The organism is Streptomyces sp. NPDC018947 (assembly GCF_044390505.1).
In the GTDB taxonomy this organism is placed as follows: Bacteria; Actinomycetota; Actinomycetes; order Streptomycetales; family Streptomycetaceae; genus Streptomyces.
In genome coordinates, this window is sequence record NZ_JBIRZD010000004.1 from 46,643 (window position 1) to 375,781 (window position 329,139).

The window sequence follows — 329,139 nt, forward strand, 5'->3', positions numbered from 1 at the left end:
GTGTCCGTCCTCGGAACGGCGCGGAATCGGTCGGCCACAGAAGTGCCGGCGTTGACGCGCCAACCGCTGCGGGCGGACACCCCCCGACCCGTCCCCTTCCCGCCGTACGCGGCTGCGGGCCGTCGTCGCCCGACCCCGGCTCCCGCCGAACCGCCCCGGCTGACCGCCCTCCCGCTGGGGCGGCACGGGTGGGCGGTGGGGGTCCCCCGCTCGAGCGAAGCCGAGGGTGGGGGAGGCACCCCGTAGCGCCGGGCGCGCGACCCACCCCCGCGCCCGTACCGACGCCGGGCGTCCAGGAAACGCCGGGCCGCGCACCCGCGCCGGGCGCCGCTGGGCCGGTGGCAGCTACATGCGGGACACGTTGCGTTCGTAGACCAGGCGGAGCCCCATCAGCGTCAGCCACGGCTCGTGCTCGTCGATGACCGACGACTCGCCCAGGACCATCGGCGCCAGACCCCCCGTCGCGATGACCGTGACGTCGTCCGGGTCGTCGGCCAGCTCGCGGGCCATGCGGTTGACGACGCCGTCGACCTGGCCGGCGAAGCCGTAGACGATGCCGGACTGCATCGCCTCCACCGTGTTCTTGCCGATCACACTCCGCGGCCGCGCCACCTCGATCTTGCGGAGCTGCGCGCCCTTCACGCCGAGTGCCTCGACGGAGATCTCTATGCCGGGCGCGATGACCCCGCCGATGTACTCCCCGCGCGCGCTCACCGCGTCGAACGTCGTCGCCGTACCGAAGTCCACGACGATCGCCGGGCCGCCGTACAGCTCGACCGCGGCGACGGCGTTGATGATGCGGTCGGCACCGACCTCCTTGGGGTGGTCCGTGAGGATGGGGACGCCGGTCTTGACGCCCGGCTCCACGAGGACCGCGGGGACGTCGCCGTAGTAGCGGCGGGTGACCTCGCGCAGTTCGTGCAGGACCGAGGGGACCGTCGCGCAGATGGCGATGCCGTCGATGCCGTCGCCCAGTTCCTCGCCGAGCAGCGGGTGCATACCCATCAGGCCCTGGAGGAGGACCGCCAGCTCGTCGGCCGTGCGGCGCGAGTCGGTGGAGATGCGCCAGTGCTCCACGATGTCCTCGCCGTCGAAGAGGCCGAGGACGGTGTGGGTGTTGCCCACGTCGATCGTCAGCAGCATGCCTCTACTCCGCTTCCCGCAGGTCCAGCCCGATGTCCAGGACGGGCGAGCTGTGGGTGAGGGCTCCCACGGCCAGGTAGTCGACGCCCGTCTCGGCGTAGGCCTTGGCGTTGGCGAGGGTCAGGCGGCCGGACGCCTCCAGGGCGGCGCGGCCCTCGACCAGGGCCACCGCCTCCTCGCACTCCCCCGGCGTGAAGTTGTCCAGCAGGATCAGGTCGGCGCCCGCGTCCAGGACCTCGCGGAGCTGGTGCAGGGTGTCGACCTCGACCTCGATGGGGACGTCCGGGAAGCGCTCGCGGACCGCGCGGAAGGCCGCCGCCACGCCGCCGGCGGCGACCACGTGGTTGTCCTTGACCAGCGCCGCGTCCGAGAGGGACATGCGGTGGTTGACGCCGCCGCCGCAGCGCACCGCGAACTTCTCCAGGGAGCGCAGGCCCGGCGTGGTCTTGCGGGTGTCGCGGACCCGGGCCTTCGTGCCCTCCAGGGCGTCCGCCCACGCGCGCGTGGCGGTGGCGATGCCCGACAGGCGGCACAGGAGGTTGAGCGCGCTGCGCTCGGCGGTGAGCAGGTCGCGGGTGCGGGTGGTGACCGACAGGAGCTTCTGGCCGGGCTCCACGCGGTCGCCGTCCGCCACGTGGCGCTCCACCTCGAACTCGTCCGTGGCGACGATCGACAGGACCGCCTCGGCGACCCTGAGGCCCGCCACGACGCCCGCCTCGCGCGCGGTGAAGTCCGCGGTGGCCACCGCGTCCTCGGGGATGGTGGCGACCGTCGTCACGTCCACGCCGTGGGCGAGGTCCTCCTGGAGGGCGACGTTCGCGATGTCCTCGACCTCCACGGGGTCGAGTCCGGACTCCAGCAGGAGTGCCGCGAGCGCGGGGTCGAGGCCGCACTCCAGGTACGTCGCCTCGTCGGTGTCCGCGCCGCAGGCGCAGCCGTCGCCGCAGCCTCCGCTGGAGGCGAGGGGAAGATCGGGGGTGTTCACTGTCACTGCTCCTGGGGACGCTGCGCCGGCTGGGGGCTCGGGGTGGTCGGGGGAAAGTCTGCGGTCTGCGTGGTGTCCACGGCGAGGGTGCGGTCGGGATTCAGCCGTACGACGATGTGGCGGCGCCACGTGGTGTCGTCCCGGTCCGCGTGGTCCTCCCGCCAGTGGCAGCCCCGCGTCTCCTCGCGCCGCGCCGCCGCGGCGACCAGGACGCGGGCCACGCACAGGAGGTTGGTGGCCTCCCAGGTGTCGACGCCGGGCTCGGCCGTCTTGCCGTTCTCGTGCAGCGCCTCGCGGGCCTCGGTGTGGAGCCGGTGCAGCCGGTCCGCCGCCCGCGCGAGGGAGTCGGCCGAGCGCAGGACGCCCGCGCCCTCGGTCATGATCCGCTGGATGGCGAAGCGGTCCTCGGACGGCAGGAGGGGGTGCGCCGGCTGGGCCGGCTGCGGCACGGGCGCCGCCGCGCCCGCGTGGAGGGTGCCGTCCGCGTGGCCCGCGACCACGTCGGCGGCGATGCGCTCGGCGTAGACCAGCCCTTCGAGGAGCGAGTTGGAGGCCAGCCGGTTGGCGCCGTGCACACCCGTGCAGGCGACCTCGCCGCACGCGTACAGGCCGGGCACCGTGGTGCGGCCCCGGGAGTCGGTGCGGATGCCGCCGGACGCGTAGTGGGCGGCCGGGGCGACCGGGATCGGCTCGGTGACCGGGTCGATGCCGTGGGCGCGGCAGGCGGCGAGGATGGTCGGGAACCGCTGCTCCCACATCCGCGCGCCGAAGTGGCGCGCGTCGAGGTACATGTGCTCGGCGCCCTGCTCCTGCATGCGGCGCGTGATGCCCTTGGCGACGATGTCGCGGGGGGCGAGTTCGGCGAGTTCGTGCTGCCCGAGCATGAAGCGCACGCCGTCGGCGTCCACCAGGTGGGCGCCCTCACCGCGTACCGCCTCGGAGACCAGGGGCTGCTGGCCCTCCGCGTCCGGGCCGAGAAAGAGCACCGTGGGGTGGAACTGGACGAACTCGAGGTCGCTGACCTCGGCGCCCGCGCGCAGGGCGAGCGCGACGCCGTCGCCCGTCGAGACGGACGGGTTGGTCGTCGCGGAGAAGACCTGGCCCATGCCGCCGGTCGCCAGGACCACGGCGGGCGCGTGGACCGCCCCGACGCCGTCGTGCTGGCCCTCGCCCATGACGTGCAGGGTGACGCCGGCCGTGCGGCCCTCGGCGTCCGTCAGGAGGTCAAGGACGAGGGCGTTCTCGATGGTGCGCACTCCCCGCGCGCGTACCGCCTCGACCAGGGCGCGGGAGATCTCCGCGCCCGTGGCGTCGCCGCCCGCGTGGGCGATGCGGCGGCGGTGGTGGCCGCCCTCGCGGGTGAGGGCGAGGCCGCCCTCGGACGACTCGTCGAAGTGCGCGCCGGTCTCGATGAGCCGCCGGACGGCGTCGGGGCCCTCGGTGACCAGGAGGCGGACGGCTTCCGTGTCGCACAGGCCGGCGCCGGCCACGAGGGTGTCGTCCAGGTGCTGCTCGGGGGTGTCGCCCTCGCCGAGGGCGGCCGCGATGCCGCCCTGCGCCCAGCGGGTGGAGCCGTCGTCGAGGCGGGCCTTGGTGACGACGACCGTGTTCAGGCCGGCGGCCTCGCAGCGCAGCGCCGCGGTGAGCCCGGCGACCCCGGAGCCGACGACGACCACGTCCGCGGCGATGGCCCAGCCGGGGGCGGGGGCGTGCAGTCGTATGCCTGTGCTGGTCACGAGGCGGCTCCGAAGGTCAGGGGGACGTTGTCGATCAGCCGGGTCGCGCCGACGCGGGCGGCGACGGCGAGGACGGCCTCTCCGGTGTGGTCGTCGCCGATCTCGGTGAAGTCGGACGGGTCGACCAGGGCGAGGTAGTCCAGCTCCAGCGGCGGGTCGAGGCGGGCGGCCTCGTCCAGGACCAGGCCGGCGGCGGCGCGGACGGCGGTGGCGCCGCCGGGGACGGAGGTGGCGACGGCGTGGGCGTCGGCCGCCGCGCGGGACTCGCCGAGCGCGCTGAGCGCCTCGGCACGCGCACGCGTGGCGGGCACTTCGCGGGCCCGCGCGCGCAGCGCCTCCTGGGCGGCGTGCCGGTCGAGGCCGGCGAACAGGGCCTGGGAGAGCGCGAGGGCGGTGCGGCGCTCGGCGGGCGAGAGGTAGCGGTTGCGGCTGGAGAGGGCCAGGCCGTCGTCCTCGCGCACGGTGGGCACGCCGACGATCTCCACGCCGAAGTTCAGGTCGCGGACCATGCGGCGGATCAGGGCGAGCTGCTGGGCGTCCTTCTGGCCGTACAGGGCCAGGTCGGGGCGGGTGAGGTGGAGCAGCTTGGCGACGACGGTGAGCATGCCGTCGAAGTGGCCGGGGCGCGAGGCACCCTCCAGGCGCTCGCCCATGGGGCCCGCCGTGACGCGGACCTGGGGCTCCCCGCCCGGGTAGACCTCCTCCACGGAGGGGGCGAAGACGACGTCCGCGCCCGCCTGCTCGGCGATCTTCACATCGGCGTCCAGGGTGCGCGGGTAGCGGTCGAGGTCCTCCCCGGCGCCGAACTGGAGCGGGTTGACGAAGACGGTGACGACCACCTCGCCGTCGGGGCCGGCGGCCCGCCGGGCCGTGCGGATCAGGGTGGCGTGTCCCTCGTGGAGGGCGCCCATGGTCATCACGACGGCCCGGCGACCGTGACGTACGCGCGCGTGCAGTTCCTCCGCGGTGCGCAGCAGGGTGGTGGTCATCGGGCGTCTCCCTCGGTGCCGTTGTTCCCGTCGGTTCCGTCGGCGCGGCCGGCCGGGTCGCTCCCGTCGGCGAGTACCCCGAGCAGGTCTTCCGCGAGTTCGGGCTTGAGCAGCCCGTGGTCCAGTGCGCGGTCGGCCGTCGCCCGGGCCATCGCCACGTAGCCGGCGACGGCCTGCGGGGCATGCGTGCGCAGTTGCGTGATGTGCGCGGCGACCGTGCCCGCGTCCCCGCGCGCGACGGGACCGGTCAGCGCGGCGTCGCCGGAGCGCAGGGCGTTGTCCAGGGCGGCGCCGAGCAGCGGGCCGAGCATGCGGTCGGGGGCCTCGACGCCGGCGGTGCGCAGCAGCTCCATGGACTGGGCGACCAGGGTGACCAGGTGGTTGGCGCCCAGGGCGAGCGCCGCGTGGTAGAGCGGGCGCTTGTCCTCGGCGATCCACTCGGGCTCGCCGCCCATCTCGATGACCAGGGCCTCGGCGGCCAGCCGCAGTTCCTCGGGGGCGGTGACGCCGAAGGAGCAGCCGGCCAGGCGCTGGACGTCCACCGGGGTGCCGGTGAAGGTCATCGCCGGGTGCAGGGCGAGCGGCAGGGCGCCGGCACGCAGCGCGGGGTCCAGCACCCTGGATCCGTACCGCCCGGAGGTGTGCACGAGGAGCTGGCCCGGGCGCACGGCGCCGGTCTCGGCGAGGCCGGCGACCAGTCCGGGCAGGGCGTCGTCAGGGACGGTCAGCAGCACCAGCTCGGCGTGGGCGAGGACCTCGGCGGGCGTCATGAGGGGCACGTCGGGCAGAAGGGCCGCGGCACGTCGTCTGGAGGCGTCGGAGACCCCGGAGACGGCCACCGGACGGTGCCCGGCGAGCTGGAGGGACGCGGCCAGCGCGGGGCCCACGCGTCCGGCGCCGACGACGCCTACCGTGAGCCGCGCGGGGCGGTCCCTGGGGTCTGGCTGTGGGGTTGTGTTCACGCGACGGCGGCCTTCCCGTTCCAGTCCGCTCGGGGTACCGGACGATTTCTCGTCATGTTAACGCGATTGGTTCCGGGGACGTCCGGTTGTCCACAGGCTGTGGGTTTTTGTGGAGCCCTGCGCGGGTCGGGCGCTCCCGCGCGCGGGCGCACTGCGCGGGCGGAAACCGCGTGCCCCGGCCGCCCTCCGCACGGCATGATCCCGGCATGACCGACACAGGGGAGACCGGGGACACGGCGGAGCGGCCGGAGCGGAGCGAGTCGCCGGAGGAGCGGCACCGGCGCACGCGCGCGCGGCGCGTGGCGGTGCATCGCGGCGCGAAGCGCCTGCTCGCGCGGCCGGGTTTCGTCGACAGCCTGCGGGACCGGATGGGCCTGCTCGACGGCGCCGAGGAGCTGTACGACCTGGACGAGTCGTCGGACGTGTACGGCGACGGCGTGGTGGAGGCGCTGGAGCGGCGGACGGCCGCCCTGCTCGGCCACGAGGCCGCCGTCTTCTTCCCGACCGGCACCATGGCCCAGCAGGTGGCGCTGCGCTGCTGGGCGGGCCGCACCGGCAACCCGGTGGTCGCCCTGCACGGCCTCGGCCACCCCGAGGTGCACGAGCGGAACGCCTTCAGCCGGGTCGGCGGCCTGCGCCCGGTGCGGCTGACCAGCGAGCCCCGGCAGCCCTCCGCCGAGGAGGTGCGCGACTTCGAGGAGCCGTTCGGCGCGCTGATGCTGGAGCTCCCGCTGCGGGAGGCCGGTTACCTGCTGCCCACCTGGGAGGAGCTGACCGGCCTCGTCGACGCGGCACGGGAGCGCGACGCGGTGGTCCACTTCGACGGGGCCCGCCTGTGGGAGTCCACGGTGCACTTCGGCCGCCCCCTGGACGAGATCGCGGGCCTCGCGGACAGCGTGTACGTCTCGTTCTACAAGTCCCTCAAGGGCTACGGGGGCGCCGCCCTGGCCGGTCCCCGCACCCTCGTGGAGGAGGCGAGGGCATGGCGGCACCGGTACGGCGGCACCGTGTTCCAGCAGTTCCCCACGGCCCTGTCGGCGCTGGCCGGCCTCCGGCGGGAGCTGCCCCGGCTGCCGGAGTACGTGACGCACGCGCGCGTGGTGGCCGCCGCGCTGCGCGAGGGCCTCGCGGCGGCCGGGGTGCCGTGGGCGCGGGTGCACCCGGAGGTGCCGCACACCCACGAGTTCCAGGTCTGGCTGCCGTACGAGCCCGACGTCGTCGGTGAGGCCGCGCTCCGGCAGGGCGAGGAGACGGGCACCGTGCTGTTCTCCGCGCCGTGGGACGAGGCCGGTCCGGGGATCGCCGTCACCGAGGTCGGGGTGGGCGCGCCGGGTCTCGCGTGGACGGCCGACGACGTGCGGGCGGCCGTCGCGGACTTCGTCGCACGGCTCCCCCGCTGACCGCACGGCCCGCGGGGCGGAGGGTCCCGCCGACCGCACGCCCCGCGGGTCGGCAGCACGCCCGGTACGAACGGGCGTCCGGGGTCAGCCGGCCGAACGCGGGGGCAGGGACCGCCACCGGCGCAGCAGGCTCCGTACGCGGCCCTCGGCGGGTCGGCCGGCGAGAACCGCCCGGAACCGGCGCCGGTCGCGCCACTCGCGCACGACCCGCGCGTCGTGGGTGCCGGGCGCGGGCGGCGCGGGCTCGCCGAGCCGCCCGGCGCGGTAGGTGTCGAGGAGGTACTGCTGGGTGACGCTCATGGCGGACCGCCCTCTCGGGGCAAGAAGGGACTCGGGTCGGGATGTCGGGCTCCGCGGCAGCCCCGGACGCCCCAGAGTGCTCCGGGCGCACCGGAGGCGTCGCGTCGATTGACGGGGGCGGTCAATCCACGGCCGGGTTGTCGGTGGGGGCGTGCACCATGGGGGCATGAGTGTGCGCATCGACATCGCGGGGCTGCGGCCGGAGAGGGTCGCCGTCGTGCCCTCGCCCCTGGCCGAGCTGTGCATGGCGCTGCACGCGCTGTCCGAGCCGGGCCACCACCCGGGGCTCCAGGGCTGGGTGACGGGTGTCACCGCCCGGCTCGACCCGCACCTGGCCGACCGGATGTGCGAGGCCGACTTCCTGTGGCGGACGACGTTCTCGGACCTCTTCCTGCCGTTCGCCGGCATCCCCGGCGCCAGCACGCTCCCCGGCGCCACCCTCGCCGAGGACCTGGACCTGCTGGACAAGCTGTCGGACGAGCAGTTCGTCGACGCGGCGCTGGAGTTCACCTGCGCCATGCCCTACGGCACCCGGGGCGCCTCCGCGCTCTCCGACGGCGTGCTGCGCCGACGGGCCCTGGACCTGGCAGCGGCCCGCGGGCCCCGGCAAGTGCGCTTCAGCGAGCGGCTGCTGGCCGACCCGCCGCGCATCCGGGACTGGCTGCGCCAGTTCCTGCGGGACTGCGACGAGGCGTTCTTCGCGGACGCCTGGTCCCGGCTGCGCCACCAGCTCGCGGCCGACGCCCGGCACAAGACGGAGCTGCTGCGGCGCAAGGGCCTCGCCGCGGCGCTGGCCGCGGTGTCCCCGGCGGTGAAGCTGGACGAGGCGGCGGGTCTGATCACCGTCGACAAGCTGGGCGACGGCCGTACGGTCACCGGGGACGGCGGCCTGATGCTGCTGCCCACCAGCTTCGGATGGCCGCACCTGTCGGTCCTGCACCGGTACGGCTGGCAGCCGGTCCTGCACTACCCCGTCGGCGCCGCCGAACCCGTCTCGCCGCCCTCGGTCGAGCAGCTCACCCTGCGGATGACCGCGCTGTCCCACCCGGTGCGCATGCGGATCTGCCGCCATCTGGCCCGCAGCGCGTACACGACGAGCGAGCTGGCCCAGGCGCACGGCATGACGCCGCCGGAGATATCCCGGCACCTGGGCGTCCTCAAGAAGGCCGGCCTGATCACCACGCGCCGCCGCGGGCGGTACGTCCTGCACCAGCTCGACGTCACCGTGGTGGCCCGGCTGGGCAGCGACTTCCTGGAGGGCATACTCCGCTGACGCGCCCCCCCGCGCCGGTCAGTCGAAGCGGATGTGACGCAGCCCCACGCCCGCCTGCCGCAGCCGGGTCCGCAGCGCGCCCCCGCGGTGGGGTTCCAGGGTGAGCCCGGCCAGGACGGCGATCCGGTCCGCCGTCTTGGGCACGGTCGTGCGGTCCGTCCACAGGTGCTCGGCGAACTCCGGCTCGCGCAGCCGCTCCAGGCAGTGGTCGAGCTTCTCCACGGCCCAGCTCTCGCGGCGCGGCCCGGTGTCCCTCCCGACGACGAACCGCAGGGCCCGCACGAGCCCGCGCTCGCGCAGCCGCCCCAGGACGGTCTCGCGTTCGGCGAGGAGCGTGAAGTGGTGGACGTCGTGGCCGAGTTCGCGCAGCCGTCCGACGGTCTCGGCGAAGTACGCCGGCTCGGTCACCGTCATGGGCGCGATCACCACACCGTCGTGCCGGGTCAGGGCCAGGTCGAGGACCTCCACCACGCCCTGCCGCCAGGACACCAGGTCCTGGAAGTCGCCCCGCAGTCCGGGCGGCATCATGCGGCGCAGACCGAAACCGGCGTGCTCGGGGTCGCAGACGACGCTCCCGGGCAGTCGGCGGCGTATCTCGTGCGCGGTCTGTGTCTTGCCGCCCCCGAAGGGGCCGTTGATCCACAGCAGCATGCGCGGCACCCTACCGACGCCGGGGCCGCGCCGGGGCGTTCTCAGCCGTGTCCGCCGCCGGCCCGCACCAGCCCGGTCTCGTAGGCGAGGACCACCACCTGCACCCGGTCGCGCAGGCCGAGCTTGGTGAGGATGCGGCCGACGTGCGTCTTCACGGTCGCCTCGGACAGCACGAGCCGGGCCGCGATCTCCCCGTTGGACAGCCCCTGCGCGACCAGCACCATCACCTCCCGCTCGCGTTCGGTGAGCCGCTGCAGTTCCTTGTGCCGGGGCTGCCGGCCGGCGGCGGGCAGCATCGGCGCGAACCGGTCGAGGAGCCGGCGGGTGGTCGAGGGGGCCACCACGGCGTCGCCGCTGTGCACGGAACGGATCGCGGCGAGCAGCTCGCCGGGCGGCACGTCCTTGAGCATGAAACCGGAGGCGCCCGCCTTCAGCGCCGAGAAGGCGTACTCGTCGAGGTCGAAGGTGGTCAGGATCAGCACCTTCGGCGCGGCCGGGTCCGCGCAGATCCGGCTGGTGGCCTCCACCCCGTCCAGCTTGGGCATGCGGACGTCCATCAGGACCACGTCCACGGCGGTCGACCGCAGCACCTGGAGGGCCTCGACGCCGTCGCCCGCCTCCGCGACGACCTCCATGTCCGGCTGGGCGGCCAGCACCATCCGGAAGCCGGTGCGCAGCAGCACCTGGTCGTCGACGAGCATCACGCGGATGGTCATGGGTCTTCCGTTCTCCTGCTGGGGCGGGTGGTCGTGACAGGTGCCGGGCGGTGCGGGACGGGCGCGCAGGTCAGTGGGCGGGCTTCAGCGGCAGCAGGGCGCTGATGCGGAAGCCTCCGCCGGGCCGCGGACCCGCGTCCAGGGTCCCACCGACCATGCCGATGCGTTCCCGCATGCCGATCAGGCCGTGGCCCTGGCCGTCGAAGCCGCCCTCCTCGTACAGCTCGTGCGGGGCGCCCTTGCCGTCGTCCTCGATGAGCAGGCCGAGTCCGTCGTCGAAGTAGACCAGGCGCACGCTCGCCCCCGCGTTGGGCCCGCCGTGCTTGCGGGTGTTGGTGAGCGCCTCCTGCACGATGCGGTACGCGGTCAGCTCGACGCCGCTGGGCAGCGGGCGCGGGGTGCCCTCCACCTTGAAGTCGACGGGCAGCCCGGAGGTGCGGCACTGCTCGACCAGTTCCTCGATCTGCTGGACGTCGGGCTGCGGGACGTACTCCCCGGCCTCCTGGTGCTCGCCGGTGCGCAGCACGCCGAGCAGGCGGCGCATCTCGGCCAGGGCCTGCCGACCGGTGGAGGAGATGGTCTCCAGGGCCTTCTTCGCCTGGTCGGGCGCCGCGTCCAGGACGTAGGCGGCACCGTCGGCCTGCACCACCATCACGGAGACGTTGTGCGCGACGACGTCGTGCAGTTCCCGCGCGATCCGGGCCCGCTCCGCGGCGACGGCGACCTTGGCCTGGGCCTCGCGCTCCTTCTCCAGCCGGGCGGCCCGCTCCTCGAGCTGGGCGAAGTAGGCGCGGCGGGTGCGGATGGAGTCGCCGAGCACCCAGGCGAGGGCGAACGGCACCGCCTGGAAGACCGTTATGGCGATGTTGCCCGCTATGCCCGTGTGGTCGCTGGGCCAGCGGAGCTGCGCGAGGGGCGCCGCGCACAGGCCCATCGTGAGCGCGACCCGGGAGGCCCAGCGGGCGCCGGTCGCGGCCACCGTGTAGACGATCACCAGCAGGGCGAAGTCGGCGGGCATCGTGGCGACGTCCAGCGCGAGCTGGCCCACGCCGAGCGCGGCGCCCAGCAGCAGCATCTTCTCCGGCATCCGCCGGCGCAGCGCGATCACCAGGCAGAGCAGCACCGCGAGGGGGACGATCAGCGCCGTGACGGCCGTCCCGGGCTCCTCCTGCCGCGGGGCGACGGACGTCAGGGAGATCCCGAGCAGGACAAGGGCCCAGAAACAGTCGACCCCGGTCGGGTGTCTGCGGAGGAAATCGTAGAGGCGCTGCACGTAACCCAGCGTAGGGAAGCGGAATAGGTGCAGGGGTCAACCGAAGGGCCGATCCCCGCACCGCGCGCGTACTCCGCAAGGTGGAGGCTCCGCTCCCCTGTACGCCTAGCCTGGCCCTGTGACGGCGAGAACAGCGGTGACCGGAGAGGCGTGGGTGGCCGAAGGAGGCTGGCGGGGCTGGCGTGAGGCCACGGCCGAGGCCCTGTACGGACCGGAGGGGTTCTACAGGGGACCGGAGGGGCCCGCCGGGCACTTCCGTACGTCCGTGCACGCGTCGCCGCTGTTCGCCGGGGCCGTGGCGCACCTGCTGTGCCGGGTCGACGCCGCGCTGGGCCGGCCCGCGTCACTGGACTTCGTGGACATGGCCGCAGGGCGCGGTGAGCTGGTCACCGGGGTGCTGGCCGCGCTGCCCGCCGGCGTGGCCGCGCGCACCCGCGCGTACGCCGTCGAGGTCGCGGGACGCCCCGACGGGCTCGACCCGCGCGTCGCGTGGCTGGCCGAACCGCCGTGCGAGGTGACGGGGCTGCTGTTCGCCAACGAGTGGCTGGACAACGTCCCGGTGGACGTGGCGGAGGTGGACGACGGCGGCGTGGCGCGGCGGGTGCTCGTCCGGGGCGACGGGACGGAGCGGCTCGGGGAGCCGGTGGACGGGGCCGACGCGGCGTGGCTGGCGCGGTGGTGGCCGCTGCCGGCGGAGGAGGGGCTGCGCGCCGAGATCGGGCACCCCCGCGACACGGCGTGGGCGGCCGCCGTCTCGACGCTCCGCCGAGGGCTGGCCGTGGCCGCCGACTACGCCCACACGAGGGACACCCGCCCGCCGTTCGGCACGCTCACCGGGTTCCGGGAGGGCCGGGAGACGCGTCCGGTGCCGGACGGCTCCTGCGACATCACCGCGCATGTGGCACTGGACGCGTGCGCGAAGGCCCCGGGGGCGGCGGGAGGGGCGGACACCGGCCCGGACGAGCGGGAAGCGGGGCGCGATCGGCACGGGTCGGCGCACACACCGGCGCACGCGCTCCCCGCCGCCCGGCTGCTCCCCCAGCGCGACGCCTTGCGCGCCCTCGGTGTCGCGGGCGCACGCCCCCCGCTGGCGCTCGCCTCCACCGACCCGGCGGCGTACCTGCGCGCCCTCGCGGGTGCCTCACAGGCCGCCGAGCTGATCGCTCCGGGCGGCCTCGGCGACTTCGTGTGGCTCGTCCAGCCGGTGGGGCCCCTCGACGCCGACCGGCTACTTGTCGATGTCCCCGACGACGAAGAACAGTGACCCCAGGATCGCCACCATGTCCGCGACCAGCGTCCCGGGCAGCAGCTCGGTGAGCGCCTGGATGTTGTTGTAGGAGGCCGAGCGCAGCTTCAGCCGGTACGGGGTCTTCTCGCCCTTGCTGACCAGGTAGTAGCCGTTGATGCCGAGGGGGTTCTCGGTCCACGCGTACGTGTGGCCCTCGGGCGCCTTCAGCACCTTGGGCAGCCGCTGGTTGATCGGGCCGGGCGGCAGCCCGGCGAGGCGGTCCAGGCAGGCGTCGGCGAGGTCGAGGGCGTTGTGCGTCTGCTCCAGGAGGCACTCGAAGCGGGCGAGGCAGTCGCCCTCGGTCCGGGTGACGACCTTCAGGGTGTCCTGGAGTTCGCCGTAGGCCAGGTACGGCTCGTCGCGGCGCAGGTCGAAGTCGACGCCGGAGGCGCGGGCGATGGGCCCGCTGACGCCGTACGCGTGCACGGCCCCGGCGCTCAGGGCGCCCACCCCGCGCGTGCGGCCACGGAAGATCTCGTTGCCGAGCACCAGGTCGTCGAAGACGTCCATGCGGGAGCGCACGGCGGCGACGGCGGCACGCGCGCGTGCCGCCCAGCCGGACGGCAGGTCCTCCTTGAGGCCGCCGACGCGGTTGAACATGTAGTGCATGCGCCCGCCGGAGACCTCCTCCATGACGTTCTGGAGGACCTCCCGCTCCCGGAAGGCGTAGAAGACCGGCGTGATGCCGCCCAGCTCCAGCGGGTACGACCCGAGGAACATCAGGTGGTTGAGGACCCGGTTCAGCTCCGCGAGCAGCGTCCGCGTCCACACCGCGCGCGGGGGGACCTCCATGCCGAGCATCCGCTCGACGGCGAGGACGACGCCCAGCTCGTTGGAGAACGCCGACAGCCAGTCGTGCCGGTTGGCGAGCACGATGATCTGACGGTAGTCACGGGCCTCGAACAGCTTCTCCGCGCCGCGGTGCATGTAGCCGATCACGGGCTCCGCGCTCGTGATCCGCTCGCCGTCCAGGACGAGCCGCAGCCGCAGCACGCCGTGCGTGGACGGGTGCTGGGGGCCGATGTTGAGCACCATGTCGGTGCTCTCCGCGGCGCCGCCGATACCGACCGTGGTCTCCGTCGTAGGAGTCATGACCACAGTCTCCCCTACGTACGCTGGCCCCATGGAGACGGGGAGCCCGGACGGCACGGGCACGGCGGGGGCGACCGGCGGGGCCGGTGCGGTGGCGGACGAGCCGGTGTGGACCGGGCTGCCGCCGGGACTGCTGCGGATGCGGCGGCTGTTGCTGGTGGTGTGGACGGGGCTGCTGACGATCGCCGCCGGCATCGTGCCCGCCCTGCTCCTGGCACCCGCCTGGGCTGCCTCGGCGCTGCTGCCGCCAGCCCTGCTGGTCTGGGGCTGGAGGATGCTGGAACGCAACTGGCGCTCCTGGCGGTACGCCGAGCGCGCCGACGACCTGCTGATCAGCCGGGGCGTGCTGTGGCGGAAGGAGACCGTCGTGCCGTACGGCCGGATGCAGCTCGTCGAGGTGAAGTCGGGTCCGGTCGAGCGGCACTTCGGGCTGGCCCGCGTGCAGTTGCACACGGCCGCCGCCGCGAGCGACGCGGCCGTCCCGGGCCTGGACCCGAAGGAGGCGGAACGGCTGCGCGACCGACTCACCGAGCTGGGCGAGGCCCGGTCGGCGGGGCTGTGAGCGCCCCGGGCGCCGGCGACGGGACGACCGAACGCCGGCTGCATCCCGTCACGCCGCTGCGGCGGGCGTGGGCACCGGTCGCCGTGGTCATCGGCTGGGCCGTGCACGACCCCGACCAGACGCAGCGCCAACTGGCGCGGCTGACCACCACCACGCTGCTGCTCGGCCTGGCCGCGCTGATCCCGGCCGCCGCCCTGTACGGCTTTCTGACCTGGTGGTTCACCCGCTTCGCGGTGACGGACACCGAGCTGCGCATCCGTACCGGTCTGCTCTTCCGGCGCACCGCGCACATCCGCCTCGAACGCATCCAGGCCATCGACGTCACCCAGCCGCTGCTGGCCCGCGTCGCCGGGGTCGCCAAGCTGAGGCTCGACGTCATAGGTGCCGACAGGAAGGACGAGCTGGCCTTCCTGGGCGCCGCCGAGGCCCGGGCGCTGCGGGCCGAGCTGCTCGCGCGCGCGGCCGGCTTCGCGCCCGAGACCGCGCACGAGGTGGGCGAGGCGCCCTCGCGGCACCTGCTGCGCGTGCCGCCCGGCGTCCTCGCCGCCTCCCTGCTGCTGACGGTCGGGGTGTGGGTGGCGGTGGCCGCCGCCGTGGTCGTACCGGCGCTGCTGTGGACGGCCACCCACAGCCTGTGGACGATCCTGGCGACCGCGCTGCCGCTGCTGGGCGCGGCGGGTGCGAGCAGCGTCGGCCGGTTCGTCGGGGAGTACGACTGGACGGTGGCCGAGTCACCGGACGGGCTGCGCATCGACCACGGGCTGCTGGACCGGGCGCACGAGACGGTGCCGCCGGGCCGGGTGCAGACGGTGCGGATCGTGGAACCGCCGCTGTGGCGGCTCCGCGGCTGGGTCCGGGTCGAACTGGACGTGGCCGGGTCGTCGAACTCGGTGCTGCTGCCGGTCGCCCCGCGCGAGATCGCCGAGTCGGTCGTCGCGCGGGTGCTGCCCGGGGTGAGCGTGCCGGAGCCGTCGGCGCTGTCGCGTCCGCCCGGGCGCTCGCGCTGGTACCTGCCGCTGTGGTGGCGCGGCCACCGGCTGGTGGTCACCGACGCGGTGTTCGCCGCCCGGCACGGGCTGCTGCGGCGGAGCCTGGCGCTGGTGCCGCACGCCAAGGTCCAGAGCGTGCGGCTGACCCAGGGGCCCTGGCAGCGGGCCCTGGGGATCGCCGACGTACGGGTGGACACGGGAGCGAACAAGACGGTGCCCGCGCGGCTGCGGGACGCCGAAGAGGCGGCGGGGCTGCTGCGCGGGCAGGCGGAACGCTCGCGGACGGGGCGGCGCGACGCGCGGCCGGACCGGTGGATGGCGTAGCGCCCCACCGGTCCCGCGTTGGTCAGGACGCGGCGCTGCGCAGTCCCTGTACGTCGATCTGCTCGGTCTCGTCGTGGGCCGTCAGGTCGATCACCCGGCCCACCGCGCGGGACTCCTCGCCGGCCGGCTTGAAGGCGGCCTCCGTCTCGGCCTCGTGCAGTGCGAGGGCCTCCTGGCCGACCACGTCGGCGAGATCCTCGTTCTGGACGGCCTCCAGGGCGGCGGGGGACGCCGTGGTGTCCTTGGCGTTCTTCGTGCCGAAGAAGTCGAAACCGCCCTCGGCCACCGGGCGCCGCGCGGGAGCGGCCGGCACCACGGCCACCGCGGCCGGCACGGGGTGGTGCGCCGCGGGCTGCTCCCCGGTCCGCGCGGACCGCTCGCCGGGCCGGCCCGACTGCGTGGCGCCGGGGGCGGTCTCGTGCCCGTCGGCCGCCTCGGGCCGCTCCGGGGCGGTCTCCTCCCGCGCCGCCTCGGCCGCCGCGGCGGACTCGCCGCCGCCCTTGCCGCCGCCGTCACCGTCGTCGCCGCCGTCGTCACCGTCGCCGGCCTCCTGGTCCGCCGCCGTGGACGCGTCGCCGGCGAGCCGGGCCAGCGCGGAGTTCGCCCGCAGGTACAGCTCGGCCCCCGCCGGGGAGAACACGGCGGGGAACCCGGCCCTCTCTTCACCGGCCTCGGGCACACGGGTCTCCTGCTCCGGCGCCGGACGGGCGGCGGGCAGCGCGGGCGCCGACGGCGTCGCCTCGATCTCCAGCAGGCGGCGGCCCTCCAGCGCGCTGGCGCGTTCGGTCTCCGCGGTGGCGTACCGGCGCAGCAGGGCGGCGTGCTCGTTGCGCAGGCCCGCCAGCTCCGCGCGCTTGGCCCGCAGCCGCTGCTCCAGCTTCACGCGCAGCTCGCGCGACTCGTCGAGGTCGGACTCCAGTTCGGCGACCCGCTCCTCGAAGCGCCACTCGTCGCTGGCACGCGCGCGCGTGAGGTCGGCGACGCGCTTGCCGGCCTGGGCGTCCCAGTGGCGCATGACGACCGCGCCGACGACCGCCGTCACCGCGGCGGCCCCCGCGAGCGCGCGGAGAATCACCGCCTCACTGAACACCCAGGGGCTGAACGCGCAGACGACCGATACGCCTGCGATCGCCGACGGAGGAAGCAGCCTGTGCAGAGGCGGGGAATGACGGTGACGTCCACGTGGCATGGCCAGAAACTTACCGCGCGTAGGCGAATCTTGGCGCCCCGCCCCGCAAAAACACGGCCGTACCGCAGCCGTTCACAGAGCATCGGGAATCCACTTGCCCACCGGCAACCGAATTACTCCAAGATCATTTCTGGGATTCACGCCCGTACGCACCGCGATCCGCCCCCTCCGCCCTGGCCGCCACTGACCAGCGGCCTCTCAACGGGCGCTCAGCCGCCCGCCGAGCCACTCCAGCGCCGCGGGGATCTCGCGCCGCCACGTATTGAAGTTGTGCCCGCCCCTTTCGAGGATGATCGATGAGATCCGGGCGGGCTTCTTGTCCTTCACCAGCTCTATGAACTTCAGCGTGTCCTTGTAGTTCGTCTCGCCGGACTTGCTGCTGGTGACGAGGAGCGAAGTGGCTTGCGCGGGCGTGTTCTTGACGTACCACCAGAGATCCGCGCGATTGCGCAGCCCCTCGTCGCCGTGGAACAGATCGCCCGTGGTCGGGTCGCTCGGGGCGTCGTAGTACGGGGAGAGCCCGGCACCGGCGGCGTACACGCCGGGATGGTGCAGCGCGAGCTTCAACGCGCAGTACCCGCCGGTCGAGTTGCCCACGATGCCCCAACTGCCCGCGCCCCTGCCCACGCGGTAGTGGGCGAGGACGGCCTCGGGAAGGTCCTCGGCGAAGAACGACTCCGTGCGCGGACCGCCCGGCACGTCCACGCACTCCGTGTCCCGCGGCGGCGCCACGGTGGGCCGCAGCATCACCAGCACCATCGGCTGCATCCGGCCGCTTCCGGCCAGGTCCAGCGCCGTGCGCGGATAGCGCAGCTTGCTCACCAGCGCCTCGGTCGTCCCCGGGTACCCCGTCAGCACGACGGCCACGGGGAACGTACGGGTGCGGTACCGCTGCTGGAAGTACTCCGGCGGCAAATACACCTCGGCGGGCGTCGCGATGCGCGTCGTGCGGCCGACAATCCTGACGCTCTGGATCTGCCCGCCGGTCTCCGGCCGGGCCCCGCCCGCCTGCGGCACCCGCCGGACGTCGACCACCCGGAGCGGGCCGCCGTCCCCCGCCGAGTGGTCGACCACCACGCCCTGGCCGGTCTCCCGCCCGAACAGGTCCGCCCAGCTCGCGTAGAACCCGAAGGACCGGTTGGCGGCCAGGCCGACCGCGGCGAAGACCGCGAGCTGGGTGGCGAGCAGCAGGCCGATCCGTCCCAGGACGGCACGCCCGCCGCGCCGCGACAGCCGGGGCCACAGCCACACCGTGCCGGCGAACAGCAGCACCCCGCACACCACCGCCAGCGCCAGCACCCCGTTGCTCGTCAGACCCATACCTCGCCACCCGCATTCCCACGGCACACCCGGCCCCCCGTCGGACGCGAGGGGTGCCCCGTAACTTTCCCCGGCCTTGAAGAGGGCTTTGAGAAGGGGAGTGAACCTCTCTCCCCGAGACACCGTCCTAGAGGGCGCAATGTCGCCGGATGCCCGAAACGGGCCCGGATCCACCGTCTCTCGCAGAACTACGGGTGCGATGTCTGTCAGGACAGATGAGGAAATGTCGGGTGCGGTTCCGGGGGTCGCCCCGAAGACCGCCGACCCGTCGGCCGTACGCCGGCTGCCGCGCGGCCCGCGCCCGGAGGCCGTCCCCGTCCTCGTCGGCAGAGCATGCACCCTGGTCGGCCTGCTGGACATCGCCGCGGGTGTCTTCCCGCGCTTCCGGCACAGCCGTATGCACGCCCTCGCCGAGGTGCTGCCCGGCGCGTTCGGCCCGTTCGCCGCGGCGCTCTCGCTGAGCGCGGGCGTCCTGCTCCTCCTGCTCGCGCACGGACTCAAGCGCCGCAAGCGCCGGGCCTGGCGCGCCGCTGTGGCGCTGCTGCCGTTCGGCGCCGTGGCCCAGTTCACCTACCGGCACTCGCTCGCCGGCGTGCTGATCTCCCTCGCCCTGCTCGCGCCCCTGCTGCGCCACCGCGACCAGTTCGCGGCCCTGCCCGACCCGCGCAGCCGCTGGAAGGCGGTGGCCAACTTCGTCCTCATGGGCGCGGGCTCGCTCGTCCTCGGCCTGATCATCGTCAGTGTCCACCCCCACCGCATGGTCGGCGACCCGAGCCTGGCCGACCGGATCGCGCACGTGCTGTACGGCCTGTTCGGCTTCGAGGGCCCCGTCGACTACCGGGGGAACACGTCCTGGACGGTCGCCTTCTCCCTCGGCGCCCTCGGCCTGCTCACCGCCGTCACCACCATCTACCTGGCCTTCCGCCCCGAACACCCCGCCGCGCGCCTCACCGGGGACGACGAGACCCGGCTGCGCGCCCTGCTCGCCAAGCACGGCGGCCGCGACTCCCTCGGCCACTTCGCGCTGCGCCGCGACAAGGCGGTCGTCTTCTCCCCCAGCGGCAAGGCCGCCGTCACCTACCGCGTCGTCTCCGGCGTGATGCTGGCCAGCGGCGACCCGATCGGCGACGTCGAGGCGTGGCCGGGCGCCATCGAGCGCTTCATGGACGAGGCCCGCGCCCATTCCTGGACGCCCGCCGTCATGGGCTGCTCCGAGACCGGCGGCGAGGTGTGGACCCGGGAGACCGGGCTCGACGCCCTCGAACTGGGCGACGAGGCGGTGGTGGACGTCGCGGATTTCTCCCTCGCCGGCCGCGCGATGCGCAACGTGCGCCAGATGGTCAAGCGCATCGAACGTGCCGGTTACGAGACCCGGGTACGTCGCGTGGCCGACCTCGGTGACACCGAGCTGGACCGGATCCGCCGGGCCGCCGACGACTGGCGCGGCACGGACACCGAGCGCGGCTTCTCGATGGCCCTGGGCCGCATCGGCGACCCGGCCGACGGCGACTGCCTGGTCGCGACCGCGCACAAGCCGGAGGCCGAGCCCGGGGAGTACGGCGACCTCAAGGCGATCCTGCACTTCGTGCCGTGGGGCACCGACGGCGTCTCCCTCGATCTGATGCGCCGCGACCGCTCGGCCGACCCCGGCATGAACGAACTGCTGATCGTGGCCGCGCTCCAGGCCGCCCCGCGGCTGGGCATAGCGCGGGTCTCGCTCAACTTCGCCATGTTCCGCGCGGCGCTCGCGCGGGGCGAGAAGATCGGGGCGGGGCCGGTGCTGCGGGCGTGGCGCGGCCTGCTGGTCTTCCTCTCGCGCTGGTTCCAGATCGAGTCCCTGTACAAGTTCAACGCCAAGTTCCAGCCCCGCTGGGAGCCCCGCTTCGTCGTCTACCGCGCCCCCGCCGACCTGCCCCGCATCGGCTTCGCGGCGATGCAGGCGGAGGGCTTCCTCACCCTCACCCCACCCCTCCCCCGCCTCCTCCGCCCCCACGCCCGCACCCCCCGCCCGTGCCCCCACCGAGTCCCGGAACGCGACGCCAGAACAGCGTGAGCCCACTCGAAGGCGGCTCCCTGATCCGGCACCGCCCGGCCGACTGCCCGCAGCCAGGACGGCGCGGCGGCCCGTAGCTACGGCGGGAGGGCGGTCAGCCGGGGCGGGACGGCGTCAGCCGGGGTCGGGAGACGACGGCCCGCAGTCGCGTACGGCGGGAAGGGGACGGGTCGGTGGGTGTCCGCCCGCAGCGGTTGGCGCGTCAACGCCGGCACATCTGTGGCCGACCGATTCCGCGCCGTTCCGAGGACGGACACCCCCCGACCCGGCCCCGACCCACAAGACCACCGAACGCGCTACGCGCACCCCCACCAAACCCGCACAGGCCGCCGCAGGCACCCCACCACGCACCGAACCCGCACAGGCCGCCGCAGGCACCCGCACCCCCCACCGCCCCGCACAGCCCGCCGCAGGCACCCGCACCCCCCACCGCCCCGCACAGCCCGCCGCAGGCACCCCACCCCACCGCCGGAGGCACCCCCACCCCGGGGGCCTACGCTGAACACATGAGCAAGCAGACCGGCCGCCGCCCCCTGGCGGGACTGACCGCATGGGACCGCTGTGCGGTCATGGGGGTCGTCAACGTGACCCCCGACTCCTTCTCCGACGGCGGCCGCTTCTTCGACACCACGGCCGCCATCAAGCACGGCCTGGACCTCGTGGCCCAGGGCGCCGACCTCGTGGACGTCGGCGGCGAGTCCACCCGCCCCGGCGCCACCCGCGTGGACGAGGACGAGGAACTCCGCCGAGTCGTCCCGGTCGTCCGCGGCCTGGCCTCCGAGGGCGTCACGATCTCCGTGGACACGATGCGCGCCTCCGTCGCCGAGCAGGCCCTCGCGGCCGGCGCCGCCCTGGTCAACGACGTCAGCGGCGGCCTCGCCGACCCCCGCATGATCCCGGTCGTCGCCGACGCCGACGCCCCCTTCGTCGTCATGCACTGGCGCGGCTTCCTGGAGGGCGGCAACATCCGCGGCACCTACGCGGACGTCGTCACCGAGGTCGTCGACGAACTCCGCGCGCGCGTGGAGGCCGTCATGGACGGCGGCATCGCGGCCGACCGCATCGTCGTCGACCCCGGCCTCGGCTTCTCCAAGGACGCCGACCACGACCTCGTCCTCCTCGCCCACCTGGACCGCCTGCTGGCCCTCGGCCACCCCCTCCTCGTCGCCGCCTCCCGCAAGCGCTTCCTCGGCCGCGTCCTCGCCGGCCCCGAGGCCACCCCGCCCCCCGCGCGGGAGCGCGACGCCGCCACCGCCGCCGTCTCCGCGCTCGCCGCGCAGGCCGGCGCGTGGGCCGTACGTGTCCACGAGGTGCGCGCGACCGCGGACGCCGTCCGGGTCGCACGCGCCGTCGAAGGGGCCCGCACCCCGGGCAGAGGTCCGGAAGGAGCCCGGTGAACGCCCCTCACGTCGACGTCGAACAGGTCGAGGCCGCCAACACCGCCTACTACGAGGCAGTGGAGCAGGGCGACTTCGAGAAGGTGTCCGAGCTCTGGCTCGCCCCGTCCGACCTGGGCATCGACGAGACGTACCACGACCCGGCCGACGCCGGCGTGGTCTCCTGCGTGCACCCCGGCTGGCCGGTCCTCACCGGCCGCGGCGAGGTCCTGCGCTCCTACGCGCTGATCATGGCGAACACGGACTACATCCAGTTCTTCCTCACCGACGTGCACGTCTCCGTCACCGGCGACACCGCCCTGGTGACCTGCACCGAGAACATCCTCAGCGGCGGTCCCGCCCCGCAGGGCGACGACGAGCTCGGACCGCTCGTCGGCCAGCTCGTCGTCGCCACCAACGCGTACCGCCGCACGCCCTCCGGCTGGAAACTCTGGTCGCACCACGCCTCGCCGGTCCTCGCGGAGAGCGCCGACGAGGACGGCGAGGACACCACCCCCTGACCGGGTGGAAGGAACCGGCGAGGACGGCGAGGACACCACCCCCTGACCGGGCGGAGGGAAGAAGTGGCCGGAATCACGCGCTCCCGGCCACGAGCGGCCGACAGCCCGTGACAAGCCGGGCCGGCCAGGGCGAACGCAGGGTGAAATCTCGGGCGCCCGCCCACGCCCGGGACCCCCGCGGCCCGGTGCTGTCGGTGCGCGCGGGTAGATTCGAGTCAGGCCGGCGTGCCGCCCGCACGTGGCACCGCCCGGCCGTGACCGACGACTGCAGGAGTGATTCGTGTGGATCGTGTCGCGCTGCGCGGCCTGAAGGCCCGTGGGCACCACGGTGTGTTCCCCAAGGAGCGCGAGGAGGGCCAGACCTTCCTCGTGGACGTCGTCCTGGGCCTGGACACCCGACCGGCCGCGGCCGACGACGACCTGACGAAGACCGTGCACTACGGCATCGTGGCCGAGGAGGTCGTGGCCGTCGTCGAGGGCGAGCCCGTCAACCTGGTCGAGACACTCGCCGAGCGCATCGCCCAGGTCTGCCTGAAGCACGAAGGGGTCGAGGAGGTCGAGGTCTGCGTCCACAAGCCGGACGCGCCGATCACGGTGCCCTTCGACGACGTGACCGTCACCATCATCCGGAGCCGTGTATGAGTGTCCCGTTCCTCAACGGTCCCAGCGACCCGACCGTACAGCCGGTACCCGCCTCCGTGGTCGAGAGGGTGGACGCCGCCGACAGCACCCTGTCCAACCCGAAGCGCGCCGTGATCGCCCTCGGCGCCAACCTCGGCAACCGCCTGGAGACCCTCCAGGGCGCCGTCGACGCCCTGGAGGAGACCCCCGGCGTGCGGGTCAAAGGCGTCTCGCCGGTGTACGAGACGGAGCCCTGGGGCGTCGAACCGGGCACTCAGCCGTCCTACTTCAACGCGATCGTGGTCCTGAAGACCACCCTGCCCCCGTCCTCCCTCCTGGAGCGGGCGCACGCCGTCGAGGAGGCCTTCCACCGCGTCCGGGACGAGCGCTGGGGCCCGCGCACCCTGGACGTCGACATCATCGCCTACGCCGACGTGGTCTCCGGCGACCCCCACCTCACCCTGCCCCACCCGCGCGCCCACGAGCGCGCCTTCGTCCTCGCCCCCTGGCACGACCTCGACCCCGGAGCCGAGCTGCCCGGCCACGGCCCGGTCGCCGGGCTCCTGGAGGCGGTGACGCGCGAGGGCGTGACACCCCGCCCCGACCTGGAACTCCACCTGCCCGAGTAGTCGTTAAGGTCGAGACGAGCGAAGTCCGCCGCCGGACGCCCTCCGTCCGGGGCGTGCGGCAGCCGGCGCCACAGCCGGGCATCCGGGGGAACGAAGGGGCACCGTGAAAGAGTTGCGCATCAGGACGCTGGCCGCCGTGTTCGTGGTCGCCGGAGTCCTGTCCTGGGCGGGCGCCCGCCTGTGGAACTCGATCGGGACCCTCCCGAGCGTCCCCCTCGCCGCCCCCATCGTTCTGGCGCTGATCGCCGTGGTCCTGCTGGCCACGGCGCTCTCGCTGCGGGCCCGCCTGAAGGCCCAGCGCGACCGGGTCCCCGGCGCCAAGGGCGTCGATCCGCTGATGGCGGCGCGCGCGGTCGTCTTCGGCCAGGCCAGCGCCCTGGTCGCGGCCCTCGTCGCCGGCATGTACGGCGGCACGTGCGTCTTCCTGCTGGAGTACCTCGACATCCCCGCCCGCCGCGACCAGGCCATCTACGCCGGTTTCTCGGTCGTCTCCGGCATCGGCGTCATAGCGGCCGCCCTCTTCCTCGAACGCGTCTGCCGCCTCCCCGACGACGAAGACGAAAACCCCCCGGGCACCGCCCCCACCACCTGACCGCCCCTGGCGCCGGCGCCTCAGCGTCCGATGATCAGGCTCATCGCCTCATTGCGCGTAGCGGGGTCACGGAGCTGCCCCCGCACCGCCGACGTGAGGGTCTTGGCACCCGGCTTGCGGATACCGCGCATCGACATGCACATGTGCTCGCACTCCACGACGACGATCACGCCGCGCGGGTCCAGGATCTCCATCAGGGAGTCCGCGATCTGCGTGGTGAGCCGTTCCTGCACCTGAGGACGGCGAGCGTAGACGTCCACGAGGCGGGCCAGCTTGGACAGACCCGTGATCTTGCCGCTGGTGGACGGGATGTACCCGACGTGGGCGACGCCCCTGAAGGGGACGAGATGGTGCTCACACGTGCTGAACACCTCGATGTCCTTCACGAGGACCATCTCGTCGTGTCCCAGGTCGAACGTCGTCGTCAGCACGTCCTCGGGCTGCTGCCAGAGCCCCGCGAATATCTCCTTGTACGCCCGCGCCACCCGCCCCGGCGTCTCGCGCAGGCCCTCGCGGTCCGGGTCCTCGCCGACCGCGATCAGCAGTTCGCGGACGGCGTTCTCGGCCCGCTTCTCGTCGAACTCACCGATCGGGCCCTGGCCGTCGAGCGTCACGGGGTCGGTCATGTCGTGCCTCGTTCCTGTCTTCTGGCATGTCGGCATAAGGGAATGCCGCGCCCCCCAAGGCTAGAACCTGGGGGGCGCGGCATACATTCCGGGCCTGGTGGGGCCGCGGGGAGGGCCTGGGTCAGCTCTCCGGGCGGTCCTCCGGGGCTCGTTCCGGTGCCGGGGCGGTGGCCGGCTCGGCCGCCGTGCTCTTGGCGGTGGAGATGGCCGCCGTCGCGCCGTTCGCCCCGTTCGTCAGCGCCAGCTCCTTGGGGGAGAGCACCGGCGGACGGGTCGAGGGGGTGCGACGGGAGGAACCGGTCCAGGCGGGCCGGGGCGGGCGCTTGACGATCGGGGCGAAGATCTCGGCGATCTCCTCCTTGCCGAGCGTCTCCTTCTCCAGCAGCGCGAGGACGAGGTTGTCGAGGACGTCGCGGTTCTCGACCAGGATCTCCCAGGCCTCGTTGTGCGCCGTCTCGATGAGCTTCTTGACCTCTTCGTCGACCAGCGCGGCGACCTCTTCCGAGTAGTCGCGCTGGTGCGCCATCTCACGGCCGAGGAAGGGCTCGGTGTTGTCGCCGCCGAACTTGATCGCGCCGAGGCGCTCGGTCATGCCGTACTGCGTGACCATCGCGCGGGCCAGACCGGTGGCCTTCTCGATGTCGTTGGCGGCACCCGTCGTCGGGTCGTGGAAGACCAGTTCCTCGGCCGCCCGGCCGCCCAGCATGTAGGCGAGCTGGTCGAGCATCTCGTTGCGCGTGGTCGAGTACTTGTCCTCGTCCGGGAGCACCATCGTGTAGCCGAGGGCGCGGCCGCGGGAGAGGATCGTGATCTTGTGCACCGGGTCGGAGTTCGGGGAAGCCGCCGCGACCAGGGCGTGACCGCCCTCGTGGTACGCGGTGATCTTCTTCTCCTTGTCCGACATGATCCGGGTCCGCTTCTGCGGGCCCGCGACCACGCGGTCGATCGCCTCGTCCAGCATGTGGTTGTCGATCAGCTTCTGGTCGCTGCGGGCCGTCAGCAGGGCGGCCTCGTTCAGCACGTTGGCGAGATCGGCACCGGTCATGCCGGGCGTACGGCGGGCGACGGCCGACAGGTCGACGTCCGGGGCGACCGGCTTGCCCTTCTGGTGGACCTTGAGGATCTCCAGACGGCCCTGCATGTCCGGCCGGTCGACGGCGATCTGCCGGTCGAAGCGGCCCGGGCGCAGCAGCGCCGGGTCGAGGATGTCGGGCCGGTTCGTCGCGGCGATGAGGATCACGCCGCCCTTGACGTCGAAGCCGTCCATCTCGACGAGGAGCTGGTTCAGGGTCTGCTCGCGCTCGTCGTGACCGCCGCCGAGGCCGGCGCCGCGGTGGCGGCCGACCGCGTCGATCTCGTCGACGAAGACGATGGCCGGGGCGTTCGCCTTGGCCTGCTCGAACAGGTCGCGCACCCGGGAGGCACCGACACCGACGAACATCTCGACGAAGTCGGAACCGGAGATCGAGTAGAACGGCACGCCCGCCTCGCCCGCGACGGCGCGCGCGAGCAGGGTCTTGCCGGTACCGGGCGGGCCGTACAGCAGCACGCCCTTGGGGATCTTGGCGCCGACGGCCTGGAACTTGGCCGGCTCCTGGAGGAACTCCTTGATCTCGTGGAGCTCCTCGACGGCCTCGTCGGATCCGGCGACGTCGGAGAACGTCGTCTTCGGGGTGTCCTTGGTGATGAGCTTCGCCTTGGACTTGCCGAAGTTCATGACCCGGGAGCCGCCGCCCTGCATCTGATTCATCAGGAACAGGAAGACGACCACGATCAGGACGAACGGCAGCAGGGAGAGCAGGATGCCGACGAACGCGTTCTGCTTGGACGGCGACACGGTGTAGCCGTCGGGGATCTGCTTGTCCTGGTACTTGTTCTGCAGCGTGCCCGCGATGGTCACGCCCTGATCGCCGATGTAGCTCGCCTGGATCTTCGAGCTGCCCTTGATCTTTTCGCCGTCCTTGAGCTGGACCTTGATGGTCTGCTCGTCACCGGTGGTCAGTTTGGCCGACTCGACCTTGTTGTCGTTGATCGCCTGGACGACCTGGCCCGTGTCCACCGTCTTGTAGCCGCCGGACGAGCCGACGACCTGCATCAACACGACCACGGCAAGGACGGCCAGCACGATCCACATGACCGGCCCACGGAAGTATCGCTTCACGTCCATCCACACGGAGCGGTGCCGCCCCGTCCCTCCTGCCATAGTGAGTTTGATAAAGACAGTTCTTCTGACGGTACCCCAGCATGATGGCCCGAAGTCGCACGGACGACTGGCATTACCGTCTTCCTGCTCCAACGGCGCGAGGGTGGCTCGGGTTCCCGGTCACCCTCGCTGATTGCCCGGGGTCGCGTCAGCCACCGTAGACGTGGGGCGCGAGCGTCCCCACGAACGGGAGGTTGCGGTACTTCTCCGCGTAGTCGAGGCCGTAGCCGACGACGAACTCGTTGGGGATGTCGAAGCCGACCCACTCCACGTCGATGGCGACCTTGGCGGCGTCGGGCTTGCGCAGCAGCGTGCACACCTTCAGCGAGGCGGGCTCGCGCGAGCCGAGGTTCGAGATCAGCCAGGAGAGGGTCAGGCCGGAGTCGATGATGTCCTCGACGATCAGGACGTGCTTGCCCTTGATGTCGGTGTCGAGGTCCTTGAGGATCCGCACCACGCCCGAGGACTGGGTGCCCGCGCCGTACGACGACACGGCCATCCAGTCCATGGTGGCGGGGGTGGACAGCGTCCGGGCGAGGTCCGCCATGACCATCACGGCGCCCTTGAGGACGCCGACGAGGAGCAGGTCCTTGCCCGCGTACTCCGCGTCGATCTTCGCGGCCAGTTCGGCCAGCTTCGCGTCGATCTCTTCCTTGGTGATGAGTACCTTCTCGAGGTCGGCACCCATGTCGTTCGCGTCCACCCGCATCACTTTCGGTCGTCCCACCGGCCACTCCGGAACGCCCCGGCGATCCGTACGCGGATCGGTGGGAGGGTCCGGATTCAGCCTTGCCGAATCACCAGTCTGCCACCCTGCCGCTGGGCGACGACTTTGCCGGGGAGGTTGATGGCCCCCTGGCCGCGCCAGCCGGTGATCAGCCGGTCGACTTCCTCGATGTGGCGGGCGAACAGCGCACCGGCCGGAGCACCGGCCTCGATGGCGGCCCGGCGCAGGATGCGGCGCCGTACGGCGGGCGGGAGGGCGTAGAGCTTGGCGCACTCCAGCATGCCGGTGGCGTCGCGGACGCCGGTCTCGGCCTGGCGGGCCCAGGCGTCGAGGGCGTCGGCATCGTCCCGGGAGAGCTGGGCCGTACGGGCGAGGGCCTCGACGACGCCCTTGCCGAGGGCCTTCTCGAGGGCGGGCAGTCCCTCGTGCCGCAGCCGCGAGCGGGTGTACGCCGGGTCGGTGTTGTGCGGGTCGTCCCAGACGGGCAGGGACTGGACCATGCAGGCCTTGCGCGCGGTCTGCCGGTCGACGTGGAGGAAGGGCCGCCGGTAACGGCCGCCGGCCCCCGAGACCGCGGCCATGCCCGACAGGGAGCGGATGCCGGAGCCGCGGGCGAGGCCGAGCAGGACCGTCTCGGCCTGGTCGTCCCGGGTGTGGCCGAGCAGGACGGCGGCGGCACCGTGCCGGGCGGCGGCGTCGTCCAGGGCGGCGTAGCGTGCGTCGCGGGCGGCCGCCTCGGGTCCGCCGACGCGGCCCACGGTGACGGCGGTGGCCTCGACGGGGTCGAGACCGAGTTCGCGCAGGCGCAGGACGACTTCTTCGGCGCGCAGGTCGGAGCCGTGCTGCAGGCCGTGGTCGACGGTGACGCCGCCGGCCCGGATGCCGAGCCGGGGGGCTTCGAAGGCGAGGGCGGAGGCGAGCGCCATCGAGTCGGCTCCGCCGGAGCACGCCACGAGGACGAGCGGTGACGGCGGGCGCTCGGCGGCCGTCCCGGCGGGGACGCCGGCCGTGGCGTGCAGTTCGGTGAGGATGTCGTGGAGGACGCGGCGGACCGCCAGGCGTATCGCCGCGACCGCAGGATGGGGACCCATGTCCGGTGCCCTTCATGATGTTTTCGGGGTGAGCCCGAGGGTTCGGTCACGCAGAGTGTGTAGATGGTGACAGAAACGGGCCGTTCCCTGAGCATCGCACGCCTGCGGAGGGCTCACGGTCCCTCGGACGGGTGATTGGAGGGGCGTTCGCCTGCCGTCGGCCGGATTCGTTCACGCCGTGCGTCCGGGGCTCACGCCTCCGGCTTGCGGTGCACCCGTGCGATCCAGTCCGCCGGTTTGGCGATCTCCGCCTTGGTGGGCAGGGTGTTGGGCGAGGTCCAGACGCGGTTGAAGCCGTCGACGCCGCACTCGTCGACGACGGCGCGGACGAAGCGCTCGCCGTCGCGGTACTGCCGCAGCTTGGCGTCCAGGCCGAGCAGCTTGCGCAGGGCCATGTCGAGGCGGGAGGCGCCCTTGGCGCGGCGCTGCTGGAACTTCTCGCGGATCTCGCCGACGCTCGGCACGACCGAGGGGCCGACGCCGTCCATCACGAAGTCGGCGTGACCCTCCAGGAGGGACATCACGGCGGTGAGGCGGCCGAGGACCTCCCGCTGGGCGGGGGTCTGCACGAGTTCGACGAGCGAGCGGCCGCCGTCGTCCTCCTCGCCCTCGGGGCGGCCCCCGGCGAGCGTCTGGGCTGCGTCGCGGATCCGCTCCAGCACGGTCATGGGGTCGACGTCGGTCTCCGCCAGAAACGACTGGATCTCGCCCTCGAGGTGGTCGCGCAGCCAGGGCACGGCGGTGAACTGGGTGCGGTGCGTCTCCTCGTGCAGGCACACCCACAGGCGGAAGTCGTGGGGTTCGACGTCGAGTTCCCGTTCGACGTGCACGATGTTCGGCGCGACCAGCAGGAGCCGGCCGCCGCCGTCGGCGCCGGCGGGCAGCTCGCGGGTTGCGGGGGCGAAGGTCTCGTACTGGCCGAGGACGCGGGAGGACAGGAACGACAGCAGCATGCCCAGCTCCACGCCGGTGACCTTGCCGCCGACGGCGCCGAGGACCGCCCCGCCGGGGGTGCCGCCGCGCCGTTCCTCCATCTTCTCCAGCAGGGGCTTGAGCAGCTCCCGGAAGCCGGCGACGTTGGCCCGGACCCAGCCCGGGCGGTCGACGACCAGGACGGGGGTGTCGTGGACCTCGTCGGTCGCCATACGAGTGAAGCCCCGGACGTGTTCCTCCGAGGCCTTGGCATGGCGGCGAAGCTCCGCGACGACGGCCCGGGCCTCGTCGCGGCTCACCTCGGGCCCCGGCCGTACGAGCCGGGTCGCGGTCGCCACCGCGAGATTCCAGTCGACCATGCCGGAAGATGCGCCGATGCTCGTCATCCCTCAACGGTACGTGAGCGCTGCCGCTGGGGGCAGGCCGTACGGGGCGGTGGGGTGGGCGGCACCCCGGCGGGGCCGGGCCGGGGCGGGCGGGGCCCGGCGGGGCCGGGCACCCGCTAGGCGCAGCCGCAGGCCGTCAGGCGGGACGCCGCCGCGTCCAGGGCCCTCTGGGCCGACGGGGCGTCCGTCGTCCCGTCGGCCAGGAAGGCGAAGGCCAGCACGCGGCCGTCGGCGGTGACCACCGTGCCGGCAAGGGTGTTCACGCCGGTCAGGGTGCCGGTCTTGGCACGGACGAGGCCCCCGGCCGCGCCGTCCGGGTAGCGGCCCGCGAGCGTGCCGGTGAAGCCGGCGACGGGCAGGCCGGTCAGGGCCGGGCGGAGTTCGGGGCGGGCCGGGTCGGCGGCCACGGCGAGCAGGGCCGTGAGCAGGTCGGCGCTGATCCGGTCGGTGCGGTCCAGGCCGCTGCCGTCGTGGAACACCGCGCCCCGCACGGGCAGGCCGAGCTGCTTCAGCCGGGCGGTGACGGCGGCCGACACGCCCCCGAAGTCGGCGGGCTGCCCGGTGGCCACGGCCGTGTGGCGGGCCAGGGCCTCGGCGATGTCGTTGTCGCTGTGGGTCAGCATCCGTTCGACCAGGGCGGACAGCGGGGGCGAGGAGACGGTGGCGAGGGTCTTGGCGCGGTTCGTCGCCCTGGAGGGGCCGGGGGCCGACGCGGTGATGCCGTGGTCCTCGAGGAATCCGGCGAAGGCGCGGGCGGCCTCGGCGGCCGGGTCGGCGACGCGTGGGGCGGGGCCGCTGGTGGAGTCGTCGGTGCGGCCCTCGTCGGCCATCAGGGCGGTGACGGGGGCGAGGTTCTCGTTGACCCCGATGGGGTGCGTCTCGGCACCGGTGTAGAGCGTCGTGTCGTAGGACAGCGTGACCGTGCCGATGCCGCGCTTCTTCAGGCCCGCGGCGGTCCGCTCGGCGAGGGGGCGCAGGCCGGCGAGGCCGCGGGGGTCCTCGCGGGCGGTGAGGGTGGGGTCGCCGCCGCCGACCAGGACGAGTTCGCCGGTGTCGGCCTCCAGGGCGGTACGGGTGGTGAGGCGGTGGTCGGGGCCGAGGGCGGAGAGGGCGGCCACGGCGGTGGCGATCTTGGTGGTGGAGGCGGGGGTGAGCGCGGTGCCGGAGCCGAGCCCGTACAGGCGCTTGCCGGTGCTGAGGTCGACGACCGCCGCCCCGCGCCGGGTGCCGAGCGCCGGGTCGTCCAGGAGGGGTCCGAGGGCGTCGGCGAGGGGCTCGCCGCGCGGGGCCGCCTTGACGCCGCCCGCGGTGCCGTCGGAGGCCCCGGTGAGGCCGGTCAGGACGGCGGGGGCGCTCGGGGCGGGGCGGGGCGCGCCGGGGCCCGCGGATCCGTCGCCGTGATCTGCGCCACCCGTGTGCGCAAGGGCGACTGCCCGGTCCTGCTCGGCCGTACGCTGACCCGTGGAGTCCCAGGGGCCGGCGGCGGTCACGACACCGGCGGCCAGTGCCAGGCCGGCGGTGGCGGCACCGGCGGTGTACTGCCAGGTCTTCGGCCTCGTGATCCGCGCGAGCTGCGGCGTCGTGGCCCGTGCGAACCGCGTGAGAGGCTGTCCGGCGGCGCGCGCCGCACGAGCGAGACGTGGACGTACGGCGCCGGCGGCCCGCACCACGTGCGGTCCCGCGGCCCGCCAAGGCCTCAGCTCTGGCACTGCCACCAGCCCCTTTCGCTAGCACACACCTGCGTGAGGGACACTTAACCACCAGAACTATGTGCTGATCATGGAGGAGCGTCCGGTGGAGTTCGACGTCACGATCGAGATCCCGAAGGGTTCGCGGAACAAGTACGAGGTGGACCACGAGACGGGTCGGATCCGCCTGGACCGTCGGCTCTTCACCTCGACCGCCTACCCGACCGACTACGGCTTCGTCGAGAACACCCTCGGCGAGGACGGCGACCCGCTGGACGCGCTGGTCATCCTGGACGAGCCGACCTTCCCGGGCTGCCTCATCCGCTGCCGCGCGATCGGCATGTTCCGCATGACGGACGAGGCCGGCGGCGACGACAAGCTGCTGTGCGTCCCGTCGACGGACCCGCGCGTGGAGCACCTGCGTGACATCCACCACGTGTCGGAGTTCGACCGCCTGGAGATCCAGCACTTCTTCGAGGTCTACAAGGACCTGGAGCCGGGCAAGTCGGTCGAGGGCGCCAACTGGGTCGGCCGCACCGACGCGGAGGCCGAGATCGAGCGGTCCTACAAGCGCTTCAAGGAGCAGGGCGGCCACTGATCGGTGCCCCTCCCCCGGCGGGCCGCACGCGAAGGCGTGCGGCCCGTTCGCGTTTGGGTACGCATACTGAGGGCTACAGGAGGGTGAGTTCGTACCAGGGAGCGTTACGCAGGTGACGGAGGCGGAGGACCGCAAGCCGCAGTCGGACGAGGCGCACAGCGCGTTCCGGCAGCCCGGCGGGGTCCCGGCGTCGGCGGACGGCGAATCGTCGACGACGTCGGAGTTCGAGATCCCCGAGGGGCTGGCCGTGCCGCGGCCGGCCGGCACGGAGTCCGAGACGACGTCGGAGTTCGCGCTGCCCGAGGGGCTGGAGGTGCCCGCCCAGTCCGCCGAGCCGGAGGGGTCGGCGTTCAGCACACCGAGCACCTACAGCGCGTGGAACACACCGGCCGCGTTCACGCCGGCGAGCGGTTTCCCAGCGGTGAGCCTGACCAAGGACCTGCCGTGGCAGGACCGGATGCGCACGATGCTGCGCATGCCGGTGGCCGAGCGTCCGGCTCCCGAGACGGCGCATCGGCACGACGACGACACGGGCCCCGCCGTGCCGCGCGTGCTCGACCTGACGCTGCGTATCGGTGAGCTGCTGCTGGCGGGCGGCGAGGGCGCGGAGGACGTCGAGGCGGCGATGTTCGCGGTCTGCCGGTCCTACGGCCTGGACCGGTGCGAGCCGAACGTCACCTTCACGCTGCTGTCGATCTCTCACCAGCCGTCCCTGGTCGACGACCCGGTGACGGCCTCGCGCACGGTGCGCCGCCGGGGCACCGACTACACGCGCCTCGCGGCGGTGTTCCAGCTCGTCGACGACCTCAGCGACGCGGAGACGCACATCTCCCTGGAGGAGGCCTACCGGCGCCTCGCGGAGATCCGCCGCAACCGCCACCCGTACCCGACCTGGGTGCTGACCGCGGCGAGCGGTTCGCTGGCCGGCGCGGCCTCGCTGCTCGTCGGCGGTGACGTGATCGTGTTCTTCGCGGCGCTGTTCGGCGCGATGCTCGGCGACCGGCTGGCGTGGCTGTGCGCGGGGCGCGGGCTGCCGGAGTTCTACCAGTTCGCGGTGGCCGCGATGCCCCCGGCGGCGATAGGGATCGCCCTGACCCTGACGCACGTGGACGTGAAGGCGTCCGCGGTCATCACCGGTGGACTGTTCGCGCTGCTGCCGGGGCGGGCGCTGGTGGCGGGCGTGCAGGACGGTCTGACCGGCTTCTACATCACCGCCGCCGCGCGCCTGCTGGAGGTCATGTACTTCTTCGTCAGCATCGTCGCCGGGGTGCTGGTGGTGCTGTACTTCGGCGTCCAGCTCGGCGCCAAGCTCAACCCGGACGCCGCGCTGGGCACGGGCGACCAGCCGGTCGTGCAGATCTTCGCCTCGATGCTGCTGTCCCTGACCTTCGCGATCCTGCTCCAGCAGGAGCGGTCCACCGTGCTGGCGGTGACGCTGAACGGGGGCGTCGCGTGGTGCGTGTACGGCGCCATGCACTACGCGGGCGGGATCTCGCCGGTGGCGTCCACGGCCGCGGCGGCGGGGCTGGTGGGTCTGTTCGGGCAGCTCATGTCCCGGTACCGGTTCGCGTCGGCGCTGCCGTACACGACCGCGGCGATCGGGCCGCTGCTGCCCGGTTCGGCGACGTACTTCGGGCTGCTGGCGATCGCGCAGAACGAGGTCGACCGGGGGCTGGTGTCCCTGTCGAAGGCGGTGGCGCTCGCCATGGCCATCGCCATCGGGGTGAACCTCGGCGGCGAGATCTCGCGGCTGTTCCTCAAGGTCCCGGGTGCCACGAGTGCCGCCGGCAGGCGGGCGGCCAAGCGGACCCGGGGCTTCTAGCCGCGCGCCCACGGACCCGCTCCGGCGGGTCCGTGGGCGCGTCGTGGCCCTGGGGACGTCTCAGCGGCCCTGGCCGTACGGGTACTGGTCGCCGTACTGCTGGTTCTGGCCGCCGTAGTTCCGCGGGTACTGCTGGGCGTACGGCTGCTGCTGGTTGCCGTAGCCCTCGTCGTACGGCTGCTGCTGGTTGCCGTAGCCCCCGTTGTACGGCTGCTGGGGCTGTTGGGGCTGCTGCGGCTGCTGGTACGGGTCCACGCGACGGAGCTGTGTCGTGGCGTCGTCCATGGGCATGTACGGCGGCCGGTCCTGCTGCTGGGCGGGCTGCTGCTGCGGTGCCGCCGCGGCGGCGCGCTTCTTCTTGCCGCGCTCGCGCAGGTACTCGATGGCGATCGGGACGACCGAGACGACGACGATCAGGACGAGGATCGGCTCGACGTTGGTGCGGATGAACTCGATCTGGCCGAGCCAGTAGCCCGCGAGGGTGACGCCGGTGCCCCAGGCCACGCCGCCGATGACGTTGTACGTGAGGAAGGTGCGGTACTTCATGCGGCCGGCGCCCGCCACGATGGGGGCGAAGGTGCGCACGATCGGCACGAAGCGGGCCAGGACGATCGCCTTCGGGCCGTACTTCTCCATGAACTCGTGGGCCTTCTCCAGGTTCTCCTGCTTGAAGAGCTTGGAGTTGGGCCGGTTGAAGAGCTTCGGGCCGAGGAACTTGCCGATCATGTAGCCCACCTGGTCGCCGATGACGGCGGCGGCCACGATCAGCGTGCACACCAGCCACAGCGGCTGGCTGATGTACTGGCCCTGGGCGACGAACAGACCCGCCGTGAACAGCAGCGAGTCGCCGGGCAGGAACGCGAAGAGTCCGGACTCGGCGAAGACGATGAGCAGGATGCCCGGCAGAGCGAAGGTCTCGATCAGGTAGTCCGGGCTCAGCCACTCGGGGCCGAGCGCAAGCGTGGTCACGGGATTGTGGCTCCTGCACTGGGAGGCGGGCTGGGGGCTTGGCTGCCCCAACGTATCAACGCAGCCGTGCTGCTCCGGGTTCCACGGGTGCGTCGGGGGTGCAGCCGGCGTCCGCCCGAGGAACCCTGTGAACCATGGGCATTGAAGAATACGGCGGCGGACAGGGCCCTCAGCCCGACGTGCTCGTCGTGACCACGAACGACCTGCCGGGCCACCGCGTGCAGGAGGTGCTCGGGGAGGTCTTCGGACTGACCGTGCGCTCCCGGCACCTGGGGAGCCAGATCGGTGCCGGGCTGAAGTCGCTGGTCGGCGGTGAGCTGCGCGGGCTCACCAAGACCCTCGTCGAGACCCGCAACCAGGCCATGGAGCGGCTCGTGGAGCAGGCACGCGCGCGTGGCGCCAACGCGGTGCTGGCGTTCCGCTTCGACGTGACGGAGGCCGCGGACGTGGGCACCGAGGTGTGCGCGTACGGGACGGCGGTGGGGGGGGGGGGGGGGGGGGGGGGGGGGGGCCCCCCCCCCCCCCCCGGGGGGGGGGGGGGGGGGGGGGGCGCGGGGGGGGGGGGGGGGGGGGGGGGGGGGGGGGGGGGCGGGGGGGGCCCCCCCCCCCCACGACCGCTCAGGAGGTGTGCCGGACGGCGTTGGCGAGGAAGGCGTCGCGCTGGTAGGCGGCGAGGCCCGGCCGGGCGGCGTCGATGTTCCTGGTGAACCGCTCGTCCGAGACGTACATCTCGCCGATGCAGGTGTGCATCTCGTACCCGCAGTCGTAGTGGTTGCGTGACATCCAGCGGCGGTGCTCCTCGGCGGCGTCCATCGCCGCCTCGGAGTCGGCGGGCGCCCCCTCGTCCAGGAGGGCGATGAAGCGCTGGTTGATCTCCTCGGCCTCGCGCTGGATGCGCTGCCAGTCCTCCTTCGTGTACGAGGCGGCTCGCTGCTGCGACTGGCGGTAGGCGTCGGTGTCGCCCCAGCGCTGCTCGACCTCCTCCTGGTACTGGTCCGGGTCGTAGTCCCCGAAGACCTCGAACTTCTCCTCGGGCGTGAGGTTGATGCCCATGCTGCGTGCCTCCATGGCCTGTTCCACGGCCTCCGCCATCTTGCGCAGCTTCTCGATCCGGGCGGTCAGCAGCTCGTGCTGGCGGCGCAGGTGCGCGCGCGGATCCGCGTCCGGGTCGTCGAGCAGGGCGGCGACCTGGTCGAGCGGGAAGCCGAGCTCGCGGTAGAACAGGATCTGCTGCAGCCGGTCGAGGTCCGCGTCGCCGTAGCGCCGGTGGCCCGCGTGGCTGCGCTCGCTCGGGGCGAGCAGGCCGATGTCGTCGTAGTGGTGCAGGGTGCGCACCGTCACTCCGGCGAAGCCGGCCACCTGTCCCACGGAGTAGCTCACTTCCGCTCCCTTCTGTGACGCCGTCCACGCTGCCTCCTCACGTCACGTGAGGTGCAAGCCCGGGTGCGGTGCCCGCGGTCCGCGCCTAGCGTCGGTCCCATGCCACTGCACCACGGGCACGGCCCGAAACGGGACGACGACGGCCACCGGCGCCGGCTCGCCACGAACCCCTTCCACGGCGAGGCCAACCCTCTCGGCGGCATGACGGAGGCACCGCCCACGCACCGGCTCCCGGACTCCCCCCTGCCGCCGTCGACGGCCTACGAGCTGGTCCACGACGAGCTGATGCTGGACGGCAACGCACGGCTGAACCTGGCCACCTTCGTCACCACCTGGATGGAGCCGCAGGCCGGGGTGCTGATGGGCGAGTGCCGCGACAAGAACATGATCGACAAGGACGAGTACCCGCGCACCGCCGAGCTGGAGCGGCGCTGCGTGGCGATGCTCGCCGACCTGTGGAACGCGCCGGACCCCTCGGCGGTCGTGGGCTGTTCGACGACCGGGTCGAGCGAGGCGTGCATGCTGGCCGGGATGGCGCTGAAGCGGCGCTGGGCGCTGCGCAACGCGGACCGGTACCCGGGGGCGCGGCCCAATCTGGTGATGGGCGTGAACGTTCAGGTGTGCTGGGAGAAGTTCTGCAACTTCTGGGAGGTGGAGGCCCGGCAGGTGCCGATGGAGGGCGAGCGCTTCCACCTCGACCCGCAGGCCGCGGCCGAGCTGTGCGACGAGAACACCATCGGTGTCGTCGGCATCCTGGGCTCGACCTTCGACGGTTCCTACGAGCCGGTCGCCGATCTGTGCGCGGCCCTGGACGCCCTCCAGGAGCGGACGGGTCTCGACGTCCCGGTGCACGTCGACGGGGCCTCGGGCGCGATGGTGGCGCCCTTCCTGGACGAGGACCTGGTGTGGGACTTCCGGCTGCCGAGGGTGGCGTCGATCAACACCTCGGGGCACAAGTACGGGCTGGTCTACCCGGGGGTGGGCTGGGCGCTGTGGCGGGACGCGGAGGCTCTGCCCGAGGAGCTGGTCTTCCGAGTCAACTACCTGGGCGGCGACATGCCGACGTTCGCGCTGAACTTCTCCCGGCCGGGGGCCCAGGTCGTCGCGCAGTACTACACGTTCCTGCGGCTGGGCCGCGAGGGCTACCGGGCGGTGCAGGGGGCCGCGCGGGACGTGGCGACGGGCCTGGCCGAGCGGGTGGAGGCGCTCGGCGACTTCCGGCTGCTGACGCGGGGCGACCAGCTTCCCGTGTTCGCGTTCACGACGGCCGACGCCGTGACGGCGTACGACGTCTTCGACGTGTCCCGGCGGCTGCGGGAGGCCGGCTGGCTGGTGCCGGCGTACACCTTCCCGCCGCACCGGGAGGACCTGTCCGTGCTGCGGGTGGTGTGCCGCAACGGCTTCTCGGCCGACATGGCGGACCTGCTCCTGGGCGACCTGGAGCGGCTGCTGCCGGAACTGCGCCGGCAGCCGCACCCCCTCACCCACGACAAGGACGCGGCGACCGGCTTCCACCACTAGGCCCCGTCAGCGGCTCGGGCGGGCGAACCTGCGCACGGCCAGCGGGAAGAACACCGCGAGCAGGGCCAGCGGCCAGGCGACGGCCGCCCAGAGGTGCCCCGGTTCCCCGCCGGGTCCGCCGAACAGGTCGCGTACGGCCGTGGCGGTCCGGGACATCGGGTTCCACCGGACGACCGTGCCGAGCCAGTCGGGCATGGATTCCGGTGCGGCGAAGGCGTTGGACAGGAAGCCGACCGGCCAGACCAGGATCTGCACCGCCTGCACCATCTCCGGCTTCCCGGCCACCAGGGCGAGGTGGATGCCCACCCAGAGCATGGCGAAGCGGAAGAGCAGCAGAAGGCCCATCGCGCCGAGGAAGCCGCCGAGGCCGCCGTGGGTGCGCCAGCCGAGCGCGTACCCGACGCCGGTCATCACGACGAGCCCCGCCGCCGACTGGAGCATGTCGGCGGCCGAACGGCCCACCAGCACCGCCCCGTTCGCCATCGGCAGCGAGCGGAAGCGGTCGATGACGCCCTTGTCGAGGTCCCGGGTGACGGCGATCATGGTGCCCTCCAGGCCGAAGGCCATGGTGAGCGCGAGCATCCCGGGGACCAGGTAGTCGACGTACTCGCCGCTCACGCCCCGGCCGCCGCCGACCAGGTAGCCGAACATCAGCAGCAGCATGACGGGGAAGACCAGGTTGACGGCCACCGTGACCGGCCGGCGGCCCCAGCGGGCCAGCTCGCGGCGGGTCATGGTCCAGGAGTCGGTCAGGGCGCGGGCGGTCACACGGCCTCCTCGGCGTGGTCGGTCAGGTGCAGGAACACCTCGTCCAGGGTCGGCCTGCGCAGCGCCACGTCCTCGGCGTCGAGCCCGGCCTCCCGCAGCGCCCGTACGACGCCGTAAAGGGCCTCCATGCGGTCGGTGACGGGGGCGCTGAGCAGCCGGCGGTCGGCGTCGACGCGGACGCCGGTGAGCGGCAGGAGGGCCGCCGCCTCTCCCAGCCGGCGGGCGTCGCGCAGGACGACGTCGATGCGGTCGCCGCCGGTGGCGGCCTTCAGCTCGTCCGCGGTCCCGTCGGCGACGACCCGCCCGGCGTCGACCACGCAGATGCGGTCGGCGAGCTGGTCGGCCTCCTCCAGGTACTGGGTGGTGAGCAGGACCGTCGTACCGCCGCCGACCAGGGAGCGGACCGAGTCCCACACCTCCGCGCGGCCCCGGGGGTCGAGGCCGGTGGTCGGTTCGTCCAGGAACAGCACCTCCGGCTCGGTGATCAGGGACGCCGCGAGGTCCAGGCGTCGCCGCATGCCGCCGCTGTAGGCGCTGACCGGTGTGCGTCCGGTGCCGGTCAGGCCGAAGCGCTCCAGCAGTTCGTCGGCACGCGCGCGTGCCCGCCGGGCGCCCAGGTGGTGGAGGCGGCCGAACGTCTCCAGGTTCTGCCGGCCGCCCAGTTCCTCGTCGAGCGCCGCGTGCTGGCCGAGCAGGCCGATGCGCAGCCGTACGGCGTACGCCTCGGCGACGACGTCGCGGCCGGCCACCTCGACCCGGCCCGCGTCCGGTCGCAGCAGGGTGGACAGGATCCTGACCAGGGTCGTCTTGCCGGCGCCGTTGGGTCCCAGGACGCCGTGCACCGTGCCTCTCGGGACGGTCAGGTCGAGCCCGTCCAGCGCGGTCCTGCCGCCGTACTCCTTGCGTGCCCCCTCGACGGTGATCGCCGCGTCGGCCACAGAGCCTCCCCTTTAGTCAAACTTGACTACTCGATCGGCGAAGGTACCCCCGCCTCAGGGGATTGGTCAAACTTGATCAGTCGGCCGGGTCCTCCGGGTGCCGCTCCCCCGTGGCGTACGGGTTCTCCTCGCCCTCGGCCAGGACGCCGACGAACGGCTCGCCCTCTCCGGCGAAGGTGTACGCGCCGCCGCGGACGCGCTCGACGAGCGCGCGGGTCCACTCGGCGCCGGAGTCGGCGGAGTGCACCCAGAAGTTCATGATCTCGCCGATGTGCCCGTACTGCCCGGGGCCGCCCTCGGGCATGTAGTACTCGGTGACGGACCTGCGCCACTCCTCGATCGCCCGGATCCGCTCCTCCAGGAGGGCCAGCACCTCCTCGCGGCCGAGGTCGACCATGAAGCCCAGACCGGCGGAGAGAACGTCCGGCTTCTGGTCGTAGGCGGTCAGGGACTCCCGCAGCAGCCTGAAGTACTCCTCCGTGCCCTTCTCGGTGATCTCGTACTCCGTGCGCGGGGGGCCGCCCGCGGTCGACGGGGCGATCTCGTGCGCGTGCAGCAGGCCCTGCTTCGCCATCTGCTTCAGCGCGTGGTAGATCGAGCCGGGCTTGGCGTTGGACCACTCGTGCGCGCCCCAGTACTCCAGGTCGTTGCGCACCTGGTAGCCGTGGGCCCGCCCGTGCTGGCGGACCGCGCCGAGCACCAGGAGACGGATCACTGACATGAGCCCAGACTAGGCGGGCACACCCCGGTTCCCCGCCACCAGGTCCCGGGCCGGGGCCCGTCGGGCGGTCAGGGGACACGCGCCGGACATGCACCTGGCGGGCACCAGGCGCATGTCCGGCGACCGCCGGTCACGAACCCCGTCAGAACGGGAAGCCGCTCCGGCCGTGCTGGACCGAGATCCACTTCTCGGTGGTGAAGGCGTCCAGCATGGAGTCGCCGTTGAGACGGCCGACGCCGGAGTGCTTCTCGCCGCCGAAGGGGACGATCGGCTCGTCGTGCACGGTGCCGTCGTTCACGTGGAACATGCCGGCGTCGATCCGCTTGGCGAACGCGACGCCCCGCTCGACGTCGGCCGTGTGCACGGCGCCGCTCAGACCGTACGGGGTGTCGTTGACCAGGCGTACCGCCTCCTCCTCGCCGTCGAAGGGGACGAGGAAGACGACCGGGCCGAAGACCTCCTGCCGGAGCAGCGCGGAGTCCTCGGGGACACCGGTGAGCACGGACGGCTCGACCAGGTTGTCGGTGGTGGCGCCGCGCACCAGGGCGGTCGCGCCCTCGGCGATCGCCTGCTCTACCACGCCCGTCAGCGCGTCCGCCTGGGAGGAGTTGATCACCGGGCCGATCACCGTGGAGGGGTCGCGCGGGTCACCGGCCTTGAGGGACTTCACCTTGGCGACGAACTTCTCGGTGAACCGGTCGGCGACCGAGCGGTCGACCAGGACGCGGTTGGCGGCCATGCAGACCTGGCCCTGGTGGACGAAGCGGCTGAAGACGGCGGCGTCGACCGCGTAGTCCAGGTCGGCGTCGTCCAGCACCACCAGGGCGCTGTTGCCGCCGAGTTCGAGCACCGAGCGCTTGAAGTTCGCGGCGCAGACGGTGGCGACGTGGCGGCCGACCTTGTCCGAGCCGGTGAAGGAGATCACCTTGGGGACCGGGTGTTCCAGGAACGCGTCGCCGATCTCCGCGATGTCGGTGACCACGACGTTGAGCAGACCGCCCGGCAGGCCGGCGTCCTCGAAGAGCTTCGCGACCAGGGTGCCGCCGACGATCGGCGTGTTCTGGTGCGGCTTGAGGACGACGCCGTTGCCGAGGGCGAGGGCCGGGGCGACGGACTTCAGCGAGAGCAGGAAGGGGAAGTTGAACGGGCTGATGACGCCCACGACACCGACCGGCACCCGGTAGACGCGGTTCTCCTTGCCGTCGACCGGCGAGGGGATGATGCGGCCCTCGGGGCGCAGCGCCAGGTGGACGGCCTCGCGCAGGAACTCCTTGGCGAGGTGCAGCTCGAAGGCGGCCTTCAGACGCGTGCCGCCCAGCTCGGCGACGATCGCCTCGCTGATCTCCTCCTCGCGCTCCTCGACCAGCCGCAGCGCCTTCTCGAACACCGCGCGGCGGGCGTACGGATTGGTCGCCGCCCACTCCTTCTGCGCGCGCTCGGCCGCCCGGTACGCGGCGTCGACCTCGTCGGCCGTGGCTATCGCGATCGACGCCAGCTTCTCGTTGTCGTACGGGTTGAAGTCGATGATGTCCCAGGAGCCGGTGCCCGGGCGCCACTCGCCGTCGATGTACTGCTGGGCGAGGTCGGTGAAGTACGACGACATGTGATCCCTCAATCCCCTGGATGCCGGTCGGCCGTCCGTCTGATCGAGCGTCATCGTACTGACGTTTCAGGAGAGTTGGAGAAGTCCCCGCAGAAGATCGCGGCTCTCGTCCGGCCCGGGACTGTCCTGCTGCAGCTCCTTGAGCGCCGTCTCGTACTGGGTGACGTCCTCGGGCTTGTCGAGGTACAGCGCGCTGGTGAGCTGCTCCAGGTAGACGACGTCCGACAGGTCGGACTCGGGGAAGCTCAGGATGGTGAACGCGCCGCTCTCGCCCGAGTGCCCGCCGAACCCGAACGGCATGACCTGGAGCCGCACGTTGGGCCGCTCGGACATGTCGATCAGATGCTGGAGCTGCCCGCGCATCACCGCGCGGTCGCCGTACGGGCGGCGCAGCGCGGCCTCGTCCAGGACGATGTGGAACTCGGGGGCGTTCTCGGCGACGAGGTGCTTCTGCCGCTCCAGGCGCAGGGCCACCCGGCGCTCGACGTCCGCGTCGCTCGCGCCCTTCATGCCGCGCCGCACGACCGCCTGGGCGTACTCCTCGGTCTGCAGCAGGCCGTGCACGAACTGCACCTCGTAGACGCGGATCAGCGAGGCCGCGCCCTCCAGGCCCACGTAGGTGGGGAACCAGCTCGGCAGCACGTCGGAGTAACTGTGCCACCAGCCGGCCACGTTGGCCTCCTTGGCCAGGGCGAGCAGGGAGGCGCGCTCGTGCTCGTCCGTGATGCCGTACAGCGTCAGCAGGTCCTCGACGTCCCTCGTCTTGAAGCTCACCCGGCCCAGCTCCATCCGGCTGATCTTCGATTCCGAGGCGCGGATCGAGTAGCCCGCCGCCTCGCGCGTGATCCCCCGCGTCTCACGCAGTCGCCTGAGTTGTGATCCGAGCAGCATGCGCCGCACCACCGATCCGGGCTCTCCCGCGCTCACGTTCGCCAGCCTCCCCAACCGTCTTCAGGGGCCGAAGTCTGCCACTAAAACACTTCGAGCTGTACTCGTCCGGTTACGGAAACGGAATCGCGCCATCGCGAACGGGCGCGGGAGGGACGGGAGTTGACACAGAACACGCCGAGAGGCGCATGAAGAACGCGCGAAGATGACGGAAAAATTGCCCAACAAGCGGTACGGGCAGGTCCATTTCGGTCACGTGCACGTGCATCTGCCCTTGCATCTACGGATCGCTTCCGAAACCATGGTCCCGCACCACCGCGCCGCATCGCTACGACCGCGAATTCCCGGGAGTGCCTCGCATGGGGACGAATGGATCGACCATGCTCGAGCCGTTACGGCAGGGCCTTCCGCCGCTCGACCCCTCGGCCGTCGCCAACGCCGCGTCCTGCGCCCTGCCGCCCCGGTTCGAGGCGGTGCGCGAGGCCAGGCACTTCACCCGCCGCACGCTGGACGGGTGGGAGATGGGCGACCGGTTCGACGACGTCTGCCTGGTGGTCTCCGAACTCGTCACCAACGCCCTGCGTCACGCGCTGCCCGCGAACACCCCGTGGCCCGCGGACCGGACCGGTCCCGTACGGCTGCACCTGATGCGCTGGCCGGAGCGGCTGGTGTGCGCGGTGCGCGACCCCAGCCACGACAGCCCGGTCACCCGCGGGACGGACGACTTCTCGGCGGAGTCGGGCCGCGGGCTGTTCCTGGTGGAGTCGTTCAGCGACAGCTGGGGCTGGCACCCGCTCGCGGGCACCCTGGGCGGCAAGGTGGTCTGGGCGCTGTTCCGGCTCCGGCCGGCCGAAGGCTGACGGGGCCCGGGGACGTCCTTCTCCGGGTGCCCGCCACGGGGGCACCCCGTGCGCGCGGCGCGGGTCAGCTCGCGATCAGGTGGTCGAACTCGCCGTCCTTGACGCCCAGCAGCATGGCCTCGATCTCGGCGCGCGTGTAGACCAGCGCGGGGCCGTCCGGGAAGCGGGAGTTGCGCACGGCGACGCCGCCGCCGGGCAGCCGCGCGAACTCCACGCAGGACCCCTGCGAGTTGCTGTGCCGGCTCTTCTGCCAGGCCACGTCGTGCAGTTGCGTGGCGGCGATGCCGTTGTACACGCCGGACGCGTCGTCAACGTCGTACACGTCGTGGTCCACAGGTCGCTCCCCGGTGGTGCACTGGCTGGTATGGCCATTGATGTGCAGTGGTCAACTGGTCCGGATCATAACCCTGTTCACGTGCCTTTGCATGAGCAGATGCACGTGCACGCGCGGTGTTCCTGCGGTTACAGCTACGCCGCCCGGTTCGCCAGCGGTCCTGCCCCTTCTGACGCCCGCTCCGGGGAAGTCGTTCCCGCGTATGCCCCGGAAGCCGCAGAACATGCCACAGCACCGGGGCCGCCCGACGGATTCGGGCCCCGGTGCTGTGGGGGCGCTTGCCGGCCGGTGCCGGTCAGCGGGACGCGTACGGCAGCAGTGCCATCTCCCGCGCGTTCTTGACCGCCCGGGCCAGTCGCCGCTGCTGCTGCGACGTGACGCGGGTGACCCGGCGGCTGCGGATCTTGCCGCGGTCGGAGAGGAACTTCCGCAGCAGGTCGGTGTCCTTGTAGTCGATGTACGTCACTCCGGCCCGGTCCAGCGGATTGGGCCGGGGCACGGGGGACCTGCGGTCGCTCTTGCGGGGCATGGGATCAGACCTCCAGGAGGGCGTCGAAGGCGGGCGGCAGCCGTCGCCAGGCGTCCTGCCCGGCGGCGTACTCGGCGTCGGTCAGCAGGCAGGAGTCCAGGAGCCGTTCGAGGCCGTCGCGGTCGAGTCCGGGCGAGGTGAAGACCAGGTGCTGGCAGCGGTCTCCGTGCTCGGGGTGCCAGTCCAGTGCGGCCGCGGCCCGGCGCACGGGCGGGACCAGCTCCCAGGCCGCGTCGGGGAGCGAGGCGAGCCACGGCCCCACGCCCTCCACGCACAGGGCCCCGCCCGCGGCGTCCCAGTGCAGCAGCGAGTCCGTCCTGTCGGCGAGCCAGAACCGGCCCCGGCTGCGGGCGGCGGCGCAGGTGAGGTCCTCCAGCGCCCGGTACAGCCGCTCCGGGTGGAAGGGCCGGCGCCGGCGCCAGACGAAGGTGGCGACGCCGTGCGCGTCGGCCTCCGCGGGCAGCAGCGCGCAGGCCGGGTGCTGGGCGGCCGCCGCGGCCTCCACGTCGAAGCCGGCGAACGCCGCGTGCGCCAGCGCCGAACGGGTGCCCGCCGGGTCGCCGTGGCCGATCGGGACCCGGCGGGCCGTCGGATGGAGCTGGGTCAGCAGCTCGTGGTCCTCGTCGTCGGCCTCGGGCGAGTCGGCGACGGCGAGGACGGGGGCGTACTCCAACTGGCGCGCGAAGGTGTCGGCGACGGTGCGCCGGTCGGTGGCCGCGGCGGCGAGGCCGCCCTCGGCGAGGTCGTCCCCGTTGCCCAGGTACGGCAGCACCAGCGCCGGGTCCACGGCGGTGATCACGCCGGTGACCGTGAAGCCGCCGGCCGTCACCACCTCCGCCATCGCCTTGGGCTCGACCGAGTCCCACAGTTCGACCACGGCGAGCGGGGTGCCGCCGTGGTCCGCGAGGCGCCGCAGCTCCGGGACGAGGTCCTCGCGCAGGGCGCAGCAGGCGCAGTCGTTGACGAGCGGTGCCTCGCCGGCGGAGAGGACGCCGGCGGCGTCCCGCACGGTCCGCACGACCGTGCCCGCGGCGGCCGTCGCCAGGTCGTGGTGCAGGACCACGCTGCCGGGCACCTCGGCCAGCAGCCGCTCCACGGCCGCCCGGCGGGCGTCGGCGTGCAGTCCCCCGACGATCACCACCGGCAGCGCCGGCCGGTCCGGCAGGCCCTGGCTGCTCATGCCCCGCCCCGCTTCCCGTACCGGCGCTCGAAGCGCTCCACGCGGCCGGCGGTGTCCAGGACGCGGGCCGTGCCGGTGTAGAAGGGGTGGCTGACGTGCGAGACCTCGACGTCGACGACGGGGTACGTGTTGCCGTCCTCCCACTCGACCGTGCGCTCGCTCGTCATCGTGGAGCGGGTCAGGAAGGCGTAGCCGGCGGCGCGGTCGCGGAAGACGACCGGGCGGTACTCGGGGTGGATTCCCTTGCGCACGGCGGTCAGCGCTCCTCTCGGAAGTCGACGTGGCGGCCCGCCACCGGGTCGTACTTGCGCAGGGTCAGCCGGTCCGGGTCGTTGCGGCGGTTCTTGCGGGTCACGTAGGTGAAGCCGGTCCCGGCGGTGGACCGCAGTTTGATGACCGGCCGGAGTTCGTTGCGTGCCATGCTGGTACCTTACTGAAAATGAATCCCATTAGCAGCTACGCCTGAACGAGAGGTACGTCACCGTGTCCGCGCACTGCATGCTGACGGGCGCCCAGCCCGGCTTCGGCAACCGCATCTCCCATTCGCACCGGCGCACTTCGCGCCGCTTCGACCCCAACGTCCAGACCAAGCGCTACTGGCTGCCGAGCGAGGGCCGGCACGTACGGCTGCGGCTGAGCACAAAGGCCATCAGGACCGTCGACGCGATCGGCGTCGAGGCGGCCGTGGCGCGCATCCGCGCCCGGGGGGTGCGGATCTGATGGCGAAGAAGAGCAAGGTCGCCAGGAACGAGCAGCGGCGGAGGACCGTCGCGCACTACGCCGCCCGGCGGGCCGAACTGAAGGAGATCATCCGCCGGCCGTCCTCGACCGAGGAGGAGCGCGTGGCCGCGCGGCGCGAGTTGAGCAGGCAGCCGCGGGACGCGAGCCCCACGCGCGTACGCAATCGCGACCAGGTCGACGGGCGCCCCCGGGGTTACTTCCGCGTCTTCGGCCTCTCCCGGGTGAACCTGCGGGAGCAGGCCCATGCCGGACATCTGCCCGGGGTCCGCAAGTCGTCCTGGTAGCTTGCGGCTACTGGGGCCACCCCGGCCGTCCGGCGACAGCTTGGAGCTTGCGGTGACGTTGGTGACTGCGGAGAGTACGGCTACGGCGATTGCGGCGAACGCGCCGAGTGCGGCGGGCACTTCGGGCCCGGCCGCCCGTGATGACCGCCGGGTGCGTAGGGGGTGGCCCTTCCCGGCCGCCCGGGCGGCGGCCGTGGCCGTCGGCCTGGTGGGCGCGCTGGGGCTGACCGCCTGCACGGACGGCGGTTCCGACGGCGGCTCGGGCAAGGGCGACACGTCCTCGGCCGTGCCCAGCGCGTCCGCGAGCGAGGACACCGGCGGCGCCGGGGACCCGGCCGGCTCCGGCGGCGGCTCGCCGTCCGCCGCATCGGAGCTGGAGGGGAGCTGGCTGGCCACCACCGGCGGCCGAGCCGTCGCCCTGGTGGTCACCGGTGACAAGGCCGCGCTCTTCGCCACCGGCGGCTCGGTGTGCAGCGGCACCGCGGGCGAGGAGTCGGGCACCCGCACCATCCGCCTGAAGTGCACCGACGGCAGCACCGACAGGGCGGCCGGGACGGTCGAGTCGGTCGGCGGGGCGTCGATGACGGTGAAGTGGCAGGGCGCCCTGGGCGAGGAGACGTACACCAAGTCCGAGGGCGGGACCCTGCCGCCCGGCCTGCCGACGGCCGGACTCGGATCCTGACCCCTCCCCCTGTCCTTCGGATCCCGAGCCGCACGGCACCTACGTCGGATCCCGAACCGCACACACCCGAGGAACCACCACCCATGCGCACCACCCGGCCCGCCCTCGTCCTCACGGCCGTCGCCGCCTCGGCGCTCCTGCTCACCGCCTGCGGCGGCGGGGGCGGGGGCGGCGACGACAGCGGGGGCGGCGACCATGAGGACCGCGGCTCCGCCGCCTGCCGGATCGGCGAGCTGGACGCGGACATCGCGCCCAGCCCCGCCCCGGCCGCCGGGGACACGGGCACCGTCACCGTGAACCTCACCAACCGCGGCCCGGCGTGCACGCTGGACGGCTTCCCCGCCGTCACCCTCACCGCCGACGGCGCCCCGGTCGAGGTCCCCGCGGACCGGGCCGCCTCGGCACAGCGGCTGACCCTCGCCGAGGGCGGTACGGCCTCCTTCACCCTGACCTACGTGCGCGGCGGCGCCGGCCACCTCGCCGTGCGCTCCGCCGAGTTCGCGCTGCCCGGCGACGATGCCACCCACCGCGTCCCGTGGTCGTACGGCGAGGTGGCGACGGAGGGCGGGACGCCCGAGGCCACGGTGGGGGCGTTCCAGCGGGCCGGGGACTGAGCGCGGGACCTACGGCAGGGGGTGCCGGCGGCCGACCTGTGCCCGGTCGGCCGCGCGGGTGCCCTCGGTCCAGCCCGCCGCGTCGTCCACGCCGCGCAGCCGGGTCGTGGTCGTCTCCGGGAACATCCGGTCCAGCCGCTCGGTGACCGCCACCTCGCGGGAGGCGAGGACGGGGAGCGGATCGGCGTCCGCCGTTCCCGACTCGGCGGCCGTCCGCTCGGCCACCGCCCTGAGGCGGGTGCCCGCGCGATGGGCGTAGGCCGCCAGGAACGACTGCCGGAAGGTCTTGGTCCGCTTGCGTCCGCCGGCGCGCTGGGCGGCCTCCGCCTTCGTCATCGCGGTCTCGGCCTGCACCAGCAGGGAGGTGTAGAGGAGTTCGACCGCCTCCAGGTCGGTCTCGAAGCCGACGACGGTGGAGAAACCGAGGGCTTCGTTCCACACGGCCCGGCAGTGGTTGGCGTCGGCCACCGCGTCCAGGAGCACCGCCTTGGCCTGCTCGTACGGCGCGTCCACGCCGATCCGGCAGGCGCCGGGCGCGTCGGGCGAGGGCGCGTGCGCGGACAGCAGCGCCTCGTCGACGCTGTGCCGGGCCATCAGCTCCTGTGCCTTGGCGCTGAGGGCCTCCGCCTCCTGCGGGTAGCCGGTCGCCTCGGCCTTGGCGAGCAGCGCGCGGATGCGGGCGAGGGCGCGCGACTCCGGCCGGGCCTCCCGTCGGGGCCCACCCGGCACCTCCAGCGGCTCCAGCACGGGCAGGCGCAGCAGCAGGCGGTACAGCTCCAGTACGGCGGTGGCGTGCGAGAAGCGGTCGGTGCGGGGCGGCGTCACGTCCGGGAGGCCGTCGAGCTGCGCGGCCCAGCGGGCGCCCCGGGGGCGGTCGTCCGGCGCCTGCTCCCGGATCAGCGCGGCCGCCAGCCGTACGTGTGCTTCGTCCAGTTCGCGCCTCACGATCCGTACGACGTCGGCGGGCTGCCAGCCGCGGCGCCAGGCCGTGGCCACGAACTCCCGGCCCCGGCGGGACAGTTCGGCGTCCGCCGCCGGGTCGGCCGCGAGCAGCGAGGCCGCGGTGTCGAGGGCGGTGTCGGCGGTGTCGTACAGGGCGGCCCCGAAGGCGCGGTCGACGGTGCTGGACGTACTCACCCCGCGATGGTGCCACGGCGGGGCCCGGCCGGGTTCACTCGCCGTGAGGTGTCAACCCAAGGTTGACGCCCCTGGGGGCGCAACCTACGGTTGACACATGGCGACGAACACGAGCATCACGTCATCCGTACGTCTCGACGACCTCATCCACGCGATCAAGAAGGCGCACGCGGAGCCGCTCGAACAGCTCCAGGACGCCGTCATCGCCGGGGAGCACCTCGGCGAGGTGGCCGACCACCTCATCGGGCACTTCGTGGACCAGGCCCGTCGTTCGGGCGCGTCCTGGACCGACATCGGCAGGCGCATGGGCGTCACGCGGCAGGCGGCGCAGAAGCGCTTCGTGCCCAAGGAGTCCGCCGACCCGGACGCGAGCCAGGGCTTCAGCCGTTACACGCCCCGGGCACGCAACGTCGTGATGGCCGCCCACCACGCCGCCAAGGAGGCCGGCGCCGCCGAGGGCCTGCCGGAGCACCTCGTCCTCGGCCTGCTCACCGAACGCGAGGGCCTGTCGGCCAAGGCGATCGCCGCGCAGGGGGTGACCCTCGACGCGATCCGCGAGGCGGCCCTCGCGGCTCTTCCCCCGGCCGCCGAGGAGGCCCCGGAGCTGGTGCCGTACGGCCCCGCGGCCAAGAAGGTCCTGGAACTCACCTTCCGCGAGGCCCTGCGCCTCGGCCACGGCTACATCGGCACCGAGCACATCCTGCTCGCCCTGCTGGAGCACGAGAACGGCGAGGGCGTACTGAGCGGTCTCGGCCTCGACAAGGAGGCGGCCGAGCGCTACGTCACGGAGGTGCTGGCCCAGTTCCTGGATACGGACGAGGAGCAGGGGGCGGACGGGCAGGGGTGACGACCGGGGGCGGACCGGTCGCCTCCGCGGGGTGTGCCCACCGGGGCCGGCACCCGGGCGGGGTCCGGTGCGCCGGCGCCCGGGCCGTGAGCCGGGGCGGGCGCCGTCCGGCCCCGGCCCCGTTGTCAGACCCCCCTGGCACACTCCCCGTATGGCCGACCGGTGGGCGCTCGCCGTGGCCGAGGACGGTGGCGTGGACGTCGCCCCCCTCGGCCCCGACGGGCTGCCCGCCGGACCGGTGCGGCGGGAGCCCGGTCCCGCCGAGGCCGTGCGCGGCCGGCCGGACGTCACCCGCTGGGTGTGGCGGTCCACCGCCGAGGTGTATCCGCGCCTGCTCGCCACGGGGGTGCGAGTCGAGCGGTGCTACGACGTGGAGGCCGCCGAGACCCTCCTGCTCGGCCACGAGGGCCGGTACGGGGAACCCCGGTCGGCCGCCGCGGCCCTCGCCCGGCTGCGCGGCGGCCCCGTGCCGGCCGACCCGCCCCAGCGCTCCGCCGAGCCGGGCGCGCAGTCCCCGCTGTTCGAACCCGAGGGCGTGCGCCTCCCCCTGGACGACCTCCTCGCCGTCTACGCGGAGCAGCAGCGCCGCCACGACCGCTCCGCGCACCCCGACCGGCTGCGGCTGCTGACGGCGGCCGAGTCGGCGGGGATGCTGGTGGCCGCCGAGATGAACCGCGCGGGCCTGCCGTGGCGGCCCGACGTGCACCGGCAGGTGCTGAACGACCTGCTGGGCGAGCGGTACGCGGGCGGGGGCGAGCCGCGCCGCCTGGCCGAGCTGGCGGAGGAGGTGTCCGCCGCCTTCGGGCGCCGGGTGCGTCCGGACCTGCCCGCCGACGTGGTCAAGGCGTTCGCGCAGGCCGGGATCAAGGTCGGCTCCACGCGCCGCTGGGAGCTGGAGTCGGTGGACCACCCGGCCGTGAAGCCGCTGCTCGAGTACAAGAGGCTGTACCGGATCCGGGTCGCCCACGGCTGGTCCTGGCTCCAGGACTGGGTGCGCGACGGACGCTTCCGCCCGGAGTTCCTCGCGGGCGGCACGGTCACCGGGCGCTGGGTGACCAACGGCGGGGGCGCCCTGCAGATCCCCAAGGTGATCCGGCGGGCCGCCGTCGCCGATCCGGGGTGGTGCCTCGTCGTCGCCGACGCCGACCAGATGGAGCCGCGTGTCCTCGCCGCTATCTCCCGCGACCCCGGGCTGATGGAGGTGGCGGGCCGGGAGACCGACCTCTACCAGTCGGTGTCCGACCGGGCCTTCTCCGGCGACCGCGCGCAGGCCAAGCTCGCCGTGCTCGGCGCGGTGTACGGCCAGACGTCAGGCGACGGCCTGAAGAACCTCGCCGCGCTCAGACGCCGGTACCCCCGGGCCGTGGCGTACGTCGACGACGCGGCCCGCGCCGGTGAGGAGGGCCGCCTCGTACGGACCTGGCTGGGGCGCACCTGCCCGCCGGCGACCCGAACGACCGGCGACGACACGGGCGGGGAGGCGGGCATCCCCCAGGACGGCCCCGAGGAGTGGACGCCGGGCCACTCCACCGACGCCCGTGCCCGCGGCCGCTTCGCCCGGAACTTCGTCGTCCAGGGCAGCGCGGCCGACTGGGCCCTGCTCATGCTCGCCGCTCTCCGGCGGGCCTGCGCGGACATGGCGGCCGAACTGGTCTTCTTCCAGCACGACGAGGTGATCGTGCACTGTCCGCGGGAGGAGGCGGACACGGTCGTCACGGCGATCCGCGAGTCGGCCGACCTGGCGGGCCGGCTCACCTTCGGCCCGACGCCGGTGCGGTTCCCGTTCACGACGTCGGTGGTGGAGTGCTACGCGGACGCCAAGTGAGCCGGGCGGTGGCGGGTGCCCGCGCCCCCGGGAGGGCGTGCGGTCAGCCGAGCGCCGGAGGGGTCCACTCGGCGTGGCGCAGGATCGTGCGGAGCGTCGCTCCGGAGGGGGCCAGGCGCAGTGCCGTGTTCCGCAGGGCGACGGCCAGGGGGTGCGCGAGCTGCTGTCCCATCCGGCCGGCCCGGCGGGCGTCGCGGGCGACGGACTGGCTGCGTGGGCGGCGCTCCGCGTCGTACCGGGCCAGCGCCGATGCGACGGTGGGCCCGGCGGCGAGGGCGGCGGCCAGCACGACGGCGTCCTCCAGTGCCTGACAGGCGCCCTGGCCGAGGTTCGGGGTCATGGCGTGGGCCGCGTCGCCGAGCAGCGCCACGCGGCCCACGGCGAAGGCGGGCAGGGGCGTCGCCAGTTCGTGGATGTCGTGGTGCAGGACGTCGTCGGGACGGGTGGCGTCCAGCAGCGCGGGAATCGGGTCGTGCCACGCCCCGAAGCGGCGGCGCAGCACGGCAAGGGCGTCCGGGTGCCGTACGCCGGGCGGGGAGTTGAGCACCGCGTGCCACTCGGCCCTGCCGTCGGCGAACGCGATGTGGCCGAACTCGGCGCCCTTCCCCCAGGTGAGTTCGAAGTCGGTGTCCAGCCGCACCGGGCGCTCGGTGATGGCGCGCAGCACGGTCGACCCGCTGTAGGCCGGGTTGGGGTGACGCGGGAACAACTCGGCGCGCAGCCGGCTGCCCACTCCGTCGGCGGCGACGACCAGGTCCGCCTCAAGGACCGTGTCCCCGAGCGGTATCCGCACCCGGTCGGGGTCACAGCGGTCGACGGAGGTCACCTCGGCGCCGGCCACCAGGCATTCGGCCGGCAGCGCCGCGCGCAGTGCGCGGTGCAGCAGCGCCCGGGGGATGCCGACGATCGGTGTGCCCAGGTCGCGTTCCAGAGCGGCCCCGTCCATGCGGGCCAGCCAGCGGCCGCCCGGCGCCCGGGTGCCCCCGGTGTACTGCGGCCGCGCGGCCGCGCGCACCGCCTCGCCGACACCGAGGGCGTCGAGGGCGCGGATGCCGTTGGCGTGCAGGGAGATGCCCGCGCCCACGTCGGCCAGGACGGGGGCGCGCTCGACGACCGTCACCTCCCAGCCGATCCTCCGCAGCCCGATCGCCGCGGCCACTCCCCCGATGCCCGCCCCCACCACCACCGCGCTGCCGCCCATACCGGCCTCCCCTGCCCGCCCACGTCTTCTACATCTGTAGAAGCAGACTACGCCGACGCTCTACAGGTGTAGAAAGGGGGGATGTCCACAGACCGACGAACCGTCCTCGCCGACGCGGCCATCGACGTGCTCGCCGAGGCCGGGATGCGGGGGCTGACCCACCGCGCGGTCGACCGGGCGGCGCACCTGCCCCCCGGCACCACCTCCGCCTACTTCCGCACCCGCCAGGCGCTGCTCACCGCGCTGGTCCGCCGCCTGGTCGCCCTCGACCAGGCGGAGCTCCAGGCGTCCGGCGAACGCACGCCGGTGCCGCGCGACGCCGGCGAACTGGTGGCCGCCATCGCCGCGTTCGTCGAGCAACGGCTCACGGGCGACGGCCGGCGCCGCTCCCTGGCACGCTACGCGTGCGCCATCGAGAGCGTGCACCACCCCGAACTGCGGGAGATCCTGATCCCGCGCCGGAACACGGGACGGCGAGTCGTACAGGACTTCCTCACCGCCCAGGGCGTCCCCGACGCCGAGAACCGCACCATCACCCTGCTGACCTGCGTGGACGGCCTGGTCTTCGACCGCCTGGTGGGAGGCGGGGCCGTGTCGCCCGAGGAGATCGAGCGCCTGCTCACGGCAGCACTCGGCTGACCGGCCCCACCCGCTCCCCGGCGATCGCCGCCGGCCCCCGGGCAACAGAAAACCCCGGGTCGGCAACAACCTGACCCGGGGTCCCAAGGGAGCCGCCTTCGGGATTCGAACCCGAGACCTACGCATTACGAGTTGTCCGTCCCTGCTCCAACGTAATCCACAGACGTCCGTCGGTGCGTTATTCCCCCTGCTCATCGGCCATCTCAGACAACAGCGGACAAGAGCGAACCACTGCGGATCGGGCAGCAACTGAGACTGGAACTGAGACCGTCGCTGCCTCACGACCGAATGTTCGCCAGCCTTTGAGCCTCGCCTTACAAGTTCGGCCTCGCCCCAGCACGGGCGCTGTACACCCTGCGGTGCGGGTGCCGTAAGAGTCTGCCGGTTGCCACCACTGTCCGTGGGCGTTGATGTCAACGTTGGATGTCAGCGGAACAGATACGAGGGTCTCGCCGGTCGCCGGTTCAGGCGTCGCACCCCACACCGAGCGGCGGCCCTCACCCACTGGGATCTGGCACCCGAAGCCTTAGTCACCAACCTCGGCGAAAGAAGATCTCTAGAGCCTAGCCCGATCGACTTGTCGCTGTTGTTAGCCTCAAGCTGCGTATGCAGTGCAATCGGTGCAGTCTGGAGGTATGAGTGGGAAGCGTCGAGTGGGATCTGCTCACCCAAGCTCAGGTAGGCGCCGAATCGTGACACGGCGTCTCAGCGATCTCCACCGTTACCAGAGGAACAAAAGGTTGCCACACAGGCACCACGATGAGGACAAGTCGCTTCGGGTTGCGGATCTTTGGAAACTCGCTCTTCTCGGTCTGTCTAGCACCACACTTGCTAGCATTGGTGTCGTCGCAGCCAATAGCGGAAGTTCGACAGGACTCACCGATATCCAGTCGATTCTCCTAGTTGTATTTGTAACCCTTGCTCTGGGATCACTCTTCGGAGTGGAGTTCTTGCGCACGCGGCGCGACCAGGCGGCTAGAGCTGCGCAACAAAAGGCAGAAGAGTCTGCAATTGATCGACTCCGTGAAAAGATGGAGCTTCCGAGCTTGATAGACCTGAACCGCCTCATGATGGACCGTTACCACGACATTGCGACGAAGCAGGCCAGCAAGTCATTTCGATGGAGTCTTATCGCGATGGGGATAGCCCTAGCCGCCATCCTAGGGGGTGCCAGTCTAGCCTTGAGCAAGCACTCGACGCCGGACCGGGTGTTGATTGGGGCCTTGGCTGCTTTAGGAGCCACACTGTCCGGATACCTAAGCAAGACATATCTATCCGTGTACTACAGATCACTAAGGCAGCTTAATCAGTACTTTAACCAGCCATTGCTGAATAGCTACTTCTTGTCTGCGCAGCGCCTGGTGGAGGAGCTCCCCCGCGGAAGCGACCAACGCAATGCCCTCTACGCGAAAATAATCGACGAGATTCTAAGTAGCGCAATGAAGATGCACGACGCGGCTATGCCTAACTTGAAAGAGACCTCGGAATAGCGCCTCGCGGAAAAACTGCATGCCGCTGGAAGGCGTGGACTTCCTGATGCGATTAGGTCGGTGGAGCGGCTTTGGGCTGGAGCTGATTTGGCGCGAGTGATCATGGCCCATTACGCTAGCCAGCGGATCGGGCAGGTTTGTGAGCCTGCCCGTTAGTGCCCGATCTTGGGCCATGATCTTCGAGGCTCGCGCCAAATTGGCTGCCTAAAGCCGTGGAGCCGACCGCCCCAGCCACAGAGGGTTTATCCCACGACATGCCCGCAGCCGCCGAGCGCGCCGCCGGGCGCGGCCAGCCGGGGCGAAGACAGGAGGCAGGCCGCGCCGCAGAGGCGGCGCGCGCCCGCGCCGTGCGCGGGCCTTGATCGAGTAGGGCAAGTTGTACCGTGCTGGGAAGGCGCATGAGGCGCTGACTAGAAACTTCCCTCAGACCCGGAAAGCCGGCCCCTGGCCACAACTTGGCCACAGGGCTCTTCAGTCTCGTGCAGCGGCCGTCGGAACGAGGCGGCTCGTGAAGCCGTCAGCAACGAGACGGCGAAATGCCATCTCAACGTCCTGCGGAATCTCCTGACGGATCATGAAGCCTTCGTCCGGGTAGATCACGAGCCGCTGCTGCGCTCCCACCAACATGTCGATGACCAGACGTTCGTCGCCGATCGAGGCGACGTACTCCGCGAAGCTCATCGGCGCGGAAGCGCAGACCCACTCCACATCGGGCCACAGTTTCCGTGCCGTTGCGTACGCTCGCCGTTCCTCGTACGGCTTGCAGACAAGCAGGACAGACGAAACGGCAATGCCCTGGTCAGCAATCAGCGCACGCGAGAACGTGATGTTCTCTCCGGTGTTCCTGGCGTTTGGTTCTACAAGGATGGCGGCCGCCGGCACGCCCAGCTCCTCGGCGCGCTCCCGGTAATGCTCCGCTTCGCCACGCGGCATCCGCTCGCGGGTGGTCCGGCTGGTCGCTCCCGTGAAGACGATGAGCGGCACCATACCGTCGTGGTAGAGGGCTGCCGTTGCGTCGGCTACGCCGAGGTCATGACTGCCTAGGCCGATGGCGACCGAACAGGGGCGTACCTCGTGGCCCATCTGCTGAAAGTCCCACAGGCATCGCGCATCCGCCCATGACTCCTGCGAGACCACTACTCCACTCCGCCTTCTGCCGCAGAGTCGGGCACCTTGAAGTCATACGTCCACGAGAAGCGCGTAGCCGCGTGCACCCCAAGCGCGAACTCGACCACTGTGCCGTCGGCTGTGAACGTCGTTCGATGCAGTTCTACAACCCACTCGCCGGGGGCGAGCTGCAAGAGCTGCACTTCGTCAGCAGTGGGCACGCGAGCAAACAGAGTCTCTCGCATGTGATCGATCTCGTACCCCGCGTCGTACAGCACGCGGAACCCGCCACCCCTGCCTGCCGGGCCCGGCGTTGGGTCGACAATGCGCGTCCCCTCGACGTGTTCCGGACGGTAGTAGCTCGTCAGGGTGTGCGTGGGCTGCGTTCCTTCCTTGACCAGCCGCGCGCGAGCATAGACGTCTGCCCCATCTGGCAAGCCGTGAGCTGCCGCCGCCGCTGGTGGCGCTGGGACCTTGCTGACGGTCTGAGTCTGTTCGTTACGTCGGTAGGAGCGGCCAGACGCCACCCGGTCGGCAATGAAGGCGACTTCGTCACCGTCCCTCCACTTGGCCTTGTCGTACCGCTCGATTCCGAGCCGCTTGAGCGCAGGCCGGTCGCGGACGACCGTGCCGTGCCCCCGGGAAGACGTCACCAACCCTTCCGCTTCCAGCGCCTTGTAGGCCGCGTGAACAGTGGACTTGGAGCCTTCACCGGCCTCCACCAAGTCCCTGATCTGCGGCAACTGATCACCCGGCGCGTATTCGCCAGACCGGATCTTCTCTGCGATCCGATCTGCAAGCTCCCGCCACTTCGGCGCCATGCAGAACCTCCCGTCGACATCAACCAGTGAAACACAGTCCTGGGACTGTCAGCCATTGTTCTGGCAGGCGGCCTCGCAGTCCTAGGACAGCGTGGCTCAGCAGCTCCTCTTTGGGCTGCGCAGACGCACGGGGCGGGGACGCTGCAATCCCGCTAAAGGCCAGGTGGAACAGGGTTTCGGCCCGTACTGGCGAGGTGGCCCGGTGACCGCGAGCAACGGCCGGAGAGTGGGGACGCGATCCCCCTTGCAGTGCTTCATCGCTGTTGATCTCACCGAAAGGAACCTTGATGTACCGACGAAGACCCTGTGCGCCGCCGTTTCGGACCAGTCGGCGTCGCCTGGAAGGCGTACCCGGTCCTTCTTCGATCTCGCAGCGCTGACGCTGCGGCCGGCTGCCTCTTCCGCCCGTCCGTTCCGCGCACTGCGCGAGGACGTACGGGCGGGGGTGCGGGGAGCCGGAAACCGACTCCAACGGCAAGCGGCCCCCGGGGTGCCACCCGGGGGCCGCGTTTGGGCCGTTCCCACCTGTGAGAGGACCACGACCCAATGGACCACATCGTCACTGTTCAGGACGCTGTTACCGCGTTCGCCGACTTCATGGAGCCGACGGCCGCGGAGCTGGACGCGATCGAGCGGGAGATGCCCGTCATCCTGGCGGACGTTGAGCTGCTGGACGCGCAGATCGTCACGCTGGACCGCACGCCGACCGAGCTGGACGTCCGCCGTATCCGTCGGGCCCGCCGCCGCGCGCTGGCCGCCCGCGTCGCGCTCCTCAACTCCGCGGCCGGCGCGAACCTCTCCGGGGGTGTCGCTTGAGCGCCACCGACCACCCCTTGGCCGCCGCGCACGCTGAGGTGAAGGCGGAGATTGCGCGGACGGACACGAAGACGGCGTTGCTGCTGGCGTTCGTCGGCGCGGTGCTCGCCGGAAGCTGGACGGTCGCCCGCGACCTGTCCCTGAACGTCCCCGCCATCGTCGCGGGCGCCATGGGTCTGGCGCTGCTGGTATGTGCGGCCGGTCTGCTGCTGCGGTCGGTGCGCCCGAGCCTGGGCGGCCGGCACGGCTTCCCCCTGTGGGCCGCCCTCACCGCCGAGCAGATCGCCGCTGCCGTCACCTCGGATCTGGCTGCCGACATCGCCGGGCTGTCCCGGCTGGCGGTCGCCAAGTTCACGTGCCTGCGGCGCGCGGTCGACCTGACCATGACCGGTGGCGCGCTGATCATCCTCGCCTCGCTGCTCACCGTCGGGGGTGTGGCGTGAACAGTGTTCAGACGCGTTCAGCGGAGCGCGCGCTGTCGGGCGGCACGTGGCTGATCGTGTGCGGGGCGATGCTCTATTCCATCCTGACCGTGACGCCGTTGATGGCGGCGCACACGGCTGAGGAGTGGGACTGGACGGCGCCGATCCTGCCCCTGGTGGTGGACGCCGCGGTCGTGATCGTGGTCAAGCTGGATGACGTGCTGGCCCGTCTGGGCGGGCACGGTGGACGCTGGCCCATCACCCTGCGCTGGATGACCGGGCTGATGACGCTCGCCCTCAACACCGCGGACTCCGCACTGAAGAAAGACCTGGTCGGCGTGGCGGTCCACGCGGTGGCGCCGCTGCTGCTGATCGTCACTGCGGAGACCAGCCTCGCCTACCGCCGTGCCATCGCCGCCGCCGTGGCCGCGCTGGAGGAGCAGCAGCGGGTCGAGCGGGAGCGGCGCGAGCGGGCGGCGCGGGAGCGGGAGGAAGCCGCCCGCCGGCAGGCCCGCGAGGAGCGCGAGCACGCCGCGCAGTTGGAGCGTGAACGGCGTGAACACGAGGCCGCGCTCGCCCGTGAGCAGGCCGAGCGGGAGGAGCGTCGCTGGCGCGAGGAGCGCGAAGCCCGGGAGCGCGCGGAGGCTGCGGAGCGGGCCGAGCGTGAACGCCGTGAACGCGAGCGTGAACAGCGTGAGCAGGAGCGTGAACGGGCCGAGCGGGAAGCCACCGCACGCCGTGCCCGCGAGCACGCCGAGCGGCAAGCGCGTGAACGCCGTGAACAGCAGGAGCGCGAGGAGCAGGCCGAGCGTGAACGGGCCGCGCTGCTGGCGCGCGGCCCGGCCAACGGCAAGCTGCCCGAGGACGAGGCCCGCCAGATCGTTGCCGCCGCGTTCGATGCCGGGCTGTCGGTGCGGTCGACGGCCGAGCTGTGCGGCTGGTCGGTGGGGTGGGTGTCCACCCGCTACGCCGAGCACCGCGACCCCAGCACCCGCGGTGCTGAGCTGGCCATTGCGAGCCAGTGATGAGCGCCGTTCCGGTCTACCGGTGGCGGCTCGCCCCTGACGGGCTGGCCACCCGCCGCCAGCTCCGCGCCCTCGGGCTGCGGCCCGGCGGGCAGGACGTGGCCGCACAGATCGAGCGCCCGCGGCGCCGCCGCGGCCCGCTAGTCGCCTACCTCTACCGCGTCGACGCGGCGAAGCCGGTGCGGCCGATGACCCCGGCCAAGTGGGCGGCGCTGGCCAAGGCCAACACCGCCCGCCGTATCTGCCCCGAGTGCCGGCGGGATGCCGGATACGTCATCCCGCCCTCGCTCGGCATGTGCACCCCGTGTGCCTTCCCCGACGAACAGCGCGCCGCCTGAACCTCCCACCGACTTTCCTGGAGTTCGCTGTGTCCAGTCGTACCCGTGCCCGCGGCGCCAAGACGGCCGCCGGGGTCCACACCGTCCGTATCCCCCGCCAGCGTGGCCGCCGCGGCGCTCAGCCGTTCGTCGTCGTCGTGCCCGAACGCCCCTCCCTGACCCGCGAAGCGCTCGGCGTGGTCGGTGGATGGCTGTGGCGCTCCCGCCGCGCGCTCGCCCCGACCGGGCTCGCGGTGCTGGCCTTGGTGGTGGCCGCGCTGCTGCATCTGATCGCGTGGTGGTCCGGTCTGCTGCTCGCCCCCACCGCGGCCGGCCCGCTGGTCTGGCTGTTGGTCATGCAGCGCCGTCGCCCCGCCACCGGCTCCGTCCTGGCCTGGCGAATCGGGCTGGCCGCGCTCACGTCGTCCGCGCTCGCCTGGCTCGCCGTCGCGGCCGGGTTCGGGCCGCTCGCCGGGGCGCTGGAGCTGTGGTGGCTGCTCACCCTGATCACCGCTCAGTCCGCCTGGCTCATCGTCCGCCGCACCCACTGACCTGCGAGGAGACCTGTGATGGCAGCCCCTACGCGTAACGGCACCGCGGGTGCCGACAAGGGCAACAAGTTCGCCAACGCCGGCGCCGCCGCGGGCGGTTTCGTCGGCGCCCTGGGCGGCTCGTTCGTCCCCCCGGTCAACGTCACCGTGAACAACAACAAGGGCACCGCCCACGGCGGCGGTGGCCGCTCGCACGCCGAGTCCCTGCTGCCGGCACCGGAGTTCACCTCCCCGGCGCAGGTGCGGAACTACTGCAACACCCTGCGGGCCGCCGCCGTCACCCTCTCGATCGAGGTGGCGATGGGCGCCGAGATCCTCAAGGGCGTCCTCGCCGCGGTGCCCGACCCGGACGGGCGGGCGTTCGGCTCGCGGGTGCGGGCAGCGAAGGTGGCGCGCAAGATGCAGCGCTCCGCGGACGCCCTGCGCGACGCCGCGAAGAACGCCGCCGCCTGCTACGCGGTGTTCCAGCAGGAATACGAAGAAGAGATCAACCGGGTGCGCCACCGCGCCCGCAAGCCCCAGCAGCCCGTCATGAACTGGGCCCAGCAGTAAGGGAGGTACGACCATGGCACGCAAATGGACCCATCAGGACAGCCGGGCGTACCCGCTCGCCGTCCCCGAGGACATGAACGCCACGGGCGGCTCCGTCCGGGCGTACCTGCTCAACCGGGCCAAGCCGCACCTTCCCCCGTGGCTGGCCGTCGGCGGCGCGGGGCTGGCGGGGGCGCTGGGGAACTGGCGGTGGTCCGACAGTTCCGCGGCCGGCGTCGGCCTCACCCTCGCCTCGGTCGCTTTGACCGGCGTCACCTGGTGGGCCGGGAAGTCGACCAGCTCTCAGCGGCGTCTCCACTCCGCCATCACCGTGGCCGCCGGCTCCGCGTGGGTGACCGCCGCCTGTCTGGCCGGGCCCACCGCGGGGCCGGTCGATGACCTGTACCTGATGGGCGGGCCGGCGCTGGCCCTGTCGTGGAACGTGCGGATGGTCATGCGCCGCAACGACGCCACCGGCGAAAGCGGCGACAAGGGCCTGTTGGAGAAAGTCGGGCTCGCGCGGGCGCAGATCGGGGCGGCGAAGGTGGAGCCGAACCGGGTCACCGCGCCGGTCGCGCTCGCCCCGGGTGAGCAGACCAACGACGACATGGCCAAGGCGCTCGGCAATCTCGCTTCCGCGCTGGACCTGCCGACTTCCGCCGTGCGCTACACCCCCGATCCGGACTCGAACCGGCGCGGGGACCTGGTCATCGTCCCGGAAGACATGCTCGCCGAAACGGTCGAGTGGGAGGGCCCGTCCAACCTGGGCGGGTCGATCGCTGAGCCGCTGGTCATCGGCCGCTACGACGACGGTGCCCCGCTGGTCATGTGGCTGCCCGGCGACCCGGATGCGGGCCGCAACTCCACCCACGTGCTCATCGCCGGCGGCACCGGCTCCGGCAAGGGCGACACCGCCCTGAACCTGCTGACCGAGATCCTGTCCCGGCGGGACGTGGTCATCTGGTTCTCCGACCCCAAGGCGTTCCAGGACTTCGCCCCGCTGCGGCCGGGCCTGGACTGGGCTGCGGAGGGCGGCGCGGACACGGAAGTCATGGTGGCCGCCGTCCAGGACGTCATCCCCGCCCGCACCCGCTGGCTCGGGGCGCACGGCTACCGGCAGTGGGCCCCCGCCGCAGCCCAGCCGCAGAACGACCCGGAGCACACCTGCCGGACGGACGGCCGGGCGTGCAACTGCCCAGGGATGCCGTTCCTGGTCACCTGGTTCGAGGAAGCCGCCAACACCCTGCGCGCGCTCGGCGACGACGCGTTCACCGGCATCGCGCAGGAAGCCAGGTCCGCCGGGATCTCGCTGATCGTGTCGCTCCAGCGCCCCTCGTACGACCAGATGTCCACCTCCACCCGCGCGTCCCTGCCGTCCGTGATCGCGCTCGGCTGCGACCCGCGCGACGAGGGGTTCTGCCTGCCCGACGAGGTGCTGGCCGCGGGCGCCCACCCCGGGGCATGGGGCAACCGCAGGCCCGGATACTGCTACGTCGTCTCCCCCGGGATTCCGGAGGACCGCTACCCGTCCCCGGGCCGCACCCGCCGCTTCACCCACCGGGCCGTCCCGGTCATGGAGCTGCTGGCCACCTGGGCACAGCGCAACGGCGCCACCGCCGACCCCGTCACCTCCGGGGCCGCCGTGGGCGTCGCCGGAACCGCCTACACCGGCCGCACCCCCGACGGCGCGCAGCCGATGCCGCTGCGGGCCGTCACCGAGGAGGACGACATGAACCACGGCGGGCTGCTGGTCGACCCCGAGGACGCCGGCATCGACCCCGAGGCGGACCTGCCCGGGGCCGAGGAAGGCGACGACGCCCCGATCTTCGGACAGGAGACCGGCCGCAAGCCCACCCCCGAGGAGGCGCGGGAGCTGTTCGCCGCCGCGCTGGAGGAGTTCGAGCACAACGGGCAGATGATCGTCGGCCCGAAGGACTTCACCGACTGGTGCGACCGCCACAACCTGGGCCGGTCCTGGGTCTCCAAGCGGCTCAAGGAAGCAGCGCAGGAGGGCCGCTTGCAGGCGACGAACACCACCGGCCGGTGGCGCATCGTCCCCGCCATGGCCGCCGCCTGACCACGTCACATGTGACGGACGCGTCACACCCAAACCCCTAGGCAGACACGGGTGTGACGCGCCCTCACAGCGCCCCGTCACACCCCCGTCACACCCGCCATCACAGCCGCCCGTCACACCCCCTCGCAGCGCCCCGGCCGGGGCGTTGCTGCCTCCCTGACCCACGCCCGGAAGGGAATCCACATGTACCCCGAGCACACTCCGCGCGTGCCCGCACAGCGGGCTGTAGAGGTGCACCAGCCGACCCCGCTGCCGCCCGCCGCCACCGTCCCGGCGCCGCTCGTGCCGGTGCAGCCGAGCAGCGTTCCGGCGGTGGCGAGCATCGTCCTGCCCGACGGCCGCGTCGTCACCGGCTACGCCATCGACCCCACCCGCCCCGAGCCGGTCACGGCCCCGTCGGCCGTCTCGCGGACGGCGGTGAACGCCGCCCTTGGCGGGGTCGGCTTCCTCGCGGTGTGTGGCGGGCTGCTGCTGCTCACCTCGTTCATCGCCGCCCTGACCGCGTTCATCACGCAGCTCATCATCCTCGCCGCCGTCATCTTCGGCGGCTGGATCGCCGTCCAGGTGCTCAGCGCGAGCGGCCACAGGGGCGGGACCACGGTGAACATCCGCAGGGCCGTGTTCAAGCGCAACCACTTCCACGGATGACAAGGAGACCAACCCCGTGATCCGACTCCGCTTCAAGGTCACTCACTGCCCCCGCCGGGCCCTGACCTTGGCCGACACCCCCCGCCCCGACTGCCCCGCCTGCCAGGGCGATGGCGGCACCGCGCACGACTACGGCGACCACACCGGCGAGTACGCGGGCACCGAGTGGGAGCCGTGCCCCTGCTGGACGCAGTGGGCCGTGATCCTGCTGCCCCTGCCGCGCTGGCCGCGCCGCACCCCGACCGGCTACAGCGACGAACCGCCCTTCTAGGGACGCCAAGGGCGGCCCCCCATTCCGCCAAGAACACCGGGGCCGCCCTTGTCAGCCAGAACCCATCAAGGAACTGGAGATACCCCAGCATGACGCAACCCACGCTCTATCCGCAGCACACGGCGCTGAGTCTCGCCGCGTCTGGCGTCCCGGTGCTGCCCCTGCGCCGGGGCAAGGTGCCGTTCGGCAACTGCCCCGCGTGCGCGGACAACGCGTGCGGCGGCCGGCCGAACATGAAGACCCCGGGCCCATGCCGCTGTCCCGGCGTCTGCCACGCCTGGGCCGCCGCCACCACCGAGCCGGCCGTCATCGTCTCGCCCTCGTGGGAAGCGGCGTGGCGGCGGGCGGCGGGCGTGGGCTACCACCCCGGCGGCGCTGGGCTGACCGTGGTCGACCTGGACGACGCTGACGCCATCGCCTGGGCCCGTACCACCCTGCCCGCCACACGGACGGTGCCGACGACGCGCGGGGAGCACTGGATCTACTGGGGCGCCATGGCGTCACGGAACGCGGTGCGCCCCGGCGTGGACATCAAGTCGACCATGGCCTACGCCCGCTACCTCGGGCCCGGCACCGGCCCGATGGCCGACCTGCCGGACGCCGTGCGCGCGCTGGCCGTGAAGGAGTCGCCCATGGTCCGCCCGGTGGCCGTCGCCGGGTTGGCCGGTGTCGGGGGCGGGGAGTGCCCGCACCGCACGCCCGCCTACCTCGCCCGTGGCATCGCCATGGCGGAGCAGCGCATCACCGAGGCGTCCAGCGCGGTCCACGCGACCGTGTACCGGACGTTCCTTGCGGTGCTGTCCCGGCACGGCCGGTGCGGCTGCCTCACCGACACCCACGTCAATCGGCTGTTCGCCGCCGCGCAGAGCAAGGGCGAGACGACCCGGCACTGCGCGGACGCGTGGACCAACGCCCGCACCACGTTGGGACTGTGACCATGTCCGAGGACGAGAAGACTCCCGCCCGCGAGATCATCACCGACTACGCGCAGGCGCACTTCCGGTACTTCCGCACCGCCGACGGGACCGTGTACGCGCAGCGCAACGGCCACCCCGTGGCCCGCCCGATCCGCTCCCAGGGCACGACCGGAAGCCACCGGCAGGAACTCATGGTCGGACTCTTCCGCGACGGCATCGGCGTGTTCAACGGCACCGCCATGAAAGAAGCCCTCGACCTGATCGAAGCGCTGGCGCTGACCGAGGACGTCCAGCCCGTGCACATCCGCGTCGCCCCCGGGTACGACGGGGCGACCTGGCTGGACTTGGGACGCAGCGATGGGCAGTCCGTGCGTATCCACCCCACCGGCTGGGACATCCGCACCCCGGACCCGCAGGAAGTCTCCTGGCGGCGCACCCAGCTCACGGGAGAGCTGCCCCTGCCGGCCCGGGACACCGACGGCAAGGGCATCGACCTGCTGATGCGGCTGTGCAACTTCGCCACCGCCGAGACCGAGTGCCTGGCCATCGCCTGGCTCATCGGCTGCCTCGCACCATCCGTGCCCGTCCCGGCACCGTTCCTCACCGGACCGCAGGGCGCCGGCAAGTCCACCGGCGGCCGGATGCTCGTGCGGATCATCGAGGGCATGAGCGGCGACCTGCGCCGAGCCCCCAAGGACGAGGAGAACCTGACCACGGCGGTGGCGGCCGGATGGGTCACCGCCCTGGACAACCTCTCCCACATGACCCCAGACCTCTCCGACGCCATGTGCCGCATCGTCACCGGCGCCGAGGACGTCAAGCGCGCCCTGTTCACCGACGGGGACGTCTTCCGCATCGGCTACCGCCGCCCCCTGCTCCTGACCGGCATCGACGTCGGCGTGATCCGGCCTGACCTCGCCGAGCGGCTGCTGCCGCTCCGGCTGGAACGCCCGCGGGTGCGGCGCACCGAGGCGGAGCTGTGGTCGGACTTCGCCGAGGTGCTGCCCGTCATCCTCGGCTCGCTCCTGGACCTGACCGTGCAGGTGCGGGCGGCTGAGGCGGACATCCCGACCGACCTGCGGATGGCCGACTTCGCGCACCTGTGCGCGCAGCTCGACGCGGCCACCGGTCTGGGAGCTCTCGCCGCCTACCGGGCCAGCCTGGACGACCTCAACGACGACGTCATCGAGGGCGACCTGTTGGCGCAGACCGTGCTCAAGCACGCCGCCGGCATCGACCCGGGCACCGAGCAACGGATGACCTCGGCCGAATGGCTGCACTGCCTCACCAGCCTCTACACAGGCGAGGACTTCCGCCCCCTACCCAAAGGCTGGCCGACCACCGGCAAGGTGCTCTCCGACCGCCTCAAGCGCCTACAACCCACCCTCGCCGCCCGAGGCGTCCTCATCGACTGGGGCCGCACCAACACATCCCGCTACATCGAGATCGCCCGACCGGCCGCCGCGCCGCCCTCACCGGAGCAGGAAGCGGCCTTCTGACCGCCCGGCACCCCACCGGGCCCGGACAAGCAAGAGGAGCACCCGGCCACGCGTGCTCCTCTTGCTGTTCGGCGGCGGCGCCGCCCTGCAAGGGTCGCGCCGCGAAGCGGCTCCTTCTTTGCTCTCTGAGCCGCGCACCACAACAGACAGCCCCTCTTTGTCCTAAGTAGAGAGACGCTACGTCACCTGCGTCACCCGCACCCCGAAAACGGCCGGTGACCTGCCCAAAGACGGGTGACGCAGACAGCCGAATCCTGCGTCACCCCGCGTCACCTGCGTCACCCCATGACGCAGGTCTGTGTCACCGGTGACGCACCCCGACCGAGCTGCGTCACCTCAAAGCCGCAGGTCAGGTCGACGGGTGACGCACATGACGCAGGTGACGCAGAAATCCGCACCTCGGACAGACGCAAGCCCAGACAGTGCCCAAGCCTTGAGGAGACACCCGGATGAGCACCGCGATCACCGCTCCCGTCGACCGGCTCCTTTACAAGCCGGAAGAGGCCGCCGAAGCACTTGCCATCGGCCGTTCCACTGTCTATGAGCTGATGGCCCAAGGCGCCCTCAAGTACATCAAGTTGGGCCGCACGCGTCGGATTCGGCGTGCCGACCTCGAAGCGTACGTAGCCAATCTCGCCCCGCTGCCCAACTGACCCCGAAGCACGTCACCGAGGCACCCCGAGCATTCCGCTCGGGGTGCCTCCCGCATGGAGGAGCACATGAGCCCCCGCAAGCCCAACATGGAGTCGTCCATCTACTTCGGTGCCGATGGCTGGTGGCACGGCCGCGTGACGATGGGCGTGAAGAGCGACGGCGGCCCCGACCGACGTCACCGGCGGGCCCGCACCGAAGCCGAGATCAAGCGCAAGGTGAAGGAACTGGAACGCCAGCGGGACCAGGGGCGCGCGCCCGCCGCAGGCCGCAAGCCGACCGTTGCCGCGTGGATGGAGACTTACCTGACCGACATTGCGAGCCTGAAGCTCAAGCCGCGCTCGCTCGATGACTACTGGTCGAAGACCCGGAACGACATCATCCCTGGTGTCGGCAAGCACCGCATCGACAAGTTGCAGCCCGAGCACCTGGAGCGGATGTACCGGGCCATGCTCGAAGCCGGTCACGCTCCTTCCCACGTTGTGAAGGTGCACCGCATCCTGTCCCGCGCGTTGAAGATTGCCCACCGCCGGCGCATCGTCGGTGAGAACGTCGCCACGCTCGTGGACCCGCCGAGCATTGACGAGACCGAGGCCAACCCCTTCACGAAGGAGGAGGCGAAAGCGTTCCTCGAAGCCGCGGCGAAGCGGCCCACCTTCATGCGGTGGATCGTCGGTGTGGGCATGGGGTTCCGGCAGGGCGAGACGCTCGGGCTGCGCTGGTCGTACGTCGACCTGGAAGCGGAGCTGTTCCGCCCCGAGTGGCAGCTTCAGCGGCTCACGTGGCGGCACGGCTGCGCCGATCCACACGCCTGTGGAGGGCGTCTGCATCGTTTCGAGCCCTGCCCGCCGGACTGCACCACGCACAAGGGGTACAAGCGCGGCTGTCCGAAGCCGTGCACAAAGACCTGCACCAAGCACGCGAGCGCCTGCCCGGAACGCAAGGACGGCGGGCTCACCTTCACCCGGCCCAAGACCAAGAAGAGCCGGAACGCCGTGCCGATCCCGCCCGTCTTCGTTCCCTTCCTGCTCGACCACAAGACTCAGCAGGAAGCGATGCGGGAAGCTGCCGGGGAGCTGTGGCAGGAGCACGATGTCGTGTTCGCGCGGCCGGACGGCCGGCCGCTGGACCCGCGCGTCGACTACGAGGAGTTCAAGGAGCTGCTCAAGGAGGCAGGGATCGAGGACCGCCGCCTGTACGACGGGAGCCGCCACACCGCCGGCACGATCCTGAACGAGTTGGGCGTCGACATGCCCACGATCATGGAGATCTTGCGGCACACGCAGATCAGTCAGACCCGGCGCTACGTCAAGGGACGGTCCCACCTGTCCAAGGACGCCATGCGGCGGATGGGCGAGTTCTTCGTACCGCCGCCGGCGCCTCCATCGGCCCCGGATCCTGGCCCCACTGAGACCAGAAGTGAGACCGCCGACACCCGTGCGGAACGCGCCCGGCGTCGGCGCCGCATTCGCTGAACGAAAAAGCCCAGCTCAGACGATGTCTGGGCTGGGCTTTCAATGGAGCCGCCTTCGGGATTCGAACCCGAGACCTACGCATTACGAGTGCGTTGCTCTGGCCATCTGAGCTAAGGCGGCGCGCCGTGCGCACCATGGTGCGATCAGCAACGTCGGTAAGTCTACACAGTTTCCGGGGGTGCTTCGTACCCGCCCCGGAGGTGGGGGTTCCGGGGCGGGGCGAGGGGGCTAGGAGCAGCGCTTGCCGTCCGCCGGCGGGGTGCCGCGCAGCAGGTAGGCGTTGATCGCCGCGTCGATGCACGCGCTGCCGCGGCCGTAGGCGGTGTGGCCGTCGCCCTCGTAGGTGAGGAGGCGACCGGAGGAGAGCTGGCCGGCCAGGGCCTCGGCCCAGCGGTAGGGGGTGGCCGGGTCGCGGGTGGTGCCGACCACGACGATCGGCGAGGCTCCCGCGGCCTCGATGCGGTGCGGCTCGCCCGTCGGGTGCACGGGCCAGTAGGCACAGTTCAGGGAGGCCCAGGCCAGGCCCTCGCCGAAGACCGGGGACGCCTTCTCGAATGCGGGCAGGGCCTCACGGACCTCGTCCGGGGAGGAGAAGGCGGGCGGGAGGTCGAGGCAGTTCACCGCCGCGTTGGCGAACATCAGGTTGCTGTAGCGGCCGCCGGCCTCGCGCTCGTAGTAGCTGTCGGACAGCACCAGCAGGCCCGCCCCGTCGTTCTCCTTCATCGCCGAGGCCAGCGACTCGCGCAGTTGCTGCCAGGCCCCCTCGTCGTACATCGCCGCGATCACGCCGGTGGTGGCGAGGGACTCGGTGAGCTTGCGCCCGTCGGCGTCGCCGGTGGGGACGGGCCGGGCGTCCAGGTCATCGAAGAAGGCCTTCAGGTTCTTGCCGACCTGCTCGGGAGGGGTGCCCTTGCCGCCGAGCGGGCAGTCCGGCCGGCTCACGCAGTCCTCGGCGAAGGACTGGAACGCCGTCTCGAAGCCGGCCGTCTGCTCCAGGTTCAGCCGCCGTGCGGGCAGGGACGGGTCCATCGCGCCGTCCAGGACCAGCCGGCCCACGCGGCCGGGGAAGAGGCCCGCGTACGTCGCGCCGAGGAAGGTGCCGTACGACGCCCCCACGTACGTCAGCTTCTCGTCACCCAGTACCGCCCGCAGGATGTCCATGTCCCGCGCCGCCTCGACGGTCGAGACATGGCGCAGCAGCTTCGGCGCGTCCGCCCCGCAGCCCTCGGCGAATTCCTTGTACGCGTCGACCAGCCCGTCGGTCTCCCGGGCGTCGTCCGGGGTGGTGTCGGTCTGCGTGTACGCGTCCATCTCGCGCCCGTCCAGGCACTCGACGGGCTCGCTGCGGGCCACACCCCGGGGGTCGACGGCCACCATGTCGTACCGGGCGCGGACCTGGGCCGGGTAGCCGATGCCGGCGTACTGCTGGAGGTAGCCGATCGCCGAGCCGCCCGGGCCGCCCGGGTTCACCAGCAGCGAGCCCAGCCGCTTGCCGGGGCCGGTGGCCTTCTTGCGGGCCACGGCCAGTCCGACGTCCCCGCCGGACGGCTTCGCGTAGTCGAGGGGCGCCTTCATGGTGGCGCACTGGAAGCCGGGTACACCGCAGTCGCGCCAGCTCAGCTTCTGCCCGTAGTACGGGGCCAGCACGGAGGGCGTCGCCTCGGGGAGCGCCGCCAGGGTCTCCTTCGCCGGCTCGGTCGCTCCGGCCGCGTCCTGTGCCGCCGTCGAACCGGCCGACGTCGACACGCCCCCGGTCGAGCAGGCGGTGGCGAGCAGTGCGGCGGCGAGCAGCGTGGCAGCGGAGCGGGTCCTGCGGTGGATGCGCCTTGTATGCATCCAGCGAGCGTAACTGTCAGCAACCGTACGCATGCGCTGCGTGCCCGTCGTGGCTCGGACGAGTTACGTCGTCAACCGCCGTCGGGGTTGCCTGTCAGCCCGCTCTCAGGGCCATCGTCATCGCCTCCACCGCGAGCAGCGGCGCCACGTTGCGGTCGAGGGCGTCGCGGCAGGCGGCGATCGCCTCGATGCGGCGAAGGGTGGCCTCGGGAGTGCCTTCGCGGGCGAGTCGCTCCAGGACGTCCCCGGCGTCCGCGTTGGCGATCGCCACCCGTGAGCCGAGCTGCAGGGCGAGGACGTCCCGGTAGAAGGCGGTGAGGTCGGTCAGGGCGAGGTCGAGGCTGTCGCGCTGGGTGCGCGTCCTGCGGCGCTTCTGCTTGTCCTCCAGGTCCTTCATCACGCCCGCCGTGCCGCGCGGCAGCCGGCCTCCCTGGGCCGCGCCGAGCGCCGCCTTCAGCTCCTCGGTCTCCTTGGCGTCCATGTCCTCCGCGAGCTGCTTGGCGTCCTCCGCAGCCGCGTCGACCAGTTCCTGGGCCGCCTTGAGGGCGCCGCCCACGTCCGCCACGCGCAACGGCAGCTTCAGCACGGCGGCCCGGCGCTCACGGGCGGCAGGGTCGGTGGCCAGGCGGCGGGCCCGGTCCACGTGGCCCTGGGTGGCGCCGGCCACGGCGGCGGCGACCTCCGGATCGATGCCCTCACGGCGTACGAGCATGTCGGCGACGGCCGCGACGGACGGCGTGCGCAGGTTCAGGTGGCGGCAGCGGGAGCGGATCGTGGGCAGGACGTCCTCGACGGACGGGGCGCACAGCAGCCACACCGTGCGGGGGGCCGGCTCCTCGACGGCCTTGAGGACGGCGTTGGCGGACTTCTCGTTCAGCCGCTCGGCGTCCTCGACGAGGATGATCTGCCAGCGGCCGTTCGCCGGCGAGGTGAACGACTTGCGGACGGTGTCGCGCATGTCGTCCACGAGGATCTGCGAGCCGACGGCGGCGACCGTGCTGACGTCGGCGTGGGTGCCGATGAGTGCCGTGTGGCAGCCGTCGCAGAAGCCGCAGCCGGGTACGCCGCCGAGGGCGCGGTCGGGGCTCACGCACTGCAGGGCGGCGGCGAAGGCGCGCGCCGTCTGCGTCACTCCCGCGCCGGGCGGGCCGGTGAACAGCCAGGCGTGGGTCATGCTCGACGTCTCGGGGAGGGGGCCGTCGGCCGCGGCGGCGGTGACGAAGGCGTCGGCGTCCCGCGCGGCGGCGGCGAGCTGGTCGCTCACCTTCTCCTGCCCCACGAGGTCGTCCCACACGGTCATGGGCCACGCCGTCCTTCCGTCACGCTCCGCCGCACCTTTTGTCCGACGCCCTCCATTGTGCGGGGCGCCACTGACAACGGGCGCCGGCCCGCGGTGTGCCCCGCGGCCCCGGGGGGTCCCCGCGGCTATGGGCCCCCGTTCGCCGCAGGCCCGCCGGCCTCGGCGCACCGCCTCCGCTCAGCGCCGTCCCCGGCCCCTCCAGCGGCCGCCCTCGCCGTCACGGCCCGAGCCGTCCTCCCCGCGTTCCTCGTCCCGCGGGCCCAGCAGCTCGTCCGCCAGGGTCGGCAGATCGTCCAGCGGGGTCTCCTCGGCCCAGTCGGACCGCCGCCTGCGGGGCGGCGCCTGGTCGGGGTCGATCTGGGGCAGCTCGCGCGTGCGGTCCTCCGGCTCGGCGGGCCGCTCCTCGCGGAAGTATCCCGGCGGAACCCGGTCGGCCGGGTCGTCCCCGCGCACGGGCGGCAGCACGGCCGTCTCCTCGGGATCCGGGACCTGCGGCAGTACGGCCGTCTCGTCGGCGGCCCCCGGCCGAACCGCCGGCAGCACGGCCGTCTCGTCCGCGGCGCCCTGCGGCTCCGGCGGCTTGGGCAGCTCCGTCGTCACCTCGGACTCGGACTCGGCGGCGCGTCCGGTGCTCCGCGCGCCCTGACCGCGCTCGCCGTCCCGGTCGTCGCGCACCGGTCGCAGGACCGTGGTGTCCTCCACCGGCCCGTCGGAGGAGTCGGCCGGCGTCACGACCGGGGTCGGCACGGTCAGCGCGTCCGAGGGGTCCGACGCGTCCCTGGCAGGTGCGGCCGGGGCACGACGGGGAGCGTCCGCGGCGGAAGGCGCCGTCGGCCTCGGGCCCGCCGCGGCGGCCGCCGCGGCCTCCTCCGCCGCCCGGCGTGCCTGCTCGGCCCGCATCAGGGCCTCCTCGGCCTTGCGCTGCTTCTCCAGGCGCAGCGCCTCGGCCTCGGCGCGCAGCCGTGCCTCCTCCTCGGCCTCCCTGCGGCGCCGTTCCTCCTCGGCCCTGCGGCGGGCCTCCTCCTCGGCACGGGCCTTCTCCTCGGCGAGGAGCCGGGCCCGCTCCTCCTCGGCCTTGCGGCGCGCCTCCTCGGCCCGCTGCCGGGCCTCCTCGGCCTGCCGTTCGGCCTCGCGCCGCTGCGCCTCCTCCAGCTCGCGCCGCTTGCGCTCCTCCTCCTCGGCGCGCAGCCGCTCCATCTGTTCGAGGCGCTCGCGCTCCAGGCGCTCCTCCTCGGCCTTGCGGGCGGCCTCTTCCTCGGCCTTGCGCCGGGCCTCCTCCTCGGCCTTGCGGCGCGCCTCCTCCCGGGCCTCGATCTCGGCCTCGGACAGCGGCAGCACCTGGTCGAGCCGGTGGCGTACGACGGTGGTGACGGCCTCGGGCTCCTGGCCCGCGTCCACGACGAGGTAGCGGCCGGGGTCGGCGGCGGCCAGCGTCAGGAAACCGGCCCGCACGCGCGCGTGGAACTCGGCGGGCTCCGACTCCAGCCGGTCCGGCGCCTCGGTGAACCGCTCGCGGGCGGTCTCCGGCGGCACGTCCAGCAGGACCGTCAGATGCGGGACCAGCCCGTTCGTGGCCCAGCGGTTGATGCGGGCGATCTCGGTCGGCGACAGGTCGCGCCCGGCGCCCTGGTAGGCCACCGAGGAGTCGATGTACCGGTCGGAGATGACCACGGCGCCCCGCTCCAGCGCGGGCCGGACCACCGTGTCGACGTGCTCGGCGCGGTCGGCGGCGTACAGCAGGGCCTCCGCCCGGTGCGACAGCCCGGCGCTCGACACGTCCAGCAGGATCGACCGCAGGCGCTTGCCCACCGGCGTCGCGCCCGGCTCGCGCGTCAGCACCACCTCGTGCCCCTTGCCCCGGATCCACTCGGCGAGGGCCTCCGCCTGGGTGGACTTCCCGGCGCCGTCGCCGCCCTCCAGGGCGATGAAGAAACCGTTCGCCGCGGGGGTCGGGACCGGGTCGTCGCCGCCGAGCAGCGCGTCGCGCAGGTCGTGCCGCAGCGGCACGCCGGAGCGGTCGTCGACCTTGGCCAGCACCAGCGCGGCCACCGGCAGCAGCAGCGCGCCGACCAGCATCAGCACGAACGCGGCGCCGCCGTGGGCGAAGACGAACTTGCCGTTCTCCAGCCGGTGCGGCCCGATCGCCGCGGCCACCACGGGCGCGATGACCGCGCCGAGCGCCACGTACACCCGGACGACGGCGTGCAGGTGCTCGGTCGTCCGCGTCCGGCGGTTGTCCTCGGTCTCCTGGTCGAGCAGCGCGTGCCCGGTGTTGGCGGCCACGCCCGCGCCGACGCCGGCCAGCAGCAGGAGCAGCAGCACGGTGGTGACGTCGGGGACGAGGCCGGCGGCCAGCAGGCCGACGCCGACGAAGGCGACGGCCAGGGCCAGCAGGCGCCGGCGCGACAGGGAGGGCAGCAGGGCGGGGGCCGTGCGGATGCCGACGACCACACCGCCGGTCAGCGCGCCCACCATCAGCCCGTACAGCACCGGCCCGCCGTCGAGGTCCGTGGCGTGCAGCACCGCCACGGCGACCGCCGCGGAGACGGCCCAGGCGACGGCCGCGCAGGCGAACACCAGCAGCGGCAGGGCGCCGGTGCGGCCCTTGTCGGCGCCGGCGGCCGTCCTCGGGCGGCGCAGGCCCTCCAGCGGGGACCGCGCGCGCGGGGTGCGGGTCCCGGGCAGTTCGAGGAAGCTCACGACGGACAGCGAGGCGGCGAAGAGTCCGGCCGCGACGTACGAGGCGAGGGCCGCCTGGTGGTCGGCGAACCAGTCGATGCCGGCGCCCAGCAGGTTGTTCAGCAGCCCGGCGACGACGAGGGTGATGCCGGCGAGCGGGATCGCGACGAAGCCCGTACGCAGCGTCAGGCGGCGCAGGGCGTCCATGTGGTCCGGCAGCGGACGTACCGTGGCGCCCTCCGGGGGCGGCGCCGGCAGCAGCGCCGGGGCCGCGCTCTCGCGGCACACCGTCCAGAACCGCTCGGCGACGCCGGTGACGAAGACGGTCACCAGGAGCACGGCGAGGGCGTCGTCCGGCGTCCAGTCGATCCACAGCGGCGCCACGATCAGCAGCGCCGCGCGCAGCCCGTCGGCGCCGACCATGGTCCAGCGGCGGTCGAGCGGACCCTCCTGCGAGGTGAGCGACGTGAGCGGGCCGAGCAGGACCGCGCCGAAGAGCAGCGTCGCCAGGATGCGCACGCCGAAAACGGTCGCCACTGCGAACGCCACGCCCCGGTAACCCCCGCCGAAGGAGCCCGCGCCGATCGCGGCCTGCACGGCGAGGAGGACCAGCACCAGCAGGGCGAGGGTGTCGCCGACACCCCCCACGAGCTGAGCGCTCCACAAGCGCCTCAACTGCGGTCGGCGCAGCAGGGCGCGGACGGCACGCTCGCGGGAGTCCGCGACGAGGGCGTCGTCCGGGGCGGAGTGAGGGGCCGTTGGCTGCTCGGCTCGCGTCATGCGTTCAGCCTATCGGGCGGCGCCGACAGGCCGTGGCACCCGGCCGAACGTACGCACGCCCCGACACCGAATCGATGCCGGGGCGTTCGCTCGGCGAACGAGGGGGCGTGCCGTGCGGGGCGCGCGGACCCGCTCAGTCCTCGGACGACGGGGAGGGGGCCGCCGGCGAGGTCTTCCTCGCCGCGGTCTTCGTCGTCGCCTTCTTGGCCGTCGTCTTCTTGGCGGCCGTGCTCTTGGCGGCCGTCGTCTTGGCCGCGGTCTTCTTCGCCGCCGTCTTCTTCGCCGGGGCCTTCTTGGCGGCGGTCTTCTTGGCCGCCGTCTTCTTCGCCGTCTTCTTGGCGGGCCCCTTGGCACGCTTCTCGGCGAGCAGCTCGTAGCCGCGCTCGGGCGTGATGTCCTCGACGCTGTCGCCGGAGCGCAGAGTCGCGTTGGTCTCGCCGTCGGTGACGTACGGGCCGAAGCGGCCGTCCTTGACCACGACCGGCCTCTCGCTGACCGGGTCGGTGCCCAGCTCCTTCAGCGGCGGCTTGGCCGCGGCCCGGCCACGCTGCTTGGGCTGGGCGTAGATCGCCAGCGCCTCCTCCAGCGTGATCGTGAAGAGCTGCTCCTCCGACTGGAGGGACCGCGAGTCCGTGCCCTTCTTCAGGTACGGGCCGTAGCGGCCGTTCTGCGCGGTGATCTCCACGCCCTCGGCGTCGCTGCCGACGACGCGCGGCAGCGACATCAGCCTCAGGGCGTCGTCCAGGGTGACCGTGTCCAGGGACATCGACTTGAACAGCGAGGCCGTCCGCGGCTTCACGGCGTTCTTGCCGGTCTTCGGGGTGCCCTCGGGGAGCACCTCGGTGACGTAGGGGCCGTAGCGGCCGTCCTTGGCGACGATGGTGTGGCCGGTGGCCGGGTCGGTGCCCAGCTCGAAGTCGCCGCTCGGCTTGGCGAGCAGCTCCTCCGCCAGCTCGACGGACAGCTCGTCCGGCGCCAGGTCGTCGGGGACGTCGGCGCGCTGGTGGTTCTCGGCGTCCTTCTCGCCGCGCTCGACGTACGGGCCGTAGCGGCCGACGCGCAGCACGATGCCGTTGCCGACGGGGAACGACGACACCTCGCGGGCGTCGATCGCGCCGAGGTCGGTCACCAGCTCCTTGAGGCCGCCGAGGTGGTCGCCGTCGCCGTTGCCCGCCTCGGCCGCGCCGCCGTGGCCGGCGCCCTCGCCGAAGTAGAAACGCTTCAGCCACGGCACGGCCTGGGCCTCGCCGCGGGCGATGGCGTCGAGGTCGTCCTCCATCTTGGCGGTGAAGTCGTAGTCGACGAGCCGGCCGAAGTGCTTCTCCAGCAGGTTGACCACGGCGAAGGAGAGGAAGGACGGGACGAGTGCCGTGCCCTTCTTGAAGACGTAGCCGCGGTCGAGGATCGTGCCGATGATCGACGCGTACGTCGACGGGCGGCCGATCTCGCGCTCCTCCAGCTCCTTGACCAGCGACGCCTCGGTGTAGCGGGCCGGAGGCTTGGTGGCGTGCCCGTCGACCGAGATCTCCTCGGCGGTCAGGGCGTCGCCCTCGGCGACCTGCGGCAGCCGGCGCTCGCGGTCGTCCAGCTCGGCGTTCGGGTCGTCGGCGCCCTCGACGTACGCCTTGAGGAAGCCGTGGAAGGTGATCGTCTTGCCGGACGCGCTGAACTCGACGTCCCGGCCGTCGGAGGCGGTGCCGCCGATCTTCACGGTGACGCTGTTGCCGGTCGCGTCCTTCATCTGGGAGGCGACGGTCCGCTTCCAGATGAGCTCGTAGAGCTTGAACTGGTCGCCGGTCAGTCCGGTCTCGGCCGGGGTGCGGAAGCGGTCGCCGGAGGGGCGGATCGCCTCGTGCGCCTCCTGCGCGTTCTTGACCTTGCCGGCGTACGTGCGCGGCTGCGCGGGCAGGTAGTCGGCGCCGTAGAGCTGCGTGACCTGGGCGCGGGCGGCGGTGATCGCCGTGTCGCTCAGGGTCGTCGAGTCCGTACGCATGTAGGTGATGTAGCCGTTCTCGTACAGCTTCTGGGCGATCTGCATGGTCGCCTTGGCGCCGAAGCCGAGCTTGCGGCTGGCCTCCTGCTGCAGCGTCGTCGTACGGAACGGGGCGTACGGCGAGCGGCGGTACGGCTTGGACTCGACGGAGCGGACGGCGAACCGCGTGCTCTCCAGGGCGGCGGCGAGCGCGCGGGCGTTCGCCTCGTCGAGGTGGAGGGTGTTCGCGCCCTTGAGCTGCCCGAGGGAGTCGAAGTCGCGGCCCTGCGCGATCCTGCGGCCGTCGACGGTCTGGAGCCGGGCGACCAGCGACGACGGGTCGGAGGCGTCACCGGCGCGGCCGGTCGCGAAGGTGCCCGTCAGGTCCCAGTACTCGGCGGAGCGGAACGCCATCCGCTCGCGCTCCCGCTCGACCACGAGCCGGGTCGCCACGGACTGGACACGGCCGGCCGACAGGCGCGGCATGACCTTCTTCCACAGGACCGGCGAGACCTCGTAGCCGTAGAGGCGGTCGAGGATGCGGCGGGTCTCCTGGGCGTCGACGAGCTTCTGGTTGAGCTGGCGCGGGTTGGCGACGGCGGCCCGGATGGCGTCCTTGGTGATCTCGTGGAACACCATGCGCTTGACCGGGATCTTCGGCTTGAGGACTTCCTGGAGGTGCCACGCGATGGCCTCGCCCTCGCGGTCCTCATCGGTGGCGAGGAAGAGTTCGTCGGAGTCCTTCAGCAGGTCCTTGAGCTTCTTGACCTGCGCCTTCTTGTCAGCGTTGACCACGTAGATCGGCTGGAAGTCGTGTTCGACGTCCACACCGAGGCGGCGGACCTCGCCGGTGTACTTCTCGGGCACCTCGGCGGCGCCGCTGGGAAGGTCGCGAATGTGCCCGACGCTCGCCTCGACGACGTAGCCAGGACCGAGATAGCCCTTGATCGTCTTCGCCTTGGCAGGCGACTCGACGATGACGAGTCGGCGGCCGCCCTTCGCGGTCTCGCTGGTCGGGGACAACTTCGCTCTTCTCTCCGGTCGACACTGGGGCCTGACCCAGGCGGTGCTCCCGGGGTCGGGTCGTGCTGCGTTTCGGTCGTGACGCTGCGGAGTGTGACGGTACCTCCCGCCCCCGTGTCAAACGGGAAAAGCCCGCAACGGCCACTCGAACGGTAACCCGACGAACCCTGTTCCTGCCGCCCGGAGTGCCCGGCGGCCCCGATGCCCGTACCCGGAGCGCGGTCCCCCGGATCCCCGGGCCGGTGTGCGGCCACCGTCCGGATCCGGCCCCTCACACGCGGGTCAGGCACCACGCCCCGACGGTCAGCGCGGCCACCGCGGCGACGCCCGCGAGGGCCGCCGATGCGACGGGCCTCACACCGAGCGCGACGGGCCGGCCGTGCCGCACCCGTGCCACGGTCCACACCAGCAGGCCGCCCCCGAACAGGGCGAACACCATTCCCGCGAAGATCGCCGGCCCGCTCTCCATGGTCCCCGTGCCCCTTTTCTCCGCCTGTGAGTGCCCAGCCCCGGGGAGGCTGTCACCCACGGGCGGCGGGGAGGCGAACCCGAGGTGAACGGGGAGCCGACGGTTTCCGGCCCGTGGCGCGTTCCCGTTCGTGGCCGCGGCCCGTTCCGCCGCGGGAGAGGACTACGCCGGTTCCAGGAAGCCCTGCTCCACCAGCAGCCGGATCTGCGCCGGTGTGCGGTCGCGCAGCGCCACCGGGTCCTCGCCGACGAGCTGGGCGATGGCGTCCAGGATGCGGCCCGCGCTCATCGTGCCGTCGCACACGCCCGCGAAGCCGGCGCCGACGGTGTCCACCCGGGTGGCCCGGCGCATGCCGCGGTTCTGGCGCAGCACGACGTGCTCCGGGTCCTCGGCTCCGGGCAGGCCCACCTGCTCCTGGACGACCTCGGCGGCCAGCGTGAAGAACGACTCCAGCAGGGCGGCGTCGTCATGCTCGCGCAGGTAGTCGAGGCGCTCGAAGTGCGCCCGCACCGTCTCGCCGAGCGGCTGCTCGATCGGGTGCGGCCACTCCTCGGCCGTGACCGAGGTCTCGGCGGCGTCCGTCCTGCGCAGCGTGATCCAGCCGAAGCCGACGGCCCTGACCTTGCGCGCCTCGAACTCGTCCAGCCACGCGTCGTACCGCGCCTGGTACTCGGCCTCGTCGCCCCGGTGGTCGCCGGCGTCCCTGAGCCACAGCTCGGCGTACTGCGTGACGTCCTGCACCTCGCGCTGCACGATCCAGGCGTCGCAGCCGCGCGGCACCCAGGAGCGCAGCCGGTCCGTCCAGTCCTCCCCCTCCACGTGCTGCCAGTTCGCGAGGAAGTGCGCGAACCCGCCGGCGTTCAGGCGCTCCCCCGTCGACTTGACGAGCGTGCGGCACAGGTCGTCCCCGCTCATCCCTCCGTCCCGGTAGGTGAGGCGGGCGCCCGGAGAGATGACGAAGGGCGGGTTGGACACGATCAGGTCGTACGTCTCCGCATCGTCGACCGGTTCGTACAGCGAGCCCTCGCGCAGGTCGGCGGCCGGGGCCCCGGACAGGGCGAGGGTGAGCGCGGTGATGTGCAGGGCGCGCGGATTGACGTCGGTCGCCGTCACGCGCGTGGCGTGCCGGGCGGCGTGCAGCGCCTGGATGCCGGACCCGGTGCCGAGGTCGAGGGCGGCGGCCACGGGGGTGCGCACGGTGAGCCCGGCGAGCGTCATGGAGGCGCCGCCGACACCGAGGACGACGCCCTCGGCGCGATTGCCGATGCCGCCGGCGCCGCCGACGGCGCAGCCCAGGTCGGAGACGATGAACCAGTCCTCGCCGTCGGGTCCGCCGTACGGCCGCACGTCCACGGTGGCCGCCAGGTCGCCGTCGACGGCGACGAGCCACCCGGCCTCCAGGCACGCGTCGACGGGCAGGACCTCCGCCACACGCGCGTGCGGCACCGGCTGCTGGAGCAGGAACAGCCGTACGAGCATTTCCAGCGGCGTGTCGCCGCGGGTGGCCCGGAGCGCGGGCACGACCTCGCTGCGGGACAGGGCCGCGTAGGCGGGTGCGCCGAGCAGCTCCAGGAGTCCGTCGGCGGTGAAGGACGCCCCGAGCAGGGCGTCCCGCAGCCGCGCGGTGACGTCGGGACGGCCGGCGGAGGGCAGGGGGGAGAGGCTGGCGTTACTCACCCCCCCATTGTGGCCCGCGCTCCGCCGCGCGCCCGGGGAACGGACGCCGGCCGGCCCACGGGCCCGGCGCCGGCGCGCCCCGCCCGGCCGTCAGCTCCCGGCCGCCGCCGACGGGGTGGCCGACTTGCAGCTCGGCTGCTTGGCCATCGCCTGGCCGACCTCGCCCTCCTCCAGGGTCTTCAGCGCGTCGCTGCCGGACTGGCTGAGCTTGTTCAGCTCGGTGGCGACGTCCTTGAGGCCGTCGGCGAACTTCGCCTGGTCCTTGGTGTCGAGGCCCTCCACCTGCTTCTTCAGCGAGGCGTAGGAGGCGGAGAGGCCGTTGAGCTCCTTGACCGCGTCCTGCTGCTTCTTCTCGCCGTCGTCGACGTTCGGCGGACCTGCCTTCTGCACGGCCGCGCCCATCGCCCTGTAGGCGTCGGACATGTCCTGGAAGGCCTTCGCGTCGGTCTGCTGGACCTGCTCCGGCGTGCTGTTGTCCGAGGTCTCCTTCTGGATCGCGGCGTTGGCCGCCTCGATCTTCTTCGCCTGCGGCTGCACCGCGTCGCAGACCTGCTTGGCCCAGGAGTCCAGCTTCTCGTTGCCGTCGTCGCTGCTGCATCCCGTCAGCGCCAGTACCAGTACCGCACCGCCGGACAGCGCGGCCGCGAGCTTCTTGTTCACCGGATTGGTCCCTTCCATGGCTCTCGGCCCCGGAACATACACGCCGGATGGAGGACATCCGCATGACGAACATCCATTAAGACCGTATTGCAGCCATTTGCACCATGGGAGAGAAGGCTCACGGCGAACGAGCGCGCACGCACTGCGCGGGCGGAGGGCGCTTCACCCAGCGCCCTCCGCCCGCGTCTTGACCAGGGGTCCCGTGCGCCCCTCGGCGCCCGCCGCTACGAAACCACCGCCGTGTTAGCCGACTTGGGCTCCTGGTCGGGGTTGTCCTCGTCACCCACGGCGATGCCGCGCCGCTTGGACACGTACACCGCGGCGCCGATGACGGCGAACGCGAGGACCGCGACCAACACCCGTACGCCGACGCTCTTGTCGGCGCCGTAGGAGAACTTGATGACCGCGGGCGCGATGAGCAGCGCCACCAGGTTCATCACCTTCAGCAGCGGGTTGATGGCGGGCCCCGCGGTGTCCTTGAAGGGGTCGCCGACCGTGTCGCCGATGACGGTGGCCTCGTGGGCGTCGCTGCCCTTGCCGCCGTGGTGACCGTCCTCGACGAGCTTCTTGGCGTTGTCCCAGGCTCCGCCGGAGTTGGCGAGGAACACCGCCATCAGCGTGCCCGCGCCGATCGCGCCCGCCAGGAACGCGCCGAGCGCGCCGACGCCGAGCGTGAATCCGATGAAGATCGGCGCCATCACGGCGAGCAGTCCGGGCGTGGCGAGTTCGCGCAGGGCGTCCCTGGTGCAGATGTCGACGACCTTGCCGTACTCCGGTGTCTCGGTGTGGTCCATGATCCCGGGCTTCTCCCGGAACTGTCTCCGCACCTCGAAGACCACCGAACCCGCGGAGCGGGACACCGCGTTGATCGCGAGCCCCGAGAAGAGGAAGACGACCGCCGCTCCCGCGATCAGCCCGACCAGGTTGTTGGGCTGCGAGATGTCCATCATCAGGCTCATCGGCGCGCCGTCGCCGCTGAGCCTCTCGCCCACGTCCCGCGCGCCGGTGGTGATGGCGTCGCGGTACGACCCGAACAGCGCGGAGGCCGCGAGGACGGCCGTGGCGATGGCGATGCCCTTGGTGATGGCCTTGGTGGTGTTGCCGACGGCGTCCAGATTGGTGAGCACCTGGGCGCCGGCGCCCTCCACGTCGCCGGACATCTCGGCGATGCCCTGCGCGTTGTCGGAGACCGGGCCGAAGGTGTCCATGGCGACGATCACACCGACCGTGGTGAGCAGGCCGGTGCCGGCCAGGGCGACCGCGAACAGCGCCAGCATGATCGACGTGCCGCCGAGCAGGAAGGCCCCGTAGACACCGAGGCCGATCAACAGGGCGGTGTAGACGGCGGATTCCAGTCCGATGGAGATGCCGGCGAGGACGACGGTGGCGGGACCGGTGAGCGAGGTCTTGCCGATGTCCTTGACGGGCCGCCGGGTGGTCTCCGTGAAGTAGCCGGTGAGCTGCTGGATCAGGGCGGCCAGCACGATGCCGATCGCCACCGCGACGAGCGCGAGGATCCGCGGGTCGCCGTCCTTGCCGGCGATGGCCGCGTCGGTGACGCCGTCGAGGTCGGCGTACGAGCCGGGGAGGTAGACGAAGACGGCGACCGCCACCAGCACCAGCGAGATCACCGCGGAGACGAAGAAGCCCCGGTTGATCGCGCTCATCCCGCTGCGGTCGGACCGCCGGGGCGCCACCGCGAAGATGCCGATCATGGCGGTGATCACACCGATCGCCGGCACCAGCAGCGGGAACGCCAGCCCCGAGTCCCCGAAGGCGACCTTGCCGAGGATCAGCGCGGCGACCAGGGTCACGGCGTACGACTCGAAGAGGTCGGCCGCCATGCCCGCGCAGTCGCCGACGTTGTCGCCCACGTTGTCGGCGATGGTCGCGGCGTTGCGGGGGTCGTCCTCCGGAATGCCCTGCTCGACCTTGCCGACCAGGTCCGCGCCGACGTCGGCGGCCTTGGTGAAGATTCCGCCGCCCACACGCATGAACATCGCGATCAGCGCGGCGCCGAGACCGAAGCCCTCCAGCACCTTCGGCGCGTCGGCCGCGTACACCAGCACCACGCAGCAGGCGCCCAGGAGACCGAGTCCCACCGTGAACATGCCGACGACGCCGCCCGTGCGAAATGCGATCTTCATCGCTTTGTGCGAGACGAGGGTGAGATCCTTTTCCGGTTCACCCGCGGCAGGTGTCGCTTCCCGTGCCGCCGCGGCGACACGCACATTACTGCGCACGGCGAGCCGCATGCCGATATAACCGGTGGCCGCCGAGAACGCCGCGCCGATCAGGAAGAACACCGATCGTCCGGCACGCTGGTTCCAGTCGTCCGCGGGCAGCAGCATGAGCAGGAAGAACACCACGACCGCGAATACGCCGAGTGTGCGCAGCTGCCGGGCCAGATAGGCGTTCGCGCCTTCCTGGACCGCCGCCGCGATCTTCTTCATGCTCTCGGTTCCCTCGCCCGCCGACAGCACCTGGCGCACCAGGATGCCCGCAAGCACCAGCGCGGCCAGCGCGACGACCGCGATGACCGCGACCAGGGCGCGGTTCCCGTCGGTCAGCACGGCGGCGGCCAGGGCCGAGGAATCACTCAACTGATGAGGGGTGGGAAGCTCCGCCATTCGTCCTCCTTGACGCTTGGGCTGAGCTCGACCTGATCAAAACAGTGCACGACAAAGGGAATTACCCTGTCAACCGGAAGGACTCCGGAAGTGGCGCACGTAGTAATGCCCTTCCGGCATTATCGTTCCGCCGATCTTTTCCGCGATCTTTCGCCTCACCTTTTCCGGCGATCCTTTCCGCCCGATCGGTGGCTCGAATGATCGTGAAGGAATTCACTAGAGGCCGCACGGAACCACTGTAGGCGCGACCCCCATTTTCCGCACATGACAAAGGGCCCTACGAGGTAGGGCCCTTCGGGTGAAGCGGTGGGGGGTGTGTCAGACCGGCGGGAGCATCGCGGACGCGGTCGGCCACGTCATGCGGATCCGGCCGCCGCCCTCGTCGGCGGTGACCTCCACGTCGTCGACGAGACCGCTGATGACCGCGAGGCCCATCTCGTCCTCCTCGGCCTCCGCGTCGTCGACGGCCGCGCCGGGCGCCGCGGGTGAGGCGTGCGGCGCCTCGTCGCCGACCTCGATGGAGAACTGCTTCTCCTCCTCGATCAGCGACACCATGACCGGCGCCGTGATGCCGCCGTGCCGGTGCAGGCCGACGGCGCGGCTGCACGCCTCTCCGACGGCGAGCCTGACCTCGTCGAGGACGGCCTCGTCCACTCCGGCCCTGCGCGCCACCGCAGCCGCCACCAGACGGGCGGTACGGACGTGCTCGGGCAGCGCGCTGAAGCGGAGTTCGACGGTGGCCATGCATCCCCCTCGTACTACGGGCGTGCGTCGAGGGACCGGGCCGCCGACAGCCCGGCCCCTCCTTGTTCGGATCGCACCGGGCCCCTGGGCCCGGAACAGTCGTCAGTCGGTGGCCGCCACCGCTTCCTCGACCGAGGTGTGAATGGGGAACACCTTGGTGAGGCCGGTGATACGGAAGATCTTGAGAATGCGCTCCTGGTTGCAGACCAGGCGCAGCGAGCCCTCATGGGCACGCACCCGCTTCAGTCCGCCGACCAGCACGCCGAGCCCGGTGGAGTCGAGGAAGTCCACGCCCTCCATGTCGACGACGAGGTGGAAACTCCCGTCGTTCACCAGCTCGACCAGCTGCTCGCGCAGCTTGGGCGCGGTGTATACGTCAATTTCGCCACCGACCTCGACGACCGTGCGATCGCCGACGGTACGGGTCGACAGGGACAGGTCCACGGATCCTCCAGCACCTTGCTATCGAGCGGTCGTCCCTCGGGACACCTCGGCTTGAAGCCCCCAGGACGGTTCGCCAGCCGCGATGGCATTCAATCACTTACCGGCAGGCGTGCACGACGCCTTGGTCCCATTGTCCGTCACGCCGGTGACACACTCGGTGCCGATGGCCGAGAATCACCGATCCGACAGACCCCCGGCGGGGCCCGGCTCCCGGCCGGATCCGGGCACGGTCCTGGGCCGGCTGGCCGCCGGACCGAGCCGGGCTGCGCGCATCACTCATACGGAGCACTTGCCCCCGCGTGCGGGACGTCATGCCGTCTGGCCGGACCGGATTCGCCCGGAGGTCGTGGCGGCGGTGCGGGCGGCGGGCATCGAGCATCCGTGGGCCCACCAGGCACGGGCCGCGGAGCACGCCCTGGACGGCGACTCGGTGGTCGTGGCCACCGGCACCGCGTCCGGCAAGTCGCTGGCCTATCTGGTGCCGGTCCTGTCGACGCTGCTGGACGGCTCCGAGGCCCCGAACGGCCGCGGCGCCACCGCCCTCTACCTGGCCCCGACCAAGGCCCTGGCCGCCGATCAGTGCCGGTCCGTGAAGGAACTTTCACAGCCTCTGGGCACATCCGTGCGGGCGGCGGTGTACGACGGGGACACGCCGTTCGAGGAACGCGAGTGGATCCGCCAGTACGCCGGCTACGTCCTCACCAATCCGGACATGCTGCACCGCGGCATCCTGCCGTCCCATCCCCGCTGGTCCTCCTTCCTGAAGTCGCTGAAGTACGTCGTCGTCGACGAGTGCCACACCTACCGCGGCGTGTTCGGCTCGCATGTCGCCCAGGTGCTGCGCAGGCTGCGCCGGCTGTGTGCCCGCTACGGCGCGTCGCCGGTGTTCCTGCTCGCCTCCGCCACGGCCGCAGAGCCCTCGGTGGCGGCCCGCCGGCTCACCGGGCTGCCGGTCGTGGAGGTCGCCGACGACGCCTCCCCACGCGGTGAACTGGTGTTCGCCCTGTGGGAGCCGCCGCTGACCGAACTGGAGGGCGAGAAGGGCGCCCCCGTCCGCCGCACCGCCACCGCCGAGGCGGCCGACCTGCTCACCGACCTCACCGTGCAGGGCATGCGCTCGATCACCTTCGTCCGCTCCCGGCGCGGCGCCGAGCTGATCTCGGTGATCGCCCAGGAGCGGCTGGCCGAGGTCGACCGCTCCCTGACCCGGCGTGTCGCCGCCTACCGGGGCGGCTACCTCCCCGAGGAGCGCCGCGCCCTGGAACGGGCCCTGCACTCCGGCGAACTCCTCGGCCTCGCGGCGACCAACGCCCTCGAACTCGGCGTCGACATCTCGGGCCTCGACGCCGTGGTCATCGCGGGCTACCCGGGCACCCGGGCCTCCCTGTGGCAGCAGGCCGGCCGGGCGGGCCGCTCCGGGCAGGGCGCGCTGGCGGTGCTGGTGGCCCGCGACGACCCGCTGGACACCTTCCTCGTCCATCACCCGGAGGCGCTGTTCGACCAGCCGGTGGAGTCCACGGTGCTCGACCCGGACAACCCGTACGTCCTCGCCCCCCACCTGTGCGCGGCCGCCGCCGAGCTGCCCCTGACGGAGGACGACCTGCAGCTCTTCGGCCCCGCCTGCGAGGAGCTGCTGCCCCAGTTGGAGGCGGCGAAGCTGCTGCGCCGGCGGACCCGGGCCTGGCACTGGACACGCCGTGAGCGGGCCGCCGACCTGACCGACATCCGGGGGGAGGGCGGGCGGCCGGTCCAGGTCGTCGAGGCCGGGACGGGTCGGCTGCTGGGCACGGTGGACGCCGGCGCCGCCCACACGACGGTCCACGAGGGCGCCGTCCACCTGCACCAGGGCCGCACGTATCTCGTGCGCTCCCTCGACCTGGAGGACTCCGTCGCCCTGGTCGAGCAGGCCACGCCGTCGTACTCGACCGTCGCCCGCGACACGACGTCGATCTCCGTCCTCGGGACCGACACCGAGATCCCCTGGGGCGACGGCCGGCTGTGCCTCGGCTCCGTCGAGGTCACCAACCAAGTGGTCTCCTTCCTGCGCCGGCGCCTGATCACCGGCGAGGTCCTGGGCGAGACGAAGCTCGATCTGCCTCCCCGCACGCTGCGCACGCGTGCGGTGTGGTGGACGGTCACCGAGGACCAGCTCGACGAGGCCCGGATCAACCCGGAGATCCTCGGCGGGGCCCTGCACGCCGCCGAGCACGCCTCGATCGGCATGCTGCCCCTGTTCGCCACCTGCGACCGCTGGGACATCGGCGGCGTCTCGGTCCCGCTGCACCCGGACACTCTGCTGCCGACGGTCTTCGTGTACGACGGCCACCCCGGCGGCGCGGGCTTCGCCGAGCGCGCCTTCCACACGGCCCGCGCGTGGCTCACGGCGACCCGTGAGGCCATCGCCTCCTGCGAGTGCGACGCCGGCTGCCCGTCCTGCATCCAGTCCCCCAAGTGCGGCAACGGCAACGACCCGTTGCACAAACGCGGAGCCGTACGACTGCTCACGGTGCTGCTGCGAGGGGCGACGGGGACGGGTGCCCGGCCCGAGGTGGAGGCCCGGTAGGGGGTGGGGGCTGAGGCGCCTCCCGAGCCCGGGGCTCGGCAGGGGGGAGCGCGGCCCGAGGTGCGGCAGGCGCCGATGTGCCTGGCTGGGGGACGGGGACGCCGACGGCCACGCTCTGCGGGGCAGGGGCGCCGACCCGCGTCAGCGGAGCTGGCTCGCCGGCCCCCATAAGCGGGCCGGGATCGCGGGCCGCCGCCGGGGGAACCGGCCCTGCCTCAGGCTCCCCCGGGCCGGCTCTGGCCCGGACCTCCGCCATGAAGGGCCCCCGGCCCGACGCCGCCGTCACGTCCGAGATCCGGCCGGTGAGCACGCACCGCACCAGCCGCGTCCCCTGGGCACGTGCGATCCGGTCCGCGTGGGCACATGCCCGCGTGCCGCCGAGCGACCAGTGGTCCGCCGCCGCGAGCGCCGCCAGGTCGGCCCCGCCGGCCGCGCGATGCCGGGCCACGACGGCCTGACCGAGAGCCAGCACGACGCCGAACACCAGGCACAGAACGGCGATGGCTCCGACACTCCAGACGGTGGCGGACCCCCGGTCGAAGTGCCCGTCGAGGCGGCGACCGGCCACCCGGCGCGGCGAGAGACCGCGCCTCATGATCCCTCCTCCGCCGTTTCCCCCACCGCCTGTTCGACCGAGGCCACGGCTTCCTCCCGCACCTCGAAGGGCAGGCCGCCCAGCAACGGAGGTTCCGTGACGACGACCACCCGGACGCGGTCCGCCTCCCGGCCCACCGTGACCCGTGCTCCGCGCGGCGCCGCTTCCCGGGCGACGGCCACGACCGCGTCGGCGGGATCCTGGCGGGCCGCCGCCCGGGCGCCCGTGCGGGCCGCGTCCGCGCACTGGATCTGGACGGCCACCGCCAGCAGGGCCCACACCAGCGCCGTCACGAACACCACCAGCACGGGCAGCACCACCGCGGTCTCCGCCGTCACGAACCCGCCGTCGCCTCTCCTACGGGCTCCGACTCGCGCCGGCCGCTCACATCCGCGCATCGAGCGCCCGCTTCACGATGCCCTGGAGCTCCGCGCTGACCGCCCCGCTCGTGACGACCTTGTACAGCACGACCGCGAAGGCCACCGCCGCGACGATGCCCATCGCGTACTCGGACGTGACCATCCCCGCGTCCCGCCGCCGTAGGGCCTGCCACCGCGCCGTACGCGCCCCGCACACCAGGGCACGCACCCGTGCCCGTACCCACTGCTTCATCTCGACCCCCGTGAGGTTCGGTTCCGTAAGTCCACTCGTTCGTTCGTCGGTCACTCGCTCGCCGGCTTCACGCCGTTCCGCTTCTCCGTGTCACCCACCTCCTCCCAGCACCCCGCCGGCCAGGCCGATCACCACCGGCAGTACGCCGACGGCGACGAAGGCGGGCAGGAAGCACAGCCCCACGGGGCCGGTGACCATGACGGCCGCCCGGCGGGCACGGACCGTCGTGGCACGGGCCCGGTCGGCGCGGGCCTGGGCGGCGAGCCGGGCGACGGGACCGGCCGCGGGCAGCCCCGACAGGTCGGCCCGCTCCAGCAGCCGCGCCAGGGGCCCGGCGTCCGGCAGCGCGGCCAGCCCGCGCCAGGCGGCGCCCGGTTCACCTCCGAGCCGGACCTCCGCGGCGCCGCGCGCCAGCGCGTCCCCGAGGGGCCCGCCGAGGGCATCGCCCACCGCCTGGGCCGCGACCACCGGGCCGGCGCCCGCCGCGATGCAGGCCGCCAGCAGGTCCGCGGCCAGGGGCAGCTGGCGGGCCGCCTCGGCGGCGGTCTTCGCGGCCGACGTCCCGCCGGGGGGCCGCCGCGCGTACCAGCGCCCCATCGCGGCCGCCGCGGCCAGTCCGACCAGGACGCCGACGGCGCCGCCCACCAGGGCCCATCCGGCGCCCACCGTCGCCACCAGGGGCAGCCATCTGCGCGCGGCACCCCGTGCGGCACCGCTCGGTGGACCGGTCCGCACCTGTGCCGGAACCAGCAGCACCGCCAGTCGCTTGCGCGCCGCCCGCTCCCGGCGCCGCACGACGGCCCAGCGCGCCAGCCATCCGCCGACCAGCACCACCCCCAGTACCGCCCCCAGCCTGTGGACGACCTCCCCGCTCACGTCACCGCCTCCGCTCCCCGCACGATCCGGCTCACCCACCACACCCCGAGGCCCTCCAGCACCGCGCCGGCCAGCAGGCAGCCCAGTCCCGCGCCGGTGTGCAGCAGCACGTGCAGGGGGTCGGAGCCGAGGGCGACACCGAGGAGCAGGCCCAGTGCCGGCAGCCCGGCGAGCATCACCGCCGTGGCGCGGGCGCCCGCCAACTGGGCACGCAGGTCGGCCCGCTGGTCCCGCTCGGCGCGCAGTGCGCCCTCCAGCCGGTCGAGCCCCGCAGCCAGGCCGGCGCCCTGGTCGACGGCCACCCGCCAGCAGGCCGCGAGGCCCAACAGCCCTTCGGCGCCCGGTTGTCGTGCCGCCGCCGCGAGCGCGCCCGGCACGTCACCGCCGAACCGGGCCGCCGCCAGCACCCCGGCCCGGGCCTCACCGAGCCCGCCGGAGTCGTGGGCGGCACTCAGCAACGCCTCGCCCGGCTGCCGTCCCGCCCGCACCTCCCCGGCGAGCGCCCCGCACAGCGCGATCACCGCGTCCTGCCGGCGTTCCCGGTCCCCTCGGTCCCGGGCGGCGAGCCGCACCCGGCGCAGCACCGGCACTCCGGCCGCCCCCGCGACGACCGGCAGCACCGACGCGCCCAGTACCGCAAGCACCAGTCCGGCCACCAGGGACCACCACTCGCCCCGGAACCGGCCGCGAACCCGCCGCAGCGAGTCCGTCACCCGGTGCATCGTGGGCGGTCCGACCCCCACCGTCCCGCCGCCCACGAACAGCGCACGCGCACGCCTGGCCCCCGCATGCCGTCCGGCCGTCAGCCAGACTCCCGCGCCCAGGCATGCCAGGGCCGCAACCGCCGTCGGTTCAGCCGTCCCCGTCACCGGCTCGCCCCCCTTCCGCTCCCTGGTCGCGCAGCAGCTCGCTCAGCCGCTCCCACCCGCGTTCGGCCACGAACGACTCCGCGCCCCACCGCAGCGCCGGTACCGTCCGCACCAGCCCCGACGCGTCCCGCTCCAGTACGTGCACCTCCGAGATCCGCCGCCGCCCCGCCCGGTCCCGCACGAGGTGGAGGACGACCGACAGGGCCGCCGCCAACTGGCTGTGGAGGGCCGCCCGGTCGAGCCCGGCGGCGGTGCCGAGGGCCTCCAGGCGGGCGGGTACGTCGGCGGCGGCGTTGGCGTGCACGGTCCCGCACCCGGCGTGGCCGGTGTTCAACGCGGCGAGCAGGTGTACGACTTCGGCCCCGCGCACCTCACCGACGACGAGGCGGTCCGGCCGCATCCGCAGGCCCTGCCGCACCAGGTCCTCCAGGGTGACCAGGCCCGCGCCCTCCTGGTTGGCCGGTCTGGTCTCCAGGCGCACGACGTGCGGATGGTCCGGCCGCAGCTCCCCGGAGTCCTCGGCGAGCACGATCCGTTCACCGGGTCCGACGAGGCCCAGCAGCGCGCTCAGCAGCGTCGTCTTGCCGCTGCCCGTGCCGCCGCTGACGAGGAAGGACAGCCGCGCCCGCAGAAGCGCCCGCAGCACCCGGTCTCCGCCGGGCGGTACGGTGCCCGCCGCCGCCAGTTCGTCGAGCGTGAAGGCGCGCGGCCGTACGACCCGCAGCGACAGGCACGTGCAGCCGACGGCGACCGGGGGCAGCACCGCGTGCAGGCGGGTGCCGTCGGGCAGCCGGGCGTCCACCCAGGGCCGGGCGTCGTCGAGCCTGCGCCCGGCGACGGCCGCGAGGCGCTGCGCGAGCCGCCGTACCGCCGCGGCGTCCGGGAAGGCGACGGACGTGAGTTCCAGGCCGCCGCCCCGGTCCACCCAGACCCGGTCCGGGGCGGACACCAGGACGTCGGTCACGGAAGGATCGGCGAGCAGCGGCTCCAGCGGCCCACTGCCGACGATCTCCGACCTCAACTGCTCGGCGGCACCGAGGATCTCTGCGTCCCCGAGCACCCGTCCCTGCTCGCGCAGCGCCTGCGCCACACGTGCGGGGGTCGGCTCGGCGCCGCTCTCGGCAAGCCACCGCCGCACACCGTCGAGCAGCCCGGAGACGGACCCCTGGGCCACCCGTGGTCCGGCGCCCGGAGCCACATGGTCAAGCCGGTCCACCCCGCCCGCGGAAGCCGGCCCGGACACCACGCGGGGCGCCGGCCCCGTTGCCGTCCCGCGCACGCGGCCTCGAAATCCACCGGGCACCGGCCCGGAGGCCACGCCAGGGGCGGCCCCGGCAAGCCCACTGGGGACCGTCCTCGCAGGCTCCCCGCGTGCCGGCCCCCACGACACCCCGGGCACCGACGCCGAAGGAGCCCCACGTGCCGCTGCCCCTGGAGCCACGCCGCCTGCCGCCGTCCGCGCGGACGCGCTCACGCCCGTCCCTGCGACCACCGCTCCGGATCGCCCGGCACCCACCGCCGCACCAAGCTCTGAGGCACCGGACACGACCCCCACCGGCCCCCTCGCACACGACCCCCCGCTCTCCGGCCCGGGCGCCCCGGCCCCCGCCCAAGCGGGCCGCCCGCGCACCACCTCCCGCGCCATCCCCACGTGCCGTCCGGCATCCGTCCCGGCACCCATGGCCGCCGCTTCCGCCCTCATACCGCCCCGCCCGTCTCCGTCGTCGTCAGCGCCCGCTCCCAGAACTCCCGGCAGAAGCGCGCCAGTGGTCCGCGTCCGGCGGCGCCCGGTGGGCGCCTGTTCTCGGTCGCCCGTGCCAGCCCGGACTCGACGGGCACCTCGCCGGCCAGCGGCAGCCCGAGCAACCCGGCCACCTCCCGGTCGTCGAGCCCGGGCGCGTACGGGCCCCTCACCGCGACCCGCAGGTCGCGCAGCACCATGCCGACCGCGGAGGCCACCCGCCCGGCCGCGGCGACGCCGCGCAGTTCCGCCGGGACGACGAGCAGTCCGACGTCGATCTGGGCGAGCACCTCGGCGACCCCGTCGTCGATCCGGCGGGGCAGGTCGACGACGACCGTGCCGCCCCTGCGCCGTGCCGCGGCGAGGACCGCCCGTACGGCCTGGGGCGGCACGGCGACGCAGTCGCCCCGGTCCCAGCTCAGTACGCGCAGCGAGTGCAGTTCGGGCAGCGACTCCTCCAGGGCGCCCCCGCCGACCCGCCCGCGTGAGGCCGCGAACGCGGGCCACCTCAGGCCCTCGGCCGTCTCTCCGCCGAGCAGGACGTCGAGCCCGCCGCCCAGCGGATCGGCGTCGACGAGCAGGCTGCGCAGCCCCTGGCGCGCGGAGGTGACGGCGAGCGCGCAGGCCAGCGTGGAGGCGCCGGCACCGCCACGGCCGCCGATGACCCCCACGGTGAGGGCGGGCCGGCCGACGCCTTCCGCGACGTCGGCGATGCGGTCGACCAGCCACTGCTCACCGTCGGGCAGCATCAGGACGTGGTCGGCGCCGATCTCGACGGCCCGCCGCCAGACCCCGGAGTCGTCCTGGTCGCGGCCGACCAGCACCACACCGCGTCTGCGCGCGGCCCCGCGTACGCGCCGGGCGGCGTCGTCGCCCACCAGGACGAGTGGTGCGGCGTCCCAGCTTCCGCGCTGTCCCGGCACCGAGGGCTCTCCCGGCAGGGAGTGGTGCACCTCGGGCGTGGCACCCGCCGCCGCGCACAGGCGGAGCAGGTCGTCGAGGAGTTCGGTGTCCTCGGTGACGATCAGTGGTCCGCCCTGCCGCCCTCCGGCGGAGGACGGTGGGTCGTGTGTGACAGTCCCGGTCATGACGGGATCCCCTTCGCTTCGCTTCGCTGCTCGCCGTCCCTCGCGCGACCCGCGACGCCCCGTCGGTCTCCGGCCGTGCGACGAACCGGAAACCGCCGGGCGGCGCGGCCCGAACGCGTGGAATCACGGTGCGGTGCTCCGCGAAAACTTGTGGATCTTGGTCGATATCTGGGGACGACCCGGTCGCCTGTGGATATCGACGCGACCCGAACGGGTGAGTACCGGGCCGCTCCACAGCCTCTCGGAGCCGTCCCCACAGCCTCTCGGAGCCGTCCCCACAGCCGTCTCGGAGCCGCTCCCGCACCGCTCCCGGGCCGCCCCGCCCACACGCCCCCTCGACCCGTTCGCAGAGCACCCCCACAACTACTCAGAGTCATATATCAGGAGCATGACAAGGAACCCATTCACGCGACTCCGCCAAGCCATCCGCACCTGCGGCAAAGAGGAAAACCCGCCCGGACATGCGACGACCCCCGCCGGGGGGGAGAGCGGGGGTCGTCTCCACGGCCGACTCGGGGGGGGAGGAGTCGGACCGGGTTAGCACGGTCGCGAACGATCCGTGACTTCCATGGTGTACCCGAGAGCCTTCTCAGGCAAACCCACACGCCCCACCTTACGCCGAATGGGCTGCCCCTATGCTCAGGGTCGTGGAAAACCACTCCTCGCCCCGTACCGCGGCCTTCTTCGACCTGGACAAGACGGTCATTGCGAAGTCGAGCACGCTCACCTTCAGCAAGTCGTTCTACCAAGGCGGGCTGATCAACCGCAGGGCCGTCCTGCGCACCGCGTACGCCCACTTCATCTTCCTCGCCGGCGGCGCCGACCACGACCAGATGGAGCGGATGCGCGAGTACCTGTCCGCGCTGTGCCGCGGCTGGAACGTCCGGCTGGTCAAGGAACTCGTCGCCGAGACGCTGCACGACCTGGTCGACCCGATCATCTACGACGAGGCCGCCTCCCTGATCGAGGAGCACCACACCGCCGGCCGTGACGTCGTGATCGTCTCCACGTCGGGCGCCGAGGTCGTCGAGCCGATCGGCGAGCTGCTGGGCGCCGACCGGGTGGTGGCCACCCGCATGGTCGTGGGCGACGACGGCTGCTTCACGGGCGAGGTGGAGTACTACGCGTACGGCCCGACCAAGGCGGAGGCAATCCGGGAACTGGCCGCGTCCGAGGGGTACGACCTGTCCCGCTGCTACGCGTACAGCGACTCGGCCACCGACCTTCCGATGCTGGAGGCCGTCGGCCGTCCGCACGCCGTCAATCCGGACCGCGCCCTGCGGCGGGAGGCGCTCGCGCGCGAGTGGCCGATCCTCGATTTCCACCGGCCGGTACGGCTCAAGCAGCGGATCCCGAGCCTCTCCGTACCGCCGCGCCCGGCCCTCGTCACCGCCGCCGCCATAGGCGCCGCGGCGGCCACCGCGGGCCTCGTCTGGTATGCCAGCAGGCGCCGGACGGCAGCGGCCTGACGCAGACCCTTTCACCCGTGTTTGACCGTGGAAGTAAAGAAGTGCGGCGAGGGCTTCCGCTTACCCCCGGTCAGGAGTACAAAGGACTCAACGGCCCGCGAGACCAAGGACATCCGAAAGGATCACCTTAGAAACGCAATTGGCCCCACGGACCGAGCATGGACACCGGGAACCCACGCGACGTCGACCCGTCGATTACGGGCCAGCCGCACCAGGTGACGGGCAAAGTTCCCGACCTGATGGGCAGATATCGAGGACGCTTGGTAACGCGGTGAACATGCCAGCGGCGGTACGAATTCTCGTACCGCCGCATTCCGTTGCGGCGCGCGCCGCACGTCGGCCGCTGCCGCGTTCCGGTTACGCCGCGCCGCGCTGGAGCGCCTCGCACACCGCGGTCGACTCGCGCGCCCCCAGCTCGACGGCCCTGCCGCAGTGCGCGATCCAGGCGGACATGCCCTCGGGGGTGCCGGAGACATAGCCGTCGAGGGCCGCCAGATAGGCCGCGCGGCCCAGCTCGGCGTGGCCGACCTCGGCAGGGCAGACCGACTTCGGGTCCAGGCCGCTGCCGATCAGGACGATGCGTTCGGCCGCGCGCGCGACCAGGCCGTTGTGCGAGGTGAAGGGGCGCAGGGCCATCAGCTCGCCGTGCACGACCGCGGCCGTCACCAGCGCCGGCGCGGAACCCCCCGCGATGATCAGCTCGGCCAGACCCTCCAGCCGTCCGTGCGCCTCCGCGGCACCCGGCAGCGGCAGCTCGACGAGGGGTTCGTCCACCGGCTCCCCCTCCTGGCGCGGCCGCCCGACCTGATCGGCCTTGTCCGCGGCCGCCACCAGGTGCAGCCGGGCCAGCACCCGCAGCGGCGACTGGCGCCAGATGGACAGGAGTTGGCCCGCCTCGGCGGTCAGCCGCAGCGCGGCACCCACCGTGCGCGCCTCGGCGTCACCGCTGAAGTCGGTGCGCCTGCGCACCTCCTCCAGGGCCCAGTCCGCGCCCGACAGCGCCGCCGAGCCCCGGGAGCCGCGCAGCGCGGCCTCGGAGGTGATCTCGTTGCTGCGCCGTCGCATGATCCGGTGACCGTAGACCCGGTCCACGGCCTTGCGTACGGACTCCACGGACTCGGCCACACCGGGCAGGGATCCCAGGGCCGCGAGCGGATCGGCGGTCGCGCCTGTCGTACTCATGGGTACGACCCTACGCACCCGGGCGCCGCACCCCACGAAGGAGTGGTCTTCTTCACGCGCCCCACAGCTCCGGTGCCACGTACAGCGACCGATCCCCTACGCTTCGTGAACATGAAAATTGCTTTCGTCGGGAAGGGCGGCAGCGGCAAGACCACTCTGTCCTCCCTGTTCGTCCGCCATCTCGCCGCCACCGGCGCACCGGTCGTCGCGATCGACGCCGACATCAACCAGCACCTCGGGGCCGCACTGGGCCTCGACGAGGCGCAGGCGGCCTCCCTGCCCGCGATGGGCGACCACCTGCCACTGATCAAGGACCATCTGCGCGGCACCAACCCGCGTATCGCCTCGGCCGACACGATGATCAAGACGACGCCGCCCGGAGAGGGGTCGCGTCTGCTGCGGGTGCGCGAGGACAACCCCGTCTTCGACGCCTGCGCCCGGCCGGTGGAACTCGACTGCGGGGCCGTCCGTTTGATGGTCACCGGGCCCTTCACGGAAGCCGATCTGGGAGTCGCCTGCTACCACTCCAAGACGGGAGCGGTGGAGCTGTGCCTGAACCACCTGGTCGACGGCCGTGACGAGTACGTCGTGGTCGACATGACGGCGGGCTCGGACTCGTTCGCCTCCGGCCTGTTCACCCGCTTCGACATGACGTTCCTCGTCGCCGAGCCGACCCGGAAGGGGGTCTCGGTCTACCGCCAGTACAAGGAGTACGCCCGCGACTTCGGCGTCGCCCTGAAGGTCGTCGGCAACAAGGTGCAGGGACAGGACGACCTCGACTTCCTGCGCGAGGAGGTCGGGGAGGACCTGCTGGTGACCGTCGGGCACTCGGACTGGGTGCGCGCCATGGAGAAGGGCCGCCCGCCCCGGTTCGACTCCCTGGAGGACGCCAACCGCCGGGCACTGCGGACGCTGCACACGGCCGCGGACGCGGCGTACGAGCGGCGGGACTGGGCGCGGTACACGCAGCAGATGGTGCATTTCCACCTGAAGAACGCCCGGAGCTGGGGCAACGAGCGGACCGGGGCCGACCTGGCCGCTCAGGTCGACCCCGCCTTCGTCCTCGGCGAGGAGGTCGCCACCCCCGCGTGACGACCTCCCCGGCGCGGTGGCCACCCGGGTGCCGCGGCCACCGCGGTACGGCGGCCGACCCCGCCGCGGTACGTCTACTGCTTGGCCGCCGGCGCCCCCGGTACGCCCTTCGGGGCCGGAGCGGGGGCCGCCGACAGGAAGGACGCCCAGCCCTGCTTCGGGGCCTCGCCGACACCCAGGGTGCGCAGCTTCTCCAGGGTCTTCGGGTCCTGGGCGTCCAGCCAGTCCGCGAGCTGCCGGAAGGAGACGCAGCGCACCTCCTCCTTGGTGCACACCGTCTTCACGACCTCCTCGACGGCGCGCATGTAGGTACCGCCGTTCCAGGACTCGAAGTGGTTGCCGATGATCAGCGGCGCGCGGTTGCCGTCGTAGGCCCGCTGGAAGCCCCGCAGCAGGCTGTCGCGCATCTGGTCGCCCCAGTACTCACGCTTGGCGGGGTCGCCCTGGGTGCTGGTGCCCGACTGGTTGACCATGAAGTTGTAGTCCATCGTGAGCTGCTCGAAGGTGTGCCCGGTGAACGGCACGAGCTGCATCGACAGGTCCCACAGGCCGTTCTTCTTCTTGGGCCAGAGCTGGTTGTTCACACCGCTGCTGTCGTAGCGGAAGCCCATCTGGCTCGCCGCCTTCATGAAGTTCTCCTGGCCCTCCAGGCACGGGGTGCGGGCGCCGATCAGCTCCTTGTCGTAGTCGAAGGGCAGCGGGGCGCCGTTCTTGAGGCCGGTGTTGGTCTTCCAGGTCTTCACGAACTGCTTGGCCTGGTTGATCTCGCTCTTCCACTCCTCGACCGACCACTCGCCGCCCCCGCCGCCCGGGCCGCAGAAGTGGCCGTTGAAGTGAGTGCCGATCTCGTTGCCCTCCAGCCATGCCTGCCGGAGCTGGGAGACGGTGTCGGTGATGCCCTGCTCGTCGTTGAAGCCGATGTCGGAGCGGCCCGGGGAGTGCTGCGGCGGCTGGTACAGCTCCGCCTTCTCCTCCGGCAGCATGTACACGCCGCTCAGGAAGTACGTCATGGTGGCGTTGTTCTCCTTGGCCACCTTGCGGAAGTGGGAGAACAGCTTCTGGCTGTCCTCGCCGGCGCCGTCCCACGAGAACACCACGAACTGCGGGGGCTTCTGGCCGGGCTTCAGCCGCTCGGGCCGGGGCAGATGCGGCTGCGCGCCGGTGTACGCCGTCGATCCGTCGCCGATCAGCCGTACCGCGCTCCCGGGCGCCGGAGCCGCCTTCCCCTTCTCCTTCTGCGGGCCGTGCGTCCCTTCGCCGGAATCGTTTCCGCCGGCGCCCATCGCACAACCGGCGAGCGAGGCGGCGCAGACCGCGGCGATGACGGTGCGCGTGGCGATCCTGTGGGTGGCGGCCATGTTCCGCCCACCTTCTTCCTTCTCTCGGGCCAACGCCGACGAGGGCGATGTCGGGTGCTGTACCGGGATGTGCCGTCAGCGCCGTCAAGGTGGCACGAGACCGAGAAGGAATTAATACGACAAGCCGATGAAAAGACCGATTCACTCGCTTGCGCGGTGCACTACTCCGTTTGCGCGAAAAGTCTATGCCATCCCTTTACCCTGAATTACGATCCGTTTACTGAGCGCAATGATCGCGTGCTCGCGTATCCCGCCGCTGTATGCCGTGACCCACGGCCGCGCACCGCCCCGCCCCGCGGCGGCCCATCCCTGACCGCGACCGCGCAGCACCGGAGGAGACGGGAAAGATGTCAGCCTGCGTACCCGCCCGCGCCGATTCGGCCCGCACCAAGCACGTCCACCAGCCCCACAGTCCGCCACCCGGGCGGCCCCGGCGATTCCGCGTCGCGGGCGCCGACGTCTCGGCCGCGATCGCGGTCTTCCTGATCGCCCTGCCCCTCTCGCTGGGCATCGCCCTCGCCACCGGCGCCCCGCTCCAGGCCGGGCTCGTCGCCGCCGCCGTGGGCGGGATCGTCGCCGGACGCATCGGCGGCTGCCCGCTCCAGGTCAGCGGCCCCGCCGCCGGACTCACGGTGGTCACCGCCGACCTCATCCAGCGCTACGGATGGCGTACGACCTGCGCCATCACGGTGCTCGCCGGAATCGCCCAACTGGGCCTCGGCTGCCTCCGCGTGGCGCGCACCGCCCTCGCCGTGAGCCCCGCCATCGTGCACGGGATGCTCGCCGGCATCGGCGTCACCATCGCCGTCGCCCAGTTGCACATCGTCCTCGGTGGCACCCCGCAGAGCTCGGTTCCCGACAATCTGCGGGCGCTGCCCGCCCAGTTGGCCCACCTGCAGCCCGCCGACCTGGCGGCCAGCGTGCTGACCCTGACCCTGCTGACACTCTGGCCCCGCGTCCCGGGCCGGACCGGAGAGCTCCTGGGCAAGGTTCCCGCCGCCCTGGTCGCCGTCGCCGGTGCCACCGCGGTCGCCGCCCTCGCCGGGCTCCGACTGCCGAAGGTCGACCTGCCGTCCTGGAGCAGCCACGCTCTGGCGACACTGCCCGACGGTCCGGTGCTCGGCCTCGTCGCCGCCGTCCTCACCACCACGCTCGTGTGCAGTGTGCAGTCCCTGCTCGGCGCGGTCGCCGTGGACAAACTCGTCGCCGCCCGGCCAAGCCCCGCCGGTCCTGTGGGGCGCTCCGACCTGGACCGCGAGCTGCTGGGCCAGGGAGCGGCCAACGTCGCCTCCGGGGCACTCGGCGGACTGCCCGTCGCCGGTGTGGCCGTGCGCAGTTCGGCGAATGTGCAAGCCGGTGCCGTCAGCCGGAACTCCACGATGCTGCACGGCGTTCTCGTAGTGATCGCCGCACTGCTGATGGTCCCGGCCCTCGAGTTCATCCCGCTCGCCTCGCTCGCTGCCCTGGTCATGGCCGTCGGCCTCAAGATGGTGTCCCTGAACCACATCCGCACGGTGACCCGCCACCGTGAGGTCCTGGTCTACGCGGTCACCACCGGCGGCGTGGTGTTCCTCGGCGTCCTGGAGGGCGTCGCCCTGGGCGTCGCCGTCGCCGTCGGTGTCGCCCTGCACCGCCTGACCCGCACCCGTATCACGCACGTCGAGACGGAAGGAGTCCATCACGTCCATGTCAGAGGCCAGTTGACGTTCCTCGCGGTGCCACGGCTCAGCCGCGTCCTGCACCACGTCCCGCACGGCGCCCCCGCCGTCGTGGAGCTGGACGGGTCGTTCATGGACCACGCGGCGTACGAGGCGCTCCAGGACTGGCAGAAGACGCACACCGCGCACGGCGGCTCGGTCGACATCACCGGGCGCCGCCCCGGCCTGCGGATCTCCGAGCCCACCGAGACGGACGGCTGCCGCTGCCGCCCCTGGACACCCTGGCGCAACCACCAGTGCGACCGCCCACGGCCCGCGGCCGCATCCGCACCCGGCCCTGACCGGAAGCCGGACGGCGCCCGGGTACCCGGCACGGACGGCAGGCACGGCACGGACGGAGCAGACGGACCTAAGGCCCTGGTCGGACACTCCGAGGCCGTCGGAGCGGGCGGGGCCGTGGGACCGCGCGGACCCGGCAGGGCGGACCGGGCCCCCGGACCCGGCGGTGCCGGCGGGCCGCGCGGCCCGGCCGGATCCAGCGCGCACGAACTCGCCCACGGCATCCGCGCGTTCCAGCGCAACACCGCCCCGCTGGTGCGCGACGAGCTGGCCCGGCTGGCGCGCGAGGGACAGCAGCCCTCCCAGCTCTTCCTCACCTGCGCCGACTCCCGGCTGGTCACGTCGATGATCACGTCCAGCGGCCCCGGCGATCTCTTCGTCGTGCGCAATGTGGGCAACTTCGTCCCGCTGCCCGGCGAGGAGAGCGGCGACGACTCGGTGGCCGCCGCGATCGAGTACGCGGTGGACGTGCTGAAGGTGCGGTCCATCACGGTGTGCGGCCACTCCGGGTGCGGAGCCATGCAGGCACTGCTCGGCGCCGGATCCTTGCGGGCGGACGACGGCGCGCGGACGCCGCTCGAGCGGTGGCTGCGGCACGGGCTGCCCAGCCTGCGGCACCTGGCCGAGGACGAGGGCGCCTGGACCGGGCTGGCCGGACGCCCGCCCGCCGACGCGGCCGAGCAGCTCTGCCTGGCCAACGTGGTCCAGCAGCTCGAGCACCTGCGCGCCCACGACTCGGTCGCCCGCGCCCTGCACGAGGGTGTGCTGGAACTGCACGGCATGTACTTCGACGTGGGCGAGGCCCAGGCGTACCTGCTCACCGAGGGGCACGGGGACGGACGGTTCGAACCGGTACGGGAGACCGGCCTGCCGGCCTGAACCGCCGGGCGTCGGCGGGGCGGAGTGTGAGAGGCGTTACACACCCTGAACCCCGCACCGCCGGCGCCCGTGGGTACGGATGACGCAGGCCACGGAGACGACCACCGGTTCCGGACAGGTCTAAACCATTTCTCCGTCGACCCTTGTCATCGGCCCCCCGGGTCTGATGAGGTGTGGCATGGGACACAACGGACAACCCTGAGAAAGGGAGATGTCGTGAGCAATGACAGCTTGGCCAACCTCCTGAAGGAGGAGCGACGCTTCGCGCCGCCCGCTGACCTGGCCGCGGGCGCCAACGTCACGGCAGAGGCGTACGAACAGGCCAAGGCTGACAGGCTCGGCTTCTGGGCCGAGCAGGCCCGCCGGCTGACCTGGGCGCAGGAGCCGACCGAGATCCTGGACTGGTCCAACCCGCCGTTCGCCAAGTGGTTCAAGGACGGCAAGCTCAACGTCGCCTACAACTGCGTCGACCGGCACGTGGAGGCCGGCCACGGCGACCGCGTCGCCATCCACTTCGAGGGCGAGCCCGGCGACAGCCGTGCCCTCACCTACTCCCAGCTCAAGGACGAGGTCTCCAAGGCCGCCAACGCCCTGCTGGAGCTGGGTGTGCGCAAGGGCGACCGGGTCGCCGTCTACATGCCGATGATCCCCGAGACGGCCATCGCCATGCTGGCCTGCGCCCGCATCGGGGCCGCCCACTCGGTCGTCTTCGGCGGCTTCTCCTCCGACGCGCTCGCCACCCGCATCCAGGACGCCGACGCCCGTGTCGTGATCACCTCCGACGGCGGTTACCGGCGCGGCAAGCCCTCGGCGCTCAAGCCCGCCGTCGACGAGGCCGTCGAGCGCGCCGGCAACGTCGAGCACGTCCTCGTCGTCCGCCGCACCGGCCAGGACGTGGCCTGGGACGACTCCCGCGACAAGTGGTGGCACGAGACCGTCGACCGGCAGTCCGCCGAGCACACGCCGGAGGCGTTCGACGCCGAGAACCCGCTGTTCATCCTGTACACGTCCGGGACCACGGGCAAGCCGAAGGGCATCCTGCACACCTCCGGCGGCTACCTGACGCAGGTCGCGTACACGCACTGGGCGGTCTTCGACCTCAAGCCGGAAACCGACGTCTTCTGGTGCACCGCCGACGTCGGCTGGGTCACCGGTCACTCGTACATCGTCTACGGCCCGCTCGCCAACGGCGCCACCCAGGTCATGTACGAGGGCACCCCGGACACCCCGCACCAGGGCCGTTTCTGGGAGATCGTGCAGAAGTACGGCGTGACGATCCTCTACACCGCGCCCACCGCGATCCGGACGTTCATGAAGTGGGGCGACGACATCCCCGCGAAGTTCGACCTGTCCTCCCTGCGTGTGCTCGGCTCGGTCGGCGAGCCGATCAACCCGGAGGCCTGGGTCTGGTACCGCAGGACGATCGGCGCGGACAGCACCCCGGTCGTCGACACCTGGTGGCAGACCGAGACCGGCGCCATGATGATCTCCCCGCTGCCGGGCGTGACCGAGACCAAGCCGGGCTCCGCGCAGCGCCCGCTGCCCGGCATCTCCGCCACCGTCGTCGACGACGAGGCGAACGAGGTGCCGAACGGCGGTGGCGGCTACCTGGTCATCACCGAGCCGTGGCCGTCGATGCTGCGCACCATCTGGGGCGACGACCAGCGGTTCATCGACACGTACTGGTCGCGTTTCGAGGGCAGGTACTTCGCCGGCGACGGTGCCAAGAAGGACGACGACGGCGACGTCTGGCTGCTCGGCCGCGTGGACGACGTGATGCTGGTCTCCGGCCACAACATCTCCACCACCGAGGTCGAGTCCGCCCTCGTCTCGCACCCGTCGGTCGCCGAGGCGGCCGTGGTCGGCGCGGCGGACGAGACGACCGGCCAGGCCATCGTGGCCTTCGTGATCCTGCGCGGTACGGCGACGGAGAGCGACGACCTGGTGGCCGAGCTGCGCAACCACGTCGGCGCGCATCTCGGCCCGATCGCCAAGCCCAAGCGGATCCTGCCGGTGGCCGAGCTGCCGAAGACCCGGTCGGGCAAGATCATGCGGCGTCTGCTGCGCGACGTGGCGGAGAACCGCCAGCTCGGTGACGTCACGACCCTGACCGACTCCACGGTCATGGACCTGATCCAGGCCAAGCTCCCGGCGTCGCCGAGCGAGGACTGATCCGGCAGACTGAATCGGACGCTCCGAGGGCACCCGGCGGGAGAACCGCCGGGTGCCCTCCCGCGTGGGGGCGTCCACGGCGCGAGACCGGTGCGGCCCGTCCACGCCGGTGCCACGTTAGGTAAGCTAAAGAAAGCGTCAACGTCACAACAAGATCCTCATGGTGCGCCGGGAAGTCTGGTCGGCATGTGTTCCGTGCTGCCCATCGACCGGAGGTCCACCCCGTGACAACGCCCCGCACTCCCCGCAAGGTCTTCAACCGGCTGTCCCTTCCGGAGCGGACCTACGTCGTGGACGCGCTGCGCACCGAGACCGTCGGCGGTGTCCTGCTGCTGGCCGCGGCGGTGGCCGCCCTGATCTGGGCGAACATACCGGCGCTGCGGGACAGCTACGCGAGCGTCAGCCACTTCCACTTCGGGCCCGAGGCACTCGGGCTGAACCTGTCGGTCGCGCACTGGGCGGCCGACGGGCTGCTGGCCGTCTTCTTCTTCGTGGCCGGGATCGAGCTCAAGCGGGAGCTGGTCGCGGGCGACCTCAAGGACCCCAAGGCCGCCGCGCTGCCGGTGGTGGCGGCCCTGTGCGGCATGGCCGCACCGGCGGTCGTCTACGCGGTCACCAACGGCGTGGGCGGCGGCTCCCTGGCAGGCTGGGCCGTACCCACCGCCACCGACATCGCCTTCGCGCTCGCCGTCCTCGCGGTGATCGGCACCTCCCTGCCGAGCGCGCTGCGCGCCTTCCTGCTGACGCTCGCCGTCGTCGACGACCTCTTCGCGATCCTGATCATCGCGGTCTTCTTCACCGAGAGTCTGAACTTCGCCGCGCTCGGCGGCGCCGCCGCCGGTCTCGCGGTGTTCTGGCTGCTGCTGCGCAAGGGCGTACGCGGCTGGTACGTGTACGTCCCGCTCGCCCTGGTCATCTGGGGCCTGATGTACAACAGCGGCGTCCACGCCACCATCGCGGGCGTCGCCATGGGCCTGATGCTGCGCTGCCACACCCGCGAGGGCGAGTCGCACTCCCCCGGCGAGCACATCGAGCACCTGGTGCGGCCGCTGTCGGCCGGGCTGGCCGTACCTCTGTTCGCGCTGTTCAGCGCGGGTGTGTCCCTCTCGGGCGGTGCGCTGGCCGACGTGTTCACCCGGCCGGAGACGCTCGGCGTCGTGCTCGGGCTCGTCGTCGGCAAGACGCTCGGCATCTTCGGCGGCACCTGGCTGACCGCGCGCTTCACCAAGGCCTCGCTCAGCGACGACCTCGCCTGGGCCGACGTGTTCGCCGTGGCGACGCTGGCCGGCATCGGGTTCACCGTCTCGCTGCTCATCGGCGAGCTGGCCTTCGAGGGCGACGCGGCGCTGACCGACGAGGTCAAGGCCGCCGTCCTGACCGGCTCGCTCCTCGCGGCGCTGCTGGCCACGGTGCTGCTGAAGATCCGCAACGCCAAGTACCGCCGCATGACCGAGGCCGAGGAGCGCGACGACGACCTCAGCGGAGTGCCGGACGTCTACGAGGAGGACGACCCGGCGTACCACCTGCGCATGGCCGCCATCCACGAGCGCAAGGCCGCCGAGCACCGGCGGATCGCGGCGGAGATGGAGCGGGCCCGGCTTGCCGAAGTGCCGGGCGGGGCAGGCGAGCAGGGCGACGGTCCGGCATGATCTGACGAGACGGTACAAAAGACGGGACCGTTCGCGCGCGGCCGAAGGACGACCGCCACGGAACCGTAGGCAGCGAGCCAGCAGAAGAGGGAGACCGCGATGAGCGCACCCGACGGCAGCCCGGTCGGCGCCGAACGCACCATCGGACAGCTTTTCGCCTCGGCGACCACCGAGATGTCGGCGCTGGTGCACGACGAGATCGCGCTGGCCAAGGCGCAGCTCAAGCAGGACGTCAAGCGCGGTGCGACCAGCGGCGGCGCCTTCTCGATGGCCGGGCTGCTCCTGGTCTTCTCCCTGCCGATGCTGAACTTCGCCCTGGCCTACGGGATCCGCACCTGGAGCGGCTGGAACCTCGCGGTCTGCTTCCTGCTGTCCTTCGCGGCGAACGTGCTGGTCGCAGGGCTGCTCGCGCTGATCGGCGTCGCCTTCGCCAAGAAGGCCAAGAAGGGCCGCGGCCCCCAGAAGGTGGCCGCCTCGATGAAGCAGTCGGCGGGCGTCCTGCAGAACGCCAAGCCGCACCCGCGCACCGAGCTGCCCGGGGACCGGTCCCCCCGGGCCATCGAGGCTGTGGCACGCTCGTCCTCATGACGGACCCCGCCACTCCAACGGTGCAACCCACCTCGGTCGTACGGATCGGCCTACCCGGCGGGCGCGAAGTGACCCACCGGGACGTCGCCGCCAACGGCGCCCGCTTCCACATCGCCGAGCTGGGCGACGGACCGCTGGTGCTGCTGCTGCACGGCTTCCCCCAGTTCTGGTGGACCTGGCGGCACCAGCTCACGGCACTCGCCGACGCCGGTTTCCGCGCCGTCGCCATGGACCTGCGCGGCGTCGGCGGCAGCGACCGCACCCCGCGCGGCTACGACCCCGCGGGCCTCGCCCTGGACATCACCGGCGTGGTGCGCTCGCTCGGCGAGCCGGACGCCGCGCTGGTCGGCCACGACCTGGGCGGATACCTCGCCTGGACGGCCGCCGCGATGCGCCCCAAGCTGGTGCGCCGGCTCGCGGTGACGTCGATGCCGCATCCCCGGCGCTGGCGCGCGGCCATGCTCGGGGACGTCCGGCAGAGCCGGGCCGGCTCGTACATCTGGGGTTTCCAGCGTCCCTGGGTGCCGGAACGGCAGCTCACCGCGGACGACGGCGCGCTGGTCGGCCGGCTCATCCACGACTGGTCGGGGCCACGGCTGCCGGACGAGGAGGCGGTGGAGGCCTACCGCCGGGCCATGTGCATTCCGTCCACGGCCCACTGCTCCGTGGAGCCGTACCGCTGGCTGGTGCGTTCCCTCGCCCGGCCCGACGGCATCCAGTTCTACCGCCGCATGAAGCGGCCGGTGCGGGTGCCGACGCTGCACCTGCACGGCTCGCTGGACCCCGTGATGCGGACGAAGAGCGCGGCGGGATCGGGACAGTACGTGGAAGCGCCGTACCGCTGGCGGCTGTTCGACGGGCTCGGGCACTTCCCGCACGAAGAGGATCCGGTCACGTTCTCCACCGAACTGATCAACTGGCTTAAGGATCCCGAACCCGATCGGTGACCGAACGATCGCGCCCGGTATCCGAACCGGAACGCTTGTCCTATGAACGGCCACTTGCCCGGCGCATAGGCCAATTGGGGGCCGCGGACACGGTTATCGACCTTGGGGCGGGGGCACACGTCCCGGTATGGGCTGGACGCACGACTACAGTGACGTAGCACGCGACGGCCGCTCCACGAGCGGCGCGAGCACCCACCGCCGAGGCGGCACCCCGCAACTGGCGGGCACCGACCTACGGGTGGTGGGCATTCCGCGCATCCTGCGCCGCCGGGCCCGCTGGGTCTCCGTACGCCTGCGTCATCCGCGCGGCTGAACACCGCGCGGCCCCGGCTCGTCCCCCGGACTAGAGCGCGCAGCTGTCGCTGTCCACCTGCTGGTTGGCGGCGCGGCCCTCGGTGATGTCCTCGCGGATCTCGTCGGCGGTGAGCGCGTAACCGGTGTCCGCGTCGTCGAGGGACTTGGCGAAGACCACGCCGTACACCTCGCCGTCGGGCGTCAGCAGGGGGCCGCCGGAGTTGCCCTGACGGACGGTCGCGTACAGCGAGTAGACGTCGCGGCGGACGGTGTCGCGGTGGTAGATGTCCGGGCCGTTGGCCGTGATGCGCCCGCGCACGCGCGCGGCGCGCACGTCGTACGCCCCGTTCTCCGGGAAGCCGGCGACGATCGCGCTGTCGTCCCTGTTCGCGTCCTCGTCCGTGAACCGCAGGGCGGGCGCCTTCAGTTCCGGGACGTCCAGTACGGCGATGTCGCGCCGCCAGTCGTAGAGGACGACCGTCGCGTCGTACTTGCGGCCCTCGCCGCCTATCTGGACGGTGGGTTCGTCGACGCCGCCCACGACATGGGCGTTGGTCATCACGCGGCGCTCGGCGAAGACGAAGCCGGTGCCCTCCAGGACCTTGCCGCAGCCGGTGGCCGTGCCCACGACCTTGACGATGGAACGCTTGGCGCGGGTGGCGACCGGACTGTTGACGAGGGCCGGGTCGGGCGGCTGGACGTCGGTGATCGGCTCGTTGGAGAACGGGCTGAAGACCTGCGGGAAGCCGTTCTGCGCGAGGACGGACGAGAAGTCGGCGAACCAGGTGTCGGCCTGCGTGGGCAGCGCCCGGGAGACGCCCTGAAGCACCTTGGAGCTGCGCACCTCCTTGCCGAGCGTCGGCAGTGTGGTGCCGGCGAGGGCGGACCCGATGAGCCAGGCGACCAGGAGCATGGCGACGACGTTGACCAGGGCGCCGCCGGTGGCGTCCAGGGCGCGGGCCGGTGACCAAGTGATGTACCGGCGCAGCTTGTTGCCCAGGTGGGTGGTCAGTGCCTGGCCGACGGAGGCGCAGACGATGACGACGACGACCGCGACCACGGCGGCCGTCGTGCTCACCTCCGCGTTGTCCGTCAGGGCGTCCCACGCGACCGGGAGCAGATAGACGGCGACGAGACCGCCGCCGAGGAAGCCGATCACGGACAGGATGCCGACCACGAAGCCCTGGCGGTAGCCGACGATCGCGAACCAGACGGCGGCGAGCAGCAGCAGGATGTCCAGCACGTTCACGGATTCAGGCCTCGCCTCGTCGTCCTACGCTCACACCGGTCACCCTGTCATGACCGCCAGTCCAACGGGACCCGCTTGTCCCTGTCCCAGGGCCGCTCCCAGCCCGCGAAGTGCAGCAACCGGTCGATGATCCCGGCGGTGAAGCCCCACACCAGGGTCGATTCGACCAGGAATGCCGGGCCTTCGTGACCGAGAGGGTGGACGGCGGTGACCCGGTTGGCGGGGTCCGTGAGATCTGCCACGGGGACCGTGAAGACCCGCGCCGTCTCGTTCGGATCGACGACGCCCACCGGGCTCGGTTCGCGCCACCAGCCCAGCACCGGCGTGACGACGAAGCCACTGACCGGGATGTAGAGCTTGGGCAGGGCTCCGAAGAGCTGCACTCCGGACGGCTGGAGGCCGGTCTCCTCCTCGGCCTCGCGCAGCGCGGCCCGCAGGGGGCCCTCACCCTGCGGATCACCGTCCTCCGGATCGAGGGAGCCGCCCGGGAACGAGGGCTGGCCCGCGTGCGAGCGCAGGGAACTGGCCCGCTCCATGAGCAGCAACTCGGGGCCGTGACCGCCCTCGCTCTCGGCTCTGCCCTCGCCGAACAGGACCAGCACGGCGGACTGGCGCCCGGCACCGTCCTCCGGCGGCAGGAAACGGCTGAGCTGCCCCGGCCGCACCGTCCGGACGGCCCGCGCCACCGGCTCCAGCCAGCCGGGCAGGCCCGTGTCACTGAGCGCCACGCCCTGGGTGTTGCCCGCCCGTGTCATCGCCACCCCCGTTCCGCCCTGTCCAACGCCCGGTGCCCCCGTGTTCGTTCCGTCATCCGGCCCCCAGCGGCGGCGCCGGGGTGCCGCCCGCGTCCAGATAGGCCTGCGGGGGCTTGAGCCGCTGGCCGGGAAGGCCCCCCTTCTCGTACTTCAGCAGCTTCTTCGCCTTCTCCGGGTCCGTCTCCCCCTCGCCGTAGGCGGGGCAGAGCGGGGCGATGGGGCAGGCCCCGCACGCGGGCTTGCGGGCGTGGCAGATGCGGCGGCCGTGCCAGATCACATGGTGGGACAGGTCCGTCCAGTCGCTCTTCGGGAAGAGCGCGCCGACGGCGGCCTCGATCTTGTCGGGGTCGGTCTCCTCGGTCCACTGCCAGCGGCGCACCAGGCGCTGGAAGTGCGTGTCGACGGTGATGCCGGGGCGGCCGAAGGCGTTGCCGAGCACGACGAAGGCGGTCTTGCGGCCGACGCCGGGCAGCTTGACGAGGTCGGCGAGACGGCCGGGGACCTCGCCGCCGAAGTCCTCCACGAGGGCCTTGGACAGCCCTATGACCGACTTGGTCTTGGCCCGGAAGAACCCGGTCGGGCGCAGGATCTCCTCGACCTCCTCCGGGTCGGCCGCGGCCAGGTCCTCGGGGGTGGGGTACCTGGCGAACAGGGCGGGCGTGGTCTGGTTGACCCGCAGGTCGGTGGTCTGGGCGGAGAGCACCGTGGCCACGACCAACTGGAAGGGGTTCTCGAAGTCCAGCTCCGGGTGGGCGTACGGATACACCTCGGCCAGCTCGCGGTTGATGCGGCGGGCGCGGCGGACCAGGGCGGTGCGCGACTCGTGGCGCGGGGACTTCGGGGCGATGGTCTTCGCCGGGGCGAGGCCCTCGACGGCGGCAGCGGCCTTCCCGGGGACGACGGCCGGCTTCCTGGCGGGCGCCTGCGCCTTGATCGCCGCCCGCTTCCCGGGCTTCGCCCGCTTCTTGGGCTGCGCCTGCTCGGCTCCGGGGGGCTGCTTCTCGGCCGACGCGGTCCTCTTGGCAGCCGCGCCCTTCTCGGCCGGTGCGGCCTTCTCGGCCGACGCCGCCTTCTTCGCCGACGTGGCCTTCTTCGCGGGTGCCGCCTCGCTCGCGGACGCGGCCTTCGCCGGCGCCGGCTTCCCCGCCGCCCCGGCCTTCTTCGCGGGCGCGCGCTTCTCCGCGGTCACCCGCTTGGCAGGTGCCGCCCCTTTTGCCGTTTTCGCCGTTTTCCTACCGCCGCCGGGGCCCTGTTCGCCCACAGCGGAATCGCGACGTACAACCACCCGCGCAGCCCCCTAGGCCTGTGCTCTCACCGGCGACTTGGACACCCGGCCAGCCTACGACCCGCCACCGGCATCCGCCCCGGACCCTGAAGATCGGCGTCCAATTGGACCCCTGCCGCGTACCCCGGGACATGTGTGCGGCATCCTTGTGACAGATCACACTGTTTGGACTGTCCGGCAAAATGGGCACCACGGACCCCTGGTAGACGGGGGAACAAGATCCTCTGAGCCGGTCGACAAGGAGAGAACTCGTGGACGACGTTCTGCGGCGCAACCCGCTCTTCGCGGCGCTCGACGACGAGCAATCCGCGGAACTCCGCGCCTCCATGAGCGAGGTGACCCTCGCCCGGGGCGACTCACTGTTCCACGAGGGCGACCCCGGAGACCGCCTTTACGTGGTCACGGAGGGCAAGGTCAAGCTGCACCGCACCTCCCCCGACGGCCGCGAGAACATGCTGGCCGTGGTCGGCCCCAGCGAGCTGATCGGTGAGCTGTCGCTCTTCGACCCGGGCCCGCGCACGGCGACCGCCACCGCGCTGACCGAGGTGAAGCTGCTCGCCCTCGGCCACAGCGACCTCCAGCCCTGGCTGAACGTCCGCCCCGAGGTGGCCACCGCGCTGCTGCGTGCCGTCGCACGCCGGCTGCGCAAGACCAACGACGCCATGTCGGACCTGGTCTTCTCCGACGTCCCGGGCCGTGTCGCCCGCGCCCTGCTGGACCTCTCCCGCCGCTTCGGCGTGCAGTCCGAGGAGGGCATCCACGTCGTGCACGACCTGACGCAGGAGGAGCTGGCCCAGCTCGTCGGCGCGTCCCGCGAGACGGTCAACAAGGCCCTCGCCGACTTCGCCCAGCGGGGCTGGCTCCGGCTGGAGGCCCGAGCGGTGATCCTGCTGGACGTGGAGCGGCTGGCCAAGCGCTCCCGCTGACCGCGGTTCAGTCGGGGAGCTGGATGAGCCCGTGCTCCCCCAGGTACTCGAGCTGCGCCCGTACGGACAGCTCCGCCGCCGGCCACAGTGAGCGGTCGACGTCCGCGTACACGTGGGCGACGACCTCGCCGGGTGTCCGGTAGCCGTTCTCCACGGCCGTCTCGACCTGGGCGAGGCGGTGGGCGCGGTGGGCGAGGTAGAACTCGACGGCGCCCTGGGCGTCCTCCAGGACGGGCCCGTGGCCCGGCAGCACCGTGTGCACGCCGTCGTCGGTGGTGAGCGACCTGAGCCGCCGCAGGGAGTCCAGGTAGTCGCCCAGACGGCCGTCGGGATGCGCCACGACCGTCGTGCCGCGCCCCAGGATCGTGTCGCCCGTCAGCACCGCCCGGTCGGCGGGCAGATGGAAGCACAGGGAGTCCGCGGTGTGGCCCGGGGTCGGGACGACCCTCAGCTCCAGGCCGCCGACCGTGATCACGTCTCCCGCGGACAGCCCCTCGTCGCCGAGCCGCAGCGCCGGGTCCAGTGCGCGCACGCCGGTGCCCGTCAGCTCCGCGAACCGGGCGGCGCCCTCGGCGTGGTCCGGGTGACCGTGCGTCAGCAGGGTCAGGGCGATCCGCCTGCCCGCCCGTTCGGCGGTGTCGACGACGTGCCGCAGGTGCGCCTCGTCCAGCGGGCCCGGGTCGACCACGACGGCCAGGTCGGAGTCGGGCTCGGCGAGGATCCAGGTGTTCGTGCCGTCCAGGGTCATCGCGGAGGCGTTGGGCGCGAGGACGTTCACCGCGCGCGTGGTGGCCGGTCCCGACAGGACCCCGCCGCGCGGCTGGCCGGGCAGTGCTGCTGCGTCCGTCATTCGGGGGCTCCCCCGGTCGGGTCGGAAGGGGTGGGGCCGGAGGGCGCCGGCGTGCTCGGGATGTGCTTGGTGAACTCGTCGTGCCCCGGCCAGGAGAGCACGATCTCGCCCTCGGCCAGCCGTGCCTTCGCCACTACGGGCGTCATGTCGCGGCCGGTCGCCGACGCGAGCGCCTCGGCCGCCGTGCCGTGCTCCGCGAGCCCGCGCAGGGTGGCGATGGTCGGCGGCATCATCAGCAGTTCGCCCTTGTCGTACCCGGCGGCCGCGTCGGCCGGGGTGATCCACACCGTGCGGTCGGCCTCCGTGGAGGCGTTGCGCGTGCGCTGCCCCTCGGGGAGGACGGCCACGAAGAACCAGGTGTCGTAGCGCCGGGCCTCGAACTCCGGGGTGATCCAGCGGGCCCAGGCGCCCAGCAGGTCCGAGCGCAGCACGAGCCCCCTGCGGTCCAGGAACTCCGCGAACGACAGCTCGCGGGCGACCAGCGCGGCCCGGTCCGTCTCCCAGTCCTCGCCCGTCGTGTCACCGACCACCGCGTCGGGGGCCGCGCCCGCGAGCAGGACGCCCGCCTCCTCGTAGGTCTCCCGTACGGCCGCGCAGACGATCGCCTGGGCGCCCGCCTCGTCGACGCCGAGCCGGTCCGCCCACCACGCGCGCGTGGGGCCCGCCCAGCCGATGTCGCGGTCGTCGTCGCGCGGGTCGACCCCGCCGCCCGGATAGGCGTACGCGCCCCCGGCGAACGCCATGGAGGTGCGGCGGCGCAGCATGTGGACGGCGGGGCCGGAGCCGGTGTCCTTCAGGAGCATGACGGTCGCCGCGCGCCTCGGGGTGACCGGGGTGAGGGTGCCGGCCGCGAGCGCGCGGATGCGGTCCGGCCACTCCGGGGGGTACCACTGACCATTCGCCTGCCCATTCGCCATGGCCGGAGGCTATCCGGTGACGGGCGGATGTTCGAGTGGCCCCCGGGACCGGTCGGCTCAGCCGGGGAGGTTGGCCAGCCACTCGGTGAGCAGCCGGTTCGTCTCCTCGGGCCGCTCCTGCTGGAGCCAGTGCCCGCAGCCCTCCAGGAGGTGCGAGGCGGTGAGGCCGGGCAGGGTGGCGGGATACGCCTCGATCGCCTCGGAGAGCCAGGTGGTGGAGGCGTCCCGGCCGCCGCCGAGGAACAGGGACGGCTGGGTGACGGGGGCGCCCGCGTGGCCGGCCAGGTCCGCCCAGTCCCGGTCCATGTTGCGGTAGCGGTTGAGGGCGCCGGTCAGACCGGTGCGCTCGAACTCCCCCGCGTAGACGTCCAGGTCCTCCTCGGTGAGCCAGGAGGGCAGCCGGCCGTCGGCCGGGAAGCGGTCGCGCAGCCTGCCGCCGGGGGTGACGAAGTGCGGGTCGGGCGCCTCGGGGCCGGGCATGGTGTCGGCGGACAGGGACGCGTAGAAACCGGCGAGCCAGCCTCGGACGTCGGGTTCGATCTCCGCCTCGGCGCGGCCGGGTTCCTGGAAGTAGGAGACGTAGAACTCCTGCCCGGCGAAGGGGCCACCGGGGGCGCTCATCCCTGCGAAGACCTCGCTGGGCCTCGGGCCGCCGGGCGGGGTGTACGGCACGCTCAGCAGGCCGACCGCGCGGAACACGTCGGGTCGCAGCAGCGCGGAGTGCGCGGCGACGGTCGCGCCCCAGTCGTGGCCGACGATCACCGCGGACCGCTCGCCGAGGGCCTCGACGACGGCGACGTTGTCCGCCACGAGGTCGAGCATCCGGTACGCCTCCACGGCGCCCGGGCGGGAGGAGCGTCCGTAGCCGCGCACGTCGATCGCGGCGGCGCGGAAGCCCGCGGCGGCCAGCGCGGGGAGCTGGCGGCGCCAGGAGTACCAGGACTCGGGGAAGCCGTGGACGAGCAGGACCAGGGGGCCGCTGCCCTGCTCCACGAGATGGATCCGCCCGGCCGGCGAGGGCACCAGCCGGTGGACGGGACGCTGGTCGGTCACGGACGTCTGCTGCATGGCTCCTCCGGGCACGTCTGTCGGCACGGCACCCGCGTCCGGCCGTCCGGCCGCGGCCCCGGGGACGATGCTGCGAGGCCGGCCTCGGGAGGGGCGAGGTTTGTTGCCGGGCCGGCAAAACGCGGGCCGGGGCGACACGGCCCGAACGAGCCGTGCCGGGGCGACACGGCCCGAACGAGCCGGGGCGGTGGGCCGGGGCCGGCCCGGGGCCTCGAGCGGCGTGTGCCGGACCGGAGCACGGATGCGGAGGGAGTCCCCCGGGAGGGCCGCCTCGGCGATCGGACACCGGCAGGCGCGTGCCCGTCCGGCTCACCGGGCGTCTCGGGCGGCAGCCCGGCGCGGGCGAGGGGCACCCGCCCCGGGCCGCGGAGTCGGCGCCGGTCACCGCGGCGCCCCGCGAGGCGGCCGATCAGCAGACCGGGCCGGCAGCGCTGGGGAGCGCGGGCCGGACCCGCCACAGGGGCGGCCGGGCAGCGGGCCCGTCACTGCCCGCTCCCGGCCCGCCCGACAGGCCCCTGTGCCGCCATGACCCCGGACCACGCACCGCCGCACCGCTCCCGCGGTGGCCCGGAGCCCGCCCCGGCGCGGCCCGCGCAGTGAGCCCGCGCGCCCGCGTCGTGGGCGCTACGCCTGCTCGAGCTCCACCTGGATCTCGACCTCCACCGGCGCGTCCAGCGGCAGCACCGCCACACCGACCGCGCTGCGGGCGTGCACGCCCTTGTCGCCCAGGACCGCGCCGAGGAGTTCGCTGGCGCCGTTGATCACGGCGGGCTGGCCGGTGAAGTCGGCCGCGGAGGCGACGAAGCCGACGACCTTCACCACGCGCGCGACGCGGTCGAGGTCACCGGCGACGGACTTCACGGCGGCCAGGGCGTTGAGCGCGCAGACACGCGCCAGGTCCTTGGCCTCCTCCGGCGTGACCTCGCCGCCCACCTTGCCGGTGACGGAGAGCTTGCCGTCCACCATGGGGAGCTGGCCGGAGGTGTAGACGTACGGGCCGGACTGCACGGCCGGCTGGTACGCGGCCAGCGGCGGGACGACCTCGGGAAGCGTCAGGCCCAGCTCGGCCAGCTTCGCCTCGACGGCGCTCATGCCTGCTTCTCCCGCTTCAGGTAGGCCACGAGCTGCTCGGGGTTGTTCGGCCCGGGCACGACCTGGACGAGCTCCCAGCCGTCCTCGCCCCAGGTGTCCAGAATCTGCTTCGTCGCATGGACGAGCAGCGGCACGGTTGCGTATTCCCACTTGGTCATGCGGCCGACTCTAGCCGCTGCCCACGACCCGGCAGACGGCCGACCGCGACGCCGTTGTCCACAGCCTCGGGCGTACTCGGCGGGCGGACTGGTTACGCTCGAATACGTGAGCAGGCTCCAGGTCGTCAGTGGCAAGGGCGGTACCGGCAAGACCACGGTGGCCGCGGCCCTCGCGCTGGCTCTGGCCACCGAGGGGAAGCGCGCGCTTCTCGTCGAGGTCGAGGGCCGCCAGGGCATCGCGCAGCTCTTCGAAACGGAGGCGCTGCCTTATGAGGAGCGGAAGATCGCCGTCGCTCCCGGGGGCGGGGAGGTGTACGCCCTCGCCATCGACCCCGAACTGGCCCTTCTGGACTACCTCCAGATGTTCTACAAGCTGGGCAGCGCAGGGCGGGCGCTGAAGAAGCTCGGCGCGATCGACTTCGCCACCACCATCGCACCGGGTGTCAGGGACGTCCTGCTGACCGGCAAGGCCTGCGAGGCGGTCCGGCGCAAGGACAGAAGCGGCCGGTTCGTGTACGACTACGTCGTCATGGACGCGCCCCCGACCGGGCGCATCACCCGCTTCCTCAATGTGAACGACGAGGTCGCCGGGCTGGCCAAGGTGGGCCCGATACACAATCAGGCACAGGCCGTGATGCGGGTGCTGAAGTCCCGGGAGACCGCCGTGCACCTGGTGACGCTGCTGGAGGAGATGCCGGTCCAGGAGACCGCGGACGGCATCGCCGAGCTGCGGGCGGCCCGGCTGCCGGTCGGCCGGGTCGTCGTCAACATGGTCCGGCCGGGGATCCTGGACGCCGCCGACCTGGAACTCGTACGGAGCACACCGCGTGCGGCGCTCGCCCGGTCGCTGTCCGGGGCCGGGCTCGGCGGGGCGCGGCGGGGCGGGCACGCCGAGCGGCTGGTGGACCCGCTGCTGGCGCAGGCCGACGAGTACGCGGAGCGGTACGCGCTGGAGCAGGAGCAGCGGGTGGTCCTGGGCGCGCTGGACCTGCCGCTGCACGAACTGCCGCTGCTCGCCGAGGGCATGGACCTGGCGGGCCTGTACGAACTCGCCACCGAGCTGCGGAAGCAGGGGATCGCATGAGCCCGGACCCGGACCGGCCGAGGGAGGGCGGGCGCCGTCTCTCCGCGGCGCGCGTGCTGGACATCGACCCGCTGCTGGAGGATCCGAAGACGCGCATCGTGGTGTGCTGCGGCTCGGGCGGCGTCGGCAAGACGACCACCGCGGCTGCCCTCGGCCTGCGCGCGGCCGAGCGGGGCCGCAAGGTGGTCGTCCTCACCATCGACCCGGCCCGCCGGCTCGCGCAGTCCATGGGCATCGACTCGCTCGACAACACCCCGCGCCGGGTCAAGGGCGTCGACGACTCGGCGGGCGGCGAACTGCACGCCATGATGCTCGACATGAAGCGCACCTTCGACGAGATCGTCGAGGCGCACGCGGACCCCGACCGGGCGGCCGCGATCCTGGGCAACCCCTTCTACCAGTCGCTCTCGGCGGGCTTCGCGGGCACGCAGGAGTACATGGCGATGGAGAAGCTGGGGCAGCTCCGGGCGAAGGACGAGTGGGACCTGATCGTCGTCGACACCCCGCCGTCCCGTTCGGCGCTGGACTTCCTGGACGCCCCCAAGCGGCTCGGGTCCTTCCTGGACGGACGGCTCATCCGCGTCCTGCTGACCCCCGCGAAGGTCGGCGGCCGGGCCGGCATGAAGTTCCTGAACGTCGGCATGTCGATGATGACCGGTGTCCTCGGGAAGGTGCTCGGCGGGCCGTTCCTGAAGGACGTGCAGACGTTCGTGGCCGCGATGGACTCCATGTTCGGCGGGTTCCGGACCCGGGCGGACGCCACGTACAAGCTGCTCCAGGCACCGGGGACGGCGTTCCTGGTGGTCGCGGCGCCGGAGCGGGACGCGCTGCGCGAGGCCGCGTACTTCGTGGAGCGGCTGGCGGCCGACAACATGCCGCTCGCCGGCCTGGTGCTCAACCGGGTTCACGGCAGCGGCGCCGACGGGCTGTCCGCCGAGCGGGCGGTCGCCGCCGCGGAAAATCTTGAGGACGCCCGCATTGTGGATCAGGACGACGGGAAAGCTGGAGGGCGTACCCCCCCTCCCGACAACTCTCCTGACACACACGGCAGTTCGGACTCCGACGGCATCGAGGCCCCCGACGCCGCGGAGACGCCGGAGCAGTCCGTCGACCGGATCACCGCGGGTCTGCTGCGGTTGCACGCGGAGCGGATGCACCTGCTCGCCCGTGAGCAGCGCACACGCGACCGCTTCACCGCGCGCCATCCCGAGGTGGCGGTCACCGAAGTGGCCGCGCTGCCCGGCGACGTGCACGACCTCGCGGGGCTGCGGGACATCGGCGCCCGTCTCGCGTCGGACCGCACCGAGCTGCCCGAGCCCGGAGCCTGATCCGGCCCTCGACCGGTTCTCGTTCCGGCCGGGGTGCCCCTTTCGGGGAGCACCCGGCCGCCTCACCCCACGGCCGCGTAGTTCTCGTAGACCTCGTCGTCGTCGAGGGGCACGATGCCGGCTCCTCGCTCGTACTCCGTCCGCGCCGTCTCCAGCAGACGGCGCCAGGAGGTCACGGTGGGACGCCTGCGCAGCAGTGCGCGGCGCTCCCGCTCCGTCATGCCTCCCCACACGCCGAACTCGACGCGATTGTCCAGCGCGTCGGCCAGGCACTCGGTCCGCACCGGGCATCCGGTGCACACCGCCTTGGCTCTGTTCTGCGCTGCTCCCTGAACGAACAGTTCGTCCGGATCGGTAGTGCGGCAGGCGGCCTGCGCACTCCAGTCGGTTACCCAGCCCATACCGGCGCCGTCCTCTCCCGAATCGAGGCTCCCCCACGGCGGCAGCGGCATATTCACCGCCGCCAGTTGAGGACGTTACGGAAGGTGGGCACAGCGCAACACCCCCGACGGGCCCAATCTTGAATGGTCCGAACGGACTATGGGTAAGCGGCAGATCACCCGGGGGAGTGAGCTGGCGACATGCGCGACGATCCCGGCATACGGGTCATCCCTGTTGCGCCACAACGGACACCGCGCGACACAGGAGGCCGAACCGGACACTCATCCCCCACGCCGCGGCACGCGCTGGTACGCACCAACACACCCCCCGGCGGGGCCGCTCCGAAGGAAATCGAGCGGTCCGGAACGATTCGGGGCCGCCGGACGTATTGCTACATGGCCTCGCCGCTGTGACAGTTGAGTGCAGCTTAGGCCAAGGCATATACGTGTGTCCGGCGAATGAGAACGTAGGCTGCCTCCATGCCAAAGAAGCGCTCGGGCGGTGGTCTGTCGCCAACGCAGCAGGCCGCCAAGTTCCTCGGTGTCAGTGTCCTCGCGGGAGCGGTCCTGGCCGGCATCGCCCTGCCGGCCGTGGGTGCGCTGGGGCTGGCCGCCAAGGGGTCGGTGGAGAGTTTCGACGAACTCCCGGCCAACCTGAAGACTCCCCCGCTGAGCCAGCGCACCACCATCCTCGACTCCGAGGGCGGCACCATCGCCACGGTCTACTCCCGCGACCGCACGGTGGTCGGCCTCAAGGACATCTCGCCGTACATGCAGAAGGCGATCGTGGCCATCGAGGACTCGCGCTTCTACCAGCACGGCGCGGTCGACCTGAAGGGCGTGCTGCGCGCGCTCAACAAGAACGCCCGCAGCGGCGGGGTCTCCGAGGGCGCGTCCACGCTCACGCAGCAGTACGTCAAGAACGTCTTCGTCGAGGAGGCGGGCGACGACCCGACGAAGGTCGCCCAGGCCACCCAGCAGACCATCGGCCGCAAGATCCGCGAGCTGAAGTTCGCGATCCAGGTCGAGGAGGAGCTGGGCAAGAAGAAGATCCTGGAGAACTACCTCAACATCACCTTCTTCGGTCAGCAGGCCTACGGTGTCGAGGCCGCGGCCCAGCGGTACTTCTCCAAGAGCGCCAAGGACCTCGACCTCCAGGAGGCCGCCCTCCTGGCCGGCATCGTCCAGTCCCCCACGCGCTACGACCCGGTCAACGACGAGGCGGAGGCCGTCAAGCGGCGCAATGTCGTACTGGCCCGGATGGCCGAGGTCGGCGACATCTCGCGCGCGGAGGCGGACAAGGCCCAGAAGGCGCCGCTCGGCCTGAAGGTCAGCCGTCCCAAGAACGGCTGCATCACGGCCACGAAGGACGCGGGCTTCTTCTGCGACTACGTACGCGCCGTGTTCCTGAGCGACCCGGTCTTCGGCAAGACCAAGGAGGACCGGGCCAAGGTCTGGAACCAGGGCGGCCTGACCATCCGTACGACCCTCGACCCGCTGGCCCAGGAGTCGGTGCAGGAGTCGATCAGGAGCCACGTCAACAAGAGCGACGACGTGGCCACCGCCGCGACCATCGTCGAACCGGGCACCGGCAGGATCGTCGCGATGGGCCAGTCACGCCCGTACGGCGTCGACGTCAAGCAGCACGAGACGACGATCAACCTGTCCGTCGACGGCAACGTGGGCGGCGGCGCGGGGTACCAGCCCGGTTCGACGTTCAAGCCGATCGTGGCCGCCGCGGCCATCGAGGGCGGGATGCCGGCCACGAAGTCGTACTCCTCGCCGTACAAGATGGACTACCCGACCCCGGTCGCGGTCTGCGACGGCAAGACGTGGAACGAGCCGGGCGTCGAGCTGACCAACGAGAACGAGACCGAGGTCGGCCCGTACGACATGAAGGAGGCCACCGCCAAGTCGGTCAACACCTACTACGTGCAGATGATCAGCGACATCGGCGTCTGCCCGGTGACGAAGATGGCCGAGAAGATGGGCGTCCAGCGGGCCAACGGCAAGAAGCTCGAGCAGACGCCGTCCATCGCCCTCGGCGTCACGGAGGTGTCCCCGCTGACCATGGCGAGCGCGTACGCCACCTTCGCCTCGCGCGGCATGTACTGCACGCCGGTCGCCATCGAGTCGATCAACCAGCGGATCGGCAACAAGGACAAGTCGCTGGAGGTCCCGAAGTCGACCTGCTCGCGGGCCATGTCCGAGAAGACGGCCGACACGATCAACACGCTGCTCAAGGGCGTGGTCGAGGACGGTACGGGTACGCAGGCCGGCCTCGGCAGCCGTCCGAGCGCCGGCAAGACCGGTACGACGGACGAGCGCTTCGCGGCCTGGTTCGTGGGCTACACGCCGAACCTCGCCGGCGCCGTGTGGGTCGGTGACCCGAAGCACGAGCGGCAGATGGTCGACATCACCATCGGCGGCGTCCCGTACGACAAGGTCTTCGGTGGCGCGGTGCCCGGCCCGATCTGGCGGGACATGATGTCGGGCGCGCTGCAGGACAAGCCCGCTCCCGACTTCAACCTCGTCGACATCCCGGACGCCGACAAGGGCAAGGACAAGGACAAGGGCCGGGACGAGGGCCAGGACGGCGGCGATTCCGGCGACGACGGGAGCAACGGCGACACCGGCGACGGCGGTGACCTCCCCGGCGGCCCGTGGGGAAACATCTTCCAGGGCCAGGGCCAGGGCAACGGCGGCCCCGGCGGCCGGCGCAACTGAGACGTCGGCGTCCCACGGACACGGACGGCCCCCTTCCGGTGCGGAAGGGGGCCGTCCGCCGTGCGGGGCAGCCCTTCGCGGGGCGCCGTCCGTCCGTGGTGCGGAGCAGGCGAGCACACCTGCCGTCGCGGGGTCGGCTCAGCCGGCCAGCAGCTTCTTGACCGCGGCGGCCACCCGGCCGCCCTCGGCCTGCCCGGCCACCTTCGGGTTCACGATCTTCATGACGGCGCCCATGGCCCGCGGGCCCTCGGCACCGGCGGCCCTGGCCTCCTCGACGGCCTGCGCGACGATCGCGTTCAGCTCGTCGTCGGAGAGCTGCTTGGGCAGGTACGCGGCGAGCACCTCGCCCTCCGCCTTCTCCCGCTCGGCCTGCTCCGGCCGGCCGCCCTGGGCGAAGGCCTCGGCGGCCTCACGGCGCTTCTTCGCCTCGCGGGTGATCACCTTCTGCACCTCGTCGTCGGAGAGCTCCCGCTTCTCCTTCCCCGCGACCTCCTCCTTGGTGATCGCGGCGAGCGTCAGCCGGAGCGTCGAGGAGCGGAGCTCGTCACGCTCCTTGATCGCGGCGTTGAGGTCGTCGTGCAGCTTCGACTTGAGCGTGGTCATGGTCACGATTGTCGCAGGTGCGGGCGGAAGCACGCCCGCCGATTTACCGGCCGCCCGGTGGGGGCCCGCGCGGTCGGCTCCCGCCACGGCTTCTGACACGATGGACGTATGCGCGCGCGATACGGAGTACCCCTGGGAATCACGGCGGTTGGCGCCGCCGGTCTGGCCTACGCCGCGGGTTTCGAGGCCCGCTCGTTCCGCCTCCGACGGGTGACGGTCCCCGTCCTGCCCTCCGGGATGCGCCCGCTGCGCGTACTCCAGGTCTCCGACATCCACATGGTCTCCGGCCAGCGCAAGAAGCAGCGCTGGCTGCGCTCGCTGGCCGGGCTGCGCCCCGACTTCGTGATCAACACCGGCGACAACCTGTCCGACCCGGAGGGCGTCCCGGAGGCGCTGGACGCCCTGGGTCCCCTGATGGAGTTCCCGGGTGCCTATGTCTTCGGGTCCAACGACTACTACGGCCCCAAGCTCCGCAACCCCGCCCGGTACCTGATCGAGAAGGTCCAGGGCCGCCACGGCCTCAACGGCAACGCGCCCGCCGTCGGCGCCGTCCACAACCCGTGGGAGGAACTGCGGGACGGCTTCGACGCCGCGGGCTGGCAGAACCTGACGAACACGCGGGGGATGCTGAAGGTCGAGGGCGTCTCGATCGAGCTGACGGGCCTGGACGACCCGCACATCAAGCGGGACCGGTACGTGGAGGTGGCCGGCGGTCCGTCGGGCTCGGCGGACTTCTCGATGGGCGTGGTGCACGCGCCCTACCTGCGCGTCCTCGACTCCTTCACGGCCGACGGCTACCCCCTGGTCCTCGCCGGCCACACCCACGGCGGCCAGCTCTGCATCCCCTTCTACGGCGCCCTGGTCACCAACTGCGACCTGGACACGGACCGGGTGAAGGGCCTGTCCACGCACACGGCGGAGGGCCGTACGGCCTACCTGCACGTCTCGGCGGGCTGCGGCACCAACCGCTACACCCCGGTCCGCTTCGCGTGCCCCCCGGAGGCGACGCTGCTGACGCTGGTGGGGCGGGAGCAGCGGAGGTAGGGGTGCGCGGTGGGGCGGCCCGGTGGGGGTAACCCACTCGGCCCACCCGTATCGCCCGTTATGTCCGGCCTCCCTAGCGTGAGGCCATGACAGCTCCGATACCCAGGGAAATCCCGGACCTGCCCGCGGTCCCGCGCCCGCCCAAGCTGCTGCCCTCACCGGTCCCGGCGAGGGCCGTCGTGACCCCGGTCCGGCGCCCGCTGGTCGCGGCCCTCCGCCTGCTGCTCGCGCTGCTGGCGCTGACCGGCGTGGTGCTCGAGCTGGCCTTCGGCGGCCCGGTCTCGCGGTCGCTGAGCCACTTCCCGGTCCAGAGCAGCCTCCTGCTGGCGCTCGTCCTGCTCGCCTCGGCCCGCCGCGCCTGGTCCGCCCGGCACCCGCTGTCCGGCGCCGTGACGGGCGCGGCCCTGTTCTACGCCGTCGTCGCCGGCCTGGTGCACCACCTGCTGCTGGCCGACGCGTCGAGCCCGTTCGCCGTGCCGGACGCCGGCGGTACGGGGTGGCACGCGGTGGCCGTCCAGATCATGTGCTCGGCGGTGCCCGCGGCGGCGGCCCTGGACTGGCTCCTGCTGACCGCCCCCGGCCGCCTGCACCTGCGCCACGCCGCGGTGTGGCTCCTGTACCCCCTGGCCTACCTGGGCTTCTCCCTGGCCCGAGGCGAACTCCTGCTCCCCGGCGCCGAGGGCCGCTACCTCTACCCCTTCCTCGACGTCGACCAGCACGGCTACAAGGGCGTCCTCGGCAACGCCCTCCTCCTCGGCCTCGCCCTCTACGCCCTGGCGGCCCTCCTCGTGGCCGTGGACCACGTCCGCCCGAACCCGCTCCGCCGCCGCTGGTAAACCGGATTTCGTCTCCAGCCGCCGGTGGGCTAAAGTAAACGACGTCGCCGCGACGAGCAGCGACAATCGGGGTGTGGCGCAGCTTGGTAGCGCGCTTCGTTCGGGACGAAGAGGTCGTGGGTTCAAATCCCGCCACCCCGACAGTGAAGGAACAGGTCCCCAGCCTACTCACATGAGTGGGCTGGGGACCTGTTTCGTGTGCGCGCCCGTCCGGGCGACCGCCATTGCGGCCGCGCTCGCGGATGCCGTCCATGGCCACAGCGCCGGTCCGGCGGGCCCCGCGGGGCGTTGCGGCGTCCGATGCGCGCGTGGGTGCCGCTCGACGCCCGCTCCGGGCACTCCGGCCGTTCGGCCCCACCACCATCCGCTCGGCGGTCCCCTGACGCCGCTCCTCGACGAACCGGTCGACAGCCTCATCGGGTGGCTGGGGCAACGAAGTTGACGCTCCCGGTGAGTCGGCCGTCGGCGGCGGCGCGTTGGCGGAGGTCGACCGGACGGCCCTTCGCCACCACTTTCTCCTTCCTCAACTGACCTCTCGCCGAGCCGACTTGACGAACGCGCGCGCGGGACCGACCGGGGCCGGCGTGCGGTACGGCTCCCCCGCGCGTCGGCCGGGTCGGAGGCGACGGGTTCCTCGGCGGCCGGGGGATGCGGAATACCCCCGGGGGGTATATGGTTCCGACCAACGTCCTGAGCGGACGACGCCCGAGGGCGCATCACGTCATGGGAGATGTCATGAGCAATCACTCCGGCCACGGCCAGACCGACCACGGTGTTCACGCTGCCCACGGCGGTGCCGAGCCCGGTGGGCTGTCGGTTTCCCGCAGCGGGTACACCCTGGAGCTCGACTCCGCGATCCTCACCGCCGGTGTGCAGCCGGTCGGGTTCCGGGTGATCGGGCCCGACGGGCGGGCGGTGACCGAGTTCGTGGCCGAGCACGAGAAGGAACTGCACTTCATCGCCGTACGGCGTGACACGGCCGGGTTCCAGCACGTGCACCCGGTGAAGGACGGGGAGGGCACCTGGAGCGTCGAACTGGCCCTGGAACCGGGCGACTGGAGGTTCTTCGCCGACGTCCACCCGGCCGGCCACGACGGGACCCTGACACTCGGCATCGACGCCGCGGTCGCCGGCGCCTACGACCCGCGGCCGCTCCCCGAGCCCACCGGGGTCGCGCGGATCGGTGAGTACACCGTCGCGCTCGACGGCGGTCTCGTGCCCGGCGAGGCGAGCGGGCTGACCTTCACCGTCAGCCGGAACGGCCGTCCCGTCACCGATCTTCAGCCCTACCTCGCCGCGTACGGACACCTGGTGGCCCTGCGGGTCGGTGACCTGGGCTACCTCCACGTCCACCCGGAGGGCGAGCCCGGTGACGGCACCACCGTGCCGGAACCCGGCATCGCGTTCATGGCGGTCGCGCCCACCGCCGGCACCTACCGCCTGTACCTGGACTTCCAGCACGACGGCGTCGTCCGGACCGCCGAGTTCACGGTGCGGACCACCGCCGCCGGCCCCCGGTCCGAGGCGGCACCCGAGCACGGAGGCCACCACCACGGCGGCCACCACCACGGCGCCCACGCACACCACTGACCGCGTGGACACGCGTCCCGCGCGTCCCCCCGTACCGGAAGGAGCGTCATGCCCCGCCTGACCCGACTCACGCCCGACACGGCGGTCGGCGCCTCCCGGGACCTGCTCGCCGACCTGGTCTCCCGCCACGGCCGGATCGGCGACATGGTCTCCACGATGGCGCACTCGCCGGCCGTGCTGGGCGGCTACCTCCAGCTCAGCCGGGCCATGGGACGAGCCAAGCTCGACCGCCGGATCGGCGAACGGATCTCGATCGCCGTCCAGGTCCAGCAGGGCTGCGGACTGTGCCTCGACGCTCACGTCGGTGCCGCCCGCGCCCTGGGAGTGGACGAGGAGGAGATCGAGCTGGCCCGCGCGGGTACCTCGGCGGACCCCGCGATCGCGGCGGTCGTCGCCCTCGCCCTCCGGATCTACCGCGAGCCGACGTCGATCACCGACGAGCAGGTCACCGCGCTGCGTGAGTACGGCTACAGCGACCGCGCGATCGCCGACGTCGTCGGCGTCGTCGCCCTCAACGTCCTCACCGGCGCCTTCAACCTGCTCGCCGGCCTCACCCCAGAGAGCGCCACCCGTGCCTGAAGACCTCCCCGCCTGTACCCGCGGGGCACGGCGTCCGCCCCGGAGCCGTGCCCCGCCGCATGGACACGGAAGGAACCCGCCATGCGCCTGTTCGCCCTCCGCGACTACCGCCGCCTGTTCGGTGCCCAGGTCATCGCCCTGTTCGGTACCGGGCTGACCACGGTGGCCCTCGGCCTGCTCGCCTACGACCTCGCCGGTCCGGACGCCGGCATGGTCCTGGGGACGGCCCTGACCGTCAAGATGGTCATGTACGTGGTCATCGCCCCGCTGGCCGCCGCGTACGTCGACCGCCTCCCCCGAAGAACGCTCCTGGTCCTCCTCGACGTGGTCCGCGGTGCGGTGGTCCTCGCACTGCCGCTGGTCACCGAGGTCTGGCACATCTACGTCCTGATCGGCCTGCTCCAGGCCGCCTCCGCCGCCTTCACCCCGACGTTCCAGGCCGTCATCCCCGACATCGTCACCGACGAGTCCGCCTACACGCGTGCCCTGTCCGCCTCCCAGGTCGCCTCCACCATGGAGAGTCTGCTCAGCCCCGTGCTGGCGGCCGTCGCCCTGGCGTTCATGAGCTTCGACCGGCTGTTCCTGGGCACCTCCGCCGGATTCCTCCTCTCCGGCCTGCTCGTCCTGTCGGCGCGCGTCCCCGACGCCCGCCCCAGTGCCCACACCAGGGCGTGGGACAAGGCGGCGGCGGGGATCAGGACCTTCCTGAGGACACCGCGGCTGCGCGGCGTCATGGCGCTCAACCTGGTGGTCGCGGCGGCGGGGTCGATCGTCGTCGTCAACACCGTCAACCACGTCCGCGACCGGCTCGGCGGCTCGCAGTCGGACGTCGCCTGGATGCTCGCCGCCTCCGGCACCGGCACCCTCCTGGCCGCCCTCGTACTGCCGCGCGTCCTCGACCGGGTCCCGGCCCGCACCGTCATGACGACCGGCGCCGGAGTCCTCGTCGCCGGCACGACCGCCGCGGTGGCGCTCACCGCGGCCGGCGCCGTCACCTGGACCGGTACGGCGGTCATCTGGACCGGGATCGGCATCGGCATGGCGCTGGTCATCACGCCGACCGGCGCGGTCCTGCGCGCCTCCGTCGCACGGAACGCGGTCCCCGAGGCGTTCGCGGCCCAGTTCTCCCTGTCGCACCTGGCCTGGCTGATCACCTACCCCGTCGCCGGATGGCTCGGCACGAGTGCCGGCTTCACCGTCGCCTGGTCCGTCCTCGCGGTCCTCGCCGGTGCGGGAGCGGCCGGTGCCCTCCTCCTGTGGCCGCGACACGAGGGACGCGCCGCGGTGACCAGCCCCGTGACGCCCGCCCGGCACCCGTCCGGCAACGACCGGTCCGCCCTGGTCGAGGCCGCGTGAGGCGCCGCCCTCCCCTCCCGCGCCTCAGTACCGGTGCCGGGCCAGTCCGGATGGGTCCACCGGGACTCCTCCGGCAGGGCCGGCAGGCGGATGCGGGCGGGGAGGTCCGGCGGGGCGGCCGGGGAGGGGAGGCGCGGGAGGGCGTGTCAGGCGCCACCGCGTCAGGCCGGCCCGGAGTCCTCCGTACGGCGTCCGCCGGACGAAGGTCGCCACCTTGCCCGTGGCCCGCCGTTTCAGTCGCGGGAGCGGGGGTGAGAGCGCGGTGAAACAGGGCTGAAAGCGCCCGGCCGCAGTCTGTGCGGCATGACGACGACATCCACAGCACTCGCCATCGCGGCCGACGGGCTGCGCAAGTCCTACGGCGACAAGGTCGTGCTCGACGGCATCGACCTGGCCGTGCCCGAGGGGACGGTCTTCTCGCTGCTCGGTCCGAACGGGGCCGGCAAGACCACCGTCGTGCAGATCCTGTCCACCCTCGTCTCCCCCGGCCCCGCGAGCGGCCGTGTCCGCGTCGGCGGTCACGACCTCGCCCGCGAGGCGCAGGCCGTGCGGGCGGCGATCGGGGTCACCGGACAGTTCTCCGCCGTCGACGGGCTGATCACCGGCGAGGAGAACATGCTCCTCATGGCGGACCTGCACCACCTGTCCCGGCGCGAGGGGCGGCGGGTCACGGCCGAACTGCTGGAGCGGTTCGACCTCGTGGAGGCGGCGAAGAAGCCCGCCTCCACCTACTCCGGCGGCATGAAGCGGCGCCTGGACATCGCCATGACGCTGGTGGGCGGTCCCCGGATCATCTTCCTCGACGAGCCGACCACCGGCCTCGACCCGCGGTCCCGGCACACCATGTGGGAGATCGTCCGCGAGTTGGTCACCGGCGGCGTCACCGTCTTCCTCACCACGCAGTACCTGGAGGAGGCCGACGAACTCGCCGACCGCATCGCCGTCCTGAACGGCGGCAGGATCGCCGCCGAGGGCACCGCCGAGGAGCTGAAGCGGCTCGTACCCGGAGGGCACGTCCGGCTGCGTTTCACCGACCCGGCGGCCTACCGGTCCGCCGCCTCCGCGCTGCGCGAGGTCACCCGCGACGACGAGTCGCTGTCGCTCGTGATCGCCGGCGGCGGCAGCCAGCGCGAGCTGCGCTCCCTCCTCGGCCGGCTGGACGCCGCGGGTGTCGAGGCCGACGAGTTGACCGTGCACGGCCCCGACCTGGACGACGTGTTCTTCGCCCTGACCGAGCCCGCCGCCGGTCCCCGCACCGACGCCCGCACCGGTCCCGCCACCGCCACCGCCCTCCCCCACCAGTCCGAGGAGACCGTCCGATGACCTCCCTGTCCCTGGCCCTGCGCGACTCGTCCACGATGCTGCGGCGCAACCTGCTGCACGCCCGCCGCTACCCGTCGCTGACCCTGAACCTGCTGCTCACCCCGGTCATGCTGCTGCTGCTGTTCGTCTTCGTCTTCGGCGACACGATGAGCGCGGGCATCGGCGGCGGCACCCCGGACCGTTCCGCGTACGTCGCCTACATCGTGCCGGGGCTGCTGCTGATGACCATCGGCTCCACCGTGATCGGGACCGCGGTGTCCGTCTCCAACGACATGGCCGAGGGCATCATCGCCCGGTTCCGCACCATGGCGATCCACCGTCCCTCGGTGCTCGTCGGGCACGTCGTCGGCAGCGTCGTGCAGTCGGTCGCCAGTGTGGTCCTGGTCGGCGCGGTCGGCGTCGCCATCGGCTTCCGGTCCCACGACGCCACCGTCCTGGAGTGGCTGGCCGCGTTCGGGCTGGTCGCGCTGTTCGCCCTGGCGCTCACCTGGATCGCGGTCGGCATGGGCCTGGTCAGCCCGAACGCGGAGGCCGCGAGCAACAACGCGATGCCGCTGATCCTGCTGCCGCTGCTGTCCAGCGCCTTCGTGCCGCTCGACGCGCTGCCGGGCTGGTTCCGGCCGGTCGCCGAGTACCAGCCGTTCACGCCCGCCATCGAGACGCTGCGCGGCCTGCTCCTCGGCGACGGGATCGGGCACAACGGATGGCTCGCCGTCGCCTGGTGCCTCGGGCTGACCGCGCTCGGCTACTTCTGGTCGACGTCCACCTTCAACGGTGACGCGAAGTAACGCCGAGGGCCGCGCGGACCGCGTCCCGCAACTCGTCCCGCCCCAGGGCGGCGTACTCCGACACCGCGTCGGCGTACGCCGCCCCGTCGGCGTCCTCGGCGGCCCGCCGGCACCGGGAGGCGGAGAACGTGGGGAACTGCCGTACGGGACTGAGGCGTTCAGCCAGCGCGAGCAGGCGCACGGCCGACGTGTCGCCCTCCGCCAGGCCCGCCAGGCCGAGCGCCAGCAGCACGGTGCCGTAGACCGGGAGCTGCCCGGGGGCCGCCACCGGCAGGGCGAGCAGCCCGCGCAGCCGCTCGCGCAGGTCGGCCGTCAGCCGCGCGACCTGCCCCGGGCACCCCGCCTGGGCGTGCGCGGCGACCGCGGCGGACCGCAGCTCCAGCTCCCAGGGACCGACGAGCGGGTCCTCCTCGAACCCGGCCCCCTCCGGAGCGGTCCGGTCCACCGCCCGGCGCCACAGCCGCAGCCCCTCCTCGGTCAGTCCCCGGGCGAGGGCGATCTCCGCCCGCGCGGACAGGGCGCTGCCGAACTCGGCCGCCGCGTCCGGCGGTTGCTCGCGCTCCGCCTGCCGCAGCCACTGCTCGGCCTCGTCGACGTCGCCGCGCTGCAGACAGGCGAGGACCAGGCCCCAGCGGATGCTGCCGGAGTCCGTCCACGCCCCCATCGACTCGAACGCGGCGAGCGCGGCGGTGAGATGGCTGTACGCGGTCCCGCTGTCCTGCGTGCGCAGGCACAGGTCGCTCAGCCGGGAGTGGCCGATGAACTCGGCGGTGGGATTGCGGATCTCCGCCAGGGCGGTGATCATCCCGCGGGCGGTGTCCAGGGCACGCTCCACCTCGTCCTCGTACTCCCAGACGAAGCTGGCGACGCACTGGGCGACGAAGGCCAGCATGGGGTACCGGCGGCCCGGGGCGCCGGCGGCCGGGGAGGGGTCGGTGCCGTCGCACAGCGCCAGCAGCTCCGTGTACCCGGGCGGGCGCATCCGGGGGGTGGCGCCCAGCACCACCGCCAGGGCGCGCGGCAGGGTGTCCGGCGGTCCGGGCGGGAGCCGGCGCAGGGTGACGAGCTGGCGCACCGCGTGCGGGCCGTAGCCCATGAACGCCGTGGCGACGCCGACCGCCGAGACGGTGCGGACGGTCTCGACGTCCTCGGGGCCGGGGCGGAAGTGGGACAGCGGGGGGCCGGTGTCGGCGGCGAGGGCGGCCAGGCGGGCGTAGTTGGAGCCGGTGGACCACAGGCAGGCCAGGACGGCGGCGACCGCCGCGGTGGTGGAGTCGTCGCCGCGGGCCGACGCGAGGCGCAGGGCGAGGACGAGGTTGTCCTGCTCGGCGCGGATCCGTCCCCAGGCGGCCAACTGGTCCGGGCCGAAGAGCACGTCGTGGTGCGCGCGTCCGAACTCCCGTGCCCAGTCCAGGAACAGGGCCGTGGCCGCCGCGTCCTCGCCCGCCTCCGCGCGCCGGGCCGCGCTGAACTCCCGTACGGTCTCCAGCATGTGGAAACGGACCCCGCCGTCCTCGGCGTCCGCGGCCTTGAGCAGCGACTGGTCCGTGAGCTGTTCGAGGAGCCACAGCGCGTCGACGCCGAGCACGTGCTCGGCCGCCTCGCCGGTGAAGCCGCCGGGGAAGACCGACAGCGTCCGCAGCGCGCGCCGCCCCTGGGGGTCGAGGAGGTTCCAGCTCCATTCGACGACCGCGTGCAGGGTGCGGTGCCGCTCGGGTGCGTCGCGGGCGCCGCCCCGCAGCAGGGCGAAGCGGTCGCCGAGCCGCCGGGCGATCTCCGGCACGGACAGCACGCGGACGCGGGCGGCGGCCAGTTCCACGGCCAGCGGCAGCCCGTCGAGGTGGCGGCACAGCTCGGCCACCGCCCGAGGGGGCAGGTCCACGCCGGGCCGGGCCGCCCGCGCCCGCTGCCGGAACAGCTCGGCGGACACGTCCTGGCCCAGCTCGGGCAGCGCGTACACCGCCTCCGAGGTCAGGCCCAGCGGCGACCGGCTGGTGGTCAGTACGCGCACGTCCTTCGAGGACGACACCAGGGACCGCACGAGGTCCGCGGCGCCGGCGACGACCTGCTCGCAGTTGTCGAGCACCAGCAGCGCCGCACCGGGGCCGAGGGCGCGCAGGATGCCGGGGACCGGGTCCGCGGCGGCCGGGTCGCCGCCCGCGCCGGCGGGCCCGTCGCCGGCGCCCAGCGCGGAGGCCACCTCGCCGGCGACGTCCGCGTCCGCGGTGACGCCCGCGAGCGGCACGACGTGCACGACGCTCTCCCGCGTGACCGTGCCCTCCTCCTCGCCGGGTCCGGGCCGGCCCCAGCACCGGCCGACCGCGTGCGCGAGCCGGGTCTTGCCGAGGCCGCCGGGTCCGGTGACGGAGACGACGCGCGAGGTGCGCAGCAGCCCGGTCACGGCGGCGATGTCGTCGTCCCGGCCCAGCAGCGGGTTGGGTTCGTGCCGTACGCCGCGGCGCACGACGGACACCGCGCCGCGCAGCAGTTCGCCCTGGACCGTCTCGAGGGCGGGCCCGGGGTCGGTGCCCAGTTCGTCGCGCAGCTCCCGGCGGTACTCCTCGTAGCGCGCGAGGGCCGCCGAGGGTCCGAGGACGGCCGCCTCGGCGCGCAGCAGCTCGGACAGCACCTCCTCGTCGCGCCGGTGGGCCCGGGCGGCCTCGGCCAGCGGCCCGAGGGCCTCCGCGTGCCGTCCCAGCCGGGCGAGTGCGAGCGCGCGGGCGCGGGCCAGGGACTCGCGGGCGGGGAGCCGCAGGGCGCGCAACTCGGCGACGGGGTCGCCCGGTTCGCCGTCGGTGCCGTCGCCCTGCCACAGCGCGAGGCCGGCCTCGGCCTCGGCGAGTGAGGCGGCGTGGTCGCCCGCCCGGGCCCGCTCGGCGCTCGCGGCGGCGTGCAGCAGCAGGGCGGAGGAGTCGACCTGGGCCTCGGCCAGCGCGAGCCGGTACCCGGTGGCCGTGCCGGCGATCACCTCGGCGCCGAGCTGCGTCCGCGCCCGTGAGACGAGCACCTGCACCGCCCTGCCGGGCCGCTCCGGCCGCTCGTCGGGCCACAGCCCCTCCACCAGCCGGCCGACGCTGCACCCGGTGCGCAGGTCGTCGGCGAGCAGCGCGAGCAGGCCGCGCAGCCTCGGCGCGGTGATCTCCCGGTCGCGGAACGCCACGCGGGGCAGCAGGCTCAACTCGACGGTCACCCGTGCAGCGTAGCCAGAACGGGGTACCGCGGAGCCTGGCGGAGGCGGCCCCCGGAAAGTCGGCATTGCATGACCATGCGAGGTGATGCATAATATTGCCATGTCCAAAGTCCTCACCTCCCTGCCCACCGGTGAGCGCGTCGGTATCGCCTTCTCCGGCGGCCTCGACACCTCCGTCGCGGTCGCGTGGATGCGCGACAAGGGCGCCGTGCCGTGCACCTACACCGCTGACATCGGTCAGTACGACGAGCCCGACATCGCCTCGGTGCCCGGCCGCGCCAAGACCTACGGCGCCGAGATCGCGCGCCTGGTCGACTGCCGTGCGGCGCTGGTCGAGGAGGGGCTGGCCGCGCTGACCTGCGGCGCGTTCCACATCCGCTCGGGCGGGCGGGTGTACTTCAACACCACCCCGCTCGGCCGTGCCGTCACCGGCACGCTGCTGGTCCGGGCGATGCTCGAGGACGACGTCCAGATCTGGGGCGACGGCTCGACGTTCAAGGGCAACGACATCGAGCGGTTCTACCGCTACGGCCTGCTCGCCAACCCGCACCTGCGGATCTACAAGCCGTGGCTGGACGCGGACTTCGTGACCGAGCTGGGCGGGCGCAAGGAGATGTCGGAGTGGCTGCTCGCCCACGGCCTGCCCTACCGGGACAGCACGGAGAAGGCGTACTCCACCGACGCCAACATCTGGGGCGCCACCCACGAGGCCAAGACGCTGGAGCACCTCGACACCGGCGTGGAGACCGTGGAGCCCATCATGGGCGTGCGGTTCTGGGACCCGTCGGTCGAGATCGCCACCGAGGACGTCACCATCGGCTTCGACCAGGGGCGCCCGGTGTCGGTCAACGGCAAGGAGTTCGCCTCCGCCGTCGACCTGGTCATGGAGGCCAACGCCATCGGCGGCCGGCACGGCATGGGCATGTCCGACCAGATCGAGAACCGGATCATCGAGGCCAAGAGCCGCGGCATCTACGAGGCGCCGGGCATGGCCCTGCTGCACGCCGCGTACGAGCGGCTGGTCAACGCGATCCACAACGAGGACACCCTCGCCCAGTACCACACCGAGGGCCGGCGACTCGGCCGGCTGATGTACGAGGGCCGCTGGCTGGACCCGCAGGCGCTGATGATCCGCGAGTCGCTCCAGCGCTGGGTCGGCTCGGCCGTCACCGGCGAGGTCACCCTGCGGCTGCGGCGCGGTGAGGACTACTCGATCCTCGACACGACGGGCCCCGCGTTCAGCTACCACCCGGACAAGCTGTCGATGGAGCGGACCGAGGACTCCGCGTTCGGCCCGGTGGACCGGATCGGCCAGCTCACCATGCGCAACCTCGACATCGCCGACTCACGCGCCAAGCTGGAGCAGTACGCCGGACTCGGCCTGATCGGCGCCGGCGGTCCCGCCATCGGTGCGGCCCAGGCGGCGGCGACCGGCCTGATCGGCGCCATGCCGGAGGGCGGCGCCGAGGCCATCGCCTCGCGGGGCGAGGTCTCCGGCGAGGACGAGGCGCTGGACCGCGCCGCGATGGAATCCGGCACGGACTGACCGACCGCGGGCCGAGGGGCCGGTGCGACGCCGACGAGGCGTGGCACCGGCCCCTCGTCGTCGCCCGCGCACGGAACGGAGGCTCACCGGGGAGCACGGCCTCGGCGGCCCTACCAGAGCAGGGCCCCACCCGCGTTTCCGGTTCCCGGCAGCCTTGACTAGCCTTTCGTTGCCGTGCACCGCCACCCGGCGCGCACGGCAGGGGAGGCACGCAGTGGGGGAACCGCAGGACGCGTACCTGGCCGGGTACGCCGAGATACTCGCGCAGGTCGCCGGCACCGGACGCCGGCTCAACCGCGACGAGCTGGAGGAACGGCGGCACCTCGGCGAACGGGCCGCGGAACAGGGCCACACCCTGCGCTCGCTCGTCCGCGGACACCTGGACGCCACCCGCGCCCACTGGCCCGCCGAAGCGGGCGACGCGGGCACGGCCGACAGCGTGCTCGCCGCCGTCGGCCAGGCCGTGGACGCCTTCGCCGAGGGGTACGAACGCGCCCAGCGCCACGCCGTACGGCAGGAGGAGGCCGCACGGCGGGAGTTCATCGACGACCTGCTGTACGGGCGCAGCGACCTCGGGCGCCTCGCCGAGCGGGCGGAGCGGTTCGGGCTGGTGCTCTCCCGGGCCCACGCCGTGGCCGTGGCGCAGGGGCCCGAGGCGTACGACGACACCTCCCCGGTCACCCGGCGCGTGGAGACCGCGCTCATCTCCCGCTTCGGCGACCGGCGCATCCTGATCGCCACCAAGAACGGCCAGCTCATCTGCATCGCGCCCGGCGACCAGGACGACGTCCTCGCCTACTTCGCCAAGCAGGCCTACGCCGCCACGGAGGGCAGCCGCGTCGCCGTCGGCCGGCCCCAGACCGGCGCGGGCGGCGTGGTCCACAGCTACGAGGAGGCGCTGAGCACCCTCGAACTCGCCGACCGCCTCGAACTCGACGAGCCCGTGGTGCGCGCCGCCGACCTGCTGGTCTACCCGGTGCTCACCCGCGACCGGCAGGCCATGGCCGACCTCGTGCTCAGCGTGCTGGGTCCGCTGCGCGACGCCCGGGGCGGTGCCGAGCCGCTGCTGCGGACCCTGGAGTCCTACTTCGACGCGGGGTGCACCGCGGCCGAGGCGGCCCGGCGGCTGGCGCTCAGCGTGCGGGCTCTCACCTACCGGCTGGAGCGCATCCACCACCTGACCGGCGCCAACCCCGCCGACCCCGTGCACCGCTACACCCTGCAGACCGCGGTCATCGGGGCCCGGCTGCTGGGCTGGCCGGCCCAGGAGATCTGAGCGGGGCTGGGCGCCCGCCGGTGCGACGGCGGCGCCCGCGGTACCGGTCCGGCCCCCCGGGGCGACGGTCCCGCCGAAGCCGGCCGCCGCCGTGGACCCGGCGACGGCCGGCGGCGACGGCCACCCCCCTCCAGGACGCCTTCCGGCGGTCCGCCGAAGCCGGCGACAGGGCGAGCGGCACGACCCCCGTGGTGCCCGGTCCGAGAAACAGGCCGTTCGTGCCGCCCCCTCCCGCCCGTCGCTGAGCTCCGGCGAGACGAATCGTCACATGGGGACCCGGGACCGGTCATTGCCGGATTCCGGCAATATTCGCGCGTCTTCCATGCCGCTCCCCGGCTCTCCCGCACCGCCTGGGCGGCACCCGGAACCGCACCGCCCGGCGGTACTGTCCTTTCTCAAATGGGGACTCATACGGGGAGCGTTCCGAACCAGGCCGGGCAGGGCGACGCGTACGCGCACATGGTGGTGTGCGGCGACGACGGACTGGCGCACCGGCTGGCCGCCGAACTGCGCGGCGTCTACCGCGAACAGGTCACACTCGTCGTCCCGGCCTCCGGGCGCCGGGTGCGCCAGCCGGTCGTCGGGCGGGCCCGCGCGGCATCGGCGGCCCTGCTGGACATGGTCAACGCGGCCGTCAACCGCTCCGGCGCCGGCGAAGGGGCCGTGGCCGACCGGGAGCTGGAGGCCGCCGAGCCGACCGAGGACGTGCTGGCGGAGGCCGGGGTGGACCGGGCCGCCGCCCTCGCCCTCGTCTACGACGACGACGAGACCAACATCCGCGCCGCGCTGACCGCCCGCCGGCTCAACCCGCGCCTGCGCCTGGTGCTGCGCCTGTACAACCGGCGGCTGGGCCAGCACATCGCGGCCCTTCTCGACCAGAGCGCCGCGCTCGCCGGCGGCGGACGGCAGCCCGGGCCGGACGGGGTCGAGGCGTCGACCACCGTGCTCTCCGACGCCGACACGGCCGCGCCCGCCCTCGCGGCGACCGCGCTGGTCGGCACCAGCAAGATCGTGGAGACCGACGGGCTGCTGCTGCGCGCGGTGGAACGGCAGCCGCCCCGCCCCGGCGAGGTGGCCGACCCCGGTCTGTGCACCCTCGCGCTGCTCTCGGCGACCAGCAACGACCCGGCTGGCTCGGACGGTTCGGAGGGCAGCGGCGAACAGGCACCGCAGCTCCTGCCCGACGCGGCGGCGGTGGAGGCGGCCACCGGGCGCGGCACCGTCGTGCTGGAGCAGGTGTCGTACTCCGGTCCGCCGCTGCCCGTGGTGCGCGCCGCCGTGCCGCCCTTCGGCTCCCTGTTCTCGCGGCGGCTGCGGTGGTCGCTGGCGGGACTCGGCGCCTGTGTGGTCGCGCTCGCCGTCGCGCTGATGGTGGTCACCGGGGACCATCCGCTGCACGCGACGTACGTGACGCTCCTCGACCTGTTCGCCATCAACGAGCCCGCGCACAACAACGACGACGGCCGTCAGGTCCTGCAACTCCTCTCCGGCTTCGTCGGGTTACTGCTGCTGCCGGTGCTGCTCGCGGCGGTGCTGGAGGCCCTCGGGACCTTCCGCAGCGCCTCGTCGCTGCGCAAGCCCGCACGCGGGCTCGGCGGTCACGTCGTCCTGCTCGGTCTCGGCAAGATCGGCACGCGGGTGCTGACCCGGCTGCGGGAGATGGACATCCCCGTCGTGTGCGTCGAGGGCGACCCCGAGGCGCGCGGCATCGCCACCGCTCGGCGGCTGCGGGTGCCGGTGGTGCTCGGGGACGTCACGCAGGAGGGCGTCCTGGAGGCGGCCAAGATCCACCGGGCGCACTCGCTGCTCGCGCTGACGAGCGTCGACACGACGAACCTGGAGGCAGTGCTGTACGGGCGGTCCGTGCGGCCCGATCTGCGGGTGGTGCTGCGCCTGTACGACGACGACTTCGCGACCGCCGTGTACCGCACCCTGCGCGCCGCGCACCCGTCGGCGCTGACGCGGAGCCGCAGTGTGACGCATCTGGCCGCGCCCGCGTTCGCCGGGGCGATGATGGGCCGGCAGATCGTGGGCGCGATTCCCGTCGAGCGGCGGGTGCTGCTGTTCGCGGCGGTGCGGGTGGCGGGGCATCCGCAGCTGGAGGGGCGGACGGTCAAGGACGCGTTCCGTGCGGGGGCGTGGCGGGTGCTGGCGCTGGAGGTCTCCGGCGGGGAGCGGGAGGGTGCTCCCGGTGCGCAGGGGGGCCGGGAGTCCCGGTTGGTGTGGGAGCTGCCCGAGACGTATGTCCTGCGGGCTGAGGACCGGGTGGTGCTGGCGGCGACTCGGCGGGGGCTGGCGGAGCTGCTGGGGCGGCGGGCGCGGCAGGCGTCCGCGACGTAGCGGGGGCGGGGCGGTGGCCCGCCGGGGGTGCGTGCGCGTGGCCTGTGCTTGCCGGGTGCCGTCGGCCACGGGGGGACACGTGTGCTTGCCCCACGCTTGCGAGGCGCCGTCGGCCACGGGGGTGGGTGCGCTTGCCCCGCGCTTCCGAGGTGCCGTCGGGCCCCGGGGGCCCAGTGCGCTTGCCCCGCGCTTGCGGGGTGCCGCCGCGCCCACCCGTGCCGCCCCAGCGGCACGACTGCCCGCGGCTGGGGCGGACAGGGCAGCCCGCGGCTGAGCGGGGCGTGACCCCGGGCCGGGTGCGACGCGGCAGCCCGCGGCTGGGGCGGACAGGGCAGCCCGCGGCTGGGGACGGCTGGGCGGAGCGCGGCAGCCCGCGGCGGGGAGGCGCGCCCGCGGTGGGGCGGGCGCTCTCGTGGGGTTACGGCAGGTACCTCTGGGCGAAGTCCAGTTCCAGGCGGATCTGCTTGATGCGTTCGTCGACCACCAGGGAGCCGTGGCCGGCGTCGTAGCGGTAGACCTCGTGGACGGCGCCGCGGGCCTCCAGGCGCTTGACGTAGTTCTCGATCTGGCGGATCGGGCAGCGCGGGTCGTTGACGCCGGCCGAGATGTAGACCGGGGCCTTGACATCGTCGACGTAGGTCAGCGGCGAGGACGCCTCGAAGCGCTCGGGCACCTCCTCGGGGGTGCCGCCGAGCAGCGTGCGGTCCATGGCCTTCAGCGCCTCCATCTCGTCGTGGTACGCGGTGACGTAGTCGGCGACGGGGACGGCGGCGATGCCCAGGGCCCACGCCTCGGGCTGGGTGCCGAGGCCGAGGAGGGTGAGGTAGCCGCCCCAGGAGCCGCCGGTGAGGATCAGCCGGGCCGGGTCGGCGAGCCCCGAGGAGACCGCCCACTCGCGCACCGCCGCGATGTCCTCCAGCTCGATCAGACCGACCCGGTGCTTGAGGGCGTCGGTCCAGGCGCGGCCGTACCCGGTCGAGCCGCGGTAGTTGACGCGGACCACGGCGTACCCGTGGTCGACCCAGGCCGCCGGGCCCGCGGCGAAGGAGTCGCTGTCGTGCCAGGTCGGCCCGCCGTGGATGTCGAAGACGGTCGGGAGTGGTCCCTTCGCGCCCGCCGGCTTCTGCACCAGGGCGTGGATGCGGCCGCCGGGGCCCTCCACCCACACGTCCTCCACCGGGACCGAGCCGGGCGACTTCATGCCGGGCGGGTCGAGCACCACGCGGCCGCTGGTCGAGCGCACCGCCGGCGGTTCGGCGGCCGAGGACCACAGGTACTCCACACTGCCGTCGGGCCGAGCCGTCGCCCCGGACACCGTGCCGGGCGGGGTGGGGATCTCCACCAGCTCGCGCTCCGCCAGGTCGTACCGGAAGAGTTCGCCGCGGGCCTCGAAGTCGTGCACGACCAGCAGGCCGCTGCCGTCCGGATACCACTCGGCGCTCACGTCGCCCGGCAGCTCCAGGGCGAGGTCCGTCTGCTCGCCCGTCGCCACGTCCCACACCAGCGGCTCCCAGCGCCCCCGGCGCTGGTGGCCGATGAGCAGCCGCGTGTCGCCGTCCACGGGGGCGAAGCCCAGCACCTCCAGGCCCAGCTCCTTCTCGCCGCCCTCGGTGTCGTCCAGCTCGGCGACCGTCGTGCCGTCGGGGCGCAGCACGCGCAGCGCCGAGTGCATGGCGTCGCCGTGCTCGGTGTGCTCGACGGCGATCAGCGTGCCGTCGTGGGAGAGGTCGCCGACGCCCGCGGACTCGCGGTGGCGGTAGATCTCCACGGGGGCGTCGCCGGCCCGCGCGAGGTGGATCGTCGTACCGTCCTCGTCGGTCGAGCGGCCGATCACCGCGGTCCGCCCGTCCCGGCCGAGGGCGAGGCCCGCCGGATAGGAGGGGTCGAGGCCGGGCACCGCCGCCTCGTCCTCGCCTCCCTCGAAGGCCTGGCGGCGCCAGACGCCGAACTCGTCGCCGTCCTTGTCGTCGAACCACCAGATCCACGCGCCGTCCGGGGAGAGCACGCCGTCCGTGGTGCCGTTGGGCCGGTCCGTTGCCTGGCGCTGCGCGCCGGTCGCCCGGTCCCAGGCGTACAGCTCGTAGGTCCCCGTCGCGTTCGACACGAACAGGGAGCGGTCCGGGGCGTCCTCGGCCCAGTCGGGCAGCGACACCCGCGGCGCCCGGAACCGCTTCTCCCAGTCCGGCATCTCGCCCTGTTCCCGCACGCCCGGCGTGCCCTGCTGATCCGGTGACACGGACCCGTTGCTCTCAGTCATGGCCCCATAGTGCCCCGCCGCACCGACAGCGCGCGGACCGGATCCCCAGCCTGTGGAAAACTCCGCCCGTCCCCGGCCCCGCGGGCGGGGCGGCGGCAGGCGCCCCGTACCGTGGAGGGCGTGTACCGGTTTCTGCTGACCCCCCGATGGTGGGGAATCAACATCTTCGTCGTGCTCGCCGTCCCCTTCTGCATCTTCATGGGGTCCTGGCAGCTCGGCCGGTTCGAGGACCGGGTGCAGGACCACAACACCGCCACCACCCAGGCCGAGACGGCCCGGCACGAGGCGGCCCGCCCGCTGGAGGAACTGCTGCCCGTCGACAAGGCGACGGTCGGCAAGCAGACCACCGTGAGCGGACGGTACGGCGAGCAGCTGCTCGTCCCGGACCGGGAGCTGGACGACCGCCCGGGCTACTACGTCCTCACGCTGCTGCGCACCGACTCCGGCCGGGCCCTGCCCGTGGTCCGGGGCTGGCTGCCGGGCTCCCCCGACCCGGCGAAGGCCCCGGCCCCGCCCGCCGGCGAGGTCACCGTCACCGGCGCGCTCCAGGCCTCCGAGACGCCCGGCGACAACGGCGTCACCGCCCGCTCCGGCTGGCCCGAGGGCCAGACCGGCGCGATCAGCGCGGCGTCGCTGCTCAACCTGGTGCCGTACGACGTGTACGACGCCTGGGTCACGCTCAACGAGGGCGACTCGGGGATGCGGGCGGTGCCGGTGAGCGCGCCGCAGAACACCGGGCTGGACCTGAAGGCGTTCCAGAACCTCGGCTACACCGCCGAGTGGTTCGCCTTCGTGGGCTTCGTGGTCTTCATGTGGTTCCGGCTGCTGCGCCGCGAGGTGGAGCTGGCCCGCGACGAGGAACTGGGCCTGGTCCCGGCCGCCGGCGAGGACGCCGAGCCGAGCCCCACCGGCGTCTGAGCCCGCACGGGGCGGCCGGCACCGCACCGGGCGCCGGTCCGCACGCGGGTCACCGCCCCGCCAGCACTCCCGTCCAGTACACGGTCCCGGCGCACGCGTTGGACACCGTGACCGTGGCCGAGCCGGAGCCGCCCTCGGGGGTGTAGGTCACCGTCACGCTCCCGTCGGCCGGGCCGTCCGCGGTGACGAGCTGGGTCGTCGTGCCGGTGTCCGAGCCGGCCGAGGCGCCTTCCGTGGCGGGCGTCTCCTCACTGGGCGTCGGCTCGGGCGAGGGGGCGCCGGTGCTGCCTCCGGGGGTGCCTCCGGTGGTGGGGCAGGTCTCCGAGGGCACCCAGGCGAACTCCACCTCGTACGCGGCGCCCGACGCCAGCGTCGGCGAGGCGGACTCCAGCGACGGGTCGGGCAGCGCGGCGGCGGCGTCCCCGGCGACGTGCCGGGCCGTGCCGATCCTGGCGGCGTCCGCCGCGCCCTGCGGGGTGACGCCCACGCTGCCGGGCCCGGCGACGGTACAGCTCTCCGCCGAGACGTTGGTGACGCGGAAGGTGCCGTAGACGGCGCCGGCGGAGTCGGGGGCGGCGCTGCTCGCCACGGCCGGGCCGAGCTGCGCCGACGTGCACAGGGGCAGTTCGGCGGCCGCGCTGGCGGAGGGCCCGGTGCCGGTGGCCGAGCCCGTGGCGGAGCCGGTCGCCTCCTCCTGGGGCGTCTCCTGGGGCGCGGTGGTGGCCTCGTCCTCGGTCGTGCCGGAGGAGCCGGCGACGCCGCTCTGGCCGCCGGCGGGGTCCTTGCCCTCGGTCGCGCCGCCCTGTGCCTGCGAGGCGTTGCCGGCCACGGACGGGTCGGCGCCGGGGCCCGCGGCGCCGGTGACGTGGACGAGGGCGGGGATCGCCGTGCCGAGGAACAGGGCGGCGGCGGCCATGCCGACGGCGGCCTGGCGTTTGCGGGCCCGGCGGGCCGGCACCGCCCGGCGTAGGTGCTCCAGGGTGCCGTCGCTCGGCTCCATGTCCTGGACGGCACTGTGCAGCAGGTTGCGCAGTGCCAGCTCGTCGGGGGCGAGACCGGCGGGCTCGTCGGCGCCGGGGCCCTTGTCGGCGGGGCCGTGATTCACAGTTCCGTTCCCAGCGTGCGTGTGCTTCGGCTCTTGCCCGGTCGGCCCGGCAGGCCCGTCGCCCTCGCGGGCGTCGCGCCGTGCCTCGTTGCCGTCGCTCATGCCGGCGCCTCCATGGCCACCCTGAGCGCCGCTATGCCGCGTGATCCGTAGGCCTTGACCGAGCCCAGCGATATGCCGAGGGTCTCGGCGACCTGAGCCTCGGTCATGTCGGCGAAGTAGCGCAGGACCAGGACTTCGCGCTGGCGGCGCTGGAGTCCCTTCATCGCCTTGATGAGGGAGTCGCGTTCGAGCTGGTCGTACGCGCCTTCCTCCGCGCTCGCCATGTCCGGCATGGGCTTGGAGAGCAGCTTGAGACCGAGGATGCGGCGGCGCAGTGCCGAGCGGGAGAGGTTGACGACGGTCTGCCGCAGGTAGGCCAGCGTCTTCTCGGGGTCACGGACGCGTTTGCGCGCCGAGTGGACCCGGATGAACGCCTCCTGGACGACGTCCTCGCAGGAGGCGGTGTCGTCGAGGAGGAGGGCGGCGAGACCGAGCAGCGACCGGTAGTGGGCGCGGTAGGTCTCGGTGAGGTGGTCGACGGTGGTACCCGCCGCCACGACGTCGTCCGCGCCGTCGCGCTGGTCGGAGATGCGGGCCGGCCGCGCTGCGGGCATCGGCGCGATCACCGGCATGCCACCGGCCGCGCCGGCCGCACGGGGACGGACGGTCCGGGCGGGCCGCACAGCGGGGCCACGTGGTGCCGCGGTGAATTCGAGTACCTCTGCCACGCCAGTTGGACACGTCGACCCCCGCGAGGGTTGTACGTGCCGGCCGTCACGTTCGCGTGTCTGCCGGGCAGCATCTCGGCTGACGGTGCCTCATAGGCCCTCATGGTCCCGCTCTTCCCCTATGTCCCATGTGAACGGCCGTCCCCGCGACCGTCCTCGGCGTCCCCACGCCGACCCCGTCCCGCGCCCCGAGGGGTGACCGCAAAGACGCTCCCCGCTCTTCGCTCGGTTGCGAAGGGCGGGGAGGAAATCCTCTGATGCTTCGGGCGCCGGGTACAAGTGATCCGGAACTACTTCCGGATCACATCTCGTCGACGGATCCTACAAACGAATCCCCGGCGGCCGGTGGTTGTTTTCCTGCTGATCGCCGTTCAGCTCAGCTCGGCCGCCACCAGCTCGGCGATCTGCGCCGTGTTGAGCGCGGCACCCTTGCGCACATTGTCGCCGCACACGAACAGTTCGAGCGCCGTCGGGTCGTCCAGCGCCCGCCGGACCCGGCCGACCCAGGTCGGGTCGGTGCCGACCACGTCGGCGGGGGTGGGGAATTCACCGGCGGCCGGGTTGTCGAAGAGGACGACGCCGGGCGCGGTGGCGAGGATCTCCCGGGCCTTGTCGACGGTGACCTCGCTCTCGAAGCGGGCGTGCACGGTCAGGGAGTGCGTCGTGACGACGGGGACCCGGACGCAGGTGACCGCGACCGGGAGCTGGGGCAGTCCGAGGATCTTGCGGGACTCGTCCCGGACCTTCATCTCCTCCGACGACCAGCCGTCCTCGCGCAGCGATCCGGCCCAGGGCACGACGTTCAGCGCGACGGGCCCGGGGAAGGGGCCCGTGTCGTCGCCGACGGCCCGCCGCACGTCGCCGGGGTGGGTCCCCAGCTCGGTGCCGGCGACCAGGGACAGTTGCCGGCGCAGCGTGTCGACGCCGTCCCGGCCGGCACCGCTCACCGCCTGGTACGAGGAGACGACCAGCTCGCGCAGCCCGAACTCGGCGTGCAGCGCGCCCAGCGCGACGATCATGGACAGCGTCGTGCAGTTGGGGTTGGCGACGATGCCGCGCGGCCGGATCCGCGCGGCGTGGGGATTGACCTCGGGCACGACGAGCGGCACGTCCGGGTCCATCCGGAACGCGCCGGAGTTGTCGACCACCACCACGCCCTTGGCGGCGGCGACGGGCGCCCACTGGGCGGCGACCTCGTCGGGCACGTCGAACATGGCGACGTCGATCCCGTCGAAGGCTTCCTCGGTGAGAGCGGTCACCTCGACCTCCTCGCCGCGCACGGCCAGCTTGCGGCCGGCCGAACGGGGCGAGGCGATCAGACGGATGTCACCCCAGATGTCCGCGTGCTGGGACAGGATCTGGAGCATCACCGAGCCGACGGCGCCGGTCGCTCCGACGACGGCCAGCGACGGCCGTCCGGTGCGCCCGGCGCCCGGGATGTCGGACATCAGCGCCCGGTGCCTCCGTAGACGACGGCCTCGTCGCTGTCGGAGTCCAGGCCGAAGGCGGTGTGCACGGCGGCCACGGCCTCGTTGACGTCGTCCTTGCGGGTGACGACCGAGATGCGGATCTCGGATGTCGAGATCAGCTCGATGTTGACCCCGGCGTTGGAGAGCGCGGTGAAGAAGTCCGCGGTGACGCCCGGGTTGGTCTTCATGCCCGCGCCGACGAGGGAGATCTTGCCGATCTGGTCGTCGTAGCGCAGCGAGTCGAAGCCGATGCCGGGACGGTTCTTCTCCAGCGCGTCGATGGCCTTGCGACCCTCGGACTTCGGGAGGGTGAAGGAGATGTCCGTCAGGCCCGTGGAGGCGGCGGACACGTTCTGCACGACCATGTCGATGTTGACCTGGGCGTCGGCGATCGCCCGGAAGATCGCGGCCGCCTCGCCCGGCTTGTCCGGCACGCCGACGACCGTGATCTTGGCCTCCGAGGTGTCGTGCGCGACTCCGGAGATGAGGGCCTGCTCCACCTGCTTTTCCCCTTGCTTGATCGGCTCGCTGCTGACCCACGTGCCCTGGAGTCCGCTGAAGCTGGACCGCACGTGGATCGGGATGTCGTACCGGCGGGCGTACTCCACACAGCGGTGGAGGAGCACCTTGGAACCGGAGGCCGCGAGCTCCAGCATGTCCTCGAAGGAGATCCAGTCGATCTTCTTCGCCTTCTTCACCACGCGCGGGTCGGCGGTGAAGACGCCGTCGACGTCGGTGTAGATCTCGCAGACGTCCGCGTCGAGCGCGGCGGCGAGGGCCACGGCCGTGGTGTCGGAGCCGCCCCGGCCCAGCGTGGTGATGTCCTTGCTGTCCTGGCTGACGCCCTGGAAGCCGGCCACGATGGCGATGTTGCCCTCGTCCACCGAGGTGCGGATGCGGCCCGGCGTGACGTCGATGATCCGCGCTTTGTTGTGGACCGAGTCGGTGATGACACCTGCCTGGCTGCCCGTGAACGACTGGGCCTCGTGGCCCAGGTTTTTGATCGCCATGGCCAGCAGGGCCATGGAGATACGCTCTCCGGCGGTCAGCAGCATGTCGAGCTCGCGCCCGGCAGGCATCGGGGAAACCTGCTCGGCGAGATCGATCAGCTCGTCCGTCGTGTCGCCCATCGCGGAAACTACGGCGACCACCTGGTTGCCGTTCTGCTTCGCTTCCACGATCCGCTTGGCGACGCGCTTGATGCCTTCGGCATCGGCTACGGAGGAGCCTCCGTACTTCTGCACGACAAGGCCCACGTGCGCTCCTCGCTCAATCCGTCTCTTTCCGCACGTACGTACATGTACTGCGGTCGGCACATTCTATCGAGCGTCCGAAATTCCCCCCTGCGGTATCGCATGGTGAGACCTCGGGGCCCGTCCAGGCAGGCTCATGCCCAGGCGGCGGCGGCCCACTCGGGAAAGTGCCGTGAGTCACACGTTCACAAGGTGCCCCCGGCCGGCGTCCCCCGCACGCTCACGGCGCCCTTTCGGTACGTCCGGTCGCACGGCCGCCCACTCCGGGCGTCCGCACGCGCCCCGTCCGCCGCGGGTGCCGGACCCGGCGCGCGGCGGCCCCGCCACGGGCGGATCGCGCGGGACCCGCGCGCGGCCGCCGCCGGTGCGACGGCTACTTGACCGGACGCAGGCCGAGCGGACCCGCGATCTCCTCGACCATGACCCGGCCGGCCTCCCGCTCCAGGGCGTCGTCGCCGGGGTCCTGGTCGGTGTCGAGGCCGTCCAGTTCCTCCAGGGGCTGGTTCAGGCGGACGTGGGCCACCACCGACTGCAGCGCCCGCAGGCTCGCCGACGCCGTGGAACCCCAGTTGGAGAAGTAGGAGAACTGCCACCACCACAGCGCCTCGGTGGTGCGGCCCGCCTTGTAGTGGGCCATGCCGTGGCGGAGGTCGGTGATGACGTCGGTGAGGTCGTCGGAGATCCGGGCCGGGACCGGCGCCCGGCGCGGCTCGTACGGGTCGAAGACCTCGGAGTAGACGTCGATCGGTTCGAGCAGGCGGGCGAGGTTCTCGCGCAGCTCGTCCACGTCCAGCTCGGGACCCGGATCGGGCTCGTAGCGCTCGTCCGGGACGATGTCCTCGTGCGCGCCGAGGCGGCCGCCGGCCAGCATGAGCTGGGAGACCTCCAGCAGGAGGAAGGGGACCGCCGAGTCCGGCTCGTCGCCCTTGGCCACTTCCGTGACCGCGACCAGGAAACTCTCGATCTGGTCGGCGATCTGGACCGCGAAATCGTCGGGGTTCTGGTTGGTCGCGTGCAGCGTGGCGTCAGACATCTAGGAGTCGTCTCCCCTCGAAGGCGCGGCCGAGGGTCACCTCGTCCGCGTATTCCAGGTCGCCGCCCACCGGGAGGCCGCTGGCCAGGCGGGTGACCTTGAGGCCCATGGGCTTGATCATGCGGGCGAGATACGTGGCCGTGGCCTCGCCCTCCAGATTCGGGTCCGTGGCCAGGATGAGTTCCGTGACCGTGCCGTCGGCCAGGCGGGCGAGCAGTTCACGGATACGGAGATCGTCGGGGCCGACTCCGTCGATCGGACTGATCGCGCCGCCCAGCACGTGGTACCGGCCGCGGAACTCACGGGTGCGCTCGATGGCGACGACGTCCTTCGGCTCCTCCACCACGCAGATGACGGAAGGATCTCGACGGGCGTCGCGGCAGATGGCGCACTGCTCCTCCTGCGCGACGTTGCCGCAGGTCGCGCAGAAGCGGACCTTGGCCTTCACTTCCATGAGGGCCTGGGCGAGACGCCGGACGTCGGTCGGTTCCGCCTGGAGGATGTGGAAGGCGATCCGCTGCGCGCTCTTGGGACCGACGCCGGGCAGCCGCCCGAGTTCGTCGATGAGGTCCTGGACCACGCCTTCGTACAACGGACTGCCGTCCTTCCTGAGGTTCCTGCACTACGTACGGTAGAGGGCCGGGGCCCGTCTTAGAAGGGCAGACCGGGGATGCCGCCGCCCAGGCCCTGGGCGAGCGGACCGAGCTTCTGCTGCTGGAGCGCCTGCGCGTTCTCGTTGGCCGCCTGGACGGCGGCGACGACCAGGTCCGCGAGGGTCTCGGTGTCCTCCGGGTCCACCGCCTTCGGGTCGATCACGAGGCCGCGCAGCTCGCCGGAGCCGGTCACGGTGGCCTTCACCAGGCCGCCGCCGGCCTGGCCTTCGACCTCCGTCCGCGCCAGTTCCTCCTGCGCCTTGGCCAGGTCCTGCTGCATCTTCTGGGCCTGCTGGAGCAACTGCTGCATGTTGGGCTGGCCACCACCGGGGATCACGTTCAACTCCTGTTCGCCGCTGTCACCGCGCCGTCGCGGCGGGTCTTTTCCCGTTCGGCACGAGCCTACGTGGTCCGGGCGGCCCTCGCCCCAGCACTCTTTCGAGTGAGTTGCTCCGGCGCCCTATACCTGATCAAGGCCCTCTTCCGGGCGGAAAAGAGGTGAAACCCGCTTCTTCGCCACCCATTGGGCGGTAGGAAGGGTCCCGGCGCGTCAGCCTCGGGTGTCACACGAGCACCGACGAGGTCTTCACGGACGGTGAGCAGTAGGGAGTGCCGGGTGGGTCAGCCGGAGATGCAGCCCGAGGGGACGTCGCAGGACGGGCCGCGCGGCGAGGGGGCGGCGGCCGGGCCCCGACCGGGCGACCTGACGGCGCGGGCGTTCCCGCTCGGCGACTGGGCGCTGCCCGCGGACCGGCTGGACGAGCTGTACCGGTGGGTGGAGCGAGGTGCGCTGGAGACGGCGGCCTGGTATCTGGCGGACCGCGCGGGGAAGCGGCGGGCGGCGCGGCTGCTGCGGAGCGGGACCGCGGCGGGGGTGCTCGCCGCGGCGGCGCTCCCCTTACTGGACACGACCGGGGTGGTCGGCGGGGCCGCGCCCTGGGGGTATCTGGCGCTGCTGCTCGGGGTGGCGTGCGTGGCCGGGGACCGGTACTTCGGGGTGACCTCCGGGTGGATGCGGGACGTGGCGACGGCGCAGGCGGTGCAGCGACGGTTGCAGGCGCTCCAGTTCGACTGGGCGTCGGAGAGCGTCCGGGAGGTGCTGGGGCCGGCGGACGGGACGGCGAGCGAGGCGGCCGAGCGGTGCCTGCTGGTGCTGCGGCGGTTCTCCGAGGACGTGACGGAGCTGGTGCGGGCGGAGACGGCGGACTGGATGGGCGACTTCCGCACGGGGGCGGCGCCGCTGGGGCCGCGGTCGGCGGGGTGCGGCGCGGCGCGGTCCGAGGCGGGCACCGGTACGCAGAGGCCGGCGGTGCCACCGAACGGGGCACGCCCGAACATGCCGCGCCAGCGGCCGCCGGAGCCCCGCTGACGGGTGGGGGGGCCCGGCCTCGCGGGGTGGGTCACTGACGGGTGTAGGTCAGCGTCTCGCCCGTGCTGGTGTTGGTGCGGGTGAGGGTCCCGTCGGACCGGAGGGCGACCTCCGTGGCCTCTCCCGGCTTGCAGGACGAGGCCGGCCCCGTCGTCACCGTGGAGGGGCCGAGCCGCAGGGGGCCGTCGCTGCCCGGGTCCTCGGTCAGGTCGGCCTCGAAGACGCAGTGGTACGTGCCGCTGCCCGCGGGGCCGTCGGCCACGAGGGACAGCACCGTGTCACCGACCTCGCCCTGCTGGATGGTGAGCTGCCGGCCGTGCACACCGGAGTCGTTGTCGATGGTCGTGGACCAGGTGCCCAGGTAGCCGGACGGGATCGTGCCCTGCGGTGACGTCGGGCTCTGCGAGGCGCCGGCGTCGGTCGTCGGCGCCGGCCCGGCCGTCTCGCCGCCCGGTGTCGTCGGGGCGGTGGCGGTCGGCGCGGGCGTCGGGTCGCCGCCCGCCCGGTCGTCGTCCTTGCCGCCGCTCATCAGCGCGTAGACGGAACCGCCGGCGCCGAGCGCCACGACCAGGGCGACGACGACCAGCAGCGCGGTGGAGCGCCCTCTTCGGGACGGCTCCTGCGGCGGGCCGTAGGGCGGGGGCCCGTACGGCGGAGTGGATCCGGGCGGCGGCCCGTAGGGCGGGGTCGAGCCGAGTCCGCCGTACGGCTGCCCGTACTGCGGCGGCGCCCCCTGCGCGCCGGGCTGCTGGACCCAGGCCGGGGCGTATCCGTTCGCGGGCTGGTGAGGGGGCTGCTGCGGATGGCCGTACCCGGGCGCGTGGCTGGGGGCGGACGGAGGTGCGGGGGTGCCCGGGCCTCCCGCGATCAGTGTCGGGAGGTGGTTCACGTAAGCCCCGCTGCCCGGCTGCCGCGGGGGCGGGGGGCCCGGGTTCGGCTCTGCCGCGCGCCGGGCGGCGTCCGGTTCGTCGGGGTCGTGCGCGGGGGCCGGGGCCTGGTTGCCGGGGCGTGCGGGCGCGGGATCCGCGGAGCCGGCCGCGGGGGCACCCGGCTGGGGGACCGCTCCCGGTGCCGGGCCCGCCGCCTGCGCCGGGGCTGTCGCCGGTGCCGTAGGGCCCGTGGCCGCCGGTGCTCCCGGCGCCCGGTCCGCCCCCGGTGCGGCCGGTGCGGCGGTCTCCCCCGGAGCCTGTGTCCCCGGTGCCGCGTCCTGCGGGTTCTCCGTGTCCAGGAGGCGTACCGCGTGCCGGCCGAGCTGGGCCACCAGGGCGCCGGGGAGCCACGGGTCGCGGGAGCGGCCGTCGGCGACCGTGTCCTGGGCGCCCGTGCGCTCCAGGACCTCGGCGAGGGACGGACGCGCCGCCGGGTCCTTCCGCAGGCAGTCGCGGACCAGGTCGGCGATGCCCTCGGGCAGGCGCTCCAGGTCGGGTTCCTCCTGCGCGATGCGGAACATCAGCGCGTGCACCCCGCTGTTGGCGGTGCCGAAGGGCAGGTCGCCGGTGGCGGCGTAGGCGAGGACGGAGCCGAGGCAGAAGACGTCGCAGGCGGGCGTGATCCGGTCGCCGCGCACCTGCTCGGGCGCCATGAAGCCGGGCGAGCCGACGAGCGCGCCGGTGCGGGTGAGCCCGCCGTCCGTCACCGTCTCCAGGGCCCGCGCGATGCCGAAGTCGATGACGCGGGGGCCGTCGATCGTGACGAGCACGTTGGACGGCTTGAGGTCGCGGTGCACGATCCCGGCGGCGTGGATGTCCTGGAGCGCGTGCGCGAGCCCGGCCCCCAGCGTCCGCACCGAGCGCTCCGGAAGGGCACCGTGATCGTGCCCGACGACCTGCTGGAGGCTCGGCCCCGCCACGTAACCCGTGGCGACCCACGGCACCGCGGCCTCGGTGTCGGCGTCCAGCACGGGCGCCGTCCAGTAGCCGCCGACCCGGCGGGCGGACTCGACCTCCTGGCGGAACCGCTGCCGGAACTCCTCCTGCGCGGCCAGCTCCTCGCGCACCAGCTTGACCGCGACGGTGCGCCCCCGCTCCGACCGGGCGAGGTAGACGTGCCCCATGCCGCCCGCACCGAGCCGTCCCAGCAGCCGGTAGGCGCCGATGTGCTGCGGGTCCCCGACCCCGAGCTTCTGCATGTTGCGCCGCCTTCCCCCCGAACGTGAGCAACGTTTCGAGGATAGTGCGGGGCGGCCTCGCCGGGCGCGGGCGTTGTCTACGGTTCCGTAACAGGCGGGCCGTCCAGCTCGTCCAGGACGCGCGAGAGCCGTTCGAGGACCTCGACCGCCGCCGCCAGCTCCTCCTCGCCCCCGTACGCCTGGACCAGCCGGTCGGCGAGGGCCGCGTGCCCCGGACCGATCCGGGAGACGGCCGCGCGGCCCTCGTCGGTCGGCGCGAGGAGCTTGGCGCGGCGGTGCGCCGGGTTGGGCCGGTACTCGGCGAGACCGCGCTCCACCAGCAGGTCGGCGATGCGCTGCACGCTCTGCCGGGTGATCCCCATGGCCCGGGCGACGCCGGAGACGGGCAGCGGCTCGGGCAGCACCGCGCCGAGCACCTGCCACCAGGCGGCGGTGAGCCCGGCCGGGCGGGCCAGTTCCTCCGCGACCGCGAGGAACTGCCCGTTGAGCCGGAAGACCCCGAGCGCGCCGCGGCTGAGCAGGTCCTGCCGCCGACGGCTCACGCCGCGCCCGCCTTCTCCAGCACCGCGTAGGCGGACGGGTCGGAGTCGTGGAACAGCCGGTACCAGGCGTCGAGCACCTCGCCCTCGAAGACCCCGAGCAGACCGAGGACCTCGCGGGCGAAGGCGACCGGCTCCGTGGGACCGGCGGTGACCAGACCGCCGTCGGTGACCGCGTCGGCCTCCACGTACCGCTCGCCGCCCGCGTAGCCGGTGGCGGCCAGGTAGAAGGAGACGGCGCTGGTGTGCGCGCGGTCGTCGAGCAGGCCCTCGCGGGCGAGGCCGGCGGTGGCCCCGCAGATGGCGGCGACGGGCACGCCGGCGTCCAGGAAGGCGCGGGCGGCGCGGGCGAAGGGGGCCAGGTCGTCGCCGGTGTCCCACAGGTCGGCGCCCGGCAGGATCAGCAGGGAGCTGTCCTCGGGCCGCAGGCCGGCCAGCTCCAGGTCGGGCTGGACGCGCAGACCGCCGATGCTCGTGACGGGCGCCGCGGTCGGTCCGACGGTGCGGATCCCGTACCCGCCGCGGGCCAGGAACGCCGTGGCGTGGCCGGTCTCCCAGTCGGCGAGTGTGTCGTACACGGCGAGATGGACGGGCTTGCGGGTGCCGTTCATGACTCCTCCTCGGGTGACGCGCGACTACATGACAGAAGGCTGTCATTTTCGCAGCATGCTGTCAAACAGGGGCTCCTGGGCGCCTTCGACAATCTGTCGTGGAAAGTCCGCGACCACAGACAGGACGCCGATTCCGATTCCGCATCGCGGACATCTACCCTCTGCCGCATGACCCCTCAGCCCCATCCCCAGGCCGGCGCAGCCGTGAAGGCCGCGGACCGCGCGCACGTCTTCCACTCCTGGTCCGCTCAGGAACTCATCGACCCGCTCGCCGTCGCGGGCGCCGAAGGGTCGTACTTCTGGGACTACGACGGCAAGCGCTACCTCGACTTCGCCAGCGGACTCGTCTACACCAACATCGGCTACCAGCACCCCAAGGTCGTCGCCGCCATCCAGGAGCAGGCGGCGAAGATGGCGACCTTCGCGCCCGCGTTCGCCGTCGAGGCGCGCTCGGAGGCCGCGCGGCTGATCGCCGAGCGGACGCCCGGCGACCTGGACAAGATCTTCTTCACCAACGCCGGCGCCGACGCCGTCGAGCACGCCCTGCGCATGGCCCGCCTGCACACCGGCCGCCCCAAGGTGCTGTCCGCCTACCGCTCGTACCACGGCGGCACCCAGCAGGCGATCAACGCCACCGGCGACCCGCGCCGCTGGGCCTCCGACAGCGGCACCGCCGGTGTCGTGCACTTCTGGGCGCCCTTCCTCTACCGCTCGCGCTTCTACGCCGAGACGGAGGAGCAGGAGTGCGCGCGGGCGCTGGAGCACCTGGAGACGACGATCGCCTTCGAGGGACCGGGCACCGTCGCCGCGGTCATCCTGGAGACCGTCCCGGGCACCGCGGGCATCATGACGCCGCCCGCCGGTTACCTCGCCGGGGTCCGCGAGATCTGCGACAAGTACGGGATCGTCCTGGTCCTGGACGAGGTCATGGCCGGCTTCGGCCGCACCGGCACCTGGTTCGCGGCCGACCTGTACGACGTCGTGCCCGACCTGATGACCTTCGCCAAGGGCGTGAACTCGGGCTATGTGCCGCTGGGCGGCGTCGCGATCTCCGCGAAGATCGCCGAGACGTTCGCCGAGCGCCCCTACCCCGGCGGACTGACCTACTCCGGGCACCCGCTGGCCTGCGCCGCCGCCGTCGCCACGATCAACGTGATGGAGGAGGAGGGCGTCGTCGAGCACGCGGCCCGGCTCGGCAGGGAGGTCGTCGGGCCCGCGCTGCGGGAACTGGCCGAGCGCCACCCGAGCATCGGCGAGGTGCGCGGCACCGGCATGTTCTGGGCGCTGGAGCTGGTGAAGAACCGGGAGACGCGCGAACCGCTGGTGCCCTACAACGCGTCCGGGCAGGCCAACACCCCGATGGCCGCCTTCGCCGCGTCCGCCAAGGCCCACGGCGTGTGGCCGTTCGTCAACATGAACCGCACCCACGTGGTGCCGCCGTGCAACATCAGCGAGGCGGAGCTGAAGGAGGGCCTGGCGGTCCTGGACACCGCGCTGTCCGTGGCCGACGAGTACACGGACTAGGTCCTGCCGTTCGGATCGGGCCCCGCTCACCGGCGCGATCCGAACGACGGGTCCCGGGCTCCCGCGCCGCCGGCCGGCCGCCGGGGCGCTCCGGGCGCGTAAGGTGACGTGCTCGTACACCGTAGACATGTGTACGAGCACGCCGCCCGCCCCGAGGAGGAGACGCCCGACCATGCCCGGCCGAAGCGGCGCCGTGACGCGCAGCACCCTGCGGCGCCAGATCGCCGACGCGCTCCGCGACGAGGTGCTGGCCGGCCGGCTCCTGCCCGGGCAGGAGTTCACCGTCAAGGAGATAGCCGAGCAGTACGGGGTGTCCGCGACGCCCGTGCGCGAGGCCCTGGTCGACCTGTCCGCGCAGGGCCTGCTCGAATCCGACGACCACCGCGGTTTCAGCGTGCGCGCGTACTCGGTCGACGACTTCCGCGGCATGGTCGAGGCTCGCAGCCTCGTCACCGACGGAATGTTCCTGGCCCTCGTCACCGACCACGGGGACCGCTTCCTCGACGACCAGCGGCTGGTCTCCGCCCTCTCCGGGGTGCGCCGGCGGGGCGAGGAGGCCCAGCGCGCCGCCGCGGCCGGCGACCTCACCGTCCTGATCGGCTACGACCTGCGCTACTGGCGCGAGTTGGCCGTCCTGTACGGCAACCCCTACCTCACCGACTTCCTGCACCGGCTGCGCGTGCAGAGCTGGGTGTGCACGGTGCAGCACCTGCGCCGGCTCAGCGACCTCCGCGGCAGCCTGTGGTCCGGGCACACCGAACTGGTCGACGCGCTCGCCCGCCGCGACGCCCCCGCCGCCCGCGCGCTCGTCGACGCCTACAACGCCCACTCCCTCGCCCTGATCGACCGGCTCGCCGGGGGGTGAGCGGGCGTTCGGGCGGGAAACGGCCCGTGTCCGACGTGTCGTGGTCCGGCCCCGGATGGGTATGGGACCTGCACGCCCCGCCGACCGATTACGCTTCCTTGACCACCGTGCCGTGTGAGGAGCCCTCTTTTGGCCTGTGACCTGTGGCTGGTACCGCTCGTCGACGTCCTGTGCCACACACCGGACAACCCGTTCGCCGAGGAACTCGCGCAGTACGACAAGGTGCTGGCCGAGGCCGGCCTGCCGCCGGTGCCGGTGTACCAGTACATGCCGGGCCTGTCCGGCGAGGTCGCCCCGGTCGCCGGGTTCGACTACGACGCACTGCACTTCCTGCGCCGCGCCTACCTGCTCCAGGTGTGCGGGCTGCCGGTGACGCCGGTGGACGAACTCGGCGGAGACTACGAGCAGTTGCTGGAGATGTTCGAGGCGACGGCCCAGCGGTCGCACCTGGTCTGGCACTACGACCACGCCGGCGCGTACGTCCCGGTCGACTTCCCCCATCCTCTGTCCGACGACGAACTCCTCGCGGGCGGCGGGCCCTTGGGCTCCTCGCACGCCCTGCTGAGGGAACTGGAGGCCGTGGCACCGGCCCTCGGCATCGACCCGGCCAACCCCCCGGCGGCACCGCAGCCGCCGCTCGGCCCGACGGAGCTCGAGGAGCCGGCCGTGCCGGCGCCCTACGATCCCAGTCCCTTCGCCCGGGAGCGGCACGTGTGGCTGGGGCTGCACGCGGCGGCCACGCGCAGCCTGGCGCAGGGGTCGATGATCGTCTTCAGCTGACGCGCACCGGACCGGTCAGCCGAGCTTGCCGAGCCCCGTGGCGAGGTCGTCGGCGTTCATGATGGGGCAGACCTCGACCTCGGCGTTCATCTCGGTGAAGAAGCGTTCGCCGACGGGCGGCAGGTCGGAGCTGTCCTGCATGTCGAAGAAGAGCAGGGCCGTCCGGCGGCCGTTGGGGGTGCCGAAGTACGCCGCCTCCGGCTTGATGCGCTCCAGGGTCTCCCGCATCATGTCGGGCATCTTCCCGCTGCGGATGACCTCGTTGGCCTTCTCCGTGTCCAGCGTCGCCTTGAGCATCACGCGCATCGCACTCACCTTCTCCTGCCGACGCGCCGTGTACAGCCTCAGCCTATGCCCGTCGGAAGGGGCCCGCCCGCTCACGGGACAGGGGTGACGCTCAGCGGATCAGGAGGATCCCGGGCGGCCACGGCACGCCGTCGGCGGGCCGGGTCGCCGCGGTTCCCGGGTTCGCCCCCGCCGCCGTACGGGCCCTTGCGGGACGCTGCACGTCGCGGTCTGTCACGCCCCCGATCCCCACCGGGACGCCGGCCGCCGCCCGGCCGAGGGGGCCGGACGGCGGCACAGCGGAAACAGCGGACCCCGGGGGATCCGTCCGGCGGGTCTACAGGAACGAGTTGATCTCGATCGTCTCGTCCCGGCCCGGGCCCACGCCGATCGCGGAGATCGGGGCGCCGGACATCTCCTCCAGCGCCTTGACGTACGCCTGGGCGTTCTTCGGCAGGTCGGAGAAGGTCTTCGCCTTGCTGATGTCCTCGTTCCAGCCCGGCAGCATCTCGTAGACCGGCTTCGCGTGGTGGAAGTCGGACTGCGAGTACGGCAGCTCCTCGACGCGCTTGCCGTCGATCTCGTACGCCACGCAGACCGGGATCTGCTCCCAGCCGGTGAGGACGTCGAGCTTGGTGAGGAAGAAGTCCGTCAGGCCGTTCACCCGGGTGGCGTAGCGGGCGATCACCGCGTCGAACCAGCCGCAGCGGCGGTCACGGCCGGTCGTCACACCGCGCTCGCCGCCGATGCGGCGCAGGGCCTCGCCGTCCTCGTCGAACAGCTCGGTCGGGAACGGGCCCGCGCCGACACGGGTCGTGTACGCCTTCAGGATGCCGATGACGCGGCTGATCTTCGTCGGGCCCACGCCGGCGCCGGTGCAGGCACCGCCCGCGGTCGGGTTCGACGAGGTGACGAAGGGGTACGTGCCGTGGTCGATGTCGAGCAGGGTGCCCTGGCCGCCCTCGAAGAGGACCACCTTGTCGTCGTCCAGCGCCTGGTTGAGGACCAGCACGGTGTCGGCGACGTACGGACGGAGCTTGTCCGCGTAGCCCAGCAGCTCCTCCACGACCTGGCCCGTGGCGATCGCGCGCCGGTTGTAGAGCTTGGTGAGCATCTGGTTCTTGACGTCGAGCGCCGCCTCGACCTTCTGGGTGAGGATCGACTCGTCGTACAGGTCCTGGACGCGGATGCCGACGCGGTTGATCTTGTCGGCGTAGGTCGGGCCGATGCCGCGGCCGGTCGTACCGATCTTGCGCTTGCCGAGGAAGCGTTCCGTCACCTTGTCGACGGTCACGTTGTACGGCGTGATGATGTGCGCGTTACCGCTGATCAGGAGCTTGGACGTGTCGACGCCTCGCTCGTTCAGCCCGCTCAGCTCGGAGAACAGGACCGACGGGTCGACGACGACGCCGTTACCGATGACCGGCGTGCAGCCGGGAGACAGGATTCCGGAAGGGAGCAGGTGGAGGGCGTACTTCTGGTCGCCCACGACTACCGTGTGGCCGGCGTTGTTGCCGCCCTGGTAGCGCACCACATAGTCGACGGAACCACCGAGCAGGTCCGTCGCCTTTCCCTTGCCTTCGTCACCCCACTGAGCACCGAGCAGCACAAGTGCGGGCACGCGCGTACACCCCTTCCGGGCGGGGCATGTCCAAGGTCGAGGGCGTACGCGGAGGTCTCCGCCGCGTGCACCGCGACCGTCGTTGGCCGCCAACCGTCGGACCGGATGCCCCGGAATAGACGAAGCCCCTGGCGCAATAGCGCAAGGGGCTCTTGCACAAAGATGCTACCCGAGGAAGCGAGGCATGGCCGAGGTGGCGACTTCCGCGAGGCCCGATCAGCTCCTGGTGGTCATCGACCCGGCCGCCCGCCGGGCGGACGGCGAGTCCGTCCGGATCGCGAAGGACGTGCTCGGAGCGGGTGCGGCGAGCACCAAGGTGTGCCTGCCCCAGGACGCCGAGGAGTTCGCCCGGGCGCTGCGCCGGCGGGGCTCGCGGCGCCCCGTCGTGGTCGGTGACGACCGTGCGCTGCTGCGGGCGGTGACCCTGCTGCACCGGCAGCGCGAGCTGGCGGGATGCGCCCTGTCGGTGGTTCCGGTGGGGCCCGCCCTGGGACTCGCCCGGTCGCTCGGGCTGCCGACGGGCGCGGTGGCGGCGGCGCGGGCGGTGCTGGACGGGGCGGTGCGGCGGATGGATCTGCTCGTCGACGACAGCGACGGCGTGGTGCTGGGCGGCGTGGGCATCCCGCCGGTCGCGGGGCACGCGGACGCGGAGACCGGTCTGCACGCGGCGGCCCGGCCCTGGCTGCGGACCGCGCAGTCCCTGGTCCGGACGCTGGCCCCCTCGCGTCCCGTCCGGGTCGCCGCGGGTCCGGGTGCGGCGCGTCCGTCGCGGCTGCGGGTGGAGGTCGACGGGGTGACGCTGGTCGACCTCGGACAGCCGGTCGACGCGGTGTCGGTCGTGCCGGGCGCGGGCGGGCTCGCCGAGGTGGAGGTGCGTCCGGCGGCCGTGGGCGCCCAGGCGTCGCCGCTGCGCGCGGCCGGCCGGACGGTGACCGTGTCGGGCGCCCACTTCCGGTACCGCGCGGACGCCGTGGTGTCGGGCCCGGTGGGCACCCGGACGTGGGTGGTCCGGGAGGCGGCCTGGGGGCTGACGCTGCCGGGGTGAGGTGCCGCGGGGGCGGCGGAGGATCGCGGGGCGTGCGCTGCGGGTCGGGCGCGGGCGGTGCGGGCACGGGCCGACGGGGACACGGCGGGCGCGGTGACGGTCAGGATGCCGGGCCGGGGCCGAAGACCTTCTCCCGGTGCTCGCGCCAGCGTTCCATCATGGCCGCGATCTCGCCGTCGACGAACTCGAAGAAGGCGAGCGTCTCCGCCATGCGGCGGCCCGCCGGGGTCCCGGCGCCGAGGCTGGTGACGCCTTCGCGCAGGGCCGCCTGCCAGCGCTTGAGGACGGCCTCGCGGTTGGTCAGCGCCTCGTACCACTGGTTGCTGTGCACGCGGTAGCGCTCGCGCCGTGAACCCGGCTCCCGCTCGCGCGACACCATGTGCTGCTGGGCGAGGTAGCGGACCGCTCCGGAGACCGCGGCGGGGCTGACCTGGAGCTGTTCGCCGAGTTCGGCGGAGGTCAGGGTGCCCGAGTCGGAAGCGAGCAGCGCGGCGAACACCCTGGCCGGCATGCGCTGCATCCCCGCCTCCACGAGCTGGGCGGCGAAGCCCTCCACGAACCTCGACACCGCCTCGGGGTCGCGCTCCTCGCGCCCCGGCTCCCGCGCTTCCGCTTCTTCGCTCATCGTTCGATCATCCCTCACCACCCTGACGGTTTCTTAACTTCACAAATTTCTGAAACAAGCGTACTTTCCAAATCATGACGAAGGCAATCAGTGTCTCCGGGCTGCACAAGGCGTTCGGACGGACCCAGGCGCTGGACGGTCTCGACCTGGACGTGGAGAGAGGCGAGGTCCACGGCTTCCTCGGCCCGAACGGCGCCGGCAAGTCCACCACCATCCGCGTCCTGCTCGGCCTGCTGCGCGCCGACTCGGGCGCCGCCTCGGTGCTCGGCCGCGACCCGTGGGCCGACGCGGTGGAGGCGCACCGCCGGATCGCGTACGTGCCCGGCGACGTGACGTTGTGGCGCAACCTCTCCGGCGGCGAGGTCATCGACCTGTACGGACGGCTGCGCGGCGGCCTCGACCCGCGGCGCCGGGCGGAGCTGGTCGAGCGGTTCGAACTCGATCCGACCAAGAAGGGCCGCACGTACTCCAAGGGGAACCGCCAGAAGGTCGCCCTGGTCGCCGCCTTCGCCTCCAACGTCGACCTGCTGATCCTCGACGAGCCGACCAGCGGCCTCGACCCGCTGATGGAGGAGGTCTTCCAGCGGTGCGTGGCCGAGGAGAAGGCACGCGGCCGGACGGTCCTGCTCTCCTCCCACATCCTCAGCGAGGTGGAGGAGCTGTGCGACCGGGTCAGCATCATCCGCAAGGGCCGGACCGTGGAGAGCGGTTCCCTCGCCGACCTGCGGCATCTGACCCGGACCAGCGTGACGGCCGAACTCGCCGGCCCCCCGAACGGCCTGGCGCGTCTGCCGGGCGTGCACGACCTCGACGTACAGGGCCGCCGGGTGCGGCTCCAGGTCGACACCGACAAGCTGGACGCGGTGCTCAGGGCGCTCGGCGAGTCCGGGGTGCGGTCGCTGACGTCGACGCCGCCGACGCTGGAGGAGCTGTTCCTGCGGCACTACCAGAGCGAGGACGCCGAGGAGGTGGCGTCGCGATGACCGCCACCGCCTCCGCCGCGGCCTCCGTCGCCGCGCGGCCCCGCGGCTCGGAGCAGCTCGCCGGCACCGGCACGCTGCTGCGCTTCGCCCTGCGCCGCGACCGGGTGATGATCCCGGTCTGGGTCGCGGTGACGGCGCTCATGGTGCTGTCCATGCCGGGCACCATCGAGGGCCTCTACGGCACCGCGGCCGACCGCGCCGACCTGGTGCGGCAGATGGAGACCAACTCCTCCCTGCGCGCGATGACCGGCCCCGTCTTCGCCGACTCCCTCGGCGGTCTCACGGCCTGGCGCGTCGGCGTGTACGCCGCCGCCCTCGCGGCCGTGACGAGCCTGCTGATCGTCGTGCGGCACACCCGCGACGAGGAGGAGAGCGGGCGTCAGGAACTGGTCGCGTCCGGGATGGTCGGGCGCCGGGCCCCGCTGACCGCGGCCCTGCTGGCGGCGGCGGTCGCGAACGGCGTCCTGGCCGTCCTCGTCACCGTCGGGCTGGCCGGGCACGGGGCCGCGGGCGCGGTGGCGTTCGGGCTCGGGGTCGCGGGCGTCGGGATGCTCTTCGCCACGACGGCCGCGATCGTCGCGCAGTTCACGGAGAGCGCGCGGCTGGCGCGGGGCCTGACGGCGGCCGTGCTGGGCGGCGCCTTCGTGCTGCGCGCGGCGGGCGACTCGGCGACGAACGACGGTTCGTCGCCGCTGACGTGGCTGTCGCCGCTGGGCTGGCTGGAGAACGTGCGGGCCTTCGCCGCCGAGCGGTGGTGGGTGCTGCTGCTGATCGGGGGCGCGACGGTGGCGCAGGGCGTGCTGGCCTACGCGCTGGCCGGGCGCCGGGACCTCGGCATGAGCTTCCTGCCGACCCGCCCCGGACCGGCGCGGGGCCGGCTGGGCACGGCCGGTGCGCTGGCCTGGCGGCTCCAGCGGGGCAGCGTGTTCGGCTGGAGCGTCGGCTTCTTCCTCGCCGGGGCGGTCTACGGCGCGATGACCGAGGGCGCGGCCGACCTGGTCGGCGACAACGAGCAGGCCCGCGCGGTCATCGAGCGGATGGGCGGACAGGCCGGGCTGACGGACGCCTTCGTGTCGGCGATGGTCGGGCTGCTCGGTCTGATCGCCGCGCTGTACGTGGTGGCGTCGGTGCTGCGGCTCGCCGGCGAGGAGACCTCCGGGAGGGCGGAACCGGTGCTCGCGGGCGCCGTGGGGCGGCTGCGGTGGGCCGCCGGGCACCTGGTGATCGCCTTCGGCGGCACGGTCCTGGTCATGCTGCTCGCGGGTCTCGGCTTCGCCGCCGGCTACGGCGAGGACGTCGGCCCGATCCTGGGCGCGTGCCTCGTCCAGGTGCCCGCGGTGTGGGTGGTCGGCGGTGCGGCGGTCCTGCTCCACGGGCTCCTGCCGCGGGCGACGGTGGCGGCCTGGGGCCTCGCCGGAGCGGTCCTCCTGCTCGGCTGGGTCGGCCCCGCCCTGGACCTGCCGCAGGCGGTGCTGGACGTGTCGCCGTTCGGGCATCTGCCGAAGCTGCCGGGCGGGGAGATGAGCTGGCCGCCGGTGCTGGTGCAGGCCCTGATCGCGGCGGTGCTGGTGGGCGCGGGACTGGCGGGGCTGCGGCGGCGCGACATGACGGCCTGAGGCCGGGGGGGGAGCCCGGGCAGCCGGGGGGGCGGCGGGTGACGTGGCCGGGGTGGGGTGGCGCGGCGCAGTCGAGGTGGGGCGGCGCGGTGTGGCGGGGGCGGCGCGGCGCGGTGTGGCCGAGGGGCGGCGCGGCGCGGCCGGGGCGGGGCGGGGCGGGGCGGGCGAACCGTGCGCCGGGCGGGCGCGTCCTGGTGGGCATGGGGAGAGACGCGGTGACGTGCGGCGGGTGTGTGGTGTCGGCGGCGGGAGCCGTGGGGGCCGTATGGGTGTGGGGAACCTCGGACCGGACGCAGCGGCACCTCGGGTACGAGTTCGAGAACAACGGTCAGGACCTCGGCGCCGCCCTCGCCGAACTGCCCTTCGTCTTCCTCGCCGGAGCCCTGCTGCCCGCACTGGCCTGGGCGCTGGGCTCCTGGCTGCTGACCCGGCGCCGCCCGGACCCGCGCTCAGACCTCGACGCGTAGCCCCGCGAGCCCCCGGATGACGAAGTTGGGCTTCCGTTCCGGTTCCCCCGCCGGACGCAGGGCCGGGGCCCGGTTCAGCAACGACGTCATCGACGCCGCCAGTTCGATACGGGCCAGGGGTGCGCCGATGCAGTAGTGGATGCCGGCGCTGAAGGAGATGTGGGGGTTGTCCCGGCGGGCGAGGTCGAGGCGGTCAGGGGCGCTGAACACGGCCGGGTCGTGGTTGGCGGAACCGAAGAGCATCGCCATCTCCGCGCCGCGCGGGATCGTCGTCCCGTCGATCTCGATGTCGTCCAGCACCCAGCGTTCGAAGAGCTGGAGCGGGGTGTCGTAGCGCATCAGCTCCTCGATCGCCGAGGGGACCAGGGAGTGGTCGGCGCGCAGGGCGGCGAGCTGGTCGGGGTTGCGGAACAGGGCCCACCAGCCGTTGACGGTGGCGTTCACCGTCGCCTCGTGGCCCGCGTTCAGCAGCAGGACGCAGGTGGAGATCATCTCCTGCTCGGTGAGCCGGTCGTCGTCCTCGTCGTGGGCGGCGATCAGGCCCGAGATCAGGTCGTCGCCGGGGTTCTTGCGGCGCTCGGCGATCAGTTCCCGCAGGTAGTCCGAGAACTCCAGCGACGCGCGGACCGCCTTCGCCGCCGTCGCCCCGGACGGGTTCAGCTCGTACATCCCGCAGATGTCCGCCGACCAGGGACGCAGCGGAGCCCGGTCCGCCTCCGGGATGCCCAGCATCTCGGCGATCACCGCGACGGGCAGCGGTTCGGCCACGTCCGTCAGCAGGTCGCCGCCGCCCTCCGCCACCAGCCGGCCCACCAGCTCGTCCGCCAGCCCGTGCACATAGGGCCGCAGCCGCTCCACCGTGCGCGGCGTGAACGCCTTGGACACCAGGCGCCGGATACGCGTGTGGTCCGGCGGCTCCAGGTCCAGCATCCCGTGGTCGTTGAGCGTGTGGAACGGCTCCTGCTCCGGCGGGGGCGCCGTACGCCCGAACTCCTCGTGCGTGAACCGGTGCAGATACGTACGCCCCAGCCGGCGGTCCCGCAGCAGGGCCGACACGTCCGCGTGGTGCGGGACCAGCCACTGGTCGCTGGGCTCGTAGTAGTGCACGCGGCCCCGGGCCCGCAGCTCGGCGTAGGCGGGGTACGGGTCGGCGACGAAGGCCGGGTCCCACGGGTCGAACGCCAGGTCGGATGCAGCCGTCATGCACGGACGATAAGCCCTCGACGGGACCCGCGCCCAGGGGGGGGCGCCCGGCCCGGCACCGGCCCTCGTGCCGTGCGGAACCGGCTCACGACGGGCACCGCTCAGCCCGGCGTCACCAGGCGGGCCTCGTAGGCGAAGACCGCGGCCTGCGTGCGGTCCCTGAGGCCCAGCTTCACCAGGATCCGGCTGACGTGCGTCTTGATCGTCGACTCGGCGACCACCAGGTGCTCGGCTATCTCCGCGTTCGACAGGCCCTGTGCGATCAGCACCAGCACCTCCGTCTCCCGCTCGGTCAGCTCGCCGTACGCCGCCTGCGCGGACGGCACCGAGCGCGGACCGTCGGACAGCTTCGAGAACTCGGTGATCAGACGCTTGGTGATCGAGGGGGCGAGCAGTGCCTCCCCGGCGGCCACCACCCGTACCCCGTCGGCCAGTTGACGGGCCGAGGCGTCCTTGAGGAGGAAGCCGGAGGCGCCCGCGCGCAGCGCCTGGTACACGTACTCGTCCAGGTCGAAGGTGGTCAGGACCAGGACCTTCGCCGCGCTGTCGGCGGCGATGATCTGCCGGGTCGCGTCGATGCCGTTCAGCTCGGGCATCCGGATGTCCATCAGGACGACGTCCGGGGAGAGTTCGCGGACCTTCTCGACCGCCTCCCGGCCGTTGACCGCCTCGCCGGCGACCTCGATGTCCGGCATCGCGCCCAGCAGCACCGAGAAACCCTCGCGGACCATCATCTGGTCGTCGGCGATCAGCACCCGGATCGTGCGGCCGGTCATGCGTCCCCTTCGCTCACAGCGGTGACCGGCAGGAACACCGCCACCTCGTAACCCCCGTCGTCCGTCGGCCCGGCCGTCATCTCGCCGTTCAGCATCGACACCCGCTCCCGCATCCCGGTGATGCCGTGCCCGGCGCCGGGCGAGGGCTTGACCAGACCGGCGTCCGGTATGCGGCCGTTGACGATCCGCAGGCCCAGGCCGCCCAGCACATAGGACAGTTCGACCCGGGCGGACGCGCCCGGCGCGTGCCGCAGGGTGTTGCTGAGCGCCTCCTGCACGATCCGGTACGCCGACAGCTCCACCCCGGGCGGCAGCTCGCGCACCGCACCGGTCACCGCCTTGTCCACGGCCAGGCCCGCGTCCCGCACGTTGGCGAGCAGCGCGTCCAGGTCGGCGAGCGTGGGCTGCGGGGCGTCCGGCGCCTCGTAGTCCTCCGCGCGGACGACGCCGAGGACGCGGCGCAGCTCGGTCAGCGCCGCCACCGCGTTCTCCCGGATGGTGGCGAAGGCCCGCTCCAGCTCCTCCGGCGGGTTCTCCACCCGGTAGGGCGCGGCCTCGGCCTGGATGGCGACCACCGACATGTGGTGGGCGACCACGTCGTGCAGCTCGCGGGCGATCGTGGTGCGCTCCTCCAGCAGAGTGCGGCGGGAACGCTCGTGGGCGGTGACCGTCCGCTGGGCGGTCACCTCCTGCCGCGCGTCCCGGCGGATGTGCCAGAGGGAGACCACCAGCAGGGCGAACGCGGACAGGACCAGCATCGCGGCGGTGTTCGTGACGTAGTGGCCGGCGCCCAGGGTGTACTCGCAGATCAAGCCGTAGAACGCGGTCACCGCCCACATCCAGGCCGCCGTGCGGGGACGCGTGCGCACCGCCACGATCACCAGCACCGCCAGGTGGCAGATGAACGCGCCGGGCGTCCACGGCCATTCGCCCCAGACCCCGCTGAGCACGGCGAGCAGCGGGACGGCCGCCATGGACAGCCAGAAGGCCCCGACCGGTCTGGCCAGCGTGGCCAGCACGGGGGCCGCGCACATCATCCCGCTCAGCAGCGACCAGGGGCCGTCGCTGCTGCCGGCGCTCACCACGCCCCCCAAGAAGGCCACCAGCGCGATCGTGAGCACCACGGCCGCGGGGAGCCGCGCCGCCCTCGGCCGCAGCCGCTCCGGGAGCCGGCGGAGCACCGGGCCGTCCGCGGCCAGCCCGGGCATCGGGCGGTACGCGAAGGCGTCGTGGATCAGGTCCGCGCGCAGCCCGCCCAGCAGTTCCATCGCCGCCCGGAACTCGGGGCTGCGCTTCACGCGTTCGTCGCCGAGCGGCGTGGTCGGCGTCTGAGTCGTCTCGGTCACGTTCGCAACGGTAGGCGCCGCCGGGGGCCCGGTCGTCACCAGTGAGAGGGGTCCTCCGGCATCCGTCTCAGGTACTACGAGTCCCACCCCGCTCCCCCCGCGCCCTCGTTCAGTACCCGGCGGGCCGCACCAGGCCCGACTCGTACGCGAACACCGCCGCCTGCGTGCGGTCCCTGAGCCCCAGCTTCACCAGGATCCGGCCCACGTGCGTCTTCACCGTCTGCTCGGCGACGACCAGCCGCTGGGCGATCTCCGCGTTCGACAGGCCCTGCGCGATCAGGGCGAGCACCTCCGTCTCCCGCTCGGTCAGATCGCCGACGCGCTCCTTCAGCGGGGCCCGGGGGCGGTCGCTCAGCCGGGAGAACTCGGTGATCAGCCGCCGGGTGATGCCCGGCGCGAGCAGCGCGTCCCCGGCGGCCACCACCCGCACCGCATCGGCGAGCTGGTCGGCGGAGGCGTCCTTCAGCAGGAACCCGGACGCGCCGGCCCGCAGCGCCTCGTACACGTACTCGTCCAGGTCGAAGGTGGTCAGCACCAGCACCCTGATCTCCGGTGTCGCCTCGGTGATCCGGCGGGTGGCCTCGATGCCGCCCAGCTCGGGCATCCGGATGTCCATCAGGACGACGTCCGGGGCGAGTTCGCCGACCTTGGCCACGGCGTCCAGGCCGTCGACCGCCTGCCCGACCACCTCGATGTCGGGCTGGGTGTTGAGCAGCACGGTGAAGCCCTGCCGGACCATCTGCTGGTCGTCGGCGATCAGTACCCGGATGGTGCCGCTGGTCATGGCGTGTGGTCCTCGGTGGGGAGCGGGGCGGGGTGAGGGGCGGTGCGGTCGCCGGTGGTGGCAGCGGCTGCGCCGGGGGTCGTTCCGGCGTCGGGGACGTCGACGGAGCCGGCCGCGTCGACGGTGTCCGCGGTGTCCCCGGCGTCCGCGCTGTCCGCGGTGTCCGCCGGGAGGAAGGCGGCCACCTGGTACCCGCCGTCCGGCAGCCGGTGCGCCGTCAGGCTGCCGTCGAGCATCGCCACGCGCTCCCTCATGCCGAGCAACCCGTGCCCCGCCCCCAAAGAGGGCGCGGGAGTCCGCGCGGGGCGGGTGTTGGAGACCTCGACGCGCAGCCCGATCGGGAGGTGCGTGAGGTGGACCCGGGCCGTCGCACCGGGCGCGTGCCGCAGGACGTTGCTCAGCGCCTCCTGGACGATCCGGTACGCCGACAGCTCCACCCCGGACGGCAGTGGCCGACGCCGGCCGCTGTGCTCCACGGTCACCGCCAGTCCGGCGGCCCGGGTGTTCTCCACCAGCGCGTCGAGCCGGTCCAGCGTGGGCTGCGGGGCGTGCCGGGCGGTACCGCCGAGGCCGGGCGCGCCGCTCACGTCGGTCCCGTCGGGATCCTCGGAGCGCAGCACGCCGAGGACGCGGCGCAGTTCGGTGAGCGCCTCCAGCGCGTTCTCCCGGATGCCGGCCAGGTTCTCCTTCAGCTCGTCCGGCGGGTCCTTCACGAGGTGGGGGGCCACCTGGGCCTGGATGGAGATGACCGACATGTGGTGGGCGACCACGTCGTGCAGCTCGCGGGCGATCCGGCTGCGCTCCTCCAGCAGGGTGCGCCGGGCGCGTTCCTCGGCGGTGAGCGAGGTCTGCTCCGCGAGCTGTGTGCGGGCCTCCCGGCGGCCGCGCAGGGCGATGCCGAGCACGACGACGACCGCGAACAAGATGACGGCGAGCTGGCCGGTCGGCTGGTAGTTCAGCGCGCCCACCACACCCTGCACGACGTACGTGGCGAGCGCGGTCAGGGCCAGCGCCTCCGCGGACACCCGGGTACGGACCCGCAGCGCGAGCAGCAGCAGGACGCACATGTGCCCGATGATCCCGGCGACCGGCCAGGGCCAGGTGAACTTCTCCCCGTCCTGGATCATTTCGGCCCGCACCGCGAAGGCCCCCACCGGCATGGCCGCCAGCGACAGCCACCACGCGGCGACCGGCCGCGACAGCGCGAACGCCATCGCGCCGCCCTGCGCGAGGGCGATCAGGAAACCGAACCCCGGGTCGACCCGGCCGTTGTCACTGAGCTGGGCCGCGTCGCCGAGCAGCACGCCCAGGGCGGCCAGGCAGACGATCCCGTGCGGGAACCAGCGCAACCACACCGACGGCGGCAGCGGGTCCGCCCGCCAGGTCCACAGGTCGTCGTGCAGGACCCTGAGCACCCGCTCGGCCCTGCCGCCCACGGCCGTTCGCCGGCTCCCCCCTCGCGTCACGCCGCTCAGCCTAGACATGGCCTGCCCCCTTCGTCGTCGCCCGGCCCTGCGGAAGGTGCGTGCGGACGACCCGCGACCGTCGCCGGCCGTCCCCGCGCTCGAAGGAATGGAAGGCCGCCCAGCAGACGCCCAGGGCCAGCGCGAACACCGGGAGCCAGACGAGCCGGGCCGCGACCCAGTCCATCCCGTCGGGGAGCGTGTGCAGCCCGGGCAGCCGGCCCGCGAGGAGCCCCGTGGCAGTAATCGCCATCATGGCCGTCTGGTGCCACAGGAACACGGTCATCGCGAAGAGGTTGACCAGCGCGACCGCCGCCCAGGCCACCGGCCGCCCCAGGGCCCGGCGCAGCCGCTCGCGCAGCAGCAGGGCGAGGCCGCACTGCGCCAGCCCGAAGGTCACGGCGGCCAGCGTCGGAGGGTTGAGGTTCGAGACGGCGGCGCCCGGGACGCCGACCATCGACGCCGGGTACCCCGCCCAGGCGACCAGCGCCGCGGTCGCCGCCGTACCGCCCGCGAGCAGGGTCCAGCCCGTCCGGCGGTGCTCCAGCCCGCCCCGGGTCCAGGCGGCGCCGAGGGTGTAGGGCACCGCCCAGCCCGCGGCGAGATTGACCCAGCCCAGCCACGCGGGCCCGCCGAGCCCGAAGCGGAGCAGGTCGACATGGAGGACGACGGCCAGCGGCCACAGCGGGTGCAGCCGGGCCAGGAGCGGGGTCGCGGCCGTCAGCGCCGCGAAGACCAGCAGGAACCAGAGCGGGGACAGGGCCAGTTTGACCAGGGTGCGGACCGTGCCGTGGTCGGCGCCGGTCAGGAACAGCAGGGTCGCCGTCACCGTCCACAGGGTGAGGACGGCCACGACCGGCCGGAACAGCCGGCCCAGCCGGGCTGCCAGCCACCGCCGGTACGGCGTGCCCCGGTGCCGGGCCGCCGCCCAGCCCCTCGTGGCCACATGCCCGCCGACCAGGAAGAACACGGCGAGGGTCTGGAAGGCCCAGGAGACCGGGGCCAGCCAGGGCTGGTGCTGCAACGGACTCGCCGTGCGCAGCCCGCCGCCGTCGGAGACCAGGGCCGTCACCAGCCAGTGGCCGACGACCACACCCAGGATGGCGAGGGCGCGCAGCGCGTCGACGGCGCGGTCCCTGCTCGCGGGCGTGGCCGCGTCGATCCTGGCGGCGGCGTGCCGCAGGGCGGGCCGGACGGCCGTGCCGCGCGCCGGGGTCCGCACGGCGTCGTCGCGCAGGGCGTGCCGGAGACCGGGCCGGGCCGGTCGTACCGGGTCAGTCATGGGTCACCTCCGGGGTCTCGCCCAGGGCGATCCGGGCCAGGTTCGTCAGGGAGAGGGAGCCGGCGTCGAAGTAGTCGCTGTGGCCGCCGTCGCCGGCGTCGAAGACCCGGGCGCCGAAGGCCGGGGAGACCGGGTCCGTGCCGAAGCCGACGGTGGTGCCGAACAGGCCGGCGCTGAGGTGCGGCACGTGCTCGACCCAGTCGTCGGCGCCCCGCGCCGCCCAGATGCGGGCGCCCGTGCGCAGGTCCTCGACGGAGTCGGCGCCGGTGCCGGGACTGCCGACCAGGGCGATGTCGGTGACGTCCAGGCCGGCGGCGGCCCGGGCGCAGACGACCGAGCCGTAGGAATGGCACAGCAGAGCCATGTCGGCCCGTGGTCCGACGACGCCGCGCAGATCGTCCACCAGGGCGCGCAGCCCGGGGGCGGCCTCGTCGGCCCGGCCGGTCGTCGCCACCGCGGTGCTGACGGTGCCCGGCGTCTCGTAGCCGAGCCAGGCCACGACCGCCGTGCGGGTGCCCTCGGGCGCCTGTGCGGCGAGCTGCCGGTGCAGGGCGAGGGCCGCGGCGCGGAACCGGCCGTAGGTGTCGATGCCCGTGTCGGAGCCCGGGACCAGCACGGCGACGTGGTCGGCGTGGGCCAGGTCGCCGAAGACCTCCGTGACCAGGCCGGCGCCCCGGCCGTCGAAGGCGAGGAGCTGCCGGGACGGTCCGGCCAGCGAACGGTCCGCCGCCGCGCGGTGGCGGTCGCCGTGGGCCTCGGCCATCCGGGCCGCCTCAGCGGCGTTGGCCCGGTTGGCGGCGTACGCGTCCGTCAGGGTGTCCGCCGCCGGGGCGGCGAGCACGGCGGGCGGCGGGGCGGGGACGACCGGGCGCGCAGCGGCGGAGAGCGGAAGCGCCACCGCGCACGAGACGAGGGCGGCCGGCGCGGCCCTGCGCCATCTGCCCGCCCGCCGTCGCCGACCTGCCGCCGAACCGGGCCCCATGGCCGCTCCCCTCCCTGTCGCCCGCTCATCGGGCGTTCATGGAAGGGAAGTTATGAATCGGAGCGGGTAACCGGCGTCACGCCGGAGAGCTCACCTGCGAAGTAGCTCTCAGGTATTACGGGTGTGACGGGGACGCCCCCACCGGCCCCCACCGGGCCCCACGCGACCCACCGGAGGCCCACCGGGGCCCCACGGGCTGACGGCCCCTCACCACGCCAACTGCGCGATCTCCTCCGCCACCACCGCGCACGCGTCCGCCGACGGATCGATCAGCGGGAAGTGGCCGACGTCCTCCAGCAGGGTCACGCCCACCACCTCACCGGCCCTCGCCGCCGCGTCGGCGTACGCCTCGGCGACCGCCTGCGGGACGTCCGCGTCGGCTCGGCCCTGCACGAGCGTGGTCGCGATGCCGGTGGGCAGCAGCAGCGCCGGATCGGCGTAGGGACGGCGTTCCGCGAAGTGCTCGGCGCCTCCCAGGAGTTGCTGCGCCGCACCCCCGCACACGTCCAGCTTCCCGGCGACCTCGAAGTCCGCGATCGGCGCGAGCGCGACCACACCGCGCAGCGGCGCCGGGCCGTCCAGCCGCCAGGGGGCACCGGCGGGCAGCACGTGCCGGGCCGCCGCCCACAGCGCGAGGTGGCCCCCCGCCGAGTGGCCGGTGAGCACCGTACGGCGCGTGTCGGCCTCCGGCAGGTGCCGGCGGGCCAGCCCGGGCAGCGCGTCCAGCGCGGCGGCGACGTCGTCGAAGGTGTCGGGCCAGCGCCCCGCGACCGGGTCGTCCGCTCCCCCGCCCTCGGCGCCGCGCCGGTACTCCACACTGGCCACGCCGAAGCCCCGTTCCGCCAGGAAACCGGCGAACGGACTGATGTGGCGCCGGTCGTACGGGGCCCGCCACGCGCCTCCGTGCAAAACCACCACGACCGGCGCGGGCGTGCCCGGTGCGGCCGCGCCGCGCGGGACGTAGAAGTCGATCACCTGGTCCGGGTGGTCACCGTACGCGGCGCTGCTGTCGGGATCGACCGCCGGACGGGAGAGGAGCGATTTCTCCTCGGCGGCGTTCCGCGCGGCAGCGGTGCCCGGTTCTGCGGCGGCGTCCGGCATGCTCCAACCTCTCAGCGACGAAACGTTGTTGGCGGGCCGGGAAGGGGAATCGGCCGTCGGCGGGACGTTATCAGGCCAGTGACGTGCGCGAACACGGCCCGCGAGGCGCGCGTCCCACGTCCCGTGGAGAACGTGTGCCACGGCCGTGGCGGAACGTGTCCCGGGATCACCCGAGGCCGGTGAAGCACGCGCCCGAGGCCGGTGCGGAAGCACCCCCGAACACACCACCCCGGACCCGGACACGTCCCCGGCACCGGCGGACGCACGCCCCCGCACCCCACCCCCGGCACCGACCCCGGCGGGGACACGCACCCACGCGCCCCGCCGAAGCCGCCCCGGCCGTCCCGGACCGCCCGCGTCACACCCCCGCCGCGCGGCCCTCCGCACCGTCCACCGAACCGCCCTCCGGCACGACCTCCGCGAGAACCTCCGCCAGCACCCGCGCCGCCCGCTCCACGTCCGCGAAGCCGAGGTACAGCGGGGTGAAGCCGAAGCGCAGCAGGTCGGGGGCCCGGAAGTCCCCGACCACACCCCGCTCGATCAGCCGCTTCATGACGTCGCCCGCGTCGTCGCAGCGCAGCGCCACCTGGCTGCCGCGCTCGGCGTGCACGGCCGGGGTCACGGACTCGACCCGCCCCTCGGGGACGTACTCCCCGACGCAGCGCAGGAAGAAGTCCGTCAGCGCGAGGGACTTGGCGCGCACCGCCTCGACGGACACCCCCTCCCACACGTCGAGGGCCGCCTCCAGGGCGAGCATGGAGAGGATGTCCGGCGTTCCGACCCGGCCGCGCACCGCACCGGAGGCCGGGGCGTAGCCGGGGCGCATGCCGAAGGGCTCGGCGTGCGAGTTCCAGCCGGGCAGCGGGGAGTCGAAGCGGTCCTGGAGGTCACGGCGCACATACAGGTACGCGGGCGAACCGGGGCCGCCGTTGAGGAACTTGTAGGTGCAGCCGACCGCCAGGTCGACGCCGTGCTCGTCCAGCCCCACCGGCAGGGCACCCGCGGTGTGGCACAGGTCCCAGACGGCGTACGCCCCCGCCGCGTGCACGGCGGCCGTGAGCGCGGGCAGGTCGTGCAGCCGGCCGGTGCGGTAGTCGGCGTGGTTGAGGAGGACCGCGGCGGTGCGGTCGCCCAGTACCGACGGCACCTCGGCCGGCGTCACGGGCCGCAGCGCGCACCCCGTCATCCGGGCCGCCGACTCGGCGACGTACCCGTCCGTGGGGAAGGTGGTGGCGTCGACGACGATCTCGTCCCGCCCCTCGCCCGCCATGCGCACGGCCGCGACGACCGCCTTGAAGACGTTGACGCTGGTGGAGTCGCCGACCACGATCTGCCCGGCCGCCGCGCCGACCAGCGGGGCGATCCGGTCGCCGATCCGCTCGGGCGCGGTCCACCAGCCGCTCTCCTCCCAGGACCGGATGCGCAGCTCGCCCCACTGGCGCCGTACGACGTCGTCCACGCGTGCGGGGACGTGCGCCGGGAGGGCGCCGAGCGAGTTGCCGTCCAGGTAGGTCACGTCGTCCAGGACGAACCGCTCGCGCAGCGCGGCCAGACCGTCGGCGGCGTCCAGCCTCTCCGCCTCGCTCATCAGCTCAGACATACGACCTCGCCGTCCACAGCTCGGGGAACACGTTGCCGCGGGCCCGCTTCTCCAGCCAGGCCACCCCGGCCGAACCGCCGGTGCCGGTCTTGGCGCCCATCGCGCGGCGGGTGGCGACCAGGTGGTCGTTGCGCCAGCGCCACACCAGCTCGGCGACGTCGGTGAGCGCCTCGCCGAGGCGGGCCAGCTCGCCGTTCTGATCGCCGGAGTAGACGGCCGTCCAGGCGGCCTCCACCTCGGGCGACGCCTCGTACTTCTGGGTGACGTCACGCCGGAGCACGGCGTCCGGGATGTCGTACCCGCGCCGGGCCAGCAGCCGGACCACCTCGTCGTACAGGCTCGGCTCGTGCAGCGCCTTCTCCAGCTCGGCGAGGACGCGCGGGGTGCCGCGGTGCGGGACGAGCATGGACGCGGACTTCTCGCCGAGCAGGAACTCCAGCCGGCGGTACATCGCGGACTGGAAGCCGGAGCCCTCGCCGAGGGCGCCCCGGTAGGAGTTGAACTGGGCCGGGGTGAGCTGCGCGAGCGGCGTCCAGGAGGCGTTCAGCGCCTCCAGCTCCCGTACCGAGCGCTTCAGCGCGTCCGTGGCGACGTCGGTCCGGTCCTCGCGCAGCGCGCGGGCCGCGGTCTCCCATTCGTGGACGATGACGGTGAACCACAGCTCCATGACCTGGGTCGTGACCAGGAAGACCATCTCTCCGGGATCGTCGGAGAGGGTGTGCTGGAGGTGGGTGAGCACGTCCGCCTTGACGTAGTCCTCGTACGGCGTGCTGCCCTCGAAGTCGAGATTCGGGGCGTCGTGGGACATTTCTGTCTCCTGATGGCACTACGGGTAGCGGTCCGCCCTGCCGTTACCGGCACGGGGCCCCGGTCCCCAACGGCATCCTCCGCAATGCTCGCAGGAAACCGCAAGGCCCGCCCGTCGCGGGCCTTGCGGAGCGGTCCGTCAGCCCAGTACCTCGGCCGCCGTCGGCGAGGAGTCCTGCAGGAACTGGGTGCAGCGCTCGTACTCCTCCTTCTCGCCGATCGCCTGCGCGGCGCGGGCGAGGGCGTGCAGGGCGCGCAGGAAGCCGCGGTTGGGCTCGTGCTCCCAGGGCACCGGACCGTGGCCCTTCCAGCCGCTGCGGCGCAGCGCGTCCAGCCCGCGGTGGTAGCCCGTACGGGCGTAGGCGTACGACTCCACGACGCCGCCCCGCTCGAAGGCCTCGTCGGCGAGCCGGGCCCAGGCCAGCGAGGACGTCGGGTACGTGGCGGCGACCTCGGAGGCGGGCGTTCCGCCGGCCAGCAGCTCGCGCGGCCCGGGTTCGTCGGGGAGGTGGGTCGGGGGCGGTCCCCCGAGGAGGTTCTCGTGAATGGCCATGGGGACAAGTCTGCGCCATGCCGGGGGCGGACGTGCGAGGGCCCGGCACCCCCGCGGGGAGTGCCGGGCCCGTGGTGCGCTCGCGGCCGTTACTTGATCTTCTGGCCCGCCGACCGCAGGTGGCCGCACGCCTCGACGACGCGGGCGGCCATCGACGCCTCGGCCAGCTTGCCCCAGGTGCGCGGGTCGTAGGTCTTCTTGTTGCCGACCTCGCCGTCGACCTTCAGGACGCCGTCGTAGTTGCGGAACATGTGGTCCGCCACCGGACGCGTGAAGGCGTACTGGGTGTCCGTGTCGATGTTCATCTTGACCACGCCGTTGTCCAGCGCGGTCGCGATCTCCTGCTCGGTGGAGCCGGAGCCGCCGTGGAAGACGAAGTCGAACGGCTTGCTGTCGGCCGGCCGCCCGTACTTAGCGGCGACGCCCTCGCTCAGCTCCTTGAGCAGCTCGGGACGCAGGACGACGTTGCCCGGCTTGTAGACGCCGTGCACGTTGCCGAAGGACGCGGCGAGCAGGTAGCGGCCCTTCTCGCCCAGGCCCAGCGCCTCGGCGGTGCGGACCGCGTCGTCGACCGTGGTGTAGAGGGAGTCGTTGATCTCGTGGGAGACGCCGTCCTCCTCGCCGCCGGTCGGGGTGATCTCGACCTCGAGGATGATCTTCGCGGCGCGGGCGCGCTCCAGCAGCTCCTGCGCGATGGCGAGGTTGTCGGCCAGGGTCTCGGCCGAGCCGTCCCACATGTGGGACTGGAACAGCGGGTTGCGGCCGGCCCTGACGCGCTCCTCGGAGACGGCGAGCAGCGGACGCACGTACCCGTCGAGCTTGTCCTTCGGGCAGTGGTCCGTGTGCAGCGCGATCGTGACGTCGTACTTCTCGGCGACGATGTGCGCGAACTCGGCCAGGGCGACGGCGCCCGTGACCATGTCCTTGCTGTGCTGACCGCCCAGGAACTCGGCGCCGCCGGTGGAGATCTGGACGATGCCGTCGCTCTCCGCCTCCGCGAAGCCGCGCAGGGCCGCGTGCAGCGTCTGGGAAGAGGTCACGTTGATGGCCGGGTAGGCGAACTTTCCTGCCTTCGCCCGGTCCAGCATCTCGTTGTAGACCTCGGGAGTTGCGATGGGCATCTGTCCGCTCCTTGTATGTGCGGGTGGGCACCGTACGCATCGGTACGGCTCTTACGGCCCTGACCTGAACCTTGGGTGCGACGTCATCGTCGGCCCCATCTTTCCAGACGAAGCGGGATAGTCCGAGTGGACCTCGGCCCGTCCCGGCCCGGCGTCAGTCCAGGCCCAGCTCGTCCTTGCCGAACGCGAACAGGTACGGTACCCCGGCGCCCTCGCGGATCTTCTCGGCGGCGCCCGTGGCCCGGTCGACGATCGTCGCCACGGCCACGACCTCGGCACCGGCCTCGCGCACGGCCTCGACGGCGGTCAGCGGGGAGCCGCCGGTGGTGGAGGTGTCCTCGACGACCAGGACGCGGCGGCCCTTGATCTCCGGGCCCTCGACGCGCCGCTGCAGCCCGTGCGCCTTGGCGGCCTTGCGGACGACGAACGCGTCCAGCCTGCGGCCCCGGGCGGCGGCCGCGTGCAGCATGCTCGCGGCGACCGGGTCGGCGCCCATGGTCAGGCCGCCCACCGCGTCGAAGTCGAGGTCGGCGGTCAGGTCGAGCAGCACCTGTCCGACCAGCGGCGCCGCCTCGCCGTCGAGCGTGACGCGGCGCAGGTCGACGTAGTAGTCGGCCTCCAGACCCGAGGAGAGGGTCACCTTGCCGTGCACCACGGCCTTGTCCTTGATCTGCTGCAGCAGCGCCGCACGTGCTTCCGTCATGTACGCCAGCTTAAAGGCGTCGCCAGCTCCAGGTCGTCGTGGCCTCCAGCGGCTCCAGGGGCGTGACCAGGCGCGGCAGGGTGTTCAGCCCGTTGGGCGGGCCGGTCTGCGGCTCGACGCAGACGGCGGCCTCCTGCTCGTCGTAGACCACGACCCACCGCTCGGGGCTGGTCACCTTCAGCTCCAGGCGCCCGGGCCAGGTCAGGGTGACGTCGACGCCGTCCGGCATGCCGAAGCAGTCGTCCCACGGCCCCGGCTGCGGGTCGATCCGGTTGCCGGTGGGCAGATGGTCCTCGCCGCGCTCCTCCTGCCAGGCGGCGTCGAAGCCGATGACCACGCCGGCGCCGTCCGCGCCGTCGAGAGTGCGGTTGAACCACGGGTGCCAGCCGATCTGCGCCGGGAACGACGAGTCGTACGTCTCCACGGACATCGTCAGCGTCAGCGCGTCCTCGGCGAGCGCGATCACCTGCGTGACCCGGCCCGAGTAGGGCCAGGGATCCACCAGGTCGTACGTGATGACGGCCTCGTCGCCGGCGACGCGGGCGGTGCGCCAGGCACCGTCGCGCGCGGTGCCGTGGATGGCGTGCGGCGGGGAGTTCAGCGGCATCCGGTGGACGACGGCGCCGTCCTGGAAGCGGCCCTCGCGGATCCGGCCGCACCAGGGGACCATCGGGAAGCTGCCGTAGCGCTCGCCCTGGCGGAGCAGCTCGGTGCCGCCGACGCGCAGCCCGCCGATCCGTCCGCCGTTGCCCGGCAGCACGGTCGCCTCCGCGTCACCCGCGGTCAGCGTGATGGGTTCGTTACTCACGCCACGACCCTACTGGGGTGATCAAGGCGGGCCCAGCCGGCCGGGGCGGGGCGGCCGGCTCGCGCGGTGCTGTGCGCGGCCGCCGTCAGTGGCGCCTGCGCAGGGCACGGCCGACCACGATCGCCGAGGCCACCGCCAGCGCCGCCGCCGGGGCTGCCCAGCGCAGGGAGGTGCCGGCGCCGCCCGCCTGGGGCGCGGGGACCGGCGCGTACCGGCCGCGCGGCGGGGCGTGGTCCACCTCCTCGGCGCTGCGGCCGATCATCGTGCGGCGCGCGTGCGCGGCCTCGGCGGGAGGCTCGGCCCCTTCGGGGGTGGCGGGGGGTTCCGCGGCCCCGGCCGCCTCGCCCTCGCCGCCCTCCGCACGCTCTCCGTCGCCTTCGTCCCCGTCGCCCCCTTCGTCCTCGTCGGCGGAGGGGTCGAGGGAGGACGGGGGGATCTCGGTGTCGAAGACGGAGGTGTGGGCGGCGGGCGCCGCCGCCGTCGGGGAGGACGGGGGCCGTTCCGCCGGCCCGTCCCCGGCCGCCGCCGCGCCCAGGTTCTCCGCGAACCGGGTGAGCAGCCGTGCCGTCGCCGACGCCACCGCGTCCGACGGCAGCTCCGTGACGCGTCCGTCCGCGGTGGCCGTCCCGCCGAAGACGAGGGTCGAGCCCTCCTCGCCGTCCCGCACGCGGAGCGTCAGCGCGAGCGTGACCGTGCCCGCGCCGCGCGACTCGGTGGCGTCGCCGTCGACCGCGTACGTCCCGTCGTCGCGCGCGGACAGGCGCAGGGAGCCCCGGTAGGTGATGGAGTGACCGCCGACGCGCACCTTCAGCCGGCCCGCGACGGGCTCGGCGCCGGCGTCCTGCTGGAGCCCCGGAACCGCCCGGGCGACCCGGTGGGGGTCGGCCAGTACGTCCCTGAGCCGCTCGGCCGGAACCGGAACGAACACCTCATGCTCCATGTCAGCGCAGCCTACCCAGCGGGCGCCCCGCGCACCCCCTGTCGGGGCAAAGTCGTCCGCCGCCCGGCGCCGCCCCGTACGCCGCCCCTCCCGTCCGGGCCCGGCTCGGCCGCAGGAGGCGGGGCCGTCGCCGCACCGGCGCCCGGGGCGGCCCGGCGGGGTCAGTACCGGGGGTGCACCAGCGTGGACGGCGGCAGGCCGGGCACGCGGGTACGGTCCGCGGCCCGGGCGGCGGCCGTGAGGGAGCGTCCGGTGAGGGTGTGGAGGCGGGGGGCCGCCGGGTCGAGGCGCAGGGCGGGGGGCGTGGTGGCGGCGAGGACGAAACCCCAGTCCCCGGGAGCGCGGGAGGCGCCGGCCGTGCGGTCGGTGCGGCGGGCGTCGACGCGGTAGGCCGCGGTGCGCAGACCGGCCGCGCGCAGCGTGGAGTCGACCGTCCAGAACGCCCGGGGCCGAGAGGTGACCGGTCCGGCGTGCACGACCAGCCGTCCGCCGGGCGCGAGCACCCGCCGCAGCAGGCCGTAGAACTCCTGGGAGTACAGCTTCGTGCTGGCCGTGAGGCCCGGATCGGGCAGGTCGGAGACCACCACGTCGTACGTCGCCGTGGGCGTCGAGCGCAGGAAGCGGAAGGCGTCCGCCGTGGTGACGTGGACGCGCGGGTCGCCGTAGGCGTGCTCGTTCAGCGCGGACAGGCCGGGGTCCCGCCGGGCCAGCCCCGCGAGCCCCGGGTCCAGCTCGACGACGTCCACGCGGCGCACCCCCGGACGGCTCAGCACCTCGCGGGCGGCCAGGCCGTCACCGCCGCCGAGGATCAGCACGCGCGCGTGGGGCCCGGTCATGGCCGGGTGCACCAGGGCCTCGTGGTAGCGGCGCTCGTCGCCGCCGCCGGCCCGCAGCCGGCCGTCCAGGAAGAGCTGGAGGGGCCGGCCGTCGGTGTCGCCGGTGAGCACCACCTCCTGCACGTCGGTCCGGACGGCGACGCGGACGTCCTGGCCGTAGACCGCCTCGCGGGCGGCGCGTTCGAAGTCGTCGGCGAGGACGGTCGCCGAGGCGAGGACGGCCAGGACCACGGCGTTGGCGATCAGCAGCAGCCGGCGCGCCCGGCGGGTCAGGTCCCGCCGGAACAGGCCGAGGACCAGGGCGGCGCCGACGACCGCGTTGACCGTGCCGGTGAGCAGCGCGCCGGTGAGCTGGCCGAGGAAGGGCAGCAGGACGAAGGGGAAGGCGAGGCCGCCGACGAGGGCGCCGACGTAGTCCGCGGCGAACAGGTCGGCGACGGCGCCGCCCGCGTCCTGGCGGCGGATGCGCTGGATCAGCTCCATCAGCAGCGGCACCTCGGCGCCGATCAGCAGGCCGATGGTGAGGGAGAAGGCGACCAGCAGGAAGCGCGGCCCGTCGGACCACAGCCCGCCCCAGCCTCCGGTCCAGGCGAAGACGGCGTACAGGGCCATGGCGCTGGAGCCGCCGACCAGGGCGAGGACCGCCTCCAGCGCGCCGAACCCGGCCGCCGCGAACCGGCGCATCCGCTTGGCGGCGAGCGAGCCGATGCCCATGGCGAAGACCATGACGGACAGGACGACGGACGCCTGGGTGACGGAGTCGCCGATCAGATACGAGGCGAGGGCGACGAGTTCGAGCTCGTACACGAGTCCGCAGGCCGCGCAGACGAAGACCCCCGCGAGCACCAGGAACCGCCCGGTGGCGGGACGGACGGGCAGGGGGACCGTCCCCGTGCCGGCGCTCGGCGGGCCGTCCTCGGGGCCCCGGCCGCCCGTGCCCGGGCCGCCCTCCGGGCCCCGGCCGCCCGTGCCGTCCGGCCGGTCCGCGTCCTCCCGGGGCGGCGCCGAGCCGGGCGGTGCGGGAGCGTGCGGTTCGATCACGAGGTGACGTTACGTCACACCCCCGTTGCAGTTCGTCACCCACACGTGTGAAACTCGCGGCCCTTGGCGTCCCGCGGGTTTATCCGCCTCACACCCCGGACGGGCTGAGCCGCGCCGCCGGCACCCGGACGCCGACCCGGGTCCGGGTCGCCACTAGCTGGCCGTCCTGCGGATAGGCGTGCCAGGTCCGCCAGTGCACCTGTCCCTCGTGCCGGTGCGCGAGCAGCGCCGTGAAGGCGTGCGGGCTGCCCGGGAAGACTCCGGCCAGCCCGTGCGGATGGTCGGAGACCAGGTCCAGCAGCTCCTGGGCGCGGCCCGCGAAGGAGCCCGGCGTCAGCAGCTCCACGCGCGCGGCGAACTCGTACTCCCAGTCGCCCACCCGCTTGGCCACGCCCAGCGGAAGGGGCGTGCTGCTGCCCGCGATGCACGCGACCGTCTCCGAGCAGCTCCCCCGCTCCTCCTCCAGCAGGACCTGGTGGGACGCGCCGAGGAGTCTCAACTGCAGTTTGGCCCCCATCAGTTCGAGATCGAGACTGGCCAGCGCGGGCAGCGGTTCGCGCCCCAGCGCCCAGGCCAGGTCAGTGGCACGCGTGTCGGTGTAGGCGGTGTTCAGGGTCGTGAGCATGGATTGGCTCCGCAAGCACACAAGGAGAGGAAGGTGTGGGGCCCGCTCGCCCCGGTCACTGTCGGGGATGCGGCCCCGTCAGCCCGTTCGGCCGGTCAGGAGGGGGGTCAACAGATCGTCCCGCGGGCTGCGTTGATGACGAGAGCGAATCACGAACTGTGGCGCCACCACACCTTTTTTACCCAACTTCCCTGGGTTTCCATCCCTCGGGGGGCTCCACAGCTCACCTGTTCAACCGCCGCGCACACCCGGCCCGCTCGGCGTGCGCCGGTGTGCGAGAGCGCCCGCCGGTTGTGATGTCCGGCGGGCGCTCTCGGCGGGGGCGCGGGACCCTGACCCGGGCGCGGGTCCCTCGCCCTCGGATGCGGTTCCCCCTGGGGGAGCTAGCTGCCCCGTGTCAGCTACCTCCACCGCATCCGCCGCCCCCGCAGGACGACCCGCCTCCGCAGGACGAGCCGCCGCAGGAAGAACCTCCGCCGCAGGAATGGCCTCCGTGGTGGTGCGAGCTCGAGGTGGAGCCGCTGTCTCCCCCGCCGGCCCACCAGCTCGTGCTGCCGCTGTCGCCGCCGCTGCCGCGGCTCGACGACCGCGAACGCCGGCCTGCCCGCACGCTGCTCCGTCCCCGCCGTGCGGAGGCTATGCCTCCGGCGACCAGGGCGATGATCACGATCAGGATGATGCCGAAGACCATGGCGTCACCCTCCTTCCGATTCCTCCGGGCTCTCGCCCGGAAGTTCCCCCGAAGCAACCCCCCGTCGGGCGCCTCGCTCTCTTCTTGAAGTCGGTGGTGCGTGAAGCGCGTTGCCCGCGGTCCGCCGTGCGGCTCGCCGCGTGAACGGGAGATGCCCTCACGCGCCACGCGCCAAAGCAGAGTTGAGGAACTCCAGAGCTTCGGCGCAGGATGGCCGCCATGACCTCCAGCGCACGCCCCTTCCTCAACCGCAGGCTCGCCGAGTTCGGGACGACGGTCTTCGCCGAGATGTCCGCCCTGGCGGTGACGACCGGGGCGATCAACCTGGGCCAGGGCTTCCCGGACACCGACGGCCCCGAGGAGGTCCGGGAGGCGGCCGTACGGGCGCTGCGCGACGGGCGCGGCAACCAGTACCCGCCGGGCCCGGGCGTCCCCGAACTGCGCACCGCCGTCGCCGCCCACCAGCAGCGGCACTACGGCCTCTCCTACGACCCGGACACCGAGGTCCTGGTCACCGCCGGCGCCACCGAGGCCATCGCCGCCTCACTGCTGGCCCTCGTGGAGCCCGGCGACGAGGTCGTCGCGCTGGAGCCGTACTACGACTCGTACGCGGCCTGCGTCGCCATGGCGGGCGGCACCCGGGTGCCGGTGACCCTGCGCCCGCACGAGGGCACGTTCCGCCTCGACCTGGAGGAGCTGCGCGACGCGGTCACCGACCGCACCCGCCTGCTGCTGCTCAACACCCCGCACAACCCGACGGGCACCGTCCTGACCCGCGCCGAGCTGGCGGCGGTCGCCGAGCTGGCCGTGGAGCGCGACCTGCTGGTCGTGACCGACGAGGTCTACGAGCACCTGGTCTTCGACACCGCCGAGCACATCCCGCTGGCGAGCTTCCCGGGGATGCGCGAGCGCACGGTGACGATCAGCTCGGCCGGCAAGACGTTCTCGTTCACCGGCTGGAAGGTCGGCTGGATCACCGCCCCGCCCGCCCTGGTCACCGCGGTCCGCTCGGCCAAGCAGTACCTGACCTACGTCAGCGCGGGCCCCTTCCAGTACGCCGTCGCCGAGGCCCTCGCGCTGCCCGACTCCTACTTCTCCGGCTTCCGCGCCGACATGCGGGCCAGGCGGGACGTCCTCGCGTCCGGCCTCGCGGAGGCGGGCTTCGGCGTCTACCGGCCCACCGGGACGTACTTCGTCACCACCGACATCCGCCCCCTCGGCGAGAGCGACGGCTTCGCCTTCTGCCGCGCCCTGCCGGAGCGCGCCGGGGTCGTCGCCATCCCCAACGCCGTCTTCTACGACCACCGGGAGGCGGGCGCCCCCTTCGTCCGGTTCGCGTTCTGCAAGAGGACGCCGGTCCTGGAGGAGGCCGTACGGCGGCTGAAGGCACTGGCGGGCTGAGGGAACCGGGCGGAACGGCGAGAGCCCGGCCCCGGCGACCGACCCCTGGTGGCGGTCGGTGCCCGGCCGGGCTCCCGGTACGCGGGGGCGGACTACTCGCCGCCCTCGTCCTCGGGCTTGTCCGCCTCGTTGATCTCCTGCTCCAGGCCGAGCTGCTCGACCAGCCAGCGGTCGAACTCGATGGCGGCGCGCACCCAGCTCACCGTCGAGGAGACGAAGTGCTCCAGGCTGACACCCATGCCGATCAGCATCTGCGCCTCACCGATCAGGCGGACGGTGCCGTCGTCGTGGGTGTGGGAGTACACCTTGGGCCACAGGGTGCGCCGGTTCCAGTCGTCGAGGGACTCCAGGAGCTGCGGCTTGTCGTCGATCTGGTGGGGACGGTCGTAGAACGTCCGCACCGAGAAGATCTGCTGCTCACCCTCGCCACGGAACATGAAGTACGTACGGAACTGCTCCCACGGCGCCGCGAGGTCACCCTCGTCGTCGACGACGTACTTGAGCTCCATCTGCTCCAGGAGCTGCTTCACGAGGTCCTGATCCGGGACGACGGGGCCCGCCGGCCCTTGGGGCTGCGGCTCGGGCTGGCCCCCGAAGTTCGGAATCGAGGACGGGTCGATGCTCACCGTGATTTTCCCTTCGTACGGATCTGGCCATCCTCCCCCATGCGGGGAGGGGCGTGGCAAGCCCGCCGGGTGCCTGTAAGCCGTGGGCTGACATGATCCGGCCGGTCGGGTGGAGGCCGGGCGGACGGAGGCGGGGCATGAGGCGCACACGGAACACGACGGCACGGCCCGCGGGAGGCGCCCAGGCGTCCCCGGGGCGGACCAGGTGGTGGCTGTTCGCGGCCCTCGTGTCGCTGCCGGCGCTCGTCCTGCTTCCCTTTCTCGTCGCTTTCGTGTCCATCGTGCTGTCCGACTCCGAGTACCCCCTCGGCGGAGGACCGGAACAGGTGCCCTGCCCGGAGGCCCTGCGCTTCGGCGGGGCGGCGCTCCCGGCCGACGCCGCGCCGGTCGGGGAGTGCACCCGGCAGGGCTGGCAGGACATCCACTACGGCGCGGCCTTCCGGATGCCGGGCGCTCAGGTCAGGGGCTGGCTCGCGCACACTTATCCGGATGCCCCGGAACCCGAGACGGAGTTCTGCGCGGACGACGCGGCGGATCTGTGTCTGGATCTGGGCTACGCGCAGGGCCTGCCGGACGCCGTGGACGCCGACGCCGTCCAGGTGAGCGTGGCGTACGAGGAGGGCGGCACCGCCCTGGTGCGGTTCTCCGCGTTCACCGTGTGACGCGCGGCGGCCCGCCACCCACCGAGGGGTGACGGGCCGCGCACGGCGCCGCGGGGGCTACAGCGTCTTGCCGCTCACTGCCGGGCCCACGATCAGGTCGTCGCCGAAGCGGTCGACACGGGCCGTGTCGCCGTCCTTGATCTCGCCGGAGAGGATCTCCCGGGCGAGCCGGTCGCCGATCGCGGTCTGCACGAGGCGGCGCAGCGGGCGGGCGCCGTACGCCGGGTCCATGCCCTCGTCGGCGAGCCACGACAGGGCCTCGTCGGTGACCTCCAGGGTGAGGCGGCGCTCGGCGAGCCGCCGGGCGAGCGCGTCGATCTGGAGCCGCGCGATCCGGCTCAGCTCCTCCTTGCTGAGCGCCGAGAAGACCACGAGGTCGTCGAGCCGGTTGAGGAACTCCGGCTTGAACGACGCCCGGACCACCTCCAGGACCTGCTCCTTCTTCTCCTCCTCGCCGGTCAGCGGGTCGACCAGGTACTGGCTGCCCAGGTTGGAGGTGAGCACCAGGATCGTGTTGCGGAAGTCGACGGTGCGGCCCTGCCCGTCGGTGAGGCGCCCGTCGTCCAGCACCTGGAGCAGGATGTCGAAGACCTCGGGGTGCGCCTTCTCCACCTCGTCCAGCAGCACGACCGAGTACGGCCGCCGCCGCACGGCCTCGGTGAGCTGGCCGCCCTCCTCGTAGCCGACGTATCCGGGCGGGGCGCCGACCAGCCGGGCGACGCTGTGCTTCTCGCCGTACTCCGACATGTCGATGCGGACCATGGCCCGCTCGTCGTCGAAGAGGAAGTCGGCGAGCGCCTTGGCCAGCTCGGTCTTGCCGACACCGGTCGGGCCGAGGAAGAGGAAGGACCCGGTGGGACGGTCGGGGTCGGAGATCCCGGCCCGGCTGCGCCGCACGGCGTCGGAGACGGCCCGCACGGCCTCGCCCTGCCCGATGAGCCGCCTGCCGATCTCGTCCTCCATGCGCAGCAGCTTCTGCGTCTCGCCCTCCAGCAGGCGCCCGGCGGGGATGCCGGTCCAGGAGGCGACGACGTCCGCGATGTCGTCGGCGCCGACCTCCTCCTTGACCATGGTGTCCCGGGCGACCTCCTCCTCGGCCTCGGAGGCGGCCTCCAGGTCCCGCTCCAGGGCCGGGATCTCGCCGTAGAGCAGCTTGGAGGCGGTGTCGAAGTCGCCGTCGCGCTGGGCGCGTTCGGCCTGCCCGCGCAGGTCGTCGAGCTTCTCCTTCAGCTCACCGACCCGGTTGAGGGACTGCTTCTCCTTCTCCCAGCGGGCGTTGAGGCCGCGCAGCTCCTCCTCCTTGTCGGCGAGGTCGCGGCGCAGTCGCTCCAGGCGCTCGCGGGAGGCCGGGTCGGTCTCCTTGTCCAGCGCCAGCTCCTCCATCTTCAGCCGGTCGACGGCACGCTGGAGCTCGTCGATCTCCAGCGGGGAGGAGTCGATCTCCATGCGCAGCCGCGAGGCGGCCTCGTCGACGAGGTCGATGGCCTTGTCGGGCAGGAAGCGGGAGGTGATGTACCGGTCGGAGAGCGTCGCGGCGGCCACCAGCGCGCTGTCCGCGATCTGCACCTTGTGGTGGGCCTCGTAGCGGCCCTTGAGCCCGCGCAGGATCGCGATGGAGTCCTCCACGGTCGGCTCGGCGACCAGCACCTGCTGGAACCGGCGCTCCAGGGCGGGGTCCTTCTCGATCCGCTCCCGGTACTCGTCGAGGGTCGTCGCGCCGACCATGCGCAGCTCACCGCGGGCGAGCATGGGCTTCAGCATGTTCCCGGCGTCCATGGCGGAGTCACCGCCCGCACCGGCGCCCACGACGGTGTGCAGCTCGTCGATGAAGGTGATGATCTGGCCCTCGGAGTCCTTGATCTCCGCGAGGACCGTCTTCAGCCGCTCCTCGAACTCGCCCCGGTACTTGGCGCCGGCGACCATCGCGCCGAGGTCCAGCGCGACCAGCCGCTTGCCCTTCAGGGACTCGGGCACGTCGCCCTTGACGATCCGCTGGGCGAGCCCCTCGACGACGGCGGTCTTGCCGACGCCGGGCTCGCCGATGAGGACGGGGTTGTTCTTGGTGCGGCGGGACAGCACCTGCACGACGCGCCGGATCTCGTGGTCCCGTCCGATGACGGGGTCGAGCTTGCCCTCGCGCGCGGCGGCGGTGAAGTCGGTGCCGAACTTCTCCAGCGCCTTGTACTGGCCCTCGGGGTCGGCGGTGGTCACCCGGCGTCCTCCCCTCGCCTTGCGGAAGGCGTCCTGCAGCTTCTTCGCACCGGCACCCTGCCCCTCCAGTACCTCGCCGGCCGCGCCGCCCTTCGCGGCGATGCCGAGGAGCAGGTGCTCGGTGGAGAGGTACTCGTCCCCGAGTTCCCGGGCCCGGGCCTGGGCGTCGGCGACCACGGCGAGCATCTCACGGTTGGGCTGCGGCGGCGCGACCGTGGACCCGGTCACGCTGGGCAGCCCGGCGAGGATGCGCTCGGCGCCGGAGCGCACGGCCGCGAGGTCGGCCTCGACGGCGGCGAGCAGGTCGGTGATGTTCTCGTTGTCCTGCCCCTGGAGCAGAGCCAGGAGCAGGTGGGCGGGGGTGAGGTCGGCGTGCCCCTCGGTCACGGCCCGGTTGCTGGCCGCGTTGATCGCGTCCCGGCTCCGGTTGGTCAGCTCGGCGTCCACTGTCTGGCTCTCCTCCTAGCGCTTCGGCCGTCGGTCGTGTCTCCCAGTGCTGACTCGCACAACGTGCACAAAGTTGAGTCTATTCCACTCAAGGCGGGAGTGGCACGGCACCCCCGGGTGCGGACAGACGTCGAGACGGTCAGGGAGTACCCCGCGACAGGCGGTCCACCGGGCCGGCGCCTTCGGACCGGCGCTTCGCCGGCCCGGTCGCGCGAGGGGCTTTTCGGCCAGGCTCGGAAGAGGGTGAAACCCGCGGATCTCCGCACAAACGACAGCGGCGTCACCGTGTTCAGGTCACGGTGACGCCGCTGCCGGGGGGAAGCACCTGAGCGATCTGTTACGACGGGGGAATCGCGTCAGGCACTGCGGGGGGTGGCCGAGATGGTCCTCACTTCGGAGGGGTCCGGCTCGGCGAGCCGGTGGTCCCTCTGGTCCAGGTTCACAAAGATCATTCCGTACCGGATGGCACACCGTACGGGCTGCGGCGCCCCCCGAGGCCGCCGCAGACACCGGTACGCCCGTACGTCGCCGTCATCGTCCAGCGTGACGACGACCGGCTCCCCGAAGACCGTCACCATCAGGGAGTCACCGGGATGCGGGATCGCGGTGACCAGGTCGATGAAGTGCCAGCCGGAGCGGTAGGCGGTCGCCATCTCGCGTCGGAAGGAACGGTCGTCGGGTGGAGTCGTCACGTCAGTCTCCCGCGATCGCAACGCCCGACGGCCAATGACTGTCCGCCTGAATGTCGCTGTTCGCGTCGGAGTGACCGCTCACCGCTCCGAAGGCCGCGACGGCAAAGAGGGCGGCAGTAAGCAGCGAGCGAACCAGTCTCTTGCGCATGGTCGGCTTCGTCCTCACTCGTAAGTCTCCTCTTCCCCCGTCAGGTAAGACGATGGCTCATTCCCACACGTCATGGCCACACAATCGGTGCATCATGTTCCTGCATATTCAGGACCCTGGGGGGTGGAGATTTCGTGGCGAATCGGACTAAGGCGGCGCATCCCCATGCGGTGACCGAACTGTGCGACGAAGGAACCCGGCTCTACACAGATGCCCTGCGCAGGGGCCGGATCGCCAGGGCGGACGTGGAAGCCGCCCCCTGCCTGATGGAGTTCGCGCTCCTCCAGCCGGATCCGGACGACGTCGACTGGCTGTGCCCCGTGCCGCCCGCCGTCGCACTGGCCCAGCGCCTGCACCCCATCGAGCGGGACATCACGGAACGACGCCAGCTCTCCGTACAGCTCGCGGACGCGTTCGAACCGTTCATGGCCCTCGCCGCCCGCTCGGTGACCAGCGAACACTCGATCACCGTGCTGGAGGGCAGCGACCGCATCAACACGGCTCTCAACCTGGCCACCACCCAGTGCCAGACGGAGATGCTGACGATACAGCCGAGCGACGACCGCTTCTCCGAACGGAGCCTGGCCCAGGGACTCGAACGAGACAGGCCGCTGATCGAGCGCGGAGTACGGATCCGCACCCTCTACCAGCACACGGCCCGCTACAGCCCGCAGAAGCTGGCCTACGTGGCCCAGCTCGCGGCCGGCAAGGCGGAGTACCGCACGATCGACGAGGTGGTGGAGCGCCTCATCGTCTGCGACGAGACCGTCGCGTTCATCCCCACCCGCGACGACCAGCAGGTCGCCCTGGAGATCCGCAACCCCGGCCTGGTGCGGTACCTGATCAAGGTCTTCGAGTTCATGTGGAGCCGGTCCGTCCCGCTGAGCGCCGGCGCCCCCTACGAGCCCGCGCCCGGCGGCATCACCGACATCCAGTACTCCATCGCCAAGCTTTTGGTCGAGGGGCACGTCGACGAGGCCATCGCCCGGCGCCTGGGGATGAACGTCCGCACGTGCCGGGCGCACATAGCCAAGCTGGCCAACGCCCTGGGCAGCGGCAGCCGCGCCCAGCTCGGCTACCTCATCGCCCAGTCGGGGATCCTCGACGAGCAGCACGGGAGCCTGGGAGGGGATGGTCGCCCGTGACCGACGAGGCCCACCGTCATGACGCGGAAGAGCTGTGCGAGACCGGTGTCGAGCTGTACGCCCGAGCGCTGCGCGAAGGGCACCTCCCGAGCACCGCGGCGGGACCGGCGCCGTGCGTCGTCGACACCGGCCTCCTGCACCCCGCCGTCGACGACCTGGACCGGCTGGAGCCGGTGGCACCCGCCGTCGCCCTGCAACGGCTGCTGCGCTTCTCGGAGGACCGCATCGCGGACGAACGCCGGCGGGGGCAGCGCATCGCCGATGTCTTCGAGCCCCTCCTGCGCCTGGGCGCGCAGCGCCCGGCGAGCGAGGACACCCCCTCCCTCAGGATCCTCAGCGGCAAGGAGCGCACCACCCGCGCCATCGCCGAGGCGATGGCCGAGGCCAGGACCGAACTGCTCGCCATCCAGCCCTACGACCCGCACCTCTCCAGGCACCCCGAGGTCCACGAAGCCGCCATGGAACGCGACCAGGCGTTCCTCGACCGCGGCGCCCGCATCCGCGCGCTCTACCAGCACACCGTCCGCCACGCCCCCTACGCGCGCGCCCGCTACGAGCGGCTGACCGGGGACGTGCAGGCCCGCACGCTCGACGAGATCACCGAGCGCCTCATCGTCGTGGACCGCACGGTGGCCTTCATCCCCGCCAGCCCCGACCGCTCCCTCGCCCTCGAGGTACGCCACCCCGCCCTGGTCGCCTACTTCGCCAACACCTTCGACCGCCTGTGGCACCTCGCCACCCCCATGCACCCCCAGGCCGTGCGCCGGCCCACGCTCAACGGCATCACCCCCCGCCAGCGCGCCATCGCCGCCCTCCTCGTCGAAGGGCACACCGACGCCGACATCGCCGACCGGCTCGGGATGAACGTCCGCACCGCCCGTGAGCACATCGCCAAGCTCGCCGCCACGCTCGGCAGCGAGAGCCGGGCCCAGCTCGGTTACCTCATCGGGCGGTCGGGGATTCTGGACCAGGAGCACTGACGGAGGCGCCGCGGGGGGCGGCGTCCAGACCGGCCTGGGCGATGCGCACCCCGAGCTGGGTCCGGCTGACCGCGCCCAGGGTCTCCGAGAGCCGGGCGATGTGCGCCCGCGCCGTACGGACGCTGATCCCCAGCCGCTCCGCGATCACCGCGTCCTGGTGCCCCTCCGCCAGCAGCGCCGCGATGGACTGCTCACGGTGGGAGATGCCCTCGAAGCCGGTGTCGGGCAGCGGCGCGGTCAGGGGGATCGCCAGGCGCCACAGGCGTTCGAAGACGGTGACGAAGTAGGCGACCAGCGCGGGGTGCCGCAGCTCCAGCGCCATCGTGCGGTCGGGATTCGCCGGGATGAAGGCCACCGTGCGGTCGAAGAGGATCAGCCGGTCCACGACCTCGTCGAGGGTGCGGGCCTCCACCGCGTCCCCCATCAGCTCCAGGTAGTTGAGCAGCCCCTGCCCGTGCCGGGCCACGTGCGTGTAGAGGTCCCGCATCCGCACCCCCCGCGCCCGCAGTGCCAGCGCCCGGTGCAGCCCCTCCGACAGCTCGTGCTCACGCCGGATGCCGCCCGGCTGCACGGTGAGCACCTCCGTCGTGCACGCCTGCGTGGCCTCGTCCATCGCGGCCTGGATCCGGCCCAGCCCGTCCAGGACCCGGATCGCCGTGCCCTCCGTACCGGCCTGCGTCCGGATCTCGCGGCCCAGACCCGCGTACCGGTCGAACGCCGCCACCGCCGAGCCCACCCGCCGCTGACTCGCACTCACCTCGTCGTACACGTCCCGCAGCAGCCGGGCCATGACCTCCTGCGGGGAGGTCGGCACCAGCCAGTCCATGTCGTCGGGGTCGGGGTGCAGCAGGGCCAGCTCCAGCAGACAGGGCACCTGTTCCGCGTCCCGGCGCGGCACCCGGCCGCTTCGCACGGCACGGGAGTACACGCGGTCCCCGGGCGCGCAGAGCCGGTCGGCACCGTGTGGATGCTCCTGCGCCCCGTGCCCGGCCATCGCCCATCCCACCCCCGGTTTCCGGCTCCTTCCGCAGCGCAACTATGCGCGGCGTCGATCGGCTCCGCAACACGGCTCAGCGGCGGCCGGCGCCCCGGGCGCTCCGCTTCGCCCCGGTATCACCGGCGGTGGGCGCGGGCTACTTGAGCCCGATCTCCGAGCAGTCGTCCTTGTACTCGGCCGTGCAGATGTCGGAGACCTTGTAGAAGCCGTCGGCCACCACGGTCTCCTCGATGTTGCCCTTGGTCAGCGCGACGACCGGCACCAGTTGCGCGGGGACGCCCTGCTGGGTGGGGCTGTCGACCCGCTCGCGGGTGAGCGCGTCGAACTGGATGTCCCGGCCCTGGATGTGCGCCACGACCATCTCCGCGGCGCTCTCCGCCTGCTGCGGGTAGGACTTGTAGACGCTCATGTACTGCTCGCCCGAGACGATCCGCTGGACCGCCACCAGCTCCGCGTCCTGACCGGTGATCGGCGGCAGGTCGGTGACGCCCGCGTCCTCCAGGGCCTTGATGACGCCGCCCGCCACACCGTCGTTGGCGGAGTAGACCCCGGCGATGTTGTTCTTGCCGAGCTCCTTGATCGCCTCGGCCATGTTCGCCTCGGCGTTGTCCGGCTTCCAGTCCTTGGTGTCGTAGGACCGGGCGATCGTCACCTTGCCGTTCAGCTCGGACATCGCGCCGGCCTTGAACTGCTTGGCGTTCGGGTCGGTGGGCGAGCCGTTCATCATCACGATCTTCGCCGAGCGGCGGGAGTCGCCGAGCGCTTCGACGAGGGAGCGTCCCTGGACCTCGCCGACGAGTTCGTTGTCGAAGGAGATGTAGGCGGTGATCGGGCCCTCGGCCAGCCGGTCGTAGGCGATGACGGGGATGCCCGCGTCCTTGGCCTTCCGCACGCTGGGCGCGATGGCGTGCGCGTCCACGGCGTCGAGGACGATCGCGTCGACCTTGTCGTCGATCATCTTCTGCATCTGCGCCGTCTGCTTCTTCTCGTCCGCCTCGGCGTTGGCGTACGCGACCTTGCCCTTGCCCCCGGTCAGGGAGGAGATCTTCTTCTCGAAGATGGGGTGGTCGAACTGCTCGTAGCGCGTGTTCTCCGTCTCCGGGAGCAGCAGGCCCACCGTGATGTCGTCGCCCTTGGACGGGCTCGCGTCGTCGCTGCTGTCCGACGCGCCCAGCATTCCGCAGCCGGCCAGCGAAACGGTCATCGTGGACGCGGCCACGGATATGGCGATACGGCGGATGCAGGAGCTCACTTCTGGTGCCTTCCGGACGCGGGGGCCGCATTGCAACCCAGGTGACTGAAAAGCCAACGCGTCGCCGCCCCCCACCGTCAAGCGGAACCACTTAACGAGATGACAACACCACGCTCCGCAGCCACGGTGAAGACGGAGCGGAATCACCTTCCGGCCACTTTCACACGGTCTCCGCCCGCCGGTCATACGGCCTCTGACGGAGCGGCGGCACGCGAAAGGGCCCGGAGGTCGCGTGAACCTCCGGGCCCTTCCGGGGAGTCAGTCCGGGGACTGCTGCTGCCGCTTGGGCCGCCACACCACCAGCGCGCTGGTCTGCTGGACCTCCTGGTACGGGACCAGGTCGCGCCGGTACGACGCGTGCACCGCCGCCTCCCGCTGGCGCATCGCCGTGGCCGCGCCCTCCAGCGCGTCCGACAGCTCCGCTATGCGGGACTGCAACGCGGCGACCTGGTTCTCCAGTTCGATGATGCGCTTGATTCCGGCCAAGTTGATGCCCTCGTCCTGCGACAACTGCTGCACCTGGCGGAGCAGTTCGATGTCGCGGGCCGAGTAGCGCCGGCCGCGCCCGGCCGTGCGGTCCGGGGAGACCAGGCCGAGGCGGTCGTACTGGCGCAGGGTCTGCGGGTGCAGACCGGAGAGCTGGGCCGCCACCGAGATGACGTAGACCGGGGTGTCCTCGGTCAGTTCATACGGATTGCGTCGACGACCGTCCATCCCCATCAAGCTCCCTTCGCGGCCTGGAACAGCTCCGCCCGCGGATCCTCGTCCGCGGTCGCCTCGCGATACGCCTCGAGCGCGTCACGAGCCTTCCCCGTCAGGTCCTTGGGGACACTCACCTCGACGGTGACCAGGAGGTCGCCGCGGGTGCCGTCCTTGCGGACCGCGCCCTTGCCCCGGGCGCGCATCGTGCGGCCGTTGGGCGTGCCCGCCGGCAGCTTCAGCGTGACCGGCGGTCCGCCCAGGGTCGGGACGCGGACCTCGCCGCCGAGGGCGGCCTCGGCGTAGGTGACCGGGACGGTGACGGTGAGGTTGTCGCCCTTGCGGCCGAAGACGGGGTGGTCCTTGACGTGGACGACCACGTACAGGTCGCCCGCCGGGCCGCCCCGCTCGCCCGGAGCGCCCTTGCCGCGCAGCCGGATGCGCTGCCCGTCCGACACCCCGGCCGGGATGCGGACCTGCATCGTCCGCGAGGACTTGGCGCGTCCGGAGCCCTTGCAGACGTCGCAGGGGTTCTCCGCGATCAGGCCGCGGCCCTTGCAGTCCGGGCAGGGGTCGGTCAGCGAGAAGCCGCCGCCGGAGCCCCGGGCCACCTGGCCGGTGCCGACGCAGGTCGGGCACACGCGCGGTGTGCCGTTCTTGTCGCCGGTGCCCGAACAGGCCTTGCAGGGCTGCTGGCTGGACATCCGCAGCGGGACCGTCGCGCCCTCGATGGCCTCCGTGAAGCTGAGGGTCACCTCGGACTCGACGTCCTGGCCGCGCCGCGGCTGGGTCCGCGTGCCGGCGCCGGGGCCACCGGTGCCGGTGCGGTTGAACAGGCCCCCGAAGACGTCACCGAGACCGCCGCCGAAGCCGCCGGCCCCGCCCTGGGTGCCTCCGAAGAGGTCGCCCAGGTCGAAGTTGAACGTGCCGCCGCCCGCGCCCGGCCCCGGGCGGAACCCGCCGTTGCCGAACAGCGCGCGGGCGTCGTCGTACTCCTTGCGCTTCTTGGGGTCACCGAGGATGTCGTTCGCCTCGGAGATCTCCTTGAAGCGCTCCTCGGCCCTGGTGTTGCCCTTGTTGGCGTCCGGGTGGAACTCGCGGGCGAGCTTCCGGTACGCCTTCTTGATCTCGGCCTCGGTGGCGTCCTTGGGGACGCCGAGGACCTTGTAGTAGTCCTTCTCGATGAAGTCCTTGGTGCTCATCCCCGACGTCCCTCCTCTCCTGCGTACGCGTACGTCGTGACGTCAGCCCTCCTCCGGGCCACCGTTCTCCTTGTCGTCGGCCGCCTCGGCCGGCTCCTCGGCCTTGACGGTCTGCGCACCCGGCTGCGGCTCGGCCACCGCCACCCGCGCGGGGCGGATGGTGCGCTCGCCGATCCGGTACCCGGGCTGCAGAATCGCCACGCACGTCGTCTCGGTGACGTCCGGTGCGTAGGAGTGCATCAGGGCCTCGTGGATCGTCGGGTCGAAGGGCTCGCCCTCCTTGCCGAACTGCTGGAGGCCCATCTTGGCCACGACGGTCTCCAGCGACTCGGCGACGGACTTGAATCCGCCGACGAGTTCGCCGTGGTCCCGGGCGCGGCCGACGTCGTCGAGCACGGGAAGCAGCTCGGTCAGGAGGTTCGCCACGGCGATCTCCTTGACCGCGACGCGGTCCCGCTCGACCCGACGGCGGTAGTTCTGGTACTCGGCCTGGAGGCGCTGGAGGTCCGCCGTGCGCTCGTCGAGCGCCTTGCGTGCCTGATCCAGCTCGGCCACCAGACCCGCGTTCTCACTCGCGTCCCCGGCCGGGGCCGCTTCCTTGTCGGAGGCGGCCGTCGGTTCGGCGGCGTCAGGGGCGGCGCCAGAGGGGACGTCGGACTTCTCGTCGAAGCCCGGGGTCTCCTCGGTCACGCCGCACCGTCCTTGCGCTCGTCGTCCACGATCTCGGCGTCGACGACGTCGTCGTCGGCACCCTTGCCGGCGCCGGCGCCCGGGGCCTCGCCGCCGGTGGCCTGCGCGGCCTGGGCGTCGGCGTACATGGCCTGGCCCAGCTTCTGCGAGACGGCGGCGACCTTCTCGGTGGCGGTGCGGATCTCGGCGGAGTCCTCGCCCTTGAGCTTCTCCTTCAGCTCGGCGACGGCCTGCTCGACCTCCGTCTTGACCTCACCGGGGACCTTGTCCTCGTTGTCCTTGAGGAACTTCTCCGTCTGGTAGACGAGCTGCTCGCCCTGGTTGCGGGTCTCGGCGGCCTCGCGGCGGCGGTGGTCCTCCTCCGCGTACTGCTCGGCCTCCTGGCGCATCCGGTCGACCTCGTCCTTCGGCAGCGAGGAGCCGCCGGTGACGGTCATCTTCTGCTCCTTGCCCGTGCCCAGGTCCTTCGCGGTCACGTGCATGATGCCGTTGGCGTCGATGTCGAAGGAGACCTCGATCTGCGGGACGCCGCGGGGCGCCGGCGGCAGACCGGTCAGCTCGAACATCCCGAGCTTCTTGTTGTACGCCGCGATCTCGCGCTCGCCCTGGTAGACCTGGATCTGCACCGACGGCTGGTTGTCCTCGGCCGTGGTGAAGATCTCGGAGCGCTTGGTCGGGATCGTGGTGTTGCGCTCGATCAGCTTGGTCATGATGCCGCCCTTGGTCTCGATGCCGAGGGACAGCGGGGTGACGTCGAGGAGCAGGACGTCCTTGACCTCGCCCTTGAGGACACCGGCCTGCAGGGCGGCACCGATGGAGACGACCTCGTCGGGGTTGACGCCCTTGTTGGCCTCCTTGCCGCCGGTCAGCTCCTTGACGAGCTCGGCGACGGCGGGCATACGGGTGGAGCCACCGACGAGAACGACGTGGTCGATCTCGGAGAGCTGGATGCCGGCGTCCTTGATGACGTTGTGGAACGGCGTCTTGCAGCGCTCCAGGAGGTCGGCGGTGAGCTGCTGGAACTGGGCGCGGGTGAGCTTCTCGTCCAGGTGCAGCGGGCCCTCGGCGGACGCCGTGATGTAGGGCAGGTTGATCGAGGTCTCGGTGGACGAGGACAGCTCGATCTTGGCCTTCTCGGCGGCCTCGCGCAGACGCTGGAGGGCCATCTTGTCCTTGGACAGGTCCACGCCGTGGCCGGACTGGAACTGCTTGACCAGGTAGTCGACGACGCGCTGGTCCCAGTCGTCACCACCGAGGTTGTTGTCACCGTTGGTGGCCTTCACCTCGACGACGCCGTCGCCGATCTCCAGCAGCGAGACGTCGAAGGTACCGCCACCGAGGTCGAAGACCAGGATGACCTGCTCGTCCTTGTCGAGGCCGTACGCGAGGGCGGCGGCCGTCGGCTCGTTGACGATGCGCAGCACGTTCAGACCGGCGATCTCACCGGCCTCCTTGGTGGCCTGGCGCTCGGCGTCGTTGAAGTACGCGGGGACGGTGATGACCGCGTCGGTCACCTTCTCGCCCAGGTAGGCCTCGGCGTCCCGCTTCAGCTTCTGCAGCACGAAGGCGCTGATCTGCTGCGGGTTGAAGTCCTTGCCGTCCAGGTTGATCTTCCAGTCGGTGCCCATGTGGCGCTTGACCGACCGGATGGTCCTGTCGACGTTCGTGACCGCCTGACGCTTGGCCACCTCGCCGACCAGCACCTCACCGTTCTTGGCGAAGGCGACGACGGACGGCGTGGTCCTGGCGCCCTCGGCGTTGGTGATGACGGTGGGCTCGCCGCCCTCCAGAACGCTGACGACGGAGTTAGTCGTGCCCAGGTCGATGCCGACCGCACGTGCCATGGTGATTTCCTCCAGCTGACTTGAGTGGAACAGGCTCAAGTGTGCATGACGCCCCCGGCTGGGTCAACAGAGGTGAGTCGAGCAGACTCAACTCTTATCCGTTCCTTACACGCAATGGCGCGCTGACCTGCATCTCTTCGGGACGAGCGGCCCGGCGGACCGGGAAAACCGCACCCCGAGAGGGCGTACGCACCCCGGCCTCCGGCCGCGACACCGGCACGCCCCGGACCCCGGCGACACCGGCCTCCGGCCCTCCGGGCCGAGCCCTCCGGGGGGCCTGCCGTCCCGCGCCCGTCCGCCCCGGCTCGCGCCCCGCGCCCGGCCCCTCCAGGCCGCGTGGGGACTCCCCGTCCGCCCACGAGGCCCGATGCCCCGTACGCGGGGCCCCCGGGTCCGTACGCGAAGAGCCCGGGGCCGTACGCCAAGACTCCACGCCCGTGCGCGGGGACTCGGGGCGCCTGCCCCGCATCTCCTGACCCATGCGCGGGGGCACCCGCCGCGCCCCCTGACCGATGCGCGGGGACACCCAGCGCACCTTCCGGCCGATGCGCGGGGGGACCCGCCCCACCTTCCGCCCCGTACGCGGGGACACCCACCGCATCTCACGCCCCGTACGCGGGGACACCCGCCCCACACGCGGGGGCACCCGCCGCCCCTTCCGCCCCACACGCAGAGCCACCCCCCACACCGTCCGGCCCATACGAAACGGCACCCCCCACAACCCGTGCCCCACGCGCCGGGGCCGGGCGGCGCCTCCCACGGGTCGCATCCCGTCGGTTCCGCGCGGGGTGTCACGGGCGGCGACCCGTGACGCGCGCCGCGCGGACGGAGACTCGTGGCCCCTGGTCCGCGGCTCGCGCCCCCGTGCCCGCAGCAGCCCGAGCACTCCGGCGGCCGACGCGACGGCCATCACCAGCACGGCCGTCCCGCCGACCCGGCCGAGGTGCACGAGCACGCCCACGAGCACCCCGGCGCACGCACCCGCACCGAGCAGCACCACCACGCCCTGGGGGGTGACCCCGAGCCCGCGCAGCCGGTGGGCGAGGTGGCCGGACCCGCCGCGGGGCCGTGGCCGCCCGGCCGGTCCACGCGCCAGCAGGACGAGGACGGCGTCGACGCTCACCAGCGCGGTCAGCGCGAACAGCACCCCCGCCCCGGCCCCGGGCGCGTGCCCCGTCCGGGTGAACACGGCCGCCCCGGCGAGCAGGAAGCCGGTGAACAGCGCCCCGGACGCCCCGAGGGCGATCCGCGCGGGATGCCAGTTGTGCAGCAGGAACCCGGCCAGCGCGGCGGCCAGGGCGCACAGCAGGAAGGCGAGCCCCTCCATCAGTTCCGCCGCCGCGCAGACGCCGACGCCGACGGCGGTCACCGTCCCCACCGTGCCGGCCACCCCGTCGGCGTGGTCGAGCCCCCGGAAGGCGGTGGCCACCAGCGCCACCCAGACGGCCGCCAGCGCACCGGCCAGGTGCCCGGTCCCGTCGTAGGGCATCGCCCAGGCCGCCGCGACCGCCGTACCGACCAGCAGCCACCGGCGCCGCAGCCGCCAGACGTCGGCCGCGAGGCCCAGCGCGCCGACGGCGCAACCGGCGGCCAGCAGTCGGCCCACGCCCGTGCCGAGCGGGACGGCCCCGCTCCAGTGCCCCAAGCCCGCCGCCGGCCCGGTCACGAGGACGACGGCGACGCCGCCGACCGCGGGCACCGGCCGCGCCCGGCGGCGGTCGACGACGAGGGCCAGGCGCAGGGCGGGCGCCCTCAGCAGCCCGCTGAGCAGGGCGGCGAGGAGGAAGGACGCGATGGAGGCGGTGATCCCGTAGAGCACGGACATAAACTAAGCCGGTATGAGCCGGATATCACGAAATGCGAAGAACGGCCTGTCCGGACCGGCGTGGCGACGGCACGGGATCGTCCCGTCCGGTCAGGGTGGCCTCAGCGACGCAGATCACCGCGGCTCTGACTACAGTGCGGCTGGAGATGCGGGTAGTCTCGGACGGACTGGGTAAGTTACCGCTTAGTAATGTCCGGCATCGCTCTGCTGAACCGCTGCAGATTGCCTCGCAGGCCCGAGGAGCCCCCATGCAACTCGCCGCGATCATCGTGTCGCTGGTGCTGACCGTGGTCGGTGTTGCGCTGCTCGCGCGCGCCATCGGTCAGTTCGTCCGGTACTTCAAACTGGGCCAGCCCGTACCCGCAGGCACCCGCACAGACAACCCGTACCAGCGCAGCGTGACGCTGGTGAAGGAATTCCTCGGGCACACCCGCATGAACCGGTGGGGCATCGTCGGCATCGCCCACTGGTTCGTGGCGATCGGCTTCCTGACACTTCCGCCGACGATCATCACCGCCTACGGCCAGCTCTTCCAGGCCGACTGGACGCTTCCGCTGATCGGCGGCTTCCTGCCGTACGAGCTCTACATCGAGTTCATCAGCGCCATGACCACCCTCGGCATCGTCGTGCTGATGGTCATCCGCCTGCTGAGCCTGCCCTCCCGGCCCGGCCGCAAGTCCCGCTTCGCCGGCTCGAAGATGGGCCAGGCGTACTTCGTCGAGTACGTCATCCTCACCATCGGCCTCGCCATCTACGTGCTGCGCGGCCTCGAAGGCGCCCTGCACCACGTGGACCACTACGAGGCGGCGTACTTCGCCTCGTACCCGCTGGTCCTGGCCTTCAAGGGGATGAGCGTCGCCACGCTCCAGACCCTGGTCTACCTCTTCGCCATGATCAAGCTGGGCACCACCATGATCTGGATGATCACGGTCTCGCTCAACACGAACATGGGTGTGGCCTGGCACCGCTTCCTCGCCTTCCCCAACATCTGGTTCAAGCGCGACGCCACGGGTGGGACGGCGCTCGGCGCCCTCCAGCCGATGACGTCGGGCGGCAAGCCGATCGACTTCACCGACCCGGGCGACGACGACGTCTTCGGCGTCTCCCAGGTCGAGCAGTTCTCGTGGAAGGGCCTGCTGGACTTCTCCACCTGCACCGAGTGCGGCCGCTGCCAGTCGCAGTGCCCCGCCTGGAACACCGGCAAGCCGCTCTCCCCGAAGCTGCTGATCATGTCCCTGCGGGACCACGCGCACGCCAAGGCGCCGTACCTGCTGGCCGGCGGCGGCAAGACCATGGAGGGCGAGGAGAAGGCGTCCGAGGAGCAGCTGAAGGACGTCCCGGCGGCGGCCCTCGCCGAGGCCGAGCGCCCGCTGATCGGCACCGCCGAGGAGAACGGCGTCATCGACCCGGACGTCCTGTGGTCCTGCACCACCTGCGGCGCCTGCGTCGAGCAGTGCCCGGTGGACATCGAGCACGTCGACCACATCGTCGACATGCGCCGCTACCAGGTGATGATCGAGTCCGCGTTCCCGTCCGAGGCGGGCACGATGCTCAAGAACCTGGAGAAGAAGGGCAACCCCTGGGGCCTGGCGAAGAAGCAGCGCCTGGAGTGGCTCAAGGAGGTCGACTTCGAGGTCCCGGTCGTCGGCAAGGACATCGAGGACCTCACCGAGGTCGAGTACCTGTACTGGGTCGGCTGCGCCGGCGCCCTGGAGGACCGCGCCAAGAAGACCACCAAGGCCTTCGCCGAGCTGCTGCACATCGCGGGCGTCACGTTCGCCATCATGGGCGGCGACGAGAAGTGCACCGGCGACTCCGCCCGCCGCCTCGGCAACGAGCCCCTGTTCCAGGAGCTCGGCATGGAGAACGTCATGTCCCTCAACGCCGCCTTCGGCGAGGAGATGGACGACGACGGCAAGGTGACCGAGGAGTCGCGGAAGCCCAGGTCGGCGAAGAAGATCGTCGCCACCTGCCCGCACTGCCTCAACACCCTCGGCAACGAGTACCCGCAGCTCGGCGGCGACTACGAGGTCATCCACCACACCCAGCTCCTCCAGCACCTGGTGGACGAGGGCAAGCTGGTCCCGGTGACCCCGGTCGAGGGCATCATCACCTACCACGACCCGTGCTACCTGGGCCGGCACAACAAGATCTACACGCCCCCGCGCGAGATCATCGCCGCCGTCCCCGGCGTCCGCAACGAGGAGATGCACCGCCACAAGGAACGCGGCTTCTGCTGCGGCGCCGGCGGCGCCCGGATGTGGATGGAGGAGCGGATCGGCAAGCGCATCAACAACGAGCGCGTCGACGAGGCCCTGTCCGTGAACCCGGACATCGTCTCCACTGCCTGCCCGTTCTGCCTCGTCATGCTCACGGACTCCGTGAACGGCAAGAAGAACGACGGCAAGGCCAAGGAGTCCATCCAGGTCGTCGACGTCGCCCAGCTCCTGCTGGAGTCCGTCAAGACCCCGGCCGACCCGGCGGGCGACGCCGAGCCCGAGACCACGCCGGAGCCCGAGCCCGTGAAGTGACCTCGCGGCCACGACCGCACGGCGCCCCCGGAGTCCACCAGGACCCGGGGGCGTCGCCGTCCCCGCACTGTCGCCGCCGCTCGGACACGTGCATCATGGCCGGGTCGTTGTCGAAGAAGAGTCGATGCGGGCGAGGTGGACGGTGCACGTGCGAAGAGGCGCGCGGCGGACGGCCAAGGGCGCGGCGGTCCTCGGCTCCCTGCTGCTGCTCGCCGCCTGCGGCCACGGCCCGTCGCCGGCCACGGACGACGAGGGCACCCCCGTCAAGGCCGCCCGGGCACCCGCCCCGCTGCCCGTGCCGCACGGCGACGGCAGCAGGACCCCGGACGACTTCAACGGCGACGGCCACCGCGACCTCGTCCTGAACGACCTGGTCACGGCCGAGAGCCACGCCGACGACGCCGGCATCGGCATCGTCTACGGCTCCTCCCGCGGACTCGTCCCCCGCGCCCGGCAGTTGCTCTCCCCGGACCGCTACGCCGCCCGCACGCAGGGCCGGTTGCCGGCCGTCTTCGAGGCCGAGGCCGCCTGCGACCTCGACGGCGACGGCTTCACCGACCTCGTGGTCACCACCGACCCGCCCTACGACGGCCAGGGCCGCCCCCCGGTCCCCCTCCAGCTCCTCTTCGGCTCCCCCGGCGGCTTCACCGGCCGTGCGGTCCCCCTGACCGTCCCCGACCGGGCCCGGCTCGGCAAGGACTGGCCGGACCACCCGGTCTGCGGCGACTTCGACGGCGACGGTGCCGAGGACCTGGTCGTCCACGCCTCGGCCGGCCACCTCAGCTATCTGCGCGGCCCGTTCAGCCGCAAGGGCGCCCCGCACGCGGCCGGCGCCCCGCTCGCCTCCCCCGGCGAGGCCCCCGCCGGCCCCGCCGCCGACGTCGACCGGGACGGCTACGACGACCTGGTCGTCCGCGCCTCCTCCGGCACCGGTCCCGCCGCCGTCGTCCTCGGCGGTCCCACCGGCCCGGCCCGCACCGGCGCCACCCTGCCCTCCGGCACCGACGTGGCCCTCGGCGCCTTCGGCAGGGGCGCGGCCCTGGACGCGGCCGTGGGCACCGTGAGCGGCACCGCCCTGCGCTACGACCTCCCCGCCGCCACCCGCGCCGCCCTGGACACCCCCGGCACGATGCTCGACGCCGGCGACTTCGACGGCGACGGCCTCAGCGAGCTGGTCACCAGCGGCAGCGGGCTGCGCGTCCTGCCGGGCGGTGCGACGGGCCCCTCCGCACCGGAGGCGGTCACCGTGACCCCCGCCGCCCGGGGCACGACGCGGGTCCTGGCCGTCGGCGACTTCGACGGCGACGGCCGCGCGGACCTGGCGCTGCGGACGTACCCGCGGGACACGGAGGACAGCATCGAGATCCACCGCGGGACGGCGGGGGAGCTGGTCGCCGCGCGGGCGGCCGTCACGTTCTCCACGTCGGCGTTCCTGACCCCCTAGGGGGACGCGCGGCAGGCGCCCCGCGGCCTCGGGGACGGCTCCGGGGACCCCCGTAAGGGATGTCACAGCTCGGCCGCAATGGGTCACCCGAACGGCCGGGCCCCGCACGTCACTCTCCGGGACCAGGTACGTTCGAAGGCGTGGCTGGATTCAGGATCGGACGCGGCCGGGACAACGGCGCTCCTCACGCGCGACCGCAACACCCTCCGTACGGGCAGCAGACGCCGCAGGGACCGTCGTACGGCGCTCCCTCGGCGCCTCGGCAGCCGTACCCCCACCCGCAGCAGCAGTACGGGCCGGGCGGCCCCGGCGGCGGCCCGTGGCCACAGGCGCACGGCGGCCACGGCGAGCCGGAGTACTTCGGCGACGGCGGCCCGCACCACCCGCACGGCGGACAGGCCCCGTACGACCCGTACGCGGCCAACAACCCGGGTCACACCCAGGCGTTCGCGATCGGCGAGGACCCCTACACCCAGGGCGAGACCTACCGCGCGGGCTCGGCGGCCCCGCCCCCCGGCCCGATCGGCCCCCGCCTGCACTGGAAGGCCCTGCTGAAGGGCATCGTCACCGCGCCCGACCGGACCTTCCTCCAGATGCGGGACTACACGATGTGGGCCCCCGCCCTCGTCGTCACGTTCCTCTACGGCCTGCTCGCGGTCTTCGGCTTCGACGGCGCCCGCCAGGACGCGATCAACGCCACGCTGTCGAACGCGGTCCCCATCGTCCTGGTGACCGCCGTGGCGATGGTGCTGGCGGCGTTCGTCCTGGGCGTGGTCACCCACACCCTGGCCCGCCAGCTCGGCGGCGACGGCGCCTGGCAGCCCACGGTCGGCCTGTCCATGCTGATCATGTCGATCACGGACGCGCCCCGGCTGGTGGTCGCGATGTTCGCCGGCGGCGACGCGCCCTTCGTGCAGATCCTGGGCTGGGCCACGTGGGTCGCGGCGGGTGCCCTGCTCACCATGATGGTCTCCCGCTCCCACGACCTGCCCTGGCCGAAGGCGCTGGGCGCCAGTGCGATCCAGCTCGTCGCGCTGCTGTCGATCGTGAAGCTGGGCACCTTCTGACCGGCTCCGCACCGCACACGAAAGGGCCCCCGGCACGGTGCCGGGGGCCCTTTCGTCGGCCTGCGCGGAGGGCTCAGGCGTCCAGCACCTGCCCGTCCCGCCGCACCACGGGCTCCTGCACGGACCAGGGGAAGTTGATCCAGTCGTCGGTGCGCTTCCACACGTACTCGCACTTGACGAGCGAGTGGGACTTCTCATAGATCACCGCGCTGCGCACCTCGGCGACCGTGTCCAGGCAGAAGTCCCGCACCAGCTTGAGCGTCTTGCCGGTGTCGGCGACGTCGTCGGTGATCAGGACCTTCTTGTCGGAGAAGTCGATGACGTTGGGCACGGGCGCGAGCATGACGGGCATCTCGAGCGTGGTCCCCACGCCGGTGTAGAACTCCACGTTCACCAGGTGGATGTTCTTGCAGTCCAGCGCGTACGCCAGCCCGCCCGCCACGAAGACCCCGCCGCGCGCGATGGAGAGCACGATGTCGGGCTCGTACCCGTCGTCGGCGACGGTCTGCGCGAGCTCGCGGACGGCGACGCCGAACTGCTCGTAGGTCAGATTCTCCCGTACGTCACTCATTACCTGCGTCCTGCCTGAGCCGTGCCCGCGTCCTGGCCGCTCATACCTGGGTCCGATGGAAGTTGATGAAGGACCGGGAGGCGGTCGGCCCCCGCTGCCCCTGGTACCGCGACCCGTACCGCTCGCTCCCGTACGGGTGCGTGGCCGGCGACGTGAGCCGGAACATGCACAGCTGCCCGATCTTCATCCCCGGCCACAGCTTGATCGGCAGCGTCGCGAGATTGCTGAGCTCGAGCGTCACGTGCCCCGAGAACCCGGGGTCGATGAACCCGGCGGTGGAGTGCGTGACCAGCCCGAGCCGCCCGAGCGAGCTCTTGCCCTCCAGCCGCGAGGCCAGATCGTCGGGAAGAGTGATCACCTCGTACGTACTGGCCAGTACGAACTCACCGGGGTGCAGGATGAACGGCTCGTCCCCCTCCGGCTCCACGAGCCGCGTCAGATCCGCCTGCTCGACGGAGGGGTCGATGTGCGGGTACCGGTGATTCTCGAACACCCGGAAGTAGCGGTCGAGGCGCACGTCGATGCTCGACGGCTGCACCATGGAGTCGTCGAAGGGATCGATGCGCACCCGACCGGAATCGATCTCGGCCCGGATGTCCTTGTCTGAGAGAAGCACGCACCGAGGATACGCAAGGCGCGCGGAGCTGCGACAACCGCCGCCGCGCCGCGCGCCAGGTCCTGCCCGCGCCTCCGTGTCCGGAGGCGGATCACTACCGCTTCAGCAGGGCCACCGGCACCGCGCTCCGCAGCCGCGCACACCGCGGACATCGGACGAGCCGGCCGGGGCCGAGGCGCTCGGCCTTCTGCATCGGGAACGAGGCGGCGGTGAACACGTGCCCATCGGCACAGCGGACGACGGTGCGCTCCATCAAGTCCTTCAAGTCCCTTCCCCAAGAGCCGCGTCTGGCTGACTACCCTGACGACGAAAGCCACATTACGGGATCAAAGAGACGACTCTCCAGGCGGCGCTCCGCCCGCTCGCGTACCCCGCGGACGGCCCCCCACGCTACGCCCCAACTCCGCCCGGCCGCAGCCGCTTCCCTCCCCTGAAAGCCCGTCAGGCCCCACGGCGTGAACACCGGGGGCCTGCGATGAGGTAGAGTGAGCGAGCGTCCACCACCGGCTGCGGTGGGTGGATTACGCGGGTGTAGTTTAATGGTAGAACATCAGCTTCCCAAGCTGAGAGCGCGAGTTCGATTCTCGTCACCCGCTCCATGCGAAACCCCCGGGTCAGAGACCCGGGGGTTCTTTGTTGTCCGGACCGGTCGGCGGGAAGGTGACATGGGCCGGACGGTTCGTCGAGCTGATGTCGGAGGCGGTTTCGGCCACTGGACGACCCGGTCCGGGACTCCCGTAACCAGGCCGGTCGTGTTTTCTCTGTCCCGGACAGGTCATGACTCTGGACGCACCGCTGGTTCCCGCCCATCCTGTGGACCACACGCCTCAAAGGCGTGCTCCCGAATTCGACCCCCGAGAGGAAAACGTGAAAGCGAAATTCCTGGCGGCGGCGGGATTGCTGGCCACCACAGCCCTCACCGGGGCGGGGTCGGCCCACGCGGCGCCCAGTGCCCCGGCGGTCACCACCATCAACCTCAATCATTACAGCTACTCCGGGAACAGCTACATCACAGGCACCTATTCGTACTGGCAGGACGGCACGGACGCCGAGGGCTATCCGAAGTACGACGGCAAGTTCACCAACGTCAAGTTAACGGACGTGATCAACAACAACGGGCTCGGGGCAGCTCTCGTGCTCTCCTACGACGAGCTGAGAAGCGACGGCTACTGGTACATCATCGACCCCTACATATCGCGTACGGGGAGCGACGGCACAACGTCCTGGAACTTCAACGACAAGGACCGGATCAGCGCCTGGGTGTGCGACTACAACAGCAGCCGCGACTTCAACAGCTGCAGGAACATCTTCTTCAACCAGCCCTGAACAGCACGCGGCAAAAAGGGAACCCGGTCCGCCGCAGCGTGACCGGGTTCTTTCTCGCCCGTCCGCGTGTTGCCGGGTGCCGCGCCAGGCATCGACTCCCCGGTCCGGCTTCCCCGCGCGGGGCAGCGTCGTTCGCACGCGTCGCAGGAACTGTCGGCCGAGTGTCCGTGCGTGCCCGCCCTGTCCTGCCCGGCACACGCACCACCAGCCTGTCCAAGGGCGCGGAGAACCCGGCCCGTGTCCACGCTGAACCGACTTCGCCACTGGAGACGACATGAGCAGCGCCCTTCTCGTGATGGACGTCCAACAGGCCATCGTGGACATCGCCGACGACGGATCCGGATACCTGCCACGCCTGCGCAGGGCGATCGACGGAGCCCGGGCGGTCGGCATCCCCGTGATCTACGTGGTCATCGCGTTGCGTCCCGGCTTCCCGGAAGTCGGCACCCGCAACAGACCTCTCGCCGCCATCGCGCGGGCCGGCCTCTACGTCGAGGGCGCGCCAGGTACCGAGATCCACCCCGAGGTCGCGCCCCGGCCGGGGGACGTGGTGGTCACCAAGAGACGGGCGAGCGCGTTCTCGGGCAGCGATCTCGATGTGGTGCTCAGGGCCCGCGGCATCGACAGCCTCGTCCTCACCGGCATCGCCACCAGTGCTGTGGTGCTGTCCACCCTGTGCCACGCGAACGACATGGACTTCGGCCTCACCGTCCTCTCCGACGCCTGTCTGGACACCGACCCGGAGGTGCACCGGGTCCTCGTCGAACGACTGTTCCCGCAGTGGGCGGATGTCGTCACCGTCGACGACTGGCTCACGGCGACGGCGTCTGAACAGCGGCGGCCTCCGACGTCCACGGCTGTTCCTGTCGCGCACTGATCGAGCAGCCCGCGCAACGGTCCGGCGAAGGACGCGAGTCCTCCAGGGCGCGGGCCCTGTGCGTCAGTTCCTTCGGCGACGCCCCTGCGCATAGGGGCCGCGGCGATCATGTTCCCGCCATTCCTCGTCGTGGGGGTCGCGGTCTTCGCCGTCCGCGTTGTCTCCGGGAGTCGGAATGTGTTCCCCCTTGTCGACCTTGGCCAGCAGCGAGGCGAGGGGATCGGGGGGACCGTCGCCGAAGCGATCGGAGCGGCGCGCGGGCGGCGGCCCCGGCTCTGTCCTGTCGTGACGCGACCGTGCTGTACCGCTCATGAGCAGCCCCCTCCGACTCACTGAGATGCACTCGAGATCCTTCCCCGGAGGGGCGCGGGCAACCCGCCTTCGACCTCGCCGCCGATGTGCTCAACCTCTGTCCGTGCCCCGCGCGTTGGCTTCGCGACGCCGGGTCCTTGTCGTCCGCAGCCCCAGGAACGTCAGCAGGCCGAGCGGTGACAGGAGGATCGTGAGGGCCAGCAGCGGCCCCATGACGAGCGCGGGGATCTCCAGCCGTCTGGACTCCCGGTACATCCACTGCCCGATCAGCAGGTCCCAGGCGATGACCTGTGCCCAGACGGCGCCCGCGCCGTCCGCGAGGGCCGTGAGGTCGCGGAAGGTGTCGAGGTCGGGGCTGCGGACAGCGGTCCAGAGTTCGGGGAACACCGGGGCGGCCAGTGCGAGGTGGACGAGCAGGACGGGTACCGCGGTCCACGGTGAGGCGGCGATGCGGGCCGTCGGGCCCCACCGCGGCGCGAAGATCATGAGCAGCCAGACGGGTGCGGCCAGCCAGAAGGACAGCTCGAAGAGGAATCCGGTCATGCCACGAGGTCCTTCGGAGCGGGGGTCTCTTCGGCGTCGGTCGCCCCGCGCGGGGAGGGGGCCGCGGCCCTCAGGGATCCGTAGGTCCCCAGAGCGGCAGCCGCCAGGATCACGCCGGCCGCCCCCAGCGTCGGGGCGTCGGGGTGGATGAGCGGCTGGCCCCGCAGCGCCTGCCAGAGGACCAGGGCGAAGACGGCGGCGTACGTCCCCGAGGCGAGCAGCACCAGGCGCAGCCGTGTCCGGTCGTCGGCGAGGCGGGCGAAGCGCGGCGCGAGGACGGTCAGCACCATGACCAGCAGCGGCAGGAGTTGCAGCGCGTGCATGCCGACGAAGTGCGGGATCCGCAGATCGCCACCGGTCGTCGACCAGCCGGTCAGGGGCATCGAAGGACCGCCGTCCGGCACGCCCACACTGTGCGCGCCCACCACCTCGGAGACGCCGCGCCGCTGCCCCGGCGCGGGCCGGGTCATCAGGAAGCCGACGCCGGCCCCGGCCAGCGCCAGGACGATGCCGGAGCGCATCGCCCAGGCGGACGGGTGGTCGGCGATGCGGGCGCGGAGCAGCAGCACCGCGACGGCGAGCGTCCCGAGCCACAGGACGACGACCGCGACCGCCATCGCGTTGAACAGTGCCCCGTCGAGGGGCGTCGCGTAGTTGAAGTGGCTGCGCTTACCGCGCACCACCTGCCCCGTGATGATCACCATCTCGACCAGGCTCGTCACCGCGACGACCGTCCCCGCCCACCAGCCGGCGCGCCGCCCGCGGGGCAGCAGCGACAGCATCCAGGCCAGGGACAGGCAGTAGGCCACGAACGAGACCGAGAACTTGAACGGCTTGAACCAGATCGGCGCGCCCGCCAGGACGCGGTCGTCGACCACGAGTCCCACGGCGGACACGACCGCCGTCAGCGCCATGGCGGCCGAGAACAGCACCAGCGGCCGATGCCACGACCGCCACGGGGCCGACGGCGACCCCCATGACGCGGGCCGGTGGGACGGACGTGAAGAAGACATGGCTCCCCCTCAGGAATGGATAGCGGCGCTATCCGCTATCCGATAGCTCAACTATCTATAATGGGAAGCGGGTTGGCAAGGGCCGGCCCGGCCTCAGGGCGAAGGTCGAGGAGTGAACCGGCAGTGCGCATCGGAGAGTTGAGTCGCAGGACCGGGGTGCCGGTGCCGACGATCAAGTACTACGTCCGGGAGGGCCTGCTGCCTCCGGGCGAGCTGACCAGCCCGAACCAGGCGGCTTACGGCGAGGCGCACGAGCGCCGGCTACGGCTGATCCGCGCCCTGCTCGACGTGGGCGGCATGAAGGTGGCCGAGATCGCGGACGTACTGGCGGCCCTCGATGACCCGGAGCGACCGCTGCACAAAGTGCTCGGCGCCGCCGCGGACCGCCTCGGCGGTGAGGACGTCGAGCAGGACGACGCCGAGTCGGCGGCGGCCCGGGCCGTGGTCGACGACCTCGTGTCCCGGCGCGGCTGGCGGACGCACGAGTCGAGCCGTGCGGCCACCGACCTGGCCGAAGTCCTCGCCGCCATGAGCCGGTTGGGCCACGGGGCGTTCGTGGAAGTGCTCGACGACTACGCCGACGCGGCCGAGCGGGTCGCCCGCGCCGACCTCGGGTACGTGGACCGGCGGGTGGCGGTCGAGGACATGGTGGAGGCCGTGGTGGTGGGGACCGTACTGGGCGAGGCGGCGTTCAGCGCCCTGCGCAGGCTGGCCCACGTGGACGCCTCGGCGAAGCGGTACGGCGCGGACTGGCCCGAGGAGCGGACGGCGGACTGAACCGGCCTCGGCCGGCGCGCGGGGCGGCACGCCTCGTCGCCCCGCCCCGCCGGCACGGCCGTCCGGCAGGCCCCCCGGCCACGGCCGGGGCGAGGAGGAAGCCGGACAGGAGTTCCTCGGCCGTCACACGGACCTGCGGGGGTTCCGCCGGCGAGCCGCTGCGGCGGGGCACGCGCTGGTCATGGCGGTGTTGGGCCCGGCCGGCCGTGGGCCGGTCGCGGCCGTGCGTCGACGGCCGCGGGCCCGAGCGGTCAGGTGTGGCGCACGCAGTCACCTCCCCCGGCCTTCATGCCGGGCTCCTCAACCAGGAGAGGAGCCGGGCCCACCAGCCGTCCGCCGAACGGCCCCGTGCGCCGTCCGGGCGCCGAGGAGCCCGAGTGCCGCGTGCCGGCGGGCCCGGCCGGACCGGCGCCGAACCCGTCGGAGTCATCGGCTCGTCCGCGCGCGCCTGCCCGCGCTCAGCAGGCTCACATGTGCACCGCTGAAGGGCGGGCACCCCGGCGAGCACCTGCTCCACGTGTCTTCCGCACCCCTCATAGGTGGCCTTCCGGCATGACCGGCAGACAGCACGTCGACACACGATTCCCCTCCATTGACTTCCTCACTCGCGACCAAAAACATCAACATTTTCGTCACAGTCGAATTCACAATCTCGCCATAACCGACCACACATTCTCACCGTCTTCACAAACAACTGACTCCCTCCACCGGGAGGGGAGGCCGCGAGGACGCAGAACACCTTCAGCGACCCCACCGACGGGCGCGCATATCCGCGAATGCGCGACATGGGCGGACAAGCCAGTCATGACGCGTCTCACTCAATGACATCGAGCAGTCACGGTCGGAATTTCCCTCGGGTTTGCCCGGACACGGAAACAGTGGTTCCATCACGCCCGGTCGAAGGAATGGAGCGCTCGTCTCCGCATTGTGACAGGCCGTCACTGCGCCGCCTTGAGATCGTCGACCACGGCGCAGCGACAGCCCAAAAAAGAGAACGGCAACCGCCCTCACCGAACGGGTGGTGTGCGCCGCTCGGAAGGGAGCAACGTGGGTTGCTCGCACGCCGCAGGGTGCCCCCTTTTTCCGCTGCTCAGGGCGAGCCTGCAAGGCTGGCGCGACTATTACTGCGACAGCGAGAACCAGTGGCTCGGCTGCGCGCGCTACCAGATGTCACTCACCGGTGAGCGAGTGCCGATCAGCCTGCTGCCCAACGGAGCCCGTGCGCGGCACCTCGAGGACGCCGCCCAGGCACGTCGCTCCGACGCCGCCGCCCCGGAGCACGGACTCCGGCAGGCCCACCCGCCCCAGCCCGATCCGTGGTCGCCTCAGGACGCGTCCTGGTCGCAGACGCATCCGGCCGCCCAGCCACCGCACCCGTCAGGACCTGGGGGCGCGACACCGCAGAGTGTGGCTCCGTTCGGGGCGGCGCCCCCGCCGGCACCGGCGTCGTACCACCGACCATCGCCCTCCCCGGAGGTGCCCCGGCCCGCAGATGCCCCGACCCGACGCGCACGGGGGGCGACCGGCCGCAGGCGCGGCTGGTGGGCCCGACTGACCGAATGGATGGGAGGTCCCGCATGAGCGACTACTGGCCCTGGTGGGCCGGCGCCGCCGGACTCGCGCTGATCACCGTCAACTACGCCCTCGCCACGGACCGGTCGTTCGGGGTCTCGTCCGCGTGGGACCGCGTGCTGCACTGGCGCAGGGAGCGCCGTCTCGAGCGGATGGACGAGGAGTTCACCGACGAGCGTGCTCTCGCCGACGCTCTCGCCGCCGCCACGGCGGAGCACTTCGGCACCGCTCCCGCCGCGCCCACGGCGCCGTACGAGACGAAACAGCCGCTCGCGACGGACGTGGAACCGACGGTGAGTGAGGGCGCCCCGGTCAGGAGTCCCGGCCCGGCCCCGCTGGTCACCCAGGCCGCCCTGCTGGTGTCGATCTTCTTCGGCGGGTTGATCGCCGCGGTCACCTCCGGGCGCTTCGACCTCCGCTTCGACATGGGTCCGGGATTCCGGGACGTGGTCACCGCGCATTCGGCCACCATGGTCCTCCTGCTGTTCGCCGGTGGCGTGCTGGTCGGTTTCGGCACCCGGCTGGCCGGCGGGTGCAGCTCCGGCCACGGGCTCAACGGCTGCGGCCGTCTGCGGCCGGTCAGCCTCGTCGCGACCGCCGTGTTCTTCGGCACCGCCGTCGCGGTGTCGTTCCTGTTGTGGAAGGTGATCTGATGCGTACTCGGGGCGCGATCCTGCTGGCCAACATCATCACCGGCCTGGCTCTCGGCTACACCGTCTCCAACATCGGCTTCGGCGACTACACCGAGCTGAACCGCATGTTCACCTTCCAGGACCCGCGCATGCTGCTCTCCTTCGCCGGCGCCGTCGTGATCCTGGTGTGCGCGTTCGCCCTGCTGCGGGTCCGCCGCCAACCGGGGCGCATCCACGCGGGTGTGGTCCCGGGCGCCGTGCTGTTCGGCACGGGCTGGGCGATCTCGGGCGGGTGCCCGGCCATCCCGATCGTCCAGGTCGCGAGCGGATACCTGCCCGCCCTGGTCACCATCGTCGGCGTCGTCGTCGGTATGCGGCTGTGCCGCTGGGCCAACGCCCGGTACTTCCACCTGGACCGCGGCTCCTGCGGGCTCTGACCGAGGACGCCCGCGCCACCGGCCCCGCGGGGTCGTGGAGGCCCGCCCTTCTTCGGGGGTGATGGACGGGCAGCCGCTCGTCGAGTTGTCCGGGAACTCCTCCGGGATTGTCCGTGATCGGTAACGGACGGATCCCGGGGCCGGGGTCCGTCGTCCTGACAGGTGGTTCCAGGGGGGACCGAGGAACGAACGACGGGCAACCGCGGTGAACGGGGACGGACATGGCACGGCACGGTGGCGGACGCGGCTGGTACGGCAAGACGGTCGGGGCGGCGCTCGGGGTGGTGGTGCTCGCCGCAGGTGCGTCGGTGTGGACCGCGCAGGCGGAGTCGGCGGGCGAGGGGGCGTCCGGGCCGGCCGTGTCGGCCACGCCGGGCGGTGACGTGAAGCCGGTATCGGTGACCATCGCGCACGCCTCGGACGCGGGGGCGCGCGGCGTCAACGTCACGATCGACGACGGCCCGGACCCCGCCTGGACCCCTCAGGTGCTCGACGTGCTGGACCGGTACGAGGTCAAGGCCACCTTCTGTGTGACGGGCACGCAGGCGCAGGCCCATCCGGACCTCGTGAAGAAGGTGGTCGCGGCCGGGCACCGGCTGTGCGACCACTCGGTGTCGCACGACACGTCCATGGACAAGAAGCCCGAGGCCTATCAGTCGCGGGAGATCCTCGACGCCGAGCGCATGATCACCGAGGCGTCCGGTGGCGTACGGCCGATGTACTACCGGGCGCCCGGCGGGGCCTTCACCCCCTACAGCCGCAAGCTCGCCGCGTCCCGGGGCATGCGGCCGCTGGGCTGGAACGTGGACACCAAGGACTTCGAGCGTCCGGGCACCGACGCCATCGTCGCCACCGTCGAGCGGGAGCTGCCCAACGGTCCGACGCTCCTCTTCCACGACGCCGGAGGCGACCGCTCCCAGACGGTCGAGGCCCTGCGCCGGGTCCTGCCCACGCTGAAGGAGCAGGGCTACTCCTTCGGCTTCCCGGTGCGCTGAGCCTCGGCCCACCGGCCCCCGGCTACACGGAGCGGGGGAGCACCGACCGCTCGATCGCCCGCGCCACCCGGGCCGCCCCGTCCTCCGACGCCATGTGCCGTGCCCCCGCCGTCGCCGCGCGGGTGTAGGCCGACTGCCTCACCACTCGGGTCAGTGCGTCCGCGAGGCGTTCCGCGGTCAGGGAGCGGTACGGGATCGGGGCGGGGGCGGCGCCGAGGGCGGCGAGGCGCCGGGCCCAGAACGGCTGGTCGGCCGTGACCGGTACGGGGACCGAGGGGATCCCCGCGCGCAGTGCGGCGGCGGTGGTGCCGGCGCCCGCGTGGTGGACCACCGCGGCCAGCCGCGGGAACAGCGGGGCGTGCGGGACGTCCCCGAGGGTGAGGACGTCGTCCCCGTCGGCGGCGAGCCCGGCGCTGCCGGACTGGAGGATGCCGCGCAGGCCGGCGCGGCGCAGGGCGCGGACGGCCAGTTCGCTCAGCCGTTCCCCGTCGCCGGCCGCCATGCTCCCGAACCCGATGAGGACGGGCCGGGGCCCGGCGCGCAGGAAGTCCTCCAGGTCGGCGGGGAGCGGTGCGGTCGGGTCGTGGTGGGGCCACCAGGTGCCGACGACCTCCAGGCCGGGGCGCCAGTCGGCGGGCCGGGGCACCAGGGCCGTGCTGAAGCCGTGCAGGACCGGCCAGCTCTCCTGCTCCCGGTGCCTTCGCATCGCGGACGCGGCGAGCGGCGGCAGCCCCAGGCGGCGACGCAGCTCGGCGACCCCCTGTGCGTAGACGCGGTCGGCCATGCGAAGGGCGAGGCGTCCGGCGGCGCGGTTGACGGGGCGGCCCAGTGAGCGTGTGCCGGTGACCACGGGCGGGAAATCGCCGGTCGGCGCGGTGGGCTGGAGGTACACGCCGAGGCTCGGGGTTCCCGTGGCCTCGGTGAGGTGCCAGCCGAGCGGTGCCGTGGTGGTCGTCAGCAGGAACAGGTCCGCTCCGTCGGCCGCCGCGTCGGCGAACCCCTGGCCCAGGTCGGTGACGAACGCGGCGGCCGTACGCATCAGTTCGCGCCCGCCCGGCGCACCGCCCCGTCCCCGCGGGTCGGCGGGCAGCGCGCGGAACTCCAGCCCGGCGTCGCGCACGAGGGGCGCGAAGTGCTCCGTGGTGGCGAGGGCGACGTCGTGACCGGCGCGGCGCAGCCGCGCCCCCAGGCCCGTGTAGGGCGCGACGTCGCCGCGCGAGCCGGCCGCGGCGATCAGGATCCTCATCGGTCCTCCTCACGAGGCGTACGGCCGGCGTCGTGACGGGCCGCGTTGGCGTGGACCGCCCGGTGCGTGTAGGCGGCCAGGCCGGGGCGCTGCTGCGACGGCGGCACGACCAGGCTGAAGGCGCGCGGGTCGGCGACGAAGTCGTCCGCGATGCGCCGGTGCATGTCGGGCGGGCAGGAGGTGAACCAGCGGGAAATGTGCAGCCGGTGCTCCTCGGCGAGGTCCATGGCCCGCTCCCCGTCGCTCGGCTCGCCGTCGTCGAAGGCCGCGAGGAGCTCCGCGCGCCACGTGGCCGCCTCCCCCATGAGCTGCCGCCAGTCCTCCTTGGTGTGGGCGGCCGCCCGCGCCATCGACTCGCGCTGCCCCTGCGACCGCGCCCACTTCAGCTCCGCCTCGGTGGCGTAGCTCAGGTCGAAGGTCACCTCGCCGAAGACCTCGAAGCGTTCCTCGGGGGTCAGCCGCACGCCGGTCTGCTGTACCTCGATGGCCCGTTCCGCCACCTCGGCCAGCCGCTGGAGCCTGGCGATCTCCTCCCGCAGCCGCTTCTGCCTCTCCCGCAGATGCTCGAGCGCGTCGGCCGTCGGGTCCTCGAGGATCGCGGCGATCTCGTCGAGGGAGAAGCCCAGTTCGCGGTAGAAGAGGATCTGCTGGAGCCTGACCAGGTCGGCGTCGCCGTAGAGCCGGTAGCCGGCGGGACTGCGGTCGCCGGGCGAGAGCAGCCCCGCCTTGTCGTAGTGGTGCAGCGTGCGCACGGTCACGCCGGCGAACGCCGAGACCTGTCCCACGGAGTAGCTCATCCACCTGACCTCTCTCGTCGGGTCTCGTCGGGCTCCAGCGTCGGGCCTGACGTAAGGGGAGGGTCAAGCCGGGGCGCCCTCCGCCGGGCTACGCCGAGGGCCCCCGCCCCTCCTCGGCCAGCCGCCACGCCTCGGCGAACAGCTCGGGCAGCGTGCGGGTGGGCAGCGGAAGCGGGTTCTCCAGCCTGCCGTTGCAGGAGCGCCGCACCCCGAGCAGTGCCGCCTTCCACGCCTCCATCGGCTGGTACGGCTTGCCCGCGTGGATCCACTCGCCCGGCAGGAAGAGCCCGCGGCCCGCCCGCGCCCGCTTGTCCTCGACGGCCAGTCCGCGCTCGGCAAGCACCGCGGCGGCCTTCTGGTGCCGGGCCGCCTTCCAGCCGTTCCACGTACGGACGTTGCGGTCGCTCGGCGCGGGCAGGGCCAGCAGTTGCAGGTAGAGCGCCGCGGCGTCCTCGTCGACGCCGAGCCGGCCGGCGGCCCGCTCCACCGTGCCGGGCGCGCAGAGCACCGGGTTGGCCTCGTAGGCCCCCGGGGGCAGCGGGGCGTCCTCGATCCGTGCGGCGATCCGCGCGCAGACCGGCCCGCGCAGCCACTCGACCAGCTCGATGTCGGGGTCGTAGCGGGAGGACGCCCGGGCCGCCAGCAGCGTCCGGGAGCGGTCGTCGTCGCCGTAGAACGCCGGGCGGAAGTACAGGGCGGGCTGGGACCGGTCGCCCCTGCGGTCGACGGTGCCGTCCACGACCACGGTCAGCCCGTCGTCGGCGCTCTCGACGTCCAGCGGCTCGGGCCCGTCGTAGGGGTGCGGGCCGAACCTGTCGCGGACGTCGGCGACCGTGCGTCCCACCGTGCGGCTGAGCCGGCCGGCGTCCAGCAGCAGTCCCGGGTGGTCCAGTCGCCGGCGCAGCGCCGCCACGAGTCCGGGCACGCCGGCGCGGACCGGGTCGCCGGCGGGCAGCTCGGCGTAGACCCGGAAGAGGTTCGGGACGACGGTGTGCAGGGTGTCCTCGAAGTCGACGAGGTCCCAGCCCCCGGCGGTCGGGAAGGGGCGGAAGTCGCTGTTCTGGATCCAGGTGTCGAGGTTCGAGCCGAGCCCGCGTATCGAGGGGTGATCGGTGAGCGCGGCGCAGAAGCGGCCCGCCGACAGCCGGGGCAGGTGCAGGTCGATGACCGTGGCGAAGGTGCGCTCCGGGACGACGGTCCGCCGCCCGTACCGTGCCCGCCAGGCGTGCGCGAGCCGCTCCGCCACCGTGCTCATGCCCCGCGGCTCCCACAGCTCGGCGGGGTCGTCGGGCAGGACGTCCGCGAGCAGTTCGAGGCGGTCCGCGGAGCGCATCCGGCCGGGCTCGCGCACGCCGTCCTCGATCTCGGCGACCTTGAGCCGGTGGATCCGCCGCTCCCTGTCGTCGAGGCGCGGCAGCCGCCCGCCGGCGAGCATCCCCGCCAGGGCGAAGGACGCCGCCGCCCGGCCCATGCCCGTGCCGTCCCTCAGCAGGGCCACGGCGTCCGGGTCCCACGGCACCGGCCCGCGCTCCCGGACGAGGTCCACCAGCCGGCGCACCCGCTCGGCACCTCCCCACCCCCCGCGCGGCACGTCGGCCGCCTCCTCGACCGTCCCGAGGGAAGGCGGGGCCGCCTCTCCCGTGCGCGCGTCGAGGAATGTGCGCAGTCCCCCGGCGGCCCAGCCGACGGCGACGGCCGCGCCCCGCTCGTCGCGGACGGCCGCCGGGGCGTCCTTCGCGACGCGCACCAGTCCGGTGCGCATCGGGAACGCGGGACCGGCGAAGGGGCCGTCCGCCCAGATCTCCAGCAGCGCGAGCAGCCGCCGGCGCCGCTCGTCCCGGGTCGGCTCCACCGCGGCCCGCAGCGCCACCGCGCCGACGCGTCCGACGAACCGCGTCCAGGACCCCTCCCCGGCCGTCCCCGGGCCCCCGTCCGGCGCGGCCGGCTCCCAGGTGCCGGCGAGCCAGCGGCCCGTGCGTTCGATCCCGGCCAGCGCGCCCTTGCCGCTCCAGTACCCGGAGCCGTCCACGAGCCCGTCCAGCGCGTCCGCCACGCCGTGGTCGTCCAGGGCCGCCACCTCGGCCCGTGCCGACAGCAACTCACTCGTCGTCATCCCGTGTCCCCGTATTCCTGTCGCGGTCGGACGCTCCCCGGGGAGATCATGGCGTACGGCTACGACAGCGCGGGCCGGCGCCCGGTGCACCGCGGGCCCGCCGGCCGTGGGGAGCGGCGGGTGAGGACGGAGAGGGACCGCACGGCCGCGCCGCTGCCCGCTCCATGGCGCAGGGCTGCGGTGCTGGCGGCGCTCATGCTGGCCGCCCTGACCTTCAACACCGCCGAGAACCTGCCGATCGGCCTGCTGGAACTCATCGCCGGCAGCCTGCGGGTGTCGGTGTCCGCGGTCGGCCTCCTGGTCAGCGGTTACGGCGTGACGGTGGCCGTGGCGTCCCTGCCGCTCGCCCACCTCACCCGGGCCGTGCCCCGGCGTCACGTACTCGCGGGGCTGCTGGCCGCGCTCGTCGTCTCCAGCCTGGTCGCGGCGCTGGCCACCTCGTACGGGGTGCTGCTCGGGGCGCGGTTGCTGACCGCGCTCGCGCAGGCGCTGTTCTGGGCCGTGATGGGCCCGGTGGCGGTGGGGCTGTTCCCTTCCGGGGTGCGGGGACGCGTGGTCGGGGCGCTGTCCGTAGCCGGGTCCCTCGCCCTGGTGCTCGGCGTGCCCGCCGGGACCTGGCTGGGGCGGCGGACCGACTGGCGGGTCCCCGTCGCCCTCCTGGCGGCCCTGGGACTCGTCTGCCTGGTGACGATCGCCGTGCTGCTGCCGACCTCCCGGCCGGAGGACGAGCCCGCCGCCCACGGCACCGGCCCGGACGCCCGCCGGTTCGGGACCGTGCTGCTGGCCGGGGCCCTGTCCGCCACGGGGGCGTTCGCGGGATTCACGTACGTCGTGACGTTCCTCGGCGACGTGAGCGGGTTCTCCCCGGGCGCGGTCGGCGCCCTCCTCGTGGTGTTCGGGCTGGCGTGCCTGGCCGGGGTGAGCGTCACCGGGGCCGTGCTGGACCGCTTCCCGCGCGCCGCCCTGTCCACGGCCGTGGCGACGCAGGCGGTGGGGCTGCTCGGCCTGTACGCGGCCGGCCGAGCGCCCGTGGCGGCCGTGGTGTTCCTGGTGCTGACGGGCGCGGCACTCGGCCCGGTGTTCATGGCCACGCAGAACGAGATGCTGCACTGCGCGCCGGGCCGCACGGACCTCGCCCTCGCGGCGAACTCCGGTGCCTACAACGCGGGTATCGCGGCGGGCGCCGCGCTCGGGGCGCTGGTCCTGCCGCTCTCCGGGGTGCGGGGCGCCTTCCTCGCCGGCGGGCTGGTGACCGTCGCGTCCCTGGCCGTGCTGCTCGGCGGACGGCTGCTGTCCCGGGGCGTGGGCGGGAAGCGCCCCGCGTGGGAGGAGTGAGCACCGCTCAGTCCGCCTCGCCGAGGACGTCGTGGAGGTAGCGCACGGCGAGCTTCTCGGCCTCGTCGTGGTGGTCGAGGACCGCGCCCGCGTCGTCGCGCCACCGCCGGTACAGCTCCACCGCGGCGAGCAGCGCCCGGCCGGCGTCGCCGCGGTCGTGGCCGCACAGGGTCGCCCGGAGGTCGCGCGCCTCGTCGGGTGCGACGGTCTCCAGGTGGCGCACGCCGCGGGGGGCCGCGCCCGCGCGGCGTGCGGCGAGGGGGCCGAGCACGGTCTCGCGCAGATACGCGAGGAAGCCGACGACCTCGAACAGTTCACCGCGGCCGAGCTTCGTCGCGCCGTAGTGCACCCAGATCCAGAACCGGTCCTCGATCCACTGGAGGTCGAACGGCGCCGCCGCGGGCGGGCGTTGCGCGAGCGCTTCGGCCAGGCGGCCGTCCCGGTCCCACACGACGGCCGGGTCATCGACGCGCTCGGCGAAGTCGCGGACTCGCACGAACGTGAAGTCGACGTGCAGCAGGGGCGGTCCGACCAGCGTGACGATCAGCCGGGGCTCGCCGACGTGCTCCCCGGTGAACCCGGCCACCAGGGGCGCCCAGGAGGCGATCAGCGCGAGGCGCTCCCGCATGACCGCGTCGAAGGACTCGTCGTCGACGACCACGACGAGGTCCACGTCGGAGTACTCGTCGGGCGTTCCCCCCGCGAGCGACCCCGCGACGGCAACTCCGGTCATCCGCACGTCGCTTCGGATGCGGGGCAGCACGTCGTGGAGGAATCGGGTGTGCGGGGAGGGAGCGTCCATGGGTCTGCCTTCCACTCGGGGCAAAGTTTCGCAACGTACCACGCGGCCGGGCCGTGTCCGCAAGGAAAAGCGGCCCGAAGCCGGCGGGCGCGGCGGGCCGACGAGGCTGATGACCAGGCGATTGCGGGACCGCTGACGCACCGGGCGGCACGGTGTGCGGCGGGTTCTCGCGTACGGGGTGGCCGGAAAGGCTCACGGGCGCCGCCGGGACCCGTCATCCTGGACCTCACGCGCGCCAGGCACACTCTGCGGTGTAGTTCCGTTGACGGAGGATGACTCGCACATGATCACGCTCACCAAGGAAGACGGCCCGGCGGACCTGGACGGTGTGACCCATCTGTCCATCGGTGTCTCGTGGGACCCGACCGCCGGCAGCTCCGGCGGAGTGCTCGGCAAGCTGCGCCGCAAGACCGGGACCGACCTCGACCTGATCGCCGTCGCCATGCAGGGCGGTGACCCGGTGCGCCTCGCCGGACTCGACTCGCTCGACCCGATGGGCAACGGCTCGCTGGTCCACAGCGGCGACAACCAGACCGGGCACGGCGACGGCGACGACGAGACGGTGACCGTCGAGTTCTCGCGGCTCCCGTCCGCGATCACGTCGGTCGTGTTCGTCGCGGCCGCCTACAAGAAGGGCAGCTCCTTCCAGAAAGCCCGCAACGTCAGCTTCAAGGTCTACGACGCGACCGGCGGAAGCACCCAGCAGGTCGCCGACATCTGGCCCAGCCTGCTCACCCAGGACAACGGCTGCGCGGTGGCCAAGGCCGTGCGGACCGGCGGCACCTGGAAGCTGGAAGTGATCAACGAGACGGGGAAGATCAAGCAGGGCGACGAGCACGCCCTGATGCGTTTCGCCGTCAGCAAGTAGGCGAAGCGCCCGGAGGAGGGGTGCGTCCGCCGGCCGTCGGCGGCGGACGCCCCTCGGGCGCCGTGAGGCGCCGTCAGCCGTCGGCCGTCAGTCGTCGTCCGCGGCGCGCGCCTGGGAGAGCAGGTCGCGCAGCAGGCGTTCGTCGGCGGGGTCCAGGCCGGTCACGAAGCTCGCGAGGACCGCCTCGCGGTCGCTCTCGGCGTCCAGCACCCCGCGCATCCGGCGCGCCGCCAGGCCCGCCCGGTCCGCGGGCGTCCACGCGAAGGAACGCCCCGCCCGCTCCCGGCTCACCTCGCCCTTGTCCAGCAGCCGGGTCAGGATCGTCACCACCGTGGTGTACGCGAGGTCCTCGCCCAGGCGCTCCTGCACCCAGCCGGCCGTCGCCGGGCCGCCCGCCTCACGCAGCGCCGCCAGCACCAGCGCCTCCAGCTCGCCCTGCCCCCGCCGCCGGGGACGCCGGTGATCCGCCACGCCCGCACTCCCTTCCGCCGCCGCCCGTTTCCCGGGCGGACATCGTATAGACGCCCGGAGCCGGCGGACCGCCCCACGAGCATCTTCTACATTGCTGTAGATTCAAGGTCGTGTCCGCACCGTGGACCACGACCGCACGCGCCGAGGAGGAGTACGCAGTGGGAGTTTCCCTGGCCAAGGGTGGCAACGTCTCGCTCAGCAAGGAGGCACCGGGGCTGACCGCCGTCCTGGTCGGCCTCGGCTGGGACGTGCGCACCACGACCGGCACCGACTACGACCTCGACGCCTCCGCGCTGCTCCTCGACGCGTCCGGCAAGGTGCCCTCCGACGGGCACTTCGTCTTCTACAACAATCTCACCAGCCCGGACGGGTCGGTCGAGCACACCGGCGACAACCTCACCGGCGAGGGCGAGGGGGACGACGAGACCGTCAAGGTGAACCTCGCCGCCGTCCCCGCCGGCATCGACCGGATCGTCTTCCCGGTCTCCATCCACGACGCGCAGAACCGCGGCCAGAGCTTCGGCCAGGTCCGCAACGCGTTCATCCGCGTGGTCAACCAGGCGGGCAACCAGGAACTCGCCCGGTACGACCTGTCCGAGGACGCCTCCACCGAGACCGCGATGGTCTTCGGCGAGCTCTACCGGCACGGCGCCGAGTGGAAGTTCCGCGCCGTCGGCCAGGGATACGCCTCCGGACTGGCCGGTATCGCGGCCGACTTCGGCGTCAACGTCTGACGCGGAACGTCTGGACTGCACTCACTTCGAACGGGCATCCGTAAGGGCGGAACACGACCACACGAGGGGCAACCATGGAGATTTCAGGCATCATCAGCGCCGTCGTGATCGGCATCGTCATCGGCGTCCTGGGCCGGCTCGTCGTCCCCGGGCGCCAGCGCATCGGCGTCCTGTGGACCATCGCGGTCGGCATCGTGGCCGCCCTCATCGGGTCGGCGCTCGCCGCGGCCCTCGGCGTGGCCGACACCAAGGGCGTGGACTGGGTCGAGTGGCTCATCCAGATCGCCCTCGCCGCGCTCGGTGTGGTCGCCCTCGACCGCGCCAAGGCCCGCCGCTGACGGGCGGTGCGCCCACCCCTCGCACCCGGTGTGCTCCTTGTCTCTCCGGGGCTCCCGTACGGCGACGGCCGCGCCGTACGCCCCGGAGCGGGCACGGCGGCCCCAGGGAGCGTCGCCGGAGGTCACGGCGGTGCGAGGGGCGGCGGAGCGGCCGGCCCTGGAGCCGCAGCGGGGCAATATCTGCGCCGATGAGGGGAGAAATCGATGGCACGCCCGAGGAATATTCCCGCCGTGCCCCATCGGGGCGAAATTTTTCCCGACGCCCCGGCGATCACGGCGTGCTAGTGTCGACCGAAGTTGCAGTAGTGGTTGCCTGAAGGTTTTTCCATCGGGGTGATCATCACGGCGACCGGAGTGCGCACAGGGCGGACTCCGAGCACCGTTTCCGAAGGAGATTCTCATGGCCACCGGTACCGTGAAGTGGTTCAACGCCGAAAAGGGCTTCGGCTTCATCGAGCAGGACGGCGGCGGCCCCGACGTCTTCGCCCACTACTCGAACATCGCCACCCAGGGCTTCCGTGAGCTGCTGGAAGGGCAGAAGGTGACGTTCGACGTCGCCCAGGGCCAGAAGGGCCCGACGGCCGAGAACATCGTTCCCGCCTGACGCTCACGCGCACTTCGAAGCTGGGGCCCGCACCTGAGGGGTGCGGGTCCCAGCTCACCGCGTTTCGGGGCGGCTTTTCCCCTTCGCCCCGCCCGCTCATTCCCTCAATTCCCCGTTTCTCGATTTCCGAGATTCACCCGTTTCTCCCGGGCCGCACGGCGCATATGGCCGAAGCCGACCGGGACCGGCTCGTTCTTGCGACTCCCCGCGCCGCTCTTCCGCGCCGGGACTCCCTTGATACGTGCCGTATCAAGGAAGGTTCCCCATGAACCGCACACGAACGAACAGCCGCTTCTCCCGCACCCGCGGCACAGCCGCGGCCTCCGGCAAGGGCGGCGGCCGCTTCTCCGAGGGCTCCTCGCGCTCCGGCGGCCCACGCCGCGCGCAGGGTTCCGGACGCCGTCCGGCCGCGCCCCAGGGCGAGTTCGCCCTGCCGAAGACGATCACGCCGCCGCTGCCCGCCGTGGAGTCGTTCGCCGACCTCGACATGCCGCCGGCCCTGCTGGCCGCGCTCGGCCGCGAGGGCGTGACCGTGCCGTTCCCCATCCAGGCGGCGACCCTGCCCAACTCCCTGGCCGGCCGTGACGTCCTCGGACGCGGCCGTACCGGCTCGGGCAAGACCCTCGCCTTCGGCCTCGCCCTGCTGTCCCGCACGGCGGGCCGGCGCGCCGAGCCCCGGCAGCCGCTCGCGCTCGTCCTCGTACCCACCCGCGAACTCGCCCAGCAGGTCACGGACGCGCTCTCCCCGTACGCCCGCGCCCTCGGGCTGCGGTCGGCCACCGTCGTCGGCGGCATGTCGATCGGCAAGCAGGCCGGTGCGCTGCGCGCCGGCGCCGAGGTGCTCGTCGCGACCCCCGGGCGCCTCAAGGACCTCATCGACCGCGGCGACTGCCGGCTGGACGACGTCGAGACCACCGTCCTGGACGAGGCCGACCAGATGACCGACATGGGCTTCATGCCCCAGGTCACCGCCCTGCTCGACCAGGTACGCCCCGACGGGCAGCGGCTGCTGTTCTCCGCCACCCTCGACCGCAACGTCGACCGGCTGGTCAAGCGCTACCTGACCGACCCCGTGGTCCACTCCGTCGACCCGTCGGCCGGCGCCGTCACCACGATGGAGCACCACGTGCTGCACGTCCACGAGACGGACAAGCACCGCACGACGACCGAGATCGCGGCGCGCGACGGCCGGGTCATCATGTTCCTGGACACCAAGCACGCCGTGGACCGGCTGGTGAAGCACCTGCTGAACAGCGGCGTCCGCGCGGCCGGCCTGCACGGCGGCAAGTCCCAGCCGCAGCGCACCCGGACCCTCGCCCAGTTCAAGGACGGGCACGTGACGGCGCTGGTGGCGACCAACGTCGCGGCCCGCGGCATCCACGTCGACAACCTCGACCTGGTCGTCAACGTCGACCCGCCCAGCGATCACAAGGACTACCTGCACCGCGGCGGGCGCACGGCCCGCGCCGGCGAGTCCGGCAGCGTCGTCACCCTGGTCACCCCCGACCAGCGCCGCGACTTCAGCCGGCTGATGTCGGCGGCCGGCATCACCCCCCGGATCACCGCGGTCCGCTCCGGCGAGGCCGAACTGACCCGCATCACCGGCGCGCAGGCCCCGTCCGGCGTCCCCGTCGTCATCACCGCGCCGGTCGTGGAGCGCCCCCGGCGGTCCGCGTCGTCCGGCGGCTCCTCCCGTGGCCGCCGCGGCCGCGGGGCGCAGGGGCGCGGCGCGCAGGGCGGCGGCGCCGGCCAGGGGCGGTCCGCGCAGGGCCGGGCGGTGCAGGGCGGCTCGGCCCAGGGGCGGTCCGCCGGCGAGGGCGCGCGGCGCAGGCCGCGGCGTGCGTCCAGCGGTGACTCGGCGGCCTAGGCCGTCGTCCAGTGATCCTCGCCGGGGCCCCGCCCCGGGGTCCTCGGCGACCGCTCGCCGGCACGAACGGCAAGCTCATCCGGTTCCCTTCCCCTGTGAGGCATCATGCGCTGCGTCATCGCCCGGTACCCCTTCGACCTGACCAAGGAGGGAGTGATCAGCTCGATGAAGGGCATCGCTCCCGAGCCGATCACGGGTGAGTCCGTGACCGTCGGCCGCCGCCGCTACCCCGTCAAGCAGGTGGGCGCGGTCGTCACCCGGCAGGACCGCCGCGACTTCAGCGGCGGCGAGGTCACCCGGGCCATGACCCGGCTCGGCTTCACCTGCCACCCGGCCCCCGAGGCCGAGCCGGCGCCCGACGCCACGCCGATGCAGACCGCGTCGGCGCTGCTCGGCGGCGTCCCGCCGCTGGACGGCTGAGGGCTCCCCCGGGACAGGGGACGAACGAGGCCCGCTCAGCCGACGGCGGCCAGACCGCTCGCGCGGCCCTCGTCGTCCCACCGCACCTCCAGGACCCGCTCGACGGCCTCCCTGTCGAGCGGGCCGAACACGTGCGGGAACAGGGTGCCTTCGGGCACCCCGGGAGGCGGCGCGGGGTCGGCCGCCTCCCACACGCACCGCGCGGTGAGCCGGTCCTCGTCGAGGCAGAGCACCAGCAGCGGCCGGGCGGCGGTGCGGAAGAAGGCGTCGACGACGGCGAGGGCCGTCTCCTCGTCCGGGGAGCAGTGGACGAAACCGTCCTCGGCGAGGGACGCGGGGGCGTACGGCCGGCCGGGATCGGCGGACCACTCGGCACGCGGAACGACATGACAGATCATCGTCCGATTGTCACAGCACCCTGCGGACCGCCTCCGCGGACTCACCCCGGCGACGGGGACGCGGTGCCCGGGAACGCCGTCGGTCTGCTCGCGGGCGGGACGGAGGTCGCCGGTGCCGGGGGTTCCACGGGCGACGAGGTGCCCGGGACGGCGGAGGGCGTGGGGGTGGGCGTGGCCGACGTACCGGGGGTGGGGCCGGCCGGGTTCCCGGACGGGACGCCGGACGGCGACGGGGAGGGGGTCGCGGCGGGCGGGGCCAGCGGCACCGTCGGGCGGCTCGGCGAGTCGGCGGGAGCCGTCCACCGGACCGGCAGCGCGAACAGGGCGGCAGCGGCCGCGCAGGCCGCGACGGCCCCGCCCGCGGCACGCAGCAGGCGGCGCCGGGACGCCGCCCGGCGGATCTCCCGGTAGCGGCCCGGGGGCGGGCCCAGATACTCCGCGTCGGGGCGCAGCAGGACCAGCAACGGGTCGTGCGGATCGTCGTGCGCGGACTCGGGACCGTCCGGGTCGTCCTCAAAGCGTGTGGTCAAGGCTTCTCCTCAGATGGACGCGGAGCAGTTCGCGGGCCGCGTGGAGATCGGCCTTGACGGTTCCTTCCTTGCGCCCGGTCAGTGCGGACACCTCCCGGATCGGCATGTCAGCGTAGTAGTGGAGCAGGATCGGCACGCGCAGTCGCTCCGGCAGGGACTGCACGAGCAACCGCACGCCGGGGTCCGCCTGTTCGGCGTGGGGGCGGACGGCGACCTCCGCGGTGACGCGGCGCACGGCGCGGCGTTCGCGCTCCAGCTTGCGCCAGTGGTCCCGGACGAGGTTGGCGGCGGTGACGTAGAGGAAGCCGCGCGGCTCGTCCACGGTGGTCCAGCGGGCCCAGAGCCGGGTGAACGCCTCCGAGGCCACCTCGTGGGCCGTCTCGTCGTCGTCGACGAGACGGCGGCACCAGCCGGCCAGGCGGGGGTAGAGGGCGGCGAACAGTTCGGACGCCGCCCTGTCACGGGACCGTTTCAACGTGCTCCATGGTCGTGGGGGCAGGGGGAAGACGCCGGTGCGGGCGACCCCGTTCCGGCGCTCGGGGGACGTCACGTCCGCCGCGGGACGTCACGGCGGCGCGGTGGTGCCCGGCCCCGTGGTGGCGGCCAGTTCGGCGAAGGCGATGACGTTGTCCCGGTAGCCCGTGCCGTCGTGCGGGCCGCCGCAGGTGATGAGCCTCAACTCCGGCCGGTCCACGTCCCCGTAGACGTCCTCCGTCGGGAACCGGGCCTTCGCCACCGTCCGTACGGAGGTGACCGTGAAGACCGCCGTCGTGCCGTTCTCCAGGCGCGCCTCGATCCGGTCGCCCCGGCGCAGCCGGTCCAGGCGGCGGAAGACGCCGTCCCCGTGGCTGCCGACCGTGACGTGGCCGAGGATCACCGACGGGCCGGTCTGACCCGGCGTCGGCGAGTGCCGGTACCAGCCCGCACGGTCGTCGTCCGTGACGGGCGGCACCTGCACCGTGCCGTCCGGTTCCAGCCCCAGCGGCATCACCGGGGTGTCGACGCCGATGGCCGGGATGCGCAGGGCGACCGGCACCGAACGCGCCGACGGCCGTGCCGGCTCGGCGGGTTGCCGCGCGGGCGCCGCCGCGCCGGGGGGCGGTGCGGTCGCGGCCCCGTCGGTGCCGTGCCCGCCGGCGCAGCCCACGAGCAGCGCGGCGAGGGCGAGTACGGCCGGGGCGCGCCGGGAGAACGGGGTCACGCCCCGGTCGCCCGGCGGCGGCGCACGACGAAGGCGACCGCGCCGCCCGCGAGGAGCACGCTGCCGGCGCCCGCGCCGACGAGGCCGCCGTCGACCCCGGTGGACCGCGGTTCGGACACCCCGGTGTCGGGGGCGCCCGCGGGCACGGTGGAGACCTGGCCGCCCTCCGACGGGCGGGCGGGGGCGGGGGCCGCGGCGGGGGAGCTGACGGACGGCACCGGGGTGGGCACGTCGGCCGCCGGGGCCGGGGAGCTGACGGACGGCGCCGGCTTCGGGCCGGTCTCGCCGCCTCCGGTGCTGGGGGTGGGGCTGGGCGTGGCGGAGGCCGGGTTGCTGGGGACCGGCGTCGGGGTGTCCGCGAAGGCGGGGACGGTGCTCGCCAGGACGGCGGTGCACGCGAGGGCCAGGGCACTGAGGATGGTCCGGCGCATCGGGTCGCTCTCTCTCGTCGGTCCGCCTGCCCGTCCCGTTCCCGGGGCGGGGACGCGTGGTCGCGTGGTCGCGGATCGAGCGGAGAGACGAGGCGGCGGCGGAGCGGGTTGTAAAGAGATGGCAAAGTCGCCGGAGGATGCGCGGGCGCGCACGCAGGAGGGCCCGCACCGTACGGTGCGGGCCCTCCTGTGCGGTTCTCGCGTCGTTACGCGGGAACGATGTTCTCCGCCTGCGGGCCCTTCTGGCCCTGCGTGACGTCGAAGTTCACCCGCTGGCCTTCCTGAAGCTCACGGAAGCCCTGGGTGGCGATGTTCGAGTAGTGGGCGAAGACGTCGGCGCCGCCGCCGTCCTGCGCGATGAAACCGAAGCCCTTTTCGGCGTTGAACCACTTCACGGTACCGGAAGCCATTTTTTACTCCTAGGCAGTGCTGGAGGCCCGCACTGCGCGGGCCTTCTCATCGCTGCGATGATCACCTGCCCGGAGAACCGGTAACGCAAAGGGCAACCACAACTGCAACTGGTCCGACACTAGCACGGAATTCACCGGCACCCCGGGGCGGAAATCACGGCGAAAATCACTGCGGACCCGGGAATGCCAGGTGCTTTTCTCGCTTACCCGCGAATATCTGTTTCGCCGGTGGGAGATTTTCACCCGCGGTCGCGGCCGCCCCCGCCACCCGGTTCCGCTGCGCTCCGGCGCAGTTCCTCGTTGAGGCGCAGCGCCTCCTCCAGGTCGTCCTCGAGGCGCACGATGCGGCAGGCGGCCTCGATCGGCGTTCCCTGGTCGACCAGCTCACGGGCCCGGGCGGCGCGGCGCAGTTGCTGACGCGAGTACCGGCGGTGCCCGCCTTCCGACCGCATCGGGCTGATCAGACCGGCGTCACCGAGCGCACGCAGGAATCCGGGCGTGGCACCGATCAGCGCGGCCGCCCTGCCCATGGTGTACGCCGGGTAATGGTCGTCGTCGAGCCGGTCGGCGGCCTGCGTACGGCCTTCGGCGTTCCGCCCGCTCTCCGGGGGCATGCGTACCTCTCCGCGAACCGCAGGGGACACGGCTCGCCGCGGGGAATCCGGTTGCCCCGCACCTGAACTCTAGTCTCGCGGGTCGGAAATCTGTCGCGGCGAACACATGTCCCCGGCGCACGGATCGGGTCACGGCGCCACGGGCGCCGGTCCCACCAGCTCGGTCAGGACGTCCTCCATCGTCACGAAGCCCAGTACCGTGCCCGTCTCACCGGTGACCGCGGCCAGGTGGCTGTCCTCGGCGCGCAGGGCGGTGAGGGTGTCGTCCAGCGGCGTGTCGATGCGGACGCGGGTGACCCGGTGCAGCGTGCCGCGGGGGAAGGGGCGGTCGCGCTCCGTGATGCCCAGGGTGTCCTTGATGTGCAGGTAGCCCAGCACGGTGCCGCCGGGGCCGGTGACCGGGAAGCGGGAGTAGCCCGCCTCGGCGGCCAGGCGTTCCAGTCCGGCCGGGGTGATCGTGTGCGGGGCGGTGCGCATCTTGGGGGTGGGCACCAGGATCTCGCCGACCGGGCGGGTGCCCAGCTCCAGCGCGTCGCGCAGGCGCTCGCCGTCGGCCGGGGTGAGCAGTCCGGCCTCGCTGGCGTCCACGACCATGCGGGCGAGCTGGTCGTCGGTGAAGACGGCCTCGACCTCGTCCTTCGGCTCCACCCGCAACAGCCTGAGCAGCGTGTTGGCGAAGGCGTTGATGCCGAACACGACCGGCTTCAGGGCCCGGGTGAGGGCGACCAGCGGGGGGCCGAGGATCAGCGCGGTGGCCGCCGGGGCAGCCAGCGCGATGTTCTTCGGGATCATCTCGCCGATCAGCATGTGCAGATAGGTCGCCAGGGCCAGCGCGATGGCGAAGGCCACCGGGTGGACCAGCGCGTGCGGCATGTGGACGGCCTCGAAGACCGGCTCCATCAGATGCGCGATGGCCGGTTCCGCGACCGCGCCGAGCACCAGCGAGGAGACGGTGATGCCGAGCTGGGCCGTGGCCATCATGGCCGACAGGTGCTCCAGGCCCCACAGGGTCATCCGGGCCCGCTTGTCGCCGGCCTTGGCGCGCGGCTCGATCTGGCTGCGCCGCACGGAGATCAGGGCGAACTCGCCGCCCACGAAGAACGCGTTGGTCAGCAGCGTCAGGGCGCCGATGAGGAGCTGTACGGCGGTCATCGGGCCACCTCCGGCTCCCGCTCGGCGGTGCGGGCACCGGCCTCGGCGGACTCCGCCGTGACCTCGTCCGCGGCGGCCGGGGCCGGGGCGGTGACGCGCAGGCGGTCGGCGCGGTGGTGTTCCACGCCGAGGACACGCAGGCACCAGCCGTCCAGGTCGATCACGTCGCCCTCGGCGGGGATGCGCGCGAGGTGCGTGGCGACCAGGCCGGCCAGGGTCTCGTACGGGCCGTCCGGCGCGGTCAGGCCGATCCGCTCCAGCCGGTCCAGGCGCAGTGAGCCGTCGGCCTCCCAGGCCGCGCGGCCGTCCGCCTCGGCGGGGGCGGGCAGCAGGTCGGGTATCTCGACGGGGTCGTGCTCGTCGCGCACCTCGCCGACGACCTCCTCGACGATGTCCTCGACGGTCGCCACGCCCGCCGTGCCGCCGTACTCGTCGATGACGACGGCCATGGTCCGCGTGCGGCGCATGCGCTCCAGGAGGCGGTCGGCGGGCAGGCTGTCGGGCACCAGCAGCGGCGCGGTGGCCAGCTCGGTGACCGGGGTGGCCGCGCGCCGCTCGGGCTCCAGGGCCAGCACGTCGCGGATGTGGACGGTGCCGATGACCTCGTCCAGGCTGTCCCGGTAGACCGGGAAGCGGGACAGGCCGGTGGCGTGGCTGAGGTTCGCGGCGTCCGCGGCGGTGGCGTGGGCCTCCAGGGCCTTGACGTCCACGCGGGGCGTCATCACGTTCTGCGCGGTCAGCTCGCTCAGGTGCAGGGTGCGGACGAAGAGTTCGGCGGAGTCCGCCTCCAGGGCCCCTTCGGCCGCCGAGTGCTGGGCGAGCGCGACCAGTTCCTCGGGGCTGCGGGCGGAGGCGAGTTCCTCGGCCGGTTCCAGGCCGAAGCGGCGCACGAAACGGTTCGCCGTGTTGTTCAGGTGCCGGATGAAGGGGCCGAAGGCGGCGGTGAAGCCGCGCTGCGGGCCGGCGACGACCTTGGCGACGGTCAGCGGGCTGGAGATCGCCCAGTTCTTGGGGACCAGCTCGCCGACGACCATCAGGACGACGGTGGAGACGGCCACGCCGAGCACGGTCGCTACCGTGGAGGCGGCGCCGCCGAGCCCGATCGCGGTCAGCGGGCCGCGCATCAGCACGGCGAGCGACGGCTCGGCCAGCATGCCGATGACCAGCGAGGTCACGGTGATGCCGAGCTGGGCGCCGGAGAGCTGCAGGGTCAGGCCGCGGACGGCCTTGAGGGCGCCTTCGGCGCCGCGCTCGCCGGACTCGGCGGCACGCTCTAGGTCACCGCGCTCGACGGTGGTGAGGGAGAACTCGGCCGCGACGAAGATCGCGCAGGCGAGGGTGAGGAAGAGGGCCAGCAGGAGCAGCAGGACCTCGGTCACCGTGCCACCCCGCTTCCCTCACACGCATACAGGGGGGTCTGCGGGCCGGCCGTGGCACGGCCGGTACTGGGGGGCTCCATTACGGAACGGGACTCCTTAACGGGGTCTGTGGGGGCCGTGACGTCCGGCCGCCCGTGGGCTTTCCCTTTGATGGTAAAGGACGAGCAAAGACATGTGCAGTGCCGGATCACACCGTGCCCATGATCACCGGCCCCTATGCTTCTACTCGCCTGTAGAGAACGGCGGGACGGTTCCCGTTGTTCCCCGCGGGCACCGCACGCACGCAAGGACGCACACGTAGGACGAAGGGGTGGACGCCGCGATGGTGTTCAAACGGCTGCTCGGCTCGCTCGGCGTGGGCGGGCCCACGGTGGACACGGTCCTCGACCCGGGCGCGGCCCGGCCGGGCGGTGCGCTGTCGGGCCAGGTGCACCTGGCCGGCGGCACCGCGGACTTCGACGTCGAGCACATCACGCTGGAGCTGGTGGCCCGGGTCGAGGCCGAGCACGAGGACGGGGAGAGCGAGGGCGTCGTCGCCTTCGACCGCCACACGGTCGGGGGCGGATTCCGGCTCGGCGCCGGGGAGCGGCACAGCGTGCCCTTCACGCTGGCGCTGCCCTGGGAGACGCCGGTCACCGAGCTGCACGGACAGCCGCTGGGCGTCGTCCTCGGTGTGCGCACCGAGCTGGCGGTGGCGGGCGCCCGGGACAAGGGGGACCTGGATCCGCTGACCGTGGCGCCGCTGCCCGCGCAGGAGGCCGTGCTGGAGGCCCTCGGGCAGCTCGGCTTCGGCTTCCGCTCGGCCGACCTGGAGTACGGCCGCATCGGCGGTACCGGTCAGCAGCTCCCCTTCTACCAGGAGATCGAGCTGACCCCGGCCCCGCAGTACGCCCACCAGGTCAACGAGATCGAGCTGACCTTCCTGGCCGCTCCGGGCGGGCTGGAGGTGGTGCTGGAGGCGGACAAGCGCGGAGGCCTGTTCGGCGGCGGCCACGACGCGCTCAGCCGCTTCACCGTCCCGCACGAGGGGGTGGCGCCGCAGGACTGGGGCGCCCTGGTCGACGGGTGGATCCGCGAGCTCGTCGAGCACCGGGCGTCGTACGGCTCCCACGCGGTGTACGGGCACGGGGACGGCCACGGGGCCGGGCACCGGTCAGGTCCGGGCGTGGGCACCGCCGTGGCGGCGGGCGCGGCCGGACTCGCGGTGGGGGTCGCCGGCGGGCTGGTGGCGGCCGAGGTGGTCGACGAGATCGGGGACTTCTTCGAGGGCGACGAGGAGGGCGAGGAAGAGGAGGGGTGACCGAAGAGGGTGATCGCGGGGATGCGGCGGCGCGGACCTGATAACTTCTACACGTCTGTAGATTCAATCTCCGCGTCCCGAACCGCAGAGATCACCCTCTCGACCCGTACGGAGTTCGCATGGCCCTGTGGGACCGCCTCAAGGAGTCCGCGTCGCAGATGCAGACCCAGCTCGTGGCGAAGAAGAACGACCTCAAGAGCGGCGCCTTCCGCGACGCCAGCATGGCGATGTGCGCCCTGGTCGCCGCCGCCGACGGCACCGTCGACCCCGCGGAGCGCCGGCGGGTCGCCCAGCTCATCGCCACCAACGACGTCCTGCAGAACTTCCCCGCCGACGACCTGCGCCGCCGTTTCGAGGCCAACCTGGACAAGCTGGCCGCCGACTTCGCCTTCGGCAAGGTCGGTGTCCTCCAGGAGGTCGCCAAGGCCGGGAAGAAGCCCGCCGAGGCCCGTGCCGTCATCCAGATCGGCATCGTCATCGGCGGCGCCGACGGCGACTTCGACCAGGACGAGCGGGCCGTCGTCCGCGAGGCGTGCTTCGCCCTCGACCTGCCGCCGCACGAGTTCGACCTCTGAGCGGCGGCCCGGCCGGGCCCCGGTCGACCCGGATCCCGTCCTGCCGTAGATTCCGACCGGGCCCGCGAGGCGGGCCCGGACCTCACGCCACCTGGGGAGCGCCGTGTTCGGACTGAGCGAGCTCGCGATCATTCTCATCGTCGTCATTGCCGTCCTCGCCGCCAAGAGGCTCCCCGACCTGGCCCGCTCCGCGGGCAAGTCGGCGCGCATCCTCAAGGCCGAGAGCCGGGCGCTGAAGGACGACGAACCGGCGCCCGCCGGGGAGGGACGGCAGCAGGAGCCGCGCGTGATCCCCGGCGAGACGGTCCGCCGCGAGGGCCAGGACGGCACCGGCTCCGCGCCGGGCGGCGCCCGGGCCTGACCGCGCGGACGGACGCTCAGGCCGGGTCGTCCGGCACGGCGGACAGCAGGCCGTGCACCACCGGGCCCGCCGAGCCGCCTCCGGTGACGCCCTCCTCGACGACGACGGCGACCGCGACGTTGCCCCGGTGGGCGACCAGCCAGCCGTTGTTGTCCTGGTCGTCGGAGACCTCCGCGGTGCCGGTCTTCGCGCCGACCTCCCCGGGCAGGCCGGCCAGGCTCCGCGCGGTGCCGTCGGTGACGGTGGCCCGCAGCATGTCGCGGAGCTGGGTGACGACCCCGTCGGGAAGGGGCTCGGTACGGGTCCTGTCCTCGTTCCCCGCGGTGAGCGACGGCTGGTGGAACTCGCCGGAGACCGCGGTGGCCGTCACCGACGCCATGATCAGCGGATTGGCCTGGACGCGGCCCTGCCCGATCATCGACGCGGCCTTCTCCGTCTCGTCCTTGGGGGCCGGCACGGAGCCGTCGTACGTCGGGATGCCGACGTGCCACTCCTGGCCGACACCGAAGTAGGTGCGGGCCACCTCGCCCAGCTCACCGTCGTCGAGCTTGCCGCGCAGGCTGATGAACGCGGTGTTGCAGGACTCCGTGAAGTCCTTGCGGAAGGTCGCGCCCGGGTGCTCGGAGGTCTCCACGTTGTGGAACTCCTTGCCCACCGTCAGGTACTTGGGGCAGTCCACGACGTCGTCGGGTCGCACGGCGCCCTTGAGCAGGAGGGCGCTGCTGGTGACGATCTTCCAGGTGGAGCCGGGCGCGTAGGTGCCCGAGGCGGCGCGGTTGAAGCCGGTGGCCGGGGAGTTGGCCAGGGCCAGGATCTCGCCGTTGTCGACGCGCAGCGCGACCAGGGCGGCGTTCTTGCCCCCGGCCTCGCCGAGGGCCTTCTCGGCGGCGGACTGCCAGTCGGCGTCCAGGGTGGTGCGGACCGGCTCGCCGGCGGTCGCCGGGTCGGGCTCCTCGCCGAAGGACGCCTCGGTGCGCACGGTCTCGCCGGTGGTCCGGTCGATCAGCTCCACGGCTCCCCGCGGGCCGCCGCCGCTGCCGCCCGCGATCCGGCCGAGCAGCGGGGTCAGGGAGGGGTACGAGCCGTCGGCCAGGGAGGTCCCGTGGCGGTCGGTCACCTTCGGCGGGGTCGTCTCCTCGCGCACCAGCCGGAACTTCTCCGTGCCGCTCAGCCGGGGGTGGACCAGGGACAGGCGCCAGTCCACCTTCCAGCCGCCGTCCCCGTCCTCGCGCAGCGGCAGCGCGGACTCGTACGTCCAGGTGCCGAGGCCGCCGATGGGCATGCGGGCGGTGAACGGCACGGTGAGGGTGCCGTCCTCGGCCTCCTCGGGCTCGCCCTTCGCCGTCAGCCCGGGCTTGCCGATGTCCAGGCCCGCGGTGAAGCTGCGCAGCACGTCCTGCGCGGTGTCGGGTCTGGTGGTGCGCCCGGCCGCGCTCGGCAGCCGTCCGGCGGCCCAGTCGTCGAGGAACGCGCGCGCCTGTTTCATCGCCGCGGGGTCGGGTCCGTCGTCGCCGCGGGCGAAGGGGCCGAGCCCGGCGGCGTACGAACCGCCCGCGGCGAGCGCGAGCACCACGGCCACCGCGGCGACGGCCCGCACCCCGCCTCGCGGACGGCGGCGGGCGGCGGGAGTGGGGAACTGGGTATCGGGCATCGGGGCTCCTGTTCTGTGGGACGGAACGGTGCGGGATACGGCTTCGCGGCGCCGGTCAGCCGGCGGCGAAGAAGTCGAGGATCGTGCCGGTGGCGTCCAGGGCCCGGCTGGTGGGACCGAACCCCTTCGGCGGGGTGATGGCCGAGCCCGGCCAGGTGTGCCCGGCGCCGTGGACGACGAGGAGCTGGACGGTGCCCGCCCCGGCCCTGCCGCCCGAGCCGCCGCCGAGGCGCCAGACGGTGCGGTCGTAGCCCTCCTCCGCCTCGGTGACCGGCTCGCCCGCGCCGCCCGCGGCGGCGAACGCCTCCGCGCTGTCCCGCGCCGACATGCTCGGCAGGATCGGTTCGTCCGGGTCCGGCGGCGGGGACGGCAGGCCCGCGAGGGGGCGTACGGGGTCGTCGGCGCCGTAGACGACCATGACGGGGACGGGACCGGCGGGCCGGACCGCGGCGGCACCGGCGGGGAGCTGGCCCGAGACGGAGGCCGCGCCCGCCAGCAGTCCGGGGCGTTCGGCGGCGAAGCGCAGCGCCATCGAGCCGCCGTTGGAGAACCCCGCGACGTAGACCCGCCGGGGGTCGGCGCCCTCGGTGCGCACCAGGTGCTCGATCAGCGCCTCGGTGAAGCGCACGTCGAGGCCGGGGTCGGGGCGCTGCCCGGTCTTCCGCGTGCCCGCGCCCCAGCCGTGGTCGATTCCCTCGGGGTAGGCGACGATCATGCCGCGCCGGCCGGCGGCCTTCTCCAGCCGGCTCTGCTCGCGCAGCCCGGCGGCGTCGGAGCCCCGGCCGTGGAAGGCGACGACCAGGGGCCGCGGGCCGTCGGCGTCGGGCCGGTGCAGGAGGTAGGTGCGGGTGCGGCCGTCCACCCGCAGCTCCTCGCGGACCCCGTCGGCGGCGCCGCGGGTCGCGGGGGAACTGCTCGCGGGCGGGGCGTCGGGCCGCTCGGAGCCGTCCGAACAGCCTGCCAGGGGCAGCACGAGGGCGAGGGCGAGCGCGCCGGGCCACCGGCGGGGGCGCGGGGTGAGGTCACGGAAGGAGCGCATGACCCGAAGCAGAGCAACGGCACCGCGCCCGTGTCCAAGATTGGTATGGATGTCGGATTGATCAATCCCCGATATGATTACTGGTCGTGGACTTGGTGCGGCACCTGGAATGCTTCGTGGCTGTTGCAGAAGAGTCACACTTCGGGCGTGCCGCGGCCCGGCTCGGCATGGCCCAGCCGCCCCTGTCGCAGCGCATCCAGCGGCTGGAGCGCGAGCTGGGCGTCCGGCTCTTCGAACGGACCAGCCGCCAGGTGACGATCACCGAGGCGGGCACGCTGCTGCTCGCCGAGGCCCGGGAGATCCTCGCCCGTTCCGAGTCCTTCCTCGCCGCCGCGCGCCGCATCCGGGACGGCGAGACGGGCCTGCTGCGCGCCGCCCTGTCCCCCGACATCTCCGGCGAGACCGTCGCCGCGCTGCTGGCGGACTTCCGGCGCCGGCACCCCGGACTGGAACTGGAGCTGCGGGAACTGTCCACCGCCGAGCAGCTCGCCGCGTTCACCGCCCACGAGCTGGACGTCGGCCTCATCCACCACCCCTGCGACGTCACCGGCCTGGAGCTGGGTCCCGTCCTCCACCGCGACCTCGGCGTGCTGCTGCCGCGCGGCGCGGTCGCGGCCGGGCTCGACGAGGTGCCGCTCGCCGCCCTGACCGGCTACGACCTGGTCCTCTTCCCCCGCGACAGCGCGCCCGCGGTCTACGACGACCTGCTCACCGCCTGCGCCCGCGGCGGCTACACCCCCGCGGCCGTGCGGCACGGGCGGGGCACCAGCTTCGTCCGCGGACTGGTGCTGTCCTTCGGGGCGGTGGCGCTCGGGCCGCGGGACACCCACCTGCTCGCCGGTCCAGGGGACACGGACCCGGACCTGGTCTGGCGCCCGCTGGCCGGGGCCGCGCCGGCCTGGCGGCACTCCGCGGCCTGGCCCAAGGGGCGTGGCGACGCCGCCGTCGGCGCTTTCACGGACGCCGCCACGCACGCCCTGCGCACCACGGCCGGGGCCCGCTTGGAGCCTTCCGCCCGGCCCCTGCACCTTCGCCCGGCATCGGAGTACTGGCTATGACCGACACCGTCAGCGGCCGTCTGCGCGCCGCGTTCGCGGACGCCGGGGTCACCGGCTGGCTGCACGCCGTCGACATCGACTCCGGGGCCCAGGTCGGCGCCGGGGCGGACCAGCCGGTGTGCACGGCCAGCGTCCACAAGGTGTGCGTCCTGGTCACCCTGCACGAGCAGGCGGCGGCCGGGCTGCTGGACCTCACCGAGCAGGTCGTGTGCCCGCCCGCCGGGCGCACTCCGGGGCCCACGGGGCTGGCGGCCATGCTCGACCCGGTGCGCCTGTCGCTGCGCGACGCCGCCTTCCTGATGATGTCCGTCAGCGACAACACCGCCGCCGACCTGCTGCTGGAGCGGGTCGGCCTCGACGCCGTCAACCGCACCGCGGACCGCCTCGGCCTCACCCGGACGCGGGCGGTGTACGGCTTCGGCGAGATGCTGGGCACCATGCGGGAGGACGCCGGTCCGGCCGGCGCCCGGGCGCTGACGGACCCGCACGTCATCACGCGGCTGCGCGCCCTGGACCCGGCCCGCACCAACCGCAGCACGCCCCGGGACATGACCCGCCTGCTCACCGCGGTGTGGCGGGACGAGGCGTGCCCGCCCGAGTACGGCGCGGCGATGCGCCGCATCATGGGCCTCCAGGTCTGGCCGCACCGGCTGGCGTCGGGCTTCCCCTTCGACGACGTCCACGTGGCCGGCAAGACCGGCACCCTGCCGACGCTGCGCCACGAGATCGGCGTCGTCGAGTATCCCGACGGCGGCCGCTACGCCGTGGCCGTCTTCACCCGCACCGCCCGGACCGCGGCGGTCCTCCCGGCGGCCGACGCGGTGATCGGCACGGCGGCCCGCATCGCGGTGGACGCCCTGCGGGCACGGTAGCGGGCACCGGCGGACGCCGGGCCGGGACCGCCGGGTGCCGCCCGCGCTCAGCGGTCGTTGTCCCGCCAGCGGCCTCCCGCCGGGGCCGAGTCGAAGCGGGTGGCCGACGCGGCGTTGCCGCTGAAGTCGTTGCCGGAAACGCGGCCGCCGGTCCAGGTGGCCTCGTGCGCGATCCACAGGGCGTGGGTCTGGGTGCGCGGGTGACCGTCGTCCCCGACGCGGTTGCCGTGGACGTACGGGTGGGTGACGGCGGCCGCCGCGGTGAGGCCGGGGCGCGGGGACGGGGCGGCCGGGAGGCGGTAGGCGGTGCCCGGCTCGGGGGTGGCGCCGGGCCAGGCCGCGCGGGCCCCGGGGCGCCGGGGGACGAGCACGAGTTCGGTGGCCGTGTTGTCGGCGACGACGGCGGTCCGCTCCCCGACGGTCAGCTCCTTGCCGCGGTGGCCGCCCGGCGTCCAGTCGGCGTTCTCGTCGGTCAGGGACAGCGGCCCGCAGCGGACGCCCTCACCGCCGCCCTTGGCCGCCGGCGCGGCCCGGCGGCCGTTGTTCCGGACCCGGTTGCCGAAGATCGCCGGCTCGTGCAGCGCGGCGTCGACGCGGATGCCGTCCAGGCCGTTGTCGTGGATGTCGTTGGACTCCAGGACGATGTCCCGGGCCGGTTCCTGGTCGCCGCCGGCGAGATTGTGCTGCCAGTAGCCGTAGCGGCCGTTGTTGCTGACGCGGTTGCCGCGGAACGCGTAACCGCCCGGCGTGTTGCCGAGCGCGATCCCGTCGCCCGGGTTGCCGTCGATCACACACCCGGTGACGATGCCGCCCCGGCCGCCCACGCTGGTCGTGCCCTGCGCCGACACGTCGAAGCCGGCGACGTGGTTGCCGAGCATCGTGCAGGACGTGACCAGCAGCCCGTCGGCGCCCCAGTCGGAGATGCCGTACCGGTTGTCCTCGGTGTGGCAGGCGGTGATGCGGATGCCGCGGGGCGGCGCCCAGTCGTCCTTCTGGAGTTCCAGGAAGATCCCGTTGGTGCCGTTGCCGAGGGCGGTGCAGGCGGTGACCGTCAGCCGTTCCACCGGCCCCCAGCCGCCGACGCCGATGCCGATGCCCGCGCCGCCCATCTCCTCGCCGGGGTCCTGCCGCCCGCACCGTTCGGCCAGGACGCCCTCGACCACCGTGTCCTGGAGGAAGTCGCAGCCGAAGCCGGTGGCGGCGGTGTCGTGGATGTAGAGGTCGCTGAAGCGCCCGCGCAGCACGTACTGCAGTCCGAGCCCCTTGGCCAGCACGTCGTACTCGGGGGTCAGCACTCCGGAGCCGTCGATCTCGAAGTGGGCGAAGGTGACGTCGGCGATGTGGCGTTCCCGCCCGGCACCGTGCTGGGCGGTGGTGAACCACGCCAGCGGCACGGGCTGCTCCGGCGCGCCGGGATTGGCGAGGGCGAAGCAGGTCGTGCCCCGCCCGGCGCCGATCAGCGAGACACCGCTGCGCCACAGCACCGGCCGGTCCCGGATCAGGTGGCGCCCCGCGGGCACGTTGATCGTGCGCGGCCGTCCGTCCTTGGCGGTGGCCTCACCGAGCGCGTCGACCAGCCTCTGCAGCGCCGGCCCGTCGTCGGTGGTGCCGTCCCCGGCGAGACCGTGCTCATGGGCGTCGACCGTCAACGGCGCAGTCATACGGGCGCTCCTTCCGCCAGTGGCGCTCGGGCGGCCGTCCGCCCACCGGCGCGCGGCCGCTCACCGCGGACCGGGTACCAGGCGCCGGGCGACCTCAATCACGGCGCACGGCGCACCGGGGGCACCCGCGCCGAACGAAGGGGACACAGCGGGCGCTTTATCCCAAAGGGGGGTACATAATCAGAACATGAGTACGGCAACGTTTGAACTGCTGGCCGCGTCGGACGCGCTCAACATGACCGCCGCCTTCATCGGCGGCCTGGTCGTCGCCGGCGCGCTGATCCTGGCCGTGCGCCTCGGGATGAGCTCGATGGACCGGGAGTCGCCCCGTCCGCGTGCCGAAGAGCAGCCGCACCTGCCGCCCACCGGGCCCGTGCACGAGGAACGGGAGATACGGGAGCCGGACGAGATCCCGCTGATCACCGACGGGAGCCCACGGCTGATGCCGTACCAGCTCCACCACGCCGGGAGCCGGCGGGGCGCGGACCAGAGCCGCCGCCGCTGGCTGCCGGGATCCAGCGGATCCTTCGGAAGCGGCAGCCCGGGCCGTATCTGACCCGGGAGGCGGTGGAGGGCGGCGTCCGGACGCCGCCCTCCGGCCCGCTTTCGGGGGGCGCCGCTACTTCACCAGCCACGCCGTCGTGTCCGGGCCCAGCCGGCCGTCCTCCAGGGGCACGCTGGTCAGCACCACCTCGCCCGCCGGCAGGCTCACCGGCCGGTCCGACAGGTTGGTGACACAGCGCCAGCCGTCCGAGCGGTCGAACTGGAGCACCCCGGGCGGGACGTCGTCCGCCCACGTCAGCGACTCGCCGTCGAGCAGCTTGCGGCGCAGGCGCAGGGCCGTGCGGTACAGCTCCAGGGTCGAGCCCGCCACTCCGTCCTGGGCCTGGACGGAGTACTCCGCGAAGCGCGGCGGCTGGGGCAGCCAGGCACCGCCCGCGCCGAAGCCGTACGAGGGACCGCTCGTCGTCCACGGCAGCGGCACCCGGCATCCGTCACGGCCCTTGCGGACGTGCCCCGTCTGTTCCCAGATCGGGTCCTGGAGCACCTCCGTGGGCAGGTCGGCCACCTCGGGCAGGCCCAGCTCCTCGCCCTGGTAGACGTACGCCGAACCGGGCAGCGCCAGCATCAGCAGCGTCGCCGCGCGCGCCCGGCGCAGGCCCGCGCGCTCGTCGACCGCGGGGGCCCTGCCGCCGGACAGCAGCCAGGCGTCAGTGTCGGTGCCCGGCGGCAGGACCAGCCGGGTGGCGTGCCGGACCACGTCGTGGTTGGACAGCACCCAGGTCGCGGAGGCCCCGGCGGCGTGGGCGTCGGCGAGCGAACCGGCGATGATGGCGCGCAGCTCGTCCGCGTCCCAGCCGCCCTGGAGGTACTCGAAGTTGAACGCCTGGCCCAGCTCGTCCGGGCGGGCGTACAGCGCGCGCCGGGCGCCCGGCACCCAGGCCTCGGCCACCGCCGTCCTCGGCGGGCTGTAGGAGTCGAGGATCTTGCGCCAGTCGCGGTAGACCTCGTGCACGTCGTCGCGGTCGTAGAAGGGGTGGGTGCCCGGGGCGAACTCCGCGAGCGCGGCCTCGCTGCTCAGTTCGGGGGAGCCGAGGTCGCGCAGCGGTTCGGTGAGGTCCTTGACCAGGGCGTGGGCCACGTCGACGCGGAAGCCGTCGACGCCGCGGTCGCACCAGAACTTCAGCGTGGTGCGGAAGTCGGCGCGGACCTGCTCGTTCTCCCAGTTCAGGTCGGGCTGCTGGGGCGCGAAGAGGTGCAGGTACCACTGGCCGTCCGGGACCCGTTCCCACGCGCTGCCGCCGAAGACGGACTGCCAGTCGGTGGGCGGGAGTTCGCCGTGCTCGCCGCGGCCGTCCCGGAAGACGTACCGGTCGCGGGCGGCCGAGCCGGGACCGGCCGCCAGGGCCTCGCGGAACCAGGCGTGACGGTGCGAGGTGTGGTTGGGGACCAGGTCGACGATCACCTTGAGGCCGAGGCGGTGGGCCTCGGCGGCCAGGGCGTCGAAGTCGTCCAGGGTGCCGAGGCGCGGGTCGACGGCGCGGTGGTCGTCGACGTCGTAGCCGCCGTCGGCCAGCTCGGAGGGGTAGAAGGGGCTCAGCCACAGCGCGTCGACGCCGAGGGCCGCGAGGTGGGTCAGGCGCTGGGTGATGCCCCGCAGGTCACCGAGCCCGTCGCCGTCGGCGTCGGCGAAGCTGCGGGGGTAGATCTGGTAGATGACGGCCTGCCGCCACCAGTTCGGGTCCTTGGACGACAGGTCGGGGGTGCCGGCGGTGCTGCGTACGGTCACGCGGTCTCCTTCGGGCGAGGCGTGCGGGCGACACGTAGATATCTGTCCACATCACCCCAAAAGTGAACGCGGGTGGGGTGGGACGCGCCGATGACCCCGGTCCCGTATCACATGGTGGCGCGGCCGCCGGGGCGTTCCACGGCGGTCAGGTACAGGTCCACGTACCGGGCCGCGTCGACGTCCAGCGCCACGTCCACGAGCGGCTGCTCGCGCGTCCCCCCGTGGAGCTCGGACTCACCGGGGCGGGCGCGGCGGTCGACGACGGTCTGGCCCCGGGCCGGGCCGGGGGCGAGGGAGACCTCGACCGGCAGCCGGTGCGTGGTCAGGCCCTCCGGGTCGGCGACCGCGCAGACCGCGCCCGCGTCGCCGAGGCCCCCGCCGGGGTCGGCCTCGTCGGTGACGGGAGCCCGGTGGGCGAGGAGTTCACCGGCGAGCCGGGTGCCGGGTTCGGTGCTCGCCCGCAGACGGCGCACGTCGGGGCCGGGGACGATCACCCGCTGGAACACGTCCAGTCCGTACATGGTGATCGGCACCCCGGCGGTGAGCATGATCGCCGTCGCCTCCGGGTCGTGCCAGACGTTGAACTCGGCGACCGGCGTCGCGTTCCCGGTGGCCACCGCGCCGCCCATGAACACGATCCGCTCGATGTTCCGGGTGACCTCCGGGTGGGTGCGCAGCAGCAGGGCGATGTTGGTCGCGGGGGCGGTGGGGATCAGGGTGACCGGGCGCGGGGAGGCGAGGATCTCCCGGCGCAGCAGGGTCACCGCGTCCACGTCGGCGGGGGTGCGGGCGGGCGCGGGCAGTCCGAGGTCGCCCATCCCGTCGTGTCCGTGCACGTGGCGTGCGGTGCGCACGCCCTCGATCAGCGGACGCCCGGCGCCCCGGGCGACGGGGATCCGGGGGGCGCCGGCCTGCTCCAGCACGGTCAGCGTGTTGCGGACGACGCCGTCCACGTCGGTGTTCCCGGCGACACAGGTGACCGCGCGCAGATCGAGCCCGGGGTGCCGGACGGCCAGGAGGAGGGCCAGGGCGTCGTCGATGCCGGTGTCGCAGTCGATGATCACCGGTACGGGCGGACGGGGACGCTGGTCGGTCGGCACGGTGGGACTCCTCGATCGCACGGGGACGGGTGCGGTGACCCTACGCGGGGGGCGGTTCCCTCCCGGGGCCGCCCCGGACGGTCGGCACCCGGGGCCCGGCCACCGCGCCGGCAGCCCGGGCCGGGGCGGGCCGCCGGGGCGGCTGCCCGCGAGGGGCCTCGCGAGCTGTTCGCAGCGCGGGCGTGACCGCGTGCGGGACGGGCCCGGATGTCCTGGCCGATCGTGGTGCCCGGACGGCTCCGCGCGCCGGGGACGGGCACGAGCTGCTCGCCGTCCGGGCGCGGCCGCCCGTGGCGGTGGGCGGTCGGCGGCCTCGGGCATCCCCCCGTGTCACCGAGGCCGGCGGGCGGCGGGGCGGGCGGCGGTCACCCGGACGGGTCCTCTCGGTGGTGGGGGGACGGGGGCGGTGGTGGCGTGGGCGGTGTGATCGATCGTGAACGGTGCCGGCCGTACCGGGCCCCCGGCCTCGCTTCCGTCTTCGCCGTCGCCCTCGCCCTGGCCGTGTCCGCCTGCTCCGCCGGAGGCCGCGGCACCGGCCGGGCCGACGCCACCGCGCCCGCGACCACGCGGTCCCCGGCCGCCCTGCCCTCGGCCGCCGCCCCGCCCGCGCTCACCCCGGCCCAGGCACAGGCGGCGCTGATCACCGGGGCGGACCTGGGGGAGGCGTGGGGGCCGTCGCTGGGGGCGGCGACCTGGCGGGACGAGCTGCTCAAGGCGACCGCCGAGCACCCCGACTGCCGACGGCTCCTGGACGTCCTCTACACCGAGGACCTCTTCGGCGCCGCTCCCGCCCCGCGCGCGACCGCCGCCCTGGACGACCACGCCGGCGGTGCGCAGCTCCACTACCGGATCACCTCGTACCGCGCGGCCGAGCTCGACCGGGCGCTGGCGTGGCTGGGCACGCTGCCGGACACGTGCGGACACTTCACCGGCGAGGCCGGCCGCGGCGGGGTGCGGGACGTCCGGGTCACCGGCGTGACGCTTCCCGAGGCGGGCGACGCGCGGCAGGGCGTGCGGGTGACGGTGACGGGCACGACCGCGGACGCCGGTCCCGTCGTCCTCACCGTGGACCTCGCCGCCGTACGCACCGGCGACGACGCGATCACCCTGACCAACGGCACCCTGGGCGAGGCGGCCGAGGACGTCACCCTGACCGCCGTCGAGGTCGGCACGGCCCGGCTGACGGAGATCAGGCGGCAGGGGCGCGCCCAGGTGTGACCCGGCGCGGACCGTGCCGCCGCGGCCCCCACGGCACCGCCGGGACGGAGGGCCCCTACCTGTCGCGGTCGAAACGCTCCCGGCGGGCGAGGAGGTCGCGGGCCACCGCGTGGGCGGTGCGTCCGCGGGCGAAGGCGGACGCGCGCAGGCGGGCCAGGGCCTCGTCGGCGCCGACACCGAGTTGGGCCATGATCATGCCGACGCCCTGGTGGACCTCGTCGTGGCCGTCGGCCGGCCCGTCCGGCCAGGAGTCCGGGCCGCCCCGCTCGTCGTACTCCCGGCCGCGCGGCAGCGCCATCAGGGACACGGTCATGGCGCCGGCCACGAGCCGCGCCGTGTCCAGCTCGGGTTCCGTGAGGCCGCCGGGGGTGTCGCGGTAGAGGTCGAGGGTGCCCACGCACACCGTGCCGCTGCCGAGCGGCAGCGCGTGGACGGCGTACACGCCGACGGCCGTGGCCTGCTGGGCGAAGACGGGCCAGCGGTCGGCGTCCGCGCCGGGCCGCAGATCGGGGGCGAGCACCGGCGCCCCCGTCGCGGCGGCCCGGACACAGGGTCCGTCGCCCAGGGTGGCCTGGATCTCCGCCAGGTAGGAGGCCCGGCCCCCGCTGGCGCACAGCCGGACGGGGAGCCCGTCACCGCCGCGCAGCGACGCGCTCGCCCCGGTCACCGGCAGCAGTCGTACCGCGATCACGCACAGGCGCTCGGGCACCTCCCCGGGCGGCACGCCCCGCACCCCCTCGGCGATCGCCTCGGCGGCCCGCCGGCCGTCCGGACGCCGCCCGAAGTCGTCGCCGGGCCGCACGCCCACCGCCTCCTTCGCTCGGGGCCGAAGGGCGACTACCCGTGCCCCACCGACGGAAACCGGCTCGCCGCGGGCGTCGGGACACGGCCCGAGCCGCTACAGCGGAGGCTGCGCCGGCGCCGGCCCCAGCGTGGTCGTACCGGGCGTCGTACGGTGCCCGAGACCGGTGCGGTAGGCGTCGAGGGCCGCCTCCACCCGCCCGGTACGGCGCAGCAGATCGCCCAGCAGCCGGCACAGGTCGGCCAGGTCACCGGCCGCGCCCGCCCGCTCCAGCAGGCTCAGCGCGCGCACGTAGTGCTCCTCGGCGGCCTCGGTCTCCCGGGCGTCCTCGGCGATGATGCCGAGCAGCCGGTGCGCGCCCGCCGCGTGCACGGCCCCCCGCTCGGACGACAGGTCGTCCAGCACCCCGCGCAGCAGCTCGGCGGCCTCCCCGGACTTGCCGCGCCGGTGCAGCACGTCGGCCAGCTCGACGGCGACCTGGCTGCCGTAGAGGGCGGCGCGGGTGGCGGACAGCATGTCGAGGGCCTTGCGCATCTCCGCCTCGGCGCGCGGCAGTTCGCCGTTCTGCGCGCAGACGTAGCCGCGCATCCAGTGGCAGTTGGCCAGCTCGGTACGGAGCTGGAGCGTGCGGTACAGCTCGGCGGCCTTGGCCAGCGAGGCGTCGGCCTCGGCGAGGCGGCCCTCCGCGAGCATGGTGCGGGCGACGGAGCGGTGCATCCGGGCCACCAGCGCCGGGTCCCCGGCCCGCGGGGCGAGGGAGAGGGCGAGTTCGGCGGCCTGGGCCGCGCGCGCGTGCGCCCCCATGTCCATGTACGGGCCGATGACGCCGGCGTACAGCAGCAGCAACGCGTCGGGGTCGTGCAGCCCGGCGCGGTTCAGCTCGTCGAGCGTGGACTCGAAGAGGTAGACGGCGTAGCGCAGCTCACCGGCGAGGTAGTGGGCCACGGCCCGGCCGCGCACGGCCGGGACCCGGGCCGGCAGCGGGGCGCCGGCCCGGGTGAGGCACTCCTCGGCCCGCTCGAAGTACCGCCGTCCGGTGACCAGTTCGCCGGTCTCCAGCGCGCACTCGCCGAGCCCGAGCAGCGCGGCGGCCCGTTCCTCGGGCAGCTCGTACGCCTCCGCGAGGTCCAGCAGTTCGCCGTAGTGCTCGGCCGCCTGCTCGGCGCATCCGGTGGCGAGGGCGCGTCGCGCCTCGGTCAGCCCGAGCCGCAGATCGGTGGCGAGGCGGGCCGGGCGGCCGGTGGCCAGCTCCTCGTAGCCGACGCCGAGCCGCTCGGCGATGTGCCGCAGCGCCTCCTCGGAGGGGCGTACGCGGCCGGCCTCCAGGGTGGAGATGTAGGCGGGCGTGTACGCCGGCTCCGCGAGCTGGCGCTGGGTCATCCCGCGCTCGGTCCGCAGCCGCTGCACACGGCGCCCGACGGCTGCCCGGTCGTCACGGTCCCCCACTGCCAACTCCCCCTGCGCCCCTTGCCGTTCGGCTCCCCCGGCCCTAGGTTAAACCGCGGATTAAGCGCGCTTAACAGCATCAGTCGATTTCCCCACGATCCCGCAGAGGACGCCGTGCTCGAACGCCCCCGCACCGCCGAACGGTACGCCCGAGGCGCCGCCGCCGCCGTCACGGCCGTGGCCGCGCTGGTGCTGGCCGCCAACGCGGGCCCGGCCAGGTCGGCCGAGCACCCGCCGGCGGGCGTGAGCGTCCGGGCGGAACCGGTGGACGGCTCCTTTGCCCCGGACGCCCCGGGCGGGGGCGCGCCCGTGTCACGGCCCGCCGCCGAGTGACGCCGTCCGCTCAGTGCGGCAGCGCCTCGCGCAGCGCCTCGTCCAGGCGCCGCGCCAGTTCCGCGTCGCCCGGCGGGTCGTCGGCGAAGAGGGCGCCGAGCTGGGCGGTGAAGGTCTGCGTGAACGCGCCGTAGAGCGGGGTGCGGGGCCGGTGGACCGCCCGCTGGAGGGCGGGCAGCAGCGTGTCGCGGGCGTAGGCCGGGCGGCCCGCGGCGTCGCGGGGCACGGTGTCGGCGCCCTCGCCGGTCGGGGAAGCGGTGGGCGCCGCGGTCACCGGGCACGTCACGGCGTCGTCCACGTACGCCGAGGTGCGCGTCGCCGCGAAACCGGCGTCCAGCAGGCAGCGTTCGCTCTCCTTGCCGGTGAGGTACCTGATCAGCTCGGCCGCCGTGCGCGACCGCTGGGACGCCGAGGTCACGGCGAGGTTCTGGCCGCCGAGCACCGCCCGGCCCGGCAGGGCGGTCACCCCGAGCCGGTCACCGCGGAAGGACGAGTACAGCCCCGGATAGGCGTACGGCCACTGGCGCAGGAACGTGGTGCGCCCGGCGGCGAAGTCCCCCAGGGAGGCCGTCTCGTCGGAGTGGACGGCGTCCGGGAGGATGTACGGCGCCTCCGTGCGGCGGCGCAGCTCGGCGATGCCCTGCGTCAGCTCCTCCACGGTGGCGTCGTAGCGGCCGTCCTCGTCGGTGAGCGTGACGCCGGGGGCCGCCGACGCGAACGCCTCCATCGCGTTGACCGTACGGCCCTCGTAGGCGGCGAGCTGTGTCGTCCAGCCCTTCTCGTAGCCGGCGGGCTTGTGGTCGTTGAGGGTCTCGATCAGCCTCCTGAGCCGCTTCCAGTCCACGCCCGCGCCGAGGTCCGTGTGCTGGACCCCGGCCTGGCGCAGGTGGTCGCGCCGGTAGTAGAGCAGGCCGACGTCGCTGTTGAAGGGCACGGCGTACACCTCGCCGTCCCAGCGGGCCGTGCTCGCCACGGGGGCGATGACGTCCTCGTCGAGCAGCGACGTGGGCAGCGGGCCGATCAGCCGGGCGGCGGCGAACTCCGGGACCCAGGTGACGTCGAGGTTGACCACGTCGTAGGCGGCGCTGCCGGACTGGAGGGCGCCGAGGAGCTGGCTGCGCTGCTCGTCGGCGCTGCCGGGCAGCTCGACCAGCCGGGCGCGGTAGCCGGTGCCGGCCTTCTCCTGCCGGGCGTTCCAGGCGTCGATGAGCCGCTGGCGTACGCCGTTCTTGCCGGTGACGTCCCGGCCGCTGGCGATGACGATGTCGCCGGGCACGTCGGCGGACCGGGTCGCCGCCCCACCGCCGCCGGCGTCGCCGTCACCGCCGGTGCAGGCCGTCGGCAGGAGCAGGGACAGCGCGGACGCGAGGGCCCACCGGGCGGCGCACCGGCTCCGGGGCCGTCGCCGCGGCCGGGGCCGTGGGTGTCGTTGTCGTCGCGGCATCAGTCCTCCCCCGTTCCGGTGCGGGCGACCTCGTCGTGCAGGGCGGCGCCGAGGTCGTCGTCGGCGTCCAGGCACCGGCCGCCGCTCGCCTCCGAGATCCGGGCGTCCGGCTTCCCCGCGTCGCAGCCGCCGCCCTTGAGCGAGACCATGGCGACCGGCACCCGCGCCGCGCGCGCGAGGGCGAGCACGTCGTCGAGGGCGTCGCCGGTGAGGCGGGACGCGTCCTCGTCGTCGGTGATGTAGACGACCAGCCCGGGGCGCTCGTCCACGCCGCCGCGCCGCACCATGTGGTCGAGGGCAGCGCGCAGCGCCCGGTACGGGTCGGCCTCGGCGTCCCGCACCCCGGCCGCCCGGTCGATGGTCCGCTCGGCGTCCCGGCGGGCGTGCGGGCCGAGGGGCAGCAGTGTGTCGTAGGGGTCGCCGCCGGTGCCGTACACCGCCCAGACGCCGTACTCGTCGCGTGCGCCGAGCCCGCCGAGCGACTGCTTGAGCAGGCCGGGGCCGCCGCTGGGGCCCTCCCACTGGCCGGTCATCGAGCCGGAGCTGTCGAGCAGGAACAGCACGCGGCCGGGCCCGCCCGCGCTCCGGTAGCCCTCCAGCGCCGCCTCCATCGCGTCCCGTCCCGCCGACTCGGTCAGCGGCGAGGGGGCGCGCAGCACCGACCCGGCGACGTCCTCCGTGTCCAGCAGGGCGCGGCTGCCGGAGGCCGCGCGGAACCCGTCCCGCGCGAACACCTCGCGTCCGCGCTCCCCGGTGAGCCAGGTGCGGAAGGCGCCGGCCGCCTCGTCGCGGGCGCTCTCGTCGCGGTCGGCGCCCTGCCAGCGGACGCGGACGAAGACGGGCTCCAGGCCCGGTACGTCGCCGGGGTACTGGGCGATGCGCGGGGTGCGGCGGGCGCTGTCGCAGCCGACGCCGCTCTTCATCAGGAACTCGGGGACGAGGGCCGCGGCGCGGTCGTCCACGGCGTCGTCGTCGGGCAGCGCGCACAGCAGGCCGGCGGCGGTCGGTGAGGGCGGGCCGGGCTGGGCGACGCGGTTCTCGGCGCGCGCCGCGTCCTGGGCGGAGGGGCCGCCGCCCGTGTCGTCGCCGGTGCCTCCGGCGCCGTACAGGGCGATCGTCGCGAGCAGACCGGTGTCGGTGAACTCCGGGTCGGGGCGGCGCACCTCGGCGTCGGGGCGGCGGACGAGGAGGTCGTCGATCATCCGGTTCAGCGGGGGCCCGGAGCGCTCGTCGCGGGCCTCGGCGGCGATGTTCTGCGGGACGGCCAGCACGATCGGGGAGTACGCGAACGCCTCGTCGTCCGCCTCCAGGAGGGCCACGGCGTCGGTGTCCTGGCCCTCGGCGACCCGGGCCACGTCGGCGCGGGACCCGGGTATCCAGACGTCCGGCTGCGGTCCGACGTCGCGCTGCGGGTTGGTGTCCTCGTCGTGGGGCTCCTGCCAGGCGCCGGACCGCTTGCGCAGGGCGGTGACCACGTCGGCGGCGCCCGCACTGTAGACGGTGATGCCGCCGCGCCGGCACCCGTCGCCGACGGTGTTCCCGTCCGACGTCAGGAACGCGTCGGCGGCCGCGCGGACGGTGGACTCCAGGTCGGGGTCGGTCAGCACGCGCAGCTCCAGCGGCGGGGCGCAGGACGCCGACGGGCCCCCGGGTGCGGCGACGAGACGGTACGAGCCGATGCCGGCGGCGGTGAGGAGCAGCAGTGCGAGCAGCCAGGTCACCGTCCGCCTCGACAGGCCGGCCGGCGACCACCGCGCCCGCGGCACGCTCCGCGCCGGCCCGAAAAGCAGCGCCCGGACCCGTGCCCGCCCCCGGCCACCCGTCGTGGCGCCACCACCCGGACCACCCGTCGTGGCGCCACCGCCCCGGCCCCCGCCCTCCGGAGCCGACCCCCCTGACGAGCCGCCGCCGGCCCCCGCCCCACCGTCCCGCCCGGAGCCACCGTCCCGCCCGGATCCGTCATCGTGCCCAGAGCCGCCGCCAACCCCCGCCCCACCGTCCCGCCCCGTGCCGCCGCCGTGCCCCGAGCCACCGTCCCGCCCCGAGCCACCCACTCGACCCGCACCGTCGCCACGCTCCGAACCACCGACCCGCCCTGAGCCGCCGTCGTACCCGGAGCCACCGTCCCGCCCCGAGCCGCCCACTCGACCCGCACCGTCGCCACGCTCCGAACCACCGACCCGCCCTGAGCCGCCGTCGTACCCGGAGCCACCGGCACGACCCGGACCACCGGCGTCGGGCCCGTCGCCCCGGCTCCCGGCCTCCGGACCCGGTCCCCCCGCCGAGCCGGCGTCACCGCCTCCGCCGTGTCCGGAGCCACCGCCTCGGCCCGGATCCACCGACGCGGGGCCGCTGCCCCGGCCCCCACCCCCCGAAGCCGGTCCCGCCGCCGAGCCGCCACCACGCCCCGACCCACCGTCCGGTCCGCAGTCGTCCCCGTGTCCGGCCCCAGAGCCGTGCTCGCCCTCCCGGTCCGCTCCCGATCCGCGGCCCGCTCCCCCGTCGTCCCGGCCGGGTCCCGACGGGCCACCGGGGTCCGGCTCCCGGCCCGCCCCCGGTCCACGGCCGGATCCGGCCCCCGCGCCCGGCCCCGTGCCCCGGCCGGACTCCGTGTCCCGCCCCGAACGGTGCCCACCTCTTCGGGCGCCCGCGAGCAGGACGTCCTCCTCCGGTTCGGTGCGGCTCTGGGGTACCCACGGGTCGCCGCGTACCGTCCGGTGGCCGTCGCCGGTCATCCGGGCACGCACCGCGTCCGCGAGGCCGCGGAACCACACCTCCTCGTCGCCGTTCTCCAGCAGCGCGACGAGTTCCTCGGTGAACGGCGTCGGCGTGTGCGGATCGCCCGCGTCGATGCGGTGGTTGGCCTGCACGCTCATCAGCAGCAGCACGCGCCGCTTGTCGCGGAAGGTCTCCCAGATCCAGGCCGCGTTGCCCGCGAAGCAGCAGTCGAGGACGACCACGATCCGCCGGGCCGGGCTGGCGGCGAGCACCGTCAGCACGGTGGTGAACATCTCCGCGCCGGGGAAGACCGCGTGCCCGCCCGCGACCACGCTCGCGTTGCGCATCTGGAGGAACAGTTCGTCGCCCGCGCTCGGTATCGCCCCGTGCCCGGCGAAGTACAGCAGCAGTACGCCCTCGGCCTCGTCGGCGGCGGTGCGCAGTGCCCGGCCGAAGTCGACCTGGTCCGGCGAACGGCGCACCGTGATCTCGCGTTCGCGGAACACCCCTCCGCGCCGCAGCGCCTCCCGCAGCCGGCTCACGTTGTGCCGCACCGCGAGGAGATCGCCGGGCACGCCGTGCGGCGGCTCCGTGAGGTCGTACTCGGACACCCCGACCAGCAGCGCCCGGTTCGCCTGCCCCCGCGGGTCGTAACCGGTCACCGGCCGCCTACCTGTCGTCGAGGTCCACCGGCTCGACACGCCCCTCGGGCGGCTCGCCGTCCTCCACCTCGCTGCGATTGGCCCGCCAGGCCTCCACGGCCCCCTTGACCTGGTTGAGCACCTCCTGGAACATCACGGCCGTCACGCTCCCGGCCAGTGCCACCACGATCTCCATGCCGATGCCCATGGGAGCGCCGGTCTCGTCGGTCCGGCGCCGTTCGTCGATGCGCAGCCGGCCGGCCCGGACCAGCGCGTCGAGCGGCTGTTCCCGCTCCAGCCACTTGTGCAGGGCGCCGATGTCGCTCTCGCTCGCGGTGCCGTCCAGCCGGATGCGGACACCCCGGGCCACCACTCCGTCCCCGTCAGCCATAACTCAGCATCATGGCACCGCTGTTGGGCGCAGGGGAGGGTTATGGCACCGCCGTCGCGGGGCGTACGCGGGCGCACGGACCGCGGCCGGGGGCGCACGGGCGGGCGTCAGCCCTGGGTCTGCAACCGGCTCAGCTCCCGCTGCACATGGTCCAGCGCGCCCTCCCGCCGGCCCGGCACCCGGCCGCGCAGCACGGCGAGCGCGGCGCCCAGTTCGCGGGCCCGCGCGGCGTCGCGGATCCGTCCCCACTGGTGGTGCGCCCGGTCCACGGCCGCCTCCACGGCGGGCGTCCCCGGTTCCTGCCCGGCGCGCAGCCGCGCCTCGGCGACCGCCAGCCACGCCCGGCAGCTCCGCGCCGGGTCCCCGGCGAACATCGCCAGGTCGGCCCGGACCTCCGCCCAGTGCAACGTCTCCTCGGACAGCGGCCCCTGCCCGAGGGCCGCCGCCCGCTCGTGGCGCGCGGCGAGCGCGTCGGCGTCCGCGTGCCGGCCCGACCGCACGGCGGCGGCGATGACGGCGTGCGGGTCGCCCGCCGCCGGTCCCCGCGCCGCCAGCACCAGGTCCGCGCCGGGCCGGCCGCCGTCGGCCGCGCAGCGGGCCAGCGCCTGCTCGTGCAACTGGTCCGGCGGCGGCCGGTGCCCGCTGCGCAGGATCGTCGCGACGGCCCGCATGTACGCCGGCGCGGCCACGGTCCGCCGCGCGGGCGGCGGCGCGACGCGACCGTAGACGGTGTTGTTGCGCCCCGAGTCGAGCGGGTGCGTGCGCAGCCACTGCCAGGTCTCCTGGTCGGCGTGCAGGTCCAGCAGCAGCGTCGTCGCGCCGCCCGGCCGCAGCCGCAGTTCCTCGCGGATCCAGTGCCAGGGCAGGGCGGTGTAGCGGACGGTGGCGGGGGTCGTACGGGCCAGCGCCAGGTGGGGCAGGCGCTCGCGCCGGTCCAGCTGGAGCTGCCCGGTGACGTACACGGTCAGCGGGCCGGGGGCCGCCGCGGCGGCGCGCAGGCGGGTGAGGACGGCCTGCGGCTCCAGCGGGTCGGCGAGTTCGACGACGTTCGCGGTGTCGGTGCCGGCCAGTACGGCGGGCGGCACGGCCGCGAGCACGGGGAGCACGGAAGCCGCGTCCACCAGGCAGCCCCGGCCCACGGGCGACGCCGCGAGCAGCAGCACGGTTCCGGGCATGTCCCCTCCCCCTGTCGATCACGTACGGCAGCACGTTAACCGCTGCGGCCGCGCGGCGGGGCACTCAGCCGCCCGGCCTGCGCACCGCGAACACCGTCGTGTCGTCGGCCAGCCGCCCCCGGCAGTGCCGCAGTGTGCCGTCCCGGACGAGGGCCACCAGCCGGCGCGGCTCGGCGTTGCGGGGATCGGCGGCGACGGCGCGGGCCACGTCGTCGGCGGGCCGGTAGAAGCGTCCGGCGGCGTCGCGTGCCTCGGTCACCCCGTCGGTGACCAGCAGCAGCGTCTCGTCCCGCGCGAGGGCCAGCCGGTGCACCGCCACCGAGGGGCCGGGGAGCAGGTCGCCCATGCCCAGGGGCAGCCCGCCGACGGCCGGCAGGCGCCGCACGCCGCGCGGGCCGACCGCGAGCGGGGGCTCGTGGCCGAAGACGACGACGTCCACGGCGTCCGGCAGGTCCGGGGAGAAACCGGTCAGCACGGCGGTGGCGAAGCGGTCGCCGTCGGACCGGCCGAGCGCGGCGGTGTGCGCCCGGTGGCGGAGCATACGGGTCTCCAGGCGCGCGGCGACGGCCGCGAGGTCCGGCTCGTGGTAGGCGGCCTCCCGGAAGGTGCCGAGCAGCGCGGCGGCCGTCTCGACCGCGCCCAGCCCCTTGCCCTGCACGTCGCCGAGGAGGACGCGGGTGCCGTGCGGGCCGGGCTGGACGTCGTAGAAGTCGCCGCCGACGCGGGCCTGGGTGTCGGCGGAGAGGTAGACGGCGGCGTGTTCGAGGCCGCCGAAGCCCGGGGGGAGCGGGCGCAGCACGGTGCGGCGGGTGGTCTCGGCGATGTCCCGCATGTGCACCATCCGCCGCTCGCCCCCGACCCGGACCGCGGCGGCGGCCACCGCGATGAGGCCGCCGAGGCAGACGAGGACCAGGCCCGACAGACTGGTCCGCGCGTGGTGCTGCCAGTAGTTGTCGGCGAGGACGTAGACGACGGCCGAGAGCACGGCGAGGACCGCGGTGCCCCGCACCCCGCAGATCGCGGCGGCGATGCCGGGCACGAGCACGGTCCAGGAGATGATCTGGAAGGTGGGGGTGCTGACGTCGACCGCGGCGATGCCGATCAGGAGCGCCAGCGGGAACACCCAGGCGACGCTGCGGCCGCGGAGGCTGAGCAGCTCGTGCCGGGACACCGCGTCGCCCCGGCCGGCGGCCCGGACCAGCACCCCGAGCGGCCGCCACCGGCCGCGCGGCAGCCCCCCGGAACGACGTTGCGCGCGACCCCTCACGGGCCTCAGCGAAACACGCGCCCCCGCGGCCCGCATCCTGACTTGCCAGCCGCCCCCGCCAGGTGTGCCCTGGTAGTCGGGGGCGAGGAGAGAGGAGTGCTGCCATGGCTCACGCGCTACCGAGGTCCGGCAGGTCCGCGGAGACCGGCCGCGACACGACGCTCGACGTCTTCGGCCCGCGGACCCACCTGGTGGCGAAGTGGGCGGTGCCCGTCCTGGCCGGTCTGGTCTACGGCTACTGGGCCGCGGCCAACCGCCGCCACGGCGGCCCCGTCACCGGCTGGAATCTGCTGTTCGGCTTCATGACCACGATCGCGTTCGTCGTGCTGTACGCCGTGGTGCGGGCGGTGGCGGAGCGGCTGCCGCGCGAGGGCCACGCGGTGCTGTGGGGCGCGTTCGCCGGCAGCGCGCTGGGCTTCCTGTACGCGCAGAGCGGGGTGGCCATGTTCACGGCCATCCTCGCGTCCCTTCTGCTGGCCGCGGCCGTGACCGCGATGATGTTCTACCGCTACTACACGTCCGAGGACGCCCAGGGCCACCGCATCACCTGACCCCGCCCCCCTCACGAACGGGCCCCGGCCACCCCGCCGGGGCCCGCCGCCCCGCGCGACCGCGGGCGCGCGCCTCCCAGGTGCCGGAACGGCCCGGGAGGTACCGCCGGCCCACCCCGTTCGGTGCCCCGGCCGGGCCCGAATGCAGTCACCCCGCTCGCCCGGAACACGCACCCGCCCTTGCCTGGAAGGGTGTCCGAACGTCTCCGGAGTGCCCTGTCGGCCGTACTCGTCGCCCTCGCCTGCCTGCTCGCGCCCTGCGCCACGCTGGCCGGGTGGGCCGCGTACGGCGTGGCCGACACCGGCCGGTACGTCGCCGCCATGGCACCGCTCGCCGGCGATCCCGACGTGCGGGACGCGGTCGCGGACTCGGTCGGCGCCGGGGTCATGAACAAGGTGGGCGCCGGTCCGATGCGCGCGACCGTGGCCCCCTACGTGCGGGACGCCGCCCACTCCTTCACCCGCACCGACGCCTACCGCGCCGGCTGGGACACCGCCAACCGCGTCATCCACGCGGCCGTGCTGCGCGCCCTGCGCGACGAAGGCACCGCCGGCCGTCCCGTCACCGTCGACCTGGCACCGGTCACCGACCGGGTCCGCGACCGGATCGCCCGGGACAACGAGCCGCTGGCGCGCCGGCTCCCCATGCCGCACGCCGAGGTCACCGTTCTCACGGCCCCCGAGGCGGACCGGCTCAGGAAGGGCTACCACGTGCTCGATGTCGCCGCGTTCTGGCTGCCGCTCGCCGCCGTCGTCTTCGCCGTCGCCGGGATCGCCCTGGCCGTCCGCCGCCGCCGGGCGCTCACCGCCACCGGCATCGGCACGGCCGTCGGCGGGGTGCTGCTCGCCCTCGCCGTCGTCGTCGGACGCCGCCTCACCCTCGCCGACCTGCCCGGCCCGGTGGACGGCCCCGCGGCCGGCGCCGTCTACGACGCCCTCACCGCGACCCTGCGCACCGCCGCCTGGCTCCTCGTCGTCCTCGGGCTGACGGTCGCCGCCGCCTCCTGGCTCACCCGCCGGTACGGCCTCCCGCCGCGCCGCCGCCGGCCCTCCGCGCCCACCACCCCGGACCCGGCACCGCCCCCTTCGCCCCGCGCCCGGTTGTGACGGCCCACGGTGGGCCCGCCGACCGCGGGGCCGATGGGCAACTTTCCGCTCCCGTGCGCCGTCCTTGAGGGAGGATTCGGGCATCGCACGGCGAGCGGAAGGCCACGACTTGGACACCGACACGGCGACCGGCGAGTGGACGGACACCCCCGGCCGGCCCGCCCGGCGGCGGTTCGGCGCCTGGTGCGCCGCGCTGCTGTTCGCCGGGGTCAGCGTGGTCGTCGGCTGCCGGACGGCCGACGTCGACGGCGTCACCCCGGTGCCCCAGCTCCTCGCGTTCCTGCCGTGGCTGCTGGTCCCGGCCGCCGCCGGACTGCTGCTGGCCGCCCTGGCCCGCTGGTGGACGGGCGCCGTGTGGGGAGTGGCACTGCTCGGCCTGCTGGCCTGGTTCATCGAGCCGTACGGCAAGACCGGCGAACCGGCCGGACCGCCCGTCGCCGAACTGCGCGTGCTGACGTCGAACGTCGAGTTCGGCCAGGCCACGGACGCCCTGATCGCCGCGGTGCGCCGCGAGAAGCCCGACCTGGTGTTCGTCCAGGAGTGCGAGTCCACGTGCGACGCGGCCCTGCGGCGGGACCTCGGTGCCGACTACCCCCACCGGCGGGCGGTCGAGGGCGGCGGCTCCGAGGGCTCGGTCGTCCTCAGCCGCTTCCCGCTCACCCCCGGTCCCGGCGTCCGCGGCACCATGGGGATGCCCGGCGCCGTCGCCGACGTGCGCGGGCACGCCGTACGCCTCCAGCTCGCCCACCCCATGCCGCCGCTGCCGGACCAGCTGGGCCTGTGGCGCACGGAGCTGGGCCGGCTGCGCGACGCCGCCGCCGAGGACAGCCGGACCCCTACCGTCCTCGCCGGCGACTTCAACGCCTCCCAGGACCACGCCGCCTTCCGGCGCATCCTCGACACCGGGCTGTCCGACGCGGCCCGCCTGGCCGGCCAGGACCGCACCCCCACCTGGCCGGCCCGGACCACCCCCGTGTTCGGCGCGCAGATCGACCACGTACTGGTGTCACGGCACTTCGCCGCCCACCGCGCCCGCTTCCTCGACCTGCCCGACACCGACCACCGCGCGCTGGTCGTCGACCTCACGCTGCACGCGGGCGGCTGACCGGCGGCGGGCCCGGCGCGCTCAGACGCCGATGTCGCCGCCGTCCGCGCGCCACACCGCCACGACCGCCGGGCGCACGATCTTCCCGGGTCCGTCGGGCCAGGTGCTGGCCGGCTTCTCCACCGACGCCCCGTCGATCTCGCCCGGGTGCTGCACGGCGACCAGCACGCGCCGGTCCTGGACGAGCGGACCGCAGGTCTCCGCGCCGTTCGGCACGGTCAGGAACTGCTTCAGCTCACCGCGCCGCTCGCCCTTGGTCGCGACGCCGAAGAGGCCGTCGTGGGTGCCGAGGGCGTTGCCGTCGGTGGAGATCCACAGGTTGCCGTGGTCGTCGAAGGCCACGTTGTCCGGGCAGGAGATCGGGCTGACGGCCTCCTTCGGGAAGCCCGCGAAGTAGGTCGCCGGGTCGTTCGGGTCACCGGCCACGAGGAACAGCGACCAGGCGAACGTGGTGGCGTCGGCCCGGTTCCGGCGCTCGGTCAGCTCCAGGATGTGGCCGTGCTTGTTGCTGACGCGCGGGTTGGCCTCGTCGGGACCCGCGTACCCGGCCTTGCCGCGATTGGAGTTGTTGGTGAGCGCGACGTACACCTTGCCGGTCCGCGGGGACGGCTCGATGTCCTCGGGCCGGTCCATCTTGGTCGCGCCGACCTTGTCTCCGGCGAGCCGCGTGAAGACGCAGACCTCCTCGGCGGTCATGCCCTCGACGTGCGAGACGGCGCCGTCGGCGGTGGCGGTGACCAGCGGGATCCAGCGGCCGCTGCCGTCGAACTCGCCGTCGGCCGGCAGCTTGCCGGTGCCGTCGATCTCGGCGGCCGGGGAGTCGCCGGTGAGCTTGGCGACGTACAGGGTGCCCTCGTCGAGCAGCGACAGGTTGTGCTCGCGGGCGCCGCGGCTGCTGCCGTGCCGCATCCGCTTGCTGCCGACGAACTTGTAGAAGTAGTCGAACCGCTCGTCGTCGCCGGTGTAGACGACCGGGCGCCCGTCGTCGGTCAGCCGCACGGTCGCGGCCTCGTGCTTGAAGCGGCCGAGCAGCGTGTGCTTGCGCGGCGTGGAGTCGGGGTCGTACGGGTCGAGTTCGACGACGTACCCGAAGCGGTGCACCTCGTTGGGCTCCTGGGCGACGTCGAAGCGCTTGTCGAACCGCTCCCACTTGCGCTCGGTGGCGCCGGTGCCCAGGCCGTAGCGCTTGTCGGTGGCGCGGCTGCCATTGGCGAAGTACTGGTTGAAGTTCTCCTCGCCGTGCAGCGTGGTGCCCCACGGGGTGGTGCCGCCGGAGCAGTTGTTGAGGGTGCCGAGGACCGTGCGGCCGGTGCGGTCGGCGGAGGTCTTCACCAGGTCGGAACCGGCGGCCGGACCGGTGAGGCGGAACTCGGTGGTGGCGGTGACACGCCGGTTCAGGTGGTGGCGCGGCACCGGCGTCAGGCTGCCGTCACGGCGGTCCTCCTCCACGACGACGGCGGACAGGCCGTGCGCGGCCCACGCGATCTCGACCTGCTCGCGGGTCGGGTTCTCGGGGTCGTAGCCCCGGAACATCAGGATCTCGTCGGTGTACTCGTGGTTGGCGACGAGGAGCTGCCGGCCGCGCTCGCCCTTCAGCGGCAGCAGCGCGAGGAAGTCGTTGTTGTACCCGAACTGCCCGGCCTGGGCCTTCGCGGTCTGCTTCTCCGGGTCGAAGGCGGGCGCTCCGCGCAGGATCGGCTCGCCCCAGCGGATCACGATGCCCTGCCGGTACCCCTCCGGTACGACGACGGCGTCCTCGGTGTTGGGGGCCACCGGCGTGAACCGCAGTCCGCGCGCGCCCTGCGGCCTCGGGTGCGGGCCCTGCCCGGCGCCAGGGCCCTTTCCGGCCGCCGGCGCGGCCTGCGCGGAGGGCGCGCCGGCCACGCCCACGGCACCGGCGCCCGCGGCGGCGACGGTGACGACGGCCGCGGCGCGCATCATGGAGCGGCGGCTGAGCGCGCCCGCGATGACGTCGCCGACGTACTCGTTGGAGCTGGTGTTGGGCACCTCGTGGAAGCAGGCGTCACCACACCGGAAACGGCAGGTCATGGCGGACCGGCCGCCCGGGTGCGAACCGGACGGCGTTCCGATCAACGGCAGCAGCTTGCGCACTTCGTTCTCCCTGGGGATGCCCTGTGATGCCCTTGGTGTCAGCGCGACCGTATGTGCGCATACGTGCGGGAGACGGGCGCCGGGATGAACGCCGGGTGAACCCGCGGCAGCCGTACGGCACTTGCCCGCGCCCCGGGCCCGGCCGTTCGCGGCGGCCGGATCCCGCCCTTGACGCGCCGGGGGCTCCCCGCCAAACCCTGCACAAGATCACAAGACGGGGCCGCTAACCTTACGTGTCCGTCTAGGCCAGGGATTGACGGGCATCAACTCACGCGAAGGGGTGCGCACATGGGCATTCTCACTCTCCTGCGGAACGCGTTCGGCCGGTCACGCAAAGCACGGGCCGCCCAGGCGGAGGATGCGCCGCAGGAGACGGCGGCACCGGCCACCGCTGATGCGCCGCAGGAGACGGCGGCACCGGCCACCGCTCCGGAACCGAAGCTGCCGTCCCAGCCCGCCGCACCCGAGGAGCCCGCCCAGGTCCCGGGGCCACGCACCGACGACGAGCACGAACTCGTCAGAGCGGCCTTCGCCAACGTGACGGTCCCCAAGCCGGCCACCGCCCCGGACGAGGCCCCGGCCCCCGAGGCGACCTCGCAGCCGGAGCCCGACGCGTCCACGGACCCCGAGCCCGAACCGGCCACGGAGCCGAACCCGGCACCCGAGGCGGAGGCGACCCCCGAGGCGGAGGCGACGCCCGCCGCCGAGGCCGAGCCGGAGCCCGAGCCGACGACGCCCGAGCCGGAGGCGGCCTCCGACAGCGAGCCGAAGCCGGAGTCGGCGGCACCGGAGCAGCACGCGCAGCCCGAGCCCGTGAACGACCCGGACCCGGCACCCGAGACGGCCACCGCACCGGAGCCGGAAGCGCCGTCGGCGTCCGACACCGAGCAGAAGCCTCAGGCGGAGACGGCACCCGAGCAGGACGCGCAGCCCGACCCCGCGACCGAACCGGAAGCGAAGCCCGAGCCGGAAGCGAACCCCGAGGCGGACCTGACGCCCGACCCGGCCGCCACCCCGGAGCCGGAGGCGAAGTCGGCGCCCGAGGCGCAGACGGAGCCCGCCCCCGAAGCGGCGCCCGAGCAGGACCCCGAAGCCGCGGCCGAACCGGAGACCGAGCCGCAGCCCGCCCCCGAGCCCGAGGCGGCAGCCCAGCCCGAGCCGCAGCCGGAGACCACCCCCGAAGCCGACGCGGAACCGCAGCCGGAGACCGCCCCCGCACCCGAGGCCGACGCACAGCCGTCCCCGGCCAGCGAGTCCGCACCCGAGGCCGACGCACAGCCGGAACCGGCCCCGGTCCCCCAGCCCGAGCCGGAGGCCGACCAGGCCCCGGACCAGGCCCCGGAAGCCGTCGAGGAGCCGGTGCGGGAGCCCGCCACCCCCGAACCCGCAGCCGCCGACGGCGACCAGGCCCCGCAGGGGCCACCCGCGGCCGACGACGAGACCGGCACGGGTGGTGCGGGTGGGAACACAGAGGCCGAAGGCGAAGCCGAGGCCTCCGAGCCGGCGACCCCCGCCACCCCCGCGGCCCGCCTCCGCTCCGACGCCCCCGCCCTCACCACCGCCTACGAGGCCGCCGGCGCCACCCTCGAGAAGCACACCTTCACCGGCACCCGCGCCAAGGTCTACCTCGTCCTCGACCGCTCCGCCTCCATGCGCCCGTACTACAAGGACGGCTCCGCCCAGGCCCTCGCGGAGCAGACCCTCGCCCTCGCCGCCCACCTCGACCCCGGGGCCACGCTCCACGTCACCTTCTTCTCCACGGAAGTGGACGGCACCGGCGAACTGACCCTCACCGACCACGAGAACAAGATCGACACGCTGCACGACTCCCTCGGCCGCATGGGCCGCACCAGCTACCACGCCGCCGTCGAAGCCGTCCTCGCCCAGCACGACAAGGAGGCGCAGGGCACCCCCGCCCTGGTGGTCTTCCAGACCGACGGCGCCCCCGACGCCAAGACCCCCGCCACCCGCGCCCTCACGGACGCCGCGGCGAGCCACCCGGAGGTCCACTTCTCCTTCGTCGCCTTCGGCGACCCGGAGAACAAGGCCTTCGACTACCTGCGCAAGCTCAAGACGGGCAACACCTCCCACTTCCTGGCCGGCGAGACCCCCCGCGAGCTGACCGACAAGGAGCTGTACGAGGGCGTCCTGGCCGCCTGGCGCCCGTAATCGCCCCGGGCCCGGCACCCCGGGGCCCGGGCCCCGGCCCCACCTCCCGCGCCGCCCCCTTCTCACCCCCTAGAACGAGAAGCGGGCGGCGCACCCGTGTCGGCTACGATTTCAAGGTTCCGTACGTTCCGACCTGGGAGCAGCCCCCGATGGCTCGACACCTCATCACCAGCGCCCTTCCGTACATCAACGGGATCAAGCACCTGGGCAACATGGTGGGGTCCATGCTCCCGGCCGACGTGTACTCCCGCTACCTGCGCCAGCGCGGCCACGAGGTCCTCTACATCTGTGCCACGGACGAGCACGGCACCCCCGCCGAGCTGGCCGCGAAGGAGCAGGGCCTGGCGGTCGACGCGTTCTGCGCCCAGGCGCACGACGCCCAGAAGGCGGTCTACGACGGCTTCGCCCTCGCCTTCGACTACTTCGGCCGCAGCTCCTCGCAGCAGAACGTCGAGATCACCCAGCACTTCGCCCGCAAGCTCAACGAGAACGGGTTCATCGAAGAGCGCGCCATCCGCCAGGTCTACAGCCCCGCCGACGGCCGCTTCCTCCCGGACCGCTACGTCGAGGGCACCTGCCCCCACTGCGGCTACGACAAGGCCCGCGGCGACCAGTGCGAGAACTGCACCCGCGTGCTGGACCCGACCGACCTGATCAACCCCCGCTCGGCGATCTCCGGCTCCACCGACCTGGAGGTCCGCGAGACCAAGCACCTCTTCCTCCTGCAGTCGAAGCTCCAGCACGAGGTCGAGGAGTGGGTGGCCCGGCACGAGGAGGAGTGGCCGCAGCTCGCGGCGTCCATCGCCCGCAAGTGGCTGACCGAGGGCCTGCACGACCGGGCGATCACCCGCGACCTCGACTGGGGCGTCCCGGTCCCGGCCGACACCTGGCCCGACCTGGCGGCCGAGGGCAAGGTCTTCTACGTCTGGTTCGACGCCCCGATCGAGTACATCGGCGCGACGAAGGAGTGGGCCGACTCCGCCCCCGACGGCGAGACGCGGGACTGGAAGTCCTGGTGGTACGAGGCCGACGAGACGGTCCGCTACACCGAGTTCATGGCCAAGGACAACGTCCCCTTCCACACCGTGATGTTCCCGGCCACCCAGCTCGGCGTCCGCGAGCCGTGGAAGAAGGTCGACTACGTCAAGGCGTTCAACTGGCTGACGTACTACGGCGGCAAGTTCTCCACCTCGCAGAAGCGCGGCGTCTTCACCGACCAGGCCCTGGACATCCTGCCGGCCGACTACTGGCGCTACTTCCTCATCGCCAACGCCCCGGAGTCCGACGACTCGTCGTTCACCTGGGAGCACTTCACCGCCACGGTCAACAAGGACCTGGCCGACACCCTCGGCAATTTCGTCAACCGCGTGCTCTCCTTCTCGAAGAAGCGCTTCGGCGAGGAGGTCCCCGCGGGCGGCGAGCCCGGCGAGGCCGAGACCCGGCTCGGCGAGGAGATCGCGTCGCTCCTCGCGGAGTACGAGACCCAGATGGAGGCGCTCCAGTTCCGCAAGGCGGCGGCCGCGCTGCGCGCCCTGTGGTCGGCGGGCAACTCCTACCTGGAGGAGAAGGCCCCCTGGCTGGAGATCAAGACCGACAAGGACGCCGCCGCCCTCACCCTGCGCACGGCGATGAACCTGATCCGCCTCTACGCGGTGGTCTCGGAGCCGTTCATCCCGGCGACGACGGCCGCCATGCGCCAGGCGTTCTCCCTCGCGGACGACACGGCGAGCTGGGTCACCCCCGAGGAGGCCCGTGCCCTCACCGCGGTCCCGGCCGGCACCCCCTTCACCGTCCCGCCGGTCCTGTTCGCCAAGCTGACGGACGAGGACCTGGAGGCGTACAAGGAGCGCTTCGGCGGCGAGCCGCAGGCCGCGTAACGAGCGTGCACCACCGACGTCAGGGCCCGGGAACAGACCGTTCCCGGGCCCTGACGCGTGAGCTAGATTGCGCAGACCACGCAGCGGCGTGATCCATCCACGTGGGGGGACCATCCATGGCACTGTTCGGCAACGCGCACAGCATCGACCCGGGCCAGGCGCAGCAGGAGTACGCGCGTCTGCTCGGCCAGGGCGAGCAGGTGCACGCCGCCTACCTGCTGATCCGCGACACCATCCTGTTCACCGACCGGCGTCTGATCATGGTCGACAAGCAGGGCATCACCGGCAAGAAGACCGAGTACCACTCGATCCCGTACCGCAGCATCACGCACTTCGCGGTCGAGACGGCCGGCCACTTCGACCTCGACGCCGAGCTGAAGATCTGGCTCTCGGGCTCCCAGGCCCCGATCCAGAAGACCTTCACCAAGGGCGTCGACATCTACGAGGTCCAGGCGATCCTCACCCAGTTCGTGGCGCGGTAGGACGGCGACGCCCCGCGCCCGGCGACGACCGGACGCGGGGCGTATCGGCCGGGAGGATCAGCTCCCGGACGCGTACGCCACGAAGTCCGCCCAGGCCCGCGGAGCGAGGGCGAGGCGCGGGCTGGTGTCCCGGTACTTGGAGTCACGGACGTGAACGGTGCCGGGGGTGGTGGCGACCTCGACACACGAGTCGCCTTCGTTGCCGTCGCTGTAGGTGCTCTTGAACCACGCCAGTTCGAGTGCATCCCCGGCTGAGGCCTCGCGGATCATGTTTCTCCCAGCAGTTGCTCGATGAAGGCCAGCGACTCCCCCGGCGGGAGGGCTTGCGCCCGGATGGTGCCATACCGCAGCTCAAGGATGCGTAGGTGCCTCGGATCAGAGATCGGACGCCCGCTGAACGCACCATCGGAGCGTCCCACGGCCGTTCCGTCCTCGAACTTCAGCAACTCGATCTTGCCGTCCAAGCCCGGGTGGGTCTCGCGGTGTGTCGGCATCACCTGGAGGGCAACGTTACGCAACCGCCCCACCTCCAACAGACGTTCGAGCTGCTGCCGCCACACCATTGTGCCCCCGAGCGGCCGTCGGAGCGGCGCCTCTTCCAGGACGAAGCTCAGTACAGGCGCAGGGCGCTGATCAAAGATCGATTGCCGAGCCATGCGAGCGGCGACCATCCGCTCGATCTCCTCTTCCGAGTAGGGCGGTTGCCGTGACTCGAAAGCTGCCCTGGCATGCCCGGGCGTCTGCAACAGCCCGCTGATGCTGTGGCACACGTACACCCCGATCTCGACAGCCCGAGCCTCCATCTGCGCCAGGTCCCGCACCTTCTTCGGGTACCGGACCCTCGCCACGTCCTCCTTCATCGCGGCGAGCAACCCGCCCGCCCCCAGCACCTCGTCCGCCCGCTCCAGGTACTCGGGCCGGGGAATCCGCTTGCCGCCCTCGATCTTGTAGACGAGATCCTCGCCGTACCCCACGGCCTTGCCGAAGTCGCCGGCCCGCATCCCCACGGCCTCGCGCCGCAGCTTCAGCTGCCGTCCCACGGTGGCGATCACCGCCACGCCCCACTCGTCGTCCGGGTCCACCTCCCACCCCGGCTCGTCAGCCTCGGTCCTCAGCCGCCGAACCTCTCCGTCCACGGACATCTGCGCGCCCCTCCGTCGTGCCGCCCTCGTTCAGCCACGCCCTACCCGTGGGCACCGTCCCGACAAGCCCGGACACCACCGGACAACCCGCGGACAGTGACCGAGCGCGACGCCGCGATCACTCGCACGGTACGCGGACCCGCGCCCGCCGCGCTGCCCGCGAGCGGCGATCACCGCATCCCGACCGCTCGATCCCCGGTCCGACCTGCGCTCCCTGAGCACTACTCACCGGGGAGAAAGAACCCTGCCAAGCCCCACCCCTCCCTCCCGCCGGGCAAACTCACTCACCCGAGTGAATATGCTCAAGTGGGCTGGATTCGGGACCGGTTGCCTGCCGTACGCTCGGCGCGACACGACACCAGACATGCGACGGCCCTCGCAGGGACTGGCATCCCGATGCGAGGGCCTGACCACCGAGGAAGCGAACCTCTTCCTGATGGATACGCAGAACCCTAGCGCGCCCTCGCGCGCCCGGTCCCGTAACCGCGGCACAAACCACCCCGACGGACAGCCGTTCGCGGGCGTCACCCACGAACACGTCCGCCACACCGAGAACTTCACGGTGATCGGCAACGACCTGGTCCAGCACGCGGAGCTGTCCCTGCTCGCCATCGGACTGGCCTGCTACATCCAGTCGGTGCGGCCGGGCACCGCCGTCGACATCAAGACCCTCGCCGCCCGCTTCCCCGAGGGCCCCACCCGTATCGCGGCCGCCCTGCGGGAGCTGGAGGCACACGGCTACCTGCGCCGCAGCCGCGAGCGCACGGCCACCGGCCGGATCGTCACCCGCACGGTCTCCTGCAACAGGCCCGGACACCGCGCCGCCCGGGAGACGCCCTCCCGTCGGCCCGCCCGGCGCACGGCCCCGGACGAGCCCGCGCCGCGCAAGCGGCTCCCCGCCGTCCCGCGGCCGTCGTTCCCCGCCCCCGCCCTCCTCCAGGCGGCCGTCGACGTCCTCGCCGGCCTACGGCGCCACGACCCGCGCCTGCTGCTCTCCGCCACCGACGCCGAGCACCTCGCCCCCGGCGTCGCCGCCTGGCTGGAACGCGACCTCACGCCCACCGCCGTACGCCACGCCCTGACCGCGAACCTGCCGGACGAACCCCTGATCCGCCCGGCCGCCCTCCTCGCCCACCGGCTGACCGCCCAGCTCCCGCCCCCACCGGCCTTCCGGCCCCCGGCCTCGGCGGCCCCGGAGCCCCGTCACCCCCTCCAGACCTGCGACGGCTGCGAGCGCGCCTTCCGGGCACCCCAGCCGGGCCGCTGCCGCGACTGCCGCCCCGGCCCGTTCGCCGGAGGCCGGCCGGAATAGCGAAGGGCCCGTCGGCGGAGTCACTCCGCCGGCGGGCCCTTCCGGGCGTCTGCCTACTTCGGCTGCGGCTTGCGCACCGTCAGGTGCAGCTCGCGCAGGCGGCTCTCGTCCAGCTCGGTCGGGGCGCCCATCATCAGGTCCTGGGCGTTGCCGTTGAGCGGGAAGGCGATCGTCTCGCGGATGTTGGGCTCGTCGGCCAGCAGCATCACGATGCGGTCGACGCCCGGGGCGATGCCGCCGTGCGGCGGGGCGCCGAAGCGGAACGCCCGCAGCATGCCGGCGAACTGCTCCTCGACGGTCTCGCGGTCGTAGCCCGCGATCTCGAAGGCCTTCAGCATGATCTCCGGCTCGTGGTTCCGGATCGCGCCGGAGGACAGCTCGACGCCGTTGCAGACGATGTCGTACTGCCAGCCCAGGATGTCCAGCGGGTCCTGGGTCTCCAGGGCCTCCAGACCGCCCTGCGGCATCGAGAACGGGTTGTGCGAGAAGTCGATCTTCCCGGTCTCCTCGTCCTTCTCGTACATCGGGAAGTCGACGATCCAGCAGAACCGGAAGACGTTCTCCTCGAAGTGCCCGGCGCGCTTGGCGGCCTCGACGCGTACGGCACCCATGATCTTGGAGACCTCGTCGAAGTCGCCCGCGCCGAAGAACACCGCGTGCCCGGCGGCCAGCGACAGGCGCTTGGTCAGCTCGGCGACGTTCGCCTCGGTGAGGAACTTCGCGATCGGGCCGGACAGCGTGCCGTCCTCGCCGACGCGGACCCAGGCCAGGCCCTTGGCGCCGAGCGAGACGGCGTAGTCACCGAGCTGGTCGAAGAACTTGCGCGGCTGGTCCTGGACCGCCGGGACCGCCAGCGCACGGACGTGCTTGCCGGCGAAGGCCTTGAACTCCGAGCCCTCGAAGACGTCGGTGATGTCGACGAGCTCGAGCTGGGCACGCAGGTCCGGCTTGTCGGAGCCGTACTTGAGCATCGCCTCGCGGAACGGGATCCGCGGGAACGGGGACGTGACGTGCCGGCCGTTGCCGAACTCCTCGAACAGCTCGGTCATGAGCTTCTCGATCGGCTGGAAGACGTCCTCCTGCTCGACGAAGCTCATCTCGACGTCGAGCTGGTAGAACTCGCCCGGCGAACGGTCCGCGCGGGCGTCCTCGTCGCGGAAGCAGGGCGCGATCTGGAAGTAGCGGTCGAAACCGGAGATCATCAGGAGCTGCTTGAACTGCTGCGGGGCCTGGGGGAGGGCGTAGAACTTGCCCGGGTTCAGGCGGGAGGGCACGACGAAGTCGCGGGCACCCTCGGGGGAGGTCGCGGACAGGATCGGCGTGGCCATCTCGTTGAAGCCCAGCGCCGTCATCTTGTGCCGGATGGCCGAGATGACCGCCGTGCGCAGCATGATGTTGCGGTGCATGCGCTCACGGCGCAGGTCCAGGAAGCGGTACTCCAGGCGCCGCTCCTCGTTGACCCCGTCCTCGGTGTTGATGGTGAAGGGCAGCGGCTGGGCGGCGCCGAGCAGCTCGACCTCGCCCACCTCGACCTCGACCTCGCCGGTGGGCAGGTCGGGGTTGACGTTCTCGGTGCCGCGGGAGACGACCTTGCCGTCGACACGGACGGTCGACTCCTTGGTCAGCTTGTCCAGCGCCTCGTACGCCTCGGTGCCCGGACGGGCGACGAGCTGCGTGATGCCGTAGTGGTCGCGCAGATCGATGAAGAGGATGCCGCCCAGGTCGCGCCGATTGTGCAGCCAGCCACTCAGTCGGACGTCGGTGCCGACGTCAGAGGAGCGGAGCTCGCCGCAGGTGTGGGACCTGTACCGATGCATCGTCGTTCATCCAGTCTTCGCGGATCGGGGGATGTGTCCCACGGATCTCACGGGGCTCACCTGGCGTGGTCTCGCGGTCCGTGTTTCACGTGAAACAACCCCAGCGTACCGGGGACCCACGAGTCGGTTCCTCACCAATACCGCGGGAGCGAGCGGTGGCAGCCTCCGATCGCCTCTTCTTACAGTGGGGCAATGCGCACTGGCGAGCCCCTGCCCGAGGTGGGGGAGGTCCTCACCGCCCTCGCGACCGGCCTCTGGCACTGGGACACCGCCGCCGGAGAGGTCACGGTCGACGCGGAGAGCGCCCGGCTGCTCGGACTGCCCGCCCGGCGGGCGGCGCTCACCGGTGCCCAGGTGCGCTCCCGGCTGCACCCGGTGGACTGGAACGAGGCCGCCGAGGTGGTCCAGCGGGCCGCCGCCGAGAGCACGCTCGCCGAGGTCCGTATGCGGATCATGGACGAGGGCGGACGCAACGTCCGGACGGTGCGCAGCCGCTTCAAGCCGTCCTTCGACTCCCTGCGCAACGGCTACGAGCTGATCGGCACGCTCCAGGAGGTCACCGAGCCGGCGCCCGGCACCACCGCGGGCCGCACCGCGGTGACCGGTGACTGGCGCCGCTCGCGCGAGGCGTTCCTGCTGGACGCCGGCCGGGCCCTCGCCGAGGCGCGCTCCACGGAGGAGGTGCTGCGGGTGGCCGCGGGGCTGGCGATGCCCGGTTTCTCACCGGACGGGCTCGCCGTGTTCGGGATCTCGGGCGACCGCCTGACGGTCATCGGCCACCACGGCCAGCCGCGCAACGACATGAACCCGTTCGTGGACATGCCACTGGACACGGACTACCCCGCCGCCGAGGTGGTCCGCACCGGCCAGGCCGTCTACCTCTCCTCCCCCGACGAGTACCGCGACCGCTACCCGCTCACCTGGCCGCTCGCCGAGCGCTTCGGCCGCCGCTCCTGGGCCTTCCTGCCGCTGATCGCCGGGGGCCGCACCATGGGCGCCTGGATGGCCGGCTTCGCCTATCCCGTCGCCTTCACCCCGGACGAGCGGTCGGTGCTGACCACGGTGGCCCGGATGCTGGCGCAGGCGCTGTCCCGGGCGGGAGCCGCCGAGACGCAGCGGGAGCTGACCGACGGGCTGCAGCGCACCATGCTGCCCGCGCTGGGACCGCAGATCCCCGGCGTGGACGTGGCCGCCCGGTACGTCCCCACGGGCGGCGGGCTCCAGATCGGCGGCGACTGGTACGACCTGATCCCGCTCCCCCGGGGCCGCTTCGCCCTGGTCATCGGCGACGTCCAGGGCCATGACGTGCGGGCCGCCGGGCTGATGGGCCAGCTCCGCATCGCCCTGCGCGCCTACGCGGCGGAGGGCCACCGCCCCGACGCGGTGCTCTCCCGGGCCTCGCACTTCTTCCACAGCCTGGCCGACTCCGCCGAGGACCCCGCCGACCACCGCTTCGCCACCTGCTACTACGCGGAGGTGGACCCGGCGACCGGCATCGTGGAGAGCGCCCGGGCCGGGCACCTGGACCCCGTGGTGCGGATGGCCGACGGAACGGCGCTGATCCTCGCCACGGAGGGCGGGCTGCCGCTCGGCATCGACCCGGACTCCGACTATCCGACCTCCCGGACCGCGCTGGAGCCCGGCGACACCCTGATGCTGTGCACCGACGGGCTGGTCGAGACCGGCGGCCACGACCTGCTGACCGGATGGAACCGCCTGCGGGTCGTCCTGGAGGAGCACGAGGGCGACCTGGAGGAGCTGGCCGACGCCCTCGTCCAGGCGGTGCACGGACCGTCCTCGCACCACACCACCGGCCCCCTGGCCGACCGGCGGGAGGACGACATCGCCCTGCTGCTGCTGTGCTGGCTGGACGAGAAGTGCGGCCGCGGCATCAGCACGGTCGCCCAGCCGCCCGTACGGCGCACGATGCTGACCGTGGCGCAGGCCCAGCCGGAGCGGATCGCGGTCGCCCGGCAGCATCTGCGCGAGCTGCTGCACGACTGGCCCGACGAGGAGCAGCGGGACGCCGTGGTGCTGCTGCTGTCCGAGGTGCTGACGAACGTCCTCGTCCACACCGACGCCGACGCGCTGCTGGTCGCCGAGGTCAGGGGGGAGCCGGGCGAGCGGCGCATCCGGGTGGAGGTCACCGACAGCGGCGACGACCTGCCGCACAAGCGGCGGCCGGGGGAGATGGCGTCCTCCGGGCGCGGTCTGATGCTGATCGAGCTGCTCTCGGACGCGTGGGGCGTCGCCCCGCGCGGCGAGGGCAAGAGCATCTGGTTCGAGATCTACGAGTCACCCGGCGAGGGGTCCGAGGAGGATCCGGAAGCCGTGTTCGGCCTGCTGGAACCCCCGGAGGAGGCGTAGCGGGCCTGGAGCTCGTGCACGATGCCGAACGCGGCGGCGGTCAGCGGGACGGCGAGCAGCATGCCGAGGATGCCCGCGACGGAGGCTCCCGCGGTGAGCGCCAGCAGCACGACCGCCGGGTGCATCTGCACCGTCCGGCTCTGGATCATCGGCTGGAGGACGTGTCCCTCCAGCACCTGCACGGCCAGCACCACTCCGAGGGCCCACAGCGCGATGACGAACCCCCGGTCGGCGAGCGCGACCAGCACGGCGACGGTCCCGGAGATGAAGGCGCCGAGATAGGGGATGTAGGCGCCGACGAAGACCAGCGCGCCGAGCCCGACCGCGCCGGGCACGCGCAGCACCAGCAGGCCGACGGTGATGCAGAGGGCGTCGATGAGGGCGATGAGGGTGGTGCCGCGCATGAAGCCCTCGACGGCCCCGTAGGCCCGCCGGGCCATCGCCTCGACCGTGTCGGCGTTGCGCATCGGGACGAGGGAGCGCACCGTGCCGACGGCCCGGTCGGAGTCGCGCAGGAAGAAGAAGACCAGCAGCAGGGCGAGGACGGCCATGGCCAGCATCTCGCCGGCCACGCTCACCCCGCTGATCACGCCGGAGGCCGCGGTGCCGCCGAACTTGCCGAGCAGTTCGCGCCCGTGGGAGGCGAGGTCGTCCAGGGAGTTGCCGGCCGCTCCGAAGTGGTCGGCGACGCCCCGGGCGGCGTCCTTGAGCGAGGCGACGATCTGGTCACCGGTGTCGATGAGCGCGGCGACCACGATGTAGACGGCCCCGCCGACGACGGCCACGACGGCGACGCAGGTGAGTCCCGCGGCCAGCGACCGCTGCACGTGCGCCTTCACCAGCCGCCGGTGCAGCGGGCGCAGCAGGGCGGTGCCGAGCAGGGCGAGCAGGGCGGGCGTGACGGCGGTGCGCAGCTCGACGCAGAGCCGGATCGCGACGTAGACGACTCCGCTGGCGAGCAGCACGACGGCGCACCAGGCGGCGAAGCGGCGTACCGGACCGGGAAGGAGCTGCACCGCTCCAGCCGATCACGCACCGGGCGGGCTGTCCTGCGCGGACAGCCCGCCCGGGTGAGGTGGCGGGACCGTCAGGCCCCGGGGCCCTCGGAGGACATGCCGTGCACCGCGGGCACGGTGCCCAGACGGCCCTTCTGGAAGTCCTCGAAGGCCTGCATGAGCTCGTCCTTGGTGTTCATGACGAACGGACCGTAGTGGGCCATGGGCTCACGGATGGGCCGGCCGCCGAGCAGCACGACCTCCAGGTCGGGGGTGTGCGAGTCCTGCTTCTCGTCCGCGCGGACGGTCAGCGAACCGCCGGCCCCGAAGACCGCCGTCTGGCCCAGGTGGATCGGACGGCGCTCGGTGCCCACGGAACCGCGCCCGGCCATCACGTACGCGAGGCCGTTGAAGTCCTCCCGCCAGGGCAGGGTGACCTCGGCGCCCGGCGCGAGCGTCGCGTGGACCATGGTGATCGGCGTGTGCGTGATGCCGGGGCCCTCGTGGCCGTCCAGCTCACCGGCGATGACGCGCAGCAGCGCGCCGCCGTCGGGGGAGGTGAGGAGCTGCACGGAACCGCTGCGGATGTCCTGGTAGCGCGGGGCCATCATCTTGTCCTTGGCCGGGAGGTTCACCCAGAGCTGGAGGCCGTGGAAGAGACCGCCGGACATGACGAGCTGCTCCGGCGGCGCCTCGATGTGCAGCAGGCCGGAGCCCGCCGTCATCCACTGGGTGTCGCCGTTGGTGATGGTGCCGCCGCCACCGTTGGAGTCCTGGTGGTCGAAGATCCCGTCGATGATGTAGGTGACGGTCTCGAAGCCGCGGTGCGGGTGCCAGGGAGTGCCCTTGGGCTCCCCGGGCGCGTACTCCACCTCACCCATCTGGTCCATCATGATGAACGGGTCGAGATGGCGGTAGTTGATCCCGGCGAACGCGCGGCGCACCGGGAAGCCCTCCCCCTCGAAACCACTGGGCGCGGTCGTGACGGTGAGCACGGGACGTGCGACGGCGTCGGCGGGTGCGGAAACACGGGGCAGCGTCAACGGGTTCTCGACGGTCACTGCAGGCATGTCGGTACCTCCTCGGGTACGCCCAGTTTAGTTGAGCGTTGAACTTTCTGCCACCTCGAAACAGAGAAAGCCCGGAGGGAATTCCCTCCGGGCTCTGCCGGCCGCACAGGACGGCGGGGTCAGCCGAGCGCGCGGACCACGCCCGAGATCATCAGACCCGCGCCCGCGGCGAGCAGGGGCAGTCCGGGCACCAGCAGCAGCACCGCCGCCCCGGCGAGCCAGGCCGTGGTGCCGCGGCCGACCTTGGTGGTACGGCCCGGGTCGCGCGGGTCGTAGAGGATCTCGACCCGCTCCTCGCCGCCGGCCGTGCCGGAGCGGGTGTGCCCGCGGCCCTCGGCGTCGGTGTAGGAGTACCGGTGGTAGCGGACCGTCGCGCCGTGCTCGTCGATGACGGCGTCCATGCCGCCCGTCAGCCGCCCCTCGGCCACGAGCCCGCGCCGCCGCAGGACGTACGCCGTGCGGCCCACCCGCAGTCCGGCGCCGGCCGTCCCCACGCCGATCGCGCCGAAGAAGGGGCCCAGCAGCCACAGGGCGTAGGAGGCGCCGTCCGCGCCGCGGACCGCGAAGAACACCGGGACGAGCACGTAGACGGCGGCCGCGGCCAGCAGGAGCCGGTCGCCCGGCGCCATTCCCGGACGTGGGCGGGGAGACAGGGATGCGGCCGTACTCCTGCGGATCACGTCGGCACGATAGGGGCCGCCCGACGACGGAAGGAATCATTCCGTCCGGACGGTCCCCCGGGACCGGCGACACTCGGCCACGCCCGCCGGGAAGGCGTCAGCCGTACATCCGGCGCATGGCGAAGTCGACCATCTGCTCGACGGCCTTGGCGTCGAAGACCATCCGGTGCTCGCCCTCCATGTCCAGCACGAAGCCGTAGCCGGTGGGCAGCAGGTCGATCACCTCCGCGCCGGTGATCACGAAGTACTTGGACTCCTTGCCCGCGTACCGGCGCAGTTCCTTGAGCGAGGTGAACATCGGGATCACCGGCTGCTGGGTGTTGTGCAGCGCGAGGAAACCGGGGTTGTCGCCGCGCGGGCAGTACACCTTGGAGGTCGCGAAGATCTGCTGGAAGTCCTCGGCGGCCATCTGCCCCGTGGTGAAGGCCCGCACCGCGTCCGCGAGCGAGGGCGGGGACGGCTCGGGGTACAGCGGCGGCTGCTGGCCGTACCCGCCGGACATGGGCTGCTGCGGCGGCGCGTACTGCTGCTGCTGAGGACCCGCGGTCTGGTCGTAGCCGTACATGCCGCACAGCGTAACGAGTAACGAGTCACAGAGGGGCGGTGCGGGGTTGCTTCTTATTACCGACGGGTAGCATCATCGTAGCTACTAGTTGGTAAGTGTTTGGGCGCGAGGAGTCAGTGCCTCGCCGATCTCTCAACGGAGCCGTCGCCATGGGGCACTACAAGCCGAATCTCCGGGACATCGAGTTCAACCTCTTCGAGGTGCTCGGCCGTGACAAGGTGTACGGCACGGGCCCGTTCGCGGAGATGGACACCGACACCGCCAGGAGCGTCCTCGAGGAGCTGTGCCGCCTCTCGGAGAACGAGCTGGCCGAGTCCTTCGCCGACGCCGACCGCAACCCGCCGGTCTTCGACCCGGAGACCAACACCGCCCCGGTCCCGGCCTCGTTCAAGAAGAGCTACCAGGCCTTCATGGACTCCGAGTACTGGCGCCTCGGCCTGCCCGAGGAGATCGGCGGCACCACCTCCCCGCGCTCCCTCATCTGGGCCTACGCGGAGCTGATCCTCGGCGCCAACCCGGCCGTGTGGATGTACTCCTCCGGCCCCGCCTTCGCGGGCATCCTCTTCGAGGAGGGCAACGAGGTCCAGAAGCACATCGCCTCGATCGCCGTCGAGAAGCAGTGGGGCTCGACCATGGTCCTCACCGAGCCGGACGCCGGCTCGGACGTGGGCGCCGGCCGCACCAGGGCCGTGCGGCAGGAGGACGGCTCCTGGCACATCGAGGGCGTGAAGCGCTTCATCACGTCCGGCGAGCACGACATGTCGGAGAACATCCTCCACTACGTCCTCGCCCGCCCCGAGGGCGCCGGCCCCGGCACCAAGGGCCTGTCCCTCTTCCTCGTCCCGAAGTACGAGTTCGACTTCGAGACCGGCGAGCTGGGCGAGCGCAACGGCGTCTACGCCACCAACGTCGAGCACAAGATGGGCCTGAAGGCGTCCAACACCTGCGAGATGACCTTCGGCGACCGCCACCCCGCCAAGGGCTGGCTGATCGGCGACAAGCACGACGGCATCCGCCAGATGTTCCGCATCATCGAGTTCGCCCGCATGATGGTCGGCACGAAGGCGATCTCCACCCTCTCCACGGGCTACCTCAACGCCCTGGAGTACGCCAAGGAGCGCGTCCAGGGCCCCGACCTGGCGAACTTCATGGACAAGACCGCCCCCAAGGTCACCATCACGCACCACCCCGACGTCCGCCGCTCGCTGATGACGCAGAAGGCGTACGCCGAGGGCATGCGCGCGCTCGTGATGTACACGGCGTCCGTGCAGGACGAGATCCAGGTCAAGGAGGCGAACGGCGAGGACGCCTCCGCCGAGCACGCCCTCAACGACCTGCTCCTGCCGATCGTCAAGGGCTACGGCTCGGAGAAGGCCTACGAGCAGCTCGCCCAGTCGCTGCAGACCTTCGGCGGCTCCGGCTTCCTGCAGGAGTACCCGATCGAGCAGTACATCCGCGACTCCAAGATCGACACCCTGTACGAGGGCACCACGGCCATCCAGGGCCAGGACTTCTTCTTCCGGAAGATCGTCCGCAACCAGGGCGCCGCGCTGAACTCGCTCGCCGAGGACATCAAGAAGTTCCTGGCGCTCGCCACCGGCGGCGAGGAGCTGTCCGGCGCCCGCGAGCACCTCGCCAAGGCCGCCGTCGAGCTGGAGGCCATCGTCGGCCTGATGCTGACCGACCTCGCGGCCACCGAGCAGGACGTCAAGAACATCTACAAGGTCGGGCTCAACACCACCCGCCTGCTGCTCGCCTCCGGCGACGTGATCGTCGGCTACCTGCTGCTCAAGGGCGCCGCCGTCGCCGCCGAGAAGCTGCCGACCGCGTCCGCCAAGGACAAGGCGTTCTACACCGGCAAGATCGCCGCGGCGAAGTTCTTCGCGGCCAACGTCCTGCCCGGCGTCACCCTGGCCCGCAAGGTCGCCCAGGGCGTCGAGCTGGACCTGATGGAGCTGGACGAGGCCGCCTTCTGACGCCCCTCGGGCGGCCCGGCGGGACACCACGGCGGTGACCCGCCGGGCCCCCGACCGGGCCCCGTCCCCCCGGGTCCCGTCAGGTCCCTTCGGAGGCCATACGGGGGTCTTCGAGGGCCTTGCGGAGCCTTCGGGGCACTGCTCCGCACTCCTCCCGAACCCCAGCGAGGGCCCGCTCCCGGCAGACGGTGAGCGGGCCCTCGCACGTCGTTAAGGTGAACCCCATGAGCGAACCCTCCCGTTTCGGTCGCGGCCACACCGACGACCTCATGTCCTTCCTCGCAGCCAGCCCGACGCCGTACCACGCGGTGGCGAACGCCGCCCAGCGGCTGGAGAAGGCCGGCTTCCGGCAGGTCGCGGAGACGGACGCCTGGGAGGGGACGGCCGGCGGCAAGTACGTCCTGCGCGGGGGCGCGATCGTCGCCTGGTACGTCCCCGAGGGCGCCGGTCCGCACACCCCCTTCCGGATCATCGGCGCGCACACCGACTCCCCCAACCTGCGCGTCAAGCCGCGGCCCGACAGCGGCGCCCACGGCTGGCGCCAGGTCGCCGTGGAGATCTACGGCGGGCCGCTGATGAACTCCTGGCTCGACCGCGACCTGGGCCTGGCCGGCCGCCTCTCCCTGCGGGACGGCTCCAGCCGGCTGGTCAACGTCGACCGCCCGCTGCTGCGCGTGCCCCAGCTCGCCATCCACATGGACCGCAACGTGTCCACGGAGGGCCTCAAGCTCGACAAGCAGCGCCACCTCCAGCCCGTGTGGGGCCTCGGCGACACCGTCCGCGACGGCGACCTCATCTCCTTCCTGGAGGAGGAGGCGGGGCTGGAGCCCGGCTCGGTGACCGGCTGGGACCTGATGACCCACTCCGTGGAGCCCCCGGCGTACCTGGGCCGCGACAAGGAGCTGGTGGCCGGTCCGCGCATGGACAACCTGCTCTCCGTGCACTCCGGGACCGCCGCCCTGGCCGCCGTCGCCACATCGGGCGCCGACCTGCCGTACATCCCCGTGCTCGCCGCCTTCGACCACGAGGAGAACGGCTCGCAGTCGGACACCGGCGCGGACGGCCCGCTGCTCGGCGGCGTGCTGGAGCGCTCGGTGTTCACGCGCGGCGGCTCGTACGAGGACCGGGCGCGGGCCTTCGCCGGCACGATCTGCCTGTCCTCCGACACCGGCCACGCCGTGCACCCCAACTACGCGGAGCGGCACGACCCGACGCACCACCCGCGCGTCAACGGCGGCCCGATCCTCAAGGTCAACGTCAACAACCGCTACGCCACCGACGGTTCGGGCCGCGCCGTGTTCGCCGCCGCCTGCGAGAAGGCGGACGTGCCCTTCCAATCCTTCGTCTCCAACAACTCCATGCCCTGCGGCACGACGATCGGCCCGATCACCGCGGCCCGGCACGGCATTCGCACCGTCGACATCGGCGTGGCCATCCTGTCGATGCACAGCGCCCGCGAGTTGTGCGGCGTGGACGACCCGCACCTGCTGGCCAACGCGCTGGTGGCGTTCCTGGAGGGCTGAGCCCCTGCGCCGCGCTCCCGGCCGGAACACCCCTGTGCCGCATGGGTGTTCCAGCCGGGGGTACCCGAACGGAACCGGATCGACCGGAAAGCCGGACCGACCGGATCTACAGGGAGGCAACACTCATGGGCCTCGGCGGGTGCATCATCCTCATCGCCGTGGGAGCCATCCTCACGTTCGCGACCGACTGGGACATGCAGGGCGTCAACCTCGACCTGGTCGGTGTCATCTTCATGATCGTCGGGCTGATCGGGGTGGCGACGTTCAGCAGCATCGCCCGGCGCCGCCGGGTGGTGATGCCGCCGACGACACCGGTCGTCGAGGAACGGCCCCACCACCACACGCGTGACGGCTACAGCGACGGCTACGGCGCCTGAGCGGCGCCGCGGCACGGGCCCGGCCCGGGGCCGGGCACTCGGCCTGTCGGCCTACCGGCCGCGTCCGGCCGGGCCGGGCGGGGAAGCGGTCACGCATGAGATTCCTCGTGTACGACCGGCTCCTCGGCTTCGGTGACGACTACTGGATCGAGGACGACAGCGGCAACAAGGCGTACCTGGTCGACGGCAAGGCGCTGCGGCTGCGGGACACCTGGGAGCTGAAGGACGCCCGGGGGCGGGTCCTCGTCGACATCCACCAGAAGATGTTCGCCCTGCGGGACACCATGGTGATCCAGCGGGGCGGCGAGCCGCTGGCGACCATCCGGCGCAAGCGGCTGTCGCTGCTGCGCAACCACTACCGGGTCTCCCTGGCCGACGGCACCGAGCTGGACGTCAGCGGCAAGATCCTCGACCGCGAGTTCGCCATCGAGTACGACGGCGAACTCCTGGCCGTCGTCTCCCGGCGGTGGCTGACCCTGCGGGACACCTACGGCGTGGACGTCGTCCGGGAGGACGCGGACCCGGCGCTGCTCATCGCGCTGACGGTGTGCGTGATCCACCTGGCGGAGAAGGAACGGGAGAAGGGCGACGAGGGCGACTGAGCCCGCCGCCCCGTCCGCGCCCGCCGCGCCGCCCTCAGGGGCGCGGTGCCTCCACGCCCAGTACCCGGTCCTTGAGGGCCGGGAACTGCTCGCGGGTGCGCGCCACCTGCGCCGGGTCGAACTCCACGGTGAGGACCTCCTCGTCCGCGCCGGCCTCCGCCAGCACCTCTCCCCACGGGTCGACCACGACCGAGTGGCCGGACTGCGGAACTCCGGCGTGGGTCCCCGCCGTTGCGCAGGCGAGGACGAACGCCTGGTTCTCCACCGCCCGCGCCCGGGCCAGGAGCGACCAGTGGGACCGTCGCCGCTCCGGCCAGCCCGCCGGGACGACGAGGGTCTCGGCACCGGCGGCGACGAGGCCGCGGAACAGCTCGGGGAAGCGGAGGTCGTAGCAGGTCGCCACGCCCAGGGTGGTCTCCGGCAGACGGACCGTCACCAGCTCGTGCCCCGCGCCCATCAGGACGGCCTCGCCCTTGTCGAAGCCGAAGCGGTGGATCTTGCGGTAGGAGGCGGCCAGCTCGCCGGAGGGGGAGAAGATCAGGGACGTGTTGTACAGCCGCCCGTCGGGGGCGCGCTCGGGGACGGATCCCGCGTGCAGCCACACGCCGGCGTCGCTCGCCGCCTTCGCCATCGCCTCGTACGTCGGGCCCTCGACCGGCTCGGCGTGCGCGTCGAACGTGTCGAACGCGAACGCGCCGGTGGTCCACAGCTCCGGCAGCACGACGAGGTCGGCGCCCGCCTGGTCCCGCACCAGCGAGGCCGCGCGCAGACGGCGCGCTTCGGCTGATTCGTCCTCGTTCACAGCGATTTGGATCAAAGAGGCGCGCACACTACCACCGTCCTGGCATTCGAGCCGTCCACTCGGGCCTACGATCGTCACACGAAAGCACTGCCGGGGTGCCGCACAGAAGCGTAACTTGGGGGTCCCCCCCGAGCGCAGCCGAGAGCTGGGGGGTTCCCAAGACCGCGCCGACCGCAGCCACCTCCCACTGGCACCGCCGCCACTACCTGCCCGTGTACCGACCGCCGAGGGGTCCCGTTCCGTGAGTCTGCATCCCACCCTCCAGCCCTACGCCGACGCCTGGACTCACTCCATCGAGGCGATATCCGAGCTGGTCCAGCCGCTTGTGGAAGCAGAATGGAACCGCCGCACCCCCTGCCCGGGCTGGTCCGTGCGGGACATCGTCTCGCACGTGATGGGGCTGGACTCCGAGATGCTCGGCGACCCGCGTCCCATCCACACGCTCCCGCGCGACCTGTTCCACGTCACCAACGAACACCAGCGCTACATGGAGATGCAGGTCGACGTCCGCCGCCACCACACGGCGCCGGAGATCACCTCCGAGCTGGAGTACATGATCATCCGGCGCAACCGCCAGCTCCGCAACGAGTCGCGGGACCCCGGCACCAAGGTGCGCGGCCCCTACGGCAGCGACCTGACGCTGGAGGAGTCCATGCGTCAGCACGCCTTCTGCGTCTGGGTGCACGAGCAGGACCTGCGCACCGCCCTCGGCCGCCCCGGCAACCTCGACTCCCCCGGTGCCCATGTCACCCGCGACGTGCTGCTCGGCGAGCTGCCGGACGTCGTCGCCGAGCGGGCGGACGCGCCGCGCAGTTCCGCCGTCGTCTTCGACGTGCACGGCCCGGTCGAGTTCCTTCGCACGATCCGCGTCGACATCCAGGGCCGCGGCACGCTGGAGACGGCTCCCGCCCTCGGCCCCGCCGCCACCCTCACTCTCGACTGGGAGACGTACGTCCGTCTCGCCTGCGGGCGCGTGACCCCGGAGGCGGTCGCGGACCGCGTCAAGGCCGAGGGCGACCCGGACCTGGCGGCGGCGATCCTGCGCCATTTCACGGTGACGCCCTGACGACGCCGCGCGGTGGGGACGGCCCGTCCGGCGCCTGAGGGCGAGGCCGCACGGCCGGATCGGGGGCCGCGGTCCCGGCCCCCGGCCGGGCCGGCCCCCGGCGCCTACGCGGGGACGTGCACCGCTTCCACCCGCCCGGCGACCAGCCGTTCCCGCTCGCGCCGCGCCACCCGCCGGCGCAGCCGCAGGATCTGCGTCACGCCCAGCGCCTGCAGCACGAACACGGACGAGAAGGCCACGGAGTAGTCGTCCCCGGTCGCGTCCAGCAGCACGCCGACCGCGAGCAGGGTGGTCATCGACGCCACGAAGCCGCCCATGTTGGTGATGCCCGACGCCGTCCCCTGCCGCTCCGCCGGGTTCGCGGGCCGCGCGAAGTCGAAGCCGATCATCGAGGCCGGCCCGCAGGCGCCGAGCACCGCGCACAGCACGACCAGCAACCACATCGGCGCGTGCGCGGCCGGGTAGGCCAGCGTGGCCGCCCACAGGGCCGCCGTCGCACCGACCGTGCCGAGCGCCAGCGGCAGCCGCGCCCCGTGGTGCCGGGCGATGATCTGGCCGTAGACGAGGCCGACCGTCATGTTGGACAGCACGACGAGGGTGAGCAGCCCGCCGGCGGTGCCCCGCGACAGCCCCTGCGCCTCCACGAGGAACGGCATCCCCCACAGCAGCAGGAACACCATCGCCGGGAACTGGGTGGTGAAGTGCACCCACAGCCCCATCCGGGTGCCCGGCTCCCGCCAGGAGGCGGCGATCTGGCGCCGCACGTAGGCCGCGCCCCGGTGCCCCACGGGCTCCGGCTCGTGCCCCTCGGGGTGGTCCTTCAGGAAGAGCACCAGAAGGACGAGGACGACCACACCCGCGAGCGCGCTGCCCGCGAAGGCCGCCGTCCAGCCGATGCCGTGCAGCAGGCGGGCGAGGACCAGCGTGGAGACCAGGTTTCCCGCCATGCCGACCAGTCCGGCGAGCTGGCCGACCAGCGGCCCGCGCCGGGCCGGGAACCAGCGGGTGCCGAGCCGCAGCACGCTGATGAACGTCATGGCGTCGCCGCAGCCGAGCAGCGCCCGGGAGGCGAGCGCGGTGCCGTACGTCGGCGAGAGGGCGAAGCCGAGCTGGCCCGCCGTGAACAGCACCGCGCCGATGCCGAGCACCTTCTTGGTGCCGAGCCGGTCCACGAGCAGGCCGACGGGTATCTGCATCCCGGCGTAGACCAGGAGCTGGAGGATGGAGAACGTGGACAGGGCCGAGGCGTTGACGTGGAAACGGTCCGCCGCGTCGAGCCCCGCCACACCCAGGGACGTGCGGAAGATGACGGCGACGAAGTAGACGGCGACGCCGACGCTCCAGACGGCCGTCGCGCGCCGGCCGCCGGGCGGATCACCCGGCAGGACGCTCTTGCCCGGGGCGGCGGAACTCATCGGACCTCACCCCGCGCCAGTTCCGAGAACCAGCCGACGTGCCGGTGCACGACGTCCACGGCCGCCTCCGCGTCACCCGAGCGCAGCGCGCCGAGGATCTCCTCGTGCTCGGCGAGGGTCTTGGCGATGCGGCCGGGATGGGAGTGCATGACGGCGACGCCCATGCGCAACTGCCGGTCGCGGAGCTGGTCGTAGAGGCGGGAGAGGATCTCGTTGCCGCCGCTGCGGACGATCTCGGCGTGGAAGCAGCGGTCGGTGACGGCCGCGGCGGCGAAGTCCCCCGCGGCGGCCTGCTCGTGCTGGCGGGCCAGCAGTTCCTCCAGCCGCTCGATGAGCGCGGGCGGTGCGGGTACGGCCTTGCGCGCCGCGTGCTCCTCGACCAGCAGCCGGGTCTCCACCACGTCCGCGATCTCCTGGGCGGAGACGGGCAGGACCAGCGCGCCCTTCTTCGGGTAGAGCTTCAGCAGGCCCTCCACCTCCAGCCGCAGCAGCGCCTCGCGCACCGGCGTGCGCGAGACGCCCACGGCCTCGGCGAGCTCGCCCTCGGTCAGGAGGATCCCGCCCTCGTAACGACGCTCCAGAACGGCCTGCTTGACGTGGGCGTACACGCGCTCGGCGGCGGGGGGTTGCTTCACGGCCATGGTCATGCCGACAGGATAGATACAACAGAGACGCAAGTGGACGCCCGTCCAGCATCCGGACAGGCGGCCACTCGTCAGGGGGACGTACCCGCCGGCGGCACAACCGTCCGCCCCCCTCGCGTGTCCCATAGACGCGGCTCGTGCCGAATCCGACCACAACGGAGCCGCGTCGCAGGACACTTCACAACAATCGGGGTACCTCACTTGATAAACGGCATTCTGGGCATCCGTCTTCGCCGAGCCACCGCCGTCGCCGTGACCACCGGTGCCGTGCTCGCGACCGGAGCCCTCTCCACCGCGCCGGCGCAGGCCGCGACCGCACCCTCGATCGCCGCCAAGGGCGGCTTCGTGATGAACGACGCGACGGGCAGGGGCCTCTACGGCAAGGCCGCGGACACCAAGCTCTCCACCGGGTCCACGACCAAGGTCATGACCGCCAAGGTCGTGCTCTCCCAGCCCAAGCTGAACCTGGACGCCAAGGTCACGATCCAGATGGCGTACAGCGACTACATCGTGTCGAAGAACGCCTCGTCCGCGCGCCTGATCGTCGGCGACAAGGTCACCGTGCGGCAGCTGCTGTACGGCCTGATGCTGCCGTCCGGCTGCGACGCCGCGTACGCCCTCGCCGACAAGTTCGGCACCGGCAGGACCCGGGCGGAGCGGGTGAAGTCGTTCATCGGCAAGATGAACTCCACCGCCAAGAGCCTCGGCCTGAAGAACACGCACTTCGACTCGTTCGACGGCATCGGCAACGGCAAGAACTACTCGACACCGCGCGACCTGACGAAGCTCGCGAGCAGCGCGATGAAGAACTCCACGTTCCGCACCATCGTCAAGACCAAGAAGTACACGGCGAAGACGACGACGAGGAGCGGCGGCACCCGCACGATGGCGCCGTGGACCAACACCAACACGCTGCTGAGCAGTTACAGCGGCGCGATCGGCGTGAAGACCGGCTCGGGTCCGCAGGCCAAGTACTGCCTGGTCTTCGCCGCGACCCGGAAGGGGAAGACGGTGATCGGCACGGTCCTCGCGTCCTCGTCCTCCACCCAGCGCGCCACGGACGCGACGCGGCTCATGAACTACGCCTTCGCGCAAGCGGGCTGACACGCCGTACCGCCCGGCCACCGCACGACGCGGAGCGCGGCGCCGCCCTGCTCGACGCGCCGCCGCGGACCGGCGGACCGGGCGCTGAGCGCCCGCGGACCGAAAGCGCCGGCCGCGTGCCCCGGAAGGAGGCACGCGGCCGGCGCTTTACGTGCGTCACGCCCAGGTGAGCAGCCTCTTCGGCTGTTCCAGGATCGCCGCGACGTCGGCGAGGACCTTGGAGCCGAGTTCGCCGTCGACCAGGCGGTGGTCGAAGCTCAGCGCCAGGGTGGTCACCTGACGCGGCTTCACCTTGCCCTTGTGGACCCAGGGCTGGGCCTTGATCGCGCCGACGGCGAGGATGGCGGACTCGCCGGGGTTGAGGATCGGCGTACCGGTGTCGACGCCGAAGACGCCGACGTTGGTGATGGTCACCGTGCCGCCCTGCATGGCCGCCGGGGAGGTCTTGCCCTCACGGGCCGTGGAGACCAGCTCGCCCAGGGACTCGGCCAGTTGCGGCAGAGTCTTGGCGTGGGCGTCCTTGATGTTCGGCACGATCAGCCCGCGCGGGGTGGCGGCGGCGATGCCCAGGTTCACGTAGTGCTTGACCACGATCTCCTGAGCGGCCTCGTCCCAGGACGCGTTGATGTCCGGGTTGCGCTTGATCGCCACGAGCAGGGCCTTGGCGATCAGCAGGAGCGGGTTCACCCGCAGGCCCGCGAACTCCTTGTCCTGCTTCAGCTCCTCGACCAGCTTCATCGTGCGCGTCACGTCGACCGTCACGAACTCCGTGACGTGCGGCGCGGTGAACGCCGAGCCGACCATCGCCGCGGCCGTCGCCTTGCGCACGCCCTTGACCGGAACACGGGTCTCGCGCGCCGTGTCGTACGACACCGGCGCCGCCGGGGCCGCGGGTGCGGGCGTGGGCGCCTCGGCGGCGGGGGCCGCCTCGGGTGCGGGGGCGGGTGCCACCGCCGCGTGGACGTCCTCGCGCGTGATGACGCCGTCGGGGCCCGACGGGACCACGGTCGTCAGGTCGACCCCGAGGTCCTTGGCGAGCTTGCGGACCGGGGGCTTGGCCAGCGGGCGCTCCCGGGTGACCGGGCCGTGGCCGTTCATCTCGGCCTGGACGGCTGCCGCCGCCTGCCGGGCCGGGTCCGCCGGGGCGTCCTGGGCCTTGCGGGGACGGCGGCGGGTCGAGGAGGTGGCGACGCCGTAGCCGACCAGGACCGGCTGGCGGCCCTCCGGCTTCTTCTCCTCCGCCGGAGCCGCCGGAGCCGTCGCCGCCGGGGCGGGGGCCGGGGCGGGGGCCGGGGCCTGCGCCGGTTCCGGCGCGGCTTCCCGCGCCGGAGCGTCGGCCGCGCCCCCGCCGACGGCGACCGCGATGATCGACGTGCCCACGTCGACCGTGGTGCCCTCGGGGAAGTGCAGCTCGCGGACCACCCCGTCGTACGGGATGGGCAGCTCGACGGCGGCCTTGGCCGTCTCGACCTCGCACACGATCTGCCCGTCGGTGACCGTGTCACCGGGCTGGACGTACCACTTGAGGATCTCGGCCTCGGTGAGTCCCTCGCCCACGTCGGGCATCTTGAACTCGCGCACCGCGCTCTCAGTCATCGTCGTCAACGCCCTCTCCTCAGTACGCCAGCGAGCGGTCGACGGCATCCAGCACCCGGTCCAGGTCGGGCAGGTACTCCTCCTCCAGCCGCGCCGGCGGGTACGGCGCGTGGTAGCCGCCGACCCGGAGCACCGGGGCCTCCAGGTGGTAGAAGCACCGCTCGGTGATCCGGGCCGCGATCTCCGCGCCCGAGCCCAGGAACACCGGCGCCTCGTGGACGACCACCAGACGGCGGGTCTTCTCCACCGACGCCTGGATCGTGTCGAAGTCGACCGGGGAGATGGACCGCAGGTCCACCACCTCCAGCGAGCGGCCCTCCTCGGCCGCCGCGTCGGCGACCTCCTGGCACAGCTTCACCATCGGCCCGTACGCCGCCAGCGTGAGGTCGCTGCCCTCGCGCACGACGCGAGCCCTGTGCAGCGGGCCCGGGATCGCCTCGGTGTCGACCTCGGCCTTGTCCCAGTAGCGCCGCTTGGGCTCGAAGTAGATCACCGGGTCGTCGCTCTGGATGGCCTGCTGCATCATCCAGTACGCGTCCGCCGCGTTCGACGGGGAGACCACCTTGAGGCCCGCCACGTGCGCGAACAGCGCCTCGGGGGACTCGGAGTGGTGCTCCACGGCGCCGATGCCGCCGCCGTAGGGGATGCGGACGACGACCGGCATCTTGACCTTGCCGAGCGACCGGGCGTGCATCTTCGCGAGCTGCGTGACGATCTGGTCGTACGCCGGGAAGACGAAACCGTCGAACTGGATCTCCACCACCGGGCGGTAGCCGCGCAGCGCGAGGCCGATGGCGGTGCCGACGATGCCGGACTCGGCCAGCGGGGTGTCGATCACCCGGTCCTCGCCGAAGTCCTTCTGCAGCCCGTCGGTCACCCGGAAGACGCCGCCGAGCTTGCCGACGTCCTCACCCATGATCAGGACCTTGGGGTCCGCGTCGAGCGCGCGGCGCAGCGACTCGTTGATCGCCTTGGCCAGCGCCATCTTCTCCGCAGCCATGTCAGACCCCCTCACCCGCGGCGAAGCCGCTGCCGGACTCAGTCGTGAACGACGCCTGGTAGGCGGCGAACTGGGCGCGCTCCTCGTCGACGAGTGCGTGCCCGTCCGCGTACACGTTCTCGAAGATGGCGAACCGGTCCGGGTCGGGCATGGCACGGACCACTTCGCGCACCCGCTTGCCCAACGCCTCGCTCTCCGCCTCCAGTTCCCCGAAGAACGCCTCGTCCGCGTGGTTCGAGGACTCCAGGTGGCGGCGCAGGCGCAGGATCGGGTCCTTGGCCTCCCAGGCGGCCCGCTCGTCGTCGTGGCGGTAGCGGGAGGGGTCGTCCGAGGTGGTGTGCGCGCCCATGCGGTAGGTGAACGCCTCGATCAGCGCCGGGCCCTCGCCGCGCCGCGCGCGCTCCAGCGCCCAGCGGGTGACGGCCAGGCAGGCCAGCACGTCGTTGCCGTCCACGCGGACGCCCGGGAAACCGAAGCCCTGGGCGCGCTGGTACAGCGGCACACGGGTCTGCTTCTCGTTGGACTCCGAGATCGCCCACTGGTTGTTCTGGCAGAAGAACACCACCGGGGCGTTGTAGACCGCCGCGAAGTTGAACGCCTCGCTGACGTCGCCCTGGCTGGAGGCGCCGTCGCCGAAGTAGGCGACCACCCCGGAGTCCGCGCCGTCCTTGGCGACGCCCATCGCGTAGCCCGTGGCGTGCAGCGCCTGGGAGCCGATCACGATGGTGTACAGGTGGAAGTTGTTGCTGTTGGGGTCCCACCCGCCGTTGTTCACCCCGCGGAACATGCCGAGGAGGTTGGTCGGGTCCACCCCGCGGCACCAGGCGACCCCGTGCTCACGGTAGGTGGGGAAGACGTAGTCGTCCTCGCGGGTGGCGCGTCCCGAGCCGATCTGGGCGGCCTCCTGGCCCAGCAGCGAGGCCCACAGGCCCAGTTCGCCCTGACGCTGCAGTGCGGTGGCCTCGGCGTCGAAACGCCGGGTGAGCACCATGTCGCGGTACAGACCGCGCAGGTCGTCGGGGGTGATGTCGGCGACGTACTCGGCGTACTCCGCGTAGGCCGCCTTCCTGACGCGCTTGCCCTCGGGCGTCAGAAGCTGCACGAGCTCCGTCGCGGAGCCCTTTCCGGCAGCGGTGCGGGTGGTGCGCTTGGCGCCGGTGGTGCCGGCCTTGCTGCCGGTGGCGCCGGCTGCCTTGCTTCCGGCGCTGCGTCGCGGCTTTCGCGCGGCAGTGCTCTCCACGGTCACGTGTGCTCCTCCGTCGGTCCGGCCCCCGGGTTCGCCGGGCGCCAGTGCGGCTCACCTGCGGCCCGGCGGTCGCACAGGGTGGGTGCGGCCCGGTCGGGAACAGGCGTGACAGGTGCCCCGGCGAGCATCCCTGCAAAAGGCACGTTACCCAGAACTCCACATTTCTGTGAAACCCCTCCTGACCTGCGTTTTTACTCGGATTTCCAAGTAAATCGGCGAAGTGCGGAAGGTGTCCTGGTCACAGCCTCGCAGGGGGCCGGAACAACGGCACGTTATCCCGGCCACCCCGGGCACGGGAAGAGCCGGTGTGTGAGACTGAGCGCGTGCGCGAAGACCGAAAAATCCGGGTATTCCTCCTCGACGACCACGAGGTCGTGCGCCGGGGTGTGCACGAGCTGCTGGCCCAGGAGGCCGACATGGAGGTCGTCGGCGAGGCCGGCACGGCGGCCGACGCGCTCGCCCGGGTCCCCGCCACCCGGCCGGACGTCGCGGTGCTCGACGTCCGGCTCCCCGACGGCAGCGGGGTCGAGGTGTGCCGCGAGATCCGCTCCCGCGACGAGTCGGTCCGGTGCCTCATGCTCACCTCCTTCGCCGACGACGAGGCCCTCTTCGACGCGATCATGGCGGGGGCCTCGGGTTATGTCCTCAAGGACATCCGGGGCGCCGAGCTGCTGGCCGCCGTGCGGGACGTCGCCGGCGGCAGGTCGCTGCTCGACCCGGCGGCCACCGCGCGCGTGCTGGAGCGGCTGCGCGCCGGCGGTGCCCGCGGCGACGAGAGGCTCGCCGGCCTGACCGACCAGGAGCGCCGGATCCTGGAGCTGATCGGCGAGGGGCTCACCAACCGGGCGATCGGCGAGCGGCTGCACCTGGCCGAAAAGACGATCAAGAATTATGTGTCAAGTCTGCTGGCCAAACTGGGTATGCAGCGACGTTCCCAGGCGGCCGCGTTCGTGGCCCGGATGCAGGCGGAGAACCGGTAGACCGGCACCGGACCCACCGGTAACGGCGGAACCACCCGGAAAGAGCACTTTCTCGGGACTTACGTCCCCTCCCGACGGGGCGGGGGACTCTGTTTCCCCCCGCGTTCCCGTGCGCACAGTGAGTGCATGCCCTCCGACGCACAGCTCGCCGTCGGCCTGCTCGGCCGCACCGCCTACGGCCGGGCGGCCACCAGCATGCGCGCCCTGCCCTTCCTCGCCTTCGCCCGGCACATCGTGACCGACGGCCGGGTCCTGCTGCGGATGCCCGCGAGCTGCGGCTTCCACCGGGTGTGCGCCGGGAGCGTCGTCGCGTACGGCTCCGACAACCTGGGCTCCGCCCGGCCGGGGGAGGGCACGTGGGCCGTGCAGGTGGTGGGCCGCTGCGAACCCCACGCACCGACGCCCGCCGAGATCGAGCGGTTCGGCCCGGCGCCGGGCCACGTGGACGGCGAGCCGTTCGAGCCCGTCTATCTGCGCCTGGAGCCCCGGTTCGGCTCGGTGCACGTGTCGGAGGGCACCGCCGGCCCCCGGTGAACGTCCGGCACGACGCCGCGGAACGCGACGCGCGCGTGGACCCGGCTCGGGGTCGCACGCGCGCGTGGGGACTTTCGGGGTCAGCCTCCGAGGTTGTCCGTGCCGCCCGGCAGGCCGGTCGTGCCGCCGGTCGGCTCACCGCCGTCCGTCGGCTCACCGCCGTCCGTGGGCGTCGACGGCTCCGTCTGTCCGCCGGTCGGCTCGCCGCCGTCGGTGGGCGTGGACGGCTCCGTCTGGCCGTCGGTCGGCTCGCCGGTCGGCTCGTCCGTCGCGGTCTGGGACGGCGTGTACGACGGCGTGTACGGCCGCTCCCAGTCCCCTCCGGTGCCGCTCCCGCCGGTGCCCTGCTCCGAGCCCGGGTCGGTGGTCTCGTGCGTCTCCTCGTCGCTGGGCGAGGAACTGGGCGACTCGCTGCCGGTGCTCTGCGAGGTGGTGGGCTTCGGGGAGGTCCCCGGGCCGCCGCCCTCGCCGCCGCCGCTGTTGTTCAGGGCCAGCGCGACGCCCGCGACGACGGCGATCACCGCGAGGACGGCCAGGACCCACAGCTTGCCCCGGCCGCTGCCCTTGTTGCCGTGGCCCTCGAAGCCGCCGTCGTCCCCACCGCCGTAGCCGCCCGGCAGGATCTGCTGGGGGATCTGCGTGGTGCCCGAGCCGTGGTCGGGGTGCGGCAGCATCGCGGTGCCCGCCATCCCGGCCGCCGGGGTGTGCCGGCCGTCGTGCATGTCAACGGGGCCGGTGTTCCAGGTGCCGGTGTGGCCGCCCTGCTCGTAGAGCATCTGGAGCCCGTACTGGACCAGCCCGCGCATCTCCTCGGCGGTCTGGAAGCGGTCGTCGGGCTCCTTGGCCAGGGAGCGCATCACGAGCCCGTCCAGCTCCGGCGGGCAGGCGTCGGAGACCTCGGACGGAGGCGTCGGGATGTCCTGGACGTGCTGGTAGACCACCGACAGCGGGGTCTCGCCGGTGAACGGCGGGCGCAGCGCGAGGAGTTCGTAGAGCAGGCAGCCCGTCGCGTACAGGTCGGAGCGGTGGTCGACGGCCTTGCCGAGCGCCTGCTCCGGGGAGAGGTACTGCGGGGTGCCCATGACCATGCCGGTCTGCGTCATCGTCGTGGACGCGCCGTGCAGGGCGCGGGCGATGCCGAAGTCCATGACCTTCACGGCACCGTTGTGCGTGATGATCACGTTGGCCGGCTTGATGTCGCGGTGCACGATGCCGTGCTGGTGCGAGTAGGCGAGCGCCTCCAGGACGCCCGAGACGATGATCAGGGCCTGCTCGGGGCCGGGCGCCTCGGCGTTGAGGAGGAGGTCGCGGATGGTGCGGCCCTCGACGATCTCCATCACGATGTACGGCACCGACTGACCGCCGACGACGTCCTCGCCGGAGTCGTACACGGCCACGATGGCATGGTGGTTGAGCCCGGCCACCGACTGTGCCTCGCGCGTGAAGCGGGCCTTGGAGACCGGGTCCTCGGCGAGGTCGGCGCGCAGCAGCTTGACCGCCACGGTGCGGCCGAGGCGGACGTCCTCCGCCGCGAACACCTCGGCCATGCCGCCCCGCCCGAGCCTGCGGGTCAGCCGGTACCGGCCGTCGCCGACCAAGCCGCCGTTGCCCCAGGTCTCCGGCGCGTCAGACATACCGCCGCCAGTCGCCTCGGGTTCGGACGGGCCCTGGGCGCGCTGCTGCTGTGCCATCAGTCCTCGCCGTCGTTTCTGCCCGCGGTGCGCGCGGTGTAGTTACGGTCTCCGTCGGCCACGCTACAGCCTCCCTGGGGGCCTTTGGTCCGGGACGGGAGCCGGGACCGGACAAGAGACGGACCGGTCATGAAACCCTGCGTCCGCGCTGTCGTGCAAATTCCGTGTGCCGGCCGTACACCCCCTGTAACGCTTCCGCACCGCTTCCTTCGCGTACGGTCACGGAACGGGCACCGCGCTTGACGTGTCGGTGCCCTGGGGCAGACTTGGCCGGGAATAGCACTTTCGATCACCAAGCGCTCGCGCCGCTGCCGCCGGCGCCTACGGGGGAAGCAGACACATGAGCCAGGACGCCGGACAGGGCCGGTACGCGGGGCAGGCACTCGCCGGCGGCCGCTACCAGCTGCGCGACTTGCTCGGCGAGGGCGGCATGGCCTCGGTGCACCTGGCGTACGACTCGGTGCTGGACCGTCAGGTCGCGATCAAGACGCTGCACACCGAACTGGGCCGGGAACAGGCCTTCCGCGAGCGTTTCCGCCGCGAGGCCCAGGCCGTGGCCAAGCTCACGCACACCAACATCGTCTCCGTCTTCGACACCGGCGAGGACGATCTCGGCGGCGCGACGATGCCGTACATCGTCATGGAGTACGTCGAGGGCCGGCCGCTCGGCTCGGTGCTGGACGAGGACATCCGGCAGTTCGGCGCCATGCCGGCCGACAAGGCCCTGAAGATCACCGCGGATGTGCTGGCGGCGCTGGAGATCAGCCACGAGATGGGCCTGGTCCACCGGGACATCAAGCCGGGCAACGTGATGATGACCAAGCGCGGCGTGGTCAAGGTGATGGACTTCGGCATCGCCCGCGCCATGCAGTCCGGTGTGACGTCGATGACGCAGACCGGCATGGTCGTCGGCACCCCGCAGTACCTCTCGCCGGAACAGGCCCTCGGCCGCGGCGTGGACGCCCGCTCCGACCTGTACTCGGTCGGCATCATGCTGTTCCAACTGGTCACCGGGCGGCTGCCGTTCGACGCGGACTCCCCGCTGGCCATCGCCTACGCGCACGTGCAGGAGGAGCCGGTGGCTCCCTCCTCCGTCAACCGCGCGCTGCCCCCCGCCGTGGACGCGCTGGTCGCCCGGGCCCTGAAGAAGAACCCCAACGAGCGCTTCCCCAGCGCCGAGGCCATGCGCGACGAGTGCCTGCGGGTGATGGCCTCCTTCCAGGCGGCCCCGCCGAGCATCGTGCCCGGCGCGCACACGCCGAGCGGTTCGGGCGTCGGCTCCGCGGTGTTCCCGCCGCTCGACCAGACCGGCCAGGCGGCCCCCGGCCCGGTCCAGACCCCGTACACGCCCGCGCCGAATCCGTACGGCACCCCGGCACCGGCGGCGCCCTCCCCGGCGTACGGCTATCCGCAGCAGGGGGGTTACCCGACGCCCGCGGCCTACGCGCCGCAGCAGGGGGCGGCGACGCCTCCGCCGTACACCATCTCGCCCCAGTCCCAGGGGTCCGGCGGCTCGGGCGGCGGCAGGAGCAGCCGGCTCGTGCTCATCGGCGTGGGCGTGGTCGCGGTCCTCGCGGTGGGCGGCCTGATCGCGGCGCTGATGACGCGCGGCGGCGAGGAGGAGCCCCAGGGCGGTGGCGGCGGTACCAGCGCCTCAGCGTCGGCCAAGCCGGAGGGCTACCGCGGGCCCGACCTGACGAAGACGATCGAGCAGGACGAGTGCACGGAGCCGGAGGAGTCGTACAACGACCCCGACAAGATCCGCGTGCCCGACTTCACGTTCAAGTACATCGGCTCGGTCAAGGAGTGCTTCCAGGCGGCCGGCTGGACGATGAAGGTCGTGAAGGTCGACGAGAACACCTACGGCGAGGGCTCGATCCGCGAGCAGTTCCCCACGGCCGGTACGGACGTCGACCCCGAGAACATGCCGGAGATCCAGCTCAAGGTCTCGACGGGCAACCCCCCGTCGTCCTGACCCCCGCCCCTACGACGGAAGGGCCCGGCAGCCGGTGCTGCCGGGCCCTTGCACGGTCCGGGTTGCGGGGTGCCTGCGGTGCCTACAGGTAGGGGCCGCCCGAGCGGCCGCCCGGGTGGGGTTCCTCGCCCTCGTGGCCGAGGCCCGGCGGAAGCGCCCGGCGCATCTGCTCGAGCTGGGCGCGCGCCGCCATCTGCTGGGCGAACAGCGTGGTCTGGATCCCGTGGAACAGACCCTCCAGCCAGCCGACGAGCTGGGCCTGGGCAATGCGCAGTTCGGCGTCGGTGGGCGTCGCGTCGTCCGTGAAGGGCAGCGAGAGGCGCTCCAGCTCCTCGACCAGCTCCGGGGCGAGGCCGTCCTCCAGCTCCTTCACGGAACTGGCGTGGATCTCCTTGAGCCGGGCCCGGCTCGCCTCGTCCAGGGGAGCGACGCGCACCTCCTCCAGCAACTGCTTGATCATGCTGCCGATCCGCATGACCTTGGCGGGCTGCTCCACCTGCTCCGTCACGGGGGTCTCACGGGACTCCCCGTCCCCGTCACCGCCCCCGCTCAACGCCATTCCGTCCTGGCCGACGACCAGGATCTGGGGATTGTCCGGCGACCTGTCGTTCCTCGGCATCTCCATGCCGCCATTCTCTCGCACCCGTACGGCCCGTCCGTGTGGCGCCCCCCGGTGAAGCGTGGTCCACCGCGTACGGCGGAGTCCGGAATGCCGGGGTGAGCGAGGGATGTGAGGCTTGTTCCGTCCATTTTTCGGCAACGGTCGCTCTGGCGACCGCTCACCGGGAGGGGGTCACCGACGTGACTCCATGGCTGCGCACCGTGCGCGTGACGGGACTGGCGGGGGTGCTGGGGGCGGGCGTACTGGTGTCGCCCTGGGCGGTCGGAGTCGCCCACGGGGCCGGTGTGGCGGGGGTGGCCGTCGTCTCCCCGTCGGGTCCGGGCGGCGTACCGGGGCGTGTGGCGGGCGGTACTCCGAGGCGTGTGGCGGGCGGCGGTCCCGTCGCGGGGGCCGGGCAGGCGGTGGGGTCCGCTCCCGGTGCCGCCGACGATCCCGGGCTCGCGGCCCGCCCGGACGGTCCGGGGCGCCCCGGACGTCCCGACGGCTCCGGCAGCAGTCCCGACGGCCCCCGTCACCCCGACGGCCCGGGCCGCTCCGACGGGCCCGACGGTCCGCACGGCAGGGGCGAGCCCGGCGACGCTCCCTCGCCCGGCACCTCCGACGACGCCGACGCGTCCGGCGCGGGCGACGCACGGCCCAGCTCCGGTGCGGGGGACGGCTCGGGCCGGGGCTCCCCGACGCCCTCGTCCTCCTCCTCCGCGTCCCCGTCCCGCCCCGCGTCCGCCGGGGAACCGTCCCGGGCCGGCAGCAGGCCCGGCGAGGGGCGGCAGCGGCCCGGGCGGCAGGAGGCGCGGGACGCGGAGGAGGACGGCGCGGAGCGGAACGCCGATGAAGGGGCCGGGGACGGCGGGCGGGGCAGGGACCTCCCCGGCCGCCCGGACACCGACGTGACGCCCGGCGAGGCCGCCGTGCCGTCCTCCGCGGCCCCCACACCGACGCGGCGGCAGGCCGGCACCGAGGCCGGGAGCGCCGTCGAGCCGGTCCTGGAGGTCCTGCCGCTGGGCAGCGGGCTGGTCCTCATCGGGCTCGGGCTGGCGCTGGGCCTCGTCGGCCTGCGCCTGCGACGGGGCGAGGGCTGAGGCGGCGAGGGCGGGTGCCCACACCCGCCGGACCCCGCCCCGCCTCGGGGGCCCGTACGCTCCTACGCGACCAGCAGCACCTTGCCGATGTGGCCGCTCTCCTCCACGATCCGGTGCGCGTCGGCCGCCTCGCTCATCGGGAGTTCGCGGTCGACGACCGGCCGGACACGGCCCCCGGCGATCAGCGGCCAGACGTGCTCGCGCACGGCCGCCACGATGGCCGCCTTCTCCTCCAGCGGCCGGGCGCGCAGCGAGGTCGCGCTGACGGCGGCGCGCTTGGCGAGGAGCGCGCCGATGTTCAGCTCGCCCTTGCGTCCGCCCTGGAGCCCGATGATCGCGAGCCGCCCGTTGACGGCCAGGACCTGCACGTTGCGGTCCAGGTACGCGCCGCCCATGTTGTCCAGGACGACGTCGGCGCCCGCGCCGCCGGTGGCCTCCTTCACCTCGGCGACGAAGTCCTGCTCCCGGTAGTTGATCAGGATGTCGGCGCCCAGCTCGGCGCAGCGCTCCAGCTTCTCCTTCGTCCCGGCCGTCACGGCGACCCTGGCGCCGACCGCCTTGCCGAGCTGGATCGCCATGGTGCCGATGCCGCTGGAGCCGCCGTGCACGAGCAGCGTCTCGCCGGGGCGGAGGTGGGAGACCATGAAGACGTTCGACCAGACGGTGCTGACCACCTCGGGCAGGGCCGCCGCCTCCCGCAGACCGACGCCCTCGGGGACCGGCAGGAGCTGGCCGGCCGGGACGACGACCCTCTCGGCGTAGCCGCCGCCGGAGAGCAGCGCGCACACCTCGTCGCCGACGGACCAGCCCGACACCCCCGGTCCGAGCGCCGCGACGCGCCCGGAGCACTCCAGGCCGGGGTAGGGGGACGCACCGGGCGGCGGGTCGTAGAAGCCCTGGCGCTGCATGATGTCGGCCCGGTTGACGGCGCTGGCCGCCACCTCGACCAGGACCTCGCCCTCGCCGGGCACCGGGTCGGGGACCTCGGACGACACCAGTGCCTCGGGGCCGCCGGGTTCGGAAATCGTGATCGCATGCATGGGGCCGACGGTACTCCGCGGCCCCGCCGGGCGCCCCGCCCGCGTGCCCCGGCACGCACGTCCGGCGCCGGGGCCGTTCACGGGAAGAACCAGGCCCGTTCGCGGGAAGACCAGGGCCGTTCGCGGGAGGAAACGCCCCCGCGCCGTCCTCGGAGAGTCCCGGTCCGGACCGATGAGTTCTCGCGGCGGTGAAGGTCTTCCCATGGGTAGCCGAAATGCGCGGAAGGACCCCCACGTATGAGCACGCACACGTCCGGGCTCGCGATCGAGACCGCGGGCCTGGTGAAGACGTTCGGCGAGACCCGGGCCGTGGACGGTGTGGATCTCGCGGTGCCCGCCGGCACGGTGTACGGCGTTCTCGGCCCCAACGGCGCCGGCAAGACCACCACGGTGAAGATGCTCGCCACCCTGCTGCGGCCCGACGGCGGCCAGGCCCATGTCTTCGGCCACGACGTGGTGCGGGAGGCGGACGAGGTACGCGGCCGGGTGAGCCTCACCGGGCAGTACGCGTCCGTGGACGAGGACCTCACCGGCACCGAGAACCTGGTGCTGCTGGGCCGGCTCCTCGGGCACGGCAAGAAGGCCGCGCGGGAGCGGGGGGACCAGCTCCTGGCGGCCTTCGGGCTGACGGAGGCGGCGGCGAAGCAGGTCAAGCACTACTCCGGCGGCATGCGGCGCCGCATCGACATCGCCGCGTCCATCCTCAACACCCCCGACCTGCTCTTCCTCGACGAGCCGACGACCGGCCTCGACCCGCGCAGCCGCAACCAGGTGTGGGACATCGTCCGCGCGGTCGTCGCCCAGGGCACCACCGTGCTGCTGACCACCCAGTACCTGGACGAGGCCGACCAACTGGCGTCCCGGATCGCCGTCATCGACAAGGGCAAGGTGATCGCCGAGGGCACCAAGGGCGAGCTGAAGGCGTCCGTCGGCGCCGGCTCCGTCCATCTGCGGCTGCGCGACGCGGGCCTGCGGCCCCGGGCCGAGCGGATGCTGCGGGAGCTGCTCGACGCCGAGGTGCAGCTCGAACCCGACCCCGTGGCCCTGACCGCCCGTCTCGGTGCGACAGCCGACGACACGGCCGCCGAGCAGGCCGCCCGGGCACTGGGCGAGCTGGCCCGCAACGGCGTCACCGTCGACGACTTCTCCCTCGGACAGCCCAGTCTCGACGAGGTCTTCCTGGCCCTGACCGGGCACGACACCGGCCACGGCACGGGCAACGGCCCCGGCCACGACACGAAGGACGAGGTGGCGGCATGAGCACGGCCACGAGCACCGGGAGCAAGGACCTCGCGCCGGTCAGTACCGAGTCGCTGGCGGCCCTGCTGGTCGGCCGGGAGCGCCCGCCGCGGCCCAGCTCCCTGTCGACGTCCCTGACCTTCGGTTGGCGCGCGGTCCTCAAGATCAAGCACGTGCCGGAGCAGCTCTTCGACGTCACGGCCTTCCCGATCATGAACCTGCTGATGTTCACGTACCTCTTCGGCGGTGCGCTGGCCGGGTCCCCCGGTGACTACATCCAGTTCGTGCTGCCGGGCATCCTGGTCATGTCCGTCGTGATGATCACGATGTACACGGGGGTCTCGGTGAACATCGACATCGAGAAGGGCGTCTTCGACCGCTTCCGCTCGCTGCCGATCTGGCGTCCCTCGGCGATGGTCGGCTATCTGCTCGGCGACGCCCTGCGCTACACGATCGCCTCGGCCGTCATGCTGGCCGTGGGCCTGCTCCTCGGCTACCGGCCGGACGGCGGCTTCCTCGGCGTGGTCGCCGCGATCGCGCTGCTGCTGGTGTTCTCGTTCGCCTTCTCGTGGATCTGGACCATGTTCGGGCTCATGCTGCGCACCGAGAAGTCGGTGATGAGCGTCAGCATGATGGTGATCTTCCCGCTCACCTTCCTGTCCAACGTCTTCGTGGACCCGAAGACCATGCCGGGCTGGCTCCAGGCGTTCGTCAACAACAGCCCGATCACCCATCTCGCGTCCGCCGTGCGCGAGCTGATGGCGGGCCGGTGGCCGGGCGGCGAGATCGTCTGGACGCTGGGCTGGGCGGGACTGTTCCTGCTGGTCTTCGGGCCGGTCACCATGCGGCTCTACAACCGCAAGTAGCCGGTGCCCGGGGCGCCCGGCGGCCCGGCGCTCCCGCCCGGGCCACATGTCAGTCGCGCGGCAGCGGACGGGCGTCGGGGGCCACCTGGGTGCCCGGCGTCGCCCGGACGATGGTGATCAGACGGTCCGTCAACTGGAGCGTGCCGACGGCCGGATCGTCGTAACCGAGCACCCGGTGCCCGCGCAGGACGCTCACCACCAGGTCGTCCGTCTCGCGGGGGCTCTTGCCCACCTCCGCCTTTATGACGGGGCGTTCGACGAGGTCCAGCCCGCTGCCCTGGCTGATCAGGTCCTCCATGACCATGCCGGCGGCGGGGCTGAGCACGGAGAGCCCGAGCAGCCGGCCGGCGGCGCTGGCACTGGTGATCACGGCGTCCGCGCCGGACTGCTTCAGCAGCGGGGCGTTCTCCTCCTCCCGCACCGCGACCACGATCTTCGCGGTCCGGTTGAGCTGGCGGGCCGTCAGTGTCACCAGGACCGCGGTGTCGTCGCGCTGGGTGGCGATGATGATCTGCTTCGCCCGGTAGACCTCCGCTCGGTTCAGCACGTCGCTGCGCGTGGCGTCGCCGACCACCCCCGCGAACCCGTGGGCCGTCGCCGCGTCGATGGCCTTTCCGCTGGGGTCGACCACGACGACCTGCTCCTTGCGCAGGCCCGTCGCGCACACGGTCGAGATCGCCGACCGTCCCTTCGTTCCGAAGCCGACGACGACGGTGTGATCGCGCAAGGTGGACCTCCAGCGGGTCAGGCGCCACTCCTCCCGAGTGCGCTCGGTGAGGGCTTCCAGCGTGGTGCCGACCAGGATGATCAGGAACAGCACGCGTAGCGGCGTGATGACGAAGATGTTGGTCAGCCGGGCGGAGTCGCTGACCGGCGTGATGTCGCCGTACCCGGTGGTCGAGAGGGTGACGGTGGCGTAGTAGAAGGCGTCGAGGAGGTCGACGGACTTGTTCGCGTTGTCGTTGTAGCCCTCGCGGTCCGCGTAGACGATCACCGCGGTCACGACGAGGACCACCAGGGCCAGGGACAGCCGTTTGCCGACCTGGCGGATCGGGTGTTCCACCACCTTCCTCGGCAGCTTCACCCGGTGGGGCATGAGGTGCTCGTCGGCCTGGCGGGCGATCGCGTCCTGGCCCGGAAGTTTCACGTGAAACACACTCCGATTCCGCCGCTGGTCCACGGCAGGTCGAGCAGCTCGGTCTCCTGTCCGCGCCGCGCACCGCCCGGGCGCACGACGGCCAGGGCGTCGGCCGCCGCGATGCCGCGCAGCATGGCGGGCCCGTTGTAGCGCAGCGGTACGGCACCCTCGCCGCGCAGGACGACGGGGACGAGCCGGGTGTCGTGCGGGTGCCCCTGCACCGCGTCCCGCAGCGGCAGGACGTACGGCTCCGGTGCCGGACGGGCCGCGAGGACGCGCAGCAGCGGTTCGGCGAGCGTGAGCAGTCCGGAGACGGCGGCGAGGGGGTTGCCGGGCAGGCCGACCAGGTGACGGCCCTCCGTGATGCGGGCCAGCAGCATGGGGTGGCCGGGGCGTACCTTCACACCGTCGACGAGGAGTTCGGCGCCGATGCGGCGCAGGGTCGGGTGGACGTGGTCCACGGGGCCCGCGGCGGTGCCGCCGGTCGTCACGATCAGGTCGGCCTCGGACGCCGTGACGGCCCGGTGCAGGGCCTCGGCGTCGTCGCCGATCCGGCGGATCGTCCCCACCTCGGCGCCCAGGGCGCGCAGCCAGGGCCGCAGCATGGGGCCGAGGGCGTCGCGGATGAGGCCGTCGTGCGGCAGACCCTCGGTGAGCAGTTCGTCGCCCAGGACCAGGACGTCGGCGCGGGGACGGGCGACGGTGGTCAGGGCGTCGTACCCCGCGGCCGCCGCGAGACCCAGGACCGCCGGGGTCACGAGGGTGCCGACGGGCAGGAGCTGGTCGCCGCCGCGGCACTCCTGGCCGCGCGGCCGGATGTCCTGGCCGTGGGCGACCTCCCGCGTCACCTGGAGCCGGCCCTGGGCGTCGGTGCGGCCGTGCTCCGAGCGCACCACGACGGTGGCGCCCGGGGGCACCCGGGCACCGGTGGCGATGCGGACGGCCTCGCCGTCGGTGAGGGCGGCGGGCTCGGCGTGTCCGGCGAGGACGCCCTCGTCGCGCACGGTCCAGGGGCCCGGTCCGGCGACGGCCCAGCCGTCCATGGCGGAGGTGTCGAAGGAGGGCAGGTCGGTCAGGGCGGTGAGGGGCGCGGCCAGGGTGAGGCCCAGCGCGGCGTCGAGGGGTACGGAGACCGGGGCCCGGCGTCTCGCGCGGGCGGCGGTGCGTCCGGCGCGCTCGGCGACCGAGCGGGCCTCGGGCCAGGGGGTCGCGCGGTGGGAGTCCGCCGGCCGGTGCGGGGCGGCCCCGTGAGCGGTGTGCGGGCCGTGACCGTCGTGCGCGTGCGCGGGGTCGCGGGGCCGCGGCCCGGGGTGGTCGTTCACCAGGGCGAGCGCCTCCTCCACACCGAGGTCGTCCACGTCCTCGCCGACACGTGCGCCGGGGGAGGTCATCGGGTGTCCGGGCGGGTGCCGGGGGCCGCGTCCGGGGTGCCTGCCGCGGGGGCGTTCTCCGCGTCGGCGGCCTCCTCCGCCCAGCGCCGGGCCAGTGCGGCGGCCTTGCGGGTGGCTTCGGCGACGGCCTCGGGACCCCCGCCGGCCCGCCCGGCCGCGTAGCCGACGAGGAAGGTGGTCAGCGGGGCGGCGGGCCTGGCCACGCCGTGGGCGGCGTCGCGGGCGAGGTCGAGCAGGACGCCGGTGTCGACGTCCAGGTCGATGCCCAGTTCGGCCTTGGCTGCGGAAATCCATTCATCCAACACGTGGCCATGCTCCCTGATACGTGTCCTGGCGGTGGCGATGTCGTCCCAGGTGTCGCAGTCGAAGGACGCGACGGCGTCGGGGACCCGGGTCAGGCGCAGACCGGCGGTGAGACGGCGCAGCGGCAGCCCGGCGAGGTCCGGCCCGCCGCCGGTCAGCGCGGCGAGTTCACGGCGCAGTGCCGAGGCGCGGTACGCGGCGACGAGGGGCTGGTCGCGGCCGTCGGCGTCGGTGAGCAGGACCCCGTCGGCGTCCGACGCGGCGAGCAGCTCCGGCAGGCGCCCGAGGGTCGCGGCGGTGAGGAAGGGCAGGTCGGCCGAGACGACCACGACGTGCTCCGCCGTGGTGCGGTCGAGCCCGGCGGCGAGCGCGGCGAGCGGTCCCCCGCCGGGCGGTTCCTCGCGGGCCCAGATCACGGGCCGGACGGTGGGCCGGGGGTCGGCGACGACGACGGTGGTGCGGGCTCCGGCGCAGGCGGCGAGCACCCGGTCGAGCAGGGCCCGTCCGCCCACGCGCAGGCCGGGCTTGTCCGCGCCGCCGAGCCTGCGGGCGGCCCCGCCGGCGAGCACGACGGCGTCGTACGCGGCAGGAGCCGCCGCCGGCGCGGGGTCGGTGCCGGCGCCGGGGCCGCCCGGGGGTTGGTACGCGGTCACCCTCCGAGTATGCGTGTCCCCGCGATCACGGGGAACGCGGGGGAGCCCCCGCGGCCCGAGGAGCGCGGGGGCTCCCCGTCACAAGGTGCGCAGCAGCACCGCCGGCTGTTCCACGCAGTCCGCCACGTACCGCAGGAAACCGCCCGCCGTGCCGCCGTCGCACACCCGGTGGTCGAAGGTGAGCGAGAGCTGCACGACCTGGCGCACCGCCAACTCCCCTTCGTGAACCCAGGGCTTGGGCACGATGCGGCCGACGCCGAGCATGGCCGCCTCGGGGTGGTTGATGATCGGCGTGGAACCGTCGACGCCGAACACGCCGTAGTTGTTCAGCGTGAAGGTGCCGCCGGTCAGCTCGGCCGGGGTGAGCCGCCCGGCGCGGGCCGCCTCGGTCAGCCGGGCGAACTCGGCGGTGAGCGACTCGGCGTCCCGCGCGTGCGCGTCCCGTACGACGGGCACGACCAGGCCCCGGTCCGTCTGGGCGGCGAAGCCGAGATGGACGTGGCCGAACCGGACGATCTCCCTGGCCTCCGTGTCGACGGCGGAGTTCAGCTCGGGGAAGCGGGCGAGCGCGGCGGTGCAGATCCGCGCCAGCAGGGCGACGAGGGAGATCTTCGGTCCGCCCGCCGCGTTCATCGCGGCGCGCGCCCGCATCAGCTCCGTCGCGTCCGCGTCCACCCAGCAGGTCGCGTCCGGGATCTCGCGCCGGCTGCGGGAGAGCTTGTCGGCGACGGCGCCGCGCACGCCCTTGAGCGGGGTGCGGACCTCGTCCGGCGCCGCCCCGCCCCCGAGCGCGGAGACCGGCGCCCGGTGCCCTGCCGCCGCCTGCGGAGCGGTGTCCGCCGCCGCGGCCGGTGTACGGACGCCCCGCGCCTCGGCGGCACGCAGCGCGTACTCCACGTCGGCCCGCAGGATGAGCCCGTCGGGGCCGGAGCCGGTCAGCTCCCGCAGATCCAGGTCGTGCTGCCGGGCCAGCCTGCGCACCAGCGGGGAGATGACGGGGACGGGACCGTCCGGCTGCCCGGCGCCGCGGGCCCGGCCGTTCAGCCGCCCGGCGTCCGCCGGCTCGACGGGCGTCCGCGGGGCCGCCGCGGGGCGCTGCGGCCGGACCCTGCGCCGCCGCGCGGGCGCCTCGGAGGTGCCGTACCCGACCAGGACGTTGCCCGAGCCGCGCGACTCCCCGGCGGCCTCGGTGGCGGCGACCGCTTCCGGCGCCGGCGGCCGACCGGCGGAGCCGGCCTGCTCTCCCACGGCGACCGTCAGGAGCGGCGCGCCGACGGGCAGCTCCGTGCCCTCCTCGCCGAAGCGGGCGGTGACCACGCCGCCGTAGGGGCAGGGCACCTCCACCATCGCCTTGGCCGTCTCGACCTCGACGACCGGCTGGTCGACGGCGACCACGTCACCGACCTCGACCATCCAGCGCACGATCTCGGCCTCGGTGAGCCCCTCCCCGAGGTCCGGGAGCTTGAACTCCAGCACCTGTGTCATCAGCTTTCGGCCTCCCACTGCAGGCGCCCCACGGCGTCCAGGATCCGGTCCACACCGGGCAGGTGGTGGCGCTCCAGCATCGGCGGCGGGTACGGCACGTCGAACCCGGCCACACGCAGCACCGGCGCCTCCAGGTGGTGGAAGCAGCGCTCCGTGACCCGGGCCGCGATCTCCCCGCCCGGGCCCCCGAAGGAACCCGACTCGTGGACCACGACCGCGCGTCCCGTCCGCCGTACCGAGGCGCACACCGTCTCGTCGTCGAACGGCACCAGGGAGCGCAGATCGACGACCTCGAGGTCCCAGCCCTCGGCCCGGGCCGCCTCGGCCGCCTCCATGCAGACGGCCACCGACGGCCCGTACGTGATGAGCGTGGCGCTCCGGCCGGAGCGCCGCACCACCGCGCGGCCGATGGGTTCAACGGGTACCGGCTCCTCGGGGTTCCAGGAGTCCTTCGACCAGTACAGCCGCTTGGGCTCCAGGAAGACCACCGGGTCGTCGGAGGCGATGGCCTCGCGCAGCAGCCCGTAGGCGTCGGCGACGGTCGCGGGCGTGACGACATGGAGCCCCGGAGTCGCCATGTAGTACGCCTCGGACGAGTCGCTGTGGTGCTCGACGCCGCCGATGCCGCCGCCGTAGGGCACGCGGATGGTCAGCGGCAGAGTCATCGCGCCGCGCGTGCGGTTGCGCATCTTGGCGACATGGCTGACGACCTGCTCGAACGCCGGGTAGGCGAAGGCGTCGAACTGCATCTCCACGACCGGCCGCAGCCCGTACATGGCCATGCCGACCGCGGTGCCGAGGATGCCGGCCTCCGCCAGCGGGGTGTCCGTGCAGCGGTCCTCGCCGAACTCCGCGGCGAGCCCGTCGGTGACCCGGAAGACACCGCCGAGGGTGCCCACGTCCTCGCCCAGGACGTGCACGGCCGGGTCGGCGGCCATGGCGTCGCGCAGCGCGCGCGTGAGGGCCTGCGCCATGGTGGCCGGCTTGAGGGCGACGGTGGTCATCGGTGCGTCCCTTCCGGCTCGGTCCCGGCCTCGGCCTCGAGCTCCGCGCGGAGCTGGTCCCGCTGCTCGCGCAGTTGCGGGGTGGGCCGCGCGTACACGTGCGCGAAGAGGTCCATCGGGTCGAGTTCGGCGTCCTGGTTCATGCGGGCGCGCAGGTCGGCGGCCATGGTCTCGGCGTCCTCGCGGGCGGCCCGGATGCCGTCCTCGTCCAGCAGGCCGCGGCCGGTCAGCTCCCGCTCCAGCAGCTCGACCGGGTCGTGCCGGCGCCAGGTCTCCACCTCGGCGTCGGCGCGGTAGCGCGTGGCGTCGTCGGCGTTGGTGTGCGCGTCGACGCGGTACGTCACCGCCTCCACCAGCGTCGGTCCGCCGCCCGCCCGCGCCTGCCGCACGGCCTCGGAGAGGACCTCGTGGACGGCGACGGCGTCATTGCCGTCCACCAGGCGGCCGGGCATCCCGTAGCCGACGGCCTTGTGGGCCAGCGACGGGGCGGCGGTCTGCTTGGCGAGCGGGACGGAGATGGCGAAGCCGTTGTTCTGCACGAGGAAGACGACCGGCGCCTGCCAGACGGCCGCGAAGTTCAGCGCCTCGTGGAAGTCGCCCTCGCTGGTGCCGCCGTCGCCGACCATGGCCAGCGCGACCACGTCGTCGCCCTTGAGGCGGGCGGCGTGGGCGAGGCCCACGGCGTGCGGGAGCTGGGTGGCGAGCGGCGTGGACAGGGGGGCGACCCGGTGCTCGTAGGGGTCGTAGCCCGTGTGCCAGTCGCCGCGCAGCAGGGTGAGGGCCTCGACGGGGTCGACGCCTCGGGCGACGACGGCGAGGGTGTCGCGGTAGCTCGGGAAGAGCCAGTCGCGCTCCTCGAGGGCCAGGGCCGCGGCGATCTCGCAGGCCTCCTGGCCGGTGCTGGAGGGGTAGACGGCCAGCCGGCCCTGCTTGGTCAGCGCCGTGGCCTGCACGTTGTAGCGCCGGCCGCGCACCAGCCGGGCGTACAGGGTGCGCAGCAGCTCGGGGTCGGTCTCCTCGGCGGCCTTCGTGCCGAGGACGCGGTACGGCTCCGCGTCGGGCAGCAGCGGCGCGGGGTCGGTACGGGGCTGCCAGGCGGGCGGCGGTGTGGGCCGGTAGGCGCCCCGCTGCTCCATGACCGTCATGACGGCACCTCCTCGTGGGAGCGGCTTCGGGCTCGCCACGGATGTGACGGGCCTCACCTACCGATTGTTCGGTCGTCGGCACATTTTGGCTACAGGCGGCCCCAGGCTGTGGACAATCGGTTCTGCACAACCTGAGATGGACGCAGTACGTCCATGGTAGGAAGGCGGGGGCACATGGCATCTGAACAAATGGCCGAACGCCCGGCCGACGCCGCCGGAGCGGAGGACGCCGCCGTCCGGCCGCCCCCGCGTCCGCTGGACGCGATCGACCAGGACATCCTGCGCATGCTCCAGGCGGACGGCCGCGCGTCGATACGGTCGGTGGCGGAACGGGTGCACGTCTCGCGCGCGAACGCGTACGCGCGCATCAACCGGCTCGTCGAGGACGGCGTCATACGCGGCTTCGGCGCCCGTGTCGACCACGAGCGCGCGGGCCACGGCACCTCTGCCTACATCACACTGAAGATCGTCCAGAACTCCTGGCGCACGGTCCGCGCGCAGCTCAGACAGCTCCCCGGCGCCTCCCACATCGCGTTGCTGGGCGGCGACTTCGACGTCCTGCTCCTGGTGCACACACCCGACAACCGGGCGCTGCGGGAACTCGTCCTCTCCCGCCTCCAGGCCATCCCCGAGGTGCTCAGCACGCGCACGCTGCTGGTGTTCGAGACCGAGGACCTTGAGCCGCAAGGCTGATCGGGCGGGCCGCCGTGCCCGCGCCGCTCAGACGGTGCCGCGCAGCCCGCCGAACACCAACCGCACCACGGCGTCCACCAGTTCGCGCTCGCCCGTGCCCCCGCGGCCCTCGGGACCGTCGGGGCGGTACCACTCCACGATCGAGTTGATCATGCCGAAGACCAGGCGGGTGGCGAGCCGGACCTCCACGTCCGCGCGCACGTCCCCCTCGGCCGCCGCCGCCTTCAGCAGCCCGGCGACCCGGTGGTCGAACTCGCGCCGCCGCTCCAGCGCCCACCGCTCGGTGCCGGTGTTGCCCCGCACCCTCAGCAGCAGCGTGACGTAGGGCAGTTCGGCCATCAGCACCTCGACCATGCGCCGCACGACGTACTCCAGCCGCTCGGCGGCGGACCCCACGCGCGCGTGCTCCTCGTCGAGGATGCCGAACAGCTCGTCGAGGGCCCGGCTCACGGCCCGGCGCAGGAGTTCCTCCTTGCCCGTGACGTGGTGGTAGATCGACGACTTGGAGATGCCGGCCGCCTTGGACAGGTGCTCCATGGAGGTGCCGTCGTAGCCGCGCTCGATGAAGACCTGCACGGCCACGGACAGCAGCGTCTCGGGCGTGTAGGTGTCGCGCTTGACGGTGGTCATGGGGTGTCCTCCCGCTTCACGGTGGCGCAGGCGTACCGGTAGAGGGCGAGGGACGGCGCGTAGCGGCCGGACTGATCGATGGAGTGCAGGTCGTCGAGGAGGGAGCCGGCCCAGCCCCGGCCGAGACGGCGGCACCACTCGAAGGGGCCCAGCGGGTAGTTGACGCCGAGCCGCATCGCGGTGTCGACGTCCTCCTCGGTGGCCACGCCCTTGGCGACCGCCTCGACGGCCAGGTCGATGATCCGCGCGACCGTCCGCGCGACGATCATGCCGGGCACGTCGCCGATGACGCTGACCTTCTTGCCGAGCGCCTGGAACAGGCCGGTGGCCTCGGCGACGGTTCGCGCCGACGTGTCCTGGGAGTGGGACAGGGCCACGCGCGTGGCCGTGCGGTAGTCCAGCGCCAGGTCGAAGTAGACGACGTCCCGGTACTCCGCCGAGGTCTGGCCGTCGGCGAGCGCGAGCTGACCGCCGGTGGGCAGGACGAGCCGCGTCCCGTTGTCCTCGTCCTCCTCGCGGACCTCGATGCCCGCCTCGCGGATCATGGCGACCAGCTCGGCGGCCGGACCCAGGTCGCCCTCGACCACGACGTACGCGGGCGCCTCGGCCGGCTCGGCGGTGTGCGGCTCGGGCCGCTCGGCGCCGTCGCGGTAGTCGTACCAGCCCCGCCCGCTCTTGCGGCCCAGGCGGCCGGACTCGACCAGGCGGCGCTGGGCGAGGGACGGCGTGAAGCGCACGTCCTGGAAGAACGCCTGCCACACGGAGTGCGTGACGGACTCGTTGACGTCCTGCCCGATGAGGTCCGTCAGCTCGAAGGCGCCCATCCTGAAGCCGCCCGACTCGCGCAGCACGGCGTCGATGGTGGCCGGGTCCGCGCCCTGGTCCTCGTAGACCGCGAAGGCCTCGGCGTAGAAGGGCCGGGCGATGCGGTTGACGAGGAAACCGGGGGTGTCCGCGCAGGCGACCGGCGTCTTGCCCCAGGCGCGGGCCGTCTCGTACGCGCGCGTGGCCGAGGTGACGTCGGTGGCGAACCCGGAGACGACCTCCACGAGCGGCAGCAGCGGAGCGGGATTGAAGAAGTGCAGGCCGACGAAGCGGCCGGGGACCCGCAGCGCGCCGCCGATGGCGGTGACGGACAGGGAGGAGGTGTTGGTGGCGAGCAGGCAGTCGTCGGCGACGACGTCCTCCAGCGCGCGGAACAGCTCCTGCTTGACGTCGAGCCGCTCCACGACCGCCTCGACGACCAGCGCGCAGTCGGCCAGCTCGGCCAGGGTCTCGGCGGGCTCCAGCCGGGCGCGGGCCGCGTCCCGCTCGGCGCCGGTGAGCCGCTCCTTCTCGACGAGCCGGTCGAGCCGGGCGCCGATCGCGTCGGCCGCGTCCCGGGCCCGCCCGGCGACGGCGTCGTAGAGCCGTACGGGGTGGCCCGCGACCAGCGCCACCTGGGCGATGCCCTGGCCCATGGTGCCGGTGCCGACGACGGCCACGGGGCTGCTGAGGGTGAGTGCTGTCATGTGCGCGATCCTCCCGCACGGGGTTTTCCACAGATGCGGCGGTCCCCCTTGTCCCGACCGATCGTTCGGTTACTCTAGCCCTGTCCGCTTGTTTCTGCCCAGGTTTCCCCCAGGTCACGACTCGACGGAGAGCTCGTGAGACGAGGAGTTGGTCCCGCATGGCCGCCGAACTCACCGCGCACCAGCTGATCGACCGGCACCGGCCGACACTGGACCAGGCGCTGGAGACGATCCGCACGCGCGCGTACTGGTCCCCCCACCCCGAGCACCCCAAGGCCTACGGGGAGAACGGCAGCCTGGACATGGCCGCGGGCAAGGCCGCCTTCGACGCCCTGCTCGGCACCCGCCTCGACCTCGGCCAGCCCGGCACCGACGACTGGGTCGGCGGCGAGGTCTCCCCGTACGGCATCGAGCTGAACGTGGAGTACCCGCACGCGGACCTCGACGTGCTGCTGCCCGCGATGCGGGCCGGCCAGAGGGCCTGGCGGGACGCGGGCGCGGAGCTGCGCGCGATGGTCTGCCTGGAGATCCTCGGGCGGATCGCCGACCGGACGATGGAGTTCGCGCAGGCCGTCATGCACACCTCCGGACAGGCCTTCATAATGGCCTTCCAGGCGGGCGGCCCGCACGCGCAGGACCGCGGCCTGGAGGCGGTGGCCTACGCGTACGCCGAGCAGGTCCGCACCCCCGGCACGGCTCAGTGGAGCAAGCCGCAGGGCAAGCGCGACCCGCTGGAGCTGACCAAGCAGTTCACGCCGGTCCCGCGCGGCATCGGCCTGGTCGTGGGCTGCAACACCTTCCCGACCTGGAACGGCTACCCGGGTCTGTTCGCCTCCCTCGCCACCGGCAACGCGGTCCTGGTCAAGCCCCACCCGCGCGCCGTGCTGCCGCTCGCGCTCACCGTCCGGATCGCCCGCGACGTCCTCGCCGAGGCCGGCTTCGACCCGAACCTGGTCGCGCTGGTGGCCGAACGCCCCGGCGAGGGCATCGCCAGGACGCTGGCGACCCGCCCCGAGATCCGGATCATCGACTACACCGGCTCCACCGCCTTCGGCGACTGGCTGGAGGCCAACGCCCGCCAGGCCCAGGTCTTCACGGAGAAGGCCGGCGTCAACACGGTGATCGTGGAGTCGACCGACGACTACAAGGGGATGCTCTCCAACCTGGCCTTCTCGCTGTCCCTCTACAGCGGCCAGATGTGCACCACCCCGCAGAACCTGCTGATCCCCCGCGACGGCATCCGCACCGACCAGGGCGACAAGTCCTACGACGAGGTCACCGCGGACCTCGCGCGCGCCGTCGACGGGCTCCTCGGCGACGACGCCCGGGCGAACGCCCTGCTCGGCGCGATCGTCAACCCGGACGTCAAGGCCCGTCTGGAGGCCGCCGCCGGTCTCGGCGAGGTCGCCCTGGCCTCCCGCGAGGTGACCAACCCCGACTTCCCGGACGCGGTCGTGCGCACCCCGGTGATCGTCAAGCTGGACGGTGCCAAGCCCGACGACGAGGCCGCCTACACCAGCGAGTGCTTCGGCCCCGTCTCCTTCGCCGTCGCCGTCGACTCCGCCACGCACGCGGTGGACCTGCTGCGCCGCAGCATCCGCGAGAAGGGCGCGATGACCGTCGGCGCGTACACGACCGACGCGGAGGTCGAGCGGGCCGTGCAGGAGGTGTGCCTGGAGGAGGCGGCCCAGCTCTCCCTGAACCTCACCGGCGGGGTGTACGTCAACCAGACGGCCGCCTTCTCCGACTTCCACGGCTCGGGCGGCAACCCGGCGGCCAACGCGGCCCTGTGCGACGGCGCGTTCGTCGCCAACCGCTTCCGCGTGGTGGAGGTCCGCCGCCAGGCCTAGGGCGGGTCGTTCGCGCCGGGCCCCGCGTCCGCGGCGTGACCCGAGGCCCTAGGGCACGTGCGGTGCGCCCCCGCCGGCGCTCCAGTGGTACAGCGTCATGGCCACGCTGGTCGCGAGGTTGTAACTGGAGACCTGGGGGCGCATCGGCAGCGCCACCAGGTGGTCGGCCCGTGCGCGCAGTTCCGGTGACAGGCCGCTGCGCTCGGAACCGAACGCGAGCAGCGCGTCGTCGGGCAGCTTCAGCCCGCGGACGTCCTCGCCCTCGGGGTCCAGGGCGAAGACGGGACCCGGCGGCAGTCGTGCCACGTCGAGCCGTTCCACGGTGGTCGCGAAGTGCAGCCCCGCCCCGCCGCGGACCACCGTGGGGTGCCAGGGGTCGAGCGGGCCCGTGGTGACCACACCGGTCGCCCCGAAGCCGGCGGCGAGCCGGATCACCGCCCCCGCGTTGCCGAGGTTGCGCGGCTGGTCGAGGACCACGACGGGGCTGCTGCGGGGGGTGCGCGCCAGTGTCCGCAGCCCGGCCTCGCGCGAGGGGCGTACGGCCAGGGCGGCCACGGCGGTGGGGTGCGGGCGCGGCACGAGCGACGTGTACGCCGTGTGCGGCACCTCGGTCAGCAGCCCGCCCAGGGTCTCCCGGACGTCCGGCGCCAGCTCCTCGGCGAGGGCGAGCGCCCCTTCCCGGTCGCTGGTGACGGCCACCGGGACGTCGGCGCCGAAGCGCAGCGCGTGCTTCAGGGCGTGGAAGCCGTCGAGCAGCACACACGCGTCGGCGCGGCGCCGCCAGAGCGCCAGGGCGTCGGGGCCCGGGCCGGCGGGGGCGGGGTGGGTCATGCCTCGAAGCCTACGCGCGCCGTCCCGGCGTCCTCCGGGGCGGCACGGGGCGCCGGCACCGTGCCGCGGCCACCGCCGCCCCGCACCAGCCGGCCGCGTCCGCGTGTCGTCCACTCGCCCAGGCGGCGCAGGAAGGAGGTCGGCAGGAAGACCGCGTCGGCGGCGATCATCGCCAGCGAGAAGAACGGCAGCCCGAGCACCACGGCGATCACCGCGTGCTCCAGGATCATGGCGGCCAGCAGGACGTTCTTGACCCGCCGGTTGAACAGCGTGAACGGAAAGGCCACCTGCACGGCGACCGTGCCGTACGTGATGAGCATGACCAGGGTGCCGCTGGCGGACAGCGCCTCGGACAGGGCGGGCCAGGGCGAGAAGTAGTCCAGGTGCAGGGGGTAGTGGACGGCGGTGCCGTCCTGCCAGCGCGAGCCCTGGATCTTGTACCAGCCGGCCGTCGCGTAGATCAGGCAGGCCTCGGCCATGATCACCAGCAGGGCGCCGTTGTGCACGACGCGGGCGACGACGTCGAGCAGTATCCGCGGCTCACCGGTGGGCGCCCAGCGCCCCACGGCCCACCACAGGCCCTGCGCCAGCCACACCGCCCACAGCAGGGCCGGGACGAACCGGTCGCCGTCGAGCCGCCCCGCCAGCGTCGCCATGAGCAGCACCGCGCCGAGCACCCCCCACAGCAAGGGTCCCGTCCGGTCCGCCCGGCGCTCCCCCCGCGCGTGCGCCTCCCCCCGCAGCCGTGCCCTGCGGGCGTCCAGCGACCACACCTGGCCGCAGCGGGTGAAGACCAGGTAGATGCTCATCAGGTGCAGGACGTTGTCGCCGCCGTCCCCCATGAAGATGCTGCGGTTCTGCAGCGAGAGCACGCCGACCATGAAGAGCACCGACGTGGTCCGCGACCGCCACCCGAGCAGCAGCAGCACACTGCTGAGCACGGCCAGCGCGTACACGGCCTCGAACCAGAGGGTTCCGCCGCCCTCCCACATCAGCACCGTGAAGGCGCCGTTGTCCGCGACGAGCTGCTGGGCGAGGTCGTGGCTCCACGGGCCGTCCGGGCCGTACAGCTCGTGGCGGTGGGGGAACTCGCGCAGCAGGAAGAGCAGCCACGTCGCGCTGAACCCGATCCGGATGACGGCGGTCTGGTACGGGCCGAGCGCGGCCCCGGTGACGCGGGCGATGGCGCGCGAGAGCGACAGCGCGACGCCGTTCACGCGACGCCCCCCTTCGCCTCGTCCGCGGGCACCCGCCACCAGGGCAGCTCCCGGTACACCGGCCGGTCGGAGACCCGCTCGCCGCTCCACTCCGGGGGCGGCACGGGGGTCGTACGGGAGCGGTACTGGACGCGCCGGACGACGCCGTCCGGTCCGGCGGCGTCGTTCCGGTCCAGCCGCAGCACCGCGATGCGGCGCAGATAGCTCTCGGACAGGGTGCCCCGCAGGCCCGTCGGGCGGTTGTGGGAGTCGTGGGTGGCGATGTAGAAGTCCCAGGCGCGGCGCAGCGCGTTCTGCTGCGTGTGGCTCGGCAGCAGGTTGCCGTCGATGGCCCGGCCGTCCTCGGCGGACAGGTCGTACCAGCCGGTGGTCCGTATCCCGCCGTCCGCTTCGCTCACCTCGGCGCGGACCTGGACGGAGATGTTCTGCTGGAGCGGATTGGGCGCGAACAGCTTCCAGTTCTGCTCGAACTCCGGGTAGATCCACTCGTCGATCAGGGAACCGTGCTGCTTGGACAGCGTGTTCGCCGGGGCCACGTGCAGGAAGGTCAGCCCGATGTGGACGCAGACGGCCGCCGCGACGACGGCGAGCGCGAGCGCGGCACCGACCTGGTAGCGCGGGGAGAGCGCGGCGACGCCGGTACGGGGGACTGCGGGCGGTGCGCCGGGACCGTCCGGCGGGGCGGAGCCGGGGGGAGCCTCATCGGGTACGCCCGGCCCGTCCGCCCTCCGCCGGGCGTTCGAGCCTGTGTCGTGCGCGTCCATTCCGCCCCGTTCCCCGGTCCCGGTCCGTCTCTCCGCCCGCGCTGCCGCGGCCGCGCCGCGGGACACACCGGTGCGGATGGTCCACGACGCCCGAACGGGAACGGTACTCAGGACGGCTCGTCGGCACAGCCCCCGGTGAACCGGTCGCGCCGTGGCCGTCACCACACCGGCCGCCGCGGAGCGGAAGGCTAGAGGACGTGCCCCGGCTCGCCCTTCTCGTCCACGACGGGCCGGCCGGCGGCGTCCCAGATCTGCATCCCGCCGGCCACGTTCACGGCGTCGATGCCCTGCTGGACCAGATACATGGTGACCTGGGCCGAGCGCCCGCCGGAGCGGCAGATCACGTGGACCCGGCCGTCCTCGGGAGCGGCTTCGGTCAGCTCGCCGTACCGGGCGACGAACTCGCTGAGGGGAATGTGCAGCGCCCCGGCGGCGTGACCCGCCCGCCACTCGTCGTCCTCGCGGACGTCCAGCAGGAAGTCGCCGTCCTTGAGGTCCGTGACCTCGACCGTGGGCACACCAGCTCCGAAACTCATGCCCCCGACGCTACCCGACACGGCGCACCGGCCCGTGCGGGAGCGTCCGCCCACGATCCGGGCAGGCCGGTGCGGTCACGTGGCGCCCCCGGGGCCACCGTCCGCGGGCCGCCCCGCCCGGCGGGAACGCGGCCGGTTCCGCGGCCGATCCCGGCGTCGCGCCGCCGCGCCCGCCGGCGGCTACTGCTCCAGCAGCCCCGCCAGCTCGGCCTCCCGCTCGCCGACCTGGGCCGCCAGTTGCCCGGCGATCTCCTCCAGCAGGCGGTCGGGGTCGTCCGGGGCCAGCCGGAGCATGGCGCCGATCGCGCTCTCCTCCAGCTCCTTGGCCAGCACGGTGAGCAGTTCCTTGCGCCGGTCGAGCCATTCGAGACGGGCGTACAGCTCCTCGCCCCGGCTCGGCCGCCGCTCCAGCGCCGGACCCGCGGCCCACTCCTCGGCCAGCTCGCGCAGCTCGGCCTCGTCGCCGCGGGCGTAGGCGGCGTTGACGCGGGTGATGAACTCCTCGCGCCGGGCGCGCTCCTCCTGCTCCTGCGCCAGGTCGGGGTGGGCCTTGCGGGCCAGCTCGCGGTAGAGCCGGCGGGCCTCCTCGCCGGGCCGCACCCGCTTCGGTGGCCGCACCGCCTGGTCGGTGAGCATCGCCGAGGCCTCCGGGAACAGCCCGTCCCCGTCCATCCAGCCGTGCAGCAGCTCCTCGACCCCCGGGATCGGCATCAGCCGGGCCCGGGCCTCGTCGGCCCGGCGGCGGTCCTCCGGGTCGCCGCTGCGGGCCGCCCTGGCCTCCAGGATCTGCGCCTCCAGCTCCTCCAGCCGCGCGTACACCGGGCCGAGCCGCTGTTCGTGCAGCCGGGAGAAGTTCTCGACCTCCACACGGAAGGTCTCCAGCGCTATCTCGTACTCGATGAGCGCCTGCTCCGCGGCCCGTACGGCCTGTTCGAGCCGCTCCTCGGGCCGAGGGGCGCCGCCCTGCTCGGGCTCAGCTTCCGGGGTCGTCACCCGACCAGCCTAGGGCACGGGCCGGCGGCCCCGTCCGGCCCTCACACCCCCGTCTCGGCCGCGACCCGCCCCGCCCGCACCGCGGCGACCAGCACGGCGTGGTCGGCCTCCGTGCGGTCGGCGTAGGCGACGGCGAAGGAGGCCACCGCCTCGTCGAGCTCCTCGTTCCTGCCGCAGTAGCCCGCGACCAGGCGCGGGTCGGCGGAGTGCGCGTGGGCGCGGGCCAGCAGCGCGCCGGTCATCCGGCCGTAGTCGTCGAGCTGGTCGGCGGCCAGGGCCGCGGGGTCCACGCTGCCCTTGCGGTTGCGGAACTGCCGGACCTGGAAGGGACGCCCGTCCACCGAGGTCCAGCCCAGCAGCATGTCGCTGACGACCTGCATGCGCTTCTGCCCGAGCACCACCCGGCGCCCCTCGTGCGCGACCTCGGGGACGTCGAACCCGGCGCGCACCAGATGCGGCACCAGCGCGGAGGGCCGGGCCTCCTTCACCTGGAGCACGAGCGGCTCACCGCGGTGGTCCAGCAGCAGCACCACGTACGACCGCGTGCCCACGCTGCCCGTGCCGACCACCCGGAAGGCGACGTCGTGCACCGCGTACCGGGCCAGCAGCGGCAGCCGGTCCTCGGACAGCGTCGCCAGGTAGGGCGCGAGGGCGGCCGCGACCGCCGCCGCCTCCCCGTCCGTCACCCGGCGCAGCACCGGAGGCGCGTCGACGAAGCGGCGTCCGCCGTCCTCGGTGGCCTCGGTCGAACGGGCCGCGAAACGGCCGCTGGTGTTGGCCCGCGCCTTCTCGCCGACCCTCTCCAGCGTGCCGAGCAGGTCGTGGGCGTCGGTGTGGGAGACCAGCTCCTCGTCGGCGATGGCGTTCCAGGCGTCCAGCGCGGGCAGCCGGGCCAGCAGCCGCATGGTGCGCCGGTAGGCGCCGGCCGCGTCCCGGGCCGCCTCCCGGCAGGTGTCCTCGTCGGCGCCCGCCTCCCGGCCCGCGAGCACCAGGGAGGCGGCGAGCCGCTTGAGGTCCCACTCCCAGGGGCCGTGGACCGTCTCGTCGAAGTCGTTCAGATCGATGACCAGACCGCCGCGCGCGTCCCCGTAGAGGCCGAAGTTGGCCGCGTGCGCGTCGCCGCAGATCTGGGCGCCGATGCCCGTCACCGGCGTACGCGCCAGGTCGTACGCCATCAGCCCGGCCGAGCCGCGCAGGAACGCGAACGGGGTGGCCGCCATCCGCCCCACCCGTATCGGGGTGAGCCCGGGTATCCGCCCCCGGCCGGACTCCTCCACCGCGGCCACCGCGTCCGGCCGGTCCCCGTCGAGGTCGAGAGCGGCGTGCGCGGACCGCGGGACGCGGGTGCGCAGCGCCTTGCCCTCCGCCTTCGGTGACCCGGAGGCGGGCCACCGCGCGAATCCGGCCACGTGCGGCACCCGCGCGCCCGCCCCCCGTTCCGCGTCCGCCGCATCCGCCCCCGTGCCCCTACGCTCCGCCACCTCGGTCATCCGACCGCCCTCCCCGGCTCCGAACCCACCCGTACACAGCCGCGCCCACCGGGCACGCGCCGCACCTCGCGCCGGCGCCGCCCGGACGCGCCACGCACCGCCGCACGCACCGCACACCCACGGGCACCGACATGAACGCGCCACGACGGTACAGCCGCCCGCCCCGCCCGTACACGCCCCGCTCCCTCCCCTCCCGCCCGCATAACACCGGGCAGGGGGCGGAACGGGAGGTGCCCGAGCCGCGCCGCCGCGTCTTACGGTTTCGGCGCTCACCAGCGGAACGCGTCCCCCGGAGCACTCACAGCCTGCCCCGCGCCCCGGGGGCCGCGTCCCCCTGTCGGGCACCGCTCTCCCGTCCGCCTTCCCCGGGGACCTTCCCCCCACCGAGGAGACCGAGGAACCGCCATGACACCCACCACCCCCGACGATTCCGGCGCCGAGCCCGGCATCAGCCGCAAGACCCTGCTCAAGGCGGCCGTCGCGGCGGGCGCCGCCGTGCCGCTGCTCGCCACCGGCGCCGTCGCGCTCGCCCGGGACTCGGCCGGCTCACCCGGGGCGGCCCTGGCGCCGACCCCCTACTGCGACGACGGCGACGACCCCACGCCCGACCAGATGGAGGGCCCCTACTTCAAACCGAACTCCCCGCTGCGCACCGACCTGGTCACGCCGGGCACCGCCGGCGTCCCGCTGACCGTCGGCGGCTACGTCTTCGGCCGCAACTGCGTGCCCCTGCCCGGTGTGCTGCTGGACTTCTGGCAGGCGGACGACGCGGGCGCCTACGACATGGCCGGATACACCTTCCGCGGCCACCAGTTCACCGACTCCACCGGCGCGTTCACCCTGCGCACGATCGTCCCGGGCCTCTACCCGGGCCGCACCCGGCACATCCACGTCAAGGCCCAGGCCCCCGGCAGGCCGGTGCTGACCACCCAGCTCTACTTCCCGGGCGAACCGCGCAACAGCACGGACGCCCTCTTCGACCCGGCGCTGCTCATGAACGTCCGCAACGTCGGCGGCGGCAGGGAGGGCACGTTCGACTTCGTGCTGAACGTGGACGGCACCCCGGGCCCGACGAACTCGCCCACCGCCCCGCCGACCGACCCGCCGGGCGGCACCTGGGCGCCCGGCCGCGCCTACGCGGCGGGCGACCGGGTCACGTACGGCTCCGCCGCCTACCGGTGCCTCCAGGCCCACACCTCGATGGCCGGCTGGGAGCCGCCGAACGTCCCCGCGCTGTGGCGCCGCGAGTGACGCCGGCCCCGTAGGGCCCTCCCCACGGCCCGCCGCCTCCCGTGAACGCGGAAGCCCCCAGGTGCGGGACCCGGGGGCTTCCGCCGTCGCCGGGCGCAATCGTGACCGGCATCCGGCACGAGCGGAAAATGGCTCGTTGTCGGTCCTGGGGCGTCAGGGCCGCACCCGTCGGCGTGCGCGCCCCAGCGCCCAGCGGAACATCAGCAGGGCGAGGACCCAGCACGCCGCCACGCGGCCCAGTGGATCCGCCGCCTGCGGGACACCGCCCGGGAAGGGCGCGGCGAGCAGCACGGTGAGCCCCGCGACCCCGGCCATCGGACCGACGGCATACCACAGCATCGCCAGGATCGGACCGGCGTCGGCGAGCAGGGGACCGCCCGCCAGCACCCACACGGGCACCGGCGACCGGTACGCGCTCAGCAGCCCCGCGGCGACCAGCACCGGTGCGGCGGCGAGCACGATCAGCGGTGCCGTGGCGTGGCCCGACAGCGCGACCGGTACGGCGAGCAGGCACCCGGCGGCGGCCAGCACCAGGGCCGGCACGAGCGCGTGCTCGAGTGCGAGGCGCTCGTAGGGCCGGGGCGACCACGCCGTGCGCCGTACGTCGTCGGCGTCGAGCCTGGCCGGCTCCAGGAGCTGCGACCCGGCGAAGTAACCGAGCAGCGCGGCCAGTGCCGCGGCGAGGTACGCCGTCCCGCCCCGCGTCCCGGCGGCGGCGACCGCGGCCGCGCCGGCCGGCACGAGCAGCAGGACCATGAGGCCGAGCCGCCTGGGCGCCATGAGCAGGCCCAGCACGTCGCGCCAGGCGACCAGCAGACCGGGCGAGCGCGGCGGGGACAGCCGGGCCGCCCACCGTTCGACGCGCCCGCGGCCGCGGACCTCCAGGCCGCCGGTCATGGAGAGCCGGACCGAGCGCATGTCCACGGCGAGGATGCCGGCCAGCACCCCGCCCGACGCCCTGGCCCGGGACCGCAGCACCGCGACGGGCACCTCGTCGACGACCTTCCCCGCGTACACCAGGGCGGCCGCCGTGGCCGCCACCAGCAGGGCGAGCGCCATCGGCCACAGGGGCGCGGACCGGCCCGCGGCGGCGAGCACGGGCTGCGCCGCCCAGCCCCACGGACCGGACCACAGCTCGACCGTCTCCAGCACCTTCGAGCGGTGCCCCTGCGCGGCGGCCCCCGTCTGTACGGCGCTGAGCAGGACGGCGAGCAGCAGGACCGGGGTGGCCCGGTGGAGCAGGTCGGCGGCCTTCCGGGAGCGTTCCACCACGGCCGCCCCGGCCACGGCCAGCAGGGCCAGGCAGACCGCGGGGCCCAGGAACGCCGGGGCCAGAAGGCCGATCCGGCCCAGGTCGGCGGCCGCGACGAGCAGTGCGCCGACGAAGCCCAGCAGCAGGGCGGCGAGCGCCCAGATCCCCGCGGACAGGGCGAACCAGGGCAGCAGCACCGGACGGCGCCGTACGGGCAGCGCGAGCAGCCAGTCGACGTCGGGCCGCGGCAGGATCACCGGACCGCGCCACAGCGCGTCGCGCACCGTGAGGAAGATCCCCGCCAGGGCCGCGAGGACCAGACCGGACGGCAGCGTCCGGGCGACGGCGCCGGCGCTGTCCGCCAGCGGCCGGCGGTGGCCGATCTCGTGGAAGAGCCCGATGACGAACAGTCCGTACCAGCCGAGCAGCAGCACCAGGGCGACGTACGACACATAGGCGAACCGGCGGGCCCGTCCGGCGCCGCGGCGGGCCCGCAGCCACTGCGTCGTCTCGGCCGTCCGGTCCGCGACGACGTCGTTCCGCCCGGCCTCCGCGCCTTCGTCGATCCCGGTCCCCAGTGCCGTACGGCTCACGTGCCCGCCTCCGTCAGGACCTCGTCGGGGCTGCCGTCCGCGACCACGGCCCCGTCCTCCAGGGCGATCACGCGCTGCGCGACCCGGGCCAGCTCGGGCTGGTGCGTGGCGAACAGCACCGCCACACCCTTGTCGCCCTCCGCCCGCAGCACGTCCGCGAGCCGGCCGCGGGCGCGGGGGTCGAGCCGTTGCTCCGGCTCGTCGAGGACCAGCAGGTCACGGGGGCGCAGCAGGGCCGACGCGAGCAGCATCGCCTGGAGCTGCCCGGAGGACAGCGCGCTGGGCAGCGACTCCGCGTGGCCGGTCAGCCGCTGCTCGCGCAGGAGCGCGTCGATCCGGTCCTCGGGCACCCCGTGGGCCACGGCGACCAGTTCGAGGTGCTGGCGCACCGTCAGATCGGGGTAGCAGCCGAGGGCGTCGCCGACGACCGCCACGCGGGCGCGGACCCGCACGTCGTCCTCGCTCATCGGCACGCCGTCGAACTCGACCTCGCCGGTGGTGGGCCGGTCCCGGCCGCAGGCGATGCGCAGCAGAGTCGACTTCCCCGAGCCGTTGGGGCCGAGCAGCGCGACGCACTCGCCCGGCGCGACCTCCAGGTCGACGGCTCTGAGCGCCTCACGCTCGCCGAAGGTGCGGCTCACACCCGTGACTGTCAGCAGGGCTGCTCGCACCCTCTCGGCTCCTTCCGCGATTTGCTGCCGTGACGGGACCCGAATGTACGGGAACGCTCGCGCCGGGCGCGGCCACAGGGACTGTTCACGGCCACCCGCCCACGCTCATCCCGCTTCCTTGGTGACGCGGCGCTCGGACAGCGGTTCGCCGGCGGCCGCGGCCCTGGCCGGGGACGGCGGCGTCCCGTCGCTTCCCGGCCGCAGGAGCCGGTTCAGCACCGGGCCCGCCATCGCCGTCGTGACCAGCGCCATGACCACCATCATCGAGTAGAGGCCGCCGTCGAGGATCCCCGTCTCCACGCCGACGGTGAGCACGATCAGTTCGGTCAGCCCCCGCGTGTTCATCAAGGTGGCCAGCACCGCCGAGTCGCGGTTCCCCAGTCCGTGCAGGCGGGCCGCCGCGAAGGCGCTCGCGGACTTCCCGACGATGGCGACGACCAGGACGAGGGCCAGCTCCCCGAAGCCGCCCAGGTCCAGCGCGGACAGATCGACCTTGAGGCCGGCGAGGAGGAAGTAGGCGGGGAGCAGCAGGACCAGGGTGACCTGCCGGGTCTCCTGCGTCGCCGTCGTGCGCAGGTGCTCGCCGGTGCCCCGCGGGAGGACCGCGCCGAACAGGAACGCCCCGAAGAGGAAGTGCAGGCCGAGCCACTCGGTGGCCACGGAGGAGAGCAGCAGCCCGGTGAGCACGACGGTGAGCGCCGACCCCCGGTCCCGGACCCGTCCGCGTTCCTCCAGGTGCCGCAGGGCGGGGCGTACCGCCCAGAGCATGACCGCGACGTACACGGGCAGCAGCGCGAGGCGCCACGGCTCCTGCCCGTCCCGTCCGACGACCGCCATCACCGCGGCCAGCATCGACCAGGCGAGGACGTCCGCGACGGCGGCGCCGCACAGGGCGATCCCGCCCAGCCGGGTCCGGTTCAGGCCGCGGTCGGCGAGGATGCGGGCGAGTACGGGGAAGGCCGTCACGGACATGGCCACGCCCATGAAGAGGACGAACCCGAGCCGCTGCTCGGGGGCGTGCCGCTCGGCGAGGTAGAGGGCCACCAGCGTCCCGGCCGCGAACGGCACCGCCATGGAGGTGGTGGCGAGCGTGGTCACGACGCGCTGGCCGCCGCGCAGCAGGTCGCGGTTGAGGTCGATGCCGACGCCGAGCATGAACAGGGCGACACCCACGTTGGCCAGTGCGGCGAGCAGCGGCCGTACGTCCGCCGGGAACAGCGCGTCGGTGACCGACTGGCCGAAAAGAGTGGGGCCCAGCAGGATCCCCGCGGTGATCTCCCCGAGCACCGGTGGCTGGCCGAGCCGCCGGAAGAGCTGTCCGGCGGCCCGGGCGCAGACGATGATCAGCGCGAGGTCGAGCAGCAGGAACTGCACCTGGTGGGCGGTCACCGGGGCCCCCCCTCCAGCCGCGTACGGAAGTCCGGCGCCCACCTGCCCGTGACCACCGGTGTCGCGGTGCCCGTCACGAACACCTCCCCCGAGTCGGCGGTCTCCACCTCCAGGCTGCCGCCGGGCATCTCGACGGTCACCTTCTCCCCGGCCAGGCCCAGGAGCTGGGCGGCGCGGGCGGCGGCGCACGCACCGCTGCCGGAGGCCGGGGTGTAGCCCGCCCCGCGTTCCCAGATCTCCGCGCGCACGGTGGCGTGGTCCAGCACCTGGACGAACTCCACGTTGACGCGTGAGGGGAAGGCGGGATGGCCGGCTATCCGGGGCCCGAGCTCATGGGCCAGCTCCGGTGTGACCTCCTCCCGTACGACGACGCAGTGCGGGTTGCCGTCGGACAGGCAGGTGATCTCGACGTCCTCCCCGTCCACCACGAGGGTCTCGCCCAGCATGGGCCGGTCGGCACCTGTGGCGCCGACGTCCCGGCTCGACGGCGACAGGGGGCCCAGGGCGAGCCGGATCAGGCCGGTGGCCCGGTCGAGGACCTGGACGGTGGTCGGGCCGGCGTCCGTGCGGACGGTGAACACGTCCTCACCGGCGTAGCCGCGGTCCAGCAGGTAGCGCGCGAAGATGCGGATGCCGTTGCCGCTCCTCGCGCAGGGCGTGCCGTCGGAGTTGAAGATCCGCAGTCCGAACACGCGTCCCGCGGTGCCGGGGCCGGCGGCCCCGTCGTCCGGGTCGGGGTCCGTCAGCGGGCCGAACAGCACGCCGTCCGCGCCGACGCCGCGCCTTCGGTCGGTGACCATCCGCACCGTGCCGGCAGTCAGGTCCGTCCACGCGGCATGGGGGTCGATGACGAGGTAGTCGTTGCCGAGCGCCTCGTACTTCGCGAAGTCCTGATCCATGCAGACACATCTCTCGTCGGTGTGGTCACGCCGCACACGGGCCCACCCGGTCCGCCGGGCCGGGCCGGGTGGGCCTTGGGTCCGCGGGCTCCGGTCAGTTGGGAACGAGGTGGAACATCACGCTGTCGGCCGGGACGGATATGGGGTACTCCCCGTCACACCGCCAGCCGGCCTCCTCGAAGACCGGGCGCCACTCCTCCAGCGTGGGCAGGTAGTCGCCCATGACGGCGTGGGCCAGCTCGAAGGCCATGCTGAAGACCGGCATGTCCGTGTCCGGGTACGTCGTGGTGCGGGTCGCGTCGGCGAGCAGGAAGTGCTTGAGGTCGGGGAACACCTCGCGGATGCGGCGCAGCGAGGCGACGGCCTCCGCCCGCGGCCAGAAGTCGTGGCCCATCATGAAGCAGGTGAGCAGGTCGACCCCGGCGAACTCGGCACGGGGTTCGAGCGCCGTGGCGTCGCCCTGGACCAGGCTGATCCGGTCCGACAGGCCCGCCTGGGCCACCGCCGCCGTGGCGACCTCGATGGCGCCCGCGGCGAAGTCGATGCCCAGGGCCTTGACCTCGGGCCCGGTCCGGGCGAGGCGGATCAGCCGTTCACCGCTGCCGCACCCGAGGTCGGCGACGGAGGTGAAGTCGAGTCGGCTGACGACCGGCCAGAACACCGGATCCCACCACTCCGCGTTGATCTCGCGGCAGGCGACGCTGATGGCGGCCGCGTCACGGCGGTAGAAGGAGCCCACCCGGTTCTTCTCCCGGACCAGCGCCGGCAGGGTGCTGAACAGCTCACCGCAGCCCCGGGTCATCCAGTGGAAGAGCGACTTGGACCGGTCCGCCTCCTCGAAGTTGGGGCCGCGCCGGATCCGTGCACCGTCGCGGGTGACGATGTCCGCCGCGGCCAGCGCCCGGAACAGCTCGTGCGTGGAACGGGCGTCCAGGCCCTCGCGGGCCGCGAACTCGTCCGCGTCCAGGGACTCCGACCCGCGCAGCGCGTCGAAGGCGCCCGTCTCCCACGCCGCGCTGATCGCGGACGCCGTGATGGCGTGGTTGAACACCTGGGTCACCGTCGTCGTCGGCGCCGCCTGCGCCACCGTGGTCCCGCTCATGCCGCGTTCGCCTCCATGGCCTCGGCCAGGCTCTTGGGTCGCATGTCCGTCCACTCCCTCTCGATGAAGTCCATGCAGGTCTGCCGGTCGCTCTCCGGATGGGCCACCTTCCAGCCGCCGGGAACCTCGGCGAAGGCCGGCCAGAGCGAGTACTGCGCCTCGTCGTTGATCAGCACCAGGAAAGAGCCGTCCGGGTCGTCGAAGGGATTGCTCACTGTTGGGGCTCCGTTCTGTGTTCGATCGTCCGTGCGGAAAGTGCAGGGGTCGTCGGGCTCAGAAGAGCGGCGCCGCGGCGGGAGCGCGCAATGTGCCCAGATACGGGTGCCACAGGTGGTCCGGGTTCTCCTCCACACGCCGGACGATTTCCCGCATGCGGGTCAGAGCCTTGGGCTCCTCTTCCCCGTAGACGTCACCCTGGAGCATCTTCAGGACGTCCAGCCGGTAACGCGGGTCCTGGACGAACGCGGTGAACAGGATGTTCAACCGGTAGTAGATGGAAATGAATTCGTACCAGCTGCTGACGCCGCGACGCAACACCCGCTCGTATTCATCGAAGCTCTTCTTGCTGAAATCGTCGCGTTCGACGGCGGAGATGATGTCCTTCGCCAGCAGCCGGGCACTGTTCATCGCCACGCTGACACCACTGGAGAAGATCGGGTCGACGAAGCGGGCGGCGTCACCGATGAGCGCCCACCGGTCACCGACGACTTCCTTCATTCCATAGCTGTAGTCGCCCTCCGTCTTGAAGGGGCGGACACGTTCGGCCTTCTCCAGGGCCGCGCGGAGTTCGGGACGCGTGCCTATGCACTCCCAGAAGAATTCCTCCCGCTCCTTTCCGGAGGATTTCACCTTGGCCTTCTGGGTCACCACGCCGACGCTGGTCGTGGTCTCGGTGATGGGGATCTGCCAGACCCAGGTGTCGCTCACCGGCAGGAAGTGGATGAAGATGAAGTCCTGCTGCTCCGGGTCGTCGGCGAGCGCCTCGCGGTCCAGCCCGTCGAACCAGGTGTGGATGGCGTACTGGTTGAAGACCGGGTCCGGGACCTTCAGCTTCTTCTTGCGGCCCAGCATGGTCTGCCGGCCGCTTGCGTCCACGACCATGCGCACCCGCAGCCGGTCGGTGCCCTCGTCGCCGACGGCCGTGAGGACCACGCCGTCGTCGGTGAACTCCACGTCCTGCACACGGGTCCGCTCCCGGACGTGGGCGCCCAGTTCGGCCGCGTGCCGCAGCAGGAGCTGGTCGTACTTCCCGCGGTCCACGTGGTAGGTGTACGCCTGGTCGACGCCGGGCTGGTCGCGCTCCTGGAATTCGACGCTCGCCAGCCTGAATCCCTGGGTCATGCCGGTGAAGCCCATTTCCGGCACCGTCTCCTTGGCCGCGGACGTCCAGGCGGCTCCGTACTTCTTCGGGAACCCGGCGGCATCCACCTTCGCCAGCGCCCCGATCTCCTGGAGCACCGGGGTCGTCGCGGTCACCAGCGACTCCCCGACGTGCGGCCGGGGGAATTCCGCGCTCTCCAGAACGATCGCGGATATTCCCGCCCTGGCGAGATAGGAGGCCATCGTGGAACCGGCCGGGCCGCCGCCGATGATGCCGATGTCGTAGTCGAAGTCGCTCATTTTTCTCCCTCACTCGTCGGATTCAGTTCCCGCAGCGCCTGCGCGATCACAGCGGTGATCTCCGCGAGCGGTTCGGGCTGCATCATGTCCTGGTGGCCGCAGTCGATCGCATGGTTCTCGACGTGGCCGTCCAGGACCTCGTACCAGACATCGAATTCGGGCACCCTGGGGTCCCGGTCACGGGTGGCGGTGAAGAAGAGCATGTCGCCCCGGTATTTCCCGGGGGTGTAGTTCACACGCAGCCCGATGTTGTTGAAGAAGACCTCGATGATGCCGCGAATGCGGCGTTCGTCGATTCCCTGGAGCACGCCGTCGGAGCGGCCCAGGATGTCGATGACCTCCTCCTGGCGCAGCGGACGGCCGTTCAGGCCCTCCACGTCGTAGTCGATGGAGTGCAACAGGGCTCTCAGGACGGCCTGTTCGGCGACCTCCCGGGCGGGCGGCGCCTCGCCGCCGTCCCCGAGGGCGAACGCGTCGAGCAGGGCGAGCAGGGCCACTTCCTGTCCCTGGCGCTGGAGTTGCACCGCCGCCTCGTAGGCCGCGACTCCGCCGAAGGACCAGCCCGTCAGGTGGTAGGGCCCGTACGGCTGGATCGTGCGGATCTGGTCGACGTAGTCCTCGACCATCTCCTCCAGGGTGGCGGGCAGCGGCTCGTCGGGGTCCGCCATGCCGCGTGCCTGGATCGAGTACACCGGCTGGTCGGCGGGGAGGTGGGGCAGCAGCCGGGTGTAGATCCATCCCATGCCGCCGCCCGGGTGGAGGCAGAACAGCGGCGGCCGGGTGCCGTGGCTCCGCACCGGGAGCACCACTTCGAGTCCGCTGCGGGTCACCCGCCCGTCGAGCGCGGCCGCGAGGTGCTGGGCCGTCGGCGCCTCGAAGACGGTGCGCACGGACAGGTCGACGCCCAGTTCGTCACGGATCCGGCCGACCAGGCGCGCCGCGAGCAGCGAATGTCCGCCCAGCTCGAAGAAGTTGTCGTCCGCGGCGACCCCCGTGGTGCCCAGCACCTCGGCGAACAGGCGGCACAGCACCGCCTCCTCGGGCGTGGCCGGCAGCCGTCCGCGTCCGGTGGCGGTGAGCTTCGCGGGCGGCAGCGCCTTGCGGTCGAGCTTGCCGTTCGGGTGCAGCGGGAGCGCGTCCAGGGTGACGAACGCCGCCGGGATCATGTAGTCCGGCAGGGTCTCGGCGAGGTGGGCGCGCAGGGTCTGGTCCGGTGCGCCCCCGGTGGCCTCCGCCGGCACCACATGGGCGACCAGCACCTTCTCGGCGGGCCCGGAGCGCGTCCGCTGGGTGGTCACCACGGCCTGGGACACGGCCGGGTGGCGCTTGAGCGCCGCCTCGATCTCGCCGGGCTCGATGCGGAAGCCGCGGATCTTCACCTGGTGGTCGGTCCGGCCGATGAACTCCAGGTTCCCGTCCGGCCGCATACGGGCCCGGTCTCCGGTGCGGTACATCCGGGCGCCGGGCGGCCCGAACGGGTCCGCGACGAACCGTTCCGCGGTCGTGCCCGGGCGGCCGAGGTAGCCCCTGGCGAGCTGCGGCCCGGCGATGCACAGCTCGCCGGGAACGCCCGGGGGCACCGGCTGGAGCGCGTCGTCCAGCACGTACACGCGCACGCGGGGGATGGGGCGGCCGATCGGCGCGGCGGCGGGCCACCCTTCCGCGCCGGACGGCAGCGTGAAGGCGGTCGCCCCGTGCGTCTCGGACGGGCCGTAGTGGTTGTGCAGCCGGACTCCGGGCCGTTCCGCGAAGAACTGCCGGATCCCCGCGGAGAGCACGAGCGCCTCACCGGCCTGGGACACGTCCGTCAGCTCGGGCAGCGCGACCTTGTGGCGCACGGCGGCCTCGCACACCGCGTCGATCACCGGCCAGGGCGCGAAGAACTCCCGCACCGACCGGCGCTCCAGCCAGCGGACCACCTGCGCGGGATCCCGGCGGATCTCCTCGTCGGGCAGGACCAGGGTCTTCCCGGTCAGCAGCGCCGAGAAGACCTCCTGCATCGAGACGTCGAAGTGCAGCGGGGCGAACTGGGCGGTCCTGACGCCCTCACCGCCGGGGAAGTCCGCCTGGTGCCACGCCACCAGGTTGGTCAGCGCCGCCGATGTCATCACGACGCCCTTCGGCGTCCCCGTGGAGCCGGAGGTGTAGACGGCGTAGGCGGGGCTCGCCGGCAGCAGGGGCGCGCCGCGCTCGGCGGCGGTGAGGTCGCTGTCCGGCTGGGAGGCGATCAGCGCCGTGTCGTCCGGCCGGTCCGGCACCAGCAGGGCCGGGGCCGTCCGCCCGTCCCCGGGTGCGGAGGGCAGCAGGTGCGCCATCGCGTCGGTGGTGATCAGCACGGACGGGCGGGCGTCCTGGAGGACGAGCGCGATGCGCTCCTTCGGGTGGGCGGGGTCGATGGGCAGGTAGGCGGCGCCCGTCTTGAAGACCGCCAGGAGGGCGACCAGGGCGTCGCAGGACCGCTCCATGACCACCGCGACGTACGACTCCGGGGTGGCTCCGCGGCGGATCAGCAGCCGGGCGAGCCGGTTGGCGCGGGCGTTCAGCTCCCGGTAGGTGAGCCGCCCGCCGTCGGACAGCACGGCGAGGGCGTCCGGGGTCTCGGACGCCTGCCTCTCGAACCGGACGGGCAGAGGCGTCCCGTCGACGGCCGGCACACCGTCCGTGGCGGCCGTGGCTCCGCCCAGCGCGAGGGCCCGCTCCTCGGGCGACAGCAGGCCGACGGACCCGATCCGGATGCCGGGATCCGCGGTCACGGCCCGCACGAGGCGCTCCAGCCATCGGGCCACCTGCTCGACCAGGTCGTGGTCGAAGAGGTCGGCGCTGTACTCGTACCCCACGACGATCTCACCGGGTGAGCCGTCCTCGGCGACGCCTTCGCGGACGCTGACGGCCAGGTCGAAGCGTGCGACGTCGGACTCGATGGGCAGGGCCGCGCCGGTCCCGCCGCCGAGGAGCAGCTCGGCCCGGGGAACGTTCTCCAGCGTCAGCAGGACCTGGAAGAGGGGGTGGCGGGCCAGGGACCGCTCCGGGTTGAGTTCCTCCACCAGCCGTTCGAACGGCAGGTCCTGGTGCGCGTACGCCGCCAGGTCCGTCTCCCGCACCCGCTCCAGCAACTCCCGGAACGTCGGATCGCCCGACGTGTCGGTCCGCAGCACCAGCGTGTTCACGAAGAACCCGACCAGATCGTCCAGCGCCGGATCCGTCCGCCCCGCGACCGGAGCACCCAACGGAATGTCCGTCCCCGCGCCCAGCCGCGTCAGCAGAGCCGCCAGCGCCGCCTGCACCACCATGAACACCGACACACCACTGCCACGGGCCAGCTCCACCACCCCCGCGTGCAGCTCCGCGTCCCACCGCGCCACCACCCGGCCACCCCGGTGCGAGGCCGTGGCGGGGCGCGGGCGGCAGAGGGGAAGGGAGAGTTCCGCGGGCAGGTCCTCCAGGGCCTTGCGCCAGTACTCGAGCTGCCGGGCGGCCGCGGACGCGGCGCCGTCGCCCCCTTCACCCAGGAAGGCACGCTGCCACAGCGCGTAATCGGCGTACTGGACCGGCAGCTCGGCCCGCCACACCGGTGCCTCACCGCCCACGCGTGCCGTGTACGCCTGGGACAGATCCCGCGCCAGCGGCCCCATCGACCAGCCGTCGGCCGCGATGTGGTGCACCACCAGCAGCAGCACACACGACCCGTCGGCGACGGTGAACAGATGCGCCCGCAGCGGGACCTCGGACGCCAGGTCGAAGCCCTCGGACGCCGCCTCGCTCAGGGACCGCTCCAGCTCCTCCTCCGCCACGTCACGCTCGACGAGCGGCACCCGCGCCTGCCCGGCCGGGAGCACCCGCTGCCAGGGCACGCCGCCGGCCTGCGGGAAGACGGTCCGCAGCGACTCGTGCCGGGCGACCACGTCGGCGAGCGCGGCACGCAGGGCGCCCGGGTCGAGCCGCTCGTCCAGGCGCACGGCGAACGGCACGTTGTAGAGGCCCGTGGCGGGTTCCAGGCGGTCGATGAACCACAGCCGCTGCTGCGCGTACGACAGCGGCACCCGCTCCCCACGCTCCGCCACCGCACGCAACGGCTCCCGCACCGCGTCGTTCCCACCGGCCAGGAGGACGGACAGGTGCTGGGCCAGACGCTCGACCGTCGGCGCCTCGAACACCGCACGCACACCCAGATCGACCCCGAACAGCGCACCGACCCGCGCGGCAAGACGGGTCGCCGTCAGCGAATGACCGCCCAGGGTGAAGAAGTCGTCGTCGACACCGACCCGCTCCAGCCCCAGGACCTCCGCGAACAGATCGGCGAGGATCTCCTCCTGCGCGGTACGCGGCCCACGCCCCGACACCAGGGACGCGTAGTCCGGAACCGGCAGGGCGGGCCGGTCCAGCTTGCCGTTGACGTTCAGCGGCAGCTCGTCCAGCACCACCACCGCCGCCGGGACCATGTAGTCGGGCAGCACCCGCGCCGCATGCTCCTGAAGCTGCTGCTCCAGCCCGTCACCCTGCCCGTCGGCCGGCACCACATAGGCCACCAGCCGCCGGTCCCCGGGCCGGTCCTCCCGCACCACCACCGCCACCCGGGCCACGGCCTCATGCCCGGCCAGCACGCCTTCCACCTCACCGGGCTCGATCCGGAACCCCCGGATCTTCACCTGCTCGTCCACCCGGCCCAGGAACTCGATCTGCCCGTCCGCACTCCACCGGCCACGGTCACCCGTCCGATACATCCGGGACCCCGGCTCACCGAACGGGTCGGCGACGAACCGCCCGGCCGTCAGCCCGGGCCGGTCCAGGTACCCCCGGGCCAGACCGGAACCGGCGACATAGATCTCGCCGGGGACACCGGGCGGCACGAGCCGCAGCCCGGCGTCGAGGACGTGGACCCGGGTGTCGTCCATGGGCCGGCCGATGGGTATCGACCGGTCGAGCCGGTCCGGGAGTTGCCGCACCGGGTGGTACGTGGCGAAGGTCGTCGTCTCCGTGGGCCCGTAGACGTGTACGACGAGCGTCCCGGGCGAGGTGTCCAGCACTCGGCGGAACGCCGCCGGGGACACCTGCTCGCCCCCCGTCCACACCTCACGTACGTCGCGGAAGGTCTCGGGACGCAGGTCGGCGAGCAGGTTGAAGAGCGCGGTCGTGAGGAAGACGCTGGTGACCCGGTGGTCCACGATCAGCCGGCTCAGCACCTCGACATCGAGTTCCCCGGCCGGGGCGACGACGACCTGCTTCCCGGACAGCAGGGGGATCCACAGCTCGTACGTCGAACCGTCGAAGGAGTGGGCGGAGTGCAGCAGCACGCGGTCCTGGCCGCCCTCGTTCCGCCAGCAGCGGTCCGCGGCCAGCGCACGGACGGCCCTGTGGGTCGTCACCACTCCCTTGGGGACACCGGACGACCCGGAGGTGTACATCACGTACGCGGGCCGGTCGGGTGCGTGGGTGACGTCGGGAGCGCTCGGCGCGCTCTCGGCGGGTACGCCGTCCTCGCCGAGGACCATGACGGCGACGCCCGCGTCCGTGCAGGTCCCGACGAAGTCCGCGTGCCGGTTCGCCACGTCGGCGATGAGGACTTCGGCCCCTGCCTGCTCCGTCATCATCCGCAGGCGGGCCGCGGGGTGGCGGCCGTCGAGCGGGAGGTAGTACGCGCCGGCCTTGAGCACGGCCAGGATGGCGACCACGAGGTGCGCCGACCGGTCCATGAACAGGGCCACCGGCGTGTCCGGCCGCACGCCCAGGCCGACGAGGCGGTGCGCGAGGGCGTTGGCGCGGGCGTCCAGCTCCCGGTAGGTGAGTTCTTCCGTCCCCTCGACCACCGCGACGGCGTCGGGGGTCTTCGCGGCCTGCTCGGCGAAGGCGGTGACCAGCGTCCCATCGCCGCCTTGCGTCCCGGTGCCGTTCCACTCCTCCAGCAGCCGGCGGCGTTCGGTGCCGGTGACGAGGTCGATGCGGCCGAGGGCGCGCTCCGGGTCGGCGACCACCGCGCGCAGGAGCAGGCCGAGACGCTGGACGTACTGCTGGGCGGTCTCTTCGTCGAAGAGGTCGACGCTGTATTCGAGCAGCCCGGTCAGCCCCGCGCCGCGCCCGTCCGCCGTGTGCTGTTCACGGAGATTGAACGCCAGGTCGAACTTGGCCTTCGCCAGCCGCACCGCGATCGGTTCCGCGTCGGTTCCGGCGAGGCTGAGGCTGTCCGGGGTGTCGTTCTGGAGGGTGAGGGCGATCTGGAAGAGGGGGTGGCGGGCCAGCGACCGCTCCGGGTTGAGTTCCTCCACCAGCCGTTCGAACGGCAGGTCCTGGTGCGCGTACGCCGCCAGGTCCGTCTCCCGCACCCGCTCCAGCAACTCCCGGAACGTCGGGTTCCCCGAGGTGTCGGTCCGCAGCACCAGCGTGTTCACGAAGAACCCGACCAGATCGTCCAGCGCCGGATCCGTCCGCCCCGCGACCGGAGCACCCAACGGAATGTCCGTCCCCGCGCCCAGCCGCGTCAGCAGAGCCGCCAGCGCCGCCTGCACCACCATGAACACCGACACACCACTGCCACGGGCCAGCTCCACCACCCCCGCGTGCAGCTCCGCGTCCCAGGTGAAGGGAATACGGCCGCCCTCGTGGGACGCGGTGGCGGGGCGGGGGCGGCTGGCCGGCAGGTCCAGCTCGGCGGGCAGGCCCCGCAGCGCCTCGCGCCAGTAGGCGAGCTGCTCGGCACCGACGGCGTCCTCGTCGAGGAGGGCACGCTGCCACAGGGTGTAGTCGGCGTACTGGACCGGCAGCGCCGTAGTCCAGACCGGTGCCCGACCCGCCACGCGTGCCGTGTACGCCTGGGACAGATCCCGCGCCAGCGGCCCCATCGACCAGCCGTCGGCCGCGATGTGGTGCACCGACAGCAGCAGCACACTCGATCCGTCGCTCACGGCGAAGAGGTACGCCCGCAGTGGAAGCCCGTCCGCCAGGTCGAAACCCTCGGACGCGGCCGTGGCGAGGGACTCCTCCAGGTCCTCCGCCGCGACGTCACGCTCGACGAGCGGCACCCGCGCCTGGTCGGCGGGCAGCACGTGCTGCCAGGCGGCGCCGCGCTCCTCGGGGAACACCGTCCGCAGCGACTCGTGCCGGGCGACCACGTCCGCCAGCGCGGCACGCAGGGCACCCGGGTCGAGCCGCTCGGCCAGGCGCACGGCGAACGGCACGTTGTAGAGGCCCGTGGCCGGATCGAGGCGGTCGATGAACCACAGCCGCTGCTGCGCGTACGACAGCGGCACCCGCTCCCCGCGCTCCGCCACCGCTCCCAGCGTTCTCCGGGCGGCCTGGTCGCCTCCGGCCAGTCGGGCGGTGACGGCCTGGGCGAGCCGTTCCACGGTCGGCGCCTCGAAGACCGCGCGGACACCGAGGTCGGTGCCGAACAGCGCACTCATCCGTCCGGCGAGGCGGGTCGCGGTCAACGAGTGTCCGCCCAGGGTGAAGAAGTCGTCGTCGACACCGACCCGCTCCAGCCCCAGAACCTCCGCGAACAGATCGGCGAGGATCTCCTCCTGCGGCGTCCGGGGCCCACGGCTGGACACCAGGGACGCGTAGTCCGGAACCGGCAGGGCGGGACGGTCCAGCTTGCCGTTCACGTTCAGCGGCAGCTCGTCCAGCACCACCACCGCCGCCGGGACCATGTAGTCGGGCAGCACCCGCGCCGCATGCTCCTGAAGCTCCCGCTCCAGCCCGTCACCCTGCCCGTGGGCCGGCACCACATAGGCCACCAGCCGCCGGTCCCCGGGCCGGTCCTCCCGCACGACGACCGCCACCCGGGCCACCGCCTCATGCCCGGCCAGCACGCCTTCCACCTCACCGGGCTCGATCCGGAACCCCCGGATCTTCACCTGCTCGTCCACCCGGCCCAGGAAGTCGAGCTGCCCGTCCCCACGCCACCGGCCACGGTCACCCGTCCGATACATGCGCTCACCCGCACCACCGAACGGGTCCGCGACGAACCGGCCCGCGGTCAGCCCCGCCCGGCCCAGATACCCCCGGGCCAGACCAGGACCCGCGACATAGAT

294 protein-coding genes, 3 tRNA genes and 2 pseudogenes are annotated in these 329,139 nt (G+C 73.1%); 122 read left to right on the forward strand and 177 right to left on the reverse strand.

From position 1 onward, the window contains the following. Positions 1-345 precede the first annotated feature (345 nt). Genes ACH499_RS10450 through ACH499_RS10470 form a run of 5 tightly spaced genes read right to left on the reverse strand, consistent with a single transcriptional unit; the run spans position 346 to position 5,815 of the window. A complete protein-coding gene (locus ACH499_RS10450) occupies positions 346-1,143 on the reverse strand; it encodes a type III pantothenate kinase (RefSeq protein WP_007452180.1) in 798 nt (265 codons plus the stop codon). Between the two features lie 4 nt (positions 1,144-1,147). Then, the gene (gene nadC, locus ACH499_RS10455; protein ID WP_356207115.1) at positions 1,148-2,128 is read right to left on the reverse strand and encodes a carboxylating nicotinate-nucleotide diphosphorylase; all 981 of its coding nucleotides are present in this window, start codon (positions 2,126-2,128) and stop codon (positions 1,148-1,150) included. Positions 2,129-2,130: 2 nt separating this feature from the next. After that, the gene (locus tag ACH499_RS10460) at positions 2,131-3,864 is read right to left on the reverse strand and encodes an L-aspartate oxidase (RefSeq protein ID WP_399014817.1); all 1,734 of its coding nucleotides are present in this window, start codon (positions 3,862-3,864) and stop codon (positions 2,131-2,133) included. Then, complete coding sequence (gene panC, locus ACH499_RS10465) at positions 3,861-4,853, reverse strand: pantoate--beta-alanine ligase (RefSeq protein ID WP_356207109.1); 993 nt, start codon at positions 4,851-4,853, stop codon at positions 3,861-3,863. Before panC ends, ACH499_RS10460 begins: the two co-directional genes overlap by 4 nt. Continuing rightward, complete coding sequence (locus ACH499_RS10470) at positions 4,850-5,815, reverse strand: DUF2520 domain-containing protein (protein WP_356207106.1); 966 nt, start codon at positions 5,813-5,815, stop codon at positions 4,850-4,852. The genes panC and ACH499_RS10470 overlap by 4 nt, the downstream gene beginning before the upstream one ends. 206 nt (positions 5,816-6,021) lie before the next feature. On the opposite strand from ACH499_RS10470, the gene ACH499_RS10475 reads away from it, so the two are divergent. After that, positions 6,022-7,215 (forward strand): beta-eliminating lyase-related protein, encoded by a 1,194-nt coding sequence (locus ACH499_RS10475; protein WP_356207104.1) that lies wholly within the window; start codon positions 6,022-6,024, stop codon positions 7,213-7,215. A gap of 84 nt (positions 7,216-7,299) precedes the next feature. Here the strand turns inward: ACH499_RS10475 and ACH499_RS10480 are convergent, their stop codons facing one another. Further along, positions 7,300-7,515, reverse strand: a complete 216-nt coding sequence (locus tag ACH499_RS10480) for a hypothetical protein (protein WP_356207101.1) — start codon at positions 7,513-7,515, stop codon at positions 7,300-7,302. A 166-nt stretch (positions 7,516-7,681) separates the two neighbouring features. Here ACH499_RS10480 and ACH499_RS10485 point away from each other — a divergent pair, with 166 nt between their 5' ends. Further along, complete coding sequence (locus tag ACH499_RS10485; protein ID WP_399014820.1) at positions 7,682-8,788, forward strand: DUF5937 family protein; 1,107 nt, start codon at positions 7,682-7,684, stop codon at positions 8,786-8,788. Between the two features lie 18 nt (positions 8,789-8,806). Here ACH499_RS10485 and ACH499_RS10490 read toward each other — a convergent pair whose 3' ends face one another. The 3 genes from ACH499_RS10490 to ACH499_RS10500 form a co-directional block, all read right to left on the reverse strand. Next, positions 8,807-9,439 carry an AAA family ATPase gene (locus ACH499_RS10490; RefSeq protein WP_399014822.1) on the reverse strand — a complete coding sequence of 211 codons (633 nt, stop codon included), beginning with the start codon at positions 9,437-9,439 and terminating at the stop codon, positions 8,807-8,809. Positions 9,440-9,480: 41 nt separating this feature from the next. Next, positions 9,481-10,155 carry a response regulator transcription factor gene (locus tag ACH499_RS10495; protein WP_356207092.1) on the reverse strand — a complete coding sequence of 225 codons (675 nt, stop codon included), beginning with the start codon at positions 10,153-10,155 and terminating at the stop codon, positions 9,481-9,483. A gap of 70 nt (positions 10,156-10,225) precedes the next feature. Next, positions 10,226-11,428 carry a sensor histidine kinase gene (locus ACH499_RS10500; protein ID WP_399014824.1) on the reverse strand — a complete coding sequence of 401 codons (1,203 nt, stop codon included), beginning with the start codon at positions 11,426-11,428 and terminating at the stop codon, positions 10,226-10,228. A 118-nt stretch (positions 11,429-11,546) separates the two neighbouring features. Here ACH499_RS10500 and ACH499_RS10505 point away from each other — a divergent pair, with 118 nt between their 5' ends. Beyond that, positions 11,547-12,692 carry an SAM-dependent methyltransferase gene (locus tag ACH499_RS10505; protein WP_399014826.1) on the forward strand — a complete coding sequence of 382 codons (1,146 nt, stop codon included), beginning with the start codon at positions 11,547-11,549 and terminating at the stop codon, positions 12,690-12,692. Here ACH499_RS10505 and ACH499_RS10510 read toward each other — a convergent pair. Next, positions 12,657-13,808: an NADH-quinone oxidoreductase subunit D gene (locus tag ACH499_RS10510; RefSeq protein WP_356207083.1), complete on the reverse strand. Its 1,152-nt coding sequence runs from the start codon at positions 13,806-13,808 to the stop codon at positions 12,657-12,659. The two genes, ACH499_RS10505 and ACH499_RS10510, sit on opposite strands and share 36 nt — an antisense overlap. Positions 13,809-13,839: 31 nt before the next feature. Between ACH499_RS10510 and ACH499_RS10515 the strand changes: the two genes are divergently transcribed. After that, entirely contained in the window at positions 13,840-14,370 is a 531-nt protein-coding gene (locus ACH499_RS10515) for a PH domain-containing protein (RefSeq protein WP_399014829.1), read from the forward strand. Continuing rightward, positions 14,367-15,683 carry a PH domain-containing protein gene (locus ACH499_RS10520; protein ID WP_399014831.1) on the forward strand — a complete coding sequence of 439 codons (1,317 nt, stop codon included), beginning with the start codon at positions 14,367-14,369 and terminating at the stop codon, positions 15,681-15,683. The genes ACH499_RS10515 and ACH499_RS10520 overlap by 4 nt, the downstream gene beginning before the upstream one ends. A 22-nt stretch (positions 15,684-15,705) precedes the next feature. Here ACH499_RS10520 and ACH499_RS10525 read toward each other — a convergent pair whose 3' ends face one another. Both ACH499_RS10525 and ACH499_RS10530 read right to left on the reverse strand, forming a co-directional pair. Then, positions 15,706-16,872 (reverse strand): hypothetical protein, encoded by a 1,167-nt coding sequence (locus ACH499_RS10525; RefSeq protein WP_399014833.1) that lies wholly within the window; start codon positions 16,870-16,872, stop codon positions 15,706-15,708. 198 nt (positions 16,873-17,070) lie between these two features. Then, positions 17,071-18,192 carry an alpha/beta hydrolase gene (locus tag ACH499_RS10530; protein WP_399014836.1) on the reverse strand — a complete coding sequence of 374 codons (1,122 nt, stop codon included), beginning with the start codon at positions 18,190-18,192 and terminating at the stop codon, positions 17,071-17,073. Between the two features lie 223 nt (positions 18,193-18,415). Here ACH499_RS10530 and ACH499_RS10535 point away from each other — a divergent pair, with 223 nt between their 5' ends. The 6 genes from ACH499_RS10535 (at position 18,416) to ACH499_RS10560 (ending at position 23,984) form a co-directional block, all read left to right on the forward strand. Next, positions 18,416-20,245, forward strand: a complete 1,830-nt coding sequence (locus tag ACH499_RS10535; protein ID WP_399014838.1) for a phosphatidylglycerol lysyltransferase domain-containing protein — start codon at positions 18,416-18,418, stop codon at positions 20,243-20,245. Positions 20,246-20,751: 506 nt separating this feature from the next. Further along, positions 20,752-21,642, forward strand: coding sequence for a dihydropteroate synthase (folP, locus tag ACH499_RS10540; RefSeq protein ID WP_399014840.1), 891 nt, complete (start codon positions 20,752-20,754; stop codon positions 21,640-21,642). After that, complete coding sequence (locus tag ACH499_RS10545; RefSeq protein ID WP_399014843.1) at positions 21,639-22,142, forward strand: nuclear transport factor 2 family protein; 504 nt, start codon at positions 21,639-21,641, stop codon at positions 22,140-22,142. The genes folP and ACH499_RS10545 overlap by 4 nt, the downstream gene beginning before the upstream one ends. A gap of 282 nt (positions 22,143-22,424) precedes the next feature. Then, on the forward strand, positions 22,425-22,784 hold the full coding sequence (folB, locus tag ACH499_RS10550) for a dihydroneopterin aldolase (RefSeq protein ID WP_356207211.1): 360 nt from the start codon (positions 22,425-22,427) through the stop codon (positions 22,782-22,784). Next, on the forward strand, positions 22,781-23,392 hold the full coding sequence (gene folK / locus ACH499_RS10555) for a 2-amino-4-hydroxy-6-hydroxymethyldihydropteridine diphosphokinase (RefSeq protein WP_399014845.1): 612 nt from the start codon (positions 22,781-22,783) through the stop codon (positions 23,390-23,392). Before folB ends, folK begins: the two co-directional genes overlap by 4 nt. A gap of 103 nt (positions 23,393-23,495) precedes the next feature. Beyond that, a complete protein-coding gene (locus tag ACH499_RS10560; protein WP_356207216.1) occupies positions 23,496-23,984 on the forward strand; it encodes a DUF3180 domain-containing protein in 489 nt (162 codons plus the stop codon). 20 nt (positions 23,985-24,004) lie between these two features. On the opposite strand, the gene folE is transcribed toward ACH499_RS10560, so the two are convergent. The 6 genes from folE to dacB form a co-directional block, all read right to left on the reverse strand. Next, positions 24,005-24,610, reverse strand: a complete 606-nt coding sequence (folE, locus tag ACH499_RS10565) for a GTP cyclohydrolase I FolE (protein WP_356207219.1) — start codon at positions 24,608-24,610, stop codon at positions 24,005-24,007. Between the two features lie 121 nt (positions 24,611-24,731). Beyond that, positions 24,732-26,777 (reverse strand): ATP-dependent zinc metalloprotease FtsH, encoded by a 2,046-nt coding sequence (gene ftsH, locus ACH499_RS10570; RefSeq protein ID WP_356207233.1) that lies wholly within the window; start codon positions 26,775-26,777, stop codon positions 24,732-24,734. 184 nt (positions 26,778-26,961) lie between these two features. Beyond that, on the reverse strand, positions 26,962-27,501 hold the full coding sequence (gene hpt / locus ACH499_RS10575; protein WP_243860136.1) for a hypoxanthine phosphoribosyltransferase: 540 nt from the start codon (positions 27,499-27,501) through the stop codon (positions 26,962-26,964). 95 nt (positions 27,502-27,596) lie between these two features. Then, entirely contained in the window at positions 27,597-28,631 is a 1,035-nt protein-coding gene (gene tilS, locus ACH499_RS10580) for a tRNA lysidine(34) synthetase TilS (protein ID WP_399014848.1), read from the reverse strand. A gap of 191 nt (positions 28,632-28,822) precedes the next feature. Then, complete coding sequence (locus tag ACH499_RS10585; RefSeq protein ID WP_399014850.1) at positions 28,823-29,950, reverse strand: zinc-dependent metalloprotease; 1,128 nt, start codon at positions 29,948-29,950, stop codon at positions 28,823-28,825. A gap of 116 nt (positions 29,951-30,066) precedes the next feature. Continuing rightward, positions 30,067-31,665, reverse strand: coding sequence for a D-alanyl-D-alanine carboxypeptidase/D-alanyl-D-alanine-endopeptidase (dacB, locus tag ACH499_RS10590; RefSeq protein ID WP_399014852.1), 1,599 nt, complete (start codon positions 31,663-31,665; stop codon positions 30,067-30,069). A gap of 79 nt (positions 31,666-31,744) precedes the next feature. Between dacB and ACH499_RS10595 the strand changes: the two genes are divergently transcribed. Together ACH499_RS10595 and ACH499_RS10600 are read left to right on the forward strand one after the other, a co-directional pair. After that, positions 31,745-32,236 (forward strand): inorganic diphosphatase, encoded by a 492-nt coding sequence (locus ACH499_RS10595; RefSeq protein ID WP_029394330.1) that lies wholly within the window; start codon positions 31,745-31,747, stop codon positions 32,234-32,236. A 112-nt stretch (positions 32,237-32,348) separates the two neighbouring features. Beyond that, entirely contained in the window at positions 32,349-34,058 is a 1,710-nt protein-coding gene (locus tag ACH499_RS10600) for a threonine/serine exporter ThrE family protein (protein WP_399014855.1), read from the forward strand. Positions 34,059-34,118: 60 nt separating this feature from the next. Here the strand turns inward: ACH499_RS10600 and ACH499_RS10605 are convergent, their stop codons facing one another. Further along, a complete protein-coding gene (locus ACH499_RS10605; RefSeq protein ID WP_399014857.1) occupies positions 34,119-35,027 on the reverse strand; it encodes a DedA family protein in 909 nt (302 codons plus the stop codon). Positions 35,028-35,161: 134 nt separating this feature from the next. Here ACH499_RS10605 and ACH499_RS10610 point away from each other — a divergent pair. Further along, a pseudogene (locus tag ACH499_RS10610) lies at positions 35,162-35,509 on the forward strand (YbjQ family protein); the annotation flags it as partial. A gap of 136 nt (positions 35,510-35,645) precedes the next feature. Here ACH499_RS10610 and ACH499_RS10615 read toward each other — a convergent pair. Next, positions 35,646-36,407, reverse strand: coding sequence for a MerR family transcriptional regulator (locus tag ACH499_RS10615; protein ID WP_399014859.1), 762 nt, complete (start codon positions 36,405-36,407; stop codon positions 35,646-35,648). A gap of 99 nt (positions 36,408-36,506) precedes the next feature. Here ACH499_RS10615 and ACH499_RS10620 point away from each other — a divergent pair, with 99 nt between their 5' ends. Then, entirely contained in the window at positions 36,507-37,928 is a 1,422-nt protein-coding gene (locus ACH499_RS10620) for a glutamate decarboxylase (RefSeq protein WP_356203125.1), read from the forward strand. A gap of 6 nt (positions 37,929-37,934) precedes the next feature. Here the strand turns inward: ACH499_RS10620 and ACH499_RS10625 are convergent, their stop codons facing one another. The 5 genes from ACH499_RS10625 to ACH499_RS10645 form a co-directional block, all read right to left on the reverse strand. Continuing rightward, positions 37,935-38,696: an ABC transporter permease gene (locus ACH499_RS10625; RefSeq protein WP_399014861.1), complete on the reverse strand. Its 762-nt coding sequence runs from the start codon at positions 38,694-38,696 to the stop codon at positions 37,935-37,937. After that, positions 38,693-39,634 carry an ATP-binding cassette domain-containing protein gene (locus tag ACH499_RS10630; protein WP_399014863.1) on the reverse strand — a complete coding sequence of 314 codons (942 nt, stop codon included), beginning with the start codon at positions 39,632-39,634 and terminating at the stop codon, positions 38,693-38,695. Before ACH499_RS10630 ends, ACH499_RS10625 begins: the two co-directional genes overlap by 4 nt. A 76-nt stretch (positions 39,635-39,710) precedes the next feature. After that, positions 39,711-40,355 (reverse strand): PadR family transcriptional regulator, encoded by a 645-nt coding sequence (locus tag ACH499_RS10635; RefSeq protein ID WP_356203120.1) that lies wholly within the window; start codon positions 40,353-40,355, stop codon positions 39,711-39,713. 142 nt (positions 40,356-40,497) lie between these two features. Then, on the reverse strand, positions 40,498-41,958 hold the full coding sequence (locus ACH499_RS10640) for an aldehyde dehydrogenase family protein (protein WP_356203119.1): 1,461 nt from the start codon (positions 41,956-41,958) through the stop codon (positions 40,498-40,500). Positions 41,959-42,024: 66 nt separating this feature from the next. Continuing rightward, positions 42,025-42,849 (reverse strand): helix-turn-helix transcriptional regulator, encoded by an 825-nt coding sequence (locus ACH499_RS10645; protein ID WP_356203139.1) that lies wholly within the window; start codon positions 42,847-42,849, stop codon positions 42,025-42,027. A gap of 377 nt (positions 42,850-43,226) precedes the next feature. On the opposite strand from ACH499_RS10645, the gene ACH499_RS10650 reads away from it, so the two are divergent. Further along, on the forward strand, positions 43,227-43,706 hold the full coding sequence (locus tag ACH499_RS10650) for an ATP-binding protein (protein WP_356203117.1): 480 nt from the start codon (positions 43,227-43,229) through the stop codon (positions 43,704-43,706). Between the two features lie 64 nt (positions 43,707-43,770). Here ACH499_RS10650 and ACH499_RS10655 read toward each other — a convergent pair whose 3' ends face one another. The 5 genes from ACH499_RS10655 to rpmG form a co-directional block, all read right to left on the reverse strand. After that, positions 43,771-44,040, reverse strand: a complete 270-nt coding sequence (locus ACH499_RS10655) for a DUF397 domain-containing protein (RefSeq protein WP_356203115.1) — start codon at positions 44,038-44,040, stop codon at positions 43,771-43,773. 295 nt (positions 44,041-44,335) lie between these two features. Next, positions 44,336-44,569 (reverse strand): 30S ribosomal protein S18, encoded by a 234-nt coding sequence (gene rpsR / locus ACH499_RS10660; protein WP_356203113.1) that lies wholly within the window; start codon positions 44,567-44,569, stop codon positions 44,336-44,338. 4 nt (positions 44,570-44,573) lie between these two features. After that, the gene (locus tag ACH499_RS10665; RefSeq protein WP_399014866.1) at positions 44,574-45,749 is read right to left on the reverse strand and encodes a CobW family GTP-binding protein; all 1,176 of its coding nucleotides are present in this window, start codon (positions 45,747-45,749) and stop codon (positions 44,574-44,576) included. Then, positions 45,746-46,000 carry a type B 50S ribosomal protein L31 gene (locus ACH499_RS10670; RefSeq protein ID WP_356203109.1) on the reverse strand — a complete coding sequence of 85 codons (255 nt, stop codon included), beginning with the start codon at positions 45,998-46,000 and terminating at the stop codon, positions 45,746-45,748. Before ACH499_RS10670 ends, ACH499_RS10665 begins: the two co-directional genes overlap by 4 nt. Positions 46,001-46,005: 5 nt before the next feature. Next, positions 46,006-46,170 (reverse strand): 50S ribosomal protein L33, encoded by a 165-nt coding sequence (rpmG, locus tag ACH499_RS10675; RefSeq protein ID WP_044382365.1) that lies wholly within the window; start codon positions 46,168-46,170, stop codon positions 46,006-46,008. A 62-nt stretch (positions 46,171-46,232) separates the two neighbouring features. On the opposite strand from rpmG, the gene rpmB reads away from it, so the two are divergent. From rpmB to ACH499_RS10695, 4 genes are all read left to right on the forward strand, one after another. After that, entirely contained in the window at positions 46,233-46,469 is a 237-nt protein-coding gene (gene rpmB / locus ACH499_RS10680; RefSeq protein ID WP_356203108.1) for a 50S ribosomal protein L28, read from the forward strand. Continuing rightward, complete coding sequence (gene rpsN / locus ACH499_RS10685) at positions 46,469-46,774, forward strand: 30S ribosomal protein S14 (protein WP_356203106.1); 306 nt, start codon at positions 46,469-46,471, stop codon at positions 46,772-46,774. The genes rpmB and rpsN overlap by 1 nt, the downstream gene beginning before the upstream one ends. Before the next feature lie 151 nt (positions 46,775-46,925). Further along, the gene (locus tag ACH499_RS10690) at positions 46,926-47,456 is read left to right on the forward strand and encodes a hypothetical protein (protein ID WP_399014869.1); all 531 of its coding nucleotides are present in this window, start codon (positions 46,926-46,928) and stop codon (positions 47,454-47,456) included. 83 nt (positions 47,457-47,539) lie between these two features. After that, the gene (locus tag ACH499_RS10695) at positions 47,540-48,070 is read left to right on the forward strand and encodes a DUF4232 domain-containing protein (protein WP_399014871.1); all 531 of its coding nucleotides are present in this window, start codon (positions 47,540-47,542) and stop codon (positions 48,068-48,070) included. Positions 48,071-48,079: 9 nt separating this feature from the next. On the opposite strand, the gene ACH499_RS10700 is transcribed toward ACH499_RS10695, so the two are convergent. Then, positions 48,080-49,207, reverse strand: coding sequence for a DUF2786 domain-containing protein (locus ACH499_RS10700; protein WP_399014873.1), 1,128 nt, complete (start codon positions 49,205-49,207; stop codon positions 48,080-48,082). Between the two features lie 97 nt (positions 49,208-49,304). On the opposite strand from ACH499_RS10700, the gene ACH499_RS10705 reads away from it, so the two are divergent. Both ACH499_RS10705 and ACH499_RS10710 read left to right on the forward strand, forming a co-directional pair. Beyond that, complete coding sequence (locus ACH499_RS10705; RefSeq protein WP_356203098.1) at positions 49,305-50,054, forward strand: Clp protease N-terminal domain-containing protein; 750 nt, start codon at positions 49,305-49,307, stop codon at positions 50,052-50,054. A gap of 151 nt (positions 50,055-50,205) precedes the next feature. Then, positions 50,206-51,879, forward strand: a complete 1,674-nt coding sequence (locus ACH499_RS10710; protein ID WP_399014875.1) for a bifunctional 3'-5' exonuclease/DNA polymerase — start codon at positions 50,206-50,208, stop codon at positions 51,877-51,879. Positions 51,880-51,922: 43 nt separating this feature from the next. Here ACH499_RS10710 and ACH499_RS10715 read toward each other — a convergent pair whose 3' ends face one another. Beyond that, positions 51,923-53,080, reverse strand: a complete 1,158-nt coding sequence (locus ACH499_RS10715; RefSeq protein ID WP_399014877.1) for an FAD-dependent monooxygenase — start codon at positions 53,078-53,080, stop codon at positions 51,923-51,925. Positions 53,081-53,161: 81 nt separating this feature from the next. Here ACH499_RS10715 and ACH499_RS10720 point away from each other — a divergent pair, with 81 nt between their 5' ends. Next, the gene (locus tag ACH499_RS10720) at positions 53,162-53,719 is read left to right on the forward strand and encodes a TetR/AcrR family transcriptional regulator (protein ID WP_399014880.1); all 558 of its coding nucleotides are present in this window, start codon (positions 53,162-53,164) and stop codon (positions 53,717-53,719) included. A gap of 692 nt (positions 53,720-54,411) precedes the next feature. Then, the gene (locus ACH499_RS10725; protein ID WP_399014882.1) at positions 54,412-55,209 is read left to right on the forward strand and encodes a hypothetical protein; all 798 of its coding nucleotides are present in this window, start codon (positions 54,412-54,414) and stop codon (positions 55,207-55,209) included. 471 nt (positions 55,210-55,680) lie between these two features. Here the strand turns inward: ACH499_RS10725 and ACH499_RS10730 are convergent, their stop codons facing one another. Continuing rightward, positions 55,681-56,292 (reverse strand): YdcF family protein, encoded by a 612-nt coding sequence (locus tag ACH499_RS10730; protein ID WP_399015162.1) that lies wholly within the window; start codon positions 56,290-56,292, stop codon positions 55,681-55,683. Between the two features lie 53 nt (positions 56,293-56,345). Then, on the reverse strand, positions 56,346-57,137 hold the full coding sequence (locus tag ACH499_RS10735) for a GntR family transcriptional regulator (RefSeq protein ID WP_399014884.1): 792 nt from the start codon (positions 57,135-57,137) through the stop codon (positions 56,346-56,348). Positions 57,138-57,683: 546 nt separating this feature from the next. Here ACH499_RS10735 and ACH499_RS10740 point away from each other — a divergent pair. The 13 genes from ACH499_RS10740 (at position 57,684) to ACH499_RS10800 (ending at position 68,337) form a co-directional block, all read left to right on the forward strand. Continuing rightward, positions 57,684-57,953, forward strand: a complete 270-nt coding sequence (locus tag ACH499_RS10740; RefSeq protein WP_399014886.1) for a DUF6284 family protein — start codon at positions 57,684-57,686, stop codon at positions 57,951-57,953. Continuing rightward, the gene (locus tag ACH499_RS10745; RefSeq protein ID WP_399014888.1) at positions 57,950-58,396 is read left to right on the forward strand and encodes a Pycsar system effector family protein; all 447 of its coding nucleotides are present in this window, start codon (positions 57,950-57,952) and stop codon (positions 58,394-58,396) included. Before ACH499_RS10740 ends, ACH499_RS10745 begins: the two co-directional genes overlap by 4 nt. Beyond that, the gene (locus ACH499_RS10750; protein WP_399014890.1) at positions 58,393-59,400 is read left to right on the forward strand and encodes a DUF2637 domain-containing protein; all 1,008 of its coding nucleotides are present in this window, start codon (positions 58,393-58,395) and stop codon (positions 59,398-59,400) included. Before ACH499_RS10745 ends, ACH499_RS10750 begins: the two co-directional genes overlap by 4 nt. After that, complete coding sequence (locus ACH499_RS10755; RefSeq protein ID WP_399014892.1) at positions 59,400-59,738, forward strand: RRQRL motif-containing zinc-binding protein; 339 nt, start codon at positions 59,400-59,402, stop codon at positions 59,736-59,738. Before ACH499_RS10750 ends, ACH499_RS10755 begins: the two co-directional genes overlap by 1 nt. Positions 59,739-59,767: 29 nt before the next feature. Continuing rightward, positions 59,768-60,268: a hypothetical protein gene (locus ACH499_RS10760; RefSeq protein ID WP_399014894.1), complete on the forward strand. Its 501-nt coding sequence runs from the start codon at positions 59,768-59,770 to the stop codon at positions 60,266-60,268. Between the two features lie 18 nt (positions 60,269-60,286). Further along, a complete protein-coding gene (gene traA / locus ACH499_RS10765; protein WP_399014896.1) occupies positions 60,287-60,820 on the forward strand; it encodes a plasmid transfer protein TraA in 534 nt (177 codons plus the stop codon). Positions 60,821-60,833: 13 nt separating this feature from the next. Further along, a complete protein-coding gene (gene traB / locus ACH499_RS10770; protein WP_399014898.1) occupies positions 60,834-62,876 on the forward strand; it encodes a plasmid transfer protein TraB in 2,043 nt (680 codons plus the stop codon). A 183-nt stretch (positions 62,877-63,059) separates the two neighbouring features. Then, the gene (locus ACH499_RS10775) at positions 63,060-63,524 is read left to right on the forward strand and encodes a hypothetical protein (RefSeq protein ID WP_399014900.1); all 465 of its coding nucleotides are present in this window, start codon (positions 63,060-63,062) and stop codon (positions 63,522-63,524) included. A 16-nt stretch (positions 63,525-63,540) separates the two neighbouring features. Then, entirely contained in the window at positions 63,541-63,795 is a 255-nt protein-coding gene (locus ACH499_RS10780) for a hypothetical protein (protein ID WP_399014902.1), read from the forward strand. 89 nt (positions 63,796-63,884) lie between these two features. Then, positions 63,885-64,730 (forward strand): bifunctional DNA primase/polymerase, encoded by an 846-nt coding sequence (locus ACH499_RS10785; RefSeq protein ID WP_399014904.1) that lies wholly within the window; start codon positions 63,885-63,887, stop codon positions 64,728-64,730. A gap of 2 nt (positions 64,731-64,732) precedes the next feature. Beyond that, a complete protein-coding gene (locus ACH499_RS10790; protein WP_399015164.1) occupies positions 64,733-66,211 on the forward strand; it encodes an ATP-binding protein in 1,479 nt (492 codons plus the stop codon). Positions 66,212-66,660: 449 nt separating this feature from the next. Continuing rightward, a complete protein-coding gene (locus ACH499_RS10795) occupies positions 66,661-66,864 on the forward strand; it encodes a helix-turn-helix domain-containing protein (RefSeq protein ID WP_399014906.1) in 204 nt (67 codons plus the stop codon). Between the two features lie 66 nt (positions 66,865-66,930). After that, positions 66,931-68,337, forward strand: a complete 1,407-nt coding sequence (locus ACH499_RS10800; RefSeq protein WP_399014908.1) for a tyrosine-type recombinase/integrase — start codon at positions 66,931-66,933, stop codon at positions 68,335-68,337. Between the two features lie 43 nt (positions 68,338-68,380). Here the strand turns inward: ACH499_RS10800 and ACH499_RS10805 are convergent. The 11 genes from ACH499_RS10805 to bldG form a co-directional block, all read right to left on the reverse strand. Then, a tRNA-Thr gene (locus tag ACH499_RS10805) sits at positions 68,381-68,457 on the reverse strand. A gap of 108 nt (positions 68,458-68,565) precedes the next feature. Further along, on the reverse strand, positions 68,566-70,173 hold the full coding sequence (locus tag ACH499_RS10810) for an alpha/beta hydrolase (RefSeq protein WP_399014911.1): 1,608 nt from the start codon (positions 70,171-70,173) through the stop codon (positions 68,566-68,568). Positions 70,174-70,267: 94 nt separating this feature from the next. Further along, positions 70,268-71,473 carry a DNA polymerase III subunit delta' gene (locus ACH499_RS10815; RefSeq protein WP_399014913.1) on the reverse strand — a complete coding sequence of 402 codons (1,206 nt, stop codon included), beginning with the start codon at positions 71,471-71,473 and terminating at the stop codon, positions 70,268-70,270. A 177-nt stretch (positions 71,474-71,650) separates the two neighbouring features. Continuing rightward, positions 71,651-74,932: a dTMP kinase gene (tmk, locus tag ACH499_RS10820; RefSeq protein ID WP_399014915.1), complete on the reverse strand. Its 3,282-nt coding sequence runs from the start codon at positions 74,930-74,932 to the stop codon at positions 71,651-71,653. A gap of 133 nt (positions 74,933-75,065) precedes the next feature. Next, the gene (topA, locus tag ACH499_RS10825; protein ID WP_399014917.1) at positions 75,066-77,927 is read right to left on the reverse strand and encodes a type I DNA topoisomerase; all 2,862 of its coding nucleotides are present in this window, start codon (positions 77,925-77,927) and stop codon (positions 75,066-75,068) included. Positions 77,928-78,198: 271 nt separating this feature from the next. Further along, complete coding sequence (locus ACH499_RS10830) at positions 78,199-78,396, reverse strand: hypothetical protein (protein ID WP_356203084.1); 198 nt, start codon at positions 78,394-78,396, stop codon at positions 78,199-78,201. 162 nt (positions 78,397-78,558) lie between these two features. Beyond that, on the reverse strand, positions 78,559-80,073 hold the full coding sequence (locus ACH499_RS10835; RefSeq protein ID WP_399014919.1) for a methyltransferase: 1,515 nt from the start codon (positions 80,071-80,073) through the stop codon (positions 78,559-78,561). Between the two features lie 90 nt (positions 80,074-80,163). After that, entirely contained in the window at positions 80,164-80,751 is a 588-nt protein-coding gene (locus ACH499_RS10840; RefSeq protein ID WP_356203081.1) for a small secreted protein, read from the reverse strand. Positions 80,752-80,957: 206 nt separating this feature from the next. Then, positions 80,958-83,363 (reverse strand): sodium-translocating pyrophosphatase, encoded by a 2,406-nt coding sequence (locus ACH499_RS10845; RefSeq protein WP_399014921.1) that lies wholly within the window; start codon positions 83,361-83,363, stop codon positions 80,958-80,960. 318 nt (positions 83,364-83,681) lie between these two features. Then, on the reverse strand, positions 83,682-84,107 hold the full coding sequence (locus ACH499_RS10850; RefSeq protein WP_356203076.1) for an ATP-binding protein: 426 nt from the start codon (positions 84,105-84,107) through the stop codon (positions 83,682-83,684). A 102-nt stretch (positions 84,108-84,209) separates the two neighbouring features. Further along, positions 84,210-84,551: an anti-sigma factor antagonist BldG gene (gene bldG, locus ACH499_RS10855; RefSeq protein WP_003975386.1), complete on the reverse strand. Its 342-nt coding sequence runs from the start codon at positions 84,549-84,551 to the stop codon at positions 84,210-84,212. Between the two features lie 82 nt (positions 84,552-84,633). On the opposite strand from bldG, the gene ACH499_RS10860 reads away from it, so the two are divergent. Beyond that, the gene (locus ACH499_RS10860) at positions 84,634-87,114 is read left to right on the forward strand and encodes a DEAD/DEAH box helicase (protein WP_399014923.1); all 2,481 of its coding nucleotides are present in this window, start codon (positions 84,634-84,636) and stop codon (positions 87,112-87,114) included. 199 nt (positions 87,115-87,313) lie between these two features. Here the strand turns inward: ACH499_RS10860 and ACH499_RS10865 are convergent. From ACH499_RS10865 to ssd, 7 genes and pseudogenes are all read right to left on the reverse strand, one after another. Beyond that, positions 87,314-87,709: pseudogene (locus ACH499_RS10865) on the reverse strand (Rv3654c family TadE-like protein); the annotation flags it as partial. Beyond that, on the reverse strand, positions 87,706-88,107 hold the full coding sequence (locus ACH499_RS10870) for a TadE family type IV pilus minor pilin (RefSeq protein ID WP_399014925.1): 402 nt from the start codon (positions 88,105-88,107) through the stop codon (positions 87,706-87,708). The gene ACH499_RS10870 and the pseudogene ACH499_RS10865, both read right to left, overlap by 4 nt. Continuing rightward, positions 88,094-88,321 (reverse strand): DUF4244 domain-containing protein, encoded by a 228-nt coding sequence (locus ACH499_RS10875; protein WP_356203070.1) that lies wholly within the window; start codon positions 88,319-88,321, stop codon positions 88,094-88,096. The genes ACH499_RS10870 and ACH499_RS10875 overlap by 14 nt, the downstream gene beginning before the upstream one ends. Positions 88,322-88,411: 90 nt before the next feature. After that, positions 88,412-89,197 (reverse strand): type II secretion system F family protein, encoded by a 786-nt coding sequence (locus ACH499_RS10880; protein WP_399014928.1) that lies wholly within the window; start codon positions 89,195-89,197, stop codon positions 88,412-88,414. Then, a complete protein-coding gene (locus tag ACH499_RS10885) occupies positions 89,194-90,066 on the reverse strand; it encodes a type II secretion system F family protein (protein WP_399014931.1) in 873 nt (290 codons plus the stop codon). Before ACH499_RS10885 ends, ACH499_RS10880 begins: the two co-directional genes overlap by 4 nt. Next, positions 90,050-91,240: a TadA family conjugal transfer-associated ATPase gene (locus ACH499_RS10890; RefSeq protein WP_399014933.1), complete on the reverse strand. Its 1,191-nt coding sequence runs from the start codon at positions 91,238-91,240 to the stop codon at positions 90,050-90,052. Before ACH499_RS10890 ends, ACH499_RS10885 begins: the two co-directional genes overlap by 17 nt. A 524-nt stretch (positions 91,241-91,764) precedes the next feature. Further along, the gene (gene ssd / locus ACH499_RS10895) at positions 91,765-92,895 is read right to left on the reverse strand and encodes a septum site-determining protein Ssd (protein WP_399014935.1); all 1,131 of its coding nucleotides are present in this window, start codon (positions 92,893-92,895) and stop codon (positions 91,765-91,767) included. 635 nt (positions 92,896-93,530) lie between these two features. Here ssd and ACH499_RS10900 point away from each other — a divergent pair. After that, a complete protein-coding gene (locus ACH499_RS10900; protein WP_356203062.1) occupies positions 93,531-94,364 on the forward strand; it encodes an HAD family hydrolase in 834 nt (277 codons plus the stop codon). Between the two features lie 357 nt (positions 94,365-94,721). Here the strand turns inward: ACH499_RS10900 and ACH499_RS10905 are convergent, their stop codons facing one another. Beyond that, positions 94,722-95,546 carry an oxidoreductase gene (locus ACH499_RS10905; RefSeq protein WP_399014937.1) on the reverse strand — a complete coding sequence of 275 codons (825 nt, stop codon included), beginning with the start codon at positions 95,544-95,546 and terminating at the stop codon, positions 94,722-94,724. Positions 95,547-95,657: 111 nt separating this feature from the next. Between ACH499_RS10905 and ACH499_RS10910 the strand changes: the two genes are divergently transcribed. After that, positions 95,658-96,638, forward strand: a complete 981-nt coding sequence (locus ACH499_RS10910; protein WP_399014939.1) for an ATP-binding protein — start codon at positions 95,658-95,660, stop codon at positions 96,636-96,638. A gap of 74 nt (positions 96,639-96,712) precedes the next feature. Here ACH499_RS10910 and ACH499_RS10915 read toward each other — a convergent pair whose 3' ends face one another. After that, a complete protein-coding gene (locus tag ACH499_RS10915) occupies positions 96,713-97,996 on the reverse strand; it encodes a hypothetical protein (RefSeq protein ID WP_399014942.1) in 1,284 nt (427 codons plus the stop codon). Positions 97,997-98,343: 347 nt separating this feature from the next. On the opposite strand from ACH499_RS10915, the gene ACH499_RS10920 reads away from it, so the two are divergent. The 6 genes from ACH499_RS10920 to ACH499_RS10945 all read left to right on the forward strand — a co-directional run bounded on the left by ACH499_RS10920 (position 98,344) and on the right by ACH499_RS10945 (position 106,541). After that, entirely contained in the window at positions 98,344-100,872 is a 2,529-nt protein-coding gene (locus ACH499_RS10920; protein ID WP_399014943.1) for a SulP family inorganic anion transporter, read from the forward strand. Between the two features lie 216 nt (positions 100,873-101,088). Continuing rightward, positions 101,089-103,044 (forward strand): acetate--CoA ligase, encoded by a 1,956-nt coding sequence (gene acs, locus ACH499_RS10925; protein ID WP_399014945.1) that lies wholly within the window; start codon positions 101,089-101,091, stop codon positions 103,042-103,044. Between the two features lie 224 nt (positions 103,045-103,268). Next, on the forward strand, positions 103,269-104,693 hold the full coding sequence (gene nhaA / locus ACH499_RS10930; RefSeq protein ID WP_399014947.1) for a Na+/H+ antiporter NhaA: 1,425 nt from the start codon (positions 103,269-103,271) through the stop codon (positions 104,691-104,693). A gap of 99 nt (positions 104,694-104,792) precedes the next feature. After that, positions 104,793-105,281, forward strand: coding sequence for a phage holin family protein (locus ACH499_RS10935; RefSeq protein ID WP_399014949.1), 489 nt, complete (start codon positions 104,793-104,795; stop codon positions 105,279-105,281). Then, the gene (locus ACH499_RS10940; RefSeq protein WP_399014951.1) at positions 105,278-106,228 is read left to right on the forward strand and encodes an alpha/beta fold hydrolase; all 951 of its coding nucleotides are present in this window, start codon (positions 105,278-105,280) and stop codon (positions 106,226-106,228) included. Before ACH499_RS10935 ends, ACH499_RS10940 begins: the two co-directional genes overlap by 4 nt. 127 nt (positions 106,229-106,355) lie before the next feature. Beyond that, positions 106,356-106,541, forward strand: a complete 186-nt coding sequence (locus tag ACH499_RS10945; RefSeq protein ID WP_356203044.1) for a hypothetical protein — start codon at positions 106,356-106,358, stop codon at positions 106,539-106,541. Between the two features lie 30 nt (positions 106,542-106,571). On the opposite strand, the gene ACH499_RS10950 is transcribed toward ACH499_RS10945, so the two are convergent. Genes ACH499_RS10950 through nth form a run of 3 tightly spaced genes read right to left on the reverse strand, consistent with a single transcriptional unit; the run spans position 106,572 to position 109,715 of the window. Further along, positions 106,572-107,771 carry a MarP family serine protease gene (locus ACH499_RS10950; protein ID WP_356203043.1) on the reverse strand — a complete coding sequence of 400 codons (1,200 nt, stop codon included), beginning with the start codon at positions 107,769-107,771 and terminating at the stop codon, positions 106,572-106,574. 47 nt (positions 107,772-107,818) lie between these two features. Further along, positions 107,819-108,526, reverse strand: a complete 708-nt coding sequence (locus ACH499_RS10955) for a CoA pyrophosphatase (protein WP_356203137.1) — start codon at positions 108,524-108,526, stop codon at positions 107,819-107,821. 52 nt (positions 108,527-108,578) lie between these two features. Then, positions 108,579-109,715, reverse strand: coding sequence for an endonuclease III (nth, locus tag ACH499_RS10960; RefSeq protein WP_399014954.1), 1,137 nt, complete (start codon positions 109,713-109,715; stop codon positions 108,579-108,581). Between the two features lie 347 nt (positions 109,716-110,062). Between nth and ACH499_RS10965 the strand changes: the two genes are divergently transcribed. After that, positions 110,063-110,737, forward strand: a complete 675-nt coding sequence (locus ACH499_RS10965; RefSeq protein WP_356203042.1) for a Crp/Fnr family transcriptional regulator — start codon at positions 110,063-110,065, stop codon at positions 110,735-110,737. A gap of 7 nt (positions 110,738-110,744) precedes the next feature. On the opposite strand, the gene ACH499_RS10970 is transcribed toward ACH499_RS10965, so the two are convergent. The 5 genes from ACH499_RS10970 to ACH499_RS10990 all read right to left on the reverse strand — a co-directional run bounded on the left by ACH499_RS10970 (position 110,745) and on the right by ACH499_RS10990 (position 114,822). Then, the gene (locus ACH499_RS10970) at positions 110,745-111,587 is read right to left on the reverse strand and encodes an MBL fold metallo-hydrolase (protein ID WP_356203041.1); all 843 of its coding nucleotides are present in this window, start codon (positions 111,585-111,587) and stop codon (positions 110,745-110,747) included. Beyond that, a complete protein-coding gene (locus ACH499_RS10975) occupies positions 111,584-112,504 on the reverse strand; it encodes an NUDIX hydrolase (protein ID WP_356203039.1) in 921 nt (306 codons plus the stop codon). Before ACH499_RS10975 ends, ACH499_RS10970 begins: the two co-directional genes overlap by 4 nt. Before the next feature lie 57 nt (positions 112,505-112,561). Then, complete coding sequence (locus ACH499_RS10980; protein ID WP_399014956.1) at positions 112,562-113,572, reverse strand: alpha/beta fold hydrolase; 1,011 nt, start codon at positions 113,570-113,572, stop codon at positions 112,562-112,564. A gap of 624 nt (positions 113,573-114,196) precedes the next feature. Continuing rightward, the gene (locus ACH499_RS10985) at positions 114,197-114,664 is read right to left on the reverse strand and encodes a RidA family protein (RefSeq protein WP_356203036.1); all 468 of its coding nucleotides are present in this window, start codon (positions 114,662-114,664) and stop codon (positions 114,197-114,199) included. Then, the gene (locus ACH499_RS10990; RefSeq protein WP_003975360.1) at positions 114,661-114,822 is read right to left on the reverse strand and encodes a DUF4177 domain-containing protein; all 162 of its coding nucleotides are present in this window, start codon (positions 114,820-114,822) and stop codon (positions 114,661-114,663) included. The genes ACH499_RS10985 and ACH499_RS10990 overlap by 4 nt, the downstream gene beginning before the upstream one ends. A 106-nt stretch (positions 114,823-114,928) precedes the next feature. Here ACH499_RS10990 and ACH499_RS10995 point away from each other — a divergent pair, with 106 nt between their 5' ends. Next, on the forward strand, positions 114,929-115,906 hold the full coding sequence (locus ACH499_RS10995; protein WP_365600654.1) for an ArsA-related P-loop ATPase: 978 nt from the start codon (positions 114,929-114,931) through the stop codon (positions 115,904-115,906). Beyond that, a complete protein-coding gene (locus ACH499_RS11000) occupies positions 115,903-117,234 on the forward strand; it encodes an ArsA family ATPase (protein ID WP_356203033.1) in 1,332 nt (443 codons plus the stop codon). Before ACH499_RS10995 ends, ACH499_RS11000 begins: the two co-directional genes overlap by 4 nt. A gap of 62 nt (positions 117,235-117,296) precedes the next feature. Here the strand turns inward: ACH499_RS11000 and wblA are convergent, their stop codons facing one another. Next, complete coding sequence (gene wblA / locus ACH499_RS11005; RefSeq protein ID WP_188185285.1) at positions 117,297-117,635, reverse strand: transcriptional regulator WblA; 339 nt, start codon at positions 117,633-117,635, stop codon at positions 117,297-117,299. A gap of 459 nt (positions 117,636-118,094) precedes the next feature. On the opposite strand from wblA, the gene ACH499_RS11010 reads away from it, so the two are divergent. Next, complete coding sequence (locus ACH499_RS11010) at positions 118,095-120,341, forward strand: transglycosylase domain-containing protein (protein ID WP_399014959.1); 2,247 nt, start codon at positions 118,095-118,097, stop codon at positions 120,339-120,341. 138 nt (positions 120,342-120,479) lie between these two features. Here ACH499_RS11010 and ACH499_RS11015 read toward each other — a convergent pair whose 3' ends face one another. After that, complete coding sequence (locus tag ACH499_RS11015; protein ID WP_356203030.1) at positions 120,480-120,944, reverse strand: GatB/YqeY domain-containing protein; 465 nt, start codon at positions 120,942-120,944, stop codon at positions 120,480-120,482. A gap of 108 nt (positions 120,945-121,052) precedes the next feature. On the opposite strand from ACH499_RS11015, the gene ACH499_RS11020 reads away from it, so the two are divergent. The 8 genes from ACH499_RS11020 (at position 121,053) to ACH499_RS11055 (ending at position 128,460) form a co-directional block, all read left to right on the forward strand. Next, positions 121,053-121,988, forward strand: coding sequence for a metallophosphoesterase (locus ACH499_RS11020; protein WP_356203029.1), 936 nt, complete (start codon positions 121,053-121,055; stop codon positions 121,986-121,988). 86 nt (positions 121,989-122,074) lie between these two features. Beyond that, complete coding sequence (locus tag ACH499_RS11025; RefSeq protein ID WP_399014962.1) at positions 122,075-122,824, forward strand: Pr6Pr family membrane protein; 750 nt, start codon at positions 122,075-122,077, stop codon at positions 122,822-122,824. A gap of 67 nt (positions 122,825-122,891) precedes the next feature. Further along, a tRNA-Pro gene (locus ACH499_RS11030) sits at positions 122,892-122,965 on the forward strand. A 594-nt stretch (positions 122,966-123,559) separates the two neighbouring features. Beyond that, positions 123,560-124,414, forward strand: coding sequence for a hypothetical protein (locus ACH499_RS11035; RefSeq protein ID WP_399014964.1), 855 nt, complete (start codon positions 123,560-123,562; stop codon positions 124,412-124,414). A 48-nt stretch (positions 124,415-124,462) separates the two neighbouring features. Further along, positions 124,463-124,993, forward strand: coding sequence for a carboxymuconolactone decarboxylase family protein (locus ACH499_RS11040; RefSeq protein ID WP_356203024.1), 531 nt, complete (start codon positions 124,463-124,465; stop codon positions 124,991-124,993). A gap of 81 nt (positions 124,994-125,074) precedes the next feature. Further along, the gene (locus ACH499_RS11045; protein ID WP_399014967.1) at positions 125,075-126,349 is read left to right on the forward strand and encodes an MFS transporter; all 1,275 of its coding nucleotides are present in this window, start codon (positions 125,075-125,077) and stop codon (positions 126,347-126,349) included. A gap of 303 nt (positions 126,350-126,652) precedes the next feature. Further along, complete coding sequence (locus ACH499_RS11050; protein WP_399014969.1) at positions 126,653-127,672, forward strand: ATP-binding cassette domain-containing protein; 1,020 nt, start codon at positions 126,653-126,655, stop codon at positions 127,670-127,672. Beyond that, on the forward strand, positions 127,669-128,460 hold the full coding sequence (locus ACH499_RS11055) for an ABC transporter permease (protein WP_365600778.1): 792 nt from the start codon (positions 127,669-127,671) through the stop codon (positions 128,458-128,460). Before ACH499_RS11050 ends, ACH499_RS11055 begins: the two co-directional genes overlap by 4 nt. Here the strand turns inward: ACH499_RS11055 and ACH499_RS11060 are convergent. Then, a complete protein-coding gene (locus ACH499_RS11060) occupies positions 128,441-131,650 on the reverse strand; it encodes an ATP-binding protein (RefSeq protein ID WP_399014971.1) in 3,210 nt (1,069 codons plus the stop codon). The genes ACH499_RS11055 and ACH499_RS11060 overlap by 20 nt on opposite strands. Before the next feature lie 100 nt (positions 131,651-131,750). Between ACH499_RS11060 and argG the strand changes: the two genes are divergently transcribed. The 3 genes from argG to ACH499_RS11075 all read left to right on the forward strand — a co-directional run bounded on the left by argG (position 131,751) and on the right by ACH499_RS11075 (position 136,812). Then, positions 131,751-133,196: an argininosuccinate synthase gene (argG, locus tag ACH499_RS11065; protein ID WP_356203017.1), complete on the forward strand. Its 1,446-nt coding sequence runs from the start codon at positions 131,751-131,753 to the stop codon at positions 133,194-133,196. A gap of 214 nt (positions 133,197-133,410) precedes the next feature. Further along, positions 133,411-134,472, forward strand: coding sequence for a PucR family transcriptional regulator (locus ACH499_RS11070; RefSeq protein ID WP_399014973.1), 1,062 nt, complete (start codon positions 133,411-133,413; stop codon positions 134,470-134,472). 459 nt (positions 134,473-134,931) lie between these two features. Further along, positions 134,932-136,812, forward strand: coding sequence for an NAD-binding protein (locus ACH499_RS11075; RefSeq protein WP_356203133.1), 1,881 nt, complete (start codon positions 134,932-134,934; stop codon positions 136,810-136,812). A 418-nt stretch (positions 136,813-137,230) separates the two neighbouring features. Here the strand turns inward: ACH499_RS11075 and ACH499_RS11080 are convergent, their stop codons facing one another. Beyond that, the gene (locus ACH499_RS11080) at positions 137,231-139,069 is read right to left on the reverse strand and encodes a prolyl oligopeptidase family serine peptidase (RefSeq protein ID WP_399014975.1); all 1,839 of its coding nucleotides are present in this window, start codon (positions 139,067-139,069) and stop codon (positions 137,231-137,233) included. A 111-nt stretch (positions 139,070-139,180) separates the two neighbouring features. On the opposite strand from ACH499_RS11080, the gene ACH499_RS11085 reads away from it, so the two are divergent. Next, entirely contained in the window at positions 139,181-139,987 is an 807-nt protein-coding gene (locus tag ACH499_RS11085) for an SURF1 family protein (RefSeq protein WP_399014977.1), read from the forward strand. 49 nt (positions 139,988-140,036) lie between these two features. Here ACH499_RS11085 and ACH499_RS11090 read toward each other — a convergent pair whose 3' ends face one another. From ACH499_RS11090 to ACH499_RS11120, 7 genes are all read right to left on the reverse strand, one after another. Further along, a complete protein-coding gene (locus ACH499_RS11090) occupies positions 140,037-141,092 on the reverse strand; it encodes a hypothetical protein (protein ID WP_356203011.1) in 1,056 nt (351 codons plus the stop codon). Positions 141,093-141,190: 98 nt separating this feature from the next. Next, positions 141,191-141,766, reverse strand: coding sequence for a SigE family RNA polymerase sigma factor (locus tag ACH499_RS11095; RefSeq protein WP_356203009.1), 576 nt, complete (start codon positions 141,764-141,766; stop codon positions 141,191-141,193). A 467-nt stretch (positions 141,767-142,233) separates the two neighbouring features. Further along, positions 142,234-143,310 carry an aspartate-semialdehyde dehydrogenase gene (locus tag ACH499_RS11100; protein ID WP_356203007.1) on the reverse strand — a complete coding sequence of 359 codons (1,077 nt, stop codon included), beginning with the start codon at positions 143,308-143,310 and terminating at the stop codon, positions 142,234-142,236. Continuing rightward, entirely contained in the window at positions 143,310-144,587 is a 1,278-nt protein-coding gene (locus ACH499_RS11105) for an aspartate kinase (RefSeq protein ID WP_356203006.1), read from the reverse strand. Before ACH499_RS11105 ends, ACH499_RS11100 begins: the two co-directional genes overlap by 1 nt. 370 nt (positions 144,588-144,957) lie before the next feature. Next, the gene (locus tag ACH499_RS11110) at positions 144,958-145,617 is read right to left on the reverse strand and encodes a DUF5063 domain-containing protein (RefSeq protein ID WP_356203004.1); all 660 of its coding nucleotides are present in this window, start codon (positions 145,615-145,617) and stop codon (positions 144,958-144,960) included. Then, positions 145,610-146,209, reverse strand: coding sequence for a recombination mediator RecR (gene recR / locus ACH499_RS11115; protein ID WP_352148671.1), 600 nt, complete (start codon positions 146,207-146,209; stop codon positions 145,610-145,612). The genes ACH499_RS11110 and recR overlap by 8 nt, the downstream gene beginning before the upstream one ends. 59 nt (positions 146,210-146,268) lie before the next feature. Further along, positions 146,269-146,607 carry a YbaB/EbfC family nucleoid-associated protein gene (locus ACH499_RS11120; RefSeq protein ID WP_356203002.1) on the reverse strand — a complete coding sequence of 113 codons (339 nt, stop codon included), beginning with the start codon at positions 146,605-146,607 and terminating at the stop codon, positions 146,269-146,271. A 279-nt stretch (positions 146,608-146,886) separates the two neighbouring features. Between ACH499_RS11120 and ACH499_RS11125 the strand changes: the two genes are divergently transcribed. Further along, the gene (locus tag ACH499_RS11125; protein ID WP_399014982.1) at positions 146,887-147,639 is read left to right on the forward strand and encodes an SLATT domain-containing protein; all 753 of its coding nucleotides are present in this window, start codon (positions 146,887-146,889) and stop codon (positions 147,637-147,639) included. A 31-nt stretch (positions 147,640-147,670) separates the two neighbouring features. Here ACH499_RS11125 and ACH499_RS11130 read toward each other — a convergent pair whose 3' ends face one another. From ACH499_RS11130 to ACH499_RS11140, 3 genes are all read right to left on the reverse strand, one after another. Continuing rightward, positions 147,671-149,767: a protein kinase gene (locus tag ACH499_RS11130; protein WP_399014984.1), complete on the reverse strand. Its 2,097-nt coding sequence runs from the start codon at positions 149,765-149,767 to the stop codon at positions 147,671-147,673. A gap of 77 nt (positions 149,768-149,844) precedes the next feature. Further along, complete coding sequence (locus tag ACH499_RS11135; RefSeq protein WP_356202997.1) at positions 149,845-150,309, reverse strand: MarR family transcriptional regulator; 465 nt, start codon at positions 150,307-150,309, stop codon at positions 149,845-149,847. Further along, entirely contained in the window at positions 150,306-150,917 is a 612-nt protein-coding gene (locus ACH499_RS11140) for a DJ-1/PfpI family protein (protein ID WP_356202995.1), read from the reverse strand. The genes ACH499_RS11135 and ACH499_RS11140 overlap by 4 nt, the downstream gene beginning before the upstream one ends. Before the next feature lie 168 nt (positions 150,918-151,085). Between ACH499_RS11140 and ACH499_RS11145 the strand changes: the two genes are divergently transcribed. The 3 genes from ACH499_RS11145 (at position 151,086) to ACH499_RS11155 (ending at position 154,086) form a co-directional block, all read left to right on the forward strand. Next, the gene (locus tag ACH499_RS11145) at positions 151,086-152,441 is read left to right on the forward strand and encodes an aspartate aminotransferase family protein (protein WP_356202994.1); all 1,356 of its coding nucleotides are present in this window, start codon (positions 151,086-151,088) and stop codon (positions 152,439-152,441) included. Between the two features lie 172 nt (positions 152,442-152,613). Continuing rightward, positions 152,614-153,306, forward strand: coding sequence for a GntR family transcriptional regulator (locus ACH499_RS11150; RefSeq protein WP_356202992.1), 693 nt, complete (start codon positions 152,614-152,616; stop codon positions 153,304-153,306). Positions 153,307-153,435: 129 nt separating this feature from the next. Continuing rightward, entirely contained in the window at positions 153,436-154,086 is a 651-nt protein-coding gene (locus ACH499_RS11155) for a hypothetical protein (protein WP_399014988.1), read from the forward strand. A 15-nt stretch (positions 154,087-154,101) separates the two neighbouring features. Here ACH499_RS11155 and ACH499_RS11160 read toward each other — a convergent pair whose 3' ends face one another. Both ACH499_RS11160 and ACH499_RS11165 read right to left on the reverse strand, forming a co-directional pair. Then, the gene (locus ACH499_RS11160) at positions 154,102-154,392 is read right to left on the reverse strand and encodes a hypothetical protein (protein ID WP_356202988.1); all 291 of its coding nucleotides are present in this window, start codon (positions 154,390-154,392) and stop codon (positions 154,102-154,104) included. Positions 154,393-154,708: 316 nt separating this feature from the next. Next, positions 154,709-155,992 (reverse strand): adenylosuccinate synthase, encoded by a 1,284-nt coding sequence (locus tag ACH499_RS11165; protein ID WP_356202986.1) that lies wholly within the window; start codon positions 155,990-155,992, stop codon positions 154,709-154,711. A 184-nt stretch (positions 155,993-156,176) separates the two neighbouring features. On the opposite strand from ACH499_RS11165, the gene ACH499_RS11170 reads away from it, so the two are divergent. Beyond that, positions 156,177-157,037: a diacylglycerol kinase family protein gene (locus ACH499_RS11170; protein ID WP_399014991.1), complete on the forward strand. Its 861-nt coding sequence runs from the start codon at positions 156,177-156,179 to the stop codon at positions 157,035-157,037. Between the two features lie 100 nt (positions 157,038-157,137). Here the strand turns inward: ACH499_RS11170 and ACH499_RS11175 are convergent, their stop codons facing one another. After that, positions 157,138-157,662 (reverse strand): GbsR/MarR family transcriptional regulator, encoded by a 525-nt coding sequence (locus ACH499_RS11175; RefSeq protein ID WP_399014993.1) that lies wholly within the window; start codon positions 157,660-157,662, stop codon positions 157,138-157,140. 74 nt (positions 157,663-157,736) lie between these two features. On the opposite strand from ACH499_RS11175, the gene ACH499_RS11180 reads away from it, so the two are divergent. From ACH499_RS11180 to ACH499_RS11190, 3 genes are all read left to right on the forward strand, one after another. Beyond that, positions 157,737-158,645, forward strand: a complete 909-nt coding sequence (locus tag ACH499_RS11180; protein ID WP_356202983.1) for an ABC transporter ATP-binding protein — start codon at positions 157,737-157,739, stop codon at positions 158,643-158,645. Continuing rightward, the gene (locus ACH499_RS11185; protein ID WP_399014995.1) at positions 158,642-160,261 is read left to right on the forward strand and encodes an ABC transporter permease; all 1,620 of its coding nucleotides are present in this window, start codon (positions 158,642-158,644) and stop codon (positions 160,259-160,261) included. Before ACH499_RS11180 ends, ACH499_RS11185 begins: the two co-directional genes overlap by 4 nt. 254 nt (positions 160,262-160,515) lie before the next feature. Further along, a complete protein-coding gene (locus ACH499_RS11190) occupies positions 160,516-160,728 on the forward strand; it encodes a hypothetical protein (protein WP_356202980.1) in 213 nt (70 codons plus the stop codon). Here ACH499_RS11190 and ACH499_RS11195 read toward each other — a convergent pair. The 17 genes from ACH499_RS11195 to ACH499_RS11275 form a co-directional block, all read right to left on the reverse strand. Beyond that, positions 160,711-161,931: a cytochrome P450 gene (locus tag ACH499_RS11195; protein ID WP_399014997.1), complete on the reverse strand. Its 1,221-nt coding sequence runs from the start codon at positions 161,929-161,931 to the stop codon at positions 160,711-160,713. The genes ACH499_RS11190 and ACH499_RS11195 overlap by 18 nt on opposite strands. Before the next feature lie 101 nt (positions 161,932-162,032). Next, a complete protein-coding gene (locus ACH499_RS11200; RefSeq protein WP_356202976.1) occupies positions 162,033-162,707 on the reverse strand; it encodes a response regulator transcription factor in 675 nt (224 codons plus the stop codon). Next, complete coding sequence (locus ACH499_RS11205; RefSeq protein ID WP_399015000.1) at positions 162,704-164,092, reverse strand: sensor histidine kinase; 1,389 nt, start codon at positions 164,090-164,092, stop codon at positions 162,704-162,706. The genes ACH499_RS11200 and ACH499_RS11205 overlap by 4 nt, the downstream gene beginning before the upstream one ends. Positions 164,093-164,162: 70 nt before the next feature. Then, a complete protein-coding gene (locus ACH499_RS11210; RefSeq protein WP_399015002.1) occupies positions 164,163-164,837 on the reverse strand; it encodes a response regulator in 675 nt (224 codons plus the stop codon). Continuing rightward, positions 164,834-166,321 (reverse strand): sensor histidine kinase, encoded by a 1,488-nt coding sequence (locus ACH499_RS11215; RefSeq protein ID WP_399015004.1) that lies wholly within the window; start codon positions 166,319-166,321, stop codon positions 164,834-164,836. Before ACH499_RS11215 ends, ACH499_RS11210 begins: the two co-directional genes overlap by 4 nt. Continuing rightward, positions 166,314-167,582 carry an acyltransferase gene (locus tag ACH499_RS11220; protein ID WP_399015006.1) on the reverse strand — a complete coding sequence of 423 codons (1,269 nt, stop codon included), beginning with the start codon at positions 167,580-167,582 and terminating at the stop codon, positions 166,314-166,316. The genes ACH499_RS11215 and ACH499_RS11220 overlap by 8 nt, the downstream gene beginning before the upstream one ends. Next, a complete protein-coding gene (locus ACH499_RS11225; RefSeq protein WP_399015008.1) occupies positions 167,575-168,564 on the reverse strand; it encodes an alpha/beta hydrolase in 990 nt (329 codons plus the stop codon). Before ACH499_RS11225 ends, ACH499_RS11220 begins: the two co-directional genes overlap by 8 nt. Positions 168,565-168,771: 207 nt before the next feature. After that, a complete protein-coding gene (locus ACH499_RS11230; RefSeq protein WP_399015010.1) occupies positions 168,772-169,665 on the reverse strand; it encodes an alpha/beta hydrolase in 894 nt (297 codons plus the stop codon). A 358-nt stretch (positions 169,666-170,023) separates the two neighbouring features. Beyond that, positions 170,024-171,265, reverse strand: coding sequence for a kynureninase (gene kynU, locus ACH499_RS11235; protein WP_399015012.1), 1,242 nt, complete (start codon positions 171,263-171,265; stop codon positions 170,024-170,026). Then, on the reverse strand, positions 171,258-172,073 hold the full coding sequence (locus ACH499_RS11240; RefSeq protein ID WP_356202963.1) for a tryptophan 2,3-dioxygenase family protein: 816 nt from the start codon (positions 172,071-172,073) through the stop codon (positions 171,258-171,260). Before ACH499_RS11240 ends, kynU begins: the two co-directional genes overlap by 8 nt. Before the next feature lie 138 nt (positions 172,074-172,211). After that, on the reverse strand, positions 172,212-172,625 hold the full coding sequence (locus tag ACH499_RS11245; RefSeq protein ID WP_365600869.1) for a DUF3151 domain-containing protein: 414 nt from the start codon (positions 172,623-172,625) through the stop codon (positions 172,212-172,214). A gap of 89 nt (positions 172,626-172,714) precedes the next feature. Beyond that, entirely contained in the window at positions 172,715-173,746 is a 1,032-nt protein-coding gene (gene fbaA, locus ACH499_RS11250; protein WP_356202959.1) for a class II fructose-bisphosphate aldolase, read from the reverse strand. 154 nt (positions 173,747-173,900) lie between these two features. Next, complete coding sequence (gene pyrE, locus ACH499_RS11255; RefSeq protein ID WP_356202958.1) at positions 173,901-174,449, reverse strand: orotate phosphoribosyltransferase; 549 nt, start codon at positions 174,447-174,449, stop codon at positions 173,901-173,903. Between the two features lie 10 nt (positions 174,450-174,459). Then, the gene (locus ACH499_RS11260) at positions 174,460-175,257 is read right to left on the reverse strand and encodes an aldose 1-epimerase (RefSeq protein ID WP_356202956.1); all 798 of its coding nucleotides are present in this window, start codon (positions 175,255-175,257) and stop codon (positions 174,460-174,462) included. 85 nt (positions 175,258-175,342) lie between these two features. Continuing rightward, positions 175,343-176,197 carry an SRPBCC domain-containing protein gene (locus ACH499_RS11265; RefSeq protein ID WP_399015015.1) on the reverse strand — a complete coding sequence of 285 codons (855 nt, stop codon included), beginning with the start codon at positions 176,195-176,197 and terminating at the stop codon, positions 175,343-175,345. 161 nt (positions 176,198-176,358) lie between these two features. Continuing rightward, positions 176,359-178,074, reverse strand: coding sequence for a polyamine aminopropyltransferase (locus ACH499_RS11270; protein WP_399015017.1), 1,716 nt, complete (start codon positions 178,072-178,074; stop codon positions 176,359-176,361). Between the two features lie 88 nt (positions 178,075-178,162). Next, on the reverse strand, positions 178,163-178,699 hold the full coding sequence (locus tag ACH499_RS11275; RefSeq protein ID WP_356202951.1) for a DUF2617 family protein: 537 nt from the start codon (positions 178,697-178,699) through the stop codon (positions 178,163-178,165). Positions 178,700-179,600: 901 nt separating this feature from the next. Between ACH499_RS11275 and ACH499_RS11280 the strand changes: the two genes are divergently transcribed. Next, positions 179,601-180,791: a pyridoxal phosphate-dependent aminotransferase gene (locus ACH499_RS11280; protein WP_399015019.1), complete on the forward strand. Its 1,191-nt coding sequence runs from the start codon at positions 179,601-179,603 to the stop codon at positions 180,789-180,791. 92 nt (positions 180,792-180,883) lie between these two features. Here the strand turns inward: ACH499_RS11280 and ACH499_RS11285 are convergent, their stop codons facing one another. Further along, positions 180,884-181,417, reverse strand: a complete 534-nt coding sequence (locus ACH499_RS11285; protein ID WP_356202947.1) for a YbjN domain-containing protein — start codon at positions 181,415-181,417, stop codon at positions 180,884-180,886. Between the two features lie 137 nt (positions 181,418-181,554). On the opposite strand from ACH499_RS11285, the gene ACH499_RS11290 reads away from it, so the two are divergent. Further along, a complete protein-coding gene (locus ACH499_RS11290) occupies positions 181,555-182,079 on the forward strand; it encodes a hypothetical protein (protein ID WP_399015021.1) in 525 nt (174 codons plus the stop codon). A gap of 57 nt (positions 182,080-182,136) precedes the next feature. On the opposite strand, the gene clpB is transcribed toward ACH499_RS11290, so the two are convergent. The 3 genes from clpB to ACH499_RS11305 form a co-directional block, all read right to left on the reverse strand. Further along, positions 182,137-184,737 (reverse strand): ATP-dependent chaperone ClpB, encoded by a 2,601-nt coding sequence (gene clpB, locus ACH499_RS11295; protein WP_356202944.1) that lies wholly within the window; start codon positions 184,735-184,737, stop codon positions 182,137-182,139. Positions 184,738-185,093: 356 nt separating this feature from the next. Next, positions 185,094-185,429 (reverse strand): hypothetical protein, encoded by a 336-nt coding sequence (locus ACH499_RS11300; RefSeq protein WP_365600900.1) that lies wholly within the window; start codon positions 185,427-185,429, stop codon positions 185,094-185,096. A 1-nt stretch (position 185,430) separates the two neighbouring features. Further along, positions 185,431-185,577 carry a hypothetical protein gene (locus tag ACH499_RS11305; RefSeq protein WP_356202940.1) on the reverse strand — a complete coding sequence of 49 codons (147 nt, stop codon included), beginning with the start codon at positions 185,575-185,577 and terminating at the stop codon, positions 185,431-185,433. 134 nt (positions 185,578-185,711) lie between these two features. Between ACH499_RS11305 and ACH499_RS11310 the strand changes: the two genes are divergently transcribed. Both ACH499_RS11310 and ACH499_RS11315 read left to right on the forward strand, forming a co-directional pair. Continuing rightward, on the forward strand, positions 185,712-186,722 hold the full coding sequence (locus ACH499_RS11310; RefSeq protein ID WP_356202939.1) for a helix-turn-helix transcriptional regulator: 1,011 nt from the start codon (positions 185,712-185,714) through the stop codon (positions 186,720-186,722). Beyond that, complete coding sequence (locus ACH499_RS11315) at positions 186,719-187,702, forward strand: LuxR C-terminal-related transcriptional regulator (protein WP_356202937.1); 984 nt, start codon at positions 186,719-186,721, stop codon at positions 187,700-187,702. The genes ACH499_RS11310 and ACH499_RS11315 overlap by 4 nt, the downstream gene beginning before the upstream one ends. Here ACH499_RS11315 and ACH499_RS11320 read toward each other — a convergent pair. The 7 genes from ACH499_RS11320 to ACH499_RS11350 all read right to left on the reverse strand — a co-directional run bounded on the left by ACH499_RS11320 (position 187,665) and on the right by ACH499_RS11350 (position 196,205). Continuing rightward, positions 187,665-188,696, reverse strand: a complete 1,032-nt coding sequence (locus ACH499_RS11320) for a LuxR C-terminal-related transcriptional regulator (RefSeq protein WP_356202936.1) — start codon at positions 188,694-188,696, stop codon at positions 187,665-187,667. The two genes, ACH499_RS11315 and ACH499_RS11320, sit on opposite strands and share 38 nt — an antisense overlap. A gap of 139 nt (positions 188,697-188,835) precedes the next feature. Beyond that, complete coding sequence (locus tag ACH499_RS11325; protein WP_399015026.1) at positions 188,836-189,951, reverse strand: sugar ABC transporter substrate-binding protein; 1,116 nt, start codon at positions 189,949-189,951, stop codon at positions 188,836-188,838. A 258-nt stretch (positions 189,952-190,209) separates the two neighbouring features. Beyond that, positions 190,210-190,665 carry a heat shock protein transcriptional repressor HspR gene (locus tag ACH499_RS11330; RefSeq protein WP_225638225.1) on the reverse strand — a complete coding sequence of 152 codons (456 nt, stop codon included), beginning with the start codon at positions 190,663-190,665 and terminating at the stop codon, positions 190,210-190,212. Positions 190,666-190,670: 5 nt separating this feature from the next. Further along, the gene (dnaJ, locus tag ACH499_RS11335; RefSeq protein ID WP_356202933.1) at positions 190,671-191,852 is read right to left on the reverse strand and encodes a molecular chaperone DnaJ; all 1,182 of its coding nucleotides are present in this window, start codon (positions 191,850-191,852) and stop codon (positions 190,671-190,673) included. A 42-nt stretch (positions 191,853-191,894) separates the two neighbouring features. Next, positions 191,895-192,542 (reverse strand): nucleotide exchange factor GrpE, encoded by a 648-nt coding sequence (gene grpE / locus ACH499_RS11340; RefSeq protein WP_356202932.1) that lies wholly within the window; start codon positions 192,540-192,542, stop codon positions 191,895-191,897. Further along, positions 192,539-194,386, reverse strand: a complete 1,848-nt coding sequence (gene dnaK, locus ACH499_RS11345; RefSeq protein WP_399015029.1) for a molecular chaperone DnaK — start codon at positions 194,384-194,386, stop codon at positions 192,539-192,541. Before dnaK ends, grpE begins: the two co-directional genes overlap by 4 nt. A gap of 94 nt (positions 194,387-194,480) precedes the next feature. Next, on the reverse strand, positions 194,481-196,205 hold the full coding sequence (locus ACH499_RS11350) for an undecaprenyl/decaprenyl-phosphate alpha-N-acetylglucosaminyl 1-phosphate transferase (protein ID WP_399015031.1): 1,725 nt from the start codon (positions 196,203-196,205) through the stop codon (positions 194,481-194,483). A 254-nt stretch (positions 196,206-196,459) separates the two neighbouring features. Between ACH499_RS11350 and ACH499_RS11355 the strand changes: the two genes are divergently transcribed. The 3 genes from ACH499_RS11355 (at position 196,460) to ACH499_RS11365 (ending at position 201,253) form a co-directional block, all read left to right on the forward strand. Continuing rightward, positions 196,460-198,742 carry a (Fe-S)-binding protein gene (locus tag ACH499_RS11355; protein WP_399015033.1) on the forward strand — a complete coding sequence of 761 codons (2,283 nt, stop codon included), beginning with the start codon at positions 196,460-196,462 and terminating at the stop codon, positions 198,740-198,742. 124 nt (positions 198,743-198,866) lie between these two features. Then, positions 198,867-200,186 (forward strand): FG-GAP repeat domain-containing protein, encoded by a 1,320-nt coding sequence (locus ACH499_RS11360; protein ID WP_399015036.1) that lies wholly within the window; start codon positions 198,867-198,869, stop codon positions 200,184-200,186. 59 nt (positions 200,187-200,245) lie between these two features. Next, positions 200,246-201,253, forward strand: coding sequence for a Yip1 family protein (locus ACH499_RS11365; protein WP_356202924.1), 1,008 nt, complete (start codon positions 200,246-200,248; stop codon positions 201,251-201,253). Positions 201,254-201,326: 73 nt separating this feature from the next. Here the strand turns inward: ACH499_RS11365 and ACH499_RS11370 are convergent, their stop codons facing one another. The 3 genes from ACH499_RS11370 to ACH499_RS11380 form a co-directional block, all read right to left on the reverse strand. Beyond that, on the reverse strand, positions 201,327-201,824 hold the full coding sequence (locus ACH499_RS11370) for a phosphoribosyltransferase (RefSeq protein ID WP_365600927.1): 498 nt from the start codon (positions 201,822-201,824) through the stop codon (positions 201,327-201,329). Positions 201,825-201,864: 40 nt separating this feature from the next. Further along, positions 201,865-202,440 (reverse strand): dCTP deaminase, encoded by a 576-nt coding sequence (dcd, locus tag ACH499_RS11375; protein WP_356202916.1) that lies wholly within the window; start codon positions 202,438-202,440, stop codon positions 201,865-201,867. Positions 202,441-202,534: 94 nt separating this feature from the next. Continuing rightward, positions 202,535-202,705, reverse strand: coding sequence for a hypothetical protein (locus ACH499_RS11380; protein ID WP_356203140.1), 171 nt, complete (start codon positions 202,703-202,705; stop codon positions 202,535-202,537). A 260-nt stretch (positions 202,706-202,965) separates the two neighbouring features. On the opposite strand from ACH499_RS11380, the gene ACH499_RS11385 reads away from it, so the two are divergent. From ACH499_RS11385 to ACH499_RS11395, 3 genes are all read left to right on the forward strand, one after another. Then, positions 202,966-203,039, forward strand: a tRNA-Gly gene (locus ACH499_RS11385). 268 nt (positions 203,040-203,307) lie between these two features. Continuing rightward, complete coding sequence (locus ACH499_RS11390; protein WP_356202915.1) at positions 203,308-203,766, forward strand: hypothetical protein; 459 nt, start codon at positions 203,308-203,310, stop codon at positions 203,764-203,766. Positions 203,767-204,040: 274 nt separating this feature from the next. Beyond that, the gene (locus ACH499_RS11395) at positions 204,041-204,643 is read left to right on the forward strand and encodes a cysteine hydrolase family protein (RefSeq protein WP_399015039.1); all 603 of its coding nucleotides are present in this window, start codon (positions 204,041-204,043) and stop codon (positions 204,641-204,643) included. Between the two features lie 402 nt (positions 204,644-205,045). Here ACH499_RS11395 and ACH499_RS11400 read toward each other — a convergent pair whose 3' ends face one another. Then, positions 205,046-205,498 (reverse strand): ABA4-like family protein, encoded by a 453-nt coding sequence (locus ACH499_RS11400; RefSeq protein WP_399015041.1) that lies wholly within the window; start codon positions 205,496-205,498, stop codon positions 205,046-205,048. Next, positions 205,495-206,412, reverse strand: coding sequence for a hypothetical protein (locus tag ACH499_RS11405; protein WP_399015167.1), 918 nt, complete (start codon positions 206,410-206,412; stop codon positions 205,495-205,497). Before ACH499_RS11405 ends, ACH499_RS11400 begins: the two co-directional genes overlap by 4 nt. Before the next feature lie 222 nt (positions 206,413-206,634). On the opposite strand from ACH499_RS11405, the gene ACH499_RS11410 reads away from it, so the two are divergent. The 4 genes from ACH499_RS11410 to ACH499_RS11425 all read left to right on the forward strand — a co-directional run bounded on the left by ACH499_RS11410 (position 206,635) and on the right by ACH499_RS11425 (position 210,924). Further along, complete coding sequence (locus tag ACH499_RS11410; RefSeq protein WP_356202910.1) at positions 206,635-207,288, forward strand: MerR family transcriptional regulator; 654 nt, start codon at positions 206,635-206,637, stop codon at positions 207,286-207,288. 1,577 nt (positions 207,289-208,865) lie between these two features. Then, on the forward strand, positions 208,866-209,513 hold the full coding sequence (locus ACH499_RS11415) for a YeeE/YedE thiosulfate transporter family protein (protein WP_399015043.1): 648 nt from the start codon (positions 208,866-208,868) through the stop codon (positions 209,511-209,513). Further along, positions 209,513-209,929, forward strand: a complete 417-nt coding sequence (locus ACH499_RS11420) for a YeeE/YedE thiosulfate transporter family protein (protein ID WP_356202908.1) — start codon at positions 209,513-209,515, stop codon at positions 209,927-209,929. Before ACH499_RS11415 ends, ACH499_RS11420 begins: the two co-directional genes overlap by 1 nt. A gap of 221 nt (positions 209,930-210,150) precedes the next feature. Then, positions 210,151-210,924, forward strand: coding sequence for a polysaccharide deacetylase family protein (locus ACH499_RS11425; protein ID WP_356202906.1), 774 nt, complete (start codon positions 210,151-210,153; stop codon positions 210,922-210,924). Between the two features lie 22 nt (positions 210,925-210,946). Here the strand turns inward: ACH499_RS11425 and ACH499_RS11430 are convergent, their stop codons facing one another. From ACH499_RS11430 to ACH499_RS11440, 3 genes are all read right to left on the reverse strand, one after another. Further along, positions 210,947-212,170, reverse strand: a complete 1,224-nt coding sequence (locus tag ACH499_RS11430) for a glycosyltransferase (protein ID WP_399015046.1) — start codon at positions 212,168-212,170, stop codon at positions 210,947-210,949. Then, entirely contained in the window at positions 212,167-212,967 is an 801-nt protein-coding gene (locus ACH499_RS11435) for a MerR family transcriptional regulator (RefSeq protein WP_356202904.1), read from the reverse strand. Before ACH499_RS11435 ends, ACH499_RS11430 begins: the two co-directional genes overlap by 4 nt. Before the next feature lie 88 nt (positions 212,968-213,055). Then, entirely contained in the window at positions 213,056-215,080 is a 2,025-nt protein-coding gene (locus tag ACH499_RS11440) for a hypothetical protein (RefSeq protein ID WP_399015048.1), read from the reverse strand. 195 nt (positions 215,081-215,275) lie between these two features. Between ACH499_RS11440 and ACH499_RS11445 the strand changes: the two genes are divergently transcribed. Further along, complete coding sequence (locus tag ACH499_RS11445; RefSeq protein WP_399015169.1) at positions 215,276-216,415, forward strand: MFS transporter; 1,140 nt, start codon at positions 215,276-215,278, stop codon at positions 216,413-216,415. A 7-nt stretch (positions 216,416-216,422) separates the two neighbouring features. Here the strand turns inward: ACH499_RS11445 and ACH499_RS11450 are convergent, their stop codons facing one another. Then, complete coding sequence (locus ACH499_RS11450; protein ID WP_399015050.1) at positions 216,423-217,217, reverse strand: nucleotidyltransferase domain-containing protein; 795 nt, start codon at positions 217,215-217,217, stop codon at positions 216,423-216,425. A gap of 283 nt (positions 217,218-217,500) precedes the next feature. Here ACH499_RS11450 and ACH499_RS11455 point away from each other — a divergent pair, with 283 nt between their 5' ends. Further along, positions 217,501-218,085 carry a TerD family protein gene (locus tag ACH499_RS11455; RefSeq protein WP_356202901.1) on the forward strand — a complete coding sequence of 195 codons (585 nt, stop codon included), beginning with the start codon at positions 217,501-217,503 and terminating at the stop codon, positions 218,083-218,085. Positions 218,086-218,172: 87 nt separating this feature from the next. Here ACH499_RS11455 and ACH499_RS11460 read toward each other — a convergent pair whose 3' ends face one another. Further along, a complete protein-coding gene (locus ACH499_RS11460) occupies positions 218,173-218,556 on the reverse strand; it encodes a BlaI/MecI/CopY family transcriptional regulator (RefSeq protein ID WP_399015052.1) in 384 nt (127 codons plus the stop codon). A gap of 158 nt (positions 218,557-218,714) precedes the next feature. On the opposite strand from ACH499_RS11460, the gene ACH499_RS11465 reads away from it, so the two are divergent. The 5 genes from ACH499_RS11465 (at position 218,715) to ACH499_RS11485 (ending at position 222,519) form a co-directional block, all read left to right on the forward strand. Then, a complete protein-coding gene (locus ACH499_RS11465) occupies positions 218,715-219,290 on the forward strand; it encodes a TerD family protein (RefSeq protein WP_356205709.1) in 576 nt (191 codons plus the stop codon). A gap of 74 nt (positions 219,291-219,364) precedes the next feature. After that, complete coding sequence (locus tag ACH499_RS11470; RefSeq protein ID WP_356205654.1) at positions 219,365-219,628, forward strand: GlsB/YeaQ/YmgE family stress response membrane protein; 264 nt, start codon at positions 219,365-219,367, stop codon at positions 219,626-219,628. Between the two features lie 400 nt (positions 219,629-220,028). Next, positions 220,029-220,232 carry a cold-shock protein gene (locus ACH499_RS11475; RefSeq protein ID WP_356205655.1) on the forward strand — a complete coding sequence of 68 codons (204 nt, stop codon included), beginning with the start codon at positions 220,029-220,031 and terminating at the stop codon, positions 220,230-220,232. A 265-nt stretch (positions 220,233-220,497) separates the two neighbouring features. Next, complete coding sequence (locus ACH499_RS11480; RefSeq protein ID WP_399015055.1) at positions 220,498-222,099, forward strand: DEAD/DEAH box helicase; 1,602 nt, start codon at positions 220,498-220,500, stop codon at positions 222,097-222,099. 105 nt (positions 222,100-222,204) lie between these two features. Next, positions 222,205-222,519, forward strand: a complete 315-nt coding sequence (locus tag ACH499_RS11485) for an SCO5918 family protein (RefSeq protein WP_356205657.1) — start codon at positions 222,205-222,207, stop codon at positions 222,517-222,519. A 35-nt stretch (positions 222,520-222,554) separates the two neighbouring features. Here ACH499_RS11485 and ACH499_RS11490 read toward each other — a convergent pair whose 3' ends face one another. The 9 genes from ACH499_RS11490 to ACH499_RS11530 all read right to left on the reverse strand — a co-directional run bounded on the left by ACH499_RS11490 (position 222,555) and on the right by ACH499_RS11530 (position 228,634). Beyond that, a complete protein-coding gene (locus ACH499_RS11490) occupies positions 222,555-222,917 on the reverse strand; it encodes a DUF952 domain-containing protein (protein ID WP_356205658.1) in 363 nt (120 codons plus the stop codon). A gap of 41 nt (positions 222,918-222,958) precedes the next feature. Next, positions 222,959-223,447: a hypothetical protein gene (locus tag ACH499_RS11495; RefSeq protein ID WP_399015057.1), complete on the reverse strand. Its 489-nt coding sequence runs from the start codon at positions 223,445-223,447 to the stop codon at positions 222,959-222,961. Next, positions 223,431-223,922: an RNA polymerase sigma factor gene (locus ACH499_RS11500; RefSeq protein ID WP_356205660.1), complete on the reverse strand. Its 492-nt coding sequence runs from the start codon at positions 223,920-223,922 to the stop codon at positions 223,431-223,433. Before ACH499_RS11500 ends, ACH499_RS11495 begins: the two co-directional genes overlap by 17 nt. Positions 223,923-224,012: 90 nt before the next feature. Further along, positions 224,013-224,648 (reverse strand): class F sortase, encoded by a 636-nt coding sequence (locus ACH499_RS11505; protein WP_399015059.1) that lies wholly within the window; start codon positions 224,646-224,648, stop codon positions 224,013-224,015. Further along, entirely contained in the window at positions 224,645-225,079 is a 435-nt protein-coding gene (locus ACH499_RS11510) for a sortase-dependent protein (protein WP_356205662.1), read from the reverse strand. Before ACH499_RS11510 ends, ACH499_RS11505 begins: the two co-directional genes overlap by 4 nt. A 206-nt stretch (positions 225,080-225,285) precedes the next feature. Continuing rightward, positions 225,286-225,489 (reverse strand): cold-shock protein, encoded by a 204-nt coding sequence (locus tag ACH499_RS11515; protein ID WP_003975194.1) that lies wholly within the window; start codon positions 225,487-225,489, stop codon positions 225,286-225,288. A 239-nt stretch (positions 225,490-225,728) separates the two neighbouring features. Continuing rightward, positions 225,729-226,103 (reverse strand): MerR family transcriptional regulator, encoded by a 375-nt coding sequence (locus ACH499_RS11520; RefSeq protein ID WP_356205663.1) that lies wholly within the window; start codon positions 226,101-226,103, stop codon positions 225,729-225,731. A gap of 129 nt (positions 226,104-226,232) precedes the next feature. Beyond that, positions 226,233-227,255 (reverse strand): hemolysin family protein, encoded by a 1,023-nt coding sequence (locus ACH499_RS11525; protein WP_356205664.1) that lies wholly within the window; start codon positions 227,253-227,255, stop codon positions 226,233-226,235. Further along, on the reverse strand, positions 227,252-228,634 hold the full coding sequence (locus tag ACH499_RS11530; RefSeq protein ID WP_356205665.1) for a hemolysin family protein: 1,383 nt from the start codon (positions 228,632-228,634) through the stop codon (positions 227,252-227,254). The genes ACH499_RS11525 and ACH499_RS11530 overlap by 4 nt, the downstream gene beginning before the upstream one ends. A 322-nt stretch (positions 228,635-228,956) precedes the next feature. Here ACH499_RS11530 and ACH499_RS11535 point away from each other — a divergent pair, with 322 nt between their 5' ends. The 3 genes from ACH499_RS11535 to ACH499_RS11545 all read left to right on the forward strand — a co-directional run bounded on the left by ACH499_RS11535 (position 228,957) and on the right by ACH499_RS11545 (position 230,870). Then, positions 228,957-229,934 carry a sporulation protein gene (locus ACH499_RS11535; protein ID WP_399015172.1) on the forward strand — a complete coding sequence of 326 codons (978 nt, stop codon included), beginning with the start codon at positions 228,957-228,959 and terminating at the stop codon, positions 229,932-229,934. A gap of 119 nt (positions 229,935-230,053) precedes the next feature. Beyond that, positions 230,054-230,509, forward strand: a complete 456-nt coding sequence (locus ACH499_RS11540) for a TerB family tellurite resistance protein (protein ID WP_365603119.1) — start codon at positions 230,054-230,056, stop codon at positions 230,507-230,509. A 103-nt stretch (positions 230,510-230,612) separates the two neighbouring features. Further along, positions 230,613-230,870, forward strand: coding sequence for a twin-arginine translocase TatA/TatE family subunit (locus tag ACH499_RS11545; RefSeq protein ID WP_356205667.1), 258 nt, complete (start codon positions 230,613-230,615; stop codon positions 230,868-230,870). A 16-nt stretch (positions 230,871-230,886) separates the two neighbouring features. On the opposite strand, the gene ACH499_RS11550 is transcribed toward ACH499_RS11545, so the two are convergent. Together ACH499_RS11550 and ACH499_RS11555 are read right to left on the reverse strand one after the other, a co-directional pair. After that, complete coding sequence (locus ACH499_RS11550; RefSeq protein ID WP_399015063.1) at positions 230,887-232,521, reverse strand: penicillin-binding transpeptidase domain-containing protein; 1,635 nt, start codon at positions 232,519-232,521, stop codon at positions 230,887-230,889. A gap of 55 nt (positions 232,522-232,576) precedes the next feature. Then, the gene (locus tag ACH499_RS11555) at positions 232,577-233,560 is read right to left on the reverse strand and encodes an alpha/beta hydrolase family esterase (protein ID WP_399015065.1); all 984 of its coding nucleotides are present in this window, start codon (positions 233,558-233,560) and stop codon (positions 232,577-232,579) included. Between the two features lie 86 nt (positions 233,561-233,646). On the opposite strand from ACH499_RS11555, the gene ACH499_RS11560 reads away from it, so the two are divergent. Both ACH499_RS11560 and ACH499_RS11565 read left to right on the forward strand, forming a co-directional pair. Continuing rightward, positions 233,647-234,618 (forward strand): LysR family transcriptional regulator, encoded by a 972-nt coding sequence (locus ACH499_RS11560; protein WP_399015067.1) that lies wholly within the window; start codon positions 233,647-233,649, stop codon positions 234,616-234,618. Beyond that, entirely contained in the window at positions 234,615-235,490 is an 876-nt protein-coding gene (locus ACH499_RS11565; protein WP_356205671.1) for a serine hydrolase, read from the forward strand. The genes ACH499_RS11560 and ACH499_RS11565 overlap by 4 nt, the downstream gene beginning before the upstream one ends. A gap of 47 nt (positions 235,491-235,537) precedes the next feature. Here the strand turns inward: ACH499_RS11565 and ACH499_RS11570 are convergent, their stop codons facing one another. After that, on the reverse strand, positions 235,538-237,151 hold the full coding sequence (locus ACH499_RS11570; protein ID WP_399015069.1) for a right-handed parallel beta-helix repeat-containing protein: 1,614 nt from the start codon (positions 237,149-237,151) through the stop codon (positions 235,538-235,540). A 187-nt stretch (positions 237,152-237,338) separates the two neighbouring features. Between ACH499_RS11570 and ACH499_RS11575 the strand changes: the two genes are divergently transcribed. Further along, positions 237,339-237,707 carry a DUF6479 family protein gene (locus tag ACH499_RS11575; RefSeq protein ID WP_356205673.1) on the forward strand — a complete coding sequence of 123 codons (369 nt, stop codon included), beginning with the start codon at positions 237,339-237,341 and terminating at the stop codon, positions 237,705-237,707. A 63-nt stretch (positions 237,708-237,770) separates the two neighbouring features. On the opposite strand, the gene ACH499_RS11580 is transcribed toward ACH499_RS11575, so the two are convergent. Then, complete coding sequence (locus tag ACH499_RS11580; RefSeq protein ID WP_356205674.1) at positions 237,771-239,441, reverse strand: alpha-amylase family glycosyl hydrolase; 1,671 nt, start codon at positions 239,439-239,441, stop codon at positions 237,771-237,773. A gap of 107 nt (positions 239,442-239,548) precedes the next feature. Further along, entirely contained in the window at positions 239,549-240,541 is a 993-nt protein-coding gene (locus ACH499_RS11585; protein ID WP_399015072.1) for a nucleoside hydrolase, read from the reverse strand. A 423-nt stretch (positions 240,542-240,964) separates the two neighbouring features. Between ACH499_RS11585 and ACH499_RS11590 the strand changes: the two genes are divergently transcribed. Then, positions 240,965-241,759 carry a hypothetical protein gene (locus tag ACH499_RS11590; RefSeq protein WP_356205676.1) on the forward strand — a complete coding sequence of 265 codons (795 nt, stop codon included), beginning with the start codon at positions 240,965-240,967 and terminating at the stop codon, positions 241,757-241,759. Between the two features lie 55 nt (positions 241,760-241,814). Here ACH499_RS11590 and ACH499_RS11595 read toward each other — a convergent pair whose 3' ends face one another. After that, complete coding sequence (locus ACH499_RS11595; protein WP_399015074.1) at positions 241,815-242,567, reverse strand: GAF and ANTAR domain-containing protein; 753 nt, start codon at positions 242,565-242,567, stop codon at positions 241,815-241,817. 90 nt (positions 242,568-242,657) lie between these two features. Beyond that, positions 242,658-244,007, reverse strand: a complete 1,350-nt coding sequence (locus tag ACH499_RS11600; RefSeq protein WP_365603087.1) for a helix-turn-helix transcriptional regulator — start codon at positions 244,005-244,007, stop codon at positions 242,658-242,660. 114 nt (positions 244,008-244,121) lie between these two features. Between ACH499_RS11600 and ACH499_RS11605 the strand changes: the two genes are divergently transcribed. Continuing rightward, positions 244,122-244,340, forward strand: a complete 219-nt coding sequence (locus ACH499_RS11605) for a hypothetical protein (protein WP_399015076.1) — start codon at positions 244,122-244,124, stop codon at positions 244,338-244,340. A gap of 10 nt (positions 244,341-244,350) precedes the next feature. Here ACH499_RS11605 and ACH499_RS11610 read toward each other — a convergent pair whose 3' ends face one another. The 5 genes from ACH499_RS11610 to ACH499_RS11630 all read right to left on the reverse strand — a co-directional run bounded on the left by ACH499_RS11610 (position 244,351) and on the right by ACH499_RS11630 (position 252,012). Beyond that, positions 244,351-245,784 (reverse strand): extracellular solute-binding protein, encoded by a 1,434-nt coding sequence (locus tag ACH499_RS11610; RefSeq protein ID WP_399015079.1) that lies wholly within the window; start codon positions 245,782-245,784, stop codon positions 244,351-244,353. Beyond that, positions 245,784-249,164: a substrate-binding domain-containing protein gene (locus tag ACH499_RS11615; protein ID WP_399015081.1), complete on the reverse strand. Its 3,381-nt coding sequence runs from the start codon at positions 249,162-249,164 to the stop codon at positions 245,784-245,786. Before ACH499_RS11615 ends, ACH499_RS11610 begins: the two co-directional genes overlap by 1 nt. A gap of 7 nt (positions 249,165-249,171) precedes the next feature. After that, the gene (locus ACH499_RS11620; protein ID WP_356205683.1) at positions 249,172-249,534 is read right to left on the reverse strand and encodes a hypothetical protein; all 363 of its coding nucleotides are present in this window, start codon (positions 249,532-249,534) and stop codon (positions 249,172-249,174) included. A 107-nt stretch (positions 249,535-249,641) separates the two neighbouring features. After that, the gene (locus ACH499_RS11625) at positions 249,642-250,709 is read right to left on the reverse strand and encodes a hypothetical protein (protein ID WP_356205684.1); all 1,068 of its coding nucleotides are present in this window, start codon (positions 250,707-250,709) and stop codon (positions 249,642-249,644) included. A 64-nt stretch (positions 250,710-250,773) separates the two neighbouring features. Further along, entirely contained in the window at positions 250,774-252,012 is a 1,239-nt protein-coding gene (locus ACH499_RS11630) for a PP2C family protein-serine/threonine phosphatase (RefSeq protein WP_399015084.1), read from the reverse strand. A gap of 68 nt (positions 252,013-252,080) precedes the next feature. On the opposite strand from ACH499_RS11630, the gene ACH499_RS11635 reads away from it, so the two are divergent. The 3 genes from ACH499_RS11635 to ACH499_RS11645 all read left to right on the forward strand — a co-directional run bounded on the left by ACH499_RS11635 (position 252,081) and on the right by ACH499_RS11645 (position 254,739). After that, positions 252,081-252,527: a hypothetical protein gene (locus ACH499_RS11635; protein ID WP_356205686.1), complete on the forward strand. Its 447-nt coding sequence runs from the start codon at positions 252,081-252,083 to the stop codon at positions 252,525-252,527. Positions 252,528-252,719: 192 nt separating this feature from the next. Then, a complete protein-coding gene (locus ACH499_RS11640; RefSeq protein WP_399015086.1) occupies positions 252,720-253,634 on the forward strand; it encodes a hypothetical protein in 915 nt (304 codons plus the stop codon). Positions 253,635-253,743: 109 nt separating this feature from the next. Next, positions 253,744-254,739 (forward strand): endonuclease/exonuclease/phosphatase family protein, encoded by a 996-nt coding sequence (locus tag ACH499_RS11645; RefSeq protein ID WP_399015088.1) that lies wholly within the window; start codon positions 253,744-253,746, stop codon positions 254,737-254,739. Between the two features lie 21 nt (positions 254,740-254,760). On the opposite strand, the gene ACH499_RS11650 is transcribed toward ACH499_RS11645, so the two are convergent. Beyond that, a complete protein-coding gene (locus ACH499_RS11650) occupies positions 254,761-256,851 on the reverse strand; it encodes a PhoX family protein (protein WP_399015090.1) in 2,091 nt (696 codons plus the stop codon). 288 nt (positions 256,852-257,139) lie between these two features. Between ACH499_RS11650 and ACH499_RS11655 the strand changes: the two genes are divergently transcribed. The 3 genes from ACH499_RS11655 (at position 257,140) to ACH499_RS11665 (ending at position 261,379) form a co-directional block, all read left to right on the forward strand. Then, on the forward strand, positions 257,140-259,020 hold the full coding sequence (locus ACH499_RS11655) for a VWA domain-containing protein (protein WP_399015092.1): 1,881 nt from the start codon (positions 257,140-257,142) through the stop codon (positions 259,018-259,020). Between the two features lie 149 nt (positions 259,021-259,169). Then, entirely contained in the window at positions 259,170-260,897 is a 1,728-nt protein-coding gene (gene metG, locus ACH499_RS11660; protein WP_399015094.1) for a methionine--tRNA ligase, read from the forward strand. 116 nt (positions 260,898-261,013) lie between these two features. After that, the gene (locus ACH499_RS11665; protein WP_356205692.1) at positions 261,014-261,379 is read left to right on the forward strand and encodes a PH domain-containing protein; all 366 of its coding nucleotides are present in this window, start codon (positions 261,014-261,016) and stop codon (positions 261,377-261,379) included. Between the two features lie 57 nt (positions 261,380-261,436). Here the strand turns inward: ACH499_RS11665 and ACH499_RS11670 are convergent, their stop codons facing one another. Then, positions 261,437-261,649 (reverse strand): DUF397 domain-containing protein, encoded by a 213-nt coding sequence (locus ACH499_RS11670; RefSeq protein WP_365603055.1) that lies wholly within the window; start codon positions 261,647-261,649, stop codon positions 261,437-261,439. Further along, the gene (locus ACH499_RS11675; RefSeq protein ID WP_399015097.1) at positions 261,646-262,521 is read right to left on the reverse strand and encodes a helix-turn-helix domain-containing protein; all 876 of its coding nucleotides are present in this window, start codon (positions 262,519-262,521) and stop codon (positions 261,646-261,648) included. The genes ACH499_RS11670 and ACH499_RS11675 overlap by 4 nt, the downstream gene beginning before the upstream one ends. 436 nt (positions 262,522-262,957) lie before the next feature. On the opposite strand from ACH499_RS11675, the gene ACH499_RS11680 reads away from it, so the two are divergent. Continuing rightward, entirely contained in the window at positions 262,958-263,833 is an 876-nt protein-coding gene (locus ACH499_RS11680) for a helix-turn-helix domain-containing protein (RefSeq protein WP_399015099.1), read from the forward strand. A gap of 53 nt (positions 263,834-263,886) precedes the next feature. On the opposite strand, the gene aspS is transcribed toward ACH499_RS11680, so the two are convergent. Beyond that, the gene (gene aspS, locus ACH499_RS11685) at positions 263,887-265,650 is read right to left on the reverse strand and encodes an aspartate--tRNA ligase (protein ID WP_399015101.1); all 1,764 of its coding nucleotides are present in this window, start codon (positions 265,648-265,650) and stop codon (positions 263,887-263,889) included. Positions 265,651-265,842: 192 nt separating this feature from the next. Here aspS and ACH499_RS11690 point away from each other — a divergent pair, with 192 nt between their 5' ends. Then, positions 265,843-268,017, forward strand: a complete 2,175-nt coding sequence (locus ACH499_RS11690; protein WP_356205697.1) for a SpoIIE family protein phosphatase — start codon at positions 265,843-265,845, stop codon at positions 268,015-268,017. Here ACH499_RS11690 and ACH499_RS11695 read toward each other — a convergent pair. The 4 genes from ACH499_RS11695 to ACH499_RS11710 form a co-directional block, all read right to left on the reverse strand. Next, the gene (locus ACH499_RS11695; protein ID WP_356205698.1) at positions 267,939-269,033 is read right to left on the reverse strand and encodes an AI-2E family transporter; all 1,095 of its coding nucleotides are present in this window, start codon (positions 269,031-269,033) and stop codon (positions 267,939-267,941) included. The two genes, ACH499_RS11690 and ACH499_RS11695, sit on opposite strands and share 79 nt — an antisense overlap. A gap of 71 nt (positions 269,034-269,104) precedes the next feature. Then, positions 269,105-270,082 carry a pirin family protein gene (locus tag ACH499_RS11700; protein ID WP_356205699.1) on the reverse strand — a complete coding sequence of 326 codons (978 nt, stop codon included), beginning with the start codon at positions 270,080-270,082 and terminating at the stop codon, positions 269,105-269,107. A gap of 119 nt (positions 270,083-270,201) precedes the next feature. Next, the gene (locus ACH499_RS11705) at positions 270,202-270,711 is read right to left on the reverse strand and encodes a hypothetical protein (protein ID WP_399015103.1); all 510 of its coding nucleotides are present in this window, start codon (positions 270,709-270,711) and stop codon (positions 270,202-270,204) included. A 148-nt stretch (positions 270,712-270,859) separates the two neighbouring features. Continuing rightward, on the reverse strand, positions 270,860-271,327 hold the full coding sequence (locus tag ACH499_RS11710) for an SseB family protein (protein WP_189230111.1): 468 nt from the start codon (positions 271,325-271,327) through the stop codon (positions 270,860-270,862). 149 nt (positions 271,328-271,476) lie between these two features. Here ACH499_RS11710 and ACH499_RS11715 point away from each other — a divergent pair, with 149 nt between their 5' ends. The 4 genes from ACH499_RS11715 to ACH499_RS11730 all read left to right on the forward strand — a co-directional run bounded on the left by ACH499_RS11715 (position 271,477) and on the right by ACH499_RS11730 (position 275,805). Then, positions 271,477-273,303 carry an acyl-CoA dehydrogenase gene (locus ACH499_RS11715; protein WP_365603034.1) on the forward strand — a complete coding sequence of 609 codons (1,827 nt, stop codon included), beginning with the start codon at positions 271,477-271,479 and terminating at the stop codon, positions 273,301-273,303. 224 nt (positions 273,304-273,527) lie between these two features. Further along, on the forward strand, positions 273,528-274,826 hold the full coding sequence (locus tag ACH499_RS11720; protein ID WP_356205702.1) for a M18 family aminopeptidase: 1,299 nt from the start codon (positions 273,528-273,530) through the stop codon (positions 274,824-274,826). 125 nt (positions 274,827-274,951) lie between these two features. After that, positions 274,952-275,203 (forward strand): DUF6458 family protein, encoded by a 252-nt coding sequence (locus ACH499_RS11725; RefSeq protein WP_217140427.1) that lies wholly within the window; start codon positions 274,952-274,954, stop codon positions 275,201-275,203. A 95-nt stretch (positions 275,204-275,298) separates the two neighbouring features. Then, a complete protein-coding gene (locus tag ACH499_RS11730; RefSeq protein WP_356205703.1) occupies positions 275,299-275,805 on the forward strand; it encodes an LURP-one-related/scramblase family protein in 507 nt (168 codons plus the stop codon). 34 nt (positions 275,806-275,839) lie between these two features. Here the strand turns inward: ACH499_RS11730 and ACH499_RS11735 are convergent, their stop codons facing one another. Beyond that, the gene (locus ACH499_RS11735; RefSeq protein WP_399015107.1) at positions 275,840-276,634 is read right to left on the reverse strand and encodes a carbon-nitrogen family hydrolase; all 795 of its coding nucleotides are present in this window, start codon (positions 276,632-276,634) and stop codon (positions 275,840-275,842) included. A 214-nt stretch (positions 276,635-276,848) separates the two neighbouring features. Here ACH499_RS11735 and ACH499_RS11740 point away from each other — a divergent pair, with 214 nt between their 5' ends. Continuing rightward, a complete protein-coding gene (locus tag ACH499_RS11740) occupies positions 276,849-277,673 on the forward strand; it encodes a maleylpyruvate isomerase family mycothiol-dependent enzyme (RefSeq protein WP_399015109.1) in 825 nt (274 codons plus the stop codon). Between the two features lie 104 nt (positions 277,674-277,777). Here ACH499_RS11740 and ACH499_RS11745 read toward each other — a convergent pair whose 3' ends face one another. After that, on the reverse strand, positions 277,778-279,088 hold the full coding sequence (locus ACH499_RS11745) for a nitrate/nitrite transporter (protein WP_399015111.1): 1,311 nt from the start codon (positions 279,086-279,088) through the stop codon (positions 277,778-277,780). Continuing rightward, positions 279,085-279,735: a GntR family transcriptional regulator gene (locus tag ACH499_RS11750; protein WP_399015113.1), complete on the reverse strand. Its 651-nt coding sequence runs from the start codon at positions 279,733-279,735 to the stop codon at positions 279,085-279,087. The genes ACH499_RS11745 and ACH499_RS11750 overlap by 4 nt, the downstream gene beginning before the upstream one ends. A gap of 198 nt (positions 279,736-279,933) precedes the next feature. Here ACH499_RS11750 and ACH499_RS11755 point away from each other — a divergent pair, with 198 nt between their 5' ends. Next, positions 279,934-280,836, forward strand: a complete 903-nt coding sequence (locus ACH499_RS11755; RefSeq protein WP_399015115.1) for a D-alanyl-D-alanine carboxypeptidase family protein — start codon at positions 279,934-279,936, stop codon at positions 280,834-280,836. Positions 280,837-280,992: 156 nt separating this feature from the next. Here the strand turns inward: ACH499_RS11755 and ACH499_RS11760 are convergent, their stop codons facing one another. The 3 genes from ACH499_RS11760 to pdhA (ACH499_RS11770) are packed head-to-tail and all read right to left on the reverse strand — an operon-like array spanning position 280,993 to position 284,678. Beyond that, entirely contained in the window at positions 280,993-282,441 is a 1,449-nt protein-coding gene (locus tag ACH499_RS11760; protein WP_399015117.1) for a dihydrolipoamide acetyltransferase family protein, read from the reverse strand. 10 nt (positions 282,442-282,451) lie between these two features. Then, positions 282,452-283,432, reverse strand: coding sequence for an alpha-ketoacid dehydrogenase subunit beta (locus ACH499_RS11765; protein ID WP_356205992.1), 981 nt, complete (start codon positions 283,430-283,432; stop codon positions 282,452-282,454). Position 283,433: 1 nt separating this feature from the next. Then, entirely contained in the window at positions 283,434-284,678 is a 1,245-nt protein-coding gene (pdhA, locus tag ACH499_RS11770) for a pyruvate dehydrogenase (acetyl-transferring) E1 component subunit alpha (RefSeq protein WP_356205994.1), read from the reverse strand. A 323-nt stretch (positions 284,679-285,001) separates the two neighbouring features. Between pdhA (ACH499_RS11770) and ACH499_RS11775 the strand changes: the two genes are divergently transcribed. Then, on the forward strand, positions 285,002-285,658 hold the full coding sequence (locus ACH499_RS11775) for a response regulator transcription factor (protein ID WP_356205995.1): 657 nt from the start codon (positions 285,002-285,004) through the stop codon (positions 285,656-285,658). A gap of 126 nt (positions 285,659-285,784) precedes the next feature. Further along, positions 285,785-286,192 (forward strand): pyridoxamine 5'-phosphate oxidase family protein, encoded by a 408-nt coding sequence (locus ACH499_RS11780; protein ID WP_356205996.1) that lies wholly within the window; start codon positions 285,785-285,787, stop codon positions 286,190-286,192. 80 nt (positions 286,193-286,272) lie between these two features. Here ACH499_RS11780 and ACH499_RS11785 read toward each other — a convergent pair whose 3' ends face one another. After that, positions 286,273-287,883 (reverse strand): protein kinase, encoded by a 1,611-nt coding sequence (locus ACH499_RS11785; RefSeq protein WP_356205998.1) that lies wholly within the window; start codon positions 287,881-287,883, stop codon positions 286,273-286,275. Between the two features lie 340 nt (positions 287,884-288,223). Between ACH499_RS11785 and ACH499_RS11790 the strand changes: the two genes are divergently transcribed. Beyond that, positions 288,224-289,858, forward strand: a complete 1,635-nt coding sequence (locus ACH499_RS11790) for a protein kinase (RefSeq protein ID WP_356206000.1) — start codon at positions 288,224-288,226, stop codon at positions 289,856-289,858. 82 nt (positions 289,859-289,940) lie between these two features. On the opposite strand, the gene ACH499_RS11795 is transcribed toward ACH499_RS11790, so the two are convergent. Beyond that, positions 289,941-290,483 (reverse strand): bacterial proteasome activator family protein, encoded by a 543-nt coding sequence (locus ACH499_RS11795; RefSeq protein WP_356206001.1) that lies wholly within the window; start codon positions 290,481-290,483, stop codon positions 289,941-289,943. A 176-nt stretch (positions 290,484-290,659) separates the two neighbouring features. On the opposite strand from ACH499_RS11795, the gene ACH499_RS11800 reads away from it, so the two are divergent. Continuing rightward, complete coding sequence (locus tag ACH499_RS11800) at positions 290,660-291,559, forward strand: hypothetical protein (protein ID WP_399015120.1); 900 nt, start codon at positions 290,660-290,662, stop codon at positions 291,557-291,559. 62 nt (positions 291,560-291,621) lie between these two features. Here the strand turns inward: ACH499_RS11800 and ACH499_RS11805 are convergent, their stop codons facing one another. Continuing rightward, on the reverse strand, positions 291,622-292,599 hold the full coding sequence (locus ACH499_RS11805; RefSeq protein ID WP_399015122.1) for an NAD(P)H-quinone oxidoreductase: 978 nt from the start codon (positions 292,597-292,599) through the stop codon (positions 291,622-291,624). 237 nt (positions 292,600-292,836) lie between these two features. Between ACH499_RS11805 and ACH499_RS11810 the strand changes: the two genes are divergently transcribed. Beyond that, a complete protein-coding gene (locus tag ACH499_RS11810) occupies positions 292,837-293,859 on the forward strand; it encodes an ATP-binding cassette domain-containing protein (protein ID WP_356206004.1) in 1,023 nt (340 codons plus the stop codon). Next, a complete protein-coding gene (locus ACH499_RS11815; protein ID WP_356206005.1) occupies positions 293,856-294,704 on the forward strand; it encodes an ABC transporter permease in 849 nt (282 codons plus the stop codon). Before ACH499_RS11810 ends, ACH499_RS11815 begins: the two co-directional genes overlap by 4 nt. A 49-nt stretch (positions 294,705-294,753) precedes the next feature. On the opposite strand, the gene ACH499_RS11820 is transcribed toward ACH499_RS11815, so the two are convergent. The 6 genes from ACH499_RS11820 to pdhA (ACH499_RS11845) form a co-directional block, all read right to left on the reverse strand. Next, positions 294,754-295,851 carry a potassium channel family protein gene (locus ACH499_RS11820; protein ID WP_356206006.1) on the reverse strand — a complete coding sequence of 366 codons (1,098 nt, stop codon included), beginning with the start codon at positions 295,849-295,851 and terminating at the stop codon, positions 294,754-294,756. Continuing rightward, positions 295,848-297,233: a molybdopterin molybdotransferase MoeA gene (locus ACH499_RS11825; RefSeq protein ID WP_399015125.1), complete on the reverse strand. Its 1,386-nt coding sequence runs from the start codon at positions 297,231-297,233 to the stop codon at positions 295,848-295,850. Before ACH499_RS11825 ends, ACH499_RS11820 begins: the two co-directional genes overlap by 4 nt. Next, the gene (locus tag ACH499_RS11830) at positions 297,230-298,189 is read right to left on the reverse strand and encodes an NTP transferase domain-containing protein (protein WP_399015127.1); all 960 of its coding nucleotides are present in this window, start codon (positions 298,187-298,189) and stop codon (positions 297,230-297,232) included. The genes ACH499_RS11825 and ACH499_RS11830 overlap by 4 nt, the downstream gene beginning before the upstream one ends. Before the next feature lie 78 nt (positions 298,190-298,267). Beyond that, positions 298,268-299,674 (reverse strand): dihydrolipoamide acetyltransferase family protein, encoded by a 1,407-nt coding sequence (locus ACH499_RS11835; RefSeq protein WP_399015129.1) that lies wholly within the window; start codon positions 299,672-299,674, stop codon positions 298,268-298,270. Further along, positions 299,674-300,678 (reverse strand): alpha-ketoacid dehydrogenase subunit beta, encoded by a 1,005-nt coding sequence (locus tag ACH499_RS11840; RefSeq protein ID WP_399015131.1) that lies wholly within the window; start codon positions 300,676-300,678, stop codon positions 299,674-299,676. Before ACH499_RS11840 ends, ACH499_RS11835 begins: the two co-directional genes overlap by 1 nt. After that, entirely contained in the window at positions 300,675-301,823 is a 1,149-nt protein-coding gene (gene pdhA, locus ACH499_RS11845; protein ID WP_356206013.1) for a pyruvate dehydrogenase (acetyl-transferring) E1 component subunit alpha, read from the reverse strand. The genes ACH499_RS11840 and pdhA (ACH499_RS11845) overlap by 4 nt, the downstream gene beginning before the upstream one ends. A 174-nt stretch (positions 301,824-301,997) precedes the next feature. On the opposite strand from pdhA (ACH499_RS11845), the gene ACH499_RS11850 reads away from it, so the two are divergent. Next, positions 301,998-302,516 (forward strand): Lrp/AsnC family transcriptional regulator, encoded by a 519-nt coding sequence (locus tag ACH499_RS11850; RefSeq protein WP_399015134.1) that lies wholly within the window; start codon positions 301,998-302,000, stop codon positions 302,514-302,516. A gap of 27 nt (positions 302,517-302,543) precedes the next feature. On the opposite strand, the gene ACH499_RS11855 is transcribed toward ACH499_RS11850, so the two are convergent. Together ACH499_RS11855 and ACH499_RS11860 are read right to left on the reverse strand one after the other, a co-directional pair. Then, positions 302,544-303,146: a TetR/AcrR family transcriptional regulator gene (locus tag ACH499_RS11855; RefSeq protein ID WP_356206014.1), complete on the reverse strand. Its 603-nt coding sequence runs from the start codon at positions 303,144-303,146 to the stop codon at positions 302,544-302,546. Then, the gene (locus ACH499_RS11860; protein ID WP_399015136.1) at positions 303,143-304,657 is read right to left on the reverse strand and encodes a 3-hydroxyacyl-CoA dehydrogenase; all 1,515 of its coding nucleotides are present in this window, start codon (positions 304,655-304,657) and stop codon (positions 303,143-303,145) included. The genes ACH499_RS11855 and ACH499_RS11860 overlap by 4 nt, the downstream gene beginning before the upstream one ends. 158 nt (positions 304,658-304,815) lie before the next feature. Here ACH499_RS11860 and paaN point away from each other — a divergent pair, with 158 nt between their 5' ends. Beyond that, on the forward strand, positions 304,816-306,507 hold the full coding sequence (paaN, locus tag ACH499_RS11865; RefSeq protein WP_399015138.1) for a phenylacetic acid degradation protein PaaN: 1,692 nt from the start codon (positions 304,816-304,818) through the stop codon (positions 306,505-306,507). A 48-nt stretch (positions 306,508-306,555) separates the two neighbouring features. Here paaN and ACH499_RS11870 read toward each other — a convergent pair whose 3' ends face one another. The 6 genes from ACH499_RS11870 to ACH499_RS11895 all read right to left on the reverse strand — a co-directional run bounded on the left by ACH499_RS11870 (position 306,556) and on the right by ACH499_RS11895 (position 312,338). Continuing rightward, complete coding sequence (locus ACH499_RS11870) at positions 306,556-307,338, reverse strand: TrmH family RNA methyltransferase (protein ID WP_399015140.1); 783 nt, start codon at positions 307,336-307,338, stop codon at positions 306,556-306,558. Further along, positions 307,335-308,555: an HTTM domain-containing protein gene (locus ACH499_RS11875; RefSeq protein ID WP_399015142.1), complete on the reverse strand. Its 1,221-nt coding sequence runs from the start codon at positions 308,553-308,555 to the stop codon at positions 307,335-307,337. The genes ACH499_RS11870 and ACH499_RS11875 overlap by 4 nt, the downstream gene beginning before the upstream one ends. Then, a complete protein-coding gene (locus ACH499_RS11880; protein ID WP_356206021.1) occupies positions 308,552-309,319 on the reverse strand; it encodes a DUF5819 family protein in 768 nt (255 codons plus the stop codon). The genes ACH499_RS11875 and ACH499_RS11880 overlap by 4 nt, the downstream gene beginning before the upstream one ends. A gap of 188 nt (positions 309,320-309,507) precedes the next feature. Then, the gene (locus ACH499_RS11885) at positions 309,508-309,837 is read right to left on the reverse strand and encodes a rhodanese-like domain-containing protein (protein ID WP_365603156.1); all 330 of its coding nucleotides are present in this window, start codon (positions 309,835-309,837) and stop codon (positions 309,508-309,510) included. Between the two features lie 198 nt (positions 309,838-310,035). Beyond that, positions 310,036-310,848: a hypothetical protein gene (locus ACH499_RS11890; RefSeq protein WP_356206022.1), complete on the reverse strand. Its 813-nt coding sequence runs from the start codon at positions 310,846-310,848 to the stop codon at positions 310,036-310,038. A gap of 41 nt (positions 310,849-310,889) precedes the next feature. Next, on the reverse strand, positions 310,890-312,338 hold the full coding sequence (locus ACH499_RS11895; RefSeq protein WP_399015145.1) for a DUF2252 domain-containing protein: 1,449 nt from the start codon (positions 312,336-312,338) through the stop codon (positions 310,890-310,892). Between the two features lie 405 nt (positions 312,339-312,743). On the opposite strand from ACH499_RS11895, the gene ACH499_RS11900 reads away from it, so the two are divergent. Further along, a complete protein-coding gene (locus tag ACH499_RS11900) occupies positions 312,744-313,589 on the forward strand; it encodes a carbohydrate-binding protein (protein WP_399015147.1) in 846 nt (281 codons plus the stop codon). Positions 313,590-313,742: 153 nt separating this feature from the next. Here ACH499_RS11900 and ACH499_RS11905 read toward each other — a convergent pair whose 3' ends face one another. From ACH499_RS11905 to ACH499_RS11940, 8 genes are all read right to left on the reverse strand, one after another. Further along, complete coding sequence (locus ACH499_RS11905; protein WP_356206025.1) at positions 313,743-315,434, reverse strand: hypothetical protein; 1,692 nt, start codon at positions 315,432-315,434, stop codon at positions 313,743-313,745. After that, positions 315,431-316,105, reverse strand: a complete 675-nt coding sequence (locus ACH499_RS11910; RefSeq protein WP_399015149.1) for an ABC transporter ATP-binding protein — start codon at positions 316,103-316,105, stop codon at positions 315,431-315,433. The genes ACH499_RS11905 and ACH499_RS11910 overlap by 4 nt, the downstream gene beginning before the upstream one ends. 105 nt (positions 316,106-316,210) lie before the next feature. Next, positions 316,211-317,494: a cation:proton antiporter gene (locus tag ACH499_RS11915; protein ID WP_399015151.1), complete on the reverse strand. Its 1,284-nt coding sequence runs from the start codon at positions 317,492-317,494 to the stop codon at positions 316,211-316,213. Next, the gene (dapF, locus tag ACH499_RS11920) at positions 317,491-318,393 is read right to left on the reverse strand and encodes a diaminopimelate epimerase (RefSeq protein WP_399015153.1); all 903 of its coding nucleotides are present in this window, start codon (positions 318,391-318,393) and stop codon (positions 317,491-317,493) included. The genes ACH499_RS11915 and dapF overlap by 4 nt, the downstream gene beginning before the upstream one ends. A gap of 94 nt (positions 318,394-318,487) precedes the next feature. Beyond that, a complete protein-coding gene (locus ACH499_RS11925) occupies positions 318,488-319,495 on the reverse strand; it encodes a class I SAM-dependent methyltransferase (protein ID WP_356206030.1) in 1,008 nt (335 codons plus the stop codon). Then, positions 319,492-319,710 (reverse strand): MbtH family protein, encoded by a 219-nt coding sequence (locus ACH499_RS11930; RefSeq protein ID WP_356206031.1) that lies wholly within the window; start codon positions 319,708-319,710, stop codon positions 319,492-319,494. The genes ACH499_RS11925 and ACH499_RS11930 overlap by 4 nt, the downstream gene beginning before the upstream one ends. Positions 319,711-319,768: 58 nt before the next feature. After that, positions 319,769-321,115 carry an NAD(P)/FAD-dependent oxidoreductase gene (locus ACH499_RS11935; protein WP_356206032.1) on the reverse strand — a complete coding sequence of 449 codons (1,347 nt, stop codon included), beginning with the start codon at positions 321,113-321,115 and terminating at the stop codon, positions 319,769-319,771. After that, the gene (locus ACH499_RS11940) at positions 321,112-329,139 is read right to left on the reverse strand and encodes an amino acid adenylation domain-containing protein (protein WP_399015156.1); all 8,028 of its coding nucleotides are present in this window, start codon (positions 329,137-329,139) and stop codon (positions 321,112-321,114) included. The genes ACH499_RS11935 and ACH499_RS11940 overlap by 4 nt, the downstream gene beginning before the upstream one ends.

Bases quoted from the DNA above. Each gene is read 5' to 3' on its own strand.
- wblA (WP_188185285.1), bottom strand. From the start codon at position 117,635: ATGGGCTGGGTAACCGACTGGAGTGCGCAGGCCGCCTGCCGCACTACC.
- ACH499_RS11925 (WP_356206030.1), bottom strand. From the start codon at position 319,495: ATGAGCGGGACCACGGTGGCGCAGGCGGCGCCGACGACGACGGTGACC.
- ACH499_RS11240 (WP_356202963.1), bottom strand. From the start codon at position 172,073: ATGTCCCACGACGCCCCGAATCTCGACTTCGAGGGCAGCACGCCGTAC.
- ACH499_RS11555 (WP_399015065.1), bottom strand. From the start codon at position 233,560: ATGCGCTCCTTCCGTGACCTCACCCCGCGCCCCCGCCGGTGGCCCGGC.
- ACH499_RS10870 (WP_399014925.1), bottom strand. From the start codon at position 88,107: ATGCGCGGATGTGAGCGGCCGGCGCGAGTCGGAGCCCGTAGGAGAGGC.
- ACH499_RS11815 (WP_356206005.1), top strand. From the start codon at position 293,856: ATGAGCACGGCCACGAGCACCGGGAGCAAGGACCTCGCGCCGGTCAGT.
- ACH499_RS10935 (WP_399014949.1), top strand. From the start codon at position 104,793: ATGAGCGCACCCGACGGCAGCCCGGTCGGCGCCGAACGCACCATCGGA.
- ACH499_RS11880 (WP_356206021.1), bottom strand. From the start codon at position 309,319: ATGGACGCGCACGACACAGGCTCGAACGCCCGGCGGAGGGCGGACGGG.
- tmk (WP_399014915.1), bottom strand. From the start codon at position 74,932: ATGACGCGAGCCGAGCAGCCAACGGCCCCTCACTCCGCCCCGGACGAC.
- ACH499_RS11780 (WP_356205996.1), top strand. From the start codon at position 285,785: ATGCCCTCCGACGCACAGCTCGCCGTCGGCCTGCTCGGCCGCACCGCC.
- ACH499_RS11785 (WP_356205998.1), bottom strand. From the start codon at position 287,883: ATGGCACAGCAGCAGCGCGCCCAGGGCCCGTCCGAACCCGAGGCGACT.
- ACH499_RS11035 (WP_399014964.1), top strand. From the start codon at position 123,560: ATGAGCAATCACTCCGGCCACGGCCAGACCGACCACGGTGTTCACGCT.
- ACH499_RS10990 (WP_003975360.1), bottom strand. From the start codon at position 114,822: ATGACCAAGTGGGAATACGCAACCGTGCCGCTGCTCGTCCATGCGACG.
- ACH499_RS11365 (WP_356202924.1), top strand. From the start codon at position 200,246: ATGTCACAGCTCGGCCGCAATGGGTCACCCGAACGGCCGGGCCCCGCA.
- ACH499_RS11050 (WP_399014969.1), top strand. From the start codon at position 126,653: ATGACGACGACATCCACAGCACTCGCCATCGCGGCCGACGGGCTGCGC.
- ACH499_RS11040 (WP_356203024.1), top strand. From the start codon at position 124,463: ATGCCCCGCCTGACCCGACTCACGCCCGACACGGCGGTCGGCGCCTCC.
- ACH499_RS11435 (WP_356202904.1), bottom strand. From the start codon at position 212,967: ATGAGCTACTCCGTGGGACAGGTCTCGGCGTTCGCCGGCGTGACCGTG.
- ACH499_RS11420 (WP_356202908.1), top strand. From the start codon at position 209,513: ATGCGTACTCGGGGCGCGATCCTGCTGGCCAACATCATCACCGGCCTG.
- fbaA (WP_356202959.1), bottom strand. From the start codon at position 173,746: ATGCCCATCGCAACTCCCGAGGTCTACAACGAGATGCTGGACCGGGCG.
- ACH499_RS11200 (WP_356202976.1), bottom strand. From the start codon at position 162,707: ATGACCGGCCGCACGATCCGGGTGCTGATCGCCGACGACCAGATGATG.
- ACH499_RS11510 (WP_356205662.1), bottom strand. From the start codon at position 225,079: ATGCGCCGGACCATCCTCAGTGCCCTGGCCCTCGCGTGCACCGCCGTC.
- ACH499_RS11575 (WP_356205673.1), top strand. From the start codon at position 237,339: ATGAGTACGGCAACGTTTGAACTGCTGGCCGCGTCGGACGCGCTCAAC.
- ACH499_RS11610 (WP_399015079.1), bottom strand. From the start codon at position 245,784: ATGCCGCGACGACAACGACACCCACGGCCCCGGCCGCGGCGACGGCCC.
- ACH499_RS11195 (WP_399014997.1), bottom strand. From the start codon at position 161,931: ATGACGGCTGCATCCGACCTGGCGTTCGACCCGTGGGACCCGGCCTTC.
- ACH499_RS11750 (WP_399015113.1), bottom strand. From the start codon at position 279,735: ATGACCATGGCCGTGAAGCAACCCCCCGCCGCCGAGCGCGTGTACGCC.
- ACH499_RS11515 (WP_003975194.1), bottom strand. From the start codon at position 225,489: ATGGCTTCCGGTACCGTGAAGTGGTTCAACGCCGAAAAGGGCTTCGGT.
- traB (WP_399014898.1), top strand. From the start codon at position 60,834: ATGGCACGCAAATGGACCCATCAGGACAGCCGGGCGTACCCGCTCGCC.
- ACH499_RS11710 (WP_189230111.1), bottom strand. From the start codon at position 271,327: ATGTACGGCTACGACCAGACCGCGGGTCCTCAGCAGCAGCAGTACGCG.
- ACH499_RS11630 (WP_399015084.1), bottom strand. From the start codon at position 252,012: ATGCGGGCCGCGGGGGCGCGTGTTTCGCTGAGGCCCGTGAGGGGTCGC.
- ACH499_RS11140 (WP_356202995.1), bottom strand. From the start codon at position 150,917: ATGAACGGCACCCGCAAGCCCGTCCATCTCGCCGTGTACGACACACTC.
- dapF (WP_399015153.1), bottom strand. From the start codon at position 318,393: ATGGATCAGGACTTCGCGAAGTACGAGGCGCTCGGCAACGACTACCTC.
- ACH499_RS11245 (WP_365600869.1), bottom strand. From the start codon at position 172,625: ATGGCCATTCACGAGAACCTCCTCGGGGGACCGCCCCCGACCCACCTC.
- ACH499_RS11850 (WP_399015134.1), top strand. From the start codon at position 301,998: ATGGCATCTGAACAAATGGCCGAACGCCCGGCCGACGCCGCCGGAGCG.
- ACH499_RS11565 (WP_356205671.1), top strand. From the start codon at position 234,615: ATGACCGACACCGTCAGCGGCCGTCTGCGCGCCGCGTTCGCGGACGCC.
- folE (WP_356207219.1), bottom strand. From the start codon at position 24,610: ATGACCGACCCCGTGACGCTCGACGGCCAGGGCCCGATCGGTGAGTTC.
- ACH499_RS11860 (WP_399015136.1), bottom strand. From the start codon at position 304,657: ATGACAGCACTCACCCTCAGCAGCCCCGTGGCCGTCGTCGGCACCGGC.
- ACH499_RS10710 (WP_399014875.1), top strand. From the start codon at position 50,206: ATGGCCGACCGGTGGGCGCTCGCCGTGGCCGAGGACGGTGGCGTGGAC.
- ACH499_RS11220 (WP_399015006.1), bottom strand. From the start codon at position 167,582: ATGACTGACCCGGTACGACCGGCCCGGCCCGGTCTCCGGCACGCCCTG.
- ACH499_RS10730 (WP_399015162.1), bottom strand. From the start codon at position 56,292: ATGGGCCACGAGGTACGCCCCTGTTCGGTCGCCATCGGCCTAGGCAGT.
- ACH499_RS11175 (WP_399014993.1), bottom strand. From the start codon at position 157,662: ATGAGCGAAGAAGCGGAAGCGCGGGAGCCGGGGCGCGAGGAGCGCGAC.
- ACH499_RS10535 (WP_399014838.1), top strand. From the start codon at position 18,416: ATGTCGGGTGCGGTTCCGGGGGTCGCCCCGAAGACCGCCGACCCGTCG.
- ACH499_RS11455 (WP_356202901.1), top strand. From the start codon at position 217,501: ATGATCACGCTCACCAAGGAAGACGGCCCGGCGGACCTGGACGGTGTG.
- ACH499_RS10940 (WP_399014951.1), top strand. From the start codon at position 105,278: ATGACGGACCCCGCCACTCCAACGGTGCAACCCACCTCGGTCGTACGG.
- hpt (WP_243860136.1), bottom strand. From the start codon at position 27,501: ATGGGTGCCGACCTCGAGAAGGTACTCATCACCAAGGAAGAGATCGAC.
- ACH499_RS10530 (WP_399014836.1), bottom strand. From the start codon at position 18,192: ATGGGTCTGACGAGCAACGGGGTGCTGGCGCTGGCGGTGGTGTGCGGG.
- ACH499_RS11045 (WP_399014967.1), top strand. From the start codon at position 125,075: ATGCGCCTGTTCGCCCTCCGCGACTACCGCCGCCTGTTCGGTGCCCAG.
- folP (WP_399014840.1), top strand. From the start codon at position 20,752: ATGAGCAAGCAGACCGGCCGCCGCCCCCTGGCGGGACTGACCGCATGG.
- ACH499_RS11405 (WP_399015167.1), bottom strand. From the start codon at position 206,412: ATGGCGCTGACGGCGGTCGTGTCCGCCGTGGGACTCGTGGTCGACGAC.
- argG (WP_356203017.1), top strand. From the start codon at position 131,751: ATGTCCAAAGTCCTCACCTCCCTGCCCACCGGTGAGCGCGTCGGTATC.
- ACH499_RS11520 (WP_356205663.1), bottom strand. From the start codon at position 226,103: ATGCCCCCGGAGAGCGGGCGGAACGCCGAAGGCCGTACGCAGGCCGCC.
- ACH499_RS11535 (WP_399015172.1), top strand. From the start codon at position 228,957: ATGGTGTTCAAACGGCTGCTCGGCTCGCTCGGCGTGGGCGGGCCCACG.
- ACH499_RS10515 (WP_399014829.1), top strand. From the start codon at position 13,840: ATGGAGACGGGGAGCCCGGACGGCACGGGCACGGCGGGGGCGACCGGC.
- ACH499_RS10975 (WP_356203039.1), bottom strand. From the start codon at position 112,504: ATGGCGAATGGGCAGGCGAATGGTCAGTGGTACCCCCCGGAGTGGCCG.
- ACH499_RS10620 (WP_356203125.1), top strand. From the start codon at position 36,507: ATGCCACTGCACCACGGGCACGGCCCGAAACGGGACGACGACGGCCAC.
- ACH499_RS11475 (WP_356205655.1), top strand. From the start codon at position 220,029: ATGGCCACCGGTACCGTGAAGTGGTTCAACGCCGAAAAGGGCTTCGGC.
- rpmG (WP_044382365.1), bottom strand. From the start codon at position 46,170: ATGGCACGCAACGAACTCCGGCCGGTCATCAAACTGCGGTCCACCGCC.
- ACH499_RS11895 (WP_399015145.1), bottom strand. From the start codon at position 312,338: ATGACCGAGGTGGCGGAGCGTAGGGGCACGGGGGCGGATGCGGCGGAC.
- ACH499_RS11180 (WP_356202983.1), top strand. From the start codon at position 157,737: ATGACGAAGGCAATCAGTGTCTCCGGGCTGCACAAGGCGTTCGGACGG.
- ACH499_RS11445 (WP_399015169.1), top strand. From the start codon at position 215,276: ATGCTGGCCGCCCTGACCTTCAACACCGCCGAGAACCTGCCGATCGGC.
- ACH499_RS11540 (WP_365603119.1), top strand. From the start codon at position 230,054: ATGGCCCTGTGGGACCGCCTCAAGGAGTCCGCGTCGCAGATGCAGACC.
- ACH499_RS11705 (WP_399015103.1), bottom strand. From the start codon at position 270,711: ATGGCGCCGGGCGACCGGCTCCTGCTGGCCGCGGCCGCCGTCTACGTG.
- ACH499_RS11360 (WP_399015036.1), top strand. From the start codon at position 198,867: ATGCGGGCGAGGTGGACGGTGCACGTGCGAAGAGGCGCGCGGCGGACG.
- ACH499_RS10795 (WP_399014906.1), top strand. From the start codon at position 66,661: ATGAGCACCGCGATCACCGCTCCCGTCGACCGGCTCCTTTACAAGCCG.
- ACH499_RS10480 (WP_356207101.1), bottom strand. From the start codon at position 7,515: ATGAGCGTCACCCAGCAGTACCTCCTCGACACCTACCGCGCCGGGCGG.
- ACH499_RS10475 (WP_356207104.1), top strand. From the start codon at position 6,022: ATGACCGACACAGGGGAGACCGGGGACACGGCGGAGCGGCCGGAGCGG.
- ACH499_RS10490 (WP_399014822.1), bottom strand. From the start codon at position 9,439: ATGCTGCTGTGGATCAACGGCCCCTTCGGGGGCGGCAAGACACAGACC.
- ACH499_RS11665 (WP_356205692.1), top strand. From the start codon at position 261,014: ATGGCACTGTTCGGCAACGCGCACAGCATCGACCCGGGCCAGGCGCAG.
- ACH499_RS11745 (WP_399015111.1), bottom strand. From the start codon at position 279,088: ATGAGTTCCGCCGCCCCGGGCAAGAGCGTCCTGCCGGGTGATCCGCCC.
- ACH499_RS11635 (WP_356205686.1), top strand. From the start codon at position 252,081: ATGGCTCACGCGCTACCGAGGTCCGGCAGGTCCGCGGAGACCGGCCGC.
- ACH499_RS10485 (WP_399014820.1), top strand. From the start codon at position 7,682: ATGAGTGTGCGCATCGACATCGCGGGGCTGCGGCCGGAGAGGGTCGCC.
- ACH499_RS10740 (WP_399014886.1), top strand. From the start codon at position 57,684: ATGGACCACATCGTCACTGTTCAGGACGCTGTTACCGCGTTCGCCGAC.
- ACH499_RS10665 (WP_399014866.1), bottom strand. From the start codon at position 45,749: ATGAGCAGCCAGGGCCTGCCGGACCGGCCGGCGCTGCCGGTGGTGATC.
- ACH499_RS11160 (WP_356202988.1), bottom strand. From the start codon at position 154,392: ATGCGCGTGATGCTCAAGGCGACGCTGGACACGGAGAAGGCCAACGAG.
- ACH499_RS11550 (WP_399015063.1), bottom strand. From the start codon at position 232,521: ATGCCCGATACCCAGTTCCCCACTCCCGCCGCCCGCCGCCGTCCGCGA.
- ACH499_RS11935 (WP_356206032.1), bottom strand. From the start codon at position 321,115: ATGAGCGACTTCGACTACGACATCGGCATCATCGGCGGCGGCCCGGCC.
- ACH499_RS10970 (WP_356203041.1), bottom strand. From the start codon at position 111,587: ATGACGGACGCAGCAGCACTGCCCGGCCAGCCGCGCGGCGGGGTCCTG.
- ACH499_RS10640 (WP_356203119.1), bottom strand. From the start codon at position 41,958: ATGTCGTCGTACTTCACCGACCTCGCCCAGCAGTACATCGACGGCGAG.
- ACH499_RS11230 (WP_399015010.1), bottom strand. From the start codon at position 169,665: ATGCCGGACGCCGCCGCAGAACCGGGCACCGCTGCCGCGCGGAACGCC.
- ACH499_RS10905 (WP_399014937.1), bottom strand. From the start codon at position 95,546: ATGAGTACGACAGGCGCGACCGCCGATCCGCTCGCGGCCCTGGGATCC.
- ACH499_RS10910 (WP_399014939.1), top strand. From the start codon at position 95,658: ATGAAAATTGCTTTCGTCGGGAAGGGCGGCAGCGGCAAGACCACTCTG.
- kynU (WP_399015012.1), bottom strand. From the start codon at position 171,265: ATGTCTGAGCTGATGAGCGAGGCGGAGAGGCTGGACGCCGCCGACGGT.
- ACH499_RS10695 (WP_399014871.1), top strand. From the start codon at position 47,540: ATGCGCACCACCCGGCCCGCCCTCGTCCTCACGGCCGTCGCCGCCTCG.
- ACH499_RS10980 (WP_399014956.1), bottom strand. From the start codon at position 113,572: ATGCAGCAGACGTCCGTGACCGACCAGCGTCCCGTCCACCGGCTGGTG.
- ACH499_RS10875 (WP_356203070.1), bottom strand. From the start codon at position 88,321: ATGAAGCAGTGGGTACGGGCACGGGTGCGTGCCCTGGTGTGCGGGGCG.
- ACH499_RS11715 (WP_365603034.1), top strand. From the start codon at position 271,477: ATGGGGCACTACAAGCCGAATCTCCGGGACATCGAGTTCAACCTCTTC.
- ACH499_RS11095 (WP_356203009.1), bottom strand. From the start codon at position 141,766: ATGCCGGTGATCGCGCCGATGCCCGCAGCGCGGCCGGCCCGCATCTCC.
- ACH499_RS11020 (WP_356203029.1), top strand. From the start codon at position 121,053: ATGCGCGCGCGATACGGAGTACCCCTGGGAATCACGGCGGTTGGCGCC.
- ACH499_RS11790 (WP_356206000.1), top strand. From the start codon at position 288,224: ATGAGCCAGGACGCCGGACAGGGCCGGTACGCGGGGCAGGCACTCGCC.
- paaN (WP_399015138.1), top strand. From the start codon at position 304,816: ATGGCCGCCGAACTCACCGCGCACCAGCTGATCGACCGGCACCGGCCG.
- ACH499_RS11185 (WP_399014995.1), top strand. From the start codon at position 158,642: ATGACCGCCACCGCCTCCGCCGCGGCCTCCGTCGCCGCGCGGCCCCGC.
- ACH499_RS11275 (WP_356202951.1), bottom strand. From the start codon at position 178,699: ATGCTCACGACCCTGAACACCGCCTACACCGACACGCGTGCCACTGAC.
- rpsN (WP_356203106.1), top strand. From the start codon at position 46,469: ATGGCGAAGAAGAGCAAGGTCGCCAGGAACGAGCAGCGGCGGAGGACC.
- ACH499_RS11395 (WP_399015039.1), top strand. From the start codon at position 204,041: ATGAGCAGCGCCCTTCTCGTGATGGACGTCCAACAGGCCATCGTGGAC.
- ACH499_RS11440 (WP_399015048.1), bottom strand. From the start codon at position 215,080: ATGACGACGAGTGAGTTGCTGTCGGCACGGGCCGAGGTGGCGGCCCTG.
- ACH499_RS10645 (WP_356203139.1), bottom strand. From the start codon at position 42,849: ATGCTGCTCGGATCACAACTCAGGCGACTGCGTGAGACGCGGGGGATC.
- ACH499_RS10850 (WP_356203076.1), bottom strand. From the start codon at position 84,107: ATGGCCACCGTCGAACTCCGCTTCAGCGCGCTGCCCGAGCACGTCCGT.
- ACH499_RS10830 (WP_356203084.1), bottom strand. From the start codon at position 78,396: ATGGAGAGCGGGCCGGCGATCTTCGCGGGAATGGTGTTCGCCCTGTTC.
- ACH499_RS11730 (WP_356205703.1), top strand. From the start codon at position 275,299: ATGAGATTCCTCGTGTACGACCGGCTCCTCGGCTTCGGTGACGACTAC.
- ACH499_RS11355 (WP_399015033.1), top strand. From the start codon at position 196,460: ATGCAACTCGCCGCGATCATCGTGTCGCTGGTGCTGACCGTGGTCGGT.
- ssd (WP_399014935.1), bottom strand. From the start codon at position 92,895: ATGACCGGGACTGTCACACACGACCCACCGTCCTCCGCCGGAGGGCGG.
- ACH499_RS11000 (WP_356203033.1), top strand. From the start codon at position 115,903: ATGAGCCCGGACCCGGACCGGCCGAGGGAGGGCGGGCGCCGTCTCTCC.
- ACH499_RS11010 (WP_399014959.1), top strand. From the start codon at position 118,095: ATGCCAAAGAAGCGCTCGGGCGGTGGTCTGTCGCCAACGCAGCAGGCC.
- ACH499_RS11425 (WP_356202906.1), top strand. From the start codon at position 210,151: ATGGCACGGCACGGTGGCGGACGCGGCTGGTACGGCAAGACGGTCGGG.
- ACH499_RS11170 (WP_399014991.1), top strand. From the start codon at position 156,177: ATGGCCGAGGTGGCGACTTCCGCGAGGCCCGATCAGCTCCTGGTGGTC.
- ACH499_RS11900 (WP_399015147.1), top strand. From the start codon at position 312,744: ATGACACCCACCACCCCCGACGATTCCGGCGCCGAGCCCGGCATCAGC.
- ACH499_RS11810 (WP_356206004.1), top strand. From the start codon at position 292,837: ATGAGCACGCACACGTCCGGGCTCGCGATCGAGACCGCGGGCCTGGTG.
- ACH499_RS11100 (WP_356203007.1), bottom strand. From the start codon at position 143,310: ATGTCCGACATCCCGGGCGCCGGGCGCACCGGACGGCCGTCGCTGGCC.
- ACH499_RS11485 (WP_356205657.1), top strand. From the start codon at position 222,205: ATGCGCTGCGTCATCGCCCGGTACCCCTTCGACCTGACCAAGGAGGGA.
- ACH499_RS11280 (WP_399015019.1), top strand. From the start codon at position 179,601: ATGGCCGCCATGACCTCCAGCGCACGCCCCTTCCTCAACCGCAGGCTC.
- ACH499_RS11265 (WP_399015015.1), bottom strand. From the start codon at position 176,197: ATGGAGCATGAGGTGTTCGTTCCGGTTCCGGCCGAGCGGCTCAGGGAC.
- ACH499_RS11400 (WP_399015041.1), bottom strand. From the start codon at position 205,498: ATGACCGGATTCCTCTTCGAGCTGTCCTTCTGGCTGGCCGCACCCGTC.
- ACH499_RS10945 (WP_356203044.1), top strand. From the start codon at position 106,356: ATGGGCTGGACGCACGACTACAGTGACGTAGCACGCGACGGCCGCTCC.
- ACH499_RS11725 (WP_217140427.1), top strand. From the start codon at position 274,952: ATGGGCCTCGGCGGGTGCATCATCCTCATCGCCGTGGGAGCCATCCTC.
- ACH499_RS10735 (WP_399014884.1), bottom strand. From the start codon at position 57,137: ATGGCGCCGAAGTGGCGGGAGCTTGCAGATCGGATCGCAGAGAAGATC.
- ACH499_RS10785 (WP_399014904.1), top strand. From the start codon at position 63,885: ATGACGCAACCCACGCTCTATCCGCAGCACACGGCGCTGAGTCTCGCC.
- ACH499_RS10775 (WP_399014900.1), top strand. From the start codon at position 63,060: ATGTACCCCGAGCACACTCCGCGCGTGCCCGCACAGCGGGCTGTAGAG.
- ACH499_RS10510 (WP_356207083.1), bottom strand. From the start codon at position 13,808: ATGACTCCTACGACGGAGACCACGGTCGGTATCGGCGGCGCCGCGGAG.
- ACH499_RS11015 (WP_356203030.1), bottom strand. From the start codon at position 120,944: ATGACCACGCTCAAGTCGAAGCTGCACGACGACCTCAACGCCGCGATC.
- ACH499_RS11415 (WP_399015043.1), top strand. From the start codon at position 208,866: ATGAGCGACTACTGGCCCTGGTGGGCCGGCGCCGCCGGACTCGCGCTG.
- ACH499_RS10720 (WP_399014880.1), top strand. From the start codon at position 53,162: ATGTCCACAGACCGACGAACCGTCCTCGCCGACGCGGCCATCGACGTG.
- ACH499_RS10860 (WP_399014923.1), top strand. From the start codon at position 84,634: ATGGCATTCAATCACTTACCGGCAGGCGTGCACGACGCCTTGGTCCCA.
- ACH499_RS10800 (WP_399014908.1), top strand. From the start codon at position 66,931: ATGAGCCCCCGCAAGCCCAACATGGAGTCGTCCATCTACTTCGGTGCC.
- ACH499_RS11110 (WP_356203004.1), bottom strand. From the start codon at position 145,617: ATGTCTGACGCCACGCTGCACGCGACCAACCAGAACCCCGACGATTTC.
- tilS (WP_399014848.1), bottom strand. From the start codon at position 28,631: ATGGGTCCCCATCCTGCGGTCGCGGCGATACGCCTGGCGGTCCGCCGC.
- ACH499_RS11655 (WP_399015092.1), top strand. From the start codon at position 257,140: ATGGGCATTCTCACTCTCCTGCGGAACGCGTTCGGCCGGTCACGCAAA.
- ACH499_RS10845 (WP_399014921.1), bottom strand. From the start codon at position 83,363: ATGGCGGAGCTTCCCACCCCTCATCAGTTGAGTGATTCCTCGGCCCTG.
- ACH499_RS11835 (WP_399015129.1), bottom strand. From the start codon at position 299,674: ATGACACAGGTGCTGGAGTTCAAGCTCCCGGACCTCGGGGAGGGGCTC.
- ACH499_RS11805 (WP_399015122.1), bottom strand. From the start codon at position 292,599: ATGCATGCGATCACGATTTCCGAACCCGGCGGCCCCGAGGCACTGGTG.
- ACH499_RS11855 (WP_356206014.1), bottom strand. From the start codon at position 303,146: ATGACCACCGTCAAGCGCGACACCTACACGCCCGAGACGCTGCTGTCC.
- ACH499_RS11470 (WP_356205654.1), top strand. From the start codon at position 219,365: ATGGAGATTTCAGGCATCATCAGCGCCGTCGTGATCGGCATCGTCATC.
- ACH499_RS11670 (WP_365603055.1), bottom strand. From the start codon at position 261,649: ATGATCCGCGAGGCCTCAGCCGGGGATGCACTCGAACTGGCGTGGTTC.
- ACH499_RS11290 (WP_399015021.1), top strand. From the start codon at position 181,555: ATGAGGCGCACACGGAACACGACGGCACGGCCCGCGGGAGGCGCCCAG.
- ACH499_RS11225 (WP_399015008.1), bottom strand. From the start codon at position 168,564: ATGGGGCCCGGTTCGGCGGCAGGTCGGCGACGGCGGGCGGGCAGATGG.
- ACH499_RS11320 (WP_356202936.1), bottom strand. From the start codon at position 188,696: ATGGCCGGGCACGGGGCGCAGGAGCATCCACACGGTGCCGACCGGCTC.
- traA (WP_399014896.1), top strand. From the start codon at position 60,287: ATGGCAGCCCCTACGCGTAACGGCACCGCGGGTGCCGACAAGGGCAAC.
- ACH499_RS10915 (WP_399014942.1), bottom strand. From the start codon at position 97,996: ATGGCCGCCACCCACAGGATCGCCACGCGCACCGTCATCGCCGCGGTC.
- ACH499_RS10450 (WP_007452180.1), bottom strand. From the start codon at position 1,143: ATGCTGCTGACGATCGACGTGGGCAACACCCACACCGTCCTCGGCCTC.
- ACH499_RS11840 (WP_399015131.1), bottom strand. From the start codon at position 300,678: ATGACCACCGTCGCCCTCAAGCCGGCCACCATGGCGCAGGCCCTCACG.
- ftsH (WP_356207233.1), bottom strand. From the start codon at position 26,777: ATGGACGTGAAGCGATACTTCCGTGGGCCGGTCATGTGGATCGTGCTG.
- ACH499_RS11145 (WP_356202994.1), top strand. From the start codon at position 151,086: ATGACCCCTCAGCCCCATCCCCAGGCCGGCGCAGCCGTGAAGGCCGCG.
- ACH499_RS11055 (WP_365600778.1), top strand. From the start codon at position 127,669: ATGACCTCCCTGTCCCTGGCCCTGCGCGACTCGTCCACGATGCTGCGG.
- ACH499_RS11450 (WP_399015050.1), bottom strand. From the start codon at position 217,217: ATGGACGCTCCCTCCCCGCACACCCGATTCCTCCACGACGTGCTGCCC.
- ACH499_RS10985 (WP_356203036.1), bottom strand. From the start codon at position 114,664: ATGAGCGCCGTCGAGGCGAAGCTGGCCGAGCTGGGCCTGACGCTTCCC.
- ACH499_RS11215 (WP_399015004.1), bottom strand. From the start codon at position 166,321: ATGTCTAGGCTGAGCGGCGTGACGCGAGGGGGGAGCCGGCGAACGGCC.
- ACH499_RS11075 (WP_356203133.1), top strand. From the start codon at position 134,932: ATGGTGGTGTGCGGCGACGACGGACTGGCGCACCGGCTGGCCGCCGAA.
- ACH499_RS11795 (WP_356206001.1), bottom strand. From the start codon at position 290,483: ATGGAGATGCCGAGGAACGACAGGTCGCCGGACAATCCCCAGATCCTG.
- ACH499_RS10920 (WP_399014943.1), top strand. From the start codon at position 98,344: ATGTCAGCCTGCGTACCCGCCCGCGCCGATTCGGCCCGCACCAAGCAC.
- ACH499_RS10635 (WP_356203120.1), bottom strand. From the start codon at position 40,355: ATGTCAGTGATCCGTCTCCTGGTGCTCGGCGCGGTCCGCCAGCACGGG.
- ACH499_RS11430 (WP_399015046.1), bottom strand. From the start codon at position 212,170: ATGAGGATCCTGATCGCCGCGGCCGGCTCGCGCGGCGACGTCGCGCCC.
- ACH499_RS10840 (WP_356203081.1), bottom strand. From the start codon at position 80,751: ATGGAAGGGACCAATCCGGTGAACAAGAAGCTCGCGGCCGCGCTGTCC.
- ACH499_RS11305 (WP_356202940.1), bottom strand. From the start codon at position 185,577: ATGCGCAAGAGACTGGTTCGCTCGCTGCTTACTGCCGCCCTCTTTGCC.
- ACH499_RS11130 (WP_399014984.1), bottom strand. From the start codon at position 149,767: ATGCAGAAGCTCGGGGTCGGGGACCCGCAGCACATCGGCGCCTACCGG.
- ACH499_RS10815 (WP_399014913.1), bottom strand. From the start codon at position 71,473: ATGACCGTGTGGGACGACCTCGTGGGGCAGGAGAAGGTGAGCGACCAG.
- ACH499_RS11210 (WP_399015002.1), bottom strand. From the start codon at position 164,837: ATGACCAGCGGCACCATCCGGGTACTGATCGCCGACGACCAGCAGATG.
- ACH499_RS11825 (WP_399015125.1), bottom strand. From the start codon at position 297,233: ATGACCTCCCCCGGCGCACGTGTCGGCGAGGACGTGGACGACCTCGGT.
- ACH499_RS11150 (WP_356202992.1), top strand. From the start codon at position 152,614: ATGCCCGGCCGAAGCGGCGCCGTGACGCGCAGCACCCTGCGGCGCCAG.
- dnaJ (WP_356202933.1), bottom strand. From the start codon at position 191,852: ATGAGCACCAAGGACTTCATCGAGAAGGACTACTACAAGGTCCTCGGC.
- ACH499_RS10495 (WP_356207092.1), bottom strand. From the start codon at position 10,155: ATGACCATCCGCGTGATGCTCGTCGACGACCAGGTGCTGCTGCGCACC.
- ACH499_RS11625 (WP_356205684.1), bottom strand. From the start codon at position 250,709: ATGCCCGGAACCGTGCTGCTGCTCGCGGCGTCGCCCGTGGGCCGGGGC.
- ACH499_RS11480 (WP_399015055.1), top strand. From the start codon at position 220,498: ATGAACCGCACACGAACGAACAGCCGCTTCTCCCGCACCCGCGGCACA.
- ACH499_RS10810 (WP_399014911.1), bottom strand. From the start codon at position 70,173: ATGCATACAAGGCGCATCCACCGCAGGACCCGCTCCGCTGCCACGCTG.
- aspS (WP_399015101.1), bottom strand. From the start codon at position 265,650: ATGCATCGGTACAGGTCCCACACCTGCGGCGAGCTCCGCTCCTCTGAC.
- rpsR (WP_356203113.1), bottom strand. From the start codon at position 44,569: ATGCCCCGCAAGAGCGACCGCAGGTCCCCCGTGCCCCGGCCCAATCCG.
- ACH499_RS11690 (WP_356205697.1), top strand. From the start codon at position 265,843: ATGCGCACTGGCGAGCCCCTGCCCGAGGTGGGGGAGGTCCTCACCGCC.
- ACH499_RS11025 (WP_399014962.1), top strand. From the start codon at position 122,075: ATGACAGCTCCGATACCCAGGGAAATCCCGGACCTGCCCGCGGTCCCG.
- ACH499_RS11570 (WP_399015069.1), bottom strand. From the start codon at position 237,151: ATGACTGCGCCGTTGACGGTCGACGCCCATGAGCACGGTCTCGCCGGG.
- ACH499_RS11370 (WP_365600927.1), bottom strand. From the start codon at position 201,824: ATGAGTGACGTACGGGAGAATCTGACCTACGAGCAGTTCGGCGTCGCC.
- ACH499_RS10705 (WP_356203098.1), top strand. From the start codon at position 49,305: ATGGCGACGAACACGAGCATCACGTCATCCGTACGTCTCGACGACCTC.
- ACH499_RS11675 (WP_399015097.1), bottom strand. From the start codon at position 262,521: ATGTCCGTGGACGGAGAGGTTCGGCGGCTGAGGACCGAGGCTGACGAG.
- ACH499_RS11700 (WP_356205699.1), bottom strand. From the start codon at position 270,082: ATGCCTGCAGTGACCGTCGAGAACCCGTTGACGCTGCCCCGTGTTTCC.
- ACH499_RS11330 (WP_225638225.1), bottom strand. From the start codon at position 190,665: ATGGACGGTCGTCGACGCAATCCGTATGAACTGACCGAGGACACCCCG.
- ACH499_RS11680 (WP_399015099.1), top strand. From the start codon at position 262,958: ATGGATACGCAGAACCCTAGCGCGCCCTCGCGCGCCCGGTCCCGTAAC.
- ACH499_RS11870 (WP_399015140.1), bottom strand. From the start codon at position 307,338: ATGACCCACCCCGCCCCCGCCGGCCCGGGCCCCGACGCCCTGGCGCTC.
- ACH499_RS11620 (WP_356205683.1), bottom strand. From the start codon at position 249,534: ATGGCTGACGGGGACGGAGTGGTGGCCCGGGGTGTCCGCATCCGGCTG.
- pyrE (WP_356202958.1), bottom strand. From the start codon at position 174,449: ATGACGGAAGCACGTGCGGCGCTGCTGCAGCAGATCAAGGACAAGGCC.
- ACH499_RS11765 (WP_356205992.1), bottom strand. From the start codon at position 283,432: ATGGCTGCGGAGAAGATGGCGCTGGCCAAGGCGATCAACGAGTCGCTG.
- ACH499_RS10715 (WP_399014877.1), bottom strand. From the start codon at position 53,080: ATGGGCGGCAGCGCGGTGGTGGTGGGGGCGGGCATCGGGGGAGTGGCC.
- panC (WP_356207109.1), bottom strand. From the start codon at position 4,853: ATGACCACCACCCTGCTGCGCACCGCGGAGGAACTGCACGCGCGCGTA.
- metG (WP_399015094.1), top strand. From the start codon at position 259,170: ATGGCTCGACACCTCATCACCAGCGCCCTTCCGTACATCAACGGGATC.
- ACH499_RS10755 (WP_399014892.1), top strand. From the start codon at position 59,400: ATGAGCGCCGTTCCGGTCTACCGGTGGCGGCTCGCCCCTGACGGGCTG.
- ACH499_RS11720 (WP_356205702.1), top strand. From the start codon at position 273,528: ATGAGCGAACCCTCCCGTTTCGGTCGCGGCCACACCGACGACCTCATG.
- ACH499_RS11080 (WP_399014975.1), bottom strand. From the start codon at position 139,069: ATGACTGAGAGCAACGGGTCCGTGTCACCGGATCAGCAGGGCACGCCG.
- folK (WP_399014845.1), top strand. From the start codon at position 22,781: ATGAGTGTCCCGTTCCTCAACGGTCCCAGCGACCCGACCGTACAGCCG.
- ACH499_RS10955 (WP_356203137.1), bottom strand. From the start codon at position 108,526: ATGACACGGGCGGGCAACACCCAGGGCGTGGCGCTCAGTGACACGGGC.
- ACH499_RS10525 (WP_399014833.1), bottom strand. From the start codon at position 16,872: ATGCCACGTGGACGTCACCGTCATTCCCCGCCTCTGCACAGGCTGCTT.
- ACH499_RS10585 (WP_399014850.1), bottom strand. From the start codon at position 29,950: ATGACGAGCATCGGCGCATCTTCCGGCATGGTCGACTGGAATCTCGCG.
- ACH499_RS10900 (WP_356203062.1), top strand. From the start codon at position 93,531: ATGCTCAGGGTCGTGGAAAACCACTCCTCGCCCCGTACCGCGGCCTTC.
- ACH499_RS10790 (WP_399015164.1), top strand. From the start codon at position 64,733: ATGTCCGAGGACGAGAAGACTCCCGCCCGCGAGATCATCACCGACTAC.
- pdhA (WP_356206013.1), bottom strand. From the start codon at position 301,823: ATGACGGTCATGGAGCAGCGGGGCGCCTACCGGCCCACACCGCCGCCC.
- ACH499_RS11525 (WP_356205664.1), bottom strand. From the start codon at position 227,255: ATGACCGCCGTACAGCTCCTCATCGGCGCCCTGACGCTGCTGACCAAC.
- ACH499_RS11490 (WP_356205658.1), bottom strand. From the start codon at position 222,917: ATGATCTGTCATGTCGTTCCGCGTGCCGAGTGGTCCGCCGATCCCGGC.
- ACH499_RS10650 (WP_356203117.1), top strand. From the start codon at position 43,227: ATGCTCGAGCCGTTACGGCAGGGCCTTCCGCCGCTCGACCCCTCGGCC.
- dnaK (WP_399015029.1), bottom strand. From the start codon at position 194,386: ATGGCACGTGCGGTCGGCATCGACCTGGGCACGACTAACTCCGTCGTC.